At 65.2% G+C, this 461,373-nt stretch carries 420 protein-coding genes, 6 tRNA genes and 2 pseudogenes (1 of these 428 only partly in view); 257 read left to right on the forward strand and 171 right to left on the reverse strand.

The window, feature by feature from the left end; genetic code table 11:
- Positions 1–160 precede the first annotated feature (160 nt).
- Together QX048_RS06020 and QX048_RS06025 are read right to left on the reverse strand one after the other, a co-directional pair.
- Positions 161–1,069: an amino acid ABC transporter substrate-binding protein gene (locus QX048_RS06020; protein ID WP_315827184.1), complete on the reverse strand. Its 909-nt coding sequence runs from the start codon at positions 1,067–1,069 to the stop codon at positions 161–163.
- A 171-nt stretch (positions 1,070–1,240) separates the two neighbouring features.
- A complete protein-coding gene (locus tag QX048_RS06025) occupies positions 1,241–2,140 on the reverse strand; it encodes a LysR family transcriptional regulator (protein ID WP_315711504.1) in 900 nt (299 codons plus the stop codon).
- A 129-nt stretch (positions 2,141–2,269) separates the two neighbouring features.
- On the opposite strand from QX048_RS06025, the gene QX048_RS06030 reads away from it, so the two are divergent.
- Positions 2,270–2,902: an RraA family protein gene (locus tag QX048_RS06030; RefSeq protein WP_315711505.1), complete on the forward strand. Its 633-nt coding sequence runs from the start codon at positions 2,270–2,272 to the stop codon at positions 2,900–2,902.
- Between the two features lie 111 nt (positions 2,903–3,013).
- Here QX048_RS06030 and QX048_RS06035 read toward each other — a convergent pair whose 3' ends face one another.
- A complete protein-coding gene (locus tag QX048_RS06035) occupies positions 3,014–3,352 on the reverse strand; it encodes a hypothetical protein (protein WP_315750861.1) in 339 nt (112 codons plus the stop codon).
- Between the two features lie 318 nt (positions 3,353–3,670).
- On the opposite strand from QX048_RS06035, the gene QX048_RS06040 reads away from it, so the two are divergent.
- Positions 3,671–3,865, forward strand: a complete 195-nt coding sequence (locus QX048_RS06040) for a hypothetical protein (protein ID WP_315827183.1) — start codon at positions 3,671–3,673, stop codon at positions 3,863–3,865.
- A gap of 330 nt (positions 3,866–4,195) precedes the next feature.
- Here the strand turns inward: QX048_RS06040 and QX048_RS06045 are convergent, their stop codons facing one another.
- The 3 genes from QX048_RS06045 to QX048_RS06055 form a co-directional block, all read right to left on the reverse strand.
- A complete protein-coding gene (locus QX048_RS06045; protein WP_316200383.1) occupies positions 4,196–5,479 on the reverse strand; it encodes an O-acetylhomoserine aminocarboxypropyltransferase in 1,284 nt (427 codons plus the stop codon).
- Between the two features lie 225 nt (positions 5,480–5,704).
- The gene (locus tag QX048_RS06050) at positions 5,705–6,289 is read right to left on the reverse strand and encodes a CoA-binding protein (RefSeq protein ID WP_315711509.1); all 585 of its coding nucleotides are present in this window, start codon (positions 6,287–6,289) and stop codon (positions 5,705–5,707) included.
- A gap of 239 nt (positions 6,290–6,528) precedes the next feature.
- The gene (locus QX048_RS06055) at positions 6,529–7,350 is read right to left on the reverse strand and encodes an enoyl-CoA hydratase (RefSeq protein ID WP_315750868.1); all 822 of its coding nucleotides are present in this window, start codon (positions 7,348–7,350) and stop codon (positions 6,529–6,531) included.
- A gap of 70 nt (positions 7,351–7,420) precedes the next feature.
- Between QX048_RS06055 and QX048_RS06060 the strand changes: the two genes are divergently transcribed.
- The 3 genes from QX048_RS06060 (at position 7,421) to rpsI (ending at position 8,956) form a co-directional block, all read left to right on the forward strand.
- The gene (locus tag QX048_RS06060; protein WP_315827182.1) at positions 7,421–7,849 is read left to right on the forward strand and encodes a PaaI family thioesterase; all 429 of its coding nucleotides are present in this window, start codon (positions 7,421–7,423) and stop codon (positions 7,847–7,849) included.
- A 158-nt stretch (positions 7,850–8,007) separates the two neighbouring features.
- Positions 8,008–8,472 carry a 50S ribosomal protein L13 gene (gene rplM, locus QX048_RS06065; RefSeq protein ID WP_315711511.1) on the forward strand — a complete coding sequence of 155 codons (465 nt, stop codon included), beginning with the start codon at positions 8,008–8,010 and terminating at the stop codon, positions 8,470–8,472.
- Position 8,473: 1 nt separating this feature from the next.
- Complete coding sequence (rpsI, locus tag QX048_RS06070) at positions 8,474–8,956, forward strand: 30S ribosomal protein S9 (protein ID WP_172109671.1); 483 nt, start codon at positions 8,474–8,476, stop codon at positions 8,954–8,956.
- A gap of 96 nt (positions 8,957–9,052) precedes the next feature.
- On the opposite strand, the gene QX048_RS06075 is transcribed toward rpsI, so the two are convergent.
- Positions 9,053–11,152, reverse strand: coding sequence for a LamG-like jellyroll fold domain-containing protein (locus QX048_RS06075; RefSeq protein WP_315827181.1), 2,100 nt, complete (start codon positions 11,150–11,152; stop codon positions 9,053–9,055).
- A gap of 390 nt (positions 11,153–11,542) precedes the next feature.
- Between QX048_RS06075 and QX048_RS06080 the strand changes: the two genes are divergently transcribed.
- The 4 genes from QX048_RS06080 (at position 11,543) to QX048_RS06095 (ending at position 15,054) form a co-directional block, all read left to right on the forward strand.
- The gene (locus QX048_RS06080) at positions 11,543–12,766 is read left to right on the forward strand and encodes a GGDEF domain-containing protein (protein WP_315827180.1); all 1,224 of its coding nucleotides are present in this window, start codon (positions 11,543–11,545) and stop codon (positions 12,764–12,766) included.
- 68 nt (positions 12,767–12,834) lie between these two features.
- Positions 12,835–13,137, forward strand: a complete 303-nt coding sequence (locus tag QX048_RS06085; RefSeq protein ID WP_315711517.1) for an antibiotic biosynthesis monooxygenase family protein — start codon at positions 12,835–12,837, stop codon at positions 13,135–13,137.
- 37 nt (positions 13,138–13,174) lie between these two features.
- Positions 13,175–13,723, forward strand: coding sequence for a phosphohydrolase (locus tag QX048_RS06090; RefSeq protein ID WP_315827179.1), 549 nt, complete (start codon positions 13,175–13,177; stop codon positions 13,721–13,723).
- Positions 13,724–13,884: 161 nt separating this feature from the next.
- Positions 13,885–15,054 carry a M20 aminoacylase family protein gene (locus QX048_RS06095; RefSeq protein ID WP_315827178.1) on the forward strand — a complete coding sequence of 390 codons (1,170 nt, stop codon included), beginning with the start codon at positions 13,885–13,887 and terminating at the stop codon, positions 15,052–15,054.
- 18 nt (positions 15,055–15,072) lie between these two features.
- Here QX048_RS06095 and QX048_RS06100 read toward each other — a convergent pair whose 3' ends face one another.
- Positions 15,073–16,221 (reverse strand): AI-2E family transporter, encoded by a 1,149-nt coding sequence (locus tag QX048_RS06100; RefSeq protein ID WP_315711522.1) that lies wholly within the window; start codon positions 16,219–16,221, stop codon positions 15,073–15,075.
- 234 nt (positions 16,222–16,455) lie between these two features.
- Here QX048_RS06100 and QX048_RS06105 point away from each other — a divergent pair, with 234 nt between their 5' ends.
- The 3 genes from QX048_RS06105 (at position 16,456) to QX048_RS06115 (ending at position 18,551) form a co-directional block, all read left to right on the forward strand.
- The gene (locus tag QX048_RS06105) at positions 16,456–17,226 is read left to right on the forward strand and encodes a gamma-glutamyl-gamma-aminobutyrate hydrolase family protein (RefSeq protein WP_315750873.1); all 771 of its coding nucleotides are present in this window, start codon (positions 16,456–16,458) and stop codon (positions 17,224–17,226) included.
- Positions 17,227–17,308: 82 nt separating this feature from the next.
- Positions 17,309–17,917 (forward strand): hypothetical protein, encoded by a 609-nt coding sequence (locus tag QX048_RS06110; RefSeq protein ID WP_315750875.1) that lies wholly within the window; start codon positions 17,309–17,311, stop codon positions 17,915–17,917.
- A gap of 58 nt (positions 17,918–17,975) precedes the next feature.
- Positions 17,976–18,551: a hypothetical protein gene (locus tag QX048_RS06115; RefSeq protein ID WP_409999255.1), complete on the forward strand. Its 576-nt coding sequence runs from the start codon at positions 17,976–17,978 to the stop codon at positions 18,549–18,551.
- 426 nt (positions 18,552–18,977) lie between these two features.
- On the opposite strand, the gene QX048_RS06120 is transcribed toward QX048_RS06115, so the two are convergent.
- The 3 genes from QX048_RS06120 to QX048_RS06130 all read right to left on the reverse strand — a co-directional run bounded on the left by QX048_RS06120 (position 18,978) and on the right by QX048_RS06130 (position 21,559).
- On the reverse strand, positions 18,978–19,370 hold the full coding sequence (locus tag QX048_RS06120; RefSeq protein ID WP_315711527.1) for a hypothetical protein: 393 nt from the start codon (positions 19,368–19,370) through the stop codon (positions 18,978–18,980).
- Positions 19,371–19,588: 218 nt separating this feature from the next.
- Positions 19,589–20,998, reverse strand: coding sequence for a type I glutamate--ammonia ligase (gene glnA / locus QX048_RS06125; protein ID WP_006611030.1), 1,410 nt, complete (start codon positions 20,996–20,998; stop codon positions 19,589–19,591).
- A gap of 222 nt (positions 20,999–21,220) precedes the next feature.
- Positions 21,221–21,559: a P-II family nitrogen regulator gene (locus tag QX048_RS06130; protein ID WP_009027873.1), complete on the reverse strand. Its 339-nt coding sequence runs from the start codon at positions 21,557–21,559 to the stop codon at positions 21,221–21,223.
- Positions 21,560–22,097: 538 nt separating this feature from the next.
- On the opposite strand from QX048_RS06130, the gene QX048_RS06135 reads away from it, so the two are divergent.
- Positions 22,098–23,597 (forward strand): NAD(P)H-hydrate dehydratase, encoded by a 1,500-nt coding sequence (locus QX048_RS06135; RefSeq protein ID WP_315711528.1) that lies wholly within the window; start codon positions 22,098–22,100, stop codon positions 23,595–23,597.
- A 176-nt stretch (positions 23,598–23,773) separates the two neighbouring features.
- Here the strand turns inward: QX048_RS06135 and QX048_RS06140 are convergent, their stop codons facing one another.
- Both QX048_RS06140 and QX048_RS06145 read right to left on the reverse strand, forming a co-directional pair.
- Complete coding sequence (locus QX048_RS06140; protein ID WP_315827177.1) at positions 23,774–24,856, reverse strand: enolase C-terminal domain-like protein; 1,083 nt, start codon at positions 24,854–24,856, stop codon at positions 23,774–23,776.
- 27 nt (positions 24,857–24,883) lie between these two features.
- A complete protein-coding gene (locus QX048_RS06145; protein ID WP_316170324.1) occupies positions 24,884–26,188 on the reverse strand; it encodes a multicopper oxidase family protein in 1,305 nt (434 codons plus the stop codon).
- A gap of 174 nt (positions 26,189–26,362) precedes the next feature.
- Between QX048_RS06145 and QX048_RS06150 the strand changes: the two genes are divergently transcribed.
- The 7 genes from QX048_RS06150 to QX048_RS06180 all read left to right on the forward strand — a co-directional run bounded on the left by QX048_RS06150 (position 26,363) and on the right by QX048_RS06180 (position 34,459).
- Positions 26,363–26,447 (forward strand) — tRNA-Leu (locus QX048_RS06150).
- A gap of 172 nt (positions 26,448–26,619) precedes the next feature.
- The gene (gene tig / locus QX048_RS06155) at positions 26,620–27,978 is read left to right on the forward strand and encodes a trigger factor (RefSeq protein WP_315711530.1); all 1,359 of its coding nucleotides are present in this window, start codon (positions 26,620–26,622) and stop codon (positions 27,976–27,978) included.
- 298 nt (positions 27,979–28,276) lie between these two features.
- Complete coding sequence (locus QX048_RS06160) at positions 28,277–28,909, forward strand: ATP-dependent Clp protease proteolytic subunit (protein ID WP_315711531.1); 633 nt, start codon at positions 28,277–28,279, stop codon at positions 28,907–28,909.
- Positions 28,910–29,353: 444 nt separating this feature from the next.
- Positions 29,354–30,628 (forward strand): ATP-dependent Clp protease ATP-binding subunit ClpX, encoded by a 1,275-nt coding sequence (clpX, locus tag QX048_RS06165; protein ID WP_012044595.1) that lies wholly within the window; start codon positions 29,354–29,356, stop codon positions 30,626–30,628.
- Between the two features lie 327 nt (positions 30,629–30,955).
- A complete protein-coding gene (gene lon / locus QX048_RS06170; RefSeq protein WP_315711533.1) occupies positions 30,956–33,379 on the forward strand; it encodes an endopeptidase La in 2,424 nt (807 codons plus the stop codon).
- A 185-nt stretch (positions 33,380–33,564) separates the two neighbouring features.
- A tRNA-Val gene (locus QX048_RS06175) sits at positions 33,565–33,641 on the forward strand.
- 332 nt (positions 33,642–33,973) lie between these two features.
- Positions 33,974–34,459, forward strand: a complete 486-nt coding sequence (locus QX048_RS06180; RefSeq protein ID WP_316185773.1) for a cyclic nucleotide-binding domain-containing protein — start codon at positions 33,974–33,976, stop codon at positions 34,457–34,459.
- Here QX048_RS06180 and QX048_RS06185 read toward each other — a convergent pair.
- Entirely contained in the window at positions 34,398–35,225 is an 828-nt protein-coding gene (locus tag QX048_RS06185) for a metallophosphoesterase (protein ID WP_315750881.1), read from the reverse strand. The genes QX048_RS06180 and QX048_RS06185 overlap by 62 nt on opposite strands.
- Here QX048_RS06185 and QX048_RS06190 point away from each other — a divergent pair.
- Together QX048_RS06190 and QX048_RS06195 are read left to right on the forward strand one after the other, a co-directional pair.
- Positions 35,224–35,985: a hypothetical protein gene (locus QX048_RS06190; RefSeq protein WP_316193065.1), complete on the forward strand. Its 762-nt coding sequence runs from the start codon at positions 35,224–35,226 to the stop codon at positions 35,983–35,985. The genes QX048_RS06185 and QX048_RS06190 overlap by 2 nt on opposite strands.
- Before the next feature lie 112 nt (positions 35,986–36,097).
- Positions 36,098–36,955 (forward strand): class I SAM-dependent methyltransferase, encoded by an 858-nt coding sequence (locus QX048_RS06195; RefSeq protein ID WP_316193064.1) that lies wholly within the window; start codon positions 36,098–36,100, stop codon positions 36,953–36,955.
- 17 nt (positions 36,956–36,972) lie between these two features.
- On the opposite strand, the gene pepT is transcribed toward QX048_RS06195, so the two are convergent.
- Positions 36,973–38,229, reverse strand: a complete 1,257-nt coding sequence (gene pepT, locus QX048_RS06200; protein ID WP_315711541.1) for a peptidase T — start codon at positions 38,227–38,229, stop codon at positions 36,973–36,975.
- Positions 38,230–38,910: 681 nt separating this feature from the next.
- Here pepT and QX048_RS06205 point away from each other — a divergent pair.
- Positions 38,911–38,987, forward strand: a tRNA-Asp gene (locus QX048_RS06205).
- Positions 38,988–39,180: 193 nt separating this feature from the next.
- On the opposite strand, the gene QX048_RS06210 is transcribed toward QX048_RS06205, so the two are convergent.
- A complete protein-coding gene (locus QX048_RS06210; protein WP_315711542.1) occupies positions 39,181–39,381 on the reverse strand; it encodes a hypothetical protein in 201 nt (66 codons plus the stop codon).
- A gap of 589 nt (positions 39,382–39,970) precedes the next feature.
- Between QX048_RS06210 and QX048_RS06215 the strand changes: the two genes are divergently transcribed.
- The 22 genes from QX048_RS06215 to mtnK all read left to right on the forward strand — a co-directional run bounded on the left by QX048_RS06215 (position 39,971) and on the right by mtnK (position 60,976).
- Positions 39,971–40,336, forward strand: coding sequence for an NADH-quinone oxidoreductase subunit A (locus QX048_RS06215; RefSeq protein ID WP_008964559.1), 366 nt, complete (start codon positions 39,971–39,973; stop codon positions 40,334–40,336).
- Positions 40,333–40,917 (forward strand): NuoB/complex I 20 kDa subunit family protein, encoded by a 585-nt coding sequence (locus QX048_RS06220; protein WP_173424458.1) that lies wholly within the window; start codon positions 40,333–40,335, stop codon positions 40,915–40,917. Before QX048_RS06215 ends, QX048_RS06220 begins: the two co-directional genes overlap by 4 nt.
- Before the next feature lie 12 nt (positions 40,918–40,929).
- Positions 40,930–41,535 (forward strand): NADH-quinone oxidoreductase subunit C, encoded by a 606-nt coding sequence (locus QX048_RS06225; protein ID WP_315827173.1) that lies wholly within the window; start codon positions 40,930–40,932, stop codon positions 41,533–41,535.
- A 97-nt stretch (positions 41,536–41,632) separates the two neighbouring features.
- The gene (locus QX048_RS06230) at positions 41,633–41,959 is read left to right on the forward strand and encodes a four helix bundle protein (protein ID WP_409999251.1); all 327 of its coding nucleotides are present in this window, start codon (positions 41,633–41,635) and stop codon (positions 41,957–41,959) included.
- A gap of 55 nt (positions 41,960–42,014) precedes the next feature.
- Complete coding sequence (locus QX048_RS06235) at positions 42,015–43,211, forward strand: NADH-quinone oxidoreductase subunit D (RefSeq protein ID WP_315711546.1); 1,197 nt, start codon at positions 42,015–42,017, stop codon at positions 43,209–43,211.
- The gene (locus QX048_RS06240) at positions 43,211–44,170 is read left to right on the forward strand and encodes an FkbM family methyltransferase (protein WP_315750889.1); all 960 of its coding nucleotides are present in this window, start codon (positions 43,211–43,213) and stop codon (positions 44,168–44,170) included. Before QX048_RS06235 ends, QX048_RS06240 begins: the two co-directional genes overlap by 1 nt.
- A 14-nt stretch (positions 44,171–44,184) precedes the next feature.
- A complete protein-coding gene (nuoE, locus tag QX048_RS06245) occupies positions 44,185–44,796 on the forward strand; it encodes an NADH-quinone oxidoreductase subunit NuoE (RefSeq protein WP_172109602.1) in 612 nt (203 codons plus the stop codon).
- Positions 44,793–45,008: a hypothetical protein gene (locus QX048_RS06250; protein ID WP_315711550.1), complete on the forward strand. Its 216-nt coding sequence runs from the start codon at positions 44,793–44,795 to the stop codon at positions 45,006–45,008. The genes nuoE and QX048_RS06250 overlap by 4 nt, the downstream gene beginning before the upstream one ends.
- 22 nt (positions 45,009–45,030) lie before the next feature.
- Positions 45,031–46,356: an NADH-quinone oxidoreductase subunit NuoF gene (gene nuoF / locus QX048_RS06255; protein ID WP_315711552.1), complete on the forward strand. Its 1,326-nt coding sequence runs from the start codon at positions 45,031–45,033 to the stop codon at positions 46,354–46,356.
- 99 nt (positions 46,357–46,455) lie between these two features.
- On the forward strand, positions 46,456–48,525 hold the full coding sequence (nuoG, locus tag QX048_RS06260; RefSeq protein ID WP_315827171.1) for an NADH-quinone oxidoreductase subunit NuoG: 2,070 nt from the start codon (positions 46,456–46,458) through the stop codon (positions 48,523–48,525).
- Between the two features lie 10 nt (positions 48,526–48,535).
- Positions 48,536–49,606, forward strand: a complete 1,071-nt coding sequence (gene nuoH, locus QX048_RS06265; protein ID WP_315711556.1) for an NADH-quinone oxidoreductase subunit NuoH — start codon at positions 48,536–48,538, stop codon at positions 49,604–49,606.
- A gap of 7 nt (positions 49,607–49,613) precedes the next feature.
- Positions 49,614–50,102, forward strand: coding sequence for an NADH-quinone oxidoreductase subunit NuoI (gene nuoI / locus QX048_RS06270; RefSeq protein ID WP_006611003.1), 489 nt, complete (start codon positions 49,614–49,616; stop codon positions 50,100–50,102).
- A gap of 204 nt (positions 50,103–50,306) precedes the next feature.
- Positions 50,307–50,945, forward strand: coding sequence for an NADH-quinone oxidoreductase subunit J (locus QX048_RS06275; RefSeq protein ID WP_315827170.1), 639 nt, complete (start codon positions 50,307–50,309; stop codon positions 50,943–50,945).
- Positions 50,942–51,250 (forward strand): NADH-quinone oxidoreductase subunit NuoK, encoded by a 309-nt coding sequence (nuoK, locus tag QX048_RS06280; protein ID WP_315711558.1) that lies wholly within the window; start codon positions 50,942–50,944, stop codon positions 51,248–51,250. The genes QX048_RS06275 and nuoK overlap by 4 nt, the downstream gene beginning before the upstream one ends.
- A 65-nt stretch (positions 51,251–51,315) precedes the next feature.
- Entirely contained in the window at positions 51,316–53,394 is a 2,079-nt protein-coding gene (nuoL, locus tag QX048_RS06285; RefSeq protein ID WP_315827169.1) for an NADH-quinone oxidoreductase subunit L, read from the forward strand.
- Positions 53,391–54,899 carry an NADH-quinone oxidoreductase subunit M gene (locus QX048_RS06290; RefSeq protein WP_315827168.1) on the forward strand — a complete coding sequence of 503 codons (1,509 nt, stop codon included), beginning with the start codon at positions 53,391–53,393 and terminating at the stop codon, positions 54,897–54,899. Before nuoL ends, QX048_RS06290 begins: the two co-directional genes overlap by 4 nt.
- Before the next feature lie 29 nt (positions 54,900–54,928).
- Complete coding sequence (nuoN, locus tag QX048_RS06295; RefSeq protein WP_315750893.1) at positions 54,929–56,356, forward strand: NADH-quinone oxidoreductase subunit NuoN; 1,428 nt, start codon at positions 54,929–54,931, stop codon at positions 56,354–56,356.
- Complete coding sequence (locus QX048_RS06300; protein ID WP_315711562.1) at positions 56,357–57,160, forward strand: biotin--[acetyl-CoA-carboxylase] ligase; 804 nt, start codon at positions 56,357–56,359, stop codon at positions 57,158–57,160. It abuts the gene before it with no gap.
- Entirely contained in the window at positions 57,161–58,831 is a 1,671-nt protein-coding gene (locus QX048_RS06305; protein ID WP_315711563.1) for a ribonuclease J, read from the forward strand. It begins immediately after the preceding gene.
- 46 nt (positions 58,832–58,877) lie between these two features.
- The gene (mce, locus tag QX048_RS06310; RefSeq protein WP_315711564.1) at positions 58,878–59,282 is read left to right on the forward strand and encodes a methylmalonyl-CoA epimerase; all 405 of its coding nucleotides are present in this window, start codon (positions 58,878–58,880) and stop codon (positions 59,280–59,282) included.
- 15 nt (positions 59,283–59,297) lie between these two features.
- A complete protein-coding gene (locus QX048_RS06315) occupies positions 59,298–59,573 on the forward strand; it encodes a DUF1467 family protein (RefSeq protein WP_315827167.1) in 276 nt (91 codons plus the stop codon).
- A 101-nt stretch (positions 59,574–59,674) separates the two neighbouring features.
- The gene (gene mtnK / locus QX048_RS06320) at positions 59,675–60,976 is read left to right on the forward strand and encodes an S-methyl-5-thioribose kinase (RefSeq protein ID WP_315827166.1); all 1,302 of its coding nucleotides are present in this window, start codon (positions 59,675–59,677) and stop codon (positions 60,974–60,976) included.
- A 166-nt stretch (positions 60,977–61,142) separates the two neighbouring features.
- Here the strand turns inward: mtnK and QX048_RS06325 are convergent, their stop codons facing one another.
- Genes QX048_RS06325 through QX048_RS06335 form a run of 3 tightly spaced genes read right to left on the reverse strand, consistent with a single transcriptional unit; the run spans position 61,143 to position 64,730 of the window.
- Positions 61,143–62,180, reverse strand: a complete 1,038-nt coding sequence (locus QX048_RS06325) for an ABC transporter permease (RefSeq protein ID WP_315711566.1) — start codon at positions 62,178–62,180, stop codon at positions 61,143–61,145.
- Positions 62,181–62,190: 10 nt separating this feature from the next.
- Positions 62,191–63,696, reverse strand: a complete 1,506-nt coding sequence (locus QX048_RS06330; protein WP_316200384.1) for a sugar ABC transporter ATP-binding protein — start codon at positions 63,694–63,696, stop codon at positions 62,191–62,193.
- Positions 63,697–63,707: 11 nt separating this feature from the next.
- On the reverse strand, positions 63,708–64,730 hold the full coding sequence (locus QX048_RS06335; RefSeq protein ID WP_315827164.1) for a sugar ABC transporter substrate-binding protein: 1,023 nt from the start codon (positions 64,728–64,730) through the stop codon (positions 63,708–63,710).
- A gap of 197 nt (positions 64,731–64,927) precedes the next feature.
- Between QX048_RS06335 and QX048_RS06340 the strand changes: the two genes are divergently transcribed.
- From QX048_RS06340 to QX048_RS06385, 10 genes are all read left to right on the forward strand, one after another.
- The gene (locus tag QX048_RS06340) at positions 64,928–65,773 is read left to right on the forward strand and encodes a metallophosphoesterase family protein (RefSeq protein WP_316200385.1); all 846 of its coding nucleotides are present in this window, start codon (positions 64,928–64,930) and stop codon (positions 65,771–65,773) included.
- 544 nt (positions 65,774–66,317) lie between these two features.
- Complete coding sequence (locus QX048_RS06345; RefSeq protein ID WP_316200386.1) at positions 66,318–66,683, forward strand: DUF2946 family protein; 366 nt, start codon at positions 66,318–66,320, stop codon at positions 66,681–66,683.
- Positions 66,684–66,816: 133 nt separating this feature from the next.
- Positions 66,817–67,335 carry a copper chaperone PCu(A)C gene (locus tag QX048_RS06350; RefSeq protein WP_316185780.1) on the forward strand — a complete coding sequence of 173 codons (519 nt, stop codon included), beginning with the start codon at positions 66,817–66,819 and terminating at the stop codon, positions 67,333–67,335.
- Between the two features lie 53 nt (positions 67,336–67,388).
- Positions 67,389–67,841 carry a DUF2946 family protein gene (locus tag QX048_RS06355; RefSeq protein WP_316200387.1) on the forward strand — a complete coding sequence of 151 codons (453 nt, stop codon included), beginning with the start codon at positions 67,389–67,391 and terminating at the stop codon, positions 67,839–67,841.
- 91 nt (positions 67,842–67,932) lie between these two features.
- Positions 67,933–70,338: a TonB-dependent receptor gene (locus QX048_RS06360; RefSeq protein WP_316200388.1), complete on the forward strand. Its 2,406-nt coding sequence runs from the start codon at positions 67,933–67,935 to the stop codon at positions 70,336–70,338.
- Positions 70,339–70,346: 8 nt separating this feature from the next.
- Complete coding sequence (locus tag QX048_RS06365; protein ID WP_410052161.1) at positions 70,347–71,573, forward strand: exo-alpha-sialidase; 1,227 nt, start codon at positions 70,347–70,349, stop codon at positions 71,571–71,573.
- Positions 71,570–72,067, forward strand: coding sequence for a TlpA disulfide reductase family protein (locus QX048_RS06370; RefSeq protein ID WP_315750901.1), 498 nt, complete (start codon positions 71,570–71,572; stop codon positions 72,065–72,067). The genes QX048_RS06365 and QX048_RS06370 overlap by 4 nt, the downstream gene beginning before the upstream one ends.
- 207 nt (positions 72,068–72,274) lie before the next feature.
- Complete coding sequence (proS, locus tag QX048_RS06375; RefSeq protein WP_316170122.1) at positions 72,275–73,609, forward strand: proline--tRNA ligase; 1,335 nt, start codon at positions 72,275–72,277, stop codon at positions 73,607–73,609.
- Positions 73,610–73,704: 95 nt separating this feature from the next.
- On the forward strand, positions 73,705–74,988 hold the full coding sequence (locus QX048_RS06380; RefSeq protein ID WP_315711581.1) for a lipoprotein-releasing ABC transporter permease subunit: 1,284 nt from the start codon (positions 73,705–73,707) through the stop codon (positions 74,986–74,988).
- Between the two features lie 7 nt (positions 74,989–74,995).
- On the forward strand, positions 74,996–75,697 hold the full coding sequence (locus QX048_RS06385; protein WP_231324716.1) for an ABC transporter ATP-binding protein: 702 nt from the start codon (positions 74,996–74,998) through the stop codon (positions 75,695–75,697).
- A 12-nt stretch (positions 75,698–75,709) separates the two neighbouring features.
- Here QX048_RS06385 and QX048_RS06390 read toward each other — a convergent pair whose 3' ends face one another.
- Positions 75,710–76,789: an alcohol dehydrogenase catalytic domain-containing protein gene (locus tag QX048_RS06390; RefSeq protein WP_315827156.1), complete on the reverse strand. Its 1,080-nt coding sequence runs from the start codon at positions 76,787–76,789 to the stop codon at positions 75,710–75,712.
- Between the two features lie 140 nt (positions 76,790–76,929).
- Between QX048_RS06390 and QX048_RS06395 the strand changes: the two genes are divergently transcribed.
- Both QX048_RS06395 and QX048_RS06400 read left to right on the forward strand, forming a co-directional pair.
- A complete protein-coding gene (locus tag QX048_RS06395; protein WP_315827155.1) occupies positions 76,930–77,700 on the forward strand; it encodes a helix-turn-helix transcriptional regulator in 771 nt (256 codons plus the stop codon).
- A 445-nt stretch (positions 77,701–78,145) separates the two neighbouring features.
- The gene (locus QX048_RS06400) at positions 78,146–78,919 is read left to right on the forward strand and encodes an outer membrane protein (protein WP_315711586.1); all 774 of its coding nucleotides are present in this window, start codon (positions 78,146–78,148) and stop codon (positions 78,917–78,919) included.
- Positions 78,920–79,025: 106 nt separating this feature from the next.
- On the opposite strand, the gene QX048_RS06405 is transcribed toward QX048_RS06400, so the two are convergent.
- Entirely contained in the window at positions 79,026–79,361 is a 336-nt protein-coding gene (locus QX048_RS06405; RefSeq protein WP_315827154.1) for a DUF3551 domain-containing protein, read from the reverse strand.
- Positions 79,362–79,630: 269 nt separating this feature from the next.
- On the opposite strand from QX048_RS06405, the gene QX048_RS06410 reads away from it, so the two are divergent.
- The 20 genes from QX048_RS06410 (at position 79,631) to lpxB (ending at position 104,931) form a co-directional block, all read left to right on the forward strand.
- Entirely contained in the window at positions 79,631–80,344 is a 714-nt protein-coding gene (locus QX048_RS06410) for an outer membrane protein (protein ID WP_315711588.1), read from the forward strand.
- Positions 80,345–80,806: 462 nt separating this feature from the next.
- On the forward strand, positions 80,807–84,337 hold the full coding sequence (gene dnaE, locus QX048_RS06415) for a DNA polymerase III subunit alpha (RefSeq protein WP_316200389.1): 3,531 nt from the start codon (positions 80,807–80,809) through the stop codon (positions 84,335–84,337).
- A gap of 170 nt (positions 84,338–84,507) precedes the next feature.
- Positions 84,508–86,817: a caspase family protein gene (locus QX048_RS06420; RefSeq protein WP_315827152.1), complete on the forward strand. Its 2,310-nt coding sequence runs from the start codon at positions 84,508–84,510 to the stop codon at positions 86,815–86,817.
- A gap of 182 nt (positions 86,818–86,999) precedes the next feature.
- A complete protein-coding gene (locus QX048_RS06425) occupies positions 87,000–88,292 on the forward strand; it encodes a serine protease (protein ID WP_315827151.1) in 1,293 nt (430 codons plus the stop codon).
- The gene (locus QX048_RS06430; RefSeq protein WP_315827150.1) at positions 88,289–89,251 is read left to right on the forward strand and encodes an FHA domain-containing protein; all 963 of its coding nucleotides are present in this window, start codon (positions 88,289–88,291) and stop codon (positions 89,249–89,251) included. The genes QX048_RS06425 and QX048_RS06430 overlap by 4 nt, the downstream gene beginning before the upstream one ends.
- 90 nt (positions 89,252–89,341) lie before the next feature.
- Complete coding sequence (locus QX048_RS06435) at positions 89,342–89,863, forward strand: hypothetical protein (RefSeq protein ID WP_315711595.1); 522 nt, start codon at positions 89,342–89,344, stop codon at positions 89,861–89,863.
- Positions 89,864–90,017: 154 nt separating this feature from the next.
- Entirely contained in the window at positions 90,018–91,007 is a 990-nt protein-coding gene (locus tag QX048_RS06440; protein ID WP_315711596.1) for a 30S ribosomal protein S2, read from the forward strand.
- A gap of 129 nt (positions 91,008–91,136) precedes the next feature.
- Positions 91,137–92,060 (forward strand): translation elongation factor Ts, encoded by a 924-nt coding sequence (gene tsf / locus QX048_RS06445; RefSeq protein ID WP_315711597.1) that lies wholly within the window; start codon positions 91,137–91,139, stop codon positions 92,058–92,060.
- 74 nt (positions 92,061–92,134) lie between these two features.
- Complete coding sequence (pyrH, locus tag QX048_RS06450) at positions 92,135–92,851, forward strand: UMP kinase (protein ID WP_315711598.1); 717 nt, start codon at positions 92,135–92,137, stop codon at positions 92,849–92,851.
- A 162-nt stretch (positions 92,852–93,013) separates the two neighbouring features.
- Complete coding sequence (frr, locus tag QX048_RS06455; RefSeq protein WP_315711599.1) at positions 93,014–93,577, forward strand: ribosome recycling factor; 564 nt, start codon at positions 93,014–93,016, stop codon at positions 93,575–93,577.
- Positions 93,578–93,589: 12 nt separating this feature from the next.
- A complete protein-coding gene (locus QX048_RS06460; protein WP_315827149.1) occupies positions 93,590–94,348 on the forward strand; it encodes an isoprenyl transferase in 759 nt (252 codons plus the stop codon).
- Positions 94,345–95,232, forward strand: coding sequence for a phosphatidate cytidylyltransferase (locus QX048_RS06465; protein ID WP_315827148.1), 888 nt, complete (start codon positions 94,345–94,347; stop codon positions 95,230–95,232). The genes QX048_RS06460 and QX048_RS06465 overlap by 4 nt, the downstream gene beginning before the upstream one ends.
- A gap of 41 nt (positions 95,233–95,273) precedes the next feature.
- Complete coding sequence (dxr, locus tag QX048_RS06470) at positions 95,274–96,497, forward strand: 1-deoxy-D-xylulose-5-phosphate reductoisomerase (protein ID WP_315711602.1); 1,224 nt, start codon at positions 95,274–95,276, stop codon at positions 96,495–96,497.
- 39 nt (positions 96,498–96,536) lie between these two features.
- Positions 96,537–97,688: an RIP metalloprotease RseP gene (gene rseP / locus QX048_RS06475; protein WP_315750909.1), complete on the forward strand. Its 1,152-nt coding sequence runs from the start codon at positions 96,537–96,539 to the stop codon at positions 97,686–97,688.
- Between the two features lie 174 nt (positions 97,689–97,862).
- The gene (bamA, locus tag QX048_RS06480) at positions 97,863–100,403 is read left to right on the forward strand and encodes an outer membrane protein assembly factor BamA (RefSeq protein ID WP_315711604.1); all 2,541 of its coding nucleotides are present in this window, start codon (positions 97,863–97,865) and stop codon (positions 100,401–100,403) included.
- A 117-nt stretch (positions 100,404–100,520) separates the two neighbouring features.
- Positions 100,521–101,588 (forward strand): UDP-3-O-(3-hydroxymyristoyl)glucosamine N-acyltransferase, encoded by a 1,068-nt coding sequence (lpxD, locus tag QX048_RS06485; protein WP_315711605.1) that lies wholly within the window; start codon positions 100,521–100,523, stop codon positions 101,586–101,588.
- Positions 101,588–102,046, forward strand: a complete 459-nt coding sequence (gene fabZ, locus QX048_RS06490; protein ID WP_284418776.1) for a 3-hydroxyacyl-ACP dehydratase FabZ — start codon at positions 101,588–101,590, stop codon at positions 102,044–102,046. Before lpxD ends, fabZ begins: the two co-directional genes overlap by 1 nt.
- 29 nt (positions 102,047–102,075) lie before the next feature.
- Positions 102,076–102,885, forward strand: coding sequence for an acyl-ACP--UDP-N-acetylglucosamine O-acyltransferase (lpxA, locus tag QX048_RS06495; RefSeq protein ID WP_315711606.1), 810 nt, complete (start codon positions 102,076–102,078; stop codon positions 102,883–102,885).
- A gap of 4 nt (positions 102,886–102,889) precedes the next feature.
- Entirely contained in the window at positions 102,890–103,747 is an 858-nt protein-coding gene (locus tag QX048_RS06500; protein ID WP_315750910.1) for an LpxI family protein, read from the forward strand.
- A 26-nt stretch (positions 103,748–103,773) separates the two neighbouring features.
- Positions 103,774–104,931, forward strand: coding sequence for a lipid-A-disaccharide synthase (gene lpxB / locus QX048_RS06505; RefSeq protein ID WP_315827146.1), 1,158 nt, complete (start codon positions 103,774–103,776; stop codon positions 104,929–104,931).
- Here lpxB and QX048_RS06510 read toward each other — a convergent pair whose 3' ends face one another.
- On the reverse strand, positions 104,932–106,170 hold the full coding sequence (locus tag QX048_RS06510; RefSeq protein WP_315827145.1) for a GAF domain-containing sensor histidine kinase: 1,239 nt from the start codon (positions 106,168–106,170) through the stop codon (positions 104,932–104,934).
- A gap of 136 nt (positions 106,171–106,306) precedes the next feature.
- Here QX048_RS06510 and QX048_RS06515 point away from each other — a divergent pair, with 136 nt between their 5' ends.
- Positions 106,307–106,672: a response regulator gene (locus QX048_RS06515; RefSeq protein WP_315711610.1), complete on the forward strand. Its 366-nt coding sequence runs from the start codon at positions 106,307–106,309 to the stop codon at positions 106,670–106,672.
- A gap of 102 nt (positions 106,673–106,774) precedes the next feature.
- Here QX048_RS06515 and gltA read toward each other — a convergent pair whose 3' ends face one another.
- Both gltA and gltX read right to left on the reverse strand, forming a co-directional pair.
- On the reverse strand, positions 106,775–108,079 hold the full coding sequence (gene gltA, locus QX048_RS06520; protein WP_315711611.1) for a citrate synthase: 1,305 nt from the start codon (positions 108,077–108,079) through the stop codon (positions 106,775–106,777).
- A gap of 303 nt (positions 108,080–108,382) precedes the next feature.
- Positions 108,383–109,807: a glutamate--tRNA ligase gene (gene gltX, locus QX048_RS06525; protein WP_315827144.1), complete on the reverse strand. Its 1,425-nt coding sequence runs from the start codon at positions 109,805–109,807 to the stop codon at positions 108,383–108,385.
- 136 nt (positions 109,808–109,943) lie between these two features.
- On the opposite strand from gltX, the gene QX048_RS06530 reads away from it, so the two are divergent.
- A complete protein-coding gene (locus QX048_RS06530) occupies positions 109,944–111,632 on the forward strand; it encodes a glutamine--tRNA ligase/YqeY domain fusion protein (RefSeq protein WP_315827143.1) in 1,689 nt (562 codons plus the stop codon).
- A 30-nt stretch (positions 111,633–111,662) separates the two neighbouring features.
- Here QX048_RS06530 and QX048_RS06535 read toward each other — a convergent pair whose 3' ends face one another.
- Positions 111,663–111,875 (reverse strand): hypothetical protein, encoded by a 213-nt coding sequence (locus QX048_RS06535; protein ID WP_315711615.1) that lies wholly within the window; start codon positions 111,873–111,875, stop codon positions 111,663–111,665.
- Positions 111,876–112,018: 143 nt separating this feature from the next.
- Between QX048_RS06535 and QX048_RS06540 the strand changes: the two genes are divergently transcribed.
- Positions 112,019–114,310 (forward strand): ComEC/Rec2 family competence protein, encoded by a 2,292-nt coding sequence (locus QX048_RS06540; RefSeq protein WP_316191334.1) that lies wholly within the window; start codon positions 112,019–112,021, stop codon positions 114,308–114,310.
- A gap of 393 nt (positions 114,311–114,703) precedes the next feature.
- Here QX048_RS06540 and QX048_RS06545 read toward each other — a convergent pair whose 3' ends face one another.
- The 4 genes from QX048_RS06545 to QX048_RS06560 all read right to left on the reverse strand — a co-directional run bounded on the left by QX048_RS06545 (position 114,704) and on the right by QX048_RS06560 (position 118,367).
- A complete protein-coding gene (locus tag QX048_RS06545; RefSeq protein WP_315711618.1) occupies positions 114,704–115,144 on the reverse strand; it encodes a hypothetical protein in 441 nt (146 codons plus the stop codon).
- Between the two features lie 274 nt (positions 115,145–115,418).
- Positions 115,419–116,117, reverse strand: coding sequence for a transcriptional repressor LexA (gene lexA / locus QX048_RS06550; protein WP_172109545.1), 699 nt, complete (start codon positions 116,115–116,117; stop codon positions 115,419–115,421).
- A gap of 205 nt (positions 116,118–116,322) precedes the next feature.
- Positions 116,323–117,534, reverse strand: coding sequence for a gephyrin-like molybdotransferase Glp (glp, locus tag QX048_RS06555; RefSeq protein ID WP_315827478.1), 1,212 nt, complete (start codon positions 117,532–117,534; stop codon positions 116,323–116,325).
- A 131-nt stretch (positions 117,535–117,665) separates the two neighbouring features.
- On the reverse strand, positions 117,666–118,367 hold the full coding sequence (locus QX048_RS06560) for an alpha/beta hydrolase (RefSeq protein ID WP_315827479.1): 702 nt from the start codon (positions 118,365–118,367) through the stop codon (positions 117,666–117,668).
- Here QX048_RS06560 and QX048_RS06565 point away from each other — a divergent pair.
- Positions 118,366–119,076, forward strand: a complete 711-nt coding sequence (locus tag QX048_RS06565) for a hypothetical protein (protein ID WP_315827480.1) — start codon at positions 118,366–118,368, stop codon at positions 119,074–119,076. The genes QX048_RS06560 and QX048_RS06565 overlap by 2 nt on opposite strands.
- A gap of 407 nt (positions 119,077–119,483) precedes the next feature.
- On the opposite strand, the gene QX048_RS06570 is transcribed toward QX048_RS06565, so the two are convergent.
- Complete coding sequence (locus tag QX048_RS06570; RefSeq protein ID WP_315827481.1) at positions 119,484–120,113, reverse strand: HAD family phosphatase; 630 nt, start codon at positions 120,111–120,113, stop codon at positions 119,484–119,486.
- 45 nt (positions 120,114–120,158) lie between these two features.
- Positions 120,159–121,295 carry an alpha-hydroxy acid oxidase gene (locus QX048_RS06575; RefSeq protein ID WP_315827482.1) on the reverse strand — a complete coding sequence of 379 codons (1,137 nt, stop codon included), beginning with the start codon at positions 121,293–121,295 and terminating at the stop codon, positions 120,159–120,161.
- Positions 121,296–121,715: 420 nt separating this feature from the next.
- On the opposite strand from QX048_RS06575, the gene QX048_RS06580 reads away from it, so the two are divergent.
- Positions 121,716–123,050, forward strand: coding sequence for a S41 family peptidase (locus QX048_RS06580; protein WP_315827483.1), 1,335 nt, complete (start codon positions 121,716–121,718; stop codon positions 123,048–123,050).
- Between the two features lie 241 nt (positions 123,051–123,291).
- Here QX048_RS06580 and QX048_RS06585 read toward each other — a convergent pair whose 3' ends face one another.
- The 5 genes from QX048_RS06585 to QX048_RS06605 all read right to left on the reverse strand — a co-directional run bounded on the left by QX048_RS06585 (position 123,292) and on the right by QX048_RS06605 (position 130,433).
- Positions 123,292–126,006 (reverse strand): EAL domain-containing protein, encoded by a 2,715-nt coding sequence (locus QX048_RS06585; protein ID WP_315827484.1) that lies wholly within the window; start codon positions 126,004–126,006, stop codon positions 123,292–123,294.
- 151 nt (positions 126,007–126,157) lie between these two features.
- Positions 126,158–126,652 carry a cyclic pyranopterin monophosphate synthase MoaC gene (gene moaC, locus QX048_RS06590; protein ID WP_315827485.1) on the reverse strand — a complete coding sequence of 165 codons (495 nt, stop codon included), beginning with the start codon at positions 126,650–126,652 and terminating at the stop codon, positions 126,158–126,160.
- Positions 126,653–126,654: 2 nt separating this feature from the next.
- Positions 126,655–127,473 carry an indole-3-glycerol phosphate synthase TrpC gene (gene trpC / locus QX048_RS06595; protein WP_315827486.1) on the reverse strand — a complete coding sequence of 273 codons (819 nt, stop codon included), beginning with the start codon at positions 127,471–127,473 and terminating at the stop codon, positions 126,655–126,657.
- 16 nt (positions 127,474–127,489) lie between these two features.
- Positions 127,490–128,503 (reverse strand): anthranilate phosphoribosyltransferase, encoded by a 1,014-nt coding sequence (gene trpD, locus QX048_RS06600; protein WP_315711632.1) that lies wholly within the window; start codon positions 128,501–128,503, stop codon positions 127,490–127,492.
- A 22-nt stretch (positions 128,504–128,525) separates the two neighbouring features.
- A complete protein-coding gene (locus QX048_RS06605; RefSeq protein ID WP_315750928.1) occupies positions 128,526–130,433 on the reverse strand; it encodes a peptidylprolyl isomerase in 1,908 nt (635 codons plus the stop codon).
- Between the two features lie 222 nt (positions 130,434–130,655).
- Here QX048_RS06605 and tpiA point away from each other — a divergent pair, with 222 nt between their 5' ends.
- Positions 130,656–131,411: a triose-phosphate isomerase gene (gene tpiA, locus QX048_RS06610; protein ID WP_315750930.1), complete on the forward strand. Its 756-nt coding sequence runs from the start codon at positions 130,656–130,658 to the stop codon at positions 131,409–131,411.
- 27 nt (positions 131,412–131,438) lie between these two features.
- Here tpiA and QX048_RS06615 read toward each other — a convergent pair whose 3' ends face one another.
- On the reverse strand, positions 131,439–131,966 hold the full coding sequence (locus QX048_RS06615; protein ID WP_315711635.1) for a GNAT family N-acetyltransferase: 528 nt from the start codon (positions 131,964–131,966) through the stop codon (positions 131,439–131,441).
- Between the two features lie 2 nt (positions 131,967–131,968).
- Positions 131,969–132,535 (reverse strand): XRE family transcriptional regulator, encoded by a 567-nt coding sequence (locus QX048_RS06620; protein WP_315711636.1) that lies wholly within the window; start codon positions 132,533–132,535, stop codon positions 131,969–131,971.
- 211 nt (positions 132,536–132,746) lie between these two features.
- Between QX048_RS06620 and secG the strand changes: the two genes are divergently transcribed.
- From secG to QX048_RS06645, 5 genes are all read left to right on the forward strand, one after another.
- Positions 132,747–133,130 (forward strand): preprotein translocase subunit SecG, encoded by a 384-nt coding sequence (gene secG, locus QX048_RS06625; protein WP_315827487.1) that lies wholly within the window; start codon positions 132,747–132,749, stop codon positions 133,128–133,130.
- Between the two features lie 167 nt (positions 133,131–133,297).
- Entirely contained in the window at positions 133,298–134,929 is a 1,632-nt protein-coding gene (locus tag QX048_RS06630) for a CTP synthase (protein ID WP_315711639.1), read from the forward strand.
- 199 nt (positions 134,930–135,128) lie between these two features.
- A complete protein-coding gene (locus QX048_RS06635) occupies positions 135,129–135,455 on the forward strand; it encodes an NIPSNAP family protein (protein WP_316191333.1) in 327 nt (108 codons plus the stop codon).
- A 117-nt stretch (positions 135,456–135,572) separates the two neighbouring features.
- Positions 135,573–136,436 (forward strand): 3-deoxy-8-phosphooctulonate synthase, encoded by an 864-nt coding sequence (gene kdsA / locus QX048_RS06640; protein WP_316191332.1) that lies wholly within the window; start codon positions 135,573–135,575, stop codon positions 136,434–136,436.
- Positions 136,436–137,644, forward strand: coding sequence for an MFS transporter (locus QX048_RS06645; RefSeq protein ID WP_316191331.1), 1,209 nt, complete (start codon positions 136,436–136,438; stop codon positions 137,642–137,644). The genes kdsA and QX048_RS06645 overlap by 1 nt, the downstream gene beginning before the upstream one ends.
- A 1,070-nt stretch (positions 137,645–138,714) precedes the next feature.
- On the opposite strand, the gene QX048_RS06650 is transcribed toward QX048_RS06645, so the two are convergent.
- From QX048_RS06650 to queF, 3 genes are all read right to left on the reverse strand, one after another.
- On the reverse strand, positions 138,715–139,332 hold the full coding sequence (locus QX048_RS06650; RefSeq protein ID WP_316191330.1) for a hypothetical protein: 618 nt from the start codon (positions 139,330–139,332) through the stop codon (positions 138,715–138,717).
- A gap of 204 nt (positions 139,333–139,536) precedes the next feature.
- A complete protein-coding gene (locus tag QX048_RS06655) occupies positions 139,537–140,349 on the reverse strand; it encodes a hypothetical protein (protein WP_316191329.1) in 813 nt (270 codons plus the stop codon).
- A gap of 563 nt (positions 140,350–140,912) precedes the next feature.
- Complete coding sequence (gene queF / locus QX048_RS06660) at positions 140,913–141,389, reverse strand: preQ(1) synthase (RefSeq protein WP_315711649.1); 477 nt, start codon at positions 141,387–141,389, stop codon at positions 140,913–140,915.
- A gap of 174 nt (positions 141,390–141,563) precedes the next feature.
- On the opposite strand from queF, the gene eno reads away from it, so the two are divergent.
- The 6 genes from eno to QX048_RS06690 all read left to right on the forward strand — a co-directional run bounded on the left by eno (position 141,564) and on the right by QX048_RS06690 (position 148,198).
- Positions 141,564–142,847 (forward strand): phosphopyruvate hydratase, encoded by a 1,284-nt coding sequence (gene eno, locus QX048_RS06665; RefSeq protein WP_315738192.1) that lies wholly within the window; start codon positions 141,564–141,566, stop codon positions 142,845–142,847.
- A 38-nt stretch (positions 142,848–142,885) separates the two neighbouring features.
- Entirely contained in the window at positions 142,886–144,028 is a 1,143-nt protein-coding gene (locus tag QX048_RS06670) for a zinc-binding dehydrogenase (protein WP_316200390.1), read from the forward strand.
- A gap of 119 nt (positions 144,029–144,147) precedes the next feature.
- The gene (locus QX048_RS06675; protein ID WP_316186344.1) at positions 144,148–145,143 is read left to right on the forward strand and encodes an MBL fold metallo-hydrolase; all 996 of its coding nucleotides are present in this window, start codon (positions 144,148–144,150) and stop codon (positions 145,141–145,143) included.
- 247 nt (positions 145,144–145,390) lie between these two features.
- A complete protein-coding gene (locus QX048_RS06680; protein ID WP_316200391.1) occupies positions 145,391–146,560 on the forward strand; it encodes a serine hydrolase in 1,170 nt (389 codons plus the stop codon).
- Between the two features lie 148 nt (positions 146,561–146,708).
- A complete protein-coding gene (locus QX048_RS06685; RefSeq protein ID WP_315750948.1) occupies positions 146,709–147,266 on the forward strand; it encodes an NADPH-dependent FMN reductase in 558 nt (185 codons plus the stop codon).
- A 140-nt stretch (positions 147,267–147,406) separates the two neighbouring features.
- Entirely contained in the window at positions 147,407–148,198 is a 792-nt protein-coding gene (locus QX048_RS06690; RefSeq protein WP_316165288.1) for an aldolase, read from the forward strand.
- 83 nt (positions 148,199–148,281) lie between these two features.
- Here the strand turns inward: QX048_RS06690 and QX048_RS06695 are convergent, their stop codons facing one another.
- Positions 148,282–148,605 carry a hypothetical protein gene (locus tag QX048_RS06695; protein ID WP_316200392.1) on the reverse strand — a complete coding sequence of 108 codons (324 nt, stop codon included), beginning with the start codon at positions 148,603–148,605 and terminating at the stop codon, positions 148,282–148,284.
- On the opposite strand from QX048_RS06695, the gene QX048_RS06700 reads away from it, so the two are divergent.
- Both QX048_RS06700 and QX048_RS06705 read left to right on the forward strand, forming a co-directional pair.
- Entirely contained in the window at positions 148,580–148,936 is a 357-nt protein-coding gene (locus QX048_RS06700; RefSeq protein WP_316200393.1) for a GNAT family N-acetyltransferase, read from the forward strand. The two genes, QX048_RS06695 and QX048_RS06700, sit on opposite strands and share 26 nt — an antisense overlap.
- Before the next feature lie 78 nt (positions 148,937–149,014).
- Positions 149,015–149,332, forward strand: coding sequence for a septum formation initiator family protein (locus QX048_RS06705; RefSeq protein ID WP_316200394.1), 318 nt, complete (start codon positions 149,015–149,017; stop codon positions 149,330–149,332).
- 134 nt (positions 149,333–149,466) lie between these two features.
- Here QX048_RS06705 and QX048_RS06710 read toward each other — a convergent pair whose 3' ends face one another.
- The gene (locus tag QX048_RS06710) at positions 149,467–151,146 is read right to left on the reverse strand and encodes a methyl-accepting chemotaxis protein (RefSeq protein ID WP_316200395.1); all 1,680 of its coding nucleotides are present in this window, start codon (positions 151,144–151,146) and stop codon (positions 149,467–149,469) included.
- Between the two features lie 480 nt (positions 151,147–151,626).
- On the opposite strand from QX048_RS06710, the gene pdhA reads away from it, so the two are divergent.
- From pdhA to QX048_RS06835, 25 genes are all read left to right on the forward strand, one after another.
- Positions 151,627–152,649 (forward strand): pyruvate dehydrogenase (acetyl-transferring) E1 component subunit alpha, encoded by a 1,023-nt coding sequence (gene pdhA / locus QX048_RS06715; RefSeq protein WP_315711659.1) that lies wholly within the window; start codon positions 151,627–151,629, stop codon positions 152,647–152,649.
- 30 nt (positions 152,650–152,679) lie between these two features.
- The gene (locus QX048_RS06720; RefSeq protein WP_315827496.1) at positions 152,680–154,074 is read left to right on the forward strand and encodes a pyruvate dehydrogenase complex E1 component subunit beta; all 1,395 of its coding nucleotides are present in this window, start codon (positions 152,680–152,682) and stop codon (positions 154,072–154,074) included.
- A gap of 18 nt (positions 154,075–154,092) precedes the next feature.
- Positions 154,093–154,398 (forward strand): DUF5076 domain-containing protein, encoded by a 306-nt coding sequence (locus QX048_RS06725; RefSeq protein WP_015666657.1) that lies wholly within the window; start codon positions 154,093–154,095, stop codon positions 154,396–154,398.
- 2 nt (positions 154,399–154,400) lie between these two features.
- On the forward strand, positions 154,401–155,756 hold the full coding sequence (locus QX048_RS06730) for a pyruvate dehydrogenase complex dihydrolipoamide acetyltransferase (protein WP_315827497.1): 1,356 nt from the start codon (positions 154,401–154,403) through the stop codon (positions 155,754–155,756).
- A gap of 39 nt (positions 155,757–155,795) precedes the next feature.
- On the forward strand, positions 155,796–156,032 hold the full coding sequence (locus tag QX048_RS06735; RefSeq protein ID WP_315827498.1) for a hypothetical protein: 237 nt from the start codon (positions 155,796–155,798) through the stop codon (positions 156,030–156,032).
- Positions 156,033–156,064: 32 nt separating this feature from the next.
- Entirely contained in the window at positions 156,065–157,486 is a 1,422-nt protein-coding gene (gene lpdA / locus QX048_RS06740) for a dihydrolipoyl dehydrogenase (protein ID WP_315827499.1), read from the forward strand.
- A 125-nt stretch (positions 157,487–157,611) separates the two neighbouring features.
- Positions 157,612–158,853, forward strand: coding sequence for a threonine synthase (locus QX048_RS06745; RefSeq protein ID WP_315827500.1), 1,242 nt, complete (start codon positions 157,612–157,614; stop codon positions 158,851–158,853).
- Positions 158,854–158,943: 90 nt separating this feature from the next.
- On the forward strand, positions 158,944–159,915 hold the full coding sequence (locus tag QX048_RS06750; protein ID WP_315827501.1) for a tripartite tricarboxylate transporter substrate binding protein BugD: 972 nt from the start codon (positions 158,944–158,946) through the stop codon (positions 159,913–159,915).
- 236 nt (positions 159,916–160,151) lie between these two features.
- Positions 160,152–161,876, forward strand: coding sequence for a dihydroxy-acid dehydratase (gene ilvD / locus QX048_RS06755; protein ID WP_315827502.1), 1,725 nt, complete (start codon positions 160,152–160,154; stop codon positions 161,874–161,876).
- Positions 161,877–161,979: 103 nt separating this feature from the next.
- Complete coding sequence (locus QX048_RS06760) at positions 161,980–162,696, forward strand: tetratricopeptide repeat protein (RefSeq protein WP_409977886.1); 717 nt, start codon at positions 161,980–161,982, stop codon at positions 162,694–162,696.
- 47 nt (positions 162,697–162,743) lie between these two features.
- A complete protein-coding gene (locus QX048_RS06765) occupies positions 162,744–163,220 on the forward strand; it encodes a GNAT family N-acetyltransferase (RefSeq protein WP_315827503.1) in 477 nt (158 codons plus the stop codon).
- A 199-nt stretch (positions 163,221–163,419) separates the two neighbouring features.
- The gene (locus QX048_RS06770; RefSeq protein WP_315827504.1) at positions 163,420–164,469 is read left to right on the forward strand and encodes a substrate-binding domain-containing protein; all 1,050 of its coding nucleotides are present in this window, start codon (positions 163,420–163,422) and stop codon (positions 164,467–164,469) included.
- A 100-nt stretch (positions 164,470–164,569) separates the two neighbouring features.
- Complete coding sequence (locus QX048_RS06775) at positions 164,570–165,808, forward strand: ABC transporter substrate-binding protein (RefSeq protein ID WP_315827505.1); 1,239 nt, start codon at positions 164,570–164,572, stop codon at positions 165,806–165,808.
- 66 nt (positions 165,809–165,874) lie between these two features.
- Positions 165,875–166,741 (forward strand): ABC transporter permease subunit, encoded by an 867-nt coding sequence (locus QX048_RS06780; protein ID WP_315711674.1) that lies wholly within the window; start codon positions 165,875–165,877, stop codon positions 166,739–166,741.
- Positions 166,741–167,796 (forward strand): branched-chain amino acid ABC transporter permease, encoded by a 1,056-nt coding sequence (locus QX048_RS06785; RefSeq protein WP_315827506.1) that lies wholly within the window; start codon positions 166,741–166,743, stop codon positions 167,794–167,796. The genes QX048_RS06780 and QX048_RS06785 overlap by 1 nt, the downstream gene beginning before the upstream one ends.
- 1 nt (position 167,797) lies before the next feature.
- Positions 167,798–168,526, forward strand: a complete 729-nt coding sequence (locus tag QX048_RS06790) for an ATP-binding cassette domain-containing protein (RefSeq protein ID WP_315711676.1) — start codon at positions 167,798–167,800, stop codon at positions 168,524–168,526.
- Positions 168,523–169,224 (forward strand): ABC transporter ATP-binding protein, encoded by a 702-nt coding sequence (locus tag QX048_RS06795; RefSeq protein WP_315827507.1) that lies wholly within the window; start codon positions 168,523–168,525, stop codon positions 169,222–169,224. The genes QX048_RS06790 and QX048_RS06795 overlap by 4 nt, the downstream gene beginning before the upstream one ends.
- Positions 169,225–169,310: 86 nt before the next feature.
- On the forward strand, positions 169,311–170,825 hold the full coding sequence (locus QX048_RS06800; protein WP_315827508.1) for an amidase: 1,515 nt from the start codon (positions 169,311–169,313) through the stop codon (positions 170,823–170,825).
- On the forward strand, positions 170,825–171,127 hold the full coding sequence (locus QX048_RS06805; protein ID WP_257164995.1) for a putative quinol monooxygenase: 303 nt from the start codon (positions 170,825–170,827) through the stop codon (positions 171,125–171,127). Before QX048_RS06800 ends, QX048_RS06805 begins: the two co-directional genes overlap by 1 nt.
- Before the next feature lie 163 nt (positions 171,128–171,290).
- The gene (gene ureE, locus QX048_RS06810) at positions 171,291–171,740 is read left to right on the forward strand and encodes an urease accessory protein UreE (RefSeq protein WP_315827509.1); all 450 of its coding nucleotides are present in this window, start codon (positions 171,291–171,293) and stop codon (positions 171,738–171,740) included.
- A complete protein-coding gene (locus QX048_RS06815) occupies positions 171,733–172,410 on the forward strand; it encodes an urease accessory protein UreF (RefSeq protein ID WP_315827510.1) in 678 nt (225 codons plus the stop codon). Before ureE ends, QX048_RS06815 begins: the two co-directional genes overlap by 8 nt.
- Positions 172,411–172,426: 16 nt before the next feature.
- Positions 172,427–173,125 carry an urease subunit beta gene (gene ureB / locus QX048_RS06820; RefSeq protein WP_315711684.1) on the forward strand — a complete coding sequence of 233 codons (699 nt, stop codon included), beginning with the start codon at positions 172,427–172,429 and terminating at the stop codon, positions 173,123–173,125.
- 4 nt (positions 173,126–173,129) lie between these two features.
- On the forward strand, positions 173,130–174,836 hold the full coding sequence (gene ureC / locus QX048_RS06825) for an urease subunit alpha (protein ID WP_315827511.1): 1,707 nt from the start codon (positions 173,130–173,132) through the stop codon (positions 174,834–174,836).
- The gene (gene ureG, locus QX048_RS06830; RefSeq protein WP_315827512.1) at positions 174,833–175,477 is read left to right on the forward strand and encodes an urease accessory protein UreG; all 645 of its coding nucleotides are present in this window, start codon (positions 174,833–174,835) and stop codon (positions 175,475–175,477) included. The genes ureC and ureG overlap by 4 nt, the downstream gene beginning before the upstream one ends.
- Positions 175,474–176,313, forward strand: coding sequence for an urease accessory protein UreD (locus QX048_RS06835; RefSeq protein WP_315827513.1), 840 nt, complete (start codon positions 175,474–175,476; stop codon positions 176,311–176,313). The genes ureG and QX048_RS06835 overlap by 4 nt, the downstream gene beginning before the upstream one ends.
- On the opposite strand, the gene bla is transcribed toward QX048_RS06835, so the two are convergent.
- Entirely contained in the window at positions 176,268–177,137 is an 870-nt protein-coding gene (gene bla, locus QX048_RS06840; protein ID WP_315827514.1) for a class A beta-lactamase, read from the reverse strand. The genes QX048_RS06835 and bla overlap by 46 nt on opposite strands.
- A gap of 14 nt (positions 177,138–177,151) precedes the next feature.
- Entirely contained in the window at positions 177,152–177,943 is a 792-nt protein-coding gene (gene xth / locus QX048_RS06845) for an exodeoxyribonuclease III (protein WP_315711692.1), read from the reverse strand.
- A 78-nt stretch (positions 177,944–178,021) separates the two neighbouring features.
- Between xth and QX048_RS06850 the strand changes: the two genes are divergently transcribed.
- Positions 178,022–178,264: an aldo/keto reductase gene (locus tag QX048_RS06850; protein ID WP_315750987.1), complete on the forward strand. Its 243-nt coding sequence runs from the start codon at positions 178,022–178,024 to the stop codon at positions 178,262–178,264.
- A gap of 431 nt (positions 178,265–178,695) precedes the next feature.
- On the opposite strand, the gene QX048_RS06855 is transcribed toward QX048_RS06850, so the two are convergent.
- Together QX048_RS06855 and styA are read right to left on the reverse strand one after the other, a co-directional pair.
- Positions 178,696–179,223, reverse strand: coding sequence for a flavin reductase family protein (locus tag QX048_RS06855; protein WP_315827515.1), 528 nt, complete (start codon positions 179,221–179,223; stop codon positions 178,696–178,698).
- 23 nt (positions 179,224–179,246) lie between these two features.
- Positions 179,247–180,494 (reverse strand): styrene monooxygenase subunit StyA, encoded by a 1,248-nt coding sequence (gene styA, locus QX048_RS06860; RefSeq protein WP_315827516.1) that lies wholly within the window; start codon positions 180,492–180,494, stop codon positions 179,247–179,249.
- 95 nt (positions 180,495–180,589) lie between these two features.
- On the opposite strand from styA, the gene QX048_RS06865 reads away from it, so the two are divergent.
- The 3 genes from QX048_RS06865 (at position 180,590) to QX048_RS06875 (ending at position 185,244) form a co-directional block, all read left to right on the forward strand.
- Positions 180,590–181,495: a LysR family transcriptional regulator gene (locus tag QX048_RS06865; protein ID WP_315827517.1), complete on the forward strand. Its 906-nt coding sequence runs from the start codon at positions 180,590–180,592 to the stop codon at positions 181,493–181,495.
- Between the two features lie 417 nt (positions 181,496–181,912).
- A complete protein-coding gene (locus tag QX048_RS06870; RefSeq protein WP_315827518.1) occupies positions 181,913–182,653 on the forward strand; it encodes a metallophosphoesterase family protein in 741 nt (246 codons plus the stop codon).
- Positions 182,654–183,198: 545 nt separating this feature from the next.
- A complete protein-coding gene (locus tag QX048_RS06875; protein ID WP_316200396.1) occupies positions 183,199–185,244 on the forward strand; it encodes an acyltransferase family protein in 2,046 nt (681 codons plus the stop codon).
- A gap of 6 nt (positions 185,245–185,250) precedes the next feature.
- Here the strand turns inward: QX048_RS06875 and QX048_RS06880 are convergent, their stop codons facing one another.
- The 27 genes from QX048_RS06880 to QX048_RS07010 all read right to left on the reverse strand — a co-directional run bounded on the left by QX048_RS06880 (position 185,251) and on the right by QX048_RS07010 (position 205,416).
- Positions 185,251–186,687, reverse strand: a complete 1,437-nt coding sequence (locus tag QX048_RS06880; RefSeq protein WP_316200397.1) for a hypothetical protein — start codon at positions 186,685–186,687, stop codon at positions 185,251–185,253.
- On the reverse strand, positions 186,684–187,079 hold the full coding sequence (locus tag QX048_RS06885; RefSeq protein ID WP_316200398.1) for a hypothetical protein: 396 nt from the start codon (positions 187,077–187,079) through the stop codon (positions 186,684–186,686). The genes QX048_RS06880 and QX048_RS06885 overlap by 4 nt, the downstream gene beginning before the upstream one ends.
- A 12-nt stretch (positions 187,080–187,091) precedes the next feature.
- Positions 187,092–187,334 carry a hypothetical protein gene (locus QX048_RS06890; protein ID WP_316191318.1) on the reverse strand — a complete coding sequence of 81 codons (243 nt, stop codon included), beginning with the start codon at positions 187,332–187,334 and terminating at the stop codon, positions 187,092–187,094.
- Entirely contained in the window at positions 187,331–188,353 is a 1,023-nt protein-coding gene (locus tag QX048_RS06895) for a hypothetical protein (RefSeq protein ID WP_316200399.1), read from the reverse strand. Before QX048_RS06895 ends, QX048_RS06890 begins: the two co-directional genes overlap by 4 nt.
- A 10-nt stretch (positions 188,354–188,363) precedes the next feature.
- On the reverse strand, positions 188,364–191,318 hold the full coding sequence (locus QX048_RS06900; protein WP_316200400.1) for a phage tail protein: 2,955 nt from the start codon (positions 191,316–191,318) through the stop codon (positions 188,364–188,366).
- 1 nt (position 191,319) lies between these two features.
- Positions 191,320–191,805, reverse strand: coding sequence for a GCN5 family acetyltransferase (locus QX048_RS06905; protein ID WP_316191315.1), 486 nt, complete (start codon positions 191,803–191,805; stop codon positions 191,320–191,322).
- Complete coding sequence (locus QX048_RS06910; protein WP_316191314.1) at positions 191,805–192,476, reverse strand: hypothetical protein; 672 nt, start codon at positions 192,474–192,476, stop codon at positions 191,805–191,807. The genes QX048_RS06905 and QX048_RS06910 overlap by 1 nt, the downstream gene beginning before the upstream one ends.
- On the reverse strand, positions 192,473–193,105 hold the full coding sequence (locus QX048_RS06915; RefSeq protein WP_316200401.1) for a hypothetical protein: 633 nt from the start codon (positions 193,103–193,105) through the stop codon (positions 192,473–192,475). Before QX048_RS06915 ends, QX048_RS06910 begins: the two co-directional genes overlap by 4 nt.
- Positions 193,102–195,438 (reverse strand): phage tail length tape measure family protein, encoded by a 2,337-nt coding sequence (locus QX048_RS06920; RefSeq protein ID WP_316200402.1) that lies wholly within the window; start codon positions 195,436–195,438, stop codon positions 193,102–193,104. The genes QX048_RS06915 and QX048_RS06920 overlap by 4 nt, the downstream gene beginning before the upstream one ends.
- Positions 195,438–195,809, reverse strand: coding sequence for a DUF1799 domain-containing protein (locus QX048_RS06925; protein WP_316200403.1), 372 nt, complete (start codon positions 195,807–195,809; stop codon positions 195,438–195,440). Before QX048_RS06925 ends, QX048_RS06920 begins: the two co-directional genes overlap by 1 nt.
- Before the next feature lie 65 nt (positions 195,810–195,874).
- Positions 195,875–196,213, reverse strand: coding sequence for a hypothetical protein (locus QX048_RS06930; RefSeq protein WP_316200404.1), 339 nt, complete (start codon positions 196,211–196,213; stop codon positions 195,875–195,877).
- A 61-nt stretch (positions 196,214–196,274) separates the two neighbouring features.
- A complete protein-coding gene (locus QX048_RS06935; protein WP_316200405.1) occupies positions 196,275–197,207 on the reverse strand; it encodes a phage tail tube protein in 933 nt (310 codons plus the stop codon).
- Between the two features lie 3 nt (positions 197,208–197,210).
- Complete coding sequence (locus tag QX048_RS06940) at positions 197,211–197,366, reverse strand: hypothetical protein (RefSeq protein ID WP_316200406.1); 156 nt, start codon at positions 197,364–197,366, stop codon at positions 197,211–197,213.
- Positions 197,363–197,806, reverse strand: a complete 444-nt coding sequence (locus QX048_RS06945) for a hypothetical protein (protein ID WP_316200407.1) — start codon at positions 197,804–197,806, stop codon at positions 197,363–197,365. Before QX048_RS06945 ends, QX048_RS06940 begins: the two co-directional genes overlap by 4 nt.
- Positions 197,803–198,360, reverse strand: coding sequence for a phage virion morphogenesis protein (locus QX048_RS06950; protein ID WP_316200408.1), 558 nt, complete (start codon positions 198,358–198,360; stop codon positions 197,803–197,805). The genes QX048_RS06945 and QX048_RS06950 overlap by 4 nt, the downstream gene beginning before the upstream one ends.
- Positions 198,360–198,788: a DUF1320 domain-containing protein gene (locus QX048_RS06955; RefSeq protein ID WP_316200409.1), complete on the reverse strand. Its 429-nt coding sequence runs from the start codon at positions 198,786–198,788 to the stop codon at positions 198,360–198,362. The genes QX048_RS06950 and QX048_RS06955 overlap by 1 nt, the downstream gene beginning before the upstream one ends.
- Complete coding sequence (locus QX048_RS06960; RefSeq protein ID WP_316191304.1) at positions 198,785–198,994, reverse strand: hypothetical protein; 210 nt, start codon at positions 198,992–198,994, stop codon at positions 198,785–198,787. Before QX048_RS06960 ends, QX048_RS06955 begins: the two co-directional genes overlap by 4 nt.
- 9 nt (positions 198,995–199,003) lie before the next feature.
- Entirely contained in the window at positions 199,004–199,771 is a 768-nt protein-coding gene (locus QX048_RS06965; protein WP_316191303.1) for a hypothetical protein, read from the reverse strand.
- Between the two features lie 131 nt (positions 199,772–199,902).
- Positions 199,903–200,217 (reverse strand): hypothetical protein, encoded by a 315-nt coding sequence (locus QX048_RS06970; protein WP_316200410.1) that lies wholly within the window; start codon positions 200,215–200,217, stop codon positions 199,903–199,905.
- Positions 200,214–200,534 carry a hypothetical protein gene (locus tag QX048_RS06975; RefSeq protein ID WP_316200411.1) on the reverse strand — a complete coding sequence of 107 codons (321 nt, stop codon included), beginning with the start codon at positions 200,532–200,534 and terminating at the stop codon, positions 200,214–200,216. Before QX048_RS06975 ends, QX048_RS06970 begins: the two co-directional genes overlap by 4 nt.
- Before the next feature lie 13 nt (positions 200,535–200,547).
- Complete coding sequence (locus tag QX048_RS06980; RefSeq protein ID WP_316191300.1) at positions 200,548–201,453, reverse strand: Mu-like prophage major head subunit gpT family protein; 906 nt, start codon at positions 201,451–201,453, stop codon at positions 200,548–200,550.
- Between the two features lie 40 nt (positions 201,454–201,493).
- The gene (locus QX048_RS06985; RefSeq protein ID WP_316191299.1) at positions 201,494–201,916 is read right to left on the reverse strand and encodes a hypothetical protein; all 423 of its coding nucleotides are present in this window, start codon (positions 201,914–201,916) and stop codon (positions 201,494–201,496) included.
- Between the two features lie 24 nt (positions 201,917–201,940).
- Complete coding sequence (locus QX048_RS06990) at positions 201,941–202,939, reverse strand: phage protease (RefSeq protein WP_316200412.1); 999 nt, start codon at positions 202,937–202,939, stop codon at positions 201,941–201,943.
- Between the two features lie 222 nt (positions 202,940–203,161).
- Positions 203,162–203,365, reverse strand: coding sequence for a hypothetical protein (locus QX048_RS06995; protein WP_316191297.1), 204 nt, complete (start codon positions 203,363–203,365; stop codon positions 203,162–203,164).
- Positions 203,366–203,642: 277 nt separating this feature from the next.
- Positions 203,643–203,876, reverse strand: coding sequence for a hypothetical protein (locus tag QX048_RS07000; RefSeq protein ID WP_316200413.1), 234 nt, complete (start codon positions 203,874–203,876; stop codon positions 203,643–203,645).
- 311 nt (positions 203,877–204,187) lie between these two features.
- Entirely contained in the window at positions 204,188–204,658 is a 471-nt protein-coding gene (locus QX048_RS07005) for a hypothetical protein (protein ID WP_316200414.1), read from the reverse strand.
- Complete coding sequence (locus QX048_RS07010; RefSeq protein ID WP_410052163.1) at positions 204,655–205,416, reverse strand: XRE family transcriptional regulator; 762 nt, start codon at positions 205,414–205,416, stop codon at positions 204,655–204,657. Before QX048_RS07010 ends, QX048_RS07005 begins: the two co-directional genes overlap by 4 nt.
- 36 nt (positions 205,417–205,452) lie before the next feature.
- On the opposite strand from QX048_RS07010, the gene QX048_RS35220 reads away from it, so the two are divergent.
- From QX048_RS35220 to QX048_RS07120, 23 genes are all read left to right on the forward strand, one after another.
- Positions 205,453–205,617 carry a helix-turn-helix domain-containing protein gene (locus QX048_RS35220; protein ID WP_410052164.1) on the forward strand — a complete coding sequence of 55 codons (165 nt, stop codon included), beginning with the start codon at positions 205,453–205,455 and terminating at the stop codon, positions 205,615–205,617.
- A 199-nt stretch (positions 205,618–205,816) separates the two neighbouring features.
- Positions 205,817–206,026, forward strand: a complete 210-nt coding sequence (locus tag QX048_RS07015) for a hypothetical protein (RefSeq protein WP_316191293.1) — start codon at positions 205,817–205,819, stop codon at positions 206,024–206,026.
- Positions 206,019–206,168, forward strand: coding sequence for a hypothetical protein (locus QX048_RS07020; RefSeq protein ID WP_316191292.1), 150 nt, complete (start codon positions 206,019–206,021; stop codon positions 206,166–206,168). The genes QX048_RS07015 and QX048_RS07020 overlap by 8 nt, the downstream gene beginning before the upstream one ends.
- Positions 206,165–206,611, forward strand: coding sequence for a hypothetical protein (locus QX048_RS07025; RefSeq protein ID WP_316191291.1), 447 nt, complete (start codon positions 206,165–206,167; stop codon positions 206,609–206,611). Before QX048_RS07020 ends, QX048_RS07025 begins: the two co-directional genes overlap by 4 nt.
- The gene (locus QX048_RS07030) at positions 206,590–208,770 is read left to right on the forward strand and encodes a DNA-binding protein (RefSeq protein ID WP_316200415.1); all 2,181 of its coding nucleotides are present in this window, start codon (positions 206,590–206,592) and stop codon (positions 208,768–208,770) included. Before QX048_RS07025 ends, QX048_RS07030 begins: the two co-directional genes overlap by 22 nt.
- Before the next feature lie 37 nt (positions 208,771–208,807).
- Positions 208,808–209,593 (forward strand): ATP-binding protein, encoded by a 786-nt coding sequence (locus QX048_RS07035; RefSeq protein ID WP_316191289.1) that lies wholly within the window; start codon positions 208,808–208,810, stop codon positions 209,591–209,593.
- Positions 209,594–209,595: 2 nt separating this feature from the next.
- Positions 209,596–210,222, forward strand: a complete 627-nt coding sequence (locus QX048_RS07040; RefSeq protein ID WP_316191288.1) for a hypothetical protein — start codon at positions 209,596–209,598, stop codon at positions 210,220–210,222.
- Positions 210,219–210,617, forward strand: coding sequence for a transcriptional regulator (locus tag QX048_RS07045; RefSeq protein ID WP_316191287.1), 399 nt, complete (start codon positions 210,219–210,221; stop codon positions 210,615–210,617). Before QX048_RS07040 ends, QX048_RS07045 begins: the two co-directional genes overlap by 4 nt.
- Positions 210,614–210,889, forward strand: coding sequence for a hypothetical protein (locus QX048_RS07050; RefSeq protein ID WP_316200416.1), 276 nt, complete (start codon positions 210,614–210,616; stop codon positions 210,887–210,889). The genes QX048_RS07045 and QX048_RS07050 overlap by 4 nt, the downstream gene beginning before the upstream one ends.
- The gene (locus tag QX048_RS07055; protein ID WP_316200417.1) at positions 210,886–211,203 is read left to right on the forward strand and encodes a hypothetical protein; all 318 of its coding nucleotides are present in this window, start codon (positions 210,886–210,888) and stop codon (positions 211,201–211,203) included. Before QX048_RS07050 ends, QX048_RS07055 begins: the two co-directional genes overlap by 4 nt.
- A 3-nt stretch (positions 211,204–211,206) precedes the next feature.
- Positions 211,207–211,776 (forward strand): host-nuclease inhibitor Gam family protein, encoded by a 570-nt coding sequence (locus tag QX048_RS07060; RefSeq protein ID WP_316200418.1) that lies wholly within the window; start codon positions 211,207–211,209, stop codon positions 211,774–211,776.
- Entirely contained in the window at positions 211,773–212,150 is a 378-nt protein-coding gene (locus tag QX048_RS07065; RefSeq protein WP_316200419.1) for a hypothetical protein, read from the forward strand. Before QX048_RS07060 ends, QX048_RS07065 begins: the two co-directional genes overlap by 4 nt.
- Positions 212,147–212,629, forward strand: coding sequence for a hypothetical protein (locus QX048_RS07070; RefSeq protein ID WP_316200420.1), 483 nt, complete (start codon positions 212,147–212,149; stop codon positions 212,627–212,629). The genes QX048_RS07065 and QX048_RS07070 overlap by 4 nt, the downstream gene beginning before the upstream one ends.
- A complete protein-coding gene (locus QX048_RS07075; protein WP_316200421.1) occupies positions 212,629–213,336 on the forward strand; it encodes a regulatory protein GemA in 708 nt (235 codons plus the stop codon). The genes QX048_RS07070 and QX048_RS07075 overlap by 1 nt, the downstream gene beginning before the upstream one ends.
- Before the next feature lie 5 nt (positions 213,337–213,341).
- On the forward strand, positions 213,342–213,950 hold the full coding sequence (locus QX048_RS07080) for a GcrA family cell cycle regulator (protein WP_316200422.1): 609 nt from the start codon (positions 213,342–213,344) through the stop codon (positions 213,948–213,950).
- Between the two features lie 3 nt (positions 213,951–213,953).
- Positions 213,954–214,226, forward strand: coding sequence for a hypothetical protein (locus QX048_RS07085; protein WP_316200423.1), 273 nt, complete (start codon positions 213,954–213,956; stop codon positions 214,224–214,226).
- Positions 214,223–214,642 (forward strand): helix-turn-helix domain-containing protein, encoded by a 420-nt coding sequence (locus tag QX048_RS07090; protein ID WP_316200424.1) that lies wholly within the window; start codon positions 214,223–214,225, stop codon positions 214,640–214,642. The genes QX048_RS07085 and QX048_RS07090 overlap by 4 nt, the downstream gene beginning before the upstream one ends.
- A gap of 127 nt (positions 214,643–214,769) precedes the next feature.
- Positions 214,770–214,910 carry a hypothetical protein gene (locus tag QX048_RS07095; RefSeq protein WP_316200425.1) on the forward strand — a complete coding sequence of 47 codons (141 nt, stop codon included), beginning with the start codon at positions 214,770–214,772 and terminating at the stop codon, positions 214,908–214,910.
- Complete coding sequence (locus QX048_RS07100; RefSeq protein ID WP_316200426.1) at positions 214,907–215,788, forward strand: glycoside hydrolase family 108 protein; 882 nt, start codon at positions 214,907–214,909, stop codon at positions 215,786–215,788. Before QX048_RS07095 ends, QX048_RS07100 begins: the two co-directional genes overlap by 4 nt.
- Positions 215,785–216,360, forward strand: coding sequence for a hypothetical protein (locus QX048_RS07105; RefSeq protein WP_316200427.1), 576 nt, complete (start codon positions 215,785–215,787; stop codon positions 216,358–216,360). Before QX048_RS07100 ends, QX048_RS07105 begins: the two co-directional genes overlap by 4 nt.
- A gap of 139 nt (positions 216,361–216,499) precedes the next feature.
- Positions 216,500–216,880, forward strand: coding sequence for a DUF2730 family protein (locus QX048_RS07110; RefSeq protein WP_316200428.1), 381 nt, complete (start codon positions 216,500–216,502; stop codon positions 216,878–216,880).
- Positions 216,880–217,176 (forward strand): hypothetical protein, encoded by a 297-nt coding sequence (locus tag QX048_RS07115; RefSeq protein ID WP_316200429.1) that lies wholly within the window; start codon positions 216,880–216,882, stop codon positions 217,174–217,176. The genes QX048_RS07110 and QX048_RS07115 overlap by 1 nt, the downstream gene beginning before the upstream one ends.
- A gap of 6 nt (positions 217,177–217,182) precedes the next feature.
- Positions 217,183–217,803, forward strand: a complete 621-nt coding sequence (locus tag QX048_RS07120) for a DUF3486 family protein (RefSeq protein ID WP_316200430.1) — start codon at positions 217,183–217,185, stop codon at positions 217,801–217,803.
- 294 nt (positions 217,804–218,097) lie between these two features.
- Here the strand turns inward: QX048_RS07120 and QX048_RS07125 are convergent, their stop codons facing one another.
- A complete protein-coding gene (locus QX048_RS07125) occupies positions 218,098–218,778 on the reverse strand; it encodes a hypothetical protein (RefSeq protein WP_316200431.1) in 681 nt (226 codons plus the stop codon).
- Positions 218,779–218,896: 118 nt separating this feature from the next.
- Between QX048_RS07125 and QX048_RS07130 the strand changes: the two genes are divergently transcribed.
- From QX048_RS07130 to QX048_RS07150, 5 genes are all read left to right on the forward strand, one after another.
- Positions 218,897–219,262: a hypothetical protein gene (locus QX048_RS07130; RefSeq protein WP_316200432.1), complete on the forward strand. Its 366-nt coding sequence runs from the start codon at positions 218,897–218,899 to the stop codon at positions 219,260–219,262.
- A 2-nt stretch (positions 219,263–219,264) separates the two neighbouring features.
- Positions 219,265–220,914 carry a terminase large subunit domain-containing protein gene (locus tag QX048_RS07135; RefSeq protein WP_316200433.1) on the forward strand — a complete coding sequence of 550 codons (1,650 nt, stop codon included), beginning with the start codon at positions 219,265–219,267 and terminating at the stop codon, positions 220,912–220,914.
- Positions 220,914–222,524, forward strand: a complete 1,611-nt coding sequence (locus QX048_RS07140) for a DUF935 domain-containing protein (RefSeq protein WP_316200434.1) — start codon at positions 220,914–220,916, stop codon at positions 222,522–222,524. The genes QX048_RS07135 and QX048_RS07140 overlap by 1 nt, the downstream gene beginning before the upstream one ends.
- The gene (locus QX048_RS07145; RefSeq protein ID WP_316200435.1) at positions 222,517–223,287 is read left to right on the forward strand and encodes a phage minor head protein; all 771 of its coding nucleotides are present in this window, start codon (positions 222,517–222,519) and stop codon (positions 223,285–223,287) included. Before QX048_RS07140 ends, QX048_RS07145 begins: the two co-directional genes overlap by 8 nt.
- A gap of 164 nt (positions 223,288–223,451) precedes the next feature.
- Positions 223,452–224,264 carry a DNA adenine methylase gene (locus QX048_RS07150; RefSeq protein ID WP_316200436.1) on the forward strand — a complete coding sequence of 271 codons (813 nt, stop codon included), beginning with the start codon at positions 223,452–223,454 and terminating at the stop codon, positions 224,262–224,264.
- Here QX048_RS07150 and QX048_RS07155 read toward each other — a convergent pair.
- Positions 224,261–224,995, reverse strand: a complete 735-nt coding sequence (locus tag QX048_RS07155) for a phosphatidylserine/phosphatidylglycerophosphate/cardiolipin synthase family protein (RefSeq protein WP_316200437.1) — start codon at positions 224,993–224,995, stop codon at positions 224,261–224,263. The two genes, QX048_RS07150 and QX048_RS07155, sit on opposite strands and share 4 nt — an antisense overlap.
- A 796-nt stretch (positions 224,996–225,791) precedes the next feature.
- Between QX048_RS07155 and QX048_RS07160 the strand changes: the two genes are divergently transcribed.
- Positions 225,792–228,107, forward strand: a complete 2,316-nt coding sequence (locus tag QX048_RS07160; protein WP_315827519.1) for an ATP-binding protein — start codon at positions 225,792–225,794, stop codon at positions 228,105–228,107.
- 18 nt (positions 228,108–228,125) lie between these two features.
- On the opposite strand, the gene erpA is transcribed toward QX048_RS07160, so the two are convergent.
- On the reverse strand, positions 228,126–228,467 hold the full coding sequence (gene erpA / locus QX048_RS07165) for an iron-sulfur cluster insertion protein ErpA (protein WP_315711699.1): 342 nt from the start codon (positions 228,465–228,467) through the stop codon (positions 228,126–228,128).
- A gap of 111 nt (positions 228,468–228,578) precedes the next feature.
- Between erpA and QX048_RS07170 the strand changes: the two genes are divergently transcribed.
- The 12 genes from QX048_RS07170 to surE all read left to right on the forward strand — a co-directional run bounded on the left by QX048_RS07170 (position 228,579) and on the right by surE (position 241,145).
- Entirely contained in the window at positions 228,579–229,745 is a 1,167-nt protein-coding gene (locus tag QX048_RS07170; RefSeq protein WP_315827520.1) for a deoxyguanosinetriphosphate triphosphohydrolase, read from the forward strand.
- An 11-nt stretch (positions 229,746–229,756) separates the two neighbouring features.
- Entirely contained in the window at positions 229,757–231,742 is a 1,986-nt protein-coding gene (locus QX048_RS07175) for an arginine--tRNA ligase (RefSeq protein WP_315827521.1), read from the forward strand.
- A 95-nt stretch (positions 231,743–231,837) separates the two neighbouring features.
- Positions 231,838–233,376 (forward strand): SPOR domain-containing protein, encoded by a 1,539-nt coding sequence (locus tag QX048_RS07180; RefSeq protein WP_316200438.1) that lies wholly within the window; start codon positions 231,838–231,840, stop codon positions 233,374–233,376.
- A 42-nt stretch (positions 233,377–233,418) separates the two neighbouring features.
- Positions 233,419–234,447 carry a beta-N-acetylhexosaminidase gene (gene nagZ, locus QX048_RS07185; protein ID WP_315827523.1) on the forward strand — a complete coding sequence of 343 codons (1,029 nt, stop codon included), beginning with the start codon at positions 233,419–233,421 and terminating at the stop codon, positions 234,445–234,447.
- Entirely contained in the window at positions 234,444–235,283 is an 840-nt protein-coding gene (locus QX048_RS07190; protein ID WP_315751001.1) for a ScpA family protein, read from the forward strand. The genes nagZ and QX048_RS07190 overlap by 4 nt, the downstream gene beginning before the upstream one ends.
- 19 nt (positions 235,284–235,302) lie before the next feature.
- The gene (gene scpB, locus QX048_RS07195; protein ID WP_315827524.1) at positions 235,303–236,400 is read left to right on the forward strand and encodes an SMC-Scp complex subunit ScpB; all 1,098 of its coding nucleotides are present in this window, start codon (positions 235,303–235,305) and stop codon (positions 236,398–236,400) included.
- Between the two features lie 276 nt (positions 236,401–236,676).
- Complete coding sequence (locus tag QX048_RS07200) at positions 236,677–236,910, forward strand: twin-arginine translocase TatA/TatE family subunit (RefSeq protein ID WP_006614346.1); 234 nt, start codon at positions 236,677–236,679, stop codon at positions 236,908–236,910.
- Between the two features lie 112 nt (positions 236,911–237,022).
- Entirely contained in the window at positions 237,023–237,550 is a 528-nt protein-coding gene (gene tatB / locus QX048_RS07205) for a Sec-independent protein translocase protein TatB (RefSeq protein ID WP_315827525.1), read from the forward strand.
- Complete coding sequence (gene tatC / locus QX048_RS07210) at positions 237,547–238,362, forward strand: twin-arginine translocase subunit TatC (protein WP_315827526.1); 816 nt, start codon at positions 237,547–237,549, stop codon at positions 238,360–238,362. Before tatB ends, tatC begins: the two co-directional genes overlap by 4 nt.
- A gap of 126 nt (positions 238,363–238,488) precedes the next feature.
- Positions 238,489–239,820, forward strand: coding sequence for a serine--tRNA ligase (serS, locus tag QX048_RS07215; RefSeq protein WP_315751008.1), 1,332 nt, complete (start codon positions 238,489–238,491; stop codon positions 239,818–239,820).
- A gap of 102 nt (positions 239,821–239,922) precedes the next feature.
- The gene (locus tag QX048_RS07220; RefSeq protein WP_315751010.1) at positions 239,923–240,282 is read left to right on the forward strand and encodes a hypothetical protein; all 360 of its coding nucleotides are present in this window, start codon (positions 239,923–239,925) and stop codon (positions 240,280–240,282) included.
- 95 nt (positions 240,283–240,377) lie between these two features.
- Positions 240,378–241,145, forward strand: coding sequence for a 5'/3'-nucleotidase SurE (gene surE, locus QX048_RS07225; RefSeq protein ID WP_315751011.1), 768 nt, complete (start codon positions 240,378–240,380; stop codon positions 241,143–241,145).
- 8 nt (positions 241,146–241,153) lie between these two features.
- Here the strand turns inward: surE and QX048_RS07230 are convergent, their stop codons facing one another.
- Complete coding sequence (locus QX048_RS07230) at positions 241,154–241,537, reverse strand: response regulator (protein WP_315711720.1); 384 nt, start codon at positions 241,535–241,537, stop codon at positions 241,154–241,156.
- A 267-nt stretch (positions 241,538–241,804) separates the two neighbouring features.
- On the opposite strand from QX048_RS07230, the gene QX048_RS07235 reads away from it, so the two are divergent.
- On the forward strand, positions 241,805–242,452 hold the full coding sequence (locus tag QX048_RS07235; RefSeq protein ID WP_315712607.1) for a protein-L-isoaspartate(D-aspartate) O-methyltransferase: 648 nt from the start codon (positions 241,805–241,807) through the stop codon (positions 242,450–242,452).
- Between the two features lie 107 nt (positions 242,453–242,559).
- The gene (locus QX048_RS07240) at positions 242,560–244,014 is read left to right on the forward strand and encodes a LysM peptidoglycan-binding domain-containing M23 family metallopeptidase (RefSeq protein ID WP_315711721.1); all 1,455 of its coding nucleotides are present in this window, start codon (positions 242,560–242,562) and stop codon (positions 244,012–244,014) included.
- Between the two features lie 51 nt (positions 244,015–244,065).
- On the opposite strand, the gene QX048_RS07245 is transcribed toward QX048_RS07240, so the two are convergent.
- Positions 244,066–245,076 (reverse strand): ATP-binding protein, encoded by a 1,011-nt coding sequence (locus QX048_RS07245; RefSeq protein WP_315827527.1) that lies wholly within the window; start codon positions 245,074–245,076, stop codon positions 244,066–244,068.
- Positions 245,077–245,279: 203 nt separating this feature from the next.
- On the opposite strand from QX048_RS07245, the gene yajC reads away from it, so the two are divergent.
- The 5 genes from yajC to QX048_RS07270 all read left to right on the forward strand — a co-directional run bounded on the left by yajC (position 245,280) and on the right by QX048_RS07270 (position 249,637).
- Complete coding sequence (yajC, locus tag QX048_RS07250) at positions 245,280–245,648, forward strand: preprotein translocase subunit YajC (protein WP_006614336.1); 369 nt, start codon at positions 245,280–245,282, stop codon at positions 245,646–245,648.
- A gap of 88 nt (positions 245,649–245,736) precedes the next feature.
- Positions 245,737–247,338 (forward strand): protein translocase subunit SecD, encoded by a 1,602-nt coding sequence (gene secD, locus QX048_RS07255; RefSeq protein ID WP_315711724.1) that lies wholly within the window; start codon positions 245,737–245,739, stop codon positions 247,336–247,338.
- A gap of 8 nt (positions 247,339–247,346) precedes the next feature.
- Entirely contained in the window at positions 247,347–248,360 is a 1,014-nt protein-coding gene (gene secF / locus QX048_RS07260) for a protein translocase subunit SecF (protein ID WP_316170173.1), read from the forward strand.
- A 42-nt stretch (positions 248,361–248,402) separates the two neighbouring features.
- Complete coding sequence (locus QX048_RS07265; protein ID WP_316191263.1) at positions 248,403–248,780, forward strand: Mth938-like domain-containing protein; 378 nt, start codon at positions 248,403–248,405, stop codon at positions 248,778–248,780.
- Positions 248,777–249,637 (forward strand): phytoene/squalene synthase family protein, encoded by an 861-nt coding sequence (locus QX048_RS07270; RefSeq protein ID WP_316191262.1) that lies wholly within the window; start codon positions 248,777–248,779, stop codon positions 249,635–249,637. The genes QX048_RS07265 and QX048_RS07270 overlap by 4 nt, the downstream gene beginning before the upstream one ends.
- 13 nt (positions 249,638–249,650) lie before the next feature.
- Here QX048_RS07270 and QX048_RS07275 read toward each other — a convergent pair whose 3' ends face one another.
- The 5 genes from QX048_RS07275 to QX048_RS07295 all read right to left on the reverse strand — a co-directional run bounded on the left by QX048_RS07275 (position 249,651) and on the right by QX048_RS07295 (position 254,393).
- Positions 249,651–250,343 carry a TauD/TfdA family dioxygenase gene (locus tag QX048_RS07275; protein WP_315711730.1) on the reverse strand — a complete coding sequence of 231 codons (693 nt, stop codon included), beginning with the start codon at positions 250,341–250,343 and terminating at the stop codon, positions 249,651–249,653.
- A 243-nt stretch (positions 250,344–250,586) separates the two neighbouring features.
- Positions 250,587–251,477, reverse strand: a complete 891-nt coding sequence (locus tag QX048_RS07280) for a TauD/TfdA family dioxygenase (RefSeq protein WP_316186127.1) — start codon at positions 251,475–251,477, stop codon at positions 250,587–250,589.
- A 66-nt stretch (positions 251,478–251,543) separates the two neighbouring features.
- Positions 251,544–252,644, reverse strand: a complete 1,101-nt coding sequence (locus QX048_RS07285; RefSeq protein ID WP_316191261.1) for a serine/threonine protein kinase — start codon at positions 252,642–252,644, stop codon at positions 251,544–251,546.
- Positions 252,645–252,651: 7 nt separating this feature from the next.
- On the reverse strand, positions 252,652–254,085 hold the full coding sequence (gene trmFO / locus QX048_RS07290; RefSeq protein ID WP_316191260.1) for a methylenetetrahydrofolate--tRNA-(uracil(54)-C(5))-methyltransferase (FADH(2)-oxidizing) TrmFO: 1,434 nt from the start codon (positions 254,083–254,085) through the stop codon (positions 252,652–252,654).
- Between the two features lie 155 nt (positions 254,086–254,240).
- Positions 254,241–254,393: a DUF1127 domain-containing protein gene (locus QX048_RS07295; protein WP_006614327.1), complete on the reverse strand. Its 153-nt coding sequence runs from the start codon at positions 254,391–254,393 to the stop codon at positions 254,241–254,243.
- Positions 254,394–254,867: 474 nt separating this feature from the next.
- Here QX048_RS07295 and QX048_RS07300 point away from each other — a divergent pair, with 474 nt between their 5' ends.
- Positions 254,868–255,134 (forward strand): hypothetical protein, encoded by a 267-nt coding sequence (locus QX048_RS07300; protein ID WP_315712608.1) that lies wholly within the window; start codon positions 254,868–254,870, stop codon positions 255,132–255,134.
- 70 nt (positions 255,135–255,204) lie between these two features.
- Here QX048_RS07300 and QX048_RS07305 read toward each other — a convergent pair whose 3' ends face one another.
- Positions 255,205–256,026 carry a lytic murein transglycosylase gene (locus QX048_RS07305; RefSeq protein ID WP_315711736.1) on the reverse strand — a complete coding sequence of 274 codons (822 nt, stop codon included), beginning with the start codon at positions 256,024–256,026 and terminating at the stop codon, positions 255,205–255,207.
- Positions 256,027–256,216: 190 nt separating this feature from the next.
- Complete coding sequence (locus QX048_RS07310) at positions 256,217–257,128, reverse strand: DUF2189 domain-containing protein (protein WP_315711738.1); 912 nt, start codon at positions 257,126–257,128, stop codon at positions 256,217–256,219.
- A 402-nt stretch (positions 257,129–257,530) separates the two neighbouring features.
- On the opposite strand from QX048_RS07310, the gene QX048_RS07315 reads away from it, so the two are divergent.
- Positions 257,531–257,938, forward strand: coding sequence for a DUF3597 domain-containing protein (locus tag QX048_RS07315; RefSeq protein ID WP_315827531.1), 408 nt, complete (start codon positions 257,531–257,533; stop codon positions 257,936–257,938).
- A gap of 99 nt (positions 257,939–258,037) precedes the next feature.
- Here QX048_RS07315 and QX048_RS07320 read toward each other — a convergent pair whose 3' ends face one another.
- From QX048_RS07320 to QX048_RS07330, 3 genes are all read right to left on the reverse strand, one after another.
- Positions 258,038–258,190: a DUF1127 domain-containing protein gene (locus QX048_RS07320; RefSeq protein WP_315827532.1), complete on the reverse strand. Its 153-nt coding sequence runs from the start codon at positions 258,188–258,190 to the stop codon at positions 258,038–258,040.
- Between the two features lie 115 nt (positions 258,191–258,305).
- Positions 258,306–258,578 carry a GNAT family N-acetyltransferase gene (locus QX048_RS07325; protein WP_315711742.1) on the reverse strand — a complete coding sequence of 91 codons (273 nt, stop codon included), beginning with the start codon at positions 258,576–258,578 and terminating at the stop codon, positions 258,306–258,308.
- A 6-nt stretch (positions 258,579–258,584) separates the two neighbouring features.
- Positions 258,585–259,127, reverse strand: a complete 543-nt coding sequence (locus QX048_RS07330; protein ID WP_315827630.1) for a DUF3828 domain-containing protein — start codon at positions 259,125–259,127, stop codon at positions 258,585–258,587.
- 255 nt (positions 259,128–259,382) lie between these two features.
- On the opposite strand from QX048_RS07330, the gene QX048_RS07335 reads away from it, so the two are divergent.
- From QX048_RS07335 to QX048_RS07360, 6 genes are all read left to right on the forward strand, one after another.
- Positions 259,383–260,984, forward strand: a complete 1,602-nt coding sequence (locus tag QX048_RS07335) for an acyl-CoA synthetase (RefSeq protein WP_315827533.1) — start codon at positions 259,383–259,385, stop codon at positions 260,982–260,984.
- Between the two features lie 6 nt (positions 260,985–260,990).
- Positions 260,991–261,848: a PCC domain-containing protein gene (locus QX048_RS07340; RefSeq protein WP_315827534.1), complete on the forward strand. Its 858-nt coding sequence runs from the start codon at positions 260,991–260,993 to the stop codon at positions 261,846–261,848.
- A 75-nt stretch (positions 261,849–261,923) separates the two neighbouring features.
- A complete protein-coding gene (locus QX048_RS07345; RefSeq protein WP_315827535.1) occupies positions 261,924–262,694 on the forward strand; it encodes an AAA family ATPase in 771 nt (256 codons plus the stop codon).
- Positions 262,695–263,457: 763 nt separating this feature from the next.
- Complete coding sequence (locus tag QX048_RS07350; RefSeq protein WP_315827536.1) at positions 263,458–264,144, forward strand: UPF0149 family protein; 687 nt, start codon at positions 263,458–263,460, stop codon at positions 264,142–264,144.
- A 104-nt stretch (positions 264,145–264,248) separates the two neighbouring features.
- Positions 264,249–264,803 carry an SRPBCC family protein gene (locus QX048_RS07355; RefSeq protein ID WP_315827537.1) on the forward strand — a complete coding sequence of 185 codons (555 nt, stop codon included), beginning with the start codon at positions 264,249–264,251 and terminating at the stop codon, positions 264,801–264,803.
- Between the two features lie 276 nt (positions 264,804–265,079).
- Positions 265,080–266,012, forward strand: coding sequence for a cytochrome D1 domain-containing protein (locus QX048_RS07360; protein WP_315712611.1), 933 nt, complete (start codon positions 265,080–265,082; stop codon positions 266,010–266,012).
- 184 nt (positions 266,013–266,196) lie between these two features.
- Here QX048_RS07360 and QX048_RS07365 read toward each other — a convergent pair whose 3' ends face one another.
- Positions 266,197–266,841 (reverse strand): HAD hydrolase-like protein, encoded by a 645-nt coding sequence (locus QX048_RS07365; protein WP_315751033.1) that lies wholly within the window; start codon positions 266,839–266,841, stop codon positions 266,197–266,199.
- Between the two features lie 273 nt (positions 266,842–267,114).
- On the opposite strand from QX048_RS07365, the gene QX048_RS07370 reads away from it, so the two are divergent.
- From QX048_RS07370 to QX048_RS07380, 3 genes are all read left to right on the forward strand, one after another.
- Positions 267,115–268,107, forward strand: a complete 993-nt coding sequence (locus QX048_RS07370) for a lipase family protein (protein WP_315827538.1) — start codon at positions 267,115–267,117, stop codon at positions 268,105–268,107.
- A gap of 161 nt (positions 268,108–268,268) precedes the next feature.
- The gene (locus QX048_RS07375; protein WP_315711753.1) at positions 268,269–268,583 is read left to right on the forward strand and encodes a hypothetical protein; all 315 of its coding nucleotides are present in this window, start codon (positions 268,269–268,271) and stop codon (positions 268,581–268,583) included.
- A gap of 237 nt (positions 268,584–268,820) precedes the next feature.
- A complete protein-coding gene (locus QX048_RS07380; protein ID WP_315827539.1) occupies positions 268,821–269,150 on the forward strand; it encodes a hypothetical protein in 330 nt (109 codons plus the stop codon).
- A 191-nt stretch (positions 269,151–269,341) separates the two neighbouring features.
- Here QX048_RS07380 and uvrA read toward each other — a convergent pair whose 3' ends face one another.
- From uvrA to QX048_RS07410, 6 genes are all read right to left on the reverse strand, one after another.
- A complete protein-coding gene (gene uvrA / locus QX048_RS07385) occupies positions 269,342–272,335 on the reverse strand; it encodes an excinuclease ABC subunit UvrA (RefSeq protein ID WP_315827540.1) in 2,994 nt (997 codons plus the stop codon).
- A gap of 276 nt (positions 272,336–272,611) precedes the next feature.
- Positions 272,612–273,256, reverse strand: a complete 645-nt coding sequence (locus tag QX048_RS07390) for a porin family protein (RefSeq protein ID WP_315827541.1) — start codon at positions 273,254–273,256, stop codon at positions 272,612–272,614.
- 293 nt (positions 273,257–273,549) lie between these two features.
- Positions 273,550–274,290 (reverse strand): outer membrane protein, encoded by a 741-nt coding sequence (locus QX048_RS07395; RefSeq protein WP_315827542.1) that lies wholly within the window; start codon positions 274,288–274,290, stop codon positions 273,550–273,552.
- 212 nt (positions 274,291–274,502) lie between these two features.
- The gene (locus QX048_RS07400; RefSeq protein ID WP_315827543.1) at positions 274,503–275,288 is read right to left on the reverse strand and encodes an outer membrane protein; all 786 of its coding nucleotides are present in this window, start codon (positions 275,286–275,288) and stop codon (positions 274,503–274,505) included.
- Positions 275,289–275,551: 263 nt separating this feature from the next.
- Positions 275,552–276,307, reverse strand: coding sequence for an outer membrane protein (locus QX048_RS07405; protein ID WP_315827544.1), 756 nt, complete (start codon positions 276,305–276,307; stop codon positions 275,552–275,554).
- 192 nt (positions 276,308–276,499) lie between these two features.
- Complete coding sequence (locus QX048_RS07410) at positions 276,500–277,255, reverse strand: outer membrane protein (RefSeq protein ID WP_315827545.1); 756 nt, start codon at positions 277,253–277,255, stop codon at positions 276,500–276,502.
- Between the two features lie 462 nt (positions 277,256–277,717).
- Between QX048_RS07410 and QX048_RS07415 the strand changes: the two genes are divergently transcribed.
- From QX048_RS07415 to gyrA, 4 genes are all read left to right on the forward strand, one after another.
- Entirely contained in the window at positions 277,718–278,215 is a 498-nt protein-coding gene (locus QX048_RS07415) for a single-stranded DNA-binding protein (RefSeq protein WP_315711764.1), read from the forward strand.
- A gap of 116 nt (positions 278,216–278,331) precedes the next feature.
- On the forward strand, positions 278,332–278,964 hold the full coding sequence (locus tag QX048_RS07420; protein WP_315827546.1) for an HD domain-containing protein: 633 nt from the start codon (positions 278,332–278,334) through the stop codon (positions 278,962–278,964).
- Between the two features lie 14 nt (positions 278,965–278,978).
- Positions 278,979–279,377, forward strand: coding sequence for a DUF2306 domain-containing protein (locus QX048_RS07425; protein ID WP_316200439.1), 399 nt, complete (start codon positions 278,979–278,981; stop codon positions 279,375–279,377).
- Between the two features lie 170 nt (positions 279,378–279,547).
- The gene (gyrA, locus tag QX048_RS07430) at positions 279,548–282,292 is read left to right on the forward strand and encodes a DNA gyrase subunit A (RefSeq protein ID WP_315827548.1); all 2,745 of its coding nucleotides are present in this window, start codon (positions 279,548–279,550) and stop codon (positions 282,290–282,292) included.
- Positions 282,293–282,326: 34 nt separating this feature from the next.
- On the opposite strand, the gene QX048_RS07435 is transcribed toward gyrA, so the two are convergent.
- The gene (locus tag QX048_RS07435; protein WP_315827549.1) at positions 282,327–282,584 is read right to left on the reverse strand and encodes a hypothetical protein; all 258 of its coding nucleotides are present in this window, start codon (positions 282,582–282,584) and stop codon (positions 282,327–282,329) included.
- A 293-nt stretch (positions 282,585–282,877) separates the two neighbouring features.
- On the opposite strand from QX048_RS07435, the gene coaD reads away from it, so the two are divergent.
- The 4 genes from coaD (at position 282,878) to queA (ending at position 285,948) form a co-directional block, all read left to right on the forward strand.
- Positions 282,878–283,372: a pantetheine-phosphate adenylyltransferase gene (gene coaD / locus QX048_RS07440; protein WP_316191259.1), complete on the forward strand. Its 495-nt coding sequence runs from the start codon at positions 282,878–282,880 to the stop codon at positions 283,370–283,372.
- Positions 283,373–283,440: 68 nt separating this feature from the next.
- Positions 283,441–284,004 (forward strand): peptidylprolyl isomerase, encoded by a 564-nt coding sequence (locus QX048_RS07445; protein WP_316165350.1) that lies wholly within the window; start codon positions 283,441–283,443, stop codon positions 284,002–284,004.
- Between the two features lie 295 nt (positions 284,005–284,299).
- Positions 284,300–284,764, forward strand: coding sequence for a peptidylprolyl isomerase (locus QX048_RS07450; RefSeq protein ID WP_315799860.1), 465 nt, complete (start codon positions 284,300–284,302; stop codon positions 284,762–284,764).
- 89 nt (positions 284,765–284,853) lie between these two features.
- Positions 284,854–285,948 (forward strand): tRNA preQ1(34) S-adenosylmethionine ribosyltransferase-isomerase QueA, encoded by a 1,095-nt coding sequence (queA, locus tag QX048_RS07455; protein ID WP_316191258.1) that lies wholly within the window; start codon positions 284,854–284,856, stop codon positions 285,946–285,948.
- A 39-nt stretch (positions 285,949–285,987) separates the two neighbouring features.
- Here queA and QX048_RS07460 read toward each other — a convergent pair whose 3' ends face one another.
- Positions 285,988–287,013: an aspartate-semialdehyde dehydrogenase gene (locus tag QX048_RS07460; protein WP_316191257.1), complete on the reverse strand. Its 1,026-nt coding sequence runs from the start codon at positions 287,011–287,013 to the stop codon at positions 285,988–285,990.
- 272 nt (positions 287,014–287,285) lie between these two features.
- Between QX048_RS07460 and tgt the strand changes: the two genes are divergently transcribed.
- The gene (gene tgt / locus QX048_RS07465; RefSeq protein WP_315711780.1) at positions 287,286–288,440 is read left to right on the forward strand and encodes a tRNA guanosine(34) transglycosylase Tgt; all 1,155 of its coding nucleotides are present in this window, start codon (positions 287,286–287,288) and stop codon (positions 288,438–288,440) included.
- Positions 288,441–288,629: 189 nt separating this feature from the next.
- On the opposite strand, the gene QX048_RS07470 is transcribed toward tgt, so the two are convergent.
- Complete coding sequence (locus QX048_RS07470; RefSeq protein WP_315711782.1) at positions 288,630–288,848, reverse strand: hypothetical protein; 219 nt, start codon at positions 288,846–288,848, stop codon at positions 288,630–288,632.
- A gap of 494 nt (positions 288,849–289,342) precedes the next feature.
- On the opposite strand from QX048_RS07470, the gene cysK reads away from it, so the two are divergent.
- Positions 289,343–290,305, forward strand: coding sequence for a cysteine synthase A (cysK, locus tag QX048_RS07475; protein WP_316191256.1), 963 nt, complete (start codon positions 289,343–289,345; stop codon positions 290,303–290,305).
- A gap of 2 nt (positions 290,306–290,307) precedes the next feature.
- Complete coding sequence (locus QX048_RS07480) at positions 290,308–290,547, forward strand: BrnA antitoxin family protein (protein WP_315711784.1); 240 nt, start codon at positions 290,308–290,310, stop codon at positions 290,545–290,547.
- A gap of 75 nt (positions 290,548–290,622) precedes the next feature.
- On the opposite strand, the gene QX048_RS07485 is transcribed toward QX048_RS07480, so the two are convergent.
- Together QX048_RS07485 and QX048_RS07490 are read right to left on the reverse strand one after the other, a co-directional pair.
- A complete protein-coding gene (locus QX048_RS07485) occupies positions 290,623–292,083 on the reverse strand; it encodes a caspase family protein (RefSeq protein WP_316191255.1) in 1,461 nt (486 codons plus the stop codon).
- A 198-nt stretch (positions 292,084–292,281) separates the two neighbouring features.
- Positions 292,282–293,172, reverse strand: coding sequence for a DMT family transporter (locus QX048_RS07490; RefSeq protein WP_316200440.1), 891 nt, complete (start codon positions 293,170–293,172; stop codon positions 292,282–292,284).
- Positions 293,173–293,383: 211 nt separating this feature from the next.
- Here QX048_RS07490 and QX048_RS07495 point away from each other — a divergent pair, with 211 nt between their 5' ends.
- The gene (locus QX048_RS07495) at positions 293,384–293,614 is read left to right on the forward strand and encodes a hypothetical protein (protein WP_315711788.1); all 231 of its coding nucleotides are present in this window, start codon (positions 293,384–293,386) and stop codon (positions 293,612–293,614) included.
- 6 nt (positions 293,615–293,620) lie between these two features.
- Here QX048_RS07495 and QX048_RS07500 read toward each other — a convergent pair whose 3' ends face one another.
- From QX048_RS07500 to QX048_RS07540, 9 genes are all read right to left on the reverse strand, one after another.
- Entirely contained in the window at positions 293,621–294,088 is a 468-nt protein-coding gene (locus QX048_RS07500; RefSeq protein ID WP_410052165.1) for a hypothetical protein, read from the reverse strand.
- 22 nt (positions 294,089–294,110) lie between these two features.
- Positions 294,111–294,461, reverse strand: coding sequence for a hypothetical protein (locus QX048_RS07505; protein WP_315751045.1), 351 nt, complete (start codon positions 294,459–294,461; stop codon positions 294,111–294,113).
- Between the two features lie 299 nt (positions 294,462–294,760).
- The gene (locus QX048_RS07510) at positions 294,761–295,354 is read right to left on the reverse strand and encodes a formyltransferase family protein (RefSeq protein ID WP_316191252.1); all 594 of its coding nucleotides are present in this window, start codon (positions 295,352–295,354) and stop codon (positions 294,761–294,763) included.
- A gap of 697 nt (positions 295,355–296,051) precedes the next feature.
- Positions 296,052–300,278 (reverse strand): sulfotransferase, encoded by a 4,227-nt coding sequence (locus QX048_RS07515; protein WP_316175363.1) that lies wholly within the window; start codon positions 300,276–300,278, stop codon positions 296,052–296,054.
- A gap of 228 nt (positions 300,279–300,506) precedes the next feature.
- On the reverse strand, positions 300,507–302,321 hold the full coding sequence (locus tag QX048_RS07520) for a hypothetical protein (protein ID WP_315827555.1): 1,815 nt from the start codon (positions 302,319–302,321) through the stop codon (positions 300,507–300,509).
- Positions 302,322–302,890: 569 nt separating this feature from the next.
- A complete protein-coding gene (locus tag QX048_RS07525) occupies positions 302,891–306,169 on the reverse strand; it encodes a hypothetical protein (protein WP_315827556.1) in 3,279 nt (1,092 codons plus the stop codon).
- A gap of 553 nt (positions 306,170–306,722) precedes the next feature.
- Positions 306,723–308,852 (reverse strand): autotransporter strand-loop-strand O-heptosyltransferase, encoded by a 2,130-nt coding sequence (locus QX048_RS07530; protein WP_410052166.1) that lies wholly within the window; start codon positions 308,850–308,852, stop codon positions 306,723–306,725.
- Between the two features lie 67 nt (positions 308,853–308,919).
- Positions 308,920–310,875, reverse strand: a complete 1,956-nt coding sequence (locus tag QX048_RS07535; protein ID WP_315711799.1) for an HlyD family type I secretion periplasmic adaptor subunit — start codon at positions 310,873–310,875, stop codon at positions 308,920–308,922.
- 3 nt (positions 310,876–310,878) lie between these two features.
- Positions 310,879–312,741, reverse strand: coding sequence for a type I secretion system permease/ATPase (locus QX048_RS07540; protein ID WP_315711800.1), 1,863 nt, complete (start codon positions 312,739–312,741; stop codon positions 310,879–310,881).
- 776 nt (positions 312,742–313,517) lie between these two features.
- Between QX048_RS07540 and QX048_RS07545 the strand changes: the two genes are divergently transcribed.
- Genes QX048_RS07545 through QX048_RS07555 form a run of 3 tightly spaced genes read left to right on the forward strand, consistent with a single transcriptional unit; the run spans position 313,518 to position 316,662 of the window.
- Positions 313,518–313,700: a hypothetical protein gene (locus QX048_RS07545; RefSeq protein WP_315711801.1), complete on the forward strand. Its 183-nt coding sequence runs from the start codon at positions 313,518–313,520 to the stop codon at positions 313,698–313,700.
- Positions 313,697–315,628: an ethylbenzene dehydrogenase-related protein gene (locus tag QX048_RS07550; protein WP_315827559.1), complete on the forward strand. Its 1,932-nt coding sequence runs from the start codon at positions 313,697–313,699 to the stop codon at positions 315,626–315,628. Before QX048_RS07545 ends, QX048_RS07550 begins: the two co-directional genes overlap by 4 nt.
- Positions 315,628–316,662 carry a 2Fe-2S iron-sulfur cluster-binding protein gene (locus tag QX048_RS07555; protein WP_315711805.1) on the forward strand — a complete coding sequence of 345 codons (1,035 nt, stop codon included), beginning with the start codon at positions 315,628–315,630 and terminating at the stop codon, positions 316,660–316,662. The genes QX048_RS07550 and QX048_RS07555 overlap by 1 nt, the downstream gene beginning before the upstream one ends.
- 40 nt (positions 316,663–316,702) lie before the next feature.
- Here the strand turns inward: QX048_RS07555 and QX048_RS07560 are convergent, their stop codons facing one another.
- Positions 316,703–317,560, reverse strand: a complete 858-nt coding sequence (locus QX048_RS07560) for a VOC family protein (RefSeq protein ID WP_315711806.1) — start codon at positions 317,558–317,560, stop codon at positions 316,703–316,705.
- Between the two features lie 150 nt (positions 317,561–317,710).
- Here QX048_RS07560 and QX048_RS07565 point away from each other — a divergent pair, with 150 nt between their 5' ends.
- Positions 317,711–319,021: an FAD-binding oxidoreductase gene (locus QX048_RS07565; RefSeq protein WP_315827560.1), complete on the forward strand. Its 1,311-nt coding sequence runs from the start codon at positions 317,711–317,713 to the stop codon at positions 319,019–319,021.
- Here QX048_RS07565 and QX048_RS07570 read toward each other — a convergent pair.
- From QX048_RS07570 to QX048_RS07600, 7 genes are all read right to left on the reverse strand, one after another.
- Complete coding sequence (locus tag QX048_RS07570) at positions 319,018–320,646, reverse strand: ABC transporter ATP-binding protein (RefSeq protein WP_315827561.1); 1,629 nt, start codon at positions 320,644–320,646, stop codon at positions 319,018–319,020. The two genes, QX048_RS07565 and QX048_RS07570, sit on opposite strands and share 4 nt — an antisense overlap.
- Positions 320,643–321,473, reverse strand: coding sequence for an ABC transporter permease (locus QX048_RS07575; protein WP_315711810.1), 831 nt, complete (start codon positions 321,471–321,473; stop codon positions 320,643–320,645). The genes QX048_RS07570 and QX048_RS07575 overlap by 4 nt, the downstream gene beginning before the upstream one ends.
- 2 nt (positions 321,474–321,475) lie before the next feature.
- Positions 321,476–322,453 carry an ABC transporter permease gene (locus tag QX048_RS07580; protein ID WP_315827562.1) on the reverse strand — a complete coding sequence of 326 codons (978 nt, stop codon included), beginning with the start codon at positions 322,451–322,453 and terminating at the stop codon, positions 321,476–321,478.
- Between the two features lie 24 nt (positions 322,454–322,477).
- Entirely contained in the window at positions 322,478–324,094 is a 1,617-nt protein-coding gene (locus QX048_RS07585; protein WP_315827563.1) for an ABC transporter substrate-binding protein, read from the reverse strand.
- 285 nt (positions 324,095–324,379) lie between these two features.
- A complete protein-coding gene (locus tag QX048_RS07590; RefSeq protein ID WP_315827564.1) occupies positions 324,380–325,981 on the reverse strand; it encodes an ATP-binding protein in 1,602 nt (533 codons plus the stop codon).
- On the reverse strand, positions 325,978–326,679 hold the full coding sequence (locus QX048_RS07595; protein ID WP_315827565.1) for a response regulator transcription factor: 702 nt from the start codon (positions 326,677–326,679) through the stop codon (positions 325,978–325,980). Before QX048_RS07595 ends, QX048_RS07590 begins: the two co-directional genes overlap by 4 nt.
- Positions 326,680–326,702: 23 nt before the next feature.
- Entirely contained in the window at positions 326,703–328,181 is a 1,479-nt protein-coding gene (locus QX048_RS07600; RefSeq protein ID WP_315827566.1) for a DUF4173 domain-containing protein, read from the reverse strand.
- Between the two features lie 213 nt (positions 328,182–328,394).
- Between QX048_RS07600 and QX048_RS07605 the strand changes: the two genes are divergently transcribed.
- Complete coding sequence (locus tag QX048_RS07605; RefSeq protein WP_315827567.1) at positions 328,395–329,762, forward strand: glycoside hydrolase family 3 N-terminal domain-containing protein; 1,368 nt, start codon at positions 328,395–328,397, stop codon at positions 329,760–329,762.
- Positions 329,763–329,776: 14 nt separating this feature from the next.
- Here the strand turns inward: QX048_RS07605 and QX048_RS07610 are convergent, their stop codons facing one another.
- From QX048_RS07610 to QX048_RS07620, 3 genes are all read right to left on the reverse strand, one after another.
- Positions 329,777–330,064 carry a hypothetical protein gene (locus QX048_RS07610; protein ID WP_315827568.1) on the reverse strand — a complete coding sequence of 96 codons (288 nt, stop codon included), beginning with the start codon at positions 330,062–330,064 and terminating at the stop codon, positions 329,777–329,779.
- A 131-nt stretch (positions 330,065–330,195) separates the two neighbouring features.
- Positions 330,196–330,387, reverse strand: a complete 192-nt coding sequence (locus QX048_RS07615; protein WP_315827569.1) for a DUF3072 domain-containing protein — start codon at positions 330,385–330,387, stop codon at positions 330,196–330,198.
- 440 nt (positions 330,388–330,827) lie between these two features.
- Positions 330,828–331,361, reverse strand: coding sequence for a hypothetical protein (locus tag QX048_RS07620; RefSeq protein WP_315827570.1), 534 nt, complete (start codon positions 331,359–331,361; stop codon positions 330,828–330,830).
- On the opposite strand from QX048_RS07620, the gene QX048_RS07625 reads away from it, so the two are divergent.
- Positions 331,351–331,911, forward strand: a complete 561-nt coding sequence (locus tag QX048_RS07625) for a type 1 glutamine amidotransferase domain-containing protein (RefSeq protein ID WP_315711823.1) — start codon at positions 331,351–331,353, stop codon at positions 331,909–331,911. The genes QX048_RS07620 and QX048_RS07625 overlap by 11 nt on opposite strands.
- A 283-nt stretch (positions 331,912–332,194) precedes the next feature.
- The gene (locus QX048_RS07630; RefSeq protein ID WP_315827571.1) at positions 332,195–334,477 is read left to right on the forward strand and encodes an FdhF/YdeP family oxidoreductase; all 2,283 of its coding nucleotides are present in this window, start codon (positions 332,195–332,197) and stop codon (positions 334,475–334,477) included.
- A 14-nt stretch (positions 334,478–334,491) separates the two neighbouring features.
- Here the strand turns inward: QX048_RS07630 and QX048_RS07635 are convergent, their stop codons facing one another.
- A complete protein-coding gene (locus QX048_RS07635; RefSeq protein WP_315827631.1) occupies positions 334,492–335,985 on the reverse strand; it encodes an HWE histidine kinase domain-containing protein in 1,494 nt (497 codons plus the stop codon).
- Between the two features lie 13 nt (positions 335,986–335,998).
- Positions 335,999–342,259 carry a HAMP domain-containing protein gene (locus QX048_RS07640; RefSeq protein WP_409977885.1) on the reverse strand — a complete coding sequence of 2,087 codons (6,261 nt, stop codon included), beginning with the start codon at positions 342,257–342,259 and terminating at the stop codon, positions 335,999–336,001.
- Positions 342,260–342,949: 690 nt separating this feature from the next.
- Here QX048_RS07640 and QX048_RS07645 point away from each other — a divergent pair.
- The gene (locus QX048_RS07645) at positions 342,950–343,141 is read left to right on the forward strand and encodes a hypothetical protein (RefSeq protein ID WP_315711826.1); all 192 of its coding nucleotides are present in this window, start codon (positions 342,950–342,952) and stop codon (positions 343,139–343,141) included.
- A gap of 171 nt (positions 343,142–343,312) precedes the next feature.
- Here QX048_RS07645 and QX048_RS07650 read toward each other — a convergent pair.
- Positions 343,313–344,327, reverse strand: a pseudogene (locus QX048_RS07650) (SDR family oxidoreductase).
- A 476-nt stretch (positions 344,328–344,803) separates the two neighbouring features.
- On the opposite strand from QX048_RS07650, the gene QX048_RS07655 reads away from it, so the two are divergent.
- A complete protein-coding gene (locus QX048_RS07655) occupies positions 344,804–345,163 on the forward strand; it encodes a PRC-barrel domain-containing protein (protein ID WP_315827632.1) in 360 nt (119 codons plus the stop codon).
- Between the two features lie 84 nt (positions 345,164–345,247).
- Here the strand turns inward: QX048_RS07655 and QX048_RS07660 are convergent, their stop codons facing one another.
- Together QX048_RS07660 and QX048_RS07665 are read right to left on the reverse strand one after the other, a co-directional pair.
- Positions 345,248–345,523, reverse strand: coding sequence for a hypothetical protein (locus tag QX048_RS07660; RefSeq protein ID WP_315751081.1), 276 nt, complete (start codon positions 345,521–345,523; stop codon positions 345,248–345,250).
- A gap of 266 nt (positions 345,524–345,789) precedes the next feature.
- The gene (locus QX048_RS07665) at positions 345,790–345,945 is read right to left on the reverse strand and encodes a hypothetical protein (protein WP_315738062.1); all 156 of its coding nucleotides are present in this window, start codon (positions 345,943–345,945) and stop codon (positions 345,790–345,792) included.
- Between the two features lie 1,137 nt (positions 345,946–347,082).
- On the opposite strand from QX048_RS07665, the gene QX048_RS07670 reads away from it, so the two are divergent.
- The 3 genes from QX048_RS07670 (at position 347,083) to QX048_RS07680 (ending at position 350,074) form a co-directional block, all read left to right on the forward strand.
- Entirely contained in the window at positions 347,083–349,119 is a 2,037-nt protein-coding gene (locus tag QX048_RS07670; RefSeq protein ID WP_315827572.1) for an acyltransferase family protein, read from the forward strand.
- 148 nt (positions 349,120–349,267) lie between these two features.
- Positions 349,268–349,741 carry a hypothetical protein gene (locus tag QX048_RS07675; protein WP_315827573.1) on the forward strand — a complete coding sequence of 158 codons (474 nt, stop codon included), beginning with the start codon at positions 349,268–349,270 and terminating at the stop codon, positions 349,739–349,741.
- 120 nt (positions 349,742–349,861) lie between these two features.
- On the forward strand, positions 349,862–350,074 hold the full coding sequence (locus tag QX048_RS07680; protein WP_315711835.1) for a hypothetical protein: 213 nt from the start codon (positions 349,862–349,864) through the stop codon (positions 350,072–350,074).
- Between the two features lie 83 nt (positions 350,075–350,157).
- Here the strand turns inward: QX048_RS07680 and QX048_RS07685 are convergent, their stop codons facing one another.
- The 3 genes and pseudogenes from QX048_RS07685 to QX048_RS07695 all read right to left on the reverse strand — a co-directional run bounded on the left by QX048_RS07685 (position 350,158) and on the right by QX048_RS07695 (position 351,652).
- Positions 350,158–350,319, reverse strand: a complete 162-nt coding sequence (locus tag QX048_RS07685) for a hypothetical protein (protein ID WP_315751088.1) — start codon at positions 350,317–350,319, stop codon at positions 350,158–350,160.
- Between the two features lie 402 nt (positions 350,320–350,721).
- Positions 350,722–351,444, reverse strand: a pseudogene (locus tag QX048_RS07690) (FkbM family methyltransferase); the annotation flags it as partial.
- Positions 351,445–351,575: 131 nt separating this feature from the next.
- Positions 351,576–351,652: transfer RNA gene (locus QX048_RS07695), tRNA-Arg, on the reverse strand.
- A 474-nt stretch (positions 351,653–352,126) separates the two neighbouring features.
- On the opposite strand from QX048_RS07695, the gene QX048_RS07700 reads away from it, so the two are divergent.
- The 6 genes from QX048_RS07700 (at position 352,127) to QX048_RS07725 (ending at position 363,323) form a co-directional block, all read left to right on the forward strand.
- Positions 352,127–357,343 carry an alpha-2-macroglobulin gene (locus tag QX048_RS07700; protein ID WP_315827575.1) on the forward strand — a complete coding sequence of 1,739 codons (5,217 nt, stop codon included), beginning with the start codon at positions 352,127–352,129 and terminating at the stop codon, positions 357,341–357,343.
- Positions 357,340–359,568 carry a penicillin-binding protein 1C gene (gene pbpC, locus QX048_RS07705; protein WP_315827576.1) on the forward strand — a complete coding sequence of 743 codons (2,229 nt, stop codon included), beginning with the start codon at positions 357,340–357,342 and terminating at the stop codon, positions 359,566–359,568. The genes QX048_RS07700 and pbpC overlap by 4 nt, the downstream gene beginning before the upstream one ends.
- Before the next feature lie 51 nt (positions 359,569–359,619).
- Positions 359,620–361,362, forward strand: coding sequence for a glycosyltransferase family 39 protein (locus tag QX048_RS07710; RefSeq protein ID WP_315827577.1), 1,743 nt, complete (start codon positions 359,620–359,622; stop codon positions 361,360–361,362).
- On the forward strand, positions 361,363–362,154 hold the full coding sequence (locus QX048_RS07715; RefSeq protein ID WP_315751095.1) for a phosphatase PAP2 family protein: 792 nt from the start codon (positions 361,363–361,365) through the stop codon (positions 362,152–362,154). It begins immediately after the preceding gene.
- A gap of 93 nt (positions 362,155–362,247) precedes the next feature.
- On the forward strand, positions 362,248–362,985 hold the full coding sequence (locus QX048_RS07720) for a glycosyltransferase family 2 protein (protein ID WP_315711843.1): 738 nt from the start codon (positions 362,248–362,250) through the stop codon (positions 362,983–362,985).
- Entirely contained in the window at positions 362,985–363,323 is a 339-nt protein-coding gene (locus QX048_RS07725; RefSeq protein ID WP_172109779.1) for a lipid-A-disaccharide synthase N-terminal domain-containing protein, read from the forward strand. The genes QX048_RS07720 and QX048_RS07725 overlap by 1 nt, the downstream gene beginning before the upstream one ends.
- A gap of 65 nt (positions 363,324–363,388) precedes the next feature.
- Here the strand turns inward: QX048_RS07725 and QX048_RS07730 are convergent, their stop codons facing one another.
- The gene (locus QX048_RS07730) at positions 363,389–365,092 is read right to left on the reverse strand and encodes a Na/Pi cotransporter family protein (RefSeq protein ID WP_316200441.1); all 1,704 of its coding nucleotides are present in this window, start codon (positions 365,090–365,092) and stop codon (positions 363,389–363,391) included.
- A 122-nt stretch (positions 365,093–365,214) separates the two neighbouring features.
- On the reverse strand, positions 365,215–366,408 hold the full coding sequence (metC, locus tag QX048_RS07735) for a cystathionine beta-lyase (protein ID WP_315827578.1): 1,194 nt from the start codon (positions 366,406–366,408) through the stop codon (positions 365,215–365,217).
- Between the two features lie 316 nt (positions 366,409–366,724).
- Between metC and QX048_RS07740 the strand changes: the two genes are divergently transcribed.
- The 4 genes from QX048_RS07740 to QX048_RS07755 are packed head-to-tail and all read left to right on the forward strand — an operon-like array spanning position 366,725 to position 371,258.
- A complete protein-coding gene (locus tag QX048_RS07740; protein ID WP_315711846.1) occupies positions 366,725–367,741 on the forward strand; it encodes an amino acid ABC transporter substrate-binding protein in 1,017 nt (338 codons plus the stop codon).
- A 28-nt stretch (positions 367,742–367,769) separates the two neighbouring features.
- On the forward strand, positions 367,770–368,975 hold the full coding sequence (locus QX048_RS07745; RefSeq protein WP_315751097.1) for an amino acid ABC transporter permease: 1,206 nt from the start codon (positions 367,770–367,772) through the stop codon (positions 368,973–368,975).
- Positions 368,972–370,492 carry an amino acid ABC transporter permease gene (locus tag QX048_RS07750; RefSeq protein ID WP_315751098.1) on the forward strand — a complete coding sequence of 507 codons (1,521 nt, stop codon included), beginning with the start codon at positions 368,972–368,974 and terminating at the stop codon, positions 370,490–370,492. The genes QX048_RS07745 and QX048_RS07750 overlap by 4 nt, the downstream gene beginning before the upstream one ends.
- Positions 370,493–370,514: 22 nt before the next feature.
- Positions 370,515–371,258 (forward strand): amino acid ABC transporter ATP-binding protein, encoded by a 744-nt coding sequence (locus tag QX048_RS07755; protein WP_315711850.1) that lies wholly within the window; start codon positions 370,515–370,517, stop codon positions 371,256–371,258.
- Between the two features lie 57 nt (positions 371,259–371,315).
- On the opposite strand, the gene QX048_RS07760 is transcribed toward QX048_RS07755, so the two are convergent.
- From QX048_RS07760 to QX048_RS07775, 4 genes are all read right to left on the reverse strand, one after another.
- Positions 371,316–372,350, reverse strand: coding sequence for a cysteine synthase A (locus tag QX048_RS07760; RefSeq protein ID WP_315751100.1), 1,035 nt, complete (start codon positions 372,348–372,350; stop codon positions 371,316–371,318).
- A gap of 81 nt (positions 372,351–372,431) precedes the next feature.
- Positions 372,432–373,664: a cyclopropane-fatty-acyl-phospholipid synthase family protein gene (locus tag QX048_RS07765; RefSeq protein WP_315827633.1), complete on the reverse strand. Its 1,233-nt coding sequence runs from the start codon at positions 373,662–373,664 to the stop codon at positions 372,432–372,434.
- A 108-nt stretch (positions 373,665–373,772) separates the two neighbouring features.
- Positions 373,773–374,618: a DUF1365 domain-containing protein gene (locus tag QX048_RS07770; RefSeq protein ID WP_315827579.1), complete on the reverse strand. Its 846-nt coding sequence runs from the start codon at positions 374,616–374,618 to the stop codon at positions 373,773–373,775.
- 7 nt (positions 374,619–374,625) lie between these two features.
- Positions 374,626–375,939 carry an NAD(P)/FAD-dependent oxidoreductase gene (locus tag QX048_RS07775; RefSeq protein WP_315827580.1) on the reverse strand — a complete coding sequence of 438 codons (1,314 nt, stop codon included), beginning with the start codon at positions 375,937–375,939 and terminating at the stop codon, positions 374,626–374,628.
- Between the two features lie 366 nt (positions 375,940–376,305).
- On the opposite strand from QX048_RS07775, the gene QX048_RS07780 reads away from it, so the two are divergent.
- The 6 genes from QX048_RS07780 to QX048_RS07805 are packed head-to-tail and all read left to right on the forward strand — an operon-like array spanning position 376,306 to position 386,416.
- Complete coding sequence (locus tag QX048_RS07780) at positions 376,306–377,760, forward strand: efflux transporter outer membrane subunit (RefSeq protein WP_315827581.1); 1,455 nt, start codon at positions 376,306–376,308, stop codon at positions 377,758–377,760.
- Positions 377,750–379,153, forward strand: a complete 1,404-nt coding sequence (locus QX048_RS07785; protein ID WP_315827582.1) for an efflux RND transporter periplasmic adaptor subunit — start codon at positions 377,750–377,752, stop codon at positions 379,151–379,153. Before QX048_RS07780 ends, QX048_RS07785 begins: the two co-directional genes overlap by 11 nt.
- 29 nt (positions 379,154–379,182) lie before the next feature.
- Positions 379,183–382,311 (forward strand): efflux RND transporter permease subunit, encoded by a 3,129-nt coding sequence (locus QX048_RS07790; RefSeq protein WP_316159502.1) that lies wholly within the window; start codon positions 379,183–379,185, stop codon positions 382,309–382,311.
- A complete protein-coding gene (locus QX048_RS07795; RefSeq protein WP_315711860.1) occupies positions 382,311–385,415 on the forward strand; it encodes an efflux RND transporter permease subunit in 3,105 nt (1,034 codons plus the stop codon). The genes QX048_RS07790 and QX048_RS07795 overlap by 1 nt, the downstream gene beginning before the upstream one ends.
- A 39-nt stretch (positions 385,416–385,454) precedes the next feature.
- A complete protein-coding gene (locus QX048_RS07800) occupies positions 385,455–386,192 on the forward strand; it encodes a tRNA-uridine aminocarboxypropyltransferase (protein WP_315711862.1) in 738 nt (245 codons plus the stop codon).
- A 50-nt stretch (positions 386,193–386,242) separates the two neighbouring features.
- Positions 386,243–386,416 (forward strand): hypothetical protein, encoded by a 174-nt coding sequence (locus QX048_RS07805; protein WP_315711864.1) that lies wholly within the window; start codon positions 386,243–386,245, stop codon positions 386,414–386,416.
- A 50-nt stretch (positions 386,417–386,466) separates the two neighbouring features.
- On the opposite strand, the gene QX048_RS07810 is transcribed toward QX048_RS07805, so the two are convergent.
- A tRNA-Cys gene (locus tag QX048_RS07810) sits at positions 386,467–386,540 on the reverse strand.
- A gap of 449 nt (positions 386,541–386,989) precedes the next feature.
- Between QX048_RS07810 and QX048_RS07815 the strand changes: the two genes are divergently transcribed.
- Positions 386,990–387,529, forward strand: a complete 540-nt coding sequence (locus QX048_RS07815; protein ID WP_315827584.1) for a ubiquinol-cytochrome c reductase iron-sulfur subunit — start codon at positions 386,990–386,992, stop codon at positions 387,527–387,529.
- The gene (locus QX048_RS07820) at positions 387,507–387,677 is read left to right on the forward strand and encodes a hypothetical protein (protein WP_315827585.1); all 171 of its coding nucleotides are present in this window, start codon (positions 387,507–387,509) and stop codon (positions 387,675–387,677) included. Before QX048_RS07815 ends, QX048_RS07820 begins: the two co-directional genes overlap by 23 nt.
- 114 nt (positions 387,678–387,791) lie before the next feature.
- On the opposite strand, the gene QX048_RS07825 is transcribed toward QX048_RS07820, so the two are convergent.
- The 6 genes from QX048_RS07825 to QX048_RS07850 form a co-directional block, all read right to left on the reverse strand.
- The gene (locus tag QX048_RS07825) at positions 387,792–387,971 is read right to left on the reverse strand and encodes a hypothetical protein (protein ID WP_315711867.1); all 180 of its coding nucleotides are present in this window, start codon (positions 387,969–387,971) and stop codon (positions 387,792–387,794) included.
- 369 nt (positions 387,972–388,340) lie between these two features.
- A complete protein-coding gene (locus tag QX048_RS07830) occupies positions 388,341–388,745 on the reverse strand; it encodes a response regulator (protein WP_315711868.1) in 405 nt (134 codons plus the stop codon).
- On the reverse strand, positions 388,723–389,187 hold the full coding sequence (locus QX048_RS07835; RefSeq protein WP_315711869.1) for a response regulator: 465 nt from the start codon (positions 389,185–389,187) through the stop codon (positions 388,723–388,725). Before QX048_RS07835 ends, QX048_RS07830 begins: the two co-directional genes overlap by 23 nt.
- Before the next feature lie 229 nt (positions 389,188–389,416).
- Positions 389,417–390,262 carry an EamA family transporter gene (locus QX048_RS07840; RefSeq protein ID WP_315711870.1) on the reverse strand — a complete coding sequence of 282 codons (846 nt, stop codon included), beginning with the start codon at positions 390,260–390,262 and terminating at the stop codon, positions 389,417–389,419.
- Positions 390,263–390,277: 15 nt separating this feature from the next.
- Positions 390,278–390,781: an NUDIX domain-containing protein gene (locus QX048_RS07845; protein ID WP_315751108.1), complete on the reverse strand. Its 504-nt coding sequence runs from the start codon at positions 390,779–390,781 to the stop codon at positions 390,278–390,280.
- Between the two features lie 166 nt (positions 390,782–390,947).
- Positions 390,948–391,022: transfer RNA gene (locus QX048_RS07850), tRNA-Asn, on the reverse strand.
- A 257-nt stretch (positions 391,023–391,279) separates the two neighbouring features.
- On the opposite strand from QX048_RS07850, the gene QX048_RS07855 reads away from it, so the two are divergent.
- The 5 genes from QX048_RS07855 to QX048_RS07875 all read left to right on the forward strand — a co-directional run bounded on the left by QX048_RS07855 (position 391,280) and on the right by QX048_RS07875 (position 398,227).
- Complete coding sequence (locus tag QX048_RS07855; protein ID WP_315711872.1) at positions 391,280–391,465, forward strand: hypothetical protein; 186 nt, start codon at positions 391,280–391,282, stop codon at positions 391,463–391,465.
- Positions 391,466–391,598: 133 nt separating this feature from the next.
- Entirely contained in the window at positions 391,599–392,264 is a 666-nt protein-coding gene (locus QX048_RS07860; RefSeq protein WP_316200442.1) for a protein-L-isoaspartate O-methyltransferase family protein, read from the forward strand.
- 280 nt (positions 392,265–392,544) lie between these two features.
- Positions 392,545–393,930 (forward strand): TolC family outer membrane protein, encoded by a 1,386-nt coding sequence (locus tag QX048_RS07865; protein ID WP_315779991.1) that lies wholly within the window; start codon positions 392,545–392,547, stop codon positions 393,928–393,930.
- 379 nt (positions 393,931–394,309) lie between these two features.
- The gene (locus QX048_RS07870; protein WP_315711874.1) at positions 394,310–395,053 is read left to right on the forward strand and encodes a DUF2497 domain-containing protein; all 744 of its coding nucleotides are present in this window, start codon (positions 394,310–394,312) and stop codon (positions 395,051–395,053) included.
- A gap of 309 nt (positions 395,054–395,362) precedes the next feature.
- Positions 395,363–398,227 carry a valine--tRNA ligase gene (locus QX048_RS07875; RefSeq protein WP_316194194.1) on the forward strand — a complete coding sequence of 955 codons (2,865 nt, stop codon included), beginning with the start codon at positions 395,363–395,365 and terminating at the stop codon, positions 398,225–398,227.
- 108 nt (positions 398,228–398,335) lie between these two features.
- Here QX048_RS07875 and QX048_RS07880 read toward each other — a convergent pair whose 3' ends face one another.
- Positions 398,336–398,959, reverse strand: coding sequence for a DNA-3-methyladenine glycosylase (locus tag QX048_RS07880; protein ID WP_316185076.1), 624 nt, complete (start codon positions 398,957–398,959; stop codon positions 398,336–398,338).
- 135 nt (positions 398,960–399,094) lie between these two features.
- On the opposite strand from QX048_RS07880, the gene lipA reads away from it, so the two are divergent.
- Both lipA and QX048_RS07890 read left to right on the forward strand, forming a co-directional pair.
- Positions 399,095–400,054 carry a lipoyl synthase gene (gene lipA / locus QX048_RS07885; RefSeq protein WP_315751113.1) on the forward strand — a complete coding sequence of 320 codons (960 nt, stop codon included), beginning with the start codon at positions 399,095–399,097 and terminating at the stop codon, positions 400,052–400,054.
- A 10-nt stretch (positions 400,055–400,064) separates the two neighbouring features.
- Positions 400,065–400,538 (forward strand): type II toxin-antitoxin system RatA family toxin, encoded by a 474-nt coding sequence (locus tag QX048_RS07890; RefSeq protein ID WP_316175387.1) that lies wholly within the window; start codon positions 400,065–400,067, stop codon positions 400,536–400,538.
- A 374-nt stretch (positions 400,539–400,912) separates the two neighbouring features.
- On the opposite strand, the gene QX048_RS07895 is transcribed toward QX048_RS07890, so the two are convergent.
- Positions 400,913–402,175 carry a methyl-accepting chemotaxis protein gene (locus QX048_RS07895; protein ID WP_316200443.1) on the reverse strand — a complete coding sequence of 421 codons (1,263 nt, stop codon included), beginning with the start codon at positions 402,173–402,175 and terminating at the stop codon, positions 400,913–400,915.
- A gap of 849 nt (positions 402,176–403,024) precedes the next feature.
- Between QX048_RS07895 and QX048_RS07900 the strand changes: the two genes are divergently transcribed.
- Positions 403,025–403,582, forward strand: a complete 558-nt coding sequence (locus tag QX048_RS07900) for an HD domain-containing protein (RefSeq protein ID WP_315751115.1) — start codon at positions 403,025–403,027, stop codon at positions 403,580–403,582.
- 247 nt (positions 403,583–403,829) lie between these two features.
- Positions 403,830–404,177 (forward strand): DUF1127 domain-containing protein, encoded by a 348-nt coding sequence (locus tag QX048_RS07905; RefSeq protein ID WP_315827591.1) that lies wholly within the window; start codon positions 403,830–403,832, stop codon positions 404,175–404,177.
- A gap of 36 nt (positions 404,178–404,213) precedes the next feature.
- On the opposite strand, the gene QX048_RS07910 is transcribed toward QX048_RS07905, so the two are convergent.
- The 4 genes from QX048_RS07910 to QX048_RS07925 all read right to left on the reverse strand — a co-directional run bounded on the left by QX048_RS07910 (position 404,214) and on the right by QX048_RS07925 (position 407,618).
- Positions 404,214–405,101 carry an alpha/beta hydrolase family protein gene (locus QX048_RS07910; protein ID WP_316241293.1) on the reverse strand — a complete coding sequence of 296 codons (888 nt, stop codon included), beginning with the start codon at positions 405,099–405,101 and terminating at the stop codon, positions 404,214–404,216.
- 324 nt (positions 405,102–405,425) lie between these two features.
- Complete coding sequence (locus tag QX048_RS07915) at positions 405,426–405,758, reverse strand: hypothetical protein (protein WP_315827593.1); 333 nt, start codon at positions 405,756–405,758, stop codon at positions 405,426–405,428.
- Entirely contained in the window at positions 405,759–406,370 is a 612-nt protein-coding gene (locus tag QX048_RS07920; RefSeq protein WP_315711887.1) for a CinA family protein, read from the reverse strand.
- Between the two features lie 66 nt (positions 406,371–406,436).
- A complete protein-coding gene (locus QX048_RS07925) occupies positions 406,437–407,618 on the reverse strand; it encodes a bifunctional 2-C-methyl-D-erythritol 4-phosphate cytidylyltransferase/2-C-methyl-D-erythritol 2,4-cyclodiphosphate synthase (protein WP_315827594.1) in 1,182 nt (393 codons plus the stop codon).
- Between the two features lie 450 nt (positions 407,619–408,068).
- Here QX048_RS07925 and dusB point away from each other — a divergent pair, with 450 nt between their 5' ends.
- The 7 genes from dusB to hflX all read left to right on the forward strand — a co-directional run bounded on the left by dusB (position 408,069) and on the right by hflX (position 417,492).
- The gene (dusB, locus tag QX048_RS07930; RefSeq protein WP_315712620.1) at positions 408,069–409,022 is read left to right on the forward strand and encodes a tRNA dihydrouridine synthase DusB; all 954 of its coding nucleotides are present in this window, start codon (positions 408,069–408,071) and stop codon (positions 409,020–409,022) included.
- Positions 409,019–410,206 carry a nitrogen regulation protein NR(II) gene (locus QX048_RS07935; RefSeq protein WP_315751120.1) on the forward strand — a complete coding sequence of 396 codons (1,188 nt, stop codon included), beginning with the start codon at positions 409,019–409,021 and terminating at the stop codon, positions 410,204–410,206. The genes dusB and QX048_RS07935 overlap by 4 nt, the downstream gene beginning before the upstream one ends.
- A gap of 9 nt (positions 410,207–410,215) precedes the next feature.
- A complete protein-coding gene (gene ntrC / locus QX048_RS07940) occupies positions 410,216–411,658 on the forward strand; it encodes a nitrogen regulation protein NR(I) (protein ID WP_315711890.1) in 1,443 nt (480 codons plus the stop codon).
- A 175-nt stretch (positions 411,659–411,833) separates the two neighbouring features.
- Positions 411,834–414,179, forward strand: coding sequence for a PAS domain-containing sensor histidine kinase (locus tag QX048_RS07945; protein WP_315751121.1), 2,346 nt, complete (start codon positions 411,834–411,836; stop codon positions 414,177–414,179).
- 17 nt (positions 414,180–414,196) lie between these two features.
- Positions 414,197–415,567 carry a sigma-54 dependent transcriptional regulator gene (locus tag QX048_RS07950; protein WP_315711893.1) on the forward strand — a complete coding sequence of 457 codons (1,371 nt, stop codon included), beginning with the start codon at positions 414,197–414,199 and terminating at the stop codon, positions 415,565–415,567.
- A 269-nt stretch (positions 415,568–415,836) separates the two neighbouring features.
- Complete coding sequence (hfq, locus tag QX048_RS07955) at positions 415,837–416,085, forward strand: RNA chaperone Hfq (protein ID WP_006613906.1); 249 nt, start codon at positions 415,837–415,839, stop codon at positions 416,083–416,085.
- Between the two features lie 27 nt (positions 416,086–416,112).
- Positions 416,113–417,492 (forward strand): GTPase HflX, encoded by a 1,380-nt coding sequence (gene hflX, locus QX048_RS07960; protein WP_315827595.1) that lies wholly within the window; start codon positions 416,113–416,115, stop codon positions 417,490–417,492.
- Between the two features lie 64 nt (positions 417,493–417,556).
- Here the strand turns inward: hflX and QX048_RS07965 are convergent, their stop codons facing one another.
- The 3 genes from QX048_RS07965 to QX048_RS07975 are packed head-to-tail and all read right to left on the reverse strand — an operon-like array spanning position 417,557 to position 422,389.
- Complete coding sequence (locus QX048_RS07965) at positions 417,557–419,290, reverse strand: thiamine pyrophosphate-requiring protein (RefSeq protein ID WP_315827596.1); 1,734 nt, start codon at positions 419,288–419,290, stop codon at positions 417,557–417,559.
- 16 nt (positions 419,291–419,306) lie between these two features.
- Positions 419,307–420,992 (reverse strand): FAD-dependent oxidoreductase, encoded by a 1,686-nt coding sequence (locus QX048_RS07970; RefSeq protein WP_316159505.1) that lies wholly within the window; start codon positions 420,990–420,992, stop codon positions 419,307–419,309.
- A 23-nt stretch (positions 420,993–421,015) separates the two neighbouring features.
- Complete coding sequence (locus QX048_RS07975; RefSeq protein ID WP_315827598.1) at positions 421,016–422,389, reverse strand: MFS transporter; 1,374 nt, start codon at positions 422,387–422,389, stop codon at positions 421,016–421,018.
- 129 nt (positions 422,390–422,518) lie between these two features.
- Between QX048_RS07975 and QX048_RS07980 the strand changes: the two genes are divergently transcribed.
- Positions 422,519–423,421: a LysR family transcriptional regulator gene (locus QX048_RS07980; protein ID WP_315711905.1), complete on the forward strand. Its 903-nt coding sequence runs from the start codon at positions 422,519–422,521 to the stop codon at positions 423,419–423,421.
- Positions 423,422–423,444: 23 nt separating this feature from the next.
- On the opposite strand, the gene mazG is transcribed toward QX048_RS07980, so the two are convergent.
- Positions 423,445–424,263 (reverse strand): nucleoside triphosphate pyrophosphohydrolase, encoded by an 819-nt coding sequence (gene mazG, locus QX048_RS07985; protein ID WP_315751542.1) that lies wholly within the window; start codon positions 424,261–424,263, stop codon positions 423,445–423,447.
- Between the two features lie 134 nt (positions 424,264–424,397).
- Between mazG and queC the strand changes: the two genes are divergently transcribed.
- Positions 424,398–425,114, forward strand: coding sequence for a 7-cyano-7-deazaguanine synthase QueC (queC, locus tag QX048_RS07990; protein WP_315827599.1), 717 nt, complete (start codon positions 424,398–424,400; stop codon positions 425,112–425,114).
- A 52-nt stretch (positions 425,115–425,166) separates the two neighbouring features.
- On the opposite strand, the gene QX048_RS07995 is transcribed toward queC, so the two are convergent.
- The 4 genes from QX048_RS07995 to nthA form a co-directional block, all read right to left on the reverse strand.
- Complete coding sequence (locus QX048_RS07995; RefSeq protein WP_315827600.1) at positions 425,167–425,937, reverse strand: hypothetical protein; 771 nt, start codon at positions 425,935–425,937, stop codon at positions 425,167–425,169.
- A gap of 183 nt (positions 425,938–426,120) precedes the next feature.
- Positions 426,121–426,507 (reverse strand): nitrile hydratase accessory protein, encoded by a 387-nt coding sequence (locus QX048_RS08000; protein ID WP_315827601.1) that lies wholly within the window; start codon positions 426,505–426,507, stop codon positions 426,121–426,123.
- The gene (gene nthB / locus QX048_RS08005) at positions 426,504–427,166 is read right to left on the reverse strand and encodes a nitrile hydratase subunit beta (protein WP_315827602.1); all 663 of its coding nucleotides are present in this window, start codon (positions 427,164–427,166) and stop codon (positions 426,504–426,506) included. The genes QX048_RS08000 and nthB overlap by 4 nt, the downstream gene beginning before the upstream one ends.
- A complete protein-coding gene (gene nthA / locus QX048_RS08010; RefSeq protein WP_315827603.1) occupies positions 427,166–427,801 on the reverse strand; it encodes a nitrile hydratase subunit alpha in 636 nt (211 codons plus the stop codon). The genes nthB and nthA overlap by 1 nt, the downstream gene beginning before the upstream one ends.
- A 278-nt stretch (positions 427,802–428,079) precedes the next feature.
- Between nthA and QX048_RS08015 the strand changes: the two genes are divergently transcribed.
- Together QX048_RS08015 and QX048_RS08020 are read left to right on the forward strand one after the other, a co-directional pair.
- Positions 428,080–429,540: a GH1 family beta-glucosidase gene (locus QX048_RS08015; protein ID WP_315711917.1), complete on the forward strand. Its 1,461-nt coding sequence runs from the start codon at positions 428,080–428,082 to the stop codon at positions 429,538–429,540.
- Between the two features lie 242 nt (positions 429,541–429,782).
- Positions 429,783–430,724 (forward strand): hypothetical protein, encoded by a 942-nt coding sequence (locus QX048_RS08020; protein ID WP_315827604.1) that lies wholly within the window; start codon positions 429,783–429,785, stop codon positions 430,722–430,724.
- A gap of 80 nt (positions 430,725–430,804) precedes the next feature.
- On the opposite strand, the gene QX048_RS08025 is transcribed toward QX048_RS08020, so the two are convergent.
- On the reverse strand, positions 430,805–431,626 hold the full coding sequence (locus QX048_RS08025) for a hypothetical protein (protein ID WP_315711919.1): 822 nt from the start codon (positions 431,624–431,626) through the stop codon (positions 430,805–430,807).
- 323 nt (positions 431,627–431,949) lie between these two features.
- Between QX048_RS08025 and QX048_RS08030 the strand changes: the two genes are divergently transcribed.
- The 6 genes from QX048_RS08030 (at position 431,950) to QX048_RS08055 (ending at position 438,430) form a co-directional block, all read left to right on the forward strand.
- Complete coding sequence (locus tag QX048_RS08030; RefSeq protein ID WP_315711920.1) at positions 431,950–432,804, forward strand: DUF2167 domain-containing protein; 855 nt, start codon at positions 431,950–431,952, stop codon at positions 432,802–432,804.
- Entirely contained in the window at positions 432,801–433,526 is a 726-nt protein-coding gene (locus tag QX048_RS08035) for a site-2 protease family protein (protein ID WP_315827605.1), read from the forward strand. Before QX048_RS08030 ends, QX048_RS08035 begins: the two co-directional genes overlap by 4 nt.
- 310 nt (positions 433,527–433,836) lie before the next feature.
- Positions 433,837–435,069 carry an ABC transporter substrate-binding protein gene (locus QX048_RS08040; RefSeq protein ID WP_315711922.1) on the forward strand — a complete coding sequence of 411 codons (1,233 nt, stop codon included), beginning with the start codon at positions 433,837–433,839 and terminating at the stop codon, positions 435,067–435,069.
- A 75-nt stretch (positions 435,070–435,144) separates the two neighbouring features.
- Positions 435,145–436,020, forward strand: coding sequence for a branched-chain amino acid ABC transporter permease (locus QX048_RS08045; RefSeq protein ID WP_315751552.1), 876 nt, complete (start codon positions 435,145–435,147; stop codon positions 436,018–436,020).
- Positions 436,021–436,022: 2 nt separating this feature from the next.
- Complete coding sequence (locus tag QX048_RS08050; protein ID WP_315827606.1) at positions 436,023–436,952, forward strand: branched-chain amino acid ABC transporter permease; 930 nt, start codon at positions 436,023–436,025, stop codon at positions 436,950–436,952.
- An 8-nt stretch (positions 436,953–436,960) separates the two neighbouring features.
- Entirely contained in the window at positions 436,961–438,430 is a 1,470-nt protein-coding gene (locus tag QX048_RS08055) for an ATP-binding cassette domain-containing protein (protein ID WP_315827607.1), read from the forward strand.
- Between the two features lie 60 nt (positions 438,431–438,490).
- Here the strand turns inward: QX048_RS08055 and QX048_RS08060 are convergent, their stop codons facing one another.
- On the reverse strand, positions 438,491–439,330 hold the full coding sequence (locus QX048_RS08060; RefSeq protein WP_315827608.1) for a hypothetical protein: 840 nt from the start codon (positions 439,328–439,330) through the stop codon (positions 438,491–438,493).
- Between the two features lie 464 nt (positions 439,331–439,794).
- Here QX048_RS08060 and QX048_RS08065 point away from each other — a divergent pair, with 464 nt between their 5' ends.
- From QX048_RS08065 to QX048_RS08075, 3 genes are all read left to right on the forward strand, one after another.
- Positions 439,795–440,823, forward strand: coding sequence for a TRAP transporter substrate-binding protein (locus QX048_RS08065; protein WP_315827609.1), 1,029 nt, complete (start codon positions 439,795–439,797; stop codon positions 440,821–440,823).
- Between the two features lie 88 nt (positions 440,824–440,911).
- The gene (locus QX048_RS08070; protein WP_315711929.1) at positions 440,912–442,798 is read left to right on the forward strand and encodes a TRAP transporter large permease subunit; all 1,887 of its coding nucleotides are present in this window, start codon (positions 440,912–440,914) and stop codon (positions 442,796–442,798) included.
- 28 nt (positions 442,799–442,826) lie between these two features.
- Complete coding sequence (locus QX048_RS08075; protein ID WP_315827610.1) at positions 442,827–444,470, forward strand: acyl-CoA synthetase; 1,644 nt, start codon at positions 442,827–442,829, stop codon at positions 444,468–444,470.
- 58 nt (positions 444,471–444,528) lie between these two features.
- On the opposite strand, the gene QX048_RS08080 is transcribed toward QX048_RS08075, so the two are convergent.
- From QX048_RS08080 to QX048_RS08120, 9 genes are all read right to left on the reverse strand, one after another.
- A complete protein-coding gene (locus QX048_RS08080; protein ID WP_315759740.1) occupies positions 444,529–445,686 on the reverse strand; it encodes an IS481 family transposase in 1,158 nt (385 codons plus the stop codon).
- 110 nt (positions 445,687–445,796) lie between these two features.
- Positions 445,797–446,204, reverse strand: a complete 408-nt coding sequence (locus tag QX048_RS08085) for an NUDIX domain-containing protein (RefSeq protein WP_315827611.1) — start codon at positions 446,202–446,204, stop codon at positions 445,797–445,799.
- 39 nt (positions 446,205–446,243) lie between these two features.
- A complete protein-coding gene (locus QX048_RS08090; protein ID WP_315827612.1) occupies positions 446,244–446,873 on the reverse strand; it encodes an antibiotic biosynthesis monooxygenase family protein in 630 nt (209 codons plus the stop codon).
- A 180-nt stretch (positions 446,874–447,053) separates the two neighbouring features.
- On the reverse strand, positions 447,054–447,851 hold the full coding sequence (locus QX048_RS08095) for an MBL fold metallo-hydrolase (RefSeq protein WP_315827613.1): 798 nt from the start codon (positions 447,849–447,851) through the stop codon (positions 447,054–447,056).
- Positions 447,848–448,639, reverse strand: coding sequence for a TatD family hydrolase (locus QX048_RS08100; RefSeq protein ID WP_315827614.1), 792 nt, complete (start codon positions 448,637–448,639; stop codon positions 447,848–447,850). The genes QX048_RS08095 and QX048_RS08100 overlap by 4 nt, the downstream gene beginning before the upstream one ends.
- Complete coding sequence (gene metG, locus QX048_RS08105) at positions 448,639–450,714, reverse strand: methionine--tRNA ligase (protein WP_315827615.1); 2,076 nt, start codon at positions 450,712–450,714, stop codon at positions 448,639–448,641. The genes QX048_RS08100 and metG overlap by 1 nt, the downstream gene beginning before the upstream one ends.
- Before the next feature lie 70 nt (positions 450,715–450,784).
- Positions 450,785–451,825, reverse strand: coding sequence for a DNA polymerase III subunit delta' (locus tag QX048_RS08110; protein WP_315827616.1), 1,041 nt, complete (start codon positions 451,823–451,825; stop codon positions 450,785–450,787).
- Positions 451,822–452,502, reverse strand: a complete 681-nt coding sequence (tmk, locus tag QX048_RS08115) for a dTMP kinase (protein WP_315827617.1) — start codon at positions 452,500–452,502, stop codon at positions 451,822–451,824. The genes QX048_RS08110 and tmk overlap by 4 nt, the downstream gene beginning before the upstream one ends.
- A gap of 4 nt (positions 452,503–452,506) precedes the next feature.
- Positions 452,507–453,766, reverse strand: coding sequence for a D-alanyl-D-alanine carboxypeptidase family protein (locus tag QX048_RS08120; RefSeq protein WP_315827618.1), 1,260 nt, complete (start codon positions 453,764–453,766; stop codon positions 452,507–452,509).
- Between the two features lie 179 nt (positions 453,767–453,945).
- On the opposite strand from QX048_RS08120, the gene QX048_RS08125 reads away from it, so the two are divergent.
- The gene (locus QX048_RS08125) at positions 453,946–454,899 is read left to right on the forward strand and encodes an alpha/beta hydrolase (RefSeq protein WP_315827619.1); all 954 of its coding nucleotides are present in this window, start codon (positions 453,946–453,948) and stop codon (positions 454,897–454,899) included.
- Here the strand turns inward: QX048_RS08125 and QX048_RS08130 are convergent.
- The 4 genes from QX048_RS08130 to QX048_RS08145 all read right to left on the reverse strand — a co-directional run bounded on the left by QX048_RS08130 (position 454,896) and on the right by QX048_RS08145 (position 457,179).
- Positions 454,896–455,372, reverse strand: a complete 477-nt coding sequence (locus QX048_RS08130) for a GNAT family N-acetyltransferase (RefSeq protein WP_316159506.1) — start codon at positions 455,370–455,372, stop codon at positions 454,896–454,898. The genes QX048_RS08125 and QX048_RS08130 overlap by 4 nt on opposite strands.
- 55 nt (positions 455,373–455,427) lie before the next feature.
- Positions 455,428–455,976, reverse strand: coding sequence for a phage tail protein (locus tag QX048_RS08135; RefSeq protein WP_315827621.1), 549 nt, complete (start codon positions 455,974–455,976; stop codon positions 455,428–455,430).
- A 49-nt stretch (positions 455,977–456,025) separates the two neighbouring features.
- Positions 456,026–456,553, reverse strand: coding sequence for a phage tail protein (locus QX048_RS08140; protein ID WP_315751568.1), 528 nt, complete (start codon positions 456,551–456,553; stop codon positions 456,026–456,028).
- Between the two features lie 83 nt (positions 456,554–456,636).
- Complete coding sequence (locus tag QX048_RS08145) at positions 456,637–457,179, reverse strand: phage tail protein (protein WP_315751569.1); 543 nt, start codon at positions 457,177–457,179, stop codon at positions 456,637–456,639.
- Between the two features lie 401 nt (positions 457,180–457,580).
- Here QX048_RS08145 and QX048_RS08150 point away from each other — a divergent pair, with 401 nt between their 5' ends.
- A protein-coding gene (locus tag QX048_RS08150; RefSeq protein ID WP_315827622.1) for a beta strand repeat-containing protein crosses the window boundary here: on the forward strand, positions 457,581–461,373 show its 5' portion. It continues 842 nt past the right edge of the window; the window shows 3,793 of its 4,635 coding nt (coding positions 1–3,793); it begins with the start codon at positions 457,581–457,583; its stop codon lies beyond the right edge, outside the window.

Raw genomic sequence — 461,373 nt, forward strand, 5'->3', positions numbered from 1 at the left:
CGGATCAACAAGATCACAGCTGCTCTCAACCAATGAAGAACGAATACGACTTCTCGAACGCCGCCGCTGATCTTGGCAATAGCCGAGGGCCGTCCGTCGCAGGCGACCGCGGCGGATGAGGCTGTCTCCGCCGTTGCCGTTGGCACGGATACCGCGGGCTTCAATCGGGCGCATACGCGTCCGGGTCGGGACTGCTGCTGGGCGACTTGAACGCCGCGCGTAAAGCGGCGGGCATCTGGTAGTTGAAGTTGATCCCGGTGGGCGGCACGGGTGACTCGAACCATTTCTTGTAGAGCACGTCGATGGCGGGGCTCTGATAGAGCTCGGCCGTGACGCGATCGGCGATGGCCTTGAACGGCGCATCGTCCTTGCGCAGCATGATGCCGAAAGGTTCGGGCTTGGAGAATGCGTCGGCGCTGATCATGTACGCCGCCGGGTCCTTCGACCGCGCGATGGCGACCGCGAGCTGGACGTCATCGAGCACATAGGCCTGAGCCCGGTCGGTCTCCAGCATCAGGAACGCTTCGGCCTGGTCCTTGGCAGGAACGATGTTGATGCCGAGCTTGCGTTCGACATTGACCTTGTTCAGCTGGGCGATGTTGGTCGATCCGGCGATCGCGACGGCCGTCTTTCCCCTGAGGTCGTCGATCGTCTGGAGCGAGAGCGATTTCTTGGCCGCATAGCGTGTGGCGCTGAGAAAGTGCGTATTGGCAAAGGTCACGAGTTTCTGGCGCTCGGTGTTGTTGGTGGTGGAGGCGCACAAGAGGTCGATCGTGCCGTTCGTCATCAGTGGTATGCGATTGGAGGACGTCACCGGAACGGTTTCGATCGTGAGGTTAGGAAGCCCCAGCTCCTTCTTGACCGCATCCGCGATCCGGGCGCAGATGTCGAGCGCGTAGCCCACCGGCTTCTGGTTGCCGTCGAGATAGCTGAACGGCACCGACGATTCCTGGAAGCCGATCGAGATCCTGTTCGTCTCCTTGACCTTCTGGAGCGTGCCCGTCAGTTCCTCGGCGCCGGCGGCGTTTGCAGCGAGCGCTGCCGTCAGCAGAAGTCCCCAAATGCGCATCAAGCCTCTCCTCGCAGCAACCCTCTTCGCGCGTGCAGCGTTGCCCGCGCAGCGGTGATGCAGCCTCGCTGCGTCCGGCCTGGATGAAAAGGGATAAAACCGCCTTATTTCTCATTCCTGGAAGTGATGGATCGCCGCGCCGGGCGTCGTCGCCGGGTTCACCTGCCCGGTCTAACCTTCGAGTTGACGGCCGAAATCGCAGGTCTGGCGCGCCAGCTCCGCTACGGCGGCCGCGAAGGCCGAGGGTCTGTCGTTGCGATACATGGCCGCATAGGGCACGGCCGGCAGCGTCGGCTTGACGGGCAGGATGACCAGCTTCTTCTGCTCGAAGAGAGGACGAAAACAGCGTTGCGGAAGATAGCTGATGCCGAGGCCGGCCACGGCGAGCCCGACCAGCGCGGTCAGATTGTCGACCGAGATGGCGCGCTTGAACGAGACGCCGTTGGCCGCGAGCCATTTGTTGACGAAGAGGCCGGAGCCCGAGCGACGGCCCTGCATCAGAATCGTATGATGACCAAGCTCGTCGAAATCGAGGCTCCGGCGCGCTCTGACCAGGCCGGGGCGCGCCGTCCACACGTTCTGCACTTCGGCAAGCCGCACCGACGTCACCTCCGGGTCGGAGAAGACGTCCGGGATGACGACGAGATCGAGGCTGCCCTCGATCAGCCGATCGTAGAGGCTTCGGGAGGTTTCGACTTCAGGCTCGATCATCACCGCCGGATGGGCTTCGCGAATCGCCGAAACCAGACGCGGCAGCCATGTCAGCGCTGACAGCTCCGTCGCCCCAAGCCGCAGGCGGCGGGCCGGTGACTGCCGGCCGTCCTTCAACTCCAGGATCTGGTCCTGCAACGCCAACATCTGTCGGCCAAGAGCAAGAATCTGTTCGCCACGTTCGGTCAGGCGAGCCCCGCGCTGGCTGCGATCAAACAGCGGAACGCGCGCGGAGGCCTCGAGCTCCTGGATGCGCTTCGAGATCGCCGATTGCGTCGTGTTCAGCTTGGCTGCGGCGCGTTCGAACGTGCCGAGCTCCGCGATCCAGTTCAAAGCTTCCAGCTGCTTCAGGGTGACCATGTTCGCATTCAAAAAAGAGATGGATCGATATCTCCATTTATCGGTTTTCTGAATTCAAGGCGAGTCCTACACCGCCGAGGCGGCGCGCCATCGAGCGACGCTCTGGACTGTGCAAGACGGGGAGCGAGAATGGGTGAGGGACAAGCGCAGCCTGGTGCGCCGATCGATGCGGCGGTCGTCGCCGCGTTCAAGAGCGTTTCCACGGCCGTGATCAGTGACAACCTTCAGCGGCTGCCTGGTGCAGCCAGTCTACGGCCATTCTATACGGGCTCGCCGATGGCCGGGATCGCGCTGACCGTGAATACGGCGCCGGGGGACAATCTCTTCATTCATCGCGCGCTCGATCTCATCACGCCTGGCGACGTCCTCGTCGTCAATGGCGGCGGCAACGAGACGCGGGCATTGGTCGGCGAGATCATCGCCGCCATCGCGAGGGAACGCGGCGCGGCCGGGATCGTCGTCGACGGTGCGATCAGGGACTCCGGCGTGCTGATGAAGTCCGACTTCCCCGTGTTCGCGCGTGCGGTCAATCACCGCGGCCCCTACAAGAACGGTCCCGGCGAGATCAACGTGCCGGTGTCGATCGGCGGCATGATCGTCACGCCAGGCGATATCGTGGTTGCCGACGCCGACGGAGTGGTCGCTTTCGCGCCGGCGATCGCACCCGAACTGCTCGCCTCCGCCCGCGCGCAGGAGCAGCGTGAAGCCGAAATCCTGGCGAGCATCCGCGCAGGGCGCTATGGCGGTGCCTACGCAAAATAGGCGTCTATTGCGGTCATCCGTACGAGCCTTGGCGGTATGCGGGACCTCGTCCTCGTCGTCCCGGATGTCGCTTCGCCCATCCGGGCTACTTGCATGCCAACGGCACCCCGCTCAGCAATACCCATACACGCCACACGCGTAGGGCAGGCGGAACATGTAGTTGGTATAGCCTTCGCCGCCGTAATAGGGGCCCTGGTAGTCGTAGGAGAAGGCGCGGCCGTAATAGCCGGGCAGCTCCTGGCGGCCGAACAGCAGCGGCGTCGAGGGCCACATCGGGGAGATCAGCGAGTCCTGGTCCCTGACGACGACGACCGTCGGCGGCGGCGCTCTCACGGCGCGGCGGGCCTTGGTGTGCACGATCTTGTCGTGGACGGCCGGCAGGTCGGCTGCGAGCACGACGCCGTTCGCCGCGATGGCCGCCAGCAGCATCATGATCACCAACGTTCGCATCCTGCTCTCCTCGACTTCTGTTCGGGTGGTATCGGCGCTTCGCGATACATCCACCGCTGCTTTCACGCGGGTCCGGAAGGCGATTCCACGGGTGGCAGGATGAGCCGGGTATGGTTAACGAAATCCTTCCGGCATCCGACGGTTGGCTGCAATCATCCGTAGAAGGACGGGCATTTTCAGCTTTTGTTAAGTTCTGCGGGTGCAAGCTTACTGCCGCCGGCGATTTTGAAGGTCGGCCGAATGCAGCCCGGCCGCTGCGTCCGGGCGCGAAAATCTCTGCTGCATTTCATCAGAGTCTCAGACCAGAAGGTTTCGAGCATGTCGGTGATCATGTTTTCGGCGTCGGCGCGCCAAAATCTCCAATCACGGACCGGCTTAGTCAACGCTGAACTCGCTGCCATCGACGAGCGCGCCGCCGGCCTGCAGGCGCTGTCGGCGAGCCGGCTGATCGCGGCCTCCGCGCTGCCTCTGGCCGGCCAGATGCACGCGCGCCTGTTGCAGCTGATGAGATGATCACCTGGAGTTAACGAGGGCGCGGTCCGAGAAGCCGGCAACGGCCCGGCCGTGGGACGAAGGAGAGCGCGGAAGCCCAAGGGGGCCGCCCGCGCTCTCTTTGTTTTCGGGGCCGCTTGCTGCCTCAGCTGTCAGTTGTTCGTCATGCGCGGGCTTTTCCCGCCTGCGGGGCCGAAGCCCCTTCGGCGCGGCGACGGCCCGCGCATCCACGTCGTCATTGCCGGGGCAAAGACATGAATGGCCGGGACAAGCCCGGCCATGACGTGGCGAGAGATGCGCTCGTCATGCCGCATGTCGACGCGCGGCGCGATCCGTGGAGCGAAACGCGCCTTACGCGCTCAGCGCCTGCTCGAGGTCGGCGATCAGGTCTTCCTTGTCCTCGATGCCGACGGAGATGCGGACGATGTCGGGGCCGGCGCCGGCCTTGATCTTCGCGGCGTCGTCGAGCTGGCTGTGCGTGGTCGAGGCCGGGTGGATCACCAGCGAGCGGGTGTCGCCGACATTGGCGAGATGCGAGAACAGCTTCAGGTTCGACACCAGCTTGACGCCGGCGTCGTAGCCGCCCTTGAGCGAGAAGGTGAACACGGCGCCGGCGCCCTTCGGGCAGTATTTGCGGGCGAGCGTGTAATACTTGTCCTCGGGCAGGCCGGCGTAGTTCACCGAGGCCACGCCGGGATGCTTGCTGAGATATTCGGCGATCGCCTTGGCATTGTCGCAGTGCTTCTGCATGCGCAGCGGCAGGGTCTCGATGCCGGTCAGGATCATGAAGGCGTTGAATGGCGACAACGCCGGTCCGAGATCACGCAGGCCCAGCACGCGGCAGGCGATCGCGAAGGCGAAATTGCCGAACGTCTCGTGCAGCCGGATGCCGTGATATTCCGGTCGCGGCTGCGTCAGCATCGGATATTTATCGCCACTGCCGGCCCAGTCGAAGGTGCCGGCATCGACGATGACGCCGCCGATCGAGTTGCCGTGGCCGCCCAAGAACTTGGTCAGCGAGTGCAGCACGATGTCGGCGCCGTGATCGATCGGGCGGATCAGGTAGGGCGAAGCCAAGGTGTTGTCGACGATCAGCGGCACGCCCGCCTTGCGCGCCACCTGCGCGACCGCCTCGATGTCGGTGATGGTGCCGCCGGGATTGGCGATCGACTCGATGAATACAGCCTTGGTGCGTGGGCTCACCGCCGCCTCGAAGCTCGCGACGTCATCGGTGTCGGCCCACACCACGTTCCAGCCAAAGCTCTTGAACGAATGCGTGAACTGGTTGATCGAGCCGCCATAGAGTTTTCGCGCGGCGATGAACTCGTCGCCGGGGGACAGCAACTGCTGCAGCGCCACGACCTGCGCGGCATGGCCTGAGGCAACGGCAAGCGCGGCGGTGCCGCCCTCGAGCGCGGCGACGCGCTCCTCCAGCACGGCGTTGGTCGGGTTGCCGATGCGGGTGTAGATGTTGCCGAATGCCTGCAGCCCGAACAGCGAGGCGGCGTGGTCGGCATCGTTGAACACGAACGACGTGGTCTGGTAGATCGGCGTCGCCCGCGCGCCGGTGGTCGGGTCGGGCTGGGCGCCGGCGTGAATGGCAAGGGTGGCAAATCCCGGGGGACGTTCGGTCATGGTGTTTCCTCTTGGCTTGATCCGTTGCGCGCCGGCGCCGGCTGGCGCAGGGATCGATGATGGGAGACGGTGTCGATAGCGCGCATCGTGCGCCTCCGCGTCATCCCGGCGGAGGACATTTGCCAGCGGCCAGGATGGCGTCAAGGCTGCCGGCGCCGATCGCTCCGATTTGAAATGCGCTGCTGTGTCGCGCCGTCGTCGCGACACGTTCCTTTCGCAGATGCGTCAGGCGGGATCGCTTCTGTCCTTCGCGGCGCGGTCGGCCGCGGCCGTCGTGCCGCCGCCGACGCTGGTACGGTTCAGCGACAGCCGCATGCCTTGCGTCGGGATCGGCGCGCGCTTGGCGCTGATGGTGCGCGAGTTGACGCCCATCCAGGAGATCTCCGACGACAGCCGGCCATATTCGATCTTGGGGCAGCGGTTCATCACGACCTTCAGTCCAGCGGCCTCGGCCTTTTCGGCCGCCGCATCGTCACGCGCGCCGAGCTGCATCCAGATCACCTTCGGCAAAGGTGAGAGCTTCAGCGCCTCGTCGACGACGGGCATGATGTGCTGCGAGCTCCGGAAGATGTCGACCATGTCGAGCGGGCGGCCAATGTCGGCGAGCGAGGCGACGAAGGGGCGGCCCATCAGGCTCTTGCCGACATGGCCGGGGTTCACCGGGATCATGTCGTAGCCGCGCTGCACCAGATATTTGAAGGCGAAGAAGCTCGGCCGGATCTCCGACGGCGAGGCGCCGACCATCGCGATCACCTTCACGCCGTTGAGAATGCCGCGGATGTAGTCGTCGGGATAGGTGTCGTGATTCATGAGCGGTGCAATCTGTTAGTTGCTGTCATTCCGGGGCGTGCGCAGCACGAGCCCGGAATCCATACTCCCGATCGTGGTTATGGATTCCGGGCTCGCCCTCCGGGCGCCCCGGAATGACGAGCCAGTTTCAGTTTCTGTCATTGCGAGGAGCACTTGCGACGAAGCAATCCAGGGGCTCGAGCGGGACTCTGGATTGCTTCGCTGCGCTCGCAATGACGAAGGAGAGAGCAGGGCGAGCTTCACTCGTCCCGCCAATTCGGCGTCCGCTTCTCGATGAAGGCGCCGATGCCTTCCTCGGCGTCGCGGGCGAGCATGTTCTGCGTCATCACCTCTGCCGCATAGCGATAGGCGTCGGCAAGGCTCATCTCGGCCTGGCGGTAGAATGCCTCCTTGCCGAGCTTGATCGTATAGGCCGATTTGCGCGCCACTTGTTGTGCCAGCGCAATCGCGGTGTCGCGTTCCGTGCCGGCCGTGACCACGCGGTTGACGAGGCCCAATTCGCGGGCGCGGACAGCGGGAACCGGCTCGCCGGTCAGCAGCATCTCCATCGCCTGCTTGCGGGGTACGTTGCGCGACAGCGCCACCATCGGCGTCGAGCAGAACAGGCCGATGTCGACGCCGGGCGTGGCGAACGAGGCGCGCTCGGAGGCGACGGCGAGATCGCAGCTCGCGACCAGTTGACAGCCGGCGGCGGTGGCGATGCCCTGCACGGACGCGACAACCGGCTTGGGCAGATGCACGATCGCCTGCATCATCGCGCTGCAGGCGTTCATCAGCCGGGCGAAGAAGGCGCGGCCGCGGTCGGCCTCGCTGCGATGCGCGGTGAGTTCCTTGAGGTCATGGCCGGCGCAGAACGCAGGGCCATTCGCTGCGATCACCACGGCGCGCACGGCCTTGTCGGCGCCGATCTCGGCCAGGGCCCGATGCAGCTCTGCGATCAGCGGCTCCGACAGGCTGTTGCGCTGTGCCGGGCGGTTGAGCGTGAGCACGGCGACGGGGCCCGCCATCTCGCGCAACAGAATCGGCGTATCGGCGGCGTCGGCGAGGGCAGGGACGGACATTGCGATTTCCATATGGGCGCATCGATGCAGCTAATGTAACAGATGAGCAACGACGAGAGCAGGGGGAGAGATGACGGCGAAGATGACCATCGCGGAGCTGGAAACGTTCCTGCACGCGGAATTTCCCCAGGCGTTCCGCACCGGCGGTGACATTTCGATCGAGAGCGCCGACGGCAAGAGCTGCCGGATGCGCCAGCGCTTCAATGAGCGCATGTTGCGCCCCGGCGGCACCGTCTCCGGGCCGACATTGATGGCGCTGGCCGATTTCGCGATGTACGTGGTGCTCTTGTCGGCGATCGGTCCGGTCGGTCTTGCGGTGACCACGAATCTCAACATCAACTTCCTGCGCAAGGGCGCGGCCGGCGCCGATGTGCTGGCGGAGGCGCGGCTGCTCAAGCTCGGCAAGCGGCTCGCGGTCGGCGAAGTCACGCTGCTGTCAGGGGAATCGCCCGATCCGATCGCCCATGTCACGGCGACCTATTCCATTCCGAATGCGTAGGGTTTTCGAGGGTATTATTGCACCATATTTGCAAGCTACTGTTTTTGTTGCATTAATTTGACGCCGATGGCGTTGACGAATGCAGGCCGCTTCTCTAGAAGCTGCGACCAGTTCGGTGCGTCACCCGCGCCGCATTCTCCCTGTCACGGATATCTCTCATGAAAACCTTTTCGGCAAAGCCGGCCGAGGTCCAGAAGAAGTGGGTCGTGATCGACGCCAAGGGTCTGGTCGTCGGCCGTCTCGCCACGCTGGTCGCCATGCGGCTGCGCGGCAAGCACCTCCCGATCTACACGCCGCACGTCGACTGCGGCGACAACGTCATCATCGTCAATGCCGCGCACGCCGTGCTGACCGGCCGCAAGCGCGAGCAGAAGGTGTACTACAAGCACACCGGCTATGTCGGCCACGTCAAGGAGCGCACCGCGCGCCAGATCCTCGAGGGCCGCTTCCCCGAGCGCGTGATCGAGAAGGCCATCGAGCGCATGATCCCGCGCGGGCCGCTCGGCCGCGTGCAGATGGGCAATCTGCGTGTCTATGGCGGACCCGATCATCCGCACGAAGCGCAGAACCCCGAGAAGATCGACATCGCCAAGTTGAACCGCAAGAACACGAGGGCCGCATAAGATGGCCGAAAGCATCCAGTCTCTCGATCAGCTGTCGCAGCTCAAGGGTGCCGTCACGGCTCCCGACGCTCCGAAGTATGAGAAGAAGGTCGACAAGTTCGGCCGCGCCTATGCCACCGGCAAGCGCAAGGACGCGGTCGCCCGCGTCTGGATCAAGCCGGGCTCCGGCAAGGTCACCGTCAACACCCGCGACATCGAGGTCTACTTCGCCCGTCCGGTGCTGCGCATGATGATCGAGCAGCCGATGGTCGTCGCCGCCCGCAAGGGCCAGTACGACGTGATCTGCACGGTCGCCGGCGGCGGCCTGTCCGGCCAGGCCGGTGCGGTCCGTCACGGCCTGTCCAAGGCGCTGACGAATTTCGAGCCGGAGCTGCGCGGCGTCCTCAAGAAGGGCGGCTTCCTGACCCGCGACTCGCGCGTCGTCGAGCGTAAGAAGTACGGCAAGGCCAAAGCCCGCCGCTCCTTCCAGTTCTCGAAGCGCTGATCGCCTGGCTCCGGCTCGGTCCGGATCCATCAGCTTCAAATACGAACGGGCGCCCTCGCGGGCGCCCGTCTTGCTTTTGACGCAGGCTTGCGCGGGTCAGGCGCTGGCGCGGCGCGCGGTCAGCCATTGGCTCGGCGCCAGCGGCTTCGACACCACGCGGACCTCGCCGATGCTGCCGATGAAGCCGTCCGACGGCGCGCGGTCCCACCAGCCGCAGCCGAGTGCCCAGGGCTGCGACGCCGCCGTCGAGGCGATGCCGTTGCCGCCGATGACGCTGCGCACGACCGGCGCGCCCTCGATGTAGAGCACGGTCGAATTGTCGGCGGGATCGTTGACGATGGTGAGGTGATACCAGGTGTCGAGCATGATCTCGCCGGACCAGTCGGTCTGCGGCTGCCGGGTCGAACTCGACGGCACGACCTCCCACTGCACCTCGCGCAGGTTCGAGATCGCAAACAGGATCGGCGGTGACTCCGGATCGCCGCCGGCATAGCCCGGCAGCCAGCCGCGGTTGCCGAAGCGGGTCAGGATGTTGCACCAGGCGTGATCGGCGGCCTTCCAGTTCGGATCGATCTTGATGAAGGCCTCGACGGTGTAGCCGGATGCGAACGTTGCCGCGTTGATCGGCGCGTTGGCCGCGGTCGTGAACCAGCTGAAGCGGCCGGCGCCCTGCTTGGTCGTGTTGAGGAACTGCACGCTGCCCGGCGCCGACGACAGGCGATGCTTGTCGGCTGTGAAGACGACGTCGGCGACCTGGGCGGCACCCGCGAGCGTGGCGCGCTGCATCGGGTTGGCGGCGGTGAGGTCCGACAGCGCGGTGCCGGCGGCCACGGCCCTGCCGATCGCCGACGACGTGATCCGCCAATGCGCAACGGTCTCGGCCACGAGCGGATAGTCCTGCTCGTTCGCGGGCGGCACCACCACCGGTTCGGGCGCCTCGGTGTAGTTGGCGTAGAGATCCTGCTTGAGGCGCGGCAGGATCGGCGTGCCGGCGAAGGCCGGCAGATGGCAGAAATTGGTGAAGCGTGAAAACCGCCGGTGGAAGTCGATGGGAATCGAGAACGCGTGATTGTCCTCGGACAGCCAGGCGCGGTCGAACTGCTTCAGGCTGTCCTTCGGCTTCTCGACCACCCAGGGCGAGAACGAGGCGACGTCGATCTTGTTGGCCGTGAAGTCGAACTCGTACAGCCGCATCAGGCCGTTGCCGCCCTGATAGGCCATCTGATAGTCGACCACCATCTGGTGGACGGGGTTGTGGAAGTCGTTGATCTTCGTCAGCAGCGCGCCACCGTGATAGTGGCCGTTCAGGGTCATGAAGATCTGGTCGTTGCTGCGGATCAGCTTCTCCCACAGGTACTGGCCGTAGGCGACCTCGAGCGGGCTCGTGCCGTCATTGGCGATGTTCAGCAACTGGTGATTGGCGAGGATCACCGGCAGCATCGGATGCCGCGCGATCATGCTGCGCGCCCAGGCGATCGCGTCGTCCGAGGCGCGCCACGACAGCGACAGCACCATGAAACTGACGCCGCAGGCATGGAACACATGCGCCTCGTGCCAGCCGCTCGGATGCCGCTCCAGGAAGGTCCGCTGCTTCGCGGCGCGGCTCGTCGGAAACCATGTGAGATAAGGCTCGGACGCGCCGCGCTGCGCATCGGTGCCCGCGCCCTGGCTCGCCGCGTTCTCGAATTCCAGCGCCGAAAGCACGTCGTGATTGCCCGCGAGCACCGAATACGGCCGGCCGGCGTTCTCTAAGAGCTTCATCGCGGCATCGGCGACCGCCCATTGCTGCGGATGCTTGGACTGGTCGACGACGTCGCCGAGGTGGATCGTGAACGGGATGTGGTACTTCGCGGCGTTGTCGACGATGAACTGCGTCTGCGCGGGGTAGGGCGTGCTGCCATATTGCCGCTGATAGGACTGGCCTTCTTCTGACGTCGCATAGCGCGAGTAGAACTGCGTATCGGGAAGGACGGCGAGCGCGAAGCTGGTCGTGACGTGACGATGGTGACGGTGCATGCGCCAATGCGCGTGCGCCGCCTGGCCGGGCAGCAGGCTGGCGCCGAGGCCGAGCGCCGAGACGCCCATGGCATTGCGCAGCAGGGTGCGGCGATCGACGCCCTGCGCCGGCTGCGGGTCGCGCGCCGGATGATCGCCTGCGGCCGCCTTGTTGTTCGATGAATCGTCGTCGAAAGACATCCTTGTCCCCACCTCGAGCGGCGGATCGCGCCGCGGTCGGGATGTGTTAGGGAGAGATGATCTCAAATTTGAGAAGGTTTCTTATCGTTTCGATGAGTGTTCGCCGCAGGACGGGAAACCATTGATTCCGCACGATGGGGCGCACAACTATCAATGAATGACGCTGTGCCGTGTACAATCAGGGCGGGCGGTCGCGCGGATTGCCCCGGCATTTTTGAATCCTGTTTGCAGATTTCTTGCGCAGCAATTTGCTGACGAGTTGTGCCGAGCTTTTCGAGAAAACTTGGTATCCCAGGCAAACCTCTTTCCAACAAACCGCCCGCTAGGTTGATCGCGATAAGGCCGCGCTAACCCTGAATTCCCGCGCCGCCGCAGCAACCGAGGTGATCGATGGCGCTTGATAGCATGACGCTCGACATCGTAGCGACCATGGTCGCAGCGCTGCTTGGCGCTATGTTGCTCCACTTCGGCCGGCAGGAGAACACGCCGGCGCTGCGCTGGTGGGGCGCGGCCTACGTCCTCGGCGCGGTCGCGATCGCGCTGTGGACCTTGATCGGCGAGCTCTACGGCGAGGTGGTGTCGCTGTTCCTGAGCTCCATCGGCCTGATCGCCACTGCCATGGTGTGGAACGCCGCGCGCGTGTTCCACGGCAAGCCGGCGAGCGTGCCCGGGCTCGTGCTCGGCGCGACGGTCTGGATCGCCAGCGGCATGCTGCTCGATGCGTCGGCGCAGGCGCTGCGGCTGACGATCGGCGCCGCGATCGTCGTGATCTACGCCATGCTGACCGCGGCCGAGCTGTGGCAGGAGCGGCGGCGGACCTTGCACAAGCGCTGGCCGGCGCTGATCGTGCCGGTGATGCACGGCTTCGTGCTGATGCTGCCGATCCTGCTCGGCAACATGCTGCGCGATTCCGACGGCGCCTTCGCCGCGGCCTGGGTCACGATCTTCTCGATCGAACTCGTGCTGTATGCGGTCGGCACCGTGTTCGTGATCTTCATGCTGGTGTCCGAGCGCATCGTCAGCGCCCACAAGCGCGCGGCGACCACCGACCCGCTGACGGGCCTGCTCAACCGCCGCGGCTTTGCCGAGTCCTGCGCGCAGCTGATCGAGCGCGAGGCGCGCGAGCAGCGCCCGGTCAGCGTGCTGATCTTCGACATCGATCATTTCAAGTCGATCAACGACCGCTTCGGTCACGCCGAGGGCGACGAGGTCCTGAAGCTGTTCGCAAACGTCGTGGTCAACAATCTACGCCTCACCGATCTCTCGGGCCGGATCGGCGGCGAGGAGTTCGCAGCACTTCTGCCCTGTTCCATCGAAGAGGCCATGGTCGCCGCCGAGCGTGTCCGCGAGGCGTTCGCGGCCTCCGGCGTGGTGTGCGAGGACAAGCCGGTCGATACCACCGTCAGCATCGGCGTTTCCGGCGGGCCGGGCGGGACCGATCTCGACGTGCTGCTCGCGGCCGCCGATACCGCGCTCTACAAGGCCAAGCGCTCCGGTCGCAACCGGGTCGAGGCCTCGGCGGAGCTGCCGCTGTCGCTCGACCGCTACCGCCGCCAGCGCGCTGCCGCGGCTGCCAGCCTGCCGCAGTCGGGAGAGGCGGTGTTGTCCAGCTGAGGTGCGGCTTTCGCTCTCCCGAGGTCTGGGCTAGACAAGCGGCCCACACCAGGGGAGGCCGACAGAACATGATCACGGAAATCGCCCAGATCGACGTCAAGCCGGGCACGGAGAAGGATTTCGAGGCCGCGGTCGCGAAAGCACGCGCCGCCTTCGGCCGCTCCAAGGGCTTTCACGGCTTCGAGCTGCACAAATCGATCGAGAAGCCGCAGCGCTACCGCCTGATGGTGAAGTGGGAAACGCTCGAGAACCACACGGTCGATTTCCGCGGCTCGGAGAACTTCACCGAATGGCGTGGCCTGGTCGGGCAGTATTTTGCCAATCCTCCGGATGTCGAGCACACCGAGACGGTGCTGACCTCGGCCGGCTGAGGCCGCGCGTCAGCGCTGCTCCGCCACGGAACACAACATGACGCATGACGATCTGGTCGAAGCCTACTCTGCCGGGGGACGGCACTACCACGATCTTCGCCACGTCCAGGATTGCCTGGACCAGCTCGATCGCGTCGCGGACCTCAGCGTCCGCGAGCGCGAGATCCTGACGCAGGCGATCTGGTGGCACGACGCCGTGTATGATCCCACGCGGTCCGACAATGAGGAGCAGAGCGCCATCCTTGCCGAGCGTCACGTCGCGCCCGAGCTGCGCGACGAGGTCGGACGCTTGATCCGGCTGACCCGGACGCACGATGTCGCGCCCGACGATCGGCTGGGCGCGCTGCTCGTCTCGATCGATCTCGCCATTCTCGGCGCCGACGAGGCCAGCTACGACGCCTATGCGGATGCGATCCGGCGCGAATATGCTGATGTGCCGGACGACGCATACCGAGCCGGGCGCGCGGCGGTGCTGGAGCGGTTCGCGCGGCGCCCCGTGATCTATCCGGATGCGGGCTTTGCCGCTGCGCTCGACCAGAAGGCGCGGGCCAACCTCGCGCGCGAGCTGCGCAGCCTTCGATCATAAGCAGGATCAGCTCAGGCGTTTCGCGCGGCCGCGTCGCCGCGGCAATGCAGGCTGCGCAGCATCGCATGTGCTGATAGCGCTTGTCTTTTGCCGTGGCCCGACATGCAATGGGATGACATGCGCGTCGCCATGACGTGCTCCCCATTTTCTGGAACTCCGTCATGCCGATCATCAACCGCGCCGCCGAGCTGGCGGAAGACGCCAAGGTCTGGCGCCGCGATTTCCACCAGCATCCCGAGCTCCAATATGAGGTGCATCGGACGGCCGGGCGCGTCGCCGAGCTCTTGACCTCGTTCGGTGTCGACGAGGTCGTCACCGGCATCGGCCGGACCGGCGTCGTCGGCGTCATCCGCGGCCGCGAGTCGTCGCCGCGGGTGATCGGCCTGCGCGCCGACATGGACGCGCTGCCGCTGCAGGAGGTCAGCGACATCCCGCACAAGTCCACCATTCCCGGCAAGATGCACGCCTGCGGCCATGACGGCCACACCGCCATGCTGCTGGGCGCGGCGCGCTATCTCGCCGAGACGCGCAACTTCGCCGGCACGGCCATCGTCATCTTCCAGCCGGCCGAGGAGGGTGGGGCCGGTGGCCGTGCGATGGTCGAGGATGGCCTGATGGAGCGCTTCGGCATCGAGGAGGTCTACGGCCTGCACAATGCGCCGGGCCTGCCGCTCGGAACGGTCGCGACGCGCGCCGGCGCCGTGATGGCCGCCGCCGACACCTTCGAGGTGCGCCTGAAGGGCCTCGGCGGCCACGCCGCGCGGCCGAACAAATGCGTCGATCCGATCATCGCCGGCGCGCAGATCGTGACCGCGCTGCAGACGATCGTGGCGCGCAACGTCGATCCGGTCGAAAGTGCGGTGCTGTCGATCACGCGCTTTCACGCGGGGACGACCGCCGACAACATCATTCCGCAGACCGCTGTCATCGGCGGCACCGTGCGCACGCTCGATGAGGACATCCGCCGCTTGATGGACGAACGCTTCAAGGGCCTGGTGACGGCGCTCGCGAGCGGCATGGGCGTGGAGGCGGAAATCGACTACGAATGGGGCTATCCGGTCGTCATCAACCATGCGGAGCAGACCGCGTTCGCGGCCGACGTGGCGCGCAGCGTCGTCGGGCCGGAACAGGTCATCACCGACATGCCGCCCCGGCTCGGCGGCGAGGACTTCGCCTACATGCTGCAGGCGCGGCCCGGCGCGTTCGTCTTCATGGGCATCGGCGATGGGGCCGGCGTGCATCACCCGGAATATGATTTCAACGACGACGTGATCCCGCACGGCATCAGCTATTGGGCCAAGCTGGTCGAGACCGCGATGCCGGCCGGCTGAGCGGGCTCTGACCGGGCCTCAGATCGCGGCCGCGGCGTCCTCGGTGCGGCGGTCGCTCTTGAAATAGTCGATCATGACCTTGGCGATCGCCATCAGCGGCAGCGCCAGGGTCAGGCCCCAGACGCCGAACACGATGCCGAGCAGGATCTGGAACGCAAACAGCGTGGCCGGCGGGATGTCCAGCGCCTGGCGCTGGATCAGCGGCGTCAGCACGTAGCTCTCCATCGCGTGCACGCCGAGGAACAGCACGAAGGCGCTGACCGCAGCGACCCAGCCGGAGGCGAGGCTCGCCAGCACCACGATGACGCCGGCGATGATCGCGCCGACGGTCGGAATGAACGCCAGCAGGCCGGCCTGGATGCCCAGGATGAACGAGCTCTGCACGCCGATGATGGCGAGGCCGATCCAGGTGACGAGGAAGACTGCGAACATCGTCGTGATCTGGGCGATCAGCCAGCGTTCCAGCGTGTAGCTGATGCGGTCCACGATCACGGTGGCCTGGTCCCGGTACTTCGCCGGCGCCAGGAAAAGCAATCCGCTGCGGTAGACCGCCGGCTGGGCCGCGAAGGCCAATCCCAGGAACAGCACGATGAAGAAGTTGCCGACGGCGCTGACGGTGCCGAGCAGCAGCTTGAAGGTCTGGCTGACGATGGCGCCGCCGGAGGAGGCCAGCGCGCTCGGCGAGGGCAGGCCGCCCGGCAGGCCATGGGACGGCGTCTGGGTCGGTGTGGTCGAGCCGCCATCAGGCGCGGCAGTGGCCGTGCTCGCGGCGTTGAAGTCGAAGAAGCTGGTGTCGATGCCGTTGCGGTCGAGGAAGCCCTTGATGTTGCCGAGCTGCGACTTGATCGTATCGCTCAGCACCTTGGCCTGGTCCGCGATGGTGGTGCCGCCGAGGAAGACGATGCCGACGAGCACGGCCGCGAGCGCCAAGCAGACGATGACGAGCCGCGCCGGATGCGGCCAGGGCAGCACGCGGCCGAGCAGGCTGGTCATCGCGTTGAGCGCGACGCCGAGCAGCATGCCCGCGAACAACAGGAAGATCGCAGCCGCGTAATACCAGGTGAAGGCCATGCCGGCCATGAACAGGGTTACCCCGATGCCGCCCACGGCAATGGCCCAGGCCAGGTCGCTGCGGGCCTGGAGGCGTGGGTCGGCGGGGGCGGTCATGAGGCATCCTCTGTGCTGATCGGCCCCCACACATTGGCGAAAACGGCTGGCGGATCAAGCACAGGCTTGGGGAAGCGGGGTGCTGCAGGACGCTTGCGGGGGTGTCGGAATTGGCATTGGGGACCCGCGTGGCCATATGTTGATCCTGCCGTGCGACGCAGGCATGATTTGTGCCTGCCACACTGGCGGACGCGGCCGCCAACGGCCACATAAGAGGGGAGAGAAACAAAAACAATGAAACGTCCGGTGGTCGGCGTGATCGGCAACAGCCATCGCGTCGAGAACAGGTTCACCGTGCAGATGGTGGGCGAGCGCAACCTGAGCGCCGTGGCCGAGGTCGCGGGCGCGCTACCGCTGATGTTTGCCGGCGTTCCCGAGATCACCGACATCGCCGCGCTGCTCGATGTCGTCGACGGCGTGGTGCTGACCGGCGCCCGCGCCAACGTGCACCCGACCCGCTTCAACACCGAGCCGAGCCTCAAGCACGAGCCCTACGACGTCCATCGCGACGAGGTCGCGCTGCAGCTGTCGGAAGCCTGCGTCTCCAGAGGCATCCCGCTGTTCGGCATCTGCCGCGGCTTGCAGGAGATGAACGTCGCCTTCGGCGGCTCGCTGCATCCGGAGATTCGCGAAATTCCCGGCCGCATGAACCACCGCATGCCGAGGCTGGAGAACGGCGAGATCCATCCCGATCCCAACGTCGTGTTCGCCGATCGCCACGAGGTGCGGCTCGCGCCGGGCGGTGCCTTCGCCAGCATCCTCGGTTGCGACAGCATCAAGGTCAATTCGCTGCATGGTCAGGGCATCCTGGAGCCGGGCGACCGCGTCGTGATCGAGGGCATCGCCGAGGACGGCACCATCGAGGCCATCCGCATCGCGGACGCGCCATCCTTTGCGCTCGGCGTGCAATGGCATGCCGAATATGACCCGCAGAAGAACCCGATCAATCGCAAGCTGTTCGAGGCGTTCGGTGAGGCGGTGAGGAAGCGGCATCTGTCATCCTGACGTCGGGGCTGAACCGGGTTTCCAAAACGGCAGACGAAGCTGCAGAGACGGCTCATCGTGAGCTCGTCACAAGGAATCCGTGATGCGCCACGTCCTGACTGTCGCCATTGTGCTCCTCGCCGCTCCGGCCTTGGCCCAAGGCACGCCGCCGATGGAAGGCCCGATCACCTGCTCGTCGCCGGTCGCGGCCACCGATTCGGCAAACAGCCTCAAGCAGCGCTATGGCGACGAGGCCGTGGTTCAGGATCTGCCGGGCGCCGAGGGCGAGACCTACAAGGGCCTCGTGCTGTTTCCGCGGGCGATGGACCGGCGCATCGAGGTCGGCTTCATCGACGATAAGGTCGCGACGGTGTCCGGGCTCACCTTGCGCGATACGGCCAAGACGAGCCGCTGGAGCGTGGCCGGCATCACCATCGGGGCCAGCCTCGTCGAGGTCCAGAAGGCCAATGGCAAGTCGTTCGTCGTGAGCGGCTTCGGCTGGGACTATGGCGGCTTCGTCACCGACTTCAAGAACGGCGCGCTGGGACGCATCCTGCCGGGCGGCTGCTCGATCACCGTGCGCTTCGGCAAGGACAAGGACCCACCGCGGGCGCTCTCGGGCGATGGCGTGAAGGTGTCGTCCGACAATCCGGCGCTGGTGAAATTCGCGCCCGTCGTCACCGAGATCGGCATCAATTTCGCCGCGAAGTGATGGCTTCATAGTCGCAGGACTGACCGGGATGAGCATGCGCCGAACGAGCTTGTTGTTGATGCTTCTGGCTGCGCCGGCATGGGCACAGACCGCGCCGCCTGCCGATGGGCCGATCACCTGCACCTCGCCGGTGTCGGTCACGGACTCCGCCAAGAGCCTGATGCAGCGCTACGGCCAGGAGGCGGTGGTAGACGACCAGTTGTTCACCGGGGTGGAGGACATCACCTATCAAGGCGTCGTGCTGTCGCCAAAAGTGCCGGACTGGCGTATCGAGATCGGCTTTGCTGACGAGACGATGCGGCGGGTGTCACGTCTCACCTTGATCGACTCCAGGACGAGTCATTGGAACGTTGCCGGCGTGACGCTCGGCTCCACTTTGGCCGAGGTGCAGAAGATCAATGGCAGGCCGTTTCTGATCCGCGAGTTCTTCACCGATGGTGGCGGCTTCGTTGTCGACTGGAAAGGCGGCACGCTGAGCCGTCCTTTGCCGGGTGGATGCTCCGTCAGCGTTCGCTTCGGCAGTGACGACCACGAGGGAAACCCGATCGGTGATCGCATCGCATCCGACAAGGCGGAGTTGCGCAAATGGGGACCGGTGGTCGAGCAGATCGTGGTGAGGTTTCCCGAGAAATAGCGGCTGAATGCGCCCTCGGGCCTCATGGTTCGAGACGGCGCGCACTTCTGTCGGATGATCTCATTGACTCATGGGCGCGCGCCTCCTCACCATGAGGAGAAACCGCGGCCTTGCGCGACCTCCATCTCCTCATCCTTAAGGAGCTTGGCGATAGCCGAGCGTCTCGAAGGACGAGTCCCGTTGGATCATCGTAGATGAGCAGCCACCAACAAAAGGCGCCCGGTGAAGGGCGCTGGGGGCAGGGGTGGTGCGGCAAGATCTCCATCAGGAAAGCTTGCCGCGTTTCTCGATAGCCACGACAACGCAGCGCTCGTCAATGGGCGCCGGTCGCAGGCGCGTCCGGCGGATTCTCCGAGAGCGGCCGTCTCCTACGGCCAAGCCCAATCCGTGCAGTTCGTCCCGCGCTTGGCGAGAGCGCAGCTCCGCTCAGGGCTTTGCGAGATGCCAGGCGTTGTTCAGGAAGCCGTCGCCTGTGATGTCGCCGGGCTTCTGATCCTTGGCGAAGGTGTAGAGCGGCTTGCCCTTGTAAGCCCACTGCCTGGAGCCGTCGTCCCGGGTGATGATGGTGTAGTTGGCGTCGGCCTTGTCGCTGGCTTCGGCTTTCAGGACCGGCCAGTTGGTCGCGCAGGGACCGTTGCAGGCTGATTTGCCGTCGACGTCCTTGTCGAACGTGTAGAGCGTCATGCCCTTGTTGTCGGTGAGGATGTCACCCTTCGTGCTGCTGCCGCTCTTGGTTGGAGGCGCCGCGCTGGCGGACGAGATCGCCGCGAGTGAGATTGCGGCGGTCAGGAAGAGGCGCGAGATCGAAAGCCTGGTCATTCGAAATCTCCCAATGCATGTGGATCACAGGGATAGAAACTCATTCCGGCCCGATCTATTCCTTGCGCCTGTCCCTATTCGTCATTGGGAGGAATGTCGTACCGCCGTTCTGGCGCTCATGCCGGCCTTGGCATTCGCAGCACGGCACTGCGACACCAATGAAAAGGGCGCCCCGTGAGGGGCGCCCTGGTGTCGTCATCCGCCGATCAATCGGGCTGTCAGCCCGAGTAGTACATGTCGAATTCGACCGGGTGCGGGGTCATTTCGAAGCGCTCGACCTCGGTCATCTTCAGCGCGATGTAGCTGTCGATGAAGTCGTCGTCGAACACGCCGCCGGCCTTCAGGAAGGCGCGGTCCTTGTCGAGGTTCTCGAGCGCCTCGCGCAAGCTGCCGCAGACGGTCGGGATCTGCTTCAGCTCCTCCTTCGGCAGGTCGTAGAGGTCCTTGTCCATCGCCGGGCCCGGATCGAGCTTGTTCTTCACGCCGTCGAGGCCGGCCATCAGCATCGCGGCAAAGCCGAGATAGGGATTGGCGAGCGGATCGGGGAAGCGGACCTCGACGCGCTTGGCCTTCGGCGACGAGGTATAGGGGATGCGGCAGGACGCCGAGCGGTTGCGCGCGGAGTAGGCGAGCAGCACCGGCGCCTCATAGCCCGGGACCAGACGCTTGTAGGAGTTGGTCGACGGGTTGGTGAAGGCGTTGATGGCCTTGGCGTGCTTGATGATGCCGGCGATGTAGGACAGGCAGGTCTCCGACAGGTCGGAGTACTTGTTGCCCGCGAACACCGGCTTGCCGTCCTTCCAGATCGACTGGTGGACGTGCATGCCCGAGCCGTTGTCGCCATAGACCGGCTTCGGCATGAAGGTGGCGGTCTTGCCGTAGATGTGCGCGACCTGATGGATGCAGTATTTGTAGATCTGCATCTGGTCGGCCATCAAGGTCAGCGTGTCGAACTTCATGCCGAGCTCGTGCTGGGCCGACGCCACTTCGTGATGGTGCTTCTCGACCTTGACGCCCATGCGCGCCATGGCGCCGAGCATCTCCGAGCGCATGTCCTGCACCGAGTCCTGCGGCGGCACCGGGAAATAGCCCGCCTTGGTGCGGATGCGGTGGCCGAGATTGCCGCCCTCATATTCGGTGTCGGAGTTGGTCGGCAGCTCCGAGGAGTCCAGGCGGAAGCCGGTGTTGTACGGCGACGAGCTGTAGCGCACGTCGTCGAATACGAAGAACTCGGCTTCGGGGCCGACGAACACGGTGTCGCCCACGCCCATCGACTTCACCATCGCCTCAGCCTTCTTGGCGATGCCGCGGGGGTCGCGGTTGTACGGCTCGCCGGTGGTCGGCTCGAGCACGTCGCAGGTGATGATCATGGTGGTTTCGGCGAAGAACGGATCGATCGTCGCGGTCACCGGGTCGGGCATCAGGCACATGTCGGATTCATTGATCGCCTTCCAGCCGGCGATCGAGGAGCCGTCGAACATCGTGCCTTCGGCAAAAATGTCTTCGTCGATCATGCTGACGTCGAAGGTGACGTGCTGCCACTTGCCCCGCGGGTCGGTGAAGCGGAGGTCGACGTATTTGACGTCATTGTCCTTGATTGCTTTCAAGACGTCCTTGGCGGTCTTCATGAATACCCCTCTTGGCTTATAACGTCACGGCCCGGCGCGGGACGGCGTCCGCGGGTCATGCTCCATAGCCTCGTGCGGGAGCCAAGACAACATCGGAAACGGCAAAACGGCCGCGTGCAAGCGCCTCGCAGAGGACACTCGAGCTGCCGTGGGGGCTGCTGGCGCAGCAAACGTTCCGTGGGGGGCCCGGAGCGGACGGTCCGTTGAGGCCCCCCGGTCAGGCTAGATCGCGTCCAGCCCGGATTCTCCGGTTCGGATGCGGATGGCTTCCTCGATGTTGGACACGAAGATCTTGCCGTCGCCGATGCGGCCGGTCTGGGCGGCGCGGCGGATCGCCTCGATCGCGCGCTCGACCAAATCGTCGCCGATCACGATCTCGATCTTCACCTTGGGCAGGAAATCAACGATGTATTCGGCGCCCCGGTAGAGCTCGGCATGGCCTTTTTGCCGGCCGAAACCCTTCGCTTCGGTAACGGTGATGCCCTGAAGTCCCACCTCCTGAAGCGCCTCCTTCACCTCGTCGAGCTTGAACGGCTTGATGATGGCTTCGATCTTCTTCACTGAGCGCCTCCCGGGCATTCCGCTATAAACAACATGTGGGTCATCGTCAGGCTGCGCCCACGCGCAAGTCGTTCGATCATTTCGTTACCGGGCCCAACACTCTCCGGCGGAGGCCCGGTGATTGATTGCCCGACTTGCCCCGTGCCGAAGTGGCTCCACAAAAGCAGGGTCTATGCCAAGTCGTTAACGGGCCCAAATGGAGCCGATATTCAGGCATTTCACCAGCACCCGACGATTCCCTCAAGGAACGTCTAGAATACCGGAGCCTTGAGATTAGGCAAACAGATCAAACATTGTGCAAGTCTTGACGGCGGAGCCGCGCGCTGTCCGAAATGCCCAGGGAAAAGGCGACGTGCCGGGTTTCGTCGCGTCTTGCCAGATGTGCAGCGCCCTTGGAAGTTGCGGGCTGGCGCGGCAATAGGGAGCGCGGGATTCGCCCGCACCGGCTCCGAGGGACGGGGCGCCGACGTCCGCTGCGAGGCGACGGGGACGACATCACGCAGCCGGCGCAGGACGGCGGCTGGGGACGAGAGCGGTAATGGACATCTTGACCACGAGCGAAATGGAGCGCGCCGACCGGCTGACCATCGCGGCCGGCACGCCGGGCTTTTCGCTGATGCTGAGCGCCGGACAGGCGGTGGCCGAGGCGGCCATGGACCTGGTCGAGACCGGGCCGATCGTGGTCGTGTGTGGGCCGGGCAACAATGGCGGCGACGGCTTCGTTGCCGCGGCCGAGCTCGCCGCGCAGGGCAGGGACGTGTCGGTCATCCTGATGTGCGAGCGCGACGCGCTGCACGGCGACGCGGCCTCCGCCGCCAAGGGCTGGAAGTTTCCGGTGCTGCCATTCACGCCGCAGGCGATCGGCAAGCCGGCGCTGATCATCGACGCGCTGTTCGGCGCAGGTCTCAGCCGGCCCGTCACCGGCGAGCCCCATGACGTCATCGCAGCGATCAACGGCAATGGCGCGCCGGTGCTCGCCGTCGACCTGCCGAGCGGCATCAACGGCACCACGGCCGCGGTGATGGGCATCGCGGTCCGCGCCACCGAGACGGTGACCTTCTTCCGCAAGAAGCCGGCGCACCTGCTGCTGCCGGGCCGCCAGCATTGCGGGCGCGTCCGGCTCGCCGACATCGGCATCGATCCCCAGGTGCTCGCCGAGATCAGGCCGCAGGCCTTCGAGAACGATCCCGAGCTGTGGCAGGGCCATTTTCCGGTGCCACGCATCGACGGCCACAAATACGCCCGCGGGCACGTGCTGGCGATGTCCGGCGACGTCACCGCCACGGGCGCGGCGCGGATGGCCGCGCGGGCCGCATTGCGGGCGGGCGCCGGCCTGGTCACGCTGGCCTCGCCGCGCGATGCGCTGGCGGTCAATGCTGCGGCGCTGACGGCGGTGATGGTGCGCGCCGCTGACACCGCGATCGAGTTCGGCGAGCTGCTCGGCGACAAGCGCTACAACACCTGCATCATCGGACCCGGCACCGGCGTCAGCGAGCGCACGCGCGACCTCGTCTACACCGCGCTGACGGCGCAGCGTCATCTCGTGCTCGATGCCGACGCATTGACGAGCTTCGCCGATGCGCCGGAGCGGTTGTTCGAGCAGATCAGGGCGATGACCGAGGCGCAGATCGTGCTGACGCCGCACGAGGGCGAATTCCCGCGGCTGTTCTCGGATCTCAGCAACAAGCATCCCGGCCGCTCCAAGCTGGAGCGCGTCCGCGCGGCGGCCGCGCGCTGCGGCGCCGTGGTGCTGTTGAAGGGCGCCGACACGACGGTGGCCGCGCCCGACGGCCGCGCCGCGATCGCCGCCAACGCGCCGCCCTGGCTCGCCACCGCCGGCGCCGGCGACGTGCTCGCCGGCATCATCGCCGGCTTGCTGGCGCAGGGTGTGCCGGCGTTCGAGGCCGCCTGCATCGGCGTCTGGATGCATGGCGAGGCGGGCAACGAGGCGGGACCGGGGCTGATCGCGGAGGATCTGACGGAGACCTTGCCTGCGGTGTTCCGGCGGCTCTATGACCGGTTCGGCGTCGAGTATTGATAGGGGCGAGTCGTCGCCTCAACCACGCTGTCATGCCCGCGAAGGCGGGCATCCAGTACGCCGCGGCCTATCGATTTAGCCACCGATGTCTCGGCGTACCGGATCGCCCGGTCGCGGGTACGGGTGATGACAGTTGAGGGTGAGGCGGCGACGGCGCGTCCTGCTCTTGGCTGTGCTCACGTCACCTGATATTTCGCCACCGCGCTCTCGTTCCAGGCGAGCCCAAGGCCGGGACCTTTGGCTGTCACCTTGCCATCCACCACCAGCAGCGGCTCGGCGAGAATGGCGCCGGCGAAGTCCAGCACCTCGAGCCAGTGCGCCGTCGGCGTCACTGCCAGCACATGGGCGCTCGCCTCGGGCAGGATGTGGCTCGACATCGGGATCGAGGCGGCGTCGGCTTGCCCCGCGACGTTGAGCCAGCCGGTGATGCCGCCGACCTTCATCAGGTCGGGCATGATGAAGTCGGAGGCGCCGGCGGCGATCGCCTCGGCAAAGCCGCGCGGAAACCACCAGTTTTCGCCGGCCTGGATCGGGATCTCCGAGCGCTCGCGCACCCGGGCATGGCCGGAGAGGTTTTCCTGCGGCACCGGCTCCTCGATCCAGGTCAGGTCGTAGGCGGCAAGGTTGGTAATTCGACGTGTCGCCTCAGCGGGATCGAGCGACTGGTTGAAGTCGAGCATCAGCGCCGTGTCCGGGCCGAGCAGGGCGCGCAGGCCCTTGATCATCGCTTCGTCGGTCGCGAGATCGCCATGACCGCCCTTGGTCTTGATGGCGCGGAAGCCGTGCTCGTCGCGCGCGGCGCGCAAGGTGCGCTCGTCGTCCTTGGCATCGAGCACGCCATAGCTGTCATAGGCCGGAATCGGCCGCGCCGTGCCGCCGAGCAGCTCGACGACGGGCTTGCCCGCGAGCTGACCGAGCGCATCCCAGAACGCCATGTCGAGGCCCGAGACGGCCATGCCGACGAGGCCCTGCCAGCCGAGCAGGCGGAATTTGGCGTCCATGAGTTTCATCAGGTCGAACGGGACCAGGGCTTGGCCCTTGAGCTCTCGGCCGATCTCCTCGACCAGATGCAGCAGCGGTTTCAAGGCGAGCCTGGTGTAAGCGAACAGGTAGGAATGGCCGGTAACCCCCTGATCGGTTGCGACGTCGATCAGCACCAGCGGTCCGGAGTCGATGATCCCGAACGCGTTGCGCAGGGGGCGCTTCATGGGCGTGATCACGGCGCGCGCCGTGACCCCGGTGATGGCGGCAGTGGTCATGGGGACTGTTCCCTCAGGTTCGTTTCCTCACCTGATCTCATACCACCGCAGCAGCCGCGGCGCCGCCCAGTTGGTCGCCATGCTCTCGACCAGGAACCGGCCGGATTGCTCGGCAAGGAATGCAATGCGCTGGGTCTGGCCGGCCTCCAGCGCCAGCGTGTCGAGCCAATAGGGCTTCCAGCCGTCGTCGAGCCGGTCGAGCAGCCGAAACGGCTGGCCATGAAGGTGGACCACATGGGTGCCGGCGGTCTTGTTCGCCAATGCCAGCACGACCACTTGGCCGGCCTTGGCCTGGAAGGTGGGGGCGCCGGCGGCGTTGAACGCGGCGGGCGGTTGCCAGCCGGCGCCGTCGAGCGCGAGCTCGGCCCGAGCGGCGGTCCTCAGGTCCAGCTTGTCCGGCAACCCGTTCGACGGCAAAGGCGGCGCCGGCGGCAGTGGGGCGGCACGGAGCGGCGGCTCGCTCGACGCCACCAGCCGGGCGAGGGGACGCGGATTGCTGCCGTCGTGCAGCAGCACGGCCAGCACCGTCTTGGCGGCGGGCATGTCGATGAAGACGTCGGTGCGGCCGCCGGGCGGCAGCACCACCGCGCCATTTCGAGCCAGGAAAGGCTCGGCCGGCTGGCCGTCGATGGCCATCACGCGGACGGCGTCGAGGTCGGCGATTTTGATCGCAATCACAGCGCGTTGACAGCCGTTGATGAACCGCAGCCTGACCCGCTCATGGGTCCGCAGCGCGATCTCGGGCTGGACGTGCCCATTGACGGTGTAGATGAGCTCGGTGTCTTGCGCTTCGGTTCCTGGCGCAACCGCGGTGCCGTCCGCCTTGAGCCTGAAATCCTCGACCAGGAAAATTTCGTCGCGGTCGACAGTTACCGTCGCGGCCTCATCGACGATGACAGGCAGCGGGCGGATCGGCACGGCGTCGGCGAGCAGCCGCAGGTCGAGCAGGCCGGTCCCGGCGCGCGACGCCAGGGCTGGAATGGTGGCCCGGCCGCCGGGGCCGATCTCCGCCTGCGCCAGCAGCGGTGCGGGCAAAGCGAGGCCGCGGCTGGACAATGCGGCCGGGATCGAAAGGCCATTCGAAAGGTCAAGATCGAGCGCCGTGCCGCGGGCGAGCCGGACCACCGGGGCCGGTGCAGCCAGCCGCCAGAGCGGGCTGGCCGAGCGTCCCTGGGCCAGCACCAGAGATTCGCCGCGAGCGTTCAACGAAACCGAGATTCGGCCACCGGCCCGAGCCGAGCGGGTAAACGAGGCCGCGCCGGCTGCCGCAAGGCCGCCGAGCAGGGCGCGGCGGCTGAGCCCCTCCGACGGTTCCGTCATGCGACAAAACATCGTGCGATGAGGGGGATGCGGATCATGCTGTTTTCCCTTATCTGTGCGTGCGACACGGTCGATCGGCCTGCCGGTGGTGCTTTTGACAGCCCATTTTTTTGCTGCGGACGGTTTCGTGCGTGGTATAAGCCGCGCCGCCCGCGGCACCGCGGCCGGGCTATCGATGCAGTTCACGCGGGCGTGGCGGAACTGGTAGACGCGCTGGATTTAGGTTCCAGTGACGAAAGTTGTGGGGGTTCGAGTCCCTCCGCCCGCACCAAGCGCTTCTCCGGCGTTTGCCCCAAGTTTTACCGGCAGACCCGCTCTCTCGCACAGAGAAGCGGGGCCGCCGATCCCACCGGCGCAAAGCCTTTTGCTGCGCGTCGTCCACAATTGAGTCAGATGTGTCCGGATCGCAAGGGTTCGGACCGAAGCGGAAGAAGATTGACGCCATGCAGGTCACAGAAACCTTGTCGGAAGGCTTGAAGCACGAGTTCCAGATCAGCGTTCCGGCGGCGGATCTCGACGCCAAGGCGGACGCCAAGCTGGTCGATCTCAAGGACAAGGTCCGCATCAACGGCTTCCGCCCCGGCAAGGTGCCGGTCGCGCATCTGAAGAAGATCTATGGCAAGTCGGTCATGGCGGAGACCATCGACCAGACCATCCGCGACACCAACACGCAGATCTTCACCGAGCGCGGCTTCCGCCTCGCCACCGAGCCGAAGGTGACGATGCCGACGGAGGAGGCCGAGGTCGAGAAGATCCTCTCCGGCCAGTCGGACCTGACCTACACCGTGGCCGTCGAGGTCGTGCCGGCGATTGCGCTCGCCGACTTCAAGACCTTCTCGGTCGAGAAGCCGGTGGCCGACATCACCGATGCCGATGTCGATGAGGCGATCAAGCGCCTGGCCGATGCCAACCGCAGCTACGCGGCGAAGGCCGAGGGCGCGAAGGCCGCGAGCGGTGACCGCGTGAAGATCAACTTCAAGGGCACGATCGACGGCGTCGCCTTCGAGGGCGGCACGGGTGAGGGCATCGACGTCGTGATCGGCTCGAACACCTTCATTCCCGGCTTCGAGGACCAGCTGATCGGTATCGGCGTCGGCGAGACTCGCACCCTGAAGGTCACGTTCCCGACCAATTATCTCAACAACGAGCTGGCCGGGAAGGCGGCGGAGTTCGAAACCACCGCCACCGCCATCGAGGCGCCCGAAGACAAGGTGGTGGACGATGAGTTCGCCAAGACGCTCGGCCTCGAATCGCTCGACAAGCTGAAGCAGTTGATGCGCGATCGTCTCGCCGGCGAGTTCAGCCAGGCGACCCGCCAGCGCGTCAAGCGCGCGCTGCTCGACCGTCTCGACGAGACCCACAAGTTCGATGCGCCGCCGTCGCTGATCGACGAGGAGTTCAACCTGATGTGGAACTCGGTCAAGGCCGAGATGGATTCCAGCGGCAAGACCTTCGCCGACGAGAACACCACCGAGGACAAGGCGAAGGAGGAGTACCGCACCATCGCCGACCGCCGCGTGCGCCTCGGCCTCGTGCTGTCGGAGATCGGCGAGAAGAACAAGATCACCGTGACCGACGACGAGGTCAGCCGCGCCGTGATCGAGCGTGCGCGCTCGATGCCGGGCCGCGAGAAGGAGGTCTGGGACTTCTATCGCAGCAACCCGCAGGCGCTCGCGCAGCTGCGCGCGCCAATCTACGAGGACAAGGTCGTCGACTTCATCCTCGAACTCGCCAACGTGACCGAGAAGAAGGTCTCCAAGGACGAGCTGTTCAAGGACGACGACAGCGACAAGGCGGCCTGATCAGGCTGTCCATCGTAGGGTTCGCGACATAAGCGCGAGATTAAGGTTGACCGGCGAAAGCGCCGGTCGTCCAGGTTCCGGCGCTGGCCGTCGCCGCGGGAATCAGCTTGAACAGGGCAACGACCTCGCTTGCGGCGGGCCAGGGCACCCGGTCTTGTCACCGGCAAATTGGTCCATATCTGTGGGCTCGGTCTTGAAGTTCTGCATCACGGGACACCTGTCCGTCGCTGCTCGTTGAAATGAGCCTCACCTGCGGCGGCCGGTCGTCTCAACTGCTGGTCCAACCCTTGGGTGATTCATGCGCGATCCCGTCGAAACCTATATGAACCTTGTGCCTATGGTGGTCGAACAGACCAACCGCGGCGAGCGCGCCTACGACATCTTCTCGCGCCTCCTGAAGGAGCGCATCATCTTCGTGACCGGTCCGGTCGAGGACGGCATGGCGACCCTGATCGTCGCTCAGCTCCTGTTCCTCGAGGCCGAGAACCCGAAGAAGGAAATCGCGATGTACATCAACTCGCCCGGTGGCGTGGTGACGTCGGGCCTCGCGATCTACGACACGATGCAGTTCATCCGTCCGGCGGTGTCGACGCTGTGCACCGGCCAGGCGGCCTCGATGGGCTCGCTGCTGCTCTGTGCCGGCCACAAGGACATGCGCTTCTCGCTGCCGAACTCGCGCATCATGGTGCATCAGCCGTCCGGCGGGTTCCAGGGCCAGGCGACCGATATCATGCTGCACGCCCAGGAGATCCTGAACCTGAAGAAGCGGCTGAACGAGATCTACGTCAAGCACACCGGCCAGCCCTACAAGGCGATTGAGGACGCCCTGGAGCGCGACAAGTTCCTCACGGCGGAAGCCGCCCAGGAGTTCGGCCTGATCGACAAGGTCATCGACAAGCGGCCGGAAGATCCGGCGGCGATGGGCAAGTGAGCCACCAGTAAGCGACGCGGGGCCCGATGGACGGGCCTCGGGGATGTAACGGCGGCTACTTTACCGGCTTCGGTCGGCAAAGGTGCTGAGGTAGGGTCCCAAAAGAGCCGCAACCTTGCCGTGCGGCCGGCAAATAGGCGTGGCAAACACGCAACGCTCCGCTGATTTCGCGTGTTATTGCCGTGTCAAGCCCCAAAATCACGGTAATGTCACGGTCTAGGGTCTGTGCTCCGATTAGCGAATTCTTGATAGTCGGATGACAGCATGATTGGCTAGAGTGTCGAGTTATGGATCGTGGGGGATTCGCGTAGGTCGTGGGTTCACGACAGGTGAAGAACAAGGTGTTAATTTTGGTACGAAATTTGCTCTTTCACCAGTCTGGTCCGGCCCGTGCCGGATCGGGACGAACGAGCGGACAAGAGCGAACCGCGGACGGAGACAGGAATGAGTAAGGTCGGCACGAGCGACTCGAAGAACACGCTATATTGCTCGTTCTGCGGCAAGAGCCAGCACGAAGTCCGCAAACTGATCGCAGGTCCAACCGTCTTCATCTGCGACGAGTGCGTCGAACTCTGCATGGACATCATCCGCGAGGAGAACAAGTCCTCGCTGGTCAAGTCGCGCGACGGGATTCCGACCCCGAAGGAGATCTGCAAGGTCCTGGACGATTACGTCATCGGCCAGAACCATGCGAAGAAGGTGCTCTCGGTCGCGGTCCACAACCACTACAAGCGGCTGAATCACCAGACCAAGCACTCGGACGTCGAGCTCGCCAAGTCGAACATCCTGCTGATCGGTCCGACCGGCTCGGGTAAGACGCTGCTCGCCCAGACGCTCGCCCGCATCCTGGACGTGCCGTTCACGATGGCGGATGCGACGACCCTGACCGAGGCCGGCTATGTCGGTGAGGACGTCGAGAACATCATCCTGAAGCTGTTGCAGGCGGCCGACTACAATGTCGAGCGCGCGCAGCGTGGCATTGTCTACATCGACGAGATCGACAAGATCAGTCGCAAGTCGGACAATCCCTCGATCACCCGCGACGTGTCGGGCGAGGGCGTCCAGCAGGCGCTGCTCAAGATCATGGAGGGTACGGTTGCGTCGGTTCCGCCGCAGGGCGGCCGCAAGCATCCGCAGCAGGAGTTCCTGCAGGTCGACACCACCAACATCCTGTTCATCTGCGGTGGTGCGTTCTCCGGCCTCGAGAAGATCATCTCGGCGCGCGGCCGGTCGACCTCGATCGGCTTCGCCGCCCAGGTTCTGGCGCCGGAGGACCGCCGCACCGGCGAGATCTTCCGTCACGTCGAGCCTGAGGATCTCCTGAAGTACGGCCTGATCCCCGAGTTCGTCGGCCGTCTTCCGGTCGTTGCGACGCTCGAGGACCTCGACGAGAACTCGCTGAAGAAGATCCTGACCGAGCCCAAGAACGCGCTGGTGAAGCAGTATCAGCGGCTGTTCGAGATGGAGAACATCGAGCTCACCTTCGCCGACGAGGCGCTGGGCGCGGTGGCGCGCAAGGCCATCGAGCGCAAGACCGGCGCGCGTGGTCTGCGGTCGATCCTCGAGAGCATCCTGCTCGAGACGATGTTCGACCTGCCGGGTCTCGAGGGTGTCGAGGAAGTGGTCATCTCGCGCGAGGTGGTCGAGGGCACCGCCCGCCCGCTGTACATTTACGCCGATCGCTCCGATCGCGCGGTGGAAAGCAGCGCCAGCGCGTGAGGCGCGCTGGTACGAGAGACAGAAGACCTCGATTTATTAGATCGGCGATCGCCGCGGACGTCATGTCCGCGGCATCGCCGCGTTTCAGCGTCCCGCCGCGTAAAGCCATTTTTGGCGGGTGTTTACCGATACTTGACACCCCCCGGGTCGATAGCCACCTAATGTCGCGTGGCGATACAAATCTCAATCCCGGGATTCGCCTCAACAACGATCCGAAACAAGCGGGCGATATCGACGCGTCAGTGATGTCCGGATCAGATCGCACCTTGTGGCGGTTGCGCACGATGGCGGACTGCGTGCAAGGGGGCTAAACAAAAGGAACAGGCCATGACGACCCCCAAACCCCGGCCGACCATCGTTTACGGCGAGAGCCACGCCTATCCGGTTCTGCCGCTCCGCGACATCGTCGTCTTCCCGCACAACATCGTTCCGCTGTTCGTCGGCCGCGAGAAATCCATCCGCGCCCTCGAAGAGGTGATGAAGAACGACGCGCTGGTGATGCTCGCGACGCAGAAGAACGCGTCCGACGACGATCCAGCTCCGGATGCGATCTACGAGACCGGGACGCTCGCCAGCGTGCTGCAACTCCTGAAGCTGCCCGACGGCACCGTGAAGGTGCTGGTCGAGGGCCTGGAGCGCGCGCGCGTCGAGAAATACACCGATCGTGCCGACTACTACGAAGCCACTGCCGTTGCGCTCGAGGACACCGACGCCAAGTCGGTCGAAGCCGAGGCACTCGGGCGCTCCGTCGTGTCGGATTTCGAGAGCTATGTGAAGCTGAATAAGAAGATCTCTGCAGAGGTCGTCGGCGTCGTTCAGTCGATCACCGATTTCGGTAAGCTGGCCGACACCGTCGCCTCGCATCTCGCCGTCAAGATCGCCGATCGCCAGGGCATCCTGGAGACGCTGTCCGTCACCACGCGCCTGGAGAAGGTGCTGGGCCTGATGGAGAGCGAGATCTCGGTGCTGCAGGTCGAGAAGCGCATCCGCTCGCGTGTCAAGCGCCAGATGGAGAAGACCCAGCGCGAGTACTACCTGAATGAGCAGATGAAGGCCATTCAGAAGGAGCTGGGCGACGAGGACGGCCGCGACGAGCTCGCCGATCTGGAAGAGCGCATCAACAAGACCAAGCTCTCCAAGGAAGCGCGCGAGAAGGCCCAGCACGAGCTGAAGAAGCTGCGCCAGATGTCGCCGATGTCCGCGGAAGCGACCGTCGTGCGCAACTATCTGGATTGGCTGCTGTCGATCCCGTGGAACAAGAAGTCCAAGGTGAAGAAGGATCTGGAGGCCGCGCAGGCGGTTCTGGATGCGGATCACTATGGGCTGGAGAAGGTCAAGGACCGCATCGTCGAGTATCTGGCGGTGCAGTCGCGCGCCAACAAGCTGACCGGCCCGATCCTGTGCCTGGTCGGACCTCCCGGCGTCGGCAAGACCTCGCTCGGCAAGTCGATCGCGAAGGCCACCGGCCGCGAGTTCGTTCGCGTGTCGCTGGGCGGCGTGCGCGACGAGGCGGAGATCCGCGGTCATCGCCGGACCTATATCGGCTCGATGCCCGGCAAGATCATCCAGTCGATGCGCAAGGCCAAGACCTCGAACCCGCTGTTCCTCTTGGACGAGATCGACAAGATGGGCTCGGACTTCCGGGGTGACCCGTCGTCGGCGCTGCTGGAGGTCCTGGACCCCGAGCAGAACACGACCTTCAACGATCACTATCTGGAGGTCGACTACGACCTGTCGAACGTCATGTTCATCACGACCGCGAATACGCTGAATATTCCCGGGCCGCTGATGGACCGCATGGAGATCATCCGCATCGCAGGCTACACCGAGACCGAAAAGCTCGAGATCGCCCGCAAGCACCTGATCCCCAGCGCGATCTCCAAGCACGGACTGGACTCGAAGGAGTGGTCGATCGACGACGACGCATTGCTGCTCGTGATCCGGCGCTACACCCGCGAAGCGGGCGTACGTAATCTGGAGCGTGAGATTTCCACACTGGCCCGCAAGGCCGTGAAGGAGCTCATGATGTCCAAGAAGAAGTCGGTGAAGATCACCGAGAAGACCGTTGAGGAATTCTTGGGTGTTCCGAAGTTCCGCTTCGGTGAGATCGAGAGCGACGATCAGATCGGGATCGTCACGGGTCTGGCATGGACCGATGTCGGCGGTGAGCTGCTCACCATTGAAGGCGTCATGATGCCCGGCAAGGGCAAGATGACGGTGACGGGCAATCTGCGCGACGTCATGAAGGAGTCGATCTCGGCGGCGGCGTCCTACGTCCGCTCGCGGGCGATCGTCTACGGCATCGAGCCGCCGATGTTCGACCGCCGCGACATCCACGTCCACGTTCCGGAGGGGGCGACCCCGAAGGACGGTCCGTCGGCGGGCGTCGCGATGGCAACCGCAATCATCTCGGTCATGACGGGCATTCCGATCCGTCACGACGTCGCGATGACCGGTGAGATCACCTTGCGTGGTCGCGTGCTGCCGATCGGCGGTCTGAAGGAGAAGCTCCTGGCCGCGGCCCGCGGCGGCATCAAGACGGTGCTGATCCCCGAGGACAACGCCAAGGATCTCACGGAGATTTCCGATGCGATCAAGGGCGGCATGGAGATCATCCCGGTCTCCCGTCTCGACGACGTCGTCGCCCGGGCCCTGGTCCGCAAGCCGGTGCCGATCGTCTGGGAAGAGGACACCAAGGTCCCGGTGAAGGCCGATGGCGACGAAGCCGCCGGCGGCCTGACCGCCCACTGAGGTCCGAACTGATCCCAGGAAACGGCGCCCGTAAGGGCGCCGTTTTCGTTTGGGGGATCGAGCCACCGACCCTTCGAGCGTGCGTGGTCTGCCCCCACCGTTCCCGCTGCGGCGGTTTCTCGCTGCCGCCGCGTGGTTCCGGCGTTGATTGAGGATCGGGCAGGGGGTAAAGAAGCGCGATGTGAGGGCGGCTAGCTCAGCTGGTTAGAGCATCTCGTTTACACCGAGAGGGTCGGGAGTTCGAATCTCTCGCCGCCTACCATTAGCATCCGCTGGGACGCACCCTCGCAATGGTGACGCTGCTATTGTGGTGCGTCGATTTTCCAAGCTGATGGCGATACTCTCCAGAAGCGCGTTTGTGCGTCGGGTTTCATCGATCTGCTGCTCTCCAAGCTGAGCCACCTTGCCATCGAGCCTCGGCGGCTGAGCCAAACCCACGTCCCGATCACGATGATGGCGCCGCCGAGTGCTCAATTCGGACAAGGGTTCAAAATCCTTTGCGACAGCTGGTGCGAAGCGCCCGGACGATTTCGCGTGGCGATGAACCGTTCTTCGGCTAGCTTAGCGCGCGGCGTGAACATCGCGGGCGAACCGATGACCGACTTCCTGCGCCACTGCACCGGCGGACATGAGCGCGCCATTCCGGCGGGCACCATGCTGCTCGAGGAGGGGCACAACACTGGGCATCTCTACATCCTGCTCGACGGAGAGCTGGAGGTGATCAAGGCCGGCGCCACGGTGGCCGTCATCTCCGAGCCGGGCGCGCTGTTCGGCGAGATGTCGCTCCTGCTGGAGCAGCCGCACACGGCGACCGTGCGGGCGCTCGTCGATTGCCGGATCTACGAGATCCCGGATGCGCCACGCTTCCTCAGTGAAAATCCCGAGGCGACGCTCGCGATTGCGCGCATGCTGGCGCAGCGCCTCAACGTCGCCAACAGCTATCTCGCCGACCTGAAGCGGCAATATGCCGGCCACGGCACCCATCTTTCGATGGTCGGCGAGGTGCTGCAGAGCATGATCAACCTGCCGCCGCAGCAGGTTTCGCCAGGAACGGATCTGGAATCCGATCCACGACTCTGAGCCAGTCCGGCGCCGCCGTCACGGGCTGCGCCGGGCGTTGCAGGGGGCCGGCGAGATCGATCCATTCGGCTTGCCCCGCCGCCAACCAGAAGGCGCGCCCTTCGTCGGTGTCGAGCACCATGTAGGTCGGCGGTCGCCCGGGTTGCCGCCCGGTGTTGAAGACCCAAGTCTCACCGACGCGATCGAACCAGGACCCATCCGTGATGAAGGGCGACTGGTGGACGTGGCCGGAGATCACCATCGCCGGGCGGTGCCGCGCGATGAAGCCTTCGAGCTCGGTGTCGCCGAAGAAGCGCTTGCCGCCCCAGCTCACCGGCGAGTTGGCCGGCGGCGCATGATGCACCCAGATCCAGCGGGCTGTGTCGCGCGTCGCGGCGGCATCGAGCTGGCTTGCGATGGCGGCCTTGACGATGGGGCCGTCCCACCACGGGCAAACCGAGAACAGCGTGTCGCCGATCAGAAGGTCATCGCCGTCGGCTGCGATGCCGAGCTCGCGGACCGTCCCGATCCAGGCCGCGATCTTCTCGCCATCCGGGTTGCGCTCCTCCAGGTCATGATTGCCCGAGCAGATCATGACCCGCGTCTTGGCCGCCAGGAGCGCGAGATATGTCTTCACGACCACGATCTGGGCGCGAATGTCGACGATCGAGGCGAGATCGAGCGCATCGCCGGCGAACACCACCGCATCAAAATGATCGGCAGCCGCCACCAGCCAGTCGAACTGCGGCAGCGAGTAATGAAGATCGGCAACGATGAGAGTGCGCATGTGGCTCCTGACGCGCCTGATCGAAGCAAGAGCGAGACCAGACCCGGCGACACCAGAGGCTGTCCCGCTATTGCATTGCGCTACGGCGCTCGCCAGCAGGTCCGCGCGCATCTATCGATCCCTCACCCGCGGCGGTATGATGGGGCCGTTGTTCAGCCGCAGCTGCCAATTGCGAGTGTCCATGTCTCGTCGTCCGCGACCGCCAATGACTGTTTCCTTCGTCCGCACCGGCGAACGCCGCTACGCGGTGCGCGCGACGCTCGGCGACGGACACACCCTCGAAATGAGCCCGGCGCCTGGCTTCGATCCCTGGATGCCGCATGATCTGCAACACTTCATCGTCGAAAAGCATCTCGGGATTGACGGCGCCGTATTCGGGCGGCTCGCGGCCGGCGGCACGGCCGGGACCTTTCATTTGGTCCCGCATGCGACCTCGTCCCGCGAGGCCGCGCGGCTGCGCCGCAGGCATGAGACCAAGGACCAGCGCCTGATGCCGGAACGCAGCGAGGACTATGCCCGCTCCGAGCGCGCTACATATGTGTGCTGGCAGGACTGGCTGCAGCAGGCTGACGATCCGGCGCTGCGGGCGCGCGGGGCCGAGATGGCACCGTCGGCGCGCAGTCTGCTGGACGGGATGTCAGCGGAGGAGCGCGCGGCCTACACGCCGGCGCGGCGCGACGCCATCCGACAGGAGTTCGCGCGTCTGAGCCGACGTTGGAGCGCTCTCGCCATCGGCGAAAGTCTCTCCGAACCGTGGTGAGGAACGGCCCACTTTCTTACTCAAGCGCATCGCGGCCTCGTGCCTTGACAGGACAGGCGGCTGCATGCGCCATGCCGGTTCTTGCGATGACCTCAATCAGACAGGGCACATCATGCAATTGCCGGCAGGGGACGACCGCAACGCCGACCAGATCGCCTATTGGAACGGGCCCGGCGGCCAGCGCTGGTCCGATCGCCAGGAGGCGCAGGATATCCTGCTCGCACCGGTGTCGCAGATCCTGATCGAGCGTATCGCCGCGAAGCCGGGTGATCGCATTCTCGACATCGGCTGCGGCTGTGGTGGTTTGTCGATCGCACTGGCCGGGCAGGTGGCGCCCGGCGGCTCCGTTCTCGGCGTCGACATCTCCGCACCGATGCTCGAGCGGGCGCGCGCGGTGGCGCCGGCCGGGCTTCCCGCCGAGTTCGTGCTGGCCGACGCGACCGTGTATCCGTTCGCGCCGGCGAGCCTCGATCTGCTGGTGTCGCGGTTCGGGGTGATGTTCTTTGCCGATCCGGTGGCGTCGTTCGCCAACATCCGCCGCGCGCTGAAGCCGGGCGGCCGGGTCGTGTTCGCCTGCTGGCGCGAGCCGAAGGCCAATCCCTGGATGATCGCGCCGCTGCAGGCGGTCTATCGTCACGTCCCGAAGCTGCCGGAGATGGCGCCGGAGGATCCTGGCCCGTTCGCCTTCGCATCCGAAGCGCGAGTGGCGCGGATCCTCGGCGAGGCCGGCTTCAGCGACGTCGCGCTGGAGGCGCATGCGCTGTCACTCGACATCGCCCGCGGGCAGGGTCTCGAGGCGGCAGTGGAGTCGGCGTTCGAAATCGGCCCCGCCAGCCGCGCGCTGGAGGGGCATCCCCAGGAGACGCGCGAGGCGGCGCGGCAGTCGGTCCGCGAGCTGCTGACGCAGTATGTACGCGGCGACAGCGTGACGCTCGCCGGCTCGATCTGGCTGGTGACGGCGCGCGTCTGACGCGCGCCGGACGGCGCTCAGGATCGCTCTTCCCAGATCATCGCCAGATGGACGATGGTCTGCGCCGCCTTCTCCATGTCCTGGACGCTGACCCATTCGAGACGCGAGTGGAAGGCATGCTCGCCGGCAAAGATGTTGGGGCAGGGCAGGCCCATGAACGACAGCCGCGAACCGTCGGTGCCGCCGCGGATCGATGTCCTGACCGGCGTCAGGCCGGCGCGGCGGATCGCCTCCTCGGCATAGGTCACGATCTCCGGATGCAGATCGATGACCTCCTTCATGTTGCGGTATTGCTGCCGAACCTCCATCCGATAGCTCGAGCGCGGATAGTCCTTCAGGACATCCCTGACGATGTCCTCGAGCAGCGCTTCCTTCTGCCGCAGGCCCTGCTCGCTGAAATCGCGCACGATGAAGTCGAGTCGCGCCTGTTCGAGCGCGCCGGAGATCCCGACCGGATGCAGGAAGCCTTCCTTGCCCTCCGTCGTCTCCGGCGAGCAGCCATCCTTCGGGAGCCGATCGACGATTGCGGACGCGATCTTGATCGCGTGCTCCATCTTGCCCTTGGCAAAGCCGGGATGGGCGCTGACGCCGTTGATGAGGATGGTGGCGCCGTCGGCGGCAAAGGTCTCGTCCTCGATGTTGCCGGCGGTTTCGCCATCCATCGTGTAGCCGAAGTCGGCGCCGAGCTTCTTCAGGTCGACCCGGTCGACGCCGCGGCCGATCTCCTCGTCCGGCGTGAACAGGATCTTGATGGTGCCGTGCTTGATCTGCGGATTGCTGATCAGGAACTGCGCCGCGTCCATGATCTCGGCGATGCCGGCTTTGTTATCGGCCCCGAGCAGGGTGGTGCCGTCGGTGGTGACGATGTCGTTGCCGATCTGGTCCTTCAATGCAGGATGCTCAGCCGCACGGATGATCTGGCTCGGGTCCCCCGGCAGCACGATGTCGCCGCCCTGGTAGTTGCGCACGATCTGCGGCTTCACGTTGGCCCCGGAGCAATCGGGCGACGTGTCCATGTGCGAGCAGAAGCAGATCACCGGCACGGCCTTGTCGGTGGTGGCGGGGATGGTCGCATAGACGTAGCCATGGTCGTCCAGGTGAGCGTCCGAGAGGCCCATTGCCTGCAGCTCGGCTGCGAGCATCCGGCCGAGATTCTTCTGTTTGAGCGTCGAAGGACAGGTCGGCGATGTCGGGTCCGACTGGGTGTCGATCGCGGCGTAGCGGAGCAGGCGCTCGGTGACGGAGTGGGTGTAGCTGCGAAGCGGGTCGGACATGGGCACCAAGAGAGAGAGAGGGAGACGTTAGTGGAGGTATCAGTATACTAATATATCAGTTATTGCATGCCAGATACCAGGGGGTGGCAACCTATCAATGGTTTCCGCTCTGATCAAAGATCGTCCGCCAGCTCCCGTGCGGAATACGGCGGGTCGCGGGCCGGCGTTGATCAGCACCGCCTCGCCGACAGCAGGATTGCGCACTCCGGCGCGCGCCACCTGCAGGATACCGACTCCGGCGATTCGAAGCTCATCTTCCTCGCACCGGTGGCGGGCGATTCGTGGGCAGCGTCCGCGAGGAATCTCCTCTCACTCGCTTCCTGGTCAGCAAGTGCGCCTCGGTGGGGACCGCGGCCGGAAATTTCAATGCCCGGTCGGAAGCATGCGCGGTCGGACTTGGCGCCCATTTTGCCATATCCGGCCTGCGACGTCGTCGCGAAGCGACCGCCAGCGCCGCCGCCGCGGGGCGGGGTTGCCGCGGTCCGGAAGGAGAGACGCGGGACAGGTCGATTTGGCCCATCACCGTGCGGCGACTAACGTCGGCTGCCCGGGCCCAGCCAAGGAGATCGGGCGTCCTGCATTGCTCCCCCATCAAGGACTTCGCACAGCTGTCGGTTCATTGTCCTTGACTTCGAAACATCGCCCCTTTAAGTCGCACTCCTCCGCGGATTTCGCGATCACGCGGGAGTAGCTCAGTTGGTTAGAGCGCCGGCCTGTCACGCCGGAGGTCGCGGGTTCGAGCCCCGTCTCTCGCGCCATGTTTTCAATGGCTTAGCTTTTGATGTGATCTGTCCGCTGGCGCAATCAGCGACGCCGCGCGATCCCTTCCCGTCTACGACCTGGCGCTCCGCCGGACTGCAAGTGCTCCGTCGCCGATTTTCCGATCGGCATGAAAAAGGCCACCCGGCGGGTGGCCTGCGATTGCCGTCAGATGGCAGCGGAGCAGTGGCCTCAGCGGACGACCATCGAGTCGCTGGAACTCGTCATGGTCACCGGCTTGCCTGCCTTCACGACGTGCGATGCCGTCTGGCTGTAGTCGACGTTGGCGCGGGTCGCGATGCCGAAAGCGGTCACCGCGATGCCGGCGACCAGGGCAACGACGACGATCTTCAGATGGGTCGATCGGTCTGCGGAATGCAGCGAGTGGTTCATGTCAGCCTCCCGGCGTCTCAGAGCGCCACTTTGTTGCCTGGACATGTACCCCCGCTTTGTTTCGATCCCGTTTCTTCGTTTCCTCAAAATGGTTTCATCGGTTGCAGCCGCCGCGGCGGCAATCGGGAGTATGCGGCCGGGGCTAACAGCGCGCGGCGGTGCCGGTATCGACGGCGGCCGTGGATGATCTTGATCCGGCGGCCCTTCGTGACCATCTCCCGCGGTAACGGAAGCCTATCGGGTGACGGTCCCGTCGCCTCGTTTGGATCTCCCGATCGAGCGCTGATCCGCATCCGTCTCCGACCAGCCAGCCTGCGCACACCGGCGTGCGTCCTCGCGATTGCTGATCGCCTCAGCGTCCTGCGTTGGACCGTGCGGCACCGTAATGCTGCGGGTCTGCAATGCGGCTCCTGCACGCGTCATCCGCGGCGCCGCTGCTCGGTGTGTCCGGGTTTCCGCAATGTGGGGAGGGATGACACCGGCGAGACGGCTTGTCTTGCGCGGCTTGGTGCGCTGCGCTAAGGCTTCGACCAATTCCAATGCAACGAGTCTGCGGTTTGCACCGAAACCGCAGAGGAAAGTGGCGCCGATGACCGGCATCCTTCAGAACTATCTCCCCCTCGTCGTTTTCATAGGTGTCGCAGCCATCATCGGGGTGGTGCTGCTGATCGCGCCGTTCCTGGTCGCCTACCAGCAGCCCGATCCCGAGAAGCTCTCCGCGTACGAGTGCGGCTTCAATGCGTTCGACGACGCCCGCATGAAGTTCGACGTCCGCTTCTATCTGGTTGCCATCCTTTTCATCATCTTCGACCTCGAAGTCGCCTTCCTGTTCCCCTGGGCAGTCGCATTCGGCAAGCTCGGCGCGGCCGGCTTCTGGTCGATGCTGGTGTTCCTGGCCGTGTTGACGGTCGGGTTTGCCTACGAATGGAAGAAAGGCGCGCTTGAATGGGATTGAGCCCGACCACGTCCTCGACCGGGCCGGCGATCGCTCCGGCCCCGAAGGGCATTCTCGATCCCGCGACCGGCAGGCCGATCGGTGCCAACGACCCGTATTTCCTCGAGGTCAGGCACGAGCTGTCGGACAAGGGATTCTTCGTCGCCACCGCTGACGATCTCATCACCTGGGCCCGCACCGGCTCGCTGATGTGGATGACGTTCGGCCTGGCCTGCTGCGCCGTCGAGATGATGCAGGTCTCGATGCCGCGCTACGACGTCGAGCGGTTCGGCTTCGCGCCGCGCGCCTCGCCGCGCCAGTCCGACGTGATGATCGTCGCCGGCACGCTGACCAACAAGATGGCGCCGGCGCTGCGCAAGGTCTACGACCAGATGCCGGAGCCGCGCTACGTCATCTCGATGGGGTCGTGCGCCAATGGCGGCGGCTACTATCACTATTCCTATTCGGTGGTCCGCGGCTGCGACCGCATCGTTCCCATTGACATCTACGTGCCCGGCTGTCCGCCGACCGCCGAAGCGCTGCTGTACGGTGTGCTGCTGCTGCAGAAGAAGATCCGGCGCACCGGCACCATCGAACGCTGAAGGTTTTTCGTTATGGACGACGGCAGGCTCGACGCCCTTGGGCAGACGATCGTAAGCGCGCTCCCGGGCGCCGCGATCGGCCATACGGTCGCTTTCAATCAGCTCACGGTGAACGTGGAGTCCGCCCGGATCATCGAGGTCGTGACACATCTGCGCGACGATCCGGCTCTCCGCTTCGTCAACATCACCGACATCACGGCGGTCGACTATCCTGAGCGCGCCAAACGTTTCGATGTTGTCTATCACTTCCTGTCACCGACGCTGAACGCGCGCATCCGGCTGAAGGCCGAGGCCGACGAGACGACGCAGGTGCCGTCGCTGATCGATGTCTTTCCGGGCGCCGATTGGTTCGAGCGCGAGGCCTACGACCTCTACGGCGTGATCTTCGTCGGCCACCCGGACATGCGCCGCCTGCTGACGGATTACGGCTTCGACGGCCATCCGCTGCGCAAGGACTTCCCGACGACGGGGTTCGTCGAGGTGCGCTACGACGATCAGGAGAAGCGGGTCATCTACGAGCCGGTGCGGCTCAACCAGGAATTCCGCAAGTTCGATTTCCTGTCGCCCTGGGAAGGTGCGGACTATCCGCTGCCGGGCGATGAGAAGGCGACGAAGTGAATTGGGCGAATAGGGAATAGCGAGTAGCGAATAGGGATGATGGTTGACCTCGCAGCCGATAAATTCATATCGCGACCTCCGGGTTTGGCAGGATGCCATGTCCCTTGCGGAGGCGTGTTATCGGCTGACGCGCCAATTTCCTCGCGAGGAGCAGTTCGGACTGACGTCACAGATCAGGCGGTCATCAGGTTCGATTGCCGCCAACATCACCGAGGGGCACGGGCGAGAGAACACCGGCAGCTTCGTCCAGTCTTTGCGAATCGCGCAAGGCTCACTGAAAGAACTCGAAACACATCTGATCTTGGCGGAGCGTGTTGGCCTTTTGCCGTCGTCGGACCTGAAAGCCTCGCTCACGCAATGCGAGAACTTGGGCAAGATGGTTCGCGCGCTCATCCGGTCGTTACAGGACAAGTCGCCGAAATGACGTTCGCTATTCGCTATTCGCCATTCGCTACTCGCCAGGAAGCGGGAGCTTCAGCATGAACGAGCAGAGCCCGGCCCTCCGCAACTTCACGATCAATTTCGGCCCGCAGCATCCGGCGGCCCATGGCGTTCTGCGTCTGGTGCTGGAGCTGGACGGCGAGGTGGTCGAGCGCGTCGATCCGCATATCGGCCTGCTGCATCGCGGCACCGAGAAGCTGATCGAGACCAAGACCTACATGCAGGCGATGCCCTATTTCGATCGGCTCGACTACGTCGCGCCGATGAATCAGGAGCATGCCTTCTGCCTCGCCGCCGAACGCCTGCTCGGCATCGAGGTTCCGCGCCGCGGCCAGCTGATCCGCGTGCTCTACTCCGAGATCGGACGGCTGCTGTCGCATCTGCTCAACGTCACCACCCAGGCGATGGACGTCGGCGCGCTGACCCCGCCGCTGTGGGGCTTCGAGGAGCGCGAGAAGCTGATGGTGTTCTATGAGCGCGCCTCCGGCTCGCGCATGCACGCCAACTACTTCCGCATCGGTGGCGTCCACCAGGACCTGCCGCCGAAGCTGATCGACGACATCGACGCATTCTGCGATCCGTTCCTGAAGGTGGTCGACGATCTCGACCGGCTTCTCACCGGCAACCGCATCTTCAAGCAGCGTAACGTCGACATCGGCGTCGTGACCCTGAAGCAGGCCTGGGAGTGGGGCTTCTCCGGCGTGATGGTGCGCGGCTCGGGCGCGGCCTGGGACCTGCGCAAGTCGCAGCCCTACGACGTCTATGCCGAGATGGAGTTCGACGTTCCGATCGGCAAGAACGGCGACTGCTACGACCGCTATCTGATCCGCATGGAAGAGATGCGCCAGTCGGTGCGTATCATGAAGCAGTGCATCCAGAAGCTGCGAGCACCGGACGGGCAGGGCCCGGTGATGATCACCGACAACAAGATCGCTCCGCCGCGCCGTGGCGAGATGAAGCGCTCGATGGAAGCGCTGATCCACCACTTCAAACTCTACACCGAAGGCGTGCACGTGCCGGCAGGCGAGATCTATGCGGCCGTCGAGGCGCCGAAGGGCGAGTTCGGCGTCTATCTCGTCGCCGACGGCACCAACAAGCCGTACAAGTGCAAGATCCGCGCTCCGGGCTTCGCGCATCTACAGGCGATGGATTTCATCTGCCGCGGCCATCTGCTCGCCGACGTCTCGGCCATTCTCGGCTCGCTCGACATCGTGTTCGGAGAGGTGGACCGCTGATGGGCCATGCGCCGATCCAGTTCGATCGTGCTTCTGGAGCGCTCGAAGGAGCGAACCTCTGGGAGCGCACGGCTGCATTGGCGCTGTCGACCGGCTCGAAGATTTCCTCGCATTTCTCGCATCGCGGCTACAACCGCTGTGCCAATCTGCTGCGCCTGGCGCTGCCCGAACGCGACATCGCGGTGAAGCTCAACCCGGACGCCGTGTTCGAGTTTCCCTATGGCGACGGCTATTGGAGCAAGCTGCTCAACCGCGACTATCACTATGAGGACGAACTCGAGTTCCTTTTTCTCGGCACTGTCGATGTCGACTACACCTTCATCGACGGCGGGGCCAATTACGGCTACTGGTCGGTGCTGGTGTCGAGCACGCCCTACGGCGCGCACAAGGCGATCGCGATCGAGCCGTCCTCGGCGAACTTCGCCAAGCTCGCGAACAATGCGCAGATCAACGGCGGCCGCTTCGAAGTGATGAAGTGCGCCATCGGCGAACGCCGCGGCGTCGCGCATCTCACCGGTACCAAGCACGAGGCCTTCAGTATCGCTGGCGACAGCGCTGGCGGTGAGCAGGTGCCGGTGATGGCGCTCGACGATCTGATCGACGACGGCAAGGTCGCCGCTTCCGGCAAGTACCTGATCAAGCTCGACGTCGAGGGCGTCGAGATCGAGGCGATCAAGGGCGGGGCGCGGCTGCTCGCGACCGACAGCATGATCCTGTGCGAGGAGCACGGCCAGGATCGCAACCATACGGTCTCGCGCTACATCCTCGATCAGACGCCGATGCAACTGATGGTCTACGACCCCGCAAGCGGCCGCCTCGAGACCGTGACAGAGCTGTCGATCCTCGACCGGATCAAGGCGTCCGCCCACGTCGGCTATAACGTGTTCGGAACTGCAAGTGCCTTCTGGCAGAATCGCGTCGCAGCGCTCAATGCAAGTGCCGCGCGCCGCATGCAATGAAAGATTGAAGAGCCATGTCCGTCCGCCGTCTTGCCCCGAAGGAAGTCCAGCCCGCGAGCTTTGCGTTCACGGACGAGAACCTTGCCTTCGCCAAAGCGCAGATCGCGAAATATCCGGAAGGCCGCCAGGCCTCGGCCGTGATCGCGATCCTGTGGCGCGCGCAGGAGCAGAACGAGGGCTGGGTGTCGGAGGCGGCCATCCGCGTCGTCGCCGACATGCTCGGCATGCCCTACATCCGCGTGCTCGAGGTGGCGACCTTCTACACGATGTTCCAGCTGCAGCCGGTCGGCAAGAAGGCGCATGTGCAGGTGTGCGGCACCACGCCGTGCCGTCTGCGCGGCGCCGAAGAACTGATCGAGGTCTGCAAGCATCGCATCCATCACGATCCCTTCCACCTGTCGAAGGACGGCGACTTCAGCTGGGAAGAGGTCGAGTGCCTGGGCGCCTGCGTGAACGCGCCGATGGTGCAGGTCTGGAAGGACACCTATGAGGACCTGACGCCGGAGAGCTTCGGCAAGGTGCTCGACGGCTTCGCGACCGGCAACCTGCCGACGCCGGGTCCGCAGAATGGCCGCCAATTCTCGGCGCCGGCGGGCGGGCCGACCACGCTGAAGGAGAAGACATGAGCCGCAATCGCACCCGCGTTGCGGCCCTGACCGAAGAGGGCGCCGCGATGAAGAACTGGCGCTACGTGGCGCTGCATACGCTCGCAGCCGCCGCTTTCATTTTCGTGCTGCAGCGGTTCGCGCTCAATGCGACGCTGGAGTCCAGTCTGCTGTGGGCCCTGGTGTTCGGCGGCTGCGCCGCCTTCATCGCCACCATGCAGTCGAACCGCTGACATCCGAGGAAGCCGTCTGATCATGCTCGACGACAAGGACCGCATCTTCACCAACCTCTATGGCCTGCATGATTGGGGCCTCGAAGGCGCACGCCGGCGCGGCAGCTGGGATGGCACCAAGGCGCTGATCGAAAAAGGTCGCGACTGGATCATCAACGAGATGAAGGCTTCAGGCCTGCGCGGCCGCGGCGGCGCCGGCTTCCCGACCGGCCTGAAATGGTCGTTCATGCCGAAGGAATCGACCGACGGCCGGCCGAGCTACCTCGTGGTCAACGCCGACGAGTCCGAGCCCGGCACCTGCAAGGATCGCGAGATCATGCGGCACGATCCGCATCATCTCGTCGAGGGCTGCCTGCTGGCCAGCTTCGCGATGAACGCGCATGCCTGCTACATCTATGTGCGCGGCGAGTTCATCCGCGAGCGCGAGCGGCTGCAGGCGGCGATCGATCAGGCCTATGAGGCCAACCTGATCGGCAAGAACAACATCCATGGCTGGCCGTTCGATCTCTATGTCGCGCATGGCGCCGGCGCCTATATCTGCGGCGAGGAGACCGCGCTGCTGGAGAGCCTCGAAGGCAAAAAGGGCCAGCCGCGGCTGAAGCCGCCTTTCCCGGCGAACGTCGGCCTCTATGGCTGCCCGACCACCGTCAACAACGTCGAGTCGATCGCGGTGGCGCCGACCATCCTGCGCCGCGGCGCCGCGTGGTTTGCCGGCATCGGCCGTCCGAACAATGTCGGCACAAAACTGTTCTGCATCTCCGGTCACGTCGAGCGGCCCTGCAACGTCGAAGAGGCGATGGGCATCCCGTTCCGCGAGCTGATCGAGAAGCATTGCGGCGGCATCCGTGGCGGCTGGGACAATCTGAAGGCGGTCATCCCCGGCGGCTCGTCCGTGCGCATGGTGCCGGCCGAGCAGATCATCGATACGCCGATGGATTTCGACAGCCTGTCGAAGCTGCGCTCCGGCCTCGGCACCGCGGCCGTGATCGTGATGGACAAGTCGACCGACCTGATCCGGGCGATCGCGCGCATCTCCTACTTCTACAAGCATGAGAGCTGCGGCCAGTGTACGCCGTGCCGCGAGGGCACCGGATGGATGTGGCGCGTGCTGACGCGCATGGCCGAAGGCCGGGCGCACAAGCGCGAGATCGACATGCTGCTCGAAGTCACCAAGCAGATCGAGGGACACACGATCTGCGCGCTGGGCGACGCGGCAGCTTGGCCGATCCAGGGGCTGATCACGCATTTCCGTCACGAGATCGAGGCGCGCATTGACCAGTATTCGCACAAGGCCGATGTCGACGACGTCGGCGTGCGCGATCCCGCGCACATGGTGGCGGCGGAGTAGGTGATGGCGGTCCGGTTCGCCAGCAACGTTTTCCCCGCGCTCGCGCCCTCACGGTGCGCAGCGGCGCGGTGGTCCGTGGTTTGAGAGAGATGTGAGGCAATGACCAAGATCATCATCGATGGCAAAGAGATCGATGTGCCGCCGGAGTACACGCTGTTGCAGGCGTGCGAGGCGGCGGGCGCCGAGATCCCGCGCTTCTGCTATCATGAGCGGCTGTCGATCGCCGGCAACTGCCGGATGTGCCTCGTCGAGGTGAAGGGCGGACCGAAACCGGTCGCGAGCTGCGCCTGGGGCGTGCGCGACTGCCGGCCGGGCCCGAAGGGCGAGCCGCCGGAGATCTCGACGCGGTCGCCGATGGTCAAGAAGGCGCGCGAAGGCGTGATGGAATTCCTTCTGATCAACCATCCGCTGGACTGCCCGATCTGCGACCAGGGCGGCGAGTGTGACCTGCAGGACCAGGCGATGGGCTATGGTGTGGACACCAGCCGCTTTGCCGAGAACAAGCGCGCCGTCGAGGACAAGTATCTCGGCGCATTGGTCAAGACCTCGATGAACCGCTGCATCCAGTGCACGCGTTGCGTCCGCTTCTCGGCGGAAGTCTGCGGCGTGCCGGAAATGGGCGCGATCGGCCGTGGCGAGGACATGGAGATCACGACGTATCTCGAGCAGGCGCTGAGTTCGGAGCTGCAGGGCAATCTGGTCGACATCTGCCCGGTCGGTGCGCTGACCTCGAAGCCCTACGCTTTCGCCGCACGCCCCTGGGAGCTCGGCAAGACGCAGTCGATCGACGTCATGGACGGCGTGGGCTCGGCGATCCGTGTCGACACCCGCGGCCGCGAGGTGATGCGCATCCTGCCGCGCATCAACGATTCCGTGAACGAAGAGTGGATCTCCGACAAGACCCGCCATGTCGTCGACGGCCTGCGCACGCAGCGGCTCGATCGTCCCTACGTTCGCGAGGATGGCAAGCTGCGCGCCGCCTCCTGGCCGGAGGCGTTCAAGGCGATTGCCACCAAGCTGTCGCGCATCGACGGCAAGCGCATCGGCGCGATCGCCGGCGATCTCGCCGCGGTCGAAGAGATGTTCGCGCTCAAGGATCTGCTCGCCAAGCTCGGCTCGACCAACGTCGCGGTGCAAGGCGGTGACAGCTTCGATGCCAAGCTCGGCCGTGCGTCCTATCTGTTCAATCCGACCATCGCGGGTATCGAGCAGGCCGATGCGATCCTGATCATTGGCGCCAATCCGCGCAAGGAAGCGGCCGTCCTCAACGCCCGCATCCGCAAGCGCTGGCGCTCGGGCCAGCTCAAGGTCGGCGTGGTCGGTCCCAAGGCCGACCTGACCTATGCCTATGAGCACATCGGCGCGGGCACGGACTCGCTGAGCGACGTCGCCGCCGGCAAACACTCGTTTGCAACCACCTTCCGCAACGCCAAGAACCCGATCGTGCTGGTCGGCGCCGGCGCCGCCGCGCGCCACGATGGCGGCGCGATCCTGTCGCTGGCCGCCAAGATCGCAATGGACGTCAACGCCGTGCGCGACGACTGGAACGGCTTTGCCGTGCTGCACGACACCGCCTCGCGGGTCGGCGCCCTCGACATCGGCTTCAACGGCACCGGCCTCACGGCTGCGCAGATGACGACGTTCGGCACCATGGACGTGATGTTCCTGCTCGGCGCTGACGAGGTCGAGGTGCCCGAGGGCGTTTTCGTCGTCTACATCGGTACCCATGGCGACCGCGGTGCCCATCGTGCCGATGTCATCCTGCCGGGGGCTGCCTACACCGAGAAGTCCGGGCTCTACGTCAACACCGAGGGCCGGGTGCAGATGACGGGCCGGGCGTCATTCCCGCCGGGCGAGGCACGCGAGGACTGGGCAATCATCCGGGCGCTGTCCGACGTGCTCGGCAGGAAGCTCGGCTACGACTCGCTGGCCGCGCTGCGCGTTGCGATCATCAAGGCCGTGCCGCATCTTGGCCGCGTCGACCAGATCGAGGCGGGCAAGATCGCCGACATCAAGACCCTGGCTGGCAAGGGCGGCAACCTCGAGAAGGCACCGTTCAAGCCGCTGATCGACGACTTCTATCTCACCAATCCGATCGCGCGCGCATCGGCGGTCATGGCGGAATGTTCCCGCCTGGCTTCCGGGCAGATGCTGACGGCAGCGGAGTGAGCGTGACCTGATGGCTGATTTCTTCGCAAGCTCGTTCTGGACCGGCTTCCTCTGGCCGCTGATCATCATGGTCGCGCAGAGCGTCCTGCTGCTCGTCGTCCTGCTGGTCGCGATCGCCTACATCCTGCTGGCCGACCGGAAGATCTGGGCGGCGGTGCAGATCCGCAGGGGTCCCAACGTGGTCGGGCCCTGGGGCCTGTTCCAGTCGTTCGCAGACCTGCTGAAGTTCGTGCTCAAGGAGCCGATCATTCCGGCCGGCGCCAACAAGGGCGTGTTCCTGCTGGCACCGCTGGTCTCCTGCGTGCTGGCGCTGGCGGCCTGGGCGGTGATCCCGACCAATCTCGGCTGGGCGATCGCCGACATCAATGTCGGCATTCTCTTCATCTTCGCGATCTCGTCACTGTCGATCTACGGCATCATCATGGCCGGCTGGTCGTCGAACTCGAAGTATCCGTTCCTGGCGGCGCTGCGCTCGGCGGCGCAGATGGTGTCCTACGAGGTCTCGATCGGCTTCGTCATCATCACCGTGCTGCTCTGCGCCGGCACCTTGAACCTCTCGGCGGTGGTCGAGGCGCAGCATGCCCGCGGGCTTGCGAGCCTGATCGGCCTGCCGCAGCTGACGATCCTGAACTGGTACGTCTGGCCGCTGTTCCCGATGTTCGTGGTGTTCTACGTCTCGGCGCTGGCCGAGACCAACCGTCCGCCCTTCGATCTCGTTGAGGCGGAATCGGAGCTCGTTGCCGGCTTCATGGTGGAATACGGCTCGACGCCGTATCTGCTGTTCATGCTCGGCGAGTATGTCGCGATCACCACGATGTGCGCGCTGGCGACGATCCTGTTTCTGGGCGGCTGGCTGCCGCCGATCGATCTGCCGCCGTTCAACTGGGTGCCGGGCGTCATCTGGTTCTCGCTCAAGCTGTTCTTCATGTTCTTCCTGATCGCGATGGCGAAAGCGATCGTGCCGCGCTACCGCTACGACCAGTTGATGCGACTGGGCTGGAAAGTGTTCCTGCCGCTGTCGCTGGCCATGGTGGTCATCGTCGCAGGCGTGCTGCACTTCGCCGGCATCGCGCCGAAATGAGGCTGTCATGAACATTTCCGCCACCGCACGGTCGCTGCTGCTGCAGGAGTTCGTCTCCGCGTTCTTCCTCGCGATGCGCTACTTCTTCCAGCCGAAGCCGACCCTGAACTATCCGTTCGAGAAGGGCCCGATCTCGCCGCGCTTCCGCGGCGAGCACGCGTTGCGGCGCTATCCCAATGGCGAAGAGCGCTGCATCGCCTGCAAGCTGTGCGAGGCGGTCTGTCCCGCGCAGGCGATCACGATCGAGGCCGGTCCGCGCCGCAACGACGGCACCCGTCGCACGGTGCGCTACGACATCGACATGGTGAAGTGCATCTACTGCGGCCTGTGCCAGGAAGCTTGTCCGGTCGACGCCATCGTCGAAGGACCGAACTTCGAGTTCGCGACCGAGACCCGCGAGGAGCTGTATTATGACAAGGCCAAGCTGCTCGCGAATGGCGACCGCTGGGAGCGCGAGATCTCCAAAGCCATCGCGCTCGACGCGCCGTACCGCTGAGGGTGTAATCGTGGACATTTGGATGCACATTCCCGCCGCGACGGCAGTCGGCTCTCTCCCCCCTTGTGGGGGAGAGGTGGAGAGGGGGGTAAGCCCCGCACTCTGGACTCGCGGCTTACCCCCCTCCCTAACCCTCCCCCACAAGGGGGGAGGGAACGCAGCGTCATCAGCCGCCCGATTTGTCGCGAACCGCGGGAGCCTCGCATGATCCTTCCTGCGCTGTTCTTCTATCTCTTCGCGGCGGTCTGCGTGGCTTCGGCCGTGATGGTGATCGTCTCGAAGAACCCCGTTCACTCGGTGCTCTATCTGATCCTCGCCTTCGTCAACGCCTCCGGCCTGTTCGTGCTGATGGGCGCCGAATTCCTGGCGATGATCCTCGTGGTCGTCTACGTCGGCGCGGTCGCGGTGCTGTTCCTGTTCGTGATCATGATGCTCGATGTCGACTTCACGGAGCTGCGCGAGGGCTTCCTGCAGTACATGCCGATCGGCCTGGTCATCGGCGGCATCTTCCTGTTCGAGCTGCTGCTGACGGTGTCCTACTGGGTCATCAACCCGACGACGCCGAAGGCGATCACCGCGGCGATCCCGACCAACGTCACCAACACCGAGGCGCTCGGCCTCGTGCTCTATACGAAGTACATCCATTACTTCCAACTCTCCGGCATGATCCTGCTGGTGGCGATGATCGGCGCGATCATGCTGACGCTGCGCCACAAGGCGAGCGTCAAGCGCCAGGACATCAACGTCCAGAACGCGCGCACGCCGGAGATGGCGATGGCGGTCCGCAAGGTCGCGGTCGGGCAGGGGCTGCAGGATACGGACGCGGCGGAGTGGGTGAAATGACCATCGGATTGGGACACTATCTCGCCGTCGCCGCCATGCTGTTCACGCTCGGCATCCTCGGCATCTTCCTGAACCGCAAGAACATCATCGTCATCCTGATGTCGGTCGAGCTGATCCTGCTCGCGGTGAACATCAATCTGGTGGCGTTCTCGACATTCCTGGGCGACATCGTCGGGCAGGTGTTCGCGCTGCTGGTTCTGACAGTTGCGGCGGCGGAAGCCGCGATCGGCCTTGCCGTGCTGGTGGTCTACTTCCGCAACCGCGGCTCGATTGCGGTCGAAGACGTCAATATGATGAAGGGCTAAGGGCGCATGATCCGCACAGATGGGGGCCGGCTCGCCGGCAAGGTCATGCGTAAGGGAACGGGCGAATGATCCAGGCCATTGTCTTTCTGCCGCTGCTGGGCGCGATCCTGGCCGGCCTGATCGCGCTGCTCGGCGCGCATGCGCGCCATCCGAGCGGTGATACGGTCGAGCATCATCACGACGACGGTCATCACCACGGCGCCGCCGACGCGCACGTGCACGCGCATGACGATCACGGCCACGGACACGACGACCATCATGTCGCCGAGCCGCCGGCCTCCGGCACCTGGGCGGCGCAGGTGATCACGACGGCGCTGCTGTTCGTGTCGGCCGGCCTGTCCTGGGCGATGCTGATCAGCGTCGGCTTCATGCACCACGAGGCGGGCGTGAAAGAGCTGTTGCCCTGGATCAATTCCGGCGAGCTGCAGGTGTCCTGGGCGCTGCGTGTCGACACGCTCACGGCGGTGATGCTGGTCGTTGTGACCAGCGTGTCCTCGCTCGTCCACCTCTATTCGATCGGCTATATGGACGAGGATCCGAACCGTCCGCGCTTCTTCGCCTATCTCAGCCTGTTCACCTTCGCGATGCTGATGCTGGTGACCGCGAACAACCTCGTGCAACTGTTCTTCGGCTGGGAGGGCGTCGGTCTGGCGAGCTACCTGCTGATCGGCTTCTGGTTCCAGAAGCCGTCGGCCAACGCTGCCGCCATCAAGGCCTTCGTCGTCAACCGCGTCGGCGATTTCGGCTTCGCGCTCGGCATCTTCGCCGTGTTCCTGCTGGCGAAGTCGACCGACTTCGAGACCATCTTCGCCGCCGCGCCGAGCTTTGCCGGCAAGACCATCAACTTCCTCGGCTGGCATGCCGACGCGCTGACCCTGACCTGCCTGCTGCTGTTCATGGGCGCCATGGGCAAGTCGGCGCAGTTCCTGCTGCACACCTGGCTGCCGGACGCGATGGAAGGTCCGACCCCGGTCTCGGCGCTGATCCATGCCGCGACCATGGTCACCGCCGGCGTCTTCATGGTCGCGCGCCTGTCGCCGCTGTTCGAGCTCGCCCCGAACGCGCAGGCCGTCGTGATGTTCTTCGGCGCGACCACGGCGTTCTTCGCTGCGACCGTCGGCCTCGTGCAGAACGACATCAAGCGCATCGTCGCCTACTCGACCTGCTCGCAGCTCGGCTACATGTTCGTGGCGATGGGAGCAGGGGCCTACTCGGTCGGCATGTTCCATCTGTTCACGCATGCCTTCTTCAAGGCGCTGCTGTTCTTGGGCTCTGGCTCGGTGATCTACGCGATGCATCACGAGCAGGACATCCGCAACATGGGCGGCCTGTGGCGCAAGATCCCATACACCTTCGCGGTGATGACGGTCGGCACCCTGGCGCTCACCGGCTTCCCCGGCTTCGCAGGCTTCTTCTCCAAGGATGCGATCATCGAGGCCGCGTACGCCGCGCACAATCCGTTCGCGACCTACGCGTATTTCCTCACCATTGTCGCCGCCGGCCTGACCTCGTTCTATTCCTGGCGCCTGGTGTTCAAGACCTTCTTCGGCACGCCGCACGATCAGCATCATTATGATGCCGCACACGAGAGCCCGATCTGGATGCTCATCCCGATCGGCGTGCTCGCGGCAGGCTCGATCCTGGCCGGCCTCCCGTTCAAGGGCGTGTTCACCGATCCCCATGGCGTCGAGCACTTCTTCGGCGAGTCGCTGAAGATGAACCCGCACATTCTCGAAGACATGGAGCACATGCCGGCCTGGCTCGCTCAGCTTCCCTTCGTCATGATGGTGCTGGGATTTGTGGTCTCCTACATCTTCTACGTCAGACGTCCGGACATCCCGGAGGAGCTCGCCGCGCAGCAGCCGCTGCTCTACAAGTTCCTGCTCAACAAGTGGTACTTCGACGAGCTGTATGACGTGATCTTCGTCCGTCCGGCGAAGTGGCTCGGCCGCTTCCTCTGGAAGAAGGGCGACGGCTTCGTCATCGACGGCTTCGGTCCGGACGGTGTCTCGGCGCGGGTGCTCGACATCACGCGCAACGTCGTCAAGATCCAGACCGGGTACCTCTATCATTACGCCTTTGCCATGCTGATCGGCGTCGCCGGCCTGATCACCTGGTTCATGTTCATGGGGGGCCAGCAATGACCACCTGGCCAATTCTCTCCGTCGTCACCTTCCTGCCGATCGTCGGTGCGCTGCTGATCTATCTGGTCCGCGGCGACGACGAGGCAGCCCGGCGCAATGCGCGCTGGATCGCGCTATGGACCACGCTGATCACGTTCGCGGTGTCGGTGATCCTGGTACTGCGCTTCGATCCCGCCCAGACCGACTTCCAATTCGTCGAGAAGTCGAACTGGCTGGCGGCCGGCATCAGCTACCACATGGGCGTCGACGGCATTTCGCTGCCGTTCGTGATCCTGACCACCGCTTTGATGCCGTTCTGCATCGTCGCGAGCTGGAAGTCGGTGACCAACCGGCTGCGCGAATACATGATGGCGTTCCTGATCCTGGAAACGCTGATGGTCGGCACGTTCTCGGCGCTCGACCTCGTGCTGTTCTATCTGTTCTTCGAGGGCGGCCTGATTCCGATGTTCCTGATCATCGGGGTCTGGGGCGGTCCGCGCCGGGTCTACGCCTCGTTCAAGTTCTTCCTCTACACGCTGCTCGGCTCGGTGCTGATGCTGCTCGCCATCATGGCGCTGTACTGGAACGCCGGCACGACCGACATCCCGACCCTGATGCACACTGCGGTGCCGCGGTCCTTGCAGACCTGGGCGTGGCTGGCTTTCTTCGCCTCCTTTGCGGTGAAGATGCCGATGTGGCCGGTTCATACCTGGCTGCCGGATGCGCACGTCGAGGCGCCGACCGCGGGCTCGGTGATCCTGGCCGCGATCCTCTTGAAGATGGGTGGCTACGGCTTCCTGCGCTTCTCGCTGCCGATGTTCCCGCTGGCCTCGCACGACTTCGCGCCGCTGGTGTTCACGCTCTCGGCGATCGCGATCATCTACACCTCGCTGGTCGCGCTGATGCAGGAGGACATCAAGAAGCTGATCGCCTACTCATCGGTGGCGCATATGGGCTTCGTCACCATGGGCATCTTCGCGGGCACCATGCAGGGTGTCGCCGGAGGCGTGTTCCAGATGATTTCCCACGGTATCGTCTCGGGCGCGCTGTTCCTTTGCGTCGGCGTGGTCTATGACCGCATGCATACCCGCGAGATCGCGGCCTACGGCGGCCTCGTGAACCGGATGCCGGTCTATGCTCTGGTGTTCATGGTGTTCACGATGGCCAATGTCGGCCTGCCCGGCACGTCCGGCTTCGTCGGCGAGTTCATGACTCTGCTCGGCACTTTCAAGGTGTCGATCCCGACCGCGTTCTTCGCGACATCAGGCGTCATCCTCTCGGCGGCCTACGCGTTGTGGCTTTACCGCAAGGTGGTGTTCGGTGCGCTGACCAAGCCGTCGCTCGCCAGCATCAAAGATCTCACCCTGCGTGAGGGCGTGATCCTGTTTCCGCTGGTGGCGCTGACCATCCTGTTCGGCGTTTATCCGAAGCCGATCCTCGACATGTCGGCGGCGTCGGTGCAGCAGCTCGTCAACAACTACAATACCGCCGTGACGGCCGTGAAGGCCGCCGCGCTGCTCCAATGATGAGACCTTGAGGGGTCGGGACACAGACGATGATCGAGAATCTTGGGCCTCAGCTTTGGGTGGTGCTGCCGGAGCTGTTGTTGGCCGTGGGGGCCATGGCGCTGTTGATGCTGGGCGCGTTTCGCGGGCAGGAGACGACGGGGCTCGTCACGTGGTTGGCGGTCGCTCTGCTGATCGTGGTCGGCATCCTCGTGCTCAGGCAGCCGGGCGGCCAGGCCTTCGGCGGCAGCTTCATCGCTGACAGCTATGCGCGCTTCCTGAAGATCCTGGCGCTGATCGGTTCGATCGCGACCCTGATCATGTCGGCGGAGTTCCTGTCGAAGCCCGATCGTCGCATCTTCGAATATGCGATCCTCGTGCTGCTCTCGACCTTGGGCATGCTGGTGCTGATCTCGGCCGGCGACCTGATCACGCTCTACCTCGGTCTCGAGCTGATGTCGCTCGCGCTCTACGTCGTCGCGGCCAGCCATCGTGACAACGTCAAGTCGACCGAAGCCGGCCTGAAGTATTTCGTGCTCGGCGCGCTGTCCTCCGGCATGCTGCTCTACGGCGCCTCGCTGATCTACGGCTTCACCGGCACGGTGAGTTTTGCCGGAATCGCGGCGGTGACCAAGACCGGCAGCGTCGGCATCATCTTCGGCCTCGTCTTCCTGTTCGCCGGCATGTGCTTCAAGGTCTCGGCGGTGCCGTTCCACATGTGGACGCCGGACGTCTATGAAGGCGCGCCGACGCCGGTGACGGCGTTCTTCGCCTCCGCGCCCAAGGTCGCGGCGATGGCCGTATTCGCGCGCGTCGCGCTGACGGCGTTTCCCGGCATCACCTTCCAGTGGCAGCAGATCATCGTGTTCGTCTCGATCGCCTCGATGGCGCTCGGCTCGTTCGCCGCGATCGGCCAGACCAACATCAAGCGCCTGATGGCCTATTCGTCGATCGGCCACATGGGCTTTGCGCTGGTCGGTCTCGCCGCCGGTACGGTCGAGGGCGCGCAGGGCGTGCTGACCTACATCGCGATCTATGTCGCGATGACGCTCGGCTCGTTCGCCGTGATCATGGCGATCAAGCGCAACGGCCAGTCGTTCGAGAAGATCAGCGACTTCTCGGGGCTGTCGCGCACCAATCCGCTGCTTGCCTTCTTCTTCGCGATGCTGCTGTTCTCGCTGGCCGGCGTGCCGCCGCTCGCGGGCTTCTTCGCCAAATGGTACGTCTTCGTCGCTGCCATCAAGGCCGGGCTGTTCACGCTGTCGGTGATCGGCGTGCTCACCAGCGTGGTCGGCGCCTACTATTATCTCCTGATCGTCAAGACGATGTATTTCGACGAGCCGCTGCCGACGCTCGATCCGGTCCGTATCGAGCTGCGCACGGTGCTCGCGATCTCCGGCGTCTTCAACATCCTGTTCTTCGCCTATCCCGGCCCGCTGGTCAGCGCGGCCGCGGCCGCGGCGAAGTCGCTGTTCTAGATGACGTTTGCGCTAGGGTCCCAGGCTGACAAGGCTGGCTACCGACTCGTCACGTTCGACCAGACCGGCTCAACCAATGTCGAGGCGCTGAAGTCGGCCCGAGAGGGCGGCAAGGCGCCGTGCTGGTTTGTCACATCTGAGCAGACGGCCGGGCGCGGCCGGCGCCAGCGCCCGTGGATCGCCCCGCGCGGCAATCTGGCCTCGAGCGTGCTGGAAGTGCTGAACGTGGCTCCTGCGATCGCAGCCACACTCGGCTTCGCCGCCGGCCTCTCCATCGAGAGCGCGTTGCGCCAGGTGAGCATCGAGGCCGCGCTGCGGTCCGGAGCACGCGCGTCATTCGCGCTGAAATGGCCCAACGACGTGCTGGCTGACGGCCGCAAGATCGTCGGCATGCTGCTCGAGGCGGAGCAGGTGGCTCAAGGGCTTGCGGTGGTTGCCGGTATTGGAACCAACGTGGTCGCGGCGCCGCTGGATACCCCGACACCGGCGGTGTCGTTGGCGGACCTCGGCATCCAGGTGACCGCCGAGGACCTGTTCTCGGCGCTGTCGGATGCCTGGGTCGAGTATTTCGGCATCTGGAACGAGGGACGGGGCTTCGGTGACATCCGGAAACTCTGGCTCGAGCGCGCCGCAGGCCTCGGCCAGCCGGTCGCCATCAGGTCCGGACATGCTATCATCGAGGGGATTTTCGACACGATCGACGAACAGGGTTGTATGCTGGTGCGGACCGCGGAGGGACGATTGGAGCCGATCACGGCCGGTGATGTTCATTTCGGCTCGGTCGCATCCAAAGGAGCGGTCTAGATGGCACGTCCCGACGAACTGACATTTGCGCCGCTCGGAGGTGTCGGCGAGATCGGCATGAACCTGTCGATCTACGGGCTCGGCAATCGCCACCAGCGCTCATGGCTCGCGATCGATCTTGGCGTCTCCTTCGGCGACGAGGAGCATCTGCCGGGCATCGACCTGATCATGCCCGACGTCGCTTTCCTGGAGAAGGAGCGCAACAATCTCGTCGGCCTCGTGCTGACCCACGCGCATGAGGATCATTTCGGCGCGATCATAGACCTGTGGCCGCGGCTGAAGTGCCCGATCTACGCGACCAAGTTCAGCGCCGCACTGTTCGAGGCCAAGTGCGAGGCCGAGCGCCTCCCAGCCAAGATCCCGGTCAAGGTGATCCCCTCCGGCGGCCGCGTCGATATCGGTCCGTTCAACGTCGAGTTCATTCCGGTCGCGCATTCGATCCCTGAATCGCACGCGCTGGCGATCCACACCGAGGTCGGCACTGTCCTGCATACCGGCGACTGGAAGATCGATCCGACGCCGGTGCTGGGCGCGCCGACCGACGAGAAGCGGCTGCGCGAGCTCGGTGATGCCGGATTGCTCGCACTGATCGGCGATTCCACCAATGCCGTGCGCGAGGGACGCTCGCCGTCCGAGGCCGAGGTTGCCAAGACGATCGCGGCTTTGGTGAAGGAAGCAAAGGGCCGCGTGGCCGTGACCACCTTCGCCTCCAACGTCGCGCGTATCCGCGCCGTTGCCGAAGCGGCGCGCGAGGCCGAGCGCGAGGTCGTCATCGTCGGCCGTGCCATGGAACGCGTGGTCCAGGTCGCGCGTGAGACCGGTTATCTCGACGGCGTGCAGAACTTCCGTGGCATGGATCTCTACGGCCATTTCCCGGCCGACAAGGTGCTCGCGCTCTGCACCGGCAGCCAGGGCGAGCCGCGCGCGGCGCTCTCGCGCATCGCCAATGACGATCATCCGCTGGTCACCTTGAACAAGGGCGACACCGTCATCTTCTCGTCGCGCACCATCCCCGGCAACGAGAAGGCGGTCGGCGCCGTCATCAACGGGCTGGTGCAGCAGGGCATCGAGATCATCACCGACCGCAACCATCTCGTCCATGTCTCCGGCCACCCGCGCCGCGACGAGCTGCGCGACATGATCGCGTGGACGCGGCCGCAGCTCCTGATCCCCGTGCATGGCGAGGCGCTGCATCTGCACGAGCACGCGAGGCTGGCGCGCGCCTGCGGCGTGCCCAAGGTCATCACCTGCCGCAATGGCGACCTCGTCAAGCTCGGCCCCGGTGATCCCGGAATCATCGACCAACTGCCGGCGGGGCGGCTCTACAAGGACGGCAGCATCGTCGAGGATTCGAAGTCGCGCGCTGTGGTCGAGCGTCGCAAGATGGCCTTTGCCGGCTGCATCTTCGTGGCGCTCGCCATCACCGAGAAGGGCGAGCTGGCCGACGATCCCGAGGTCGACATGGTCGGCATCCCCGAGAAGAATGCGGCGGGCGAGGAGATGGACGACATCGTCTTCGATGCTGTCGTTTCCACCTTCGAAGGTCTGCCGCGGGCGCGTCGGCGCGATTCTGACGCCGCGGCAGAATCCGTCCGGCGGGCGGTGCGTTCGGCGGTCAATGAGCAGTGGGGCAAGAAGCCGATCTGTCTCGTCCATGTGTTGGAAGTCTGACGCGGGCCTGCTGAACGGCCGTTCAAAAAGAAAAGTGGAGGATGTCATGCTGGGCCGGCTCAACCACGTCGCCATCGCGGTCAAGGACGCCGAAAAGGCCGCCAGGATTTATGGTGCCGCATTCGGTGCTGAGATTTCGGCGGCGGTGCCGCTGCCGGAGCATGGCGTGATCACGGTGTTCGTCACTCTGCCCAACACCAAGATCGAGTTCATCCAGCCGCTGGGCGAGGCGTCACCGATCGCCAAATTCCTCGAGCGCAATGCGGACGGCGGCATCCATCACGTCTGCTACGAGGTGGCCGACATCATCGCCTCGCGCGACACCCTGATCAAGGAGGGCGCCCGCGTGCTCGGCGACGGCCAGCCGAAGATCGGCGCGCATGGCAAGCCGGTGCTGTTCCTGCATCCGAAGGATTTTTCCGGCGCGCTCGTCGAGATCGAGCAGGCCTGAGGCAGCGGGGCAGCGATGGCCTACACGATCTCCACCTGGCTCGCGATCTACTTCGTGATGTGGTGGGTCACGCTGTTCGTGACCCTGCCGTTCGGCATCCGCAGCCAGCACGAGTCCGGCGGAGGCCCGCTAGGCACCGATCCCGGTGCGCCGACGATCAGCCGAATGGGGCGGCGCCTGATCTGGACGACGCTGCTGTCGGCCGCGATCTTCGCCCTGTCACTCGTGGCCTATCAGGCCGGCTATCTCAGCGTTGAGCGGCTGTCGCGGCTGATGGGCGTGCCATTCTGAGCCGATTGCGTTGCACAATTTTCGCTGCGAGGCCGGTGCGCGGACGCGCATCGGCTTTTTTGTTATAGGAGGTCAAAACAAGTTCGACAGGGAGGTCGCGCGTGACGACATCGGCCGAGCCTCGGCAGGGCATGCCATCGGGCTATCGCATTCTGGATGAAGTGGAGCTTCGCAACTATCTCGCGGAGACGTCGTCGGTGGCTGCGCAGCTTGGCGGAGCAGCCGATCGCTGGGACATCACCGAGGTGGGCGACGGCAACCTCAACCTCGTTTTCATCGTCAAGGGGACGTCTGGCGGTCTCGCGGTGAAGCAGGCGCTGCCTTACGTGCGCCTGGTCGGCGAGAGCTGGCCGCTGCCGCTGTCACGCTCCCACTATGAGCACCTCGCGCTCATCCATCAGGGCCGGCTGGCACCGGGGCTGGTGCCGGCCATCGTTCATCATGATCCGGCGCTGGCGCTGACGGCGATGGAGCTGCTGGAGCCGCACATCATCATGCGCAAGGGGCTGGTCGCGGGCACGATCTACCCGGCCTTCGTCGATCACATCACGACCTTCATGGCGCGGACGCTGTTCTTCTCGTCCGACCTCGCCTTGACGGCTGCAGAGAAGAAGGAGGCGATCGCAAGCTTTGCCGGCAATCATGCGCTGTGCAAGATCACCGAGGATTTGATCTTCACCGATCCCTATCGCATCGCCGAACAGAATCGCTGGACGTCACCGTGGCTCGACGCGACCGCGGCCGACATTCGCGCCGACCTCGATCTGCACGTCGCGATCTCCAGGCTCAAGCTGAAATTCCTGTCGTGTGCCGAGGCGCTGATCCATGGCGACCTGCACACCGGGTCGATCATGGTGACGGACACCGAGACCAAGGTGATCGACCCCGAATTCGCCTTCTACGGTCCGATGGGATTCGACGTCGGTGCGGTCCTCGCCAATCTTCTGATGGCCTATTTTGCGTCCGAAGGACACGAGCAGCGGGCGGGCGAGCGGGAGCACTTCGAGGGATGGGTGCTGGCGGCAGTCGATGAGGTCTGGTCCGGTTTCGCGGACAAGTTCCTGGCGCTTTGGCGCAGCGAGGCGACAGGCGATGCGTATCCGCGGTCACTGTTTCCGGGTGAAGCGGGCGCCGCACGCCTGGAGACCGAGCGTCAGGCCTACGTGGCGAGATTGTTCCAGGACGCCATCGGTTTCACCGCGGCCAAGATCATTCGTCGCATCCTCGGCCTCGCGCACAACATCGATTTCGAACTGATCGAGGACGCCAAGCGGCGCGCGACCTGCGAGGTGCGGGCACTGCGGTTGGCACGGACGCTGATGGTGGAGACGACGACGTTCACGACGATCGGGGCGGTGACGCGGGCTGCCCGCGAGTTGCGCCACTGGCAGCCGGGGCTTTAATTCCGTCGCCTCGGCCTTCTACGTCGTTATGAGGGGCGAGCTGCGCTCGCAACGTTGCGGAAGAGCTCGTAGCCCGGATGAGCGAAGCGACATCCGGGTTTTCCGATACGGCTCGTGTGATCCCGGATGTCGCTTCCGGGCTACGGCAGCGCGCGTCGCAGCACGCTCAATCCGCCGCCTTCGCCCGCAGCCGCTGGGCATAGACGTTGATCACCAGGGCGGCGAGTAGGATCAGGCCGCGGATCAGGATCTTCAGGAAACTGTCGATGTTGACGTGGTCGAGGCCGTTGTTGAGCACGCCGAGCACGAACAGGCCGACGATGGTGTTGCCGATGCCCCCGCGGCCGCCGAACAGGCTGGTGCCGCCGACCACGACGGCGGCGATCGAATCCAGCAGGTAGGTGTCGAACTCGTTCTGCTGCGCGCTGCCGAAATGCGCTACGCCGAGCATGCCGCCGATCCCCGAGCAGACGGCTGAGATCACCATCACGCTGCCGAGGATCAGCTTGACGTTCAGCCCCGAATACTCCGCAGCCTCGCGGTTGCCGCCGACCATGTAGACGTAGCGGCCGAACCGCGTGTAGGTCAGCACGAGGTGACCGAGCAACAGCATCAGGGCGGCCACGATCACGATCCAGGGCACTCCCGCCACGGAACTGGAGCCGAGCGTCGTGATGATGGGGGGAACCTTGTAGGCGATCTGGCCGCGCACCAGCATCGCCGAGATGCCGGCGGCGATCTGCATCATCGCGAGCGTCATGATGAAGGAGGGAATGCCGATCACGGTCAGGCCGAAGGCGTTTACCAGGCCGAGCAATGCGCACAGCGCCAGCGCGAGCAGGATGGCGACAAAACCGGGCATCGGCACGTTGGCGATGTTGACGTAGGACTCCTGCATCGTGAAGTAGGCAACGGCGATGCCGGTCACGTTGGCGATGGCGGCGATCGACAGGTCGATCTCGGCGCACAGGATCACGAAGGTGAGGCCGACCGCGATGATGCCGGTGACCGACACCTGGGTCAGGATGTTGCCGACGTTGTCGAGCGTGGCGAAGGACGGACTCGCGATCGCGAAGAACGCCGTGAGGAAGATCAAGGTCAGGAACGGCGCGATGTTGCGCATCTGCGAGCGCAGCAGCGATGCGACCCCGCCTGCGCGCCGCGACGGCGCCTCCGGCATCGGAACGGTCTCGCCATGCGCCATGACAATCTCCCTACGCCGCCTCGAGCAGACGGTCTTTGCTGATGGTTTCGCCGGCAAATTCGCGCACGACCTCGCCGCGCTTGAGCACGATGACACGGTCGGCCATCGACAGCACCGTCTCCGGCTCGGTCGAGAGCACGATCACGGCGATGCCCTGGTCGCGCAGCTGCCGCACGATTCCAATCACGTCGCTCTTGGCGCCGACATCCATGCCGCGGGTCGGCTCGCACAGCACGAGCAGCCGCGGCGGATGGCTCAGCCATTTGGCGAGCGCGACCTTCTGCTGGTTGCCGCCGGAGAGCAGGCCGAGGTCGATCTCGACATCCGCGGGCCTGATCTGCAACTGCTCGACCTGGCGCTTCGCGAGCGCGCGCTCGTGTGCCGGCTTCAGCAGCACGGCGTTGATGCGGTCGAGGATGCTGATCGAGATGTTCTTGTAGACGGGCTCCTGCAGGAACAGCATGTCGCGCCGGCTCTCCGGCACGAAGGCGATGCCGGCGCGGCGCGCGTCCGCCGTGCTCTTGAAGCGGTTGCGCTGGCCTGATACGCGCAGCTCGCCGGCGTCGGGCGCAAGCTTGCCGAACAGGATGCGCGCCAGCTCGAGCTGGCCGCAGCCCATGAAGCCGTAGATGCCGAGCACCTCGCCGGCACGCACGGCGAACGAGACGCGCTTCAGATTGCGCGCCAGCGACAGGCCCTCGGCTTCGACGACCACGGGCTTGTCGGCCGTCGGCGCGGGCAGGGTGATGTCGTGGGTGTAGCTGTCCTCCAGCGCATCGCGTCCCTTGCCGATCATGGCCTCGATCAGCGCGGCCTTGCTGGTGTCGGCGGCACGCGTCTCCATGATCTTGCGGCCGTTGCGGAACACCGTGACCTCGTCGGAGATCAGCAGGATGTCCTCGATGAAGTGTGAGATGAAGACGATGCCGGTGCCCTGCTCGCGCAGCTTGCGCAACGCCGCGAACAGCCGCTCGACCTCGGGCGGCGACAGCGCCGAGGTCGGCTCGTCCAGGATGATGATGCGCGCGCCGGAGAACAGCACCCGCGCGATCTCGATCAGCTGCTGAACGCCGATCGGCAGATCTCCCAGCCGGCTCATCGGATCGGCGTCGATGCCGAGCCGCTTGAGCTGCTCGGTGGCCTCGCGTGCCATGCGACGCCACTGCACGATGCCCAGCGCATTGGTCGGCTGGTTGCCGAGAAACACGTTCTCGGCCACGGTGAGGTCCGGCGCGACGCTGAGTTCCTGGTGCACCATCGCGATGCCGGCCGCGCGGGCGTCCCGCACGGAGCTGAAATGAACCTCGCGGCCGTCGAGCAGGAAACGGCCGGAGAAACCGGTGTGCACGCCGGCGATGATCTTCATCAGCGTGCTCTTGCCGGCGCCGTTCTCCCCGACGAGACCATGGATCTCGCCGGGGCGAAGCGTGAAGTCGACGCCGCGCAACGCGGTGACGCCGCCGAACGACTTGGTGATGTCCTGCAATTCCAGAAGAGGCGGGCGGCTGTTCGACATGGGGAGGGACTTCAGATCAGGAAGTGATCCTCCATCCATTGCATGCCGGCGGCATTGGCCTTGGTCACGACGGGCCCGTCGGTGATGACGTGCTTCGGAATGCCCTGGCCGCTCTTTTCGCCGGCGGTGACCGCGGCGACGCCTGCGACGATCGCGCCGCCATGGATGCGGCAGGACGGATTGCGCACGGTCGCGAACATGCGGCCCTCGCTGACCGCCTGGATCGCCGGCGGCATGGCGTCGACACCGCCGATCAGGATGTTGGTGCGGTTGCGCGCCTTCATGATGTTGTAGGCGGCGAGGGCCATGTCGTCATTGTGGAAGAACGCCGCGTCGATCTGCGGATATTTCGTGAGATAGGTCTCCCACAGCCGTGCCGCCTTCGACACGTCCCAGTCGGCCGGCTGCGTGTCCAGCACCTCGATGTTCGGAAACTGCTTGATCACCGAGTTGAAGCCCTTGGCGCGGCCCTGCGCGCCGGTGTGGCCGAGCGCGCCCTGCGTCATGATGATCTTGCCCTTGCCGCCCATCGCAGTCGCCAGAGCCTGCGTGACCGATGCGCCCATGAACTCGTTGTCGGGTGCGAGGAAGGAGTGGACGTTGATCTGATCGAGCGGCGCGATCAGCGTGTCCATGTCGATCACGGGAATGCCGGCATCGATCATCTTCTGCACCGGCTGAGTCAGGGTTCCGATGCCGAACGCCTGGATCGCGACGAAGTCCCACTTCTGCGACGCCATGTTGTCGATCGCGGCGCGCTGCTTCACCGCATCGAGCTGGCCGTCGAACCAGGTCACCTCGACATTGAGCAGCTTGCCCCACCATTCCGCGGCCTGCTTGCCCTGGGCGCACCAGGTCGCCTGCAAGCCGGCATTGGAGAAGGCTGCCTTGAGCGGCTTTTCGGAGCGGCCCATCTCGGCAGCCATCGCCGGAGTGATGCCAAAGCCGGCGAGAAGGGCCGCCGCAGAGCCCGCGGCCGTCGCCGCCTGGAGAAGATCGCGCCTCGTCGTGGACGTTTTCTTAGTGCCGGACATCCCGTGCTCCCTGTCCCATCGTTGTCCGGCGGCGTCATTGATCGCGCCGCCGAGAGCAGCAGTGTTTCACAACCCCATTGATCACGCCACAGCCGGATGTTGTGCGTCGCACCGAGCGACTTTCGCGCTGCACGCGCGATGTCAGAAAACCGTGATGCGCCCGTGGTACGCGGCAGCGCAGCTTTGGGAGAGAACCTTTGGCAACGACGCGCATCGCCGTGATCGCCGACATCCATCACGGCCGGGATACGCCCACGAAGCGGGGATCGGTGGCGCTGCAACTGCTCGAGCGCTTCGTCACGGAAGTGAACGCCGAAGACATCGATGCGGTCATCGATCTTGGCGACGGGATTTCTGACGAAGATCCCGAGCGCGATCGGCTGCTGCAAAGCGATGTCGCGATGTGCTTTGCGAAGTTGGCATCGACGCATCATCACGTCAGTGGCAATCATGATGTCGCATTGCTCAGCCTCGCCGACAATGAAGCGATCCTCGATCGTCCGAGCGGGTCGCGCGCGGTGATCGTCGGCGATGTCAGATGTGTGTTCTGGCAGCCCGACGTGAGTCTGACTCCGACGCGCGGCTTTCGCCTGTCCGCGAGCGATCTCGACGCGCTGGTCCAGCTGCTCGCCCAGGATGACCGGCCGACCTTGCTCGTCAGCCACGTGCCGTTGTCAGGACATGCTCAGACCGGCAACTACCACTTCGAAGCCAATCCGGGACACGCGGCCTATGCCGAGACCGACGCGATCCGCGCGGCGATCGCGGATGCGCCGTGCCCGATCGTCGGGCTCGCCGGCCATGTTCATTGGAATACGCTGACAACGGTCGATGGCACACCGCATCTGACCTTGCAGTCGCTGACAGAGACGTTCATCTCGGGCGATCCAGCCGAAGCGGCGGGCATCCTCACGATCGGCGATGGTTCGTTGCGCTGGACCGTGACTGGCCGCGAACCGCTGTCGGTGACACTGCCATGGCCGAGGACCAAGGCGCGGTGGTGCGCTCCGTTGTCGTGCTTTGCGACTGCTGCGATGGCCTGAGGTGATTGCGTGTTCAGACAGCGTTCATGCGGCCCGCGATACCGTCAACGGAGAATATCGTGGCGCGCTGCGATGACTGCCAAAAAAATAGAGCAGGGCAGCGGGCCCTGCTCGGAAATTGTGTCGACCCTTTAGATATCCCGCAAGTTCAGATTTGATCTTGTTAAGCGGGGTGACGCTGCTTGTTGCGCGCCAGGGCTCCTCCCGAGACTTGGACCACCAGACTTCCGCAAGCGATAGCCTGAGGCCCGAATTCGTAGACGATCTTTTGGCGTTTGTCATCCTTTTCGGCAACGATTGTTCAAATTTCGCGCACTTCCTGAAATGATCGGTAAGTGCTTGCAATTGACGAGCTTTATTTTCGAGTCTTCTCGCGGTAGGTGCTGAATTACCTTGGAGGCTGGCGTCCCGCGAAGGCCCATCCGGGCGTAGCGGATTGTTCTTAATCAACGACCGCTGGCGAAATGTGCTGACTGTGCCCTGCGCGACCTCGACTCCGGGCGTTCGCTCGGGCACAACAATTCAGTTCATTTGGCAGGCTTTCATGCGGCAGCGGCTGCAGGCGTTTCTCCCGATCATGCTGATCGCACTGATGGTGCAGATCCTGGCGCCGATCGGCGTTGCCTGGGCGGCCGCGTCAGCCGTGGCTGATCCCTTGCACGGCCTCGAAATCTGCCACAGCCAGCCCGGTTCCCAGTCGGTGGACGACGAGTCGCCGGCTAAGCCCGCGCTCCACGGCTGTTCGCTGTGCTGCCTGGCGCAGCCGGTCACCCTGGATGGGCCGGAGCTGTCCGTCATCGCCACGCCGCAACGGGATTCGGGCGAGGTCGTGTGGCGTGCCGGTGATCCGGCCGTCCGGATGACCAAGGCCTTCTCGAACGCGCAGGCAAGGGCTCCGCCCGCAGCGTGACGCGCTGGCCGCTGTGCGGCCCTCATCTCCCAAATCGCAAGATTACGACCCGCGTTGTCTGCTCGGCCCCGGCCGTGCGGATACGCGCCAATCGATCAAGCTGGCGCATCGCCGCCAAGAAAAGGATAACGACATGACCTTCCTCGGACGCTCTCTGTTCGCATTCGCTCTCCTGTTGGGAGGATCTTCTGCCGCCTTCGCCGCGGACGTGAAGGCCGGTGACCTCGTCATCACCCAGCCATGGAGCCGCGCCACGCCGGGTGGCGCCAAGACGGGCGCCGGCTATCTGACCATCGAGAACAAGGGCAGCGCGCCGGACCGCCTCGTCGCGGTGACCGGCGCTGTCGCCGGGCGAGTCGAGATTCACGAGATGGCCGTCACCAACGGTGTGATGACCATGCGTCCGCTCGACAAGGGAGTCACGATTGAGCCGGGCAAGACCGTCGCGCTGGCGCCGGGCGGCTATCACCTGATGCTGATGGATCTGAAGAGCCCGCTGAAGCAGGGCGACAAGCTGCCGGTCACGCTGGAGTTCGAGAAGGCCGGCAAGGTGTCCGTGACGCTCGAGGTGCAGGCGGTCGGCGCCAAGGGGCCGGGCGGCGAGGGCGGCAGCATGATGAAGCAGCACGATCATTCCGGCATGAAGATGTAGGCCGGGCGCCCCGCGACTCCGACGGAGGGCCGGTCTCGATGAAGCAACGGGTGTTGAACGCCGCCATGACAGCCGGTTCGCGCGCGAGCCGGCTGGTGGCGGCTGACCGCGCCCGACGTCCTGCCAATGTCCGTCAGAAGCTCGGCCGATATCTGCCGGTCGCGCTGCTAGCAATGCTGTTGCAGGTGCTGGCGCCAGTGGCGGCGTCCGCCCTGAGCGCCGTGACGATCGCGACGGCCGATCCGTTCGGCGGGATGGCGATCTGTCATGCCGAGACGGATGCGGCGCCCCTTGGTGGCGATGCCGACCGCACCGCCTGCGGCCTTGACTGCGTCATGTGCTGCGTGCTGCACGCCGCCGCGGCGCTCGATACGCCGCCCGCGCCGTTCGATGCGGCTCCGCTGGGTCTGACGGCGTCCATCGTCTGGACGGCGCGCGAGCTCCGCCTCGTTCATCTGCTTGCCCGGGCACAGGCGCAACCAAGAGGACCTCCCTCCCTCTCCTGAGGACAGAAATCGTCATCGGCCGCAGCCGCGTGCCGATCCGTTTTGAATCAGGAAGACCGGCCGTGCAGAGCCGGCATCGGGGAAGTCAAACATGTTCCGTCGTCATGCCCTGGGTGGTGTGAGCGTGCTCGCACTGCAGCTCTTGCTGCTGCAATCGGCCACGATCGCGCGCGCCGAGACCGAGAAGGAATTGCCGTCCGTCACCGTCGACGCGCCGCGTGCCGCACCACAACGGGCCGTGCGCAAGCCGGTCACGCAGCCAACGTCCGTCCGCGCGCGCGCGCCAAAGCCGGCTGCCGCATCCGTGGTCAGCAGCTCCGGACAGGGAGGAGCGGTGTCCGACCGAGCCTCGGGTGCCGGCGCCGCCCGCAACCAGCTCAGCCAGTCGCCGACCGGCCAGACCGCGACCACGATCGACCGCAGCCGCTACGATGACCGGCCTGCGTTTTCCGTCGGCGACATCCTGCGCGAAAGCCCCGGCGTCTCGCTCAAGCAGGGCAACGGACCGCGCGACCTTGGCATCTCGATCCGCGGCTCCAATGCCCGCAACGGCTTCGGCATCCGCAACATCGTGCTGTTCGAGGACGGATTTCCAGTCACCCAGCCGGACGGGCTGTCGCGCAGCGACCTGATCGATCCCCGCGCCTATGGTGCGGTCGACGTGATCCGCGGGCCGTCCTCGGCGCTCTACGGCAACTATGCGACCGGAGGCGCGATCAATTTCCGCACCCGCCCGGGCAGCAGCATCGACGGTGCGGAGATCGGCAGCGAAGGCGGCAGCTTCGGCTATCTCAGCAACTACATGACGTTCGGCAAGAAGGTCGGCAATTTCGAGGGCTCGTTGTTCACCAGCGACGTCCGCGGCGATGGCTATCTCGGCAACAGCTGGTTCAACACCCAGACCGTCAACTTCCTCGGCACCTACAAGGCGACGCCGGATGACCGCTTTACGGTCAAGATCATCAACAACGACCTGTTCACGCGGCTGCCAATCCGGTCGTCGCTGAATCAGTACTATCAGAACCCTTATCAGCAGGGCTGCGCGACGTGGACGACAGCAGCCGCGGGCTGCGGCAGCGTCACGTTGTTCAACAACGGGTTCAACAACTCGGCTGGAACTGACAAAGAGACGGCGCTGCAGGCCGGGCTCGGCCGCAACGACCGCCGCACCATCGTCGGCGGGCGCTGGGAGCACGATTTCGACAACAACACGACCTGGCGCAATCAGTTCGTGTTCGATGACCGCAACATCAGCCAGCCGACCGGGTCGACCAGCGCGGTCGGCGACTATCCGTCCTACAACTACATGAGCGACATCACCCGGCGGGGCGAGATCTTCGGCCTGGAATCGACCAGCTTCTTCGGCGCCTTCTACAATACGCTCACCGCGTCCGGAGACACGTTCAACGTCATGCCGGGCGGCAACGGCACGCTCGGCCGCTTGTCGACCAACCTTCTGAGCGAGACGACGAATTTCGGCGTGCGGGCGCGCGAGGAGCTCAAGCTGACGTCGGCCTTGACCGCGGTGGCCGGTCTCGGCTGGGAGCGCACCCACCTTCGCGGCGTGAACACGGCAGGGGGGACCGGGACGACGCTCACGACCGCGGACCGGCAGTTCGACAATCTCGCGCCCGAGTTTGCGCTGCTCTACAAGGTGAACAGCGACTGGCTGGTGCGGGCGCGCGTCGCATCGGGATATGGCACGCCGCAGGTCTCGAACCTGTTTGTGCTCCCGAGCGGCACAGCCGGAAACAACACCAATCTCGCCTCGCAAAGCAATCTCGGCTACGATTTGGGCTTTGACTGGACTCCCAACAAGTCGGTCACCCTGAGCGCAACCGGCTTCTACGAATTCTTCCGCAACGAGATCGTCAACCAGGCAACGCCGGTTGTCGGCGTGACCTATGCGTTCAACGCCCCGCGCTCGGAGCATCGCGGCGTCGAGCTGGCCGCCGACTGGATATTCCTGCCCGGCTGGCGCTTCACGGCCGCCTACACCTATCTCGACGAGATTTATACCGACTATACGGAGAACCTGACCTCCACGACGGCGCCGACAAGCGGCACGGTCTTCCGCTTCAACCGCGCCGGCAACAAGATTCCAGGGATTTCCCCGAACGAGCTGACGGCCCGACTGGGGTATGATTACGCCAGCGGAAGGCTTGCAGGGCTGGGTGCCTTCGTCGAGGTCCAATGGAAGGATTCCTTCTATATGGACAACGCGAACCTGCTCAGGGCGCCCGGCTACGAGCTGGTCAACCTGAACGTCCACTACAGGACCGAGCTTGCGTCCGAAGCCTTCAAGTCGCTCAACGTCTTCTTCGAGGTCAGGAACGTGTTCGACCGCGCCTATATTGCGTCGGCCAACAACATCGCGAACTCGGTCACGTCTGCAGGCGTTCAAAATCCCGCCAGCGTTCTGGCCAATACCACTGGCTCGATCTATGCCGGCTCACCGCGCGCCTTCGTCGCTGGCATGAAGGTGGCATTCCGATGAGGCACAACATGACAAGGACGCCATTGCTTCGAGGCTGCGTCGTCGGACTCGCCATGGCCCTGATGTGGCCGCTGTCCGTACAGGCCCAGATGGCGCACCAGCACGGATCGGAGGCAGCATGCGAGGGCACCGAGCTCCGATGCGCCACCAAGGTGACGCCGTTCTTCGCTGAAGACGGCAAGCTCTGGCTCGTCTGGATGGCCGGAGGACGGGTGTCGGTGGCGGGCTCGACCGACGGCGGGAAAACGTATTCCGCCGCCGTACCGGTCACCGAGCAGCAGCTCAATCTCGACTGGGGGCCCGATGCCCGTCCGAAGCTGGTGGTCGACGGCAAAGGCGTCATAGCGGTGGCGTTCTCGATCTTCCGCGACCAGGCGTTCAACGGGCAGGTGCTGTACTCCCGGTCGGATGATGGCGGCAAAAGCTTCGCGGCGCCTCGTCCCATCACGCCAAACAACGAAAGCCAGCGCTTCGAGGCGCTGGCGCTGGACCAGGACGGCACCGTCTTCGTGGCGTGGCTCGACAAGCGCAACCGGGTGCCGGCGAAGGCCGCCGGGCGCGCCTACGAGGGCGCGGGATTGTTCTTCTCATCATCGCGCGATGGCGGCGCCACCTATGCCGAAGCGACGCTGGCCCAGGACAACACCTGCGAATGTTGCCGGCTCGGCGTTGCCTTCGCGGGGCCGGGACGTCCGGTGGTGATGTTCCGCAATATCTTCGAAGGCAGCGTGCGCGACCACGCCGTGATCACCTTCAGCGACCTCGCCAAACCGGGCGAGGTCTACCGGGTCAGCACCGATGATTGGCAGATCAAGGCCTGCCCGCATCAGGGGCCGAGCCTGACCGTGTCGCCGGCGGGCACGTATCATGTCGCCTGGTTCACAAGCGGCAAGGTTCGCAAAGGGCTGTTCTACGCGCATTCGCGCGACGGTGGCCGGACGTTCTCGGAACCCATGGCGATCGGCCAGGCCGACCGCAATCCGACGCGGCCCTATGTGCTCGCGACCCAGGACAGCACGACGCTGGTGTGGAAGGAGTTCGACGGCGAGCGCACCACGGTGATGGGAATGCAATCGCGGGACGATGGCGAGACGTGGTCGAAGCCGCGCGCCCTTGCCAGCACGGACAATGCGTCGGATCACCCGCTGCTGGTCGCCCATGGCAGGCAGATCTTCCTGTCCTGGATGACCAAGTCTGATGGCTATCGGTTGCAGCCGATCGGAGATGAGTCATGAAACGCCCATTCGCCGCCCTTGCGATCTTTGGCTTCGTCGCCTTGACGGCGTCGAGCACCGCAGCACCGCCATCGCTCAAGCCGTTCGAGCGCGGCACCTGGCGCGAGGTGCTGCGGGCCCATGCGGGTCGTCCGACGCTGATCCATTTCTGGGGCGTCACCTGCGGCCCCTGCAAGATCGAGCTGCCGCAGCTCGGCAAGTTCATGTCCGATCATCCCGAGATCGACGTGGTCACCGTCAGCGCCGATTTGGTGCCGAACCTGAACGCTGCGACCCAGGCCATGCTGGACAAGGCCGGGCTCACCACGGCGGAGAACTTCATCTTCAACGACGGATATGTCGAGCGTCTCCGGTTCGAGATCGATCCGTCCTGGCAGGGTGATATCCCGCGCACGATACTCGTGACCCGCGAGGGCGCGGTCTCGACCATCGAAGGCAGCGCCGAGATCGGCGATCTCGACAAATGGTCCTCGGAGCAGGGGCGGGGGCACTAAGACGGCCGGGGCGCGGGGATCTTGCCCGGTCGCCCTGCGCGAGCCTCATCACGGCGACGTGCGCCGTTCATCCTCCACTTCAGCGGAACCGGTAAATTGATTGGGAATCCGGCGGCTTAGCCGCCTTTTTTCAAACCCAGCCTTGTGTTTTGCCGCCTGATCCGGTTTGACTGCGCCAGCTCGAACCGAATCTCGAAGGCCTCGCCCATGCGTCTGTCGCGGTTTTTCCTGCCCATTCTGAAAGAAAATCCGAAGGAAGCCGAGATCGTCTCGCATCGCTTGATGCTGCGCGCCGGCATGCTGCGGCAGGAGGCGGCCGGCATCTATGCCTGGCTGCCGCTGGGCTTCAAGGTGCTGAAGAAGATCGAGCAGATCGTGCGCGAGGAGCAGAACCGCGCCGGAGCGCTGGAACTGCTGATGCCGACATTGCAGCTCGCCGACCTCTGGCGCGAGAGCGGCCGCTACGATGCCTATGGCCCGGAGATGCTGCGTATCAGCGACCGCCACAAGCGTGAGTTGCTGTACGGGCCGACCAACGAGGAAATGATCACGGAGATCTTCCGTGCCTATGTGAAGTCCTACCGCAACCTGCCGCTCAATCTCTATCATATCCAATGGAAATTCCGCGACGAGCAGCGTCCCCGCTTCGGCGTGATGCGCGGCCGCGAATTCCTAATGAAGGACGCCTATTCGTTCGACCTCGACGAAGCCGGCGCGCGGCGCGCCTACAACAAGATGTTCGTCGCGTACTTGCGCACCTTCGCGCGGATGGGCCTGAAGGGCATCCCGATGCGCGCCGAGACCGGTCCGATCGGCGGCGATCTCAGCCACGAGTTCATCGTGCTCGCGGAGACCGGTGAATCCGGCGTCTACTGCGACCGCGACGTGCTCGATCTGCCGATCCCGCCGGCGTCCGTCGACTATGACGGCGACCTGACCCCGATCATCAAGCAATGGACGTCGCTCTACGCGGCGACCGAGGACGTCCATGACGCGGCCCGGTTCGAGGCCGAGGTGCCGGCCGAGCGGCGGGTCCATACCCGCGGAATCGAGGTCGGCCAGATCTTCTATTTCGGCACCAAATATTCCGAGCCGATGAAGGCGCTGGTCGCCGGCCCCGATGGGGCGGAGGTCACCATCCATGGCGGCTCCTATGGCGTCGGCGTGTCGCGGCTGGCTGGTGCGATCATCGAGGCCTGTCACGACGAGGCCGGCATCAAATGGCCGGAGGAGGTCGCCCCGTTCCGTGCCGTCATCCTCAACCTGAAGCAGGGCGGTTCCGACACCGATGTCGCCTGCGAGCAGCTCTATCGCGATCTCCTCGCCAAGGGGGTCGACGTGCTCTACGACGACACCGAGCAGCGCGCCGGCGGCAAGTTCGCCACGGCGGACCTCATCGGCATCCCCTGGCAGATCATGGTCGGCCCCAAGAGCCTCGCCGAAGGCAAGGTCGAGGTGAAGACCCGCAGCGACGGCGCCCGCCAGATGATGTCCCCGGCGGACGTCGTGGCACGGCTCGGTGGCGGGGCATTGGCTGGCTGAGGCGCTCGTTCGATCATCGGATTATCCACCGGGGCAGCCCGTCCCCTTCAGGCCAATCCGGCCACATTCGGCCCGAATCATGGGATGATCGCACAATGGATGACGCCATGACCGAACCGGTGCAGACCACCACCCCCTTCGCTCCCTTCGAGTGGATGCTGTCGGGGCGCTATTTGCGTGCGCGCCGCAGGGAAGGGTTCATCTCCGTCATCGCGGGGTTCTCCTTCCTCGGCATCATGCTGGGCGTCGCCACCCTGATCATCGTAATGGCGGTGATGAACGGCTTCCGCAAGGAGCTGCTCGACAAGATCCTCGGTCTGAACGGGCATCTGCTGGTGCAGCCGCTGGAGTCGCCGCTGACCGACTGGAAGGACGTCTCGGAGCGGATCGCGCAGGTGCAGGGCATCCGACTCGCCGCGCCGGTGGTCGACGGACAGGGTCTGGGCTCGTCGCCATTCAATGCGTCAGGCGTGTTCATCCGCGGCATTCGCGCGCAGGACCTCACGAACCTGACCTCGATCGCCAAGAACATCAAGCAGGGTTCGCTGGAAGGTTTCGACGAAGGCCAGGGCGTCGCGATCGGCCGCCGGCTCGCGGACCAATTGTCGCTGCATGCCGGTGACAGCATCACGCTGGTCGCCCCGAAGGGCGCCGTGACGCCGATGGGCACCACGCCGCGCATCAAGCCCTACAAGATCGCGGCGGTGTTCGAGATCGGCATGTCGGAATACGACGCCAGCTTCGTCTTCATGCCGCTGGCCGAGGCGCAGGCCTATTTCAATCGCAACAACGACGTCACCGCGATCGAGATCTTCACCAGCAATCCCGACAAGGTGGAGGAGTTTCGCAAGACGGTCACCGAGGCAGCCGGCCGCCCGATCTTTCTCGTCGACTGGCGCCAGCGTAACTCGACCTTCTTCAATGCGCTGCAGGTCGAGCGTAACGTGATGTTCCTGATCCTGACCTTGATCGTGCTGGTCGCCGCGCTCAACATCGTTTCGGGACTGATCATGCTGGTCAAGGACAAGGGCCAGGACATCGCCGTGCTGCGGACCATGGGGGCTTCGCAGGGGGCGATCATGCGGATATTCCTGATCACCGGCGCCTCGATCGGGGTGGTCGGCACGCTCACCGGATTCGTCGTCGGCCTCCTGATCTCGATGAACATCGATTCGATCAGGAAGTTTTTGTCCTGGCTGACGAGCACCGATCTGTTTCCCAATGAACTCTATTTCCTGTCGAAGCTGCCGGCTGAGATCGATGCCGGCGAGACTGCGGCCGTTCTGATCATGGCCTTGACCCTGTCTTTCCTGGCTACGCTGTATCCATCCTGGCGCGCGGCCCGATTAGACCCGGTCGAAGCGCTTCGCTACGAGTGAGGCGCTGATGGACGAGCAGGGGGCCGAGGATGTGCCGGTCGTTTATCTCCACGAGATCAAGCGGCGGTACATGCAGGGTGAGCAGCAGCTGACCATTCTGGACGGCGCCAAGCTGGCGCTGTGGGCCGGTCAGTCGGTGGCGCTGGTGGCGCCGTCGGGCTCGGGCAAGTCGACATTGCTGCACATCGCGGGTCTCCTGGAGAGTCCCGACGAGGGCGAGGTCTATGTCGGGGGCGTGCCGACGTCGCAATTGACCGACATCGAGCGCACCCAGATGCGCAGGACCGACATCGGTTTCGTCTACCAGTCGCACCGGCTGCTGCCGGAGTTCACGGCGCTGGAGAACGTGATGCTGCCGCAAATGATCCGCGGCTTGAAACGGTCCGAGACGGTGAAGCGGGCGACCGAGATCCTGGCTTATCTCGGGCTCGGCGAGCGCATCAAGCACCGCCCGGCCGAGCTCTCCGGCGGCGAGCAGCAACGCGTCGCGATCGCGCGTGCGGTCGCCAATGCGCCGCGTGCGCTGCTGGCGGACGAGCCGACCGGCAATCTCGATCCTGGCACCGCCGATCACGTCTTTCACGCGCTGATGCAGCTCGTGAAGGCCACGCGGGTCGCGATGCTGATCGCGACCCACAACATGGAGCTGGCCGGCCGCATGGACCGGCGCGTCTCCATCGTCGGCGGCAAGGTCGTCGAGCTCGACTGAGTCCGGCCGCAGTCAGGGCCTGATCACCGTCATCTTGAACGGCTCGCGATGGGCGGCGGCATGGGCGACCGCGTCGTTGGCATGGTCGAGGTCGAAACAGGTCGGCTCGAACTGCGCGAGGTCGAGCAGTCCGGCCCTGATCAGTCCCACCATCTTCACTGTCGCTGTCGGCGGGCACATCCAAACGCCGCGGATGGTGATGCAGTCGCGCATGATCCAGGGATAGGGCAGCTCGAGCCCGGGGCCGCCGAGCATGCCGACTCCGCCCATCAACACCACGCGCCCATAGGGACGTACGGTCATCACGGCGGTCCGCACGACATTGGTCGTGACGGAGGGCGGCATGATGTCGAGCACGCAGTCGATCGGGCCGGGCGCGGCGCGCTTCATGCGCTCGGTGTCCTCGCTTTCATGGCCCGACAGCCTGACTGGATGGATGCGTGCGCCGAACCGGCGCTTGAGCTCGGCCAGCATGGCCTCGTTGCGACCGGGCGCCACGACCGCAGCGGCGCCCATGGCGAGCGCCACCGCGACTGCGGCGCTGCCGAACCTGCCGGTGGCGCCGCTGACCAGCACGGTCTCGCCCGCCTGCAGATTGGCGGCAAGAAAGCCGCCATAGGGCACGAGCAGGGTGCCGAGCGCGCACCACCGCGCCGCGTCGCGGGCATCGATGACACCGATCGGCTTGGCGTTCTCCGTTGGCAGCCGCATGCGCTCGGCGAACGAGCCGTGCCGGAAATGCCGTTGTAGCTTGAGCCCGCCCGGTCCGCGCGCGCTCAGGCCTTGCAGGGTTATGTCGGGGGCGAGCGCATTGTCACGTGAGCGCACCGTCGGATCGCAGAACACCCAGTCGCCAATCGCAAGATGCGTGGCATCGGGACCGAGCGCGCTGACCCTGCCGATGCCGCTCGTTCCCGGGATGACCGGCAGTTCCAGCAGATATTTGCGTTCTCCGCTGAACACTTCATTCGCATAGGACAGCACGCCGGCTGCGGCGATGTCGACGATCACCTCGCCGGTGCCGAGCACGGGGTCTTCGACATGCTCGATCTCGAGCGGCGATCCAAATCGTTTGAGCACTGCGGCCTTCATGATCTTCTCCATTTTCGCGATGGCGAGGCACCAGTCTGCCGGTCTATCCTACGCGCAAGAAGGCCTGGTATTATCCTAGGATTGAAGAAGCCCAGGCTGGGCGCACCGCCATCGGGGGCGAACCATGAGTGATCTCGGAGATGAGTGATCCAAGACATGCCGAACTCGGAAACTTCCTGCGCTCGCGGCGCGAGAAGCTGACGCCGCAGGCGGTCGGGCTCGCAGCCGGGCGGCGGCGACGCACCGCAGGGCTGCGGCGGGAGGAAGTAGCCGAGCTCGCTGGCATCGGCGTCGACTGGTACATCCGAATCGAGCAGGGCCGTGCGGTGAAGCCGTCCTCATCCACCATCGATGCGCTGGCGCGCGCCCTGCGCCTGAGCCGAACCGAGCATGCTCATCTCAAGGCGCTGGTGCGCGATCCTGCGCGCAAGCCGTTCGTGCGCGAGCAGGTGCCGCCCCGACTGCGCGAACTCGTGCAGAGTCTGAACCAGCCGGCCTACATCTCCGGACGGCGATGGGATGTGCTCGCCTGGAATGCGGCGGCGGACGAGATCTTCGGCTTCTCGCAACTCGCCGACGATGAGCGCAACACGTTGGTGCTGATGCTGTGCAAGCCCGGCGTGCGCCGGCTGTTCGGCGCGCAATGGAAGGAGCTGGCGCAACGCATGGTCGCGCAGTTTCGCGCGACCTATGATCTGTGGGCGGGCGATCCCGCCTTCGTCGATCTGATCGCGCGGCTGCGGCGTGGCAGCCGCGAGTTCGATGGCTTGTGGGCGGCGCACGACGTCAATGCGCTTGCTGCGGGCGAAAAGCTGCTCGAGCATCCGAAGAAGGGCCGCGTGAGGCTGCGATACGCGACCTTCCAGTCCAACGACGATCCCGCGCTGAAGTTGGCGATCTACTACACGTGATGACGATGCCGCTCCGGACGAGCGTGCATTCCGCGTCGGCCGGGAAGCACCACACATTCGTCCGCTTTGCGCATGATGATGCTACGCATTCGCAAGACTCGTCGTGCTGCCCTGAAGAATTCACGACTGAGACGTGACAGGGGTCGTTCCGTGACCGGGAGTTTCCCGATCACGATTTTGCCGTCGCTCGCATTGTGGCCATGGATGGACGCCGGCCACGACTCCTCCTTACATCTTATTAGTTGTTTGTTCATGTTGCCGGCAAAGCCTTGAAAAACAGGCCTTTGCGTCCAATCCCATAAAAGCCGGAAAGAATGGTTCTGATCTGCACATCGGTTGATGTCGGCGGAGCGAATGCGGGTGGCATAGTCGCTTCGTCGCGCTGCATGTTTTTCGCACGGAACCAGGGGGCCTGGGGACTTTGGGACAGAAGCTACGGAGTTCGATGATGAAGACGCTTTTCGGCGCAACGGTGGGGCTCGGCGCAATCGCCGCGGCGACGTCTGCATTCGCAGCTGATCTTCCAATGAAGAAGGGGCCGTACACCAAGGCGCCGCCCGCCGTCGTGGCGACGGTGTATGACTGGAGCGGCTTCTATGTCGGCTTCAACGCCGGCGGAGGTTCCAGCCGGGATTGCTGGAATCTGGTTTCGAACGCCGGTGTGGCGGTGAACCCGGCAGCCAACCGCGAAGGCTGCTCGGGCGGCGGCGGCGCGGCCGTCGGCGGCCAGGTCGGCTACCGCTATCAGATGGCCAACTGGGTGTTCGGCGTCGAGGCGCAGGGCGACTGGGCGAACTTCAAAGGCACGAATCGCAACCTGATTCTTCCCAATGTCAGCGACCGTTCACGCACCAACGGCTTCGGCCTGTTCACCGGCCAGGTCGGCTATGCCTTCGACAACATTCTCGGCTATATCAAGGGCGGTGCCGCGGTCGTCGGCGATCGCTACGACACCTTCACCACGGGCACCAACGTGATGCTCGATCGCGCCAACACGACGCGTTGGGGCGGTACGATCGGTGCCGGCCTCGAATATGGCTTTGCGCCGAACTGGTCGGTCGGCGTCGAGTACGACCACATCTTCCTGGGCAACAAGAACCTGAACTTCGTCGCCGCGGCCGGCGCGCCCGCGATGACTCATCGCATCAAGCAGGATGTCGACATCGGGCTCGTGAAGCTGAACTACAAGTTCGGTCCGGGTTTCGGGATGATGCGCTGACGCAACGTCACCCTCGATTGCTCCGGTTCGTCGAAGCCGCGGCTTCGACGAACCTTCGATGGTATGGCCTGAGACGGCAGCTCGCTGCGTCGAAGGCGGGGACGGGTCAGTCCTCTTCGAACACGAACGGGTTGGGGAACGGCGCGTAGGGATTCGGCGCCGGCGGACGCGGCCTGATCCGCTGCCTGTGCGGATACGGATAGGGTGTCGCGCGCGGGTCATTGCTCACACCGGCGAAATAGGGGTTCGCGATGCAGTTCAGCAGGCGTCCCGACGCCGTCGCTTGGCATTGCGCGTAAGTGTCGAAGGTGCAGTGGCTCAAGCCCGGAAACTCATCACCCTGCAGACAGAACGCATGCCTGACACCGACGGCGTGAGCCGGCGCATGGGTTGCGGCCACGAGGCCGGCTGCAGCCAGGGCCGCAAATAAAACCTCACGCATCAACGATCTCCCTTCATCCCTTGATGACCAGAACGCGCGCGCTTCATGGCGAAGCACCGGCGCGACCGCCCTCACGCGTGTGTAGTCGGTCGGCCCTCGATTGCAAGCTGGAAAGTTCCATCAACACACTGTGATTAAAGATTAATTTCCTAACATGTCTCGTGGCCTTTCAGCAGCGAGCTGTGACCGAGCGGCTACAGCAATTGTGGCGCAGATCGGTAAGAGGTGCGGCTGGCCTGGGGGCCAAATGAGACGAGACTGGACCTGTGATGAAGAAACTTCTGTTGACGACGACGGCGCTCGTGGTGCTGGCCTCGCCGGCGCTTGCCGCGGATCTCGCTGCGCGTCCCTACACGAAGGCACCGCCGCCTGTGATGGCTGCGATCTATGACTGGAGCGGCTTCTACATCGGCGTGAACGGTGGCGGCGGCTGGAGCGAGAACACCTGGGATCTGGTCGGCGGCGGCCGCGAGGGTTCGCATGATGCATCCGGCGGCACCGTCGGTGGCCAGGTCGGCTATCGCTGGCAGATGGGCCAGATCGTGTTCGGCGTCGAGGCGCAGGGCAACTGGGCCGACCTCACCGGCGACAATCAGAGCGCGCTGTTCGGAACGCGTAACCGCACCAAGACCGATGCGTTCGGCCTGTTCACCGGCCAGGTCGGCTACGCCATCAACAACGTGCTGCTCTACGCCAAGGGCGGTGCGGCCGTGACCAGCAACAAGTACACGATCACCAATGCTGCGACCGGCGCGTTCCTCGCCTCCAACGACGACACGCGCTGGGGCGGCGTGGTCGGTGCCGGCGTCGAATACGGCTTTGCGCCGAACTGGTCGCTGGGCGTCGAGTACGACCATCTGTTCATGGACCGCCAGACCGTCAGCTTCGGCGCGCTCGGCTCCGACAGCATCAAGCAGGACGTCGATCTGTTCACCGCCCGCCTGAACTACCGCTTCGGCGGCCCGGTCGCGACGCGGTACTGAGTCGATCCTCGCTCGATCGGCGGATTGGAAAGCCCCGGCGTTCGCGCCGGGGCTTTTTGTTTGCGGAGGCGGGTTAACCATTTGCTGTGCCGGCGCGGCGAGAGCCGATCAGCGCGCTTGACCTGAGAACAGAAAAGGAACATTGTTCTTCATATGTTCTGACTCAGGGAGGTCCCGATGCTCAAGGTTTTCGTTCAAGAAGCCGCCGCGCTGGCGTCGATCACGCTGTTCGTCGGCATGATCGCGCTCTGGGCGCAAATCATTCCACAGCTTTAGTTTTCCGAGCGCAGCGGCTGGGGACAAGGCAGGCGAGGGCGCCGGACTCGCCGGAGGTCGTCCGATATGATGCGGAGCGAGTCGGTCGGGGTCGGGGGCATGGCGGTTCATGACTTCGAGCCAAGCCCAAGGCTTGGCCCCGCACCGTGATCTCGGAACAAGCCCCAGGGAAGCTGCAAGGCGAGCATGTCCAGCGCCGGATTCGTCCATCTCCACGTCCATTCCGCCTATTCGCTGCTGAAGGGCTCGATCAAGATCGGCAAGCTCGGCGAACTCGCCAAGGCCGACCGTCAGCCGGCGCTGGCGCTGACCGACACCGACAACATGTTCGGTGCGCTCGAATTCTCCGACAAGATGGCGAGCTATGGCATCCAGCCGATTGCCGGCTGCGAGCTCGCCATCGATTTCGGCGACATGGACCCGAATGCCCGCAATGCCGGCGCGGTCGCGCAGCCCTCGCGAATCGTCCTGCTCGCCGCACGCGAGGAGGGCTACCGCCACCTGATGCGGCTGAACTCGCGCGCCTTCCTGGAGACGCCGACGCACCAGGCGCCGCACATCGAGTTCGAGTGGCTGAACGAGGGTGTCGATGGTCTGATCGCGCTCACGGGCGGGCCCGATGGGCCGATCTCGCTCGCGATCCAGCACGACATGGCGGCACTTGCGACGCAGCGCTGCGAGCGGCTGGCAAGCCTGTTCGGCGACCGCCTCTACATCGAGCTGCAGCGCCACGGCGTCGACCGCGAGCGCCGCGTCGAAGGCGGCCTGATCGATATCGCCTATGGCAAGGGCCTGCCGCTGGTCGCGACCAACGAGCCGTATTTCGCGACCGCCGACGACTACGAGGCGCATGATGCGCTGTTGTGCATCGCCGGCGGCCATCTGATCGCCGACACCGAGCGCGTGCAGCTGACGCCGGATCACCGCTTCAAGACCCGTGCCGAGATGGCGGTGCTGTTCGCCGACCTTCCGGAGGCCTTGGCCTCGACGGTCGAGATCGCCGAGCGCTGTTCGTACCGGCCGCGGACGCGCAAGCCGATCCTGCCGTTCTTCACGGTCGGCGCCGGCACCGGCAGCGATGCCGTGGACGCCGCCAGCGCCGAGGCCGCCGAGCTGAAGCGACAGGCGGAGGAGGGTCTGGAGCGGCGCCTCAAGGTGCACGGCATGGCGCCGGGCATGACCGAGGAGGACTATCAGAAGCGGCTCGCCTTCGAGCTCGACGTCATCATGCGCATGAAGTACGCGGGCTACTTCCTGATCGTGTCGGACTTCATCAAATGGGCCAAGGCGCACGGCATCCCGGTGGGACCGGGGCGCGGCTCCGGTGCCGGCTCGCTGGTCGCCTGGGTCTTGACCATCACCGACCTCGACCCGATGCGGTTCGCGCTGCTGTTCGAGCGCTTCCTCAATCCCGAGCGCGTGTCGATGCCGGACTTCGACATCGACTTCTGCCAGGACCGCCGCGGCGAGGTCATCTCCTATGTCCAGCAGCGCTACGGCCGTGACCAGGTCGCGCAGATCATCACCTTCGGGACCCTGCAGGCGCGCGGCGTGCTGCGCGACGTCGGCCGCGTGCTGCAAATGCCCTACGGGCAGGTCGACAAGCTCACCAAGCTGGTGCCGCAGAATCCGGCCGCGCCGGTGACGCTCGCCGCCGCGATCGAGGGCGAGCCGAAGCTACAGGCCTTCCGCGACGAGGATCCGGTGGTGGCGCGCGCCTTCGACATCGCGATGCGCCTCGAAGGCCTGACGCGGCATGCCTCGACCCACGCCGCGGGCATCGTGATCGGCGACCGGCCGCTGAGCGAGCTGGTGCCGATGTATCGCGATCCGAAATCGGACATGCCGGTCACCCAGTTCAACATGAAATGGGTCGAGCCCGCCGGCCTCGTCAAGTTCGACTTCCTCGGCCTGAAGACGCTGACCGTGCTCGACGTCGCCGTGAAGCTGCTGAAGCAGCGCGACGTCCACGTCGATCTCGCGACCCTGCCGATCGACGACGCGCCGAGCTATCAGATGCTGGCGCGGGGCGACGTGGTCGGCGTGTTCCAGGTTGAAAGCCAGGGCATGCGGCGTGCGCTGATCGACATGCGCCCGGACCGCTTCGAGGACATCATCGCGCTGGTGGCGCTGTATCGTCCCGGTCCGATGGCCAACATCCCGACCTACTGCGCCCGCAAGCACGGCGAGGAGGAGCCGGAATATCTGCACCCGATCCTGGAGCCGATCCTGAAGGAGACCTTCGGCGTCATCATCTACCAGGAGCAGGTGATGCAGGTCGCGCAGCAGATGTCCGGCTATTCGCTCGGCGAAGCCGATCTTCTGCGGCGCGCCATGGGCAAGAAGATCCGCGCCGAGATGGACAAGCAGCGCGTCCGCTTCGTCGAAGGCGCCGTCAAGAACGGCGTGCCGAAGGACCAGGCTGACACGATCTTCGACCTGCTCGCCAAATTCGCCGACTACGGCTTCAACAAGTCGCACGCGGCCGCCTACGCGCTGGTGTCCTACCACACCGCCTACATGAAGGCGCATTATCCGGTGGAGTTCATCGCGGCGTCGATGACGCTCGATCTCAACAACACCGACAAGCTCTCTGAATTTCGTACCGAGGCGCAGCGCCTGGGCATCAAGGTCGAGCCGCCGTCGATCAACCGCTCGGGGCCGACCTTCGAGGTCAGCGGCAACACCATCTTCTACGCGCTCGCCGCGCTCAAGGGCGTCGGCCCGCAGGCGATCGAGATGATCGTCGAGGCCCGCAACAAGGGCGGCCAGTTCACCTCGCTCGCCGACTTCGCCTCTCGCGTCAATCCGCGCGCGATCAACAAGCGCATCATCGAGACGCTGGCCGCCGCGGGTGCGTTCGATGTTCTCGACAAGAACCGCGCCCGGGTGTTCGCCGGCGCCGACGCCATCGTCGCCGCCTGCCAGCGCGCGCACGAGGCCGCCACCTCCGGCCAGAACGACATGTTCGGCAACGCCGCCGACGCGCCCGCGATCATCCTGCCGAACATCGAGAACTGGCTGCCGGCCGAGCGTCTGCGGCGCGAATATGATGCGATCGGCTTCTTCCTGTCGGGCCATCCGCTCGACGACTACGCGGCGGCGCTGAAGCGCCTGCGCGTGCAGAGCTGGGCCGAGTTTTCGCGTGCGGTGAAGACCGGCGCGACCGCGGGCAAGGTTGCCGCCACCGTGGTGTCGCGCATGGAGCGGCGCACCAAGACCGGCAACAAGATGGGCATCATGGGTCTGTCGGATCCGACCGGCCATTTCGAGGCCGTGCTGTTCTCTGAGGGCCTCGCACAATATCGCGACGTGCTCGAGCCGGGCGCGGCGGTGCTGCTGCAGCTCGGCGCCGAGCTGCAGGGCGAGGATGTCCGCGCGCGGGTGCTGCATGCCGAGCCGCTCGATGATGCCGCCGCCAAGACGCAGCGCGGATTGCGCATCTTCCTGCGCGACACCAAGCCGCTCGATTCCATCGTCAAGCGCCTGCAGGGGCCGGAAGGTGCCGCGGTCAATGGCAACGGGGCGATCGCCAAGAGCGCCGCGCCGCCGTTGGCGCCCCGCACCGCAGCAGGCGAAGGCGAGGTGTCGCTGGTCATGATGCTGGACCTCGAAACCGAGGTCGAGATGAAACTGCCGGGGCGCTTCAAGGTTTCGCCACAAATCGCAGGTGCCATCAAGGCGGTGACCGGCGTGGTCGACGTGCAGCAGCTGTAATCGAGGCGATCGTTCCGCTGGAGCGGCTGCGTCCGGCGATCTTGCTGGTCGAACGGGGGGACGAGGAACAAAAAAGCTGCGCGTGGGCTGTACGGACATGCCTCCGTTCAACCGCGGTTCAGCCATTCTCCCGCTGAATCCGCGGCGGGTGCCTCGAAGGGGCTTGAACCATGCGCTTGACCAAGATCACCGCGAAGATCGTCCTGAGTGTCTCGCTCTGCCTGCTCGCCTTGGCGGCCTTGCCGCGGCTTGCCGCAGCGCAGCAGCCCGGCGCCGAAAAGCGTATCGCTCTGGTGATCGGCAACGGGGCCTATGCCAAGGGCCCGCTGGCGACGGCGGCCAACGACGCCGGCCTGATCGCGCAGACGCTGCAGGCCGCGGGCTTCGATGTGGTCGGCGCGCGCGATCTCGATGCCGACACCCTGCGCAAGAGCTTTCGCGATTTCATTCACAAGGCCCAGTCAGCCGACAACAACACCGTCGCGATGGTCTATCTGGCCGGCTACGGCATGCAGCTCGCCGGCGAGAACTATTTTCTGCCCGTCGACGCCAACATCGGCAGTGACGTCGACATTCCGACCGAGGGCCTGCGCCTCAGCGACTACATCCGCCAGCTTGCGGCGACGCCGGTGAAGGCCAGCGTCGTGGTGCTCGATGCCGCCCGCCAGCAGCCCTTCATCGCCAGCGGTCCGGCGATCGCCGGCGGCCTGGCGCTGGTCGAGCCCGATGCCAACATGCTGATCGCCTTCAATGCGGCGCCGGGCACGATCGCGCCGAACGAGACCGGCGCCTACGGCGTCTACGCGCGCTCGCTCGCGGAGATGATCCGCACCGGCGGCCTGTCGCTGCCGGAGGTGTTCGACCGGCTGCGGCTGCGCGTCAACGAGGAGACCAAGGGCGCGCAGGTGCCGTGGGATGCGCAGAAGATCCAGGCCGCCTTCACCTTCTTCGAGCGGGCGCCGGACGCGCCTGCCACGCCGGATTCGCCGGAGCAGACCGCGGCGCTGCGCTCGCGCCCGATCCGCGAGCTGCCGGTGCAGGAGGCCTATGCCGCGGCGCTGGAGCGCGACACGCTGCAGGGCTATGAGGATTTCATCGCCGCCTATCCGAGCGACCCGCTGGCGCGGCGCGTGCGCGCCCTCGTCGCCGCTCGCCGCGAGGCGCTGACCTGGCGACGGACGTTTCGCACCGACAGCCCGGAGGCCTATTGGTCTTACCTGAAGCGCTATCCCTATGGCGCGCATGCCGAGGACGCCCGGCGGCGGCTGGCGATGTTGTCGGCACAGCCGGCGCCGCCGCCGACCTTCGCGATGATCGAATATGACGTGCCGCCGCCGCCGCTCGACGAGGTGATCTATGTCGAACGTCCGGTGCTGCTGTTCTCGGATCCCGAATTCGATTTCGTGCCGCCGCCCCCGCCGCCGGTCTACATCCTGCCGCCGCCTCTGCCGGAGTTCGTGGAGCTGCCGCCGCCGTTCGCTCCGGTCGGCCTGTTCATCCTGCCGCGGCCGGTGTTCGTGCCGATCCCGGTCTATGTCCGGCCGCCGGCTTTCGTTGCCCCGCCGCCGAACAACATCATCTACCAGAACATCCACAACCCGACCGTCATCAACACCGTGATCAATCGTCCGGCGCCGCCGGCCGCGCCGATCACTGCCGGCCCCGCGGCCGTGACGACGCCGGCCGTGGCGGTGGCACCGGCCTTGCCGCCGGCCGTCGCGCAGCGCGCCACGCTGATCCAGCAGGGCAAGGTCCCGCCGCCGGGAGGACCGCTCACCAATCCCACGGTCCGGCCCGGTGCAGCACCGGCCATTCAGGCCAACGCTCCGCCGGGCGGACCCTCGCCGGCCATGACGGGACCCGGGCAGGGGCATGCCAATGTCAATCCGCTGCCGGTGCCCGGTCGCGGTGGTCCGCCGGTGCCACCATCGGTTCAGGCTCCTAGTCTGCGCCAGCCGGCACCGGCATCGCCCTCTGCCGCGCTGCCACCGCCCGCGCGCCAGGATCTGCGCGCGAACCGCACGCCGCCGGGCGCAGTCGTGCCGCAGCCCGCAAGGCCATCGGTGACGCCGTCCCGTCCGGTCATGCCGTCAGCCGTTCCGCGCGGGCCTGAGGTGAGCCCGCGCATTCAGCAGGCGACGCCACCGCAGATCCAGCGCCGCCCGCCGCCACCACCGGCGACGGCGCGTCTGAGCCCGCCACCGGCGCCGCCACGACCGCCGGTTGCACCGATGGTTCGGGCGGCTCCGCCACCTCGGCCGGCGCCACCGCCGCCGCAAGTCATGCGTCCGTCCGCTCCGCCACCGATGGCGCGTCCTGCGCCTCCACCGCAGATGGCGCGTCCCAGTCCGCCGCCGATGGCCGCCGTGGCCCGGCCAGCGCCGCCACCGCCGCCGATGGCACGGCCCGCGCCGCCGCCGCCACGTCCGGCGGCCCCGCCGCCGGGCAAGAGATGTCCGCCGAACGTCCCGCATTGCTGAGCCGCGGCGCGTTGGCCTGAGGTCGGCGCGGTTGCAACATCGGCCTGTTTTCGATATGGCCGGACCGCCGGACTGATCGATCGTGGGCGCAGGACGTCGGCGGCCGACGACGTGTTGCGGGGGCATCAGTGATATCAGCGTTTGTCGGGACCTTGCGCACGCTGTCTTTGCGAAGCTCAATCATGGCCGCGCTTTGCGGCGTCGGTATCGCCGGCCTGCCATCGCCAAGCGATGCTCAAGCGCTGCCGGGCGCCGAAGCCGTCTATGCCTCGGCGCCGCCGCGCCTGCTCCAGATCCGCACGCTCGTGGCCGATGCCGGCCGCCAGACCTCGACCGGATCCGGCTTTCTGGTCTCCGCCGACGGGCTCGCGGTCACGAACTATCACGTTGTGTCGGATGCAGCACTCGAGCCGAAGACATACCGGCTCGAATATACGGGAGCCGATGGCACGCAGGGCGGCGTCACGTTGCTCGCTGTCGACCTGCCCAACGATCTCGCGCTCGTTCGCGTCGACAAGCAGAACGCGCCGTTCTTTTCGTTCGACAAGGCCGCGCTCGACGGCAGCCTGCCGAAAGGCGAGCGGCTCTATTCGCTCGGCAACCCGCTCGACCTCGGCTTCACCATCATCGAGGGAACGTATAACGGTCTCGTCGAGCACAGCTACAACGATCACATCCATTTCACCGGCGCGCTCAATCCCGGCATGAGCGGCGGGCCCGCGGTGAATGCGCAAGGCCAGGTGGTCGGCATCAACGTCGCCACGCGCCGCGGCGGCCAGCTCATCAGCTTCCTGGTGCCCGCCCGCTTCGCGGCCGCGCTCCTGGCGCGCGGCCAAGATGCCAGGCCGGCGGCGGCCGATCTGCACAAGGACGTGATCGCGCAGCTTACGAGCTGGCGTGGAGCGCTCTACAAGTCGCTGGGCGAGGAGGGCTTCCGCGATCGGGTGTTCGGCTCCTATCAGGCGCCGGAGACGCGCGCGGGCTGGTTCGAATGCTGGGCGAGCACCAATGCCAGCGCGTCGCCGAAGCCGCGCGCCAGCATCAATTCGACCAGTTGCAAGGCCGAGGCCAGCGTCTATGTCGCCTCCGACCTCAACACCGGCGTGGTCGAGGTCAGCCACTCCTACGCGAAATCGATCGACCTCAATCAATTCCAGTTCGCGACCGTGCTGACGCAGCTGGCGCAGCCGCGACTCACCCAGGGCGGCTCGTTCCGCAAATGGTACACGCCGCAGCATTGTCATGCCGATTTCGTCGGCGTGACGCCGGCGGCCGCTCATCCGCCGCTACGCGTGCTGTGGTGCGCGCAGGGCTATCGCGAGTTCGACGGCCTCTATGACGTCGTGCTGGTCGCGGTGACGCAGGACCATGCCGACGAGGCGCTGGTGTCGCGGCTGAACCTGCAGGCGATCGCCTATGACGACGCCTTGCGCCTCGGCAAGAGCTTCCTCGAACGCCTGCAGGTCGCACGATGATCTGGATCGAGATCCTCTCCAAGCATCGCGACGTCGCCGGCCGCTTCCGCGTCGATGCCGCCGAGATCAGCATCGGCCGCGGCTACGACAATCACGTCATCCTCGACGATCCCTATGTCGCCGCGCGCCATGTGCGAATTTTCCGCGACGGCGAGGGGCGCCTGGTCGCCGAGGATCTCGGCAGCGCCAATGGCCTCTTTCTCGATCGCGGCAAGAGCCGGAAGCCGCAGCTCGTCCTCGACGGCGCCAAGCCGATCCGGATCGGCCAGACGCTGCTTCGGATCCGCGACGCCGGCCATGCCGTCGAGCCGGAGCGCCTCGCGGGCTCCGAACGCGGCGCGCTGCCGATCATCGCCGCGATCGCCCTCGGTGTCGTCCTGCTCGCGATCAACGCGGTGATGACCTGGTTTGCGCAGACCTCCGAGGCGCATCTGTCCGATTATCTTGTGCCGACCGTCACGATGATCGGGGTGGTCGTCGCATGGGTTGGCGTCTGGGCGCTGCTGGCGCGGCTGTTTTCCGGCCGCTCGCATTTTCTGCGCCACCTCCTGATCGCGCAGGCCGGTCTGATTGCGTTCTGGGTCTACAGCGAGTTCGCCCAGATTGCCTCGTTCGCCCTGACCTGGAGCGCTGTCTTCATCTACGGCTACGTCGTCTCGTGGATCGTTCTCGCCGCGACCTGCTTGCTGCATCTGCGTGAGGTCGGACGCACCCATATGCTCGCCAAGGGCCTGGTGGTCGGCCTTTTGCTGGTGGTCGCGATCGCGATCCAGACCGTGCAGCGGTCGGAGGCGTTGGCGAATTCCGGCCGTCCCAACGTCAGCCACGTGCTGATGCCGCCGTCCCTGCGCCTGGTCCCGGTGCAGGACGATCAGACCTTCTTCGGAGACGCCGCGCGGCTGAGGGCGAAGCTCGATGCCGACCGCGCCGCGCTGGCCCCGGCCGGTGTGGAGCGCTGATCACAGTTCCACTGTCTTTGCTCCCGGAGGTTGAAAGTTCCCTGGTTCCCGTCATAGCCTCGAAGCCCGGGTTTCTACGGGGAGGGGGCAATGAACAGGCGAGCGCTGTTGGGATTGGGAGCGGCATTTCTGGTATCAGGATGCCTGACAGGGAAGGAAGGCACCGAATACGCTGTGGTGTCACAGAAGATCGGGGCACCGCGTGCCGGGCAGTCCCGCATCATCATCATGAGCTTGAAGGATGCCTGGCTGGACCGGACCACGTGCGACGCCAAGGTCGATGGCGTCGCGCTGAGCCGCCTGATCCCCGGAACCTATGTCTACGTCGACCGTCCGGCCGGTCCGCACCACCTCGTCGCCACCCAGACCCTGTTCCCAGGCGACTCGGTGCTCGATTTCAACACCGAGCCGGGGCGGACCTATTTCTTCTCGATCAGGCCCAGTGATCGGTCCAGGGCTATGCAGGGCGGCGGCATGGCGTTCGGCCTGCTCGGCATGGGCGTCATGGCCGCGGCCTCGTCGGGCGCCGACAACAAGGGTCCGGTCGACTTCGTTCCGCTGCAGGAGGGGCAGGCCCGGACGGCGATGGTTGAGCTTCTGCAGGCCGAATAAGCCCATTTTCCTTGCGTTGCGCCAAAATCCGGCTATATAGCGCGCCATCTCACACGGAAACTTGGCTCTCCTAGAGGGCGTCCGGTGGCAAGCCGGGCCTTGACGGCCCGTTTTTGCTCACGCGTTTCCGGAGGAATCAACCGGAGAATATCCAATGGCGCTGCCTGAATTCACGATGCGTCAGCTGCTCGAAGCTGGCGTGCACTTTGGTCACCAGTCTCACCGCTGGAATCCGAAAATGGCCGATTTCATTTTCGGAGCCCGCAACAACATCCACATCATCGATCTCGCCCAGACCGTGCCGCTGCTGCACACGGCGCTGCAGGCCGTCAGCGACACCGTCGCCAAGGGCGGCCGCATCCTGTTCGTCGGCACCAAGCGCCAGGCGCAGGACAACGTGGCCGACGCAGCCAAGCGCTGCGCGCAGTATTTCGTCAATTCGCGCTGGCTCGGCGGCACGCTGACCAACTGGAAGACGATCTCGGCCTCGATCAAGCGCCTGCGTCATCTCGACGAGGTGCTGTCCTCGGGCGAGGCCAACTCCTACACCAAGAAGGAGCGGCTGACCCTGCAGCGCGAGCGCGACAAGCTCGACCGCTCGCTCGGCGGCATCAAGGACATGGGCGGTCTGCCCGACATGATCTTCGTGATCGACACCAACAAGGAAGACATCGCGATCCAGGAGGCCCAGCGCCTCAAGATCCCGGTGGCCGCGATCGTCGACACCAATTGCGATCCGAAGGGCATCACCTATGTCGTGCCCGGCAATGACGACGCCGGCCGCGCCATTTCGCTGTACTGCGACCTGATCGCGCGGGCCGCCATCGACGGCATCTCGCGCGCGCAGGGCGAGCTCGGGATCGACGTCGGCGCCTCGGCGGCTCCGCTCGAGGAAGATCTTCCGGCTGCGTCCACGTCGACGTTCCAGGGTCTGCCTGGTCCGCGCGGCACCGCCGATGATCTCAAGAAGCTCACCGGCGTGTCCGGTGCGATCGAGAAGAAGCTCAACGACCTCGGCATCTTCCACTACTGGCAGCTCGCCGAGCTCAACCACGACACCGCGCACCAGATCGGCGAAGAAGTCGGTCTCCCGAGCCGGGCCGATGCCTGGGTCGCGCAGGCCAAGTCGCTCGCCGACGCGTAAGACGACACAACACCATTCTGGCCGGCGTCTCACGCCGGCCATCGCGACTGAGATAGGTTTTTCCTGGCAGCGGGCGGCGACGAGCCATCCGCTGCGTCGCGCTTTGGACAGGCAAAAGGACGTTCAACGATGGCTAATATCACCGCAGCGATGGTGAAGGACCTGCGCGAGTCGACCGGCGCGGGCATGATGGACTGCAAGGCCGCGCTCACCGAGAACGGCGGCGACATGCAGGCCGCGCAGGATTGGCTGCGCAAGAAGGGCCTGTCGAAGGCCGCCAAGAAGGCCGGTCGCGTTGCGGCCGAGGGTCTGATCGGCGCGCTGACCTCCGGCAAGAAGGGCGTGGTCGTCGAGGTCAATTCCGAGACCGACTTCGTCGCCCGCAACGAGCACTTCCAGGGTCTGGTCAAGATGATTGCCCAGGTCGCGCTCGACGTCGGGGCCGACGTGGAGAAGATCAAGGCCGCCAAGGTGGGCAGCATCACGGTCGAGGCCGCGATTGCCGATTCGATCGCCACCATCGGTGAGAACCAGACGCTGCGGCGTGCGGCTTCGCTCGAAGTGAGCCAAGGCGTCGTGTCGAGCTACGTCCATGGCGCCGTCATCGAGGGTGCCGGCAAGCTCGGCGTGATCGTGGCGCTGGAGTCGCCCGGCAAGACCGACGAGCTCGCCGTGCTCGGCCGTCAGCTCGCGATGCACGTCGCCGCGGCCAATCCGCAGGCGATCGATGCGGCGGGTCTCGATCCGGAGCTCGTCAAGCGCGAGAAGGACGTGCTCGCCGACAAGTATCGTCAGCAGGGCAAGCCGGAAAACGTGATCGAGAAGATCGTCGAGTCCGGCCTGAAGACCTACTACAAGGAAGTCACCCTGCTCGAGCAGGCCTTCATCCATGACAGCGGCAAGTCGGTCGCGCAGGCGCTGAAGGAAGCCGAAGGCAAGGTCGGCGGTCCGATCAAGGTTGCCGGTTTCGTCCGCTATGCCCTCGGTGAGGGTATCGAGAAGGAAGAGACCGACTTCGCTGCCGAAGTCGCCGCCGCCAGCGGCAAGAAGTAACGACTGAGCACAGTCACGATCCGGCGCGGCGTTCGCGCCGGATCTCAACGCGCGGGATAGGAGAGCATTGGCACATGGCTGAGCCGGTCTATCGTCGCGTCGTGGTCAAGCTGTCCGGCGAATATCTCGCGGGCCCTCATTCCTTCGGCATCGACCAGCCGACCGTCGACCGCATCGCCGATGACCTCATCGCGGCCCAGAAGCTCGGCGTCGAGATCGCCGTCGTGGTCGGCGGCGGCAACATGGTGCGCGGCGTCGAGGTGTCGTCGCAGGGCGTGTCGCGTCCGACCGGCGACACCATGGGCATGCTCGCCACCGTCATGAACTGCCTGGCGCTGGAAGCCGCCATCCAGCGCAAGGGCACCCCGGCGCAGGCGCTCTCCGCTTTCGTCATGCCGGAGGTGTGCGAGCTGTTCACCCGCGCTGCGGCGCACAAGTCGCTGGCCGAAGGACGCATCGTCGTGCTCGGGGGCGGCACCGGCAATCCCTATTTCACGACCGATACCACAGCGGTCTTGCGGGCGGCCGAGATCGGTGCCCAGGCCGTGCTCAAGGCCACCAATGTCGATGGCGTCTATAGCGCCGATCCCAAGAAGGATCCGGCCGCCAAGCGCTTCGACCGGCTGACCCATTCGCAGGCCATCGAAGGCGGCTACAAGGTCATGGACGCGACCGCATTCGCCCTTGCCCGGGAAACGTCGCTGCCTATCATTGTGTTCTCCATTGCCGAACCGGGCTCGATCGGCGCGATGCTGCAGGGCGAAGGGCGCGGCACCATCGTCGCGGGGTGAGCCGCGGCACCGTCGGCCGCCGGTGTTGGACCGATCCCGAGCCTGCGGTAGAAGCGTAAGCGAGACAGGATTTCATCCGGGAGTCGCCCGAGTCCGGCCGCAGGCATTTCAAGGCCTGGCAGAGCCGGCCGCAACGCCCCGGATTGCAGAAAGGAAAGCGTGATGAGCACGGGCAATTTCGACCTCAACGAACTGAAGCGCCGCATGCAGGGCGCGACCCAGGCGCTGAAGCACGAGCTCGGCGGCCTGCGCACCGGCCGCGCCTCGGCGTCGATGGTGGAGCCGGTCCAGGTCGAAGCCTATGGCTCGCACATGCCGCTCAACCAGCTCGCGACCGTTTCCGTTCCCGAGCCGCGCCTGCTCTCGGTGCAGGTCTGGGACCGCTCCATGGTCAAGGCCGTCGAGAAGGCGATCGTCGATTCCAACCTCGGCCTGTCGCCGGCGACCGAAGGCCAGGTGATCCGGCTGCGCATTCCCGAGCTCAACCAGGAGCGGCGCAAGGAGCTGGTCAAGGTCGCGCATAAATATGCGGAAGCTGCCCGTGTCGCCGTCCGCCATGTCCGCCGCGACGGTCTCGATACCCTCAAGAAGCTCGAGAAGAATCACGAGATGTCCGAGGACGATCAGGAGCGCCTCGCTGCCGATGTGCAGAAGGCGACCGACAGCGTGATCTCGGAGATCGACCAGCTGCTGGCGGCGAAGGAAAAGGAAATCCTCACCGTCTGAAGGATGCGCTTGATGTCCAATGCCGCGGCCCCGATGACGGAGGCGCCGGACCGGTCCGACGGACCGGCCCATGTTGCCATCATCATGGATGGCAACGGCCGCTGGGCTGCGGCCCGCGGGCTGCCGCGCGCGGAAGGGCATCGCCGTGGCGTCGAGGCGTTGCGCCGCGTGGTGCGCGCCTCGCATGAGCTCGGCATTCGCTATCTCACCATCTTCTCGTTCTCGTCCGAGAACTGGTCGCGTCCGGCCAGCGAGATCGGCGACCTGTTTGGGCTGCTCCGCCGCTTCATCCGCAACGATCTCGCGACCCTGCATCGCGACGGCGTGCGTGTCAGGGTGATCGGCGAGCGCGACGGGCTCGAGCCCGACATCTGCGCGCTCCTCAGCGAGGCCGAGGAACTGACCCGGGGCAACACCAAGCTCACGCTCGTGGTCGCCTTCAACTACGGCTCGCGCCAGGAGATCGCGCGCGCGGCGCAGCGTCTGGCCCGCGAGGTCGCCGAGGGCCGGCGCGATCCGGCTTCGATCGATGCCGATGCGATCGGCGCTCATCTCGATGCGCCCGATATTCCAGATCCCGATCTCATCATCCGCACCAGCGGCGAGCAGCGGCTGTCCAACTTCCTGATGTGGCAGGCGGCCTATAGCGAGCTGGTGTTCGTGCCGATCCATTGGCCCGACTTCGACAAGGCCGCGCTGGAGGGCGCGATCGCCGAGTTCGGCCGGCGTGAACGCCGCTTCGGCGGTCTCGTGGCGAAAACCGCCTCGTGACCAAACCGGATACCGCAGCCGTGAGAGACGCCGCCAACGCCGCGCAGCGCAATGATCCCGCGCCGCCGAAAAAGGCTGCAACCAGCAATCTGGTGATGCGGGTGGCGGCGGCGCTGGTGCTGGTGCCGCTGGCGCTCGGCGCCGCCTATGCCGGCGGCGTATTCTGGACCGCACTGGTCACGGTGGTCGCGGTCGGCCTGTATCTCGAATGGCTGATGGTGGTGGGCGAGGTTCGCACGGCCAGCGTCGGCACGGCCGGCGCACTGGCCATCGGCGTTGCCGGCCTTTGCTGCGCCTATGGCCTGATCGACTTCGCCGTCGTCGTGCTTGGGCTCGGCCTGGTCGCGGTCACGGCGCTCGCTGCGGGACGTCGCGCCTGGGTGGCCGCCGGCTTCGCCTACGCGTCGGCCGCCGAGCTCGGCTCGGTGCTGGTGCGCTTCGATGCGGCCGAGGGATGGCATGCGCTGGTGCTGGTGTTTCTGGTCGTATGGGCCAGCGACATCGGCGGCTACGTTGCGGGCCGCAGCATCGGCGGGCCGAAGCTCGCGCCGCGGATCAGCCCGAACAAGACCTGGGCCGGCGCCGTCGGCGGCTTCGCCGCCAGCCTCGTCGCCGCGGCCGCCTGGTCGATGGCCGGCGCCGGCGGCCTGATGGCGATGCTCATGCTCGCCGCGGCGCTGTCGGTGGTCTCGCAGCTCGGCGACCTGCTCGAATCTGCGGTGAAGCGGCAGTTCGGGGTCAAGGACTCCAGTCACATCATTCCCGGCCATGGCGGCCTGTTGGATCGCCTGGACGGCTATGTCGCGGCGATCGTCGTCGCCGCGTTGCTCGGTTTGCTGCGCGGCGGCCTCGATGGCGTCGGCCGCGGTCTTCTGGTTTGGTGACCGGCAGCGCGGCTGGCCGGTCGAGATTGTTTGGTGAGAACATGAGCGCAGTGCCATTGCGGAACAACAAGGCCGGTCTCGCGGAGGTGCGCAGCGTCACCGTGCTCGGCGCCACCGGCTCGATCGGCGATTCGACCATGGACCTCGTGCGCGGCGCGCCGGAGCGCTACCGCGTCGAGGCGCTGACCGGCAACAGCAACGTCCAGGGCCTGGTGAAGCTGGCCCGGGAATTCAACCCGCGCTTCGTGGCGGTGGCCGATCCGGCCGGCCTCGACGAGCTGCGCGACGCGCTGGCGGGCACCGGGATCGAATGCGGGGCAGGGGAGAGCGCCATCATCGAGGCGGCAGCCCGTCCCGCCGACTGGGTCATGGCCGCCGTCTCCGGTGCCGCCGGCCTCAAGCCGGCGCTCGCCGCGGTGGACCGCGGCGCGACCGTGGCGCTCGCCAACAAGGAATGCCTGGTCTGTGCCGGCGATTTCTTCATGGAGCGGGCCGCGCGGGCTGGCGCCTGCATCCTGCCGGCCGATTCGGAGCACAACGCGCTGTTCCAGGCGCTGTCCTCGGGCAATCGCGAGGAACTGGTGCGGGTGATCATCACCGCCTCCGGCGGCCCGTTCCGCACCTGGGCGCCGGCCGATATCGAGCAGGCGACCTTGGCCCAGGCCCTGAAACATCCGAACTGGAGCATGGGTCAGAAGATCACGATCGATTCGGCCTCGATGATGAACAAGGGCCTCGAGGTGATCGAGGCGTCCTACCTGTTCGCGCTGTCGCCCGACGAGATCGACGTCCTGGTCCACCCGCAGTCGATCGTCCACGGCATGGTCGAGTTCTCCGACCGTTCGGTGGTGGCGCAGCTCGGCGCGCCGGACATGAGGATTCCGATCGCCCACTGCCTGGGCTGGCCGGAGCGCATCAAGGGGCCGTCGGCCCGGCTCGATCTCGCCAAGATCGGCACGCTGACCTTCGAGGCCCCGGACTTCGAGCGGTTCCCCGGTCTGCGGCTGGCGTACGATTCGCTGCGCACTGGGCGCGGCGCGACGACGGTGTTCAACGCGGCCAACGAGGTCGCCGTCGCGGCCTTCATCGCTGGTCACATCCGGTTCGGTGCGATCGCCCGGCTGGTCGAGGCGACCCTCGAGGACTGGACGCGTTCGGGTAATCTGGCACCGTTGACCTCGGCGGACGACGCCATCGCCATTGACCATGACGCGCGAAAAAGGGCCTCCGGCCTCTTGCCTCAAATCGCCGCAAAAGCATCTTAAAGGGTTGGACGGGCCACCGGCCCATCGGGAAGGTCATCGATGTCGGAATTTTTCCACCATATCTTCAATACGTTGAGCCACGGCCTTCTCGGCTACATCGTCCCGTTCCTGTTCGTGCTGACGATCGTGGTGTTCTTCCACGAACTCGGCCATTTCCTGATCGCGCGCTGGGCCGGCGTGAAGGTGTTGACGTTTTCGCTCGGATTTGGCCCAGAACTGATCGGTTTCAACGACCGCCACAACACCCGCTGGAAGATCTCGGCGATCCCGCTCGGCGGCTACGTGAAGTTCTTCGGCGACGAATCCGAGGCCTCGACGCCGTCGGCCGAGGCGCTCGCCAAGATGACGGCCGAGGAGCGGGCCGACAGCTTCCACCACAAGACCGTCGGTCAGCGCGCTGCGATCGTCGCGGCCGGCCCGATCGCCAATTTCATCCTCGCGGTCATCATCTTCGCCGGCATGGCGCTGTATTTCGGCAAGCCGAACACGACCCCGCGGGTCGATGCCGTCCAGCCGGACAGCGTCGCGGCCCAGGCCGGCTTCAAGGACGGTGACGTCGTCGCCGCCATCGACGGCCGGGCGATCGAGACCTTCGCCGACATGCAGCGCGTCGTCTCGGTCAGCGCCGGCACCGAATTGTCCTTCCTGATCAAGCGGGACGGCACGGAACTCACCCTGAAGGCGACGCCGGCGCTCAAGGAGGTCAAGGACCTGTTCGGCAACAGCCACCGGATCGGCGTGCTCGGCATCCAGTACAACGCCAAGCCGGACGAATCGCGGTCGATCCCCGTCGGGTTCCTCGAGTCGATCAAGATCGGTTTCGAGCAGGTCTGGTTCATCATCTCCACGACCTTCAAGTTCATCGCCTCGCTGTTCGCGGGCGCCGGAAGCGCTGGCGACGTCGGCGGTCCGATCCGAATCGCACAACTCTCGGGACAGGCAGCCAGCCTCGGCTTCCAGTTCGTTGTGCAACTGTGCGCGACGCTGTCGGTCTCGATCGGGCTCCTGAACCTGTTCCCGGTTCCGCTGCTCGATGGCGGACACCTGTTGTTCTATGGGGTCGAGGCCGTCCGCGGCCGGCCGCTGTCGGAGCGGGCACAGGAGATGGGGTTCCGAATCGGCCTCGGGCTGGTCCTCATGCTGATGGTCTTTGCAACCTATAACGATATCCTTCACCTCGCCGGGTCCTGAGCGCGGCTTTTTTACGACGTGGCCGTTGGGCAACGTTTTGAAACGAATTTGAAAATTCAGAGAGATCCGGCGTTTGCCGCCGGGTCCAAATTGGCTACAAGCGAACGACAAATGGGAATCTGTCGGGTTCGTAGGGGTACGGAACCGGCAACGGAATATAAGGGCGCGTAGCGCATGAAGTTCGGATTGCGGGTGCGGGGGGGCTTGGCGGCCGCCTTTATCATGTTCGCCGGCCCGGTGGCTTTGCCGCTGGCGAGCGTGGTTCTTTCGTCGCCAGCTGCGGCTCAGACGGTCAACTCGATCGAAGTGGTCGGTAACCGCCGCGTCGAGCTGGAGACCATCCGCTCGTACTTCAAGCCGGGCCCCGGCGGGACGCTCGACGCCGGCCGGGTCGATGACGGCCTCAAGGCGCTGATCGAGACCGGCCTGTTCTCCGACGTGAAGATCAACCGCCAGGGCGGGCGCCTGATCGTCACGGTCGTCGAGAACCCGGTGATCGGCCGCGTCGCGTTCGAGGGCAACAAGAAGGTCAAGGACGAGCAGCTCCAGGCGGAAGTGCAGTCGAAGCCGCGCGGCACGCTGTCGCGCCCGATGGTGCAGTCCGACGCCCAGCGCATCGCGGAGATCTATCGCCGCTCGGGCCGTTACGACGTGCGCGTCACGCCGGAAATGATCGAGCAGCCGAACAACCGCGTCGACCTGATCTTCACGATCGAGGAAGGCGCGAAGACCGGCGTGAAGTCGATCGAGTTCGTCGGCAACAACGCCTTCTCGTCCTATCGCCTCAAGGACGTCATCAAGACCCGCGAGACCAACCTCCTGAGCTTCCTCGGCTCGGGCGACGTCTACGATCCGGACCGTGTCGAGGCCGACCGCGACCTGATTCGCCGCTTCTACCTGAAGAACGGCTATGCCGACGTGCAGGTCGTGGCTGCGCTCAGCGAGTACGATCCGGAGCGCAAGGGTTTCCTCGTGACCTTCAAGATCGAGGAAGGCCAGCAGTACCGGGTCGGTTCGGTCGACTTCCAGTCGTCGATCGCGACGCTCGACGCCACCACGCTGCGCGGATATTCGCGCGTCAGCGTCGGCTCGCTCTACAACGTCGAGAACATCGAGAAGTCGGTCGAGGAGATGCAGATCGAGGCATCGCGGCGCGGCTACGCGTTCGCGGTGGTCCGTCCGCGCGGCGATCGCAACTTCGAGGCTCATACGGTGTCGGTCGTGTTCGCCATCGACGAGGGCCCGCGCACCTATATCGAGCGCATCAACATCCGCGGCAACACCCGCACCCGTGACTACGTCATTCGCCGCGAGTTCGACATCTCCGAGGGCGACGCCTACAACCGCGCCCTGGTGGACCGTGCCGAGCGCCGCCTGAAGAACCTCGACTTCTTCAAGGACGTGAAGATCGTCACCGAGCCGGGCTCTTCGAGCGACCGCGTGGTCCTGAACGTCAACCTGGAAGAGAAGTCGACCGGTGACTTCTCGATCTCCGGCGGTTATTCGACCACGGACGGTGCGCTCGCCGAGGTCTCGATCTCCGAGCGCAACTTCCTCGGCCGCGGCCTGTTCGCCAAGGCGTCGGTGACCTACGGCCAGTTCGCCCGCGGCTACTCGCTGTCGTTCGTCGAGCCCTATCTGCTCGACTACCGGGTCGCGCTGGGCCTCGACCTCTACCAGCGCCAGCAGCTCGCCAACAACTTCATCTCCTACGGCACCAAGACGCTCGGCTTCAGCCCGCGCCTCGGCTTCCAGTTGCGGGAAGACCTGTCGCTGCAGCTGCGCTACTCGATCTATCGCCAGGAGATCTCGCTGCCGGCGACGCTGTCGGACTGTAACAACGTCGCGGCCGGCACCCTGATCGGCAACCGCTTCGTGCCGTTCAATCCGACGCCGGCGTTCATCAATGCGAATGGTCTCGCCGATCCGAACGGCGGTCTCGGCTGCTTTGCCAATGGCGAGGCCTCGCTGCCGGTCCGCCAGGAGCTGGCGAACGGCGCGACGCTGACCTCGGCACTCGGCTACACGCTGAACTACAACACGCTCGACAACAACAAGAACCCGACCGACGGCCTGCTGGTCGACTTCAAGCAGGACTTCGCGGGTGTCGGCGGCGATGTGTCGTACCTGAAGACCGCGTTCGATGCGAAGTACTTCACCCCGCTGGTGTCGGACATCGTCAGCATCGTCCACCTCCAGGGCGGCATCCTGAACAAGATCGGCAATACGCAGCTGCGCATGCTCGATCACTTCCAGATGGGTCCGAACCTGGTTCGCGGCTTCGCTCCGAACGGCATTGGTCCGCGCGATATCAATCCATTCGGCACGCAGGACGCGCTGGGCGGCACCAAGTACTGGGGCGCTTCGCTCGAACTGCAGATGCCGTTCTGGTTCCTGCCCAAGGAGACGGGCCTGAAGGGTGCCGTTTACGCCGACGCTGGCGGCCTGTGGGGCTATCAGGGTCCGACGTCCTGGGCTGCGACGGGCGAGGTTAATACCCCCGGCTGTATCAAGCCGACGCGCAACCCGAACAACGCCGGCACCTGCCTTGGTCTGCAGTTCGATGACCAGAACAAGGTCCGGACCTCGGTCGGCGTGGGTCTGGTGTGGGCGTCGCCGTTCGGTCCGCTGCGCTTCGACTACGCGATCCCGCTCACCAAGGGTCAGTTCGACCGGACGCAGGAATTCCGGTTCGGCGGCGGTACATCGTTCTGAGCCTGGGCCGATCGAATCCGGGTTGGCATCGACCAACCTCGCCGGTGTAAGAAATGGGAGCTCGGTTCCGGGACACCGGAGCCGGGCTCTGACTTTTTGTCTTGAGAGTACGACGGAATGGCCCAGCCGACCTTCTTCCAATCGCCGCCGCCCACGACCCTGGCAGCGATCGCCGCCGCCGCCAAGGCCACCCTGGTCGACCCATCCCGCGGCGAGCAGGTCGTCAAGGGACTGGCGTCGCTCGACGAGGCCGGCCCGATGCATCTGGCGTTCTTCGACAACCTCAGATACGCTGGCCAGCTCGCCGGGACCAAAGCGGGCGCCTGCCTGGTCAGTCCGCGATTCGAGGCGCGCGTGCCGTCCCACGTCGCAGTGCTTCGCGCCAATCAGCCGTTCCGCGCCTTCGTGCAGCTCGCGCGCGAGTTCCATGCCGACGCACTGCGGCCGCAGCCCTGGTTCGGCGACGATGGAATCTCGCCTCAAGCCATCATCGATCCCACCGCGCGGCTGGAGGACGGCGTCATCGTCGAGCCGCTGGCGGTGATCGGCGCCCATGTCGAGATCGGCTCGGGGACGATCGTTGGTGCGGGTGCCGTGATCGGTCCCCACGTCAAGATCGGTCGCGACTGCAATGTCGGCGCCCGCACCGTCATCCAGTGCGCGCTGATCGGCAACGACGTCCTGATCCATCCTGGCTGCAGCATCGGCCAGGATGGCTACGGCTTCATCTTCTTCGGCGCGGATGGGCACACCAAGGTGCCGCAGACCGGGCGGGTGCTGATCCAGAACCATGTCGAGGTCGGCGCCGGCACGACGATCGACCGTGGCAGCCTGCGCGACACGGTGATCGGCGAGGGCACCAAGATCGACAACCAGGTGCAGATTGGCCACAATGTCACAATCGGACGGCATTGCCTGCTGGCGGCCCAGATCGGGCTGGCAGGAAGTCTCACGATCGGCGACAACGTCGCGCTCGGGGCGAAGGTTGGTATCAACAATCACCTGACGATCGGCGATGGTGCGCAGGTGACGGCGATGAGCGGCGTCAAGGACGACATTCCGCCGAACGGCCGGTGGGGCGGTTTCTTCGCCAAGCCGACCAAGCAGTGGTTCCGCGAGATCGTTGCGGTGGAACGGCTGGTGCGAGATTCGACCGCGACGAACAGGGACGAGGGACGGGAGTGATGGAGGAGTCACCCATCAGGTTTGCGGACGTCGACATCAACGAGATTCTCAAGACGCTGCCGCACCGTTATCCATTTCTCCTGATCGACCGCGTGAAGAACATCCGGGCCGACTACAGCGGCATCGGCGTCAAGAACGTTTCGATCGGCGAGCCCTGCTTCCAGGGGCACTTTCCGGAGCGGCCGGTCTATCCGGGCGTGCTGATGATCGAGGGCATGGCCCAGACCGCCGGCGTGATCGGCATCAAGTCGGTCGAGGGCACGGAAAAGCCGCGCGCGGTGTATTTCCTCACCATCGACAAGTGCAAGTTCCGCAAGCCGGTGCTGCCCGGCCAGACCATCGAGTATCACATGCGCTCGATCGGCCGGCGCAAGACGATGTGGTGGTTCCACGGCGATGCCAAGGTCGACGGCGTCGTCGTCGCCGAGGCCGATGTCGGCGCTATGCTGACCGACTGACGGGCTGGTAGAAAGTTGATTGCGTCGAAATGAGCAAGATTGATCCCACCGCACGCGTCGAGGATGGCGCCGTCATCGGTGAGGGGACCGTGATCGGTCCTTACTGCATCGTCGGCCCCAACGTCGTGATCGGGGCCAACTGCAAGCTGATCAGCCACGTCCAGATCATGGGCCACACCACGCTCGGCGATGACAACGTGATCTCGCCCTTCGTCGTGCTCGGCGGCGCGCCGCAGGATCTCAGCTATCGCGGCGAGCCGCATCGGCTCGAGATCGGCTCCGGCTGCACCTTCCGTGAAGGCGTGACGATGAACATCGGCACCACGAAAGGCGGCGGCCTGACCAAGGTCGGCAATGCCGGGTTCTTCATGAACAATGCCCATGTCGCCCACGATTGCGTTGTCGGCGACAACGTGATCTTCGCGACCTCGGCGACACTTGGCGGCCATGTTGAGGTCGGTGATTCCGTCTACATCGGCGGCCTGTCCGCGGTGCATCAGTTCACCCGCATCGGCCATGGCGTGATGGTCGGCGGCGTCTGCGGCGTACGCGGCGATATCATTCCGTATGGCCTCGCCAACGGCCAGTATGCCGCGCTCGAAGGTCTCAACGTCATTGGCATGAAGCGCCGCAAGTTCACACGCGAGCGCCTCGCCACGGTGCGTGCCTTCTATCAAAAGCTTTTCCATGGCCCCGGCGTGTTCGCCGATCGCCTCGCGGCGGTGCGGCCGCTGGCCGGCGAGGATCCCGCCATTGCCGAGATCCTCGCCTTCATCGATGGCGGCCGACATCGCGCCTTGTGCCTGCCCGAGATCGGCAGGCCGGCCATCGAGCCGTAGCGCCATGGCGACGCCGGCCGCCGTGACCTCTCCGCCGATCGGCATGATCGCCGCGGGCGGGGTGCTGCCTTTCGCGGTCGCCGATGCCATCGTCGCGCGCGGCCAGACGCCGGTGCTGTTCGCCTTGAAGGGCATCTGCGATCCAAAGCCGCTGGCGCGCTTCCGTCATCACTGGATCGGCCTCGGCCAACTCGGCAATGCCCTGAAGCTCCTGAAGGCCGAGGGCGTTCGCGATCTCATGTTCATCGGCAATCTCGTTCGTCCGGCCGTGTCGGAGATCCGCTTCGACTGGGGCACGCTGCGCGAGCTGCCCTACATCTGGTCGGCCTTTCGCGGCGGTGACGATCATCTGCTGTCCGGCGTCGGCCGCATCTTCGAGCGCCACGGCTTTCACATGATCGGCGTCAAGGACGTCGCCCCCAATCTGCTCGTGCCCGAAGGGCGGCTGACGCGGAGCGGGCCCAACGATCTGGTGACCGGCGACATCGCCAAAGGAATGTCCGTGCTCCGCGCCATGGCGCCGTTCGATGTCGGGCAGGCCGTGGTCGTGATCGACGGCCACGTCGTTGCGCTCGAGGACATCGAGGGCACCGACGGGCTGCTGGCCCGCGTGGCGCGGCTGCGCGCCGATCGCCGCATTCGTGCTGCTGCCGGGCGCGGCGTGCTGGTGAAGGCGCCCAAGGCTGGCCAGGACCTGCGTTACGACCTGCCGACCATCGGTCCGCGAACCATCGAGGGACTTTCGGCCGCGGGTCTCGCCGGAGTCGCCGTCGCTGCCGCCTATACTCTGCTCGCCGATCCCCAGGAGACAGTGGCTGCCGCCGATCGGGCAGGCGTGTTCATCACGGGTGTCACGGCGTGACGCCCCGGCCTCCGGCAGGCCCGGCCATGCGCAGGATCTGCCTGGTCGCGACCGAAGAGTCCGGTGATCGCCTCGGCGCCAGCCTGATGAAGGTGCTGCGCCAGCGGCTCGGCGACGGCGTCGAATTCTCCGGCGTCGGCGGCCGCGGCATGACACGCGAGGGGCTCGCCTCGCTGTTTCCGATCGAGGAGCTCTCGATCGTCGGCTTCGCGGCGGTGCTGAAGCAGCTGCCCAAGATCCTCCGCCTGATCCGCGGCACCGTCGATGCGATCGTTGCGGACCAGCCCGACGTGCTCGTCATCATCGACAGTCCCGATTTCACCCAGCGCGTGGCGAAGCGGGTTCACGCGCGCGATCCCGAGATTCCGATCGTGAACTACGTGGCACCGACCGTATGGGCGTGGCGCCCGGGCCGGGCACGCGCGATGCGCGGCTACGTCGATCACGTGCTGGGCTTGCTGCCGTTCGAGCCGGAGGCGTTCCGAAGGCTCAATGGTCCGCCCTGTACCTATGTCGGCCATCCCCTGATCGAACAGCTCGCCAACCTGCGCCCCAATGCGGCAGAGCAGGCGCGCCGAGATGCCGACCCTCCCGTTCTGCTGGTGCTTCCTGGCAGCCGGCGCAGCGAGGTCGCTCGCCACATCGCCGTGTTCGGCGAGACATTGGCGCGGCTGCGCGCCCAAAACCTGGCCTTCGAAGCCGTGCTGCCCACCACGCCGCATCTCGAAGCCGCGGTGCGGGCTGGAGTCGCAAACTGGCCGCTCGTTCCGGAGATCATTACGGGCGAGGCCGAGAAGCGGGCAGCCTTCAGGCGCGCGCGCGCCGCGCTCGCCAAGTCCGGCACGGTGACCCTGGAGCTCGCGCTGTCCGGCGTGCCGATGGTGACGGCGTATCGCGTCGGCGAGATCGAGGCGTTCATTCTCCGGCGAGTCGTCAACGTGCAATCGGTCATTCTCGCCAATCTCGTGATCGGCGAGAACGTCATTCCGGAATTCCTTCAGGAAGCCTGCACCGCCGACAATCTCGCGCCCGTTCTCGCCGATCTCCTGGGCGACGGTCCGATACGTTCGCGCCAGGTCGAAGCGTTCGATCGCCTCGACGCGATCATGTCCACGGGCGCGGCCTCGCCAAGCGTGCGCGCAGCCGACATCGTGCTGGCAACGATGCGCAACGGACGGCGCTGATCAGGCCTCAAGCGGCATCTTGAATTCGAAGGTCGCTCTGTCGCCGGTCGACGTGGCCTGGAGCGTGCCGCCATGCGCTCGCGCAATCTCAGAGGCGATGTAGAGTCCGAGCCCGAGACCATGCTGGCTCGGACGCTCGCCACGCATGTAGGGCTTGAACAGATTCTGCATCGCCTTGTCCGAGATCGGCGGTCCGTGATTGGTGACGGCGAGCACGAAAGAGCCTTCGCTCGTTGTTGCGGAGACCTGGATCGGCTTGTCCTTGTCGCCGTAGGAGATGGCGTTGCCGAGCAGGTTCGAGAACAATTGCCCGATCTTGCTGCGGTCGCATTTGACCGGCTCCGCGATGTTGATCCGGGTCTCGATCTCGTGATCGGGCCAGGTCAGCCGGATCTCGGAGATGACCTGCTCGATCACCGGCGCCAGCGGTTGCCGCGCGTCGGGCTTGATCGTCAGGCCGCCGCCGAGGCGCCCCCGGGCGAAATCCATGATGTTGTCGACCAGTCCGGCCATGCGCATGACTGATTTCTGAATCATGGAAATGATCTCAGGCGCCCTGGCGCTGTCCTGACTGCGGAGCAGCACGCGCATTCCGGCGTCGATCGAGGCCAGCGGATTGCGGAGGTCATGGCCGAGAACGCCGATGAATTGCTCTCTCAGCTCGGCGGTCCGGCGCTCGTCGAGCAGGTCAGCCTGGGTGATCTTCAGCCGTTCCTCGGTCGAAAACCTGCGCTTCTCGCTGAGGCCGAGGCTGGCCTGACTGAGCGCGAAGCGCTGATGAAGCTCCAGCTGGGCCGCGATCAACTCCCCGAACAGCTGAAAGGTGCTGACGATCTCGGGCCGGTCCAGCTCGCGCGGCGCTGGATCGATCGCACACAGGGTGCCCCAGATGGTCCTGTCGGACAGGGTGATCGGAGCGGAGATATAGCTGCGAAAGCCGTAGAGCTTTGGCGTCGGGTGATCGCGAAACATGCGATCCGTCTCGACGTCACAGATGACGACAGCTTTGCCTCGCTCCCGGACCTCGCTGCAGATCGTCGTCTTGACGCGCAGCTCGCCACCCTTTTTCAGGCCGAAATTGATGTCGTCGCGAACCGCACAACAGACCCATCGATCCGAGGTCACGCGCGCGACCGCGACGAATCCCATCCCGGTGATCCTGCTCACCGAGTCCAGAATTTTGGGAACGGCGTCGAGCTGCTGGACAGCGTCGACGTCCGGGTTGGGATTGGTCGTCATCGTATGCTCGAGCTGGTCCCCGATCCAGGATGCAAGTCGTGTCTTCGATTTGCACCGTTCAACGCATTCAGCCCCGGAACGTTCGCCGGAACAAAATGATCGTCGTGCGATTGAATGAGATTGGACAGGAGACAGAGTGTCCCGCGTTCGGCTCACAAGAAAAACAGTTCTGGTCGTTGAGGACGAGGGGCTGATCCGCGCCAACGCTGTCGACATGATCAGAGACCTCGGTTTCGAAGTCATCGAGGCAGCTGACGCCGATCAGGCCATTTCGCTTCTCGAACGATGTGACCGCATATCGGTGGTCTTCACGGACGTCCAAATGCCGGGGTCGATGGATGGCCTGCGGCTGGTCGCCGTCATCAGGGACCGCTGGCCTCCGGTCGCGCTCCTGGTGACGTCAGGTCAGGTGACCCCTTCGGAACTGCCGTCCGGCGCGCGCTTCCTTGCCAAGCCATACGGGGCCGAGCAGCTCAGGTCTCATCTCGAGGCGCTGGCCTGATGCACTCCCGGCAGATGCCGCGAGTCAGAAAGCTGCGACCTCACAAACGAAACGGCGCCGTCGGGATCGACGGCGCCGTTCGAAAGCGGAGTTGCGCTGCGCTCAGCCGCGCTTGTCCATTTCGACATAGTCGCGCGTCGCGACGCCGGTGTAGAGCTGGCGCGGACGGCCGATCTTCTGTTGCGGATCCTCGATCATCTCGCTCCACTGGCTGATCCAGCCGACGGTGCGGGCGACGGCGAACAGCACGGTGAACATCGACACCGGGAAGCCCATCGCCTTCAGGGTGATGCCCGAGTAGAAGTCGACGTTCGGATAGAGCTTGCGCTCGATGAAGTACTGATCGCTGAGCGCGATCTTCTCGAGCTCCATCGCGACCTTGAGCATCTGATCGTCGGCGTGGCCCGTCTCCTTGAGCACCGCGTGACACATCTTCTGCATGATCTTGGCGCGCGGGTCGTAGTTCTTGTAGACGCGATGGCCGAAGCCCATCAGGCGCACGTCGCTGTTCTTGTCCTTCACCTTGGCGATGAAGTCCGGAATCTTGTCGACGGTGCCGATCTCGGCCAGCATGTTCAGTGCCGCCTCGTTGGCGCCGCCATGCGCCGGACCCCACAGGCAGGCGATGCCGGCGGCGATGCACGCGAACGGGTTGGCGCCCGAGGAGCCGGCGATGCGCACCGTCGAGGTCGAGGCGTTCTGCTCGTGATCGGCGTGCAGGATGAAGATCTTGTCGAGCGCGTCGGCGAGAACCGGGTTCGGCTTGTACTCCTCGCACGGCACGGCGAAGCACATGTGCAGGAAGTTCTCGGCGAACGAGAGCGAGTTCTTCGGATAAACGAAAGGCTGGCCGATGGTGTATTTGTAGGCCATCGCCGCCAGGGTCGGAATCTTCGCGATCATCCGCATCGACGCGATCATGCGCTGCTTCGGATCGTTGATGTCGGTGGAGTCGTGGTAGAACGCGGCGAGCGCGCCGACCGAAGCGACCATGACCGCCATCGGATGCGCGTCGCGGCGGAAGCCGTGGAAGAAGCGCGACATCTGCTCGTGCACCATCGTGTGGTGGGTCACGCGATAGTCGAAATCCTGCTTCTGGGCCTTGGTGGGAAGCTCCCCGTACAGCAGCAGATAGCAGGTCTCCAGGAAGTCGCCCTTCTCGGCGAGCTGCTCGATCGGATATCCGCGGTATTCCAGGACGCCCGCGTCGCCGTCGATATAGGTGATCTTGGACTGGCAGCTGCCGGTCGAGGTGAAGCCGGGATCATAGGTGAACATCCCGGTCTGGGCGTAGAGCTTGCCGATGTCGATGACGTCGGGACCCACGGTGCCGCTCAGGATCGGAAGATCGAAATTCTTGTTGCCGACGGTGAGGGTCGCGGTCTTGCTTGCGGATTTTGCGTCCATCGTTTGTCCCCGATGAGATCGTTAGGCTTGGCCCTTGTTCTTTTTGAGAGATGGCAGGGCAGGTGGACTTTATCTAGTGCGGTGGCTTTGACATTCGCGTCACTGTCGCTGCCAACAGCTTAAGCGAAGGTCAAATCCGAAACCGTACTGGAATCTTATACTTACTAGTGTCCTTCGGCCCTAACATCCGTCAACGAGCCCGCCGCAACGTGTGAAGGATGTTCGAGCCGGGAAAACCAGTGGGTGCCGCGCAAATGCGTATCGTATTGCCCTGTGCGCTGCAAGATGGGGGGCCATGAGACCTTATGAGGTGGTCTGGTCCTCCAGACGGCCCAAGGATTCATCACGCCCCAGGATCGCCAGAACGTCGAAAATACCGGGTGAGGTGGTTCGGCCGGTGAGCGCCGCGCGGAGCGGCTGGGCCACCGCGCCCAGCTTGAGATTGTTGGCTTCAGCAAACGCACGCAGCGCGGCTTCCGTGGCCGGTCCGCTCCAGGACGCGACAGCAGCCAGCGCGTCACGCAGCCGGCCGATCAAGGCGCGGCTGTCCGGTGTCAGCAGGGCCGCGGCCTTGGCGTCGATCGGAAGCGGCCGGTCGGCAAAGATGAAGGCGGCGCCGTCGATCAGCTCCAAGAGCGTCTTGGCGCGCTCCTTCAGGCTCGGCATCGCCAAAGTGAGCTGCGCGCGCGTGGCGTCGTTGAGCTTGGCCTTGAGAGCCGCGCCGTTCGGCACGTAATTCAGCACGTCCTCGAACTGGCGCACCAGCGCCGCATCGTCGCTGTGGCGGATGTAGTGGCCGTTGAGATTTTCCAGCTTGGCAAAGTCGAACCGCGCCGCCGAGCGGCCGATCGCCGGCAGGTCGAACGCCTTGATCATCTCCTCGGTCGAGAAGATCTCCTGGTCGCCATGGCTCCAGCCGAGCCGCACCAGGTAATTGCGCAGTGCCGACGGCAGATATCCCATCGCACGGTAGGCGTCGACGCCGAGCGCGCCGTGGCGCTTCGACAGCTTCGAGCCGTCGGGCCCGTGAATCAGCGGGATGTGCGACATCGACGGCACCATCCAGCCGAGCGCATCGTAGATCTGCTTCTGGCGCGCGGCGTTGATCAGATGGTCGTCGCCGCGGATGACGTGGGTGACGCCCATGTCGTGGTCGTCGACGACGACCGCCAGCATGTAGGTCGGATTGCCATCGCCTCGCAGCAGCACGAGGTCGTCGAGGTTCTCGTTCTGCCAGACCACGCGGCCCTGCACCTGATCCTCGATCACGGTCTCGCCGGTCAGCGGCGCGCGCAGCCGGATCGTCGGCTTGACGCCTTCGGGCGCCTCCTTGGGATCGCGGTCGCGCCACATGCCGTCGTAGAGCCGGGTGCGGCCTTCCGCGCGCGCCTTCTCGCGCATCGCGGCCAGCTCCTCGGCGGTGGCATAGCAGCGATACGCCATGCCGCTGGCGAGCAGTTGCTCGGCGACCTCGCGATGGCGCGCGGCGCGGCTATATTGGTAGATGACCTCGCCGTCCCAATCGAGCTCGAGCCATTTCAGGCCGTCGAGGATGGCGTCGATCGCCGCACTGGTCGAGCGCTCGCGGTCGGTGTCCTCGATCCTGAGCAGCATCTTGCCGCCGCGGCCGCGCGCATACAGCCAGTTGAACAGGGCCGTCCGGGCGCCTCCGATGTGGAGAAAGCCGGTCGGGGAGGGGGCAAAGCGCGTGACGATCGGGATGGTCATGGGCGGCAGCACGAAATCCAGGCAGGGGCTCAAGAGGGCGGGGGGTGTATAGCAGGCCTATCGCATAACTAAAGCCTTCCTTGGGGGAAGCGGATTTGGCAGATAGGCTGCCAAATTCCGGAGCAGGATATTCTTGATGACCACGACGACAGACACGGCGGCGACGGCAGAGGCAGGGCGCGACTTCATCCGCGACATCGTCCAGGCCGATCTCGACAGCGGCAGGCACAAGACGGTCGTCACCCGGTTCCCCCCGGAGCCGAACGGCTACCTGCATATCGGCCATGCCAAGTCGATCGGCCTCAACTTCGGCATTGCCCAGGAGTTCGGCGGCCGCTGCAATCTTCGCTTCGACGACACCAATCCGACCAAGGAAGAGCAGGAATATATCGATTCCATCCAGGCCGACGTGCGCTGGCTCGGCTATGACTGGGGCGACAACCTGTTCTTCGCCTCGGATTACTTCGAGCGCCTCTACGACTGGGCCGAGGGCCTGATCAAGGCCGGCTTGGCCTATGTCGACGACCAGTCTCAGGAAGACATTCGGCTGTCGCGCGGCACGCTGACCGAGCCCGGCAGGAACAGCCCGTTCCGCGACCGTTCGGTCGAGGAGAATCTCGACCTTTTCCGGCGCATGAAGGCCGGCGAATTCCCGAACGGTGCGCGCGTGCTGCGCGCCAAGATCGACATGGCCGCCGGCAACATCAACCTGCGCGACCCCGTGCTGTATCGGATCCTGCACGCCCACCACCCGCGCACCGGCGACGCCTGGAAGATCTATCCGAGCTATGACTACGCGCACGGGCAGTCCGACGCGATCGAGGGCGTGACGCACTCGATCTGCACGCTCGAGTTCGAGGATCACCGGCCCCTCTACGACTGGTTCCTGGACAAGCTGCCGGTGCCGTCGCATCCGCACCAGTACGAGTTCGCGCGCCTCAATCTCACCTATACTCTGCTATCCAAGCGCGTGCTGACGCGGCTGGTGCAGGACGGCCATGTCGCCGGCTGGAACGATCCACGCATGCCGACCATCGCCGGCCTGAAGCGGCGCGGCGTGCCGCCGGCGGCGGTGCGCGAGTTCATCAAGCGCATCGGAATCGCCAAGGCGAACAGCATCGTCGACGTCGGCATGCTCGAATTCTGCATCCGCGAGGAGCTCAACCGCACGGCGCTGCGCCGGATGGCGGTGCTGCGGCCGCTGAAGGTGGTGATCGAGAACTATCCAGAAGGCCAGGTCGAGGAGCTCGAGGCGATCAACCATCCCGACGATCCCTCGGCCGGCACGCGCAGGATCACGTTCGGCCGCGAGCTCTATATCGAGCAGGACGACTTCATGGAGAATCCGCCGAAGAAGTTCTTCCGCCTGTCGCCGGGCAACGAGGTGCGGCTGCGCTACGCCTATTTCATCAAGTGCCGCGACGTCATCAAGAACGACGCCGGCGAGATCGTCGAGCTGCGCTGTACCTATGATCCGGCGACCAAGGGCGGCAACGCGCCGGATGGACGCAAGGTCAAGGCGACGATGCACTGGCTCTCCGCGGCGGAGTCGTTGCCTGCCGAGATCCGCATCTACAACCAGCTGTTCGCCAATCCGAGCCCGAACGCGGCCGACTTCACCGCCGATCTCAATCCCAACTCGCTCGAGGTCCTCACCGACGCGCGCATCGAGCCAGCGATCGCCGAGAGCAATTCCGACGCGCCGATGCAGTTCGAGCGGCAGGGCTACTTCGTGCGCGATCCGGATTCGACGGCCGACAAGCTCGTGTTCAACCGCACCATCGGCCTGCGCGACACCTTCGCCAAGGAAGTCGCGAAGGGGTGAGGCAAGCGGAGACCGCGGGACGCGTGTGGCTCAGCTGATCGCGTCCTGCCCGGCCTCGGTCAGCGTCGGCACGCCGTCGGTGAGTTCGACGAGGCCGCGCTCGGTGAGCAGCGAAAGATCTTCGTCGGCGACAGGGGACAGCGTCAGCCGGTGGGCCTTGATGTCCCGGAGAGTCCAGCGCAGGTGGATCGCCTTCTCGAGCGCGAGGTCGGCGAAGGGGTCTTCAGGGTCGTGGGCGTCCATCCCCTGAAAAGCACGTGCGGCGCAAAAAGTTCCCCCGCAGCGGCCGTGCAGATCTCCAGGATTCCCGTTCCGTTCTGCTAGGCGCGCTCGCGCAGCTTCCGGTAGCCTTTCCGCCCGTCGGGTAACGGGTTGGTGTGGGGGCAATGGCGGAGCCGGTCAGGCCGCCGGGAGGGCGTCGCGGGATCGCGGGCGTGATGGCCGATGTCTGGCCGCCGCGCGGCGCGCTGGCCGGCGGCTGGCCCGCGATCGGGTCCGGTGCGTCGTCGGTGTTCGCCGCTCGCCTGAAGAGCTGGGCGGCCGAGGAGGCCGGGGCGGGCCGGCTGCTGCCCTGGGTGCCGGTGGCGTTCGGGGCCGGCATCGCGCTGTACTTCACCGCCGATCACGAGCCCGTGCTCTGGATTGCCGCCACCACCGCGGCGCTGCTCGGCATCGTCGCCATCATGATGCGGCGGCATCGGCTGTTTCCGGTTGCCGTGATGATTGCGGCGGCGGCGTGCGGCTTCGCCGCGGCGACTGTCAAGACCGCGCGCGTCGCGCATCCGGTGCTGGCGCGGCCGTTGTATTCGGTGGCGCTGTCCGGCTTCGTCGAGGCGCGCGACATCCGCGAGCGCAGCGACCGCATCGTGCTGCGGGTGACGTCGATGGAGAGCCCGCGCAACGCCGTCACCATCGCGCGTGTCAGGCTCGCGGTGCGCAAGGGCGCGGCGCCCGAGGTCGGCAGCTTCGTGCAGCTCAAGGCGCGGCTGCTGCCGCCGATGGCCCCGGTGCGGCCGGGATCCTACGACTTCGCGCGCGACATGTTCTTCCAGGGCATCGGCGCCTCCGGCTTCGTGATGGGCGCGATCACGACGGCGACGCCGCCGCAGGCCGCCGGCTTCGGCCTGGGCTATGCGGCGGCCATGCAGGGTCTGCGCGATGCGATCGACGCACGCATCCGCGGCCGCCTGTCGGGCGACGAACGCGCCATCGCCACCGCGCTGCTGACCGGCCGGCGCGACGCCATCACGCCCGATGTCAACGACGCGATGTTCGTCTCCGGTCTCGGCCACGTGCTGTCGATCTCCGGCTATCACATGGCGGTCGTCGCCGGTGTCGTGTTCTTCGCCGTGCGCGCGCTGCTGGCGCTGATCCCCGGCCTCACCATCAGCCACCCGATCAAGAAATGGGCGGCGGCCGCAGCGCTGGTCGCGGCGGCGTTCTATCTGTTGCTCTCAGGCGCGGAGGTCGCGACCCAAAGGTCGTTCTTCATGACGGCCGTGGTGCTGATCGCGGTCATGGTCGACCGCCGCGCCGTCACCTTCCGTACGCTCGCGGTCGCCGCGTTGATCGTGCTGGTCGCAGCTCCCGAAGCGCTGGTGCATCCGAGCTTCCAGATGTCGTTCGCGGCGACGCTCGGCCTGGTCGCGCTGGTGCAGTTCGGGCTGCCCAGACTGTTTGCGACGCCGGACAGCTCCACGACGCAGCGCATCGCGCTGTGGGGCGGCCGCGAGCTTGCGATGCTGTTGCTGGCCTCGCTGATCGCGGGGCTCGCGACCACGCCCTATGCCGCCTTCCATTTCCATCGCGTCACGCCCTATGGCGTGCTCGCGAATCTCGCGGCGATGCCGGTCGTCTCGGCGCTGGTGATGCCGGCCGGCCTGATGGGCCTCGTGGCGGCGCCGTTCGGGCTCGACGGTCCCTGGTGGACCCTGATGGGCCTCGGCATCGACTGGATGATCGCGGTGACGCGCTGGGTGGCAGCGCTGCCCGGCGCGGTCGGACGCATCCCGGCCTTCGGCATCGGTCCACTGATCCTGGCCAGCCTCGGTGTCATCCTGATCGGCCTGCTGCGCACCCCGCTGCGGTGGTCGGGCGCCGTGGGGCTCGTGGTGGCCACCGCGTGGGCCGCCGCGACGCCGCTGCCCGACGTGCTGATCGCCGGCGATGGGCGCGCGGTGGCGGTGCGCGGCCGTGACGGGCGCCTGCATGTGATGCGCACCGGCAAGGACGTGTTCGCCACCAAGGAGTGGCTCGCGGCCGACGCCGATGCCCGGCTGCCGGCGGATTCATCGCTCGCCGATGGCGTCTCCTGCGACGAGGCGGGCTGCGTGGTCGCGATGGCCGATGGCCGCTTCGCCGCCGTGACCCTGCGCGCCGAGGCGCTCGCCGATGATTGCGCCCGTGCTGCGCTCATCGTCACCGCGCGCGCCGCGCCGTCATCCTGCGCGGCGGCCGTCATCGATCGCGAGCGGCTGCGGCAGCAGGGCGCCTTGATGCTGGTGCAGCGGGGCAGGAGCTTCGCCGTCACGCCGGCGCGCGCCGGCGGCACCGACCGCCCATGGTGGCCGGCGCCCGCCGAGGCCGGCGAGTTCGACACGACGCTGACGCCGCGCGCGCCGGCCGTGCGGCCTCAGGACGCGACGCCGCCGGAGACGGAGCAGGGCGAGGAAGACTGAGTGCCGGGCAGCTCGAACGTGCCGAGATGATACTCGGTGTCGCCAGGTCCATGTTGCCAAGTCCATCGAACAGCGAGGGGCTTTCGGCCAGCGTGAACGCAGCGCGCGGATAGCGTTGCCAGATGGCGATGTCGTCAGCCGTGACTGTCAGCCATCCGAACACAAGCATATTGCAGCCGGGCTCGGTGATCCCGGCGGCCTTGTTCCAATCGATCTTGTTGACCACGGCGGCAGGCTCCCCCGGCACATCATGGCGGCCGAGGGATGTCGTTCCTATCCGATGCGATGCCGGGGCGTAAGGTTCGCCCGAGAGGACTTTGCGCTTGCAGAACCCAAATCTCCCACGGTCGAAAGCTCGCTCACGACCGAGAGAAATGCCGATGCGGAGACCCCTCAGGTGATGCTGATGCGGCGAATCGGTGTGGCCTGCGAAGGCGGCACGTCCTCGGCGATGTCCGGGCGTCGCTCCGCCGGCTGCTTGCTGACCGGCAATTGCAGCACGGTGACGCGCTGGCCCTCGCAGAGCTGGGTCACCAGCACGTGGCGGCCATCGGCGAATTCGATCGCGTCGTGATGGCGATCGGGAATGTGAGTCTCGATGCTGTTGAACTTTGCGACGCGCTCGCGGATCGTCCGGGTCCAGAGCCAGCGGCTGTCGTAGCGGACGTCCTCGGCGAAGGCCAACTCGGTGCCGGGCAGCATGCAGACTGCGACGGTCGGCTCGCTCTCCAGCGCGAAGCCGCGGGTGGCGGTGCCACGGAAGGTCATCGAGATCAACGTCTCGCCGACCTTGGCGGGACGGGACGCAACCGCATGGAGGCTGTAGTCACACATCGGATCGCTCCTCGTTGAGAGATAGCCGACCCACGCTCCCCCCGGACAGGCGCAGGCCTCTATCAGAGTGGACATCGATGGTGATGTTAGCGCGCGCTTCGCGGCAATTCTGCGCTGATCTGCATCGCGTGTGCCCGCGGCCGATCACAAGCGTTTGAGCATGCCGCGCTGCACATCATGAGGTGCATTCGCGCGTGACGTATTTTGCTGGGCAGCCTCCGATCGGCGGCGAAAGCGCGTGCGCCCGCCGCCCATCGACCGATCCCATTCGCGATCAGTACTTGCGGTACAGCCCGACCAGCTTGCCTTGGATCTTCACCCGGTTCGGCGGCAGGATGCGTACCTCGTAGGCGGTGTTGGCCGGCTCCAGCGCGATCGATGCGCCGCGGCGGCGGAAGCGCTTCAACGTCGCTTCCTCATCGTCGATCAGCGCCACCACGATGTCGCCGGTGTCGGCGGTCTCGTTGCGTTGGATCAGCGCCATGTCGCCGTCGAGGATGCCGGCATCGACCATGGAGTCGCCGCGCACCTCAAGCGCATAGTGATCGCCGTTGCCGAGCATGTCGGCAGGCACGCTGATGGTGTGGCTGCGCGTCTGTAGCGCCTCGATCGGAGTACCGGCGGCGATGCGGCCCATCACCGGCACTGCGACGGGGCGCTCGCCATCGTCCAGCGCGGGAGTGCTGGTGCGCACCTTGCCGAGATTGCCCTCGATCACCGATGGGGTGAAGCCGCGGCGGTTGTTGGCGGCCTGTGACAGCTCGGGCAGCTTGATCACCTCGATCGCGCGGGCGCGGTTGGGCAGCCGGCGGATGAAGCCGCGCTCCTCGAGCGCCGTGATCAGGCGATGAATGCCGGACTTCGAGCGCAGATCGAGCGCATCCTTCATCTCGTCGAAGGACGGCGGCACGCCGGCTTCCTTGAGCCGCTCGTTGATGAACCGCAGAAGTTCGTACTGTTTGCGCGTCAGCATCTCGACCTGGTCCCCGGTTTGTTGTCGTCCGAGTCCAGGAGCTGCGCCTCGCGCACAAACCGGCTGAGAGCGCCCTGGAGTCGGACCGTCATCGCGTCGCCCGCAACATACTAAAAACAAATCATGAACGGACACTATATGTTCGATGTGTGTTCCGCAATCCTAAAAATATGATGAACAGACCGGGCTTTACCGGGGAAGCGGCTCAGTTCGGCAGGCGCAGGATCTCGCACGGGCTGCCCGCAGGCGCCTTCGGCGCAAACGCCGGCCGGATCACCACAGCCTGCGAGAGCGCGAGATTGCCGAGCAGCGACGAATCCTGCTGGCTCACCGGGGTCGCGACCAGCGTGCCGTCGGCGCGCTCTTCGAGCTGTGCCCGCAGATAGTCCTCGCGCGAATCGTTCGGCCCCAGTTCGCGGCCGAGCAGGGCGGTCTCGCGCGGCATCACGGCCTCGTCACGGCCGAGCAGCCGCCGAATCAGCGGCACCAGGAACAGGATGGCGCAGACATAGGACGACACCGGATTGCCGGGCAGTCCGATCACCCTGATGTCGCCGAGCCGTCCGTGCATCATCGGCTTGCCCGGCCGCATCGCGATCTTCCAGAACGCCATCTCGACGCCCTCGGCTTCGAGCGCCTGCTTGACGAGGTCGTGATCGCCGACCGAGGCGCCGCCGGTCGTGATCAGGATGTCGGCCTTGGCCTCGCGGGCCCGGCGGATGCCGGCGATCGTCGCCTGCATCGTATCCGCGGCGATGCCCAGATCGATCGGGGTCCCGCCCTCGTTGCGCACCAGCGCCCGCAAGGCGTAGCCGTTGGAATAGACGATCTGGCCCGGGCCGGGCGTCGAGCCCGGCATCACCAGCTCGTCGCCGGTGGCGAGCAGCGCCACCTTCGGCCGGCGCCGCACCGGCAGCGCCGGATGATTCATGCTGGCCGCCAGCGACAGGTCGCGGTCGCTGAGCCGGCGCCCGGACTTCAGCAGCACCATGCCCTGGTGAAAGTCGACGCCCGCCGGCCGGATATGCCGGCCCTTGATCGCGGCCTCGGTGATCACGACGTGGCCGTCTTCGGCGATCGTGTCCTCCTGGATCACCACCGCGTCCGCGCCCTCCGGAACAACGCCACCGGTGAAGATCCGCGCCGCCTCGCCGGGTCCAACCACGCGATCGAACGGCCGCCCTGCCGCAACCTCGCCGATGACCTTCAGCCGCGCCTTGGCCTGGGCGGCGTCCGCCGCGCGCACGGCATAGCCGTCCATCGCCGACATTGCCTCGGGCGGCTGCGTCCGCAGCGCCGCGAGGTCCCGCGCCAGGATGCGGTGAAACGCTTCGTCCAGCCCGACCTGCTCCTCGGCCAGCGGCTCGGCGCCGGCGAGCACGGCGGACAACGCATCAGACACCGGCATCAGGGCCATGGGATTTCCTTCGGACGGAGACGGCAGATCGAATGAATCGCCTTCTAACCGAACGCGCACGGCGCGGCCAAGGGCCTAGGCCGCTCCCTGCGTTCTGACCGTCTGCTGTGGGCCGTTTCCGGGCCGCTGCCTCACGATCGCGCGAGAAAGTCTGCAATCAACCGCATGACCTCCTGCGGACGTTCCAGGCTCGGCAGGTGCGCCGTTCCGGCCAGCTCATGTCCTGACCCGTTCGGCATTGTTGCGGCGAGCAGCCTGCTTCGCTGCTGGATGTGAGGAAAGTCCAAGTCCCCCCGGATGACGAGCGATGGCGCGACGATCTCCGCGAGGCGCGGGAAGGCTGGTGCCATATCGAGAGTCGCGCCGGTTGGCGGCGCGCGGAGTGCGGCGGCGTTCTTCTTCAGGAACGTCTCGCGCGGCTCGCCGGAGATGCGTCCCTCGCGCTGCAAGGGACCGTCGACCCACAGATGCGTCTTGATAGCGCTGACCCGATCCCAATCCTGTGCGGCCTCGGCAGCGGCCAACGACGCCGTTAGCGCCTTGATCTCCGGTGGATAGACCGGCTCCGGCGCGCCGCTGATCGAAGGTGCGATCAGCACCAGCGATGCCATACGTGACGGATGGCGAGGCGCGAAGTCGAGCGCGATGCGGCCTCCTTGCGAGCAGGCAATCAGCGTCGCCGGCCGCCCCGGCGCGAGCGCGTCGACGACGGCGAGCAGGTCCTCGACCGGAGAATGAGCTTCCTCATAGGCGACCGTCTCACCAAATCCGCGCCGGTCATAGGCGATCGTCATATGCGCTGCCGCGACGCCCTCGATCTGCGCGCGCCACATGGACGAGCATTGGACCGTGGACCAGCCGATCTACGATCCCAGCACGATCGACTGCCCGGTGCTCGTGCTCGCGGCGGAATGGGATGTGGATGTCCGCTTCGGGATGGCGCACGACCTGTTCGTTCGCCTCGTGAGCGCGCCATACAAGCGCCTGGTCGAGATCGGGCAGGGCACGCACATGATCCTGATGGAGCGGAATCGAACGGCAGGCGTTCGACGTGGTGATCGGATTTCTCAACGAGCGCGTCGTGCCGGCGCGTTGATCGTCGCGCGGACGACCTGCACCGCGTCAGAGCGGATGCCGAATCCAGACATTCGGCTCGACATAGGCGGCATGGTCGTGCTCGACCGCCGCGAGCACGGGCACGAGAGCACCGGGGACCTCGATCTCACCCGAGCGATCGAAGGTCACGCCGGTCCATTGCGACCAATCGGCGAGCGTGCCGACGATGGTCATCGAGCACGGCGCGATCTTGACGATCTCGCCGCCGATGCCGATGCGCTTAGGCGCCGGCTCGTCTGCGACCAGCGGATGTGGCGGGAGACGGGCCGGATGGCGCCGTTGCCGGCGGTCGCATTTAAGATTCGCTTTTTCGGAAAAAGCTGCTATGCTGATTTGGTCCCGTGCTCGACAGGAGGGGCGCTTCGCGATCGTCACGGACGTGGAGCGCGGGATGCGGTGGCCGCGACGTGTCGCAGCGTGCCCTGATGGCGCGCGGACGAACGGCATGGCGCGGACGTGAAGTCGCGTGGTCCTGGCATCCCGAAGCTGATGCCAAGCCGGCGGGTGCTGATGATCCCGTCGGCGACGGTGGCCAACAAGCCGAGCACCGGGGAGATCGCGTATAAGCGTGAAGACCATCGCGCAGGGAATGCCGGATGTCGGCTGGACCTGTGGTGACTGCCGCCTGCTTTTTTTCTGCAGGCGGGCCATGGGTTGCGGCCTGCAGCCCGGCATTCCCTGCGCCCTCCGATTGGAGGAGGGTGAAATGAGAGCAGCAAAGCTCGGGCACATCGTGTCGCGAGAACAATTTTGCACGAGTGGGCACCGTCATTGCGAGCGCAGCCTTTCAGAACGTTACGCCGCTGGCCATGACGCACTCTTGCGCGACGCGATCAGATCCCGAGCGCCTCCAGCGCCGCGGCGATGTCGGCCGTCGAGCGCACCAGCACCGCCTGCAGCCCGCTCGTCCGCGCGCCGTCGATGTTTTCAGCGAGATCGTCGAAGAATACGATGCGCTCGGCGGGCACGCCGATCGCCTGCACGACGTGATCATACGCCTCGGCATCCGGCTTTCGCAGGCCGATCGACGACGACAGGAAGATCTCGCGAAAGTGACCAAGCAGGTCGGCATAGCGCGGCGAGAAGTGATCGATGTGCGGCTTGTTGGTGTTGGAGAAGGCATAGAGCGGCAGTCTCGAAGCCGCGCGTGCAAGCAGCGGGGCGATGCCCGGCATCGGGCCGACGAAGATCGCGTTCCAGCCCTCGAGAAACTGCGCGTCGGTGATGTCGATGCCGAGTTGCCGGCGCAGGTTGGCGAAGAACGCGGCATCGGAGACGGTGCCGCGCTCGTGCCCGTGATAGATCTCGTCGCGCACGAAGCGCGCGGCGACGCGCTCCGGCGGACAGCCGGCATGCGCTGCCCAGCGCGAGACCACCTGGACGAAATCAATGTCGATGACGACGCGGCCGAGATCGAACAGCAGCGCGTCGGCGACGCCGGGGCGGAGAGCGGAGGCGGGCATGGGGCGGGTCGACGATGCCTTGCGTGGGACGGAAGCGGCGCCTCCTCAATACCGGTAGGGCTCGATGTCGACCAGCGGAAACGCGCTGACCACGCTCGGCGGGTTGGTGGCGGCCGCCGGATGCAGATAGGACGCGTTCAGCTCCGCGAACGAGGTGACGCCGAGCAGGCCGAGCGTGCGGATGACCTCGTCCTCCAGCAGCTCGAGCATGCGCAGGATGCCGTCCTCGCCGGCCGCGGCGAGCGCCCAGCATTGCAGCCGGCCGATGCCGACGAGGTCGGCGCCGGAGGCGATCGCCTTGACGATGTCGGTGCCGCGGCAGAAGCCGCCGTCGACCATGATCTTTGCCCGGCTCTTCACGGCGGCGACGATCTCCGGCAGCACATGCATGGCTCCGCGGCCATGGTCGAGCTGGCGGCCGCCATGGTTGGAGACGTAGATCCAGTCGACGCCGTGATCGACCGCAATCTGCGCGTCCTCGGCGGTCGCGATGCCCTTGATGATCAGCGGCAGCTTGAACTTGTCCTTGATCAGCTTGACGGTGTGCCAGCTCAGCGCCTTCTGGTGGTCGCCGCCGGTTGCGCGCAGCCGGCTTTCGCGGACGTATCGCTTGGCGATGTCGCGCTCACGCCGGCTGTAATGGGCGGTGTCGACGGTCAGGCAGAACGCGGTGTAGCTGTTGGCGACCGCCCGGCTCACATAGTCCTCGACGAAGGCGTCGTCGCCGCGGACATAGAGCTGGAAGATTCGCAGCGCGTCGGGCGCGGCCTCGGCGGTCTTCTCCAGCCCGGGTTCCGACACCGAGCTCAGCATGTGCGCGGCTCCGAATCGGCCCGCCCCGCGGGCCACGCTGGCCGCCCCTGCCGGATCGAAGATTTCGAGCGCACCGACCGGGGCCATGACCACCGGCAGGCGCAGCTTGCGTCCGAAAGTTTCGACCGAGGCATCGACCCTGGACACGTCGCGCAGCACGCGCGGACGGAACGCGATCTCGTCGAGCGCCATCCGGTTCCGGCGCAGCGTGGTCTCGGTTTCGGCCCCGCCGATGATGTAGTCCCAGGCGTTCTGGTTGAGCTGGGCGCGCGCCTTGCGGATGAGCTCGTGCAGGTTCTGGAACTTCTCGTCGCTCGAGCCGAGTTCGATGTTCCGCCACCCGGCCTCGATCGGGGTCCGTTGGTTCATGTTTGCCTCCCAGCGACTGTCATGCTTGCGGTTTTGCTGCGGAGCATTGCCCATCGAGCGGGCCGGGAGCAAGCCATTCCGAACTCGAGCTTCCCGGGCGCGCGCGGGGAGCGGCGCCCCGCAGGCCCAGGCCATCAAATCGCGGCGTGGTACACGGCTCGTCGAATTGTGATCATGGGTGTCCGTGAAAGCCGGGGTATGTTCAGCCGGGCCCGGCGCCGGCGCAGCCTTGAGCTTGATTTCAGCCTGTGAACGTCCATTTCGGATGCGAGCGCCGGCGGTCGGGCCCCGGTACGGCGGCGCAATATCGGCCTTGAAGAAACCGGAAATGTGGTGTGTGTTCGCAACACAAATCGCGCCGGCGATGCGTGCGGACCATTTGATCGGCCGGCCATCCAACAAACGCTCGGGAAGCAAACAATGCGAAAAAACTGGCTGTTCTTGGCGGGCACGATGACCGGCGTCGGGCTGACCCTGATGGTCACGGGTCCCGACGGCGCGCAACTCGTTGCGAAGGCCAAGGCCGCGGCCGGCATGGCCGACACCTATTCGCAGCTCAATCTGTTCGGCGCGGTGTTCGAGCGTGTTCGCGCCGACTATGTCGAGAAGCCGAGCGATCCCGCGCTGATCGAAGGCGCCATCAACGGCATGGTGTCCTCGCTCGATCCGCATTCGCGCTACATGAACGACAAGTCCTGGCGCGACATGCAGGAGACCACGTCCGGCGAGTTCGGCGGACTCGGTCTCGAGGTCACCATGGAGGAGGGCCTGGTCAAGGTCGTCGCGCCGATCGATGACACGCCCGCGTCCAAGGCCGGCGTTCTCTCGGGCGATCTCATCGCCAAGATCGACGGCGAGGCGGTGCAGGGACTGACGCTCGAGCAGGCCGTCGCCAAGATGAAGGGCGGCGTCAACACCAAGACCAAGCTCACCATCATGCGCAAGGGCAAGGACGCACCGCTCGACGTTACGCTGACGCGCGAGATCATCAAGGTGCGCCCGGTGCGCTATCACACCGAAGGCGGCGACATCGGTTATATCCGCATCACATCCTTCAACGAGCAGACCACCGAGAGTCTGCGCAAGGCGGTCGCCAGCATCTCCAAGGAGATCCCGCAGGAGAAGCTCGCCGGCTACGTGGTCGACCTGCGCAACAATCCGGGCGGGCTGCTCGATCAGGCCGTGTCGGTCTCCAGCACGTTCCTGCCGCGGGGCGAGGTGGTCTCCACCCGCGGCCGCAATCCGGAGGAGACGCAGCGCTTCACCGCGCGCGGCGGCGACCTCACCAAGGGCAAGCCGCTCGTGGTGCTGATCAATGGCGGCTCGGCCTCTGCGTCGGAGATCGTGGCCGGCGCGCTGCACGATCACAAGCGTGCGACCCTGGTCGGCACGCGCTCGTTCGGCAAGGGCTCGGTGCAGACCATCATTCCGCTCGGCGCTGGCAACGGCGCGCTGGCGCTGACCACGGCGCGCTACTACACGCCGTCGGGACGCTCGATCCAGGCGCAGGGCATCGCGCCGGACATCGAGGTCAAGCAGGACGTGCCGGACGAGCTGAAGGATCGCGGCGATCTCAAGGGTGAGGCCGGCATGCGCGGCCATCTCTCCGCTGCCGACGGCACCGAGCAGACCGGCTCGCAGTCCTACGTTCCGCCGGACGAGAAGGACGACAAGGCGCTGCACGCCGCATTCAACGTGCTGCGGGGCGTCACGGTGAACGCCGACGTCCGCGCCAAGGCGGCGGTGCCGAACTGATCTGCGAAGCGGGCGGGTGCGCGGCTCGCGACGCGCGATGCTCACACCCGACGGGGCGGCCCTGAGGCCGTCCCGCCGTGGTTTTCGACCAGTGTGTACAGGCGAACACGGAGTATGTCCGTCTGTGTCCCGTAGATCATGGCGGAGCCGTGGACTTCAAGGCACGACCAGTCGGCAGGGTTTGAATCTGGCTTGCGGAAAAGCCTCAAATTGCAACGGTATTTATCGGTTCGGAACCGGCTCAGGCGGCGTCCGAGCGCGAACGGCGGCCGGATGAGGGATTGGCGCGCTGCGCAGCGAACAATTGCCGCACGTCGGCTGCGGGCTTCGGAGGGCTGAACAGATAGCCCTGCATCTCCGAGCAGCCGAGCCGCTTCAGCACCTGCCGCTGCGCCTCGGTCTCGACGCCCTCGGCGGTCGTCGACATCTTGCGGATGGCGGCGATGTTGACCACGGCCTGGACGATCGCCGCGGAACCCTCGCTCTCGGTGATGTCCTTGACGAAACAGCGGTCGATCTTGATCTTGTCGAACGGAATGCGCTGGAGATAGCTGAGGCTCGAATAGCCGGTGCCGAAATCGTCGAGCGCGATGCGGACGCCGAGCGCGCGCAACTGGTGCAGGGTGTCGAGCGCGTCGTCGTCGCGGATCAGCACCGCTTCGGTGATCTCGAGCTCCAGCCGATGCGGCGGCAGGCCGGAGGTCGCAAGTGCATTGGCGACCTTGAGCGCCAGGGTGCCGCTCTTGAACTGCACCGGCGAGACGTTGACGGCGAGCCGGATGTCGTCCGGCCAGCTCACCGCCTCGGTGCAGGCGACCTGGAGGACGCGTTCGCCGAGCAGGTTGATGAGGCCGGTGTCCTCGGCGATCGGAATGAACTCGGCCGGCGAGACGGCGCCGCGGGTCGGATGCCTCCAGCGCACCAGCGCCTCGCAACCGACGATGCGGTCGTCCTGCAGGCTCAGACAAGGCTGGTAGTAGACCTCGAGTCGATCGTCGGCCATGGCCTGGCGCAGGTCGACCTCGAGCTGGTGGCGCGCCTTGATCTGGGCGTCCATCTCGGGCTCGAAGAAGCGCCAGGTGCGGCGTCCCGCGGCCTTGGCGGCGTACATCGCCAGATCGGCGTTCTTCATGATCTGGTCGAGATCGGTGCCGTGCTCGGGGATCAACGCCACGCCGATCGAGGCGTCGGCGGTGAGCTGATGGCCGAGGCAGTCACGCGGAGCGCGGATCGCGCCGAGAATATCCTCGATCAGCTGTTCGACATCCTCCCGGTTGCGGATCGCCGTCTGGACCACGGCGAACTCGTCGCCGCCAAGGCGGGCGACGAACCCCGCGGTGCCGACACAGGCGCTCAGGCTCGCCGCGACGGATTTCAACAGCTCGTCGCCGATGAGGTGGCCGAGCGAATCGTTGACGCCTTTGAACTCGTCGATGTCGATGTAGTGCAGCGCGAGGCGCCGGCCTTGGGGGACGCCGGTCAGCTCCTCCTTGAGGCGCTCGTGGAACAGGGTGCGGTTCGGCAGATCCGTCAGGGCGTCGTAGTGCGCCAGATGCGTGATCTGCTCCTCGGACCGTTTGCGCTCGGTAATGTCCTCGTGGGTGGCGAGCCAGCCGCCGCCCGCGATCGGCTCGTTGACGATCTGGATCCAGCGACCGTCCGTGGTCTCGATGATCTGCGAGGTCTTGCGGCCGATGTCGCGCAGCACCGCATCGGCATATTCGACGTCGTCGCCCGCCAGCGAGCCGGTGGCCTTGCGGTGCGCGATCAGCGCGCGAAACGTGCAGCCTGGTTTCACGACGTCGGCAGACAGGCCGTACATGTCGACGTAGCGCTGGTTGCTGATGACCAGGCGCTCCGATGCATCGAACAGCAAGAGGCCCTGGGTCATGTTGTTGACGGCCTTGTCGAGCCGTTCCTTCTCCAGCGTCAAGCGGCGGCTGGAGGCGTCGTGGTCGCTGATCAGCCGGCGCACCACGACGTAAAGCATGCCGGCGATCAGCAGCACCGACGTCACGCCGACGGCGATCAGGAAGCGCATCTGCTCGCGCCAGTCGGCGAGCGCCGCCGAGACCGTCGTCGTCGCAGTCACGATCAAGGGATAGCTCGTCAGCCGGTGCGATGCGCCGATGCGGTGCTCGCCGTCGACGGGGCTGCTGAAAATGCCCGTGGTGTTGCCATCGCCGGCCAGGATCTGGCGGAAGATCGGCGCGTTCTTGTAGTTCTGGTTCTGCATGCCCTCATGGCGTGGATGGCGGGCCAGAAGGGTTCCGTCGCGATGCATCATCGAGATCGCCGCGTCGGGACCGAGCGCGACCGAGGCGAAGAACCGCTCGACATTGATGGGTTCGAGACTGCGGCTGATGATGCCCAGGAACTCGCCGTTGGGACTGGTCAGTTTCAGGGCAATGACTGCGACATATGTGCCGGTGATCCGGCCCACCACCGGTTCGATCAGCAGTTGCGGCGCGGTCGGATCGGATTTCAGCCGCTTGAAGAAGGTGCGATCGGCAATGTTGACGGGCGGCACCGGCCAGGCCGCTCCGGAGTTGATCAGGTTGCCGTCGGAGTCGAAGATGTTCAAACCGCCGACATAGGTCACCGCGCTCAGCTTGTCCTTCAGCATGGCATTGACGGCGGCGCTTCCCATCTGCTCCTTGAAGCGGGCGCCGCTGTCGATGTGGTTCTGTCGGACGTAGTTGGCGAGATCGCGCTGGATCGCGCCGAGATCCTCCATCTGCTGATCGAAATGGCGCGCCAGCAGGAGGACGGTGTTCTCCAGCTCGCGCGTCGCGCTGTTCAGCGCGCGTTCCCGGAAACTGTCGGCCATGATGGTCGTACCGATCGCGATGGCTGCAATCAGCACGAGGCCTCCGCCGACCAGCCAGCGGATCGGTCCACCGCGGTCGGTCGAAGCTCTGAGGGCATTCCCTGGACTGGTGGTATCGGTCGTCATCGGTCCTGAATACGCTTGCGATCGGCGCTTCGGGATGGACCGCTACGATGTCCCTCCCACAACCATTGCTATCGGTCCGCGATGGAAGTGAGGTTAGGAAGTTGAGTTAGCGAACAATTAATTCGAAGTTGTATTTGGCTTGGTAATCTCTTCAGGCGCGATAGTGCCCGGACTTGCCGCCGATCTTTTCGGTCAAGCGGATACCTTCGATGCGTACGCCGCGCTCGGCCGCCTTGATCATGTCGTAAATGGTCAGGCAGGCGACGGACACGGCCGTCAGGGCTTCCATCTCCACGCCGGTCGGCCCGGTCACCTTGACGGTGGCGCTGACGAGGCAGCCGGGTAGCGCGGCATCGGGCGTGATGTCGACGGAGACCTTGGACAGCGCCAGCGGGTGGCACAGAGGAATCAGCTCGGAGGTCCGCTTGGCGGCCATGATGCCTGCGATGCGGGCAGTTCCGAGCACGTCACCTTTTTTGGCGTTGCCGGACAGGATGAGCTCGAGCGTCGCCGGGCTCATGACGACGCGGCCCTCGGCGGTCGCGGTTCGCTCGGTCGCGGCCTTGTCCGACACGTCGACCATGCGGGCTTCACCGCGGGCGTCGATGTGGGTCAGGGCGGGAGCGTCGGGCGACTTGTCGGCCATGGTCACTCAGCCGCGCTGGCGGAGGCGGCATTGCGCGCAAGCAGCGCGCGCGTCGCCGCCGTGACGTCCGCCTGCCGCATCAGGCTCTCGCCGACCAGGAAGGTCTGGATGCCGACGCGCGCCAGGCGCGCGAGATCGGCCGACGTGAAGATGCCGCTTTCGCCGACCAGAAGACGCTCGACCGGGACCAGCGGCGCCAGCGCTTCGGAGGTCGCCAGCGTGGTCTCGAAGGTTCGCAGGTTGCGGTTGTTGATGCCGATCATCGGCGAGCGCAGCTTCAGCGCGCGATCGAGCTCGGCGCGATCATGGATTTCGATCAGCACATCCATGCCGTGGGCGAGCGCGGCAGCCTCGATGTCCGCAGCGGCGGCATCGTCCAGCGCGGCCATGATGATGAGGATGCAGTCGGCGCCGTGAGCACGCGCCTCGATCACCTGGTAGGTGTCGAACATGAAGTCCTTGCGCAGCACGGGCAGGGCGGTCGCGGCCCGCGCGGCGACCATGAAGTCGAGATGGCCCTGGAACGACGGCGTATCTGTCAGCACCGACAGGCAGGCCGCGCCGCCGGCCTCGTAGGCCTTGGCAAGCACCGGCGGATCGAAATCGGCGCGGATCAGTCCCTTGGACGGCGAGGCCTTCTTCACCTCGGCGATCAGCGCGTAGTCGCCGTTCGCATGCTTGGCTCGGATCGAGGCAACGAAGCCGCGCGGCGGCGAAGCGTCACGCGCGCGGGCCTCGAGCTCCGGCAACGGGCATGCCCGCTTGGCGGCCGCGATCTCCTCGCGCTTATACGCTTCGATCTTGGTCAGGATGTCCGACATGGCACGCTCCGGTGGATCAGCTGTTGGAGACCTCGATCAGCTGCTTCAGCCGCGCCGCCGCGGCGCCGCTGTCGAGCGAATCCCGGCCGATTGCGACGCCTTCCTTCAGCGTCTTGGCGCGTCCGGAAACGACCAGCGCCGCCGCGGCATTCAGCAGCGCCACGTCGCGATAGGGGCTCGGCAGGCCGTCCAGCACGCTCTGCAGGGCCACCGCGTTGGCTTCGGCGTCGCCGCCCTTCAGACCGTCGCTGCCGCACAGGCCAAGCCCGGCCTCTTCGGGCGTGACCTCGAAGGTGCGGATATGACCGTTCTCCAGCGCGGCGACAAAGGTCGGGCCGGTCAAGGTGATCTCGTCGAGCCCGTCGGAGCCGTGCACGACCCAGGCGGCCTCCGAGCCGAGATTCTTCAACACGTGGGCCAACGGCTCGACCCATTGCCGCGAGAACACGCCGACCATCTGGCGCCTGACGCCGGCCGGATTGGACAGGGGACCGAGCAGATTGAAGATCGTGCGGGTGGCGAGCTCGACCCGGGTCGGCCCGACGTTCTTCATCGCCGGATGATGCGCGGGCGCGAACATGAAGCCGATGCCGGCCTCGCGCACGCAGCGCCCGACCTGGTCCGGCTTCAGGTCGATCTTGACGCCGAGCGCGGCGAGCACGTCGGCGGCGCCGGAGCGGGACGACAGTGCGCGGTTGCCGTGTTTGGCGACCGGCACGCCGGCGCCGGCCACGATGAAGGAGGCGCAGGTCGAGACGTTGACCGAGCCGGAGCCGTCACCGCCGGTGCCGACGATGTCGACCGCGCTCGCCGGCGCATCGACGCGCAGCATCTTCGCCCGCATCACGCTGACGGCGCCGGTGATCTCCTCGACCGTCTCGCCGCGCACGCGCAGCGCCATCAGCAGCGCGCCCATCTGCGACGGCGTCGCCTCGCCCGACATCATGCTGTCGAAGGCGGACGCCGCCTCCTCGCGGGACAGCGGCGCGCCGGTCGCCACCTTGCCAATGATCGACTTGAGATCGTCCATCACGCGTGCCCCTAGCAAACCGTCACTGATTGTTGCCGCCGACCACCTGGGCCACCGCAGCCTCGTTGATCGTCGTCCCGATGTCCTTCTCGAGCTTCATGACATAGGCCGTGCCTTGCTCGTCGGCGAGCGCGCGCTGCAACTGGTCCTTCAGCTTCTTGGTATCTTCGGACGCGAGGTCGACCTTAGGCTCGATGATGTCGGTGACACGGAACACAATCCACCGCCGGCCGCCATCAGCCTCGGTTTGGCCGACGCCGTCCTTCGCCGTGCGGAATGCGGCGGTGATCGCGCCGGTGGGGACGCCGGGCACCGAGGCGTCGCGCTTGAACGCACTGGCCGTCTCGACCTTCACGCCGAGCGATGCCGCCTCGTCGGCGAGCTTGCCGCCCTCGCTGAGCTTCTTGACCAGCTCGGTGGCCTTTGCGCGCAGCTTGGTGGCGACCTCGTCATCGCGCCAGCGCGCGGCGACCTGATCCTTGACCTCGTCGAGGGGGCGATCGCGCGGCGGGGTGATGCCGAGAACCTCGAACCAGACATAACCGCCGCGGAACGAGATCGGCTCGTTGTCGACACCGACATCGCTGGTGAAGGCCTGCGCAACGACATCGAGGCCAAGCGGGATGTTCGAAACGGGCTGGCCGTTGGGTTGCTTGCCGGACCTGTCGACGGCTTCGAGCGTGATGGCATTGAGACCGAGCTTCTTGGCTGCCTCGGCGACGCTGGCGCCACCGCCGCGCTCGTCTTCCATCTTGTCACGAAGATTGGCGACTTGCGACTTGGCGCGGTCGGCTGCGATCTCCTTCTTGATGTCGGCAGCGACGCTCTCATATTCGGGCTGCTGGCCCGGCTGAATCGCGCTGACCTTGACCAGCGCCACGTTGAATGCGCCCTTGACGGGCTGGCTGACCTCGCCGGTCGGCAGCGAGAAGGCGGTATCGGCAACGACAGGGTCGAGAATCGCCGATTTCGTCACCAGACCGAGATCGAGATCGGCTGGGTTGAGGTTGCGCTCCTTGGCGAGTTCGTCGAACGTGACTTCACCCGCGGCGATCCGGGCGCGCGCCGCTTGCGCCTCCTCCATGGTGGGGAAGGTCATCTGCTGGACCTGGCGCTTCTCCGGCGTGCCCATCAGCGCCTTGCGCTGGTCGAACAGCTTCCTGGCGTCCTCGTCAGATACGTCGGTCCACTTGCCGATCTCTTCGGGCGTCACCACGACGAAGGAGATCTTGCGATATTCCGGCGCCTTGAACTGGGCTTTGTGCTCTTCGAAATAGGACGCGAGAACCTCGGGCGAGGGCGCATCGATGGTGCCGGCCTGCGCCGCGTCGAGCTTGATGTAATCGATCGAGCGCTGCTCGTTCTGGAAGCGGCCGAGCGCCTCGAGCATCGTGTTGGACGGCTCCAGCCCGGCCGCGATCGTGCCGGTGATCTGCCGCCGCAGCGACTGTCGGCGCTGGTCAGCCAGGTAGCGCTGCTCGGTGAAGCCGAAATTGCGGATGATGGCCTGGAAGCGCTGCGGGTCGAACGCCCCGTTCGGGCCCTTGAAGTTGGGATCGCTGAGGATCACCCGCATGGTCTCCGCATCGGACTGGGCGAGACCGAGACGGCGAGCCTGCTCATCGAGGGCGGCTTCCGCAATCGTCTGCTGCAGCACGGAGCGGTCGAGCCCGAACATGCGGGCCTGCTCGGTGGTCAGCGGACGACCGAGCTGGCGGCCGATCTGCTGCAGCCGGTCGGTATAGATCTGCCGGAACTCGTTGACCGAGATCTCCGTGCGTCCCACGGTTGCAGCCGTCGACTGCCCGAAGCCGCGAAAGATGTCGGCGATGCCCCAGATGCCGAAACTGACGATCAAAACGCCCATGACCACCGCCATGATGGTCTTGCCGAGCCAGTTTGATGAGGCCTTGCGTAATCCTCGAAGCATGGGTCCAGTCTGTCTGCAGGAAAAAGGATGAAGGGGCCGCGCCTTAAAGCAGATTCCGCAAAAGGCCGTCACCGAGTTGAAACGGCTTATAAAGAGGCGGCCGCCCGGTCGCAACCTCGGCCCTGAGGCCGATTGAAGCGGTGGGAAGACGGCTCCCGCTCTGGTGCTCGTCGAAGGGCTCTGCTAGCCGATGTCCGTCACAACATTTGCTGGAATCCCGCCATGACCGACCGCATCCGGCCGCTGATCGCCGGCAATTGGAAAATGAACGGCCTGAAGGCCTCGACCGCCGAGTTCGACGCCATGCTGGCCGGAGCCGCCGAGGTCACCGGAAAGGCCGACCTGCTGGTCTGTCCTCCCGCCACCCTGGTGGCAGGCTTCGCCGAAAGGGCGCGCGGCTCCCACGCGATCGCGGTTGGCGCTCAGGATTGCCACCCCAAGGCGTCGGGAGCCCATACCGGGGACATTTCGGCGGAGATGCTGGCCGATGCTGGCGCCACCGCCATCATCGTCGGCCATTCCGAGCGGCGTGCCGATCATGGCGAAAGCGATGTTGTGGTGCACCAGAAGACCGAGGCGGTGTGGCGCGCCGGGCTGGTCGCGATCGTTTGCGTCGGCGAAACCCAGCAGCAGCGCGATGCAGGGCAGACGCTCGACATCCTGCGCGGCCAGCTCAACCTCAGCCTGCCGCAGGAATCACGGGCCGGCAACCTGGTCGTGGCCTATGAGCCGGTTTGGGCGATCGGCACCGGCCTGACCCCGACTGCCAAGGATGTCGAGCAGATTCATGCCTTTATCAGAGAGCTGCTGATCGATCGCTTCAAGCAGGAGGGAGCGCGGACGCGCATCCTCTATGGCGGCTCGGTGAAGCCCTCCAATGCGGCCGAGCTGATGGCGGTCGCGAATGTCAACGGCGCGTTGGTCGGCGGCGCCAGCCTGAAAGCCTCAGACTTTCTCGCCATTGCGAAGGGCTGTTGAGAAGCAACGTGAGCGAAAGCGCACGCCTCAGTCCGCCTGTTCGATTCGCTTCCAATAGATCTTCGTGCCGGTAAGGCCGCCATGCGGCTTCAAGGCATAGTCCGGAATGGTTCCGCTCAGCTGGAAGCCGACGCTTTCATAAAGCCGTGAGGCGCCCCCATCCTCGGCGGTATCGAGGACCAGCATCGTCCGACCGTGCGCGCGGGCGAGGTTTTCGGCCGCGCGCAGCAGCGCGGTCGCGATTCCGCGTTTGCGGTGGCTGATGCGCGTCATCATCTTTGCGATCTCGGCGCGGTGCGGCTGGTTCGGCGGCAGCTTCAGCTGCAACGTGACGGTCGCAATCACATCCTCGCCGTCGAAGGCGCCAAGAACGGCTCGTTCGCCGCGCGCCGCGGCCGAAAGCGATTCCCGCCAAAAGGCGTCGGCATCCTCCTCGCGAAGCGGGTGCATGAAACTGACCGAACCACCATCGGCGACCGTTTCGATCAGCATGGCGCGAAGCGCGCTTCGCACGACCGGTGTGTCCGATAGGGATGCAATTCGAATCGCGGACATTCTCAACTCCGGGCAAGCGCCACGACATAGACGCAGGGTGCGTCCGACTCGTTGGCAAAGGTGGTGTCGATCGGTGGGCCGAAGCCGAGGCAGTCGCCGGGGCCGAGGACGTGGCGTTCCGCGCCTTCCGTGATGGTCAATTGCCCGCTCTGCACCCAGAGAAGCTGGCGGATGTGGATGTATGAGGAGGCCGGCAAGGTCACGCTGCGGTGCGCCGGCATCTCGACGGTCACCAACTCGATCGGATGATCCGGCCTGAGAAAGACCTGGCGCCGGACATAGCCCGTGTCCGGATCGCGCCAGACCGGCTGCTCGGCCGCCTTGGACAGGCGCTCCGACTGGGCCTCGGCTCGGAGCATCAAGCCGGCCAGCGTGAGATCGAACGCGCTTGCCAGCTTGACCAGGATGACCGCCGTCGGGCTGACCTCGGCGCGCTCGATCTTGCTGATGGTGGCCTTTGACACTCCCGAGCGCTCGGCAAGGTCGGCCAGCGACCAGCCGCGGCTGTCCCGTTCCAGCAGCAGGCGGCGCGCCAGCCGCTGGCTGAAGTCGTCTATTATTTGATCCATATGTCTCCAATAGTAGAAAATCGATGGCCGGGCAAGCCTCGACAACGGGGCGACGCGGCAGCGCTTGTGCGAAGCGCGGCCGCGATTATCTGCGGGGTGGCGTTGCTCGACATGATCGTGTAACACCGCGCAAATTTCCGAATAGCCCGCGAAGCTCTCGCGATCCCGGCCTCCGGTCGGGGCCTGCGAGGGCTTGTGACGGAAGGTCACCATGCAGACTGTCTTGATCGTCATTCACCTCATGATCGTCGCCGTCCTGATCGGCGCCGTGCTGTTGCAGAAGTCCGAAGGCGGCGGCCTCGGCATGGGCGGCGGCGCCGGCTTCATGTCGAGCCGCGGTACCGCAAACCTGCTGACGCGGACCACGGCGATTTTGGCGGTCGGCTTCTTCCTGACGAGCCTGCTGTTGACCTGGCTGGCTGGCTACGATCGCAAACCGACCTCGATTCTCGGCACCTTGCCTGGGCAGACCCAGTCAGGCGGCGCGACGCCGGTGGCGCCGACCGCGGGCGGCGTGCTCGACCAACTCAAGAAGGCCGACGAGCAGCAGGCTCCCGCGGCTCCGGCTGCGCCGCAGGCACCGCAATCGCAATAACGCGGATAAGCCATGCAGGAACGCAATTGGCGTCCTGCGTCATGAGGCGGTCTCAAGTACCTGAGACCATTCAGATTTTGAAGTAACCCACAGGCCCGCGACAGCGTTGCGGGCTGCAAGCGATTCGTTTTGGCGAATCGAGCGCGCGGCATTAAAGGTAGGGTCCCATGGCGCGGTACATCTTCATCACCGGCGGCGTGGTTTCCTCGCTCGGAAAGGGTCTGGCTTCAGCCGCGTTAGGCGCGCTGCTGCAGGCCCGCGGCTACAAGGTCCGGCTTCGCAAGCTCGACCCCTATCTCAACCTCGATCCCGGCACGATGTCGCCGTATCAGCACGGCGAAGTGTTCGTGACCGATGATGGCGCCGAGACCGATCTCGATCTCGGACATTACGAACGCTTCACCGGCCGACCGGCGACCAAGGCCGACAACATCACCACGGGCCGGATCTACCAGGACATCCTGACCAAGGAGCGGCGCGGCGACTATCTCGGTGCGACCATCCAGGTCGTCCCGCACGTGACGAACGCGATCAAGGATTTCGTCCTGTCCGGGAATGACGAGTACGATTTCGTGCTGGTCGAGATCGGCGGCACCGTCGGCGACATCGAGGGCCTGCCGTTCTTCGAGGCGATCCGGCAGCTCGGCAATGAGCTGCCGCGCCATCACGCGATCTACATCCACCTCACGCTGCTGCCCTACATCCCGAGCGCCGGCGAGTTGAAGACCAAGCCGACGCAGCATTCGGTCAAGGAGCTGCGCTCGATCGGCATCCAGCCTGACATCCTGCTGTGCCGCACCGACCGCCCGATCCCGAAGGAGGAGCGGCGCAAGCTCGGCCTGTTCTGCAACGTGCGCGAAAGCGCCGTCATCGAGGCGCGTGACGTCGACAACATCTATGCCGTGCCGGAGGCCTATCATGCCGCCGGCCTCGACGACGAGGTGCTGGCCGCGTTCGGCATCGAGCCGCGGGTGCCGCCGGCGCTGTCGAGCTGGCACACGATCAACGAGCGCGTTCGCAATCCGGAAGGCGACGTCACGATCGCGATCGTCGGCAAGTACACCGGCATGAAGGACGCCTACAAGTCGCTGATCGAGGCGCTGTCGCATGGCGGCATCGCCAACAAGGTCCGCGTCAAGCTCGACTGGATCGAGAGCGAGGTGTTTGAGAACGAGGACCCCGCGCCGTTCCTCGAGCACGTCAACGGCATCCTGGTGCCCGGCGGCTTCGGCCAGCGCGGCGCCGAGGGCAAGATCCGTGCGGCGCAATTCGCGCGGGAGCGCGACGTGCCGTATTTCGGCATCTGCTTCGGCATGCAGATGGCGGTCATCGAGGCGGCGCGCAATCTCGTCGGGATCGCCGAGGCCAATTCGACCGAGTTCGGTCCGACGCCGGAGCCGCTGGTCGGCCTGATGACGGAATGGCTGCGCGGCAACGAGCTGGAGAAGCGCTCCAAGAGCGGCGATCTCGGCGGCACGATGCGGCTCGGCGCCTATCCTGCGGCGCTCAAGCGCGGCAGCCGCGTCTCCGAGGTGTATGGCGGCGCCACCGAGATCTCCGAGCGGCATCGCCACCGCTACGAGGTCAACACCGCCTACAAGGATCGGCTCGAGCAGCACGGGTTGAAGTTCTCCGGCCTGTCGCCCGACGGCGTGCTGCCGGAGATCGTGGAGTACGAGGACCACCCGTGGTTCATCGGCGTCCAGTTCCACCCCGAGCTGAAGTCGCGCCCGTTCGAGCCGCATCCGCTGTTCGCGTCGTTCATTCAGGCCGCAGTGGTGCAGTCGCGACTGGTGTAACGGGCTCGTGGTGCCAAGTCCCGTCATTGCGAGCGGAGCGAAGCAATCCAGAGTCGCGGGCGTGACTCTGGGTTGCTTCGTCGCTGACGCTCCTCGCAACGACGGCGCGAGGCGCGCAACGCGACCTTTGACGGCCGCGACGATTGTTGCGACAACGCTCCCCGATCGCGCGAAGCCAGAAAAGATCAGGGAGGATCAGATGATCTACGAGAGCCGCATCTATCGCTGCATTCCGGGCCGGCTGCCGGCGCTGCTGAAGCGTTTCGAAAACACGACGCTGAAGCTGTGGGAGAAGCACGGCATCCGCCCCGTGGGCTTCTTCACGACCCTGATCGGCGAATCCAACCAGGAACTGACCTATTTCCTGGCCTGGGAATCGCTCGCCGAGCGCGAGACCAAGTGGACCAAGTTCATGTCCGATCCCGACTGGATCGCGGCGCGCGCCAAGAGCGAGGAGGACGGCCAGATCGTCGCCAACATCACCAGCCAGTTCCTGGTGCCGACGGCGTTCTCGGCGTTGAAATAGAGCCCGGGGAGGGGCTGGGATGACCGATCCCCGCAACCCTGCTATTCGCAGGCAAACGCCGGTTGATCCGGCAGCCGGCGCTGGGCCATGGTCGCGCGCTCTCATGAGGATGATGTCGTGAACGCTTCGATCTCTGCCGCGCCGGTCGTCAGCCTCGGCTCCGTCAAGTTTGGCAACCACCTGCCGCTCGCCGTGATCGCCGGCCCATGCCAGCTCGAGAGCCGCGCGCATGCGCTCGAGGTCGCCTCGGCGCTGAAGGAGATCGCGACGCGGCTGAACATCGGGCTCGTCTACAAGACCTCGTTCGACAAGGCCAACCGCACCAGCGCCTCCGCTGCGCGTGGGCTTGGCCTGGCGCAGTCGCTGCCGATCTTCGCCGAGATCCGCTCCTCTCTCGGCCTGCCCGTGCTGACCGACGTGCATGACGCCAGCCAGTGCGCCGAGGTGGCGCAGGCCGTCGACGTGCTGCAGATCCCCGCGTTCCTGTGCCGGCAGACCGACCTGCTGCTGGCGGCCGCGGCGACGGGCAAGGTCGTCAACGTCAAGAAGGGCCAGTTCCTGGCGCCCTGGGACATGGCCAACGTGGTCGCCAAGATCACGGGCTCTGGCAATCGCAACGTGCTGGTCACCGAGCGCGGCGTCTCGTTCGGCTACAACACGCTGGTCTCCGACATGCGGTCGCTGCCGATCATGGCGCGCACGACCGGCGCACCGGTCATCTTCGATGCGACCCACTCCGTGCAGCAGCCGGGCGGCAAGGGCACGTCGTCGGGCGGCGAGCGCGAATTCGTGCCGGTGCTGGCGCGGGCGGCGGTGGCCGTCGGCGTCGCCGGTGTGTTCATCGAGACCCATCCCGATCCCGATCATGCGCCGTCCGACGGGCCGAACATGGTCCCGCTCGCGCAGTTCGAGGGGCTGCTGCGAACGCTGATGGCGTTCGACGCACTCGCCAAGGCGCCGGCGGCGGACGCCGGGCGCTGATGCACCAGACCGCCGCCAAGCCCGCGGGGAAGTTTCCACCGGCCGTGAACATCATCGCGCTGGCGGGCTTCTCGGCGGCGCTGTCGACGCGGGCGCTCGATCCGGTGCTGCCGCATGTCGCCGAGGATTTCGCAATCAGCATCACGACCGCGGCCAGCATCGCCGCGGGCTATGCGCTGATCTACGCGCTGATCCAGCCGGCGATCGGCGCCGCCGCGGATCTGTTCGGCAAGGCGCGGCTGATGACGCTGTGCCTGGCGCTGCTCGGCGTCGCGAGCCTGCTCGGTGCGCTCGCGACCTCGTTCCCGCTGCTGTTCGCGACGCGCATCCTCGCCGGCATCGCCTCGGGCGGCGTGTTTCCGGTGGCGCTCGGGCTGACCAGCGATCTCGTTGCACCCGACAAGCGGCAGGTTGCGATCGGCCGCACGCTCGCGGGCTCGATGGCGGGCAACCTGCTCGGCGCGACGGCATCCGGCATCATCGGCGATTTCATCGGCTGGCGTGGCGTGCTCGCAATTCTGGGAGCGCTCGGCCTGATCGCCTCCTTCGCGGTTGCCGCCGGCTTCCGCGGTGCCAGCGTCACGCACGTGCCGACCACCGATCTCGCTGCGCTGAGGAAGGGCTACCGCACCATCTTCACCAACCCCAATTCGCGCTTCTGCTTCCCGGCGGTGTTCGTCGAAGGCTGCTGCGTATTCGGGCTGTTTCCATTCATCGCCTCGTTCCTGTTCGATCTCGGAGAGACCTCGCTGTCGATCGCGGGCATCGTCATCGCGGGCTTCGCGGTCGGCGGCCTGTTCTACACGTTCACGGTCTCGAACTTCCTGCCGCGCCTCGGCGTCAAGGGCATGATGATCACGGGCGCTGCCCTGGTCGGGCTGCAGCTTGCCGCGCTCGCCTTCGGTCCGGGCTGGAAGCTGCAGTTCGGCTGCATGCTGCTGATGGGCTGGGGCTTCTACATGATCCATGGCTGCCTGCAGGTGTTCGCCAGCGAGCTGTCGATCGGGGCGCGCGCGACCGCGATGTCGCTGCACTCGTTCTTCTTCTTCATGGGCCAGACGGTCGGCCCGATCGCCTATGGCTTCGGCTTGGTCCATGGCGGCAAGCAGCCGACGTTGCTGATCGCCGCCATCATGATGGTCGCGCTCGGCTTCGCCTGCGCCGCGCTGCTGCGGCAGCGGCCGCCGGCAGATGCGGCGGTCGGCTGACGGCCATGTCGGACACGGGCGCGGGCCCATTGCATCTGAAGACATGGTCCCGTCGCGGCAGCAACGCCTGCTAATTTGTTGCTCCGTCATGGCCGGGCTTGTCCCGGCCATCCACGTCGTTCGGCGCGCTGAGAAGGACGTGGATGCCCGGGCCTTCGCCGCGCCGAAGCGGCTTCGGCCGCGCAGGCGGGACAAGCCCGGGCATGACGACGTGGAGACGGGCGAGGGCAAAATGCCCATCGTTAGCTGCGATGGTCCTGGGAAAGTGCGGCGAGGGCGTTTCTCGCTCTCGATGCTGAAGATGCGCGGCTGAGACATATCGGCGCTTTCGTTGGCCGCGGGACGCACCGCCGCCATCTCGCGGCGCGTCGGCGTCCGAGCTTTGCCTTGGGACATGCCCTCTTTCTGAGAAGAGGGCACGGGGAATGCCGGGAGCTGGCCGCCCCCATGGCCCGCCAGCAGAAAAAATGCTGGCGGCAGGAACCACAGGTTCAGCCGAGACATCCCGGCATTCCCCGCGCGATGGTTGGGCGGCTTATACGTACTCTCCCCGGGGACCGGGCTGTCTTGCCCCCGTAACCGGCGGATCATCACCACCAGCGTGACCTCAGCGTCGGGAGGCCAGGACCATACGATTTCGCCGGCGCATCAGGCTCGTTCGTCCGCATGAGTGATCACGCTGCGACCCGACACGCCCACCGCATCCCGCCTCAACGTCCGTGACGACCGCGAAGCGCCCCTCTGATCGAGACGGGACGGGGATAGTCAATCACGAATACTGATAAAACGAAATTAGAATATTTTGCGCGGGAGGACTGGACAGGGGTGATCAACTTGAAAGCGCGGCAAAAATCGGCTTCCGGGAGCAGCGGTTTGATGGTTGCATAGGATGAGGAAGTCGAGCGAAAGCGTGCCCGTCGGGCGACTCAGGGGCATGGACGGGCGCTGGGCAGCGGCCTCAGATTACAGTGACAGTGCTGGACCGCACCCCTCAAGTGAGACGCGATAATTTCTGCGACAGGGGATTAAGGTCACAGTGCAATCAATTTGTTGGGGCGGATCAACTCGGTTTAGCTTGTTTGGTCGAATTGCTTCCTGATTGCCGGTACGAGTGCTAGTTCGATCCTCTCGAAGCCTTGGCACACGATGTGGGTTGGGTCTTGCTGAAACGACGCCAAGCCGCATAGTCGCGTTTGGACTTCCTGATACGATCCATCGGCCGATGTCCTGATATACGTCCGCCACAACCCTCCACCGCTCGTGCCGCCAAAGGATTCGGGTAAGTCTGCCTTGTTGTATTCCATGCATTCCAAGGTGAGGGCGCCATTGTCTCGGCTTACTATGTGCCCCGGCGTCAATTCAGCGCGCATGGGGGTCGTCACGAGTTTGTCTTCGCGCGTTGGCATACCGGTTCGCTGGCCAATCAGACCGAACACGGCGTCGACATGGCGGTCACTTTCTGGCTCTCCGTCGTAGAATTTCTTTGCATTCAATTCCCAATTCAAAAAGACACACATCGCCTTCAACGCGTCGGCAACGCTCGGTGGGAGAAGGGTGAACGCGAGATCGATGGCCCGCGGATTACTCCAGCGCGGCTGTCCAACATTCTCTTCGATGTAGAGCGTGGACGTATCTCCAAGCGACAGCTTTTGCATTTGGAGAGCTTCATTACGACTGAAGCGCAGCAAACCGATTTCCGACCGGCTTCGGTACTGCTCCGCGACGTGAGCGCAGGTAAGGATTCCGCTGAGTGATCCGACTGAGATCAGTACCCCTGATCCGAGCGCGCTTGGCGCGGGCGGATCGGTGTAGACGAATCCAACACTCGATCGCCGTGCATGAGGCAGGAGCAGGTCACTCGCGTCGTTAGTCATGCACCCGCCGGCATCCAGTTACATCGAAGTAATCGGCCAAAGAAGCCTTGAACCAATGACCATCGCCAGAAAGACAAACACCCATAGAATAGGCAGGGATGCTCCACCCTTGAATTTGACAAACGCGCTTTCAAATTCGATTGGACCGGCCAGTCGCTCTGAGATGATAACTAGTAAGAGCGATGCCATCCCCATACCAGCAAGTCCTATGATTACGACTAGATGCGGGATCAACTGCTGACGAAGCGCTTGGAATTCTTGAATGATGATAACTGTCAACGTCGCAAACAAGATGAGAAACGTGATCGCAATTGCGACGACGGCGAGCGATCTCAGGAACAGCTTTCGGCTTGCAGGTGGTCCAGGGAAGGAAAATTCAAATCTTTTGAGTTCAGGCTTGGCACGCATCATTTCTTCAAAGTTTGCGTCATCAGCAGATCTATTGACCGTATGCGCGATCCACATCCCAAAAACTGAGAACGCAACAGTAGCTATCAAGGCGAAGTCTAGCCAATACAAGATTGCGTTGTTTAACTTCGGCGTCAACGCGAAGACGCAAACGCGGGCGCCAACTATGGTCCCGAGGCCAAAGAAAACGTGAGTGACGATTTTGATAATGTTTCTCGTCCGCGATAAAATGCGAACGCGCTCTAAGGTCCAGTCATCGTTTTCTCGCTTCCAGAGCGCATTCCTATCGGCAAAAATCTCTTCAAGCTTATCCCTTGCAGTAGCGCTTACCTGCCGTAGGTAGGCCGCTAGGGCCACCACCAGCGCCAGCAGAGTAAACCCTGGTGTCCCACTCAAAACAGCATCAAGACTTGCCGCCGCCATGGTCGTCCCCCCAACGGTTGACCATCTCATAGGGAAATCTAGCACGCCAGGTTGTATTTTGTTGGCTTTTCGGATTAGCGGCGCTCTGAGAAATCGAATTCCAATTCCCAATCCGTCGGTATAATGGCAAGCAATTACTGCGCTGCGCCGGGGATGTGGTGGTAGTTGAGGCGTCAGGCAACGCCAAAGGGGTATTTGTTGAGGTCGGGGATTATCCCCGTTTTGGGCGCGAGCCCGCACGATCGGGAATTCCGGTGATAGTGCTGGACTGCAATTCCAGCGGTCTGACAGTCGGTTGATCGCCGATCTATCCCGTCGCTATTACAGAGCAACACGAAGAGGGGCGGAAAAGGTGGAGTAGCTTCGACCCCGCGCCTGCGCATCCGCAGGTGCTCGGACAGTTTTGGAGATGGCCATAAACGCATCGAAACACACATGTTTTCCATATTGTTCTTGGACGCTTTCCGAGACACAACGGTCGCGCTGCCTCATTGGCTGACGCGACGTTCATGACCAGGTTTGGGGATCATTTCGTGTACTGAGAATAGCTGGGCGCTCGCCCCTCACCCCCGCCCGCGATACGGCGCCACGCCCTGGTCCGGCACCCACAGCCCCTTCGGCAGCTTCCCCGTCTGCCAGAACACGTCGATCGGGATGCCGCCGCGGGGATACCAGTAGCCGCCGATGCGCAGCCATTTCGGCTTGATCTCGGCGGCGAGGCGCTTGCCGATCGCGACGGTGCAGTCCTCGTGGAACGCGCCATGGTTGCGGAAGCTCGCCAAATAGAGTTTGAGCGACTTGGATTCGACCAGCCACGGGCCGGGGGCATAGTCGATCACGAGATGCGCGAAGTCCGGCTGGCCCGTCACGGGACACAACGAGGTGAACTCGGGCACCGTGAAGCGGGCCAGATAATCGGTGTCCTTCTGCGGGTTGGGAACGCGGTCGAGCGTCGCTGCATCCGGGCTGTCCGGCGCCGCCACCTCTCGGCCCAGCTGAAGGCCGGCCGATGTCGGGGATGTGTTGGGTCTTTTCGCCATGTGTCGTGTCACCTGCCGCAGTGGCGCCCGTTTAGCCAATCGGGGCGCCCCCGTCACCCGCTTCGTGATTTGGTCGTGACTTGATTTCAACGCCACTTGGCCTTTTCGCGCTCGCGGGCTTGCGGTAGAAGCAGCGCAACAACGCCCACCTAGAAACGCTCGCGAGAGGACCTCATGACCGCCATCGTCGACATCATCGGCCGCGAAATCCTGGACAGCCGCGGCAATCCCACGGTCGAGGTCGACGTCGTGCTGGAGGACGGCTCGGTCGGCCGCGCCGCCGTGCCGTCCGGCGCTTCCACCGGCGCCCACGAGGCGGTCGAGCTGCGCGACGGCGACAAGCACCGCTATCTCGGCAAGGGCGTGCTGAAGGCCGTCGAAGCCATCAACGACGAGGTCTATGAGGCGCTCAGCGACATGTCGGTGCAGGACCAGGTCCAGATCGACCAGATCCTGATCGAGCTCGACGGCACCGAGAACAAGAGCCGGATCGGCGCCAACGCCATTCTCGGCGTCTCGCTCGCCTGCGCCAAGGCGGCGGCGATCTCCTACGACATGCCGCTGTATCGCTATGTCGGCGGCACCTCGGCCCGCACCCTGCCGGTGCCGATGATGAACATCGTCAATGGCGGCGTCCACGCCGACAACCCGATCGATTTCCAGGAGTTCATGATCATGCCGGTGGGCGCGCCGAGCTTCGCGGAGGCGCTGCGCTGCGGCTCGGAGATCTTCCACACGCTCAAGGCCGAGCTGAAGAAGGCCGGCCACAACACCAATGTCGGCGATGAGGGCGGCTTCGCGCCGAACCTGCCGTCGGCGGACGCAGCCCTCGACTTCGTCATGAGCGCGATCGGCAAGGCCGGCTACACCGCGGGCGAGGACGTGATGCTGGCGCTGGACTGCGCCGCCACCGAGTTCTTCAAGGACGGCAAGTACGTCTACGAGGGCGAGAACAAGTCGCGCTCGCGCTCCGAGCAGGCCAAATATCTCGCCGACCTGGTCGCGCGCTATCCGATCGCCTCGATCGAGGACGGCATGTCGGAGGACGACATGGACGGCTGGAAGGAGCTGACCGACCTGATCGGCCACAAGTGCCAGCTCGTCGGCGACGACCTGTTCGTCACCAACGTCAACCGTCTCGCCGACGGCATCCGCAACGGCCGCGCCAACTCGATCCTGATCAAGGTCAACCAGATCGGCACGCTCACCGAGACGCTGGCCGCGGTCGAGATGGCCTACAAGGCCGGCTACACCGCTGTGATGTCGCACCGCTCAGGCGAGACCGAGGATTCGACGATTGCCGATCTCGCGGTCGCCACCAATTGCGGGCAGATCAAGACCGGCTCGCTGGCCCGCGCCGACCGCACCGCCAAGTACAACCAGCTGCTGCGCATCGAGCAGGAGCTGGATGCGCAGGCCAAATATGCGGGCAGGGCGGCGCTGAAGGCGCTGGCCTGAGTCTGGACAAGCTAACCAAAGAAAAAAGGGAGGCGCGCATGGGTGTCGAGACACAGGGCCTGCAACTGCGGACGTTGATCAGGCGCAGCGGCGAGCTCGAGCTCTCGCTGGTCGACGTGCCGACCCCTGAGCCGGGGCCGGACGAGGTGGTGGTGCGCATCGAGGCGGCGCCGATCAATCCGTCCGATCTCGGCCTCCTCGTCGGCGCGGCCGATCTGTCGACCCTGCAGGCGTCCGGCACCAAGGAGCGGCCCGTGATCACCGCCAAGGTGCCGGAGGCGGGGATGCGGGCGATGGCCGGCCGGCTCGACGAGTCCCTGGCCGTAGGCAACGAGGGCGCGGGCGTGGTGGTCAAGACCGGCTCCTCGGATGCCGCCAAGGCGCTGATGGGCCGCACGGTCGCGGCCATCGGCGGCGCGATGTATAGCCAGTATCGCTGCCTGAAGCTCTCCGAATGCCTGCCGCTGCCGGCCGGCACCACGCCGGCCGAGGGCGCCTCCTGCTTCGTCAATCCGCTGACCTCGCTCGGCATGACCGAGACGATGCGGCGCGAGGGCCATACCGCGCTGGTGCATACCGCGGCCGCCTCCAATCTCGGGCAGATGCTCAACAAGATCTGCCTCAAGGACGGCATCCCGCTCGTCAACATCGTGCGCAGCGCTGATCAGGCCGAGCTGTTGCGCGGCATCGGCGCGAAATACATCGTGGATTCGACGGCGCCGACTTTCATGGACGACCTGATCGCGGCGCTGGTCGAGACCGGCGCGACCATCGCCTTCGATGCGATCGGCGGCGGCAAGCTCGCCGGCCAGATCCTCAACGCGATGGAAGCTGCGATCAACAAGTCCGGCAAGCATCCCTACAGCCGCTACGGCTCGAACGTGCACAAGCAGGTCTACATCTACGGTAGCCTCGACACGCGCCCGACCGAGATCACGCGCGGCTTCGGCATGACCTGGAGCGTCGGCGGCTGGCTGCTGTTTCCGTTCCTGATGAAGATCGGCAAGGCGGATACCGAGCGGCTGCGCCAGCGCGTCGTCGACGAGCTGAAGACGACCTTTGCGAGCCACTACACCAAGGTCGTTTCCTTGTCCGAGGCGCTCGATCCGGCCAACCTTGCCGTGTACGCCAAACGGGCCACCGGCGAAAAATTCCTCATCGACCCCAACAAAGAGAAGTGACCTAACGTCGCTCCTCGGACGTTGCTGACGGGCTTGCGTTTGGCCCGCATGCGGAGACAATCCGCCCCGTTTGTCTGGGGGCGGTGTCAGCCGCATGGAGCACTGAGGAGAGATTTGTCATGACCCGATTGGATCGCCGTCGATTTCTGGCCGGTGCGGCCCTCGCCGGGGCTGCAACCGCTTTGCCGCCGCTGGCCGGACGGGCACGCGCAGCGGTTGCACCCGCCGGCGCGCAGGCGCCCGGCTTCTATCGCTACAAGGTCGGCGACTATGAATGCACCTCCGTCAATGACGGCGCGCGCACCTTCCCGATGCCCGACACGTTCGTCGTCAACACGGCGAAGGACGACGCGCTCGCGGCTGCCGAAAGCGCCTACATGCCGAAGGGCATGATCACGATCCCCTTCAATCCGCAGCTGATCAACACCGGCTCCAAGCTGGTCCTGATCGACACCGGCAACGGCGCTGGCGCCTTCGAGGCCAGCAAGGGCGCGGTTGGCCGCACGCTGCAGAACCTCGCTGCCGCCGGCGTCGATCCGAAGAGCATCGACGTCGTCGTGCTCTCCCACATGCATGGGGACCACATCAACGGCCTCAAGCTCGCGGACGGCTCGCTGGCGTTCCCGAACGCCGAGCTGAAGGTGCCGGCCAAGGAGTGGGCGTTCTGGAATAGCGACGAGAACGCCGCCAAAGCGCAGACCGACTTGATGAAGGGCAACTTCGCCAACTTCAAGAAGGTGTTCGGCGGGCTCGAGAGCAATGTCACTCAGTACGAGTGGGACAAGGAGGTCGCGCCCGGCATCACCGCGCTCGGCACGCCCGGTCACACGCCGGGACACACCTCGTTCGCGGTCGCGTCCGGCAACGCCAGGGTCTTGATCCAGGCCGACGTCACCAACGTTCCCGAGCTGTTCCTACGCAACCCCGACTGGCACGTGATGTTCGACACCGATGCCGAGATGGCGCAGGCCACGCGGCACAGGTTCTACGACATGGCCGCCGCCGAGAAGGCCAAGGTGATCGGCTTCCACTTCTCGTTCCCTTCAGTGGGCTATGTCGAGAAGGACGGCGCCAAGTACCGGCTGATTCCGGCGCCGTGGAATCCGGTGATCTGAATATCGGTTAGCGTCATTGCGAGGAGCCCCCGGGTCTCGCCTCCGGCGAGCCCGAGGACAGGCTCCGCGACGAAGCAATCCAGACTCCCAACCGAGCCCTGGATTGCTTCGCTTCGCTCGCAATGACGGAGGAGAGAGGGGGCCGCCTTCGGGCGGCCTGAGCGTTTTTGCATATGCGAAATGTCGGGCTTTCCGCGCCTGTTGCGAACCCCTATGTCGAGCACCTCGGAAATCCCGCAGGATTCGTATGTCGACCGATCCCTCTCCCTCCAACGCCGATCTCTCCAACTGGCGCACTGCGCCGTTCAGCCGCTGGGCCTTTCACAACATCCGCGCGATCCTGCCGGTCGCCGACATCGAGAGCGCGCCCGGCAGCGCCTGGACGCTGCCGGCGAGCCTCGTGTCGTTCGACGATTTCAGCGTGCGGCTGCCCAAGGGCGGCACGCTCGATCTCGACGGTTTCCTGAAGGCGACGGCGACCGACGGGCTCCTGATCCTGCAGGACGGCCGCATCGTCTTCGAAATGTATGACGGCGGCACCGACCGCGACACGCCGCACATCCTGATGTCGGCGACCAAGTCGATCACCGGCCTCATCGTCGGCATCCTGGCCGGCCGCGGCGAGCTCGATGTCGACGCCGAGGTCACGCGCTATGTGCCGGAAGTGGCCGCCACGGCCTATCGCGGCGCCACGATCCGGCAGCTGCTCGACATGCGTGCGGGCGTCGTGTTCGATGGTGCCGGCCTGCAGGCCTATGCCGACGCCGCGGGCTGGGAGCCGGTCGCGCCGGGCACGACGCCGAACCTGCACGATTTCTTTGCGACGATGCGCGCTCAGGCGGCGCCGCATGGCGGCGCCTTCAGCTACGTCTCGTCCAACACCGATCTGCTGGGATGGGCGATCGAGCGCGCCACCGGCCGCAGCTTCGCGAGCCTCGCCGGCAGCCTGCTGTGGAAGCCGATGGGGGCGAGCGGCGAGGCCTTCATCACCCTCGACCGCAACGGCGCGCCGCGCTGCACCGGCGGCTTCTGTGCCACCTTGCGCGACGTCGCCCGGCTCGGCCAGCTCGTGCTGTCAGGCGGGCGGCGGGGCTCTCACACGATCATTCCCGAAGGTTGGATCGACGACATCAGGCACAATGGCGATGTGCAGGCCTGGCGCGACGGCCAATGGCGCGACAGTTTTGCCGCGATCAGCCGCAACATGCACTATCGCAGCGGCTGGTACGTCACAAACGACGCGCCGCAGCTGATGTTCGCGATGGGCATTCACGGCCAGAACCTGTTCGTCGATGCCGCCAACGGCATCGTGATCGCCAAGGTCTCGTCATGGGCGCAGCCGGTCGACGGGCAGGCGATCTGGCTCACACATCAGGCGGTGGCGGAATTCACGCGCTGTCTCAAGGCGACGGGCTGAGCTCCACGACGCGGGCAAGGGGGCGGGAACACTCGGGCGTTGCTTGCGATGAAACGCAGTGTTTCGCGTGAGGATGGTCCATGCACTTGCATGTTCCTGCTCGCGCGCCTTAAGTGCGCTCCACACCCCGCTCCTCAAAGGACTCCCCATGCCCGCACCTTATTCGATCGTCGCCCTCGTCGGCAGTCTCCGCAAGGAGAGCTTCACCCTGAAGATCGCCAATGCGCTCGCCAAGCTGGCGCCGGCCAGCCTGAAGATCGACGTGACCACGCTCAACGGCCTGTCGTTCTTCAACCAGGATCTCGAAGCCAATCCGCCGGCCGACTGGCTCGCCCTGCGGGAGAAGCTGAAGGCCTCGAACGGCGTGCTGATCCTGACGCCGGAATACAACCGCTCGATTCCCGGCGTGCTCAAGAATGCGATCGACGTCGCCTCGCGTCCCTATGGGCAGAGTTCGTTCCTGGGCAAGCCGGTCGGCCTCATCTCCAATTCGCCGGGCCCGCTCGGTGGCGTGGCGGCGGCCAAGCATCTGCAGAACATCATGCCTGGGATCTCGGGCCCGGTCATGGGGCAGCCGGAAATCTACCTGAATGGCGTCGGCGACGCCTTCGACGCCCAGGGCGAGCTGGTCAAGGATTCGCTCAAGACGGTGTTGCAGCAATATCTGGATGCATTCGCCACCTTCGTGGCCAAGCAGAACGGCTGATCGCGTTCGCCGCCGCCGCGTCCACCTGCGGCGGTCGGCAACTGCATGACGGGTATGATGCGGGCGTTGACGCGCCTTGCCCGATCCGTTTCAAGGCGATGCCGGACTTGCGCAAGGATACGCGTTGCCAAGGACAGATGATGGCCCATTCGTTCACACCCGCGTCGTCGTCGAGGCCCGGCCCGAACCAGCCGGATCTCGACTCGGAGGCCGTCTGGCAGACGCGGATCGACCTCGCGGCCTGTTTCCGGATGGCGGCGCGGCACGGGTTCGAAGAGGGCATCTGCAACCACTTCTCGGCGCTGGTCCCCGGCTATGACGACCTCTTCATCGTCAATCCCTACGGCTATGCGTTCCGCGAACTGACGGCCTCGAAGCTCCTGGTGTGCGACTTCGACGGCAACGTCGTTGCCGGCGACGGCCGCCCGGAGGCGACCGCCTTCTACATCCACGCCCGCATCCACAAGGCGCTGCCGCGCGCCAAGGTCGCGTTCCACACCCACATGCCCTACGCCACCGCGCTGTCGATGACCGAAGGCGACCCGCTGATCTTCGCCGGGCAGACGGCGCTGAAATTCTATGGGCGAACCGCGGTCGACGCGAACTACAACGGGCTGGCGCTCGACGCGCGGGAGGGGGATCGCATCGCCGGGGCTGTCGGTGATGCCGACATCGTCTTCATGAAGCATCATGGCGTCATGGTTCTGGCGCCGACCATCGCCGAAGCCTGGGACGATCTCTACTACCTTGAGCGCGCCTGCCAGGTGCAGTGCCTGGCGCTGTCGACCGGCCGCAAGGTGGTGCCGGTCGCGCCCGAGATCGCCGAGGCCGCCTATCGCCAGATGCGCGAAGGAGATGCGGAATCGGCTCGGTTGCACCTCGAGGCCGTCAAGCGCATGCTCGACCTCGAAGAGCCGGTCTACCGGAGCTGAGGACGGATCGTCTGGAGGCTGGTTCGATGTCCAAATTGGAGCTTTCTGCCGAGCAGCACGCAGCGCTGGATCGCCCCGTCTGGTCAGCCCTGACCACCGGGCACCGAGCGCTTGCGGAGGGCGCCGCGCATGCTCGTCGCTATCCGGCGGCGATTGCGCCATTTGCCGCCATGTCGGACGACAGCGATGCTGCGTGGTCTGAACTCGCCGACCTTGCCAACGAGGATGTCGTTGCGATCGTGACCCCTGCACCCCCGGGCGATGTGCGTGGCCTTGACGCCCGGCTCAGAGCCAGCGTCCGCCAGATGGTTGCCGTCGGGGCGGTCGATCCCGTGGGGGATGCCGCGGTCGAGGTGCTGGACGAGCGCGACATTCCCGGCGATGCTGGAACTGACTGCGCTGACCAAGCCCGGTCCGTTCCTGGCCAGGACCCGCGAGCTGGGCCGCTACATCGGCATTCGCGACGGGGAGCGACTGGCGGCCATGGCCGGGGAGCGCATGCGCCTCGACGGGTTCACGGAAATCAGCGCAGTCTGTGTCCATCCGGACTATCGCGGCCTTGGCTATGCCCAGAGGCTCGTCACGGTCCTGATGACGGCCATCAGGGGCAGGGGCGAGACGCCGTTTCTCCACGTCATAGACGACAATCATGCCGCGATCGCGCTGTATGAGCGTCTCGGCTTCGTGTCGCGAGCCACCTTGTGTTTCACGGTGCTTCGGCAATCCGTCAGCCAGTGACGCGTGATGGGACCTTCGGAACGAAGCCGCGCGGCGTAGATTAGCAGATCCTTAACCAAGGCGCCCCATCTTCCGGCCATGGTCTCCCGCGCGCGGCTCAAATCGTTCCTGACCGGGCTCGCCCTCTACACGATGGCGGCCGCCATCATCGGCTATTTCGGCATCAACGCCTATACCGGCCGCTACGGCCTGACCGCGCGTCAGGAGCTCGACCAGGAGATCATTGCGCTCACCTCCGAGCTCGCCCGGCTGAAGCAGGAGCGGGCGGAGGGTGAGAAGCGCGTGTCGCTGCTGCGCTCCGACCGGGTCGATCCCGACATGCTCGATGAGCGCGCCCGCTTCCAGCTCGGCTACGCTAACTCGCGTGATCTGATCCGGATCAATCGGCCGAACTGAGCGAGCCGGTCTCCGCGATGCATCCGTTGTGAGACGCGCCTCGCGTCTGCGTAACGAACGCAGGCACGACAAGCCCATGACGAGGAAGACCCGCGCTGCGCGCGGGCCTTCGACGATCGCTGATGGGCTGCCCCTTATGCGGCCCGCACGGTGGCGAGGAACTTGTGGACCTCGGCCTTCAGGCGGTTGCTGTCCTGGGACAGTGACTGCACAGCGTTGAGCACCTGGGACGAAGCCGTCCCCGTCTCGGTTGCTTCGCGCTGGACGTCGGCAACATTCGCGGAGACCTCTTTCGTACCGCTGGCGGCTTGCTGGATGTTGCGCGAGATTTCCTGGGTTGCGGCGCCCTGTTCTTCGACAGCGGCTGCGATGGTGGCGGCGATTTCCGACATCCGGCCGATCGTGTCGCCGATTTCCTTGATGGCGGTCACCGAATGCTGAGTGGCGGTCTGGATGGCGCCAATCTGCTGGCTGATCTCTCCCGTCGCCTTGGCAGTCTGCTCGGCGAGCGCCTTGACCTCCGAGGCGACAACGGCGAAGCCGCGGCCAGCTTCACCCGCCCGCGCCGCCTCGATGGTGGCGTTCAAGGCCAGCAGGTTGGTCTGGCCGGCGATGGTGTTGATGAGCTCCACCACGTCGCCGATGCGAGCCGCCGCTTGCGACAATTCGCCCACGCGTTCATTGGTCTTGCGGGCCTGCTCAACGGCTTCACTGGCGATCGCCGAAGACTGCTGCACCTGTCGGCTGATCTCGTTCACGGAGGAGGACATTTCCTCGGTGGCGGCGGCGACCGACTGGACGTTGTTGGAGGCGGCGCCTGAGGCGCCGGCTACGACGGTGGCAAGACCCTTCGAGCGCTCGGCCGTTGCGCTGAGCGACTGGGCCGATGACTCCAGATCGGTCGCGGCCGACGACACCGTCTCGATGATCTGGCCGACCGCTGTCTCGAAATCGTTCGCAAGGCGCATCGTATCGATCTTGCGCTGCTCGGCCTGGCGTGCCTCCAGCTCGTTCTGCTCGGCCTCGAGCCGCTGGCGGGCGACGGCATTGACCTTGAACACCTCGACGGCACGGGCCATCTCGCCGACCTCGTCGCGCCGTTCCGAGTTCGGGATCTGCACAGCGAGATTCCCGTTCGCAAGCTCGGTCATCGTCCGGGTGATCGCTTGCAGCGGCCGGACCAGGCCGCGCGCGATCATCAGGGTCGCAATGCACAGCAGGGCGATCAGTCCGACGGCCCACATCAGCGTCACCTTGACGGAGGCGTAGAACGCCTCGTCGAGATCGTCGACATACACGCCTGTGCCCACAACCCAGTTCCACGGATCGGCCTTCATGGTGTAGCCGAGCTTCGCCACCGGGACGCTGCTGCCGGCGCGCGCGAACATATAGCTGACGAAGCCGCCACCAGGCTGGGTCGAAGCCGCGATCAACTCGCGTACGAAGGGCAGACCATTGGCGTCCTTTTCGTTGAGCAGACCCTTGCCCTCCCAATCCGGCTTCGGGCCAAGCACGAGGTTCACGCCGTCCGGCTGGTAGACGAAGATGTAGTCGTTCTTGCCGAACCGAATGCCGCGGAGCACGGCCTTGGCGCGGTTCTGCGCCTCGTCCGCGGTCAGGGCCCCCTTCGCCGCCGCATCGGCAAAGCCCTTCACGATCGACACGGCAGATTGCACCTGTCCGACGACTGCGGCCTTACGCTCTTCGACCAGGGCTGTTCGGGTGGCCAGCAGCTGGCTGACCACGGCGACGATACAGACGCCGATGGATAACGCGACCAGAACCGCAAAGCGGCGAGGGATGGTGAGAACCATGTTCGTTCCTGTCAGAGGGCCCAGGCAGCCGGACAGTCCAGGCAGCCAGGGATTTTCGTTGAGTTGTTTGATTTCGTTGATGAATTCGGAAAAATTGTGCGCTGCGGAGGGTTTAGAATTGATTGATTCGAAGGCCCGTAGGAACACGGAGACCCCCTGCCGCTGCTCGGTCGGAATATCCGTTATGCCGATGTTCGATATGTCGGGTTTTTTGGTCGCTGTCGGCGTCGTCGAGATCCCAACGATGAGGGTGTCGTCGAGGGCGTCGCCGGCTTGGCCTCACGCGTCCCATCCGCTGAGATGGCTGCTCTTTTTTGTAGCGGCCTGCGGTCGGATTCCAAAAATGGTGGAATTGTATTTGCAATATTTCGTGTGCATTGCAGCGCGGCACGCCAAAGCCTTCGGACGCGCCACGCGGTCCTTTTACGTCTCCTGGAGTTGAGCTAGAGAGAGCTACTTTTTCTCTCATCCGGAATTGCCATGGCCGCACCGAAGAAGACCGCCGCAAAGGAACAAGGGCAGGACAGAGACAACGGCCCGCCGCCGGAATTCACCAGAGAACAGGAATTGGCTGCGCTCCGCGACATGCTGCTGATCCGCCGCTTTGAGGAAAAGGCCGGTCAGCTTTATGGCATGGGTGCGATCGGCGGCTTCTGCCATCTTTACATCGGCCAGGAAGCCGTCGTGGTCGGCATGCAGATGGCGCTGAAGCCGGGCGATCAGGTCATCACCGGCTATCGCGATCACGGCCACATGCTGGCCACCGGCATGGACGCCAAGGGCGTGATGGCCGAGCTCACCGGGCGCCGCGGTGGATACTCCAAGGGCAAGGGCGGCTCCATGCACATGTTCAGCATGGAGAAGAACTTCTTCGGCGGCCACGGCATCGTCGGCGCCCAGGTCTCGCTCGGCACCGGCCTTGCGCTCGCCAACCGCTACCGCGGCAACGACTCGGTCAGCGTCGCCTATTTCGGCGATGGCGCGGCCAACCAGGGGCAGGTCTATGAGAGCTTCAACATGGCGGAGCTCTGGAAGCTGCCGGTGATCTACGTCATCGAGAACAACCGCTATGCGATGGGCACGGCGGTGTCGCGCGCCTCGGCGCAGACCGACTTCTCCAAGCGCGGCATCTCCTTCAACATCCCGGGCGAGCAGGTCGACGGCATGGACGTCCGCGCCGTGAAGGCTGCGGGCGAGAAGGCCGTTGCCTGGTGCCGCGAGGGCAAGGGCCCGTACATTCTGGAAATGCAGACCTACCGCTATCGCGGCCACTCGATGTCGGACCCGGCGAAGTATCGCACCCGCGAGGAGGTGGAGAAGGTCCGTCACGACCAGGATCCGATCGAGCAGGTGCGCAACCGCCTGCTGGCGGCCAAGGTCAGCGAGCAGGATCTCAAGACGATCGATGCCGACGTGCGCAAGATCGTCAACGAGGCCGCCGATTTCGCGCAGGCCGATCCCGAGCCCGATGTCGCCGAGCTCTACACCGACGTTTACCGCTGAGCGCGCGCAAGCTGTTTCTCTGGAGCTGATATGCCTATTCAAGTTTTGATGCCTGCGCTGTCGCCCACGATGGAAAAGGGCAATCTCGCCAAATGGCTGAAGAAGGAAGGTGAGGCGATCAAGTCGGGTGACGTGATCGCCGAGATCGAGACCGACAAGGCCACGATGGAGGTCGAGGCGACCGACGAGGGCACGCTCGGCAAGATCCTGATCCCCGAAGGCACCGCCGACGTCGCGGTCAATACGCCGATTGCGACCATCCTCGCGGATGGCGAGAGCGTGGCCGATCTCGGCAAGGCGGCACCCGCTGCCGAGATGAAAGCCGCGCAGTCGGCGCCGCCGGCCGAGCCGGCTGCTTCGGTGTCGGCATCGCCTGCGCCGACCGGCGTGGCTGCGCCGCAGAGCGTGGCCGAGCCCGATCCCGAGGTGCCAGCGGGCACCGAGATGGTGACGCAAACCATCCGCGAGGCGCTGCGCGACGCCATGGCCGAGGAGATGCGCCGAGACGGCGACGTCTTCATCATGGGCGAGGAGGTCGCCGAATATCAGGGCGCCTACAAGGTCACCCAGGGCCTGCTGCAGGAGTTCGGCGCCCGCCGCGTGATGGACACGCCGATCACCGAGCACGGCTTCGCCGGCATCGGCGTCGGTGCGGCGATGGCCGGCCTGAAGCCGATCGTCGAGTTCATGACCTTCAACTTCGCCATGCAGGCGATGGACCAGATCATCAACTCCGCGGCGAAGACACTCTATATGTCCGGTGGCCAGATGGGCTGCTCGATCGTGTTCCGTGGTCCGAACGGCGCCGCCGCCCGCGTTGCCGCGCAGCATAGCCAGGACTACGCGTCCTGGTACTCTCACGTTCCCGGCCTCAAGGTGATCGCGCCGTACTCCGCGGCGGACGCCAAGGGCCTGCTGAAGGCCGCGATCCGCGATCCGAACCCGGTGATCTTTCTCGAGAACGAGGTGCTCTACGGCCACTCCGGCGAAGTGCCGAAGCTCGACGACTATGTGATCCCGATCGGCAAGGCGCGCATCGCCCGCAGCGGCAAGGACGTCACCATCATCTCGTGGTCGAACGGCATGACCTACGCGCTGAAGGCCGCCGATGAGCTTGCCAAGGAGGGCATCGAGGCCGAGGTGATCGACCTGCGCACGCTGCGTCCGATGGACACCGAGACCATCGTCGCCTCGGTCAAGAAGACCGGCCGCGCGGTGACGGTGGAGGAGGGCTGGCAGCAGAGCGGCGTCGGCGCCGAGATCGCCGCGCGCATCATGGAGCACGCCTTCGACTATCTCGATGCCCCAGTCGCGCGCGTGTCCGGCAAGGACGTGCCGATGCCGTATGCGGCGAATCTCGAGAAGCTCGCGCTGCCCTCGGCCGCGGAGGTCGTTCAGGCCGCCAAATCCGTCTGCTACCGGTAAGCCGTCGAGGACGCCCAGATGGCCGGACCCAAGGAGCAGCCGCTGCCGCCCGATGTAATCGGCCGCGAGGACGCCACCGAAGTGTTGCGCGCCTTCGTGCTCGATGGCGGGCTCTCGATCGCCTTCCAGCGCGCGTTCGAGGAGCCCGACGTGTGGGGGCTGCTCCTGGTCGACGTCGCCCGTCATGCTGCGCGCGCCTATGCGCGCGAGAGCGATTATTCCGAAGACGAGGCGCTGCAGCGCATCGTCGAGATGTTCGAAGCCGAGCTGGCTCGGCCGACCGATACGGGCACCACCAGCCCCAGGTCGAAACAAGGTCACTGATCATGCCGATCAACATTCTCATGCCCGCGCTGTCGCCGACGATGGAGAAGGGCAACCTCGCCCGTTGGCTCAAGAAGGAAGGCGACCAGGTCAAGTCAGGCGAGGTCATCGCCGAGATCGAGACCGACAAGGCCACGATGGAAGTCGAGGCGGTCGACGAAGGCACCCTCGCCAAGATCCTTGTGCCGGAAGGCACGCAGGACGTGCCCGTGAACGACGTGATCGCGGTGCTCGCCGGCGAGGGCGAGGACGTCAAGGCGGCCGGCAGCGCGCCGGCGGCGGCCGCTCCCAAGCCCGAGGCCAAGCCCATCGCCTCGGCGGCTCCCGCTGCGACAGCTGCACCGGCCGCGGCGCCCGCGCCGAAGCCGGCTACGGCTCCTGCGCCAGCCGCGCCTGCGGCGGCCCCTCAGGTCAACGGCCATGCGCGCATCTTCTCGTCGCCATTGGCGCGCCGTCTCGCCAAGGATGCCGGCATCGATCTCGGCCGCATCACCGGCACCGGCCCGCATGGTCGCGTCGTCGCGCGTGACGTGGAAGAGGCGAAGTCCGGCAAGGGCCTGAAGGCCGCGCCGTCGGCGGCTCCCGCCGCGGCAGGCGCGCCGGCGCTGGCGCCGTCGATGTCGGACAAGCAGATCCTGGCGCTGTTCGAGCCCGGCTCCTACGAGGTCATCCCGCACGACGGCATGCGCCGCACCATCGCGCAGCGCCTGACGGCGTCGGTGCAGAACGTCCCGCACTTCTATCTCACGATCGACTGCGACATCGGCAAGCTCCTGGCTGCGCGCGAGGAGATCAATGCGGCGGCTCCCAAGGACAAGGAGAAGAAGCCGCTCTACAAGCTCAGCGTGAACGATTTCGTCATCAAGGCGATGGCGGTGGCGCTGCAGAAGATCCCGAACTGCAACGTCAGCTGGACCGAAGGCGGCATGGTCAAGCACAAGCATTCCGACGTCGGTGTCGCCGTCGCAATGCCCGGCGGACTGATCACGCCGATCATCCGCAAGGCCGAGACCAAGACGCTATCGGCGATCTCCAGCGAGATGAAGGACTTTGCCGCGCGCGCCCGCTCGCGCAAGCTGAAGCCGGAGGAATATCAGGGCGGCACCACGGCCGTCTCCAACCTCGGCATGTACGGCATCAACCACTTCACCGCCGTGATCAATCCGCCGCATGCGACGATCCTCGCGGTTGGCACCTCGGAAGAACGCCCCGTGGTGCGCAACGGCAAGATCGAGATCGCGAGCATGATGAGCGTGACCCTGTCGTGCGATCACCGCGCGATCGACGGCGCGCTCGGCGCCGAGCTGATCGGCGCCTTCAAGCAGCTGATCGAGAATCCCGTGATGATGATGGTGTGATCTTGCTTTCCGGAGCGGGATGGCAAACGGGGCCAACGCATGCGCATCAGAACGCGGTGGCCCTGGATCACGGCGCTGGTGAGCGCCGCGCTGTTTGCCAATCCGCTCGGGATCGACGTCATCTATTCTGCCTTCTTCTCCGGCGAGGCGCTGTCGCGCGGCATCTGGGCGCCGATCGCGCTCGCCGGATTCGCTATCTGCACCCTGCTGATGCTCCTGGAAGCCGTCATGCGAGCCATGATCTGGCGACGCTCCGTCCGCAGCCCCACCGTCTGATTTCCGACTGCTTAAGTTGAATGGGAGCCGTCATGGCCGACACATCCTTCGACATCATCATCATCGGGTCCGGCCCGGGCGGCTACGTCGCCGCGATCCGCGCCGCCCAGCTCGGCTTCAAGACCGCGATCATCGAGAAGTCCTATCTCGGCGGCATCTGCCTGAACTGGGGCTGCATCCCGACCAAGGCGCTCCTGCGCTCGGCCGAGATCTATCACTACATGCAGCATGCTAAGGACTATGGCCTGTCGGCGGAGAAGATCTCCTACGATCCGAAGGCGGTTGTGCAGCGCTCGCGCGGCGTCTCGAAGCGCCTCAATGACGGCGTCGGCTTCCTGATGAAGAAGAACAAGGTCCAGGTGATCTGGGGCAAGGCTGCGATCGACGCGCCCGGCAAGATCACGGTGACCAAATCCGACGTCGAGGCGCCCAAGGGCGCGCTGGGCGAGGGGACCTATCAGGCGAAGCACATCATCGTTGCCACCGGCGCGCGGCCGCGCGTGCTGCCGGGGCTCGAGCCGGACAAGAAGCTGGTCTGGACCTATTTCGAGGCGATGGTTCCTGACAAGATGCCGAAGTCGCTGTTGGTGGTCGGCTCTGGCGCGATCGGCATCGAATTCGCCTCGTTCTTCCGCACCATGGGCTCTGACGTCACCGTGGTCGAGGTGCTGCCGCAGATCCTGCCCGTCGAGGACGCCGAGATCGCCGGCCTCGCGCGCAAGCAGCTGGAGAAGCAGGGCCTCAAGATCATGACCGGCGCCAAGGTCACCAAGCTCGACAAGAAGAGCGACAGCGTGGTGGCGACGATCGACGACGGCAAGGGCAAGACCGAGTCGGTCGAGTTCGATCGCGTGATCTCGGCGGTCGGCGTTGTCGGCAACATCGAGAATCTTGGCCTCGAGAAGCTCGGGGTGAAGACCGATCGCGGCTGCATCGTCATCGACGGCTACGGCAAGACCAACGTCCCCGGCGTCTACGCGATCGGCGACGTCGCCGGTCCCCCGATGCTCGCGCACAAGGCCGAGCATGAGGGCGTGGTCTGCGTCGAGGCCATCAAGGGCCTGCATCCGCACCCGATGGACAAGAACCTCATTCCGGGCTGCACCTATTGCCATCCGCAGGTCGCCTCCGTCGGCCTCACCGAGGCCAAGGCCAAGGAGCAGGGCCGCGACGTCAGAGTCGGCCGCTTCCCCTTCGTCGGCAACGGCAAGGCAATTGCGCTCGGCGAGGACCAGGGCCTGGTCAAGGTGATCTTCGACAAGAAGACCGGACAACTGATCGGCGCCCACATGGTCGGCGCCGAGGTCACCGAGCTGATCCAGGGCTATGTCGTGGCGATGAACCTCGAGACGACAGAGGAAGAGCTGATGCACACGGTCTTCCCGCATCCGACCCTGTCGGAGATGATGAAGGAAGCCGTGCTCGACGCCTACGGCCGCGTGCTGAACATGTAGCTCCGTCCCCGCTCGTCATGCGCGGGCTTGACCCGCGCATCCATCGCGCTTCGGGAAACTCTGCGAAGCGGATGGATTGCCGGGTCAAGCCCGGCAATGACGACAGCAGCCAGAAAGTCACTGCCGTGAAATCCAGCGACAATCTCACCATCGAACGTCCGACCTTCGTCACCCATCTCGAATGCGCGATGGAAGGCGATCACTATCCGGCGGATCAGGTCCACAACCTCTCCAAGGCCGGCAAGCCGCTCTTGGTGCGCTACGATCTCGCGGGCGTGAAGCGGGCGCTCACGAAGGACGCGCTGGCGCAGCGTCCGGCCGACATGTGGCGCTATCGCGAGCTGCTGCCGGTGCGCAAATGCCGGGACATCGTCAGCCTCGGCGAGGTCATGACACCGCTGATCAGCCTGCCCAAGCTGTCGAAGAAGCTCGGCGGCGGCGAGATCATCGTCAAGGATGAGGGCCGGCTGCCGACCGGCTCGTTCAAGGCGCGCGGCCTCGTGATGGCAGTGTCGATGGGCAAGGCGCTCGGCATCAAGCACATGGCGATGCCGACCAACGGCAATGCCGGTGCTGCGCTCGCGGCCTATGCGACCTCCTGCGGCATCAAGACCACGATCTTCTGTCCGGCCGATACGCCGGAGGTGAACGTCAGCGAGATCGAGCTGCAGGGCGCGACCGTCTACCGCGTCAACGGACTGATCGACGATTGCGGCAAGATCGTCGGCGAGGGCAAGGCCAAGGTCGGCTGGTTCGATACCTCGACGCTGAAGGAGCCGTATCGCATCGAGGGCAAGAAGACGATGGGCCTGGAGCTTGCCGAGCAGCTCGGCTGGGACGTGCCCGACGTGATCTTCTATCCGACCGGCGGCGGCACCGGCCTGATCGGCATGTGGAAGGCGTTCGACGAACTGGAGAAGATCGGCTTCATCGGTTCCAAGCGTCCGCGCATGGTCGCGGTGCAGGCGTCGGGCTGCGCGCCGATGGTGCGGGCCTTCGAGCAGGGCGTCGAGCATGCGACCCGGTGGGAAGACGCCCACACCATCGCGTCCGGCATCCGCGTGCCTCAAGCGGTGGGTGATTTTCTCATCCTGCGCGCGGTGCGCGAGAGCAAAGGTTTCGCCATCGCGGTCGATGATGAGAAGATTTCATCTGCGCTCAGCGAGGTCGCGCGCGAGCAGGGGCTGCTGTTGTGCCCGGAAGGCGCGGCGACCTATGCCGCCTACAAGCAGAGCCTGGCCGACGGGCGCGTAACGAAAAACGATCGCGTCATGCTGTTCAATTGCGCGACAGGACTTAAATATCCGCTGCCGCCGGTCACCCGCACGCTCGATCGTCACCAGCCGATCGACTTCGGGCAGTTCTAACTAACAACCAGCACCGCGGCCTCGGGCACATGCTCCGGCGCAGACGCATTCGCGTCTGCCGCCGGTGCGTGCGACACAAGGGAGGACGTGATGCGACGAGCTCTTTGCGCCGTGCTGTTGGTGTGTCTTGCGCTGATGCAGCCGGCGCGCGCCGACAATTATCCCTCGCGCGCGATCACCGTGATCGTGCCATTCGCTGCCGGCGGCCCATCGGATGCGATGATGCGCATCCTCGCCGAGCACATGAGACAGACGCTCGGCCAGCCCGTTCTGATCGAGAACGTGACAGGGGCGGGCGGTTCGATCGGCGTGGGCCGTGCCGTCCGCTCGAAGCCCGACGGCTACACCGTGAGCTTCGGCCATCTCGGCACCCATGTCGCCAACGGCGCCGTCTACCGGCTCGGCTATGACCTCGAAGCCGATCTCGAGCCGGTGGTGCTGCTGCCGAGCAATCCGATGATCATCGTCAGCAGGAACAACATCCCGGCGAAGTCGCTGCCGGAGTTTCTCGCCTGGGTGAAGTCGCAGCCGAATCCCGTGTCGGCCGGCACCGCGGGCAATGGCTCCGGCAGCCACATCGCGGGGCTCTATTTCGAGCAGATCACCGGCCTCAGGCTGCAATATGTGCCGTATCGCGGCACGGGACCGGCGATGAACGATCTGGTCGCCGGCCAGATCGATCTGATCGTCGACCAGACCTCCAACGCCATCAACCAGGTTCGTGCCGGGACGATCCGCGCCTACGCCGTCACCGACGCCAAGCGGCTCGAGTCCGCGCCGGAGATTCCGACCACCGACGAGGCCGGCCTGCCGGGCTTCCACATGACCCTGTGGTCGGGCCTCTGGCTGCCGAAGGGCGCCAGCAAGGAGATCGTCGACACCCTCAATGCGGCGGCGGTGGCCGCGCTGGACGAGCCGGATGTGAAAAATCAATTGAAAAACCTGGGGTTGCAGATGCCGACGGCCGACCAGCGCAGCCCCGCCGCGCTTGGAACCTTGCAGCGCGCCGAGATCCGCAAATGGTGGCCGATGATCCGCGCCGCTGGGGTGGTGCCGGAGTAGGCTCACCCTGCCACGCCCAATCGCACATGGTTGCGCATCGGCCACGAATGTTGCGACGTCGCCACAGTTTACGAAGTTTTGGTAACAATCTCCGGCGCTCCGCAAACGCGCCGCTTTTTAGCCACACCTGGTCGTGAAATACTTTGATCAGAACATAACCAGTGCGTGTGAGGCTGCCGAAAATCCACTTGCCGGATTTTGAGCGTTCTCCGCAGCACCGGGAGGCCAAAACAGCGATGGACGCGAAGACCGACATCAAGCGCAGGCTGCCCAGCCGTCATGTGACGGAAGGGCCCGAGCGTGCGCCGCATCGGTCCTACCTCTACGCCATGGGCCTCACCACGGCGCAGATCCATCAGCCCTTCGTCGGCGTCGCCTCGTGCTGGAACGAGGCTGCGCCCTGCAACATCGCGCTGATGCGGCAGGCCCAGGCGGTGAAGAAGGGCGTCGCCCACGCCGGCGGCACGCCGCGCGAATTCTGCACCATCACCGTGACCGACGGCATCGCGATGGGCCATGACGGCATGCGCTCGTCGCTGCCGTCGCGCGAGGCGATCGCCGATTCGGTGGAGCTGACGATTCGCGGCCATTCCTACGATGCGCTCGTCGGCCTCGCCGGCTGCGACAAGTCGCTGCCGGGCATGATGATGGCGATGGTCCGGCTCAACGTGCCCTCGATCTTCATCTATGGCGGCTCGATCCTGCCCGGCAATTTCCGCGGCCAGCAGGTCACCGTGCAGGACATGTTCGAGGCTGTCGGCAAGCATTCGGTGGGTGCGATGTCGGACGACGACCTCGACGAGCTCGAGCGCGTCGCCTGCCCATCGGCTGGCGCCTGCGGCGCCCAATTCACGGCCAACACGATGGCGACGGTGTCCGAAGCGATCGGGCTGGCGCTGCCTTATTCGGCCGGGGCCCCGGCGCCTTACGAAATCCGCGATGCCTTCTGCATGACCGCCGGCGAACAGGTCATGGAGCTGATTGCCGCCAATATCCGCCCGCGCGACATCGTCACGCGAAAATCCCTGGAGAATGCCGCTGCGGTTGTGGCGGCGTCCGGCGGGTCGACCAATGCTGCGCTGCATCTACCTGCGATTGCGCACGAGGCCGGCATCAAGTTCGACTTATTCGACGTCGCCGAAATCTTCAAAAAGACACCTTATATCGCGGATTTGAAGCCGGGTGGCCGCTATGTCGCCAAAGACATGTTCGAGGCTGGTGGCATTCCGCTCTTGATGAAGACGTTGCTCGACCATGGCTATTTGAACGGCGACTGCCTCACAGTCACCGGCCGGACGATCGCCGAAAACCTCAAAGGCGTGAAGTGGAATCCGCACCAGGACGTGGTGATGCCGGCTGACAAGCCGATCACTGCAACCGGGGGTGTCGTCGGTCTGAAAGGCAATCTCGCGCCAGAGGGCGCGATCGTGAAAGTCGCGGGCATGTCGAACTTGAAATTCTCTGGGCCGGCCCGCTGCTTCGATCGGGAAGAGGACGCCTTTGACGCCGTCCAGAAGCGCACCTATCGCGAAGGCGACGTGATCGTCATTCGCTACGAGGGGCCGCGCGGCGGTCCGGGCATGCGGGAAATGCTGCAGACCACGGCGGCGCTGACCGGGCAGGGCATGGGCGGCAAGATCGCGCTGATCACCGACGGCCGGTTCTCGGGCGCGACCCGGGGCTTCTGCATCGGCCATATCGGACCGGAGGCGGCGGTCGGCGGACCGATCGCGCTGGTCGAGGATGGCGACATCATCGAGATCGACGCCGAGGCGGGCATCCTTAACGTGAAGTTGAGCGATGCCGAGCTGGCGACACGCAAGACCAAGTGGACGCCGCGTGAGACGCATCACACGTCAGGTGCACTTTGGAAATATGCCCAGCAGGTGGGGCCGGCCGTGGCGGGCGCCGTGACCCATCCAGGTGGTGCGCAAGAGAAGTATTGCTATGCGGACATCTGATCGGATCCTTTTCGCATTGATGCTGGGGGTTGCCCCGCTCGCGTTGCCGACGCCATCGTTCGCGTTCGATGGCGCTCCGGTCAACCAGGAGCCGGCGATCCCCGTGGCTGGACAGCAGGCTGGCGCCGGCGCGCTGCGCAAGGCGCTGCCCGCGACGACGTCCTCGACCTCACCCACGCAGTCCCTGACGGCGCTGCAATACGCGGCGGAGGAAGGCCACCCGATTGCGCAGTTCAAGCTCGGCCGCATGTATGCGGCGGGCGATGGCGTTGCGCGCGACGACATGCGCGCCTTCGACTATTTCAGCCGCATCGCCAATGCGCATGCGGAGGACAGCCCGTCGGCGCCGCAGGCGCAGATCGTCGCCAATGCCTTCGTCGCGCTCGGCCGCTATTACCTGAGCGGCATCCCCAACACGAAGGTCAAGGCCGATCCGGATCGCGCGCGGGAGATGTTCTCCTATGCGGCGTCCTACTTCGGCAATGCGGACGCCCAGTACGACCTGGCGCGGATGTACCTGAAGACCGCGGATGCCTCGCGCGACGACTTCCGTTATGGTGCGCGCTGGCTCGGCCTCGCCGCGCAGAAGGGCCAGCACCAGGCCCAGGCGCTGCTTGGTCAGATGCTGTTCAACGGCGACCGGCTGCCGCGCCAGCCGGCGCGCGGACTGATGTGGCTCACGCTGGCGCGCGACAGCGCCGGTCCGGACGAAGCCTGGATCAAGGAGAGCTACAACCGCGCCTTCGCCAAGGCCTCGGACGATGACCGCGCCTCGGCGCTGCAGATGCTCGAGAGCTGGGTGCAGGGCAAGCGCGAGTAGCAGGAGCGGAATGCATCGCGTTCCCTCCGTTCGAGCGAGGGGCTGCGATGATCATCCGCGATGCGACGGCTGACGATGCCGAGGCGGCCTGCGCCGTGTTGCGGGCCTCGATTTCCGAATTGTGCAGGGACGACCACCGCGGCGACCCGCAGATCCTGGCGCGCTGGCTGGCCAACAAGACACCCCAGAACGTGGCGCAGTGGGCGGACGGGCAGGGGCGCTCACTGCTGGTCGCGGTCGAGGATGGTGCGATTCTCGCGGTCGGCGGGCTCGCCCATCCCGGCGAGATCACGGTCAACTACGTGTCGCCGCAAGCCCGGTTTCGCGGCATCAGCTCGGCGCTGGTGGCCGAGCTGGAGCGGCGGGCGCTCGCGCTTGGTGCAAGGGAGATCGCCTTGTTGAGCACCGAGACCGCGCATCGATTCTATCTCGCCCGCGGCTACGTCGATGTCGGCGTGCCCGCCGGCAAGTTCGGCACCGCGGCCTCCTATCCGATGCGCAAAACCCTTGGTCCCGTGCGGTGAGTCGCGGGTCGCGGCGGCACATCGAGGCCATGGCAGCGGATGCCTAACGAATAGGCGTCCGCGCGCCGATGTTCTGACCAGCGTCAGGTTCCAGAACTAAAATCGGCGAACTTTGGTACACGAACGACCGCGATGACGCCAAAACGCGCTTGGCACGATTCGTGAGTGCAAATCCTCTGCAACAGCAGAGGCGGCACGTTTGCACAGCGTTCGGATCGGCCTGATCATTCCTCAGCGCGGCTCGGCGGGGTTGTGGGCACCCTCCGCGGAAGCCTGTGGGCGGCTGGCCGTGACCGAGCTGAACCAGGCCGCCGGCATCCGCCGCCGACAGGTCGAGCTGATCGTCATCGACGCCGGCGCAACCGCCGCCAGCGCGGGTCGGGCCGCGGTCGAAGCGGTCGACGAGTTCGCCGTCGACGGCCTCGTCGGCATGCTGCCGAGCTACGCGCGCGATCCTGTCGCGCAAGCCGCGCGCGGCCGCGTGCCGTTCGTCTACACGCCCCAGTTCGAGGGCCTGCCGGCGAACAGCGATGTGATGACCACGGGCGAGACCGCCGGCGAATTGCTGGCACCCGCGATCCAATGGCTCTCGGAGTGCAAGCACGCCCGGCGCTTCTTCCTGTGCGGCAACGACTACATCTGGCCGCGTTCCTCGCTCGACATCGCCAAGCGCCTGATCGCGCGATACGGCGGCGTCGTCACCGGAGAGCACTACGTGCCGGTCGGCGTGCATGATTTCGACGAGATGCTCGATCGTATCAAGACCACGCGCAGCGATGTCGTTCTCCCGGTCTTTCTCGGCTTCGACTGCATCGCCTTCAGCCGCGCCTTCTGCGCCGCCGGGCTCAGCCGCCACGTTCTGCGCTTCTCCTCGGCCTTCGACGAGACCATCGTCTATGGACTCGACAGCAGCGAGACCGAGAACGTCTTCGTCGCCTCCAGCTACTTTGCATCGCTGCGCTCGCGCAACAACGGCGCCTTCCTGGAGCGTTACTACACGGCGTTCGGCGACAACCCGCCGCCCGCGAACGGCTATGGCGAGTCCTGCTACGAGGGCATTCACGCGCTCGCCGCGCTGATCGAGCGCGCCGAGAGCTTCGATGCGCGCGTTCTCAGGCGCTTCTTCGGGCGCACGCTGCAGCGGCGCACGGCGCGCGGCACGGAGGCGCAGCCGGTGGTTGGCGGCCGGCACCCGATCCACCTCGCCGAGCTGGACGGCTACGACTTCGCGGTCGTCGCCTCGCGCTGACGCGCAAGGTGCGCCCCAAAAAACACTTGCCTTTTCAACTATTGTAATTTTAAACTTTGCGCGACTTGTGCAACAGCATCACCAACCGATGGGGACCCAGATGACTTTTTCCCGCCGTCGTTTTCTGCAACGCTCGGCCATCGCGACGTCGACCTTGATCGCGGCACCTGCGGTGTTCCGCTCAGGCGCGCTCGCGGCCGAGAACCCGATCACCGTCGGCAGCCTGCATGACCAGTCGGGCCCGATCGGCACCTCCGGCACGCCGATGGTCTATGCGCTGCAGCTCGCCGTCGAGGAGATCAACGCCGCCGGCGGCCTGCTCGGACGTCCCTTGAAGGTGATCCACTACGACACCCAGTCCAACATCCAGCTGTACTCGCAATACGCCCAGCAGCTCGCGGTGAAGGACAAGGTCGACGTCGTCCACGGCGGCATCACTTCGGCCTCGCGCGAGGCGATCCGGCCGACCTTCGACCGCTTCAAGGTGCTGTACTTCTACAACACGCTGTACGAAGGCGGCGTCTGCGACCGCAACACCTTCTGCACCGGCACGACGCCTGCGCAGACGGTGGAGAAGCTGGTGCCGAGCGCGATGAAGAAGGCGGGAAAGAAGGCCTACATCATCGCCGCCGACTACAATTACGGTCAGATCACCGCGAAGTGGATGACCAAGTACTGCAAGGACAATGGCGGCGAGATCCTCTCGACCGACTTCTTCCCGCTCGACGTCACCAATTTCGGCTCGACCATCTCGAAGATCCAGGCGGCCAAGCCCGACCTCATCCTGTCGGCGCTGGTCGGCGGCAACCACACCGCATTCTACCGGCAGTGGACCGCCGCCGGCATGAAATCGAAGATCCCGATCGCCTCGACCACCTTTGGGCTCGTCAACGAGCCCTCGACGCTGGACGCGGCGGAAAGCGATGGGGTCATTGGCGCCTACGGCTATTTCGAGGAGCTGACCACGCCGGCCTCCAAGAGCTTCGTCGAGAAGATCAAGAAGGCGCATCCGGATTCGCCTTACATCAGCGAGCTCGCCTCGTGCACCTATGAAGGCGTGATGCTGTGGGCCGAGGGCGTCAAGAAGGCCGGCAGCATCGACCGCATGAAGGTGATCGAGGCGCTCGAAAGCGGCCTCGTCTTCGATGGTCCGAGCGGCAAGGTCTCGCTGGACAAGCCGACCCATCACACCGTCCGCAACGCGTTCCTGGCCGAAGTCAAGGATCGCAAATGGTCGGTGCTGGAAACCTACACCGATGCCAAGCCGGCGGACACCGCGAGTGTCTGCGACCTCGTCAAGAACCCGAACGATACCAAGCAGTACATCATCAATCTCTGACGCGCTTTCGGGTCCCGCCGCATCGGCGGGACCCGTTGTCTCCTGGACTGCCTGGAAAGACCCCGCATGGCGATCTACGTCATCCTCGCGCTCGACGTCCTCAATGGAATCTCGTCGCTGTTCCTGCTGTGCCTGGGACTGGCGATCATCTTCGGCATGATGAAGATCATCAATCTCGCCCATGGCGAGTTCATCATGCTCGGCGCCTATGCGACCGTCATTTCCGCCAATGCCGGTGTGAACATCTGGATCGCGATGTTGATCATTGCGCCCTTGTTCGTCGGCATCGTGGGCCTTGTCATCGAGCGCTGCCTGATCCGCTTCCTCTATGGCCGTCTCGTCGATTCGATGCTTGCGACCTGGGGCCTCAGCCTCTTGATCATCGGGATCATCACGACGATCTATGGCAACACCCAGCAGGGCGTGCCGACGCCGCTCGGCGGCTTCTCGATCGGCTCATATCAGTCGAGCTATTACACGTTGTTCCTCGCATTGATGGCGGCGGTCATGATGGCGATCATCTATGGCGTGATGCGCTACACCCGCTTCGGCCTGGTCGCGCGCGCCACGATGCAGAATCCGGCGATGGCGGCGACGCTCGGCGTCAACCCGGCTCGGGTCTACATGAGCACGTTCGCGCTCGGTGCGGCGGTGACCGGCCTCGCCGGCGGCCTGCTGGCGCCGGTCTCCGGCATCACCCCCGTGATGGGCGGCGCCTATGTCGCCAAGGCGTTCATGACCGTGGTCGGCGGCGGCGCCGCGATCCTCTCCGGCACGCTCTCGGCCGCGAGCCTGTTCGGCTCGGTCAACCAGATCGGCGCCTATTTCACCACGCCGGTCTATGGCGAGGTGATCGTCTTCACCACCGCGATCGTGCTGATCCGCTTGCTGCCGCAGGGCATCTCCGGGCGCTTCTTCAAGGGGAACCTGTGATGGACAAGCACCTCCGTCTTTCCGGCCAGGTGGGCGCGATCGTCCTTGCCATCGCAGCGATTGCGATCGTGCCGAGCGTGATCGAGCTGTTCGCGCTGATGCAGCTGACGCTGTTCGCTGCAATGGCGGTGCTGGCGCTCAGCCTCGCCTTCATCTGGGGCTTCGGCGGCATCCTGTCGTTCGGGCAGACCGCGTTCTTCGGGCTCGGCGGCTATGCCTATGCGATCGCGGCCATCAATTTCCAGGACTCGACGCCTGCGATCCTGGTGGCCATCGCGGTCCCGGCGACGTTCGCGGCGATCCTCGGCTATTTCATCTTCTTCGGCCGCATCTCCGACGTCTATCTCGGCGTCATCACGCTCACGGTGACCCTGATCCTGTTCAACTCGGTCAACTCGACCTCGGGCGATGCGTACAGGATCGGCAAGGCGCTGCTCGGCGGCTTCAACGGCATGCCGGCGGTGCCGACCTTCAACATGCCGTTCGATCCGTCGACCGTGCTGTCGCCGGAGCAGTCGTGGTGGACCACGGCCTATGTGCTGCTCGGCGTGTTCCTGATGCTGCGCCTGTTGCTGGCGCTACCGGCGGGTCGGATCATCGTCGCGGTGCGCGAGAACGAGGTGCGGGCCTCGCTGCTCGGCTACGACCCGCGGCTGGTGAAGTGCCTGACCTTCATCCTCGGCGGTGCGATCGCTGGGCTTGCCGGCGCGCTCTACGTCAACTGGGGCGCCTTCGTCAGTCCGACCATCTTCAGCCTGTCGCTGTCGGCGGAGATCATCATCTGGATCACGGTCGGCGGGCTCGGCACCTTGTTGGGGCCGATCATCGGCTGCGTCGTCATCGAATACATCGTCGCCTATATCGGCTCGCAGCAGCTGTTGAACTCCAACCTCGTGCTCGGCGGCGTGCTGGTGATCTTCGTGCTGCTGCTGCCGAAGGGCATGGTGCCGACCGCCCGCGATCTCGTGATGCGGCTGATGCCGGCCTCCAAGCCGAAAGCCAATGGTCCACCGGTGCAATCCGCTGCGGCGCCGCATCCTGCAGGAGCCGAATGACATGGCGGACCTCGTTCCTCTGCTCAAGGCCGAGCACCTGACGATGCGCTTCGGCGGCGTCGTCGCCAATGACGACATCACCTTCACCCTGCAGGAGATGGAGTTGCGCTGCCTGATCGGCCCGAACGGCGCCGGCAAGAGCACGTTCTTCAAGACGCTGACGGGACAACTGGTGCCAACGTCGGGCAGCATCGCGTTCCGCGGCATGCCGATCGCCGGCAAGCTGTCGCACGAGATCGCGCGCATGGGCATCGGCATCAAGACCCAGGTCCCGAACGTATTCAACGGCCTCTCGGTGCGCGAGAACATCTGGATGGCGGTGCGCCGCAAGGCGACCCCGCGCCAGCAGGGCCCGGCGGTCAATGCCGTGCTCGAGATGATCCGGCTGACCGACTACGCCGACAGCATCGTCGCGACGCTGTCGCACGGCCAGCGCCAATGGGTCGAGATCGGCATGGTGCTCGCCGCCGAGCCCGAGCTGATCCTGCTCGACGAGCCCGCCGCGGGGATGACCGACGAGGAGACCTTCCACACCGCTGCGATCATCCGCGAGATCAACCAGACCCGTGCGATCGTGGTCGTCGAGCACGACATGGAGTTCATCAAGCAGATCGCCAAGCGCGTGACGGTGTTCCACCAGGGCCGCGTGCTGGTCGAGGACACCGTGGACAAGGTGCTCGCCGACCAGCGCGTCCGCGACGTCTATCTCGGCAAGAAGGTGGCGGCATGAGTGCGCTTCTCGAAGTCAACGGGCTCAAGTCCGGCTATGGCCGGATCCCGATCCTGTTCGGCGTGGACCTGACGGTCGCCGACGGCGAATATCTCGGCATCCTCGGCCATAACGGCATGGGCAAGACCACGGCGTTGCGCACGCTGATGGGGCATCTGCCAACCACCGACGGCTCGGTGGTGTTCGCAGGCCGAGCCATCACGCATCTCAAGCCGCACGAGCGCTCGCGGCTCGGCATCGGTCTGGTGCCGCAGGGCCGGGAGATCTTTCCGGACCTTTCGGTCATGGAAAATCTGCGCATGGGGCTCGCCGCGGCTCCCAAGGAGGACCGTAGCGTCATCGATGCTGTGCTGCAGGATTTTCCGCGGCTGGTCCGCCTGCTCGACCGCCGCGGCGGCGCGCTGTCCGGCGGCGAGCAGCAATTGCTGGCGCTGGCACGCTGCCTGTGCACCAAGCCGAAGCTGATCCTGTTGGACGAACCGACCGAAGGCATCCAGCCGTCGATCATCGAGGAGATCATCGAGACGCTGCTGGCGTTGAAGTCGCGCTGGAAGATGTCTTTGATCGTGGTCGAGCAGAACCTCGAATTCATCACGTCGTTATCGGACCGCATCCTGCACATCCAGAAGGGGCGTATCACCGAGGAACTCGACCGTGAGACTCTCCTGGCCCGGGAAGGTCAGATGGTCCCGAGCTAGAGCCCGTACCGGCGCAGCTGCGCCGGCCCATTGAACTGACAATCTGCTGTCTCTGCCCAGCTTGTCCTCACAAGAAAGGATGACTCATGTCCATCAAACGCCCGAATGCCGAGGAAGTCGCCGATCTCGCCGCCAGCCTGCACATGAACATGACGGTGGAGGAGGCCGCCGAATATCTGTCGCTGATGGGCGGCATGTTCGACCAGTACGATATCATCGACGAGCTGCCGAACCCGCTGCCGCCTGTCAAATATCCGCGCACGCCGGGCGCCAAGCCGCCGCCGAAGGAGAACAAGTACAACGCCTGGGCGATCAAGACCGAGGTGAAGGGCGCGTCCAGCGGCAAGCTCGCCGGCCGGAGCGTCGTGCTGAAGGACAACGTCGCGCTCGCCGGCGTTCCCATGATGAACGGCTCGACCACGCTCGAAGGTTTCATTCCCGCCGCCGACGCCACCATCGTCTCCCGCATTCTCGATGCCGGCGGCACCATCGTCGGCAAGGCCGTCTGCGAGCACTTCTGCCTGTCCGGCGGCAGTCACACCTCCGATCCCGCGCCGGTGCACAATCCCTGGAAGATGGGCTATTCGGCCGGCGGCTCGTCGTCGGGCAGCGCCGCGCTGGTGGCGGCCGGCGAGGTCGACATGGCGATCGGCGGCGACCAGGGCGGCTCGATCCGCATTCCAGCGTCCTATTGCGGCATCTACGGCATGAAGGCGACCCACGGCCTCGTGCCTTACACCGGCGTGATGCCGATCGAATCGACGATCGACCACACCGGACCGATGACCAAGTCGGTCGCTGACAATGCGCTGCTGCTCGAAGTGCTGGCCGGCGCCGACGGTCTCGATCCCCGGCAATATGCGCCGAAGGTCTCGGCCTACACCGAGGCGCTCGGCAAGGGCGTCAAGGGTCTCAAGATCGGCGTCCTCAAGGAAGGCTTCAGCGCGCCCAACATGGAAGAGGGCGTGGTCGCCAAGGTCAAGGCTGGCGCGGAGCGCTTCGCCAAGATGGGCGCGAGCGTGTCGGAAGTCTCGATCCCCGAACACATGCATGCGCTGGCGGCGTGGAATCCGATCACGCTCGAAGGCTTCCTCGTGCAGATGATGCTCGGCAACGGCATGGGGTTCAACTGGAAGGGCCTTTACGATGTCGGTCTGCTCGATGCGCATTCCGGCTGGCGCACGCGCGCCGACGATCTGTCGGTGACGTTGAAGCTGACGATGCTGGTCGGCCAGTGGGGCCTCGAGCACTATCGCGGCCGCTACTACGCCAAGTCGCGCAACATCGCGCTCCAGGCCAAGGCGGCCTATGACGCCATGTTCGGCTCCTACGACCTGCTGCTGATGCCGACCCTGCCGTGCGTCGCCACGCCGATCCCGGCCAAGGATGCGCCGCTCGCCGAGGTGGTGCAGCGCGCCTTCGAGATGACCGCGACGACCAGCCCGTTCGACGTGACAGGTCATCCGGCGATGACCCTGCCGTGCGGCCTCTCGGACGGCCTGCCGGTTGGCCTGATGCTGATCGGCAAGGACTACGCCGAATCCACCATCTACCAGGCGGCGGCGGCGTTCGAGGCCGACGGCGACTGGAAGACCTTCTGATGATCACCATCACCGCGGTCATCAGGGCCAAGGCGGGACACGAGGCCACGATGCGCGACGCCCTCGTCGCCGTCGCGGCTCATGTCGCGGCCAACGAGCCGGAGACGATCGGGTTCTTCATCTCGCAGAGCGAGACCGAGCCCGGTCTGTTCACGACCTACGAGCGCTTCGCCGACAAGGCCGCGATGGACCGCCACAACGGCTCCGCCGCGGTGGCGACGTTCTTCGGCATCGCCAAGCCGATCCTCGACGGCGAGGTCATTCTCGTGACGTCGCAGGAGGTGTCGGCGACGCTGCGGTAGTGCGCTGGGAGGTACCAACCGTCTCCACAGTCATTCCGGGGCGATGCGACAGCATCGAACTATGGTGCGCAATTGCGCACCTGAGAATCTCGAGATCCGGGTTCAGCCCTGGCGGGCTGCCCCGGAATGACAGTGATGACGTCAACGAGAGGAAATCACGCCGATGCTCCGTTTGCACGGCATCATAGGACGCGCCGACGACAGGGCTTATGCCGGAAAACTCCACGCGCTGGAGCATCGCGGCGGCATCGAGCTGTTGTTCGTGCCGCCGGAGGACGCCGGCCGCAGGCGCTTCCGGCTGACCACCGATCGCGGCACCGACTGCGCCGTCAGCCTCGATCGCGACGAACAGCTCGTCGACGGTGCGCTGCTGCATCTCGATTCCGATCGCGCGATCATCGCCCGCTTCGGTGAGGAGCAGGTCTGGCACCTGCGCGCGCGCGATCCGGCCTGTGCGCTGAAGCTCGGCTGGCACGCCGGCAACCTGCACTGGCGCGTCCGCTTCGAAGACGATCATCTGATCGTGCTGCTCGATGCCCCGCTCGACACCTATCGCGCCCGCATCCAGCCGCTGCTCGATGCCGGCGAGGTCATGGAGCGCGATCATGTTTGACCGCGGCGAGGCGCTCGCGCTGCTGCAGCTCGGCGACAGTGCCTTTCCCGCCGGCGGCTTTGCGTTCTCCTGGGGCATCGAAGGCCTCGCGGCCGACGGCCTGCTGTCCGGTCGCGCCGACCTCGACGGCGTTATTGCCGATCACCTCGCGCAGCGCTGGGCTAGCATGGATCGCATCCTGCTCCGCCGCGCCTGGCACGCCGATGACATTGCCGCGATCGCCGCCGTGGATCGCCTCGCCGAGGCGACGACGCCGTCGGCCGAGATGCGCGAGGGCTCGCGGCGCGCGGGCAGGGCGGTGCTCGGCGTCTGGGTCAAGCTCGCCGGTCCGTTATCTCAGGCGTACCGTGCCCGCGTTTCTGCCGATGCGCGGCTCGGACATCTGCCGGTGGTACAAGCCATCACCGGCCGCGATGCCGGCCTTGGCCTCGACGCGGCCGAACTGGTCTCCGGCTGGACCCTCGTCGCCGGCCTCGTCAGCGCCGCCGTGCGGCTCGGCCTGATCGGCCACATTGAGTCGCAGCGCAGCCTCGCGCTTGCCCGCGCACGGCTCGCTGATCTGCTCCACGACACACCCGACGACGACGCGATGCCGTCGAGCTTCACGCCCTTCATCGACATCGCCGTGTCGCGCGGTCCGCTGCGGCACGTGCGCATGTTCACGACCTGACCAGAGGTGCCGCGCCATGATGAACCTGTCGCCGACCGAGATGGATCGTCTCGTGATCTTCAACGCCGCGCAGATGGCGCGGCGCAACCGCTTGCTCGGCATCAGGCTCAGCCATCCGGAGGCGGTGGCCTACATCACCGACGAGGTGATGACCGCGGCACGCCGCAATTTGCCCTATGCCGAGATCCGCGACATGGCGGGACGGCTGCTCACGACCGACGACGTCGAGCCCGGCGTCGCCCAGATGATCCCGATGCTCTATGTCGAGCTGATGTTTGCCGAGGGCACCAAGGTGATGGCGCTGTTCGAGCCGATCCAGCCGGCCGACGGCACTGCGGGTGACGAGTTCGTGCCCGGCGAAATCATTGCGGGCGGCGACGACATCGCGATGTTCACTGAGCTGCCGGCGGTCACGCTCGACGTCGTCAACACCGGCGACCGGGACATCCAGGTGCGCAGCCACACCCATTTCTTCGAGGTCAACCGCGCACTGTTGTTCGATCGTGCCGCCGCCTGGGGCATGAAGATTGATCGTCCGGCTGGACTCGGCGTCCGCTTCGAGCCGGGCGTCACCAAATCGGTACGCCTCGTGCCGATCACCGGCGACCGGATCGTGCGCGGCCAGGCCGGACTCGTCAACGGCCCGCTCGACGCGGCCGGCGCGCGCGAGACCGGGCTGAAACTCGCGCAGTCGCGCGGCTATCTGGGAGCTTGAACTCATGGCCACGCTGACCCGCCGCGCCTATGCCGAGCTGTATGGCCCCACCAAGGGCGATCTCATCCGGCTCGCCGACACCAGCCTGCTCGCCGAGATCGAGCACGACTACACGACCTACGGCCATGAGCTGCTGGTCGGCGCCGGCAAGAACCTGCGCGACGGCGAGGCCATCGCCGGCCACCGCACGTCGTCCCACAAGATCCTCGACGTCGTCATCAAGAACGCCACCATCGTCGACGCCGTCGCCGGCATCGTGAAGGCCGACATCGGCATCCGCGACGGCCGCATCGTCGGCATCGGCAAGGCTGGCAATCCCGACGTCATGCCGGGCGTGCATCCGGACATGGTTGTGGGCCACACCACAGCGCCGATCGCCGGCGGGCCTTTCATCGTCACGTCAGGCGCGATCGAAAGCCACGCGCATCTGATCTCGCCGGAACAGTCGGACCATGCGCTGGCCGGCGGCACCACGACGATGATCGGCAACGGCTCCGGGCCGGTGTTCGATGTCGGCTCCGGCTCGGGGCCGAATTTCGGGCACTTCCTGAAATCGATCGAGTTCTCGCCGCTGAACTACGCGCTGTTCGGCCGCGGCGGCTCCAACCCCGAAGCGGTCGAGGAGGCGGTCGCGGCCGGCGGCATGTCGGTCAAGATCCACGAGGACTTTGGCGCCGCGCCCGACGTCATCGACAAGAGCCTGATCGCCGCCGACCGCAACGACTTCGCCGTGCATCTGCACACCGACTCGATCAACGAATACGGCTTCTGCGAGGACACGATGGCGGCGGTCGACGGCCGCACCATCCACATGTACCACGTCGAGGGTGCCGGCGGCGGCCATGCACCCGATCTGCTCAAGGTGGTGTCCTGGCCCAACGTGATCCCGTCCTCCACCAATCCGACCAATCCCTACACCTCCTACGGCATGGAGGAGGGCGTGCCGATGACGATGATCTGTCATCAGCTCAACTACAACGCGCCCGAAGACGTCATGTTCGGCGAGGCGCGGGTGCGGGCGCAGTCGATGGCGGCCGAGGATTTCCTGCACGACATGGGCGCGATCTCGATCTTCGGCACGGACACCCAGGGCATGGGCCGGCTCGCCGAGAACGTCGCCAAATGCTGGCAGCTCGCCAGCGTGATGAAGGACCGCATCGGCCGGCTGCCGGAGGAGACGACCGCGCGCGCCGACAATGAGCGCATCAAGCGCTACGTCGCCAAGCTCACCATCAATCCCGCTGTTGCCGTCGGCATCGATCATGTCGTCGGCTCGATCGAGGTCGGCAAGATGGCCGATCTCGTGCTGTGGCCGCGCGCCTCGTTCGGCCTCAAGCCCTACATGGTGATCAAGAACGGCTTCCCTGTCTGGGCCGCGATGGGCGACGGCAATGGCAGTCTGGGTCTCTCCGAGCCGATGATCCAGAAGCGGATGTGGGGTGCGCTCGGCGCAGCGCCACAGCGGCTCGGCGTCAACTTCATGTCGAAGCTCGCGGTCGACGCCGGCATCCGCGCCAAGCTTGGGCTCGGCCGTGAGACCGTGCAGATCAAGAACGTGCGCCGGCTGCGCAAGACCGACATGGTCCGCAACGCGGCGATGCCGCATGTCGAGGTCGATCCGCAGACCTTCGAGGTCCGTGCCGACGGCAGGCTGCTGATGTGCCCGCCTGCGACGACCGTGCCGCTCGCGAGGAGGTTCATGCTGCGATGAACCGTCTCGCTCTCACCCGCACCGATGCGCCGATGACCGCCGCGCGCGTCGGCATCGGCGGCCCGGTCGGCTCCGGCAAGACCGCTCTGGTCGAGCGCCTGATCCCGGCGCTGCAGGCGCGCGGCATCGACATCGCGGTCATCACCAACGATCTCGTCACCGCCGAGGATGCCGAGCGCGTCCGCCGCTCGGGATTGATCGACCCGGCGCGCGTGTCGGCGGTCGAAGCCGGCGCCTGTCCGCACGCCGTGATCCGCGAAGACCCGACGCTCAACATCGAGGCCGCCGACGAATTGGAGCGGCGCTTTCCCGGCGTTGAGCTGATCCTGCTGGAGAGCGGCGGCGACAATCTCGCCTCGACCTTCTCGCGCGACCTCACCGATTTCTGGATGTTCGTGATCGACGTCGCCGGCGGCGACGACATCCCGCGCAAGCGCGGCCCCGGCGTGATCCGCGCCGATCTGCTCGTCATCAACAAGGTCGATCTCGCCCCGCATGTCGGCGTCGATCTCGATCGCATGCGGCGCGAAGCGGCCGAGGTGCGCGGCGGCCGTCCGGTGCTCTTGACCAACTGCCGACGCGGCGAGGGTATTGATGCGATCGTCGATCTGCTCGAGCGCGAGGTGCTGTTCCGCAAGTGAGCGCTTCAGCCCCAGAGCCGCCGCGGCTCGATCTCTCCTTCGTTCGCCGCGGCGGCCGCACCATGATCGACCGCCGGCTGTTCGCGTGGCCGTTCGTGCTGACACGCAGCTTCCACACCGATGCTGCGCGGCCGGACCTGCTCAGCGTGATCCTGCAGACCGGCAGTGGCGCGGTGCATGGCGAGGACCGGTTGATGCAGCGCTTCACGCTCCATGCGGGTGCAGCCGTTTGCGTGACCACGCAGGGCGCCACCTCAGTCCATCGCGCCGAGCCGGGCGCACGTGCCATGGAGCAGGTGCTGCTCCGGGTCGAGACCGGCGCCAGGCTCGATTATCGGCCGGAGCCGCGTATTCTGTTTCCCGGGGCTGCCTTGTGCCAGGTGCTCGAACTGCACTGCGCCGCCGATGCTTTGGCCCTCGTGACCGACGCCTTCACGATGCATGACCCGGTCGGGCAGGGGCGCTTGTTCCGCGAGCTCGACTCCGCGCTCGTCGTGCGCCGGACGGGCGAGGCGCCGCTCCTCATCGACCGCATGCAGCTGCGCGATCCTGATGTCGCCGTCTTCAACGGTCATCGCGCGTTCGGCTCGGCCGTGCTGATGCTGCCGCTGACGAACGATCTCACCGCGCTTCGCCAGCGTCTCGCCGATGCGCTGTCCTGCATCGACGGCCTCTACGCCGCGGCAAGCCTGCTGCCGGAGAGCGCCGGTCTCGGCGTGCGCCTCGCGGGCCGCCAGATGCGCCAGCTGCGCACCGGATTCGACGCGATCGCCGCGATCTATCGCGAGGCTCAGGCCCCGAGCGCGCCTGCGACGGCTCGGCCGACCGCTGCGTGAACCGCGTTGCGCTTGTCGTCGCTGGCCTTGGTCTCGGTGAGATAGCTGCTCACGACGACCGGCACGCGCCCTGTCGGCCAGATCACGGCGACATCGTTGCTGCTGCCGCGCTCGCCCGCGCCGGTCTTGTCGCCGATGCGCCATTCGCCGGGCAGGCCGGCGCGCAGCTTGGCGCCACCGGTCTTGCAGGCGATCAGCCAGCCATTCAGGATGTCGCGCGATGCCGCCGACAGCGCCGTGCCGGTCGTCAGCTTCGCCAAGGTCTGCGCCATCGCCGCGGGCGTCGTGGTGTCCCTGGGATCGCCGGGCACGCTTTCATTGAGCGCAGGCTCGATGCGGTCGAGCCGGGTGATGGCGTCGCCGAAGCCGCGGATGGCGCGGGTCAGGCCGGCGGGGCCGCCGAGGCTCGCCAGCAGCAGATTCGCCGCCGTGTTGTCGCTGAGCGTCACGGTCGCCTCGCACAATTCGCCGACCGACAGGCCCGACGTCCCCACATAGGCCTTGGTGACCGGCGCGTAGGACAGGATGTCTCCTTGCGCGATGGGAATGCGGCGCGAGAGCTGCTCGGTGCCGGCATCGACCTTGGTGAGGATCGCGCCCGCCAGCAGCGCCTTGAAGGTGCTGCACATCGGGAAACGCTCGTCGAGCCGATGGCCGCTGAGCGCCCCGCTCGCGGTGTCCAGCAGCGCCACGCCGAGTCGCCCGCCGCTGTCGGCTTCGATGCCGGCGATGGTGGCCTGCAGGTCGGCGGCAAGCACCGGCTTCGCCGCCAGCAGCGGCACGATTGCGAGCGGAAACAATTGCCGCCGTGTGTAGATTGTCATGGACCGTCCTCGAGTTACGCCGTCTCGAGATCGAAATCGGCCCACACCGGCACGTGATCCGACGGCTTCTCCCAGGCCCTGACATAGCTGTCGATGCCGACCTCGACCAGCCGGTCGCTGGCCTGCGGCGACAACAGCAGGTGATCGATCCGGATCCCCGCGTTCTTCTGCCAGGCGCCGGCCTGATAGTCCCAGAACGTGTACTGCCCCGGCGCATCGGTGACGGCGCGCAGCGCGTCGGTGAGCCCGAGGCCGAGCAGCGACTGGAAGCTCTCGCGCGTCTCCGGGCGAAACAGCGCGTCCTCGACCCAGGCCTCGGGGTTGGAGACGTCGGCGGCAGCGGGGATCACGTTGAAGTCACCTGCGAGGATCAGCGGCTCCTCGGTCTTCAGCCGCTCACGCGCGTAGTCACGAAGCCGCGACATCCATTTGAGCTTGTAGGGATATTTTTCCGTGTTCGGCGGGTTGCCGTTGGGCAGATAGAGGCAGGCGATGCGCACCACGCCGTGCTTGAGACTGACCACGCCCTCCAGGAAGCGCGCATGCACGTCCTCGGCATCGCCGTCGAGCCCGGACTTGGTTTCGTCGAACGGCAGCTTCGACAACAGCGCGACGCCGTTGAAGGTCTTCTGGCCGTGCGTCACCACGTTGTAGCCGAGCGCCTCGATCTCGAGCCTTGGGAATGCGTCGTCCGTGCACTTGATCTCCTGCAGGCAGACGATGTCCGGGGAGCATTCCTTGAGCCAGGTCAGGAGGTGATCGATCCGCTGCCGGACCGAATTGACGTTCCAAGTGGCGATACGCATTGGCTTGAGGTTCCCGGGGGGAAGGAGAAACGGCCCCGGTTAGATCAAGCCGCGACCACTCCGGTCAAGGCGGATGGCGTGGGAATCACAGGCGGGCGCAACATTCCGCAGGTGGCGCTGAACTGGCTGCTGCAGCGCCCGACGGTCGCGACCATCATCGTCGGCGCCCGCGACGAGAGCCAGCTGATCGAGAATATCGGCGCGGTCGGCTGGAGCCTGACGGCGGAGCAGGTGGCCACGCTCGACGCCGCGAACGACACGCCGGCGGCCTATCCGGTCTGGCATCGGCGCGGCTTCCCGATGCTGAACGAGCGTCGCTAGTCCAGGATGAGCGGAACTGCTGTGGATCATCAGCCTGAGGCCTCGTGCCTGCAGTGCCGATCCATTTGACGACGACGCCGGACGGGACGTAAAATTAGGTTCGATCGTCACGTGGCCGCGCTTCGGTCATTCTGGAGCCGCCACAACGGGGGGCATCGACCCCGGACTGATCGGCGGTTGAGCCTCACGACTGTGCCGGACCCGCAGTCTTCAATGTGACGATGTTTGGCTCACTAAGTCGTCCCGGCGGACCGCATCAGATTTTCGTTGAAGAGAGAACCTCTCGCTCCTCACCCTGAGGAGCCCGCCGCGGACGGGCGTCTCGAAGGGCGAGGCCAACGCTGCGGCCTCATGGTTCGAGACGGCGCTGCGCGCCTCCTCACCATGAGGGTAAGCAGCGGCGGCTTGAAGGACACTGGCCACCCGCGCGATCAGATCGTCCACCCCTCCGCCGGATACGCCAGCCCATCGCTTGGCACTATCTCCGCGCCCAGCCCATTGCGAAACCGGCTGGCGTAGAATGCCAGCGGCAGGCCGTCCTGGTGGCGGCACCAGCGGACCTCGCCGATGAACAGCGTGTGGTCGGCGATCTCGACCGTGTTCACGACCTCGCAGCCGAATTGCGCAATGGCCGCCGGCAGCAGGAAGAAGCCGTCACGCGCGTCCAAGGCAGGCGCGCCCTGTGCGAGGGTCGCGCCGGCGAAATGCCGGCCGATCGCGACATCATCGGCCGCGAGCACATTCACCGCATAGCGGCCGGACGCGCTCACCGCCTGCCAGGTGCGGCCGCGCTTGAGCGAGACCAGCACCGTCGGCGGCTGCGTCGAGACCGTGGTGAAACTGTTGGCGGTCATGCCGACCGGCGCGCCGTCGCCATCGCTGCTGGTGACGACGGTCACGCCGGTGGAGAACCGCGACGCGGCTGCGCGAAAACCCACGGCATCCGGATGATGGCTCATCGGCCGCTCTCCGTCATCACGCCTCACGCCGCGAGCCGCGTCCGCTCGTCGATCCAGGCATGAATGCGCCGGTCGCTCGCCAGCCGGTCCCACTGCCGCTCCGGGTAGTTGAAATTGTCGGTGAACTCGTCGCAGAGCCCGCGATCCTGCGCCATGGTGAAGATCAGCCGGCCCATCGCCTCCGACGGCGGCTGCAGCATCAGGTTGGTCCAGCGCGCCGCGGCGAGCACGCGGTTCTCGCGCGCGCGATCGACCGTCTCGACGAAGCGGTCGTCGAACGCCACCGCCTCGGTGATCGCCTTGCCGAGTTCGAACGCGGCATAGGAGGCCATGTTGGCACCCTGGCCCATCATCGGATCGACCACGGAGTGCACGTCGCCGAGCGCAATCGCGATCTTGCCGTCGTCGAAGCTGACCGAGGAGCGCCGCACGGTCGGCACCACGGCGCCCTGCAAGAGGTCCAGCGGCTGCAGATCGAAGCGGTGCGTGTCGATCCGGTTGTAGGTGTGCGGATGGTGCTTCTCCAGCTTGTCGAGCAGCGTCTGCCGGAAGGCTGAGGGATCGGCGTCGTAGTTGAGCGACACCAGCTCGGCCATGTCACCGCCGGGAATGTTCTCCATCAGCAGCGCCGTCTTCATGCCGCCGAAGGTGAGCGTCGGAATCACGATCATCTCGCCATGGCCCGGAGAGACCGACAGCGTCACGCCGCGCGGATCGTCGCCCTCGGGGCTGCCGTGGTCGACGCCGTCATAGAGGCCGACGCAGAGCAGGCGCTGCGGCTGGTTGTAGGGCGACAGCTCCGGCCGGTGGCTGAACATCCGCCCCAGCGCGCCCTTGCCGGTCGAGACCACCAGCAGGTCGAAGCGCGCCACCAGCGCCGGAATGTCGTCGTCCTGGATGCTGGCATATTCGATCGCGCCGCCGCGGTCCTCGAAATCCTTCATCAGCGCCGGCAGGTAGATCCGGTAGTCGACCGCGCGGCTCGGCTGCTTGAAGGCCCCGCGAAAGAGCAGGGGGCTGCCGGGGAAATTGAAGTAGTGATCGTGGTGGTGATAGACGAATTCGGGACTGTCCCAGTGGTTCACGCCGAGCTCGTTCTCGCGCGCCACGGTGATGCCGTGATGGGCCACCGTGTTCATCAACCGCGTTGCAGCATACTGTTCCGGCTCGCGGTCGGTCAGAACCGTGGCCTGGATGCCTTTCTTCTGCAGATACAGCGCCAGGTGCAGCCCGCCGATGCCGGCCCCGACGATGCCAATCGACTTCTCCATGGTCTCCCTCCGTTTGATTTTTTGAGAGGCTAGACCGGCCCGCCTCCTGACGTATACGGAATGACGAGAATAAAACTCATTCCGGGGAGGAATGGATGGACCGGATCGACGCGCTGCAGACCTTCATCCGCGTCATGGAAGCCGGCAGCTTCACCCAGGCCGCGGCCGATCTGGGCCTGGGACAGCCGGCGATCACCAAGCGCATCGCGCTATTGGAGGAGCAGTTCGGCTGTCGCCTGTTCGTCCGCACCACGCGCAAGCTCCGGCCGACCGCCGAGGCCGATCGCGTCCTCAAGCTCGCCAAGGACATCGTCAGCTTGTTCGAGAGCGCGGGCATGCCGTCGCCGAAGCGCGTCGGCGCGCCCTCGGGCACCTTGCGGATGACGGTGCCGACCTCGTTCGGCCGCCATTTCTTCAGCGACGTCTTCGCCGAATATGGCCGCCGTTATCCCGAGGTGCGGCTCGACATCCGCTTCACCGAGCAGTTCGTCGACCTCGTGGAGACCGGGACGGAGCTCGCCATCCGCATCGGCGTGCTCAGCTCCAGCTCGCTGGTCGCGCGCCGCGTCGGCACGGTCAAGCGGCTGCTGGTTGCGGCGCCATCGCTGCTCGCAAGACACCGCCCGCCGCGGTTGCCCAATGATCTGCGCCAGCTCCCCTGCGTGACCTATTCGCGGCTGTCGCCGAAGAACGAGTGGAGCCTCGAATCCGAAACCGGCCGCCACGTCGTCGGCATCACGCCCTCGCTCACCTGCGACGACGCCGACATCATGACCCTGGCGGCGCTGGAAGGCCTCGGCGCCGCCGTGCTGCCGGACTGGTGCGCGGTTCAACACATTGCGTCAGGCAGGCTCATCCATCTGCTACCCGACTACGACGTTCCGTCGCTGCCGCTTCACGTCGTCTATCCCGACCCGCAATGGATGTCGCACCGCGCCCGCCTGTTCCGCGACCTGATCATCGAGCGCGCGGATGTGTTCGCGATCGGGGCGCTGCAGTGAGGGAATTTTCGCAACCACCAAGGGAGCAGTGCCCTCGCGACAAACGCGACTGTCTTCGCCCGGCTCGACCGGGTGATCCAGTGCGCCGAGGCGGTTGTGGCGATACCGATGGACCGCGGCGTACTGGATGCCCGCCTGCGGGGGCATGACGGGGAGGATGTGGCTGCATGGGAGCTGAAGACGCGCAGCGACGCCTCAGCGTCGTGAGCGCCGAGGCCACCGCCTCCGCTGCAGTATAGACGGAGCGAGGAGGCGCCGCGCTTTAGTCCATCCGGCGTCTCCACCGTCGTTGCGAGCGAAGCGAAGCAATCCAGGGCCGCCAAGGACTCTGGGTTGCTTCGCTTCGCTCGCAATGACGAGGATGCTAGAGTTCTACCTCAAGCGACTGAAGAGAGACGGGACTGCGAGGGGGCGACAATGCGGCTGGCTGTGATTTCCGACGTGCATGGCAATCTGCCGGCGCTGGAGGCGGTGTTCGCGGACATCAAGATGCGCGGTGTCGACGCCACGGTCAATCTTGGCGACTGCGTGACCAGCCCGCTGTGGCCGCGGGAGACGTTCGATCTGCTGCAATCCGTGACGCTGCCCACGGTGCGCGGCAATCATGACCGCTGGATCGAGGAATGGCCGGAGGAGAAGTTGTCGCCGGCCGGCCGCTTCGCGCAGGTCGCGCTGACCGCTGAACAGCGCCGTGTGTTGCATGCCCTGCCGGCGCGGATCGCGCTGGAGCATGGCATCCTCGCTGTGCATGGCACGCCAGACGATGACTGTGCCCTCCTGCTCGAAGAGATGCTGGACGATGGCCGCTACGTCCCGGCGCGTCGCGACGTGCTCATCTCACGGCTCACCAACATCGGCGGCGCCACGCTGGTGCTGTGCGGCCACAGCCATCGGCAGGCGGTGGTGCAGGTGCCCCGTGGGCCGCTGGTGATCAACCCCGGCAGCGTCGGCTGCCCGGTGTTCGGCGACATCCCGATCGCAGCCCAGCTCGAACATCGCTCGCCGCACGCGCGCTATGCGGTTCTGACCGAGCGACGCGGACATTGGCAGGCCGAGCTGCTGGCGCTGACCTATGACTGGGATCACGCGGCGGCGCGTGCCGCCGAAAACGGTTTTCCGCATTGGGCCAGTGCCTACGCCTCCGGCGCGGTGCTGTGAGGGATCAGCGAACAACGACGTGGTGATTGCGATCCCGCGTGCACGTCGGGCAAATCGATCCACCGCATGACCCATGTTGGCGATGCCAATTGGGCGCAGCCGGCGTCGAATAGCGTGCGCCGAGAGATTGATTTCACGAGCGCCTTCAAGCTGATTTGCCCTGTCCAGTCCCGGTGCGAAAAATATCGTGGTTTCGCTTTTGCAGAATTCATGCTCCTATGTCGCCGTCCCGCCCCGGCACGAGGGGCGTATCGCGATCGTCACGACACGCGGGGTGGGATGCGATGGGCGTCGTGGGCCGCAGCATGGCGTGATGCCGTGCGGACGAACGGCACAGGGCGCACGCCGAAATCGCATGGTCCTGGTCTCCCGACGTGTAGCGCGCAATTTCAAATGTCACCCCGCGCAGGTTCAAATGTCACCCCGGAAACCGGGCCGGCGACCGGGTTCCATTCCGGGAAATGTCGACTCCCCACTGGTTGTGATGGTAAACTCAATCGCCTTACTGGCGATTGCCGGTTGGCTTGGCTGGGGGGCCATCCGAAATGCACGGCACTGAGAGACGCGGCGCGGCCGACAGCGGCATCGCGGCCCATGCGACCGAGTATCGACCGGACATAGACGGCCTGCGCGCCGTCGCCGTGTTGTCCGTGGTCATCTTTCACGCCTTTCCACAAACGCTCCGCAGCGGATTCGTCGGCGTCGACATCTTCTTTGTGATCTCGGGGTACCTGATCACGAAGATCATCCTGAGCGATCTCGCCGCCGAACGCTTCACGTTGCTGAACTTCTATGCCCGCCGTGTGCGCCGCATATTCCCGGCTTTGATCGTCGTGCTCTCCTTCTGCCTCGTCGCCGGCGCCTTTGTGCTCTGGGCGGATGACTTCGCGCGGCTTGGCAAGCACACCGCCGCCGGCGCTGGGTTCATCGCCAACCTCGCACTCTGGCAGGAAGCAAGCTATTTCGATGTTGCCTCCGACACCAAGGTCCTGCTGCACCTGTGGTCGCTCGGCGTCGAGGAACAGTTCTACCTTGTCTGGCCAGCGCTCATGCTGCTCGCCTGGTACGTCCGCCTCAACCGCTTCGTGCTGATCGCGGCCATCCTTGTGGGATCCCTTGCCTACGGAATCAAGGCGACCTCCACGGACCCGGTTGCCGCGTTTTACTCGCCGGTATCTCGGCTGTGGGAGCTCGCTGCAGGCGCGAGCCTCGCAAACCTGACACTGTTTGCCCCACGCGCCGCGGTCTGGACCGAGCGCATGATCGCCAGGGGCCTCGCTGCCATCCTTTTTGAACCCGGCGTTGATCCCGAGCGCGCCTATCGCCACGTGCTGTCGACCCTGGGCATGGCCCTGGTCCTCGTCTCGACCGTCGTGTTGACCCGTCGACATGAGTTTCCCGGCTGGTGGGCTCTGTTGCCGGTGACCGGCGCCTATCTTCTCATTCTCGCCGGCCCAGCCGCCTGGCTCAATCGCTGGGTTTTGTCCAGCTCCGCCATGGTCTGGATTGGATTGATCAGCTATCCGCTCTACCTCTGGCACTGGCCGCTGCTGACCTTCGCGCGGATCCACTACGGCAGCGTTCCACCGCCGCCGCAGGTGCTGGTTGCGATCATCGGTGCATCGATCGCGTTGGCCTGGCTGACCTACCACTTCGTGGAAAAGCCGCTCCGGTTCGGCAAGGCGAGGAGAGCGCTGGTGCCCGCGCTTTTGACCGCCATGATTGCGATCGGCGTCTTCGGGGTTGTGAGTGTTGCCAGCAACGGCTTTCCGGGCCGCCTCGACCAAGACAAGGCCGCCTATGCTGCCTATTTCGATGTCGGGTCGCCACGCCTCCAATCGGAGTACATCAAATACATCTCGCAGGACCAATGCAATTTTTACGCATGGGACGCCAAGATCCCAACCATCGCGCCACGTGCTGCTATCGATCCGAGCTGCTACACGCGGCATTCCGATCAGACCGTCATGATCATCGGCGACTCCAATGCGTCCGACCTCTACTATGGCCTCCGAGAAGTTCTTCCGAAGAACATCTCCCTTCTCCTGATCTGGAGTTCTGGCTGCCAAGTGAGCGAGGTGATCGAGCGCATCACCGATACCCACCACTGTCATATGGCGAACTACTTCGCGCTGCAACGTATCAAGGCAGATCCCCCAAAGGTTCTGCTGCTGTCGTCGAACAACTCGTTCGACATCGCCTACATTCGCCGGTTTGCCAGGACCGTAAAGGGCTACGGCGTCAAGCATGTGCTCGTCCTCGGACAGCGACCGCACTGGAAGCCGTTCCTCTACAAGGTTGTGCTCGACAACTATTGGCCCAACGTTCCTCGCTATATCCAAGGCCACCTCGACGACGAACTCATGACCTTCACGAAGACGTTCCAGTCGCAACTGCAGCCCGATGAGCCATTCGAATTCGTCGACGAGATGAAGCCGTTCTGCAACTCGGAAGGCTGCATGAGCTACCTCGGCAACGATCCGAAGGAGGGCCTGATCACTGCGGACACCGTGCACTTACGGCCCCACGCCTCGGTTTGGCTTGCGCGCCGACAGCTTGCTCCATTGATCGCGGAGCGCATTGAGAAGTGAGCCAAACTAGTACGCATAGGCGCCCCTGGTACTGCCGACTGTGATGCCAGCAGGGAGCGCCGTGCTATTGTAGTTAAAGGAATGACCTTTATCGACGATGATGTTTCCTGGCGTCCCCCAGGCCGCAGCATTGCCCGTGATCGCCGATCCGACTGTTGTGAACCCTGGCCCATATAGTTCCATGAAGTTCGTGATGGCGAGAGCGCCGGACGGCTGCATGCCGGGGCCCAGCGATATCTGCCCACCGCGATCAGTCCGAATGACGTTCTTGAACGTGTTGGTGAACGTCAGGGTGTTGAAGATGGCGAAGATGCAGGCGCCGTTGTCGAGGTAAACGCCGACATCGTTCGCGCCACCGCCCTGAATCGTCACCCCCGAAAAGGTGTCGATGAGCCCATTGCCGTGCATCTTGAGAACAGCTTTCCCAAACGTGTTGTTTTGGGACAAAAGGTACATGTCCTGAATGATCAGCTCGGCGTTGTCGCCAACTGACACCAGATCGGTGCCGTTCGAGCCGAGCATGGTCGCTTGCCCGCCGTTCCCCTTGAGGTAGACGACATTCGAGCCGACCGGTTGTCCTCCCAAGCTGAGGGACTGAACGAACGTCTGACCGCCAGTCGGATAGATCGTGGCGCTGCTGCCGGCCATATCCAGACCGTACCAAATGAATGACGCAGCGTCTTGGAGTTGTGAGAATGCGCCAGCCCCCGTCGCTAAGCCATCCACCGTGCCGAGAGCACCGCCGCCGCTGTCGACGCAGGCAAAGACATTTCCTTGCACCCACCGCTGCTTCTTCGGTGACCAGTCCCACGTCGGTCCGGATCCATCGTCAGCGACGAAGACGAGCACATTTTGACCCGGATAAAGAATGAACTTCGTGCCGTTCAGATTGATCCGCTTGCCGCGCCCGGTACCGATCCCGGAATAGGTATCGGTGTTGCGGATCATGACTGAGAAATAGGACGGGTAGTTCGACGCAGCACCGAACGTCAGCTCGAAGAACGCGTTGTTTCCGACATGCAATGTCGACCCAGCGTCGCCCGTGACGACAGGAGAAGCGGCCGTTTTACCCGGCGTCTGTCTGTTACGCCATCCGGCGGCTCCCGGACCGAGCGCGGCGGAATCGATCGAAATGACCCGCCACACGCCGTCGCCGAGTGGCAGCAGCCAGCAGGAATCGCCCGGCGAGAAGGTGTAGCTCTGCCCGCCCGGCATCAGAAGCTTGGAGGAGTGAACGAAGGTCGGGCTGCCGATAATGTACAGATGAATCGGCGGGCCCTTGGGCCAGCTCGGCAGGCCGCGCAAGGTGCCGTTTCCGTCGACCCAATAGGCGTCCCCGAGCGCGTGGATCGCCAGCTCAAGCGTTGACGCGAGAGTGCCGCCCCAGCGATGCAGGGGCTGCGGGTTCGAAGCGAAGGGAAGCGATCCTGCTCTGTTGGTCATCCGAGGTTTCCGCCAAAGCCGAAGATGTTGAACGTGTTCCCGGCGTGGGTGCCGACCAGAACCGACCAGGTCTGGTCAGGAAGGGTCAACCCTTCCTGCAGGGTCCATTCATCCTCGAACCCTCGGACGGTGCCGGTAGGCGCTGTCGCTTTGACTTCCCTCTCCTTGATGAGGTGCTTGGTAGATCCCGCGCTGTTCGCCAGGAAAAAGCGGATCATGCCGTCGGCGACGGTGCCGACACCCTGGATCCTGATCTTGTCGATCCGCGAGCCAGGCGCGGCGTTGCCGCTGGCCAGTGACAGCAGCGTGCCGGTCCCGTCGAGGTTGGTATTGGCCGCGACGATCTGGACGCGCCAGATCTGCGGGGTGACGATAAAGAGAGGTTGACCCATTTGAAGCGCTCCTTAAACGCAAGTTGACCACTGGGTGAAGGCGCCACCGCCTCCGCCGGATCCGCTCGACACGCCGGCAATGGCGGCGTCGAGATCGGCCTTTGAAGCCTGCGCAAATCCGCCGACCGTGACTCCGTCATGCAGATAGAGGCGCTTGTTCGTCATGTCTGGAGTGAGCTCCCCCGGCGCGCCGGTGAAGGCCGCGATGCCGGCCGCGCTATTGCGGCGAAGCTGAAGCTGTGTTGCTGTCGTCATGCTGCCTCTCCCAGGTCGACGATTTGAAGAACGAGATCGGAGGTCGAGCCGAGGTCACCGACGGCCGCCGTACCTCCGATGTAGTTGGGGCCAGCCCAATCGCCCGATGCGTTCGAGGCCTTGATCCAGAGGCGGAACGGCAGGATATCGGTCTGCAGGTACTTGAAGTCCTTCGGCTGTCCGTCATAGGCGGCGCGCTGCGCGAACGTGCCCGTGGTGTCAGGCTGCACGCCCTGACCGTGGACGCCCTGAATGCCTTGCACGCCCTGCGGCCCTTGCGGAATCTCGAACACCAGACTCGCGTCCGTGGCAGTGCCGACATTGGTGACCCTCGCGGGCGACCCGGCCGGGAGCGTGGTCGTCGAGCTGACGGTGATCGTCGCGGCGGTGCCGGGCTCGCCCTTCGGACCGGGATTGCCCTGCTCGCCCTTCGCGGCGACCAGGTCCCAATACGACGGATTGGACTCCGGCGGCTTGTTGGTGCTGGGCGATTTGGCGATGTAGCTGGAGCCGAGCCGCGACACCGTATCGCTGACGACGTAGCTGGTCGGAGGACTCCATTCGCCGCGGTTGGTGCTCGTGCCTGCCGGATTGCCCTGCGGCTCCCAGACGCCGCCAGACTTGAACCACAACTGCCATAGCCCGGTGTTGGTCTTGAGTGCATATTGGCCGTCATCGCCGAGCGAAGGATCGGGCGCCGATCCCGCCACGAAGTAGAACGTGCCCATGCCATTGAGCAGGGCGACCAGCCTCTCGACATCCGCGTTGAGCTGCGTCGTGTTGCGCGAGCCCGGCAGCTTCCAGATCGTGTAGCTCGCGCTGCTGACTGGGCCGCCGCCCCATGGCGGGATCGACAGATGCGTATCGTCCACGACGCCGGTGATGATCGATTGGAAATGCCCGACCTGAAGCACGTCGCCGGGCAGCACGTTGGTCGCCCAGAGCGTCGTGGCACCTGTTGCGGTGGTGCCGTCGGCATCGATCGCTACCGTTCCTGTTGCGTAGCTCGAAAGTGTCATCAGTCCGGTCCTATCGTCGGAAATCAGTGATGTAGACCTGTCCTGGCAGCAGGGTGAAACGCGCACCCGTGTTGCCGACCCGCATCCGGAACGAGTGAGCACCGTCCGCCAAGCTGGACTGCGTCCATCGGATCGAGATCGGGAGATACAATTCGAACAACGGTGAGCCCCCTCCAAATGGATTTAGCATGTGTATCCACGTCCATGACTTCACCACCGATCCGTCGATCAAGAGGTCGATCCGGGAAAATGGCCGGCTGCCCCCGTAGTTAAATGATGCGTTCGACCAATCGGCCTCGAACGACACCGTCGCTTTCCCGGACCTGATGACGACGCTCACATTGAGGAAGTCGCTGAAGTCGTCGACCTTTCCTGGCGTCGCGAGCACCTGAGTGTTGCTGACCGCGCCCGCGATGATGTTGTCAATGCCAACACCATTGATTGCCAGCTCTCTCGTTCCGATTGACCCGGCTTCGATCGCGCGGACGTTGAACGTGCCGTCGAGGAACATGTTGGCGCGGATGCCAATCGCCGGCGCACCATTGATCGTGCCTACGGTAAACACCGGGAGCGGCTCGTTGCCGTTATAGCCGGGCAAGCTGATCTGGAATTTGTCGACGCGAAAGTTGCAGGCGCCGAAGCCAGCGCCGCCGTTGAACAAGTCGAAGCCGATCGCTGCGCCATCGACCGTCAGCGTCATTCCCCAGCGTGCCGCGGCCCAGCCTTCGACTGTGGCGATGGCCTGTGCCGTTTCGAGGATCGATGCATCGACGTCGCCGAAGCGTGCTGTGACTTCCGTCGACAGCGCCGCGACTGCCGTGTTGGCGTCGACCGCCACGCTCTGAACGTTTGCGATCTCGGCGAAGGCGTTGCTGAACCGGGCCGATATCTGTGACCGCAACTCGCGCTTGTCGAGGTACGTCCTCGACATCGTCTCGGAAAGGCGCGCTTCGATCTGTTCGACCCGTCGTTCCATGAGGGCTTGAAACTGCTGTTGAATGGCGGTCACCTGTGCAGCGACGGCCGCGTCGAACTCCGCCAGGCTCAGGCGGATGTCCTCCGTTGTGACGCCGATCCAACCCGACCAGAGCATATCCCGCGGCGTCGATGGGATGAACTGCCCGCGTACTTGATAGGTGGTCGCCGGCAGGATGCCCTGAGCGATGATCAGATTGCCGGCTGTAACGCGTTCGGTGCGCCCGCGCGTGACGTGCGATCCGTCTGAGGCAAGCCGCACCTCGAACTGCACGCCTGAGACGCCGAGCGTATTGCCTGCCCAGCTGATCAGAATCGCGGGCCTCCGCGCAACTCCAGTTGCGTCGAGAAGCGCGTATGGCTGCACCTCCCAATTCGCGATCCCTTGTGCGGGCGGCGGAGCCGAGCCGACCACGCCGCCGATGACGGGCACGAACTCGGTCGAGCTGTCCCAATCGTAGTCGGCGGGGTCGACTTCGGTCAGGTTCAACGTGATGTCGAGGTTATCCTGGTCGACCGCCGAGTCGACGCGGAACTGCTTCGCGCTGTAGCCATTGCGGGCACTCGTCCAGGTGCCAACGTCGCCTGGCTCGACAATCCAGAATGCAGGCGGAAGCACGATGGTGTGGGTGCGCGCGCGCTGCGCCTCCTCGATCGCCGACTTCTGCAGCCGCTGCACCTGCTCGGGATACGGTACGAAGTCGAACTGCGGCGACGCCATCAGGCGGCGGTTGCCGTCCCTCACCTCCAAATCGGTGCGGTAATAGGCCGGCGCGGTGTCGTAGTTCCAGCCCTGAGCCGGATCGGGATAGCGCGCCTGGATGCCGTTCACGCTCTCCGACAGCGAGAAGAACGGTTTGTAGAGCTGCGCTTCCGTCGAGACGATGTCGTCGTCGCTGAAGGCGAAGCTCGGCGAATCCGGTTCGCCGAGATGAATCTTGTAAAAGCCGCCGATCTCCGAGATCCGGCCTTGGCAAGTGGTGAGGATCGCCTCCAGCGCGTTGGCCGCCTGGGTGTCGACGTTGATTTGCCCGCCGCAGCGATACATCGGCTCGGTTCCGGATGCGCCGACGATGGTTGCGCGGCACTTCGCGATCTGCGTGATCCAGTTCTCGACCGGAAGCCGGGCCGGCGCCATGTTCTGCAGGCCATAGAGCCAGGTGCCGTTGTAGTGGAAGCCGCGGAGCACGTTGTAGGCATGGACCGCGGGATAGTTGTCACCATCGCCGCCCCAGGTGTTTTCGTCGTTGTAGCGGTGCGATCCGGAGCCGCCGACCGTCGAGTCCTTCGAGGGATCGTACAGCGGCACACCGGACAGCTCAGCCTTGAACTCGGGAAAGCCGTTCCAGAGATTTTCGTCCGCGAGATAGGTGACCACCAGGTAGCAGATGCCGCGGCCGATGCGGTCCACACCGTACGGGCGTTCGACGCTCGATGCTGCGTTGATGGTGTAGGCGTCGGCGGTCGTCTGAGCGCCGTCGTAGTACTTGATCCACAGATGCGGCGTAGGGCCACCTTCGCCATTGTGAGGCCTAGTGAACTCAGGCACCGGGTAGCCGACTGAGGCGGAGCCCCAAACGGTGGCGTCCGCGGCGCCGGCCGCGAGCGTGATCCGCTGACCATTGACCCACAAGCCGACCAGCCGCTCGCGCGGCAGATCCGACAACGCGATGATTTGCGTCACATAGGCGTTCGGTGTGTCACCGAAATTGCCGTGTTGATTGCCCCAGACCAACGAGCCGCCGGTCACGTGATAGCCGAGACCGAATGACCGCGGCACCGCCCCGCCGCCGGCGAGCTTGCCCTGCACGCCGAAGCTGTCGGTGCTCTTCTGTTCGTTGTGGCCGGAGAGTGCTTTGACCGCATAGGAAAGCCCGAACTGGGCGACCGCCATGACGGCTGCGTTGAGCGCGAACGCCACGGCGGTCGCGAACACGCCCGAGCCAATCCCGAGGGCGGCAGCAACAGCGGCTGCGGTGAAGATCGCCATGTCAAAGCGCCTTCAAGAAGTGCGTTTCGGCGACGATATAGCCGCGCCGCCGATACAGCACGCCGACATCAGGATCGTCGCCCATGCCGGCCATGCCGCCGAACACACAACCTCGCTCGCGCGCCCAGCCTTGATAAGCGTCGAGCATCTGCCCGGCTGCCCGGCTGCCACGGTGTTGCGGCTCGATCCACCAAGCCGTCTCCTTTGCAATCCAGAGCGGGGCGAAGCTGTGCTCGAATGCCGCCGCGAGCAGCAGGCCTTCGGCCAGGCCGTCGACAGCGAAGACGAAGGCACAAGCGAAGCCGCCGCGCAGATGGGCTCTGACCACACGCTCGGCATGATCGGCGCTGAAGTCGAGCCTCTCGGGATCCGCTCCGGCGTCGACCAGGCTCCCGCCGACCTCATCACGCCACGCACCGTGGAACGAGCGCAGTAACTCGACGCAGCGCGCGGTGTCCGTCACGGTTGCTGGGCGGACGGTGCTCATCAGAACAACTTCCCGAACGCTTCCCGGGCGCCAGCGGCGAAGTCGATCGTGCCGCTCTGCTTGCCCCAGTAGATCTGCCACTCGGTGACGGTCGCGACGTCCCGGAAGAACGCGTCATTAGGATCGCGCTGGCGCTGCGAGGCGTCGGACCTCGTGTCCGGATTCGAACGCATCAGCTCCTGTGTGTTGCCGGTGCATGTGATGGTGACGTCGCCGACTTCGCCTTCGGGTGGCGTCTTGATCGGCGCGGCATCGATCGTGCCGGCGAAGCGTGGGAACGCCGGTGCCACCAGCACGCGGCTCACTGGATCGAGCAGACCGCGGAAGATCTGGATCTTGCCCTGCTTGCAGTCGTAGCCGCGCACGAGATCGTTGATGCGGTCCGACACCTGCGAGAGCGTGATCGTGGTCGTTTGCACTGTGAGATTGGAGACGAGCGGAATGGCGGCGAACCTGACCAGGCCGGCGCCACTCGCGAATGTGCGCGACACGACGCTGCCCGTATCCGGATCGATGACGTCGACAGTGGTGGTGCCGACGTCGGACCAATAGCCGTCTGTCACCGGCGCGCCCGTGCTGCGGTCTCGCACCACGAACCAGACGAAGTCGCGTGGAACGACGACTCGATTCTGCAGAGCCGTGTAGTTTGCCGAGGAAACGCCGCGGGTCACGAGATCGCCTCCGCCACCTGGAACGTGATCTTGCCGCCGACGCCGCGAGTCTGTGTCGGCGTCATCGATCCCGGGACGAGCGCGAAGATTCCGCGCGGCGCCTTCAGATTGACGGCGGTACCGGCGCTCCAGCCGGCGCGGATGTGAGGCCGGACCTCGAACTGCGCCGTGGCGCCGGAGCCATTGGCCGTCACTGCCTCCATCGCCTGGTGCAGCGCGCGTTTGCCGCCATAGTCGAACGATAGATAGTCGCCGCGCGACACGATCTGGCCGGCGTTGAGGCCACTGAGCGCCATCGCCTTGTTGTTCGCGTTGACGGATGCGATGGTGCCGTTAGACGCCGATCCGTCGCGATAGAGCCGCGGCCACGGCCGGCGGAGGTCCCAGGCTTCAAACGTGCCGATCGCACCATCGAGCGACTTCAGCATCGCCTGGAAGTCGACCATGGCATCGTTGAGCAGCTCCTCCGACGTATAAGTCCCGATCCACAAGGCTGGCCCGAGATCCTTGACGATGGTCCGCCCCAACGCCACGCGGCTTTGTTCCTGTCGCTCCATCAGATCGAAGACGAACGGCGGCTCGAAGCCGACCGCCGAAAGAATATCCGTGCGGGGAAAGCTGATCGTCATCCGCGCAGCTTCCGAGTGCTCTGCGCAGTGCGCGATGCATTGGCGACGTGGTCAACGAACTGCGGCGAGGACGCGAAGCCTGCGACGGCGTCGTTGGCCTGCTGCGTCGACACGTTTTTGACGAAGGCCTTCAGCTTGCCGTCGTCATCCACACTGACACCGACATCGACTGCAACCCGCATCGCTCCGCCAGCCCCCCCGCTGGCGCCGACCATCGCGCCGTCATCGCCGACCAGCCCACCGCCGGCATAGCCGCGCTGCAGACGCCGAAGCGCCGGAAGTCCGACGCGTGCTACGGCCTCTTTGTTGAAGACGAACTCGTCCCGGTGGACGATGCCGGCCGGGTCGTACTTTCCGCCCGGACCGGTGTAGCCTCCGCGGTCGAAACCGACTGTCGGCATGTTGTAGTCGCCGATCGCGATCGAGCCGGTGGCACTGCCGGCGTTGCTGCCGCCGAACAACGAGAACAGGCCGCCGCCCGAGCTGCCGCCGAACGCAGAGGCCCAGAGCTGGTCGGCCGCCATGCTCATCAGCTTGTCGGAGATCTTGCCGAGCGCGTTGAGGCCAGCCTTCGCAAACGAGTCGAACGCGGTGCTGCCGTTGCGAATGCCCTGATTGAATTCGACCCACATCCCGCTGAAGGTGCTGCGGCTCTCCAGCGCCAGCGAGTCGAGCTGCTTGTTGGCGTTGCCGATGTCGTTCAACGCCGCTTGAAGCCCCGGCAGGCTAGAGCCGGCAACCTTCGCGGCGTCGGCAACGTCGCGCATTGCCTTGGCGAGCGCCGTCTGGGCCGCGGCCATCTGCTGGCTGTTGGTGGGATCGACCAGCTTCTGATCGATCCAGGCCCGGAGTTGATCGTTCGCGGCCTGCTGCGCCTTGGCCTGATCGTAGACGCCGAGCGAGGCCTGCTGGCTGACGCGTGCCATCTCGGCCTGCGCCCGCACCACGTTGAGGATTGCGTCGCGCTGCTTGGCGCTCACACCGACGCCCTGCAACGCCGCGGCCTGCAGTTCAAGGTCCTTCGCCTTGACCTGGTCCTCGACTGTCGCGAGCTGCCCGAGCAGGCCGATGCGCTGCTGCTCCTGCTGGTTGGCGACGAGCAGCTCCTGCGATGTCTTGGGTTGGGGCTCGCCGCGTAGCTCGGCGGCCTTTCGGCTATAGCCGGCCTGCAGAGCATTGTCGTTTGCCGCCTTCTGAAATGAGCCGAAGCGATCGGAGAAGTCGGTCGATCCCGCGCCGACGGCGCCGGCCGCCAGCCGCGCCGCACCCACAACGCCGCCAACGACTGGAATTCCGGACAAGGCGCTCGCCGCTCCATTGCCGATCTTCGTAAGCCAGTCCGGCACCTTGACGCTTGCGAGCGCGCCGACGATCTCGACGACGCCGGCCTTGAAGTAGTTCACCATCTTCGTCGCCGCCGTATTCCAGGCGTCGTCGAAGTCGCGGGCCTTCTTGATCAGATTGGCTTCGGCCGAGGTGTTGAATTTCACCGAGGCGTCGATCGCAGCCTGGATACCGCGACTGCCTTGCTCCATGAAGCGGACCCAGGCCATGTCGCTCGGTAGCCCGGCCTCGCGCAGGATCTTCTGCTTCTGCATGTCGCTGGTCGCGCGCGCGACGAGATCCGCGACGTTGCCGAGATAGCCTGAGAAGTCCTTGGCGCTCTGACCGTTAGCTTTCATCAGCGCATTGAGCGAGCCAGTGTTGCGTTGCGCCTGATAGACGGCGTCGGCAAAGCCGGTGATGCCTTCAGCGAAATCCTTTGTATTGATCCCCTTGAACGATGCCGCTTGCTCAAGCCCGTGTAGTTTTGCGAGTGACTGGTCGGTCGAGCGGGAAAGATCGTCGAGCGCCAAGCTACTCTTGGTGATGCTGACCGCGGCACCGGCGAACGCCGCCGCCGTGAGCCCCACGACGCCGCCAAGCAAGCGGGCGGGCGTCAGCAATCCCATGACCTGGCTGGCGAAGCCACCGAGCGTGCCCTTCGACGTTCCGAAGATGTCGGCGACCTGGGTGCCCTGCTGCATCAGCACCGTGAACGGTGACTGCCCCGACGCGAGCGACACCGCGATGTCCTGCGCTTGGCGCGAGAGATTGATCAGCTCATGCCGCGCCAGGCCGACACGCTTGGTCAGATTGTCGTTGGCGGCGCCGGCACCGTTCGTCGCATTGCTCATGTTGCCGAGCGCGCCGGTCGCCTTGCTGATGGAGTCCTCGACGCCCTTGGACGCCGCAGCCGTCTTGGCGCCGAGATCCGTCAACGCAGCCTTCGTCTCCTGCGCTGCCTGCTTGGCGCCGGAGGCATCACCCGCGATGACGAGAGAGACGCGCATCAACGATCCTCGTTAAACGCCGCGCAGGCCGCGGCTTCCATCACGCGCAGACCGCGCCACAGCTCCGGTGTGACCGCAAAGCTCTCCGCGTCGAGACCGGCGCGGACGCCGGCATAGTCGAGCCCGATGACGACCGGAATCGTCGGCGCGATGGTGCCGCCCATCGGCGTGATCATTCCGCCCGCCGACCGCGGCACGACGCGCCATTGCGACGCGACGGCGATGAAGGCTCGCACAATCGCAACGTTCTCCGGCCAGATCCCGTCGAACTCCTGATCCACATCGATCTCCGGCCCATCGACCGCCAGCGCCTGCCGCAGATGATCGAGCGACTGCGCATCCATGCCGGCGCGGCGAGCATCCTCGATCATCCGTGTATCTTCGGAAACGTCCGCGGCTGCCGGCGCGCCGCGGACCCAGCGCCGGGCAGCCCATCTCAGTTTCCCTCCGGGACTTTCGTCACGGCGGCGAAGTAGTGCGCCGACAGCGCCAGGCGGACGTTCGGATCGCGCAGCAGTCTCTCCCGGATCTCCGGCGTGCAGGCGATCGGTTGACCGTCATCGTCCGCCAGGTCGAGGAACGTCATGACAGTCTTGTCGAGAAACATATCCGTGCCGGCGATCGTGCCAAGGTCGAACTCTTTGAGTTCGTCGGACTGGAGATAGACAAACTTGGTCTTGAGCTGCTCCTCGACATGACCGCCATCGCTGGGGATGAGCACTTTGACATCGTGGGTGAAGAAGCGAACGGTGCCTTGGGCAACAACTTTGAACATGGCTTCAAATCCTCCTGACAGATGATCGGCCGGTGAGAGGCGCTCGATCGAGCGACGCCCCTCAGGTGAGTGTGAGCGAGAACTGGTCATTGCCGGCGTTCGGCAGCGCCAGCATCGAGAGCGGCCATTCGGCGACCCCCTGATTCTGCTGATAGCCGGTCGGCCGCTTGAACTCCGCCGTCGGCGCCGACAGCGTCACGATGTTGCCGGCTGTAAGACCGTGCACGAGCGAGACCGCAACGGTGGTCTGCGCGTTGGCCAGGCTGTAGGGATCGAGCGTCGAGAGCGGCACGGACTCACACGTGAACTCGATCTGCTCGCGATGATCCGTGATCAGCACCGACTCGCTGTTTACCAGCATGCGCGGCTCGACCTGGTTGGCGAGGTCGAAGCTGAAGTTGCGCATCACAAGCGGCACCGAGTTGACGGTGAAGGTCGGTGTGTTGGTCTTGTTGACGATCAGCGGCCTCTTGAACGAAGTGAGCGTCGGCGTTGCCGCAGCCACTTCGCTCGGCGCCACCCACAAGCCCATGAGGCTATAGCTGATCATCGGAATACTCTGCGCATTCAGCGTTAGCTTCGCCGAGCCGCGAGCGCCCTTGATCGCGTGCAGCGTGCCGCCAACCCAGAACTTCAGGTAGACGCTCTCGATGTTGTCCGTGATCGGCGTATAGGTAACCGACGTGCTGGCGGCGATCACTTCGGCGCAGCCGCAGGCCCGCAACAGAGGTCCCCATGCCGGCGCGGTGCCGGCCGTGCCCGAGCCGGCAAGCTCAACGTCGAAATTGATTGTGACGTGGAGTTCCGCCGGGATCGAGGGTTGGTTGCCGAAATTCGGCGTGATCAGGTCGCGCGAGACGTCGCTGCCATCCATCGGCTGGATCGAGATGTTCTTCGCCAGGATGCCGTTGAGTGCGCCGGTCAGCGTCGGATCGGTCCCATAGGCTGTCTCGATCTTTGCGAGCAGGACCTGTTTTCGCCAGAAAATCGGCATCGCTTACTTTCCCTTCTTCTCGGGCTTGGCCTTCGGCGCATCAGCGGTGGCGTCTTGCCCAGCCGCCGGCACGTTCGGCACGAGCGAGCCGTCCGCCTGGCGGAGCCAACTCCCGCCGCTTGGCGGCTGTGGCAATGTCTGTTGCGTCTCGTCGGTCATGACACCACCCTCAATTGATCCTGGAGCGCGAAATCCAGCTGATAGAGCACGAGGCCTTTCTCCGCAGAGAGCAGCCTCCCGCGCGTTACGCGGAAGACTCCGGCCACATCGTCGGGAGCCCAGCCGGCGACGGCGTGCAACACGCTGTCGGTGAGCCGCTCGATCGGCGGCAGCGCGCGCCGCGCCTTGGTGTCGCCGAGTGCCTTGATACAGAGAACGACACCAATCGCGTTCTCGAGCATCTGCGTATGCACCGAGGTCGCCGAGTCGCCGCCGCGGTCGTCGAATCCTAGCGGCACCACGAAGGCAGTAACCTCGCGCTGGGGCAGCGCGCCCTCGGCAACCAGCGCGGCAAGATCCGCGATGCCTTCGACGCGCCCGGCGAGATCGCTCACGAGTGCTTCGATGCGCGCGGCAACGGAGTCGACCAGTGTCGTCATTGCAGGGCTCCATTGGCGGAGACGAAGTTCTCAACGATCGTCGTGATCGTGCGCGGATCGTCGGCGTCGAGGCCGAGGAACGGTCGTGCCGGCATGTGGATGGTGCGCGCGCCGATCGTGGCCTTGCGTGCGCGATCGGCCTTCGACGGCTTCGCAAAGCGGGAAACGCCGGTGCGCTTGTTGGTCTTGAAGTGCAGCACGGCTTCACGCGCGCCCTGGTCGGTGTCGCCACCGAACTGATGGATCGCTGCATAGATCACGTTGGTGCCGACCTCGACCTGCGTCGGCGAGGCCTGGAACGTGATCGAGCGATAAAGCCGCCACGACAAGATCAGCGTCTTGCCGCCGCCCTGGATCACGCGCAGGCTCGGTGGCCATGGCGAGCCGTCGGGCGCGCGAGAGAGGTCGAAGCGGTGATGCGTCGACGTCACGAGAGCCATGCCGATGTCCTCGAACATCGGCAGCGGATTGGACAGCCGGCCGATCGCGTCCGCGATTACGCCGAGCGCCTGGGCCTGGCCGGAGAGGTCGACCCTGAGCAGCGCGCCGGTCATCAGATGAAGCCCTTCAGGTTTTCGGGCGTGAGCGGCCGGGCTCGGTCGGTGGTGCGCACTCCGCTGGCGCCGGATGCGGTCGGCTCAATTCCGGCGACGGCCAGCCTGACTACACCGGTGGAGATCTGTGAAAGGATCTTCAAGGCGTCGAGATAGTCGGAGCGCACCTTGTCCGACACGCTATCGCGATGCAGTTTGTAGACCGCGATCGGGACGGCCAGATCCCTGAGCAACGGCGGCGTGGTCGCGAGCGGCAGCGTATAGCGGCCGAGCAGGTAGCCGTCGATCGCAGCATCGGCATCGGCCAAGGCCTGCGACACGACCGCAGCGTCGATCACACCGGCTGGCGGCTCGGCGCGGTCGGTCAGGTCGATCAGCATCGGCGTGCCGTAACGAGAGACCAGGTCGGATTGCGACGCGTAGCTCATGCGCCGCCACCTCGCTTGCGCAGCAGCTTGATCAGCTCATCGGCATATCCGACGGCGAAGCTCATCGACCGCTGATCGTCGGTGGGATCGATCATCCGATGATCAATGATCTCCCGGATGGTCGCTCCGGAGAGGAACGCTACGCGGCCGGTCTGATACGCGTCGTCGTCAACCAATAGTCCTGGAGCCGTCTCGGGTTCGCTCATCTTGCCCGCTCACTTTCCGAGCGCGGCGAGGTCCGCCTTGAGCTGATCGGCGTCGAAGCCCTCTGGCGACTTGTTGTTCTTCAGCGCCTCGACCGAGACGTAGGCGACACTCTCGTCGTTGTAGGCCTGGAAGAAACGCGGCGTCATTGCCTGAAGCCGGCCCCAGGTCACGACCTCCAGATTGTCGCGCCGCGCGACCAGCGGAATGTAGTGGCCACCCTCGACCCTGGAACGGCTGACGACGTCCCAGGGCTTGCCCGCGTTGAACTGATCCATCGCCGAGGCTGGAAATTCGATGCCGATGCCGACCGCTCCGAACAGGTAGACGGCGATCAGATGCTCATTGAGATTACCCGGCGCGATCGACAGATAGGCAGCGACCTTGTGGCGCTTGCCGACTGCATCGACGATACCGGTCTTGCGGCGATAGGAGGCGGCGACCTGCATGTCGGTGCCGTTGTCGGTCGACGGCTTCTTCGGATCGAAGCCGGTCACGGCCGCATAGTCCGACAGCACGCCGGCATCGCGGAACGCGAGCTTGCGGCCGACCTCGGCATTCCACATCATGGTCTCGTGCGCAGCGCCGGCCCAGACGCAGTCGCCGTAGCGATCGTTGCCGAGCATGCCCCAGCTCGCCGGGACGAGGCCCTCATGGCCGAACTGCTTGGGCGGCTTCGGCAGCGCCTTCCTGTCGATATAGTTCGACAGCTTGAAGGTCATCGCGCCAGCGCGGGCCGGCGTTTTTCCGAGTGCAAGTCGCGGCGGCTTCGTCGTCATAAGTCTCGCCATCCTCATGAGCGCTTCAGTAAATGGGCGCCCTTGCCGCGGGGCGAATCCGCGGCAAGGGCGGATCCGCTTGCCGGTGTCAGGACCCTCATCGGGCCGGCAGGCGAATTCGAGTTGCCGTTCTAGGCTATGGGCCGGACGTAACTGGCGTGGGCCGCGATGGAAGCCGTTCGGAGCGGGATGTCCGCAGCGTTGCTGCCATCCGCTTCCAGCGCCACATCGGTCCAGCTCAAGGAGCCGTTACAGCCGACGTAAATCAGGTGGCCGTCGGGGACGGCATCGGTCAGCAGATCAATGACCGCTGAGGCATTGGCCAGGATGGCGCTCTTGTCGCGCGCATGAATCGCCTGGGTTGCGATCACCTCTTCGAGCTTCGTGGCGACAGCCACCTTTGCCTCGGATTTGGACCCAGCATAAATATTGAACGAATAGCTCAATTCTCGTTCTCCTCACTGTCATCGGCCGGCGTCACGACGAGATCCACATCCTCGTGCAACGCCTGCAGCTCCTCTGTGGTGAGATCCTCGACCGGGATCGAGATCGGCTCCGGCCCGAACACGCGGCCGATGCGATAGCGCGGCTGCGTTCGGCCCTTGCGGGTCGCGACCTCGATCGACCATCCGGCCGGCCCGAGTGCGGGCTTCGCGACGGCCTGCGCATCAGGGATCGCAGTCGGAGATGACGCCACCGTCACGCCAGGTGCGGCCTGGTCGCCGGTCGGCTTCCCGTCAATGGATTTCGGCTTCCTGCTCATGGCTCACCCCCGATCAGCCGAGCCAGGGGCAGACGAGCACCTCGGCGGTGTTGTAGTAGATGTTGTCGGCGCCACTGCCGTCCTTCTGTGCGTTGATCAGCGCAAACGCAGCGCCTTCGAGCGTCGACGGCACGACGAGCAGCGGCTTGCCGAACGTCAGCACGCCGAGCGGGCGGCCGTGGTCGCCCTTCATGCCGATCAGCGACTGACGCGCCGTGGCATAGTGTGCCTTGTCGAGCGTCTGCTTCGACCCCCAGGCGAACTGCCATAGGCCGTAGCCACCGTTGCCGCGGCCGTCCCAACCGTACTGAAATTCCTTCTTTGAGAAGACGTTCGGATCGTCCGGCCGGTCTAGCGCGATGAAGTTGCCCTTCTTCCGCAGCTGCCAGATCAGCGGCTTGACCACGCGGGAGACGTCGAGCAGGAACCACGGCGTGCCGGAGCCGCCGTCGGTGTTGGCGACGGCGTTGACCGTCACACCATCGGCGGCGATCACTGGATGGTCCGTGTCGAAGAAGAACTGCCCGTCGTAACAGTTGGTCGAAAAGCCCGCGGCGAGCAGCGGCCAGATCAGCTGGTCAGGCCAGGCCGCGACCGACTCGCCGAACGACTGGAAGATCGGCGTATACATGCCGAGCGTGTCATCCTCGATGTGGTTGCGGTCGACGCCGATGGTGAGCTCGAAGTCGCGGTTCTTCAGCGCGAACGACGACTCGGAAAGGCTCTGGATCACACGCTCGCCGAGCCATTCGCGGACGCTGGGGATCTTGCCGAGCCAGCCATAGGCCTCGCTGCCATGAGTTGAAGGCACCACTGTCGCGACACGCTGGTACTGCGTCGGGGTCTGCCCGAGCTGGCCCTGGAACGCGGTCTGGAAGCCGACGCGGAGGCCGTCGAGATTCTGCCTGTTGATGATCATTGATACTGCCTTTCGGGGAAGCTCGAAGCCGAGCGCGATGTCAGAGGATGCCGCCGGGGCCGCTCGCGACCCAGACGCCGAGCGCGTCGACGTCGACGACCTTGCCGGCAATGGACCGCGTCGCGCTGGCGCTGGTCTTGGCGACCGTGTTGTCGTCGACGATGTAGCAATCGCTGCCGATCTCGGTGCGCGCGATCAGGTCGGTCGATGCAGAGTTGTTCCAACGAAAGATGCCGGAGTAGACCTCCACCTGCTGATCGCCGTTGGCGCCCGCCGAATTGTCGACGTACTTCTCGGCGCGGCCGACGCAGATGAGGCCGGTCGCGGTGACGCCGCCCTTGGCATAGCCGGCGGCCAGCACGACCATCGCACCGGCGTAGATCTTGGTCGATGCCGCGACGTCATAGGTGTGGCGCGGGATATCCCGGCGAGGCGTCGCGCGGTCGGCAGTGAGAGCAGCCATGTCGGTCTCCAGTCGATGTGGTGATCAGGTCTCGGACGCGGCGAGATCGGCCGCGAGCATCTTCGCGTAGTCGTCCTCGCTGATGCCGAGCAGGGTCACGATCTTGCGCTGGTCGGCATTGAGCGCGACCTTGCCGTCCTTGATCTGAGCCGGCGGCTCGGCGGAGGCACCGGACGGGCCGAGCTTCGGCATCGCGCCGATCTCCTTCTCGACGTCGGCGGCGGCCCCGGGGCTCGCGGCGTGACGCGAGATGTAGTGATCACGCATCGGCTTCACGCCGACGCGGCCTTCGCGGATCGCGTTGTCGATGAAGGTGGTGGCGCGCTCGCGGGCGGCGGTCGACCTGACGGTCTCCAAATCGGTGCCGAGGTTGCGCAGCTCGCTCTGCAGCGCGGCGATCGTACTTGCCGCCTCGGTGTTGGCAGCGGTCGACAGTGCGGTGACGGCCTGGACGATCTGGTCGCCGGTCGCGCCGGCCTTGAGGCCCGCGGCGGTCGCAATCGCATTCATCGACGTATCGGTGCCGCACATCGACTTGACCTTGTTCAGCGCTGCCTCGGCGGTGGTGCCGTCGGGCATGCCGAGCAGCTTGAGGAGCTGGGCGAGCAGATCCATCGGGTCGTTCTCCTGTTGCGAATTGAGCGCGGCCATGCCGAGCAGGTTGGGCGTGTTGGTGAGCGATGCGCGCGGCATGTCGAGCACAGCGCCGGACTTTTCATGGATCAGCACCGGCGAGATGAAGCGATAGGCGCGCTCTTCCATCAAAGCGGCACCCGGCTTCGACCACTCGACGCGGCCATAGATTCCATCGGGGCGGACTTCGAGCTGCGTTGCCCAGCCTCGCGCGGGCGCCGGCCGGCCTTCGGGCGCCGCGAGATCGGTCGCGTGGTTCTCGTCGATTGGGATGCGGCCGGCATGCAGCGCAATTGCTTGAGCCGCGAGCTTCTGCGGGTCAGCAACGCGATAAGGGCCGCGGCCATCGACGGTCTCAACGAGACCGCCTTGGCCGATCGGCAGGAGCATGATCCACTCGGGCACAGCACCTTGCGCGTTGAAAGAGATTTCAACGCCTTGGCCGCGCACCGTTGCGTAAGCTGTGCTTGTGTGTTTGCCCGACATGCCGGCACATTGGACAAGCCGGCGGAGAGCTATAACCCTGACACGTGTCAGGCCATTGCATGCTATCGACGCAACGCGACGAGTCTATGTCGTCAGAGGCTCGCTGTCGATTCCCCTTCGCCGCCGTCATTCGCTCAGATGATCGCGCATTTCGTCGAACATCAGCTTCACGTCGTTGAGGGATAGTTTGCTGCGCCAATGCTCGCGCAGTGAGTGAAGCTGGAGGACGGCGATCTGCTCGCGCCTGATCGGATCCTGCTCAGCGAAATAGAGCCGCATGTCGCGCACGAAGGCGCGAGCGACGGTGGCAGGTAGCTCGTCGCGCTTCATGGCCCCTTGCGTTGTGTAGCGCGGCCTGCGAGTTCGGCTAGCCGAAGTTCTACCTCGTGCAGATCCTGATCAACGTCGAGCAATGAGTCGAATGCGCGAACCGCTTCCGCTCGAAATGTCGGCGGCAACGCGGGCGCCGTTTCGATGTCAGCTGCATTGCAGTCGGGACACGGCTCGCCCGGCGCACCGCAACGGCACGCGTTCGGATCATCGCAGCCCGGCCGGTCGGGATGCGCTTCGCAAACCCATCTCACATTCTGGCAACGCAAGCAGAACTTCATGGGGAGTCTGAGTCCTTGCCGCTGGATTCGTTCCGGGCCGCCTCCGCGCGCGCCAGTGTCCTTGCTTTCTCCAGCGCTTGATCTTGCGTCAGCATGTCAGGATTGAGCCGCCGGCCGGCGATGTCATCCCAATAGAAGTAGCGGCTCGGCCGACCGTCAGCGAACCGCACTTCGTAGCTCCCGCACTTCGCGATGACCTCGTGCTTGATGATGCGAACCGGCTTGTTCATGTCAGGCCTGAGAGATGGTGGCTTTCGCGACGATTGCTCCCGCGCCTAGCGCACGTCCAGGGTCCGCTCCACTAGAGACATGAGCCGGCCGGGCGAAGCCGCACCGGAACCGCTCCACCGGAGGGCAAAATCCGCCAGAACCGCCCTCAACGGGCGCCTGGCGGGCATCGGGACCGGGCTCGCCGGTCCGGACGGCCTCACGCCGGCCCTGGGACCGTTTGAATTTTCGTTTGAACGACTTTCACGGCGTCAGACACCGGCCGGCGCCCAAAACGCGCCAGCGGGCTTCCTTGCGAATGTCGCCTCCCGGGTCAGGGGCGGGATCGGACGCAGGGGATGGCACCGAGCGCCTTGTCCACCCCCGTCAGGTCGAAATCATAGAACAGATTGGGCGACCGCGCCGGCTCCAGCTCGACCCGGAGCCGCCGTGCGCCGCGGAGTTCCTCCGGGTCCAGCCACTGAGACATTCCCTTGCCACTGCCGCTGACCGGCATGAAGCGGGCCTCGGGATCGCGGTGGTCGATCCGGAACCGCAGCCCCATACGCCCGCGGGTGAAGCTGGCCGTCGTCTCGATCGCCATGATGAGGCCGCCGACCAGTTGGTCTTCGAGACAACGCACAACCAGGCGCGCAGCGACGCCTTGGTCGGGCCTGGCCGCCGCGACGCTGGCGATCCTCGTCTCTTTGTCGGTAAGACGGTCCTTGCTCGACGCAATGACCCATTCGGCACGGGCGGGTGTTGCCGCTGCCAAGAGCCCGCACAGGAGGATGGCAGATCTCACGTCGCGCGCCTCCCTGCCGCTTTTCGCTTCGGTGCCGTAATGCTCCGGACGTGCCGCGGCTCAATGGTGGCGATGATCTCGCTCGCCCAGACGATCCCGACGCCCAAAATCGGCCGGACCGCGCCGTTGAAGCTTTCCAGGTTGTAGCGGTTCGGCTTCGAGCTGGGCATGATCCGCTTCAGATACCGATGGCCGTCTGAAGTCCGCACTGCCGCGAATTCGCCCACCAGGTGCTGCGTAGCCCGGGTTTGGTTTCGGTAGACCACGATCACGGCACCGGGCTCGTACTTGGGCAGCATCGAGTCGCCCAGCACCCGGAAGCCGATCACGTCCTCAGCTCCGAGCGCGAACGGCAGCTCGACCTGATCGAAGCCGTCCGGAGGCGCCTGCTCATAATCCGGCTCGATCCGCGCTCCGGCGCCGATATCGCCCATGATCGGAATGACGTTGCGCTCCCGCCGCTCCTCCTCGATCAGGCCCGACTCACGGGCGAGCTCCAAGATGCGGTCGCGCGTCTGTCCGCGCGGCTCGACGCCAGCGATCCAGCGCGAGACATTGTTCTGCTTGGTGCCGACCGCCTCGGCGAGATCCTCCTGGGTCCATCGTCGAACTCCCAGAAGTCCCTGAATCAAATCACTGATCTTCATGTCCGGAATATACATATCTGTATATTCCGGATTCCAATCCATCTCCGGATTACGTTGTTGCTTTTTTATCCTTTTATGGATATCCATAAATGGATGAACCCCATCGAGCATATTCGGCGCGAGGTCTTCCGCGTCACCCAGGTCGAGATGGCCAAGATCGCCGGCGTGCGTCAGGCCACGATCTCGCGATGGGAAGCAGGGCTCACCGATCCTTCCTTGAAGCACCTGAAGCGCATCCGCGCTGAAGCTCGCAAGCGCCGCCTCGCCTGGAATGATTGCCTGCTGCTCGGCGATAGGAGCCGCGCCGCATGAACCGTTTTCCCTCAGCACTTCAGCACTCTCTGCATGGCCCGCTCCATCTCTCTCAATCTGTCGCCAGCACTCTCGCGATAGGCGGTCGGGCCGTCGACTCAGAAAGCGCACCGAAATCTGAAGTCACATTCAACCGGGCGCCGAACGGCCTCTCGTCTGGCTTTGCCGCACGACCCCTCAATGACGAGGACCCTGCCGCATGAGCCACCCTGGAACGCAATCCATCGAGCGCGATGTCGACCTGGTCGAGATCGGCCGCTTTCACCTGACCGTCCGCGACCGTGCCGACGGCCGCGAGCACACGCTCACTTATGACGGCCTCGCGATCGGCGCCAACGAGAACGGCGACGGTTATACGCTGATCATGCCGCGGGTGCTCGCGATGATGCAGGGGTTCTGCGATGCGTGACCTGGTCATCCGCTCCAGCATTGCTGCGCTTGTGTTGATCACAGCCTCGATCGTGGTGCTTACCTCGATCCGTCACCAGCCGGCCGGCCCCCGCGTCGTGCGCGCAGCCCCGACCATCGACGTCGCGAGGATCGCCCCTTGAGCAGGCGCCGCGCCACCGAGCCGACAACGACGCCGGCAGCGGTCGTCGAGCGCTTCGATGCCGAGCGCGTGCGCGCCACGCGCACTTCGGTCCGCATCGCGCAGGCGATGACCGAGGCCATCAAGGACTGCGGCAAGTCGCGCGATGAGATCGCTGAGGCGATGTCGCAGGTGCTCGGCGAGCGCGTCACGGTGGAGGTGCTCTATCAGTATTCGTCGCCGGCCAACGAGCGCAACAACATCCCGGCGCATCGCTTGATGGCGCTGGTCGCGGTGACCGGCGACGTCCGCATCCTCAACGCTGCACTCCAGGATACCGGGTTCATCGCGCTCGACCAGCGCTTCGAGCCGCTGATCCGCCGCGAGATCGCGAAGGAGCGCATGGAACAGCTGCGCCAGGAAGTTGAAAACGCAGACGCGGAATGGAAGGCAGCAAACTCGTGAAGACGTATCTGTCAGCCGCGGAAATCGCGAGCGAGAAGCTGCCTGGCCTCCCGGCCGCGGAGCGCGCCATCAGGCGCGCCGCGGCCAGGGGCGGCTGGCAGGCCCGCCCGCGCCAGGGCCGTGGCGGCGGATTGGAGTATGCGCTCGACTCACTGCCGCCGGAGGCGCGCGCCGCCTACGTCGGCCGCCATATCGAAGCGGTCGAGATTCCAACGTCCATGGCGCGTGAGGCCGCGGCCGAGCCGGAGGCCGTCAACGTCACCGGCAGCGCGGCGAACGCCCGTGACGCGCGCCTGGCGTTGCTCGGCCAAGCCGAGCGACTGGGACGCGACGCCGGCATCGGCCAGAAGCGCGCCGACCGTCATCTCTGCGATCTCTACAATTCCGGCGGCCTGGACATCGCCCCGTGGATCCGCGGCGAGGTGAAGCATCTCACGCCGCGCACGCTCGCCCGTTGGCGCGCCGCCGCCAAGGCCGGTCATAAGTCGAAGCTTGCCGTCGATCGCTCGGCCGCACGCCGCGGCACCGGCGTGCTCGATCGCGCAAACGACGGCAAGATCCGCGTCCACATCCTCGCGCTGGTCGCCAAGCAGCCGCAGCTCACCGCGCAGCACATCCGCGCCCTGGTCGCCGACGCCTTTCCGGTCGTCGAGATCGCCGGCCAGGCGATCGAGCTGCCGCCGATCAGGACCTTTCAAGCCGCGTTGAAGAGCTGGCGCGCGACCTATCGCGTCGAGATCGAATCGATCCGCAATCCGGACGGCTTCAAGTCGACGATGCGCTTTGCGGCCCGGGTCGCCAACCCGGCCTCGCGCCTCAACGAGGTCTGGCAGATCGACGCCTCGCCGGCTGACGTGCTCCTAACGGATGGCCGTCATACGATCTACGCCTGCATCGACATTCATTCACGGCGGATGATCGGCTTAGTGTCGAAGACGCCGCGCGCCTCGGCGGTCGGCCTCCTAATCCGCAAGGCGATGCTGACCTGGGGTGTGCCGGAGCGGATCAAGACCGACAACGGCTCCGACTTCATCGCGCACACTACGCGCCGCCTGTTCGCCGCGCTCGGCGTCGAGCACGAGACCTCGGCGCCGTTCTCACCGGAGCAGAAGGGTCACGTCGAACGCGCGATCGGCACGATGCAGCGCGGCTTGATGCGGACATTGCAGGGTTTCATCGGCCACAGCGTTGCCGACCGCAAGGTGATCGAGGGACGCAAGGCGTTCTCGGCACGGCTCGGCGAAAGCGCCGAGGACATGTTCGAGGTGTCGCTGACCGCCACCGAGTTGCAGTCGCGCCTGGACGTCTGGTGCAGCGACATCTACGGCAGGGCGCCTCACGCCGGCTTGAAGGGCCAGACACCATTTGCAGTCGCCGCGATGGCTGCCGGCGGCATCAGGCGGATCGAGGACATCCGAGCGCTCGACATGCTGCTTGCGCCGGTCGCCGGCAAGGATGGCCTACGCACAGTCACCAAGACCGGCCTGCGGATCGACGGCGCGCACTACATCGGCGGCTTCCTCAACGTCGGCGAGACGGTGTTCGTTCGCATGGATCAGAGCGATATGGGCACCGCCTACGTTTTCGCCGAGGACGGCGAGACGTTTCTCGGCGAAGCCATCGCACCGGATCTCGCCGGCATCGATCCTGCCGAGGCGATTGCGCGCGCACGCGCCGAGCAGAAGCGGCTGATCAACGACCGCATGGACGAGGTCAAGCGCGAGGCCCGCCGCATCAAGGCCAAGGACTTTGCCGGCGCGATCCACCGCCAGGCGCTCGCCGACGCCGGCAAGCTGATCGAGTTTCCCAAGCCCGTCACCGCGCACGAGACCCCGGCCTTGTCGGCTGCGCGCGCCGCGCACGAGAGCAACACCGGCACGCACTCCGCCGAGATTGCAGCGCTCGCCGAGGAACTGCGGGCGGAGACGGCAAAGCCCGCGCAGGCCGAGACACGCGTGCGACCGCTGCGCCAGGCCGAGACGGCACACCAGCGCTGGAACAGGGCGCGCGCGATCGACGCATGCTTGCGCGCCGGACAATTTGTCGAGCCGGAGGATCTCGTCTGGCTCGGTGGGTATCGCGAAGGTCACGAGTACCGCGGGTTCCTCGCCACGTATGGCGAACCCGGAACGGAGGACGAGTCTCGCGCGAGTAGCTGAACTACCAGATCACTCAACGAAAGGTCAGGACCCTCTCATGAGCAAGCAAACCACACAAATCCAAGGCCCGGTCGCGCTGAAGAACGTCGCGGCATTCATGGCCATGACGACGCGGCTGATCGAGCGGTCGCCACACCTGCCGGGCTTCGGCGTCTGCCATGGCCCGTCCGGCTTCGGCAAGACCTATGCATCGATCTTCGCGCAGAACCGCGTGAAGGCTGCGCGCATCGAGGTCGGCGACAGCTGGACCCGCCGGACGCTGCTCCATCGCGTGCTGCGCGAGTTCGGCGAACGCGCCCGGGAGCGCACGCCGATCGCCGAGCTGGCCGAGATGGCGCGAAATGCGCTCGCCATCGACGCCAGCCGTCCGCTGATCGTCGATGAGGCCGACAAGCTGATCGACAAGGGCATGATCGAGATCCTGCGCGAGCTACAGGAAGAGAGCGGTGCGCCCGTCATCCTGATCGGCGAAGAGAAGCTGCCGACCAAGCTGCTCGCGGTCGAGCGCATGCACAACCGCGTGCTGCACTGGTTCTCGGCCGAGCCGTGCGACCTGGACGACACCCGCGTGCTGGCGAGCGCGTTCGCACCGAAAGTCGACATCAAGGACGATCTGCTCGACACGATCCGCCTGCGCTCGGGCGGACGCGCCAGGCGCATCGTGGTCAATCTCGACCACGCCGCGGTGGTCGCCCGCAACCAGGGCCTCAAGACGCTCGATCTCAAGCTCTGGGGCTCGGAGGAGTTCTTCACCGGCGAGCCGCCGACGCCGCGTCACGTCGAGGCCTATCCGCGCCGCGCATCCGTCAAGGCGGTGGCCTGACCATGGGGATGTTCCACCACGAAGCGAAGCTCGACGTCCGAGTGCCGAAGGGCAACGATGGCTTCTGGCAGATCATGAATGAACTGCAGACGCGCAACGGCGAGTTCACCGTTGCCGACATCGACGAGCTGACCTGCTCGTGCACTCAGAACGTCGGCAAGTATCTCATGGGCCTTGTCGCCGCAGGGATCGCCGAGCAGACCGGCACCCGACCTCCGGCGGCGAAGGGCCGGTTCGAGACGCCCGTTTACAGGCTGCTGAAACAGCCCGCGATGGCACCGCGGGTGCGCGACGACGGCAGCCTCGTTCCGCCGACCCAACAGGAATGCGTCTGGACCGCCATCCGAACGCTCAAGCAGTTCGACGTGCGGGAGCTGGTGTTCGCTGCGACGACCGACCAGGTCACGCCAAAGCCAGGCACCACGCGGCGGTTTGTGCTGCTGCTCGAACGCGCCGGCTACCTTCGCCGTGTCGGCTTCGGGCAGCCGCATCGCTACCGGTTGATACCGGAGATGAACACGGGGCCGCTGCCGCCGAGCTGCAAGGTGCTCGATGCCCGCGTCGTCTGGGATCCGAACGTCAAGAAGTTCTTCGGCGAAAAACCGGAAGCGACGGAGGGCAAGCCGTGATCCCAAAGAAGCAGAGCTATCTCGACAAAGCCAAGCAGGCCTGGGGCGAGCCGCTCCCGAACTGGGTGCAGGCCCTGGCCGAGGAAGCCGATCGCACGAGTGGGCAGAAGGTCGCCGCGCGTCTCGGCTACTCGAACTCGACCATCAGCTACGTGATCGCGAACAAATACCCCGGCGACGTCGACGGCGTCGCCGAGAAGGTTCGCGGCGCGCTGCTCGGCGCGAAGGTCATGTGTCCCGTCTTCGGCGAGATGGACCGCGACTACTGCCTCGATCAGCAGAAGATCGGCAACACCGGCGCGTCGTCGGTGCGCGCGCGGCTGTATCGCCACTGCCGCGGCCTCGGCGGCGTCGAGAAGTGCCCCAACTCGCGCATTCCGGAGGGCCAGCGATGAGCGACATCAGCCAGGAGCTGCTTCGGCTCTACGACCAGTACGACGCCTGGATCAATGGCCGCATCAACTTCACCGTCGCGGAGGCACTCACGTTCAGGCGTGATTTCCGCAAGGCCATCGCGCAGGTCGGCTTGCTGGAGATCGGCCTCAACAGCGCAACGATGGATGCGGTGGCCGCGGCCATCGAGCCGGGCAGCAACGTCGTCATGCTGTCGATGCACCGCATCGAGCGCATCGTTCAACGCGCGATCAGCGAGGGAGAGCCGGCGTGACACAGGTTCGAACCTTCGCCGATCAGGTCGCGGCGGCCGATCCGATCGCCGCGGCGACCCGCATCGCCAAGCTCGGTGCGCGCGCCGCGATCTCGGCATCGACCGTCGAGATCGTCGCGATGGCTCTGCTGCTCAATCAGCTGAAGGCCATCACTGACACGACCTACGACCTGTTCAAGACCGCCGACCATCTGGACGGCGCAGTGTGCGAGGACGTCCTCCGCGACGTCAGCGCCAAGATTTCCATCGTCGGCGCTTCGCTGGAAGCGCTCGGCTATGGCGACGACGTCCCCCAGCAGCAAGAGGAGAAGTAGACCATGGTGAAGCGTAAAGCCGCAGCCGCGAACGTGCGCGTGCCGCAGACGAAGGAAGAAGCCGCGGAGATGATCGCCGCGTACGGTGCCGCCATCCGCGAGGTCTCGGTGATCGAGCTGGCGATGCTCGAAAGCCTCGCAAAGATCAAGAAGCAGGCGGAGCTCGACGCCGAGCCCCACGGCAAGAAGGCGGTCGAGCTGTTCAAGGGCCTACAGATCTACTGCGAGGCCAACCGCCAGGTGCTGCTCGGCAACAGCGGCCTCAAGACTGCCGATCTCGGCACCGGCAAGGTGTCGTGGCGCCACAAGCCGGCGAAGGTCTCCTTGAGCGGCGACGTCGAGATGATCGTCGAGCGCATCTATGCCAAAGCCCAGGCTGCGCTGAACCGAGACGATGCAGTGGCGGCGTTGAGCTACAAGGCGTTCATCCGCGTCTCCCAGACGGTCGACAAGGAGAACATGCTCAAGAACGCCGACCTCGCGCGCACAATCGATGGCGTGACGATCGGCAGCAGCGGCGAGCAGTTCGAGATCGAGCCGTTCGGCGCCGAGATTTCGGAGGCGGCCGAATGAACCACGCTGCAGCACACCGTCTCGGTCTCACGCCTCGCCAGCAGGCCTGCTACAAGGCCATTTCCGAGCACTTGACCCAGCACGGCATTCCGCCGAGCTACGAGCAGCTCTGCACCACCCTCGGTGTGAACTCGCGCGGCGCCATTTCAAAGCTGGTTCAGGAGCTGCGCGAACGCGGCTGGATCTCCTACGTCACCGGCCGGCGCAGCTCGATCGTGTTGCTTCCAAATCCCGGCAGCTACGAGCTGCCGGCGGAGCTGAACGCCAGGTTGCTGGCGTTCTGCACCGCGCATGACGAAGCCGATCCGGCCGCCGTCCTCGCGGACGCGGTGACGCTCTTCCTCGACGGCGCCGGAGGCATCGTCGCGACATGAGCGGCACCTCGGCGGCCTGGACTCCGGAGCGCCGCGCCAAGCAGGCGGCGCTGATGACGTCTCAGAACAACGACGCGTCGTTCCAGGCCAAGCGAAACCGCGCGGCCTGGTCCGAGGACCGGAAGGCGCAAAAGCGCGCGCAGATGCTGGCTCAGAATGCCGACCCGGCGTTCCGGGCGCGCAACCTGGACGGCATCAGCCGACGCCGCCCGCGCGGCGATATCGAGGTCCCCGCGCATGCTCATCCGATCGTGCGCGGACTCTTCGCCGAGATGCGCGAGCAGCAGGCGACAATGCAACGCGTCTCCCGGCGGGCCGGAATCTCGGCCGACACCATCGCCGGCTGGCGCAAGCACATGCCAGTGCTCGACGTCATCGAAGCTGCGCTCGGATCGCTGGATCTCGAGCTGGCGATCGTGCCGCGCGGCTCACGCGACACCAATGGATTCCTACAACGACGACGGAAAGGACAGGACTGATGAGGCTCTCAACCGAACCGGCGACCACCTCCATGATCGCGACCATCCACACGCTCAAGACCAAGGCGGCACTCGACGACGATACCTATCGCGAGGTGCTCGCGCGCGAGGCCGGCAAGCGCAGCGCTAAGGAGCTGACTGTGCGCGAGGCTGGCCGCGTCATCGAATATCTCAGGACCGCGAGCGGCGATCCCGGCCCAGCCGGGGCTGTCTCTGGACTCGACGGCGCGATCGGCGGCAAGCTCCGCGCGCTGTGGATTGCCGGCTTCAATCTCGGCATCGTCCGCGACCGTACCGATCGAGCGATGCTCGCCTATCTGCAGCGTCAGACCGGCGTGTCGCACGTGCGCTTCCTGCATGTCGCCGGTGCCGGCAGCGCAGCGATCGAGGGTCTGAAGTCCTGGCTCACGCGCGCTGGCGGCATCGAGTGGCCGCTCGATGGCGACGACGTCATCGCATCCAAGCGCGCCGTGCTCGACGCACAGTGGCGCAAGCTGATCGAGATTGGCGCCGTCAAGCCGATCGGCGGGGCCGTCGATCCGATGCTCGACCTTGAAGCCTACGCTACCCGCGTCGCTCGCTGCAATCGCTGGGAATCGCTGCGCAGCGAGGACTACGACCAGGTCGCGAAGTCTCTAGGCAACAAGCTGCGTGCCGCGCTCGCCAAGATCCCGCCCACCGATATCAAAGACGCGAGCGAGGAGTAGCGCCGATGTCAGTCGTAGCCCCCCCAGTCTCCGAAGCCTCCCTCGCGCGGGCGCGCCGCGAGATTGGATGGACCGATCACCGCGTCAAGGTGGTTCGGGATCTATGGAACGCCGGGAAGACCGCCGCACAGATCGCGGGCCTGATCGGCGGCGTGACGCGCAATGCCGTGATCGGCAAGGTCCACCGTGCCGTCCTCGGTGCTGCCGACCGCGGCCGTCCCGCGCGTTCGCTGGAGCGGACTATAACAGGCCAGCCGGCGGCACCGGTGCGCCCGGTCCTCAAGACCGACCCAATGCCCAAGCCCGCGTCACGGCCATCTGCACGGCCATCAATCGGGCTCGTCGAGAGCCTCCAATCCGCTGGGTTCGCTCCGACCAGCGACCAGGCGATCCCGGCCGAGCAGCGCAAGACATTGGCTGAGTTAAGTGACGAGTGCTGCAAATGGCCGGTCGGCAATCCAGGCGAGCCCGGCTTCTTCTTTTGCGGCACTCCGAAACGCGATGACGGCCGCCCATATTGCCCGGACCACATGAGGCGAGCGACGGTCACCGAGCGGCGTCCGCAATGGGACTCGCCGAACAGGAGTGCCCGCGTCCTCTCCTTCGTCGGGTGATTCATGGCCGTATCGCGCCGCCGCCTGCGAGTCTGCGACCATGCGCTGCTCCGCTTCGTCGAGCGGGTCGGCGGCCTCGACGTCGAGGCCCTGCGCAAGAGCCTTGAAGGCTCCTTGAACCGGTGCGACCTGGCTGCGGCCAGGCTGCACGCCAAAGAGATGGTCATCATCGCCGACGGCCTCAAATACGTCGTCGTCAAGAACGTCGTGGTGACCGTGCTCGGGCCGAGCATGGCGCCGAAGCGCCCGAAGCGGCCCTCCGGGACGCGCCGATGAGGCAATCGCTGCCAGCCGCGCTGCAGGAGATCGCCGACGTCGCTGGTGAAGCCGCGGCGTTGAAGATCGCCGCCCAGCACGGCGGGCGCCGGGTCTACTTCCCTTCGACGGACAAGCTGATAGGAGATAGCTGCGAACACTATTGGCTTGTCGAATGCGTTGGACTGGAGCTAGCGCGCAAGATCTGCGAGCACTTCCAGGTCGACGGCCGCGGCCAGCGCATCGAGATCCCGCTCCATGTCGGCGGCACCTATCGCCAGTTCATCCGCTCGATCACCAAGCGCGTTCACGAGCTGGAGGACGAAGGGAAATCCTCGGCCGAGATCGCTCGGACGCTGGGCCTGACGCAGCGCACGGTCCATCGACACCGGTCCCGGCATCGTGGCGGCAACGGCAACCAGGGCAGTCTGTTTTGACTTTTGCGCCCGCTGTGCCACATTCGAGTAGCTCCCCTTCGTTAGTAGCTGAGCCCTGACACCTGTCAGGGTCGGGAATTTCGAGCAATTGCGGGATTGTGCCTGACCACGCGTCAGGAGCCTCCCGTTGCATCCTCTAGCCAAGCTCGTCGTTACCGTGCGCGCGCTCGCGGTCTACGCGCTCGCCGTGCTGCTGATCGTGTGGGTCGTCGGCCCGCGGCTCAACCACGGCGCCGCGCCTCGTGCCATCGGGATCACCTCCCGATGAAAACCGATTTCGCCAAATGCATGCCGAAGATCCTCGCCTACGAGGGCGGCTGGTCCAACCATCCGCGCGATCCCGGCGGCGTGACGCTCGAAGGCATCATTCAGCGCGTCTACGACGGCTACCGCGACCGGCAAGGCAAGCCGCGGCGCCCGCTCAAGCCAGAGATGCGCAGCACGGCCGAGTGGAAGCGCGAGCGCGACGAGATTTTTCGCGCCCAGTACTGGAATGCGGTGCGCGCCGACGAGTTGCCGGCCGGCATCGACCTGGTCGTGTTCGACGGTGCGGTCAATTCCGGGCCGTATCAGTCGATCAAATGGCTGCAGCGCGCGCTCGGTTTCGAAGGGGACGGACATCTCGGCGAGACGACGCTCGCTGCGCTGCAGAACCATCCCGACCATGATGCGCTGATCGCCGACATCTGCGCGCGCCGGCTCGGGATGCTGCAGAGCCTGAAGACCTGGGACGCGTTCGGCAAGGGCTGGGCGAAGCGCGTCGGAAACGTGAAGGCCATCGGCCAGGCGTGGGCCACGGGATCAGTGGGGCCTGCTCCGGTCGCGGCGCACGAGGACAAGGGCGACGCCAAGGCCTATGCGAGCGACGTCGCACAGCCGGCGGTGGATTCCGGCGACGCCATCAAGGGCGGCATCGGCGCCGGCACGATCGGAGCGACGTTGAACAGCGTCAAGGAGCAGATTGAGCCGATCGCGCAGAGCGCCGACTGGGTCATGCACCTCTACACCGCGATCACCGTGCTCTGCGTCGTCGCGGGCGTCGGCGCCACGCTCTATTCGCTGTGGTCGAGCATGAAGGCGAAGAAGGCCCGCCGGGCGATCGACGGCGACATCATCGCAGCCGTCCCGGAAGGCCAGCCCGCATGAACCCGGCGCAATGGCTGCTCTCCCTGGTCGATATGATCAACGGCTTCACGGCCGAGCTGTTCTGGCAGCTGATCACCTCGACGCCGGTGCTGGTGATGCTCGCGGCCGTGGCGGTAGCGAGCTTCGCGGTGGCGCACTTTCCGTTCGTCGACCGCATCTATCCGCCGCTGGCTGCGTTCGAGAAGGCGGCCTCGATCGTCGCGATCCTCACCTTCGCTGCGCTGCTCTACCTGGTCGGCGCCAAGAATGCAGACAACCGCGCCGAGCTGCGGCGCGCCAAGAACGACCTTGCCTGGACACAGTTTCAGCTTGGTCAGCAGGAGCGCGCGGCCAAGGATGCCGCCGCGCTGAAACAGGATGCGGATGCCGCCGCGTCCGATGCGAGAGGCAAGCTCAGTGAGTACCAAGCCAAGTTCGGCGATGACCCGAAAGCTGCTCTATGTCGTCCTCGCGCTGGCGTGGTCGAGTGGGTGCACAAGCTCCAGCGTCGACCGCCCGCCGCCGGCCGCGCCGACCCTCCAGGGCGCGGCGCTGTCGCGCGACTGCGAGCGGCTCGCGAGCAACGTCGATGACCCCGTCGTCGGCGAGGCCAGCGATCCCTGGCGCAGCATCGGCGAATATGCGGTCGCGCTCGGCGAGGCCAATGGCAACATCGACGCGACCCGCGAATGCCAGCGCCGGCAACGCGAGCGCCTGAAGGGGAAATAGGTCGTGAACGTGAGCCTCAACGAGCTGGCGCCCTGGGTCGCCATCGCGATGTCGATCACATCGCTCGTCTACGCGGTGCTGAACGGCCGGTCCAAGAAGATCGACGACGAGATGCAGGCCCTGCGCAAGGCGCACAAGGATGAATACGACGCGACGACTATCCGCATCGCCGCGACCAAGGCCGAATCCGACCAGGTCAAGGACCGGCTGACGCGCCTGGAAGCCGACATGGCGCATCTGCCTGACAAGGACGTGACGCACCGCCTCGAAATGGCGCTCGGCTCGATGCAGGCGGAAATGCGCGAGCTGAACGCGAAGGTCAGGCCGATTGCGGCGATGGCCGATCGGATTCAGGAAGTCATGGTCGAGAAGGTGATGAGCTGATGGGGCGGGACATCATTCGTGAAGAGGCGCGGCTGATCATTCTGCGCGAGCTTCACCAGCAGACGAACTATTCTCATAGCGACAGCCTGCTGCAGCCGGTGCTGGAAGCATTCGGCATCGCCAAGTCACGCGACTGGATCCGCGAGGAGCTGAACTACCTGGAAAACGTCGGCGCGATCAGCAAGACCCAGGTCGGTAGCGTCGTGGTCGCGACCCTGCTGCCGAAAGGCGTGGAGCATGTCGAGCGGCGGCTCGTGATCGAGGGCGTGAAACGTCCAAGCCCGCCGGAGCGGTGATGCGGCATGGCGAGGCACCCCAAGGCGCGGCGCGGCCGGCTGTCGGAGATCGACCGGCTTCCGGAATGGGCCGATGAGGCGAAGGTATGGGCATTCGAGCAGCTGAGGGAGCGCAAGCTCTCGCAGCTCGAAATCCTCGACGGCTTCAACGCCCGTTTGAAGGCGGCTTCACTCGCCGAGGATGCGAGCGCCGAGCCGCCGGATATCTCGCGCTCGGCGTTCAACCGCACCGCCATGAAGATCGCGATGCTCGGACGCCGGCTCGAGGAAACGCGCGAGATCGCCGCGGTGATCGCGCCGAAGCTCGATGAGGCCGGCGACAACTCGTTGACGCTGATGGTCGCCGAGACCCTCAAGACGCTGATCGCGGAGATGCTCGGAAATGCCGGCGAGTTGTCAGCCGACGGCGACACAGCGGAAATGCTGATGCTGACCTCGCGCGCGCTGAAACACGCCGAGGAGGCCAAGCGGATCTCGGCCGATGGCCGCCGCAAGATCGAAGCCGAGCTGCAGATGAAGGCGACCAAGGCTGTCGATGCTGTCGCCAAGGCGTCCGGCCTTTCGGCCGAGACCGTGCAGGCGATCAAGGCGCGCATTCTTGGGATCGAGGGCAAGGCCAATGGGTGAGAGAGCACGCGGAGCCTTTATCCTCGCAGCCTGGGTCTTTTTCGCCGTGATCGGCGCTATGTCGTCGGTCGCTTTCGTCGTGGAGAAAATCTTCCCTGTCAGCAAGGAGAAATGCCGTGACTCAGCCCGGCGCCCGGAAGCAACCAACCCTTTAGGACCAACTGTCGAGACAAGGTCATGCTGTTGCCCGCTGATCCATCCTCCAGTCCAAGACCTGAGACCATGTTGAAGATCGGTGCAGGCCGTTGCAAATGTGGATCGGCTCGACCACTCGACGGGTGCCGAGACTCGGGCTCATTTCCCACGATCCGCACCGAAGCCAGATTCAATGCGCTCCCGATACGCGGGCAACAGACGTCCTGCTATGTTCGCTTGTCGGGTGAGCAGATCATCGAGCACCGCCCGAAGTCGATTGTAGGAGTCCTGCATGTGACCTCTTGCGAGGTACTCAGACTCTTGCTGATTAGACCCTTCGGGCCAAATCAGCCTTTGCGCCCAAATGTGGGACCAGGCTTCTGTGTTACGAAAGTATTCGGTAAGGCCGTTAGCCATCTTGTACATGATGAATGGAGGAACTGGTCCACCCACCTTGATTGCAATAGCAGAACGAACCTCGATCTTGCTCTTCGAGAGACCGAACTGTGCAAGCATTCTAGTACGAACAAACGGGTCCGTCTCTTTTTCCGTTATGTCGATTACTGCCTCAAGCAGACCAAGGCACCCCTCTATGGCCTGCGCCTCGGCTTCCAATCGGTCTTCTTCCCGGCTTGCCATGCCAATGATAACCGCGTCCTGCTGGACACGGATCTGACGTTGCACGGCTCTCCAGGCGATCCATGCGGCAGCCAATGTACCAATGGCAGCAAGGATGTTGCCGGCGAAGCCCAGCCAGTCCTTCAGCTCCAAAGTCGTCTGGGACACAGCGACGGGCGCACCAATAGTCACCAACGCCGTCAGCACGACGGCGAGAACCATCAATCCAATCGCACCCAGACCTTGGTCAAACTTCCCCATGCTCGAAGGATGGCCGATCGCGCCGATGGTGTCGAGTCGTTCCTGTTCAGCGTTTGCTAGAACTCAATTGGAGGTATTCATGAGCGATGTGCGGTCGAACCCGACCCAAGACACTGACGAAGGCTGGGAATGGGCCATCGTCGAAATATTCGGTCACCGACGTCACGTCGGGAAAGCGCGCGAGGAGGAGCGATTCGGTTCGAAGATGCTTCGTATCGACGTTCCGAGGCTTGGCCCGGGCAAGGACGAGACCACCTGGTCGAGCCACTTCTACGGCGGCAGCTCGATCTTTTCCTACACGATCACCGATCAAGAGACTGTGATGAACTACGCCGAACGGGCCTACACGCCCGCGCTGCCATATCGCGATCACGGCACCTCGGAGCCGGTGGATCATGAGGAGGTCGACGCCTTCGCCGAGGATGATGAGGAGGATGAAAGCTAACGGTGACCGATCCCGCACGTCAGATCTCTGATGCCGAATGGGCCGCGACGCGGCGTGCTGGCCTTGCGGTCGGCGCGCAGCTCGCGCGTCACGCCGGTGGCATCGATGGCGTGCTGCTCGCCTATCAGAAGAAGCTGCTCGCCTCGACGTCCCACCATGCGGTGACGATCTGCGAGAAGTCCCGCCGTATCGGAGCGACCTGGGGCATCGCGTCGGACGCCGCGCTGACCGCGGCCGCGGTGAAGTCCGCTGGCGGCATGGACGTGTTTTATATCGGCTACAACAAGGAGATGGCGCGGGAGTTCATCGACATCTGCGCCATGTGGGCCAAGAGCTTCAGCGAAGCTGCAACGGAGGTGCAGGAGTTCGTCTTCGACGAGGGCGACCCCGACAGCAGCATCCAGGCGTTCCGCATCCGTTTCGCCTCCGGGTTCGAGATCATCGCGCTGCCGTCGCGGCCCCGATCGCTGCGCGGCATGCAGGGCTTCGTTATCCTCGATGAAGCCGCATTCCACGACGATCTCGACGCCATGATGAAGGCTGCGCTCGCGCTGCTGATGTGGGGCGGACGGGTGCTCGTGATCTCGACCCACCTCGGGGTGGCCAACGCCTTCAACCGGCTGATCGAGGAGGCTCGCTCGGGGCGGAAACCGTACCATGTCGAGCGATACACGTTCGACGATGCACTCCAGGATGGGTTGTATCAGCGCATCTGCCTGGTGACTGGAAGGGAATGGTCGCCGGAGGCCGAAGCGACGTGGCGCGCCGAGATCATCGCTTCCTATGGCGACGACGCCGACGAAGAGTTGTTCTGTATCCCGAGCCAAGGCGGCGGCGTCTATCTGCCGCGTGCGTTGATCGAAGCGCGGATGATCGTCGACGGTCCCGTGCTGCGGCTCTCGCGCACGCCGGAGTTCACGTTTCAGCCGAAGGAGTATCGTGAGGCCGATATCCTGGCGTGGTGCAAAGAGCAGCTTGAACCACTGTTGAAGCAGCTCGACGCCGATCGGCAGCACGGCTTCGGCCAGGACTTTGCGCGCAATGTCGATCTTTCCGTTCTGGCCCCGATCGAGATTGGCAAGACGCTGAAGCGCACGGTGCCCTTCTGGGTCGAGATGTCCAACATACCGTTTGAGCAGCAGCGCCAGGTGCTGTTTTTTATGTGCGATCGGCTGCCGCGATTCATCGGCGGCAAGATGGATGCCTCCGGCAATGGCGCGTACCTCGCCGAGGTCGCGGCGCAGCGCTACGGGCCGATGCGCATCGAGCAGGTCAAGATGAGTGCCGAATGGTACCTGGAGAACTTCCCGCCGCTGAAGGCCGCGTTCGAGGACGGGACGATCCTGCTGCCGAAGGACGCTGACGGCGCGGACGATCTCGCCGCCGTGCAGACCATCAAGGGCATTCCGCGAGTGCCTGACGTTCGGACCAAGGGCGCGGACGGCAAGAAGCGGCATGGCGACGTCGCAATCGCGCTCGTGCTCGCCTATGCGCAGACCCGCTCGCAGCTCATCGAGTTCGGCTATCGCTCACCGAACACAGCGACCGTGGACGATGCCGCGCGCGGCGCCAGGTCCGACGATGACGACGATCGTGACCAGGCCAAATGGTGGCGTGAGCCGCTCGGCGCCCGCATTCGTGGAGGACTTTGATGGCGACCGTCGTTTCACAGATCATCGATCAGTACGGACGTCCGATCCAGCGCGAGCTGCTGACGCGGGACGTTGCCGGTCCGCGCGTCGGCGGCGTACGCTCGCCCATCTCGGGCTATCCGTCCGATGGACTCAACCCGATCCGGCTCGCGAATATCTTGCGCTCTGCGGATGCCGGCGATCCGCTGCGCTTCTTCGAACTCGCCGAGCTGATCGAGGAGCGCGACCTCCATTATGCTGGCGTACTCGGCACGCGGAAACGCTCGGTGTCACAGCTCGACATCCAGGTCGACGCCGCAGACGACTCGGCCGGGGCGAAAGCGCATGCTGACTGGATCGAGACCGGCCTAAAGCGCGACACTTTGCAGGAAGAGCTGTTCGACATGCTGGACGCCATCGGCAAGGGCATCAGCTTCGCCGAGATTGTTTGGGATACGTCCGAGGGCGACTGGAATGTAAAAGGACTGCCGTGGCGCGACCCCCGCTGGTTTCGCTTCGATCGCAATGACGGCACGACGCCGCTTCTGATCGGCGGCTATGACGCCGACGGCGTCGGGGCAATCAACTATCCATCGACTCCGGCCGGCGAGTCGCCGCTGGCGCCGTTCAAATTTGTCGTGACGGCTATTAGGGCTAAGTCCGGCCTTCCTGTGCGGGCGGGCGTGGCGCGCCTGATCGCCTGGGCATGGATGTTCAAGGCGTTCACACAGCGAGATTGGTCTATCTTCACCCAGACATTCGGTCAGCCGGTGCGCGTCGGCAAATATCCGGCCGGCACAACGGAGAGCGACAAGGACACACTGTTCAACGCCGTTGCAAACATCGCTGGCGACTGCGCCGCGATCGTCCCCGAGTCGATGCTGATCGAGTTCATCGAATCGAAGAACGTCGGCCAGGGCGCCGACCTGTACGAGAAGCGTTGCGATTGGCTCGATCGACAGATGTCGAAGGCGGTGCTGGGACAGACCGCCACGACGGACGCCATCGCGGGCGGTCACGCGGTCGGTCAGGAGCACCGGCAGGTGCAGGAGGACATCGAGCGCTCCGACGCCAAGGCGATGTCGGCCGTGCTCAACCGCGACCTCGTGCGTCCGTGGATCGACCTGCAATTCGGCAGGCAGAAGCTCTATCCGCGTCTGCGCATCGGCCGCCCGGAAGACAAGGACGTACAGCTAACGGTCGAGAGCGCCGTCAAGCTGATTCCGATGGGGCTCAAGGTCGAGCGGACCTTCTTCAACGATCTGCTCGGCATCCCCGTGCCAAAGGCTGGCGCCGAGGTACTTATGGTACCGGCTACGCCGGCACCAGCGGGCTCATTTGGCGACGGAACGACTGACGTTCCGGCGTTGAACGCGGCGCTGCGCATGCGCAGCGTCGCCGATCCGATTCTCGCGCTCGCCGACCAGGCCGAGCAGCTCTGCGGGCCTGGCACCGATGGGCTGATCGAGGAAGTTCGTGCCGTCGTCGAGCACGCGACGTCGCTGCAGCAGGTGCGTGATGAGCTGCGGAAGCTCAAGCCCGGCTTGGCCGAGCGAAATCTCGCCGGATTGATGCGAATGGCGCGCGTGATGGCCAACCTCACGGGACGGGCGAACATTCCGGATGCTTAAGTCGCACGGCACGCCTGTTTTTCGAGGCTGCGGCTGCATCGGTGTAGCTCCGCAGGCCGAGATCCTGCCGTTTTCTGTCGCGCCGATCGAGGCGATCAACTTCCTCAAGAGAAAGCTCGACATTCCGACCTCGACATGGACTGATCTATGGCAGCAGGAGCATTCGCGCAGCTTCACGGTCGCCGGAGCGATGACGGACAGCTTGGTTGCCGACTTCCACGAGGCTGTGGTCAAGGCAATCGAGCAGGGCGAGACGCTGGAGACGTTCCGCAAGGACTTCGACGCCATCGTCGAGCGCCACGGCTGGAGCTACAACGGCACGCGCCGGTGGCGCAGCCGCGTTATCTTCGACACCAACGTGAGCACGGCCTATGCCGCGGGCCGCTGGGATCAGATTCAGCGCGTCAAGCGAACGCGGCCGTACCTGATGTATCGCCATCTCGAAGGCCAGCGCTTTCCGAGGCCGATTCATCAGTCCTGGGACGGCACGATTTTGCCCGTCGAGCACCCATGGTGGCAGACGCATTATCCGCCGAACGGATGGGGCTGTCACTGCTGGGTCGAAAGCCTCTCCGACGACGATCTGCGGCGCTACGGCTATCGCGTCTCGAAGGATGCGCCGCCGTCGCTGCTGATCGAGCGCACGGTGGAGCTGTCGGACGGCACGCTGAAGACGATCGAGGTGCCGGAAGGTATCGACCCTGGCTTTGCCTATCGGCCTGGCGAGATGCCGGCGTCGATCGACGAAGCTCTCAACGAGTGAAGAGTTCGCCACCGCCGCGATAGTGGCGGGGGTCGCAGCGCGTGAACGCTGTAACCGCGGGCCGATCCTGGCAGACTGACCCGCACGACGAGTGATCTCGACCCGCCGACCCGCCGCTGCTGCGCAGCGCGGCGACCTTAGGCGGGCGGGGAGTGTTTGAGGAGATGAGTTCGAAGGTTGTCTACAGGCAGGTCCAACCGGTCTCACCGGCAGCAGGCTATATCGGCGGCAAGAAGCAGCTCGCGAGCACCATCATTGCGAGCATCGAGCGGATTCCGCATGAGACTTATGCAGAGGCGTTCGTCGGCATGGGCGGCGTCTTTCTGCGGCGGCGGCGCGCGTCCAAGGGTGAGATCATCAACGACCGATCGGGCGACGTGGCGACGTTCTTTCGCATCCTGCAGCGGCACTACGTGCCATTCATGGACATGCTGAAATGGCAGATCACGGGACGGCAGGAGTTCGAGCGGCTCAAGGCATCGCATCCGTCGACGCTCACAGACCTAGAGCGCGCGGCGCGCTTCCTGTACCTGCAGCGGACCGCATTCGGCGGCAAGGTGGCGGGTCGGAATTTCGGCGTCAGCCCGCTCGGCGCGAGGTTCAACGTCGCGAAGCTCGCGAGTGCGCTGGACGAGTTGCACGAGCGCTTGGCCGGCGTCACGATCGAGTGCCTGCCATGGGCCGAGTTCATCGCCCGCTACGATCGGCCAGGCACGCTGTTCTATCTCGACCCGCCGTACTTCGGCTCGGAGAAGGACTACGGTTCCGAGCTGTTTTCGCGGCCCGAGTACGATCAGATGGCGGTCGTTTTGAGCCGGCTGAAAGGCCGCTTCATCCTGTCTTTGAACGACGTTCCGGAGGTGCGTCAGACCTTCCGTGGATTCAAGTTAAGGTCCGTGCAGCTGACCTATTCGGTCTCGCGCGGCGGCAACCAGCCAGCGCGGGAATTGATCATCACAAGCAATAAGCGGGGCTAAGCCAATGGCGTGGCGTTGTCCCAGATCAGGCCGTACGCGATGATCTTTTGTTCCGCTAAGTCCGGATCAGCCTTCATCAGCGAAGTATGGCTGCTCTTGGCGACGCCGTTGAAGGACTGGCCGATGCTCCAGACGTCGACACCGTCGATCAAGATCAATCGATCGTGCAGCGCGGCGGCGGGCGCAACGCGGACAGACAGGGGGCGTGTCGTTCCAAATTGTTGTGCCCATCTGTCGACCGCCGGTTTCAGCGCGGCCTTTCTGGACTCTCTATTTGCGCCAAGAATGCGGATCTGCACACGTTCGGGCGCCGAGATGACAAAATCGGTGATCACAACATGGTCTGCATATGCATCTATAAGCAACAAGTCCTGCTTGGCGGTCCCGAACACTTTCGAAACGGCACCAAGGGCACCAAGAGCATCTCCCGCCGCAATAAACCTTCCCTGGACAGCAGCGGGCGCCGCGAGTTCAGCGGTTGCGAGCAGGCGATACAACACCGCCTTGATAGTCTGAGCGTTTTGGTCGTGGCTAACGCCGCCGAGAAACTGAGTGGAAACGGCAAGGACGACTCTGTCGCCAGCTTTGCCATGGCTGTCGGCGATGGCCCCAAGGCGACCGAGCCAACGTTGACCGTCAGGTGTGCTCCAGTCACCTGCACGCGAGAGGTCCGGCATCGTTTCGGCTAGTTGCCCCAATTGCAGATATAGGGACTCTGGATCAAGGGTCATGCCACCCAGTATAGCCCTTGCTGCTTGACCGGGCGCGCTTTTCCCAGGTTTTCCCGCAGGAATTGTCACGACCGAGTCCGAGTTCCGAGTCCGAGTTCTCCACGGGCAACCCGGCACGCTCGGGTCCGAAATGGCGCGGTATCAATAGCTTAGCCCTGAAGTGCCGAACTCGGACTCAGATGGCTCGGCAGCCCGGAAACGAGTCCGAGTTCAGGAGCGAGCCGCCTGTTTTCAAGGGTTTCCCGGCGCAGCCCGCCGGCTGGGTGTCATTTGAACTTGCGCGCCGCCGCCGATCACCAGGTCCGCCGAGCTACGGGCAAGCCCATGTAAATCAAGCACTTCCCGCGGCGTCCCGGACTTTCCCGGCTGATCCCGGGGAGTGCCATATGAAACTGCGCGTCACACGACGCTGAGGCCACGCCGGTGGTGACGATGATCCGCCGGTCACGGGGGCAAGACAGCCCGGTCCCCGGGGAGAATGCGTATAAGGCGTAGAGCCGTCGTGCAGGGAATGCCGGTTGACCGGCTGGACCTGTGGTGACTGCCGCCTGCTTTCTTTCTGCAGGCGGGCCATGGGTTGCGGCCAGCACCCGGCATTCCCTGCGCCCTCGACCTGAACGAGGGGGAAACGGACGATCATGACTCGGGCACATCGTGCCGCGGGAACGATGAGTTGCATCCGGCGCTGCCAGCGCGCGCATTCGGAGGTTCCGTAATTCTACGGGCGGAACAATTAACGCGGCTGAAGCAGCCGATCAGGCATGGCAAGGGACCACAAGGAAAGCATCGCGCCCTCATGAATTGGCCTGGGGATCCCACGAGTTCGAAGCGAACCGCAAGCGCCAGTCCGCTGGGCGCGTTCTTCCTTTGGATCGGCGGCTTCGGCGCCATCGAGGGTCTCGACGACGAAGCGCTCACCGAGCGCGATCGCCGGCGCATCCGGGCGCGGCAGGTCGATGCCGTCGCGCGCCTCGTCCCCGTGACCATCGGCATCAATTTCGCCAACGCGGCCATCATTCTTGGCGTGTTCTGGAACACCGTCTCCAATCTCTTTCTCATCGCGTGGGGCGCCGCGATCGCGGTGGCCGGCGGCATGGCGCTGCGCGGCTGGTGGCGCGCGCGCAAGTCGCGGCCGCAGGAGGCGTCCGAGCGCGCCATCTCCCGGATGACGCTGCAGGCGTTCTTCTTGGCGACGATCTGGGGATCGCTGCCGCTGATCGTGATGCCGCAGGTCGATCCGCATCTGCAGATCATCGTGGGTTCGCTGATGACCGGGATGATCTCCGGTGGCGCGTTCGCGATGTCGAGCGTGCCGCGGGCTGGTCTCGCCTACACCTGGACCTTGATGCTCGCCTCGGTGGGCTCGCTGTTTCTGTGCGGCGGCGCGACCTATCTCGTGCTCGTCGTGTTTCTGCTGCTCTACACGTCGTTCATGGTGCGGCACCTGGTGTCGCACGGCAACGTGTTCCTGGAGAACCTGAAGGCGCAGATCCGGCACGAGCGCCAGAACGAGACGATCTCGCTGCTCCTGAAGGAATTCCAGGAGAACGCCGCGAGCTGGCTGTGGCAGACCGATGCCGAGGGCCGTCTGATCGACGCGCCGCAGCGCTTCGCCGACGTGGCCCAGCTTCCGCTCGATCAGCTCAAGGGCGAGCGGCTGATCGATACGCTGAAATATCTCTGCCCGACCGATACGGCGACGCTCAAGACGTTGGCCGATCGGATGGCGCAGCGGCTGTCGATCCCGGAGATTCTGATCCATGTCGTGGTGGCTGGCGGCGAGCGCCGCCGTTGGGCGCTGACGGCGCGGCCGGCGCGGGACCATGAGGGCAAGTTCGCAGGCTATCGCGGCTTCGGCCGCGACGTCACCGAGCGCTGGCGGGCCGAGCAGGCGGAAGCCGAAAGCCGTGCCAAATCCGACTTCCTCGCGATGATGAGCCACGAGATCCGCACCCCGATGAACGGCGTGCTCGGGCTCGCCTCGACCTTGCTGGAGACGAAGCTCGACGACGAGCAGCGTCACGCGGTCATGACGATCCGCGAGTCCGGCGACAACCTGCAGCGCATCCTCAACGACATCCTCGATTTGTCCAAGCTCAACGCCGGCAAGCTCGAATTCGAGACGGTGGATTTCTCGCCGGCGGCGCTGGTCGAGGCGGTCACCGCCATCATGGGCGTCAACGCGAAATCGAAGAGCCTGCTGGTCAAAGCGGACATCGATCCGAAGCTGCCGCCGGCGCTCAAGGGCGACGTGGCGCGCATTCGTCAGGTGCTGATCAATCTGGCCTCCAACGCGGTGAAGTTCACCGAACAGGGGGGCATCACCATCGCCGTGGCCTGCCGCACGCGCGACGACCACAGGGCGACGATCGAGTGGCGCGTCTCCGACACCGGCATCGGCATTCCCGCCGATCGGGTCGGCAAGCTGTTCACGGATTTCGCCCAGGCCGATGCCTCGATCAACCGCCGCTTCGGGGGCACCGGGCTCGGGCTGGCGATCTCCCGGCGGATCATCGAGCAGATGGGCGGGGTCATCGCGGTGTCGTCGGTGCAGGGCGAAGGCTCGACCTTCCGCTTCAGCCTGACCTTGCCGTGGAGCGACAAGCAGGTGTCCGATCAGCGCGGCGACCGGGTCGGCGCCGGCGACCTCAAGGCACGGATCGAGGCGCTCGGCCGTCCCTTGCGCGTGCTGATCGCCGAGGACGACGCCACCAACCGCATGGTTGTGTCGAAGATGCTGCAGGAGTTCCCGGTCGACAAATGCATCGTTCCGGATGGCCTGCAGGCGGTGAAGGCGGCCGACGAACAGGAGTTCGACCTCGTGCTGATGGACGTTCGCATGCCGGAGATGGACGGCATCGCCGCGACCCGGGCCATCCGGGCCAAGGGTGGACGGCTCGCCGAGCTGCCGATCATCGCGCTGACCGCGAACGCCTTCCCGGACGACATCAAGCAATGCCGCGAGGCCGGCATGACCGACTTTCTGGCCAAGCCGTTGCGCAAGCCGGCCATGGTGGCGGCAATGCTGAAGGCGATCGGAACGCCCGCGCCAAACGTCGAGGCGCCGGCGCTTGCGCCGTCCGATGTCCCGGCTGCGACGGCGGAGGCCTGAGCCGACAACGAGGGGACGCTAGACCGAGAAGCTGGTGCCGCAGCCGCAGGAGGCGGTGGCGTTGGGATTATTGACCCGGAACGAGGCGCCCATCAGGTCGTCGACGAAATCGACCTCCGAGCCGGCGAGGAACGGCACCGAGGCCGGATCGACCAGCACGACCGCACGATCGCGCTCGATGACGAGATCGTCGTCGGCCTTGGCGCGGTCGATGTCGAACTTGTACTGGAAGCCGGAGCAGCCGCCGCCTTCGACCGAGATGCGCAGCATCGCGCCGGCGCTCTCCTTGCCGAGGATCTCTCCGATGCGGCGGGCGGCGCGTTCGCTGATGGTGACGGGGCCGGTCGAGGCATCAGTCATGGCAGGAGGTCTCCGAGGTAGCGCGTCATGCCCTATTCATTTGGTGCCGGGCGCTCCCCATAGTTAAGTGGGCTCCGCCGAGGAATCAAACCGCAAAAGGAACAATCGCCCGTGTCGGTCGGAATGGCTGCCCCCCGCGCTCCCTATTCCTGCGATCCCGATCGCAGCCGGGGCCGCCTGTTCGCCGAGCCGCCGTCCCGGACCCGCAGCGCGTTCCGTAGGGATTGCGACCGTGTCATCCATTCGACCGCCTTCCGCCGGCTGAAGCACAAGACCCAGGTGTTCGTCTTCCACGAAGGCGACCACTACCGCACCCGCCTGACCCATTCTTTGGAAGTGGCCCAGATCGCCCGCGCGCTGGCCCGGCAGTTCGGCCTCGACGAGGACCTGACGGAGACGCTGGCCTTGGCGCATGATCTCGGCCATCCGCCGTTCGGCCATGCCGGCGAGCGCGCGCTGAACCGCTGCATGGCGGACCATGGCGGCTTCGACCACAATGCCCAGACATTGCGCATCGTCACGTCGTTCGAGCAGCGCTACCCGGATTTCGACGGACTCAACCTGACCTGGGAATCGCTCGAGGGCATCGTCAAGCACAACGGGCCGTTGCAGGAGCCGATCCCGCCGGGAATCGCCGAGTTCAATACCCGGTTCGACCTGGAGCTGTGGAGCTACGCCTCGCTCGAGGCCCAGGTCGCGGCGCTCGCGGACGACATCGCCTATGACGCCCACGACATCGACGACGGGCTGCGGGCCGGCCTGTTCACGGTCGACGACCTCAAGGAGATTCCGCTGCTGGCCGCGATGATCGCCGAGATCGACCGCCAATATCCGGCGCTCGATCCGATCCGGCGCGGCGCCGAGCTGGTGCGCGAGCTGATCTCCTACCTGATCGCAGCCGTAGCGGCCGAGGCCGAGCGCCGGATCGCGCGGGCGCAGCCGATGTCGCCTCACGACATCAGGCGGCATAGCGGGCCGCTGGTGGCGTTTCCGGCCGATGTCGCCGAGCACGAGGCGACGATCAAGGGGTTCCTCTGGCAGCGGATGTACCGCCATGAGCGGGTGATGCGGGTGATGCGCGACGCCGAGCGCATCGTCGCCGACCTGTACGGCCGCTACCATGAGGACGGTTCGGCGCTGCCCGCTGGCTGGCTGGACGGTTGCGACGGCGAGGGCGATCGGGCTCGCCGCATCGGCCATTTTATCGCCGGAATGACGGACCGTTTCGCCTTAACCGAGCACCACCGGCTTTTTGACTCGACTCCGGATTTGCGTTAGGCGGCGGTAGCATGACCCAAAAACATCAGCACCTCTTCATCACGATAGGCAGTAGCGTCGCGTCCGCCAACGCGGCGTTGGTTGACGTTGGTTTTCTCCCTAAGAACGTTGACCAGTCGAAGGTCGTGGTAGAGCCGACCAAAGATCCGGCCCATGGAGACATAGCAACGAACAGTGCGATCGTGCTTGCTAAACAGGCAGGCAAAAGCCCTCGGGAGCTTGCAGGCCGATTTGCGGATGAGCTTCTGCGGATAGATAGCCGGATCGAGAAAGTTGATGTAGCTGGGCCAGGCTTCGTAAACTTGACGCTGAAGTCCTTCGTTTGGACGGACGAACTTCGGAAGATATTGCGTGAAGGTGTCAATTACGGGCGTATAGCACCTGTCCCAGGGGCGCCGAAGGTTAACGTCGAATACGTCTCGGCCAACCCGACCGGGCCGATGCATGTTGGCCATTGCCGTGGCGCCGTGTTCGGCGACGCTCTTTGCAGCTTGCTGGAGTTCGCTGGCCGCGATGTTACGCGCGAATACTATATCAATGATGCGGGGGCCCAAGTTGACGTGCTCGCACGCTCTGCGTTTCTTAGATATCGCGAAGCCCTCGGCGAGGAAATCGGCACAATTCCAGACGGCTTGTATCCTGGCGACTATCTAAAACCTGTTGGTAAGGCTCTCGCCGACGACTATGGCGACAAGCTGACAAGGATACAGGACACCGACTGGCTGCCAATCGTGAGACAAGCAGCTCTTGAGGAGATGCTTGTTCAGATTCTTGAGGATTTGAAAAAGCTCAACATCACCTTTGATGTCTTTTTCTCGGAAAAGGCGCTTCTCGAAGGGGCTGTGAAGTTTACGGCGCCAGACGGTCGACCAACGTTCTATTTTGCTAAGGAAGCGTACTCTCTAAGCCCTAAGGGACACAGAGGGATTCGGGCCTACTTGGCTCAACAGAAGCTAAAAGAAACGGGCCCGCTCACAAGCGAGACCAGGACGGCGACATTTGGTGCGAGCTCGATGCCGGCCTCCTTAGGACAGCCAGACTATATTGGCCAAACGCTTAAAGATCTTAAGGATCGAGGGTTAATCTACGAGGGAAGGCTGCCTCCTCCCAAGGGGGCATTGCCCGATGATTGGGAGGATCGCAATCAAACCCTATTTCGGGCGACTTCTTACGGCGATGACGTAGATCGTCCACTCGTCAAGTCGGACGGCTCCTATACCTATTTTGCCTCCGATATTGCTAATCATCGGAACAAATACGAGCGTGGTTTCACTGATCTCATCGATGTATTCGGCGCCGATCACGGCGGCTACATCAAGCGCATGCAGGCGGCGGTGAAAGCGGTGACGGCCGGACAGGCCGTGCTCGACGTCAAGGTCGTGCAGCTCGTCAAGCTGTTGCGCAATGGCGAGCCGGTGAAGATGTCGAAGCGCTCCGGCGACTTCGTCACCTTGCGGGAAGTTGTTGATGAAGTGGGGCGTGATGCGGTCCGTTTCATGATGCTCTACCGCAAGAACGACGCCGTGCTCGATTTCGACCTCGCCAAGGTCATCGAGCAGTCGCGCGACAATCCCGTGTTCTATGTCCAGTATGGCCACGCGCGGGGGCATTCGATCTTCCGCAATGCGCGGGAGAGCCTCCAGGACCTGCCGGAGGACGAGGGGGCGCGGTTAGCGTTCCTCCGCGAGGCCAACCTCGAAAAACTCTCCGACTCGGCCGAACACGACCTCTTGAAACGCCTGGCACTGTACCCACGTACGGTGGAGAGCGCAGCGCTGGCGCATGAGCCGCACCGGATCGCCTTCTACCTGTATGAACTTGCAAGCGAATTTCACGCCCTCTGGACGCGGGGGCGGGATTTGCCCTATTTACGCTTCATTATCGATGATGATGCAGAATTGACCAAGGCACGTTTGGCCATGGTTCAGGGCGTCGTCTCGGTTCTGGCGTCGGGACTTGCGATCTTGGGCGTTAATGCTCCTGATGCAATGCGCTGATTGGGGGAAACACACGACTTCAGTTGGGGGCCTCAATCTGGCAGGGTCCGCCTTAGGACGCATATGCGGCTCACCCGCAGGGACGCTTCATCACGATGGCTGATCGTTACCAGGACAGACCCTTTCCCGCTGATGGTTTTGGCCGTGGTGGAAACCAGCAGGCCGATGCCGATCCGCTCGCCGAACTCGCTCGCCTGATCGGGCAGAACGATCCTTTTGCCGCCTCGGGCCGGGCAACTCCGCAATCTCAACCGCGTCCGATGGCGCGCCCCGCGGCGCCCGCGCCGGAACAGCCGGTTCCCGGCATGCCTCCGGCCGGCGCTCCGGCCTGGATGCAACGTGCCCAGCCTGCCTTCGCCGACATCGGCCGCGAGCCGCCGCAGCCGGCGCCTGCACCGCCGGCCTTTCCGGCGGGCTATCAGGATCCGCGCGGCCAGCCGGGTTTCCCGGACCAGGATTTCGCGCCCGCGCCCGCTCCCCGGCAGCAGCAGGGTTATCCGAACGCGGAGTTCGCCGATCAGTTGTCCAAGCTCGACTACAGCGTCGGGGAATCGCGCCACGGGTTCGCCGAGAATGACCGCGACTACAACCGCGACAACGGCTTCGACGACAACGAGCCGGACTCCTCGCGCTATGACGATGCGCTGTTCGGGCAGATGGGCTCGGGACAGCAGGGGTTTCAGGGCGACAACGATTTCCAGGACGGCCAATACGGCTATCAGGACGGTTACGACGAGGGCGAGGAAGAGGAGCGGCCGCGGCGGCGCAGCGGAATGAGCACCGTGCTCGCCGTGCTGACCCTTGCGGTGGTCGGCACCGGCGGCGCCTACGGCTACAAGACCTACATCTCGTCCGGCCGTACCGGCGAGCCGCCGATCATTCGCGCCGACAACAGTCCGACCAAGATCATGGCCCAGCAGGATCCGACGCCGAAGGTGCCGGATCGTCTGCTCGGCAATGACGGCGGCGAGAAGCTGGTGTCCCGCGAGGAGACGCCGATGGATCTGAACGCCCGCGGCGGCAATCCGCGCGTGGTGTTCCCGCAGATGAACCAGAATGCGGCTCCGCCACCGGTCAGCGCCGGGGCGGCCCCGATGTCGCAGATGGCCAACGCCAACGGCATTTTGCCCAACAGTGATCCGCGTCCGATCAAGACGCTGTCCGTGACGGGGGGCAATCAGGCCGCTACGGCCGATCCGCCGATGCCGGCGACGCCTGCAACCAAGCCGGCGGCGACGCCGAAGGGCCGCAAATCGCCGGCCAACGCCAATGCGTCGGCCGCCAACGACAGCCCGATGCCGCTGACACCGCAGCCGGCCGCACCGGCGCGCATCGCCGCGGCCGTGCCGGTCACCGAGCAGACCCAGACCGATCGTACCGGCGGCTACCTGGTCTCGATCTCGTCGCAGGCCAGCGAGGCGGAGGCGATGTCGTCCTACAAGGCGGTGCAGGACAAGTACGGCGCCGTGCTGGGCAAATATGAGCCGATCATCAAGCGGATGGATCTGGGTGAGAAGGGCGGCGTCAGGTACCGCGCAGCCGTCGGACCCTTCGCGACGAAGGAAGAGGCCAACAAGATGTGCGGATCGTTGAAAACTGCCGGCGGACAGTGTTTCCCGTTTAGCAACAATTAAGGCCTGCTTGACCGGCCCCGAGGCGGGGTCTATGCGGCCCGCATGACCATGCGGGCTTTCATTACCGGCATCTCCGGGCCTGATCTCACCGACGCCGAGCGCGCGTTCATCGGCGAGTCCAGGCCCTGGGGCTTCATCCTGTTCAAACGCAACGTCCAGTCGCCCGCCCAAGTGACTGCGCTGGTTGAGGAATTAAGAGCCTGCGTCGGCCGCGCCGACGCTCCGGTCCTGATCGACCAAGAGGGTGGCCGGGTGCAGCGGCTGGGGCCGCCGCATTGGCCGGCCTATCCCGCCGGCGTGGTGTTCGACCGTCTCTACGACCTTGATTCGGCCGCAGGCCTCCGTGCCGCCTGGCTCAGCGCTCGCCTGATCGCCGACGACCTGCTCGCGCTCGGCATCACTGTGGATTGCCTGCCGCTCGCCGACGTCCCTGTCGCCGGCGCCGATGCCGTGATCGGGGATCGAGCCTATGGCACGACGCCAGAAAAGGTGGCGGCGATCGCCCGGGCGGTGACGGAGGGGCTGGAGCAGGGCGGCGTGCTGCCGGTGCTGAAGCACATTCCGGGGCATGGCCGGGCCACCGCCGACACCCATTTCCGGTTGCCGACCGTGGATGCGCCAGAAGCGGAGCTCGACGCAACCGATTTCGCCGCGTTCAGGCTGCTGGCCGACCTCCCGATGGCGATGACTGCACATGTTGTGTTTAGCGCGATCGACGCCGCCCATCCGGCCACGACTTCTGCGACAATGATCGAACGGGTGATTCGCAAACGGATCGGGTTCCAGGGTTTGTTGATGAGTGATGACGTTTCCATGAACGCGTTGGCCGGATCGATCGCCGAGCGCACGCGCGCGATCGTGGCGGCTGGCTGCGACATGGTTCTGCATTGCAACGGCAAGCTCGACGAGATGCAGGCCGTGGCCGCCGAGACGCCTGAGCTTGAAGGGCAGGCTCTGATCCGCGCCGATCGCGCGCTTGCGGCGCGCAAGGCACCTACAGGCTTCGATCGTGACGCCGCGCGCGGCGAGCTCGACGCCTTGATCAACCGGCTGGGATCCGCTAGCGCATGACCGCTGAAATTCTGTCGTTTGAAACCGGCCGTCCCACGACGGAGCTGGCCGAGGCCGAACCGGCGTTGGTCGTCGACGTCGAGGGCTACGAGGGCCCGCTCGACCTGCTGCTCGCGCTGGCGCGGCAGCAGAAGGTCGACCTTGCCAAGATCTCCATCCTGGCGCTCGCCGACCAATATCTCCAGTTCATCGAGGCTGCCCGCAAGATCCGGCTGGAGCTCGCCGCCGACTATCTCGTGATGGCGGCCTGGCTCGCTTTTCTGAAGTCGCGTCTCCTGTTGCCCGAGCCGCCAGCGCAGGAAGGTCCGAGCGCCGAGGAGATGGCCACGGCACTTGCCAACCGGCTGCGCCGGCTGGAGGCGATCCGCGAAGCCGCCAATCGCCTGATGAACCGGCCCCAGTTCCAGCGTGACGTGTTCCCGCGCGGCAACCCGGAGGCCATAGCGGAGGTCCGTCGTCCCAAGTTCACCGCGACCCTGTTCGATCTGCTGTCGGCCTATGCCATCCAGCGGCAGTCGCGCGTCGTCACGTCCGTTCATATGGCCAAGCGCACGGTCTGGTCGCTTGCCGAGGCCCGCGCCTCGCTCGAGCGTCTGGTCGGCATGACCGAGGTCTCGGACGATTGGGGATGTCTCGACGACTACCTGCTGGACTACGTCGTCGAGCCTGCACAGAAGGCCACCGTCTTCGCATCGAGCTTTGCGGCCGTGCTCGAGCTGGTTCGCGAAGGCAAGCTCGAGCTGAACCAGAAGCAGGCGTTCGCGCCGCTGTACTTTCGTAAGCGTCCACCGATCCAGCCAGGCGCCATGGCTGCGCCGGACTTGACGGTTGAGTAACGAACAAGGAGACCCTGCCATGGCAAGCTTGGCGGAACTGCGCATGGAAGAGCCCGACGAGATCGCGATCGAGCCTGTAGCGCGCCCCGAAGAGTTGCGTATCCTCGAGGCTCTCCTGTTTGCCTCGGCCGAGCCGCTCGAGCAGGCTGCGCTCGCCAAGCGTATGCCTGAAGGTGTCGACATCAAGGCCGCACTGGCGCAGCTGCAGGCGGAGTACGCCAATCGCGGCGTCAATCTCGTGCGCGTCGCCAACAAGTGGACCTTCCGTACCGCCGGCGACCTCGCCTGGCTGATGACGCGCGAGAGCACCGAGACGCGCAAGCTGTCGCGCGCGGCGATCGAAGTTCTGGCCATCGTTGCCTATCACCAGCCGGTGACGCGTGCCGAGATCGAAGAGATCCGCGGCGTCGTCACCTCCAAGGGAACGCTGGACGTTCTGCTGGAGACCGGCTGGATCAAGCCGCGGGGGCGCCGCAAGACGCCGGGCCGTCCGTTGACCTTCGGAACCACCGATGCGTTCCTGGCTCAGTTCAGCCTGGAGACCCTGGGCGATCTGCCTGGCCTGGAAGAGCTGAAGGGAACCGGCCTGCTGGATTCCCGGCTGCCGACCGGCTTCACCGTCCCGACGCCATCGGACGATCCGACGCTGCGGGAGGACGAGGAGCCGCTGGATCCGGGCGATCTCGACCTGGCGCTTGCGCCGGCAGTGGAGGCCGAGCCTGGCGAGGCCGAAGCCGCGGAAGACGAAACGGCCGAGATGGAAACGGTCGCAGCCGACACGGCTGCGGCCGAGGTCGCCGAAGGCCAGATGGCGACCACTGAGGCCGCCGTTCGGGACGACACCTCGTCGCAGGTTGCCGTTGGCGATCTGGAACTGCCGGGCGCCGATGCGGAAACCGAGATCACCGAGGTGGACTTGGCCGTCGAGCAGATCGAGGTCGAGCCGGACGACGAGGCCGTTATCGAGGTCGTCGAGCTGTCTGCCGACGCTGACGCTCAGGCAGACGATGAGGCAGAGGCCGAGGCCGAGGTCGACACGGCGGATGAGGAGATCGACGCGGCCGATGACGCGCACGACCGCGATACCGACGACGATGGCTCGCCGCGCCAAAGCTAGCGGCCGGGGCTGTTAACACTCGCGTTATTACGTAGGTCCGGCCGCGAATTGTCGGACCTTAAGTGCTTGTTTTTGGGGGCGTTGGCGCCTACCTTCCGGCCAGATTGGGCTGTCCGCGGGCCGTTTTCGGCTGATGCGCCGCGTTCGTGTTGATGTTTCGCAATCGAATGCTAGAAGCGAAGTGTCGCGGTCAAGTCCATGGATATGACGCGGTTTCGGCGGTAGCGTCGACGGGCAGTCGGGTGAAGGCTGCGCCGGTGTTTGGAGGGTTGCAGGATGGGTTCGCTTAGCATTTGGCACTGGATCGTCGTGATCGCGGTCGTCCTGCTGTTGTTCGGGCGCGGCAAGATTTCCGATCTGATGGGCGACGTCGCGCAGGGCATCAAGGCGTTCAAGAAGGGCATGCAGGACGACGACAAGGCGCCGGAGAAGACCGAGCCCGTCAAGTCGATCGATCACGGCGCCACGCCTTCGGCCACCCGCACGGATGTCGGCAGCAAAGCCGTTTGATCTGCGCGTGAAAGGCGCCGGCGGCGCGCTCCCGCAGGGACGGCACCGGGACCTGTTCAGACAGGCCCGGATAGGCGGGATCAGAGGCGTCGTCGCGTAGGCGGATTGTTTCATGTTCGATATCGGCTGGAGTGAGCTGCTCGTCATTGGGGTCGTCGCGTTGATCGCGATCGGTCCCAAGGAGCTTCCGGGCGTCCTGCGCATGGTCGGGCAATGGATCGGCAAGGCGCGCCGGATGGCCTCGGAGTTCCAGGGCCAGTTCCAGGAGGCGATGCGCGAAGCGGAGATGGCCGACCTCAAGAAGAGCTTCGATGAGGTCCGCGAGGCGGCCAGCGGTTTCACCCCGACCGGCGTGATCTCCTCGTTGCAGCGCGACGTCGACAAGGCTCTCGATATCGAGGGGATCGACAAGCCCGCCGAGCCGGCGCCCGCATCGGATGTGGCTGCTGCTTCGCTCGAGCCTCCTGTGATGACCCCGACCACCCCCGAACCTCCAGTGGCCGAGACCTTCGCAGAGGCTGAAGTCCATCAATCCGTGGGCGAGCCGCTGGCGATCGTCCGTGAAATCAAACCCGAGCCACAGCCTGAAATGTCTGCGTCAGCAGAAGCTGACCGCCCGAAGGACGCCAAAGCGTCATGACCGTCGAAGATATCGAGGCCAGCAAGGCCCCGTTGATGGACCACTTGATCGAGCTGCGGTCGCGGCTGATCAAGGCGCTGATCGGCTTCGGCGTGGCCTTCATCTTCTGCTTCTTTTTCGCCAAGCAGATCTACAACATCCTGGTGCTGCCGTTCGTCTGGGTCGCAGGTGCCGAGAACAGCAAGTTCATCTACACCCAGCTGCTCGAATATTTCATCACGCAGTTGAAGCTCGCGATGTTCGGCGCTGGTTTCATCTCGTTCCCGATCATCGCGACGCAGATCTACAAGTTCGTGGCGCCGGGGCTGTATCGCCACGAACGCAATGCTTTCCTACCCTACTTGATAGCGACCCCCGTCTTCTTCGTGCTTGGCGCCATGCTGGTCTATTTTGCGGTGTGGCCGATGATCGTGCGCTTCTCACTGGGCATGCAGCAGCTCGGCGGCCCCGAGACGGCGCAAATCGCGCTGATGCCCAAGGTCGGTGAATATCTGTCGCTGATGATGTCGCTGATCTTCGCCTTCGGCATCGCGTTCCAGCTCCCGGTCATCCTGACCCTGCTCGGCCGCATCGGCATCGTCACCTCGCAGATGCTGAAGGAGAAGCGGCGCTATTTCATCGTGATCGCCTTCATCATCGCGGCCGTGCTTACGCCGCCGGACGTGCTCAGCCAGGCCTCGCTGGCGCTGCCGCTGCTGGCGCTCTACGAGGGCGCGATCATCGCGGTCGGCATCGTCGAGAAGCAGGCGGCTGCGGCCAAGTCCGGCTCGTCGTCCGGCTCGGGGAATCTCCCGGCCGACCCTTCCGAATAGAACGGTTGCGCTCGGGGACATCCCAGGGCGTTGCCTGTTCCCATCCGGCGCCATTCGCGGTAGTGCAGGCCGGCCCGCGAGCCCAGGCGACTCGCCGATACTCTTCGTTCCCAGGACCGAACGACCATGCACGACATCAGATCGATCCGTGACAATCCGCAAGGTTTCGATGTGGCGCTGACGCGCCGGGGTCTGGCACCGCTGTCGTCGCATCTGCTCGCCATCGACGAGCGGCGGCGCGCGGCGATCCTGGCCTCCGAGCAGGCCCAGGCCCGGCGCAACGCCGCCTCCAAGGAAATCGGCGAGGCCAAGAAGGCCAAGGATGACGCGCGCGCATCGGCGCTGATGGAGGAGGTCGCCAAGCTCAAGACCACCATGCCGGAGCTGGAGGCAGCCGCGAAGCAGGCGGATGAGGAGCTGGCGCGCGAGCTCTCGGCGATTCCCAATTTGCCGCTCGACGAGGTGCCGGACGGCAAGGACGAGCACGACAATGTCGAGCGCCACATGTTCGGCGCCCGGCGCAACTACGCCTTCGCGCCGAAGCCGCATGATGATCTCGGTGCGGCTCTTGGCACCATGGACTTCGAATCGGCTGCGAAGCTGTCGGGCGCGCGCTTCGTCGTGCTGAAGAGGGGCCTGGCGCGGCTCGAGCGCGCGCTCGGGCAGTTCATGCTCGATCTTCATACCAATGAGCACGGCTACACCGAGATCAATCCGCCGCTGCTGGTACGCAACGACGTCATGTTCGGTACCGGCCAATTGCCGAAATTCGAGGACGACCAGTTCTGGGCCGTGAAGGGCGAGCTGATTGCAGAGCCGGATGATCGCCTCAAGACCGAGCGGCTGGGTCTCATCCCAACTGCCGAGGTGGCCCTGACCAACCTGGTGCGCGAGTCCATCGTCGATGAGAAGGAGTTGCCGATGCGGCTCACGGCGCTGACGCCGTGCTTTCGCGCCGAGGCGGGCGCCGCCGGCCGCGACACCCGCGGCATGATCCGTCAGCATCAGTTCACCAAGGTCGAGCTGGTCTCGATCACGACGCCGGAGACCAGCAAGGACGAGCATGAGCGCATGCTGGCCTGCGCCGAGGAAGTGCTGCGCCGGCTCGATCTGCACTATCGAGTCATCACGCTGTGCACCGGCGACATGGGCTTCTCCTCGCAGAAGACCTACGACATCGAGGTCTGGATGCCCGGGCAGGGCGATGGCGGCGCCTTCCGCGAGATCTCCAGCTGTTCGGTGTGCGGCGACTTCCAGGCGCGCCGCATGGATGCACGCTATCGCGGAAGCGATGGCAAGCCGCGCTTCGTGCACACATTGAACGGTTCGGGCACGGCTGTCGGCCGTGCGCTGATCGCGGTCATGGAGACCTATCAGCAGGCCGACGGCTCGATCGCGATTCCCGACGTGCTGCAGCCTTATATGGGCGGCCTCAAGGTGGTGGCCGCGGAGCCATAGCGTCGCGGCAAATTGCATCCGCTCAGGTCGCCGCCATTGCGTACGCGCCGGCGGGTCGTATCCTCGGTTCTGTTCAGCAATTGCTTTTCAGATACCGGCATCATGGCTCTGCATCGGGATATTTTCTGGATCGGGCGGCAATGGGCCGTCACCGGCTCCGGCATCCAGGCGGTCGATCAGCGCCTGAAGGGAGCATTCGATATCGAATCCTCAAGGGTCTGGGACGAGGGCCTGCACGACTCGCTGCGCGATCAGGCTTGGTTCAACCCCGTCGACTTCGAGAAGGCGTTGAGTGTCGCGCGGGTCCGGTTTGCGGCAGTGCCGCGGACGGAGCCTTCAGCGGTGCCGGCGCCTCCTGTCCAGCAGGCACCCGGCGGATCCGGCACATCCAGCCTACCGTTGAGGCTGGGCACGCGAGGGCAGTTCGCCAGGTTCCTGCCGCAGTGGCGGATCCGGCATTGACCGGGTGGTGCCGCAGCGCGCTCAGGTTTGCCTCGATGCTGCACAGCAGATAAGACACCCCCGAACGATGCTTTCGGAGGGACGGAAGGTTGGCCATGCGGATTCTCTGCACCAATGACGACGGAATCCATGCGCCGGGTCTCAAGGTGATCGAGGAGATCGGACGCGCCCTGTCCGACGACGTCTGGATCGTGGCTCCCGAACTGGACCAGAGCGGCGTGTCCCATTCACTCTCGCTCAATGACCCCCTGCGGCTGCGTGAGGTCGGCCCGCGGCATTTCGCGGTGCGCGGCACGCCGACCGACTGCGTCATCATGGGATCCCGTCATATCCTGGGGGCGAAGCTGCCCGACGTGGTGCTGTCCGGCGTCAACAAGGGCCGCAACGTTGCCGAGGACGTGGTCTATTCGGGCACCATCGCCGGCGCGCTCGAAGGCACCATTCTCGGTCTGCCGTCGTTTGCCCTGTCGCAGGAATTCAGCGTCGCAACGCGTGACAAGCCGTCTTGGGACACCGCGCTCAAATTCGGCCCGCAGATCGTGCGCAAGGTGCTCGAAGCCGGCGTGCCGAGGAATACAGTGATCAACGTCAACTTCCCCGCCTGTGCACCGGAAGAGGTCAGGGGCGTCGTGGTCACCCGCCAGGGCAAGCGCAATCTGGGCTTCTTGAAAGTCGATGAGCGGCGCGACGGCCGCGGCAACCCCTATTTCTGGATCGGCTTCGACCGGGCTGCCGCGCTCGATGTGCCCGACGAGGGGACGGACCTCGCAGCTCTCGCGGCGCGCTACGTATCAGTGACCCCGCTTCGCCTGGATCGCACGGACGAGGCGTTCTCCGGCAAGCTCAGCGACATTCTCGGCTGAAGCGCCTTCTACCCCTGTGGCCCAGCGCCACGCAGGGCATGGTCGATCGCCTTTCCGAGCGTCTCGAGCTGGAATGGCTTCTGCAGGGCCGGCCGGTCGCGATATTCTTCCGGCAACCCCGACGAGCCGTAGCCGGTTGCGAAGATGAAGGGACGGTTGCGCGCCTTGATGAGATCGGCCACCGGCGAGATGACCTTGCCGTTGACGTTGACGTCGAGAATGGCGACGTCGAAATAGGTGCTCTCGGCCAGCCGCATCGCTTCGCCGATTTCGCCGGCTTCGGCCGCGACGGTGTAGCCGAGCTCTTCCAGCATGTCGGCGACCATCATTCGGATCATGACTTCGTCTTCAACCAAAAACACAGAGCCGCGCGGCGGCCGCGGTGCAGTCATGATGTCAGTCCTTGCCCATACCCGATTTGACGCTCGCAAATAACGGCTTATGGCGCAACGTCAACAATGTCGTCTTTCACGGTCGTGCGGCGTGGGCACGATCGCCCATAAGGTGAACGAACCGGACCCGACTTGGTTCCTTGTGCGGAACGCGGTCCGTCGTCGGGACCATGACGGTGCATCCGGTTGCGACGGGTGTGCGGAAAATCGGTGCGCAACCCTCGCCCGGCAGGTAAATTGCGCACGAGCCCACCAACCGACATCCCGATGCCCCCAGCTGCTCCTCCCGAGAAAATGATGTTTCAGCTGACCCTGCGTCGGCGGGGGATCAGCGATCAGGCGGTGTTGCGCGCGATGGAAGAGGTGCCGCGGGAGGAGTTCGTTCTGCCGGCCGACCGCCCGGAGGCCTATCGCGACAGCGCGATGGCGATCGCCTGTGGGCAGACCATCAGCCAGCCCTTCGTCGTCGCCTACATGACCGAGCAGCTCAAGCTGCAGAAGTCCCATCGTGTACTCGAAATCGGGACGGGGTCAGGATACCAGGCCGCGATTCTGTCCAGGCTGGCCACCAACGTCCTGACGGTGGAGCGCTTCCGGACATTGGCCGACAAGGCCAGGGAACGGTTGGAGAAGCTCGGCTGCTTCAATGTCGAGGTCATGCTCGGCGATGGCTACGCGCTGCCGCCGGGGGGCGGCCAATTCGACCGCATCATCGTAACGGCGGCGATGGACGAGATTCCCCAGAGCCTGCTCGACCGGCTGGAGCCGGACGGTATCCTGATCGCGCCGGTCGGGCCGCAACACGGGGTGCAGACGCTCGTCAGGAGCACGCGGACGGGTGATCGTTTCGACCGAAAGGAGCTCGTCGACGTGCGATTTGTGCCGGCAATTCCGGGGATTGCGCGCGAACTTTAAACGTGCGGATCAGCAGGCCGCACAACGCTTTATTCGCGGCTTAAGCGCTTATTTACCGCGGCTGTGTTTACTCGAATTCGTTGTTTGTTGCGTACGAGTGAGTAACCATGCCCGCCACTGTCGAGTTGCTTCGCTCGCGCCGCCTGCCGCAAGTTGCGGCGTTGGCGCTGATGTCGTTCGGCGTCGCCGGCTGCAGCGCCGACATGTCGACGCGGCTGTCGCAGACGCAAAATCCGTTTTCAAACCCCTTTGCATCCGATTCCACCGGGTCGGTGCAGGCGCAGCCGCCCCGGCAGCACCAGCAATACAGCCAGTCCTACACGCCGGCTCCCGCGCCGGCGCCTGCCTATTCGTCCTCGGCGCTGCCGCCCCCGGCGGTCGGGGCTCCGCAATCCTATCCGACCGGTGGCGGCGCCGGAGGCATGTCGTCGGGCGGGCGCGGCGTCGCGTCCTATGCGCCACCCGCTGCGGTCCCGGTCGCGGCGCCCGCCGTCGCCGCACCCCCGGCCTATGCACAGCCCGCGCATTCCTATGCTCCGCCGGCCCAGCCGCGCCTCGAGACCACCGGCACCGTGCCGCCGCGTTCGGTCGCGGCCGCGCGTCCTGCCAGTGGCACCAAGATCATCGTCGGCACCAGCGATACGCTCGACATCCTTGCCAAGCGCTACCGCGTGACGCCGGCTGAGATCCTGGCTGCCAACGGCTACAAGGGCCCGCGCGCGTTGTCGCCAGGCCAGCAGCTGATCATTCCGCATCCTGGCGCGGTGGCGGCTGCGCCCGCGGCCCAGCCCGTTGCCGCCGCGCCAATGGTCGCGCCGAAGCCGGTGGCGGCCGTCGCACCGTCCACCGTCCATTTCGTCAACCGCGGCGAGACACTCGCCAGCATCGCCCGCCAGAATCATCTGACGGCGGCTGAGCTCGCCCGCGCCAACAATCTCGATCAGGCTTCGCCGCTCAAGCTCGGGACCAGGCTGACCGTCCCTGGCAGGGCCGTGGCGGCAGCTGCGCCGGTGGCTCCGGTCGCAACCGTTCCCCAGGCGGTTGCGACCGTGCCGGCGCCAGCGCCGACAACGCGGGTCGCGACGGCCGCCGGTCCGGTCCAGACCGCCCGCCTGGCCCAGGCCAATCCGGCGCCCGAGAAGGAGGAGGAGCCCGCGCGGCCCGCCGAGACCACCAGCTCGCTGCCGACCTTCCGCTGGCCGGCGCGCGGCAAGGTGATCACCAGCTACGGCGCCAAGACCAACGGCAAGTCCAACGATGGTATCAACATCGCCGTACCCGAGGGCACCCCGGTGAAGGCGGCCGAAGATGGCGTCGTCGCTTACGCCGGCAATGAATTGAAGGGTTATGGCAATCTGGTCCTGGTGCGGCATTCCAACGGCTACGTCACCGCATATGCCCATGCGAGTGAGCTGATGGTGAAGCGCGGTGATCCGATCAAGCGCGGCCAGGTCATTGCCAAGTCGGGTCAGTCGGGAGAAGTCGGATCGCCGCAGCTCCACTTCGAGATCCGCAAGGGATCGTCTCCGGTTGACCCGCTGCAATTCCTCAACGGGGCGTGAGGTCCGGTCGTTTGACCCCACGCAATCGTGGACGACACAGGGCCGCGCAGATTACTGCGCGGCTTTTTGCGTTGTCAGCCGCACGCCGAGGCGGCCCGCCAGATCTTGCGTGAACTGCCACGCGACGCGGCCCGAGCGCGAGCCGCGCGTCGTGGCCCATTCCAGCGCCTCGCGCTCCAACTGATCCTCGGCGACTGCAATGTCGAAATGGCTGCAATAGCCTTTGACCATCGCGAGATATTCGTCCTGGCTGCACCGGTGGAAGCCGAGCCATAGGCCGAAACGGTCGGACAGTGAGACCTTTTCCTCGACCGCTTCGCCCGGATTGATCGCGGTGGAGCGCTCGTTCTCGATCATGTCGCGGGCCAACAGATGGCGCCGGTTCGAGGTGGCGTAGAGAATGACGTTCTCCGGGCGTCCCTCGATGCCGCCTTCGAGCACGGCTTTCAGCGATTTGTAGGACGCATCATTGCCGTCGAACGACAGGTCGTCGCAGAACACGATGAAGTGGAACGGCGCAGCACGCAGGATGTCCATCAGCGCCGGCAGGCTCTCGATGTCCTCGCGGTGAATCTCGATCAGTTTCAGCCGGTCGGCCGGCTTGCGCGTGACGTTGATGCTGGCATGGGCGGCCTTCACCAGCGATGATTTGCCCATGCCGCGCGCGCCCCACAACAAGGCGTTGTTGGCCGGCAGGCCGTTGGCAAAGCGCTCGGTGTTCTCGATCAGGATGTCGCGCATCCGGTCGATGCCCTTGAGCAGGTCGATCTCGACACGGCTGACGCGCGGCACCGTCGAGAGCCGGCCGTTCGGATGCCAGACGAAGGCGTCGGCCGCGTTGAGGTCCAGCGCGGGCGTGGCACCCGCATGGGTTGTCGCCAGATGCGCGGCAATTGCTTCCAGCGCACGGGCAATCCGGTCAGCCGTATCATCGGAGGCGGGGCCGGCGGGACGTTTTGCCGCGATCTTTGGTGGCTTTTGCGCTGCAGGCCCTTTGGCGAGCGGTCTGAGGGCGTTTTTGGCGGGGGCGCGGGACGAGGCTCTGGCTGGTTTTTTCGACATGCTGCAAGTTCCTGATGGGGCAGCCATATCGGGCCTCGCCGGCTGCCGCAAGCGGGGCGAAATGAAGGGGCGGGGCGCCTTGCTATTGGGACTGCTGCCGCTATATTCCGCGCGAAATTCGCAAGAGGCCGGCCCGCGCCGAGACAAGCGTGGTTCGCCGGCTATTCCTGTCTCACCGGGCGCTGCCCACGAGGATCGACCACATGCTGATCACCCCTGCCTATGCCCAGGCCGCCGGCGCTGGCGACACCAACAGCATGCTGATGTCGCTGCTGCCGTTCGCGCTGATCTTCGTGATCATGTATTTCCTGATCCTGCGGCCGCAGCAGAAGAAGGTCAAAGAGCACGCCGATCTCGTCAAGAACGTCCGCCGCGGCGACACCATCGTGACCCAGGGCGGCCTGGTCGGCAAGGTGACCAAGGTCGTCGACGACGACCAGGTCGAGTTCGAGATCGCCGACGGCGTGCGCGTGCGCCAGATGCGCCAGATGATCACGGGCGTCCGCACCAAGGGCGAGCCCGCGAAGGCAGACGCAAAGGACGACAAGAAGGACGAGAAGGCAGCGAGCTGATCGCCGACCTGGCCGGTTGAACGCCGGCCTTCGCTCTTTGTGATGTTCTGATTTTCCGGGCCGACTACGGCCCTTACGGACAACCTCCATGTTGTATTTCACGCGGTGGAAGGCGCTGGGCATCATTCTCACGGCGCTCGTCGTGTGCCTGTGCGCGGTGCCCAACTTCTTCTCCGAAGCGACGGTCAAGACCTGGCCGGCCTGGGCGCAGCGCCGGCTGGTGCTCGGCCTCGACCTGCAGGGCGGCTCCTATCTGCTGCTCGAGGTCGACTCCAACTACATCAAGAAGGAGCGGCTCGATGCCGTGCGCGACGACGTTCGCCGCACGCTGCGCGATGCCAAGATCGGCTACACCGGATTGGTGAGCCGGGGTGATGGGGTCGAGGTCCGGATCACCAAGGAAAGCGACACGGGAACCGCGATCTCCAAGCTGCGCGATCTCTCGCAGCCGCTCGGCGGGCTGCTCGGCTCCAGCGGCCAGCGCAGCCTCGAAGTCAGCGATGCCGGCGGCGGACTGGTCCGGCTGACGATCCCGCCGGCGGCCATCACCGAACGCATCCGCCAGACCATCGAGCAGTCGATGCAGATCGTCGAGCGCCGCGTCAACGAGCTCGGCACCGTCGAGCCCGTGATCCAGCGCCAGGGCAACGATCGCATCCTGGTGCAGGTGCCGGGCTTGCAGGATCCGACGCAGCTCAAGAACCTGCTCGGGCGCACGGCCAAGATGGAATTCCGGATGGTCGACACCTCGGTGCCGGCGGATCAGGCGGTGCAGGGGCGGGTGCCGCCGGATTCCGAGGTGCTCCAGAGCGCATCGCCACCCAACCAGCCCTATGTCGTGAAGAAGCAGGTGCTTGTCTCCGGCGGTGATCTCTCCGATGCGCAGACCGGCTTCGACCAGCGCACCAACGAGCCGATCGTCACCTTCCGCTTCAACTCGGCCGGCTCGCGCAAGTTTGCGCAAGCCACCACCGAGAATGTCGGGCAGCCGTTCGCCATCGTCCTCGACAACAAGGTGATCTCGGCGCCGGTCATCCGCGAGCCGATCACTGGCGGCTCGGGCCAGATCTCCGGCAATTTCACCGTGCAGTCCGCCAACGAGCTCGCGATCCTGCTGCGCGCCGGCGCGCTGCCCGCGCCGCTGACGGTCATCGAGGAGCGCACCGTCGGTCCGGGCCTCGGTGCGGACTCGATCGCCAAGGGCGAGCTCGCCTCCTATGTCGGCTCGATCCTCGTCATCGTGTTCATGCTGCTGACCTACCGGCTGTTCGGCGTGTTCGCCAACATCGCCGTGGTGGTGAACGTCGCGATGATCTTCGGCGTGCTGTCGCTGCTCAATGCCACGCTGACCTTGCCGGGCATCGCCGGCATCGTGCTGACGGTCGGCATCGCCGTGGACTCCAACGTGCTGATCTATGAGCGCATCCGCGAGGAGCTGCGCGGCGGCCGCAATGCGATCTCGGCGATCGACGCCGGCTTCAAGCGCGCATTGGCGACCATTCTCGACTCCAACATCACCACCTTCATCGCCGCCGCCGTGCTGTTCTATATCGGCACCGGCCCCGTGCGCGGCTTCGCCGTGACCTTGGGCATCGGCATCCTCACCACGGTCTTCACCGCCTTCACGCTCACCCGTCTGATCGTCGCGGGGTGGGTGCGGTGGAAGCGGCCGCAAAGCGTGCCAATCTAGGAGCTACTGTGACACACTGGGTTCTCATCGGGCTTGGCATCCTGATCGCGGTGCTGACGGTGGTCAGCGCGCTCGGCCTGCTGCCGTCGCTGCGCATCGTTCCCGACGACACGCATTTCGATTTCACGCAGTTCCGCCGCATCAGCTTTCCGATTTCTGCGGCGCTGTCGATCCTCGCGATCGTGCTGTTCTTCACCCATGGCTTGAACCTCGGCATCGATTTCCGCGGCGGCACCTTGCTCGAGGTGCGGGCCAAGTCCGGCACCGCCGACATTGCGGGGATGCGCGCGACGCTGGCGACCCTCGGTCTGGGCGAGGTGCAGCTGCAGCAGTTCGGCACTGCGGCCGATGCATCGGTTCTGATCCGAATTGCCGAACAGCCGGGCGGCGACGCCGCTCAGCAGGAGGCAGCCAACAAGGTCAAGGCGGCGATCGGCGATTCCGTAGAGTATCGCCGGGTCGAGGTGGTGGGGCCGCGCGTTTCCGGCGAGTTCCTGGCCGTCGGCATGCTCGGCCTGATGCTCGCGATCATCTCGATCCTGATCTATCTCTGGTTCCGGTTCGAATGGCAGTTTGCGCTCGGTGCCATGATCGCCAACGTCCACGACATCGTGCTGACGATCGGCTTCATGTCGATCAGCCAGGTCGATTTCGACCTCACCAGCATCGCGGCGCTGCTGACCATTCTCGGCTATTCGCTCAACGACACCGTCGTCATCTACGACCGTATCCGCGAGATGCTGCGGCGCTACAAGAAGATGCCGATGCCGCAGCTGCTCAACGAATCGATCAACTCGACCTTGTCGCGCTCGATCATCACGCACGTCACGGTGACCCTGGCGCTGCTGGCATTGCTCTTGTTCGGCGGCCCGGCGATCCACAGCTTCACCGCGGTGATGATGTTCGGCGTGGTGCTGGTCGGCACCTACACCTCGATCTTCATCGCCGCGCCGATCCTGATCTATCTCGGCGTCGGAACCGTTCGGGGTGATCAGATCGACGAGCCGAAAAAGAAGCCCTGATCAGCCGTTGGACCCGGATCGGGGTTGAGATGTTGGTCTCGCATGGCAACTGACGCCCCGCATTTCCCGCGGTCCGCGCCGATCGACGGTTATGGCAAAGGCGGCTTCGCCTTTGCCGGCATGTCGCATCGCGGCTCGCTGCTGTGCCTGCCCGACTCGATCTGGGCCTGGGACGTCATCCAGCCCAGCCAGATCGACCGCTATTCGTTGCAGCGCGTTTTTGATGCGGCGAACGGGATCGACACGCTCATCATCGGCACCGGAAACGAAGTCTGGATCGCGCCGGCACCGCTGCGCGCGGCCCTGCGTGGCGTGAACGTCGTGCTCGATGCGATGCAGACCGGCCCCGCGATTCGCACCTACAACGTCATGATCGGCGAGCGGCGCCGGGTTGCGGCAGCGCTCATCGCCGTCCCATGAGCGAGACGACCGCCAACAGCGACGCCGCGTTCTGTGCAGGCCTTGTCCGCGAGCACGATTTCGACCGCTACGCCTCGACGCTGTTCATGTCGCCCGAGCCCCGGCGTGCGCTATTGTCGCTGTACGCATTCAACGTCGAAGTCAGCCGCATTCGAGATCTCGTGTCGCAGCCGCTGCCGGGCGAAGTCCGCCTGCAGTGGTGGCACGACACGCTGACGGGTCACGAACATGGCGGCGCGGAGGGAAATCCCGTTGCGGCCGAATTGCTGCTCACCGTGCAGCGCTTCGCGCTTCCGGTCGAGCGGCTGACGCGCCTGGTCGATGAGCATCAGTTCGATCTCTACAACGATCCGATGCCGACGATGGCGGCGCTGGACGGCTATCTCGGCGACACGCGTGGCGCGCTGTTCGCGCTGGCCGCGCAGATCATTGCGCCGCCGTTTGCGGACGCCGATCATCTCGCGCACCATGCCGGCATCGCGCAAGGGTTGCTCCAGGTGATCGCGGCGCTGCCGCGCGATGCGGCCCACCGGCAGCTCTATGTCCCGCTCGATCTTCTCGCGCGGCATGGCGTCGGCCAGGAGGAGATGTTCTCCGGCAAGGCGTCGCCGGCGATCCAAGAGGTGATCATGGACCTGCGCGGGCAGGCCCGGCAGCATCTCGATCACACCCTCGAGCTGGCGCGTCAGGCGCCACCGGCCGTGCGGCCGGTTCTGCTGCCGCTCGCGCTGGTCCGGCGCGACCTTGCGCGGGCCGGACCCCGCGACGATCCGTTTCAGCCGCGCTCCCGCTCGCGCCTCGCGACGCTGTGGACGCTGTGGCGGGCCGCGGGGACGACGAGTTTTTGCGCGCGCTGACCCCGTCGCGGGCTCAAGCCGAGGGCATCGTGCTCCAGAGCGGCGGGCTGTGCAGGAGTCTCGGCATGTCCGGCGGCTCGTGCCGGTGGATCGTGCAGCGGGTGTCCCAGACGACGAGATCACCCGGTCGGCAGGTGTGGGTCCAACTGAACTCGGGCCGTTCGGCAAGCTGCCAGAGATCGTCGAGCAGCGCGTCTGATTCGTCCTGCTCGAGGCCGACGACGTAGGAATGGCGACGCTGCCCCAGCGCGAGCATCGAGCGGCCGGTATCGATATGATTGCCGACCAGAGGATGCACCGGGCCTGCGATGACGGTGCGACGGCCATCATCGGCGGTGTCGGTCGCGAGATGACGAACCTTCAGATGAGCGACGCGGCTGCGCAGCGCCGGTGAGAGCGCGTCATAAGCGGCGTAGAGGCTGCAGAATGACAGTCTGTCGCCCAGCAAGCCCCCGGGGGAGGTGTAAAATAGATCCGCGTGACCGAAGCGACGGCTGAAGGCCGCGATGTCACGTTCACCAAGCCGCTGGCCGCGCACCAGCAGGACCTGATGCTTGAGCAGCGCGCGCATGAACGAGGCGAACGCCCAATCGTCGAAGGATCCGAGATCGACATTGCAGACCTCGGCACCGAGCGTCTTTCCCGTCGGGATGACCTGGATGAGGCTGCTTTCGGCGCTTCGAGCAACGTTGCTTCTGAGACTCACTTGCGTCATCTCCCAAGTTTCACCAGCGCCTGCAAATCAACCATCGTAATTTGTCGGGGGTGTTTCGGCTCGGAGGCAATTCGCGGAAGGATCGCGGCACGATCTGCCGATTGTCGGCACACTCTGCCGCTCTGAGTCGGAAGTTGGACGCTTCAAGGCGATGCGCGAGGAAATATCCAGCAACCTGCAACTCATTCGCAGGCAATCTGGCGCTTGATCGTGCTGATCCCGCGCGCAAGCGAATCAGTGTGGACGATCTGTTCCCTTGATTTGGGTCCGATGCATGATTCGCCGCGCATGATCATCGAACGGATCGCGCCGATGCATGGTGCAGCGATTGTCCCAGATGACGAGATCTCCGACCTTCCAGACATGCTCCCAGGAGAATTCCGGACGGGCAACATAGGCCCACAACGCGTCGAGCAATGCTTCCGACTCGGCGAGCTCGAGGCCGACCAGATAGGCATTGCGCCGGCGGCCGAGATAAAGCATCCGCAGGCCGGAATCGGGATGCGTGCAGACCAGCGGATGGATCGCGCCCGGCGATGTGCGCGGATCATCGGTCGGCGTTACGCCCTGTCGGACGAAGCCGCCGCTGTTGTAGGTGCCGTCGTGCTTGATCTTCAGATCTGCGACGCGGCGCTTCAGTTCAGGAGGAAGCGCGTCGTACACGGCATACATGCTGCAGAACGACGTGTTGCCGCCGACGGGGGGAATTTCCAGCGCGTAGAGCGCGCTCGCGATCGGCGGCGTGTCGAGATACGACATGTCCGTATGCCACACCGCTTCGCCCGCGCCGAGGCTGCCGATCGCCTCGCCATTCACCTTCACGTTCGAGACGATATAGATTTCGGGTAGACCGTCGACGAAGCGGCGCCCGTTCTCCTGCACCGGCGCCCAGTCGAGATCGCCGAAGCGGCGGCTGAAGGCGATCAAGTCCTGGTCCGTCAGACCCTGGCCGCGCACCAGCAAAACGGAGTGCGTGTGAAAGGCACGGAGCAGGGAGCCGAAGCCCGCATCGTCCAGATGCTTGAGATCGACATGTCGAATCTCGGCACCGAGTTGCCGGCCGGTCGGGATGATCTCGATGTTCGACGACCGAGACGTTGTGGCCGCGCGGGTTTCGACGTTCATTGCCAATCCTCCCAAACGACATTGCAACCAAAGGATACAATGGTCGGTCCGCGAAGTCTCGTCCGCTCAGGCCGAAGGCAGGTTCAGGTCCGCCTCGAAATTGAACCGGTCGCGCAGGTTTTTGCGCGAGTCCAGGATGTCCTTGAGGAAAGCGCGATCGCTGTCGCTCGTGAGCATCGGTTCGATCAGGTCGATCTGGTTCATCGCGACCAGCTGCAACAGTTCAGTGCGTGGCCTGCCGCTGGCGTCGCGCGGCAGGGCATGCACGACCTGGATATGCTCCGGCGGCTTCGGGCCCTTGGCTGAAGCAAGCTCGTTTTGCAGCTGAGTTTCAAGCGTCGGCTGCTCTCCCTCGACGAACGCATAGAGCCCGACGCCGGTCCGGCGGTCTGCGAAGGCAACGATCGCCGCGTCGCGCACGGCCGGGTTCTTCCGGATCATGTCCATCAGCACCGGCGCATCGTTGACCAGGCGTCGTCCGCCACCCTCGCGGTCGGTGAAATTGAAGATGCCGCGCGTGATGGCGCGATACACCTTCTTGCCGGTCATCAGCCAGACGCGCGCGAACAGCGATTTGCGTGCCAGGATCTTGCGCTCCTGCGGCGTCAGCGCCTCGGGCGCGTAACTCCGCTTATGCTTGAGCAGATGACGCAGGTCCTCATAGGCCGCGATCCGGAACAGCCGGCTGCGGCTCTCGAAGCAGGCGGCCAACTGAAAATCGGTGACGTAGCAATGGCCGTCGTGACCGACGAGCCAATTCTGCTCCTTGGCGAGATCGTTGTGCGTGATTCCGGCGCGATGCAGCCGGCGCATCATCCGCTTGGCCGAGCGGAAATAGGCGGCGTTGCCGTGCGGCTTGGCCAGATGCAGCGCCACGCCATTGATGAAGCCGCGGACCAGCGCGCGATCCCCAGCCCATAGCAGATCAGGGCCGGCGTTGAGCCCCTTGGCGCGCATCAGCGCCTTGCGCTCGCGCGCGAACAAATGCCGCGCCAGCACGAACGACCACCACGGCACCTCATCGAGCCGGCGCAGCACGGCGTCGACGTCACCGGCCTCGCTCTTGAAGCGGCCGCGCTCGACGGTCGAGAACACGTCGCGCTTGAGCAGAACGCCTTCGCTCCAGCGCGCCGCCAGCACGGCGAAATCAGTCTTCGGCAAACTCATGGGGCTCTCACGCAGCGGCCGCGACGGGCAAGTGCTCGGCGATCCAGCGGTCGAGATCGGCCAGCGCGCGGGCGCTCATCGCCTGCTTCTTCGCCACCGTCTTCTCGTTGCCCTTCAGCCGCGTGCCGTCCGGCTTGCGGGTCGGGGTCGTCGCCAGCGGCGGGAACAGGCCGAAATTGATGTTCATGGGCTGGAACGAGCGTGTCGCACCGTCGATCGTCTCGATGTGGCCGCCGGTGATATGGCCGAGCAGGGCACCGAGCGCCGTGGTTGGTGGTGGCGGCAGCAGATTGGCGCCGCGCACCTCGGCGGCGGCGTAGAGGCCGGCGATCAGCCCGATGCTCGCCGACTCCACATACCCCTCGCATCCCGTCATCTGGCCGGCAAAGCGCAGCCGTGGCTGGACGCGCAGGCGGAGCTGCGCATCGAGCAGCTTCGGCGAGTTGAGGAAGGTGTTGCGATGCAGACCCCCGAGCCGCGCGAATTCCGCGTTCTCGAGGCCAGGGATGGTGCGGAAGATCTGCTGCTGCGGGCCGTATTTCAGCTTCGTCTGGAATCCGACCATGTTGTAGAGCGTGCCGAGCTTGTTGTCCTGGCGCAGCTGCACGATCGCGTAGGGCTTGACCGTCGGATTGTGCGGATTGGTCAGGCCGACCGGCTTCATCGGGCCGTGACGCAGCGTCTCGTGGCCGCGCTCGGCCATCACTTCGACCGGCAGGCAACCGTCGAAATAGGGCGTGTTGGTCTCCCACTCCTTGAAGTCGGTCTTCTCGCCGGCGAGCAGCGCCGCGACGAAGGCGTCGTACTGCTCCTTCGTCATCGGACAGTTGATGTAGTCAGCACCCGTGCCGCCCGGACCGACCTTGTCGTAACGCGACTGGAACCACGCCTTGGTCATGTCGATCGTGTCCTTGTGCACGATCGGCGCAATGGCGTCGAAGAAAGCAAGTGCCGTCTCGTCGGTCAGGTCACGGATGGCCTCGGCGAGCGGCTGCGAGGTGAGGGGACCGGTGGCGACAATGACGCGATCCCACTCCACCGGCGGCAAGCCGGTAACTTCGCCGCGGCGCAGCGCGATGCGTGGATGCCCTTCGAGAGCCGCTGCGACGGCCGCCGAGAAGCCGTCGCGGTCGACGGCCAATGCGCCACCGGCCGGAACCTGATTGGCGTCGGCAGCGCGCATGATCAGCGAGCCCAGCCGGCGCATCTCGGCATGCAGCAGGCCGACGGCGTTGTTGGCCGCATCGTCGGAGCGGAAAGAGTTCGAGCACACCAGTTCGGCCGCGGTGGCGGTTCGGTGCGCCTCGGTCATGCGGTCCGGCCGCATCTCGTGCAGCACCACATCGACTCCAGCCTCGGCGAGCTGCCAAGCGGCTTCAGAGCCGGCGAGGCCGGCACCGACAACGTGGACGGTATTCGAAGGTGATTTGGAGCCTGTCATGCGCGGGACAGGTAGCGCTTTTCCCGAGCGCTGCAAATGCGCCAATGAGGCTCGGCGCGAGAAAGCGGGCGCATGTGTTTCGCTGCGCCAGGCCTAGATGCGGCAACGCCCGCAGCGAGGCGGGCGATGTCCGGTAGATATCGGAAGAAGGCCGATCAGCCGTTGTAGTGACCGGCGGCAACGCGCGGGATGTCCGAGCGATCGAGACCGATGTCGGCGAGTTCGCGATCGCTGAGCTGCGACAGCTCGGCAACGTTGCGCTGATACTCACGGAACGCCTGAACCATGCGGATGAGCGAGAGCAACATGAGAAATCTCCTTTAGTTCACGATTCAGTTCTTCATTGGGAACCTCATCGTTGAAATGAACATAGAAGAGATTGTTGCGATGCGGAAGCGTTGATGTTGCGATGCAGCTAAACCTCCGGCGCATAGCTTGGGTAACGCTTGAGTAAGAATCGGGCAGGGGGATCAGAGGGCGGATCTGTCGGAAACCTCCGTAATCATGCTGTTTTTCAATCGTTCGTTTGAAAAGCCCGATCGATAGCCTGCCACCACGGCTGTGAAGCCGTTAGGCGTTGAGCATCTCGCGAGCCCCGACGAAGTGCATGGGTCGATCGGCGTGAATTTTTATTCACTCTTTGATGTCGCGACGGTGAACCGATGTCCACGATCACGCGCGGCTCGCAGTGATTTCATTTCGCGAGAATATCGCGGTGGTGCGACAAATTGTCGCGGCGTCCGGCAATGATGCCTGCGCCGTCGCACCAGCGAGGAAAAACAATGAACAGCAAACTGTTGGGGGCCGCGCTCGTCATCGCGGCGATGACCGCGTTCGGTCCGGCTCAGGCGGCGCGGATGCACGGCGCCGGCTGCAGCGGGGCCAACCTGGAGAAGACTGAGACGGCGATCGAGGCTATGGCTGATGGCGATGCCAGATACACGGCGCAGCGAGAGATCGCGGCGGCCCAGGATGCGCTGCTGAGCGGCAAGATGGGCGCCTGCAGCGTTCATCTGACGAAGGCGATGCAGGCCGGGATGATCAAGTAGCGCGTCAATCGTTCGCATCGTTGAACCAAGGGCCGATCGCGTCACCGCGATCGGCCTTTTTCCGGGCAGGCTATGGCGCCCGCGCCAGCTGCGTCGCGAAGGTCGCGATCGTCCGCGCATAGACCTCGCTCTTGTTCCACTGCTGGATGACCGCAAAATTCGGGCCGCCGGGCTCCCAGTCCTTGCCCTTCTGCCAGCCATAGCCTTTCAAATAGTTCGCAGTGGAGGCGAGAACGTCGGGCGCGCTGCGGATCAGGTCGCGCCGGCCATTGCCGTCGAAATCGACGGCATATTTGATCCAGGACGACGGCATGAACTGGGTCTGTCCGATCTCGCCGGCCCAGGCGCCGCGCATCTCGGCCGGCTGGAGATCGCCGCGGTCGACGATCCGCAGCGCATCCAGCAACTCGCCGCGAAACTGCTCGGCGCGGCGGCAGTCATAGGCCAAGGTCGCGAGCGCACGGATGGTCGGGAACTTGCCGACATTGACGCCGAAATCGGTCTCGAGGCCCCAGATCGCGACCAGCACCTCGCCGGGCACGCCGTAGCTCTGCTCGATCCGCGACAGCACCGAGCCGTATTGCTTCAGCATGTTGGAGCCGCGGGTCAGGCGCGGCGGCACCATGCGCCCGGAGAACTCTTCGAAGGTCTGGCTGAACACCTTCTGACCGCGGTCGCGGTTCAGCACGCTTTGGTCCGGCGTCACGCCCGTCAGCGCCGCATTGATCGTGTTTTGCGAGATGCCCTTGGCCGCAGCCTCGGTCTTGAACTCGGCGAGCCAGCCGTCGAAATTGCCGTTGCCGCAAGGTACCGCGGCGTGCGCTGGCGCTGACAGGGGGGTAAGGGCAGCGAGACAGGCAAGAGCGGACACGGCGAGAACGCGAGCGATCATCGAAACACCTGGACGGCAATGGATTCAAAAAGCGTTGCTGGGCGTGCTCCATGTCGGGCGTAACCGCGGCAGCAGCAAGGCCTTTCGATCACATTGGCGTCGGATTTCGTGAGCGCCGCCACACTCTGCGGCCCCTCGACGCGACCGCCGGCCCGGAGGCCGGCGGCAGTGAAAACTCATCGCTGCGTCCTCACATCTGGTCACGCGAGCGCCATGGGAACAGGTTCGCCGGGAAATCGGCCGCGGGCTTGGAGCTGCGGGGGACCGGCGGCACGATCCGGGCGGCGTCGGGGTGGATCGCGATGGCCTCACGGTAGAGATGCCAGGTGGCGTGGCCGAGCACCGGGATCACGACGGCGAGACCGAGGAAGAACGGGATCGTGCCGGCCACCAGAAGCACTGCGACGATGAGGCCCCAGGCCGCAACCGGAACTGGGTTCTTGGCCGCCACGCGCAGCGAGGTGACGACCGCTTCGAGCGCGCCGGCGTGACGGTCGAGCATCAAGGGGAAGGACACGATGCTGAGGCACAGCGCCAGCAACGCGAACAGGAAGCCTGCGCCACAGCCGACCGCGATCAGCCACCAGCCTTGCGGCGTAGTGAAGACCCGCTGCAGGAAATCGCTCACACCGGTCGCGCCGCCATAGCCGAACACTGCGACGTAGATCGCCTGCGCGGTCGCGACCCAGGTGACGAACAGCGCGAACAGCAGCGTGCCCAGTCCGAGCATCGAGCCGAACGACGGCGACCGCAGCACCTCCAGGGCATCCCAGGCACTGGTGTCCTCGCCGCGGTCTCGGCGGCTGCTGAGCTCATAGAGACCGAGCGCGGCGAACGGGCCGAGCAGGGCGAAGCCGGCCGCCAGCGGAAACAACAGCGGCACCACCGCATAGCCGAACACTGCACGCGCCAGCACCAGGCCGAGAACGGGATAGATCGCACATAGCATCACGGCGTGACTCGGCACCGCCTTGAAGTCATCCCAGCCGAGCCGCAGCGCACGCATCAGGCTCGACATGTCGATCGTACGAATCGTCAGCTCAGCCGCGACCTCGTCTGCCGCCCGAACGTGGGAGGCAGCATTGCTGTGGTAGGTAGCCATCGTCGTGTGCTCCCTCAACTTGCGCGGGGCGCTTCCCAACCACGCAGGCGGGCTGCGCTTCTCGTTGGAACAAATTCGCGGATGGCCAGACGCGACGAACCTCGGGGCGGCCATTCGCGAACGGAAGTCATCAGGATAGTAGCAAAACAGGCTGCGCCTACTCACGCCTCGGTGAGGGCTGTGAATGTCGCAGTGCATTAGCTTGGCACGCCCATGCAGAAGCCTGAGCATGGTCCAATAAAGTCGTTCCGCCGTCATTCCGCCTTGGGTAAGCTTCACATTCGTCGCCGTGTTCGCGTTTGGCAGGCCACGGCGGTGGCGGAGCGGCTCCGACGGGCGTCTCTGCAACGGAACATCGCCGGCCGAGTTCTTCTTACGATCACCATCCATTGGGAGCCATTGATGAGCGTTTTCGGAAAGATCATGGGCGCGATTTTCGGCCATCATGCCGAGGCGGCACCGGCCGGCGGCAGCACGCCCGCCGCGGGCGGCGCCGCGCCGGCCGGCGGCGCGGCTGCGTCCCCGACGGCGGCCCCGGCTGCTGCGCCGCAAAATGTCGATGTGGCTGCGATCGTCGACAAGGCGGCGGCTGCCAAGCACGAGAAGCTGGAGTGGCGAACCTCGATCGTCGACCTGATGAAGGCGCTCGATATCGATTCGAGCCTCGCTGCGCGCAAGGAGCTCGCCAAGGAGCTCGGCTATAGCGGCGACACCAACGACTCCGCCAGCATGAACGTGTGGCTGCACAAGCAGGTGATGAGCAAGCTCGCCGCCAATGGCGGCAAACTGCCGCCGGAGATCAAGCACTGAGCTTGCGCCGCTCACGGCAAGAACAAGAAGCGAAAGGCCCGCCATCGTGCGGGCCTTTGTCGTCTTGGATCGCGTCTGGCGTGAGGCTGTGCCAGCGCCTCAGACGTGCACGAAGCCGGCGCGTTCCCAGGCCTCCGCATGTAGCTGGCCGATGTCGCGCAGCGTGCGCTCGTCGAGCTGGTCGAGATAGGCGAGCTGCGTGCGGTAGTGAACGTAGCGCTTGATAACGTCGAAAATGGCTGTGATGAACATGTGCCTCTCCCCATGGGTCTGGTTGCTTGCTCGGCGGGGGATTGCTGATCCATCCAGGTAGCCATTGCGTTAAGGCGCGCCGTCCAATCGTCTCGCCCGGTAATTCCACGGCCCATCAGGCCATGATGTCCCGGTTCTCCGGATGGTCTCGGAGGTAGTCGGCGACGAAGCTGCAGCCCGCGATGACCTTGCGGCCGTCGGCGCGGATCAGCGCGAGGGCACCTTCCACGAGCTGCGAACCGATGCCGCGGCCTCGCAGCGGTAGCGGGGTCTCGGTGTGGGTGATGATCACCCCCTGCGGCGTGGCCCGGTAATTGGCAAACGCGACGTGGCCGTTGATGTCGAGCTCGAAGCGGCTCCCGGCCTTGTTGTCACGGACATCAGTCATGCGCCTCTACTTTCGTTTAGGTTTCTCGGTGATCTTGAGGAACTCCGCCAGCAGTGCACGGATCGACCATGGCTTGCCATCGACAGCACCCCGGATGTCGTCGATCTTCCATTGGCCCGCTTCGCGCACGAGGTCGTAACGGATGATGTCGTCGGCCTGTTCCTTGCGCTCGGTCCGGTGGCCGCGAATACTGACCGCGACGGTTGCCTTGTCGCCGTCCTGCATTTCCGACGTCACCTTGAACGAGGCGACATCGGGATCCTGCGAATTCGTGACGGGATCGAAATCGATCGCCCCGACCTCGCCCTTGGGCGTGCGGGCGTCCATCTTCGCCCATTGGGCGGCCAGCGACTTCGACAGATATTTCGCGCGCGCTGCCTTGTCCTCGATGACGAAGGTGCCGCCATCCTCCCCCTTGCCCTTGGCGACGCGGGTGTAGATCGCAGTCATGATGCCGACAGGCTCGCTGGAAGCAGGCGCCTGCGCGTGCAGCGGAGAAGCGGCGAGCACGCCAGCGAGGCCGAGAAGCAGGAAGCGACGATCGATCATGGTTGTCCTCAAATCAGATTCGGCGCGCGGTGATATGAAGAAATGCGCGGCCGGCCACGGTTTGTCGCGCGGCATCCGCATCCGTTCGAAACACGCCACCGCATGGGTGGGATGGGGAGGCCGGCCTTGCGAGGGCGAGCAGGACCGGGATAAACAGGCCCAAAGGTATCGGGCGGCTGAGATCGCCTGAAGGATCGACCGAGGGGACGCTTCCATGGGTCTGTTCGTCAGCTGCAGCGGCGCGAGAGGTTGTCGATGACACCGGTACCCCTGCGCATGTCCCGCCGGGTGATGAACCTCGCGCATATCGTCACGCAAAATGGCCGCCGGCTCGGCGACCGCGTCGGCTTCGTCTGGGGCGAGAGGTCGTGGACCTGGCGCGAAATCGACGCGATGGTCTCGGCGCTCGCGGCGGCGCTGGCCGAGCAGGGGATCGCCAAGGGCGATCGCATTCTGGTGCACTCCAAGAACTGCGAGGAGATGTTCGTCTCGATGTTTGCCGCGTTCCGGCTCGGCGCGGTCTGGGTGCCCACCAATTTCCGCCTGATGCCGGACGAGGTCGCCTACCTCGCGACCGCCTCGGGCGCGAAGGCGTTTCTCTGCCATGGCGACTTTCCGGAGCACGCTGCCGCAGTGACGACTGCTGACTTCACCTGGCGCATCGGTGAAGGCGGCAGCTTCGGCACGGGGGCCGTGGCCGACGCAATGAAGGCGCATGTCGGCGCACACGTCGCGAACGCTGCCGTCGAGCATGACGATCCCTGCTGGTTCTTCTTCACCTCGGGCACGACCGGCCGCTCCAAGGCGGCGGTGCTGACGCATGGCCAGATGGCGTTCGTCATCACGAACCATCTTGCAGACCTGACGCCGGGCACGACCGAGCACGACGCGTCGCTCGTCGTGGCGCCGCTGTCGCACGGCGCCGGCGTGCACCAGCTGATGCAGAGCGCGCGCGGTGCCAAGACCGTGCTGCTGCCGAGCGAGAAGTTCGACATCACCGAAGCCTTCCGCCTGATCGAGATGCATCGCATCAGCAACCTGTTCACGGTGCCGACCATCCTGAAGATGATGGTCGAGCATCCCGCCGTCGACCAATTCGATCATTCCTCGCTGCGCCATGTGATCTATGCCGGCGCGCCGATGTATCGCGAGGACCAGAAGCGCGCGCTGGCGCGGCTCGGCAAGGTCATCGTCCAGTATTTCGGCCTCGGCGAGGTCACCGGCAACATCACGGTGCTGCCGGCCGCGGCGCACGAGGAAGAGGATGGACCGGAGGCGCGGATCGGCACCTGCGGCTATGAGCGCACGGGCATGCAGGTCTCGATCCAGGACGATCAGGGGCGTGAGCTGAAGCCGGGCGAGACCGGCGAGATCTGCGTCATCGGTCCGGCCGTGTTTGCGGGCTACTACGACAATCCCGACGCCAATGCGAAGGCGTTTCGCGACGGCTGGTTCCGCACCGGCGATCTCGGCCACATGGACGCGCAGGGCTTCGTCTATATCACCGGCCGCGCGTCGGACATGTACATCTCCGGCGGCTCCAACATCTATCCGCGCGAGGTGGAGGAGAAGATCCTGACCCATCCCGACATCGGCGAGGTCGCCGTGCTCGGCGTGCCTGATCCCGTCTGGGGCGAGGTCGGCGTCGCCGTCTGCGTGGCGCGCGAAGGTGCGGCCGCGCCGAGCGAGAGCGCGATCGCCGGCTATCTCGCCACCAAGCTGCCGCGCTACAAGATGCCGAAGCGCTTCTTCTTCTGGGACGCGTTGCCCAAATCGGGCTATGGCAAGATTCCGAAGCGTCTGGTGCGCGACGAGCTCGAGGCGCGCGGCCTGCTCGATCTCACCAGGCAGGGTTGACGCGTGATGCGATCCATCACCCAGCCCGGTGCGCCCGTCGCGGATCGCATCCAGTGGGTCGAGGCCCGCGGCCGCGTGTTCACCTTCACCATGGAGCAGGGGTTGCCGCTCTTGGACGCCGCGCGCCGCGGCTTTGCGGCCAATGGCTTTGCCGGCGGTGTGCTCGATATCAAAGGCGGTGCGCTCGGACCGTTCGCCTATGTGATGCCGGCGCTGTCGAAGACGGCGGATCATGCCGCGTTCTACAGCGACACCTATCGTCCCGCCGGTGTGACGCGCCTGTCGACGGGGACGATGACCCTCGGCGTGCGCGACGGCGCGCCATTCTTCCATTGCCACGCGCTGTGGATGGAGGAGGGGAGCCGCAACGGCGGCGGGCACATCCTGCCGGAGGAGACCATCGTCGCCGAGCCGTTCGAGGTCGACGCCTTCGGGCTCGACGGCGCGATCTTCACGGCAGAGCCGGACGTCGAGACCGGCTTCAAGCTGTTCGGGCCGGTAGCGGCCGCACCAAGCGGCGCCACGACGGACTGCCGCGCCTTCGCGCTCCGGCTGCGGCCGAACCAGGATTTCGCCGGTTGCCTGGAAGCGTTCTGCCGGGCGCAGGGGATCAGCAAGGCCCGCATTCGCGGCGGCGTCGGCTCGACCATCGGGGCGCGCTTCGAGGACGGCGTCGTCGTCGAGCCGTTCGCGACGGAGCTGACCATCACCGCCGGCGCGATCGCGCCGGGCGACGACGGCCTTGAAGCCACTGTTGACGTCGCGCTGGTCGACTACACCGGCGCGCTCGCGCGGGGGCGCCTCGTCCGCGGCGACAATCCGGTGCTGATGACGATGGAGCTGGTGCTGGAGGTCGTGGCGTAGCCCGCGTGGGCCGGTGGCCGATGCGGGCGCGATGTGCGAGATTGCCGGTGATGTCACCGAGGTTGTGAAGGCGTCATGGCGAGGAAGCAACGCGAGATCCGGCTGCCGGCCCCTTATCTGAAGCGGCTGTGGCTCGATCCGGCGAAGATCTCCGATCGCGCGGCCTATCCGTTTTGCCTGCCGTTCCTGCAGGACGCGTTCGAGCTCAGCTTCACCAACGCCATCACCATCATCGTCGGCGAGAACGGCACCGGCAAATCGACCCTGCTCGAAGGCATTGCCGCGCTGGCGGGCTACGACGAAGCTGGCGGCGGCAAGGGTTACATGCCGGTCGACCATGGGCGTGCGATCGAGCGTATGGGCGGCGCACTCGCCGCCGCGCTGCGCGCGAGTTGGTTGCCGAAGATCACGCAAGGCTGGTTCTTCCGCGCCGAGAGCTTCTTTTCGGTGGCGCGCTATCTCGATCAGGCCGCACTGGACGATCCGTTCGGCGGGCCGCCGCCCGACTTCCTGTCCCATTCGCATGGCGAGGGGTTCCTGCGCTTCTTCGAGGAGCGCTGCCAGCGCCAGGGCATCTACATTTTCGACGAGCCGGAATCGGCACTGTCGCCGGCGCGCCAGATCGAGTTCCTGAAGCTGATGCGGCGCATGGATGACTCCAGCCATTGCCAGGTGCTGATGGCGACGCATTCGCCGGTCCTGATGGCCTATCCCGGCGCGACCCTGTTGCGGCTGACCAAATACGGCCTTGAGAAGGTCGCGGTGCAGGATACGGATCATTTCAAGGCGATGCGTGAGTTCTGCGCCGACCCCGACGGCTTCGTGCAGGCGGTGCTGGCGGAGTGAGGCCGGGATGATAGGCGAGCAGAGCGAAGCCTGCTCGGCCGTCATTGCGAGCGAAGCGAAGCAATCCAGGATCCCACGAGGACTCTGGATCGCTTCGTCGCTTTGCTCCTCGCGATGACGGAGAGACATGACTTCGCGTTCTCGCCGTGCCAGGTGCACCCGAGCTTTGACGTTCATTCCGCCCTCCTCAGTGAGAGGGCGCAGGGAAGGCCGGGTGCAGGCCGCACCCATGGCCCGCCTGCGAAAAAAAATGCAGGCGGCAGGAACCACAGGATTGGCCGAACAACCGGCCTTCCCTGCGCGACGGTTTCTACCGGCTTATACGCGCTCTCCTCGGTGCGCCGGGCCTTCTGGCCACCGTCATCGGCGCGACGCCTTGAAGGCATCGACACCCACTTGACCTCAGCGTCGGGAGGTCAGGACCACACGATTTCGCCGTCCGCCCCAAAACCCGTCGTCTGCGCAAAAGCGCCGGGCCCGTGACGTCCATCGCATCCCGCCCTCCACGCCCGTGACGACCGCGAAGCGCCCCTCTCGTGAGGACAGGACGCATGCAGGAAAACAGAAATTCCGAAATGGCGAAACAGGAATATTTTTCACGGCAGGACTGGACAAGGGTGATGCCGCTGATCCTGTGCGCAAATTTAGGTTTTGCGCGCATGGCCGTTTTGGTGTCAAAACGGCCGCGTCGTGGCTCGGCCATGTGCGCGCCGTGCCCGTCGGGCGACTCGGAACGTGACAGGAGCGAAGGAAGAGGGGCTGCATGCCGGAGCAGATCGGTCGCCACGACAAGCTCGAACAGGCGCTCCTGGCCCTGGATGATCGCGCCATGGTGCTGGAGGAGCTCGACGGCTTCATCGCCGGCCTGCTCGTGCTCCCTGAGCCGATTCCGCCGGGCGAATGGTTCGCGGCGGCCTTCGGGCTCGGCAAGGGCCATCGCTCCGTGTTCACCAGCATCGACCATGCCAACGAGGTGCTCGGGCTGGTCATGGACTATCACCGGGAGATCGCGCTGACGCTCGCGCATCATCCGGAGCAGTACCAGCCGCGCTTTCCGATCGACGGCTTCAACGGCGAGGTCGTCTGGGAGCTGTGGATCGACGGCTTCGCGGCGGCCACGAACCTGCGTCGTGACAGGTTCGATGCGTATGAGCGGGTGGGCGGCGAAGTCGCCATGGCTGCGGTCGGTCTGATGATGATGATCGGTGCAACTCTCGACGAGAACCCGGATCCCGTCGAATATCGAAATCTCAGTCGCAACGCGCCCCAGAATATCCGCGAGGCGGTGCTGACGCTGCATCAATACCGGCAGAGCGGGGCTCCGCTGCCCGCGTCCACCAGCTTCGCCCGGCAGCCCAATCCCTTCGCGTCGTTCGGCAAGGTCGGCCGCAACGACCCCTGTCCGTGCGGTTCCGGCCAGAAATACAAGCGCTGCTGCGGCGCGAATTGATCGGCCACGACACGGTCTTTTTTGTTGCAACAATCGGGAGCGGTGTAAAGATGCGCCGCCGCGCGCCGGATGCGCCGGCCAATGAGAGTGACTGAGGAAACGACATGAGGATGGTGTTCGGCAAGGCGCTGGCCGTGACGGCGGCGCTCGCGATCGCAACGACGGTCCTGACCACAGCGGATGCGCATGGTCCGACCCGGCGCAAGGTGCAGGAGCACGTCGAGATCAACGCCGCGCCCGCCAAGGTGTGGGCCGTGATCGGCAACTTCCAGGACATGAGCTGGCTCGGCGTCGTCGACAAGACCGCGGGCGACAAGGGCAACGAGATTGGCGCCACGCGCAAGCTGACCCTGAAGGGCGGCGCTACCGTCGACGAGGAGCTCTACAAATACGACGCCGAGAAGATGAGCTATTCGTACCGTATCACCGCCGTCGACGTGAAGGTGCTGCCGGTGACGAACTACTCGTCGACCATCGCGGTGACGCCGAGTGCGGACGGCAAGGGCAGCGTGGTCGAATGGACCGGCGCGTTCTACCGCGGCTTCCCCAACAACGATCCGCCACCGGAACTGAACGACGAGGCCGCGGTCAATGCGGTGACCGGCCTGTACAAGGGCGGGCTCGAAGGACTGAAGAAGAAGGTGGAAAGCGGGAGCTGATTGGATACGACCATGTCGCCAAGTCAGCGCTGCGCTCCCTCTCTCCGTTCTTACGGGGAAAGGGTTGGGGTAAGGGGCTGCCGAACGGGTGGTGTGGGTGGTTGGACCTGTGCCCCCTCACCCGGATTGCATCTGGCGATGCAATCCGACCTCTCAGCGCGAGCGAAGCTCGTCGCGGCCCCGCATCCGCCTTCGCTCTGCGAGCTACGGCGGACAAGAGCGGGGCGAGGTGGGTACAAGGCAAGGCGCTGCACCACTCATCGTCTCCCAGATCCTATTCGAGCGTTTCTGCTCGCAGCCTTGCTCGTCTGCTGCGCCAGTGCCCATGCCGAGGAGGCCTTCGTCACCAACCAGCTCAGCGACGATCTGACGATCGTCGACCTCGCGACCTCGAAGCCGGTGGCGACAATCCCGATCGGCGGCAAGCCGGCCGGCGTCGCGGTGGCTGCCGACGGACGCTTCGCCTATGTGGCGAGCCCGGACGACAAGAGCGTGAGCGTCGTCGACGCTGTCGCGCGAAAGGTGGTTGGACGGGTCGAGGTCGGTGGCGGGCCGCTCGGCATTGCCGTGACGCCGGACGGTTCGACGGTCTACGTCGCAGACTGGTACAACGCCGCAATCCGCGTGATCGATGCGAAGACCCGGACCGTGACCGGCAGCATCGCGGTCGGCGCCTCGCCGTCGGGGCTTGCGGTGACACAAGACGGCAAGCTGCTGCTCTCCGCCGACCGCGATGACGACATGGTCTCGGTGATCGACACGGCGACGCGCCAGCGCCTTGCGACCATCAAGGTCGGCACGCGGCCGTTCGGTGTCACCATCGACGCCGAGGGCAAGCGCGCCTACACGGCAAATGTCGCCTCCAACGACGTCTCGGTGATCGACCTCGCCGAGCGCCGCGAGATCGGCCGGGTCAAGACCGGTTTGCGGCCCTATGCGGTGGCGCTGGCGCAGGGCAGGGGCTTCGCCACCGACCAGTATGACGGCACGGTCAGCGTGTTCGACTTGGCGAGCCTGCAGCCGCTCAAGCGCATTAGCGTCGGCGACTATCCGGAGGGCATCGAGGCGACCGCCGACGGCCAGCGCGTCATCGTCGCCAATTGGGAGAGCAACATTCTGAGCGTCATCGACGTGGCCGCGCTGAAGGTCACCGGAGAGATCAAGGTCGGCGACGGTCCGCGCGCATTCGGCGCGTTCCTGCGGCGGTGAGCAGGTCCACCGGTGGCGGAAATGGAGTTGCATCTGCAGCCTCCGTCACTGCGAGCGCAGCGGCGCAGCGAAGCAATCGAGGCCGCGCGAAGACTCTGGACTGCTTCGCTGCGCTCGCAATGACGCGGTGAGGTTATCGAGGCTCGTCACTATCCCTGCATGTCGCCGGCGGCGCTGATGCAGGCTACGAATCTCGTCTGGCGGGCACCACCAACCGCTCCACGATCTCGTCCATCCGGGTGAACAGCATCTCCGGCTGGTGGTCGCGCAGCGCCTGCTCCGCGGCATAGCCCCATGTCACCGCGCCGAAGGCGATGCCGGCGGCACGCGCCGCCTCGATGTCGCGGGTCTCGTCGCCGATCGCGATGGCCTCTGCCGGGTCGACGCGCAGCCGCTTCAGCACCCGGCGAAACTTCCGTGCCTTGCCGAACACCGAGGCCGAGCAATCGAAATCGGCGAACAGCCCGGCGCGCGATCCGAGCTTCTGCCGCGCGTTGGCCTCGCTGTCCGACGAGACCAATGCGAGCATGGTGCCGTTCGCGGCAAGGGTGTCGAGCATGATGTCGACGCCTGCGAACAGCGGGATGCTCGCCGCATGCGCCGTCTTCAGTTGGCGCACGTGGCGCGCGATGAAGGGCAGCTTCCAGCGCGGCACCTGAAGGAAATCGAGGATCTCACGGGTCGAGGCATGGCGGAGCCCGTTGATGTCCTCGTCCTTCACCTGACGAAAGCCGAAGCGCTGCGCGACGACGTTCACGTGGGTGCGAAACCACGGGAAGCTGTCGGCGAGCGTGCCGTCGAGATCAAAGATGACGAGAGAGTAGGGCATCGCGCGAGGTGAGCGTGGCGAGGAGTTGATGATCGTCGAGGCGTGTCGTCCTGCGACAGCCCTGCGCCATAGCAATGGGAGGGGCGGCGCGCAATGAGATGCGATCATTGCGTGTCGCAGCTCCACGGTGACGTTCGATGATCAGGGGTTGAACATGTTGTGATGTGCACCTGGAGATAACGCGGTCTATCATCCCGGTGGGCCGGCGGATCATGGTCTGCCTGCCCGATTTGATCGAAATTGTTTTCATCATTCAAGCCAGAGAGATTTCACATGGCCCTCAACAAGGTTGCTGCAGCGTATCTGTCCTACTTCGCCTATATCGACGACGCGCTCGATGTGGTTCAGCCGAGCGATTTCGTGGCGATGCTGAAGTCCGTCCCATCGGGTGCGGCGAACGGTCCGTGGTCGCTATGCTGGGGCCCGGCGGTCAACAACGGCGTGCTCGCCTATGTCGCGCAAGGCAGCGACGGCAGCTACGCGGTGGCGTTCCGCGGCACCGATGTCGATGGCTCGGTCGCCGGCGCGTTCGAGAACGTGCTCGCCGATGCCGATGCTGTCTTCCAGGTGCCGTGGCTCTATCCGCAGCAGGCCGGAGCGCCGCTGCAGATCAGCGCCGGAATCAACGACGCGCTGGCGCTGGTCATCGCGCTCACCGATCCCACGACGGACCTGTCGCTGCTGGACTATCTGCGCGGCCTTGCGTCCAAGCAGAACCTGCAACTGATGGTGACCGGGCACAGTCTCGGCGGCGCGCTCGCCGTGGTGGCGACGGCGTGGCTGCAGGACCAGTTGCCGAAGCTGAACTCGTCGCTGACGTTCACGCTGTGGCCGCACACCTTCGCGGCTCCGACGATGTGGAACGCGGGCTTCGCGACGACCTTCGCAAAGAGCTACACCTATTACGCGGCGGTCAACAGCAACGACATCGTGCCGATGGCCTGGGCCAACCTGAACGGAATTCTCGGTACCTATCCGCCGCCGGCGCCGGTCCTGAAGGACACCAACTACTACTCGATCTACAAACCGCTCGAGTGGCTCAGCGCAGCGATCCCGACCTATACGTCGATTGCGCCGAGCAATCCGGATCTGTTCACGATCACGCCGATCGTCGAGGCGAACGACTCCTGGACCGCGGAAGCCGGCTACATGCATTCCATGCAGCTGCAGTATTTCCCGCATGCGACCGGCACGAAGGCGCCGCCGCTGCCGGGAGTCACCAAGACCGGCGTGGCGCGGCCACGGGCGGTCGCCGTCGCGGCCTGAGCGCCGCAGGGCAGCTTTTGCGGGGCTGGGTTCGCTCAGTCCTGCAAGGGGGCTCGGTGCGGCGGCCGATCAACCTTTCATCACGATTATTGTGAGTGTGCGCTGCGGGAACGCCTGGCGCCGTGCGGTGGTTGACCCCGCACAGAAGCGAGGAGAGAGACATGCAACGTACGATCAAGATGGCCGCGCTGGCCGGAGCCACGCTGGTGATCGGCACCGCCGCCGCGTCCGCGCAGGGCTATGCTCGATTCGGCGACTCCATGGCCTGGGTGCCGCCGGCGCAGACCTCCGATTCCGAGCCGGTGTATGGCGCAGCGCCGGCGCCGGCCTACGCGCCGGGTCCGGTGGCTGGCCCAGTGGCCTGGGGCGGCGGCTACAACGGCACCAACCATCCGACCCCGGGCTCGACCCAGGGCGATGTCGGCCCGTCCGGCAACAACAACGGCACGCTGACCGGCGCCTACCGGCAGTGGTAGTTGCCGTCTGGCGCTGAAGTGAGCCGATCAAGCCCGCCGCTCGGACAAGAGCGGCGGGTTTGTCGTCTGAGAGGGCGCCCAGGCGCTTGCGAGATGATGCGACCAGCATTCTGGATCATCTGATCGCGGCAACGTGAGCGCCACGTTGTGTCGCACGCATGTTGTGGCGGGTGGCGGAACTGCCGGGGCATGACGATGGTTTGTTCCTCGATGAATTAGGAACAACGGAGCAAGTTCATGACACGCACGTTTGGATTGGCAGCGCTCACCGCCGTCACGCTGGTCGCCGGCACGATCGGCGCCTCGGCCGGCGAATACGGGCCGGGCGGCTACGGCTATGGCGGCCAGGTCACCAGCACCTATGCCTACCGCGACTCCTTCGCCTGGGCGCCAGGGCCGGTCTATGAGGAAGGCTACGTCGCCGTCGCGCCGGGCCCGTATGACGGCCCGGGCTGGGGCGCAGGCTACAACGGCACCAACCACCCGACCCCGAGCTCGACCCAGGGCGACGTCGGACCGCGCGGCAACAACAACGGCACGCGGAGCGGGTTTTACCGTCAGTGGTAATCTGAGTTCGTTGCAGAAACATCGAGCCCGCCGCTCTGCCGAGAGCGGCGGGTTTTGTTGTGATGAACCGGTATCGACCACATGCGTCATTGCGAGGAGCGCAGCGACGAAGCAATCCAGAGTCGCGTACGCGGCCCTGGATTGCTTCGCTTCGCTCGCAATGACGATCGATACAAGGGAATTGAGGGCAACTACTCCGCAGCCTCGCTCGCCGCGCCGCGGCCGCGCTTCTTCGGCTTGGCCGACTTCTCCAGCACCGGCTTGAGGAACTGCCCGGTGTAGCTGCGCGGCGCCTTGACGATATCTTCCGGCGGGCCCCAGGCGACGATCTCGCCGCCGCCGTCGCCGCCTTCGGGGCCGAGGTCGATGACCCAGTCGGCGGTCTTGATGACCTCGAGATTGTGCTCGATCACGACCACCGTGTTGCCCTGCGCGACCAGCTCGTGCAGCACCTCCAAGAGCTTCTTGACGTCGTGGAAGTGCAGGCCCGTCGTCGGCTCGTCCAGGATGTAGAGCGTGCGGCCGGTGGCGCGCTTGGACAGCTCCTTGGCGAGCTTGACGCGCTGGGCCTCGCCACCGGACAGCGTGGTGGCCTGCTGGCCGACATGGATGTAGTCGAGGCCGACGCGGCGCAGGGTCTCGAAGGTGTCGCGCACCCGCGGCACCGCCTTGAAGAACTCCGCGGCCTCCTCGACGGTCATGTCGAGCACGTCGGCGATCGACTTGCCCTTGAACAGCACGTCGAGCGTCTCGCGGTTGTAGCGCTTGCCCTTGCAGACGTCGCAGGTGACGTAGACGTCGGGCAGGAAGTGCATCTCGATCTTGATGACGCCGTCGCCCTGGCACGCCTCGCAGCGGCCACCCTTGACGTTGAACGAGAACCGGCCCGGCTCGTAGCCGCGCGCCTTGGATTCGGGGAGGCCGGCGAACCATTCGCGGATCGGCGTGAACGCGCCGGTATAGGTCGCGGGGTTTGAGCGCGGCGTGCGGCCGATCGGCGACTGGTCGATGTCGATGATCTTGTCGATATGCTCCAGCCCCTCGATGCGGTCGTGCGGCGCGGCGGCCTCGTTGGCGCCGTTGAGCTTGCGTGCGATCGACTTGTAGAGCGTGTCGATGAGAAGCGTCGACTTGCCGCCGCCGGACACGCCTGTGATCGCGGTGAACAGGCCGAGCGGAATCTCGGCCGAGACGTTCTTCAGATTGTTGCCGCGGGCATTGACGACCTTGATGGTGCGGCGATGGTTCGGCGGCCGCCGCTCGGGCACCTCGACCTCGAGCTCGCCGGTGAGATATTTGCCGGTCAGCGACGCCGGATTGCGCATGATCTCCGCCGGCGTGCCCTCGGCGACGATGTGGCCGCCATGGGTGCCGGCGCCGGGACCGATGTCGAGCACGTAGTCGGCGAGGCGAATCGCGTCCTCGTCATGCTCGACGACGATGACGGTGTTGCCGAGGTCGCGCAGCCGCTTCAGCGTGTCGAGCAGGCGGGCATTGTCGCGCTGGTGCAGGCCGATCGACGGCTCGTCGAGCACGTAGAGCACGCCGGTCAGCCCCGAGCCGATCTGCGACGCCAGGCGGATGCGCTGGCTCTCGCCGCCGGACAGCGTGCCGGAGGAGCGCGCCAGGGTCAGGTAGTTGAGGCCGACGTCGAGCAGGAAGGTGAGGCGGTCGCGGATCTCCTTCAGGATTCGCGTGGCGATCTCGGTCTGCTGCGCGTTGAGCTGCTTCGGCACCTCGGCGAACCACTCGCCGGCCGCCTTGACGGAGAGGTCGCTGATCTCGCCGATGTGCTTGCCGCCGACCTTGACGCACAGCGCCTCGGGCTTCAGCCGAAAACCCTTGCAGCCGGCGCAGGGCACGTCGTTGAAGTATTTGCCGAGCTCCTCGCGCGCCCACTCGCTCTCGGTCTCGCGGAAGCGGCGCTCGATGTTGGTGATGACGCCCTCGAACGGCTTCTTGGTGTCGTAGGCGCGGACGCCGTCCTCATAGGTGAACTTGATCTCGTCGTCGCCGGAGCCGTGCAGCAGCGCGTTCTGCGTCTTCTTGGGCAGGTCCTTCCACTTGGTGTCCAGCGTGAACTTGTAGAACTTGCCGAGCGCGGTCAGGGTCTGCAGGTAATAGGGCGAGGACGACTTGGCCCAGGGCGCGATCGCGCCCTTGCGCAGCGTGACGTCCTTGTCGGGAATGACGAGGTCGGCATCGACGTGCTGCTCGACCCCCAGGCCGCCGCATTCCGGGCAGGCGCCATAGGGGTTGTTGAACGAGAACAGCCGCGGCTCGATCTCGGGGATCGTGAAGCCGGAGACCGGGCAGGCGAACTTCTCCGAGAACAGGATGCGCTCGGGCCCGCTCTTGTCGTGGATCTTTGCGGTTTTCTTTTTTTCCTTCTCCTCCGCCGGCGCGGCCGAGGCGGGAGCGTCTGCGAACTCGATGACGGCCAGGCCTTCGGCGAGCTTCAGCGCAGTCTCGAAGCTTTCTGCGAGACGCTGGCCGATGTCGGGGCGCACGACGATGCGGTCGACGACGACGTCGATATCGTGCGGGAACTTCTTGTCGAGCGTCGGCGCCTCGGCGAGCTCATGGAAGGTGCCGTCGATCTTGACGCGCTGAAAGCCCTTCTTGAGATATTCGGCGAGCTCCTTCTTGTACTCGCCCTTGCGGCCGCGCACGACCGGCGCCAGCAGATAGAGGCGGGTGCCCTCGGGCATCGCCAGCACGCGGTCGACCATCTGCGAGACGGTCTGGCTTTCGATCGGCAGGCCGGTCGCCGGGGAGTAGGGCACGCCGACGCGCGCCCACAGCAGGCGCATGTAGTCGTAGATCTCGGTGACGGTGCCGACCGTCGAGCGCGGGTTCTTCGAGGTCGTCTTCTGCTCGATCGAGATCGCCGGCGACAGGCCGTCGATCTGGTCGACGTCCGGCTTCTGCATCATCTCCAGGAACTGGCGCGCATACGCCGACAGCGATTCGACGTAGCGGCGCTGGCCCTCGGCGTAGATCGTATCGAAGGCGAGCGAGGACTTGCCGGAGCCGGACAGGCCGGTGAACACGACGAGCCTGTCGCGCGGGATCTCGACGTCGATGTTTTTCAGATTGTGCTCGCGGGCGCCGCGGATGGTGATGGCCCGCAGGCTCGACTGGTTGGCTTGCGCGCGCTGCTTGGCCTTGAGCACTTCATCCATGACGATCGTCCCACGGCGCAGAGTCGCGCCATCGTTGCAGGCGCGTTTCGCCGGAAGCCGGCCATCGGACGCCAGGGGGAAAAGGTATGGTCGGAACGTAGGAAGAACGGAGCTGGATTTCCAGTGCCGTCAGCGAATCATCAACAATGCGCTCAGGGAATGGCAGCGACTGGCAGGAGGCTGCCGGTTCCGTCCTGTTTTGTGCACGATCCCACAAAGAAAAAACCTCCGCTCTGGCAGAGCGGAGGCTGTGTGCGTTGGCCCGGAGGCAAAAACTTAGAAGTGGTAGTTGATGCCGACCTGACCGGAATGCACGTTGAGGGTGCCGGTCGTGAGCGTGCCGAGGCCGGTGAAGGTGTAGCTCTCGCCACCGAAGCTCTTGTAGAGGTACTCGCCCTTCAGCGACCAGTTCGGGGCGAACATGTACTCGACGCCAGCGCCGACGGTCCAGCCGGAGTGGATCTTGCTGTCGGCAGCGGCGAAGCCGGGGGCCGTCAGCGAGATGCGGTTGTCGGCCCAGGCGTAACCACCGGTCGCGTACAGCAGGGTCGGGCCGAAGGCGTAGCCGATGCGGCCGCGGACAGTGCCCCAGTCGCGGATCTTGGACTCGGCGTTGACACCGAGCGCGCCGACGTTTGCGTTGATGTCTGCCCAAGCGGCGTCGGCCTCGAGGCCGAACACGACAGCACCCTGCTGCCAGTTGTAGCCGACGGTGCCGCCGGCGAAGCCGCCCTTCATGGCCGCGAAGTCAGCATTCTCGTTGGCATAGCCGCCCATGGCACCGATGTAGAAGCCGGTCCAGGTCAGCACCGGCGCGGCAACCGGGGCCTTGGTGTAGGTCGGGCGTGCGGCAAGATCAGCGGCGGCAGCGGGAGCGGCCAGGGCGGCCAAGGCCACGGTCGCGAGCAGGATCTTCTTCATTCCAGTCTCCAGTTTATTTTTATTCCTCGAAGTCCGCATCGCACCGATAAGCTTACGCACGAAACAGACTCACCCGTTCAAGTTGACGAGGTTCCTATAGCCCGGTTCCGTACGGATTACCGTCACCCTGAAGACACACTCGCGCCCAAACCGCGTTTTTACGGCCAAGTTCCAGAAAGCCTATGTCACTCAGTTACTTGGTTCCGGGTGTGGCGAGCCGGCAAGGTGGCATCAGGGCAACAAAAAAGGCCGGCTTTCGCCGGCCCTTCTCGGAACCTGTCGGTTTGCAGGCATCAGTACTTTGCGATGACCGGGCCGCCGAAGTGGTAGCTGAGGCCGGCCTTGACCGTGTGAACGGTGTCCTTCCACTCGGAGCGGTTGAGCGCCGCAGCGCTGTACTGGATCGTGCTCTTGCCGAAGTCGAGATAGTTGTACTCGAGCTTGGCCGACCAGTTCGGCGCGAACATGTATTCGGCGCCGGCGCCGACCGTATAGCCCCAGCGGGTGGTGTTCTGGCTGAAGACGTTGCCGGGCACGCCGTCATAGCGATGCTGCAACTGGCCCACCGCGGCGCCGCCGCTGACGAAGAACAGGGCGGGACCGGCGGCATAGCCGAGGCGGCCCTTGATGTCGCCGAAGCTGGTCAGCTTGGTGAAGAAGGTGTCGCCGACGCCGGCATTGACCACGGCGGAGCGGCCGTTGATGTCGGCCCAGTGATAGTCGCCTTCGAGGCCGAACACGACGTTGTCGACCTGCCAGTTGTAGCCGACCACGCCGCCGACGAAGCCGCCATTGGTGTTGTAGTTCTGGGTGCCCAGGAAGCCCGGCGCATTGAAGCGGCCGAGGAAGGTCTCCTTGCTGGTGCCCCAGCCGCCGCCGCCCTGGATGCCGGCGTAGAGGCCCGACCAGCTCAGGATCTGCGCGACCATCGGCGGCGCCTTGGTGTACGGGCGGGCCGCCATGTCGGCCGCCGACGCGGATGTGGCGGATGCGATGCCGACGAGCGCCGTCGTGATCACAAGCAACTTCTTCATCAAATTCTCCCCCGGGAGGTTGGAATGACAAGCGATGGGCAAGTCATACACAGCGCATCCCGGAGAGGCTGTAACGCGCCCGCCACAGAAATGAAAAAGCGTTATATATCATATATTTAGCACAAAAACGCCGCGACGCTGCCGGGCTGTTGACACGAAAAAGGCCGGCGCGACGGCCGGCCTTTCCGAATGCGTGCGAGCGGCGGCTTTTTTCAGTAGCGCGTGCCCATCGGCGCCCCGAATCGATAGTTCACGCGGACGGTCGCCATGTCGATGTCCTGCTTGATGGTATCGACGCGCGACAGCACGGTTGCGGTGGCCGGGAAGCTGATGTCGCGCGAGCCCATGAACAGGTGGTCGTACTCGACGGCGACCGACCAGTTCGGCGCGAAGCCGAACTCGACGCCGGTGCCGACGGTGCCGCCCCAGCGGGTCTCACTGGCGGAATCCAGCAGCGTGCCGACCGGGAAGGGCGCGGCCGCATTCGCCGTGCCGGTGTATTTGTTGTGGGTGACGGCGGCGCCGCCCTTCACGTACCAGAGCACGTTGCCCCAGGCGTAGCCGACCTGGCCGGTGAACAGGCCGATCGCATCGGTCTTGGTGGTGTTGGTGATGCCCGCGGCCAGCGCAGCCGTGCTCGCATTGGACGACTTCAGGTCGGTCCAGTTGCCCTGGGCCTCGACGCCGAACACCCAGCTCGCCGCCTGCCAGCGATAGCCGACCTGGCCGCCGATGAGGCCGCTCGAGGCGTTGTGGCAGCCTTCGGACTGGGTCGGCACGACCGCCACGCCGCCGACGCGGTTGAGCGTCCAGCAATTGTGGCTCCAGTCGGCGCCGCCATTGACGCCGAGGTAGAACCCGGCCCAGCTCGGCAGCGGCGTGACATAGGCCGGCGGCGGCGCCTTGCTGTAAGGGCGCGTCGCGAAGTCGGCCGCCGAGGCCGGCGCCAGTCCCAGCGCCGCGGCGCTTGCGGTCAAGATCAAGGTCGTCTTCTGCATTCGTCTCTCCCCAGTCCCAATACACCACGCTCCGGATCCCTCCGATCCGGGCCCACGCGAAGGTGGCCTGTGGCTGGTTGTAAGGGAGACTGCTTTCCAAACTCGTGACCGGGACGAGCCGCGTGGCGGGATGTACCGATCGTGCTTAAGCGCGGGTAAAGACGGCGACTGCCAGTGCCGACGGGGGAGCTGTGTCACAGCGTGAGTGACGACAGGCCGGGCAAGCGCCGCCGCGTGAGATCCCGAGTGTCAGCCCTCGAGGGTCAGTGCTTGGAAACGACGGGACCGCCCCAGCGATAGTTCACGCGGACCGTCGCCATGTCGACGTCCTGGCCGACCGCATCGGTCCGGCCCGCGGCTCCAAGGGGAACACCCGAGAAGCCGAGGGTGCGGTTGCCCATGAACAGGTGCTCGTATTCGGCTGCGACCGACCAGTTCTTGGCGAAGCCGACCTCGACACCAGTCCCGACCGCAGCCCCCCAGCGCGTGGCGCTGGACACGTCGAGCACCACGCCCGTGGCCGTGGAGAGGCCGTTGTACTTCTCACCCGCGACCGCGGCGCCACCCTTCACGTACCAGAGCACGTTGTTCCAGGAATAGCCGATCTGGCCGGTGAACACGCCGATGCCGTTGATCTTGGTCTGGTTGGTCACGGCCGGGGCGAACTGGCTGGTGTTGCTGCCCTTGAGGTTGGCCCAGTTGCCTTGACCTTCGATGCCGAACACCCAGCCGCCAGCCTGCCAGCGATAGCCGATCTGGCCGCCCGCCAGCGCGCCGGTCGCATCATGGCAGCCTTCCGCGTTGGTTGCGGCCACGCCGGCAAAGCTGACCTTGTTGGTCCAGCAGGTGCGGGCCGCTGCGCCACCGGCATTCAGGCCGATATAGAAGCCACTCCAATCATAGATCGTCGTGATCATCGCAGGCGCTTTGGTGAAGGTGCGCGCGGGCAGATCGGCAGCGATGGCCGGCGCAATCCCCAGCGCCAGCGAAGTTGTCGCCCCCAGCAACAGCCTTCTCATCGCATTCCCCAAACCACGTCCGACGCCCGCACGCACGCTCTCACCAACGCCCACCCGCCGGACGTTGATAGCTCCTTCCGCCGTAAAAAGCCGTCACCCAAAGGACACAACGGCTCGGCAAGTGCCGGTTCTGGCACACAAAAAAGGCCGGCGCGAGGCCGGCCTTTCGACATATTCGCTTTTTGCGTGCAATCAGTAGCGCGACACGATCGGGCCGCCGAAGTGATAGGAGACGCCCGCCTTGACGGTGTGCACGGTGTCGCTCCACTCGGAGCGATTGGCCGGAACCGCGCTGTACTGAATCGAGCTCTTGCCGAAGTCGAGATAGTTGTATTCGACCTTGGCCGACCAGTTCGGCGCGAACATGTACTCGGCGCCGGCGCCGATCGTCCAACCCCAGCGCCAGTTGTTCTGAGCGAAGCTATTCGCCGCGCCACCATTGAGCGCTGCGTCGTAGCGGTGTTGGAGATCGCCGACGGCAGCGCCGCCGCTGACAAAGAACAGCGCCGGACCCGCAGCCCAGCCGAGGCGGCCCTTGATGTCGCCGAAGCCGCGCAGCCTGGTGAAGTAGGTATCGCCGAGACCGGCGTTGACGACGCCCGACCGGCCGTTGATGTCGGCCCAGTGATAGTCGCCCTCGAGACCGAACACGATGTTGTCGACCTGCCAGTTGTAGCCGACCACACCGCCGACGAAGCCGCCGCTGGTGTCATAGTTCTGGGTGCCGGCAAAGATCGCCGTATTCGGCGCCCCGAAGAAGGTCTCGTTGCTGCGGCCCCAGCCGCCGCCGCCCTGCAGGCCGAGGTAGAAGCCGGCCCAGGTCGGAAGCGGCGCCGGCGCCATCACCGGGGCCTTCGTGTACGGGCGGGCGGCGAGATCGGCGGCTCCCGCCGGCGTCAGCGCCCCCAAAACCATCAAGCTGACAGCTCCGAGAAAAATTCGTTTCATCCCAAGTCTCCCGCGTTGGGCGTCTCCAAAATGGTCCCCGGAGACGCTCGTCTGTGAAGTTGGTGCGACCACGCTTGCGGCCCCAATCCATCCTCAAATATACGCGATTCAACCCTGGATACCGTCTCCCAAAAGCCACAGCCGAGGAGGAAGTGAGGCCGGCTAACTTAATGAAAGTTAATCCCTTTTTCGTGAATAAGGGAACTTTTTCCGGGTTCCATTGCGAGAACTTGCGGTTCCATCGAGTTCCGTGGAACTCGACGCACGGTTGTAGACATATGCGCGCGAACAAAACTGGAACAATGGCCTTCCGCCTGCTATATGTGGATAAGCAATGGACAGGGCGGGTGGACCGCGCGGCAACCGTATAGGGTCCGCCGCGAGAGGAAGGGTTAGCCACCGGACGCCGTGAGGCCGGTGTGGACGGCCGGTCCGATGATCGAGAACCGCGGGAGAGTGGTGATGGCGGGTAGTGTGAACAAGGTGATTCTGGTCGGCAACCTCGGCAAGGACCCCGAGATCCGGCGCACGCAGGATGGGCGGCCGATCGCCAATCTGAGCATTGCGACGTCGGAAACGTGGCGCGACAAGGCGACAGGCGAGCGCAAGGAAAAGACCGAGTGGCACCGCGTGGTGATCTTCAACGAGGGTCTTTGCAAGGTCGCCGAGCAGTATTTGAAGAAGGGCGCCAAGGTTTACATCGAGGGCGCGCTGCAGACCCGCAAATGGACCGATCAGAGCGGTGTCGAGAAGTACTCGACCGAGGTCGTGCTGCAGGGCTTCAACTCCACCCTGACGATGCTCGATGGCCGGGGTGGTGGTGGCGGCAGCTTCTCCGATGACATGGGTGGCGGTGATTTCGGCAGCAGCGGTCCGTCGATGGCGCCGCCGCGCCGCGCGGTTGCTTCGGCGGGCGGTGGCGGACGCAACAGCGACATGGACGACGACATTCCGTTCTGAGGCGCGGGCGCGGACGCTGCTGATGCGAGCCGGCTTGCCCGTGTCTGGACGGCAGGCCGGCGGTCATCCGAGGGGGCCGGCCGGGGTGCTGCAAGCGATCGTGCGAGGTTGGTACGATGATGGAGGCTGTGGCAAGGACCCTCGACTTCTATCGGCTCGCCGAGGGCCTGAAGCGCGAGTTGCGCCACAGCTGGCTGTCTGACGGGCGCCGCGAGAGCGTGGCCGAGCATAGCTGGAGCATGTCTCTGCTCGCGTTGCTCGTGCACCGTCATCTCGAAAGACCGGTCGAGATCGATCGCGTGCTGAAGATGATCATCGTCCACGACCTCGTCGAGGCGCTGGTCGGAGACGTCCCCTTCTTCGAGACCGGCAGCCGAAAGGATGCCAAGGTCGCCAAGGAGCGCGAGGCGATCGAAGTCATCCGGTCGCGCTTGCCCGGGGGAGGCGGGCAGGAGATATTCGACCTGTTCCATGAATTTGAGGCGAAGCTCACGGCGGAGGCCAAGTTCGCCGCGGCGCTCGATCACCTCGAGGTTCAGATGCAGCACAACCTTGCCGATCTTGGGACCTGGGAGCCCGTCGAGTACGATCTCGTCTACACCAAGATGGACGCGGTATGCGCCCATGACGCCATGCTCGTCGAACTGTGCGGGCTGGTGAAAGGCCAAGCCGAAGCCAAGATGCGTGCTGGCAGCGTGGATGTCGACGCAATCAAGGAACGTCTGCACGAGCTGCGGGCTGCGATCTAGCTCTGGGGGCTGCCATGAGCTTCGCGCCGCTGCTCGACGCCGAGCCCGCCGTCCAGCTGCACGCCGTCGCCGCGATGACGGCGTTCGCGCTCGGGCTCGTTCAGTTCGCCGCCCCGAAGGGGGCCGTGCCGCATCGAACGGTCGGCTGGATCTGGGTCGCGCTCATGGTTGCCGTTGCAGCCAGTTCGTTCTGGATTCACACCATCCGGTTGGTCGGTCCATGGAGCCCGATCCACCTGCTGTCGATCTACACGCTGGCCGTGCTGCCGCTGGCGGTGTGGGCTGCGCACCGGCACCGGGTGGCGGCCCATCGCCGGGCCATGATCATGCTGTTTTCCGGCGCCCTGGTGATCGCCGGACTGTTCACGCTGCTGCCGGGACGCATCATGCACAAGGTCGTCTTCGGGCCGTAGCCGAAACGGTTCCCGGAGCCTGCCATGGGCGGCCGCAGCAGCCGGTTAAGTGACTGGAAAGGCGAGCAGAAAAAGCGCTCTTCGGATCGCCTTGGGGGTGGCCTGCGGCACGCTCCTGCGCTATATGATTCCAAGCGATTTTCGCGTGTCAAAACCGACCGGTATCCCCTTTGTCCGATAAAGAAGATGAGAAGCCCGGCGAGCCGGGCGGACCTTCCGACATTCGTCCCGTCTCCATCCTCGATGAGATGAAGCGCTCCTACCTCGATTACGCGATGAGCGTGATCGTGTCGCGAGCGCTGCCCGATGCGCGCGACGGCCTGAAGCCGGTGCATCGGCGCATCCTCTATTCGATGTACGAGCAGGGGCACACGCCCGACAAGAAATACGTCAAGTCCGCGCGCGTGGTCGGTGACGTCATCGGTAAATACCATCCGCATGGCGACCAGTCGATCTACGACGCCATGGTGCGCATGGCGCAGGACTTCTCGATGCGCGTGCCGCTGATCGACGGCCAGGGCAATTTCGGCTCCGTCGACGGCGATCCGCCGGCCGCCTACCGATACACCGAAGCGAAGCTCGCCAAGTCGGCGATCCCGCTGCTCGACGACATCGACAAGGACACCGTCGACTTCCAGCCGAACTACGACAATTCGGACAAGGAACCGTCGGTTCTTCCGGCCAAATATCCGAACCTGCTGGTCAATGGCGCCGGCGGCATCGCGGTCGGCATGGCCACCAACATCCCGCCGCACAATCTCGGCGAGGTGATCGATGCCTGCATCGCGCTGATCGACAATCCCGCGCTCACGATCGACGAGCTCATCAACATCATTCCGGGGCCGGATTTCCCGACCGGCGGCATCATTCTTGGACGCGCCGGCGTCCGCTCGGCCTATCATCTGGGCCGCGGCTCGATCATGATGCGCGGCAAGGTGACGATCGACACGATCCGCAAGGATCGCGAGGCGATCATCATCTCCGAGATTCCCTACCAGGTGAACAAGGCCACGATGGTCGAGCGCATCGCCGAATTGGTGCGCGAGAAGAAGGTCGAAGGCGTTGCCGACCTGCGCGACGAGAGCGACCGCGACGGCTACCGCGTCGTCGTCGAGCTGAAGCGCGACGCCGTGCCGGACGTCGTGCTCAACCAGCTCTACAAGTTCACGCCGCTGCAGACGAGCTTCGCCGCCAACATGCTGGCGCTCGACGGCGGCCGCCCGCAGACGATGACGTTGAAGGACCTGCTGACGATCTTCGTCGCGTTCCGCGAGCGTGTCGTCACGCGCAGGACCAAGTTCCTGCTCAACAAGGCGCGCGACCGCGCCCACATCCTGGTCGGCCTCGCCGTGGCCGTGGCCAATATCGACGAGGTCATCCGGGTCATCAGGACCTCGCCCGATCCTGCGTCCGCGCGCGAGGCGTTGATGTCGCGCGATTGGCCGGCGCGCGACGTCGAGGCCATCATCACGTTGATCGACGATCCGCGTCATCGCCTCGCCGAGGACGGCACCATCCGGCTGTCGTTCGAGCAGGCCAAGGCGATTCTCGACCTGCGTCTGCAGCGCCTGACCGCGCTCGGCCGTGAAGAGATTTCCGACGAGCTCGACAAGCTCAAGGTCGAGATCAACGACTATCTCGACATCCTGCGCTCGCGGGCGCGGGTGCAGGGGATCATCAAGGACGAGCTCGCCGCGATCAAGGCGGAGTTCGGCACGCCGCGCCGCACCGTGATCGCCGAGCAGGAAGGCGAGGTCGAGGACGAGGACCTGATCCAGCGCGAGGACATGGTCGTGACCGTGTCGCATGCCGGCTACACCAAGCGCGTGCCGCTGTCGGCCTATCGGGCGCAGCGCCGCGGCGGCAAGGGCCGCTCGGGCATGCAGACCCGCGAGGAGGATTTCGTCAGCCGGCTGTTCGTGGCCTCCACGCACACGCCGGTGCTGTTCTTCTCGTCGCGCGGCCAGGTCTACAAGGAGAAGGTCTGGCGGCTGCCGATCGCGGCGCCCAACGGGCGCGGCAAGGCGCTGATCAACATCCTGCCGCTGGAGCAGGGCGAGCGCATCACCACGATCATGCCGCTGCCGGAGGATGAATCCTCCTGGGCCAATCTCGACGTGATGTTCGCCACCACCGGCGGCAACGTCCGCCGCAACAAGCTTTCGGATTTCGTCGACGTGCGCCGCTCCGGCATCATCGCGATGAAGCTCGACGAGGGCGAGGAGATCGTCAACGTGCAGATCTGCACCGAGCGTGACGACGTGCTGCTCACGGCGTCGGGCGGGCAGTGCATCCGATTCCCCGTCACCGACGTGCGCGTCTTCACCGGGCGGACCTCGATGGGCGTGCGCGGCATCGCGCTCGCCGGCGGCGACAAGGTGATTTCGCTGTCGATCCTGCGCCATGTCGAAACGACCTCGGACGAGCGTACGGCGTACTTGAAGATGCGCCGGGCGATGTCGGGCGATGCTGCCACCGAGGAGCCGGTCGAGACCGAGGGCGAGGAGGCGGCCGCTGGCGCGATCCAGCTGTCGCAGGAACGCTATGTCGAGATGTCGGCGCAGGAGCAGGTGGTGCTGACCGTCTCGGTCAATGGCTACGGCAAGCGCACCTCGTCCTACGAGTACCGCACCACCGGCCGCGGCGGCAAAGGCATCGTCGCGATGTCCGTCAACAACCGCAACGGCAAGCTCGTCGCCTCATTCCCGGTCGAGGATGGCGATCAGATCATGCTGGTGACGGACAAGGGGCAGTTGATCCGTTGCCCCGTCGACGGCATCCGCATCGCGGGACGCTCGACCCAGGGCGTCATTGTGTTCGACACCGCCGATGATGAGCATGTCGTGTCGGTGGAGCATATCGGCGAGGAGGCCGAGAACGGCAACGGGGCCAGCGAGCAGGCAAATGGCGAGTGAAGGCGCGACCGGCGAATAGTGAGCAGCTATTCGCTTACTCCGTCCGCTCGACGGAGACCATCCTGGCCTCGCGGACCGTTCCTCTGGTTCCGGCGCTGCGCAGGCAGCCCGCTTCGAAGTTCGGCCAGGCCTGCTGTGAGCAGTCGCGGCCGATCGGTCGAATGTCCAGGCGGTCCGCCTTGGCGAGCGGACGCGGCACGCTGGCTTCGACCTGAGGAGCGAAGCCGGGCAGGAGGGTGATGCCGGCAGCCACCAAGCCGGCCGCTGCGACTGCAGATAGCGCTTTGATCATGACGGTCCCCTGTCTGGGCCGTTCGGCCCGTTGTTCGTTAAGGATTTGATAATCAGTTCGGGTTTCGAGACGTCTTCGCGGAACGGGCGAATTGGTTTCGTCTCGGCGCGAGCGTGTTTCGTGTCCCGAGTTCCGATGAAACAATCGCGGTAGCCCACCACAGTTCCGGCTCCCCGGTGTCGCACCCCATTTCATTGCGGTGCGGTCTCTCGGCCGCTCTTTGCCCATCACAGCCACGCCAGCGGGCGTGACGGCGGCTTGCCGGCCTGTTCCGGGCGGTATAGGACGGGCGCATGCAACGCATTGCGCTCTATCCGGGCTCGTTCGATCCCGTCACCAACGGCCATCTCGATGTGGTCCGGCAGGCCGTTCATCTCTGCGATCGCCTGATCGTCGCGGTCGGCGTGCATCACGGCAAGAAGCCGCTGTTCTCGACCGAGGAGCGGCTGGCGATGGCGCACGAGATCTTCGGTCCCGTCGCAGCCGCGGCGGGCTGCGGCTTCGAGGCTGCGACCTACGACAATCTGACCGTCACCGCCGCGCAAAAGGCCGGTGCGATCATGATGATCCGGGGCCTGCGCGACGGCACCGATTTCGACTACGAGATGCAGTTGGCCGGCATGAACCAGACCATGGCACCGCAGGTCCAGACGGTGTTCGTTCCAGCCTCGGTGGGTGTCCGTCCGATCGCGGCCACCCTGGTTCGCCAGATCGCCGCCATGGGCGGCGAGATCTCGCATTTCGTGCCGCCGTCGGTGGCCGAAAGTCTCAAGGCCAAGTTCAAGTGATCCTTCGGGCACCGGCCGCTTCCGGCAGTGCCTTCCTCTCCTCATCGTCTCATGTCATCGGAGTTGCCATGATCCGCGCTCTCGCTTTCGTCTTTGCTCTCGTGTTCGCGTTGCCGGCGCTGGCCCAGTCGCTGCCTGCCGGCCTCGACAAGCAGAATGCCCTGGTCATCGACACCACCAAGGGCCGCATCATCATCAAGCTGCGCACCGATCTGGCGCCACAGCATGCCGAGCGACTGAAGACGCTGGCGCGCGAGGGCTTCTACAACAACGTGCCGTTCCACCGCGTCATGGACGGCTTCATGGCGCAGACCGGCGACGGCCAGAACTTCAATGGCACCGGCGGCTCGAAGTACCCGAACCTGAAGCAGGAGTTTTCGAGCACGCCGTTCAAGCGCGGCACCGTCGGCATGGCGCGCCGGGGCGACAGCGTCGATTCTGCCAACTCGCAGTTCTTCATCTGCTTCGGCGATGCGTCCTTCCTCAACGGCCAATACACCGTGATCGGCGAGGTCGTGCAGGGCATGGACGTCGTCGACAAGCTCAAGAAGGCGCCTGCGGGCTCGTCGGGCGGTGCCGTCACCGATCCGGACAAGATGGTGAAGGTTCAGGTCGCCTCGGACATCAAGTAGGCAGGCAGAGCAGGGGCATGCCCGGGTCTCGCGCCCGGGTTCCCCCGGGCCTTAAGGAACCTTTTGCCACGTCGCGGAGGCATGCCGATTCTGCCGCCCCGTCACATCGACAGGGCCGGTGGCTTCAGCTTTAAGCGCATTGGGTCTATTCTGGGCCAACATCGCGGGCCTCGTCGTGCTCGGATTGCCGTCAGGAGGGGTGACGGCCGCACATGGGAAGGCGCCGCGACATTTCAGACCCAGGATTTGCTTTGTCCTGACCCCCGTCAATTCCTACAAAAACCGAGAGACCAGAATGGCTGTGACCGAAAATACCTTGATCCTCGAGACCACTCAGGGCCCCGTCACGATCGAGATGCGTCCCGATCTCGCGCCCGGCCATGTCGCGCGCATCAAGGAGCTCGTCCGCGAGGGCTTCTACGACGGCATCGTCTTCCACCGCGTCATCGACGGCTTCATGGCGCAGACCGGCTGCCCGCAAGGCACTGGCACTGGCGGCTCCGGCAAGAAGCTGAAGGCCGAGTTCAACGCCGAGCCGCATGTTCGCGGCACCGCCTCGATGGCGCGTGCGGCCAATCCTGATTCTGGCGACAGCCAGTTCTTCATCTGCTTCGACGACGCCCGCTTCCTGGACAAGCAGTACACGGTCTGGGGCAAGGTCACCGAGGGCATGGAGAACGTCGACAAGATCAAGCGCGGCGAGCCGGTGCAGAACCCGGACAAGATCGTGAAGGCCTACATGGCCGCCGACGCGGCTTAGTATCGCGGCAAAGGCCGCAATACGCGAGTAGGGAGTAGCGAATAGCGAGTCGTCTATTCGCCATTCCCTATTCGCTACTCGCTCTGATCATGCGCACCGACCTGTTCGATTTCCATCTTCCCCCCGAAAACATCGCGCTGCGGCCGGCGAGCCCGCGCGAGGCGGCGCGCATGCTGGTGGTGCAGGGCGACGGTGTCCTACGCGACCGCACGGTCGCCGACCTGCCGGATTGGCTGGAGCCCGGTGATCAGCTCGTCGTCAACGACACCAAGGTGATCGCGGCGCAGCTGTCGGGCCGGCGCATCAGCCGCGAGACCGAGGCGAAGATCGAGGCGACCCTGATCAAGCGGCTCGACGGCTCGCGCTGGCAGGCGCTGGTCAGGCCGGCCAAGAAGCTCTCTCCCGGCGATACGATCCGGTTCGGCAACGAGGGCAAGGTCTGCCTGCTCGGCCATCTCGACGCCACCGTCGAGGCCAAGGGCGAGGAGGGCGAGCTGACGCTGTCCTTTGTGTTCCATGGGCCCGCGCTCGACCAGGCGATCGCCGATCTCGGCCGGCCGCCGCTGCCGCCCTACATCGCCGGCAAGCGGCCCGCAGACGAGCAGGACGCGACAGATTATCAGACCATGTTCGCGGCCAAAGAGGGCGCGGTGGCTGCGCCGACGGCTGGGCTGCATTTCACGCCGACGCTTGAGCAGCGGCTGCGCGAGCGTGGCGTCGGGCTGCAGCGTGTCACCCTGCATGTCGGCGCCGGCACGTTCCTGCCCGTGAAGGTCGATGACACCGAAGGCCACCGCATGCATGCGGAGTGGGGCAGTCTCACGCCGGACACGGCGGCCGCATTGAACGAGGCGCGCGCCAAGGGCGGCCGCATCGTCGCGGTCGGCACGACGTCGCTGCGGCTCGTGGAGAGCGCGGCGCAGCCCGACGGCACGATCGCGCCGTTCGAGGCGGAAACGTCGATCTTCATCACGCCCGGCTATCGCTTCCGCGCGGTCGATATCCTGATGACCAACTTCCATCTGCCACGCTCGACGCTGTTCATGCTGGTCTCAGCCTTCGCCGGCTTGGAGACGATGCACGCGGCCTATGCGCATGCGATCCGCAGCGGCTATCGCTTCTATTCGTATGGCGATGCGTGCCTGTTGTTTCGTCAGCCAGACGAGCGCATCGTCGAGCCGTAGGGTGGGCAAAAGGCCCACCCTGCAAGTTCGCCCTGAGAGCTACGCCATCGCCCGCTCGGGCAGGAGCTCGGCGATCTGCACCGCATTGAGCGCAGCGCCCTTGAGCAGCTGATCGGCGGCAACGAACATCGCGATCGAGTGGCCTGACGGATCGGACAGATCCTTGCGGATGCGGCCGACCAGCACGTCGTCCTGGCCGGAGGCGTCGACGGGCATCGGGAAGTAGTTCTTGGCGCGGTCGTCGACCACGCGCACGCCGGGCGCGGTCGCCAGGATGCGGCGGACGTCGTCCTCCGAGATCGGCTTCTCGCATTCGAAGGTGATGGATTCACAATGGGCGCGCAGCACCGGCACGCGGACGCAGGTGACGCCGATGGCGATGCCTTCGTCCTCAAAGATCTTGCGGGTCTCGTTGATGACCTTGGTTTCCTCGTCGTTGTAGCCGGTCTCGGGATCGATGGCGGTGTTGTGGCTGAACAGGTTGAAGGCGAACGGATGTGGCATCACCTTGGGCGCATAGACCTGGCCGTTGAGGCTCGCGCGGGTCGACTGCACCAGCTCGTCCATCGCCGCCGCACCGGCGCCGCTGGCGGCCTGATAGGTCGAGATGATCACGCGCTTGATGCGATTCTTCTGATGGATCGGCCACAGCGGCACCAGCGCCGTGATGGCCGCGCAGTTTGGATTGGCGATGATGCCCTTGTGGTCGCGGATTCGGCGGGCGTTGATCTCCGGGATCACCAGCGGCACGTTCGGATCCATGCGGAAGGCCGAGGAATTGTCGACCACCACGGCGCCGGAGCGCACGGCGATCGGCGCGAACTTCTTGGAAATGCCGCCGCCGGCCGAGAACAGCGCGATGTCGACGCCCTCGAAGGAGCGTTCGGTCAGCTCCTCGATCACGATGGTCTGGCCGCGGAAGGTCAGGGTCTGGCCGGCCGAGCGGGCGCTCGCCAGCGCCTTGAGCTTGCCGACGCGGACGTTGCGGCGGTCCAGGGTGGCGATGAATTCGGCGCCGACGGCGCCGGTCACGCCGACGATGGCAATGGTGGGATCGTGGGACACGTCTCAAGTCTCCGGTTGAAATTCGGGCAATAAAAAAGCCCCGGACCTTCATCAGGCGGGGCTTCGGTTCGAAGATGGTCGCAATCGAGTTCGACTACGCGCGCACGCCTCCCGAGGCCCTCATGGGCTTGGTGGTTTTCGTCGTGCGTTTGGTCGAGATCGACATGGCGCGGGACCATAGGGGCGGTCGGAACCGCCGTCAACGGCCGAAATGGACGAAAACGGCGCCATCGCGGTTGAATCGGGGGCCGTCCTGACGCAATAAGCCGGCCATGAGCTCCTCGGCCAGCGACCTTCCCAACCATTTCGAACTGCTCGGCAATGACGGCGCGGCCCGCACCGGCCGGCTGACGACGCCGCATGGCGTGGTCCGCACCCCGGCCTTCATGCCGGTCGGCACCGCCGGCGCCATGAAGGGCATCCACTGGCGCGACGTCCGCGAGGCCGGCGCCGACATCGTGCTCGGCAACACCTATCACCTGATGCTGCGGCCCACGGCGGAGCGCATCGCCGCGCTTGGCGGCCTGCAGCGCTTCACCGGCTGGGGCGGGCCGATGCTGACCGATTCCGGCGGCTTCCAGGTGATGTCGCTGTCGGGTTTACGCAAGGTGACCGAGCAGGCGGTGACGTTCCGCTCGCACATCGACGGCGCGAAAATCGAGCTGTCGCCGGAGCGCGCCATCGAGGTGCAGCGCCTGCTCAACTCCGACATCGCGATGCAGCTCGACGAATGCGTGCGGCTGCCGGCCGAGCGCGACGATATCGAGCGCGCGATGCGGCTGTCGCTGCGCTGGGCCGAACGCTGCCGCCGCGCCTTCGAGAGTGCGCCGGCGGGCTACATGCTGTTCGGCATCGTGCAGGGCGGCGATGTGCCCGCACTGCGCGTCGCCAGCGCGCAGGCGCTGGTCGACATCGGCTTCCACGGCTATGCGATCGGCGGCCTGGCCGTCGGCGAGCCGCAGGCGGTCATGCTCGAGATGATCGAGGCGACCGCGCCGGTGCTGCCGGCCGACCGTCCGCGCTACCTGATGGGTGTCGGCACGCCTGACGATCTCCTGGAGTCGGTCCGGCGCGGCATCGACATGTTCGACTGCGTGCTGCCGACCCGCAACGGCCGCCACGGCGTCGCCTACACACGCTTCGGGCCGGTGAACCTGCGCAATGCGCGTCATGCCGACGATGACAGGCCGCTGGATGAGGAGAGCCCGTGGCCGGCGGCGCGCAGCTATGCCCGCGCCTATCTGCATCATCTGATCAAGGCCGGCGAGGCGCTCGGCGCCACGCTGCTGTCGGAAATCAACATTGCCTACTTCCAGCAATTGATGGCCGGGATGCGCGCGGCGATCGCACAAGGGCGCTTCACGGAATTCTACGAGCGCACCAAGGCCGATTGGGCGCGCGGCGACATCGCCCCGCGCGCCGGCTGACGGTCGCTTCAGGTGAAGGCCGTCAGCTCGTTGTGAGCCCGGCCCTATGCGCCGGCCCTCATGAAATTGTGCTGATCATGCATTGCCGACCTGCCCGATGGCCGACGTTACGTTATCCTCGGCGACGGAACGGCCGTGACATCACGTCGCGGAACTCTCTCGCCCTGGCGCCGTTCAGTTGCAGACCGTTCAGTTGCAGACGAAGCGGCTTTTCACGGAGTGCTTGGTGACGAAGCCATAGCCGCAGGTGTCGCAGGTCCAGAGATAGCTGATCGCATTGTCAGCCAAATATGCCGACGCCTCCGCGGCAATCATGGAGTCGGCGCAGACCGGGCATGTCGGCAGATCGCAGCCGCGAGGATTCGGGCGTGCGGTTGCGGTCGACACGAGATCAGCGAGTGCTGACATATTGACCTCCTGGACGATCTCTTTGTTGTTGGTGGCGATCTCTGCTTGAACGACGTCAATTTCGAAAAGGGTCGATTTCGAACGAGTCGCGTTCGAACGGGTCTATTTCCGACGAGTCCAACTTTCGCGGATATCAAGTCCGTCACACAAAGAGTTTGTTTGGGTGGTCTGTTCTTATGTCTATTCTACAACGGTGCTGTCGTTTGGCACGAACGCCCCGATTGTATCACTCCGAAGATGACATCTTGCTGATGTCCGCCCGGGTTGCAGTCGACCTGCACCGTGAATCTTCGTCCGGCTGAAATCAAGCATACACCGAGTTTATTGACCTTGTCGCAACACAAATGCGTTGGTTTTTCGCAATTTAGCCACGACTTGTTGTGCGCCGCGATCGTCCTAAGATCGCGCAAACGTGCTTGCGCAGCGCAACAGGCTCGCTGAAGATGGTCGGAATCGTTGTCGACGTCGCGCGGGGCGCGCAGAGGAGTGATTTCATGGAGTCGTCAGCACAGCGTCCCGGACGCGGGCGCGTATTTGATTCAATTGTCGACGCGTTCGGCAATACGCCGATTGTGCGGTTGCGAAAGCTGCCGGAGCAAAATGGCGTCAAGGCGACCATCCTCGCCAAGCTGGAATACTTCAATCCCGCCGCGAGCGTGAAGGATCGGATCGGCGTCGGCATGATCCTGGCGATGGAGCAGGCCGGCGTGATCAAGCCCGACACCGTGCTGATCGAGCCGACCTCGGGCAATACCGGCATCGCGCTGGCCTTCGTTGCTGCGGCGCGCGGCTACAAGCTGAAGCTGGTGATGCCGGAGTCGATGTCGGTGGAGCGGCGCAAGATGCTCGCGTTCCTCGGCGCTGAGATCGTGCTGACGCCGGCTTCGCAGGGCATGAAAGGCGCCATCGCCACCGCCGAAGAGCTGTTGCGGACGACGCCGAACTCGGTGATGCCGCAGCAGTTCAAGAACCTCGCAAACCCGGACATCCATCGCCGCACCACCGCCGAGGAGATCTGGAACGACACGGCGGGCAATATCGACGTGTTCGTCGCCGGCGTCGGCACCGGCGGCACCATCACCGGCGTGGGCCAGGTGCTGAAGTCGCGCAAGCCCGGCATCAAGGTGGTCGCGGTCGAGCCGGAGGAGAGCCCGGTGCTGTCGGGCGGCCAGCACTCGCCGCACAAGATCCAGGGCATCGGCGCCGGCTTCGTGCCCGACATTCTCGACCGGTCCGTGATCGACGAGATCGTCAAGATCAACAGCACCACCGCCATCGAGACCTCGCGCGCGCTGGCCCGCACCGAGGGCATTCCCGGCGGTATCTCCTCGGGCGCGGCGATTGCGGCCGCAATCGAGATCGGCAAGCGACCGGAAAGCGCGGGCAAGACGATCCTGGCGATCGTGCCCTCGTTCTCCGAACGTTATCTGTCCACCGCGCTGTTCGAGGGGATCTGATCATGGCCGACCAGCCGCGGCGGCCCCGCACGCTCGCTGACGCCCGTACCGAGGCTGAGGCCGCGTTCAAGAAGGTGACCACCAAGCCGGTGGAGGCGCCGCCGAAGAAGGCGGCGGTTCCTGGCGTGCGCGAGCAGGTGACGTTGCGGATCGACCAGGACGTTCTCGAGCACTTTCAGTCCGAAGGGCCGGGCTGGCAGGACCGCATCAATGCGGCGCTGCGCAAGGCGGCAGGGCTCTGAGGGCCGGCTGCATTCTAACGAACAAGCCCGGAGCTCGTGCTCCGGGCTTTTTTTACGTGGGAAAGACGAAGACGTTTACCGGCGCAGCGCGCTGCCGAGCACACCGCCCATCATGCCACCGATGAAGGCGGCGCCGGCGGCGTTGCCCGCGTTGTCCTGCGGCGGCGGATTGCGATAGACCGGCGCACCCTGCGGCGGCGGGCCGCCGGCCGCGACGTTGCCCGCCGGCTTGGCGCGGCGCGGCCTGGCCTCATCGCCGACTGCGGCGGTCGCCGGCGCCGGCTGCGGCTCTGCCAGCAGCGCCTTGTGCTGCAGCTTGGTCAGGAATCCGGTCGACGGATAGCCTCGGGCCGCCTGCCAGCGCTTCATGACGCCGCGGGTCTGGTCGTCGAACACGCCCGTCATCTTGGTGTCGAAGCCAAGACCGGTCAGCCGCCGCTGCACGTCGCGGCGCTTGGTCTTGTCGAGGCCGATCTGATCCTCGCTGACCTGAGTGCCTTCCTCGGTATAGGTGGCGGGATCGACGCCCTTGGCCACGTTGCGGGTGGCGGTGTTGATGGCGCCGCTCTCGATCGCGGCGATGCGCGCCATCGCCAGCGACTTGAACTGCCCGTTCGGGTAGGTCGAGAGATAGGCGTTGAGCTCTTCCGGCTTGTTGGAGTCCTTCACCGAGCGCCAGAATTCGAGCTCGGCTTCGCCTGCGGTCACGGTGGCCGTCGCGACGGCCGGCGTCGTCCCGGCCGTGGCGGCCGTTGCAGCAGGGGCAGCCGCCGGGTTGAGGTAGACCGCGCCGATCAGGTTGGTATGCCCCCAGGGCAATTGGCCCTTGCTGGTCTCCTCATTGACCTGGGCGCGCACGGCGGTCATGGCCTGCTGAATCTCGACGCCGGGCTGGGCGATGTGCGAGATCAGCGCGCGGGTAAACGGGCTGTTGGCGCCGGCCTCGCCGTCGAGGGCGGTCTGGCCCGGGCCGGTGGCGAACGCGATCAGCGTGCCCTCGCCGGACTTCATCTCGGCCAGACCGGTCTGCACCGACACGCTGCGGGTCGGCGAGTTCGACTTGATCTTGGCGGCGAACGGATTGTCGCGGCAGGCATCGAGGAACACCAGCTTGACCTTGGCGTCCCCCATCGTCTGGTCGAGCGTCACGTCGATATTGATGGCCGAGCCCAGCTTGACGTCCATTTCCGACTTCAGGTCGGCGTCGACCGGCAGCAGGTAGTTGGTGCCCGCAATGGCGATGCCGTGCCCGGCGTAATAGAACACCGCGATGTCGGCGCCCTGCGCCTTGCGACCGAAATCGAGCAGCTTCTCGGTCATCTTGTCGCGCGTGAGATTGGTGCCCTCGACGACGTCGAAGCCGACGTTGCGCAGGGTGGCCGCCATGGCCTTGGCGTCGACCGGCGGGTTCGGCAGTTGAGCCACGCTCTTATAGGCGCCGTTTCCGACGACGAAGGCGACGCGGCGGTCGGCCTTGGCGGTTTCAGCGGTCAGCGCCATGCAGAGCAGGGACAGGGCGACGGTGAGATAGCGCATCAGGAGATCCCCCAACGATCAAGCGAAGCGTTCACTGCAGCATTTGTCGCGGATCGGCGCGAAAAGTCTTGTTCCCAGGCAAAAAATCACGCTTCCGCCACAAACCAGTTCGCGGGTGTTGCGCCCGATCCACGACGATCGCGTGTGGCGCGCCGGTTCCGTGATCCGGATCACGCCGTTTGAGGGGCCCCCGGCGCCTTAGGTCCCTGCCGAACTGCCCATCGGCACGGCCCGAGGCTGCGGCGGACGCAGGTTCAGCAGGTTTCCGGCCAGAATCAACGCAGCGCCAATCACGGTCAATCCGTCGAGACGCTCCGCATAGACCAGCCAGCCGACGGTGGCGGTCAGCGGAACGCGGAGAAAATCCATGGGCACCACGATGGTGGCGTCGGCGTAGAGCAGCGCGCGCGTCATGCAGAAATGCGAGAAGGTCCCACAGAATGCGACGAGGAGGATCCAGCCCCAGGTCGCGGCCGAGGGCGGCGTCCAGAATACGAGCGAAGGGATGAGGCCGGCGATGGACTGCACCACTAGCATCCAAAAGATGATCGACACGGTGGGCTCGGTGCGCGTCAGCAGCTTGACCAGCGCGATCGAGATACCGAAGCCGACCGCGGCGGCCAGCGCGATGAGCTGTCCCGGATTGACCGCCCCGGTATCCGGGCGGACGATCACGACGACGCCGACGAGGCCGAGCCCGATCGCCGCCAGCTTGAACAGGGTGATGCGCTCGCCGAGGAAGGCTGCCGCCAGCAGTGCCGTCCAGATCGGCATCGTGAACTCGATCGCCACCACCTGGCCGATCGGGATCAAGATGAGCGCGAAGAACCAGCCGAGCTGCGCGCCGTAATGGACGAGGTTGCGCGCCGCGTGCTGCTTGAGGCGCGAAGTGCGCAGCCTGGCAAAGCCGCCGCTCAATGCGATGACCGGCGACAGCATCACCAGGCCGATCAGGCAGCGCAGCTCCATCAGCTCGAACACGTTGAGCTCGCGCATGGCTTCGCGTCCGGCCACCGCCATCACCAGCATCAGGCTGAGCCAGCCCGTCATCCACAGTGCGGCGATCAGTTTCGAAGCGGGACGATTCATGAGGTGGCGGGGAGAGGGAGGAGGGCGGCGAAGGCGGGCTGTATCACCTCGCGTGCAGAGCAATGCAAATGAAATCAACGGTGCAGTGCACCAACGCCGCTGCAGGCTTTGCTCGCGACGGACGCGTGCCATCGAGAAAAACGTGGAGTGTGGCTGTGTTTCGTCCTAAAGCGACCGCCGCGATACAGCCCAAGGCAGCCAGAGACACGACATGACCGAACGCGCCGCTTCAGCCGACTTCGTGACCGCCTTTGCCACCGGCTGGCCGGAGCGGGAGCCTCATCTCATGGTGCTGTCGCTGACCACCCATAAAGGTGTGCAGGACTTCGCCATGACGCGGGAGCAGGCGCTGCTGGTCGCCAAGACCATCAAGCGCACCGCCGCGCAGCTTGCTCCGGCGCCCTCCGCAGGTGCGATCCCCGGCGCCAAGCGCGGCGGTTGATCGAGATCACCGCGACAGTGAAATGTTGGCTGCGCGGAACTGGCTGTCGGCCCGGATCGACACGGACTGCCTCTTGCCGCGGGTGGCGAGCGCGATGTTGGCGTTGAAGCCGGCGGTGGTCGCGAGCAGCTGGAAGTTGCCGCCGCCGCCACGGCCCTGCAGCACGCCATTGATGCCGCGGCTGCTCTCACTCCAGGTCCCCGAGATGGCCGAGCCCTCAGCGATCACCTCGGCCTGTAGCCCGAACTTGTAGGCATCGCTGGCGCAGGTCAGGACGAGCGTCATCCGCGGTCCCGAGACGCCGTAATTGGCCCGGCACCGGATGCGCTCGGTTGAGCCGTCCTCAAGGGCAACCGTGCCGCTGCCGCCCCACGTTCCGGCCATGCCGGTGAAGGGGCCCGGATCGGCGTGTCCCGGCGAGGCGGTCATACCCGCTGTCAAAACGACGGCGGCGGCCGCGGCCCGCCGCACCATCTTCAGGAACGTGTGCGCGCCGTTACAGGCGCGAAGCCTGCCAGCGGCCGCTACAGGGGATGCCGGCCGAGGCGCCGTTCCACTTGCCCGAGCCAGAATTGCCGTTGAGCTGCCCATTCGCATATGCGCCATTGATGGAGACCTTGACGAGGCCTTCGCGTCCAATCGAACCCGACACATTGGCGCCAGCCGCAGAAATCTTACCGTCTGCGACGATCAAGGTCGAGCTGGCCGTGGGCTCGCAGCTGCCACTGTTGGTGACGATCGTCACCTGCCACTGACCGTCATAGGGCGACTGGGCGAATGCGGGGGCGGCCGAGCTACCCACCAGGATCGACGCGGCGAAAGCCATTCCAATGCGGTCGAGACGCATGAATCGTTGTCCCTCAATGTCGTTTGATTGGTACCTTATTTGGAGGAATTGTGACGAAAATTTGCCGCAGCGCCGCAACGAATTTTTATCGAGCAATTTCAGTCCATTAACGATTAATGCGGAACCCGGCTTTGAGCCATTCGGGCGGCATTGTGCGCAAACTGCGCCTTCGCCCACCACATGAGCGGACGACCGCCCACATCCTTCCGCTGACCGCCCATGCTGCCGTTCGCAGGGCACCGCGAAGGCGCCAGCCGGGGAGGATGTCCACAACTTATCGGGGCGATGCGATCAGATGTTCAGTGCGGGGTGAGGCTGGGCGCGTTGGTCGCGAACTGCTCGTCCTGCGGCTTGGCCGGAATCGTGCCGGTCGCCTTGGCCGATTCGACGACATCGCCGAGCAACTTGAGCCCGAGCGGTGCGAGAGCGCGCTCCCACAGCTCGCGCGCGGTCTCGCCCTTCTTGACGAAGCACCATTCCTGGGCGGCGATGGCGCCGGCATCCATGCGGTCGGCGAGGTGGTAGATGGTGCCGCCGGCGATCGGATCGCCCTCCTTGATGGTCCACTCCACTGCGGCGATGCCCCGGTGGCGCGGCAGCAGCGAAGGATGGTAGCCGATGCCGCCGAGCCGGGCGGCTGCGACGGCCTCGTGGGTGACGCGGGCGTGGCTATGTGCCGTGACGATCAGGTCCGTGTCGGGGGCGACCTCGCCGGCGGGCACGACCTTCGGATTGGCCTGGACCACGACCTCGATCCCGGCTGCTCGCGCCGCCGCTGCGAGCCGGTCCTCGCCATCATGAACGACGACCCGCGCGATCTCGATTCCTCTCTCGCGCAGCATGTTCAGTGTGGCGACACCGAAATGGCGGGAGCCGACGAGAGTGATGCGCATGGTCAGGGATCTTCCACGGTTGGGGGCTGGATCCGGTCGGGCTCTGACCGGATGAAACGGGTCAAACCAAGCCTTGGCCTTCAGGTCAAGCGCCTGCTGGGTCGTCGTCACAGTCTGGCTTCGTCCGGCCGGCGGAGGCGCTGGGGGACCCAAACGGGAACGGGAAAGCCGCGCCGATCCAGAGTTGGGCGGCCGCTTCAACCTCGCCGAATGCCGTGGGGCGCCATCAAGGTGCAGGCCGAGATGACCGTGGCGGATGACACACCCTCGTTGGGACCTGCGGCAGCATCAGATGGACCGCGAGGCAGGACCGATACCCGAAGCTCGCCGAAAGGTTGTGTCCGGACCGGTGCCGCATCGCGGCATGCCCGTCGACAGGCCTCAAACCCACAGGAGCGAACTATCAGTTGAACTGATGAGGACGACCGAAGGTGCTATCCTGGTGGCTCATGGGTTCGATCTGGCCGATCTGCGAACGCAATTCGCCTCAGCCAATGGCTGAGTGGATAGATAAACCTTTGATTGTATAATTAGTTGTTGGTCTGCGTATTAAAACTGACGCTTCTGCATATGACGAAGATAATTTCTTAAAGGCCACGGAGCACAATGCTCCGGCCGCTCCGCCGCGCGGCCGGATAGCCGGGTGCCGCGCCTGTCACCAATCCCTGGGCAACAGCACCCGGTTATTTGCCGGCGGTCATGTGGATTCCGGCGGCGGAAGGTCGATGCCGAGGGCTTCGCAAAGCGGTCCGAGATGTTTCTCGTAGCGGCGCCAGCTTCCGATCGACCGGCGGTAGATCGGCTCGCGCACCTGCATCAGGCTCGCCGTGCGCACCATGCGCTCGGTGCGATGGAAGTCGAGGCAGGCATCCTCCCAGTCGAGGCCGCAATGATCGAGCACGCGGCGCGACACGCCCTCGAGGTCGTCGACCAGGTCCTCGTATCGAACGTCCATCAGGACGCCGGGCGGCAGAACCTGGTGCCAGTGTTCCATCACGCCCTCATAGCCCCGGTAGTAGTGGCCGAGCTCGGTGAGGTCGTAAGCAAAGGGCTGTGAGCCGGTGAACAGCAGCGAGTAGCAGGAAACGCAATTGTCGAGCGGGTCGCGCCGCGTGTTGATGATCCTGGCGCGCGGGAACGCCGCATGGATCATCCCGACGAACAGGAAGTTCAGCGGCATCTTGTCGACGATGCGCTCGGCCTCGGGCGCCAAGGTCCGAACGCGGGCGGTGTACTCCTGACCGATCTTCGTCATCTCCTCGGGTGGCAGCAGCGTGATCAGATCGGGATACGCCGGAACGATCTTCTGGCGGTTGGCGCATTCGCCGACGAGATCCTTGAAGGTCTCGAGCTCGCCCGCGCCGAAGACCTTGGAATGGCTGGCCAGCACCTGCTCCATCAGGGTGGTTCCGGAGCGCGGCATGCCGACGATGAAGATCGGGGCCCAGGAGTCGTCGCCGTGCCCTGCAACCATGCGAAAGAACTCCGGCGTGAAGCGCGCCGCGACATTTTTCATCATGCCGAGCCGCTGCTCGGAGTCGTAGTCGAAGGTCTTGCGCTTGAGGGTGTTCGCCTTGTGCAGATGCGAGAAGGCCTGGTCGTAGTCCTTCAGGTCGGACAACGCCTTGCCCATCGCGAAATGGGCTGCGATCTGCTTCTCCTGATCGAGACGGTCGACGCGTTCGAGGAGCTGCCGCAGACCAGGAAGCCGGCTGTCGTCCGGCTTGAACTTCGACATGTTCGCGAGATTGAGATGGATCGGCGCGTCGTCCGGCGCCAGCTCCAAGGCCTTCTGGAACGCCGCCGTCGCCTCGTCGAAGCGGCCGAGCGCCTGGTAGGCGACGCCGAGATTGTTGTAGGAGCCGAAGCGTTCCGGCTTGATCTTGATGGCCAGCAGGTTCTGCTCGATCGATTCCTCGAGCCGGTTGAGCTCAAGGAAGGCATTGCCGAGATTGCCATAGGCGTCGGCATAGTCGGGCCGGCTCGCGATCGCCCGCTTGTAGTGCTCGATGGCGCGCTCGCGATGGCCCTGGCGCAGCAGCACGTTGGCGATGTTGTTGTGGGTCTCGGCGTGTTCAGGACTGAAGTCGAGAACCTTGAGATAGTGCTTCGCCGCCTCGATGTCCTTGCCCGCCGTATAGAGCAGGTTGCCGAGCGCAAAATGCGCATCGAGGTGCTGCGGCTTGTTGTCGATCGCGCGCCGGAGCAGGGCCATCGCCTCGTCGATCAGCCCCTGGTTCTGGCGCACCATGGCGAAGGCATAGAGGATGCCGGCGTGGCTCGGCGCCAGCGCAAGTGCCGTCTCGTAGTGCTGGACGGCCGTCTCATAATGGCCGGCGGAGGCCTCGACGGCTCCGATGCTGCCATGGGCCTCGGCGGACTTGTCGTTCACCGCGACCGCGCGCCGGAAGAACTCCTTGGCCTCGTCGAGCCGGTTGGCGGTGGTGCAGACCATGCCGAGCCCGACCAGCGCGTCGAACTGGTTCGGCTGCCCCGCGAGGATCAGCTTGAAGATCGTCTCGGCATCCTTGAAGTCACCGCGGCCTTGCAGCTTCTTTGCCACGGCGGCGGCGCCTTCGGCCAGAGTCTGCAGCGATCCGGCCTGCTGCGAAGCGAAGGAAAGCGATGCTGTCGTCGGCGTCACCACGGGCGGAGCGACGTTCACCGGCTGGGGCGGCTTGGCGCCCGCGATCGCCTCGGCAATCGTCGGCCGCACGGCCTCGCTGCCGAGCGCATCGAGCAGCGGCTTGAGCCGGTCGCCATACATGCGCCAGCGGCCGACCGATCCGGAGAACAGCGGCTTACGGACCTGGACCAGGCTGGCGGTGTTCACCGGACGCTCGTTCTCGTGGAACGACAGGCAGGCGTCATCCCAATCGAGCCCGCAATGCGCAACGATCTTGCGGGCATGCGCATCGAAGTCGCGCACCATGTCCTCATACGTCACCTCCAGCATGACGCCCTCTGGCAGCACCGAGCGCCAATGGCTCATCAAGGCGTCGTAGGCCCGGTAGTAGCGGCCGAGCTCGGCCAGATCGTAGGCGAAGGGCTGCGGCTCGGCGAACAGTTGGGTGTAGCAGGACAGGCAGGTGTCGATCGGATTGCGCCGGACGTGAATGATCCGGGCATTCGGCAGCGCGAGATGGATCAGCCCGGCGAACAGGAAGTTCGACGGCATCTTGTCGACGATGCGCTTGGTGTCCGCCGGCAGGTCCGTGAACCGGTCGAGATAGGCGTGCGCGAGGGTCGTGATGTCGGCGTCGGACAGCTTGGCGAGCATCTCCGGATAGTCACCGCGGTCACGATCGGTGAACAGCCCCGCGGCGGCCGCGAAATAGTTGACCTCGCCGGCGCCATGCACGGCGGAATGGCTGGCGAGGAGCTGCTCGACCAGGCTGGTGCCGGACCGGGGCATGCCGATGACGAACACCGGCGCGTGCGATGGATCGCCATGGCTTGCGCGCGCCTGTAGCATGTCCCTGGAGAACACCGCGCGGATGCGCTCGATCTGGCGCAGCGTCTGGTTCTCGTCATAGTTGATGCGGCGGCGCTCGAGAGCATTGCCGGCGTTGAGGTGCACCAGCGACCGTTCGCCGTCCTTGATGTCGGCATAAGCCCGCCCGAGGGTGAAGTGCAGGGCGATGCGCGCATCCTCGGTGAGTGTCTCCGATCTCGCGGCCAGATCCTGCAGAGGTACCCAGCGCGCGTCGTCGACCGCGAACGGCTTGACCACGCCGTAATTGAGGTGCGTGCCGATACTGCGCGGGTTGACAGCCAGGGCCGATTCATACGCGAGCGCCGCCTCGTCGAGCCGCCCAAGGATCATCAGCACGCCAGCGAGATGGTTCATCGTCGTCGCATCGCGGGGATCGTGGGCGAGGGCGGTTCGATAGCTCGCGACGGCGTCCTCGTAGCGCTGGATGTCGCGCAGCGCATCGCCGCGGTTGCGGTGGGCGACGGCATAGTCGGGGCGCCGGCGCACCGCCTCGTCGTAATGCGCGAGCGCCAGGTCGTGCTTGCCGCGCGATCGCAGCGCATTGGCGAGGTTGTTATGGGCCTCCGGGAAGTCCGGCCGCGCGGCGATGGCACGCTCGTAATGGAAGATGGCGGCAGGGCCGCTCTTCATCTCCAGGTGCAGATTGCCGAGATTGTAGTGCGCCTCTGCGAGCCGGGGGTTCAGGGCAAGGGCCTGCTGATAGGTGTGGATCGCGGCGTCGAGCTGACCGGTGGCCTGCTGACAGCCGCCGATGTTGAGCAGCACGACCGGCGCGTTGGGCTGGATCGCGAGCGCGCGCGAGTAGTGGACAATGGCTTCCGAGTGCCGCCCAAGCATGCGGCAGGCGTCGCCAAGGCTGGCGGCGGCTGCGGCGAAATCCGGCCGCGCGTCGAGTGCGGCCTCGTGATGCGCGAGCGCGCGCTCGTACTGGTCGAGGCGCTGCAAGGCAAAGCCGAGCGCCTGGTGCGCATCGGCGCTGCCCGCGTCCGCAGCCAGCAACAGCTCCAGATGCCGAACCGCGCCGGCAGGATCGCCGAGGCTGGTGAGCGCGCTGCCGAGCAGAAGCCTGGCCTCGGTCGAGGTCTCGTCGAGCGCGACGGCGCGCTGCAGATGCGCGCTCGCTTTGGCGAGGTCGCCGAGGCCTGCGAAGGACTTGCCGAGCGACAGGTGCAGATCCGCGGCGTCACCGGCTTCCTCTGCGGCCTGGTCGAGCAGGTCGCGTGCCTCATGTGTGTCGCCGAGCTGCAGGCGGACCATGGCGAGGCTGCACAGGGTGCGGAAATGACGGGGCTGAAGCGAAAGAACCTTCCGGTAGGCCTGCTCGGCGATGCGCAAGGCTTGATCATTGAGCGCGGCCGCCGACGGCTGTCTGCCGTCGGACGCTGCGGGGACGAGGCGGGGACGGAAGGCGACGGCGAGCTCGTTCATGATGGCAACTTGCTGAATGTTCGACGAATGCCGTTGTCGAGGCGGATTGAAGCGAAACGGAGGCTTAGGCGAGGCCGATCGCAAACGGTCGGCTAGAACCCTTCGAGCAGCGGATGGAGCTTGTCCGGCCACGTGCAGCGTCGATGGCCGGTGCTGCCACAACGCAACGAGCCGGCGTAGACCCAAGGGGGTCTGCGCCGGCCAATGTTGGTCAGGTTGCTGAAGGCGTCAGCCCCACATGTGGTGCATCGCGTGGTGGTGGGACATGTCCGGACCGCTCGAGGCCGCTGCCGCCGTTGCGGCCGTGGCCGCGGCTGCCGCCGTGTGGTGGCTGCTATGATGGCTGTGGTGGCCGCCGCAGTGATGCGTCGTGGTGGTGTTGTTGCCGCCGGTGGTTCCTCCGCCGGCCGTTCCACCGCCCGTCGTGCCGCCACCGGTCGTCCCACCACCCGTGGTGCCGCCGCCCGCAGTGCCGCCTCCGGTGGTGCCACCACCGGTCGTGCCACCTCCGCCCATGCCGCCGCCGGGCGTGGTCGTGCTCGTAGGCGTTCCGCCCGTACCGTTGGCGATGTTCGGATTGGCGCCCGCCGGCATGCCGGTGCCCTGGGCAATGCCATTGACCGCAGTCGCCGTCACGAAGCTCGTCGCTGAGGTCACGTAGGCCGATCCGCCGATCGCGATGTTGTTGCCCGCAATGTCTCCGGCATTGCCGATGTAGTTCGCCGCGGCAGCCTTCAACATCGCCTGATCGGTCGCCAGGGCAGCACCGGTGTCGCCGTTCATGATGCCCATCAATGCCTTGGTGGCCATGATGGTGTCAGACTGTAGAGCTCCGGCGGCGAGCTCGTCGTCGAACCGTCCCTTGAACACCGCCCCCTGCGCCGCATCGAACGCGGCGCCAAAGTTCTGGTAGTTCGTGATCTGGTCGATCAGGGCCTGTGACGCCGTACCTGTTCCATTTGCGACCGCAACCAACTTCGCACCCAGCGTATTGCCCTCGGCGAGGAACGACGCCCAGAAATTGGTCTGCGCCTGATTATCCTGGAACTTCGTGACGGTCCCGGTCAGGCCGCCGGGCATTTCGGAGAACCCGCCGATGTGACCAGGCGCGCCGGTGCCGCCCGCCGCTGCGTTGAGCGCCGCGTCGTTCTGAAACACGTCGATCATGTCGACGATGTTGTCGGCGGAGCCGCGCAGCGCCGTCGGATTGGCCATCGTCTCGGCGACATCGTATTTGTTCAGCTGAAGGTTTGCTTGGCTGAGCAGCGTCATCAGGTGAAGTGTCGTCGTTTGGGCCGCAACGGCGGTTTCACCGGCTTCAATCGCAGCGAGCTTCGCGGGGTCATTCAGGATCGCCTGAAGGCCCTGCGTCACGGCCGTAAAATCAGCCTGGATCTGGTTGATGTTGTTGGCGCTCATGCCGCCCAGCGAAAGGTCAGCGGCGGCATTGAACACCGTTCCGATAGCGGTCAGGTCGCCCGCGGCCGCTGCAGCGAGATTGGTGGCGCTGTCGTTGCCGGCGGGAAGGCTCTGGAACGCCACGTCCATGGCACCCGTGTTGGCCAGGAAGGGAACGTTGTTGAGCGCGGCCGAGAGATGCGCGTCACCCTGGATCTGCGCCAGGATCTGCATCTGCACGTTGTGGATGGTCTGGTCGGCCTCGGCGAGGGTCGCCGGGTTGGTCGTGTTGGGCGCGGCGTTGATCAGCGTCGTGATCTCGTTCGAGACCTGGGTGAGCACCGCGGTGTCGGTCGCGTTGAGCGTGAATGCCTTGCCGCCGATCGTGACATCTCCGGGATTGGCCAGCATCGCGTTGATGTCGTTCTGCACGGCATGCAGGTCTGTGGTGTAGCTGCCGAGGAACGGGTTGGAGTTGCCGCTGTTCTGGGGCGTCGAGAACAGACCGGTCGAGATGCGAACCGCGTCGTTGAACACGACGCCGGCCTGGACGAGGTCGGTCGACGGGTTGAGCGCAGAGGCGCGAACCAGCAGATTGGACGTGCCATTCGCCAGCGCCGTCGGGTTGAAGGTATTGGCTGCCATTGATCATCTCCCCAAGTTTCAACCCGGCGTCTGCTGCTTGGCGTATCGGCAGCACGCGGGCGTTGATCGGGCAGCGACGTCTCGTTCGCTCCTTCGCGGAACGGGCGAAATGTCGCAGCCTCAGAGCACCTGGGAATTATTTGCTCCAATGGGGCCAAAAGAAGCGCCGCGGAGTCCTCAAATATGATGTTGTTCGGGCAAATGGCTCCTGTCGCAGCCGGGTCACGGCGACGGTCGGAAGCTTACTAACTCGTTGATTTCTGTCGTGGCATCCCCGCAACATCGTCGCTCAGCGGCGCCTCGACGCACGGTCCAGACAAGAAGTTGCCCCGATCTTGCGACCGGTCACCGATCTCTCCTTAGAAAAGTTCCAGCGTGACGAGCCTCCGCGGTGCGGAACGGAACGTGCATCTTTGTTGATCTTCCGAGGCCTCCTTCTTCAACGCGTGTCGTCTCGCCCGGCTCATTGTCCTTCTCATTTCCCCCGGGAGCACTGCGCGAGTGGACCTCATCTGCTTGTGCTCCCGGGTATCCGTATCCCAGCCGCAGCGGCTGCTGCGGCTGCCTCGTCAACCCCACATGTGATGCATCGCGTGGAGATGCGACATGTCGGGCCCGGCAGCCGCGGCCTGGCTCATATGCGCGCCCTGGCTTTGATCGTGATGATGGTGATGATCGCTGTGATGCGTGGCGTTGCTGCCGTTGTTGGCCGTGGTACCCGTCGACGTGCCGCCAGCCGCCGTTCCGCCAGCCGCGGTTCCGCCGGTCGACGTGCCTCCGTTCGCCGCGGTGCCACCGGCTGCAGCGCCACCGGCGGCGGTGGTTCCTGCCGCAGCAGTGCCGCCGGTGCCGTTGGCCAGGTTCGGTGTCGCGGTGACCGGAATGGTGCCGTGCGCGGTCCCCTTGATTGAGGTCGCCGCCGAGACCGTCGTGGCCGTCCCAACATAGGTGCCGCCATTGACCGGAATGTTGTTGCCGGAGACGTCCATGGCGTCGGCGGCAAAGCCCTGGCCGGCCGCGGCGACCATCGCCTTGTCTGCCGCAAGTGCTGCGCCGGTGTCGCCGTTGAGGATGCCTTGCAGGCCCTTGACCGCGTTGGCGGTGTCGGCTTCGAGCGTGCCGCTGAGCAGTTCGTTGTCGAACCGACCCTGGAACACGGCCCCCTGGGCGGCGTCGAAATTGGCGCCGAACTGCTGGTAGTTCTGGATCTGCGTGATCAGGGCCGCGCTCGCCTGCGCACCGCCGGTCGAGATTTTCTGCAGCGTGGCGTTGATGGTGTTGGCCTCGGCCAGGAATGCGGCCCAGAAATTCGTCTGTGCCTGGTTGTCCTGGAATTTGGTGACCGTCCCTTTGAGCCCGCCCGGATCCTCGGCGAAGCCGCCCGCATGGCCGGCGTTGCCGTTGCCACCTGCCGCCATGTTGAGGTTGGTGTCGCCCTGGATGATGTCGATGATGTCGAGCAGGTTGTCGGCCGTGCCGCGGAGAGCGGCCTGATTGCCGGTGGTCGCAGCCTGATCATACTTGCCCAGCTGCAGGTTGATCTGGCCGAGCGCCGTCTGCAGATGGATCGTCGTCAGCGCCGCGGCGTTGGCAGTCTCGCCAGCCTCGATCTGCGCGAGCTGGGTCTTGTTGTTGAGGATGGCCGTCAGTCCGTGCTGGACGGCGGTGAAGTCCGCGGTCACCTCGGCAAGGTTACCGGTGTTGATGCCGCCCGAGGCGACCTCGACGGCCTTGTTGAAGACCAGACCAACGTCCTTCAGGCTGTTGCCGGCGGTAGCGGCGGCAAGACTCGCCGGATCGTCCGCGCCCGCGGGCGACGTCTGGAAGGCGACGTCCTGGCCGCCGGTATTGGCGAGGAAGGGGACGTTGTTCAACGCGTTCGCCAGATGCGCGTCATTGTGGATTTCGCCGAGGATTTCCTGTTGCAGCGCGTGGATCGTCTGGCTTGCCGCTGCCGATGTGCTGGCGTTGGCGAACTGTCCCGCCGCCTGCAGCAGTGTGCCCAGTTGCCCCTCGACATTGGTCAGCACCGCCGTGTCGGTCGCGTTCAAGGCGAAGGTCTTGCCGCCGAGCGTGACCTGACCAGGGTTGGCCAGCATCGCCGCAATATCGGTCTGCACCGCCGTGATGTCGGCCTGGTAGCTGGTGAGGAAGGCCGGCGAGTTGCCGCTGTTGGCGAGGCTGAAGAGGCCGAGCGAGGCGCGCACCGCGTCGTTGAAGACGACGCCAGCCTGCACCAGGTCGGTCGAATGCTGGATCGCCGTGGCACGGGTCAAAAGGTTCGACGTGCCGTTGGCAAGCGCGGTCGGGCTGAAATTCACCGGCGTGGCGCCGCCAGCCGGCGGCGTCGACGATGAGCCGCCGGTGCCGTTGGCAATGTTCGGGGTTGCCGTGACCGGGATCGTGCCCTGGGCGAGTCCGTGCACCGACGTGGCCGTCGAGACCGTGGTCGCCGAGCCGACATAGGTCGCGCCGCCGATGGCGATGTTGTTGCCGGAAACGTCCATGGCGTCGGCCGCGAAGCCCTGGCCGGCCGCGGCGAGCATCGCCTTGTCTGCGGCAAGCGCAGCGCCCGTATCGCCGTTCAGGATGCCTTGCAGGCCCTTCACCGCGGCCGCCGTGTCGGCTTCGAGCGTGCCGCTCAGAAGCTCGTTGTCGAAGCGGCCACGGAAGACGTTGCCTTGCGCGGCATCGAAATTGGCGCCAAATGCCTGATAGTTCTGGATCTGAGTGACCAGTGCGGCGCTGGCCTGCGCTCCGCCGGTTGCGATCTTCTGCAGGGTCGCGTTGATGGTGTTGCCTTCCGCCAAGAAGGCGGCCCAGAAATTCGTCTGCGCCTGGTTGTCCTGGAACTTGGTGACCGTGCCGGTCAACCCGCCCGGATCCTCCGCGAACCCGCCGGCATGGCCCGGCATGCCGTTGCCGCCCGCGGCCTTGTTCAGATTGGCGTCGTTCTGAATGATGTCGATGCTGTCGAGCAGATTGTCCGCCGTGCCGCGCAGCGCAGCCTGATTGCCGGTTGTTTCCGCCTTGGCATACTGGTTGAGCTCGAGATTGATCTGCCCGAGCACCGTTTGCAGATGGATGGTCGTGAGCGCGGCCGCGTTCGCCGTTTCGCCATTCTCGATCTGGGCAAGCTGGGTCTTGTTGTTGAGGATCTTGGTGAGACCTTGCGAGATCGCCGTGAGGTCGTTCGTTACCTCCTGCAGGTTCGCGGTGCTGATGCCGCCGGAGGCGAGGTCGACGACCTTGTTGAAGACGAGGCCGACATCCTTCAGCGTGTTGCCTGCGGTCGCTGCGGCCAAGGTCGCCGCATCATCGGCACCGGCCGGCGTGTTCTGGAAGCCGACGTCCTGGCCGCCGGTGTTGGCGAGGAAGTTGACCTTGTTGAGCGCGCCGGACAGATGCGCGTCGCCGTTGATCTCCTGCAGGATCTCCTGCTGGACCGCGTGCAGCGTCTGATCCGCGGCTGTGATCGTCGCAGCATTCGTGGTCTGCGGTGCGGCCGTGAGCAGCGTCGAGATCTGCGCCTGTACGTTGGTGAGAACGGCGGTGTCGGTCGCATTCAGCGTGAAGGCCTGGCCGCCCAGGGTCACCTGGCCGGGATTTGCGAGCATCGCGGCGATGTCGTTCTGTACGGCGTGGAGATCGGTCGTGTAGCTGCCGAGGAACGGGTTCGAGTTGCCGCTGCCTGCCTGCGTGAACAGGCCGAGCGAGGCGCGCACCGCATCGTTGAACACCACGCCGGCTTGGACGAGGTCGGTCGACATCTTGAGCGCTGAGGCGCGCACCAGCAGGTTCGACGTTCCGTTGGCCAGCGCCGTCGGGTTGAAGGTGTTATTCGCCATAGATCATCTCTCCCCAAGTTCATCCGACGCCCGGCAGGGCCCCGTACCGAAACTGGCCGGACGATGCGGAAGCGCATCGGCCCTGCGTCGGACGTGCTGCGCCGCGCCTCACGCCCGTGCGCCGCTGTGTCGCGCGCTTTTCTGACGCGCGCTACTTTGTCGCACCTCGCTATATGCTCGGAGCAATCGGGCCAAAAAAGGCGTGGGGGAGTCCGCAAATATGTTGTTCTCGGGACATCGCGGATCTGTGACAGATGCGTCGCGATCACGTGCCAAGTGATTGATTTCTGGCGGCAAGCGACAAATGCGGGGTACGGCGATCGGGCGCGAATTGCATGTTGTCGTCAAGATGCTGCCTGCATCTCGCCGGTGAGTGGCCGGTCTCCGGAGATCAGACGCAGGGTTGGTCTGATGCGCTTAAGGCTGCCCAGCGACGAGGGCGCGCGGCATTGTCGCAGCGCGATTGCTGGAAAAACGCCACGATGGATCGTCTGTCCGGGGGAGTGAAAGGCGAACGCGCCTGGGCGTATCGGCCGACCTCGCCGTGCGCCGTTCAGGACGGCGGCGCGGCCTGACGCTGTGCCAGGAGCGCAGTCCTGATCTTCTGCAGCAGTGTGGTGTAGAGCTGATTCCAGGCCGGGTCATTCTGCCCGTTCGCGTCCAGCCCTTGCTTGGTCAGGCCCAGGCTGATCCGGTAGACGGCGAGCGCGCCGTCGATGTTGCCGAGTGGAATGAAGGCATCGCCCAGACTCTGGTAGGAATTTGCAAGCGCCTGCTGCAGCGACGGATCGTTGGCGACCGTGTTGGCGAGGTGGGTGATCAGCGCGGTATTGGCGCGACGCTGCTCGAAGGCTTCGGCATGGCGGCCCTGGGCGGCGAGCACGTCCGCCAGCAGAGCGTGGCACCACGCGAGGTCGCGCTCAAAGCTGAGATTGCCGCGGTGAGCTGCGGTCAGCTTCCGGATGATGGCGAGGCTGGCGGAATAGGCGGCATGCGCAGCCTCGAGGTTTCGCTGAACGAACAACACGGCGCCAATGCGGTTCAAGGCGACCGAAAGGTTGCGTTGAAACCCGGCGTCGTCCGGATTGGCTGCGGTCAGGTACCTGACGATGGCGATGCTCTGCTTGTAGTTCTGCAGCGCGCCCATGAGATCGCTCGCGGTGGCTGCGCGATCGCCTTCCGCGATGCCGGCGGCAGCCTGATCCAGCAGCCTGCCGGCGGCGACCGTGACGCCGACTGCAAGGCCCCCGCGGGCAACGTCGCCGCACGGTCGCGCCAGCAGTGCTGCGAGCGCGACCGGTTCGTCGCTCTCCACGGATTCCGGCGCCGACTCTGCCCTCGAGGTTCGATGCCGATCAAAGGGCGCAGGCGGTGCCTGCTGCTGAGAGGTGCGCGGTTGCGGATGCAATCCCTGTCCGAAGCCGGGAATTCGGCGCAACATGCCCTCGACCTGCGCGGCCGTGATCAGGCGCGTGCATTCGAACTGTCGGGACGTGCCCTGCCATCGCGGGCACCACAGAAAGTCCTCATGGTCGAAGCGATGACTGGCATCATTCCAGCAACTGTTGCAGGCGTGATGGTTGATGACCCGATAGGGGGTCGCAAACTCGTTGGTCGGGTGGGTGAAGCCGCTGATCAGCACGACCGGAGTGCCGACCGCCCAGGCCAGCCATGACAACCCCGAGGAAAGGCCGATGAAGAACGCGGCATGCTTGAGCCAGCGGGCGCGCTCGGGCAGCGGCCGGTCGCCGGTCTGATCCTCGGCTGCGGCGGGAATTTGCGTCCGGTAGGCGCCGTGGCTGCGCTCCGCGGTCTGATCGATGCAGATCACGCGATAGCCGGTCGCGCGGAGGAAGGCCACGATGCTCTGCCAGCCCTCGGGATTGTTCCAGTGCTTGCACGCGGTCGTTGCCTGCATGGCGATGCAGACATAGGGGTCCTCGATGGGACGGCTGTCTTCGCTCAACGCGACGCGAGGTGGACGCTCGGCCGGATCCACGCCGAGAATGTGAGCTGCGGTCCGATGCAGGCCGACCTGCCGGAAATCATAGGGCTGATGGACCAGCTCGGCATCGTCGAAGAACAGCCCGACCGAGTAGGTTGCGTAGTATCGCTCCGGCTGGACCGTCTCGTGGCTGAGGAATGCGATGTCAGGGTAGGCGTCGCGGAACAGCGGGATCAGCGGCTCGCCCATCGCACAGCTCAGGCGGCACCGATGCAGGTCCTTGAACTTCACTGCATAGCTCATCCAGCCGATGATGTCGCCGATCGTGCCGACCGGGAATTGGATCAGGACGTCGCGGTCGGTGGCGTCATAGTCGTGGCACAGCAGCAGCTCGGGCCCTGACCACACTTCGAGCCTGAACGGGACAAAGTAGCGTTTGCTGCTGTTGACGTGCCCAGAACGCAGGTCGATGTCGAACAGGACGTTGGCGGTCTCGAGATCGCTCAATCGGACGTGCCAGGCGTGTCCGGTGTCGGGCAGCATGACACGACAGCCGTCGTTGAAGTCGAAGCGCAGCCCCTGGGGACCCTCCTGGGTCGGCACGGCCGCTGGCGGCGGCAGTCGCGGCTTGCGTGCGTGATCAGACGCCTCGGTGCGGGCGCCTGGCTGGGCGGACGGTAACGCACTTGCCGGCACCATCGCCGGGTCTGAGGTGCGGGGAAAATTTGCAACGTTCATGTCGAGGTGCCGACGCGGTCTGCGTTCATTCGTGAGCGATGACGCCGACCGCGGCCGTTCGGTCTTGTTACTCCACGAAGGCGCGGCGCCACTGATCTAGAACCGGCTTCATCAGATAGCTGAGCATCGTCCGGCTGCCGGTCTGAACGTAGACTTCGGCCTGCATGCCGGGCATCAGGTTGACGTTGCCGAGCCGCTTGCGCTCCTCGTCGGACAGCGTGATCCTGACCGTGTAGAAGGTGGAACCGGTTCGCGGGTCATTGGTGATATCAGGCGACACGAACGAGACCTGGCCGCTCAATTTCGGCGTGGTGCGCTGGTTGAAGGCGTTGAAGTGGACCATCGCATCCTGCCCGGTGTGAACGTGATCGATATCCTTGGGCTGGACGTGCCCTTCGACCTGCAGTTCGTCCGAATCGGGGACCAGCTCCATGACGGTCTCACCCGGCTTGATGACGCCGCCGATGGTGTGGATCGCGAGCTGGTGGATGGTGCCGGAGTTCGGCGCGCGCATCTCGATGCGATCGAGCTGGTCGCGCGCGGCGACGCCCTTCTCGACCAGATCGCCTTCCTTGGCCTGGGACTCGCTGAGGTCCTTGACCACCTCGCTGCGGAAATCCTGATCGATCTTGACGGTCTGGAGCTCGGCTTCGCTGATCTTGGACCTCGTCTCCGCCACGCTGGACACCAGCTGGCCGCGTTCACCGTCGATCCGAGCGGCTTCCCGCTGCAGCGTGGTCAGTCGCGTCAGCGGAACGAGCCGCTTGTCATAGAGCTCCTGCACGCCGGCCAACTCGCCCTTGATCAGCTCGATCTGCTTGTTCTTGGATTCGAGCTGAGACTCCATGCCGCTGATTTCGTTGTTCAGCTGGACGATGCGGCCCTGCAGCAGCTCTTTCTGGCTCTTGCGGGTCGTGGCACGGGCCTTGAACAGCGCGTTCTCCGATGCGATCACGGTGCGGACGTTCGGATCGTCCTGACGTGAGGTCAGCGTGGACGGATAGTCCGGCTGATCGAGACCGTCACGCTCGGCCGAGAGCCGCGCAATCTTGGCGCGCTGCTCGTTCAATTGCTTGGTGATCGCCTGGAGCTGGGCCTGGCTCTGCGTAGCGTCGAGCCGCACGAGCAGATCGCCCGCCGCGACGCGCTTGCCGTTGTCGACCTTGATTTCCGCGACAATGCCGCCGGTCGGATGCTGAATGGCCTTCACGTTGGATTGCACCACGAGATTGCCGGGGACCACGATCGCGCCGGCGAGCGGCACGAGGGTCAGCCAGCCGCCGCCGAGAACGCCGGCGACAAGCAGCACCCGCAAGCCGAGACGCAACTCGTTCTCGAACATGCGGCTGACGCGCGGCACCAGCGATTCGTCCGAGCCGTCGTCGAGATCGGCCGCCGTTCCTTGCGTCGCAATGAAGGTCATGCCGGTGGTCAAGGCCGTGCCGGCGGTGCCGACCAGGCGGCCGACACGGGTTTGCGGAACGGCAGGCGCATGCGCCAGACGGGCGGGGAGGTTCTGCTGCCCGACCGCGCGCGGCGCGCCGACGCCGAAATTGCCGTCGCGTCGTGCATCCTGCAGGTCGAGCAGGGGCGCCGAATTGCTGCCCGCCATGCGCGCGGGCGGATGGCGCGGCGGCGGCGACAGCTCCGGCTCGTTGCCGCGCATCGGTGCGGGCTGCTGCCAGTCCATCTCGCGGATGCCTTCACCCCGGCGTGTCCGGGGCGCCTGGGCGCCGAGACCGAACAGCGACAGCGACGCACCGAGGGCGCGGCCCATGGTGCTGCCCTTCTTCTTCGAACGCGGCTTTGGCCTGCCTGGCGACGGTGGCGGACGCCGTCGCTTCTTGCCGCCGTCCCGTGTGCCGTGGCGCTGCCGCGGGTCCTCGTCGGAGCCGTCGTCGAATGCGCCCTGCAGCCGCTGCAGCTCGAGGATCAATGCATCGCCCTGCGGACCGACCGCGCGAGTCTTCGGTCGCACATAATCGTCGTCGTCGAACGGCCTGAAGTCGTTGATGTGTTTCATTGATCAAGCGCTTTCTGCTGGGGCGGCGCGACGAAGCGAGCGGGCGTTCGGATTTGGCGCCGCTGCGGGAGCAGCAACCCTGGGCGGAGCGGGGGCATGCGCGACGGCGGGTCCCGCGGCCTTGTTGGCCCCGGCGACGCGGGCAAAGATCTCCTGGCAGGGACCGAATGCGATCGCCTTGCCCTCGTACAGGACCAGCGCCATGTTGAGCGCATTCAGCGCGCTGGGACGGTGCGAAATCACGATCACGATGCTCTGGTTCTGCTGCCGCATGATCTGAATGGCGCGGCTGAGCGCGTTCTCGCCGTCGGTGTCCAGATTGGCATTCGGCTCGTCGAGGACGATGAGAAAGGGATCGCCATACACCGCGCGGGCCAGACCCACGCGCTGCCGCTGACCGGCCGACAGCGACATGCCGCCTTGGCCGATTCGCGTCGAATAGCCTTCCGGCAGCCGCAGGATGATGTCGTGCACGCCGGCGATCTGCGCCGCCTTCAGAATCGCATCCGAGCTCGCATTCTCGTCGAAGCGGCAGATGTTGTCGGCGATGCTGCCGTCGAACAGGGCAACGTCCTGCGGCAGGTAGCCGATGTGGCGGCCGAGATCCTCGTTGCTCCATTGGTCGAGCGCTGCGCCGTCGAGGCGGACGGATCCATGCTGTGCAGGCCAGATGCCGACCAGCGCCTTCGAGAGCGAGGTCTTGCCGGAGGCACTCGCGCCGAGCAGTGCCAGACCCGTGCCTGCCTTGATCGAGAACGACACGTTTTGAACAATCGGCCGATCGGTGCCCGGCGCGGTGACCGTCAGCTCCTGTACGGTCAGCTCGCGGAACGGGCGGGGCAACGCGACCGGCGGCGCTTCCGGCCTGGCGGTGGCCTTGCAGATATCGCGCAGACGCGCGATGCCCTGGCGCGCGGCGACCAGCTGTTTCCAGCTGCCAAGTGCGATCTCGATCGGGGCGAGCGCGCGGCCCATCAGGATCGACGAGGCCATCATCACGCCGCCGGAGGCCTGCTCGGAGACGACGAGCGCCGCGCCGATGCCGAGCATGCCCGATTGCAGGATGAAGCGCAGCACTTTCGCGGCGGCTCCGAGATTGGCGTAGACATCGCTCGCGCGAATGTTGTCCTTCAGATAGCGCTCGTTGACGGCGTTCCAGCGTGCCGAGAAGCGATCCAGCATTCCGAGCGCGCGAATCACTTCGGCATTGCGCTGGGTGGCATCGGCGAGAACCTGCCGCGCGGCGCTCGTATCGCTGGCGGATTTGCTCGCCTGACGCGACAACCGGTCGGTCACCAGCGTCATCGAGATGATTCCGGCCGTGCCGATGACGGCCGTGATGCCGATCAGCGGATGAAACAGAAACATGCCGATCAGGAAGATCGGTATCCATGGCATGTCGAGAAAGGCGGTTGGTCCCATGCTCGACATAAAGGCGCGCAGCTGGTCGAGATCGCGCAGCGGCTGCTGCATCAGCATCGGCTTGGTGCCGCGCAGGGGCAGGGTGGCCAGGGCGTGATGAATCGCGTCCTGCAAGCTCGCGTCGAACACGGTCGCCACCCGACACAGCATGCGGGTGCGCAACGCGTCGAAATAACCCTGAATCAGATAGACGGCTAGAATCATCACCGACAGGCCGACGAGCGTGGCGAGATTCTTGCTCGGAACGACGCGATCATTGACCTGCATCATATAAACCGAGCCCGAGAGCATCAGGATGTTGATGACGCCGCTGAACACGCCGATGCCGGCCATGCGTTTGACAGCCTGGCGCAACCCGCGCGTCACCGGATCGTCGCTTCCCGAGAGAAGGTCGTTGAGGGCAGCCGCGGCTTTCGTTCTCGGGCGGTCTTGAGCCAGACTCATCCAGGCGCGTCTCCCAAACACAGTGCTTCACTCCGCGCTATTGACAGTCGATACCGACGATTTTCCGGCAACAATTGGACAAGTGGGCAATTCCGTCGCAGCGTCGCGGGTAAACGACCGGCACGAGGCGCGATGCGCCGGGGCGGCTCTGAAAAAGTGTGGCATCGTTCAGCGCGATCGGGTCCGTGCGAAATCCGTCCGCGATCGTCGATAGTTGCAGCGTGATAGCAGCCATCGGCACGCGACGCGTGTCACACATTCGTCCGTCTATCACCTTGGTTCCGTACTCATTGGTCGCGGTCCGGGCCGAATGACGCCACGAAGCCGAATAAATCTTCCTGCGGTGCAACGCACAGGCGTTGTCATCTCGATCATGCGGTATTCGATGATGGTGCGGAGAACGATCATGATGGCGGCGGCAACACAAGGACATGCGGCTCCGCGCACCAATCCAAGACGTGCAATCAGCTCAGCCGGGCATGGCGACCGACGATGTGTTCTATCATCGAACGTGCGGCCGCTGTGGAACCAGTGACCCGCCAAGCATCGGGCGCACGAGATCAACATCAACTCCAGGGAGGACGAAGCAGATCAGTCCGCGTGCGATCCGAGCAACTCGTCACCGGCTCGGGCCACGGCAGCTGATCAACCATAGGCGTGATCCAACCGATCACGCTCAAGCGTAGCGGGGCAACGATTGGGTGCAGAACGGCGCCGTAACGCCGAAGTCGGACGAAGTTGCTCACTTAGTAAAGCGTATCCGGGGGACGACAAAGTTGCTGGACGACATCACCATCGAGACGCGTGATGCGGGAATGGATTCGGGTCGAGGGGCGGCCCGCAGGGTTGAATACTTGATCATCCTGCGCCGGATCGGTCCGCTGAGACGAAATACGGTCGCCAGGTCGGCGGTGAATCGCGCCGATCGCGTGCGCGCAGCTCTGGAGGCGCACGCATGAAGATCCGCAAGACCGACTATGGAACGATCATCCTGCACTGGACCCTGGCTGGGGCCACGGTGATCGCGTTCCTGACGGGGCTTCGCATGGCGACCGAAGCGCCTGGGCACGCATGGATCGCCAACAATCTCGACTGGCTGCTGCCCCGGCACCGGACCTGGACCTGGCACATGCCGGCTGGGGTCGTGCTCGCGAGCGTCGCCGTCGCCTACATGATCTATATCTCGAAGTCAGGGCTCGGCCGTCGCGTCACCATCGACAAGATGCGCTTCAAGGGCTTGCTCGGCCGCCGGCCGGCGCGGCTGGGCTCGATCAGCGTGATGCTGCATTGGGTGCTTTTCATCTCCATGGCGATCCTGATCGTCACCGGAGGCATGCTCTTCTTCGGCGTAGCCTCCGGCTACGTCACCATGATGATCCACTGGTACGCGACCTGGGTGATCCCGGCCTTCGTGGTGTTGCACGTCCTGGTTCACTTCAGCATCGGCGGAAAGATGCAGCTCTATCGCGTGTTCCGGCCGGCGCCCTTGCCGCCGCCGCCGCCAAAGCTCGATCCCGTCGAACTCCTCACGATGCTGGTCGAGCAGTCGGAAAAGCTGGAGGAAGCGGAGGCGCCTCCGAGGAGGCCGGCGCCAGCTGCGCGGCCTGCAGCACGTGAGCCGATGCCGGCGCCGCGGCGCATGGAGGAGCCGATGCGGGCCCGGTCCGAGCCGCGTGTGCCGCCGGGCCGCATGCGTCCGCCGCCGACACCTGCCAAGGGCAATTCCCGCCGCCGCAATCCGAGCTTCCAATCCAACCCGTTCATGGTCGCGATCGCCGCAGCCATCGTGATCGGTTCGGCGATGTTCGCCGCCGACTACTACGCCGAGGACACCGTCACGGTGTATCGAATCGCGACATCGGATGCGCCGACGCTTGACGGCGATTCGTCGGATCGTGTCTGGCGCAACATCCAGCCGCACATGGTGACGACCAACCAGGGCGACAATTTCGACGGTACCGGCGAATCGCGCGTCTGGATCAAGGCGGCGCATGACGGCACGTGGGTCTACTTCCTCGTCATCTGGGAGGATCCGACGCGATCGTTGAAGCAGCTGCCGCTGATCAAGAAGGCGGATGGCTGGCATCTCCTGCAGAATGGATTCGACAAGGGCGACGAGAACGATTTCAACGAGGACAAGTTCTCGCTGTTGTTCACGACGCTGCCGATCACCTTGGCCGCGGACCGAACGTTTCACATGAGCTCGCAGCCGATGCCGGACAAGCCGCCGACGCTGTCGGGTCGCGGCATCCACTACACGCCGGCGCCGAATCTCTATGCCGACGCCTGGCTGTGGAAGGCGACGAGCGGCGGCCCGACCGGATGGATGGACGATGATCATTTCGGTCCGCCTGCGGAGCCGACACCGGATCAGGTCAAGGGACTCACGCCCTACAAGGGCGGGTTCGCACCGGATCCGGGGACTGCGAACTATTCGGACAATTTCGTGATCGACAGGGAGGCCGCAAGACTGGGAAATCGGGGCGTGAGACCGAAGCGCCTGCCGAAGGACGTCGCCGCGATGACCGCGGCGATGGGCGAGATCAATCTCGATCCCAACATCGGCGAGAGTGAAGGCGCGCGCTGGTTCATGACAGAGGCCGAATCTGTGCCCTATTCGGCCGAGGCGGATGCCCAGACGCCGATCGGGACCGTGGTGCCCGGTGTTCTCGTCAGCGGCGAGTTCACCGGTGATCGCGCGGACATCCGTTGCGCTGCGCGTTGGGCCGCGGGCCACTGGACGCTCGAAATTGCCCGCAAAATGGACACGAAAAGCAAGTACGACGTTCCGATCAAGAATGGCGTGTTCATGCGTGTCGCAGCGTTCGACCATACCCAGATCAGACATACCAGGCAGATCCGGCCGATGCGACTTGAGGTGCAGTAATGGGTAAGATTTGCAAGATCCAGTACAACAGGGAAACGTTCTACGCGAATGTGGGCGATATCCTGCTCGACGGCGCCATCAACAGTGGTGTGGATCTGCCCCATGACTGCCGCAGCGGAATCTGCGGTTCCTGTAAAGTGACGGTCATCGACGGCAAGCTGTTCGGCGGCATGGAAGGCGACATGGCGCATGCGTGCCAGGCGCGTGTCGTGTCCGACCTCAAGATCATCACGGAGCCCGTGCCGGATACGGTGACGATGAACTGCGAGGTGGGCGATCTCGTGCGGCTCGCGCCCGACGTCGTCGGTGTCACCCTCGAGATGCCGAAGCCGCTGCGATTCTTCCCTGGACAATACGCCAAGGTCCAGTACCGCGGTTTTCCGACACGCTGCTACAGCCCGACCTATCCGATGGTCGGCGCACCCGATAGCCATCTGCTGTATCTGCACATCCGCATCCTGAAGGATGGCCTGGTGTCCTCGGCGCTCGGCCGTGACATCCAGGTCGGCCATCGCGTCAAGCTGACGGCGCCGCTCGGCACCGCGTTCTTCCGTCAGAAGCATCGCGGCCGGATCATCCTGGTGGCGAGCGGCACCGGCTTCGCGCCGATGTGGGCGATCGCGGTCGCCGCCATCACGGAGAATCCGAAGCGCGAGATCGTCTTCATCGTCGTGTCACGCACCTTGCAGTCGTTCTACATGCATCAGGCGCTGTGCCGCTTGGCGCGCTTCCCGAACGTGAAGATCATCCCGATCGTGTCGGAGCCGCAGAACGTCTCGCCGGCGATTCGCAGCGGCCGGCCGACCGAACACATGCCGGAGCTCACGCCGAACGACGTCGTCTACACCTGCGGCGCGCCGGCTATGACGGAGGCGGTCGCGAAGATGTCGCGCGCGGCCGGAGCGAAGTGTCATTGCGATCCGTTCGTCTCGTCGGCGCAGCCCTCCGAGTCGAGCGGCGGACTCATGGATCGGCTGGTCGGGTGGCTCGACAGCCAGCGAGGCCGGCCGGCCATGTTCCAGCCGGCGGAATGAGATCGTTGCGGCCGCGACGCGCGCGGCCGCAGTCCGGCGCTCAGCCGGCCATGAAAGCGAGCAGAGTGCCGGTGGCCGACGCGGGCGGAACGATCAGGCTCGCGCCACTGCGCACCGCTGCCGCGCCCAGAGCCTTTTCGGTGGCGGTCAGATCGTGTGAGGCCAGCACCAGGCCTGCGCCGCCTCGCTCCGGCAGGCCGGCAAGCGACACACCCGGATAGCGCGCTGCGAGCTGGTCCCTGGTCAGGAATACGAAATCGGCGCGGTCACCGCCCGAGGTGACGGTCACGGCGCCGTCGGCTTCGTCCCGGCCGTCGCGATCGATCAGGCGCGACAGGTGAGCCGCGTCCTTGGCCGGATCCGGCGTCACGATCAGCGCCTGCTTCAGTTGCTTGGCGGCGTTGGCATGGCGCATCAGTTCCGGGATCCACACCGTTTCGCGCGTCTTGTGCTGGCAGGCGAAGATGCGCAGGCCGCCCGGAGCCTCCGCGACGGGCCATTGAAACACGCGGAATTTCGCTGCCGAGATGCTGCCGTCGGGCAGGGGCACCGGACGCTCGAAGTCGATGGGACCAATCGGCTCAAAACCTTTCGCGCGGATTTCCTCGGCGCCGGCCGCGGAATCGATCGCCGTGAAGGCGATGCGCTCGATGCCTTCGCCGCGCTGGGCAAGGAAATTGCGGGTTGGAACGTTGTGATCGGTCTCGGCGAGGATGCCGAGCAACTCGATGTAGTCAGGATCGAGCATGATGGTGTAGTTGCCGGATCCCATCTTGGCACTGTGCGTGCCGCGCGGAGACAGCGTAAAACCCAGCCGCTTCCAGGTCTCCGCCGCGGCGTCGAGATCCTTCACCACGACGACCGCGTGATCGATACCGATGACATTCTTGAGGGCCACGCGTTTGTCTCCTTGCAGCGAACTTGGCATATTGGTGGCCGAACTATGCCCAATCGACCCATGCGCCGCAACCGGCGCTGCGGGGCGCTGGGCGCAAGGCAAGATCGATCTCCGGCAGGGCGGTCGACCAGCAAGGATGAGCTGTCCGCGATGAGCACCACCACAGATTCCGTTCAATGGCCGCCATCCCTTTGGGCGGCGCAGACCCCGGCTGGACCCGACCTGTCCGAGCTTCAGGGCAGTGTGCAGGCCGACGTGGTCATCATCGGCGGCGGCTTCACGGGGCTGTCGACGGCGCTGCATCTGCGCGAAGCTGGGACGGACGTCGCCATCGTCGAGGCGATGGAGCCCGGCTGGGGCGCATCCGGCCGGAACAACGGTCAGGTCATTCCGACGCTGTCACGTCCCGATCCGGACGACCTCGTCGCGCGTCATGGCGCCGCGGGCGAGCGCTTCGTGGCGATGTTGCGCGACAGCGCGTCCAATCTGTTCGATACCGTGAGACGGTACAACATCGACGCCGAGCATGAACAGGCCGGCTGGGTCCAGCCGGTGCATACGCCCGGCCGCATCAAGATCGCCGAGCGCAGGTTCAAGCAGTGGTCGAAGTTCGGTGCGCCGGTCGAGCTGCTGTCGCGCGATCAGGCGCGAGACATGCTCGGCTCGGACGCCTGGCATGGCGGCTTCTGGAACAAGACCGGCGGCCACATCAATCCGCTCGCGCTGGCGCGTGGCTTGGCGCGGACGGTGCTGAGCCTGGGCGGCCGGATCTATGCGCGCTCACCGGTCATCGACTTCGCCCGGCGGGGGGATCGCTGGATCGTGCGCACCGCACGGGGGGAGCTGTCGGCGCGCGCGCTGGTGCTGGCGAGCAATGCCTATAGCGGCGAGTTCTCCAAGGCGCTCGCACCGGATATCGCGCACGAGGTGATGCCCGTGCTGTCGTGGCAGATGGCGACGCAGCCGCTGTCGGACAATGTCCGCAAGACCGTCATCCCGGCGCGGCAGGCGATGTCCGATACCCATGGCGAACTCTATTTTGCGCGCTACGACGCCCGCAACCGACTGGTCACCGGCGGCGCCGTGATCGGCCCCGGCAACAAGGCCGAGCGGCTGAAGGCGCGGGTCGCCGAACGCCTGCAGCGCCTGTGGCCGCAGATCGGCGAGGTCAGGTTCGACTATGTCTGGAACGGCTATGTCGGCATGACCACGGACTACATGCCGCGGATTCATCGCCTCGGTCCTGATGCCTATGGCTGGACCGGCTGCAACGGCCGCGCGGTCGCGCTCACGATCCCCCTCGGTGCGGAGCTTGCGAAAGCGGTGCGCGGCGTGTCGGCGAACGAGCTGGCGCTGCCGTTCACGGAACCGGTCACCATTCCCGCGCACGCCCTGCTGCGTCCGTTCGCGCCGCTGATGCTGCTCTTGTACCGATATCGCGACGCGCGTGAGATCGGCTAAGACGTGGGATGTTCGATCCGGGCGAAGTCGCCGCCCGGAATGGCCTCGAGCAGAGCCTGCGTATACGGATGCTGCGGGTTGCCGAACACGTCGTGCGTGGGTCCATGCTCGACGACCACGCCGTCCTTCATGACCGCGACCAGATCGCAGATCTGGGCTGCGACGCGCAGGTCGTGCGTGATGAAGATGATCGACAGGTCGAGGCGCTCGCGCAGGCTGATCAGCAGCTTCAACACCTGCGCCTGAACGGAGACGTCGAGCGCGGACACCGGTTCGTCCGCGACCAGCACCTTGGGCTTCAGTGCCAGCGCGCGCGCCAGCCCGATGCGCTGACGCTGACCTCCGGAGAACTCATGCGGGAAGCGATCGGCGGCCGACGGGTCGAGCCCCACCAGGCTGAACAGCTCGCGCGCCTCCGTCAGCGCCTGCTCTCGCGAGGTGCCGTGCACGATAGGTCCCTGCGCCACCAGATCGACCGCCTTGCGCCGCGGGTTCAGCGAGGCGAACGGGTCCTGAAACACCATCTGCATCTGCTGGGTCCGGTTTCTGACCTCGCTGCGAGAGAGGCGCGCCCAGTCCTCACCGTCGAGCAGGATCGTTCCTGCGTCGGGATCGATCAGGCGAATGATGCAGCGGGCGAGAGTGGATTTGCCGGAGCCCGACTCGCCGACGATGCCGAGCGTCGCGCCCTTTGGCAGCGCGAGCGAGACGTCCCTGACCGCATGGGTGACGCGCTCGCCGCGGCCGAGGAAGCCGCCGGTGCGATATGTCTTCGAGACACCGGAGATGGTGAGGATCATCCGGTCCGACAGCTTGCGTGCCGGGGGCGCTGCTACCGGCGGTACCGCGGCGATCAGTTGCCTGGTGTAGTCATGCTGCGGCCGTTGTAGGACATCCGCCGCCGCGCCCTGTTCGACGACGCTGCCATGTTGCATCACGACGACGCGGTCGGCGATCTCGGCGACGACCCCGAAATCATGCGTGATGAACAGCACCGCAGTCTTGCGCCTCTGCTGCAGCTCGCGGATGAGCTTGAGGATCTGGGCCTGCGTCGTGACGTCGAGCGCCGTCGTCGGCTCGTCGGCGATCAGCAGCTTCGGATCGAGCGCCAAGGCCATGGCGATCATTGCGCGCTGGCGTTGTCCGCCGGACAACTCGTGCGGATAGGCCTTCGCCGCGCGCGGCGGATCGGGAATGTTGACGTCCGAGAGCAGCGACAGCACGCGCGATTTGATCTCGACTTTCGACAGATCGGTATGGATGTCCAGGACCTCGCCGATCTGGTCGCCGATCGTGCGCAATGGATTGAGCGCGGTCATCGGCTCCTGGAACACCATCGCGATTTCGGCGCCGCGGATGCGGCGCATCTCGGCCGCCGTGGCGGTGCAGAGGTCGTGGCCGGCAAACAGGATGCGGCCGCCGTCGGTGGTCACGCCGTCCGGCAGCAGCCGCATGATCGTGTTGGCCATCATCGACTTGCCGGAGCCGGACTCGCCGACGATGCAGACGATCTCGTTTTCGGCGATCGAAAGCGAGACCTCCGAGATCGCATGCATGCGGTCGGCGCCTTTCGGCAGACGTACGCTGAGGCGGTCGACGGTCAGAACGGGCTTGGCTGGACTCATCGCTGCTTCAGCCGGGGGTTCAGTGCATCGTTGAGGCCCTGGCCGACCAGCGACACCGCAAGCACGGTGATGAGGATGGCAACACCGGGGATCGCCGATACGTACCACTGCACGCGCAGCACATCGCGTCCCAGGCCGATCAGATTGCCCCAGGAGGCGACGTTGGCGTCGGACAGCCGCAGGAAGGCGAGTGCACTCTCCAGAAGGATCGCAACCGCCATCACGACGCCGGCATAGACGATCACCGGCGGCAGCGCGTTGGGCAGGATCTCGCCCAGCATCAGCTGGGTGTCGCGCATGCCGAGAGTGCGGCCTGCCTGGACGAATTCGCGGCTGCGCAGCGAGAGGAACTCAGCCCGCGTCAACCGCGCCGGCGCCGGCCATGAGACGATGCCGACGGCGATCGTGACCGTCGTCAAGGTCGAGCCGAACACCGCGACCAGCACCAGCAGCAGCACGAAATTCGGCAGTGTCTGGAAGGCCTCGGTGATGCGCATCAGGATGTTGTCGACCCACCCGCCGTAGTAGCCGGCGAGCGCGCCGACCATGATTCCGATCGCCACGGCAATGAACGTGGCGACGCCGCCGATCAGGAGCGAGATGCGGGCGCCGTGAAAGATCTGGGCGGCGATATCGCGGCCGGAATTGTCGGTGCCGAGTAGAAAACGTGGATTGGCGAACGGCCAGATCAGCGGCCGGCCGGCGAGGGCGAGCGGATCGCGCGGATACAGATAGCCGGCGCTGATCGCCATGCCTACGACGATCAGCAGCAGGATCAGGCCCAGCACCGCAGCCGGACTGCGGAAGTAGCGCTTCGCGGCGTCCATGTTCAGCCCTCCGCCGTGATGCGCGGATCGAGCCGCGCGTAGAGCAGGTCGGTGACGAAGTTGACCAGGATCACCAGCAGCGCGGAGACGAAGACGATTCCGAGCAGCGTGTTGAGATCGCGCTGGACCACCGATTCATAGGCGAGGCGCCCAAGGCCGGGCAGCGAGAATACCGTCTCCACCACGACCGAGCCGCCGAGCATCGTTCCGGCCTGGAGTCCGATCAGCGTCACCATCGGCAGCAGCGCGTTGCGCAACACGTGGCGGGTGATGATGCGGGTCTCGTCGAGGCCCTTGGCACGCGCGGTGCGGACGAAATCGAGGTTCAGGACCTCGAGCATGGATGCGCGCATGATGCGCAGATAGATGGCCAGGAAGATCAGGCCGAGCGTCAGCGACGGCAGCACCAGATGGCTCGCAACGTCGAGCACGCGCCAGATCCCGGTGCTGACGGCGCCGATGTCCTCGAAGCCGCCCGCGGGCAGCCATTGCAGATAGATCGAGAACACCACGATGGCCATCAGGCCGAACCAGAACGAGGGCGTGGCGTAGAAGATCAGGCCGACCGTCGAGATCAGCGTATCCGGCCAGCGATTGACGCCGCGCGCCGCGATCACGCCGAACACGAGGCCGAAGAAGAACGCAAAGGAGAGAGCGGAGGTCATCAGCAGCAGGGTCGGCGGCAGCCGCTCCAGGATCACGGCGGCGACCGGCTTGCCGTAGATCGCGGAGAAGCCGAGATCGAGACGCACCAGCCGCCACAGGTAGTTGGCGAGCTGCATCGGGACCGACAGATCCAGCCCGTAGAAGCGGCGCAGCTCACGGGCGGTCGCCGCATCGCCGCCGCCCATCTGGGCCATCATCGCGTCGACCGTATCGCCCGGCGCGAGCTGCAGCAGGAGGAAGACGCCGATCAGGATCAGGAACAGGGTGGGGATCGAGGCGGCGAGCCGCCGCCCCGCAAGGCTCAAGATGCGCATGGCCTTATCCTGACGGATTCCGGCTCAGGCGGAAAGCCACAGATCGTGCCAGCTCGACGATCCCCAGCGCGGCGTGTTCGAGTGGTTGCGCGCCTTGGCCGTGATCACGGTGACGAAGATCTGCTCGATCGGCATCCACACCGGCAGCTCGGTATTGGCCTCGCGCACGAAATCTGCGTAGAGCGCCTTGCGCTTGGCCGGATCGACCTCGGTCGCCGCGTCATCGATGATCTTGTCGATCTTGGCATCGTCCCAACCCCACTGATTGGTCCACGGCGCGCCCTTGGGCTGGCCGGAGCGATACCAGACCGTGGTCGAAACCGCGGGGTCGTTGCGGTACTGGTGCCAGCCGGTCGCGAGATCGAAGGCGTGCTCGTCATAGACCTGCTTGAGGAAGCCGCCGCCATCGTTGCGCACGATCTCGATCGCGATGCCGACCTCGCCCAGCGACTGCTGGAGGAAGGTCGCCCACAGCGAGATGTCCTCCCCCCATGGCGCGGGCAGCAGCCGCAGCGAGAAGCGGGTGCCGCCGGCGCCGGGCTTGTAGCCGGCCTCGTCCAGGAGCGCCGCCGACTTGGCCTTGTCGTAGGGATATTGCGGCGTATTGGCGCCGGGGTAGAAGTCGGTCGAGGTCGACGGGATCGGACCGGTGCCCAGCTTGGCGAAATCGCCGAGGAAGTTCTCGATGAAGAAGGGAACGTTGATCGCGTGCGCGATGGCGCGGCGGACCTTCACGTCCGCCAGCTCCTTGCGGCGGACGTTGAACTCGAGCGTATTGGTGCGCGCGTTGCCCTCATTGCCTTTGGTCGAGACGATGAAACGCTTATCCTTGCCGAGCCGCGCCATGTCGGAGATGGTCAGGCCCGAGAACGGGCTGTAGTGCAGCTCACCTGCCTCCATTTGCGCAGCCGCAGCCGCACGGTCAGTGATCACCTTCCACACGATGCGGTCGAGATAGGGCGCGTTCGGCCGCCAGTAGTCGGCATTGCGCTCGGCGATGATATACTGGCCGCGTTCGTACTTCACGAATTTGAACGGACCAGTGCCAATGGGGGCGAGGTTCGCGGGGTTCTGCCTGATGTCGCCGCTCTCGTAGATGTGCTTGGCCGAGACGTAGCCGAGATCGGGCAGGGCGCGCAGCAGCAGGTTGAGCGGCATCGGCCGCTCGTAGCGGAAGATCGCGGTTTGCGGGTCTGGCGTGTCAACCGCAGTCAGGAACAACTGCAGGGTCGATCCGTAGTTCAGGATCTTCTTCCACATGTTCATCGCGGTGAAGGCAACGTCCTCCGACGTGAACGGCTTGCCGTCATGCCAGGTGATGCCCTTGCGCAGCTTGAAAGTGACGGTCTTGCCGTCCGGCGTCGCCTCCCAGCTCTCGGCAAGTACGCCGACCGGCTGGCCGTTGGCATCGAGGTCGACGAGGTTCTCCTGGATCTTGCCGCCGATGATGTAGACGCCGGTCGAAGCCTGGAGGCTCGGGTTGAGCTGGCGCTGCTCGGCGCCGTAGTGAACGTTGAACACGCCACCCTTGCGCGGCGTCTCCTCGGCGAAGGCGCGGAGTGGATTGACCACGTTCGCGGCGATGGCAGCGGAGGTAAGGAGGGCGGTCCGGCGGCTGATCTCGAAACGGCTCGAATTCATCAAGGTCTCCCGAAGGCCAAGCGGGACGCTGGCCGATGGCGCAATCGCGGCGAAGATTACGCGGATCGCGGGTCCAAGTCATTTGCGAATTGCCATGCAGTTCTGCGGCATTCTCGGCCGGCCCATGCAGCCGGCGGCACCGTGGCATACATTGCTCGTATACGAACGATTGGGAGAAGATAATCGCCGACAGGGACTTGACTGAGGTGGGGATTGCCGGCTGCCACGAACGACCGGAGGCAACTCTGACGCGGCGCCAATAGACTGCGCTATCTCAGATCGACGTCATGGGGCGCCTTCGATCGGCAGCCGCAGCTCGAACGCGACACCTTTGTCGCCCGGCCCCAGCGAGATCTCGCCGCCATGGCTTGCCAGGATGGCGCGCACGATCGCCAGCCCCATGCCGGTACCGCCGCTGTCGCGTCGGGTCGTGAAGAAGGCATCGAAGATGCGGTCGCGGTTCTCCGGCGAGATCGGATCGCCGTCATTGCTGGCGATGACGATCAGCATCTCTTTGCTCTCCTCGGCCTCGAGGCGGATGCGCCGGGCGCCATGCCGGACGGCGTTGTCGACGAGATGCGTGAGCACGATCAGCACGGTCTCGTTCGGGAGCGCGGTGCTGCGCTCGACCGGCCCGGACGTCTCGATGACAGTCGAGGGGAAACGCACTCGCAGCGTGCCGACGGCCTCGGCTATGCTACCGGCCTCGACCGTCGACACCGTCTCCGCCCGTGCCAGCTCGCGCAAGCGTTGGGCCAGCGCCGCGAGCCGGTCGGCGTCGCCAAGGATGTTGGTGAGGAATTTCTCCTGCTCGGCGCGTGTCAAGGTCTCGGAAGGGCTGGCCAGGGAGTCGAGCAGCAGCTCGGCTGCGCCCTTGATCGAGGTCAGCGGCGATTTGAGCTCGTGCGTCAGATGCGCGGAAAAGCTCCTGATGTAGTTGGAGCGTTGCGCCAGTTGCTCGGCCATGGCGAAGAAGTGCTCGGCGAGCTCCGCGAAGTCGCGGGTGCCGAAATGGGCAAGCGGACGGAAACCCGCGGGATCGTTGCGTCCGATCCTGCCGGCGCGATCGACCAGCTCGCGCATCGGCCGTGTGATCGTGCGTGCCACGACGAGGCCGACCAGCAGCGTCGTGAGGACAATGGTGGAGCCGGCAGCGATGAACTTGCCGCGCTCCTGATAGAGATGCTCGAAGATGTTGCGGGGCGTGCGCGAGGTATAGATGACCCCGGCAACGTGATCGTCGACGATCACGGGCATGGCCGAGAACACATGGACGCCGACGCCGCGGCTGATCGAATAGATCGGTGGCGGGGCCTTGTCCGGAATGCGAATGCGGAGCGCGGCGCTGTAGCGTCCCTTCAGGGCGGCAGCCACCTCGTCGATATGAGCGAGTGATTTGCCCATCTCATCGCGGCCGGCGATCACGACCCCCTGGGGGTCGAGCACGCGATACCCGGCCAAGGTGACCTTCTGCGTCTCCCTGACGATCGGCAGCAGCCGCGTGCCGATCGCGACGTAGGCCGGATCCGCAGGATGGACCGCGTCGCGGGCGTCCGGGCGGCGGACGAAAAGATCGTTGGCCAGAAGATCGAGCAGGGGGCGAATGGGCGTCACTTCGTCGGACGCATCCGGACGTGACTCGGGCGGGATCTCGGCGCCGAGCGGAACGCCGGTGGCAAGGCGCGCGGAAACCTCCTCGGCGAAGACCGCCGCGAGGACACGGCTCTGCGCGATCAGTTCCGCCTGTGTCTGGCGGATCAGCTGGTTGTCATAGATGCGAAAGAAGAACAGCCCGACGAGCGGCAAGGTGCCGACCAGCGCCAGCACGCCAAAGACGATCTGTCCCAGCGACGGCCGCCATTTTGCCTTGGGCTTGGGCGCGATCATGGGGTGCCGCAGCGGCCGAGCCGGAAGCCCACGCCATGGACCGTCTCGATCGCGTCCTCGCAATGCGCGGCTGCGAGCTTCGCTCTGATGTTGCGGATGTGGCTGTCGATCGTTCGGTCGGAGACCTGAATGTTGAGCTGATAGGCGGCGGCCATGATCTGCTCGCGGCTGAACACGACCGCAGGACGCGTCATCAGCGTGCGCAGGATGCTGAACTCCAGCGCGGTGAGCGTCAGCGGCATGTCACCGAAACGGGCCAGGTGCTGCTGCGGGTCGAGCCGGAGCCGGCCATGGACGAGCTTCTCCGGCTCGGCCGAGCGATCACCTCCGCCGTTCGCGACCCGGCGGAGAATGACGTTGACGCGGGCGACCAGCTCGCGCGGACTGAACGGCTTTGTCACGTAGTCGTCGCCGCCGATCTCGAGCCCGAGAATGCGGTCGATCTCCTCGTCGCGGGCCGACAGGAACAGGATCGGCACTTGCGAGGTCCGGCGAATGCGCCGGCAGACCTCGAGGCCGTCGAACTCCGGCATGCCGACGTCGAGCACGATCAGGTCCGGACGGTCTTCGGTGACCCTGGCCAGCGCGGCGCGGCCGTCGGCGGCTTCCCTCACCGCCATGCCGGCCTTGCTCAAGGCCACGCGCAGGACTTCGCGGATATGCGGGTCATCGTCGACGATGAGGATTCGGGGAGACACGAGCTTTACTCCGCGGCGAGGCATCAGCTTGGTTTCTGCGACACAGGATGTGTATCGAGATAGCGCTGCAGGCGCCAGCCGCGAAAACTCCAGGATCGCCAGGACGCCATGCTGCTTTCCTGTTGCTCAAGGAGCCGATCACGGTCGCTGGCCAGCCCTCGGTCCGTCGGTCGCAACAGCATCGCCCGCTCGATGGCCGGCAGTGCCTCGGGCCCGAGCCAGACGAGATAGGAGCCGTCGATGAGAGGGCCGCTCTGTCCCGCCTCACGACTATGGGAGACATTGAAGTCTGCGATCGGCCGGTCGAAATTGATCAGCGCACAGCCGTAGATGGTCGCCGAGAGCACCAGCAGGTTCATACGGATGAGCCATGCGTTGGACTTGTCGAGAGCGATCCTGAGCACGATGAGGATCAGGCCGATCGCAACCAGGATCATCCATATCAGGGCCGCGATTCGCCAATAGGTCAGAGCATAAGTCTCGATATACATGTGAAGCCGTTGAATCGAGGACACGACCAGCATCACGTTCTGAGCCACCCAGAGATAGACCAGCGGCCGGACCAGTCGCGACTCGTTTGCCGTGGTCTCGGAGCGGACGGCGACGATGACGAAGGCAGCCGCGAGCAGCGCCGTGACGATCAAGGGGTAGGCGCCTCGGTGCGCATAGGTCGCATAGGTCATGCCGTCCGGAAGCGCAGCATGTCCCCACAGATATGCGCCGTCGAGCGCCGTCTGGAGGGCAAACAGGATGTTGAACAGGATCAGCGCCCGGATCACGGTTTCAGGGCCGAGCACGGTCGTCAGGATTGACGGCTGATCGGGCTCGCTTTCGATCGGTGGGCTCGAGGTCTTGGTCCGCTCGCGCCAGCGAAGGTTGACGAATGGCCAGACCATGGACAACGTCACGAGCCAGAAGATCGCGTGCCCCATCGTGAGTTGGGAGGCGACGCGCTCGGGACTGAGGACGGCGAACCACCGCTCAATGACCGGATTGGCTGCTGCGAACAGAGCCAAGAACACGCAGCCGAGTGCCAGCGGGATGCTCCAGACAACGAGAGTTCGCGTGATCATGTTCGTGCGCAGCGTCACGATCGCATCAGGTATCAGTCGAAACGGCCCGATCAGGAGCAACTGCCGCGCGGCGGTCAGCGGAAGCCGGAAGCCGCGCGCGGATCGGTTGGTCGCCAGCGTGATAGCCGACAGCGTCGTGAGCAGCAGGACAGGAAAAGAAAGCAGGTTCAGCTCCTCGATGGCGGGAGCCAGGCCGGCAACGAAGAGAACTGCAGCTCCGACCAGACGGTTTCGATCGGTCTTGGCAAGATTGGCGAGAATGCTCGCTGCGGCGAGCGCGGCGAAAAACAGCGGGAATGCCAGGCCGATCGGCCGGCCGTTGTAGAGCAGCGTGTCGGCGAGGCCGACGAGACCGGCAGTGATGGCGAATTTGAGCCACATCAAATCGGGTGCGACGGGCGCAGCCGTCGGCTCGGCGAGAGTCGTCATGGAGGAATCCTTGGTTTGGGTCATCGTTCGGGCCGGGAGGCACAAGCCGATGAGCCAAGCATGACGCCTGCCCATGCAGCAGCTCACGAGGGGATCTGCAGCATTTCAGGATTTGTTTGCAGATTTCGTGCAGACGCGAATCCGCATCTGGCGCGGGGGAACTGTGATTGTTACGCAATGGCCGTCTTTCCCCTGGGATGATCGGCTGCACACATGCTCGGACGTATCAGGACCGCGGTCCTCTGGATCCTTGCTCTGCTCTTCATTTTCGTCACGCTGAACAGCAACGAGCCCTATCTGGTTCGGCTGCGGGGCAGCGGCCACGCAGCCCTGCTCCTCATCGGGCTTGCCGTTCCGCTGCTGCTGATGCTCGGCGGTCGGTGGCGGCGGGGGGCCGCCGGACGCGCTCTGGTCGTAGCATGGTGCGTTCCGCTGATCATGCTGACGTCGACGCAGTTCACGTTTGCCTGGCGCAAGTACGAGACGTTCCGGACGCCCCCCGACGTGGCGCATCTGCTCGGCCGACATTTCATCGTCGGTTACACGGCCGTCGATGACGCAGCCGCGTTGGCCCGACAGGGGTTGATCGCGGGCGTCTATGTGACACACCACAACATCCGCGGCCGGACCGAGCCTCAGCTGCGCGCCGAGATGGCGCGATTGCAGGACGCGCGCCGGAGTGCCGGGCTGCCACCTCTGCTGGTTGCGGCGGATCAGGAGGGAGGCGCCGTCGCACACCTGTCTCCGACCCTGCCGAACATGCCCGGCCTCGCAACGCTGGCCGATCTGCCGGCCTCGCGGCGCGCGCAGGATGCGTTCGCGATGGGGCGCGCCCAAGGTGAGGCTCTCGCGGCTGCCGGCATCACCTTCAATTTGGCTCCGGTCGTCGACCTTCGCCCGAGCTGGACACGCAACCGACTGGACTTCCACACCTTGATCGGCCGCCGCGCGATCTCCAACGATCCCGCGGTGGTTGGCGACATTGCGCTCGGTTACGTCCGTGGCCTGGAAGCAAGCGGTGTCCGCGCGGCCGTCAAGCATTTCCCTGGTCTGGGGCGCGTCGCAGCCGATACGCATCATTTCTCGGCACAGCTCGGCACGCCGGCAGATGTCTTGGAACGGTCGGATTGGCGGCCGTTCCGACAGGTGCTGCAGGGCTCGCACGCGGCAATGATGGTCGGTCACGTGACGGTCGATGCGATCGATCCAGAGCGGCCTGCCTCACATTCCAAAGCCGTGCTTGAGGGACTCATTCGCGGCCGCTGGAACTATCAGGGCGTGATCGTGACGGATGATCTCGTGATGGGGGCGATCTACGGCCGCGACCTCTGCAAAGCGGTCGTGGAGGCTCTCAACGGCGGCGCCGATCTGTTGCTGGTGGCCTATGACGGCACCCAGTTCCACCGCGCGCTCGCCTGCGCCAAGGAGGCTCTGGCGGAAGGACGCATCGACCTCGATGCAATCAGCAGGAGCGATGAACGGCTGAAGCGCTGGGCGCCGACGGTTGGCAAATCACAGCCGTCGAATGTGTCTACGGTTATGCAACGGCCTGGAGGCGTGCATCAGAAGATCGTGGACTGAATGGCAGCGAGCCCTCAGCGCGGGCCATTGCCGGTCCAGTTGCGCCAAGCGACATTCGAGAGGCTTCGCAGGTCGGTCGCCAGCGGGCGTCGCGTCTGCTTGTCGTGCTGAGCGATGAGGTGCTCGGATTCGCGGATCTTGACCTGGAGTTCCGCAACCTGCCGCTTGGTCTGTTCGAGCGCCTTCGCATCGGCGATCTCGCCCACCGTGAACCGCGCCGTCTCGATCTGTTTCAACGTCGCGCGATTCTTTTTGAGCTGGGCGCGATGCCAGGCAACCTTGCTGTCACTGTCCGCAACCATGGTGGACTCCCGCGAAATGCCGCGGAGACTAAACGACCGATTTCTGATTCGCGACAGCTTCGGACCGGCATCGCCAACATTGGAATACCGATCTGCCGGCCCATCGTCCTGGTGAGTCGAATATGTCCGGTTCAATCCAACCCTGCGGCGCGTCTCATCTCATCAATCAGTTCGGACGCTTCAGCCTTCGTCATCTCCGCTCGCGCGGGATCGGACCGGCCAGCCTGCTCGCTGAGCGTTCTCAAGTAGGAAGCTTGGGCATCCGTCATCGGATCGGCTCCGGACACCCAGTCCTCGGGATCTTTCTGCAGCTGTTCGGCCATGGGGATCTCCCGTTGTTGCCCGGCTTCAACGGGGAAGCTTGCAATGTGTTCCTATTTTGTTCTATTGTACAATCCTGCTCCTGCTCGGGTGCTTCATGCGCGATCTATGTGTGGTTCGAGCCGAAATCGACCGTATGCGTCTCCGGGTCGGGCGGCAGCGCCGTGAAATCGTGCAGCTACGGCGAGCTCGGGCCTCGACGGCGGCCGCCGAAGTGCTTTTGCACCACCTGCTGGAGACGCTTGACCGGCTGCGGCAACAGCGGGAGCGGCTCAAGCTGGAGGAAGCGAGCCGACTGCCTCGCAAGCAGCGCGGCGCCCGGCGCGCATGAGACGCTGGCGATAAGGCCGAGCGATCCGCCGCTCGTCCGTAGTCCGATGATCAGGCCTGGAACCGACATGGCCGACGATCACCAGAGCCGCAAAGGCCAACCTGCGCCTGGTCACGAGGACGTCTGCATCTTCAATTTGGCCGGTGAGGAGAAAGATTGGTCGGTAGTCCGGCTCCCTCGCTCAGCATCGGGCGTGTGAGCTTCGGGCAATACGATGTCCGGCGGCGCGGCGGTGAGTTCTTCCGGTGTGGCCTCGCATGATTTGATCTCGAAATTGTTGTCGAGGATTTTCTCGCCATGCGTGCCGAGCGTGATGAGATCGGCCTGTTCCGCGGCCTCCCAGACCTCGCGCTCGGTGCGAAACGGGCGGGTCATCTGTTCGTCATTCTCAAACAATGCGTAGGGCACGAGCGCCTCCAGATTGCGATCCGCCGATGCAGCGATGCCGTGCCGCTCGACGCCGCCCATCCATTCAAGGCAGGGACGTCCAAACAAACGGCGCCATAGGCAGGCTGGTTCCACCCAGGCGAGCGCTGACCCGATCGACCAGTTGTGACGATCCGCCCGGCCTGCCAGGCGGAACATGGAGGCCAGCGCGAGGTTGCCGGCGGTGTCGAATGGCCAGGAGAGTTCAATGGATATCAAGGGAAAGAAGATCGCGATCCTCGCAACCAACGGGTTCGAGCAATCCGAGCTCGAAGTGCCGCGCGATCGTCTCAAGCAGGCGGGCGCGACCGTCGAGATCATCTCGCTCGCGCCGGGCGAGATCAAGGGCTGGGATGAGAAGGACTGGGGACGGACCGTCAAGGTCGACAAGACGTTGGACCAGGCGTCTGCTTCGGACTACGACGCCGTCGTGCTGCCGGGCGGTCAGATCAATCCGGATCTGCTGCGGCTCGAGCCGAAGGCGCTGCGGTTCATCAAGGAGATCTTTGAAGCCAAGAAGATCGTTGCGGCGGTCTGTCATGCGCCGTGGCTCCTGATCGAGACCGGAATTGCCAAGGGGCGAAAGATGACGTCCTACAAATCGATCAAGACGGACGTTGCCAATGCCGGCGCGCATTGGCAGGACGCGGAGGTCGTGGTCGATCAGGGCGTGATCACCTCGCGCAATCCCGGAGATCTGGAAGCCTTCAGCGCCAAGATCATCGAAGAGGTCAAGGAAGGCCGCCATCTCAAGCGCAGCGCGGCTTGATGCTGAGATCGGAAGCCGGGAGAAAACCCGGCTACCTCAGTGGGACGGGCCCAGCGCCCGAGGGGTCGAACGCTGGGCCGCAGTCCACACGGAGTGCCTCCAGCGAGATGGGGGAAAGCCGCCAGAGGCATGGAAATGACTCGCGGCGGGCCGGGTCGTTCCCAATTCCTAGCGCGGACCTTCGCCCGCGGGATTTCGACGAAGCCTCGCAACGTTCGTGAGGAATCGGAACTTCGCTGCTCATCCCGGGTTTGCCGCTTTTGAACAGGCCGCGGAGAGCGTCGTGAGCGAGAAAGCAAAAATCCAGGACTACAGGGCTCCGGCCGGCGGATGGGGTTCGGTGCACGCGGTCGCCAGCATCCTGACGCAGGAGGAGGTGACCCTGCTAGGCAGCGAGATCCTGCTGAAACAGAACAAGCCAGGCGGCTTCATGTGCGTCAGCTGCTCCTGGGCCAAGCCGGCAAAGCCGCACCCTTTCGAATTCTGCGAGAATGGCGCCAAGGCGACCGCGTGGGAAATCACCGGCAAGACAGTCGGACCGGGGTTCTTTGCTCGGCACAGTCTGACAGAATTGCGGTCCTGGTCGGATCATCAGCTCGAAGAGCAGGGGCGTCTTGCTCATCCCATGCGCTATGACGCTGCGGCGGATCGCTATGTTGCCGTGAGCTGGGACGAGGCCCTTCGCGACATCGGGGCAGAGTTGAACAGGCTCGATCCACGCTCGGTCGTCATGTACACGTCGGGCCGAGCCTCGCTCGAGACGAGCTACATGTATCAGCTTTTCGGCCGCATGTACGGCACCAACAATTTTCCCGACAGCTCCAACATGTGCCACGAGTCGACGTCGGTGGCGCTGCCGGAGGTGATCGGTGTGCCCGTCGGCACGGTGCTGCTGGAGGATTTCGACAAAGCGAATTGCATATTCTTCTTCGGCCAGAACACGACGACAAACTCGCCGCGCATGCTGCATCCGTTGCAGCGGGCGGCGCAACGCGGCGTACCCATCATCACCTTCAACCCGCTGCGTGAGCGGGGACTGGAGCGCTTCACTGATCCGCAGAGCCCGATTCAGATGGTGCTCACCGGTGGGACGCGGATTAGCACGCAATACCATCAGTTGCGCGTCGGCGGAGACGGGGCGGCGCTGCTCGGGTTGTGCAAGGCGGTCATTGAGGCGGATGACGCGGCGGTCGCCACGAAGGGCCCGCGTGTGCTCGATGTCGCCTTCATCGAGCAGCACACGTCCGGCTTCGCGGCTTTTGCGACCTTCTGCCGGCAGGCGTCGTGGAGCGATATTGAGCGCTCCTCCGGCCTCGAACGTGCCGCTCTTCTGGAGGCTGCCAAGGTCTACGCAGCCTCTCACGCCGTGATCGCCAATTATGGGATGGGAATTACCCAGCATCGGCATGGCGTCGAAACCGCCAAGATGATTGTCAACCTGCTGCTGTTACGCGGCAACATCGGAAAGCCGGGGGCCGGCATCTCGCCGGTTCGTGGCCATTCCAACGTTCAGGGGCAACGCACCGTCGGCATCTCCGAGAAGACCAAGTTGGTGCCGCTCGACAAGCTTGCCGAGCTCTATTCGTTCGAGCCGCCGCGTTGGGACGGTCTCAGCACGGTCGATGCCTGCCAAGGCATCATCAAGGGCGACGTTAAGGGCTTCGTCAGTCTCGGCGGCAACTTCCTGCGCGCCGTCCCTGAACGCTCGCTGATGGAGCCGGCGTGGTCGAAGCTGCGGCTGTCGGTGCAGATCGCAACCAAGCTCAATCGCAGCCACATCGTGCCAGGCGAGGTGACGTATCTGCTGCCGTGCCTCGGCCGCATCGAAATCGATCGGCAGGCAGGGGGAGATCAGGCGGTCTCGATGGAGGACTCCACCACCTGCATTCACGGCTCGCGCGGGCAGCGCCAACCCGTCGCAGAGACCCTGTTGTCGGAACCAGCCATTGTCGCCGGTCTCGCCAAGGCCACCCTGAAGCCAAACCCGCGCGTCGATTGGGATGCCTGGGTGGGCGACTACGCGCGCGTCAGAGACGCGATCGAGCGGACCTACCCCGAGCAGTTCAAAGACTTCAACAAGCGCCTGTTTGAGCCCGGCGGCTTTCCGCGGCCGCTTGGTGCCCGCGAACGCAAATGGAAGACCCCGACCGGCAAGGCGAACTTCACCGTGCCCAAGGCGGCGCTCAATCCGCCGGAGGAAGGCAATGGCGTGTACCAGCTGATGACCTTGCGCGCCGACGGCCAGTTCAACACCACCATCTACAACGAGGACGACCGGTTTCGCGGCGTCACCGGTGGCCGTCAGATCGTCTTCATGAACGCGAGCGACATGGCTGATCTGGGCATCAAGCAGGGCGAGCCGGTTCGGCTCTCGACCGAGGCCGATGACGGCGTGGAGCGCTCGCTGGGCGGGCTCCAGGCAGTGGCGTTCGACATTCCGCGCTACAGCGTGGCGGCCTACTACCCCGAATGCAACGGATTGATTCCGCTATGGCACTACGCGGAAGGGAGCAAGGTGCCCGCCGCCAAGTCGATCCCGGTCCGGATCTCGCGCGACATGGCCTGAGCTATCCGGAGCGGTCAGCCCGCAGCCCGTTGTCGTGCGTCGCCCGGCGCCGCCGTCGCGCAAGGGCTCGTGATCTCCGGCGGGGTCGCGCCGGGGCGGAGCGGGACGACCAGCCGGCACACCAATCCCTCGGGACGCCAGTCGAACGAGGCGCGCCCACCGAGCTGGCTTTCCACACTGGCCATCAGGCTGCGCGTGCCGAAGCCGCGCGAGGTCGGCGCGCGCACCAAGGGACCGCCGGTTTCAATCCAGATCAGATCCAGGCGCTCATCCTCGATGCTCCATTTGACCGAGAGATGCCCGGAGCGGACCGACAGCGCGCCGTATTTGGCCGAGTTTGTCACCAGCTCGTGCAGCGCCAGCGCCAGCGTCTGCGCGGTCGCAGGCTCAAGTTGCAGATCGACGCCGTCAAAGGCGACCTGGCCGCCGGTTGCATAGGGCGCGAGCTCTTCGGCCACCAACCTACCTATTTTCGCACCTTCCCAGCTTGATAGCGAGAGGATGGTGTGAACGCGGGCCAGTGCGCTGATGCGCCCCTCTACGGCGTTGACATAGGTCTTCACGCTGTCGGCTTTGGTCAGGCGGACGATCGACTGAGCCAAGGTCAGCGCATTCTTGGCACGATGATCGACCTCGCGGGTCAGCAGGTTCTGGCGTTCCTCGGCGCGCTTGCGCTCGGTGATGTCGATCGTGACCCCGCTGACGCGGACCACGCGGCCGGTCCTGTCGGTGGTCGCCGCGGCCGTTCCCACGCACCACCGCTCTTCGCCATCGGGCCGGTGGATCCGGAACTCAGCCTCATACGACGTCGCGCCACGGCTGAATTCCGTGACCACTTGGCGGGCGCGCTCGGCATCCTCCCGGTGCAGCAGCGCCATGATGTTCACGGTGTTCAGCTCGAAGTTCTGCGGCGTGACGCCGAAGATGCGGTACTGCCCCTCGTCCCACATCCAGTCGCCATTGACACCGTCCCAGTCCCACGAGCCCATCCTGCCGGCTGCGATCGCCATGCTCCGACGCTGCTCGCTCTCGACGAGCTTTGCTGTCGATCGCTCAAGCTCGGCGGTGCGGGCCCGTACCCGGTCCTCCAGCTCAAGGTTCAGACGTTCCAGCTCGCGTGTCTTGCGATAGAGCTCGGCAAAAACCTTGATTTTGGCGCGCAGCACCTCCGGCACGACAGGAACCGGCACGTAGTCGACGGCGCCCATCTCATAGCCACGAAGGCGATCGAAGTCGCTCACCTGGATGGCGGAGATAAAGATGATCGCAATCTTCTGGAACCTCGGATGCTCACGGATCATTTGCGCCAGCTCGAAGCCGTCGAGCTCAGGCATGCAGACGTCGACGAGAATCACTGCGATCTCGTTCTTCAGCAGAATTTCGAGCGCCTCGCGACCAGAGGTGGCGACTACGAGGTTTTCGCCGAGTTCCTTCAGGATGACCTCGTAGGCCAGCAGCTTCGCCGGCTGATCGTCGACCAAGAGGATGTTGACCTTCGCATGTTCCATCATGATGAGCCGTTCAGCGGTGCAGCCACATGCGGATCGCAAGAAGCAGCTGCTCGGTGTTGACGGGTTTTGCCAGATAATCGGAGGCGCCAGCTTCGAGACACTTTTCGCGGTCTCCCTTCATGGCTTTCGCGGTCAACGCGATGATGGGGAGCCGGACGAAGGCGGGGTTTTGCCTAATGACGCCGATCGTCTGATAACCATCCATCTGCGGCATCATGATGTCCATGAGGACGATCGCGATCGCGGGATTGCTCTGCACCAGGTCGATCGCTTCGCTGCCGGTGGTGGCCGTCAGCACTTTCATGCCGCGGCGTTCCAGCACGCTGGAGAGAGCAAAGATGTTGCGGGCATCGTCGTCGACCAGCAGCACCGTCTTGCCGATCAGATCCTCGTCGGAACTGTTCAGCTTCTCGAGCATGCGCTGCTTCTCGAGCGGCAGTTCCGTGATCACGCGGTGAAGGAACAACGATGTCTCGTCGAGCAGCCGCTCCGGCGATTCCACGCCCTTGACGACGATGCTCCGCGCCATCGTATGCAGTTCCGCATCCTCTTCGGCCGACAATTCCCGCCCGGTGAAGACGACCACCGGAACGCTCGACAAGAACTCGTCGGAGCGCAATTGATCGAGCACGTCGAACCCGCTCATGTCGGGCAGCCGCAGATCGAGAACCACGCAGTCGCACGGTGCGCTGCGCAGCGTCTCGAGCGCCGCAGCTCCCGTATCCGCCGCGATGATCTCGATGTCGTCGTGATCCAACAGCTGGCGGATGCTGAGCTGCTCGGCCGCGTTGTCCTCCACGATCAGCAGCCGCTTGCGTCGCGGCTTCGCGTATTCCTTGATCTGCGACAGGGCCGCGCTGACGCCTTCCGTTGTCGTGGGCTTGCTGACGAAGGAGAAGGCCCCACGCGCCAAAGCGTGCTGGCGGTCTTCGTCGAGCGTGATGATCTGCACCGGGATGTGCCGCGTCAGCGGATTATGCTTGAGCTGGCTCAGAACGGTCCAGCCGAGCATGTCCGGCAGGAAGACGTCGAGAGAGATCGCAGCCGGTTGATACTGTTTGGCAAGATCCAGCGCCTCGGCGCCGCGGCTGGCGGTCAGGACCTTGAAGCCCCTGTCGCGCGCGAGGTCGATCAGGACGCGCGCGTAGTGTGGATCGTCCTCGACCACGAGCAGGATCGTATCGCCGGGTTCGAGATCGAGACGATCGTCCGGCGGGGGCTCGATCCCGCGCTCTGGCGCGGCCGCTTGCTGTAGGGCTGGAGGTTGAACGTAGGGAACGGGCGATGCCGGACTGACGCGCGGCGCCGTTGCGGGACCTGAATATTTGAGCGGCAGATACAGCGTGAAGGTGCTGCCCTTGCCGGGGGCGCTCTTGAGGTGGATCTCGCCGCCCAGGAGGTTGGCGAGCTCGCGGCTGATCGCGAGCCCGAGACCAGTGCCACCATATTTGCGGCTCGTGCCGGCATCCGCCTGCTGGAACGCCTCGAAGATCAGCTTCTGCTTGTCTTGCGGAATGCCGATGCCGGTGTCCGAGACTTCGAACGCGATCACGGCCGGTGCCGTATTGAGCACCGGATGTTCTGCGCTCCATCCGCCGAGCGCCGCAGACACCTTCAAGCGCACCCCTCCTTCGGCGGTGAACTTGAAGGCGTTCGAGAGCAGATTCTTCAGCACCTGCTGCAAGCGCTTGGAATCCGTGACGATGCTACGCGCAAGGTTCGGGTCGACGTCGATGTTGAAGGCGAGCAGGCGATTTTCCGCCTCGTGGCGGAACGGACGCCCCACGGTCTCCAGGAGGTTGGTGGTGAGGATCTCCTCGGCGTCGACCGTCACGGTGCCGGACTCGATCTTCGAGAGATCGAGGATGTCGCTGATCAGATTGAGCAGATCGGTGCCGGCGCCATGGATGGTGCGGGCGAACTCGACCTGCTTGAGCGTGAGATTGCCGTCCGGATTCTCGGTCAGCTGCTGGCCGAGGATCAGGATGCTGTTGAGCGGCGTGCGCAGCTCGTGCGACATGTTGGCGAGGAACTCGGACTTGTACTTGGATGTCAGCGCGAGCTCGGTCGCCTTTTCCTCGAGCGCGCGGCGGGCCTGCTCGATTTCCTGGTTCTTGCGCTCGACCTCGACGTTGCGCTCGGCGAGCTGTTGCGCCTTCTGCTCGAGCTGCTCGTTGGTCTGTTGCAGCTCGCGCTGCTGGGTCTGAAGCTCCGCGGCGAGCTGCTGCGACTGCTTCAGCAGTCCCTCGGTCTGCATCGTGGCTTCGATCGAATTGAGCACGATGCCGATGGAGTCGGTGAGCTGCTCGAGGAACGTCATCTGCGACGTCGTGAACGGACTGAGCGACGCCAGCTCGATCACCGCCTTGACCTGGTTCTCGAACAACACCGGCAGCACCACGAGGTTCTTAGGGACGGCGCGGAGCAGGGCGGAGCCCACGGGGATGACGTCGGATGGTATCTCCGAAACCAGCCGCTGGCGTTTGTCGATCGCGCATTGCCCGATCAGCCCCTCACCGAACTGGACGTGCGTCCGGTGAGGATAGATGCCGTCATCGGCGTATGAGGCGAGCAGGCGCAGCTGTGGCGCGGACTCGGTCTCGACCTGGTAGATCACGCCGCGGTGGGCGTTCACCAGCGGCGTCAGCTCGGTCAGCAGCAGGCGGCCAACGGTGGTCAGGTCGCGCTGGCCCTGCAGCATGTTGGTGAACTTGGCGAGGTTCGTCTTGAGCCAGTCCTGCTCGGTGTTGAGGTCGGTGGTGAGCCTCAGATTGGTGATCATCGTATTGATGTTGTCTTTGAGCTCGGCCACCTCGCCGCGGGCATCGACCTGGATGGAGCGGGTGAGATCGCCCTTGGTCACGGCCGTAGCGACCTCAGCAATGGCGCGCACCTGGGACGTCAGGTTGGCCGCGAGCAGGTTGACGTTGCCGGTCAGGTCCTTCCACGTGCCGGCCGCGCCGGGCACGTTGGCCTGGCCGCCGAGCCGGCCCTCGACGCCGACCTCGCGGGCCACGCTCGTCACCTGGTCGGCGAAGGTCGCCAGCGTCTCCGTCATGTTGTTGATGGTGTCGGCGAGCGCTGCGACCTCGCCCTTCGATTTGACCGTGAGATTCTGCTTGAGATCGCCGTTGGCGACGGCGGTCACGACCTTGACGATGCCGCGGACCTGCTCCGTCAGGTTCGCGGCCATGAAGTTGACGGTATCGGTGAGGTCTTTCCACGTGCCGGCAACGCCCGGCACCTGCGCCTGTCCGCCGAGCTTGCCTTCGGTGCCGACCTCGCGTGCCACGCGCGTCACCTCGCCGGCGAAGGCGTTGAGCTGATCGACCATGGTGTTGATGGTGTTCTTCAGCTCCAGGATCTCGCCCTTCACGTCGACGGTGATCTTGCGCGACAGGTCGCCGCGCGCCACTGCCGTGGTCACCTCGGCGATGTTTCGGACCTGCGTGGTCAGATTGGCCGCGAGCAGGTTGACGTTGTCGGTCAAATCCTTCCAGGTGCCGCCGACGCCGGGCACAACGGCCTGGCCGCCCAATCGGCCCTCGGTGCCGACCTCGCGCGCGACCCGCGTCACTTCGGCCGCGAACGAGCGCAACTGCTCCACCATCGTGTTCAGGGTGTCCTTGAGCAGCAGGATCTCGCCGCGCACGTCGACCGTGATCTTCTTCGACAGGTCGCCCCCGGCGATCGCGGTCGCGACCTCGGCGATGTTGCGGACCTGCGCGGTCAGGTTCGAGGCCATGAAGTTGACGCTGTCGGTGAGGTCCTTCCAGGTACCTGCGACTTCGGGCACCTCGGCCTGGCCGCCCAGCTTGCCTTCGGTGCCGACCTCGCGCGCCACGCGCGTCACCTCCGATGCGAAGGCGTTGAGCTGATCGACCATGGTGTTGATGGTGTTCTTCAGCTCCAGGATCTCGCCCTTCACATCGACGGTGATCTTGCGCGACAGGTCGCCGCGCGCCACCGCCGTGGTCACCTCGGCGATGTTGCGGACCTGAGCCGTCAGATTGCCGGCCATCGAGTTGACGCTGTCGGTGAGATCCTTCCAGGTGCCGGCGACGCCGGGCACGTTGGCCTGGCCGCCGAGCCGGCCCTCGGTGCCGACCTCGCGGGCGACGCGCGTCACCTCGCCCGCGAAACGGTTGAGCTGATCGACCATCGTGTTCAGCGTCTCTTTGAGACTCAGGATCTCGCCGCGCACGTCGACCGTGATCTTGCGCGACAGGTCGCCGCCGGCGATGGCCGTCGCCACCTCGGCGATGTTGCGCACCTGCGCCGTCAGATTGCCGGCCATCGAGTTGACGCTGTCGGTGAGGTCCTTCCATGTGCCGGCCACACCGGGCACCTCGGCCTGGCCGCCGAGCTTGCCGTCGGTGCCGACCTCGCGCGCCACGCGCGTCACCTCACCGGCGAAGGCGTTGAGCTGGTCGACCATCGTGTTCAGCGTCTCCTTCAGCTGAAGGATCTCGCCGGAGACGTTGACCGTGATCTTCTTCGACAGGTCGCCCTTGGCGACGGCGGTGGCGACCTCCGCGATGTTGCGGACCTGGCCGGTCAGGTTCGAGGCCATCGAGTTGACGCTGTCGGTCAGGTCCTTCCAGGTGCCCGCGACGCCGCGCACCATGGCCTGGCCGCCGAGCTTGCCCTCGGTGCCGACCTCGCGGGCGACGCGGGTCACCTCGCCGGCGAACGCGTTGAGCTGGTCGACCATCGTGTTGATGGTGTCCTTCAGCTCCAGGATCTCGCCGCGCACGTCGACGGTGATCTTCTTCGACAGGTCGCCGTTGGCGACGGCGGTCGTCACCTCGGCGATGTTGCGGACCTGCGCCGTCAGGTTCGACGCCATCGAGTTGACGCTCTCGGTGAGATCCTTCCAGGTGCCGGCAACGCCGAGCACGTTGGCCTGGCCGCCCAGCCGACCGTCGGTGCCCACCTCGCGCGCCACGCGCGTGACCTCGCCGGCGAACGCATTGAGCTGGTCGACCATCGTGTTCAGCGTTTCCTTCAGCTGAAGGATCTCGCCGGAAACGTTGACGGTGATCTTCTTGGAAAGATCGCCACTGGCGATGGCGGTCGCGACGTCGGCGATGTTGCGGACCTGGGCCGTCAGGTTCGACGCCATGAAGTTGACGTTGTCGGTGAGATCCTTCCAGGTGCCGGCGACGCCGGGCACCTGCGCCTGGCCGCCGAGCTTGCCCTCGGTGCCGACCTCGCGCGCCACGCGCGTCACCTCGGATGCGAAGGCGTTGAGCTGGTCGACCATCGTGTTGATGGTGTCCTTCAGCTCCAGGATCTCACCGCGCACATCGACCGTGATCTTGCGTGACAGGTCACCGCGGGCGACCGCAGTGGTGACGTTGGCGATGTTGCGGACCTGAGCGGTGAGGTTGCCGCACATCGCGTTGACGGAGTCGGTGAGGTCCTTCCAGGTGCCGGCAACGCCGGGAACGATGGCCTGACCGCCGAGCTTGCCGTCGGTGCCGACCTCGCGGGCCACGCGCGTCACCTCCGACGCGAACGAGCGCAGCTGGTCGACCATCGTGTTGATCGCCTCCTTCAACTGCAGAATTTCACCACGCACGTCGACCGTGATCTTCTTCGACAGGTCGCCATTGGCAACCGCGATCGTCACCTCCGCGATATTGCGGACCTGGCCGGTGAGGTTGTTGGCCATCGAGTTGACGCTCTCGGTCAGGTCCTTCCAGACGCCCGTGACTTCGGGAACCTGGGCCTGTCCGCCGAGCTTGCCCTCGGTGCCGACCTCGCGCGCCACGCGGGTCACTTCGGACGTGAAGACGCTGAGCTGCTTGATCATCGTATTGACGATGGTCGCCGACTGCAGGAACTCGCCGCCCAGAGGCCGGCCATCGACATCCAGCTTCACGGTCTGCAGGAGGTCGCCTTGGGCCACGGCGGCGACCGCGCGAGTCACCTCGCGGGTGGGCCATAGAAGATCGTCGATCAACGTGTTGATCGAGCTCTCCATATCCGCCCAGGAGCCGCTGGCGATGCCGAACCGCACGCGCTGGCGCGTCTTTCCCTCGCGTCCCACGACCTGGCCGACGCGCTCGAGCTGCTGCGCCATCCGCTCGTTGGCTGCAATGATCTCGTTGAACGTGTCGGCGATCTTGCCGTCGATGCCGAGATAGTCGCCGCTCATGCGCACGGAGAAATCTCCGGAACGCATGGCCTGCAGGACGCGGAGCAGATCCTGGCTGGCATCGGCCGCCTCGACTCCGTTGCCGTGGCGACCGAACCCCTGGCGCATGGGCATCGCACCGGCAGCAGCATCATCGCTCATCAAGTTCCCCCAAGTCAGAATCGTCTACCATCAAGAATCTGAGACACTTATGACGGGCGGCATAGAAGCCGCGGCAACTAATCAAATCAAGCCGGGAGGCCGATTTCTCCGACTGATGGAACCGGCATTTGCCGGCACAAATGGCTCAACTCCACTCCAGGCGGAACGTTCCAGAATTCTTTTTCTCTCTTGCGAGGATGAGCCATCCCTTTCCGGAACCAAGCCAGAGATTAGCCTTCGCTGGTCGTGCCTAGGGGTTACGAGAAGCACGATTCTCAACTCGGTGTCGTGGCCGCCTTCATGGTCGTCCACCGCCAAGTCCCGCGGCCGGCCCGGGAGCGACGGGCGATGCGCCCGCCAGTTCCGCAACGCTCCGACCGCAGCGCAGCAAGTAGCGGGTGCAGCGGGGACCTCGTTGTTCGGAGCGCGGGATGACGATGCAGTCCAGGGCTGCGACGCGGATCCCGAAGTGGAATAGGTCAGAGAGTCAGCAACACCACGGCTGAGCGTTGTGATGCTCGGTCTCACGACCATCTTGCAACTTGGAACAGAACGTACTGCTCCCCGCTTTCGATAGAGAACTGCCGACAGTTCCATGATCATTAATATCGTGTAACACGATTGCATCGGCGCGCGGCGCCCACCAGCTAAATTTGTATGAAACAATCAGATCTTTTCAGAGAGAACGCGGACAACTGCCTCCAGCTTGCGGAGCGCACGCAGGAAGAGCCGGCCTTCCGGCGCTATCGGCGCATGGCCCAGGGCTGGAATGCGCTCGCCCTCCAGCAGGACTGGCTCGACGGCGAGATTGCGCCGCTCGGCGAGCCGAAGGCTGCGCGGCACGAGTAACCAATTAGAATGCAGGAGCGTCCGATGACCCCACGAACGATTCTCATTGCGCTACTGACTGCGTTCAGCTTGGCGTCGGCTGTCGCTGCGTTCACAACGATCCGTCAGGTGCATACGGAAGCGTATTCGCTTCCGCAGCCTGTCACCCGCATTTGAGCGAGGCGGGCGGCTTCAGGGCTGCCCGGACCCTCCCGAAGATCCATAGACCTGCCCGTTGGCGTAGCTCGCGTCCGCAGCGGCCAACTGGACGTAGATCGATCCAAGCTCCACCGGCTGGCCGGGACGACCGAGTGGAGTCTGACCACCAAATTTTTCGAGTTTCTCCATAGTGGCCCCGCCTGAGACCTGAAGGGGCGTCCAGATCGGCCCAGGAGCGACGGCGTTCACGCGAATGCCCTTCGGCCCGAGCTGTTTGGCCAGGGACTTCACGTAGTTCATGGTCGCCGCCTTGGTCTGCGCGTAGTCATAGAGGTCGGGAGAGGGATCGTAGGCCTGCTCGGACGAAGTGCCGATGATGACCGATCCCGGCTTCAGATGGGGCAGGGCGGCCTTGATGATCCAGAACGGGGCATAGATATTGGTTTTCATCGTCGCGTCGAAATCTTCGGACGAGACATCCAGGATCGACTGGCGTGCCTGCTGCCGCGCGGCGTTGTTGACGACGATGTCGAGTCCGCCCAGCGCTTCGACGACCTGTTGCACCAGCCGCCGGCAGAACTCCTCGTCGCGCAGATCGCCGGGGATGGCGACGGCCTTTCGCCCCTCGGCCTCGATCAACGCGATGACCTCCTGCGCATCCGGCTCCTCGGTCGGATAGTAGTTGATCGCGACGTCGGCTCCTTCCCGCGCATAGGCGATGGCGGCCGCGCGTCCCATGCCGGGATCGCCTCCGGTGATCAGCGCCTTGCGCCCGGCGAGGCGTCCGGAACCCTTGTAGCTGGTCTCGCCGTGATCAGGCCGCGGAGACATCCTGCTCGCAAGGCCGGCCCAGGGCTGCGACTGGTGTTCGAACGGCGGCTTCGGATATTTGTCCTTGGGGGTCCACGAGCGGTTCGGGCGGGGTTGAATTTGCGGCCATCGTCTCGCGTCCTTTCGCTGTTGCCGAGGTCAGCGATGCGGCCGCAAGTGTTGCGGTGCCTCCGACCATCTCGCGGCGGGACATCGACGTTGTGCGATCGCCTGCCATGCGGTGTCTCCTCTCGAGGGACGTGGTCAACGGCCTGAGACCACCAACGCTTCATTTGGATCGCTGAAAGCACCGTGTCGCGCGCCAGATGCACTGGTCGGCTCTGCGGCCTGTTGGCTCAGGGAGGAACGAACAGGCGCGGCCGGCGTCGTTTTCGATCGAATCGGAGTGGCGTCGGCACTATCCAATCCGACGCCCTTCGCGGATCACCAACCAAGGAGAGCCATCCGATGGCGCAGCAAGGCCAAGGCATCGTCAGGACAGGACGCGGGGAGGATCAGCCCGCCGACAAGGAGCGTGCGCAGCAGGTTCATAGGACCACATCTCCCGATGCTCCGTCCCGCGAGGCGACACGTCATCCCGAGCAGGACAGTAACCCGTCGGCGAGTGACTGAGAGCCCTTCAGGCCCTTGGGAACGGCCGGTGACGGCCGAACGTTATCGATCCATTAGCACCGGGAGGATCACGTGACATCGATGCTCGATGAACGCGAATATGGCAACCTGATTGGAAGCGACAAGGTCGAAGGCACGGCCGTCTATGGCGCCGACGACACCAAGATCGGCACCATCGAACGCGTGATGATCGACAAGCTCAGCGGGCGGGTCTCGTATGCCGTCCTGGGCTTCGGCGGTTTCCTCGGGCTTGGCAATGATCACTACCCGTTGCCCTGGCAATCCCTGAAGTACGACACGCGACTCGGCGGCTACGTTACCGGCGTGACCGAGAACCAGCTGCGGGGCGCGCCGAAATATTCCGACGAGCGCGAGTGGGACTGGGGGGATGCCGGGGCGGGGCGCAAGGTCGACGACTATTACGGCGTCCAACTCGCTTAGGACCGCCGCCCTCGTTCATTGCGCTGGCGAGGATGCCGACGAACGTCGCGTATCGCGGCCTTGTCCGCGACCCCAGATGAAATCTCAGGCGGCCGGCGGCTGAGCGCCGTTTTCGGCCGCCGATCCAGCCATCATGCTGCGGCGGCTCGATAGCCAGATCGGAATCTCGCGGTAGCAGGTGCCTTTTTCATTCATCTCTGCGACCGTCCACCGGCTCGGATGCCGTTCCTTGCCGACGAAGACCCAGTCATCGGCGGTGGGGGGCGGCTCATTCGGCCTTGTCCTCAGCCATGCCGAACGGGCTCCCTTCGGCAGGCGATCCTGCTTCATCTGATAGAGATCATATACTGGTGAACGCATGACGCTACTCGTCCTCAAGCAACCGCAATTCTCAACACCCTCAGCGTGTCGCTTCGTCGCGGCGGAATTGTGGGAGCGGCGCGGCCAGGCTGTGCAAAAGCACGATCAAGCCTGTGATTGACGGCATCTGCCATATTCTTCGCGTGGGGCGTAGCGCTTCGAAAAGGCGACGCGCGGGGCTGTTCAATAACCCCGCGAGTCGGGACCGACGCCGATCGCGTCCGGCAATGAAGAGTCGCCAGCCCGCGACCGGTGGACTGATCAAATCAGAAGAAAGCGTAGCTGAGATCGAGACCGTAGGTGGCGTGGAGAATGAAGCCAAACGCCGTGGCGCCGCAGAGCATCAGGATCGTGCGCAGCTTCTCGGAGTCGATACGGGTCTCTTCGAGATGGGTCGGGAGAGCCTTGATGAGTGTTGTCATTGTGGGACCTCTGTACGCGAAACGAAGACGGAGAGTGAGTTATGAAAAGTATATCCGAGGTTGTTAGATCCCGTTTCTGGGAGGTGGTTTTTGTAGAGTCCCAGAAGAGTTCTAATTGTGAAAGAGGAACCCAGCATCGTGCAGTTTTTGGGGCAAAGTTGCGGAAAGTAAATGATCAGTAAATTAAATCTGAGGTTGATATTAGTTGCGTGCAGTATTGTTGCACGTCTCGGCTGTTGAAAGAAGTTGCCAGGTTGCGGAGACGCGGCGCCGCACGTTTTTAAGCTTAATTTCTTCAGGGAGGCTGTTTGAGCGTGCTCATCCGGTGCGGCCCGGTGCCGATGAGCACCGTGCGCGCCACGGCGCCAATGCGGTTGCAAAAGCAATTCTAAGTATAGAGGCAGCTCACCTCGACCTCGGCCAATTTGTGGCGAGGTGTTAACGGCTATGGCGATGTCGCCACTCGCTCGCCGGGTTCTTTGGCATGACTGGTATCATGTGGGTGGTGACGACGGAAGCGGGTCGCTGAAATCTCGCTGGCGGGTGTGCTGATCATACAACAGCCCCACCATCATCGAGCGGGGATCGCACGGGCGTCTCGTGTCGAGCCCAGTTGAGGCGCCAGCATGATGGGCAGTTCATGAATCATGATGGAGGAAGCGCGCGTGGCATGCCCGCCCTCGGTGATGAAGGCGCGTTGCTAGGCTTGAGCAAGAAGAGAAGGCCCAAGGTTGAGCAGTTACCGACACCCGAGCGGCCGTCGGGTCGAAGGCTGCGTTGGGCAGCGCGCGCGAGCGCGGCGCATGGATCTGGCTTGCTCGCAAGGTGGGCCTGGACGGATGCTGCGCGTTCTCGCTGCTCTGTCGAGCTCTCGATCACCGTCCCCATGTCAGTACCGGGATGTCGCGACCGATCGGCAATCCTGCCGATGCGAAGCGGATGACGCCGCAGGCGGAATGGCGCCGGCCGTGCCCGCTATCCTCCAGCATCCCCGCGTGATGGGCTCCTGAGGCGGTGCGGCAATTCGGATACACCAACCAACAACGGTATTTCCGTGTGTTTCTGAACGTTGCAATTCATTTTGGAACATGTCAGCAGGTAACCTGTTAGGGCGAACGGCCCGCCCAGGCTGCCAGCATGACGCGCACAAAGGTTTTGGAATACCGGCCGGACATCAATTGGCTGCGCGCCGTAGCCGTGATTTCGGTCATTGGATTTCATTACGAGCTGCCGGGCTTTGGCGGTGGGTTTGTCGGCGTCGACATCTTCTTCGTCATCTCCGGTTATGTGATCTCCCGGCTCATTTGGACGGGCATTCAATCCGATTCGTTTTCCTTCATTGAGTTCTACGAACGGAGGGCGAGGCGGCTGCTTCCGGCGCTCTATTTGATGATCGTCGTCACCGGGATGGTCGCGTGGTTCTTGGCGCCTCCAGGCGACTACCGAATGTTCTTCGGAAGCGCGATCTCCACGGTGCTGTTTTCGTCGAACGTCTTCTTCTGGTCGCAGACCGGCTATTTCGATCTACCAACGATCGGGAAGGTTCTCATCCACACCTGGTCATTGTCGGTGGAGGAGCAGTTCTACTTCCTATTTCCGGTCGTGACTTGGCTCTGGAGCCGGCTGTTTCCCGATCCAACGTCGAAGCCGTCGCTCGGGCTGGTCATCCTCGGAACGATCGCGCTGTGTGTGCTCGACGAGCTTTGGATCAAGCAATCGCCCTCGACCGCCTTCTACATCGCCCCGCTGCGGGCCTGGGAGTTCCTGATCGGAAGCATTGCGTTTTTCCTGCATCGATGGTCGCCGGTTGGAAGCGTGACGCGCCTGGCCTTCGCGGCCGCGGGCATGGTCTCCATGCTGCTTGCCGTGGTCATCTTCCGCGCAGAGACCCGCTTCCCGGGATTGCACGCGCTGGTCCCCTGTGTCGGTGCTGCGGTCTACATCGTCGCGTTCAATCAGGAGAAGGGCAGACCCGGGCTGCCATTCAGTGAGCTCGGAGCATTCCTCGGCCGTTTGTCCTACTCGCTCTATCTTTGGCACTGGCCGGTTTTCGTCCTCGGCAGGGCCGCGCTGCCGCTGGATGTGGCGACCTCGGCGGCAGCTACGGTTGGACTCCTGCTGTGCTCGCTGCTGCTGGCCTATCTGTCCTACGTCATCGTCGAGCGGCCTGCGCGCGCACGAACGGTATGGGGTGGCGTGCGTGGCTCCCCGGTGATCGCGGGCATTGCCGCCGTCATGGTCGCGGTCGGAGTTCACGGCGTCGCGCATGACGGCTACGCCGATCGCTTCCCGCAATCACAGGCACGAATGCTCCGGTACGATTCCCGGACGATGGAGCCGTTCTATCGTGCGCACAGCTGCTTCTTGCAGCCCGATGAGCCGGCATCGGCCTACGATTTCGAGGCGTGCCTGAAACCGGCTGCGAACAAGCGCAACATTCTGCTCGCCGGCGACAGCCTTGCCGCGCATTATGCCTGGGCGTTGCGCAGCTACCTGTCGTCCGATGCCTACCATCTTCTGCAGCTCACGTCAGGGGGCTGCCCGCCGTTCGTCGAGCTCAAGCTGAGCAGCTCGCGAAACTGTAACGACGTCAATCGGCTGCTGCGCGATCAGATCAAGGCGCACCGCTTTGACGCCATCATTCTTTCCGGCAATTGGCGCGCCTATCTCGAAACCTATGGCCGGCCTCCCGCACGGCGCGTCGACGGTTATTTGAACGCGCTGCTGGCGGTCGCTCAGGAAACGGGCGTTCCCGTTCTGCTGCTCGGTCCCTCGATCGAGTTTCCAGTTCCCTTGGCTTCGACGTTGTTCAACCATGAGCAGACGCACGTCCCGATCGGCAATTCGCTGATGCCGAAAGATGCGTCGTTCGAGGCGGACGATCGTCTGAGAGAGATCGCCCGCGCGTATCCGCTCGTTCAATACGTTTCCATTCTCGACACGATTTGCAGCAAGAGGCGTTGTCCGCTGACGATTGACGCGGAAACCCCGATCGTCTGGGATACCATCCATTTCACCCCGGAAGGCTCGAGGTTCGTCGTCTCGCAACTCGCGCCGCAACTGGATGCCTTCTTGCGAAGGCTGGAGCAGCCCTCCGAGACCGGAACGAACGAGCTCATGGCTGGTGACGGTCCGGCGGCAACCCGGAACCTTGCCCCCTCCCGCGTTCAATGATGGAAGCGACCGAGCACGGGACCTGCGGGAGCCATGAACTTCGGCGGGTGTCGTGCGTTCGCCTGCCGTTGATGTCGGACATTGCCTTCGCGCGGCCGCGAAAGTGATCCAACGTCATCGCGTTCTCAAGCCGTTCGGGACGACACACATGAATCCGATCATCAAGGCGATGGCAGTGCTTGCGTGCGCCGCCTGCTGGAGCACCGCCGCGACGGCCCAATCGGTTCGCTGGAACACCTATAGGATCCCGGAGACCGGCACATCGGTCGACATTCCGGTCTCGATCTTCAGCGACACGGCGGGCCAACCCGAGGGCTACGGCCAACGCTTCCAGACTGCCGACGGCCGCGCCAATCTGACCGTGCAGTCGGTATCGAATAACGCGCGGGAGTCACCTGCGCGGTTCCTTGCCAGGAAGAACCCTCCGCCGAATATTCAATACAAGCGCGTCACCTCGCGATTCTTCGCGGTGTCGAGCTACAAGGGCGACTATGTCTGGTACAATCGCTGCAACTTCGTTGGCGGCTACGTGCATTGCGTGCTGATCAACTACCCCCGGGTCTGGGAGCGCGCTTGGGACGGCATCGTCACCCGCATCAGCCTGTCGCTGAACCGAAGCTGAGGGGGGCGCTTAGCGAAGTCTTCGGCTGGCGGCTTTGATCCACCTCAATGATACCGTCGGGCTCCTCTGAATAAGCTTCGGCTTCATTTCAGCCGCCGCTTACAGATGAGCCAGTCCTTCATGGCCGCAGCGTCCTTCACCGTACGGGCCGAAAGCGCCAGCGCGATCGCCACCATCAGGTGCCGCAGCGCGCAGGACGCGCTGCTGACGGCCAATGCCTATCTGCGTCTCGGCGCCGCCTGCGTCAGCATCGAGATGCCCGGCGGACAAAGCATGAGCCCGGACCGGCTCGATGCGCTGCTCAACGATTCTGGCGGGCGCATCGGCTTCTGAAATCGGGCGTCGGGCGCACCGCCACTCTTCCCTGGCGTGATCGCGACGGCTTGTGCGGGAGCATTTCGGGAGTGCGTCCAGGCTCAGGATGACGACGCTTCGACGCGGTCGTCGGGGAGCGCCGTCCGCCACGAGACATCGGTAATGTAGGGGCCATACAGGACATCCTGGCGCCGCTGGTAAATGATCGTGAGGGCGACGGCGGCGATGAAACAGATTGCAGTCAAAATGGCTAGTTCGAACATGGTTCAACTCCATCGCCCAGCACGTGGCGGATGAAGGGCGTCGGCGTCAAATGGAAGCCGGCGTTAAGCTGAAGAGGAAAGCTTAATGCACGCGAGGCATCCTGCGTCGCAGGCGAACAGCCAAAGCAGAACCTCTGGGTCCGCGCGGCTGAACCTCGGGTCGAGAGTCCGGCCGCTCGGCGCGCGCTACTCAGCGACGGTCGGCTGACCGGTATCAAGCTCCGGAAACATCGCCCGGCAGCTCAGGCAATAGGATTCGAAAATAAAGCTCAGCAACGTGGACATCGGTAACCCCCATCAGTCGATGTGATGCTGGGCAACTTGCCGGGGGACTGTTTCAGGACGACTTCGTGCGCCCGGCGAAGTGGTTTCGATCGGTGCCAGGAAAGCTTCGTGGTCACAGGACGTCGGCGCGCGCACGCTCCTGAAGATGAAGTTGTTGCAATAGTCCTTCCGCTTCCAGAACCATTCGCCATCGGCGCGCTGATGGATTTCCGGGTCGAAGGCAGACAACGGAAGCAATCTCCCGCGGCTCAGGAATTGGCCCCGATAGCCGAGACCCCGCAGGAGTAAGAATGTCTCCTTCACCCTGTCGAGCGTCGCCAGGCGGCGGTCGCACTCGACCACGATCAACGGCCGGCATCGGCGCAAGGTGCGCTCGGCGCCGCGCAGTACGTCGAGTTCGGCACCCTCGACGTCGATCTTGATCGCAGAGACGTTTGCGGTGTCAGGGAGATAGTCGTCCAGCGACGTCGTCTGCACCTGGATCGCCTTCGAGGTCTCGGCGGGCCGGAGCAGCGAAGCTCCGGGCTGATGCCCTTCGGGAACGAACAGGGTTTTCCTGCTGGAGCACGAATAGACGGCGCGCGGTTCGACGACGACATTGTCGAGCGAGAACCGGGAGCAGAGCCGCGCCAATCGTTCGGCAAGGTCCGGCTGGGGCTCGAAGGCGATGACCCGCCCCGGCGCCGACCACCGTGCCAGCCAGTAGAGAAAACTGCCCTTGTTGGCGCCGATGTCGCCGCGCCGGATGTGACGGTGCAACTCGGACAGCTCCGTCTTGTGGTCGCGGAATCGGGACCGCAGGATTCTGACCAGAAACCGGGATGCCTCATGTTTCGCCAACCGAGCCCCCCAACGCCATGGCTACGCGCCCGCCAAACGAGGGCGAACTCGGGTGCGCACGCCCTGTCGTTCACGGCAATGTTTCAAAATGGACGAGTGGCGGGGCGCCAAGATGGCGCTGGCGTGGCGACTGGCGATCCCAGCAGGACTCGAACCTGCAACCCGCGGAGTAGAAATCCGCTACTCTATCCAGTTGAGCTATGGGACCGGCGTCGCGAGACGACTATCGCCCGGTGACCATCCCAAGATGAACGTCCGGAGGATGAGCGTCATGGGATAGGTGCCGGGGGCAAAGCCCGGCCGGCGCGCTTTCCATAGCACGGGTCATATGAAAAATCTTCCGTTTCGCCAAGAGCGGCCGAACCCGACGGAGGCCCGGCGAGACCAAGCGGAGGCGGAGGTGGGTCTATCGCCCCATTTGCGCGTCAGCGACGCCGGATCGACGGCCGCCGCGGCTTGTCTGTATGCCATGTCCTGTGAATTGCCCGTTGATGAACAGATTTTCCTGTCGCATGTGCGTGCCGATGGTCGCGCCTGGGACGGGCCGCTCGCCGGTCCGCTGCAACCTTTGCCATCAGTCCGTCACCATTTCGCGTCCATTCTCGCCACGAATCGGCCAAACACGGACATCTCTCCGCGTGTCCGGAACAGCCGCCCCAATCGCCGTCCAAGGAGCTGCCCCATGATCGGTCTGGTTCGCGCCGCCGTCCTCTGCGCCATCATGGCGCTCGGTCTTGCTTCTGCCCACGCCGCCGACAAGGCGTTCAAGCGCGACGACCTCGCCGATGCCGCGATCAAGCTGGAGGCGCAGATCAAGAGCGAGGCGGGGGCGGTGAACAAGCCGCTGGCGACGCTTCGCACCGATGCCGACGCGGCGCTGCGGCGGAACGACCTACGGACCGGCCTGCAGATCCTCGGGCAGATCGCGACCGCTGCGCCGGATGATTCCGGTAACTGGCTGCGGCTGGCGCGCACCGTGCTCAACCAGATCAAGCCGATCAATCCGTCGGAGCAGACCTTCCTCCTGGAGCGGGCCTCGACGGCGGCCTACATCGCCTATCAGCGCGCCGGAAATGCCGGCGAGGAGGCGGATGCGCTGGCCGTGCTCGGCAAGACCATGGCCGAGCGCAAGCTGTGGCGGCCAGCGCTGGATACGCTCAGGATGTCGCTCGAGCTGCGTGAGGTGGCCGATGTCCGTGGGCAGTATGAGCGGATGCGCGACGAGCACGGCTTCAAGCTGCTCGACTACACCGTGGATTCGGACTCGGCGAGCCCGCGCGCCTGCTTCCAGTTCTCCGAGGATCTCGCCAAGCGCACCGACTTCTCGCCGTTCGTGGCCCAGGCCGGCAATGACAAGCCGGCGCTGACCTCGGAGGACAAGCAGCTCTGCGTCGAGGGTCTCAAGCACGGCGAGCGCTACAACATCAATCTGCGCGCCGGGCTGCCGTCGGGCGTCAAGGAGAGCCTGCCGAAATCGGCCGAGTTCAACATCTATGTTCGCGACCGCAAGCCGTTCGTGCGCTTCACCGGCAAGGCCTATGTGCTGCCGCGCATCGGGCAGAAGGGCATTCCGCTGGTCAGCGTCAACACGCCGGCGGTCACCGTCAACGTGTTCCGGATCGGCGACCGCAATTTGATCAACACCGTCATCGACAGCGACTTCCAGCGGCCGCTGTCGAGCTATCAGCTCACCGATCTCGGCAATGAGCGCGGCATGAAGGTGTGGAGCGGCGAGCTGTCGACCGCGATGACCCTGAACCAGGACGTCACCACGGCCTTCCCGGTCGATCAGGCGCTGAGCGACATGCAGCCCGGCGTGTATGTGATGACGGCGGCGCCGAAGGGGCCGACGAGCGGCAATGACGAGGACGGCGGCCAACTCGCGACGCAATGGTTCATCGTCTCCGATCTCGGAGTCGCCGCGTTCTCCGGCAATGACGGCATTCACGTGTTCGTCAATTCGCTGGCCTCGACTGATCCGGTCGCGCGCGCCGAGGTGCGGCTGGTGGCGCGCAACAACGAGATCCTCGCGACGCGCAAGACCGACGACGCCGGCCACGTGCTGTTCGAGACGGGCCTGGCGCGTGGCGAGGGCGGGCTGTCGCCGGCGATGCTGACCGTGTCGGGCGAGAAGACCGACTATGCCTTCCTCAGCCTGAAGACGTCAGCCTTCGACCTGTCCGATCGCGGCGTCGCCGGGCGCGAAGCGCCCACGGGGCCGGACGCTTTCGTCTATTCCGAGCGCGGCGTCTACCGCTCCAACGAGACGGTCTACCTCACCGCGCTGCTGCGCGACGGCAAGGGCAATGCCATGACCGGCACGCCGCTGACGCTGGTCGTCGAGCGTCCCGACGGCGTCGAGTTTCGCCGCGCGGTGCTGCCGGACCAGGGCGCCGGCGGCCGTTCGTTCAGCGTGGCGCTGAACTCGGCGGTGCCGACCGGCACCTACCGCGTGCGCGCCTTCACCGACCCAAAGGGGACGGCGGTCGGCGAGACCACCTTCATGGTCGAGGATTACGTCCCCGAGCGGCTGGAATTCGATTTGAGCTCCAAGGACAAGCAGATCAAGGCTGAGACTCCGGTGGAGGTGAAGGTCGACGGCCATTTCCTCTACGGTGCGCCGGCCTCCGGCCTGCAGCTCGAGGGCGACCTGCTGGTGACGACCGCGCCCGAGCGGCCGGGGTTCCCGGGCTACCAGTTCGGCGTCGCCGACGAGGAGAGCGCCTCCAACGAGCGCACCCCGATCGAAGGCATGCCGGAAACGGACGAGAAGGGGGCGGCGACGTTCCCGGTGAGCCTGCCCAAGCCGCCGTCCTCCAGCCGGCCGCAGGAGGCGCAGATCTATGTGCGCCTGGCTGAGACCGGCGGCCGCGCCGTCGAGCGCAAGCTGGCGCTCCCCGTGGCGCCCAAGGCGGCGCAGATCGGCATCAAGCCGTCGTTCTCCGGCAAGAGCGTCGGCGAGGGCGACAAGGCCGAGTTCGACGTCGTGTTCGTCTCGCCGGAGGGCAAGACGCTGGCGCGAAGCGGGCTGCGCTATGAGCTGCTGAAGATCGAGTCGCGCTACCAGTGGTACCGGCAGAACTCCTATTGGGAGTATGAGCCGGTGAAATCGACGCGGCGCGTCGGCGACGGCGACGTCACGATATCAGCCAACAAGCCGGCGCGGCTGAGCTTCCAGCCGGAGGCCGGGCGCTATCGCCTCGACGTCAAGTCGGCGGATGCCGACGGCCCGGTGACGTCGCTGCAGTTCGATGTCGGCTGGTACACCGACGGCAGCGCCGACACGCCGGATCTCTTGGAGACCTCGCTCGACAAGCCGCAATACCAGTCCGGCGAGAGCATGATCGTGACGGTCAATGCGCGCACTGCCGGCAAGCTGACGGTCAACGTGCTCGGCGACCGGCTACTGACGACGCAGACCACCGAGGTCAAGGAAGGTACCAACCAAGTCAAGCTTGCGGTCGGCAAGGATTGGGGCACCGGCGCCTACGTCGTCACGACGCTGCGCCGTCCGCTCGATGCGGCCGCGCAGCGCATGCCGGGCCGCGCGCTCGGCGTCGCCTGGTTCGGCATCGACAAATCAGCGCGCACGCTCAACGTGGCTCTGACGCCGCCTGCGCTGGTACGTCCGGGCTCGGCGTTGAAGATTCCGGTCAAGGTCGGTGGGCTCAATCCCGGCGAGGACGCCAAGATCGTGATCGCGGCGGTCGATGTCGGCATTCTCAACCTCACCAACTACAAGCCGCCGGCGCCCGACGATTACTATCTCGGCCAGCGCCAGCTCTCCGCGGAGATCCGCGACCTCTATGGCCAGCTGATCGACGGCATGCAGGGCACGCGCGGCCAGATCCGCTCGGGCGGTGACAGTGGCGGAGCCGAGCTGCAAGGCTCGCCGCCGACGCAGAAGCCGCTGGCGCTGTATTCGGGCATCGTGACCGTCGGGCCCGATGGCACCGTCGAGGTCAGCTTCGATATTCCGGAGTTCGCAGGAACTGCGCGGGTGATGGCGGTCGCATGGAGCGCCACGAAAGTCGGCCGGGCGAATGTCGACGTCACCGTGCGCGATCCGGTGGTGTTGACCGCGACCTTGCCGCGCTTTTTGCTGAGCGGCGACCGCGGCACGCTGTCGTTCGACCTCGATAACGTCGAGGGCGCGCCCGGCGACTATGTCGTCGGCGTCAAGGCCAGCGGCCCGGTCAAGGTCTCCGGCAATGCCAACGTCACGCTGAAGCTCGCCGCCAAGCAGCGGGCGTCGTCGACGCTGCCGCTGGATGCCAGCGGCACCGGTACGGCGCAGCTCGACGTCGATATCAAGGGCCCCAACGGGCTGGCGCTGGCGCGGCACTATCAGCTCGACGTCAAGCCGGCGACCCAGGTGCTGGCGCGGCGCTCGATCCGCACGCTCGCGAAGGGCGAGAGCCTGACGCTGACATCGGACATGTTCAATGATCTCGTGGCGGGCACCGGTACGGTGTCGCTGTCGGCGGGACTGTCGACCGCGCTCGATGCGGCAACCATCCTCAAGGCGCTCGACCGCTATCCGCATGGCTGCTCGGAGCAGATCACCAGCCGCGCGATGCCGCTGCTCTATGTCAACGAGCTCGCAGCCGGCGCGCATCTCGCGATGGACACCGAGGTCGACCAGCGCATCCGCGACTCGATCGACCGCTTGCTGGCGCGTCAGGGCTCCAACGGCTCGTTCGGCCTGTGGTCGGCCGGCGGCGACGATCCCTGGCTCGATGCCTACGTGACGGATTTCCTGACCCGCGCCCGCGAAAAGGGCTTTGCCGTGCCGGACGTGCTGTTCAAGAGCGCGCTCGACCGCGTCAGGAACTCGGTGGTCAATGCCGAGGAGCCAGAGAAGAGCGGCGGCCGCGATCTCGCCTACGGCCTCTACGTGCTCGCGCGCAACGGCGCGGCGCCGATCGGCGACCTGCGCTATCTCGCCGACACCAAGCTCGGCAATCTCGCAACTCCAATTGCCAAGGCGCAGCTCGCCGCGGCGCTCGCGCTGGTCGGCGACCGCGCCCGCGCCGAGCGGGTCTATGCGGCAGCCGCCGACAGCCTCGCGCCGAAGCCGGTGCTGGTGTTCGGCCGCACCGATTACGGCTCCGACCTGCGTGATGCGGCGGCATTGGTGTCACTGGCCGGCGAAGGCAATGCGCCGCGCGCGACGCTGACGCAGGCGGTGACCCGCGTCGAGGCAGCGCGTGGCCTGACGCCGTACACCTCGACGCAGGAGAATGCGTGGATGGTGCTGGCGGCGCGTGCGCTCGCCAAGGAGACGCTGACGCTCGATGTCAACGGGCAGGCGGTGAAGCAGGCGCTGTACCGCAGCTACAAGGCGGCTGAGCTCTCAGGCCAGCCGCTGAAGATCACCAACACCGGTGATGCGCCGGTGCAGGCGGTGGTCTCCGTCTCCGGCTCGCCGCTGACGCCGGAGCCGGCGGCATCGAACGGCTTCAAGATCGAGCGTGGCTACTACACGCTCGACGGCAAGCCGGCCGATATCAGAACCGCGAAGCAGAACGACCGTTTCGCTGTCGTGCTGAAGGTCACCGAGGCCAAGCCGGAATACGGGCACATCATGGTGTCCGACTATCTACCGGCGGGGCTGGAGATCGACAATCCGCATCTGGTGTCGTCGGGCGACAGCGGCACGCTCGACTGGATCGAGGACGGCCAGGAGCCGGTCAATACCGAGTTCCGCGACGACCGCTTCACCGCCGCGCTCGACCGCGCCGCGGATTCCAAGTCCGTGTTCACGGTCGCCTATGTGGTGCGGGCGGTGTCGCCGGGCAAATACGTGCTGCCACAGGCCTATGTCGAAGACATGTACAATCCCTCACGCTATGGTCGGACCGGTACGGGCTCCGTGGAGGTCCGCGCGGCGAAATGAGCGAGGGTGGAACGAGTGATCGTGAGTTGGGTGGCCGGACGGTGCCGCACACTCCGTCATGCCCAGGCTTGACCCGGGCATCCATCGCTCGCGGCGACGAAGGCGCGGCTGGCCGGGACAAGCCCGGCCATGACCCGAGGAGATGGCGGAGCGTCAAACGGCCGCTCGCGGGCGCGCTGTTCTTGTTCGTCGCAGTCATCCTTGCCTTCACCGCCTACACCATCTCCCTCGGCCCCCTGCCGCTGCGCGAGGCCAAAGCCGTGTCCACCACCGTCGTCGACCGCCACGGCAAGCTGCTGCGCGCCTATGCGATGGCGGATGGGCGCTGGCGGCTGCCGGTCAGCGCGAAGAAGGACGTCGATCCGACCTATTTGAAACTGCTGTTCGCCTATGAGGACCAGCGCTTCTACGACCATCACGGCGTCGACCCCCGCGCGCTGGCGCGCGCCACGATCCAGCTCGGCGCGCACGGCCACATCGTGTCGGGCGGCTCGACCATCACGATGCAGCTGGCGCGGCTGCTCGAGCCCAGGCGGCAGCGCTCGCTGCACGCCAAGCTCAGGCAGATCGTGCGCGCGCTCGAGCTCGAGCATGAGCTGAGCAAGGACGAGATCCTCGATCTCTACCTGACGCTCGCGCCCTATGGCGGCAATCTCGAAGGCATCCGCGCCGCCTCGATCGCGTATTTCGGCAAGGAGCCGAAGCGGCTGTCACTGGCGGAAGCGGCACTCTTGGTGGCGCTGCCGCAGTCACCGGAGACGCGGCGGCTCGACCGGCATCCGGAGGCCGCTCGACGCGGCCGCGACCGCGTTCTCGACCGCATGGTGTCGGAGAACGTGATCTCCGCCGAGGACGCGGCGCAGGCGAAGGCGCAAGCCGTGCCGGCCTTCCGCCAGCCGATGCCGATCCTGGCGCCGCATGCTGCCGACCAGGCCTCGGCGACCGTCAAGGATCAGCCGATCATCCGCCTTACGCTGGACGCCTCGCTGCAGAAGGTGCTGGAGCCGCTGGCGCGCGATCGCGCCATCGCATTGGGACCGAACGTCTCGGTCGGCATCATCGTGGTCGACAATGACAGCGGCGACGTGCTCGCCCATGTCGGATCGGCCGACTATTTCGACGAGAGGCGGGCAGGGCAGGTCGACATGACCCGCGCGGTGCGTTCGCCAGGCTCGACCCTGAAGCCGTTCATCTATGGGCTCGCCTTCGAGGACGGCTTCGTGCACCCGGAGAGCCTCATCGATGACCGCCCGGTGCGCTTCGGCTCCTACGCGCCGGAAAATTTCGACATGACGTTCCAGGGCACGGTGCCGGTGCGCAAGGCGCTGCAACTGTCCCTGAATGTTCCCGCCATCGTGCTGCTCGACCGTGTCGGCGCCAGCCGGCTGTCGTCGCGACTGAAACAGGCCGGCGGCAATTTGGTGCTGCCGAAGGACGAAGCCCCAGGCCTTGCCATGGGCCTCGGCGGCGTCGGCGTGACCCTGCAGGACCTCGCCCAGCTCTATGCCGGATTCCCGCGCCTGGGCACCACCAGGCCGCTGCGTGAGATCATGACCGGGGAGGGCACCGACGATGCCCGCGAGCCGTTGCGGCTGATGGATTCGGCGGCCGCCTGGCAGGTCGGCAACGTGCTGCTGGGGACCCCGCCGCCGGAAAACGCAGCCCGCAACCGGATCGCCTTCAAGACCGGTACCAGCTACGGCTATCGCGACGCCTGGTCGGTCGGTTTCGACGGCCGCGTGACGATCGGCGTCTGGGTCGGCAGGCCCGACGGCGCGCCGGTGCCCGGCCTGATCGGCCGCGTCGCCGCGGCGCCGATCCTGTTCGACGCTTTTGCCCGCAGCGGCAAGCTGCCGGTGACACTGCCAAAGCCGCCCAAGGGTGCGCTTGTCGCCAGCAATTCAAAGTTGCCGCTGCCCCTGCGCCGGTTCCGGCCGGTCGGAGAACTGGTGCGGACCGGCGCGGAGCAGGCGCCGCACATTCAGTTCCCGCTGAACGGCTCCCGCATCGATGTCGACCGGTCCGCCGGTCCCGAGGCGTCGGTGATGCCGGTGAAAGTGTCCGGGGGCGTGCTGCCGCTGACCATGCTGGTCAATGGACTAGCCGTCGGCGAGATCGACAGCCGGCGCCAGCGCCTGATCGATCCGCCCGGGCCGGGCTTTGCCCGCCTCACCGTGATCGATGCCACGGGCGCTGCGGACACAGTTGTGGTCAGAATCCAGTGAGGGTTCGCTAAGCGGTTGTCGACATAGCGGTTTCAGCGTATTCGGAACCCCATGGTCGAGACCTTTGCCCGCCCCCGTTTTGGAGAGCCGCGCGAGCCGAAGAACCTGGTCAATCCAGGCAATCGGCTGGTGCGGATGATCGATGTCGTCACCGTGAGCCACACCAGGGCGGTGACGTTCCTGCTCGTCTGCGGGCTGCTGTTGTTCCTGCCGGGCTTCTTCACCATCCCGCCGATCGATCGCGACGAGGCGCGCTTCGCCCAGGCGACCAAACAGATGGTCGAGAGCGGCGATTACGTCGATATCCGCTTCCAGGACGACGTGCGCTACAAGAAGCCGGTCGGCATCTACTGGTTGCAATCGGCTGCGGTCGAGACGGCGTCGGCGATCGGTCTGCCGCGTGCGCAGCTGCGCATCTGGGTCTACCGCATTCCCTCGCTGATCGGTGCGATCGGCGCGGTGCTGCTGACCTATTGGACCGCGCTCTCCTTCGTGACACGGCGCGGCGCCGTGTTCGCCGCCCTGCTGATGTGCTGCTCGGTGCTGCTCGGGGCGGAAGCCCGGCTCGCCAAGACCGACGCGATGCTGCTATTCACCGTGGTGGCTGCGATGGGTGCGCTGGCCCGCGTCTATCTGTCGTGGCAGCGCGGCGAGGATCCGGTGCATCCACCGTGGGGACCGCCTGCGATCTTCTGGACGGCGCTCGCCGGCGGCATCCTGATCAAGGGCCCGCTGATCCTGATGTTCGCAGGACTGACGATCGTGGCGCTGGCAATCATGGATCGTGGTGCCGGCTGGCTATCGCGTCTGCGCCCTCTATGGGGACTGATGTGGATGCTGGTGCTGGTGCTGCCCTGGTTCGTGCTGATCTTCCTGCGCGCCGGCGACACCTTCTTCGCCGATTCCGTCGGCGGCGACATGCTGAGCAAGATCGGCGCCCAGGAGTCGCACGGCGCACCGCCGGGCCTCTATCTGCTGCTGTTGTTCATCACCTTCTGGCCCGGCGCGCCGCTGGCCGCCATGGCAGCCCCCGCCGTCTGGCGCGCGCGGCGCGAGCCAGGGGCGCAGTTCCTGCTGGCCTGGCTGCTGCCGTCCTGGGTCGTGTTCGAGGCCGTCCTGACCAAGCTGCCGCATTACGTGCTGCCGCTCTATCCGGCAATCGCCGTCCTCACCGTGGGCGCGCTGGAGCGGCGGGTGCTGGCGCGCAACTGGCTGCGGCGCGGCGCCGCCTGGTGGTTCGCGATTCCCGCCATCACGTCGGTGGTGGCCGTGATCGGCGCCATCATCGTCACGCACCAGCCGGTGTTCCTGGCTTGGCCGTTCGTGGCGGCGTCGCTGATTTTCGGCCTGTTCGCTTGGTGGCTCTATGACGACGGCCGTGCCGAGCGCTCGCTCTTGAATGCCGGCGTGGCGGCGATGTTCCTGGCGTTCGTGGTGTATGGCGCCGTGCTGCCGGCGCTGACACCGCTGTTTCCCAGCGCGGAGATTGCGCGCGCGCTGCGCAACGTGGTCTGCGTCGGGCCGAAGGCGGCAGCGGCAGGTTTCCACGAACCTAGCCTCGTGTTCATGACAGGAACCTCGACACAGCTCACCGACGGCTCGGGGGCGGCCGACTTCCTCAACCATGGCACGTGCCGCTTCGCGCTTGTCGAGCAGCGCACCGAACGGGCGTTCGTGCAGCGCGCCGAGGCCATCGGGCTGCGCTACAACGTCGCCAAGCGCATCGACGGCTACAACATCTCGCAAGGCCGCCCGGTCTCGATTGCGATCTATCGTTCGGAAGGCACCGAGTAGATGTCGGCGCCAGACACGCCCTCGCTGTCGTCAGGCTATCTCGCCCAGCTCGCGCTGGTCGGCAAATTCTCGTTCGGCCGGCTGGTTCGGCGGCCGCAGACCGCGCCGGACGCTGCGGGCCGGCAACGCCTGCGACGCGAGCTTCTCCTGCTCGGTGCCATCGGCCTGAGTGTGGTCTTGATGCTGATGTTCACCTTCGATGCCTACGAAATCGGGCTGATGCCAGCGCGTGGAACACCGAGCCTGTGGCCGGTGCGCATCATCACCGAATTCGGCCAGGACGAATACGTGCTGGGACTGCTGGCAGTGGGGGTCGTCGCGACGATCCTGATCGCGCCGTTGTGGCCTGAGGCTTCGCGCAGCCGGCTTCTGAACTTTGCGACGCATGTTCAGTTTTTCTTCTTCGCGGTTCTGCTCTCCGTGCTATCGGCCCAGGTGTTGAAATACATCATCGGGCGCGGCCGTCCCTTCGTCGGCGGCAAGGCCAATGCGTTCAATTTCGAACCCTTCAACGGCACGCCGGCCTATTTCAGCATGCCGTCGGCGCATGCGGTGACCGCCTTCGCGCTCGCATTCGCCATTGCGGCCGTCTGGTCGCGGCTGCGGATACCAATGTTCATCTATGCCGTCGTGATTGCCCTGAGTCGGCTGGTGCTGCTGGCGCATCATCCAAGCGATGTGGTCGCCGGCGCCGTGGTCGGATTGGCCTGCGCCATGCTGGTCCGCTACTGGTTCGCAGCACGACGGCTGGGCTTCCGCCTGGGCAAGGACGGCCAAATCGTACCGCGCTAAAGGGGTTGATAGGCGGCCCCAAGCCCCATAATAAGCCTCCGCCGCATCGCCCGGGGCAGGAACCGGTCCAGTCACGCCATCGCGAGTCTCATCTTGTCGACCGAAACCCCCGTTGCCGTCTCCATCGTCGTTCCCGTGCGCAACGAGGCCGGCAACATCACGCCCCTGATCACCGAGATCGCGGCCGCGCTCGACGGTCTCTGGGCCTATGAGATCATCTACGTCAACGACGGCTCGACCGATGACACCGCGCAACGGCTCGCCGAGGAGATGGCGCGGCGGCCGAACCTGCGCGTGCTGCGCCATGAGAAGTCGTCCGGGCAATCGGCGGCCGTGAGAAGCGGCATCCGCGCGGCCCACGGCGCGATGGTTGCGACGCTGGACGGCGACGGGCAGAACAATCCCGCTTTCCTGCCCGACCTCATCGCTGCGCTCGAAAAGGGCGGGGCGGGTGTCGGCCTCGTCGCAGGCCAGCGCGTCGGTCGCAAGGACACCGGCTTCAAGAAACTGCAATCGCGGCTTGCCAACAAGATCCGCAATGCGGTGCTGCATGACGGCACCCGCGATACCGGCTGCGGCCTCAAGGCGGTCCGCCGCGACGTCTTCCTGATGATGCCGTATTTCGATGGTCTGCACCGCTTCCTTCCCGCCCTGGTGCGGCGTGAGGGCTACGACATCGCCTACATCGACGTGACAGATCGACCCCGGCACTCCGGTGTCTCGAACTACGGGTTCTTCGACCGGCTCTGGATCGGGATCATGGATCTCGCCGGCGTGTGGTGGCTGATCCGCCGCAAGAAGCCGACGCCGGTTGTGATCGAGGTAAAGTAATGCTGATTCAATTCGGGCAGGCGTTCAGCAACTATCTCTACGACATCTTCATCGCCAAATTTGATTTCTGGCTGGTGTTCGGCCTCGCCGCCCAACTGGCCTTCGCCGCGCGCTTCCTTGTGCAGTGGATCGCCAGCGAGCGCGCGGGCAAGAGCGTGGTGCCCCTTGCCTTCTGGTTCTTCTCGATCGGCGGCGGCCTCATGACGCTGATCTATGGTCTCGTCAAGCGCGAGCCGGTCATCATCTTCGGCCAGTTGCTGTCGAACATCATCTACGTCCGCAACGTGATGCTGATCTTCAAGAACCGTCAGCGCGAGTCGCAAACGCTGAGCAATTGACCGGAGCGGGCTTCAGGTTCACAAGGCGGATGTGCCGTCGCCCGTTCGTGGGGCCGTCCTGCGCCTCAGCGCGGCAGCGGCCGGGCCGAGGACGGGGGCAGGGGCACGGGCACGGTCGTCGCCACGCTGTCAGCCGCCTCGCCGCGGCGCGTCGCAATCTCGCCGGCGGCATCCAGCACGGGATAGGCGACCGAGCAGATGTGCGAGTGGATCCGCCTGAGGTCACGCAGCACGTCGAGATGCAGTGAGGTGGTTTCGAGCGTCTCCGAGCGGCCGTCGCGCAGACGTTCGAGGTGCCGCTCGGTCGCGCCGAGCTCGGCGTTGCGGAGCTCGGCTTTCTGATCGAGCAATTGGTGCGCCTGCTGCGCATCGCCGGACATGAAGATGCCGAACGCGACGCGGAGCGCCTCCATGATCTGGCGGTGAAAGGCCTGCAACTCGTCGGCGCCCTCCGCGGAGAACTGGAACCTGCGCTTGATCTTCTTGGTCGCGAGCTCGCTCAGGTTCTTGTCGATGATGTCGCCGATGTGTTCGAGGTTGATCGCGAAGGAGATGATCTCCATCGCCCGCTTGCCCTCGCGATCGTCCAGGCTGCCCCGCGTCAGCTTGGTGATGTAAAGCTTGATGGCTTCGTCGAGCCGGTCGACGACATTGTCCGCGCGTGACACCTGATCCACGAGGCCACGGTCGTTGGTCATCATCGCGGTCATGACATTGCGCAACATGGTCTCGACCAGATCGCCCATGCGCAGCGCCTCGCGCGCCGCGTCCGCAAGCGCCAGCGACGGTGTCTCCAGCGCGGTCTCGTCGAGGTAGCGCGGCTTGGCGGGATCGACTTCGGCCGGGCGGTCGGGGAACAGTCTGACGAGCAGCTTCTCGATGCTGCCGAGCAGACCGATGAAGACCAGCGCCGTGCCGAGGTTGAATGCCATGTGAAACTGCGCGGTCAGCTTCGACAGATCCGGCTGCCATTGCTGCAGCTGAGCCGCGAGCGGATGCAGGAAGGGTGCGATCAGCGCGACGCCGATGATGCGGTTGAGGAGATTGCCGACGGGCAGGCGATAGCTCGCGGGATTGTCGCGCCGGGCGCCCTCGAACACCGGGTTGACGGCGCTGCCGAGATTGGCGCCGAGCACCAGTGCCATGGCCGCATCGGCCGTGATGAAATGCGCATAGGCCAGCGACATCACCAGCAGCACGCTCGCGACGCTGGAATGCACGATCCAGGTGACGGCGGCGCCGAAGATGATGCACAGCGTGACGTCGGCGGTGATCGCCTGCATGAACACGCGCATCGCCGGCGCCTCCTCGGCCGGCGCGAGCGTGTCGATCAGGATATGGAGCGACAGCAGCATCAGGCCGAGGCCGATCGACACCCGGCCGAGATCCTTGATGCGCGATCGCGGCCCGCTGCGGAACGCCACCAGGCCGAGCACGAACAGGATCGGCGCGACGGCCGCGACGTTGAACGACAGCACCTGGACGATCAGCGTGGTGCCGATATTGGCGCCCAGCATGATCGCCATCGCGGGGATCAGGCCGACGAGGCCTTCCGCAGCAAAGGAGGTGGTGATGAGCGCCGTTGCCGTGCTGCTCTGGAGCAGCGCGGTGAGGCCGAGTCCGGCCGCGAGGGCGCTGAAACGGTTCCGCAGCGCTCGCGACAGCAGCAGCCTGAGATCCGGGCCGAAGGCGCGCAGGATGCCGCTGTGGACCATGTGAAGGCCCCACAGCAGCAGCGCCACGCCACCCATCAGATCGAGCAGAACCATGATTCCCGTTCGTTCCCGCTTGTCTTCAGACCAAGGCTACGCCCAATCGGCCGGGGATCAACGCCAATTTGGCGGCCCCGGTTGCCCGATCGCGCGGCGCTCCGCCCCTGCGGGCGGCGTGGTCAAGCGGCGTTGAACGCGGCAAAGCCGCGATCGAGATCGGCCTTGAGATCCTCGGTATTCTCGAGACCGATGTGCAGCCGCAGTGTCGGACCGCCGGGTGCCCATGTGGTCGCCGTGCGGTAGCTCGCGCAGTCGAACGGGATCGCCAGGCTCTCGAAGCCGCCCCAGGAATAGCCCATGCCGAACAGCGTGAGCGTGTCGAGCATGGCGTCGACGGCGGCCTGCGCCTTTGGTTGCAGCACGATGCTGAACAGGCCGGAGGCGCCGGTGAAATCGCGCTTCCAGATCGGGTGCCCCGGATGGCTTTCCAGCGCGGGATGCAGCACCTCGATCACCTCGGGACGCGCGGCGAGCCAGCGCGCCATCTCCAGGCCTGACCGGTGATGCTGCGCCAGGCGCACGCCAAGCGTCCGTACGCCGCGCAAGGCCAGGAACACGTCGTCCGGTCCGGCGCAGACGCCGAGCAGGCGGATGCCCTCGGAGATCAGCGGCCACGCCTTCGCATTGGCCGAAATCGTCCCGAACATGATGTCGGAGTGGCCGCCGATATATTTGGTGGCCGCCTGCATGCTGATGTCGACGCCCTGGTCGAGCGAGCGGTGGTAGAGCGGTGTCGCCCAGGTGTTGTCGTCGATGACCAGCGCGCCGTGCGCATGCGCAACCGCGGCGATGGCGGGGATGTCCGGCATTTCGAAGGACTGCGAGCCCGGCGCCTCGACAACCACCGCGCGTGTATTCGGTTTGAGCAGTTGCTCAATTCCTGTGCCGATCAAAGGGTCGAAATAGGTCGTCTCGACGCCATAGCGTGCCAGCATGCCGTTGCAGAAATTTCGGGTCGGACGATAGATGCTATCGCACACCAGAACGTGGTCGCCGGCCTTGAGCACCGACAGCAGGGTGGTCGAGATGGCGCCGAGGCCTGACGGCGCGATGCCGACGCCGGCGCATTGCGGTCCCTCGAGCGCCATCAGCACTTGCTGCAGCGCCTTCGTGGTCGGGGTGCCGTGGCGGCCGTACTGGAATTCGCCGCGGTGTGCATGCAGATCTTCAGCCGTTGGATACAGGACCGTTGAACCATGAACGACAGGAGGATTCACGAATCCGTGCTGCGCCTTCGTGTCCCGCCCCGCCGTGACCAGCCATGTCTCGACGTTTTGTCGCACCGCCGCAGCGGGGTCGTTCGATGATGCCATTCGCGTGTCTTTTCTCTTTAAACCTGTCGGGATAGCTGGAAATCAGGCCGCACTGCGGTCGTTAATAACAGAATGCAGAACAGGCCCGTCAACCCCTTGACCCGGACCGCCAGTCGTTCTGTGATGCCGGCGCAATTCGATCGCTGCACGTTGAGGGGCTTGCCGCGATTTCCGCTTCATCTCGCATGCACGGCTCCGTCGTGCATGGCGCGCGCCATATTCTTGGTATGGCGTTTGCAGAGGCGGATTCAGGTCGGCCCCTCCTACGCGCTGAGATTCATCGCTCCCCAAGGACGACCCGCGAAAGGCTGTATTTATGAAACGCGTCACTCTGGCTCTTACTCTTGCTCTCGCCCCGGTGCTGGCGAGCGTCGGCGCCCAGGCCGAAACGCTCAAGACCGTCAAGGATCGCGGCATGCTCGCCTGCGGCGTCAGCCAGGGCCTTCCTGGCTTCTCGGCGCCCGACGACAAGGGCAACTGGACCGGGCTCGACGTCGACGTTTGCCGCGCCATTGCCGCCGCGATCTTCAACGATCCGACCAAGGTCAAGTTCGTTCCACTGTCCGCCAAGGATCGCTTTACTGCACTGCAGTCGGGCGAGATCGACGTGCTGTCGCGCAACACCACTTGGACCCTGTCGCGTGACACCTCGCTGGGCGCCAATTTCGCCGGCGTGACCTATTACGACGGCCAGGGCTTCATGGTGAAGAAGGCCCTGAAGGTCAATTCGGCGCTCGAGCTCAACAGCGCCTCGATCTGCGTGCAGACCGGCACGACGACTGAGCAGAACCTCGCCGACTACTTCAAGGCCAACAAGATGAAGTACGAGGTGATCGCATTCGCCGGCCAAGACGAGACCATCAAGGCGTACGAATCTGGCCGTTGCGACGTCTTCACGACCGACGTTTCCGGCCTCTACGCCGAGCGGCTGAAGCTCGCCAATCCGGCCGATCACGTGGTGCTGCCGGAAGTGATCTCGAAGGAGCCGTTGGGCCCGATGGTCCGCCATGGCGACGACCAGTGGTTCGACATCGTCAAGTGGACCTTGTTCGGGCTGGTGACGGCCGAGGAACTCGGCGTGACGCAGGCGAACGTCGATGAAATGGCCAAATCGGACAAGCCGGAGTTCAAGCGCGCCTTCGGCACCGACGGCAATCTCGGCGAGCAGCTCGGCCTCACCAAGGACTGGTTCTACCGGATCGTGAAAGCGGTCGGAAACTACGGCGAGATGTATGACCGCAACGTCGGCGCCGGCTCCAAGCTGCAGATCGCGCGCGGTCTGAACCAGCTCTGGAACAAGGGCGGCCTGCAATACGCGCCGCCGATCCGCTGATCACTGCACGATAGCGGGGCTGCGGCGAATGAGCATCGAAGCAAGGTTACCGCCTACGCAATATGGGCTTCGGCTGAAGCGCATGCTGGGTGGCAAGGCAGGATGGAACGGCATCATCCTCCAGATCCTGTTCGTCGCAGTGCTGGTGTGGGTTGGCTACGAGATCGTGGCCAACGCACGCAGCAACCTCGCCACCCAGCGGATCACGTCGGGCTTCGGCTTCCTCAACAATACGGCCGGCTTCGACGTCAACCAGACCCTGATCAGCTACTCCGGCTCCGACAGCTACAGCCGCGTGCTGATCGTCGGCGTGCTGAACACGCTGCTGGTCTCCGTCATCGGTATCGTGCTGGCGACCATCCTTGGCTTTCTGGTTGCGCTTGGCCGCTTGTCACCGAACGTGTTGCTGTCGCGGGTCTCCGGCGCCTATGTCGAGCTGATCCGGAACCTGCCGCTCCTGTTCCAGATCCTGTTCTGGTATCTCGCGGTGTTGGCGGCGCTGCCCGGACCGCGGCAGAGCATCTCTCTTTTCTCGACCTTCTTTCTCAACAACCGCGGCTTCATCGTTCCGCGCCCGATCGAGGAGCCCGGCTTCACGCCGTTCGCGATCGTGCTCGGTGTGGCGATCGTGGTCTCGATCGGTCTGCACTATTACGCGCGGCGTGAGCTGTTCTTGCGCGGCCATGTGATCCGGATTTGGCCCTACGTGCTGGGGCTGCTGATCGGCCTGCCGCTAATTGCAATGCTCGTGTTCGGCGTGCCGATTTCGTTCGAGGTGCCGGCGCTCAAGGGATTCAACTTCGCCGGCGGCTCCCGCATCATTCCAGAGCTCGTTGCGCTGACCCTGGCGCTCACCATGTACACGGCGTCTTTCATCGCCGAGGTGGTACGGGCGGGAATCCTCTCGGTCCACAAGGGACAGATGGAAGCGGGGCTCTCGCTTGGACTGAGCCGCGGCACCGTGCTGCGCCTGATCGTCGTGCCACAGGCGCTCCGCGTCATCCTGCCGCCGCTGACGAACCAGTATTTGAACCTGACCAAGAATTCCTCGCTCGCGGTCGCTATCGGTTATCCCGATCTCGTGTCGGTGTTCGCGGGCACGACGATGAGCCAGACGGGGCAGGCCATCGAGATCATCGGAATCACGATGGGCGTCTATCTGGCGCTGTCGCTGATTACGAGCGCGATGATGAGCTTCTATAGCTGGCGGCTTGGGAAGAGACTTGGCGCATGACCGACATCACGGCCTCAACCTTCATCCGTCAGGACATGGCCGGAGAACGCCCGGCGCCCATCAAGACGACCGGTTTCGTCGGCTTCGTCCGCACGAGGCTGTTGAACTCGCCGACCAATATCCTGCTCACCCTGGTGAGCGCACTGCTGATCTGGTTCACCGTGATTCCGGCGGTCAAGTTCCTGCTGGTCGACGCGGTGTGGGTCGGCAAGGACCGCGATGCATGCCTGGCGCAGAACGCCGGCCATCCGGTCGGCGCCTGTTGGCCCTACATTTCGGCGAAGTTCAGCCAGTTCATGTACGGCTTCTACCCGGAGGCCGACCGCTGGCGCGTCAATCTGACCTATGTGCTGGCGGTGGTGCTGCTCGTGCCGCTGCTGATTCCGCGCCTGCCGGCCAAAGGCCTTAATGCGGGTCTGTTCTTCTTCGCACTGCCGGTGGTCGCGTTCTTCCTGCTCTATGGCGGTGGGCTGGAGGGCTTCGGCGTGAGCTGGACCACAGGCACCCTCCAGCTGTTCGTCGAGAGCATCGATACGGCCGGTAACGCGCTGGTGCGCGCCGGCGATAACGTGCCGGTGGTCGGCATGCTGCTGTGGCTGCTCGGCAAGCTGGTCGTGCTGATCGGAACGCTCGCATCGCTCGTGATCTGGCCGCTGGTCTGGATCCGCAATGAACTGCAGCAATCTCACCAGCCCGTGTGGAATGATCTCGCGCTCTCCGCGATCATTGTCACCGCGCTGGTGTTCATCATCGGCGGCGGGAGCAGGGCGCTGCGCAGCGTCATCGCCACGGCCGCGACCTTCGCCGGCATCGCCATCGTCATTGCGATCATGGGCCTCGATCGCGGCGGCCTTCCCATCGTCGACACAAGGCTGTGGGGCGGCATGCTGGTGACGCTGGTCGTCTCGGTGATCGGCATCGTCGCGTCGATGCCGATCGGCATTGCGCTTGCGCTCGGCCGCCGCTCGACCATTCCACTGATCCGCGTCTTTTCGATCGCCTTCATCGAGCTGGTGCGCGGCGTGCCGCTGATCACCGTGCTGTTCTTCGCCACCTACATGCTGCCGTTGTTCCTGCCTGGCAATGTCAGGGTCGACGGCCTGGTACGGGCGCTGATCGGCGTTGCGCTGTTCTCCGGCGCCTACATGGCCGAGGTGATCCGCGGCGGCCTGCAGGCCATTCCGCGCGGCCAGGCGGAGGCGTCGAGCGCGCTCGGCCTGTCCTGGTGGAAGACGACGAGCTTCATCGTGCTGCCGCAGGCGCTGCGCCACGTCATCCCCGGTATCGTCAACAGCTTCATCTCGCTGTTCAAGGATACCTCGCTGGTCTCGATCGTGGCGCTGTTCGACTTGCTCGGCAGCCTCAAGGCTTCGTTGGCCGATCCGGTCTGGGCGACACCGACCACGGCTTTCACCGGCTTTGCCTTCACAGGAATGATCTACTTCGCCTTCTGTTTCGGCATGTCACGCTACTCCATGCTGGTCGAGCGCCGCCTCAACGCGCACCGGCGCCATTGACCCAGATATCGTCGAGAGATCCATGACTGCAAATTCGATCGTCAGCATTTCCGCCCTCAACAAATGGTACGGCGAATTCCACGTCCTGCGCGACATCAACCTCTCCGTCGGAAAGGGTGAGCGCATCGTGATCTGCGGGCCCTCGGGCTCGGGCAAGTCGACCCTGATCCGCTGCATCAACGCGCTGGAGGAATTCCAGGAGGGCGAGATCAATGTCGACGGCATCGATCTGGGTCCGAATCTCAAGCGGGTGGACGAAGTCCGCCGTGAGGTCGGCATGGTGTTCCAGAGCTTCAACCTGTTTCCGCATCTGACCGTGCTGGAGAACTGCACCTTGGCTCCGATCTGGGTGCGCAACATCCCGCAGAAGGAAGCCGAGGCGACTGCGATGAAGTTCCTGGAGCGGGTCAAGATCCCGCATCAGGCGCAGAAATATCCGGGCCAGATGTCGGGCGGTCAGCAGCAGCGCGTTGCCATCGCGCGCGCGCTGGCGATGAACCCGAAGGTCATGCTGTTCGACGAGCCGACCTCGGCGCTCGATCCCGAGATGGTCAAGGAGGTGCTCGACACCATGGTCGATCTCGCCAAGGAGGGCATGACCATGCTGGTCGTGACCCACGAGATGGGTTTTGCACGCGAGGTCGCCAACCGCGTCGTGTTCATGGACGCCGGCCAGATCATCGAATCGAACACGCCGCAGGAATTCTTCGCCAACCCGCAGCATGCGCGCAGCAAGCTGTTCCTGAGCCAGATTCTGCGGCATTGATGAGGAAGCGAATCGGGACTTGCGAATAGGGCGAGAAATTCTACTCGCTACTCGCCCTCAAACGAAAGGCGGCTTGATCCCGCTACGCCGCTCCAGCCAGGCCGGCACCGGCAGGTTCTTCGAACGCATGAACTCCGGATTGTACAGCTTCGACTGATAGCGCGCACCGGAGTCGCACAGGATGGTCACGATGGTGTGGCCGGGGCCGAGCTTCCTGGCGAGTTGCACCGCGCCAGCGACGTTGACGCCGGTCGAGCCGCCCAGGCACAGGCCTTCATGCTGCACGAGGTCGTAGATCGTGTTGACGGCGTCCTCGTCGGACACCAGGAACGCGTCGTCGACCTTGGCGGTCTCGATCACGGGCGTCACACGACCGATGCCGATGCCTTCGGTGATGGAATCGCCGGGCGTCGATTTGACGACTCCGTTCTTGAACCATTCGTACATCGCGAAGCCGTGCGGGTCGGCACAGGCGGTGACAATGTCCTTGTTCCTGTCCTTCAAATAGCGGCTCGTGCCGGCGATCGTGCCGCCGGTGCCGACCGCGCAGATGAAGCCGTCGACCTTGCCGTCGGTCTGCTCCCAGATCTCGGGTCCCGTGGACTCATAATGCGCCTTGGCGTTGTCGAGGTTGTTCCACTGGTCGGCGAACAGCACGCCGTTGGGCTCGGTCATGCGCAGTTCGTCGGCGAGCCTGCGGCCGACATGCTGATAGTTGTTGGGATTGCTGAACGGCAACGCCGGTACCTCGACCAGCTCCGCGCCGCACAGCCGCAGCATGTCCTTCTTTTCCTGGCTCTGCGTCTCCGGAATCACGATCAGCGTGCGATAGCCGCGCGCGCTGGCGACCACGGCCAGACCGATGCCGGTGTTGCCGGCAGTGGCCTCCACCACGAGGCCGCCGGGCTTGAGATCGCCACGCCTCTCGGCCTCCAGGATCATCCACTTGCCGGCGCGGTCCTTGACCGACTGGCCCGGGTTCATGAACTCGGCCTTGCCGAGAATGGTGCAGCCCGTCGCCTCCGAGGCGCGCTTGAGCTTGATCAGCGGTGTGTTGCCGATCGCCGCGACGACGTCGTTATGAATGGTCATTTTGCAGATACCGTAGGAGTTTCCTCGAGCACACTTAAGAGGACCCTAGCCTGATATCCAGGGGAGCGTAAGCCGGCTGGATCAGCCCCCCGATTTCTCAAAGACGACCTGGCGAACATCGATATTCCCGGAGAGGAAACCTGCTTCGCAGTAGGACAGATAATATTCCCAGAGCCGCCTGAAGCGCTCGTCGAATCCGGCGGGCGTGAGGTTCGGCCAAGCCTCTCGGAAGTTATTTCGCCAGATCGCAAGCGTCCTGGCATAATCTTCCCCGAAGATCCGCTCGCGGATGACGGGTATGCCAAAGCGGTCGCCGAGCGACTTCAGAATCTGCGGTGTCGGCAACATGCCGCCGGGAAAGACATAGCGCTGGATGAAGTCGACCTCGCGGCGGTAGTGCTGGAACAGGCTGTCCTGGATGGTGATTGCCTGGACACCGGCCAGTCCGCCCGGCAGCAGGCGGTCTCGCAGTTGCGAGAAATATTTCGGCCAGAACTGTTCGCCGACCGCCTCGATCATCTCGATCGAGGCGATGCGATCGTAGTGGTCACGCTCGTCCCGGTAATCCTGCAGGCGGATTTCGACCTTCTCGGCGAGCCCGGCCTCCTGGATGCGGCGCTGCGCGAAGTCGCGCTGCTGTTGACTGATCGTCAACCCAACGACCTTGGCGCCGAACGTCTTGGCGGCATATTCGGCAAAGCCGCCCCAGCCGCAGCCGATCTCGAGCAGCTTCTGCCCAGGCTTGAGATCGATCGCCTCGGCCAGCCGCTTGTACTTGTTGGTCTGCGCGGCAGTGAGGTCGGTGGTGTGCTCCTCGAACAAGGCCGAGGAATAGGTCATGCTCGGATCCAGCCAGGCCGAGTAGAACGAATTCCCGATGTCGTAATGGGCATAGATGTTGCGCTTCGCCTGACGCTTGGTGTTGCGGTTGAACCAGTGCCGGACCAGCTGGGCAAACCGGATCAGCGGCTTGTCTTCCAGCATCGACTGCAGCAGGTGCTGGTTGACGCAGAACAGATAGAGAAACTGCGTCAGGTCCGGCGTATCCCAGTCGCCGTTCAGATAGGCCTCGGCGATGCCGATGTCGCCGCCATTGAGAAGACGCGATGCGAAGCCGTAATTGGCCAGGATCATTGCGGCGGCCGGCCCGGGCTCAACGCCGCCGAGCCGGATCACCCGTCCGTCCGGCAGGGTCACGTCGAGCGTGCCTTTTCGCAACCGCGAGCCGAAGCCGAGGGCAAGGCGGGGCAGGCGGGGAAGATCGGCAAGCACCTTGTCGATGGTATCAGGGGTGACTGGGATGACGTCCGGCATGGCAGGTCCACTCACGCAAACGGCTCCAGCCCACGTCCCCGTCGGCTGGCCGGTGCGGCACCTGTGCGGGCAGGGATCACGGACGCAGAGCGAGCCGGCCGTTTCCGGTCAGCGTCGTGACATATAAGCGTGGCTGCCGTTCCCCGCCAAGCCGGTATTGGTTCCAGGGCTTGCACTGATTTCGCCACGCGGGACGAGGCGGACGCCTTTGGCCCACAGCCGCAGTGCCTCCCAATGGATCGCGGCGAAGATTTTGACAGTCACCAGCGGGAGCGAGACGAAGGCTGCGAGCAGGGAGCCAGACGTCAGCCCGCGACGGCGGCCAGAGAAGGTTGCAGCGAGCAGGGGCCCGTCGGGGCCAGTTTCAAGAATCCGCAACTTGACCTTGTCGCCCGGCGGCATGACCCGGAAATGGTAGCGCATCGCCATGTCGATGAACGGCGAGACGTAGAAGGTCTTGTCCTGCGTCTGGCGCAGCCCTGCCGCGGACAGCTCATTGGATCTGACCGGCAGCACATAGGGCTTGATCTCGCCGAAGGTGTTGCGGACCTCATAGATCATCAGCGCCAGGGTGCCGTCGCTGCGATAGCAGAAATAGACCGACAGCGGATTGAACACGTAGCCGAGCAGCCGCGGATAGCACAGCAACAGCACGCGTCCGCCGCCGAGATCGATCCCCTGATTCGCCGCGCAGGTCTGCGCATAGGCCAGCAGCGACGAGCCGTCGCGCGGACCGTGGTCGGCCTCGTGGAAGCTGTAGAGCGCTCGCCGATTGACCCCGAACAGCGAGGCCTGCCGGTCCGCCTGGTCGAGCCGGCCGAGATCGATCAGCAGGCTCATCACGCGATACCGGAAGCGGTGCGTGGTCGGCCGCATGCGGGCATGCATGACCTCTCCGACATAGAGCGCGGCCGCTTCCGTTCGGTCATCCTGTCCCGAGTGATCCATGTCCATATCGCGCCTATTCCGCAGCCTCGGCGAGCTCGGTGGGAAACCCGCGCCATGGCACGCTCGCGCCGAGCGCCTCCGCCACGGCGAGACCCGAGCGCAGCCCGTCCTCATGGAAGCCGTAGCCGGTCCAGGCCCCGCAGAACCAAGTATGGCGCTGCCCCTGAATCGCTGCCAGACGCTTCTGCGCCGCAAAGGCGGCAGCCGTATATTGTGGGTGCTCACAGATATATTTGCCAAAGGTCAGCTCCGGGGCCGGAGCGAAGGGTGGGTTGAGGCTGACGAACAGCGGCTTGGCGTCGTCGATGTCCTGCAGGTTGTTCATCCAATAGGTGACGGCGACGTCGTTCATGGGAACGCCCTCACGCTGCCAGCGCAGGAAATTCCACGAGGCCCAGGCGCGGCGGCGCCTCGGCATCAGCCTGCTGTCACGGTGCAGATAGATCGTGTTGGGCGAATATTTGATCGCACCGAGGATGCCGCGCTCCCGCTCGTCCGCGTCGGTGAGCATCGACAAGGCCTGGTCGCTGTGTGCGGCAATCACCACGTGATCATAGGTGTCCCGACGCCCGCTGCTGTCTTGAACGACGACGCCGTGGGCGGTGCGTTCGATGCTGGTCACGGCGCTGCCGAGCCTGATCTGGTTGCGGAAGCTCGACGTCAGCTTCTCCACATAGCGGCGGCTGCCGCCCTTGACGGTGCGCCAGACCGGACGGTCATATTGCAGCAACCTGTGATTGCTGAAGAACGCGACGAAGTTCTCGGCCGGGAAGTCCAGCATCTCGGACGCCGGGGCTGACCAGATCGCGGCCCCCATTGGCGCCAGATAGTCGGTGAGCAGTCGCGGGGCGAAATGGTTGCGCCGGAAATAATCACCGAGCGTAAGGCCATGCAGGCGGCCGGCCTTGAAGTCGGCTGTACTCTGCTCGTTGAAGGTCAGGATGTCCCTGAGCATCCAGAGATAGGATGTCGACAGCAGGTTGCTCGGCTGCGCGAACAGCCCCTTGGCGGTGTCGAGCCAGGTGTTTCCGCCACCTTTCCATTCGAAGCGGCCGGCATCCGCGGTGACGGCAAAGCTCATGCTGCTGTCGACCGTCTCGACCCCCAGATGGTCGAACAAGGCGGTGAGCTCAGGATAGTTCAGCTCGTTGTAGACGATGAAGCCGATGTCGACCGAGACCGGAGCGCCGTCATAGTCGATCGTCACGGTATGGCTGTGGCCGCCCGGACGGAGATCACGCTCGTAGACGGTGATCGGATAACGTTTCGCCAGGGACCAGGCCGCGGCGTTACCCGCAATACCCGTTCCGACCACCGCAACTCGCATGAATGCCCCCTGAAGTTCACGTGCAAGTTACGGAGTCCCCGCCAAAGGGTTTCACGGCCGCGCTCGCCGCGTCACACCCCGGCCAAAACGGCATTCGACAGATGAAATCTTGGTAAGGCGGCAGCCGGGGGCCCGTGGCCCTGCCTGCACGAAACTCCGCTGATTTACGGGAGATTCGTCGATTCGGTGGACTTTATCGGCACCATTGCTGCTGGGGCGACGGGGGGCTGCAGGGCTGTCCGCCGCCGTGGGCTGCGGCTAGAATGATTCCCAAGACTACAGGGAAGCATCACGCCAGTGTCCATCGTGCCGATCGCCGTCGACGAGCCTTGCCGCGCGTCCGCTGACCCGCGGATCGTCGCCGGGATGCGGGAGCGCCGTGTGCCGGCTACCCTGCGGCGATTTGTCCACTGGCTGGCGGCGATCGGATTGGCGGCGAACTCGGCCGGCTGCCTGCTGACGCAGGATATTCCCGATCCGGCCCTCGACTTGCCCCAGCGCTACAAGGCGGCGTCCGGTTCCGATATGGCGGCGCCGCCGCCGCTGGATTGGTGGCGCGGCTTCGGATCACGCGAGCTGACCCAGCTGATGGAGGAGGCGCAGAGCGTCAACCTCGACATTGCCGCTGCTGTGGCAAGGTTTCGGCAGGCCGATGCGCTGGCGCGGCAGGCCGGCGCGGCGCTGCTGCCAAGCCTGTCGAGCACGGGGCAGGAGACCTATTCGCGCACGTCCGGGTCGAGCTCCAGCGGGCTCACCAATGGCGGCCGCGAGGTCGTCAATTACCAAGCCTCGCTCTCTGCGAGCTACCAGCTCGACTTCTTCGGCCAGAATCGCGACGCGCTGCAGGCGGCCGAGGAAACCGCGGTGGCCAACCGCTTCGACCGCGACGTCACGCAGTTGACGACGCTCGCCACCGTCGCCAATGCCTATTTCCAGGTGCTGGCCGCGCAGGATCGGATTCGGACGGCTGAGCGCAACATCGCCAGCGCCACGCGTGTGCTCGATGCCATCCGCGAGCGGCAGAAGGCTGGCACCGGCAACGATCTCGACGTCGCGCAGCAGGAGAGCGTGCTCGCCAATCAGAAGGCGGCGGTGCCGCCGCTGCGCCAGACGCTCGATCAGAACGTCAATGCCCTGGCCGTGCTGGTCGCGCGATCGCCCGAAGGCATTCGGGTCATTGGCGGCTCGCTCGATCAGATCAGGACTCCGCGGGTCACGCCTGGTCTGCCGTCGGAGATCCTGACGCAGCGTCCGGACATCCGCCGGCAGGAGGCCCAGTTGGCATCGGCAACGGCCAATGTCGGCAGCGCGCGGGCGCAGTTCTTTCCGAGCATCCAGCTCACGGGCAACGGCGGCTACCAGAGCGCGGCACTGGTGTCGCTGTTTCAGCCGCATGCGGCGTTCTTCAGCCTCGCCGGCAGCCTGACCCAGCCGATCTTCGACGGCGGCCGGATTCTGGGCAACTTCGAGAACGCCAAGGCGCAGCAGGATGAACTGCTGCAGACCTACCGCAAGACCGTGATCCAGGCCTTCACCGACGTCGACAATGCGCTGTTCTCGATCAAGCAGACCACGATCCGACTGCAATTGCAGCGCCAGGTCGTCGCCGCCTCGCGGCGTGCGTTCGAATTGTCAGAGCAGCAGTTGCGCGCGGGAACTGCCGACATCGTGACCGTCTTGAATACGCAATTGACGCTGTTCCAGGCCGAGGACGCGCTATCGCAGGCGCAACTGGCGCGCCTGCAGGCGTTTGTGAGCCTCTACCAGGCGCTCGGCGGCGGCTGGGAGCCGCGCATGGAGAAGTCGGCCGATGCTCTTTAAACCGGACGAGAAGGGAGCAGCGGCAGTGAAGCGCGCGCGGTCCAGCGTGGCACGGCGACTGGTGTCGATCGCGATCACGCTGCTCATCCTCGGCGGCCTCGGCTATATCGGCTGGTCGGCGATGCAGCAGAAGCAGCAGGCCAATAACCGCTTCGCGCGGCCCGACCTCCCCGTTCCTGTCCTGGCCGTCTCCCCTGTCATCAAGGACGTGCCTGTCTATCTCGACGGCGTCGGCGCGGTGCGCGCGCTGAACACGGTCACGGTGCGCTCGCAGGTCGACGGCAAGCTGATCGCGGTCAATTTCGTCGAAGGGCAGGACGTCAAGAAGGGCGACGTGCTCGCGGAGATCGATCCGGCGATCTATCAGGCGCAGTACGATCAGGCCGTTGCCAAGAAGGCGCAGGACGAGGCGCAACTCGCCAACCAGAAGCTCGACCTCGCCCGCTACGAGCAGCTCGCCGCCAGCAATGCCGGCTCCAAGCAGCAGGCCGACACGCAGCGCGCGGTGGTGGCGCAGCAGCAGGCGCTGATCAAGGCGGATCAGGCCGCGATCGACAATGCGGCGACGACCTTGAGCTACACCAAGATCGTGGCGCCGCTCTCCGGCCGCGCCGGCCTGCGCCAGGTCGACCAGGGCAACATCGTTCATGCCTCTGACGCGACCGGCCTCGTCGTCATCACGCAGCTGCAGCCGATTGCGGTTCAGTTCAGCCTGCCCCAGCAACAGATCATGCGCGTCAATGCGGCCGCCGCCAAGGGACCGCTCGCCGTCGACGTGTTCGGCAATGACGGCGTCACCGTCATTGACACCGGCACGTTGCGGGGCATCGACAACCAAGTCGATCAGACGACGGGCACGCTGAAGCTGAAAGCAGAATTCCCCAACGGTAGATTTCAGCTCTGGCCGGGACAGTTCGTCAATGTCCGCCTCAAGGTCGAGACCCTGTCGCAGGCGATCACGGTGCCGACGTCGGCCGTACAGCGCGGGCCGGCAGGTACGTTCAGCTACGTGATCGGCGAGGGCGACATCGTCTCTGCGCATCCGGTGGCGGTCGTGCAGCAGAATGAGAGCGAGGCCGTGATCGCGAGCGGCTTGAGCCCCTCGGACCGTGTGGTGACGACAGGCTTTGCCAACCTCGCCGAGGGCGTCAAAGTGGTGGTCGGGCGCGCCGAGCAGACGCCGCAGGCCGACCTGGCGCCACGCAAACGCGGCCGCAATCCGCAAGCAAAGGATCAAGGCAAGGACCAGGCCAAGGAGGGCGGAGCTCCGCCTGACGGCGCGCCGAAGGACGGCGAGCTGCGTCGCAGGCCTCAGGCCGCGGGCCAGACCGATGCCGGTGCAGCGCCCCAGGGAGGGAGTGAAGCAGGTCGCGGCGCGAAGGCGCAGCCATGACGCGACCGCAAGAGTGACGAGCAGTCGCGATGAGCGTCTCCGAACCCTTCATCCGCCGTCCTATCGCTACCTCGCTGCTCGGCGTCGCGCTGCTGATCGGCGGCCTGCTCGGCTATCTCGCGCTGCCGGTCTCGGCGCTGCCGCAGGTCGACTTCCCGACCGTCCAGGTGACGACGCAACTGCCGGGCGCCAGCGCCGGTGTGATCGCCTCGCTGATCACGGCGCCGCTGGAGCGCCAGCTTGGCCAGATCCCGTCGCTCTCGGCGATGAACTCGACGAGCTCGTTCGGCGTCAGCCAGATCTCGCTGCAGTTCGATCTCGGACGCGACATCGATGGCGCCACGCAGGACGTCCAGGCGGCGATCAATGCCGCCGCCGGCGTCTTGCCGAAGTCGCTGCCCTATCCGCCGACCTACGCCAAGGTCAATCCGGCCGACGCACCGGTCATGACGCTCGCGCTGACCTCGGACACGATCTCTTTGCGCGCGATGAGCGACATGGCCGACACGATCCTGGCGCAGCGGCTGAGCCAGGTCTCCGGCGTCGGCCGCGTCTCCGTGCTCGGCGGACTCAAGCCCGCGGTGCGCGTGCAGGCCGACCTGGCGCGGCTCGCCGCCTATGGCATCTCGATGGAGGACCTGCGCGCCGCCATCGCAGGCGCCAACGTCTCCGGTCCCAAGGGATCGCTCGACGGTGCCCAGCAGGCCTATCTGATCACGGCCAACGACCAGATCGGAGCCGCCGACGCCTACAAGCCGATCATCATCGCCTACCGCAACGGCTCGCCGGTCACGATCGGCGATGTCGCAACGATTATCGATGGTCTGGAGAACGATCGGACCGGCGGCTGGTACCAGGGTGTCCCTGCGGTCATCCTCGACATCCAGCGCCAGCCGGGTGCCAACGTCATCGAGGTCGTCAAACAGATCCGTGCCGAGATCCCGAAGCTGCAGCGCACGCTTCCCGCCGGCGTGAAGCTCGCCATCGTCAGCGATCGCACCGTGACCATCCGCGCCTCGGTGCACGACGTGCAGTTCACGCTGGTGCTCAGCGTGGTGCTGGTGACGCTGGTTGTGCTGCTGTTTCTGCGCTCGCTGCGCGCCACGATCATCGCCGGCGTCGCGCTGCCGCTGTCGCTGATCACGAGCTTCGGCGTGATGTACTTCGCCGGTTTCAGTCTCGACAATCTCTCGCTGATGGCACTCACCATCGGCACCGGCTTCGTCGTCGACGACGCCATTGTGATGATCGAGAACATCGTGCGCCACATGGAAAATGGCGAGAGCGCGATGAACGCCTCGCTGCGCGGCGCGCGCGAGATCGGCTTCACCGTGATCTCGCTGACCGTGTCGCTGATCGCGGTGTTCATTCCGCTGCTGTTCATGTCCGGGCTTGTCGGTCGCATGTTCCGCGAGTTCGCGTTGACCTTGACGATCGCAGTCGTGACGTCGGCGGTGGTCTCGCTGACCCTGACGCCGATGATGTGCTCGCGGCTGTTGAAGCATGCCAGCCAGGAATGGGTGCTGCCGGGGCTGAACGCCATCAGCCGCTTCATCGACCGCACGGTAGCGGTCTATCACCGCAGCCTGCTCTGGGTGCTCGACCGCCAGACCGAGACGCTCGTCGTGACCTTCGCGACCTTGGCGGCGACCTTGGCGCTCTACGTCGTCGCGCCCAAGGGCTTCCTGCCGCTGCAGGATACCGGCTCGATCACGGCGGTGACCGAAGCCGGCCCTGACGTGTCGTTCGCCGAAATGAAGAAGCGCCAGGCGGACGTCGCCGCCGCGATCCAGGCTGACCCCGACGTCGTCGGCGTCGTCTCGGTGATCGGCGCCGGATCGGTCAACCCGACCACCAATGTCGGCCGTCTCGTCATGACCTTGAAGCCACTTGGCGAGCGGCAGGACGGGGTCGCCGAGGTGATCGACCGGCTGAAGCAGAAGACCTCGGGCGTGCCCGGCATGACCGTGTACTTCCAGCCGGTCCAGGACGTGCAGATCTCGACCCAGGCGAGCCGCTCGCAGTACCAGTACACGCTGACCGGTGCCGATGCCGCCGAGGTGTCGAAATGGGCGAGGCAGCTTGTCGGAGAAATGCGCCGCGACCCTCTATTCCGCGACGTCTCCTCCGAAGCCCAGGAGGGCGGCCTGCGCGCGGAGCTGACCATCGACCGCCAGCGCGCCGGCCAGCTCGGCGTCAGCCTGCAGGGCGTCACCGACACGCTCAATGACGCCTTCGCGCAGCGGCAGATCTCGACGATCTACGGCCAGGCCAACCAGTACCGCGTGGTGCTGGAAGCGCTGCCGATGTATCAGCGCGACCCGTCGGTCCTGTCGAAGCTCTATCTGCCCGGCGCCGGCGGCCAGGTACCGCTCTCGGCGGTGGCAAGCCTCAAGCGCACCACGGCGCCGCTGGCGATCTCGCATCAGGCGCAGTTTCCGGCGGTGTCGCTGAGCTTCAACCTCGCGCCCGGCGCGGCGCTCAGCGAGGCGGTCGACGCGCTTCATGCGACCGAGAACCGCATCGGCATGCCCGGCAGCATCATCGGCGTCTATTCGGGCGATGCCGCCGAGTTCGCCAAGTCGCTGGCCGGCCAACCCTGGCTGCTGCTCGCGGCCGTGGTTACGATCTACATCGTGCTCGGCGTGCTCTATGAGAGCTACATCCATCCGATCACGATCCTGTCGACGTTGCCGTCGGCGGGCGTCGGCGCCATCCTGGCCCTGATGCTGTTCGGCCAGGATCTCTCGGTGATCGGCCTGATCGGCATCATCCTCCTGATGGGCATCGTCAAGAAGAACGCGATCATGATGATCGACTTCGCGCTCGAGGCGGAGCGTCACGAGAACCGCCCCCCCTACGACGCCATCGTGCAGGCGTGTCTCCTGCGCTTCCGCCCGATCATGATGACGACCCTGGCCGCTCTGTTCGGCGCGCTCCCGCTGGCGATCGAGAGCGGCACCGGCTCGGAGCTGCGCTTTCCGCTCGGCATCTCCATCATCGGCGGCCTGCTGCTCAGCCAATTGCTGACGTTGTACACGACGCCGGTCATCTATCTCGCGCTCGACCGCATCAATCGTCGCTTCAAGCGCGCGCTGCCGTCGGCGCCGGACCTGCCGTCGCCGCCGATCGCAGGTGCGACCGAAGGCATCCAGTGATGGCCTCGATCTCCGAGCCGTTCATCCGCCGGCCGGTCGGCACCACGCTGCTCTCGATCGGCCTGTTCCTGGTCGGGATCGTCGCCTATATCTTCCTTCCCGTCGCACCGGTGCCGAACGTCGACTTCCCCGCGATCTTCGTCAGCGCGTCGCGCCCGGGTGCGGACCCGTCCGTCATGGCGGGGACGGTCGCGGCGCCGCTGGAGCGACGACTCGGCGAGATCGCGGGCGTCAACCAGATCACCTCGACGAGCTCGCTCGGCACCACCAACATCCAGATCCAGTTCTCGATCGGCCGCGACATCGACAAGGCCGCGCGCGACGTGCAGGCAGCCATCAATGCCTCGCTGTCGGACCTTCCGAGCGACCTTCCGGCGCTGCCGCGGTTCCGCAAGGCGAACACGGCCGCGGCTCCCGTATTCGTTCTCGCCCTGACCTCGAAGACGATGACGACGAGCGCGATGTACGACGTCGCCGACACCGTGCTGGCGCAGCGGCTGTTCCAGGTGCCCGGCGTCGGTAACGTCACTGTCAGCGGCGCCGATCAACCCGCCGTGCGCATCGCGCTCAATCCGGTCTCGCTCGCCAATGCCGGCATTTCGACCGACGATGTCCGGACGGCGATCATCAATGCCAATCCGATCGGGCCTGTCGGCATCTTCGAGGGCGGCCGCCAGAGCGAGACCATCGCCATCAACCGGCAGATGCGCAGCGCGGCCGAATTCCGCGACATCCTGATCAAGAGCAGCAATGGCAGCTTCGTGCGGCTGTCGGATGTCGCCGACGTCGAGGATTCCGTACGCAACGTGCGTTCGATCGCCTGGTTCAACAAGCAGCCAGCGGTGCTGATCCAGATCGCCAAGCAGGGCGATGCCAACGTGATCGAGACGGTCGACCGTGTGAAGGCGCTGATCCCGGAGCTCAAGCAATGGCTGCCGGCGGGCATCGAGATCTCCACTCTGGTCGACCGCACCGGGACCATTCGCGCCTCGGTCGACGACATGCAGTGGACCTTGCTCGCGACCGCCGTGCTGGTGATGGTCGTCGTGTTCCTGTTCCTTCGCCGTCTGGTGCCGACGGTCGCGGCCGGCGTCTCGGTGCCGCTGGCGCTCGCCGGTACCTGCGCGGCGATGTGGCTCGCAGGCTTCTCGATCGACAATCTGTCACTGATGGCGCTCGCGATCTCCGTCGGCTTCGTCGTCGACGACGCCATCGTCATGATCGAGAACATGTACCGCAATCTCGAGCATGGCCTGTCGCCGATGCGCGCCGCGCTCGATGGCGCCCGCCAGATCGGCTTTACCGTGTTGTCGATCAGCCTTTCCTTGATTGCAGCCTTCGTGCCCTTGATCTTCATGGACGGCGTCGTTGGCCGTCTCCTGCGTGAGTTCTCGCTGACGCTGACCTTCGCAATCGTCGTGTCGACGTTGGTGTCGCTGACGGTGACGCCGATGATCTGCGCGCATTACATCAAGGAGACGCTGTCCGATCGTGCCACCTGGTTCGACCGTATCGTCGAAGGCGCGCTGTCCGGCATGGTCCGCTTCTATGCCTGGACGCTGCGCGGCGTGCTGGTTTATCCGTTTCTCACCCTGATCGTGTTCTTCGCCACCATCGCGCTCACGGTGACGCTCTACATCAAGGTGCCCAAGGGCTATTTCCCGACCGACGATTCCGGCTTCGTCATCGGTGCGACGCGCGCCTCGGCCGACATTTCGTTCCAGTCCATGCTGGGCCTGCAGCAGCGGCTCGCCGACATCGTGATGGCCGATCCCGCCGTGGCCGGGATCGGCTCGACGATCGGGGGCGGCGGCGGGCCGGGTGGCGCGACGTCCAACCGCGGTACCATGTTCATCAATCTCAAGCCCCCGGCGGAGCGCGAGGGCGTCTCCACTGAGCTCGTGATCAACCGCCTCAGGCGGAGCCTCGCGACGGTCCCCGGCATTCGGCTCTTCATGTTCGCCGCGCAGGACGTGCGCACCGGCGGCCGTCAGAGCGATTCCGACTACCAGTACACGTTGAGCAGCCCCGATCTCGACCTTCTGCAGAAATGGGCGCCGATTGTCGCCAAGCGCCTGGAGACGGTCGACGGCATCACCGACATTTCCAGCGACCGCGATCCCGGTGGCCTGCAGCTCGCGCTGCGGATCGACCGACAAAAGGCGGCGAGCCTCGGCGTCCGCGTCCAGGATATCGACAACGCGCTCAACAACGCCTTCGCGCAACGCCAGATCTCGATCGTCTACAGCCAGCGCAACCAGTACATGGTCGTGCTGGAGATCGACCCGAAATTCCAGACCGATCCCTCCAATCTCGACCGCATCTATGTGGCCGGGGCAGGGGACGCGCAGGTGCCGTTGTCGGCGCTGGTCAAGGCCGAGCGCGGCCTGTCACCGCTGGCGGTGTATCACTCGCAATCGTTCCCTTCGACCACCGTGTCGTTCAACCTGCTGCCGGACGTGCCCTTGCAGACCGCGACCGCCAACATCCAGCGCGCCGTCGACGAGCTGCACATGCCGGAGGGCATCCGCGGCAGCTTCGACGGCAATGCCGGGGACTTCAACAAGAGCAGCGGCCGCCAGCCGCTCTTGATCCTGTTCGCCCTGGCCGCGATGTATATCGTGCTCGGCGTGCTCTATGAGAGCCTGGCGCATCCGCTGACCATCATCTCGACCCTGCCGTCGGCCGGGCTCGGCGCGCTGCTCGCTTTGCAGGTCACCAACACACCGCTGACAGTGATCGCCTTCGTCGGCATCATCCTGTTGATCGGCATCGTCAAGAAGAACGGCATCATGCTCGTCGATTTCGCGCTCGAGGCCGAGCGCCAGCGCGGCATGTCCTCGGCCGATGCGATCTTCGAGGCCTGCCGGGTGCGCTTTCGCCCAATCCTGATGACGACCCTCGCCGCGCTGTTCGCCGGCCTGCCGCTGGTGATCGCGACCGGTCCGGGCACCGAGCTGCGCCGCCCGCTCGGCATCACCATCATCGGCGGGCTGCTGGTGTCGCAGATCCTCACCCTCTACACCACGCCGGTGATCTACCTGCTGATCGACCGGCTGCGCCGCCGCTCGACCCCGGAGCCGCTCGCCGCGCCCGCTGAATGAGCCGTTGTGGCCCTGTCCGCGGGCGCGTATAGCCGCCGCATGCCAGAACCACACGACCATCCGCCGCTCGCCACCGAGGCGCCGCCCGATTGCCCGCGTTGCCAGAAACCGCTGCCGCTGTGCATCTGCGACAGCGTCACACCGCTGGAGAGCCGGCTGGGGCTCCTGATCCTGCAGCATCCGCAGGAGCAGGATCGCGCGCTCGGCACCGCGCGGCTCGCCGCCCTGCATTTCAAGAACGCGGTGGTCAAGGTCGGGCTATCCTGGCCAAGCCTCGCCAAGGCACTGGGACGGCCGGTCGCCGATCCCGCGCGCTGGGCCATTCTCTATCTCGGCTCGGCGAAGGCGGCCGAGCTCGATCCCGAGAGCGAGGTGGTCGCGGTGACCCGCAAGGGTGAGGTCGCCGACAACCAGCGCGCCATCCTCAAGTCGATCGAGGGCGTGATCCTGCTCGACGGCACCTGGAGCCAGGCCAAAGCGCTGTGGTGGCGCAATCCGTGGATGCTGAAATGCCAGCGCGTGATCCTCGGGCCGCGGCAGCCGTCGCGCTACGGCCGGCTGCGGCGCGAACCGCGCCGCGACGGGCTGTCGACCATCGAGGCTGCGGGGATGCTGATGGCCGCGCTGGAACGGCGGCCGGAGATCGCCACGGCCCTCGACGCGAGCTTCGAGCGCATGCTGGCGCGGTATCGGGAGGTGGAAAAAGCGCAGCCGGAGCTCACGCCCCGCCCAAAGGCCCGCAAGCCGGATTGGCGCAACCGTAAACGGCGGGTTTAGGAACCGGAGGTACGCTTCTTGCATTGCCGCATGGAACGAGGATGAGAGCCATGCCGGAAGCAGAAAAGTCCAATGTGGTGCAGTTTCGGGATTACGCGCCCCGGCTGGCCGGCAGATCCGGCTCGGATCGGACGGGCGTCTCGGCCGGTGAACGAGGGGCAATTCTGACTTGGCCGCGCGCGCAGGTCAGCTATCCCGGCGGCATCGACGATCTGCCCATCTAGCGCCGGTTCGCGGCCCCAATGGGTAGTCCAACCGCTTGATTTTGATCGAGTGGAGGCCACGACCAGAATTGAACTGGTGTAAACGGTTTTGCAGACCGCTGCGTAACCACTCCGCCACGTGGCCCCTGTGGGCGGAGCAATATAGGCAATCTCTCGGTTAGGCAACCACTCTCGTCGCGAAGGCCGACGCCGTCGATCCGGGCCTTCGGCCAGCTGGAATTTCGATCCGCCCAGCCGCTTTCGAACTGGTCGCATCGGGCACGGCAGCGCAGAGAGGGATTGTCGCGCCGCCCTCATCGCGACCCTGGTCCACATCGCGTGGTCGCAATCCCAGACGGAGCTGGCGACGCCGTCGCTTCCGATCACGAGGAGCTTTCGCCGAACCGCTGCACCGGCGATGACGCGCAGCAGCGACGATAGTTGAAGACATCGCGGCGAAATCGCGCAACGCGCCTTGATTTCTTCAGGTTGTGTCGTTCTAATTATTCTATGTCAGGGTGCGTTGCGGGGAGCCGAGCTCCCTAAAACAGCACGCCTGCGACTCGCACACAACTTCACACGCAAAGATCTGTCATGGATGATCACCCGACACGCCGCTCGGTGGTTTTCGGCACGCTTGCCGCATGCGCAACGGTTGCCAGCGCGGCGGCCGATGACGACGATCCGCGCAAGGAGAAGCGGCCGCAAAAAGGCGACCTGATCGTGTTCTCGGAAGGGGAACGCGAAGGGCAGACGATCACGCCTGATGACTTGAAGATTGGCGAGCCACCGGTTCATGGGTGGCCGAAGGATCCAGCGAATGCGATCGTGCGTGACGGGTCGCGATTGAACGAGGTGCTGCTCGTCAGGCTCGATCCAAACGAACTCGACGAAGACACGCGTCAGCGTGCGGCCGAAGGCATCGTCGCCTATTCGGCCATCTGTTCGCATGCGGGATGCCCGGTCACGGCCTGGATCAAGGCGACCGAGGGCAACGACGATGTCTTCAAATGCATGTGCCACAATTCCGAGTACGACCCGAGGCGCGGGGCGCAGGTCGTGTTCGGCCCCGCGCCCCGGCGGCTCGCCGCGCTTCCCCTCGTGATCAATCATGGGCATGCCCGTCGCCTATGAGGCGGATGGCACGCAGTACATCGCCGTGCAATCCGGCTGGGGCGTCGATGCGCAGCGCATCCAGGATGCGCTCTCGAAAGGCGACATCGGTCTGGAGGACAACGTCCCGCAGGGCGGCGTCGTCTGGGTATTCGCAGTCAAGAAGTAGCGCCGGTGATCTGAAGGGCGGCGGCCTCGGCAGTCGCCATCTCAGAAAATGAAGACCGCGGCAGCGTTCCGGCGTGCCGATCCCTTGGCTTGCATGACGACAGAAGATCGCGCGTCAGCAGGCCGCGAACCAGCCGTCCGGAAACGGGATCAGCGGCCAGGCGCCCTGGTTGTCGTTGGCCGCCGTGGGGAAATGCAGAATTGAGAACAAGCGGGCCATGGAATCGGTCTCGGTCTCGGGCGCAATAGCGGTTCTCACAACGTCCATCAACAACTCGTATTCGGCTTCGCTCATCTCGCCCTCGCGCAAACTGCGAGCCACGATGGCGAAATTCCACTTTTTTCAAATTGAGCGGATCGTTCAAATTCTAACGATCGGGCACGACGGACCCAATTGGTTAGCGGTGCCCTTCGTTCCAAATATACCGCGGTCCGCTTTGTTCCAGTGTGAACGGGCTCACATCCCAAGGCTTCGCGTCGTCGGTGACCCGTCTGCCCGCGCGGCAGGTGATGCCGTGCAGCGATCACGATCCGGCCCGTAGCCGACCGGGAGCAAGAGATCCGCAACGCCTGCCGCGAGTCGCAGGCCGCTTCACTGGCAAAGGCCGAAGAGGCGACCCGCTCCAAACGTCCGGCTCGACGCAAGCGGCAGAATCGCTGGCGGTCAAACCGCGACGGCGAGAAGCTCGGTGTCCTGCACCAGAATGTCGCGCATCAGCTGCGACAGGTCTTTCGGCTTGAACGGCTTCGCCAAACGATGAAGGCCGACCATTCTGGGCGAGGGGCCGAGCAAATCAGGCGTCCCGCGTCCTGATTCCAGCACCATGCCCGACATCATCACGATGGGCATCGTGGGCCGGGCCGCCCGTGCAGCCCGGATGACCTCGTTGCCGTCCATGTCGGCCAAGTTGAGATCGATCAGAGCCGCGGCGAAATCATCGCGGGACACGGCATCCATGGCCAGCCGACCGTCGGTGACGGCAGTGACCGCGTAGCCCTCGCGAACCAGAAGGTGCTGGATGACACAGCAAACGCCGACTTCGTCATCAACGACCAGGATGTTCATCATGAGCCCTTCCTGACAGACGTGGATGAGGAGCGACGTGCCGCGCCTCGCTCAGAAGTCGTTGGCGCACCTCGATCGCACGATCGACCGCTTCGAGCAGATCGAGGATGTCGAACGGCTTCTGCAACGCTGCCGTCGCTCCGAGCTTGATTGCCATACCGAGGAAGTCTGGAGCACCCAGTTTCTTGTCGGTGAACGCGTAACCGGAGATCGCGATGAACGGGACCGTGGGATCGAGCTTGATGAGCTCGCGAATGGTTGCGATGCCGTCCATGCCCGGCATGAACATGTCGATCACGACGGCATCGAAGGACACGCTGCCGATCAATCGAATGCCGGTCGGACCGTCCGGCGCGAGAAACACGCAGAACCGCTTCTTCTTCAATAATGTTTCCAGCGCAGCGCGCGTGGCACAATCATCATCAATAATGAGGACAGTAGGCATGGGCCACCTCAGTATCAGCAGGACTGAAGGACGCTCACGCTACAAGGACAATAGGCTGAGGCTCGAAAATGGCAAAGTAGTTAACACTGAATTAGTTGTCGCGATTCGGCAACCAGGGGTTTTACGGAACTTCCTGTCCGGGGCCGCTGGCCGGCCTTCTGTTGTGCATCATGCGATGAAGATGGAACTATGATGTCCGGGGGTGATGGCTCCGGTTGTTTGAAGAATCTCAGTCCGGCTTGAGCAGGGCGACCGCGACCAGCCCCATTGCGATCAGCGCTGCACAGCAGAGTCGTCGCGGCGTTGCACGCTCCTTCAGGAACAGCACGCCGATCAGCGTCGCAAACAGGACGCTGCATTCGCGAAACGCGACCACATTGGCAATCGGATTGCGGCTCAAGGCCCAAAGGAATACCACGAACGACGTCAGCCCCAGGGTGCCTGCGATCAGCACCGGGATCCAGGCGTCTCGGATCTCCAACACCAGCGCAGGTCCTCGCAGCATCATCGCGACGAGAAAGAACACGACACTGTCGAGTACGATCATCCAGACCGTGAACGAAGCCCAGCCTTCGGTCTGCCGGGTGCCTGCCGCATCGACGACCGAATAGCCGGCGATCAGTGCGGCGGCGCTGACGGCGGCCCAGAACGCGCGGCGGTCGATCGGACCGTGGATTCGGTCGCTCGCCAGGCCGGTGATGCCGAGGACGATGACGGCAATTCCGATCAACTGCCCGCTCCGTGGCAGTTGCTGCAGACCCAGCGAGGCAAATAGCGTTGCGAACAGCGGAACGATGCCACGCGCGATCGGGTAGGCGCGTCCAAGCTCGGCCGAACGGTAGGCCATTGCGAGGCTCGCCTTGTAGCCCGCGTGCAAGACCAGCGAGGCCACGATGAGCGGCCAGGTCGCGAGTGCCGGAACGGGAACGAGAAACAGGAAGGGCAGGATCAGGGCGCTGCTGACCAGACCCATGCCAGCGAGGAGGGAGAGGCCGCTGCCGGTCTTGACGATGGCATGCCAGCTCGCGTGAAGCAGACCGGCCATCAGCATGAGAATTGCGGCGACAGGATCCAACGACTCGAGTCCGGTTCAGCTTTCGGGCCGCCAGCTCGCGGCAGCGAAGTAGGGGGTGGGGTCGTGCTGGAGCGCCTGCCGCGAGATGATCCGGCTCGATGGCGACACCGGGAGCTGGTCCCATTCCCCACGATCGACGAATCGAAGGCTCGCGATCTCCTCGCCATCGGGCGCAAGCGCGCCGCCTTCGATGACGGCCTCGAAGGCGATCACCGTGTAGTAGGTCAGATCACCGTTGGGATAGCGGATGAGGAACTCCGGGCCCCCGAACACCCCGAGCAGGCGAATCGGCCGGACCACGAGCCCGGTCTCCTCGAAGCATTCGCGGGTGGCCGCGTCGGCCGGGTGCTCATTCGGATCGATGGCGCCGCCGGGCAACGTCCAGAGGCCCGTCTCCGCGTCGCGCCCGAGCAGAATGCGGCCCTGGTTGTCGAACACGGAGATGGAAACCGCTGTGGTCGCCAAAAGATCATGGCCGATCTTGCTGCGGACGGCTCTCAGATGATCGGAAATCGGCATCGCTGGTCGTCACTTGCAAGAGATGCGCCCCGCTTGCCCGACGCTCCATGCGCGGTCAAGGCAAGACAGCGAAGATCGGCGCACGTTCGCGGCCAATCGGCGGATGTCCCGCGTCACAAGAAAGAGGGATTGGGAGGATATATAGAACCATTCGGCATGGCCAGAATGGCTCCCCGGGCTGGATTCGAACCAGCGACCATTCGATTAACAGTCGAATGCTCTACCGCTGAGCTACCGAGGAACAGGCGAAGCAATGTTCGCGAATGCGGCTGCGTATAACAAAGCCGTTTCGCCTTGCATAGAACGAAATCGCATCTTTGCGACGATTGCGGGCTCAGGAATAAAATACCGAAATTTCAGATGGTTAGATTGATTTTGAACGCTTGCTGGGCAGCGGTCGCCCACAGTTCGATGACAGGAAATTCACTTGGAGGGGAGCAAACCGGCCCCGATAGTTTGCTGGAACCGGCCAGTGCCCGCGGTCATGGAGTGTCGTAGATGCCAAACACCGTCGTCCCATTCGCTGAAGCAGTCTCCGCGCCCTCGTTGATTCCCGACCAGGTCGAGCGTCTCAGCGATGACGAATGTCTCACGCGGTTGGCCGACATGATGACGCGCGGTGATTCCGAACATATTGACGAGATCGCGCAGTTGCTCGGGCGACTGGCCGTGGTGATCGAGTAGCCGGCGGTCGGCTCACTCACAGGCGGCGTCCCAGCGGCTCCGTTGAAACCCGCATGTTGCCTTTTCCAGGGCCTTGTACCAAAAGATTGCGCAGATCGTCCGCGGTCCATCCGCTTTGCTTGCAGGTCTGCTCATGTCTTCATTCGCGACGGCGCGCCAGAAAATGGTCGATGGTCAGGTCCGGACCAACGACGTCACCGATCACCGCGTGCTGGATGCGTTGTTGACCGTGCCGCGGGAAGCCTACGTTCCCGCAGATCGGCAGGCGCTGGCCTATCTCGACTTGGATCTCGACGTCTCCGAATCCGCCTCGGCCAAGCGGTATCTGATCAAGCCGATGCTGACCGGAAAGCTGCTGCAGGCTGCCGAGATCAAGCCAACCGACAGCGTGCTCGTGGTTGGATGTGCGACGGGCTATCTCGCCGCGCTGGCCGCCCGACTCGCGGGCAGCGTGACGGCGACTGAGGTCGACTCTGCGGTCGAAGGGCGCGCCAAGCTGCTGCTTGCCGCCGTCGATGGCTGCCCGGTCACGATTCGGGTCGCGCCGGCCGCGCAGGGTGATCCGGCGGACGGCCGCTTCGACGTGATTCTCCTCAATGGAGCGACCGAGGTCGCTGTGGACGGTCTTTGCCGTCAATTGAAGGAGGGCGGCCGCCTGGTCGGCGTCTTCGCCACCGCGCGTCCCGCCCGCGCCATGATCTTTACGCGATCGCATGGTGATATCGGCAGCAGGGTTCTGTTCGATGCTGCGGCGCCGGTCATTTCCGGTCTCGAACGGGTCCCCGAGTTCGTTTTTTAAGTCGTCCGACGAGGTCCTTTGCGACCCCCTGAACTGCCGGGCCGCCCGTCACGCAGCACGGCTTGGTGCGTCGTCTTCGCGGCTTCGGACGGGCAAAATTCTGTTTTAAATCAGAAGTGTGGCCCGGATGCTGCACGTTGACAGTTTTCCGCACGCGTTCCAGGCTTGGGTGGTTCCGTTGCGCTTGCATGGGGAATAAGGTGCGAGGTGCGCGGGAGTCTCTTCAACAGTTACGGCCCGGCTCTGGCGTTCGAGCCGGTAACAAATGAATGGAACAGGGATGTTTGGGGTGAAGCTCGTCACTGCAGCGGCGGCTGCGGTCCTCGTGATGGCTTGTGCGGGCCCGGCGCCAGCGCTGGCCGACACGATCGAGGCTGCGCTGGTGCGCGCCTATCAGAACAATCCTCAGCTCAATGCCCAGCGCGCCTTTGTTCGCGCGACCGACGAAGGTGTCCCCCAGGCGCTCTCGGGGTATCGGCCGAAAGTAAATCTGTCGGCGACGGGCGGGGTGTCGTACACGGATCTGCAGGCTGCTCCCGGTGCCCCCGCTGCCAACGGCCTGCAGCGGCCGCGCAGTGTCGGTTTGACGGTGAACCAGACTCTCTACAACGGTCAGCAGACGGCCAATGGTGTCCGGAAGGCTGAAGCAAGTGTCTCTGGTGAGCGGGAAGGTCTGCGCGTTCTGGAGCAGAACGTGCTGTTGTCGGCGGCCACCATCTACATGGACTACCTGCGCGATGCGGCGATCGTCGAGGTTCAGCGCAGCAATACACGGGTGCTGGAGCAGACGCTCAAACAGACGCGCGACCGCTTCAATGTCGGCGAAGTCACACGCACGGACGTGGCGCAGTCCGAGGCGCAGCTCGCGGCAGGCCGCACGCAGCAGCTCACGGCCGAATCGAATCTGACTGCGACGCGGTCGAATTTCCGACGCATCATCGGCAGCGAGCCGGTGAATCTCATGCCGGGCTCGCCTGTTGATCGCTACTTGCCGCCTACGCTTCAGCAAGCGATCGAGACGGCCCTGACCCAAAGCCCGAGCGTGACGTCCGCGATGTACGGCATCGACGTTCAGTTCCTGCAGCTGAAAATCAACGAAGGTGCTTTGCTGCCGACCGTCACGCTCCAGGCCTCGGCGACCGAATCGTACGAAACGTCGGTTCAATCCTACAAGGCGTTCAATGCCGGTGCGACGGCAACACTCAACGTGCCGATCTTTCAGGGTGGCGGCGAATATGCATTGATCCGGCAGTCGAAGGAGACGCTGGCTCAACGGCGTCTTACCCTTGAGCAGACGCGCGATCAGGCTCGCTCCGACGTGGTATCTGCCTGGGGCAAGCTGCTTGCGGGCAAGGCACAGGTGCAGTCGGCACAGGCCCAGGTCTCAGCCTCCGAGATCGCCCTCAATGGTGTCCGCGAAGAGGCCAAGGCCGGGCAGCGCACCACCCTCGACGTGCTCAACGCTCAGCAGGCGCTGGTCAACGCGCGGAATTCGCTGGTGAACGCCCAGCATGACCGCGTGGTGGCATCCTATACGGTGCTTCAGACCGTGGGGCGGCTGTCACCGCAGGTGCTGAACCTGCCGACCACCACCTACGATCCCAGCGTGCACTACCAGCAGGTCCGGGATAACTGGGCAGGTGTACGGACGCCGGATGGTCGTTAGTACATTCTTAATATCGACCCTGATCCCTCGGTCCTTGGCCGGGGGATTTTTTTGTGGCACATGCTGTGGTTGTGACGAATGGGCGACGCTTGACGGGCGACCTCCGTGCTCCACCGGGTTCGCGGCCAGCGTTGCTTGCATTCATTTGTTGCCATGACATAGCCTCAAAATGGCCGCCGAACGATTCGGACTGCGTCGGAAGTTCTTCCAAGAATAGACTCCGACATGGGCAGTATCGTTCTGTTGTTTTGCATCGATCAGGCCTTGTCCGGAGACAAGTTGGCATGTCCGTTGAGAAGTCCAAGCCACTTGGGGCCGGCGCCCGGGACTTTTGCGCTGAGCCGGTTCGTACGGCAGCGTTGCTGATTTGGAGTCGGAAATGACGCAGCCTGCGAAGGTCCAAGAACCCTCCATGGAGGAGATTCTGGCGTCGATCCGGCGTATCATTGCCGACGACGAGGGTAAGCCGCCGGCGGCGGACAAGGCCGCCGCGCCGGAGCCGGTCAAGGCCGAGAAGCCGGCGGCCCCGGCTGCGAAGCCGGTAATGAACGACATCCCACCTTCGAAGATCGCTGCTGCGGCTCCCGCCAAGCCCGCACCTCCGCCTCCCGCACCGCCGGCGGCGTCCGCAAGCAACAACCAGGATGACATTGACGCATTGCTGGCGGGTTTGGATGAAACGACTCCGGTCGCAGAGGTTCGGCCGGCAGAACCCGAGCCCGAACCTGAAGTACTCGAGTTGACCGACGACATGGCAGTGGCCCCACCGACTCCCGCTCCAGCGCCAGCCCCCGCCGCGGCATCCTTCCGAAAGGTGGATCCGCGGGACGATATCGAGTTCATCGAGGCCGGGCGGCTCAATCAGAAGGCTGCCAGCTTCGAGTCCGCGTTCGAGCAAGTCACACCGAAGCAGCCGATCCTGGCCCCATCGACGGTGAACGCCGTCGAATCGGCGTTCAACGCGCTGGCCAATACGGTGCTGAGCAACAACGCCCGGACGCTCGAGGACCTCGTCAAGGAGATGCTGCGTCCGATGCTGAAATCGTGGCTGGATGACAATCTTCCGGCCCTGGTGGAGCGCATCGTCAAGGCCGAGATCGAGCGCGTCTCGCGCGGCCGCTGACGCCAGGACGGCACGATCTCGTGTTCCGTTCTGGAGTGAGCCGCGGCGGGCGGTAGACGCTATCCGTCAATGTTCGCCGCTGCTGTTGACTTGGCGCGCCGCGGCGGCTTTCTAGCCCTGTCAAGCTGATCCCTGCCGGACGGATCGAGAGGGCTCTTCCAGGAGCGCGGTCCGCGGTCGGACATCAGTCCGAAAACAGCCCAAGCACCAACAGCTTGCGCGAGCTTTTTCAGGTCATGTCACAAAAGGCCCGGACGAGTTCTGCGACATCCCGAATTGGACAGCCGGCCCCGCGCCGCTGGAAATGCCATGATCGATAAGAATTATCAGCCCACCGATCTCGAAGGTCGCATGTCCCTGGTCTGGGAGGATGCCCGCGCGTTCTCCGCCGGTCGCCCCGATCGGCGCAATGCGGATCCCTTCACCATCGTGATCCCGCCGCCGAACGTGACCGGCTCGCTGCACATGGGGCACGCGCTCAACAACACGCTGCAGGACATCCTGTGCCGGTTCGAGCGCATGCGGGGCCGCGACGTGCTGTGGCAGCCGGGCACCGACCATGCCGGCATCGCCACCCAGATGGTGGTCGAGCGTCAGCTGATGGAGCGCCAGCAGCCCGGCCGCCGCGAGATGGGCCGCGAAAAGTTCCTCGCGCGCGTCTGGCAGTGGAAGGACGAGAGCGGCGGCACCATCATCAACCAGCTCAAACGCCTCGGCGCTTCCTGCGACTGGGGTCGCGAGCGGTTCACCATGGACGAGGGTCTGTCCAAGGCCGTCGTGAAGGTGTTCGTCGAGTTGCACCGTGCGGGCCTGATCTACAAGGACAAGCGGCTGGTCAACTGGGACCCGAAGCTGCTGACCGCGATCTCCGATCTCGAAGTCCAGCAGATCGAGGTCAAGGGCAACCTCTGGTACCTGCGCTATCCGATCGAGGGGACGACGTTCAGCCCCGAGGATCCCACGAGTTTCATCGTTGTCGCGACCACGCGTCCCGAGACCATGCTTGGCGACAGCGCGGTCGCGGTGCATCCGGACGACGAGCGCTATCAGCACCTCGTCGGCAAGCGCGTGATCCTGCCGCTGGTCGGGCGTGAGATCCCGATCGTTGCCGACACCTATTCCGATCCGGAGAAGGGCACCGGCGCGGTCAAGATCACGCCGGCGCACGACTTCAACGACTTCGAGGTCGGCCGCCGCCATGGCCTGCCGCAGATCAGCATTCTCGACCGCGAGGGCTGCATCGCGCTGGTCGACAACGAGGACTATCTGCGCGGCCTTCCCGAGGGCTCCGAGGAGTTTGCCAGGGAGTTCCACGGCATCGAGCGCTTTGCTGCGCGCAAGAAGATCCTGGAGCGGCTGGAGTCCTTCGGCTTCCTCGAGCGCGTCGAGCCGAATACGCACATGGTGCCGCATGGCGACCGCTCCGGTGTCGTGATCGAGCCATATCTGACCGACCAGTGGTATGTCGACGCCAAGACCCTGGCGCAGCCGGCGATCGCAGCCGTCAGGTCGGGCGCGACGACGTTCGTGCCGCGCAACTGGGAGAAGACCTATTTCGACTGGATGGAGAACATCCAGCCCTGGTGCATCTCCCGCCAGCTGTGGTGGGGTCACCAGATTCCCGCGTGGTACGGCCCTGACGGTAAGGTGTTCGTCGCCGAGACCGAGGAGGAGGCCGTCGGCCACGCGATCGGCTACTACGTCGAGCAGGAGGTCATCACGGCCGAGCAGGGCCGCGAGATGGCGCTCGACCGCAACAAGCGCGAAGGCTTCATCACGCGTGACGAGGACGTGCTCGACACCTGGTTCTCCTCGGCGCTGTGGCCGTTCTCGACGCTCGGCTGGCCGGACGCCACGCCCGAGGTGAAGCGCTACTATCCGACCAACGTGCTGGTCACCGGCTTCGACATCATCTTCTTCTGGGTCGCCCGAATGATGATGATGGGCCTTCACTTCATGAAGGAAGTGCCGTTCTCGACGGTCTACATCCATGCGCTCGTCCGCGACGAGAAGGGCGCCAAGATGTCGAAGTCGAAAGGCAACGTCATCGATCCGCTCGCGCTGATCGACGAGCACGGCGCCGACGCGCTGCGCTTCACGCTCGCCGCGATGGCGGCGCAGGGCCGCGACATCAAGCTGTCGACCCAGCGCGTCGACGGCTACCGCAAGTTCGCCAACAAGCTCTGGAACGCCAGCCGCTTCGCCGAGATGAACGGTTGCGCCGTGCCGGACGGCTTCGATCCGGGCTCCGCCAAGGAGACGCTGAACCGCTGGATCGCCCATGAGGCTGCCGCCGCCACGCGCGAGGTCACCGAGGCGCTGGAGGCGTATCGCTTCAACGACGCGGCTAATGCGATCTACCGCTTCGTCTGGGACGTCTATTGCGACTGGTATGTCGAGCTCTCCAAGCCGACCCTGCTCGGCGAGGACGGCCCCGCCAAGGCCGAGACCCGCGCGATGGTGGCCTGGGCGCGCGACGAGATCCTCAAGCTCCTGCATCCCTTCATGCCTTTCATCACCGAGGCCCTGTGGGAGTCGACCGCCAAGCGCGACAGTCTGCTGACCCTGTCACCCTGGCCGCACCGCACCGACAGGCCGACGGTCGCCGAGATCGCCGCGCTGTCGGCCGCCAGCTTCGGCGACCCCCTGGTGCCGCCGCTGCTGGTCTCGTTCGACGCCGCCAGCTTCAAGGACGAGGCGGCCGAGGCCGAGATCGGCTGGGTGGTCGATCTCGTCACGTCCATCCGCTCGGTCCGCGCCGAGATGAACATCCCGCCGGCGACTCTGATGCCGCTCGCGCTCGTCGGTGCCTCCGCCGAGACGAGGGATCGCGCACCGCGCTGGAGCGAGGTCATCAAGCGCCTTGCGCGTCTCTCCGACATCTCCTTCGCCGATACGGCGCCCGAAGGCTCCGCCCAGCTCGTCGTGCGCGGCGAGGTCGCCGCGCTGCCGCTCAAGGGCGTCGTCGATCTCGCCGCCGAGCGCACCCGCCTTGGAAAGGAAATCGCCAAGGCCGAGGCCGATATCGAGCGCGTCGACAAGAAGCTCGGCAACGAGAAGTTCGTCGCCAACGCGCCCGAGGAACTGGTCGAGGAGGAGAAGGAAAAGCGCGAGGCGGCATTGGCGCGCAAGGCCAAGTTCCAAGAGGCGTTGTCGCGGCTGCAGGGCGCGTGACGTCGTTCTCCCTCCTCCGTCATTCCGGGGCGATGCGAAGCATCGAACCTGGAATCTCGAGATTCCGGGTCTGGTCCTTCGGACCTTCCCGGAATGACGGCCGGCGGCTTAGCGCGGAAACCGCTTGCTCACGAACCTAGAGCCCTTGAGCCCGAAGCGCCACGGCAGCTCGACCGCCTTGGTGATGCCGATGCGGACGCCGGTGACGATCTCTACATCCTCAGGTCGGGCGAACAGCTCGATCGGTAGAGCATCCAGCGCCAGGCCATTATGGGCGATCGTGATCCCCATCGCCTCGGTCAGCTTGCCCGGCCCCGAGCATAGTGCCTTGACATCCTCCAGCCCGCGCCGCCGCCGCATCTCGTCGATCCCGAAGGTCGGCTCGATCGCCCGGATCAGGACCGCGCTCGCCGAGCCCTCCACCTCGCAGACGAAGTTCATGCACCAGTGAATGCCGTAGGAGCGGTAGACGTAGGCGAAACCGGGCGGGCCGAACATCACCTGGTTGCGCGGCGTCGGGCCCCGGAACGAATGCGCCGCCGGGTCGGTGTGGTGATAGGCCTCGACCTCGACGATGGTCCCGCCGACGCCGTCGACCAGAAAGGTCGCCCCGATCAGCTCCGGCGCCACCGCGAGCACCTCGCGGGCGAAGAACGCCCGCGTCAGCCGCTTGGCCGCAGCATTGCGCCGGGGCCGTGAAACCCCGGGGGCTTTTGCCGGTTTTTGCGCCATTCTCAAGGAAATCCGCCGTGCTGAGCGCTGTTCCGCGCTGCCCATATCTGCCATGCCCTGGTATCCTCGGCCAGCCGGTTGCGGCGCGCCGCGGCACGGAATAGCTAGGGCGCAACAGAGGTTTGTGCGAATCCCATGGTCACCATCGTCGACATCAACGCGAACACGCCGCTGCGCCCCCGCCACCCCGAGAAGGCGAACCGGCCGGACTCGATCTCGCCGGCGAAGCCTGCCTGGATCCGCGTCAAGGCGCCGACCACCCGCGGCTACGCCGATACCCGCAACATCGTGCGCGAGAACGGCCTCGTCACCGTATGCGAGGAGGCCGGCTGCCCGAATATCGGCGAGTGCTGGGACAAGAAGCACGCCACCTTCATGATCATGGGCGACACCTGCACGCGGGCCTGCGCCTTCTGCAACGTCAAGACCGGCCTGCCCGAGGCGCTCGACGCCGGCGAGCCGGAGCACGTCGCGGAGGCGACCTTCAAGCTCGGCCTCGCCCATGTCGTCGTCACCTCGGTCGACCGCGACGATCTCGCCGACGGCGGAGCCGGCCATATCGCCGCGACCATCCGCGCCATCCGCGCGAAATGTCCGACCACCACGATCGAGGTGCTGACGCCCGACTTCCTGCGCAAGGACGGCGCGCTGGAGCAGGTCGTCGCCGCCAAGCCCGACGTCTTCAACCACAATCTCGAGACCGTGCCATCGCGCTACCTCTCGGTTCGGCCCGGCGCGCGCTACTTCCACTCGATCCGGCTGCTGCAGCGGGTCAAGGAGATCGACCCCACCATCTTCACCAAGTCCGGCATCATGGTTGGCCTCGGCGAGGAGCGCCACGAGGTGCTGCAGGTGATGGACGACCTCCGCTCGGCCGAGGTCGATTTCCTCACCATCGGGCAGTATCTGCAGCCGACGAGGAAGCACCACGCCGTGATGCGCTTCGTCACGCCGGAGGAGTTCTCCGGCTATGAGACCGTCGCCTACACCAAGGGTTTCCTGATGGTGTCGGCGAGCCCGCTCACGCGCTCCTCGCACCACGCCGGCGAGGATTTCGCCAAGCTGAAGGCCGCGCGCGAAGCCATGGCGCGCTGATCGAGACGAGATGCCGAGATTTTCCAACAAGCGGCGCGTGCCGCACACGGCCGAGCAGATGTTCGACCTCGTCGCCGATGTCGAGCGCTATCCGGAGTTCGTGCCGCTGTGCGAGAAGCTGGTGGTGCGCCAGCACAGCCAGAAGCCTGACGGTATCGAGGTCGTCGTCGCCGACATGACGGTGTCGTTCAAGCTCGTGAAGGAGACCTTCACCAGCCGGGTTACGCTGGATCGGGCCAAGCGCAACATCCTGGTCGAGTATGTCAGCGGGCCGTTCTCCAGCCTGGAAAACCGCTGGAGCTTCGAGCCGCGCGAGCAGGGCGCCTGCGAGGTGACGTTCTTCATCGCCTATGAGTTCAAGAGCCGTATGCTGGCGATGCTGATGGGCTCGATGTTCGACACCATCTTCGCGCGCATGTCGGCGGCGTTCGAAAAGCGCGCCGATGCGATCTACGGCCGCAAGCCAGCGGTGTCGTCGACGTAAGTCTTTCTCCATGTCTTCCAGTGGTAGACGATAGAGGGCGCCTCACCCTCCGTCGTCATCCCCGCGAAAGCGGGGATCCATAACCACAGGACTGCTTGTGGCGGCAGGCAGGTAACTCCGAGCTCGTCTCACCACATCTGCTGCGGCGTATGGATCCCGGGTCGGCGCCTCCGCGGCGCGTTGCGCCGCTGCGGCTTGCCCGGGATGACAGCGGAGGGTGAGGCTGGCGGCCTGCCAACTCACAGCAAGTTGCACCCACGAAGCCGTGGCCAGCGCAACTTGGCTTCAAAATCCTATCCACGCTTCAAACAGCTGCTCCGCGACATCGCCGCGGAGCCGTTCTGATCGCGGACACGTCGAGCCGCGACCGAAACCTACGCCGCCTGCACGGCGGTCAAAAAGTCCTTCACCTTGCCGCGCAGCTCGTCGGCGTGCTTGGCGAGCTGGCCGGCTGCACCCAGCATCTGCCGCGCTGCGCCGCCGGCCGATTCCACCGTCTGGCTGACCGAGCCGATGTTGGTGGCGACCTCGCGGGTGCCGCTGGCGGCCTGGCTGACCGAGCGGGCGATCTCCTGCGTCGCGTGGCCCTGCTGGTCGACCGCGGTCGCAATGGTCTTGGCGATCTCGCTGATCTGGCCGATGGTGCCGCCGATGCCCTGGATCGCGGCCACGGTGTCGCTGGTGGCGCGCTGCATCGCGCTGATGTGGGCTGATATCTCGTCGGTCGCCTTGGCGGTCTGGCTCGACAGGCTCTTCACCTCCGAGGCCACGACGGCGAAGCCGCGGCCGGCATCGCCGGCGCGTGCCGCCTCGATGGTCGCGTTCAGCGCCAGCAGGTTGGTCTGGCTCGCGATCGCGTTGATCATGTCGGTGACCGCGCCGATCTTGGCCGCCGCGTCCGCCAGGCTGTTGACGAGGTCGTTGGTGCGTGAGGACGCCTCGACCGCCTCGGCGGCGATGGTCGAGGAGGTCGCGACCTGGCGGTTGATCTCGCTGACCGAGGTCGACAGCTCCTCGGTGGCGCCGGCCACCGACTGCACGTTGGACGAGGCGGAGTTCGACGCCGACGCCACCAGCGCCACGCGTTGCGCGGCCTGATCCGCGGTCGTCGTCAGCGAGGCCGCCGTGGTCTCGACCTCGCGCGAGGCGCCGGAGATCGCATTGGCGATGGCGCCGACCGAGGTCTCGAAATCCTTGGCGATCCGGTCGAGCGCGCGCTTCTTCTCCTCGCGTGCGGCGACGAGGTCGGAGAGATCGCGGCGGAAGCTCATGACGTAGGTCTGGCCCTCGACCTGGGTCGGCACCAGCGTGATCTGGACCAGCGCCGGGCTGCCGTCGGCGCGCTTGGTGGTCCACTCGAACGTCGCGTGGCCCTCGCGCCTGGCCTTGGCATCCATCTCGCGCACCACGTCGGCGGAGCGCTTGCCATCGGGCTGGAACTCCGGCGCCATGGTCGCCGGCGAACGCGACAGCAGGTCCTGCTTGCTGCGGAAGCCGCCGAAGCGGACCGCGGTCTCGTTGCAGGCGATGATCTTGCCTTCGGACATCACCAGGATGGCGTCGCGATGACGTTCGAACAGCTCCGTCATCAGGAGGTTATGCGTGCGATCAGCCGACTTGCCGGAGAAGAAAGCCATGGGGTCCCGAATCCACTGTCAGAGAAGAATGCGCGAGACGTAGCAGGACAAAATTAACCAAAACCTTTAGGCCAGGGCGGCGCGTACGATAATCGTGGGCGATCTGGATGATGGGGGACGCATCGAGCGGACAGGCAGCCGCATCCTCCGCGGCGCCATCACGCCCGGGCTGTGCATCTCGATCGGCCCTCTCAGATCACGAGGGCGCAGGGAATGCCGGGAGCTCGCCGCCCCCATGGCCCGCCTGCGGAGAAAAATGCAGGCGGCAGGTACCACAGGTGCAGCCGAGACATCCCGGCATTCCCCGCGCGACGGTCTTCACGCTTATACGCAGTCTCCCCGGGGACCGGCTGTCTTGCCCCCGTGACCGGCGGATCATCACCGGCGTGACACCAGCTTCGGGGCGTCAGGACGCTGCGACTTCACGTCCGCCAAGAGCCGTTCGTCCGCACGTCCAAGACGCGCTGCGGCCCCTCGGCGGCCATCGCCTTCCCACCTCGCGTGTCGTGACGATCGCGATACGCCCCTCGTGTCGAGGCGGGATGAGGGGAGAGAAACATGAATTCTGAAAAATAGAAACGACAATATTTTCGTCGGTAGGACTGGACAGTGAGTCGGACATTGAACGGATTGAGGAAATCAGTGTCTTGGCGCACGCCCTCGCGATGCGCTTCGATCGCAGCAAGGCACCGGAAACGGGCTCTCCGCTATTCCGCACGCCAGCTGATTTGCCCGACGGGTCGGCTAGGATGATGCTCGACCTGGTGCCCAATGATTGGAACAACGTCGATAATGACCAACGACGAACCATCGGTCTGACCCTGCGTCAGCCAGAGAAGAAAGCATGCAATGTCACTCTCTCATCTCTACGACGAAGCGCTCGTCTATGCGACAAGGCTGCACCGGACCCAATTGAGAAAGGGCAGCAACGTACCCTACATCGCGCATCTGCTGAGCGTCTCCAGCCGCGTGCTGTCGGCGGGCGGCAGCGAGGTGCAGGCCATCGCGGGCCTGTTGCATGACGCCGCCGAGGACCAGGGCGGGCAGGCCACGCTGGATGAGATCCGCCGGCGTTTTGGCGATGGCGTCGCCGGGATCGTCGCGGACTGCACGGATTCCTGGGTCGATCCGAAGCCCGAATGGCGCCCGCGGAAGGAAGCCTATCTCGCCCGGCTGCCGCTCAAGCCGGTGTCATCGCTGCTGGTCTCGCTCGCCGACAAGGTTGACAACGCGGAAGCGATCGCGAGCGACCTTGATGAGGTCGGCGACGTCGTGTGGCAACGCTTCACCGGTGGAAGGGATGGCACGATCTGGTATTACCGCACGCTGAGCCGGATTTTCGATGAGGCTCTGCCTGGACCGTTGGCGCGGCAACTTGCGCGGACCGTCGGTGCTTTTCCGTCCTGAGCAAATTTGGGGAGGCCGCTCGGCCTCGCATCCATTCGATGGATGACAACCTCAGATGGATCGGCTATAGAGCCGGCCATGATCACCGCCGCCACCCATCGTTTTGGTCGCATCACGCACCGTAGCTCGCTGGCGGCGGGAGGATCGCGCTCAATCTGACGATTTGCAGCATTTGATCCGAACAGCCGCCAGGGACCTGGCGGCTTTTTTGTTGCCGGCAGGTTCTTCATTTGAAGGGGAGCCCGCCATGCCGAGCACGACCGACGATCCGAGGGTCATCGCCATCGAGGAGCGTATGCTCCGCGGCGCCTCGCGATCGCCGGGGCTCTGCGCGCTCGGTCGTGATCCCTTGTCGCGCCATCCCATCTCGCCCAGGCCGGGCGCCAAGATCTACTACTTGGCGCCACCGGCTCCCCATCAAAGCTTCGCCGACCTCAAGCCCGCGTCATTGTTGCGGCTCTGGTGGGAGCGCTGGCGCGAGCGCCGCCGCTTTGCCCGGGAGTTGCCGCGGATCGCCGACGAGGTGCTGCAGGACTACGGCCTGACACGCGACGAGGCGCGGCGGCTGTGCCGGCGCCCGTTCTGGCGCGCTTGAGAGCGACGCGGCGGAACGCAGGTTCTGCCACGGATCCTACTTGCCCAGCTTCTCGGAGATGAACCTGACGACCTGGGCGTCAAACTCTCGGTGAAACGCCGCGCGGTCGAAATCCGCAGGCGTATCAGCACAGATGCGCGGGACGGCGGCCGCGAGCTCCGCGGAGCACGGCGCGAGGAAAGCAAAATGCGCGGCGGACACGGTGTGGACCTCGGGCGTGCCGGGAAGGCTCGCGGTTACGCGGGCGGTCCCTTCCGGATCGACCCCGTTGCCGCCGAGCTCCGAGCGCCAGACCTGGAGGGGAATCTTGATGCTCGCGAGATTTGCTCGCGTGAATCCGACCGTGTGGGCGGCGTCGGCCAGCACGGCCGCCTTGATCCTCTCGTCGTGCGGCCAACTTCTGGGAAACTCGCCATTGCGGACCTGCTCGCAGAACGGGTTCTGTTGCGTGCAGTAGTGCGCCACCCTTTGAAAGTCCGGGTCGACGCCGGCGAGAACGGTTCCGGTGTAGCCACCGCGCGAAAAGCCGAAGAAGCCGATCCGGTCCGGATCAATCGCGGCTCTGCTTGTCCAATCGTTCAACATGAAATCGATCAGATGCATGATGTCCTGCGGCCGTGAGAGCCAGACCGACAGGCTGTCGCGCTGCGCCAGGTCACCGACACTGTCGCCGGGATGGTTGATCGCCGCGACGATGAATCCCGCGTCCGCCAGCGCCTCCGCAACATCGTGGTTTCCACCGATCCAGCCGCCGCGACCGTGGGACATGACGACCAATGGCAGCTTCGTGCCGTTGATTGGACAATTCTTTACCCCGGGCAGTGTCTCCAGCCCTGGGATCGCGAGGCTTCCAACCGGGACGCTACCGGCGTCTGCGGCGCAAGGCGTCCAGATGATGCCGTGGAATCCGTGATCGACCTCCAAGAGCTGCAAGCCAGCGGCTTGGGCGGAGGAGGTCAGGAGCAGGAGGACGAACGAGAGGGCAGCGAATGTGCGGTCTAGCAATATGATCTCCTCCTGACATGTAGCTCGGCGCGCTCTCGCGAGGGGTGCGTCGATCAAGTTCGCGGTGCGCGATGGTCTAGCGAGCTTGTCATGCTGTCAGGAGCGCTTCGCGTCCGTCGTCGCGATGTCCTTGACGGTTCAACGCCAGCCCAAGCTTGATTCATGACAACATTGTTAAATCACGCTTTCGAGATCGTGCGGCAACTCTCCGTTTATCATCATTGCGAGGCGCACTTTCGATGCTCAATTGATCGTGCCTTCAGCGTAACCGATCAGGAGGAATTCAAAATCGGCACATTGCAGAGATAGCAACTGCGATTCGTCATCGACCACCTCGAAGCGTATTCTCTCCTGCTGCCAATGACCGATGTCCCTGACGTCCAGACGGAAACCGTCCATGCGGTCCAGGTGTCCGATCCTGACCTCGACCGCGCCGATGAAGCGCAATTCCAGCCGCGGTTCGGTTCGCGATCGATCCGTCAGGAGCACCAGCTCGACGATGCAGGTCGGTAAAACTGGATCGCGTCGCTGCGCCCGCGATGACGATGCGGCGAGAGCCGCGCGCGTCACTTCCAACTACGTCCGGGGCCGCCTCGGCCGCTTGACCGGATGCAGCCGCGGCGTGCGGGCCACGCGCGGACGTAGTCGCGTCGCCGCCGCGCGTTTCGGCTTGGCAGCGACCTGTGGCCGCGCCAGCTCCATCAGCAGGCGCAGGGCTTCCAGCACCGAGCGCGTGCGCACGGTGCTGCGGCCGATGGCGCCGAAGCGGTGTTCGCGGTGGGTGATGCGGCCGTCGCGGGCGGCGACGGCGAAATGGACCAGGCCGACCGGCTTGCCGGGGGTGGCGCCGCCGGGGCCGGCGATGCCGGTGATGGCGACGGCGAGGTCGACGTCGGCGCGCTCCAGGGCGCCGACGGCCATCTGGATCGCGGTCTCCTTGGAGACGGCGCCGAAGGTCTGCAGCGTCGAAGCCTCGACGCCGAGCATGGCGCGCTTGGCCTCGTTCGAATAGGTGACGAAGCCGCGGTCGATGACGTCGGAGGAGCCGGGGATGTCGGTCAGGGCCGCGGCGACCAGGCCGCCGGTGCAGGACTCGGCGGTCGCGATCATCAGCTTGCGCGACCGGCAGAGGTCGAGCAGCGAGCGGGCCAGCGCGCTGGTAGAGCCGATTTGACGTTCGCTGGCCATGGCTGCGTTGTCCTCATCCGACCGTCAGATCGAAAGCTCCATGAGCGGTGACAGGGTGGTGCGCCTCTAGGCGCTCCACGGAAGACGGATCGTTGCGCTCGCCGTCGCTGCGATGCCTTCCTCGCGGCCGGTGAAGCCGAGCCGCTCGCTGGTGGTGGCCTTGACCGCGATGCGCGAGATGTCGACGCCGGTGATCTCGGCGATGCGGGCGCGCATCTGGTCGCGCAGCGGGCCGATCTTCGGGCGCTCGCAGATCATCGTGACCTCGAGATTGGCGACGCGGCCGCCGCGCGCGGTCACGCGCTCGATGGCGTATTTCAAGAACTGGTCGGATGCGGCGCCTTTCCACTTCATGTCGGAGGGCGGGAAGTGCGAGCCGATGTCGCCATCGGCCAGGGCGCCCAAAATTGCATCAACCAGAGCGTGCAGACCGACGTCACCGTCGGAGTGGGCAAGGAACCCCTTGCTATGCGGCACACGCAGGCCGCACAGCCAGACATGGTCGCCTTCGCCGAAGGCGTGGACGTCGTAGCCGGTGCCGGTCCGGATGTCGCCGAGCTGCGCGGCAAGGCGCGCTTCCTCGCGCACGAAATCTTCCGGTGTGGTGAGCTTCATGTTGGCAACATCGCCCTCAAAGGTCGCGACGGTCAATCCCGCCCATTCGGCGATCGCCGCATCATCTGTGAACTCGGTGAGGCCGTCGCGCGCGGCGCGGCGGTGTGCCTCCAGGATCGTGTCGAACTTGAAGGTCTGCGGCGTCTGGGCGATGCGCAGCTTCGCGCGCTCCGGTGTCGCGGTGATGTCGCCGCCCGTGCCGACTTCCTTGATGGTGTCGGTGACCGGCACCACGGGAATCGCCGCGCCGGTCTTGCCGGCCGCTCGAATCGCGCGCGAGATCACGGCGGGCGTGACGAACGGACGCGCGGCATCGTGGATCAGCACGATGTCGGGCTTGTGCGGCGCCAGCGCTTCCAGGCCCGCGAGCACCGAGGCCTGTCGCGTCGCACCGCCATGCGCTGGGGCCTCGTGGCGCAGGCCGAAGACGGCTGCGTTGAAGATGTCGATGTCGTCGGGGTTCACCACCGGCTGGACCACCGCCACCTCGGGGTGATCGGCGAAGGCGGCGAGCGCGCGATGGATGACCGTGCGGCCGCCGATCATGCGATATTGCTTCGGACCGCCGGCGCCGGCGCGCAGGCCACGTCCGGCCGCGACGAGAATGGCTGCAGTCCGCTGAGAAGTCGTCATGGGAACAGGGTATCGATGCTGATGAGGATGATGGGGTTCGCGGCTTCTTACATCTGCAGAAGATGTTAAGCGAGCAGGATCACACGTCGCATGAACGGCACCTGCGATCGCGACACAAGCGCCGGGATCCGCTGGCGCGTTGAGGGGGGCGCTCGCACCTGCCGCCTGCGAGCACCTTGCCGAGCCATGCAAAAATCCGGCGGCTCACGGGTTTACCATGACTGCCGAACAAGCATATTTTGCTGCACTGCACTTGAAATGCCGATCGTCTTGGCTAAAGTGTAGGCATGACGCTTGACTGCACAAGATTTGTGCTTGAGAGTGCAGCGCAGACGCGATGATGCGTCCAAAGAGCTTTAAGAGTCGTTCGTGACCGGTCCGGCCAATACACAAGCCAAAGCCTTGAAGATAGGCGACGTTTCGCTCGCCAACCGGGCCATTCTCGCGCCGATGTCGGGGATCACCGACGCGCCGTTCCGCCGACTCGCGGCCGAGCTCGGCGCCGGGCTGGTGGTGTCCGAGATGACTGCGAGCGACGATCTCGTGCGCGGGCGGTGGATATCCCGGTTGCGCTGCGAGGCGAGCGGCGTCGGGCCGCATGTGGTGCAGCTCGCCGGCTGCGAGGCGCATTGGATGGCCGAGGGCGCGAAGGTCGCCGAGGATGGCGGCGCCGAGATCATCGACATCAACATGGGTTGCCCGGCGCGGCACGTGACCGGCGGCCAGTCCGGCTCGGCCCTGATGCGCGATCTCGATCATGCGCTGACCCTGATCGAGGCGACGGTCGAGGCCGTCGATGTGCCCGTGACCCTGAAGATGCGGCTCGGCTGGGACGAGCGCAGCCTGAATGCGCCGGAGCTGGCGCGCCGCGCGCAGGCCGCGGGCGTGCAGTTGATCACCGTGCACGGCCGTACGCGGCAGCAGTTCTACAAGGGCGAAGCCGACTGGAGCGCGGTGCGCGCCGTGAAGGACGCCGTCGATCTGCCGGTCGTCGTCAACGGCGACATCACCAGCTATGAGGACGCGCGCGAGGCGCTCGACGCCTCCGGCGCCGATGCCGTGATGATCGGGCGCGGCGCGCAAGGCCAGCCCTGGCTGCCCGGCCAGATCGGCCGCCGACTCGAGGGCGGTGCGGAAGAGGGCGCGCCGGAGCTGGCGCAGCAGCTCGGTCTTCTCACCGCGCTCTATGACGAGATCTGCCGTCACTATGGCGCGCGTGTCGGCCTGCGCCACGCCCGCAAGCATCTCAGTTGGGGGCTCGACGTCGCCGCCCAGCACGCGCAAGCGCCGGCCGAAAAACTGAAGGCCTGGCGCGACCGTATCCTGACGTCCGAGCAGCCGTCCTTGGTGCATCGGGCGCTGCGTGAGGCCTTCGACGATTTTGCCTGGAGTGCAGCCGCATGAGCTCAGCCGCAGAACAGCGCAAGCGACTTCCATCGGATGGCGACGCCATCCTCAACGCCCTGCCGAATCCGGTCCTCGTCATCGGCCCGGACGGCATGATCATGGACGCCAACATGGCGGCGGAATCGTTCTTCGATTCCTCCACCCAGTTTCTGCAGCGGCAGTCGCTGAAGAAGCTGGTGCCGTTCGGCTCTCCGCTGCTGGCGCTGATCGATCAGGTCCGCACCACCAGCGCGCCGGTCAACGAGTACAAGGTCGATCTGGGCACGCCGCGCACCGGCGCCGATCGGCTCGTCGACCTGCACGTCGCGCCGCTGCCGGAGCGGCCCGGCCATATCGTGGTCATGCTGCAGGAGCGCACCATCGCCGACAAGATGGACCGCCAGCTCACCCATCGCAGCGCCGCGCGCTCGGTGATCGCACTGGCCGCGATGCTCGCGCACGAGATCAAGAACCCGCTGTCGGGCATCCGCGGCGCTGCGCAGCTCCTGGAGCAGCAGGCCTCCTCCGAGGACCGCATGCTGACCCGGCTGATCTGCGACGAGGCCGACCGCATCGTCACTTTGGTCGACCGCATGGAGGTGTTCGGCGACGACCGCCCGGTGGCGCGCGGGCCCGTGAACATCCATTCCGTGCTCGATCACGTGAAGCGGCTGGCGCAGTCGGGCTTTGCCCGCAACATCCGCTTCGTCGAGGACTACGATCCGTCGCTGCCGCCGGTGCTCGCCAACCAGGATCAACTGATCCAGGTGTTCCTGAACCTGGTCAAGAATGCCGCGGAAGCGGTCGTCGATCTCGGCTCGGATGCGGAGATCCAGCTCACCACGGCGTTCCGCCCGGGGGTGCGCCTGTCGGTGCCCGGCAAGAAGTCGCGGGTGTCGCTGCCGCTGGAGTTCTGCGTCAGGGACAACGGCCCCGGCGTGCCTGAAGACCTGATGCCCAATCTGTTCGATCCGTTCGTGACCACCAAGCCGACCGGAAGCGGCCTCGGACTTGCATTGGTCGCGAAGATCGTCGGCGACCATGGCGGGATCATCGAGTGCGAGTCGCAGCCGCGCAAGACGACCTTCCGGGTGCTGATGCCGATGTACAGCGCAACCAAACAACCAGATCAAAGCCCAAATCACAGCCATGGCGATGACGTTTCGGGGACGCCGTTGCATGCCTCACAGGGATCAAATTGAGGACCACCTATGCCTGCAGGTAGCATTCTCGTTGCCGACGACGATACGGCCATCCGCACGGTCCTGAACCAGGCGCTGTCACGCGCCGGCTATGAGGTGCGGCTGACCGGCAATGCCGCGACGCTGTGGCGCTGGGTGAGCCAGGGCGAGGGCGATCTCGTCATCACCGACGTGGTGATGCCGGACGAGAACGCGTTCGACCTGCTGCCGCGGATCAAGAAGATGCGGCCGAACCTGCCGGTCATCGTCATGAGCGCGCAGAACACCTTCATGACCGCCATCAAGGCGTCGGAGCGCGGCGCCTATGAGTATCTGCCGAAGCCGTTCGACCTGAAGGAGCTGATCGCGATCGTCGGCCGTGCCTTGGCCGAGCCGAAGGAGCGTGCGGCGAGCCAGCCCGACGACGGCGAGTTCGAATCGATCCCGCTGGTCGGCCGCTCGCCGGCGATGCAGGACATCTACCGCGTGCTGGCGCGGCTGATGCAGACCGATCTCACGGTGATGATCTCGGGCGAGAGCGGCACCGGCAAGGAGCTGGTGGCGCGCGCGCTGCACGATTACGGCAAGCGCCGCAACGGGCCGTTCGTCGCGGTCAACATGGCGGCGATCCCGCGCGACCTGATCGAGTCGGAATTGTTCGGGCACGAGCGCGGCGCCTTCACCGGTGCCAACACCCGCGCCTCCGGCCGCTTCGAGCAGGCCGAGGGCGGCACCTTGTTCCTGGACGAGATCGGCGACATGCCGATGGAGGCGCAGACGCGGCTTTTGCGCGTGCTGCAGCAGGGCGAGTACACCACCGTCGGCGGCCGCACCCCGATCAAGACCGACGTGCGCATCGTCGCCGCCTCCAACAAGGACCTGCGCATCCTGATCCAGCAGGGGCTTTTCCGGGAAGATCTGTTCTTCCGCCTCAACGTCGTGCCCCTGCGGCTGCCGCCGCTGCGCGAGCGCATCGAGGACCTGCCGGATCTCGTCCGGCATTTCTTCGCGCTGGCCGAGAAGGACGGCCTGCCGCCGAAGAAGCTCGATGCCGCGGCGCTGGAGCGGCTGAAGCAGCACCGCTGGCCGGGCAATGTCCGCGAGCTGGAGAATCTCGCCCGGCGTTTGGCCGCGCTGTATCCGCAGGACGTCATCACGGCCTCGGTGATCGACGGCGAGCTGGCGCCGCCGGCGGTGACCACCGGCTCGAACACGCCGACCTCGATCGACAATCTCGGCGGTGCCGTGGAGGCCTATCTGTCCTCGCACTTCCAGGGATTCCCCAACGGCGTGCCGCCGCCGGGGCTGTACCACCGCATCCTCAAGGAGATCGAGATTCCGCTGCTGACGGCAGCGCTGGCGGCGACGCGCGGCAACCAGATCCGCGCCGCCGATCTGCTCGGCCTCAATCGCAACACGCTGCGCAAGAAGATCCGCGACCTCGACATTCAAGTGTACCGCAGCGGCGCTTGACGGTTATTTGATACCTTTACGGCGGGCTCGGACCCGCCTCAGGTGAGAATTAATGTAGACAAATCCGCGACGCGCTCCGGCGCCGCGGATTTGTCGCAATTTGGCAACAGCGTGGTAGGAATGCATCAGTCCGATTCCCGGACGTGCCGCGTTCAGCATCACCCACCTTGCCGGAATGACCAGCGCAGAGACATCGGCCACCCCCTTCGATTCGTCGTCCACCGAGGGCCGGCGCTGGACCTGGCGCACCTGGCTGGCGCCGGTGGCGGTGGCGCTGGCGCTGCTGTCGGCCTTCCTCACCTTCATCGTGCTGGTCGGGCTGACCCCGGTCGAGCCCACGACCGACGTGGTCAAGACCTTCTACCTGATCGACGCCGGAACGATCCTGGTCCTGGTCGGGATCATCATCCGCGAGGTCTGGCAGGTGGTGCAGGCCCGCCGGCGCGGCCGGGCGGCGGCGCGGCTGCACGTCCAGATCGTCAGCCTGTTCTCGGTGATCGCGGTCCTGCCGGCGGTGCTGGTCGCCGTGGCGGCCAACGTCACCATCGATCGCGGCCTCGACCGGCTGTTCTCCGGACCAGCGAAAGTCGCGATCCAGAACTCGCTGACCATTGCGCGCGCCTACATGCAGGAGCACGCGCAGTTCATCCGCGGCGACATCATCGGCATGGCGACCGACATCGCACGCGCGCGGCCGCTGTTCGACCAGGACCGCGCCAGCTTCCGCGAGCTGCTCACCACCAGCGCCGCCTCGCGCAACCTGCCGGGCGCGATGATCATCGACAAGAACACCAACCCGATCGTCTGGGCCGAGACCGGCGGGGTTCAACTGGCCTATTCGCCGCCTGCACCCGAGTTCCTCAACAATGTCCGCGAGGAGGAGCCCGAGATCGCGGTCCTGCCGGAGTCGAACTACGTCGCCGCGGTGATCCGGCTGCGCGCGTTCAACGACACCTTCCTCTACGTCGCGCGTCCGCTCGATCCGCAGGTCGTCGAGCAGCTCAAGCAGACCGAGCTGTCGGTCGCCGAATACGCCCAGGTTGAGGCGCGGCGATTCGGCATCCAGATCGCCTTCGCGCTGATGTTCGCGGTGATCGCGCTGACCATCCTGATGGCCTCGGTGCTGATCGGGCTGAACTTCGCCAACTGGCTGGTGGCGCCGATCCGGCAATTGATGAATGCCGCCAACACCGTGTCGACCGGCGATCTCAACGTCCAGGTCCCGGTGCATCGCTCGGAGGGCGATCTCGCCCAGCTCGGCCAGACCTTCAACAAGATGACGCAGGAGCTGCGCACGCAGCGCGACGAGCTGGTCAGCGCCAGCGAATTGATCGACAGCCGGCGCCGCTTCATCGAGGCGGTGCTGTCATCGGCCTCCGCCGGCATCATCGGCGTCGATGCCTCTGGCAGCGTCGGCATCCTCAACCGCTCGGCCGAGAAGCTGATCGGACATGCCGAGCAGGAGGTGCTCGATCATCCGCTCTCCGACGTGCTGCCCGAGCTCGACGATATGATGAAGACCGCGCGCGAGGGCAAGCAGCGGCTGGTGCAGGGTCAGATCACGATCCAGCGCGACGGCCACGAGCGCAATCTGTCGGTGCGCGTCACCGCCGAGCAGACCAACCAGGCGCGCGACAGCTACATCATCACGCTCGACGACATCACCGAGCTGGTGTCGGCGCAGCGCACCTCGGCCTGGGGCGACGTTGCGCGGCGCATCGCGCATGAGATCAAGAATCCGCTGACGCCAATTCAACTGTCCGCAGAGCGAATTCGCCGCAAATTCGGCAAGGTCATCACCGAGGACAAGGCGATATTTGAGCAATGTACCGAGACGATCGTGCGGCAGGTCGACGACATCAGGCGAATGGTCGACGAGTTCTCGCGGTTCGCGCGGATGCCGAAGCCGGTGATGGAAGGCGAGGACGTCGCCGACACCGTGCGGCAGGCGGTGTTCCTGATGAAGGTCGCGCATCCCGAGATCGACATCGAGACCGAGATCAAGCAGGACCCCTTGCGCGCGCAGTTCGATCGCCGCCTGATCTCGCAGGCGCTGACCAACATCATCAAGAACGCCACCGAGGCGATCGAGGTGGTGCCAGAGGCGGAGCTCGGCAAGGGCCGTATCGACGTGGTCGCCTCGCGCGAGGGCGAGGACGTGCTGATCGACGTCATCGACAATGGCATCGGCCTGCCGAAGGTGGCGCGGCAGCGGCTGCTCGAGCCCTATGTCACGACCCGCGCCAAGGGCACCGGCCTCGGGCTCGCGATCGTCGGCCGCGTGCTGGAAGACCATGGCGGCAAGCTCGAGCTGAAGGACGCGTCCGATTTCCGTCCCGGCCAGCGCGGCGCCTGGATGCGGCTGCGCTTTGCCGTCTCCGGCCAGGCCGCGAAGACGGGCGCGAAGGAGCAGGCGGCGGCGTCTGACAATGCGCAGAAGACCGAGGTTGGCGGCGAAACCGCTGACACGGTTCAAACGACCAATGATGAACCAAAAATCCAAGCCGCAACCGGCAGCTGACGAGACAGGCGTGACCCATGGCGAGTGATATTCTGATTGTCGACGATGAAGCCGATATCCGGGAGCTGGTCGCCGGCATCCTGGATGACGAAGGCTTCACGACGCGAACCGCGCGCGACAGCGATTCGGCGCTCGCGGAGATCACGAGCCGCCGTCCCAACCTGGTGTTCCTGGACATCTGGCTGCAGGGCTCCAAGCTCGACGGTCTGCAGCTCCTCGAGCAGATCAAGAAGGACCATCCCGACCTTCCGGTCGTGATGATCTCCGGCCACGGCAACATCGAAACGGCGGTCGCCGCGATCAAGCGCGGCGCCTATGACTTCATCGAGAAGCCGTTCAAGTCCGACCGGCTGATTCTGGTAGCGACGCGTGCGCTGGAGAATTCCCGGCTCAAGCGCGAGGTGCGCGAGCTCAAGCAGCTGGCGCCGACCGCGAGCAGCATGACCGGCCGCTCGCCGTCGATGAACCAGTTGCGCCAGACCATCGAGCGCGCCGCCAAGGCCAACAGCCGCATCCTGATCGTCGGCCCTCCCGGCTCGGGCAAGGAGCTCGCCGCGCGTTCGCTGCACGCTCAGTCGCCGCGCTCCGAGGGCCCGTTCGTCGTCATCAACGCCGCCGCGATCACGCCGGAGCGGATGGAGGAGGAGCTGTTCGGCATCGAGCAGTCCAATGGCGAGCAGGCGCGCAAGACCGGCGCGCTCGAAGAGGCCCACGGCGGCACGCTGTTCGTCGACGAGATCGCCGACATGCCGCGCGAGACGCAGAACAAGATCCTGCGCGTGCTGGTCGACCAGACGTTCCAGCGCGCCGGCGGCACCACCAAGGTGCACGTCGACGTGCGCATCATCTCCTCGACCGCACGGAATCTCGAGGAGGAGATTGCCGCCGGGCGTTTCCGCGAGGACCTCTATCACCGTCTGTCGGTGGTTCCGATCCGGGTTCCGCCGCTGTCGGAGCGCCGCGAGGACATTCCGGAGCTGATCGACTATTTCATGGAGCAGATTTCGGCCACGACCGGCCTGCCGAAGCGGCAGATCGGCCAGGACGCCATGGCCGTGCTGCAGTCGCACGTGTGGCCCGGCAACGTCCGTCAGCTTCGCAACAACGTCGAGCGCGTCATGATTCTGGCCGCCGGCGGACCGGAGGTGATCATCACCGCCGACATGCTGCCGCCGGATGTGGGATCGATGGTGCCGGCGATGCCGACCAGCAACAATGGCGAGCACATCATGGGACTGCCGTTGCGCGAGGCACGCGAGGTGTTCGAGCGCGACTATCTCATCGCCCAGATCAGCCGCTTCTCCGGCAACATCTCGCGCACGGCCGAGTTCGTGGGCATGGAGCGGTCCGCCCTGCATCGCAAGCTGAAGGCGCTCGGCGTCGGCTGAGGCTCCCGCTCGGCCAAACTTGCCGACTGGACGAATTTACATTGGAAAATTCGTCCATTTCCGGAATTTTACGGATGAATCCGGTCCTTTTGGAACCGGCCTCCTTGCAAGCGGCTTGCCTAATATGCTCGCCTGTCTTCTAATCCGGCATCCCATGGTCCCTCGAGGGGGATCTCAATGGACCATGGGCCACCTCGATGAATCCGGGGCCTGCGATCGGGTCATCGAAGGTTCAATAAGAAAAAGCACAAGACTGCGAGATAACAACAATGGCGGCCGACCGCGCACAAAACCTACAAGACACCTTTCTCAACCATGTCCGCAAGACCAAGACGCCGCTCACGATCTTCCTGGTCAATGGCGTGAAACTGCAGGGGATTGTCACATGGTTCGACAATTTCTGCCTGCTGCTCCGGCGCGACGGTCACTCGCAGCTCGTCTACAAGCATGCGATCTCCACCATCATGCCGGGCGCGCCGATCCAGTTGTTCGAGGGCGGCGAGGACGCGTCTGCGTGAGTGTGACCTGACGTGAGAGTGACCTGATTGGAACCCCGCGATCGCGAAGGGACCATCGGCCTGTCGAGGCCGGATGACAATAAGGGGACCGGGCTCGTCATCGCGGTCGGCCCCTACTTGCGAGCGCGCCGCGGCGACGATGGCGCGCAAGCAGGCCAATCCGACATGCGTGATTTCGAGGCACGGATCGACGAGGCGGCGGGCCTCGCGCGGGCCATCGACCTGACGGTGGCCGAGGCCATTCTCGCGCCGATCGGGCAAATCCGCCCTGCGACCTATCTCGGCAAGGGCAAGGTCGAAGAGATTGCCGGCGTGATCGCCGGCCATGGCGTCGAGCTGGTGGTGATGGATTGCGCGCTCTCGCCGATCCAGCAGCGAAACCTCGAGAAGGCCTGGAACACCAAGGTGCTCGACCGCACCGGCTTGATCCTGGAGATATTCGGCCGCCGCGCCAAGACGAAGGAGGGCGCGCTGCAGGTCGAGCTCGCGCATCTCAACTATCAGCGCAGCCGTCTGGTGCGGTCCTGGACCCATCTCGAACGCCAGCGCGGCGGCTTCGGCTTCATGGGCGGTCCCGGCGAGACCCAGATCGAGGCCGACCGCCGCCTGATCGGTGACCGCATCACGCGGCTCGAGAACGAGCTGAAGAAGGTCCAGGCGACACGGCGGCTGCATCGCGCCGGACGCCAGCGCGTGCCGTATCGCGTCGTGGCGCTGGTCGGCTACACCAATGCCGGCAAGTCGACGCTGTTCAATCGCCTGACGCGCGCCGACGTCCAGGCCGCCGACATGCTGTTCGCGACGCTTGATCCGACCTTGCGCGCGATCACGCTGCCGCATGGCGGCAAGGCGATGCTGTCGGACACCGTGGGCTTCATCTCCAACCTGCCGACGCAGCTCGTCGCCGCCTTCCGCGCCACGCTCGAGGAGGTGCTGGAGGCCGACGTGATCCTGCACGTCCGCGACATGTCGCACGAGGATGCCGAGGCGCAGCAGCACGATGTCGAGCTGGTGCTCAGCCAGCTCGGCATCGATCCCGAGGCCACCGACACCATCATCGAGGTCTGGAACAAGATCGACCGTCTCGACCAGGCAGCGCGCGAGAACCTCGCCAACATCGCCGGGCGTCGGCCGCCGGAGCGGCCATGCCTGCTGGTCTCGGCCCAGACCGGGGACGGCGTCGACGCGCTCCTGCAGACGATCGAGGACCGTCTCGCGGCGGCGCGGACCACGCTCGATCTCACCATCGACGCGGCCGACGGCGCCGGCATCTCCTGGCTGCATCGCAACGCCGAGGTGCTGGCCAAGGAGCTGAACGAAGGCCGCTACGACATGACCGTGCGCGTCGACGCCACCAAGCGCGACATCGTGGTCGAGCGCTATCACGGCGTGCCCCGCGTGGCGTGAGCCGCGCGCGACGTCGTTTGCCTCTCGTGCAGGATGTCATGCATCGCTGCGCCTATCCATCGGGCTACAAGGGCGTGATGTCGGCGTGCAGCACGGCGGCGCGCCCGCCGTCGAGGGCGGCGAGGCAGCGCTCGATCGCCGCATCGAGCTTGTCGGGATCGTCGACCCGCTCGCCATGGGCGCCGAATGCGCAGGCGATGTCGGCGAGACGACGCTGCTCGCCCTGGCGCCCGGTGCTGAGCCTAGAGAGGAAGGAGTCCGTGCGCTGTGCCGCGCCGTCCGGATAGACGCGCTGAACCGAAGCCTTCACCGCCTGCCAGCCGTTGTTGTCGAGGATCACGGTCAGGATCGGAAGCTGATATTGCTGCGCTACGGCGTAGACGGAATCCGGCGCGGCGAAATGATAGGCGCCGTCGCCGACGATCTGTACCACGCGCGCTGAGGGATTGGCGAGCTTGAGTCCGAGCGCCATGCCGCCGCTGAAGCCGAGGCCGCCGCCCGCCAGGCCCACATAGGTCATCGGCCTGGTGCGGCGAAGCTGCTGCTGCAGGACCGGCGCGTTGCGGACCGCCTCGTTGACAACGATGTCGTGCTCCGACAGATGCGCCTGCAGCCGCACGAACAAATGGGCCGGGTTGATCGCGCCGATTGAGCCTTTCTGCGCGGCCGCCGACGTATGTCTCGCATGCGCGGCCTTGCGGGTTGGCTGCCAGCTCGCGATCCGGTCGCGCACCTTCCTCAAATATGTATCGTCGGCACGTGCGACGACGAGCTCCAGGACCTGCCGAAGAATGACGGCCGAATCGCCCTGAATGCGGAGGTCGGTGGCAAATCCCCACATCGGGATGTCCGCCTTCAGGGCGTCGATGTCGATCTGGATCCAGCGCAGCCGATCGGCCGCCTTCAGCATCTGCGGAATGAAGGGGACGTCGATGTCGATGAGCAGCCCGAGATCGGCGCCAGCAATAAGCGCGGCAGGATCGGCGCCCGCAAAGCAAGGGGAGTCCTGGCAGATGTTCATCGTGATGGGATTGAACTCGGCGACCCGGATTCCGCAGACCAGCGCCAGTCGCTCCAGCACAGAAACCGCCTCGGCGCTGCGTCCGAGATATGCGGTCACCGCGATCGGATTGTCCGCCTTCATCAGCGCGTCCGCGATCGCCTGCGCGCGTTCCGGCTCGATGCCTCCCGCTTTGACGCTGCCATAGCGCGCGGCCGGGTAGGCCGGCATCGCCTGTTCGTCCCAGGTCTCGGCAAGGGTTTCTCGCGGCAGCATCATGTAGACCGGGCCGGGCGGATCGCTGTGCATGAACGCGGCAGCGCGGGCCACCGCCTCCTTGACGACGACGCCCGACGGCAGGGTGTATTCCCATTTGACATAGGGCCGCACGATGCTGCCCTGATCGAAGCTCTCCTGCACGAAGTGGACGTAGGTGTCACGTCCTCCCGGCAGCTCGCCATGCAGCGCGAACGGAGCCCGCCCAGCGAACAGCAGCACCGGCAGCCGGTAGCGAAAGGCGTTCTGAATGGCCATGCACGCGTTCGCCGTGCCGGCATCGACGTGGACGAACACGGCCTGACCGCGGCCGGTCGCGCTCGCATAGCCCATCGCCATGTGCGCAGCGACCACCTCGTGGGGGCACAGGATCACCTCGGGGTGCCGTCGACCTTCGCTGTCCCAGCGTGCAAGTTCCTCGATCAGCGAGACATGATCGGTGCCGAGATTGGCAAAGATGTAGTCGATGCCGCTCTCGACGAGCGCCTCGAGGAAGTAGTGCGCGGTGGTGTGGTGTGTCATGGCGCGGTGGCGAGGATCAGGCGACGACGGCATTGTCACGGCGCACGGCCTCAGCCTGGGTTGTGAGGCCGCGCAGGCGGTCCAACAGGTCGTCGGGCTCCTGAGGTGCGGCCGCGCCGCGCCAGGCGATGTGCGAATCCGGTCGCACCACGAGCAGGCTGTCAGCGAAGTCGTAGCCGCCCTTGGCCCGGTCGACGTCGACGAGCGTCAAGGGAACGCCCTGGCGGGCTGCGGCCTCGACCAGCGCCTCGGCATTGATGGTTGGATCGAACCGGACCAGCGTATAGGCCGGGCCGAGCGCGTCGAGCAGCGAGCGGCCATCGGCGAGCCACACATGCGGGGCGCGTGCGCCCGGCACGGTCGACGCGGTGAAATGGCCCATGCCGTAGGGCGGCGGCGTCTCGCCATCGTACGAAATGGCCGGTGACCGGTCGTAGTAGTAGCCGAAGTTCAGGCCGGAGCAGCAATATTGCTGCACGTTGAGGTCGTAGGCGGCCTGTCCCACCTTGCGGCGCGCCTCATCGCCCACGGGGCCGTCCATTTCGACTTCGGCAGGCACGCTGCGTCGCTGGCTCATCACGGCGAGCGCATGGTTCATCGCGAAGTGCGACACCTGCTCGGTGATCGGCTGCCGCTCCGCCTCATAGGCGTCCAGCAGGGCAGGGGCAGCCCAGCCGTGCAGCACGCCGGCGAGCATCCAGCACAGGTCGACCGCATCGGCGATCCCGGCATTCATGCCGTAGCCCGCATAGGGAATCCACAGATGCGCCGCATCGCCACAGATGAAGGCACGGCGATCGCGAAAGCGATCCGCCACCAGGCGGCGTCCGATCCAGTCCTCCTTGCTGATGACCTCGTACTCGAAGCGGTCGTCGACACCGAGAATGGTGCGCAACGCCCAATCGCGATCGACACTGTCGAATTCGACTTCCTCGGCCGCGAGGTGGTTGTGGATCAGCCAGTTGTCGCGGCCGTCGATGGAGACGGTGGTGCCGCAGCGCCGCGGGTTGAGCGACATCGTCATCCAGGCCGGCTTCTGGGTGATCAGGTCCTTCAGCGCGGGGGCATGGATGTAGGTCGACTGCACCCGCTGCACGACATCGGTGCCGCTGAGCCGCGCGCCGATCAGCTTGCGCACCGCGGAGCGGCCACCGTCGCAGCCAATCAGATAATCGGCCGAAATGGTGATGTCTCGGCCGGCGTCGAGATCGCGTGCCCGCGCGATCACGCCGTTTTCATCCTGGTCGAACCGATCGACCTCGACGCGGTTCAGGATCGTGATGCCGCGTTGCGCCTCGGCGCAAGCGAACAGGATGGGCTCGAGATAGATCTGGTTGATGCGATGGGGCGGCTCGGGCGTCGGCCAATCGGTGTCGGGTCCACCGGTCGCCGTATAGCGGTCCTTGCGGGACGGAATCGGGATGCGCGTCAGCTCGCGGCCGACGACCGTGGTGCGATAGGCGCAGTCGTTGGGAAAGTCGGCCGGCAGGCCGCCTTCGCGCACTTGTTGGACGATGCCAAGGCGGCGGAACACCTCCATCGAGCGCGCGGAGACGTGGTTGCATTTTACGTTGGGCGGCTCTCCGGCGCGCCTGATCTCCGCGACCACGACCTCGATGCCGCGCGAGGCGAGATCCATGGCGGCGGTCAGTCCGACCGGACCGGCGCCCACGATGAGCACCTGGGTTTGAATCGTCTTCATGTCAGTTCTCTTCTGCTCTGAACCTAGGCACGCTCGGCTGTCGAAAGCGCATCCCGCTGCGTGCCGTCGGCGGTCGGAAGACTGCCGCGCATGCCGAGGACGGCAAGGCCAAGGATCACCAGTGCCGAGAACAGTTGCGGCACCGCGCTGGCCTGAAACAGCGAGGACACGTCCCATTTCGCTGCGAGCATCAACCCGCCGATCGTGACGCCGAGGATCGAGCCGAAGCGGCCGATGCCCAGTGCCCAGCCGATGCCGGTGCCGCGGATGTAGGTCGGATAGATGCGCGCCGCGTAGGCGTTGCAGCCGATCTGTCCGCCGATCACCGCGACGCCGGCAATGAAGACGGCCGGCACGAGAATCGGCAACGAGGCTCCCGCGATACCGATGGTGATGATCGAGAGGAAGCCGGCAACGTAGGTCGCGAACAGGACGCGATCGAAGCCGAACTTTTCGATCAGCAGGCCGAGCCCGACGGTGCCAAGCATGCCGCCGAGCTGGAAGGCGATGCCGACGGCGATCGCCGCCTGGACGTCAAGCCCGACACCATGTGTGAGCGTCGGCAGCCAGCTGTTGAGGAAATAGATGTCCATCATGTTCATGAAGAACATCACCCACAGCAGCAGGGTCGGGAGCAGGCGCCGCTTGGTGAACAACTGCGGCAGCAGGAAGCCCTTGCCGCTCTCCTCGATGATCGTAAAGCGCGCGTCGGCGGGGAGGCGGTCCGACGGATCGATCCGGCTCAGCAGCGCGCGCACGCGAACATTCTTGTTGTGGTCGAGAGCCAGCAGCGAGAGCGATTCCGGCAGCCAGATAATGAGAACCGGACAGAGGATGAGCGGCAGAATGCCGCCGATGAGAAAGATGATCTGCCAGCCATAGGCGGTGATGAGCTTCGCCGCGACCGCTCCGCCGATCGCCGATCCGAGCGACACCGTCATGAACATCAGCATGATCAACAGGGTCCTGCGACGCTGCGGCGAATATTCGCCGGTCAGAGCGATCGTGTTGGGCAGGACGCCGCCGAGCCCGAGGCCGGTGAGGAACCGAATGATGACGAGGTCGGATACGCTGGTGGCCTGGGTGGTCGCCAGCGATCCAAGCGCGAACACGAGAACCCCGGCGACGACGAGCCATTTGCGCCCGAGATAGTCGGCCAGCGCGCCGAACACCAGCGAGCCGATCATCACGCCGAACAGGGACGCACCGAACACGGGCCCCAACGCGCCCGGCGCCAGATGCAGGTCCTTGCTGAGGGCAGGGGCGACGAAGCCGAGCGCCTGGGCATCGAAGCCGTCGAGCCCGACGACCAGCGCGCACAGGCAGATCACCCTGATCTGGAAGCCCGACAGCGGCCGATCGTCGACGTAGCGCGTGAGATTGATCGCTTGCGTCAAATGTCCCTCCCCATGTGCTTGTTGTTGCCTGGCGCGCTTCGCAGCAGCCGCCGGCTGTTTGCAAATATGTTGCATGATCAAACTCTTTCGATTAGCCACAAAATTCTCATTCATTCATGAGGAAAGCTAATGCCCCCGACCTTGCGGCAATTGGAGGCCCTGGTCCTGGTGTATCGGCTCGGCAGCATCACCAGGGCCGCCGCCGAGCTGCGCGTCACGCAGTCGGCGATCAGCCTGCTGATCCGGCAGATCGAGGAGAACTTTCAGCTCAAGCTGTTCGATCGCACGACGCGGGCGCTGCACCCGACGGCGGCCTGCCGTGAGGCGATCACCGCCGCGGAACGCATCCTGGCGGGGACGCAGGGGCTGTCGCAGCGGATGCGCGACCTTGCCGAGATCAAGGCCGGCCGAATTTCCATCGCGGTCTCAGCGGGCGTCGCGTCGGCGCTGCTTCCACGCGTGTTTGCGACGTTTCGATCGCGCCATCCCGAGGTGAGGATCGATCTGCGTGATGTCGCGCCCGACGAACTCCTCGCGATCGTGATGGCCGGGCACGCGGAGTTCGGCCTCGGCAGCGTCGAGGACGACGGCGTGCCGGAGGTCAGGATCGATACACTGATGCAAAGTCCGCTCTCGGCGATCGGCATCAAGGACGGCCGGTTCGAGAAGCACCGCCGTCTGACCTGGGACGGCATCATGAGCTCCGATCTGATCACGATGCGTCACGGCACGCGCATCCGCCGTCAGATCGACGAAGCGCTGGCGCAGACGGGGCGGGCGCTGAAGCCGGCGTGGGAGGTGTCGCTGATCACGACCGCGCTGGCGCTCACGGCGGAGGGCGCCGGCATCAGCATCCTGCCCGCGCACATGCTGCCGAAGGCACAATTTCCGACGCTTGCCGCGATCCCGCTGTCGCAGCCGACGATCCATCGGCATGTCTCGCTGTTGAGCCGCGCCGACTTTGGATTGTCGCCGGCCGCGCAGCGTTTCGTCGAGATCGCAAAGGCCGTGCTGTCGCGGAAGGGCGGCTGATCACGGCTTCGGAGACGGGGACGCTACTTCTCCAGTCGCTTCGCCTCGTTCCACAATTCGTCCATCTCGTCGAGCGACGCTTGTTCGAGTGTACGGCCCTTGGCCGTCAGCGCCTGTTCGATGTGCGCAAAACGGCGCTCGAACTTGGCGTTGGTGCCCCGCAACGCGGTCTCCGGATCCACCTCGGCATGGCGGGCAAGATTGACCAGCGCGAACAGGAGATCGCCGGTCTCCTCGGTCAGCTCGGTCGCATCCTTGTTGTCGAGCGCGGCCTCGATCTCGTCGGCTTCCTCGCGGATCTTCTGCAACACCGCGCGCGGATCGTTCCAGTCGAAACCGACGGTCGCCGCCTTGCGCTGCAGCTCCATCGCGCGCACCAGCGCAGGCTGTCCGGCCTTGATGCCTGACAGCAGCGAGGACTTGCCCGTCTGCGCCTCGGGCGGCCGCCGCGCGGCGCGCTCGGCCTTCTCCTCCGCCTTGATGCGGTCCCATGTGCCTTTGGTGGGCTGGGTGACGTTGCCGTCCTTGTCCGGGAACACATGCGGATGGCGGCGGATCATCTTCTTCGTGATGCCCTCGACGACGTCGCCGAATGCAAACGCGCCTTGTTCTTCGGCGATGCGGGCGTGATAGACCACCTGCAGCAGGAGATCGCCGAGCTCCTCGCGCAGATCGTCGAGATCGTCGCGCGTGATCGCATCGGCCACCTCATAGGCTTCCTCGATGGTGTAGGGCGCGATGGTCCGGAACGTCTGCTCGATATCCCACGGGCAGCCGGTGACCGGCGTGCGCAGCGCCGCCATGATCTCGATCAGGCGTGAGATGTCGCGGGAGGGGATCATGGGCAGGTCCTGACAGCATCGTTCGATCGTGTCCTGTATGCCCCAAGCCGCGCGCGGCTCCCAGCAAAAAGGGCGATTACGCGGGATCGCTCCGCGGGTTGGCCCGACCCGTCGATGATGCTAAGCGGGGGGCCATGAGTGAGCAGGACATGACAGCCCTGGTGCTGTTCTCGGGCGGGCAGGATTCCACGACGTGCCTGACCTGGGCGCTCGACCGCTTCGCGCGCGTCGAGACGATCGGATTCGCCTACGGCCAGCGCCATGCGATCGAGCTCGCCTGCCGCGACCGGCTGGTCGAGGGCATCGCGCGCCTGCGTCCCGACTGGGCGGCCAAGCTCGGTGACAGCCACACGCTGGACATTCCAACGCTGGCTGCGATCTCCGAGACGGCGCTGACGCGCGACGTCGCGATCGAGATGGGCGCTGACGGCCTGCCCAACACCTTCGTGCCGGGCCGCAATCTGGTGTTCCTGACCTTTGCGGCGGCGCTCGCCTATCGCCGCGGCATCCGCCACATCGTCGGCGGCATGTGCGAGACGGACTATTCGGGCTATCCGGACTGCCGCGACGAGACCATCAAGGCGCTGCAGAGCGCGCTGAGCCTGGGCATGGCGCGCGCGTTCGAGCTGCACACGCCGCTGATGTGGCTGTCGAAGGCCGCGACCTGGCAGTTGGCGCATGATCTCGGCGGCACCGGGCTCGTGGACCTGATCCGCGACCGGTCGCACACCTGTTATCTCGGCGAGCGCGGCGCGCGGCACGATTGGGGGCACGGCTGCGGACAGTGTCCCGCCTGCGAGCTGCGCGCCAAAGGATGGCGCGAATACATCGCGGCGGGCGGGCCATCCTGAATCGGAAGCGGGGCCTTCGGGCCCCGCGGAGAGTTGCGCGACAGGCGAGCGCTCAGGCGGCTTCGTTGTCCGACGGCTCACGCTGGCTGACGATGACGAGATCCGCATCGGCGAGGTCGTGGCCGTCATCGGCCTCACTGGCTGCGGCGGAGGCCGCCTGCGCGACGAGGCGCGCGGTGATGTCGTGATTGGCGTCCTTGCCGCTCTTCTCCCAGGCAGGCGCGTTCAGCACCACGATGTCGTCGTCGTGGGCGGCACCGTCGTGATCGGCGGGCACGATCGACGGCGACTTCACCGGCTTGTCGACGATACGCAGGGTCGGGGCCTCGGCCTCGACCGGCTCCGCTGAGGCCGGTTCGTCCTCGGCCATTTCTGCCTGCTCCGGCGCCGGGTCGACGGCCTCTTCGGCGGGAGCATCCGTGTCGGCGCTCGCAGCGCTGGCCACCGCCTCGGCGGCTTCGGCGGGCTGTTCGGCGGCCGCGGCAAGGCTCTCTGTTGCCGGCGCATCATCATGCGGCGCGAGGCCGAGATGCTGCGAGATCTCCTTGATCACGCGGTCGATCGCCACCAGCACGCGATATTCCGGGATCGAGGCCATGTGCTGCTCGAACCGGTTGCGCGCATATTGCAGCGAGTCGATCACGTCGGTGGCGATGGAGGAGCCCGACGCTTCGGTGCCGTGCAGGGCTCCGGCGGCCTTCTCGGTCGAGCTCTCGATCAGCAGGAAGGCCTCGTATTGCGGAATCGATTTGAGCTTCTCATGATAGTCCTGACGCACGCCGGCGAGCGTGTCGACGATGGTGGCGAACTCTGGCGCGGGCATTTTCAACGTCCCCTCAACTTCGGCAAAGAAGATGCGGGACGCTACGGACGCACTGATGAATGTTCAATTTCGAACGAATACGGCTGTTCGCGGCATGAATAGCCGGCCGTTAAGACCGCACCATCAAAAGCAGGATCGCCCGCTCACCGGGCATTAAGCATCCTCGCGACCCTTGCGAAACGCTCAGCCGGCAAAATCCTCGGGCCGGAGCTCGATGGGCTTGCCATGTGGGGTGCGATCGGCCGCGTGATCCCAGGCGTCGCGGTAGCGCGCGAGCGCATCGGCGGAGGTGACGCCCTTCTCGGCGACCAGACGTTCGAGCGTCGCCAGCCAGTGTCGATAATACGTATCGCCGCAATCGGCGTCGCCGGCCGCTTGCGCGCGTGAAATCTCCTGGGCGAGCGCGGCGGCCCATTCGGGCCAGGTGAACAGCCCGTGGGCGTGCAGCGTGACGGCCATCGCGAAGGCGTGCGCTTCCCACGGCTCGCGAAACACGGGCCCGCTGTCATCGACGGGAATGCCGGGCAGGGCGCGCGTCGCCGCGACCGCCGCCTCACGGTCCGGTTTCATCGGGCTGGCTCCAGATAGGGCTCGAAAGCGTCGACCGTAACCTCCAGCAGCGGATCGGGCGCATCGGCCCACAGCTCGGCGCCGCTGAACGCCACCGTGTAGAGCCATTGCGGATCTTCGCCGCCGCCATGGGCGTTGCTGTCCGGAAACACGTGCATGCCTCTGACCGCCGCGACGCGGCCGAGATGGCCGCGCACGTAGCGCGGCAGCCGCGTGTGTGTCGACGGATGGATGTCCTTGGCCCGAACACTGTCGCCGACGGCGAACAGCGCCGGCTGCGTCGCCACGCGTTCGGTCGGGCCACCGCGACGCAGTGTCGGCGCGACGGCATCTGCAGTGAGGATCTTGGCGACGGGCTTGGCCGGATGCAGCACCTTGCCGGCGGCGATCTCATCGGCGTCGACCAGATGCCGCTCCTGCATCAGCCGTTCGAGGCCCGCGAGCCAGATCTGGTAGTAGCTCATGCCGAGGTAGTCGTCCGGCGGACGGTTCTCGCGCGCGAACCGCGACATGTCGATGTTCCAGCCGCCGGGGGTCGCCATCGCCAGCGTCATGGCGAACGCGCGGCGCTGCCATTCGGCGTGAAACACCGGCTCGTTCGGCTCGGGGCGGACCGGGCCGAAGCCGGCGACGCCGCCCATGTCATGCGCACCATCCATCAGCGGCCGACCTCGTGCGGTTGCTTCGGCAGGCCGGTGCCGATCATGCTGTCGCGCGTGACGAGCTCGGCGAGCCGCTCCGCGCTCCAGCCGTCGGTCCCCGCGGGACGCATCGGCAGCACGAAATAGCGGACCTCGGCCGTCGAATCCCACACCCGGATCTTCGTCGTCGGCGGCAAGTCGAAGCCGAAATCCTTCAGGACGCCGCGCGGATCCTTCACCGCCTTGGCGCGATAGGGCGCCGACTTGTACCAGACCGGCGGCAGGCCGAGCACGGGCCACGGATAGCAGGAGCACAGCGTGCACACGACCATGTTGTGCAGATCCGGCGTGTTCTCGACCGCCACGATGTGCTCGCCCTGGCGGCCGGCATAGCCGAGCTCGCCGATCGCCGGCGTGGCGTCGGCAAGAAGGCGTGCCCGATAGGCCGGATCGGTCCAGGCCCGCGCCACGACCTGGGCGCCGTTGCGGGGACCGACCTTGCTCTCATAGGTCTCGATGAGCACGTCGAGCGCAGCGGGATCGATATATCCCTTCTCGGTCAGGATGCTTTCGAGCGCGCGGACCCGCAGATCGGTCTCGGACAGGTCCGAGTGATCGTGCGGATGGTCGTGATGGTGGTCGTGATCCGTCATGGCACAACCATAGGCGTAATCCGGCACCGCTGTCGAGCCGAGGACGTTACAAACCGACGGTGCGAGCAGTCGCGTTTCAACGCCGCCGCAGCCGTGCGGCGGTCACAATGCCGAGCGCGGCGCCGTCGGTCATTGACGCGCCGATTCCGGACGCAGATGTGATCGAGGCCGCTCCCTTGCCGCCACCTCGGGCTGTTCAAATCGGAGCGCAGATATGGTTCGTAATGCTTTCGCCGTCCCGATCGGGCACGATAGCAACAGAGGTTTGAGGTTCATCAATGCCGAACGACGTCTCCCGCCGTGATCTTGCAAAGCTGGCCGGGCTGGCCGCCCTCGGGGCGGCCAATGGCCCGGCGCAAGCGGAGGAGGGCGCGGTGAAGGAGGATGCCGGGCGGCGGTTTCCCGCCGATTTCGTGTGGGGGACGGCGACGTCGTCGTACCAGATCGAGGGCGGGGCCACGGCCGATGGCCGTGGGCCGTCGATCTGGGACGTGTTCACGCATTTGCAGGGCAACATCGAGGACGGCAGCACCGGCGACGTCGCCTGCGATCACTACAACCGCTACAAGGACGACGTGCGGCTGATCAAGGAGCTCGGCTGCCGGGCCTATCGGTTCTCGATCGCCTGGCCCCGGCTGTTTCCCGACGGGGGGCTGACTCCCAATCCGAAGGGCCTCGACTTCTACAACCGCCTCGTCGACGAGCTCCTGGCCAACGGCATCACGCCGTACGCAACGCTGTATCATTGGGATCTGCCGCAGGCGCTGCAGGACCGGGTCGGCGGCTGGCTCTCGGTCGACACGGCCAGGGCCTTTGCGCACTATGCGGGCTACGTCGCCGAGCATCTCGGCGACCGTGTGAAGACCATCTTCACCATCAACGAATGCGGCCGCTTCGTTCCGTTCGGCTATGGCCTCGGCGTCGACGCGCCCGGGCTGAAGCTGCCGCAGCAGCAGGTCAACCAGGCGCGCCATCACGTGGCGCTGGCGCACGGTCTCGCCGTCCAGGCCATCCGCTCCGGCGGGCGCGCCGGCATGCGCGTCGGCATGGCCGAGAACATCACGGCCTGCCTGCCGGCGATCGACACGCCGGAGAACATCCGCGCCGCCGAGATCGCGACGCGCGAATTGAATGCCGGCTTCCTCAACGTCATCCTCGAGGGGCGCTACACGGAGGGTTTCCTGGCGTGGTCCGGCAAGGATGCGCCGAAATTCACCGCCGACGAACTGAAGATCATTTCGGCGCCGGTCGATTTCGTCGGCCTCAACATCTACGCGCCGCAAGCCTATGTCGTCGCGTCGGACCGCGCGGCCGGATTCGACGTGCTGCCGATGCCGTCCTCGTTCCCGCACATGAGCTCACCCTGGCTGCTGGTCGGTCCGGAGACGGCCTATTGGGTGCCGAAGCTCGCCGCCAAGATCTGGAATCTCCAGACCATCTACATCACCGAGAACGGCACCTCCTCGGACGACAAGCTGACCGCCGATGGCAAGGTCCACGACCTCGACCGCGTGATGTATCTGCGCAACTATCTCGCCCAGCTGCAGCGCGCAACGTCCGAGGGCGTGCCCGTGAAGGGCTACTTCCTGTGGAGCCTGCTGGACAATTTCGAGTGGGTGTTCGGCTACAAGCAGCGCTTCGGCATCTATCACGTCGACTTCGACACCCAGGTGCGCACGCCCAAGCTCAGCGCGTCGTACTACCATCACGTGATCAGCCGCAACGCCGTGAGCGCGTGAAGCGCCGCGACGCCACCCGGGGTCCCGCCGGGCGCAGTCCGCGCCATTCAGGCGGCCGATGTGCCGTCGGCATCCGACGCATTGAGTGTCGGCGCGCCGGCCTTCACGTCGCGATTGCAAATCCATGATGCGGAAAGCACACCTCGTGCGACTCTTTTGCGCGCATGCCGTTTTCGTGGCGAAAGCTGGCTGCAGATGACGTAAACCGGCAATCTGCCGGCCCCTCAAGCGAGTTTTCCAGCATGCAAGTTTCCGTTGTTTGTCCGCCAGCCGTCCGCGCGGGCGTTCTGTTCTGCGTCCTCGGAGTGATCGCTGGCTCCAGCGCCTGGGCCCAGGGAGCCGCGAATGATGCGGCCAAGCCCGCCACGGAGCAGTCTGCCGCGCCGACGGCCGAAAAGCCCGTAGAGTCCGAGCCGAAACCCGCGGTTGCTCAAACCAGGCCCGCCGAGCAGCCCTCGGATGCCGCCGGCAAGCTTGCGGCCGAGCCTGAGAAGACGGCCGAGAAGCCCGGCGAGCCGGCCGCTGCGGACACCAAGCCCGTTCAGGCCACAGACAGCGCGAGCCAGCAGCCGGCGGACAAAGTATCAACCGAAAAAACCGCGACGGATGCTGCGGCCGAGAGCAAGCCGGCCGAGGCCAAATCCGAGACCAAGGTCGAACCGAACTCCGGCACCGACGTCGGCCAGAAGCCGGCCGTGACCGAGTCGAAACCGGCAGAGCCCGCTGCGGCCGTTCAGCCCGCCGCCGTCGCCAAGGACGCGCCCGCACCGGAGAAAGCCGAAGAGAAGGCTGCGGAGAGCAAGCCCGCAGCCGCGGCGCCCGCCGAAAAGCCGGCTGCCGCCGCCGAGGTGAAGCCCGCGGTTGCGCCGGCCGAGCCCAAGACATCCGCGCCGCCGGCCGCAGTTTCTTCCGCGGCCACGCCGGGGAAGGCGGCTGCGAAGCAGGACACCGCGTCCCCGTCGGCCAAGCCCGGACGGCACGGCCACGCGCATGCCCAACATGCCGAGGACGACGCCAAGCCCGCCAAGCGCGAGCAACGCGTCCGCAAGCCCAAGAGCGAACAGAAGAGCGAAATGAAGCGGGAGGCGAAGAGGCGGGGTGTGAACTGCAAGAGCTTCCGCACCTATGACGCGGAGAAGGGCACCTACCGCGGCTACGACGGGCGCGTTCACACCTGCTCGTAAGAGGCAGATAAGGGGCCGATCGGCAAGCGCGCATCGGCGGCGGCCAAGACCGCCACCGGTGAGCACGGCCGATCACACCATCAACGCGGCATCGGCGGCTGAATGCCCGAGGTGTTGCGGGTAAAGAGTGTCCCGAACGTCGAGCCCTGCGGCTGCGCCGGCTGCGGCCGGGCCATTCCCGTGGTGGTCCGCTGCTGCGGCGTCACGATGATCTGCTGGGGCGGGCCTGGGGGCACCGTGCCGCGTGCCTGCACCGACTGGTTGGACATTCGTGACACCAGACGCATCAGCTGATCCTGGCCGGCTTGTAGCTGCTCGATGGCGCGGGTGTGATCGCGGCTGGCCTGATCCTGCGTCGACTTGATCTGTTCGATGCCCTGCTGCAGATCGGCGATGTCACGCGCCATCCTCTGCATCAACGTCGCGGGCTCGCGGGGGCCGGTGGTGTCTTCCGCTCCCCTCAGCGAGGCATTCGACATCATGGCATCCTCGCTACCCTGCTGGGCTGACGCCTCGTCCTGCGGAGCTTCGCTGGCGCCCGGCATCCAACGGTCCATCAGCGAGGTGCCGGCGTCGCGCTGCGACCAGGCGACCGAGCCACCGACCAGCACGACCAGCAGAGCGAGACCCACGGCGTTGCGCCCGCGCAGCCTGCCGAGCGGTGCCTTCATCCGCGCCCAGCGGCTGGCCCCGGCGTCTGCCGCCCCGCTCGTGCTCGCTGCCGCCGCGGCATCCGCCGCCACGCCGGGCCTCTCGATCGCCGCGAGCCGCGTATCGATCCGGGTCAGCACCTCACGCAGGACCCGCCGGTACAGTTGATCATAGCTTGTCTTCTCGGGCTTCCCAGGGGCGAGGCCGATCTCGCTCTGATCAATCTGTTGCACGTTCTGTGTGGACTGCATTGCTGATCCCCAAACCCTTGGCCCGCCGCCGACGCCGATGTTCTCTTTGAATTTTCAAACGTGACTCGACCCGCCGCTTTGGCCGAAAGCAAGACAGCGTCGTGACGAGGAGGGGGCCTTTTCGGACCATCTCTCCCTCGCTGCAGCGCCAGTCGATCGCTTCGAGAGGCCTGAATCGCCCTCTTGTTGCGCGCTGCCGAGCCTTCGAGGTACTATCCGACCGACGTTCTTTTGGGGGATTGGGGCCGGTGCAAAGCTTGATTGTCATTGCGCGCGCAATGTTGTGCGCAGCGTTCGTCGTCCTGTCCGCTCACGCGCAGGCCGTGCCTTTGGATGAGGCCACGCGCAAGGCTGAACTGATGGCGGCCTGGCAGGCGGCGAGCCAAGCGGGCACCGACGGACCAAGCGACATCGTGCTGATCGACCAGGGCACGCTGAAGCTGCCGGCCGACTACTTCTACGTCCCGAAGAACGAAGGCCTGCGGGTCCTTCGCGCGCTCGGCAACGTCGTCAACGACGCGACCTTCGTCGGGCTGGTCGTCGGCAGACGCCAGAACGACGACTGGATGGTGGTGATCAAGCACATCAAGGAAGGCTACATCAAAGACGACGACGCCAAGAGCTGGAACGCGGACGATCTGCTGAGCAACCTTCGCGCCGGCGCCGACGAGGCGAACAAGGACCGTGCGGCGCGCGGATTTCCGGAAATGGCCGTGGTCGGCTGGGTCGAGCCGCCGGCCTACGACGCCACGACGCATCGTCTCGTCTGGTCGCTGCTCGCCAAGGAGAAGGGCCAGCCCGACGATGCGCCGAAGAACGTCAACTACAACACCTACGCACTCGGGCGTGACGGCTATTTCAGCCTGAACCTCCTGTCCGGCTCGGAGCGGATCGCGGGCGACAAGGCGGTGGCGCACGAGCTGCTGTCCGATCTCTCCTACAATGCCGGCAAGCGTTATGAGGATTTCAGCGCCAGCACGGATCGGATCGCCGAATATGGATTGCTGGCGCTGGTCGGCGGCGTTGCCGCGAAGAAGCTCGGGCTGCTGGCGCTGGCCGGTGCGTTCGTCCTGAAGTTCGCCAAGATCATCATCTTCGCCGTCGTCGGCGCCGGGGCCGCTGTCATGAACTTCCTGCGCCGCAAGCCGCGCGGCGACAACGCGGGCGGGCCGACGTGAAGGCTCTCCTGCTGATCCTGTTCTCCGGCCTGAAATGGGGGAAGCTCGCCATGAGCGGCGGCACGATGCTGCTGTCGCTGGTCGTCTATGCCGGCATCTGGGGCTGGCGCTATGCCGCCGGCTTCATTGCGCTCCTGTTTGCCCATGAGATGGGACACTACGTCGCCGCACGCCAGCGCGGCCTCGACGTCGGCGCTCCCGCCTTCATCCCGTTCGTCGGCGCCTGGATCGCGCTCAAGGAGCAGCCGGTCGACGTCGAGACGGAGGCCTATGTGGCACTCGCCGGTCCGCTGGTCGGGACGGCAGCCGCGCTTGCGGTCTATCTGTGGGCGCGATCCGACGACAGCAATCTGCTGCTTGCGATCGCCTATTCCGGCCTGTTCCTCAACCTGTTCAACCTGCTGCCGATCTCGCCGCTGGACGGCGGCCGCGTCACCAGCGTGCTGAGTCCGCGCATCTGGCTGCTTGGCGTTCCCATGCTGCTGGCCTTGATGCTCTATCGGCCGAGCCCGATGCTGATCATCATCGCCATCCTGGCAGCCCCGCAACTGATGAAGGCCTGGCGCTACGATCCCGGCGCGCCCGAGAACGTCGCCTATTATGGCACGACGCTGCAGACGAAGCTCGAATATGCCGGGACTTATCTCGCGCTCGCGGCGCTTCTCGCCGTCATGACCTACGACGTGCACGAGATGCTTGGGCACGTGCGTCAGTTTGGCTGAGTTGATGTCGCCGCTTGAGTCGAGAAGCTTCATGTAGGTCAAAGGGCACCGCCTCGTCGTAAGGGATCGCCTCGTCGTAAGGACGTGGCCCTCTTCAACTCGGAATATCCGCTGCTGCAATGCAGCGGATATATTTGGTCCGCGCGCAGGAACCATGCAGTCCTGTAAGACATTCCGTGAGCCATGAGCGCGGCGCGCTATCACAATGCGCTGAGCGCAGAGCACGTCTCGGGATGTTCCCTTGCTCACTGGCATGTGGGAGACCAAAGTCGAGCCTGCCCGTCAGAGGCATAAGGATTCGGGAGGTTTCATGATTTCGCTCAAGTCCATCTTGCTTGCGAGCTGCGCAACTGCGCTCGTCTCCTCGGCCGCCTGGGCCGCAGACCCGATCAGGATCGGTGTCATCTCCGAGGCACAGGCCGTCGCCGGCTCGTCGATCGCACCCGCAGCGCAATTGGCCGCCGAGGAGATCAACGCCAAGGGCGGGATCGACGGGCGCAAGATCGAGATCGTCGTCTACGACAATCACTCCTCCTCGGCGGAATCGGTGCGCGCCTTCCAGCGCGCCGTCAGCGAGGACAAGGTCAACGCGGTCATCGCGAGCTACATCTCCGAGGTCGTGCTGGCGCTGGAGCCGTGGGCAGGGCGCCTCAAGACGCTGATGATCACGCCCGGTGCCGCGTCCGACGTCATCACCCAGAACATCGCCAAGAACTACGACCAGCTCAAATACACCTTCCACGGCTATCTGACCTCGACCTCCTTGGCCGGCCTCGTCTGCGACGCGGCCAAGGACCTGCTGGTCGAGCCCTACAAGATGAAGACCGCGGTGATCATGAGCGAGGACGCGGCGTGGACGACGCCGCTCGACGCCGGCTACGAGAAATGCCTGCCGGAGATCGGGCTCAAGGTCGTCGACCACATCCGCATGTCGCCTGACACCACCGACTTCACGCCGATCTTCAACAAGATCGAGGGCCTGAAGCCGGACGTCATGATCACCGGCATCTCGCATGTCGGCACCCAGCCGACCGTGCAGTGGAAGAGCCAGCAGGTGCCGATCCCGATGTTCGGCATTTCCTCGCAGGCGACCAACTCGACCTTCTGGAAAGACACCAACGGCGCCGTCGAGGGCGTCATGTACAATGCCGTGTCGGGACCGGGCGTGGCGGTGACGCCGAAGACGCTGCCGTTCGTGGAGGCCTATCAGAAGAAGTTCGGAAACTTCCCGTCCTATGCCGGCTACACCTCCTATGACGACGTCTACATGATCGCGGATGCGATCCATCGGGCCGGCGGCACCGATCCCGACAAGATGGTCGAGGCGATGGAAGCGACCGACTATGTCGGGACGATCGGCCGCATCGCCTTCAAGCCGAAGGGCGACCCGAACCCGCACGCGCTGCGGACCGGAAAGGGCTACATCACCGGGCTGATGCTGCAATGGCAGAACGGCAAGCAGGTCAACGTCTGGCCCAAGGAGCTCGCCGCCGGCACCGCCACCTGGCCGTCCTTCATCAAGCTCAAGGCGGCCAGCAACTGACGCATCGCGGGCCGCTCCTTCAAGGAGCGGCCCATTTTCTTGGTGCCTCAGTCTGACGTTGCAGGTCGATTTTCAATGCTTTTCTGGCAGATCTTGATCGATGGCTTTGCCATCAGCGCGCTGTATGCCCTCGGCGCGACCGGCTTCACACTGATCTTCGGTGTCTCGGGCGTGCTCAACCTTTCCCACGGCGCCATCATGGTCGGCGCCGCGGTTGCAGCCTGGGCTGCCGCCAGCGAATTCGGTGTCGGGCCCTACACCGGCGCGCTGATCGGAGTCCTCGCCGGCTTCATTTTGGCCTTCGCCACCTACTTCATCGCCGTCAGGCCGATCCAGCGCTCCAAGGTGATTGCTGAATCGGAGAAGGAGATCTTCATCCTGACCGCGACGCTGCTGTGGGGCATCATCATCCAGGAGGCGATCGCATATTTCTTCACCAACAACGCCAAGACCGTGCTGCCGATCGTCGAGGGCGTCACCACGGTGTTCGGCGTGCGCACGCCACGCAACGAATACTTCACCGCCGTGATCTGCTGGGTGGCCATCGGGCTGTTGTGGTTCCTGGTCAACCGCACCAGGCGCGGCAAGGCTGTCATGGCGGCGTCGATGAATCCGCGCGGCGTCACCTTGCTGGGCATCGAACTATCGTCGATCTACCTCACCGTCTGGGCCATCTACGGCCTGCTGGCGGGGGTGGCCGGCATCCTGCTCGGCATGTTCTTGGGGGTCAGCTCCTACAGCGTCGGGCCGCTGACGGCGAGCGCGTTCTCGATCGTCGTGCTTGGCGGCCTCGGCAGCGTGTCGGGCTCGCTGATCGCGGCCTATGTGGTCGGCTATCTCGAGACCGGAACGGCCTATCTGATCTCGCCGGCCTACCGGACGATTCCGGCGCTGCTGCTGCTCGTCGTCGTCATGTATCTGCGCCCGCAAGGGCTGTTCGGACGGAGGTGAGCATGCCTGCATTCGGTACGTCGCGGCTGTTCTGGATCGCGCTCCTGACCGTGATCGTGGCTCTGGTCCTGCCGGCCTACGTCTCAGGCTACGTCCTCGGGCTGCTGACGGTCGCGTACTACACGGCCGTGTTCGCGATGTCCTGGGACCTGCTGTTCGGCTTCGCCGGCGAGGTCAATTTCGGACCGACCTTCCTGATCGGCGTCGGCGCCTATACGGCGGGCATTCTCGATGCGCACTTCTCGCCGGGCCTGTCGATCTGGCTGTGCATCGCCGCCGGCGCCCTGGCGGCGGTCGTCGGCGGCGTCGTGCTGGCGCTGCCGGCGCTGCGCGTCAGCGGGCCGTATTTTGGCCTGACGACGCTGGTCGCCGTGCTGATGCTGCAGAACTTCATCGTCGTCGCCGCGGGGCTGACCGGCGGCGAGATCGGCCTCGCCGTGCCGGACGTGATCTCGATCGACGCCAAAACCAACTACTGGATCGCGCTCGGCTTCATGCTGGTGAGCGGTGCGATCCTGTTCGGCTTGTCGCGCAGCGCCATCGGGCTGATCCTGCAGGCGAGCGGGCAGGACAAGATCCAGGCCGGCGCGCTCGGCTTCAATGTCACCAAGCACAAGCTCGCCGCCTTCGTCGTCAGCGCGTTCTTCTCCGGGCTCGCCGGCGCACTGATGGTGTTCTACATGGGCACGGCCTCGGTCTCGACCTTTGTCGATGTCGGCGTCGGCGTGCAGATCATCATCGCCGCGGTGCTCGGCGGCCGCCGCACCGTCATCGGCGCCGCGATCGGCGCGATCTTCCTGATCGGCATGGGCGAGCTGCTGCGGCCGCTCGGCGAGCTCGCCACCCTGATCGTCTCGGTGATCGCGCTCGTGGTCATCCTGTTCTTCCCCGACGGCTTCCTCGGCATGATCAGGGGAGGGGCCAAAGCATGACACAAGGCATGAGCAGCGCTCCGATGCTGGAAGTCAGCGGCCTCACCAAGCGCTTCGGGGGCCTCGTCGCCGTCAAGAATTTGAGCTTCTCGATCCGCCCGGGTGAGATCCTCGGCCTGATTGGGCCGAACGGCTCGGGCAAGTCGACCGCGATGAAGAGCGTCATGGGCGTCGAGCGGCCGACCGCGGGCTCGGTCAGGCTCGACGGCATCGAGCTCGCCGGCCTGCCGTCGCACCGCATCGCGCGCATGGGCGTCGGGCTGGTGTTCCAGCATTCGCGGCCGCTGGCGCGCCAGACCGTGCTGGAGAACATCAAGGTCGCGCTGCTGCCGGACAAGTTGACGCGGCTGTTCGCCGACAAGGACGTCGATGCCAGGGCGCGCGCGATCGCCGAGCGCGTCGGCCTCGGCGGCGTCATCGACCGGCGGCCGCCGACGCTGGCGTTTGCCGACCTGCGCCGGCTCGAGCTCGCCAAGGCTGTCGCGCGCAGCCCGAAGCTGGTGCTGGTCGACGAACCCTTCGCCGGCCTCACGGCGTCCGAGGTCGCCGACTTCTCCGAGCTCATCCGCGAATTCCGCGACGACGGCCACGCGGTGCTGCTGGTCGACCACAACGTCAAGAGCGTGTCGGCACTGGTCGACCGCGTGCTGGCGATGTATCTCGGCGAGAAGATCGCCGAGGGCAGGGCGACCGAGGTGATGCAGGACGAGACCGTCCGCCGGGTCTATCTCGGCGGCGCGCTGGTCTCGACCGCGCGGCCGGAGGCCAGCTTCAAGGACGTCACGCCGGCGCTGCAGGTCGACAAGGTCGGCGTGCTCTACGGCAAGGCGCAGGCGCTGCAGGACGTTTCGCTGCACGTCCATGAGGGCGAGTTCGTCTCGGTCGTCGGCCTCAACGGCGCCGGCAAGACGACGCTGTTCAACGCGATCTCGGGCCTGGTGCCGTATTCGGGCGACGTGAAGTGGGCAGGGCGCAGCCTTGCCGGCGGCACGGCGGCGCAGATCGCCCGCTCAGGCATCGTGCAGTGTCCGGAAACGCGCGAATTGTTCGGCGACATGAGCGTGCGCGAAAATCTCGAGCTCGGCGGCAATGCGCTGTCCGACGCCGAGCGTGCCGAGCGGCTCGAATGGCTGTTCGGTCTGTTTCCGATCCTCAAGTCGCGGCAGCCGCAGCTGGCGCGCACGCTGTCCGGCGGCGAGCAGCAGATGCTGGCGATCGCGCGCGCACTGATGATGAAGCCGAAGCTCCTGATCCTCGACGAGCCGACGCTCGGACTTGCGCCGGTGATCCTAGAGACGTTGTCGAAGGCGCTCGATCGACTGCGCGAGACCACCAAGATCACGGTGCTGCTCGGCGAACAGAACGTCACCTTCGCGCTCCCGCACGCCGACCGCGTCTACGTGCTGGATCATGCCAAGATCGTCTGGGAAGGCCCGCCGGATCGGTTCGAGGCCGAAGCCGCGGCGAACTATCTGTGAGGGACGGGGGCAGGGAGCAGGGGCGTCCCTGCGCCCTGCCCGGATCTCATGAGTTCGGAGCTACGGGAAACGAGGCGGGCGCGCCTGTGGCGGCCGGGGCGCAAGGCGCGCCGCGGCGCCGACGGTCGTCGGCTCGGTCTTCGCTGCGCGGAACGCGCGTGCGAGCTGGTCCTGGCTGGCCTGCAGCTGTTCGATCGCCCTGGCGTGATCGCGGTTGGCCTGCTCCTGGCTGGACTTGAACTCCTGAAACCCGCTCTGCAGTTCGGCCACGTCATGCGCGATCTTGTCGATCAGCGGCGCGACGTCCCGGTCGGGAGCAGACGGCACGTCATGCTCCGGCGTAGCCTCCGCCATCGCGGAGGATGGATCGCTGGCGCGCGTTGACGTCGATGCCGATGACGTCTCCGGTGTTGGTGAAACGGATGGTGATGGTGAGGCAGGGGCCGTCTCGGCCGCACTCGATCCGTTCGCCGCCGTCTCCAGTGCCACCACCGGCGGATTCGCCGCCTGAGCATTCTCACGCCGGATGGATTGAACCGCCGCTTCGATCCGGTCGGTGACGGAGGTGATGGTCTCGGTATGGTCCCGCGCCAGGGTGATGGCAGCGCCGATGAGCCCGGCCGACGCCATCAGCGTGATCATGGCCCGCAATACGGGCCGGCGCCGGGCCGGAGGAGGCGTTTCCACGTGTTCGCTGCCTGCAGCGGGTTCGATAGCCTCGACCGCATCAGCGGCGGCCTGGGCCTCGATGTCGGCGATCCGCTGATCGATACGTGCGCGCACCTCGGCCAGCACCCGCTGATAGATCTCCTCGCAGACAGCGTCGTCAGGCGGCAGCGCGACATCACCCGGATCAACTTCCTTCGACGTCGACTGAACTGGCATGTCTTCGGATCCCATTCACGATACGCCCGTGCCCAATCCTGAAGGATGCGGTTTTGACCTCTGGGCTTTGACCAAACGAAGACTGCGGGGTGACGAGGCGGGGGCGATTTCGCACAGGCGCCGACGTGCGCTGGGCGGGCCGATGTGCGGCTTCCACCGTCAGGCAGTCGCCCATAGCCTATTCGCATAAGGTATATTATGGAATATTTATATGCGTAGAGAGTTCAACGACTTGGCGCCAAATCCTCGAATTTGCGGCAGCCGCGGGCCCTTCAGAACCCCCGTCCAGCCCGAGCTGACGGGCCGTTCGCCATGGCCGAGACTCGCGCTGCGCATGACCTGCTGCGAACGCCGATATTGCTGCTGCGGCCCATCGCTGCAATAAGCGCAGACGACGTCGCTGATGTCGCTGGATTCGTCCGGCGGTGCTTGCGGCGGCGCGATGCAACAAGAAGAAGCTTCTCCAGGGAGAAACGAGCATGAGCCTGTCACGACGCGCGCTGTTGAAGGCCTCCGCGGCGACAGCCGTACTGGGTGGAATTGGCACCGTCGCAGCGCCGCATGTGGCGCGCGCGCAGAGCGCCGAGTTCACCTACAAATACGCCAACAACCTGCCCGACTCCCATCCGCTCAACGTCCGCGCCAAGGAGATGGCGGCGGCGATCAAGGCCGAGACCGCCGGCAAGTTCGACCTGCAGATCTTCCCGAACAACCAGCTCGGTTCCGACACGGACATGCTGAGCCAGATCCGCTCCGGCGGCGTCGAGTTCTTCACGCTGTCCGGCCTGATCCTGGCGACCCTGGTGCCGGCCGCGTCGATCAACGGCATCGGCTTCGCGTTCCCGGACTACGACACGGTCTGGAAGGCCATGGACGGCGATCTCGGCGCCTACGTGCGCGGCCAGATCAACAAGGCGGGCCTCGTGGTCATGGACAAGATCTGGGACAACGGCTTCCGTCAGACGACGTCGTCGACCAAGCCGATCAATGGGCCCGACGACCTCAAGGGCTTCAAGATCCGCGTGCCGGTGTCGCCGCTGTGGACCTCGATGTTCAAGGCGTTCGAGGCCGCGCCCGCCTCGATCAATTTCAGCGAGGTCTATTCGGCGCTGCAGACCAAGGTGGTCGAGGGCCAGGAAAACCCGCTGGCGATCATCTCGACCGCCAAGCTCTACGAGGTACAGAAATACTGCTCGCTGACCAACCACATGTGGGACGGCTTCTGGTTCCTGGCGAACCGCCGCGCCTGGGAGGCCGTGCCGGCCGACATGCGCGCGATCGTCGCCAAGCACATCAACGCGGCCGCCGTGAAGGAGCGTGAGGACGTCGCCAAGCTCAATGCCGGCCTGCAAGCAGAGCTCGCGTCGAAGGGCCTGACCTTCAATCAGCCCAACGTCGCGCCGTTCCGCGACAAGCTGCGTACCGCCGGCTTCTATGCCGAGTGGAAGGGCAAATATGGCGACGAGGCCTGGGCGCTGCTGGAAAAGGCCGTCGGCAAGCTGTCGTAACCTAGAGCGTGATCCGGAAAAGTGGGACCGGCTTTCCGAAACGATCATGCTCAAAACAAGAATGACGTAGACGCGTTCGGGTGACGTCATGGCGCATGCCGAGTTCACGGAAATTGCGATCAGCGAGGTGGTCATCGAGATCCCTCGCCGCCGGTCCTGGCTCGATGGCTTGGATGCCTTGCTGGGTCTCCTGGTCGAGATCCCAGCCGCGCTGCTGGTCGTGGCCGAGATCGTCATCCTGTTCGCGGGCGTCGTGGCGCGCTACGTCCTGCACCGGCCGCTGATCTGGTCGGACGAGCTGGCCTCGATCCTGTTCCTGTGGCTCGCTATGCTCGGCGCTGCGGTTGCGTTCCGCCGCGGCGAGCACATGCGGATGACGGCAATGGTGGCGCGCGCCAGCCCCGGCTTGCGCGCCTATCTCGATCTGGTCGCGACGAGCGCGGCGCTGGCGTTCCTTGTCATGATCGCCTGGCCGTCCTGGGAGTACGCCTACGAGGAAAGCTTCATCACGACGCCGGCGCTGCAGATCGAAAACATCTGGCGCGCCGCCGCGCTGCCGGTCGGCATCGGACTGATGGCGCTGTTCGCCCTCGTCCGTCTCGCCCGCACGGCCAGCGTCAGGATGATGCTGCTGGCTGTCGTCTCTATCGCAGCGATCATCGCGCTGTTCTGGGTGGCGCAGCCGCTGCTGAAGCCGCTCGGCAACATCAACCTCGTGATCTTCTTCGTCGGCGTGGTCGGCTTGTGCGTCTTCGCCGGCGTGCCGATCGCGTTCGCCTTCGGGCTCGCGATCTTCGGCTATCTGGCGCTGACGACGCGTACGCCGCTGATGGTGCTGGTCGGGCGCATGGACGAGGGCATGAGCCATCTCATCCTGCTGTCGGTGCCGCTGTTCGTCTTTCTCGGCCTGCTGATCGAAATGACCGGCATGGCCCGCGCCATGGTCGCGTTCCTGGCGAGCCTCTTGGGTCACGTCCGCGGCGGGCTACATTACGTGCTGGTCGGCGCGATGTATCTCGTCTCGGGCATTTCCGGCGCCAAGGCGGCCGACATGGCGGCGGTCGCGCCGGTGCTGTTTCCGGAGATGAAGGCGCGCGGTGCCAAGCCCGGCGATCTCGTCGCCCTGCTCGCCGCCACCGGCGCACAGACCGAGACCATTCCGCCGAGCCTGGTTCTGATCACGATCGGCTCCGTCACTGGCGTGTCGATTGCGGCGCTGTTCACCGGCGGCCTGCTGCCGGGCGTGGTGCTGGCGATCACGCTGTGCGCGCTGGTGTGGTGGCGTTACCGCAACGAGGACATGAGCGGTGTCCGCCGCGCGACCGGAGCCGAGATCGGCAAGGCCTTCATCGTCTCGCTCCCTGCCCTGGCCCTGCCCTTCGTGATCCGCGCTGCCGTCGTCGAGGGCGTCGCGACGGCGACGGAGGTTTCGACCATCGGCATCGTCTATGGCGTGCTGGCGGGCCTGCTGGTCTATCGCCGTTTCGACTGGCGCCGCCTGATGCCGATGCTGATCGAGACGGCGGCGCTGTCCGGCGCCATCCTGCTGATCATCGGGACGGCGACCGGCATGGCCTGGGGCCTGACGCAGTCCGGCTTCTCACGCGCGCTGGCGGCGGCGATGACCGGGCTGCCGGGCGGCCCGGCAACGTTCATCGCGGTCTCGATCGTCGCCTTCACGATCCTGGGCAGCGTGCTCGAGGGCATCCCGGCGATCGTGCTGTTCGGGCCGCTGCTGTTTCCGATCGCGCGTGCCGTCGGCGTGCACGAGGTGCATTATGCCATGGTGATCATCCTGGCGATGGGAATTGGCCTGTTCGCACCGCCGTTCGGGGTCGGATATTACGCCGCCTGCGCGATCGGCCGGGTCGATCCCGCGGAGGGCATCCGCCCGATCTGGGGCTACCTGTTGGCGCTTCTCATAGGCCTCGTCATCGTTGCGATTTTTCCGTGGATTTCGATCGGGTTCCTGTAGACTCTTCAGATGACGACGGAGGGTGGTGATGAGCACGAACCAGTATCAGCTCGGTCTGGACAAGACGCCGGCCAACTACGTGCCGCTGACCCCGCTCAGCTTCCTGGCGCGCAGCGCGGCCGTCTATCCCGACCACGTCAGCACGGTCTATGAAGGCTGCAGCTTCACCTGGCGCCAGACCTATGACCGCTGCCGGCGCTTCGCGTCGTACCTCGCGGGCCGCGGCATCGGGGTCGGCGACACCGTGGCGGCGATGCTGCCGAACATCCCCGCGATGAACGAGGCGCATTTTGCCGTGCCGATGGCCGGCGCCGTGCTCAACACGCTCAACATCCGCCTCGATGCGTCCTCGATCGCGTTTCAGCTCGACCACGGCCAGGCCAAGATCATCCTGGTCGATCCGGAATTCTCCGGCGTGATCAGCGAGGCGCTCAAGCTGATGAGCGGCGCAAAGCCGTTCGTGATCGACGTCGACGACGCCTCCTATGCCGGCGGTAGCCGCATCGGCGAGATCGAGTACGAAGCCGCCGTCGCCTCGGGCGATCCCAGCTTCGAGCCGCGCCGTCCCACCGACGAATGGGACGCGATCGCGATGAGCTATACGTCTGGCACGACGGGCAATCCCAAGGGCGTCGTCACCCATCACCGCGGCGCGTACCTCAACGCCGTCAGCAACATCCTCGCCGGCGGGCTCGGCCAGCATCCGGTCTATCTCTGGACCCTGCCGATGTTCCACTGCAACGGCTGGTGCTTCCCCTGGACCATGGCCGCTGCGGCCGGCGTCAATGTCTGCCTGCGCAAGGTCGAGCCGACCAGGATCTTCGAGCTGATCAAGACCCACGGCGTGACGCACATGTGCGGCGCGCCGATCGTCTACAACGTCCTGATCAACGCGCCCGACGCGCCCAAGGGCAAGCGCGACAAGCCGGTGGTGGGGCTGATCGCGGGCGCCGCGCCGCCGGTCGCCGTGCTCGAAGGTGCCGAGAGCATCGGCATCAAGCTGACCCATGTCTACGGCCTGACCGAGGTCTACGGCCCCGCCTCGGTCTGCGCCGAGCAGCCCGGCTGGGACGACCTGCCGGCGCCTGAGCGCGCGCGGCTGAAGCGGCGCCAGGGCGTGCCCTATCCGCTGCAGGAAGCCGTCACCGTGCTCAATCCGGAGACGATGCAGGAGGTGCCGCGCGACGGCGAGACCATCGGCGAGGTGATGTTCCGCGGCAACATCGTCATGAAGGGCTATCTCAAGAACGAGAAGGCGACGCAGGAAGCCTTTGCCGGTGGTTGGTTCCACACCGGCGACCTCGGCGTGCTCGACGAGCACGGCTACGTCATCATCAAGGACCGCTCCAAGGACATCATCATCTCCGGCGGCGAGAACATCTCCTCGGTCGAGGTCGAGGACATCCTCTACAAGCACCCCGCCGTGATGTTCGCGGCCGTCGTCGCCAAGCCCGATCCAAAATGGGGCGAAGTCCCCTGTGCCTTCGTCGAGCTGAAGGACGGCGCGCACGCGACCGAGGCCGAGATCATCGCCTATTGCCGCAGCCACCTGTCCGGCTTCAAGACGCCGAAGGTCGTGGTGTTCGGCACGATCCCGAAGACGTCGACCGGCAAGATCCAAAAATTCCTGCTGCGCAACGAGGTCAAATCGGCGAAGGCGATCTCCGCGTAGAGGCGATCGCAACATCATCGCGTCATTGCGAGCGCAGTGTTCAGCCCGGAGACATAGATTACACCTGTTCGGGGACATAGTTGACAGTTTTGGGGTCGCGCAGATCAATCGCTGCGATCTGATGTGCGGCAAAGAAAATTCCGAACTTTCCGTCGGCACTGAGTGGCCGGATAGCCAGCCGCTCACCTCGGAAGGCTTGCGGGACTTTCCAGAGCCGCCCCTCGAAACTGACGTAGGCCTTCGTGCTCGACACGGAACGGATGCTCTCACCCTCGTCGTATTCGACGATCGGAAGCCGGTCGGGCATCGCACGTTGGCTCGGTTGATAGCGGCTTGCCGGCACGTCGAAGTTCAAGGCCTCGTGCGGCCGGTCGAGATTGTAGACGGAGCGCCATCCGTCGAGTGCCCGCTGGACATCGGGAAGATCACGGTAGCGCCTGAAGGCAAACACCTCGGCCTTCAGACTACGGTGGAAGCGTTCGTTCTTGCCGCGGCTCTGAGGATGGTAGGGCCGGCTGTGGATCGTTCGAACGCCGAGCTTCAGAAGCCAGACCGTCAACGCGGTCCAGGGGTCTTCGAGGGTAAATCCCCAGGGGCCACCATTGTCGACGAACATCGCATCCGGCAGTCCATAACGGCGGAACGTCGTCTCCAAATGTCCTTTGACCGTAGAGCCGCGCTCGTTGTCACAAGCCGCCAGGCACAACGAGAAGCGGGAGTGATCGTCCAACGCTGTCAGCGGATGACAGGACACACCGTTCTCCAGCGCACTGTGCCCCTTGAAGTCCATCTGCCACAGCTGATTGGGCGCATCCTTCTCGAACCGCGTGTAGGGCTGTCCGGGCGTGCCTGCAGGCTCGACCACTCGATCGTAGCGGCGCAGGATGGTGTGCACGGTGGATATCGCCGGGACAGCTTGACCATCACGCTCAAGACACCGTGCGAGCTTGCGCGCGCCCCAGGCCGGGTGAGCATCGCGCAATGCGACAATCTGCTGCTCGGTCGCAGCCGCGGTGCGCTCCGGACTTCGATGAGGCCGCCGCGACCGATCCGCCAGCGCCGTGTCCCCAGCGTCATGCCGCTGGATCCATTTGTAGCCCGTCTGAGGGCTGATGCCGAACCGCCGACACAGCTCCCGCCGGTTCGCCCCTTCCTGCTTGGCAAGCATCACAAACTCTCGTCGCTGGTCCATGACAGACACCTCTCGCCACGGCATCGCTCGCCCCTCTGCTTGACGAATCGAGCCGATTTTGAAGTGTCAACCATCTCCCCGAACACCCGTCAGCTATGTCCCCGGGCTGAACACTGCGCTCGCAATGACGAGAATTAGAGCTGCCGTCGAAGCTGCGGAATAACGAATTTGGCGACGAGCGGCGCGAGCGCGAGATGCTTGGCGGGATGATCAAGGTCGCACCAAGCCAGTTCGGCGATCTCACGCGACGTCTTTGGTTCATTCCTCAGCGAAACGCGATAGACCCGCGCGACGACCCGATGGTCGGGTTCGTTGGCAGCATCGGCTTCAAAGGTGCCGAGATGCGTGGCCGGATCGAGCGCCTGAGTGCCCAACTCCTCCTCGATTTCCCGGAACAGGCATTCACGATCGCTTTCGCCCGGTTCGAGCTTTCCGCCAGGAAGCATGAAGACCGCCGTGCCTCGCTTGCGCACGAGCAGCAGACGTCCTTGCGACACGACGGCCGCCGCGGCGACGTTGAAAGTCTTGGACGATTGCGACATGGTGTTGATCAATATTCCACTGAATTTGCGGAGCAGGGATCAGGCGTCCCTGCTCTTCTCCGGATAATATTGCGGCGCCTCGCGGCGGTCATACATGCCGTAATTGCGGGTGACTTCGACAACGCGAATGCTGTCGGCACCCGGTTCGGCGAGTAGTCGTTCGCTCAGCGCGATGCCGGTCGCCTCGTCCGGCAGCTCGACCAAATGCGCGAAGCGGCCCTCGCGATAGACGCTGGAGAAGCTCGCGACCGGCAGGTCCTTCACGCCGCCCAATTGCGGCTCGGCCGTCTCCACGGCCAGCACATAAGTCGGCGCACGCCGTTTTGGATCGTTGTAGGTCCCGCGCCGCTGCGGCTGCCACGCCGCCTGCCCCGGCCTCACCTCGTGGATCAATTCGGCGACGCGCAGCCGATAGTCTGAGAATACCTTGTCGCGGCCGAGGGTCTGGATGTCGTGATGATGGGCATGGACGCGCCAGGCGGTCATGGCGCCCTCGTCCTGCCAGATCTGGTAGGACAGGATCAGATTGTCGCGCGACAGGCTCCGGAAGCGGTCGAGGAACAGGCAGCCGCCGAGCGCATCGAGCTCGGGCCGCAGCGCCGCGGCGAGTTGCAGATACTGGTCGAGGCGGCCCGGCTTGACCTCAACCTCGAAGAACAGCGACAGCATGGCAGCGTCTCCGTGTTTTTGGACGTCGGCTGAACTTCAAACGCGGTGGCCATCGCAGCCGGCCGCGCATGAAGGTCATTGCGAGCGAAGCGAGGCAATCCAGAAGCATTCCGACGACTCTGGATTGCTTCGTCGCCTTCGGCTTTTCTCAATGACGGCCTTGGCCGACGGACGATCGCCCTACCCGACCTCCAGCCGCATCCCGTCATAGGCCGGCACCACGCCCGCCGGCAGGCTCTGGCGCAGCACCTCGTAGTCGAGATCGGCGGTCATGTTGGTGATGACGGCGCGCTTCGGCTTGAAGCGCTCGATCCAGGCCAGAGCGTCGTTGACCGAGAAATGGCTCGGATGCGAGGCAGGGCGCAGGCCGTCGACGATCCAGAGGTCGAGATCCTCCAGCGCGCCCCAGCTCTCCTCGGGGATGTCGTTGAGGTCCGGCGTGTAGGCGGCATCGCCGATGCGATAGCCGAGCGCGGGGATGTTGCCGTGCTGGACCAGGAACGCCGTCAGCTTCAGCTCGCCGCCCTTGCCTTCCACCGCCTGGGTCTCGCCCGCCTCGATCGCGTGCTGGGTCAGGATCGGCGGATAGTCGCTTCCCGGTGGCGAGATGAAGCAATAGGAGAACCGGTGCATGATGTCTTTCGCGGTCGACTGGTTCAGGTAGACCGGAATGCGCCGGCGCTGATGCATCACCACCGAGCGCAGATCGTCGATACCATGGGTCTGGTCGGCGTGCTCGTGCGTGAGAAACACCGCGTCGATGTGATCGACGTTGGTGTCGATCAACTGCTCGCGCAGATCCGGCGACGTGTCGATCACGACCCGCGTGACGCCATGGGCTCCGCGGCGCTCAGCCAGAAGCGAGCAGCGCCTGCGGCGGTTCTTCGGGTTGCTGGGATCGCAGGCGCCCCACCCCAGCGCCGGGCGCGGCACGCCGGCCGATGAGCCGCAGCCGAGGATGGTGAGCGTCGTCGTCATGCAGCCTCCTTTGGCCGCGGCACCTTGGAGAACAGCTTGAAGAAGGTCTCGGTGGTCTGGCGCGAGAATTCCTCGAACGAGACGCCGCGGGTCTCCGCCAGCACCTTCGCGGTCTCGACGACGTAGGCCGGCTCGTTGCGCTTGCCGCGGAACTTGCCGGGCGCGAGATACGGCGCGTCGGTCTCGACCATGATGCGGTCGGCCGGCACCTCGGCGGCCAGCGCGCGAAGTGCGTCCGACTTCTTGAACGTCACGATGCCCGTGAACGAGATGTGCAGTCCGAGGTCGATCGCCTTCATCGCCAGCTCACGCCCGCCGGTGTAGCAATGCAGCACGGCCTGGAAAGGTCCGCGCGCCATCTCCTCCTCGAGGATGCGGCTGCACTGCTCGTCCGCTTCGCGGGTGTGGATCACCAGCGGCAGGCCGGTTTCGCGGGCGGCTGCGATATGCGCGCGGAACCCGCGCTCCTGGGCGTCCTTCGAGCCGTGATCATAGAAGTTGTCGAGTCCGGCCTCGCCGAGCGCAACCACCTTGGGGTGATCGGTCAGCGCGATCAGCTCCTCGGCCGGAATGCCGTCCTCCTCGTCCGCATTGTGCGGATGGGTGCCGACCGAGCAGAACACGTTCTCGAACCGCTCGGCGATGGCGAGCAGCTCGGGCAAGCGCCGCACCCGCGTCGAGATCGTTACCATGCGGCCGACGCCGGCGGCGGCGGCACGCGTGACGATGCCATCCAGATCCTCGGCGAAATCCGGAAAATCCAGATGGCAATGGCTGTCGACCAGCATCACGCCGCCGTCGGCTCGATGTAGCGCGGGAACACCGCCTGCGGTGCCGGCAGCTGCGTGCCAGCCGCAATCCGGACGTCGCCGCCGAGTCGCGCAAAATTCCGTTCGTCCTCGGGAATGCCGAGGCTGTCGAGCAGCTTTGCCGACGCGGCCGGCATCACCGGCTGGGTCAGGATCGCGACCTGACGGATCACCTCGGCGGTGACATAGAGCACCGTATGCTGGCGCTGCGGATCGGTCTTCGCCAGCGCCCACGGCGCCTCGCCCGCGAAATAGCGGTTGGCCTCGGCCACGACCGACCAGACCGCATTGAGCCATTGGTGGATCTGCTGCGTCGCCATGGCCTTGCGCGCCGCGCCGATCATCGCATCGGCCTCCGCCAGGATCGCCTTGTCATTGGCCGAGAACTCGCCGGGCTCCGGCAGCACGCCGCCGAGCTGCTTTGCGATCATCGACAGCGAGCGCTGTGCGAGGTTGCCGAGGTCGTTGGCGAGATCGGCGTTGATGCGCGCGACGATCGCCTCGTGATTGTAGTTGCCGTCCTGGCCGAACGGCACTTCGCGCAGGAAAAAATAGCGCAGCTGGTCGACGCCATACTGGTCGGCAAGATTGAATGGATCGACGACGTTGCCGACCGATTTCGACATCTTCTCGCCCCTGTTGAACAGGAAGCCGTGGGCATAGACCCGCTTCGGCACGGGCACGCCGGCCGACATCAGGAACGCCGGCCAGTACACCGCATGGAAGCGGATGATGTCCTTGCCGATGACGTGCACGTCGGCAGGCCAGTATTTCCAGTTTGCATCGCTCTCGTCGGGAAAGCCGACGCCGGTGATGTAGTTGGTCAGCGCGTCGACCCAGACATACATCACGTGCTCCTCGTCGTGAGGCACACGGACGCCCCAGTCGAAGGTGGTGCGCGAGATCGACAGGTCCTTCAACCCGCCCCTGACGAAGCTGATGATCTCGTTGCGGCGCGCATCCGGCCCAATGAAATCGGGCTGGCTCTCATAGAGCGCGAGCAGCTTCTCCTGATAGGCCGACAGGCGGAAGAAATAGCTCTTCTCCTCGACCCACTCCACCGGCGTGCCCTGCGGTCCGCGGCGGACGTTGTCCTCGCCGACGACGGTCTCATCCTCGGCGTAATAGGCCTCGTCGCGTACCGAGTACCAACCCGCATAGCTGTCGGCATAGATGTCGCCATTCTCGCGCATGCGGTTCCAGATCGCCTGGACGGAGCGATGATGCGCGGGCTCGGTGGTGCGGATGAAGCGGTCGAACGAGACGTTCAGCCGCTCGTCCATCTCGCGGAACCGGCCGGCATTGCGGGTCGCGAGTTCGGACGGCGTCATGCCCTCGTTCTGCGCGGTCTGCACCATCTTCAGACCGTGCTCGTCGGTGCCGGTCAGGAAGTACACGTCCTTGCCGTCGAGCCGCGCAAAGCGCGCGATGGCGTCGGTCGCGATCGCCTCATAGGCGTGGCCGATATGCGGGTTGCCGTTGGGATAGGCGATCGCTGTCGTGACGTAGAAGGTGTTCTTATCGACGGGAGCTGCGGCGACCTGCACTACGATCTCGTCGATCTCGACGACCACGGCCTCGACCTTCGGCTTGCGCGGTGCCTTCGGCTTCGCGGCGCGTGGCGGCTTCGGCGCTTCAACGATGGCCGGCGCGACCTTCTTCGGTGCAGCCGGCTGTTTCGGAGCGGCGGGCTTCCTCGCGGCCGAAGGCTTGTTCGTTGCTGCCGCGGGCTTGGCGGCCGTCTTCTTGGCCGGCGGTGTGGCGGGCTTTGCCCCGGCCTTCTTGGCTGGAGCCTTCACAGCTTTCTTGACCGCCTTCTTGGCGGCGCTCTTCGACGCTTTCTTGGCCGCGCTCGCCGCCGGGGCTTTGCTCTTGGCTTTCGCGGGCGCCGTCTTGGATTTGGCGGTCTTTTTCTTGGCGTCCTTGTCCTTCGCCGCCTTCGCCTTGGCGGCGCTGGCCTTGCCCTTCGCAGGCCCCTTGGCGGCAGCCTTCTTCGCGCCGCTCTTGCCCGCGGGCTTGCCCTTCTTCACGCTTGTCTTGCTGGCCTTCGCCACGGCAAATTCCTCTTTGACGACGTCGGTCGACGGATTGATCCTGATAATCCCGGGATGATGGTCGGCGCGGTTACCGCGTGGCTTCGGCGAGCATCCCGAACACCGAGAAAACCAGCGGTTTTCGCTCCAGATTATAGGATTCGGTGTCGCGCGCGGCGCGGACGATCTTTTCCCATACCTCCGCCAGCCGTGCAAGGCGCGGCAGTTCCGCGTTCGGATCTGCGGCCCGCAGCCGCTCCGCCACCCAGCGCTCGATGCTGTCGAGGAAGCTCGCCAGCGCGACGCGGTCGCTGGTGCCGAGCGCATCGCCCAGGGCATGCAGCTCGCCCGGGTCGATCCGAGGCAGGCTCGCGAGCAGCGCCGCGGTCCGGGTCTGCAGCTGCAGCCCGTCGCCGCCCAACAGCATGAGGGTCCGGGCGACGCTGCCCTCGGAGGCGCTGGCGGCCTCCCGCAGCGCCGGATCGGCTCCGTCCATTCCGGTGGCCTCGGCCGCGGCGCTGACGACGTCGTCGGTGGACAACGCCCGCAGCGCCAGCCGGCGGCAGCGCGACTTGATGGTGGCGAGCACCCGCGCCGGTGCGTGGCTGACCAGCAGGAACAGCGACTGCTGCGGCGGCTCCTCGAGAATCTTGAGCAGCGCATTGGCGGCGTTGGGATTGAGCTCGTCGACGGTGTCGACGATGCACACCCGCCAACCCTCGACCGCCGCCGTCGAGCCGAAGAACGAGATCGTCTCACGGGTCTCGTCCACGGTGATGACGGTGCGCAGCACGCCCTTGTCGTTGGCCGAGCGCTCCAAGGTGAGCAGCCCGCCATGAGCCTCCGAGGCGATCAGGCGCGCGACGTGGTCCTCCTCGTCGACGTACAACGAATCGGCGGCGCGCACCTCGGCGGTGGTGGAATCGCGGTGGGCCAGCACGAAGCGCGCCATGCGGTAGGCCAAGGTGGCCTTGCCGATGCCTTGTGGGCCGCCGATCAGCCAGGCATGCGCCATCCGTCCGCTGCGGTAGGCGGACAGCAGCGCCGCCTCGGCGTCGCGATGCCCGAACAAGGCGGTGGTTTCGCGTGGATGGCGGACCGCGATCTCCGGCTCGACCTTGCGTGCGCTCATGACGCCGCCGCCACTTCCGTGAACAGGCGTTCGCGCACGGCGTCCCAAACGAGCTGCGAGACCGTTTCCGCGCTCGCCGTAGCGTCGATCAGCACGCAGCGCCGGGGATCCTCGGCCGCGATCTTGTGAAAGGCGTCGCGCAGTCCCTTGTGGAACTTGATGTCTTCGCCTTCGAACCGGTCCGGGGTTCCGGCGCCGCGCCGCGCCCCGGCACGCTGCAGACCGATCTCGACGGGAACATCGAGGATGAGGGTCAGATCCGGCTTGAGGTCGCCGATCGTGACCCGCTGCATCGCATTGAGCACGTCCGGCGCGACCTTCCCCTGGCTGCCCTGGTAGGCCCGGGTCGAATCGAAGAAGCGATCGCACAGCACCCAGCTGCCCTGGTTCAGCGCCGGCAGAATCACGTTGCGGACATGGTCGTCCCGCGCGGCCGCGAACAGCAGCGTCTCGGCCTCCGGGCCCAGCAGCTTGCCCATGCCCGACAGCACGAGGTGGCGCATGATCTCCGCGCCCGGCGATCCCCCGGGCTCGCGGGTCAGCACCAGGCGCACACCCTCTTTCTGCAGATGGTCCGCCAGCATCTTGATCTGCGTCGATTTTCCGGCGCCCTCGCCACCCTCGAAGGTGACGAATCGGCCGCGGCCAGGACCACGTTTCAAAGCTGCTTCCGCCATGTCTCTAGAGCTTCTCGGCCCCGGCGCGGAACATCCCGATCACGAGCTCGCTGACCCCATCGATCGCACGCCGCATCGTGGATCCCCTGCTCACCGCCTCCGCAGCATAGACAGGGGCCTCCATGGCGATATTGGGGCCGCGCCAGACCCTGACAACCCCGACCTTCTGCCCGGGCTCGATGGGAGCCCTGACCGGGCCGCTGTAGACGATGCGGGCGATCAGCTTGTCGCCGCCGTTCTTCTGCACCATGACCTTGACCGGCACCGGGCTCGACAGCTTGACCGAGCGGCTCTCGCCGCCGAACACCTTGGCATAGCCGATCGGCTGCTCCGCGGCGAACAGGGTGCGGGTCTCGAAATTGCGGAAACCCCATTCCAGCATCTTCTTGGCCTCGGTGGCGCGGTCCTCGGAATCCTCCAGGCCATTGACGACCACGATCAGCCGCGTGCCGTTCTGCACGGCCGAGCCGACCATGCCGTAGCCGCCTTCCTTGGTGAAACCCGTCTTGAGGCCGTCGGCGCCTTCCATCGCGTTCAAGAGCGGGTTGCGGTTCTGCTGACGGATCTTGTTCCAGGTGAACTCCTTATCGCCGAAGATCTTATAGAACTCCGGGAAATCCAGGATGATGTGCCGGGCGAGCATGGCGAGCTCGCGCACCGTCATCTTGTTGCCGGGATCGGGCAGCCCGTTGGAATTGGCGAAGGTCGATTTGGTGAGGCCGAGCTCGCGCGCCCGCTTGGTCATGTAGTCGGCGGCGAAGATCTTCTCGTTGCCGGCCATGCCCTCGGCAAGCGCGATGCAGGCGTCGTTGCCGCTCTGGATGATCGCGCCATGCAGGAGGTCGCTCACCGAGACCTTGCTGTTGAGCGCGGCGAACATCGTCGAGGTGCCGGAGGGCGCCCCGCCCCGGCGCCAAGCATTCTCGCTGATGCGGTATTCGTCGTTGAGCTTGATCGTGCCCTCCTTGACGGCGTTGAACACCACCTCGGCGGTCATCAGCTTCATCATGCTGGAGGGCGCCCGCAGCTCGTCCGCGTTCTTCTCGAACAGCACGCTGCCGCTGTTGGCCTCGATCAGGATCGCGGTCGGCGCATCGCCGTCGAAGCCGCCATCCTCCTTGCGCGCGCCCTGGACGCTCTGGTTGGCGGCGTACAGCGCGCCGCTCCAGCCGACGGCAACCGCCACCGTCAAGGCGATGAGCGCACGCGTCGCCCGTCCGGACGTGAAACCGGAGCGGCGCAGCGGTAAGGTCATGAAATTCATCGGCTAAGCTCTGGAGCGCACTGGGATTCTAGCAGTTGCGGGGGACGCAAACAACTCGGCAATCCCGCGGATGCGTCCGCTGTCCCGTGGATTTGCACGGCCCGTCGCGCGGTGCGATAGGTCGAGCGCCGGCAATCAACACGGCCAACTCGAAATTCGAGCGATCGAGGGTGGAAACAGTGTCATCGACGCGGATCATCAAGGCCAACGGAATCGAGCTGTTCGTGCGCGAACAGGGCGAAGGCCCCCTCGTGGTGCTGTGCCACGGCTGGCCCGAACTGTCCTATTCGTGGCGGCACCAGATCCCGGCCCTCGCCGCCGCCGGCTATCGCGTCGTGGCGCCCGACATGCGCGGCTTCGGCCGCTCGCAGGCGCCTGAGGATATCGGCGCCTATACCATCTTCGACACGGTCGGCGACATGGTCGGACTGGTCGGGGCGCTCGGCGAGCGTCAGGCCGTCATCATCGGCCACGACTGGGGCGCGCCGGTGGCCTGGCATGCGGCGCTGTTCCGGCCGGACGTGTTCACGGCCGTCGCGGGCTTGAGCGTCCCTCCCCCGTTTCGCGGTCGCGCCCGGCCGCTCGACACGCTCAGTGCCGGCGGCATCGAGAACTTCTACTGGCAGTATTTTCAAACGCCCGGCGTGGCGGAGGCCGAGCTCGAGCGTGACGTGGCGCTGACGATGCGCACGATGCTGGCGCGCGGATTCTCCGATCCGCAGTCGCTGTTCGTCGCACCGGACAAAGGCTTTCTCGGCGACGTCGCCCCCGATCTGCCTTTGCCTGCGTGGCTGAGCGAGGACGATCTCGCCGAGTTCGTCGCGGCTTACGGCGCCTCCGGCTTCCGCGGTGGCCTGAACTGGTACCGCAACATCGATCGCAACTGGGAGCTCACCGCGCCGTGGCAGGACGCGCAGATCCGCCAGCCGTCGCTGTTCATCGCCGGCAGCGCGGACGCCGTCGTGACCGGGCTGATCGGCGCCAAGCGCGTCCAGGACATGGCGCGAGTTCTGCCGGATCTGCGGCGCAAGCTGATCATCGAGGGGGCCGGGCACTGGATCCAGCAGGAACGCTCTGCCGAGGTGAATGCGGCGCTGATCGCGTTCCTGCGCGAGCTGGCTCCTGCTCGCTAGCGCGCGAGCGGCAGCTCCATCATGCGATGCGACGCCATCGCCTCGTCCGCCACATCGCGGAACCCCAGCCGCACGTAGAACCGGATCGCGTCCTCATTCGTCGTCGCGACCGCGAGCGAGAGCACGTCGGCGCCCTGCTCCCGTGCCGCCGTTGCGACCGCCTGCATGATCTCGCGTCCGACACCGGCGTTGCGCGCGCCCGGCAGCAGCGCGAGATCGACCACGTGCCATCGCGACGCCGCGCGGTCGAGCAGCAGCCGCCCGACCGGCGCGGCATCGCGGAGAATGATCAGCGACTGCGCTGCCGGACATTGCGCCGCGTGGCCCGCGACCTGGGCGCGATATTGCTGCGCCAGCACGAGATCGAGCATCGCCTGCGGCAGACCGGCCGCGGCGAGCTGCGCACCTCTGACGGAGCCAAAGAGGTCGCGCAGGAACGGCTCGTCGGCGGTCTCGGCGGGCCGCAGCCGCAAGCGAACATCCCGCGAGACGATCTCGCTCCCGGTCGTCACTCCGAGCCTGCTCGGCTCAGGAGTTGTTGAACGACGGGAAGATGCCCGCATAGCAGATGCACCAGATCAGTGCCTGGGTCGGCTGCATGTTGTCGTGCGGGATGCTCTGCCCGGACGTCGTGACCGCGTTGGGAGCGAAGTTGACGTTCGCCGGCGGCGCCACGAAGCCGTTGAACGAGGGATCGATCGCCACCATCGTCCCGGGCGTCCCCGGCCCGGGGGCCGCGTTCGGCGCGGACCTGCTGCCGAGCTGCAGGTTATGCGTGTGCGCGGGCATTTCGGCCGAAACCAGCCCGACAGTGCTGCTGCCCATCATCTCGCCGATCACGCGGGGCTGCAGGCCGGGTCCGTCGCCTTGGCCGTTGGTGATCGCGCCGCTCAGATTGGGGAGCTGGAAGTTGGTCGTGCCGTTGCCGCCGAAATAGGTGCCGATCAAGGCGAACAACGGCGTGTATTGCTGAATTGGAAGCAGCTGGCCGAAGCACGGCAACCACGCACTATTGAAGCCGCCGGTTGCAAAAGTGAAGGGAAAGGCCTGGATTTCGCCAACAAAGGGATCAGACACGTCGTCTCTCCTCGAGAATGTGCGATGAAGCCGGTCGAACCGCGACGCCTCAGCCTGGCGAGGGATAGACGCCGTTGATGCAGATGCAGTAGTTGCCCACGACGGTCGGCATGATGTTGTTGTGCGGGACGCTCTGTCCCGCGGCGGCCACGCAGGGCGCCATGACCGAGTAGGTGCCGGCATCGGCGATGGGGGCATCGAGATTCCCGGTGGACGCGGTCGCCAGATGGACCGTGGGTCCGGGGATCGCCGTGTCGGCCGTGACCGTCGACGACAGCAGGGCATGGCTATGCGCGGGCAACTCGGTCGTGATCAGCAGGTGCTCGTCCTCGCCCGCGACCTCGCCAAGCACATACGTCGCGCCACCGGGCGGCGTGCCCTGCCCGAGCGGCACGCGGCCGCGCAGATCGGGCAGGTTGAACGTCTGGATGCCGTCGCCGCCATAGGTCGTTCCGAGGATCGTATAGAGCGCATCGTAGTTTGAAATGGACAGCGAGCTGCCGTCGCAGGCCAGCCAGCCGTCCGGTATGCGCGGAAAGGCGAACAGCCTGATCTCACCGAGAAACGGGTCTGACATCCCGACATCCTTTCATTGAGCCGTGGGCGCCGCGAGAGCAGGCGCGGCGCGGAACTGGGGGGATTCGATCGATCCGAAGACGCTCAGTTGCGCGAGGGGAAGACGCCCTGCATCGCGATCAGGTAGTTGATCACGAGGTAGGGCTGCATGTTGTTGTGCGCCTGCCCGCCGCCGATCTCGGGAATGTTCGTGCCCACGGCCAGCGGGACCTCGCCCGATCCTGCGGTCGCGAAGATCTTCTTGGGATCGTCCGCCGGCAGCGTATTGGTCCCGAACAGATTGTTCGTGGGACCCGCGCTTCGGCCGGCACCATTGGTCGTCGAGGCCTGCACCAGGTGATTGTGAGCCGGCATCTGAGCGAGGGTCAGCGTCACGGTCGTTTCGCCGCTGACCATCCCTGCGGGAAACTGACCGGAGCTGCCCGTCGATCCGAGGATGGCCCGGCCACGCAGATCCGGCAGCGCGAATGTCGTCACGCCGTTGCCGCCGTAATAGGTGCCGAGCAGTGAGAACAGCGCCTGGTTGGTCTGGATGGCGAGTAGCGCGCCGTTGCAGAACGCCCACCCTCTCGGCGGCTGAGATCCCGCAAAAGGCATGATCTGCCCCAACACAGGCGTCAACGGCATGCGCGTCTCTCCCCAATGTCATTTTGAAACGAATGGCGGCGGCTTGATCAAACAGCCTCCGCATTGAAATTTTTGAGAGCGTGAGAAACAACCTGTAGGAGAAGTCTAGGTTGCGTCGCTCGGATCCGTCAAGACAATAAAGTTCCGTAGATTGCGCTGTTGCCGCTATGCAACGCCAAGCAGAAGTCGTGCCCGGTCTGGTTGAATCGACTTGCCCGGAAGGCGCTGCTTCTCCAAGGTTACGATTGCGTTACCAAAATTTCTTCGAACCAATTTTTTTCAGCGGCACTCTCAGCCAATGAGGGGCCGTAAGGGGCACGACCAAATTGTCAACCGGGACTTGGCGCCGGAATTTTCATGCGGCATGCACGCCTCTGCGGCGTGCGCTGGGTTTTGTTTCGGTGGTTCTTGCCTTGATGCTCGCCTCGATGGTGGGCGCGCAGGCGGCCTGTAACTTCACGACCGGCTCGACCACCAGCACCAGCATCACCATCAACGGAACGGGCGCCGGCAATGCCGTCGGTCTGTGCGTCACCAACGACGTGGTGCTCTGGGGTCTCTACGGACACTCGAATGGCACCAACAGCCCGCCGATTGATGCGTTCAACAATCTCCCGATGACGGCGGGCGGCCTGAGCTACACCAATCTCAGCTACACCGGCGCCAAGGCGACCTACACCCTGATTCCCGTGCCGATCGGCGGCGACTTCACGCAGGTGCCGGAATACACCATCCGGATCGATTCGCTGTCCGGATCGGGAACCGAGAACATCACGCTCTTTTATGCGAGCGACTGCTCGCACACCGCCGGCAATTGTAGCGGCGCCGGCACCACCAACACCTCGTTCACGATCACCGTCACGTTGCCCGGCCCGACCGCGACGCAGGCCATCGCGTCGAAGTCGCTGACCGTCAATACCGCCGCGACATCCTTCACGCCGGTCACCGGCTCCGGCGGCACCGCACCGCTCAGCTATGGCATCGCCCCGACGCTGCCGACCGGTCTGTCCTTCAACACGTCCACGGGCGCCATCACCGGTACGCCCACGGTCACCAGTGCCGCGACCACCTACACGGTCACGATCACCGATGCCAACTCCGCGACCGCCAGCAATACCTTCAGCCTCACGGTCAACGGCGCGGTGACGGCCACGCAGTCCGTTGCCTCCAAGACGCTGACGCAGAATCAACCATCGACCAACTTCACGCCGGTCACCGGCGGCGGCGGCACCCCGGCCTACACCTACAGCGTATCACCGTCCCTGCCCACCGGTCTCACGCTCAACACATCGACCGGCGCGATCACCGGCACGCCGACGGCCGCGAGCGGCGCCACGACCTACACCGTGACCGTGACCGACGCGAACAGCGCGACCGCCTCGAACACGTTCAGTCTGACAGTCAACTCGGCCGTGACCGCGACCCAATCGGTCGCTTCGAAGACGCTGACGCAGAATGTGGCCGCGACATCGTTCACGCCGGTCACCGGCGGCGGCGGCACCCCGTCGCTCAGTTACAGCATCGCGCCCGCGCTGCCCGCCGGCCTCTCGCTCAACACCTCCAGCGGCGCGATCACGGGCACGCCGACCGCAAGCAGCGGCGCGACCACCTACACGGTGACCGTCACCGATTCCAACAGTGCCACAGCCAGCAATACGTTCAGCCTGACGGTGAACACCGCCGTCACCGCGACGCAGTCGGTGAGCTCGGCCACGGTGACCGTGAACACGGCCATCACGACGTTCACCCCTGTCACCGGCGGTGGCGGCACAACGCCGCGGTCCTATGCCATCGCGCCGACCTTGCCGACCGGACTCAGCTTCAACACCAGCACCGGCCAGGTCAGCGGCACGCCGACGGTGACCAGCAGCACGACCACCTACACGGTGACGGTGACGGATTCCAACGGCGGCACCGCCAGCAACACCTTCCAGCTCACCGTCAATGGGCCGGTGAGCGCGACGCAGGCGATCGCCTCGAAGACGCTGACGCAGAATGCCGCAGCGACGTCGTTCACGCCGGTGACCGGATCGGGCGGCACGCCGCCGCTCTCCTACGGCGTTGCCCCCGCGCTGCCGACGGGCCTGACGCTCAACACCTCGACCGGCGCGATCACCGGCACACCGACCGTGACCAGCGGCGCTACGACCTACACGGTCACGGTCACCGACGCCAACACTGCCACGGCCAGCAATACGTTCAGCCTGACGGTGAACAGCGCGGTCACCGCGACGCAGGCGATCGCCTCGCGGACCTTCACCGCCAACCAGGCCATCACCGCCTTCACCCCGGTCACCGGTGGCGGCGGCACGGGGACACTGACATATTCGATCTCTCCGTCCCTTCCGGCCGGCCTCAGCATCAGCGCCTCCACGGGCGCGATCTCCGGCACGCCTTCGACGAGCGCGGCGACCGCGACGTACACCGTGACCGTCACCGACACCAACAACGGGACCGCCACGAACACCTTCAGCCTGACAGTCAACGGCGCTGTCAGCGCCACCCAGTCGATCCCGGCCAAGTCCCTGACCGTCAATGTCGCCGCGACATCCTTCACCCCGGTGACCGGGGGCGGCGGCACGTCGCCGCTCACCTATGGCATCGCACCGACACTGCCCGCCGGGCTCAGCTTCAACACCTCGACGGGTGCCATCACGGGCACGCCGACCGCGATCAGCACGGCCGCGACCTATACGGTCACCGTGAGCGACGCCAACAGTGCCAGCGCCAGCAACACGTTCAGCCTGGCCGTCAACGGTGCCGTGACGGCGACCCAGGCGATCGCGTCCAAAGGATTGACCGTCAACACGGCGGTGACCTCCTTTACACCGATCACCGGCGCTGGCGGCACCTCGCCGCTGAGCTACGGCATCGCGCCGGCGCTGCCCGCAGGGCTCGCCTTCAATACGACCTCGGGTGCGATCACGGGCACGCCGACGGCCACAAGCGGCGCCACGACCTATACGGTCACGGTGACCGACGCCAACACTGCAACGGCGACCAATACGTTCAGCCTGGCGGTGAACGGCGCGGTCAGCGCGACCCAGGCGATCGCGTCGACCACCCTGACTGCGAACCACGCCGTGACGCCGTTCACGCCCGTCACGGGCGGCGGCGGCACCGCGCCGCTCGCCTATTCCGTCTCGCCGACGCTCCCCGCGGGACTGTCCCTCAATGCGGCCAACGGCAGCATCTCCGGAACGCCCACGGTGACCAGCGCGGCGACGACATTCACCGTGACCGTGACCGACGCCGCCAACGCGACCGCGAGCAACACATTCAGCCTGACCATCAATGGTGCGGTGACGGCCACGACGGCCGTGCCGTCCAGCTCGCTGCCGATCAACCAGGCGGTGACGCCATTCACGCCGGTCACGGGCTCGGGCGGTACCGGCACGCTGGTGTTTGCCGTTTCACCGACCCTGCCGGCCGGCTTGAGCTTCAACACGAGCAATGGCCAGATCACCGGCACGCCGACGGTTCCGGCGGCAATGACCACGTATACGGTGACCGTGACCGACACCAACAGTGCCTCGGCCAATGCCACCTTCAATCTGTCGGTGGGCCAATTGGTCACGACGGTCGCGCTGACCTCGTCGCAGAACCCGAGCCAGTTCGGGCAGCCCGTGACCTTTACGGCCACGGTTTCAGCGTCGGGCGGCACCCCGACCGGGACGGTCACCTTCAACGACAATGGCACGCCGATCGGCACGGCGACGCTGGCGGGCGGCGTTGCGACGTTCGCCACCTCGACGCTCGCGGTCGGCAGCCATACGATCACGGCGAGCTATGCCGGCACCACGCTGTTCACGGCGAGCACCTCGCCCGGCCTTGCCCAGACCGTCAACGTGCCGGTCGACAGCGTTCGGCTGCGCTCGCTGCAGCAGACCGTCAGCAAGCTGGTGGCGCAGAATTCCGGGCAGGCGATCTCCGGCGCGATCGATGACGCCATCGCCGACGGCTTCAACGATGGCGGTTCGTTCCTGACGCCCGGCAATGCCCGCATGCGCTTCAACTTCTCGGCCAATCCGCGCGATCAGGACGAGCGCTCCCCGGCCAGCGACCGCGCCGGCAGCGGCGACAGCAACGCCTATTCCTCGCTGCTGCCGGGCGCGTCCCAGCCACGTGGACGTGGTCGCGGCCGGATCGACGATGCGTTCGCGGCCATCGATCGTGGCGACAGGAAGCAGGCCG

Origin of the sequence: Bradyrhizobium sp. SZCCHNS30572 (assembly GCF_032484415.1) — a bacterium.
Taxonomy (GTDB): Bacteria; Pseudomonadota; Alphaproteobacteria; order Rhizobiales; family Xanthobacteraceae; genus Bradyrhizobium.

Coding starts and splice junctions, on each gene's coding strand:
- QX048_RS06020 (WP_315827184.1), bottom strand. CDS start 1,069: ATGCGCATTTGGGGACTTCTGCTGACGGCAGCGCTCGCTGCAAACGCC.
- QX048_RS06025 (WP_315711504.1), bottom strand. CDS start 2,140: ATGGTCACCCTGAAGCAGCTGGAAGCTTTGAACTGGATCGCGGAGCTC.
- QX048_RS06030 (WP_315711505.1), top strand. CDS start 2,270: ATGGGTGAGGGACAAGCGCAGCCTGGTGCGCCGATCGATGCGGCGGTC.
- QX048_RS06035 (WP_315750861.1), bottom strand. CDS start 3,352: ATGCGAACGTTGGTGATCATGATGCTGCTGGCGGCCATCGCGGCGAAC.
- QX048_RS06040 (WP_315827183.1), top strand. CDS start 3,671: ATGTCGGTGATCATGTTTTCGGCGTCGGCGCGCCAAAATCTCCAATCA.
- QX048_RS06045 (WP_316200383.1), bottom strand. CDS start 5,479: ATGACCGAACGTCCCCCGGGATTTGCCACCCTTGCCATTCACGCCGGC.
- QX048_RS06050 (WP_315711509.1), bottom strand. CDS start 6,289: ATGAATCACGACACCTATCCCGACGACTACATCCGCGGCATTCTCAAC.
- QX048_RS06055 (WP_315750868.1), bottom strand. CDS start 7,350: ATGTCCGTCCCTGCCCTCGCCGACGCCGCCGATACGCCGATTCTGTTG.
- QX048_RS06060 (WP_315827182.1), top strand. CDS start 7,421: ATGACGGCGAAGATGACCATCGCGGAGCTGGAAACGTTCCTGCACGCG.
- rplM (WP_315711511.1), top strand. CDS start 8,008: ATGAAAACCTTTTCGGCAAAGCCGGCCGAGGTCCAGAAGAAGTGGGTC.
- rpsI (WP_172109671.1), top strand. CDS start 8,474: ATGGCCGAAAGCATCCAGTCTCTCGATCAGCTGTCGCAGCTCAAGGGT.
- QX048_RS06075 (WP_315827181.1), bottom strand. CDS start 11,152: ATGTCTTTCGACGACGATTCATCGAACAACAAGGCGGCCGCAGGCGAT.
- QX048_RS06080 (WP_315827180.1), top strand. CDS start 11,543: ATGGCGCTTGATAGCATGACGCTCGACATCGTAGCGACCATGGTCGCA.
- QX048_RS06085 (WP_315711517.1), top strand. CDS start 12,835: ATGATCACGGAAATCGCCCAGATCGACGTCAAGCCGGGCACGGAGAAG.
- QX048_RS06090 (WP_315827179.1), top strand. CDS start 13,175: ATGACGCATGACGATCTGGTCGAAGCCTACTCTGCCGGGGGACGGCAC.
- QX048_RS06095 (WP_315827178.1), top strand. CDS start 13,885: ATGCCGATCATCAACCGCGCCGCCGAGCTGGCGGAAGACGCCAAGGTC.
- QX048_RS06100 (WP_315711522.1), bottom strand. CDS start 16,221: ATGACCGCCCCCGCCGACCCACGCCTCCAGGCCCGCAGCGACCTGGCC.
- QX048_RS06105 (WP_315750873.1), top strand. CDS start 16,456: ATGAAACGTCCGGTGGTCGGCGTGATCGGCAACAGCCATCGCGTCGAG.
- QX048_RS06110 (WP_315750875.1), top strand. CDS start 17,309: ATGCGCCACGTCCTGACTGTCGCCATTGTGCTCCTCGCCGCTCCGGCC.
- QX048_RS06115 (WP_409999255.1), top strand. CDS start 17,976: ATGCTTCTGGCTGCGCCGGCATGGGCACAGACCGCGCCGCCTGCCGAT.
- QX048_RS06120 (WP_315711527.1), bottom strand. CDS start 19,370: ATGACCAGGCTTTCGATCTCGCGCCTCTTCCTGACCGCCGCAATCTCA.
- glnA (WP_006611030.1), bottom strand. CDS start 20,998: ATGAAGACCGCCAAGGACGTCTTGAAAGCAATCAAGGACAATGACGTC.
- QX048_RS06135 (WP_315711528.1), top strand. CDS start 22,098: ATGGACATCTTGACCACGAGCGAAATGGAGCGCGCCGACCGGCTGACC.
- QX048_RS06140 (WP_315827177.1), bottom strand. CDS start 24,856: ATGACCACTGCCGCCATCACCGGGGTCACGGCGCGCGCCGTGATCACG.
- QX048_RS06145 (WP_316170324.1), bottom strand. CDS start 26,188: ATGTTTTGTCGCATGACGGAACCGTCGGAGGGGCTCAGCCGCCGCGCC.
- tig (WP_315711530.1), top strand. CDS start 26,620: ATGCAGGTCACAGAAACCTTGTCGGAAGGCTTGAAGCACGAGTTCCAG.
- QX048_RS06160 (WP_315711531.1), top strand. CDS start 28,277: ATGCGCGATCCCGTCGAAACCTATATGAACCTTGTGCCTATGGTGGTC.
- clpX (WP_012044595.1), top strand. CDS start 29,354: ATGAGTAAGGTCGGCACGAGCGACTCGAAGAACACGCTATATTGCTCG.
- lon (WP_315711533.1), top strand. CDS start 30,956: ATGACGACCCCCAAACCCCGGCCGACCATCGTTTACGGCGAGAGCCAC.
- QX048_RS06180 (WP_316185773.1), top strand. CDS start 33,974: ATGACCGACTTCCTGCGCCACTGCACCGGCGGACATGAGCGCGCCATT.
- QX048_RS06190 (WP_316193065.1), top strand. CDS start 35,224: ATGTGGCTCCTGACGCGCCTGATCGAAGCAAGAGCGAGACCAGACCCG.
- QX048_RS06185 (WP_315750881.1), bottom strand. CDS start 35,225: ATGCGCACTCTCATCGTTGCCGATCTTCATTACTCGCTGCCGCAGTTC.
- QX048_RS06195 (WP_316193064.1), top strand. CDS start 36,098: ATGCAATTGCCGGCAGGGGACGACCGCAACGCCGACCAGATCGCCTAT.
- pepT (WP_315711541.1), bottom strand. CDS start 38,229: ATGTCCGACCCGCTTCGCAGCTACACCCACTCCGTCACCGAGCGCCTG.
- QX048_RS06210 (WP_315711542.1), bottom strand. CDS start 39,381: ATGAACCACTCGCTGCATTCCGCAGACCGATCGACCCATCTGAAGATC.
- QX048_RS06215 (WP_008964559.1), top strand. CDS start 39,971: ATGACCGGCATCCTTCAGAACTATCTCCCCCTCGTCGTTTTCATAGGT.
- QX048_RS06225 (WP_315827173.1), top strand. CDS start 40,930: ATGGACGACGGCAGGCTCGACGCCCTTGGGCAGACGATCGTAAGCGCG.
- QX048_RS06230 (WP_409999251.1), top strand. CDS start 41,633: ATGTCCCTTGCGGAGGCGTGTTATCGGCTGACGCGCCAATTTCCTCGC.
- QX048_RS06235 (WP_315711546.1), top strand. CDS start 42,015: ATGAACGAGCAGAGCCCGGCCCTCCGCAACTTCACGATCAATTTCGGC.
- QX048_RS06240 (WP_315750889.1), top strand. CDS start 43,211: ATGGGCCATGCGCCGATCCAGTTCGATCGTGCTTCTGGAGCGCTCGAA.
- nuoE (WP_172109602.1), top strand. CDS start 44,185: ATGTCCGTCCGCCGTCTTGCCCCGAAGGAAGTCCAGCCCGCGAGCTTT.
- QX048_RS06250 (WP_315711550.1), top strand. CDS start 44,793: ATGAGCCGCAATCGCACCCGCGTTGCGGCCCTGACCGAAGAGGGCGCC.
- nuoF (WP_315711552.1), top strand. CDS start 45,031: ATGCTCGACGACAAGGACCGCATCTTCACCAACCTCTATGGCCTGCAT.
- nuoG (WP_315827171.1), top strand. CDS start 46,456: ATGACCAAGATCATCATCGATGGCAAAGAGATCGATGTGCCGCCGGAG.
- nuoH (WP_315711556.1), top strand. CDS start 48,536: ATGGCTGATTTCTTCGCAAGCTCGTTCTGGACCGGCTTCCTCTGGCCG.
- nuoI (WP_006611003.1), top strand. CDS start 49,614: ATGAACATTTCCGCCACCGCACGGTCGCTGCTGCTGCAGGAGTTCGTC.
- QX048_RS06275 (WP_315827170.1), top strand. CDS start 50,307: ATGATCCTTCCTGCGCTGTTCTTCTATCTCTTCGCGGCGGTCTGCGTG.
- nuoK (WP_315711558.1), top strand. CDS start 50,942: ATGACCATCGGATTGGGACACTATCTCGCCGTCGCCGCCATGCTGTTC.
- nuoL (WP_315827169.1), top strand. CDS start 51,316: ATGATCCAGGCCATTGTCTTTCTGCCGCTGCTGGGCGCGATCCTGGCC.
- QX048_RS06290 (WP_315827168.1), top strand. CDS start 53,391: ATGACCACCTGGCCAATTCTCTCCGTCGTCACCTTCCTGCCGATCGTC.
- nuoN (WP_315750893.1), top strand. CDS start 54,929: ATGATCGAGAATCTTGGGCCTCAGCTTTGGGTGGTGCTGCCGGAGCTG.
- QX048_RS06300 (WP_315711562.1), top strand. CDS start 56,357: ATGACGTTTGCGCTAGGGTCCCAGGCTGACAAGGCTGGCTACCGACTC.
- QX048_RS06305 (WP_315711563.1), top strand. CDS start 57,161: ATGGCACGTCCCGACGAACTGACATTTGCGCCGCTCGGAGGTGTCGGC.
- mce (WP_315711564.1), top strand. CDS start 58,878: ATGCTGGGCCGGCTCAACCACGTCGCCATCGCGGTCAAGGACGCCGAA.
- QX048_RS06315 (WP_315827167.1), top strand. CDS start 59,298: ATGGCCTACACGATCTCCACCTGGCTCGCGATCTACTTCGTGATGTGG.
- QX048_RS06325 (WP_315711566.1), bottom strand. CDS start 62,180: ATGGCGCATGGCGAGACCGTTCCGATGCCGGAGGCGCCGTCGCGGCGC.
- QX048_RS06330 (WP_316200384.1), bottom strand. CDS start 63,696: ATGTCGAACAGCCGCCCGCCTCTTCTGGAATTGCAGGACATCACCAAG.
- QX048_RS06335 (WP_315827164.1), bottom strand. CDS start 64,730: ATGTCCGGCACTAAGAAAACGTCCACGACGAGGCGCGATCTTCTCCAG.
- QX048_RS06345 (WP_316200386.1), top strand. CDS start 66,318: ATGCGGCAGCGGCTGCAGGCGTTTCTCCCGATCATGCTGATCGCACTG.
- QX048_RS06350 (WP_316185780.1), top strand. CDS start 66,817: ATGACCTTCCTCGGACGCTCTCTGTTCGCATTCGCTCTCCTGTTGGGA.
- QX048_RS06360 (WP_316200388.1), top strand. CDS start 67,933: ATGTTCCGTCGTCATGCCCTGGGTGGTGTGAGCGTGCTCGCACTGCAG.
- QX048_RS06365 (WP_410052161.1), top strand. CDS start 70,347: ATGACAAGGACGCCATTGCTTCGAGGCTGCGTCGTCGGACTCGCCATG.
- QX048_RS06370 (WP_315750901.1), top strand. CDS start 71,570: ATGAAACGCCCATTCGCCGCCCTTGCGATCTTTGGCTTCGTCGCCTTG.
- proS (WP_316170122.1), top strand. CDS start 72,275: ATGCGTCTGTCGCGGTTTTTCCTGCCCATTCTGAAAGAAAATCCGAAG.
- QX048_RS06380 (WP_315711581.1), top strand. CDS start 73,705: ATGGATGACGCCATGACCGAACCGGTGCAGACCACCACCCCCTTCGCT.
- QX048_RS06385 (WP_231324716.1), top strand. CDS start 74,996: ATGGACGAGCAGGGGGCCGAGGATGTGCCGGTCGTTTATCTCCACGAG.
- QX048_RS06390 (WP_315827156.1), bottom strand. CDS start 76,789: ATGAAGGCCGCAGTGCTCAAACGATTTGGATCGCCGCTCGAGATCGAG.
- QX048_RS06395 (WP_315827155.1), top strand. CDS start 76,930: ATGAGTGATCCAAGACATGCCGAACTCGGAAACTTCCTGCGCTCGCGG.
- QX048_RS06400 (WP_315711586.1), top strand. CDS start 78,146: ATGATGAAGACGCTTTTCGGCGCAACGGTGGGGCTCGGCGCAATCGCC.
- QX048_RS06405 (WP_315827154.1), bottom strand. CDS start 79,361: ATGCGTGAGGTTTTATTTGCGGCCCTGGCTGCAGCCGGCCTCGTGGCC.
- QX048_RS06410 (WP_315711588.1), top strand. CDS start 79,631: ATGAAGAAACTTCTGTTGACGACGACGGCGCTCGTGGTGCTGGCCTCG.
- dnaE (WP_316200389.1), top strand. CDS start 80,807: ATGTCCAGCGCCGGATTCGTCCATCTCCACGTCCATTCCGCCTATTCG.
- QX048_RS06420 (WP_315827152.1), top strand. CDS start 84,508: ATGCGCTTGACCAAGATCACCGCGAAGATCGTCCTGAGTGTCTCGCTC.
- QX048_RS06425 (WP_315827151.1), top strand. CDS start 87,000: ATGGCCGCGCTTTGCGGCGTCGGTATCGCCGGCCTGCCATCGCCAAGC.
- QX048_RS06430 (WP_315827150.1), top strand. CDS start 88,289: ATGATCTGGATCGAGATCCTCTCCAAGCATCGCGACGTCGCCGGCCGC.
- QX048_RS06435 (WP_315711595.1), top strand. CDS start 89,342: ATGAACAGGCGAGCGCTGTTGGGATTGGGAGCGGCATTTCTGGTATCA.
- QX048_RS06440 (WP_315711596.1), top strand. CDS start 90,018: ATGGCGCTGCCTGAATTCACGATGCGTCAGCTGCTCGAAGCTGGCGTG.
- tsf (WP_315711597.1), top strand. CDS start 91,137: ATGGCTAATATCACCGCAGCGATGGTGAAGGACCTGCGCGAGTCGACC.
- pyrH (WP_315711598.1), top strand. CDS start 92,135: ATGGCTGAGCCGGTCTATCGTCGCGTCGTGGTCAAGCTGTCCGGCGAA.
- frr (WP_315711599.1), top strand. CDS start 93,014: ATGAGCACGGGCAATTTCGACCTCAACGAACTGAAGCGCCGCATGCAG.
- QX048_RS06460 (WP_315827149.1), top strand. CDS start 93,590: ATGTCCAATGCCGCGGCCCCGATGACGGAGGCGCCGGACCGGTCCGAC.
- dxr (WP_315711602.1), top strand. CDS start 95,274: ATGAGCGCAGTGCCATTGCGGAACAACAAGGCCGGTCTCGCGGAGGTG.
- rseP (WP_315750909.1), top strand. CDS start 96,537: ATGTCGGAATTTTTCCACCATATCTTCAATACGTTGAGCCACGGCCTT.
- bamA (WP_315711604.1), top strand. CDS start 97,863: ATGAAGTTCGGATTGCGGGTGCGGGGGGGCTTGGCGGCCGCCTTTATC.
- lpxD (WP_315711605.1), top strand. CDS start 100,521: ATGGCCCAGCCGACCTTCTTCCAATCGCCGCCGCCCACGACCCTGGCA.
- fabZ (WP_284418776.1), top strand. CDS start 101,588: ATGGAGGAGTCACCCATCAGGTTTGCGGACGTCGACATCAACGAGATT.
- lpxA (WP_315711606.1), top strand. CDS start 102,076: ATGAGCAAGATTGATCCCACCGCACGCGTCGAGGATGGCGCCGTCATC.
- QX048_RS06500 (WP_315750910.1), top strand. CDS start 102,890: ATGGCGACGCCGGCCGCCGTGACCTCTCCGCCGATCGGCATGATCGCC.
- lpxB (WP_315827146.1), top strand. CDS start 103,774: ATGCGCAGGATCTGCCTGGTCGCGACCGAAGAGTCCGGTGATCGCCTC.
- QX048_RS06510 (WP_315827145.1), bottom strand. CDS start 106,170: ATGACGACCAATCCCAACCCGGACGTCGACGCTGTCCAGCAGCTCGAC.
- gltA (WP_315711611.1), bottom strand. CDS start 108,079: ATGGACGCAAAATCCGCAAGCAAGACCGCGACCCTCACCGTCGGCAAC.
- gltX (WP_315827144.1), bottom strand. CDS start 109,807: ATGACCATCCCGATCGTCACGCGCTTTGCCCCCTCCCCGACCGGCTTT.
- QX048_RS06530 (WP_315827143.1), top strand. CDS start 109,944: ATGACCACGACGACAGACACGGCGGCGACGGCAGAGGCAGGGCGCGAC.
- QX048_RS06535 (WP_315711615.1), bottom strand. CDS start 111,875: ATGGACGCCCACGACCCTGAAGACCCCTTCGCCGACCTCGCGCTCGAG.
- QX048_RS06540 (WP_316191334.1), top strand. CDS start 112,019: ATGGCGGAGCCGGTCAGGCCGCCGGGAGGGCGTCGCGGGATCGCGGGC.
- QX048_RS06545 (WP_315711618.1), bottom strand. CDS start 115,144: ATGTGTGACTACAGCCTCCATGCGGTTGCGTCCCGTCCCGCCAAGGTC.
- lexA (WP_172109545.1), bottom strand. CDS start 116,117: ATGCTGACGCGCAAACAGTACGAACTTCTGCGGTTCATCAACGAGCGG.
- glp (WP_315827478.1), bottom strand. CDS start 117,534: ATGGCCCTGATGCCGGTGTCTGATGCGTTGTCCGCCGTGCTCGCCGGC.
- QX048_RS06565 (WP_315827480.1), top strand. CDS start 118,366: ATGGACGAGCATTGGACCGTGGACCAGCCGATCTACGATCCCAGCACG.
- QX048_RS06560 (WP_315827479.1), bottom strand. CDS start 118,367: ATGTGGCGCGCGCAGATCGAGGGCGTCGCGGCAGCGCATATGACGATC.
- QX048_RS06570 (WP_315827481.1), bottom strand. CDS start 120,113: ATGCCCGCCTCCGCTCTCCGCCCCGGCGTCGCCGACGCGCTGCTGTTC.
- QX048_RS06575 (WP_315827482.1), bottom strand. CDS start 121,295: ATGAACCAACGGACCCCGATCGAGGCCGGGTGGCGGAACATCGAACTC.
- QX048_RS06580 (WP_315827483.1), top strand. CDS start 121,716: ATGCGAAAAAACTGGCTGTTCTTGGCGGGCACGATGACCGGCGTCGGG.
- QX048_RS06585 (WP_315827484.1), bottom strand. CDS start 126,006: ATGACGACCGATACCACCAGTCCAGGGAATGCCCTCAGAGCTTCGACC.
- moaC (WP_315827485.1), bottom strand. CDS start 126,652: ATGGCCGACAAGTCGCCCGACGCTCCCGCCCTGACCCACATCGACGCC.
- trpC (WP_315827486.1), bottom strand. CDS start 127,473: ATGTCGGACATCCTGACCAAGATCGAAGCGTATAAGCGCGAGGAGATC.
- trpD (WP_315711632.1), bottom strand. CDS start 128,503: ATGGACGATCTCAAGTCGATCATTGGCAAGGTGGCGACCGGCGCGCCG.
- QX048_RS06605 (WP_315750928.1), bottom strand. CDS start 130,433: ATGCTTCGAGGATTACGCAAGGCCTCATCAAACTGGCTCGGCAAGACC.
- tpiA (WP_315750930.1), top strand. CDS start 130,656: ATGACCGACCGCATCCGGCCGCTGATCGCCGGCAATTGGAAAATGAAC.
- QX048_RS06615 (WP_315711635.1), bottom strand. CDS start 131,966: ATGTCCGCGATTCGAATTGCATCCCTATCGGACACACCGGTCGTGCGA.
- QX048_RS06620 (WP_315711636.1), bottom strand. CDS start 132,535: ATGGATCAAATAATAGACGACTTCAGCCAGCGGCTGGCGCGCCGCCTG.
- secG (WP_315827487.1), top strand. CDS start 132,747: ATGCAGACTGTCTTGATCGTCATTCACCTCATGATCGTCGCCGTCCTG.
- QX048_RS06630 (WP_315711639.1), top strand. CDS start 133,298: ATGGCGCGGTACATCTTCATCACCGGCGGCGTGGTTTCCTCGCTCGGA.
- QX048_RS06635 (WP_316191333.1), top strand. CDS start 135,129: ATGATCTACGAGAGCCGCATCTATCGCTGCATTCCGGGCCGGCTGCCG.
- QX048_RS06645 (WP_316191331.1), top strand. CDS start 136,436: ATGCACCAGACCGCCGCCAAGCCCGCGGGGAAGTTTCCACCGGCCGTG.
- QX048_RS06655 (WP_316191329.1), bottom strand. CDS start 140,349: ATGGCGGCGGCAAGTCTTGATGCTGTTTTGAGTGGGACACCAGGGTTT.
- queF (WP_315711649.1), bottom strand. CDS start 141,389: ATGGCGAAAAGACCCAACACATCCCCGACATCGGCCGGCCTTCAGCTG.
- eno (WP_315738192.1), top strand. CDS start 141,564: ATGACCGCCATCGTCGACATCATCGGCCGCGAAATCCTGGACAGCCGC.
- QX048_RS06670 (WP_316200390.1), top strand. CDS start 142,886: ATGGGTGTCGAGACACAGGGCCTGCAACTGCGGACGTTGATCAGGCGC.
- QX048_RS06675 (WP_316186344.1), top strand. CDS start 144,148: ATGACCCGATTGGATCGCCGTCGATTTCTGGCCGGTGCGGCCCTCGCC.
- QX048_RS06680 (WP_316200391.1), top strand. CDS start 145,391: ATGTCGACCGATCCCTCTCCCTCCAACGCCGATCTCTCCAACTGGCGC.
- QX048_RS06685 (WP_315750948.1), top strand. CDS start 146,709: ATGCCCGCACCTTATTCGATCGTCGCCCTCGTCGGCAGTCTCCGCAAG.
- QX048_RS06690 (WP_316165288.1), top strand. CDS start 147,407: ATGGCCCATTCGTTCACACCCGCGTCGTCGTCGAGGCCCGGCCCGAAC.
- QX048_RS06700 (WP_316200393.1), top strand. CDS start 148,580: ATGCTGGAACTGACTGCGCTGACCAAGCCCGGTCCGTTCCTGGCCAGG.
- QX048_RS06705 (WP_316200394.1), top strand. CDS start 149,015: ATGGTCTCCCGCGCGCGGCTCAAATCGTTCCTGACCGGGCTCGCCCTC.
- QX048_RS06710 (WP_316200395.1), bottom strand. CDS start 151,146: ATGGTTCTCACCATCCCTCGCCGCTTTGCGGTTCTGGTCGCGTTATCC.
- pdhA (WP_315711659.1), top strand. CDS start 151,627: ATGGCCGCACCGAAGAAGACCGCCGCAAAGGAACAAGGGCAGGACAGA.
- QX048_RS06720 (WP_315827496.1), top strand. CDS start 152,680: ATGCCTATTCAAGTTTTGATGCCTGCGCTGTCGCCCACGATGGAAAAG.
- QX048_RS06725 (WP_015666657.1), top strand. CDS start 154,093: ATGGCCGGACCCAAGGAGCAGCCGCTGCCGCCCGATGTAATCGGCCGC.
- QX048_RS06730 (WP_315827497.1), top strand. CDS start 154,401: ATGCCGATCAACATTCTCATGCCCGCGCTGTCGCCGACGATGGAGAAG.
- QX048_RS06735 (WP_315827498.1), top strand. CDS start 155,796: ATGCGCATCAGAACGCGGTGGCCCTGGATCACGGCGCTGGTGAGCGCC.
- lpdA (WP_315827499.1), top strand. CDS start 156,065: ATGGCCGACACATCCTTCGACATCATCATCATCGGGTCCGGCCCGGGC.
- QX048_RS06750 (WP_315827501.1), top strand. CDS start 158,944: ATGCGACGAGCTCTTTGCGCCGTGCTGTTGGTGTGTCTTGCGCTGATG.
- ilvD (WP_315827502.1), top strand. CDS start 160,152: ATGGACGCGAAGACCGACATCAAGCGCAGGCTGCCCAGCCGTCATGTG.
- QX048_RS06765 (WP_315827503.1), top strand. CDS start 162,744: ATGATCATCCGCGATGCGACGGCTGACGATGCCGAGGCGGCCTGCGCC.
- QX048_RS06775 (WP_315827505.1), top strand. CDS start 164,570: ATGACTTTTTCCCGCCGTCGTTTTCTGCAACGCTCGGCCATCGCGACG.
- QX048_RS06780 (WP_315711674.1), top strand. CDS start 165,875: ATGGCGATCTACGTCATCCTCGCGCTCGACGTCCTCAATGGAATCTCG.
- QX048_RS06785 (WP_315827506.1), top strand. CDS start 166,741: ATGGACAAGCACCTCCGTCTTTCCGGCCAGGTGGGCGCGATCGTCCTT.
- QX048_RS06790 (WP_315711676.1), top strand. CDS start 167,798: ATGGCGGACCTCGTTCCTCTGCTCAAGGCCGAGCACCTGACGATGCGC.
- QX048_RS06795 (WP_315827507.1), top strand. CDS start 168,523: ATGAGTGCGCTTCTCGAAGTCAACGGGCTCAAGTCCGGCTATGGCCGG.
- QX048_RS06800 (WP_315827508.1), top strand. CDS start 169,311: ATGTCCATCAAACGCCCGAATGCCGAGGAAGTCGCCGATCTCGCCGCC.
- QX048_RS06805 (WP_257164995.1), top strand. CDS start 170,825: ATGATCACCATCACCGCGGTCATCAGGGCCAAGGCGGGACACGAGGCC.
- ureE (WP_315827509.1), top strand. CDS start 171,291: ATGCTCCGTTTGCACGGCATCATAGGACGCGCCGACGACAGGGCTTAT.
- QX048_RS06815 (WP_315827510.1), top strand. CDS start 171,733: ATGTTTGACCGCGGCGAGGCGCTCGCGCTGCTGCAGCTCGGCGACAGT.
- ureB (WP_315711684.1), top strand. CDS start 172,427: ATGATGAACCTGTCGCCGACCGAGATGGATCGTCTCGTGATCTTCAAC.
- ureC (WP_315827511.1), top strand. CDS start 173,130: ATGGCCACGCTGACCCGCCGCGCCTATGCCGAGCTGTATGGCCCCACC.
- ureG (WP_315827512.1), top strand. CDS start 174,833: ATGAACCGTCTCGCTCTCACCCGCACCGATGCGCCGATGACCGCCGCG.
- bla (WP_315827514.1), bottom strand. CDS start 177,137: ATGACAATCTACACACGGCGGCAATTGTTTCCGCTCGCAATCGTGCCG.
- xth (WP_315711692.1), bottom strand. CDS start 177,943: ATGCGTATCGCCACTTGGAACGTCAATTCGGTCCGGCAGCGGATCGAT.
- QX048_RS06855 (WP_315827515.1), bottom strand. CDS start 179,223: ATGAGCCATCATCCGGATGCCGTGGGTTTTCGCGCAGCCGCGTCGCGG.
- styA (WP_315827516.1), bottom strand. CDS start 180,494: ATGGAGAAGTCGATTGGCATCGTCGGGGCCGGCATCGGCGGGCTGCAC.
- QX048_RS06865 (WP_315827517.1), top strand. CDS start 180,590: ATGGACCGGATCGACGCGCTGCAGACCTTCATCCGCGTCATGGAAGCC.
- QX048_RS06870 (WP_315827518.1), top strand. CDS start 181,913: ATGCGGCTGGCTGTGATTTCCGACGTGCATGGCAATCTGCCGGCGCTG.
- QX048_RS06875 (WP_316200396.1), top strand. CDS start 183,199: ATGCACGGCACTGAGAGACGCGGCGCGGCCGACAGCGGCATCGCGGCC.
- QX048_RS06880 (WP_316200397.1), bottom strand. CDS start 186,687: ATGACCAACAGAGCAGGATCGCTTCCCTTCGCTTCGAACCCGCAGCCC.
- QX048_RS06885 (WP_316200398.1), bottom strand. CDS start 187,079: ATGGGTCAACCTCTCTTTATCGTCACCCCGCAGATCTGGCGCGTCCAG.
- QX048_RS06890 (WP_316191318.1), bottom strand. CDS start 187,334: ATGACGACAGCAACACAGCTTCAGCTTCGCCGCAATAGCGCGGCCGGC.
- QX048_RS06895 (WP_316200399.1), bottom strand. CDS start 188,353: ATGACACTTTCGAGCTACGCAACAGGAACGGTAGCGATCGATGCCGAC.
- QX048_RS06900 (WP_316200400.1), bottom strand. CDS start 191,318: ATGGCGATCTTCACCGCAGCCGCTGTTGCTGCCGCCCTCGGGATTGGC.
- QX048_RS06905 (WP_316191315.1), bottom strand. CDS start 191,805: ATGAGCACCGTCCGCCCAGCAACCGTGACGGACACCGCGCGCTGCGTC.
- QX048_RS06915 (WP_316200401.1), bottom strand. CDS start 193,105: ATGACGATCAGCTTTCCCCGCACGGATATTCTTTCGGCGGTCGGCTTC.
- QX048_RS06920 (WP_316200402.1), bottom strand. CDS start 195,438: ATGCGCGTCTCTCTCGTCATCGCGGGTGATGCCTCCGGCGCCAAGCAG.
- QX048_RS06925 (WP_316200403.1), bottom strand. CDS start 195,809: ATGATCGAGGATGCTCGCCGCGCCGGCATGGATGCGCAGTCGCTCGAT.
- QX048_RS06930 (WP_316200404.1), bottom strand. CDS start 196,213: ATGTTCAAAGTTGTTGCCCAAGGCACCGTTCGCTTCTTCACCCACGAT.
- QX048_RS06935 (WP_316200405.1), bottom strand. CDS start 197,207: ATGCCGATTTTCTGGCGAAAACAGGTCCTGCTCGCAAAGATCGAGACA.
- QX048_RS06940 (WP_316200406.1), bottom strand. CDS start 197,366: ATGACCGACGAGACGCAACAGACATTGCCACAGCCGCCAAGCGGCGGG.
- QX048_RS06945 (WP_316200407.1), bottom strand. CDS start 197,806: ATGACGACACTGGTCGACTCCGTTGCCGCGCGCATCGAAGCACTCGTG.
- QX048_RS06950 (WP_316200408.1), bottom strand. CDS start 198,360: ATGACCGGCGCGCTGCTCAGGGTCGACCTCTCCGGCCAGGCCCAGGCG.
- QX048_RS06955 (WP_316200409.1), bottom strand. CDS start 198,788: ATGAGCTACGCGTCGCAATCCGACCTGGTCTCTCGTTACGGCACGCCG.
- QX048_RS06960 (WP_316191304.1), bottom strand. CDS start 198,994: ATGAGCGAACCCGAGACGGCTCCAGGACTATTGGTTGACGACGACGCG.
- QX048_RS06965 (WP_316191303.1), bottom strand. CDS start 199,771: ATGACGACGAAGCCGCCGCGACTTGCACTCGGAAAAACGCCGGCCCGC.
- QX048_RS06975 (WP_316200411.1), bottom strand. CDS start 200,534: ATGAGCAGGAAGCCGAAATCCATTGACGGGAAGCCGACCGGCGACCAG.
- QX048_RS06980 (WP_316191300.1), bottom strand. CDS start 201,453: ATGATCATCAACAGGCAGAATCTCGACGGCCTCCGCGTCGGCTTCCAG.
- QX048_RS06985 (WP_316191299.1), bottom strand. CDS start 201,916: ATGGCTGCTCTCACTGCCGACCGCGCGACGCCTCGCCGGGATATCCCG.
- QX048_RS06990 (WP_316200412.1), bottom strand. CDS start 202,939: ATGCTCCTGCCGATCGGCCAAGGCGGTCTCGTTGAGACCGTCGATGGC.
- QX048_RS06995 (WP_316191297.1), bottom strand. CDS start 203,365: ATGAAGCGCGACGAGCTACCTGCCACCGTCGCTCGCGCCTTCGTGCGC.
- QX048_RS07000 (WP_316200413.1), bottom strand. CDS start 203,876: ATGAACAAGCCGGTTCGCATCATCAAGCACGAGGTCATCGCGAAGTGC.
- QX048_RS07010 (WP_410052163.1), bottom strand. CDS start 205,416: ATGCTCGATGGGGTTCATCCATTTATGGATATCCATAAAAGGATAAAA.
- QX048_RS35220 (WP_410052164.1), top strand. CDS start 205,453: ATGGCCAAGATCGCCGGCGTGCGTCAGGCCACGATCTCGCGATGGGAA.
- QX048_RS07015 (WP_316191293.1), top strand. CDS start 205,817: ATGAGCCACCCTGGAACGCAATCCATCGAGCGCGATGTCGACCTGGTC.
- QX048_RS07020 (WP_316191292.1), top strand. CDS start 206,019: ATGCGTGACCTGGTCATCCGCTCCAGCATTGCTGCGCTTGTGTTGATC.
- QX048_RS07030 (WP_316200415.1), top strand. CDS start 206,590: ATGGAAGGCAGCAAACTCGTGAAGACGTATCTGTCAGCCGCGGAAATC.
- QX048_RS07035 (WP_316191289.1), top strand. CDS start 208,808: ATGAGCAAGCAAACCACACAAATCCAAGGCCCGGTCGCGCTGAAGAAC.
- QX048_RS07040 (WP_316191288.1), top strand. CDS start 209,596: ATGGGGATGTTCCACCACGAAGCGAAGCTCGACGTCCGAGTGCCGAAG.
- QX048_RS07050 (WP_316200416.1), top strand. CDS start 210,614: ATGAGCGACATCAGCCAGGAGCTGCTTCGGCTCTACGACCAGTACGAC.
- QX048_RS07060 (WP_316200418.1), top strand. CDS start 211,207: ATGGTGAAGCGTAAAGCCGCAGCCGCGAACGTGCGCGTGCCGCAGACG.
- QX048_RS07065 (WP_316200419.1), top strand. CDS start 211,773: ATGAACCACGCTGCAGCACACCGTCTCGGTCTCACGCCTCGCCAGCAG.
- QX048_RS07070 (WP_316200420.1), top strand. CDS start 212,147: ATGAGCGGCACCTCGGCGGCCTGGACTCCGGAGCGCCGCGCCAAGCAG.
- QX048_RS07075 (WP_316200421.1), top strand. CDS start 212,629: ATGAGGCTCTCAACCGAACCGGCGACCACCTCCATGATCGCGACCATC.
- QX048_RS07080 (WP_316200422.1), top strand. CDS start 213,342: ATGTCAGTCGTAGCCCCCCCAGTCTCCGAAGCCTCCCTCGCGCGGGCG.
- QX048_RS07085 (WP_316200423.1), top strand. CDS start 213,954: ATGGCCGTATCGCGCCGCCGCCTGCGAGTCTGCGACCATGCGCTGCTC.
- QX048_RS07090 (WP_316200424.1), top strand. CDS start 214,223: ATGAGGCAATCGCTGCCAGCCGCGCTGCAGGAGATCGCCGACGTCGCT.
- QX048_RS07100 (WP_316200426.1), top strand. CDS start 214,907: ATGAAAACCGATTTCGCCAAATGCATGCCGAAGATCCTCGCCTACGAG.
- QX048_RS07105 (WP_316200427.1), top strand. CDS start 215,785: ATGAACCCGGCGCAATGGCTGCTCTCCCTGGTCGATATGATCAACGGC.
- QX048_RS07115 (WP_316200429.1), top strand. CDS start 216,880: ATGGGGCGGGACATCATTCGTGAAGAGGCGCGGCTGATCATTCTGCGC.
- QX048_RS07120 (WP_316200430.1), top strand. CDS start 217,183: ATGGCGAGGCACCCCAAGGCGCGGCGCGGCCGGCTGTCGGAGATCGAC.
- QX048_RS07125 (WP_316200431.1), bottom strand. CDS start 218,778: ATGGTTCTCGCCGTCGTGCTGACGGCGTTGGTGACTATTGGTGCGCCC.
- QX048_RS07130 (WP_316200432.1), top strand. CDS start 218,897: ATGAGCGATGTGCGGTCGAACCCGACCCAAGACACTGACGAAGGCTGG.
- QX048_RS07140 (WP_316200434.1), top strand. CDS start 220,914: ATGGCGACCGTCGTTTCACAGATCATCGATCAGTACGGACGTCCGATC.
- QX048_RS07145 (WP_316200435.1), top strand. CDS start 222,517: ATGCTTAAGTCGCACGGCACGCCTGTTTTTCGAGGCTGCGGCTGCATC.
- QX048_RS07150 (WP_316200436.1), top strand. CDS start 223,452: ATGAGTTCGAAGGTTGTCTACAGGCAGGTCCAACCGGTCTCACCGGCA.
- QX048_RS07155 (WP_316200437.1), bottom strand. CDS start 224,995: ATGACCCTTGATCCAGAGTCCCTATATCTGCAATTGGGGCAACTAGCC.
- QX048_RS07160 (WP_315827519.1), top strand. CDS start 225,792: ATGAATTGGCCTGGGGATCCCACGAGTTCGAAGCGAACCGCAAGCGCC.
- erpA (WP_315711699.1), bottom strand. CDS start 228,467: ATGACTGATGCCTCGACCGGCCCCGTCACCATCAGCGAACGCGCCGCC.
- QX048_RS07175 (WP_315827521.1), top strand. CDS start 229,757: ATGACCCAAAAACATCAGCACCTCTTCATCACGATAGGCAGTAGCGTC.
- QX048_RS07180 (WP_316200438.1), top strand. CDS start 231,838: ATGGCTGATCGTTACCAGGACAGACCCTTTCCCGCTGATGGTTTTGGC.
- nagZ (WP_315827523.1), top strand. CDS start 233,419: ATGACCATGCGGGCTTTCATTACCGGCATCTCCGGGCCTGATCTCACC.
- QX048_RS07190 (WP_315751001.1), top strand. CDS start 234,444: ATGACCGCTGAAATTCTGTCGTTTGAAACCGGCCGTCCCACGACGGAG.
- scpB (WP_315827524.1), top strand. CDS start 235,303: ATGGCAAGCTTGGCGGAACTGCGCATGGAAGAGCCCGACGAGATCGCG.
- QX048_RS07200 (WP_006614346.1), top strand. CDS start 236,677: ATGGGTTCGCTTAGCATTTGGCACTGGATCGTCGTGATCGCGGTCGTC.
- tatB (WP_315827525.1), top strand. CDS start 237,023: ATGTTCGATATCGGCTGGAGTGAGCTGCTCGTCATTGGGGTCGTCGCG.
- tatC (WP_315827526.1), top strand. CDS start 237,547: ATGACCGTCGAAGATATCGAGGCCAGCAAGGCCCCGTTGATGGACCAC.
- serS (WP_315751008.1), top strand. CDS start 238,489: ATGCACGACATCAGATCGATCCGTGACAATCCGCAAGGTTTCGATGTG.
- QX048_RS07220 (WP_315751010.1), top strand. CDS start 239,923: ATGGCTCTGCATCGGGATATTTTCTGGATCGGGCGGCAATGGGCCGTC.
- surE (WP_315751011.1), top strand. CDS start 240,378: ATGCGGATTCTCTGCACCAATGACGACGGAATCCATGCGCCGGGTCTC.
- QX048_RS07230 (WP_315711720.1), bottom strand. CDS start 241,537: ATGACTGCACCGCGGCCGCCGCGCGGCTCTGTGTTTTTGGTTGAAGAC.
- QX048_RS07235 (WP_315712607.1), top strand. CDS start 241,805: ATGCCCCCAGCTGCTCCTCCCGAGAAAATGATGTTTCAGCTGACCCTG.
- QX048_RS07240 (WP_315711721.1), top strand. CDS start 242,560: ATGCCCGCCACTGTCGAGTTGCTTCGCTCGCGCCGCCTGCCGCAAGTT.
- QX048_RS07245 (WP_315827527.1), bottom strand. CDS start 245,076: ATGTCGAAAAAACCAGCCAGAGCCTCGTCCCGCGCCCCCGCCAAAAAC.
- yajC (WP_006614336.1), top strand. CDS start 245,280: ATGCTGATCACCCCTGCCTATGCCCAGGCCGCCGGCGCTGGCGACACC.
- secD (WP_315711724.1), top strand. CDS start 245,737: ATGTTGTATTTCACGCGGTGGAAGGCGCTGGGCATCATTCTCACGGCG.
- QX048_RS07265 (WP_316191263.1), top strand. CDS start 248,403: ATGGCAACTGACGCCCCGCATTTCCCGCGGTCCGCGCCGATCGACGGT.
- QX048_RS07270 (WP_316191262.1), top strand. CDS start 248,777: ATGAGCGAGACGACCGCCAACAGCGACGCCGCGTTCTGTGCAGGCCTT.
- QX048_RS07280 (WP_316186127.1), bottom strand. CDS start 251,477: ATGAACGTCGAAACCCGCGCGGCCACAACGTCTCGGTCGTCGAACATC.
- QX048_RS07285 (WP_316191261.1), bottom strand. CDS start 252,644: ATGAGTTTGCCGAAGACTGATTTCGCCGTGCTGGCGGCGCGCTGGAGC.
- trmFO (WP_316191260.1), bottom strand. CDS start 254,085: ATGACAGGCTCCAAATCACCTTCGAATACCGTCCACGTTGTCGGTGCC.
- QX048_RS07295 (WP_006614327.1), bottom strand. CDS start 254,393: ATGTTGCTCTCGCTCATCCGCATGGTTCAGGCGTTCCGTGAGTATCAG.
- QX048_RS07300 (WP_315712608.1), top strand. CDS start 254,868: ATGAACAGCAAACTGTTGGGGGCCGCGCTCGTCATCGCGGCGATGACC.
- QX048_RS07305 (WP_315711736.1), bottom strand. CDS start 256,026: ATGATCGCTCGCGTTCTCGCCGTGTCCGCTCTTGCCTGTCTCGCTGCC.
- QX048_RS07310 (WP_315711738.1), bottom strand. CDS start 257,128: ATGGCTACCTACCACAGCAATGCTGCCTCCCACGTTCGGGCGGCAGAC.
- QX048_RS07315 (WP_315827531.1), top strand. CDS start 257,531: ATGAGCGTTTTCGGAAAGATCATGGGCGCGATTTTCGGCCATCATGCC.
- QX048_RS07320 (WP_315827532.1), bottom strand. CDS start 258,190: ATGTTCATCACAGCCATTTTCGACGTTATCAAGCGCTACGTTCACTAC.
- QX048_RS07325 (WP_315711742.1), bottom strand. CDS start 258,578: ATGACTGATGTCCGTGACAACAAGGCCGGGAGCCGCTTCGAGCTCGAC.
- QX048_RS07330 (WP_315827630.1), bottom strand. CDS start 259,127: ATGATCGATCGTCGCTTCCTGCTTCTCGGCCTCGCTGGCGTGCTCGCC.
- QX048_RS07335 (WP_315827533.1), top strand. CDS start 259,383: ATGACACCGGTACCCCTGCGCATGTCCCGCCGGGTGATGAACCTCGCG.
- QX048_RS07340 (WP_315827534.1), top strand. CDS start 260,991: ATGCGATCCATCACCCAGCCCGGTGCGCCCGTCGCGGATCGCATCCAG.
- QX048_RS07345 (WP_315827535.1), top strand. CDS start 261,924: ATGGCGAGGAAGCAACGCGAGATCCGGCTGCCGGCCCCTTATCTGAAG.
- QX048_RS07350 (WP_315827536.1), top strand. CDS start 263,458: ATGCCGGAGCAGATCGGTCGCCACGACAAGCTCGAACAGGCGCTCCTG.
- QX048_RS07355 (WP_315827537.1), top strand. CDS start 264,249: ATGAGGATGGTGTTCGGCAAGGCGCTGGCCGTGACGGCGGCGCTCGCG.
- QX048_RS07365 (WP_315751033.1), bottom strand. CDS start 266,841: ATGCCCTACTCTCTCGTCATCTTTGATCTCGACGGCACGCTCGCCGAC.
- QX048_RS07370 (WP_315827538.1), top strand. CDS start 267,115: ATGGCCCTCAACAAGGTTGCTGCAGCGTATCTGTCCTACTTCGCCTAT.
- QX048_RS07375 (WP_315711753.1), top strand. CDS start 268,269: ATGCAACGTACGATCAAGATGGCCGCGCTGGCCGGAGCCACGCTGGTG.
- QX048_RS07380 (WP_315827539.1), top strand. CDS start 268,821: ATGACACGCACGTTTGGATTGGCAGCGCTCACCGCCGTCACGCTGGTC.
- uvrA (WP_315827540.1), bottom strand. CDS start 272,335: ATGGATGAAGTGCTCAAGGCCAAGCAGCGCGCGCAAGCCAACCAGTCG.
- QX048_RS07390 (WP_315827541.1), bottom strand. CDS start 273,256: ATGAAGAAGATCCTGCTCGCGACCGTGGCCTTGGCCGCCCTGGCCGCT.
- QX048_RS07395 (WP_315827542.1), bottom strand. CDS start 274,290: ATGAAGAAGTTGCTTGTGATCACGACGGCGCTCGTCGGCATCGCATCC.
- QX048_RS07400 (WP_315827543.1), bottom strand. CDS start 275,288: ATGCAGAAGACGACCTTGATCTTGACCGCAAGCGCCGCGGCGCTGGGA.
- QX048_RS07405 (WP_315827544.1), bottom strand. CDS start 276,307: ATGAGAAGGCTGTTGCTGGGGGCGACAACTTCGCTGGCGCTGGGGATT.
- QX048_RS07410 (WP_315827545.1), bottom strand. CDS start 277,255: ATGAAACGAATTTTTCTCGGAGCTGTCAGCTTGATGGTTTTGGGGGCG.
- QX048_RS07415 (WP_315711764.1), top strand. CDS start 277,718: ATGGCGGGTAGTGTGAACAAGGTGATTCTGGTCGGCAACCTCGGCAAG.
- QX048_RS07420 (WP_315827546.1), top strand. CDS start 278,332: ATGATGGAGGCTGTGGCAAGGACCCTCGACTTCTATCGGCTCGCCGAG.
- QX048_RS07425 (WP_316200439.1), top strand. CDS start 278,979: ATGAGCTTCGCGCCGCTGCTCGACGCCGAGCCCGCCGTCCAGCTGCAC.
- QX048_RS07435 (WP_315827549.1), bottom strand. CDS start 282,584: ATGATCAAAGCGCTATCTGCAGTCGCAGCGGCCGGCTTGGTGGCTGCC.
- coaD (WP_316191259.1), top strand. CDS start 282,878: ATGCAACGCATTGCGCTCTATCCGGGCTCGTTCGATCCCGTCACCAAC.
- QX048_RS07445 (WP_316165350.1), top strand. CDS start 283,441: ATGATCCGCGCTCTCGCTTTCGTCTTTGCTCTCGTGTTCGCGTTGCCG.
- QX048_RS07450 (WP_315799860.1), top strand. CDS start 284,300: ATGGCTGTGACCGAAAATACCTTGATCCTCGAGACCACTCAGGGCCCC.
- queA (WP_316191258.1), top strand. CDS start 284,854: ATGCGCACCGACCTGTTCGATTTCCATCTTCCCCCCGAAAACATCGCG.
- tgt (WP_315711780.1), top strand. CDS start 287,286: ATGAGCTCCTCGGCCAGCGACCTTCCCAACCATTTCGAACTGCTCGGC.
- QX048_RS07470 (WP_315711782.1), bottom strand. CDS start 288,848: ATGTCAGCACTCGCTGATCTCGTGTCGACCGCAACCGCACGCCCGAAT.
- cysK (WP_316191256.1), top strand. CDS start 289,343: ATGGAGTCGTCAGCACAGCGTCCCGGACGCGGGCGCGTATTTGATTCA.
- QX048_RS07480 (WP_315711784.1), top strand. CDS start 290,308: ATGGCCGACCAGCCGCGGCGGCCCCGCACGCTCGCTGACGCCCGTACC.
- QX048_RS07485 (WP_316191255.1), bottom strand. CDS start 292,083: ATGCGCTATCTCACCGTCGCCCTGTCCCTGCTCTGCATGGCGCTGACC.
- QX048_RS07490 (WP_316200440.1), bottom strand. CDS start 293,172: ATGAATCGTCCCGCTTCGAAACTGATCGCCGCACTGTGGATGACGGGC.
- QX048_RS07495 (WP_315711788.1), top strand. CDS start 293,384: ATGACCGAACGCGCCGCTTCAGCCGACTTCGTGACCGCCTTTGCCACC.
- QX048_RS07500 (WP_410052165.1), bottom strand. CDS start 294,088: ATGGTGCGGCGGGCCGCGGCCGCCGCCGTCGTTTTGACAGCGGGTATG.
- QX048_RS07505 (WP_315751045.1), bottom strand. CDS start 294,461: ATGCGTCTCGACCGCATTGGAATGGCTTTCGCCGCGTCGATCCTGGTG.
- QX048_RS07510 (WP_316191252.1), bottom strand. CDS start 295,354: ATGCGCATCACTCTCGTCGGCTCCCGCCATTTCGGTGTCGCCACACTG.
- QX048_RS07515 (WP_316175363.1), bottom strand. CDS start 300,278: ATGAACGAGCTCGCCGTCGCCTTCCGTCCCCGCCTCGTCCCCGCAGCG.
- QX048_RS07520 (WP_315827555.1), bottom strand. CDS start 302,321: ATGGCAGCCAATACCTTCAACCCGACGGCGCTGGCGAATGGCACGTCC.
- QX048_RS07525 (WP_315827556.1), bottom strand. CDS start 306,169: ATGGCGAATAACACCTTCAACCCGACGGCGCTGGCCAACGGAACGTCG.
- QX048_RS07530 (WP_410052166.1), bottom strand. CDS start 308,852: ATGAACGTTGCAAATTTTCCCCGCACCTCAGACCCGGCGATGGTGCCG.
- QX048_RS07535 (WP_315711799.1), bottom strand. CDS start 310,875: ATGAAACACATCAACGACTTCAGGCCGTTCGACGACGACGATTATGTG.
- QX048_RS07540 (WP_315711800.1), bottom strand. CDS start 312,741: ATGAGTCTGGCTCAAGACCGCCCGAGAACGAAAGCCGCGGCTGCCCTC.
- QX048_RS07550 (WP_315827559.1), top strand. CDS start 313,697: ATGAAGATCCGCAAGACCGACTATGGAACGATCATCCTGCACTGGACC.
- QX048_RS07555 (WP_315711805.1), top strand. CDS start 315,628: ATGGGTAAGATTTGCAAGATCCAGTACAACAGGGAAACGTTCTACGCG.
- QX048_RS07565 (WP_315827560.1), top strand. CDS start 317,711: ATGAGCACCACCACAGATTCCGTTCAATGGCCGCCATCCCTTTGGGCG.
- QX048_RS07570 (WP_315827561.1), bottom strand. CDS start 320,646: ATGAGTCCAGCCAAGCCCGTTCTGACCGTCGACCGCCTCAGCGTACGT.
- QX048_RS07575 (WP_315711810.1), bottom strand. CDS start 321,473: ATGGACGCCGCGAAGCGCTACTTCCGCAGTCCGGCTGCGGTGCTGGGC.
- QX048_RS07580 (WP_315827562.1), bottom strand. CDS start 322,453: ATGCGCATCTTGAGCCTTGCGGGGCGGCGGCTCGCCGCCTCGATCCCC.
- QX048_RS07585 (WP_315827563.1), bottom strand. CDS start 324,094: ATGAATTCGAGCCGTTTCGAGATCAGCCGCCGGACCGCCCTCCTTACC.
- QX048_RS07590 (WP_315827564.1), bottom strand. CDS start 325,981: ATGATCGCGCCCAAGCCCAAGGCAAAATGGCGGCCGTCGCTGGGACAG.
- QX048_RS07600 (WP_315827566.1), bottom strand. CDS start 328,181: ATGACGACTCTCGCCGAGCCGACGGCTGCGCCCGTCGCACCCGATTTG.
- QX048_RS07605 (WP_315827567.1), top strand. CDS start 328,395: ATGCTCGGACGTATCAGGACCGCGGTCCTCTGGATCCTTGCTCTGCTC.
- QX048_RS07610 (WP_315827568.1), bottom strand. CDS start 330,064: ATGGTTGCGGACAGTGACAGCAAGGTTGCCTGGCATCGCGCCCAGCTC.
- QX048_RS07615 (WP_315827569.1), bottom strand. CDS start 330,387: ATGGCCGAACAGCTGCAGAAAGATCCCGAGGACTGGGTGTCCGGAGCC.
- QX048_RS07625 (WP_315711823.1), top strand. CDS start 331,351: ATGGATATCAAGGGAAAGAAGATCGCGATCCTCGCAACCAACGGGTTC.
- QX048_RS07635 (WP_315827631.1), bottom strand. CDS start 335,985: ATGGAACATGCGAAGGTCAACATCCTCTTGGTCGACGATCAGCCGGCG.
- QX048_RS07640 (WP_409977885.1), bottom strand. CDS start 342,259: ATGCGCCAGGGGTTCGGTCGCCACGGCAACGGAGTCGAGGCGGCCGAT.
- QX048_RS07645 (WP_315711826.1), top strand. CDS start 342,950: ATGAAACAATCAGATCTTTTCAGAGAGAACGCGGACAACTGCCTCCAG.
- QX048_RS07655 (WP_315827632.1), top strand. CDS start 344,804: ATGCTCGATGAACGCGAATATGGCAACCTGATTGGAAGCGACAAGGTC.
- QX048_RS07660 (WP_315751081.1), bottom strand. CDS start 345,523: ATGCGTTCACCAGTATATGATCTCTATCAGATGAAGCAGGATCGCCTG.
- QX048_RS07665 (WP_315738062.1), bottom strand. CDS start 345,945: ATGACAACACTCATCAAGGCTCTCCCGACCCATCTCGAAGAGACCCGT.
- QX048_RS07670 (WP_315827572.1), top strand. CDS start 347,083: ATGACGCGCACAAAGGTTTTGGAATACCGGCCGGACATCAATTGGCTG.
- QX048_RS07675 (WP_315827573.1), top strand. CDS start 349,268: ATGAATCCGATCATCAAGGCGATGGCAGTGCTTGCGTGCGCCGCCTGC.
- QX048_RS07680 (WP_315711835.1), top strand. CDS start 349,862: ATGGCCGCAGCGTCCTTCACCGTACGGGCCGAAAGCGCCAGCGCGATC.
- QX048_RS07685 (WP_315751088.1), bottom strand. CDS start 350,319: ATGTTCGAACTAGCCATTTTGACTGCAATCTGTTTCATCGCCGCCGTC.
- QX048_RS07700 (WP_315827575.1), top strand. CDS start 352,127: ATGATCGGTCTGGTTCGCGCCGCCGTCCTCTGCGCCATCATGGCGCTC.
- pbpC (WP_315827576.1), top strand. CDS start 357,340: ATGAGCGAGGGTGGAACGAGTGATCGTGAGTTGGGTGGCCGGACGGTG.
- QX048_RS07710 (WP_315827577.1), top strand. CDS start 359,620: ATGGTCGAGACCTTTGCCCGCCCCCGTTTTGGAGAGCCGCGCGAGCCG.
- QX048_RS07715 (WP_315751095.1), top strand. CDS start 361,363: ATGTCGGCGCCAGACACGCCCTCGCTGTCGTCAGGCTATCTCGCCCAG.
- QX048_RS07725 (WP_172109779.1), top strand. CDS start 362,985: ATGCTGATTCAATTCGGGCAGGCGTTCAGCAACTATCTCTACGACATC.
- QX048_RS07730 (WP_316200441.1), bottom strand. CDS start 365,092: ATGGTTCTGCTCGATCTGATGGGTGGCGTGGCGCTGCTGCTGTGGGGC.
- metC (WP_315827578.1), bottom strand. CDS start 366,408: ATGGCATCATCGAACGACCCCGCTGCGGCGGTGCGACAAAACGTCGAG.
- QX048_RS07740 (WP_315711846.1), top strand. CDS start 366,725: ATGAAACGCGTCACTCTGGCTCTTACTCTTGCTCTCGCCCCGGTGCTG.
- QX048_RS07745 (WP_315751097.1), top strand. CDS start 367,770: ATGAGCATCGAAGCAAGGTTACCGCCTACGCAATATGGGCTTCGGCTG.
- QX048_RS07750 (WP_315751098.1), top strand. CDS start 368,972: ATGACCGACATCACGGCCTCAACCTTCATCCGTCAGGACATGGCCGGA.
- QX048_RS07755 (WP_315711850.1), top strand. CDS start 370,515: ATGACTGCAAATTCGATCGTCAGCATTTCCGCCCTCAACAAATGGTAC.
- QX048_RS07760 (WP_315751100.1), bottom strand. CDS start 372,350: ATGACCATTCATAACGACGTCGTCGCGGCGATCGGCAACACACCGCTG.
- QX048_RS07765 (WP_315827633.1), bottom strand. CDS start 373,664: ATGCCGGACGTCATCCCAGTCACCCCTGATACCATCGACAAGGTGCTT.
- QX048_RS07770 (WP_315827579.1), bottom strand. CDS start 374,618: ATGGACATGGATCACTCGGGACAGGATGACCGAACGGAAGCGGCCGCG.
- QX048_RS07775 (WP_315827580.1), bottom strand. CDS start 375,939: ATGCGAGTTGCGGTGGTCGGAACGGGTATTGCGGGTAACGCCGCGGCC.
- QX048_RS07780 (WP_315827581.1), top strand. CDS start 376,306: ATGCGGGAGCGCCGTGTGCCGGCTACCCTGCGGCGATTTGTCCACTGG.
- QX048_RS07785 (WP_315827582.1), top strand. CDS start 377,750: ATGCTCTTTAAACCGGACGAGAAGGGAGCAGCGGCAGTGAAGCGCGCG.
- QX048_RS07790 (WP_316159502.1), top strand. CDS start 379,183: ATGAGCGTCTCCGAACCCTTCATCCGCCGTCCTATCGCTACCTCGCTG.
- QX048_RS07795 (WP_315711860.1), top strand. CDS start 382,311: ATGGCCTCGATCTCCGAGCCGTTCATCCGCCGGCCGGTCGGCACCACG.
- QX048_RS07800 (WP_315711862.1), top strand. CDS start 385,455: ATGCCAGAACCACACGACCATCCGCCGCTCGCCACCGAGGCGCCGCCC.
- QX048_RS07805 (WP_315711864.1), top strand. CDS start 386,243: ATGCCGGAAGCAGAAAAGTCCAATGTGGTGCAGTTTCGGGATTACGCG.
- QX048_RS07815 (WP_315827584.1), top strand. CDS start 386,990: ATGGATGATCACCCGACACGCCGCTCGGTGGTTTTCGGCACGCTTGCC.
- QX048_RS07820 (WP_315827585.1), top strand. CDS start 387,507: ATGGGCATGCCCGTCGCCTATGAGGCGGATGGCACGCAGTACATCGCC.
- QX048_RS07825 (WP_315711867.1), bottom strand. CDS start 387,971: ATGAGCGAAGCCGAATACGAGTTGTTGATGGACGTTGTGAGAACCGCT.
- QX048_RS07830 (WP_315711868.1), bottom strand. CDS start 388,745: ATGATGAACATCCTGGTCGTTGATGACGAAGTCGGCGTTTGCTGTGTC.
- QX048_RS07835 (WP_315711869.1), bottom strand. CDS start 389,187: ATGCCTACTGTCCTCATTATTGATGATGATTGTGCCACGCGCGCTGCG.
- QX048_RS07845 (WP_315751108.1), bottom strand. CDS start 390,781: ATGCCGATTTCCGATCATCTGAGAGCCGTCCGCAGCAAGATCGGCCAT.
- QX048_RS07855 (WP_315711872.1), top strand. CDS start 391,280: ATGCCAAACACCGTCGTCCCATTCGCTGAAGCAGTCTCCGCGCCCTCG.
- QX048_RS07860 (WP_316200442.1), top strand. CDS start 391,599: ATGTCTTCATTCGCGACGGCGCGCCAGAAAATGGTCGATGGTCAGGTC.
- QX048_RS07865 (WP_315779991.1), top strand. CDS start 392,545: ATGTTTGGGGTGAAGCTCGTCACTGCAGCGGCGGCTGCGGTCCTCGTG.
- QX048_RS07870 (WP_315711874.1), top strand. CDS start 394,310: ATGACGCAGCCTGCGAAGGTCCAAGAACCCTCCATGGAGGAGATTCTG.
- QX048_RS07875 (WP_316194194.1), top strand. CDS start 395,363: ATGATCGATAAGAATTATCAGCCCACCGATCTCGAAGGTCGCATGTCC.
- QX048_RS07880 (WP_316185076.1), bottom strand. CDS start 398,959: ATGGCGCAAAAACCGGCAAAAGCCCCCGGGGTTTCACGGCCCCGGCGC.
- lipA (WP_315751113.1), top strand. CDS start 399,095: ATGGTCACCATCGTCGACATCAACGCGAACACGCCGCTGCGCCCCCGC.
- QX048_RS07890 (WP_316175387.1), top strand. CDS start 400,065: ATGCCGAGATTTTCCAACAAGCGGCGCGTGCCGCACACGGCCGAGCAG.
- QX048_RS07895 (WP_316200443.1), bottom strand. CDS start 402,175: ATGGCTTTCTTCTCCGGCAAGTCGGCTGATCGCACGCATAACCTCCTG.
- QX048_RS07900 (WP_315751115.1), top strand. CDS start 403,025: ATGTCACTCTCTCATCTCTACGACGAAGCGCTCGTCTATGCGACAAGG.
- QX048_RS07905 (WP_315827591.1), top strand. CDS start 403,830: ATGCCGAGCACGACCGACGATCCGAGGGTCATCGCCATCGAGGAGCGT.
- QX048_RS07920 (WP_315711887.1), bottom strand. CDS start 406,370: ATGGCCAGCGAACGTCAAATCGGCTCTACCAGCGCGCTGGCCCGCTCG.
- QX048_RS07925 (WP_315827594.1), bottom strand. CDS start 407,618: ATGACGACTTCTCAGCGGACTGCAGCCATTCTCGTCGCGGCCGGACGT.
- dusB (WP_315712620.1), top strand. CDS start 408,069: ATGTCGGGGATCACCGACGCGCCGTTCCGCCGACTCGCGGCCGAGCTC.
- QX048_RS07935 (WP_315751120.1), top strand. CDS start 409,019: ATGAGCTCAGCCGCAGAACAGCGCAAGCGACTTCCATCGGATGGCGAC.
- ntrC (WP_315711890.1), top strand. CDS start 410,216: ATGCCTGCAGGTAGCATTCTCGTTGCCGACGACGATACGGCCATCCGC.
- QX048_RS07945 (WP_315751121.1), top strand. CDS start 411,834: ATGACCAGCGCAGAGACATCGGCCACCCCCTTCGATTCGTCGTCCACC.
- QX048_RS07950 (WP_315711893.1), top strand. CDS start 414,197: ATGGCGAGTGATATTCTGATTGTCGACGATGAAGCCGATATCCGGGAG.
- hfq (WP_006613906.1), top strand. CDS start 415,837: ATGGCGGCCGACCGCGCACAAAACCTACAAGACACCTTTCTCAACCAT.
- QX048_RS07965 (WP_315827596.1), bottom strand. CDS start 419,290: ATGACACACCACACCACCGCGCACTACTTCCTCGAGGCGCTCGTCGAG.
- QX048_RS07970 (WP_316159505.1), bottom strand. CDS start 420,992: ATGAAGACGATTCAAACCCAGGTGCTCATCGTGGGCGCCGGTCCGGTC.
- QX048_RS07980 (WP_315711905.1), top strand. CDS start 422,519: ATGCCCCCGACCTTGCGGCAATTGGAGGCCCTGGTCCTGGTGTATCGG.
- mazG (WP_315751542.1), bottom strand. CDS start 424,263: ATGATCCCCTCCCGCGACATCTCACGCCTGATCGAGATCATGGCGGCG.
- queC (WP_315827599.1), top strand. CDS start 424,398: ATGAGTGAGCAGGACATGACAGCCCTGGTGCTGTTCTCGGGCGGGCAG.
- QX048_RS07995 (WP_315827600.1), bottom strand. CDS start 425,937: ATGCCCGCGCCAGAGTTCGCCACCATCGTCGACACGCTCGCCGGCGTG.
- QX048_RS08000 (WP_315827601.1), bottom strand. CDS start 426,507: ATGAAACCGGACCGTGAGGCGGCGGTCGCGGCGACGCGCGCCCTGCCC.
- nthB (WP_315827602.1), bottom strand. CDS start 427,166: ATGGATGGTGCGCATGACATGGGCGGCGTCGCCGGCTTCGGCCCGGTC.
- nthA (WP_315827603.1), bottom strand. CDS start 427,801: ATGACGGATCACGACCACCATCACGACCATCCGCACGATCACTCGGAC.
- QX048_RS08015 (WP_315711917.1), top strand. CDS start 428,080: ATGCCGAACGACGTCTCCCGCCGTGATCTTGCAAAGCTGGCCGGGCTG.
- QX048_RS08020 (WP_315827604.1), top strand. CDS start 429,783: ATGCAAGTTTCCGTTGTTTGTCCGCCAGCCGTCCGCGCGGGCGTTCTG.
- QX048_RS08025 (WP_315711919.1), bottom strand. CDS start 431,626: ATGCAGTCCACACAGAACGTGCAACAGATTGATCAGAGCGAGATCGGC.
- QX048_RS08040 (WP_315711922.1), top strand. CDS start 433,837: ATGATTTCGCTCAAGTCCATCTTGCTTGCGAGCTGCGCAACTGCGCTC.
- QX048_RS08045 (WP_315751552.1), top strand. CDS start 435,145: ATGCTTTTCTGGCAGATCTTGATCGATGGCTTTGCCATCAGCGCGCTG.
- QX048_RS08050 (WP_315827606.1), top strand. CDS start 436,023: ATGCCTGCATTCGGTACGTCGCGGCTGTTCTGGATCGCGCTCCTGACC.
- QX048_RS08055 (WP_315827607.1), top strand. CDS start 436,961: ATGAGCAGCGCTCCGATGCTGGAAGTCAGCGGCCTCACCAAGCGCTTC.
- QX048_RS08060 (WP_315827608.1), bottom strand. CDS start 439,330: ATGGGATCCGAAGACATGCCAGTTCAGTCGACGTCGAAGGAAGTTGAT.
- QX048_RS08065 (WP_315827609.1), top strand. CDS start 439,795: ATGAGCCTGTCACGACGCGCGCTGTTGAAGGCCTCCGCGGCGACAGCC.
- QX048_RS08070 (WP_315711929.1), top strand. CDS start 440,912: ATGGCGCATGCCGAGTTCACGGAAATTGCGATCAGCGAGGTGGTCATC.
- QX048_RS08075 (WP_315827610.1), top strand. CDS start 442,827: ATGAGCACGAACCAGTATCAGCTCGGTCTGGACAAGACGCCGGCCAAC.
- QX048_RS08080 (WP_315759740.1), bottom strand. CDS start 445,686: ATGCCGTGGCGAGAGGTGTCTGTCATGGACCAGCGACGAGAGTTTGTG.
- QX048_RS08085 (WP_315827611.1), bottom strand. CDS start 446,204: ATGTCGCAATCGTCCAAGACTTTCAACGTCGCCGCGGCGGCCGTCGTG.
- QX048_RS08090 (WP_315827612.1), bottom strand. CDS start 446,873: ATGCTGTCGCTGTTCTTCGAGGTTGAGGTCAAGCCGGGCCGCCTCGAC.
- QX048_RS08095 (WP_315827613.1), bottom strand. CDS start 447,851: ATGACGACGACGCTCACCATCCTCGGCTGCGGCTCATCGGCCGGCGTG.
- QX048_RS08100 (WP_315827614.1), bottom strand. CDS start 448,639: ATGCTGGTCGACAGCCATTGCCATCTGGATTTTCCGGATTTCGCCGAG.
- QX048_RS08110 (WP_315827616.1), bottom strand. CDS start 451,825: ATGAGCGCACGCAAGGTCGAGCCGGAGATCGCGGTCCGCCATCCACGC.
- tmk (WP_315827617.1), bottom strand. CDS start 452,502: ATGGCGGAAGCAGCTTTGAAACGTGGTCCTGGCCGCGGCCGATTCGTC.
- QX048_RS08120 (WP_315827618.1), bottom strand. CDS start 453,766: ATGAATTTCATGACCTTACCGCTGCGCCGCTCCGGTTTCACGTCCGGA.
- QX048_RS08140 (WP_315751568.1), bottom strand. CDS start 456,553: ATGTCAGACCCGTTTCTCGGTGAGATCAGGCTGTTCGCCTTTCCGCGC.
- QX048_RS08145 (WP_315751569.1), bottom strand. CDS start 457,179: ATGCCGTTGACGCCTGTGTTGGGGCAGATCATGCCTTTTGCGGGATCT.